Genomic DNA, 337576 nt, shown 5'->3' on the forward strand with positions numbered 1-337576 from the left:
CCCCCCCCCCCCCCCCCCACGACGGGTCAGCGGTGTGATGCCTGCGTCAGCGGACGAACTTCGGCGTCATCGGCGGGTCCCACCACTCGCCGTTGTTCGCCTTGACCATGCCGATGACGGGCATGACGAGGCTGTACACGGCGACGAGGAAGATCGTCACGAACCCGATGAGCACGAACATGAGGACAATCGAGACCACGATGCCGATGATCGTCGTGATCTGGATGTTCAGCGCGTTCGCCGTGTGGGACCGCACGAAGGGGCCCCGGTCCCGGTACAGCAGGTACATGACGAGTGCGGCGACGAACCCGAGCGTCCCGCTCGTGACGACCATGACGGCGAGGGTGATGCCGTGGGCCGCGAGGCCCCAGGTCTTCTCCTCCTGCACCGTCATGGGGGTCTGGCCGGCCGGGGCGTACCCCGGGGCCTGACCGTGAGCGCCAGGCGGGGGCGGAGGGGGAGGGGTGGCCGACGCCCCGGGCGGCGGCGGGCCGGCCGGGGGCGGTGGCGGTGGGACGTCGGCGGCGGGCGGCGGTGGGCTCGGCTCGTGGGCCGGCTCTGGCTCGGGGTCCGGGGTGGTCTCGGGGTCCGGGGTGGTCTCGGGCGCGACGGTGTCCCCGTCCTGCGGGGCCGGGGGCGGTGCGACGACCTCGGTGGGCTCGGTGCTCGACGCGTCGTCTCGGGGCTTCTTCTCGCTCATGCTCTCCTCCTTGCGGTCTGCCCCTATCTCACACCCCGACATCGCCCTGACGCACGGACCTCCGGGGCGAGTCGGGGTTTGCATCGGGGTCCGGTCAGGGCCGACCCCCATCGGGATGCGCCGGGCGGCACCGACCTGGGTCCACGGACCTCGTCGGCCCGGTGCGGCTACGGCGCGGTGACGAAGTCGATGAGCTCCTCGACGCGGCCGAGGAGCTCGGGCTCGAGGTCGGTCCAGGAGTCGACGGCCGCGAGGATCCGTTTCCAGGCCCGGGCGAGGTCGGCCTGGGTCTCGTGCGGCCATCCCAGATGGGCGCAGATGCCGTGCTTCCACGACGTGCCGCGGGGGACGACCGGCCAGGCGTCCATCCCGAGCCGCTGGGGCTTCACCGACTGCCACACGTCCACGTACGGGTGGCCGACGACGAGGACGTGGTCCGCGTGGGGCCGGACCCGGCGGGCCTCGTCGACGACGCGGGACTCCTTGCTCCCCGGGACGAGGTGGTCGACGAGCACCCCCATCCGGTGCTCGGCGTCGGGCCGCACCTCGCGGATGACGGCGGCGAGGTCGTCGACGCCGTCGAGCATCTCGACGACGACGCCCTCGACGCGCAGGTCGTCGCCCCACACCTTCTCGACGAGCTCTGCGTCGTGGCGGCCCTCGACGTAGATCCGGGAGCCGCGGGCGACCCGGGCCCGCGCCCCCCGGACCGCGACGGAACCGCTGGCCGTCCGGGACGAGCCGGCACGCGCGGCGGAGAGCCGGGTCGCCTGGGCCGCCGTGGGCGGGACCAACGTGACCGGCGCACCGTCGACGAGGAAACCCGGCCCGAGCCGGAAACCCTTCGTCCGTCCGCGGCGGTCCTCGAGGTGGACGACGTGGATGCCCCCGGCCTTCTCGACCCGGACGACCGCCCCGACCCACCCGGTCTCCGCGTCCTCGACGACGGTGCCGGGCTCGGCGGGCAGCTCGACCGCGCGCCCCCGACGAGGGGCGCGCCAGTCGCCCGAGAGCACGTCCGTCCCGTACCTGTCCACCACGGCCGCGAGGCTAGCCCGCCCAGCCGGGAGCGGCGTGGACCGCCGCGCGGCGGTTCCGGCTTTCGCATCGTCCGGGCGCGGCGCGTAGGATTGGCACTCCGGCGGCGAGAGTGCCAGCACGTGCTCCGCCCGCGCGCAGCAAGCCCCGACGACGCCCGGAGGAGGACGACCGTGAACGACGACCGCCGGCTCCGGGTCCTGCGAGCCATCGTCCAGGACTACGTCGAGACCTCCGAGCCCGTCGGGTCCAAGGCCCTGCTCGAGCGCCACCGGCTGGGGGTCTCCGCCGCGACCGTGCGCAACGACATGGCCGCGCTCGAGGAGGAGGGCCTCATCGCGGCGCCGCACACGAGCGCTGGGCGCATCCCCACCGATGCCGGGTACCGCCTCTTCGTCAACCGTCTCTCGCAGATCAAGCCGATGACGGTCGCCGAGCAGCGCGCCATCGGGCACTTCCTCGAGGGCGCCGTCGACCTCGACGACGTCGTCGACCGCACCGTCCGCCTCCTCGCGTCGCTGACGCGTCAGGTCGCCGTCGTGCAGTACCCGTCGCTGTCCCGCTCCTCGGTGCGGCACGTCGAGCTCGTCCCGATCGGTGGCCCGCGGCTGCTCGTCGTCCTCATCACGACCACCGGACGCGTCGAGCAGCGGGTCATCGACGTCGGCACCGACCTGCTCACCACCGAGGGCGAGGCCACGCTGTCCCTGCTGCGGACCGAGCTCAACGCCGCCACGAGCGGGCGCACCCTCGCCGACGCCTCCGCCGAGCTCGCCGTCGTGCCCGAGCGCCTCGACCCCGCCCACGGCGAAGTCGTGCGCGCGGTCGTCGCGGCTCTCGAGGACTCGCTGGCCGAGGAGCGTGAGGAGCGTGTCGTCCTCGCCGGCACGGCCAACCTCGTCCGCTCCGACCGGGACTTCTCGACGAGCATCGGGACGGTCCTCGAGGCCCTCGAGGAGCATGTCGTCCTCCTCAAGCTGCTCGGCACCGTCGCCGAACAGGGCAATGCCGTCGCGGTCCGCATCGGGGGCGAGAACCCCTACGCGGGCCTGCAGAGCACCTCCATGGTCTCGACCGGCTACGGCGCCGGGAGCGACCTCGTCGCCGCCCTCGGCGTCGTCGGCCCCACCCGGATGGACTACCCCGGGGCCATGGCCGCCGTGCGCGCCGTCGCCACCTACGTCTCCCGGATCCTCGCGGACTGACGCGAGCGAGCCCCGCCACCCACCGACCACCTGCCACGGAGGACCACCCACCCGTGAACGACTACTACGCCGACCTCGGCGTCGCCCGCGACGCGAGCCCCGAGGACATCAAGCGCGCCTACCGCCGTGCGGCACGCCGCCTGCACCCGGACGTCAACCCGGGCGCCGAGGCCGAGGACGAGTTCAAGAAGGTCTCGCAGGCCTACGACGTCCTGTCCGACCCGCAGAAGAAGCAGGCGTACGACATGGGGTCCGACCCCTACGCGGGCGCGGCCGGCGGTTTCGGCCAGGGCTTCTCGTTCAGCGACATCATGGACGCCTTCTTCGGTGGCACGGCCGCGGGGGCGACGGGGCCACGCTCGCGGCAGGCCCGTGGTCAGGACGCCCTCGTCCGCCTCGACCTCGACCTCGCCGACGCCGTGTTCGGGGCGGAGAAGGAGCTGAGCGTCGACACCGCGGTCGGGTGCAGCACGTGTCACGGCGACGGCAAGCAGCCCGGCACCTCGACCCGGACGTGCGACGTCTGCGAGGGTCGCGGCGAGATCCGGCAGGTGCAGCGCAGCTTCCTCGGGCAGGTCATGACGACCCGTCCGTGCATGACGTGCCAGGGCTTCGGCGAGATCATCACCGACCCCTGCTACGAGTGCAGCGGCGACGGCCGGGTCCGTACCCGGAGCACGATGACGATCAAGGTCCCGGCGGGTGTCGACACCGGCACGCGCATCCAGCTCGCGGGACGTGGTGAGGTCGGCCCGGGCAACGGGCCGGCGGGGGACCTCTACGTCGAGGTCGCGGTGCGCCGCCACCCGGTCTTCCAGCGGCAGGGTGACGACCTCCACGCGACGATCGAGGTGCCGATGACCGCCGCGGCCCTCGGCGCGTCGCTCGCCATGGACACCTTCGACGGCGGCCAGGAGCTCGACCTGCGCCGCGGCACCCAGTCCGGTGAGACGAGCACGCTGCGCGGCCTCGGGGTCACCCACCTGCGCGGCGGCGGACGCGGCGACGTCGTCGTGCACTGGATGGTGCAGACCCCGACCCGGGTGGACGCCGAGCAGGAGGAGCTCCTGCGCCGCCTCGCCACGCTCCGTGGTGAGGAGCGACCGGAGGGCAAGGCCACCAACCCCGCGGAAGGGTCGCTCTTCGGCAAGCTCCGCGACGCGTTCAAGGTGCGCTGAGCCCGGTGACGCTGCCGGTCTACCTCGTCGCCGGGGGTCTGCTGGACGGCTGCGAGGCCGGCGACGTCGTCCGGGTCGACGGCCCCGAGGCGCGGCACGCCGTGGCCGTCCGACGCACGCGGGCGGGGGAGCGGGTCGTGCTCGCCGACGGGGCGGGGTGCTCGGCCGAGGGGGAGGTCGCCGAGGTCGACCGCGACACCTTCGCCGTCCGGGTCGACGCGGTCCGTGACGAGCCCGAGCCCAGCCCACGCTTCGTGCTCGTCCAGGCCCTGGCCAAGGGCGACCGGGACGACCAGGCGGTCGAAGCGGCCACCGAGTGCGGTGTGGACGAGGTCGTCCCGTGGCAGGCGGCGCGCAGCGTCGTACGGTGGCGGGGCGAGCGGGGCGAGCGCTCACGACGCAAGTGGGACGCGGTGATCGTCGCGGCGACGAAACAGTCCCGCCGGACGCGTCGGCCGGTGCTGGGCGCGACGGCCACGACGGAGGCTCTCGTCGCGCGCGTCGGCACGGCGGACCTCGCGCTGGTCCTGCACGAGGACGCGACCCTGCCGCTCGCTGGGGCGACGCTGCCGGAGGCGGGGGAGGTGCTCGTCGTCGTGGGCCCCGAGGGTGGGGTCGCCCCCGAGGAGCTCGAGGCGCTCGAGGCCGCCGGGGCCCGTCCGGTGCGCCTCGGCCCCACCGTGCTGCGCTCGTCGAGCGCCGGCCCCGCGGCGCTCGCCGTGCTCAGCGCGGCTGCTCGCTGGCGTTGACCGCCGCATCGCGGGCGGCGAGACCGTCGTGGTCCGGCTCGCCGTCGACGTCCGAGAGCGCTGCCCCTAGGGTCGGGGCATGAGCGAGACGAGCCCGGACTGCCTCTTCTGCCGGATCGTCGGCGGTGACGTCCCCGCCGACGTCGTCGCCGAGAGCGAGCACTCGCTCGCCTTCCGGGACATCGAGCCCCAGGCGCCGACGCACTGCCTCGTCATCCCACGGCGTCACGTCGCGACCGTCGGTGAGCTCGCCGACCACCCCGACGAGCTCACCGACGCCGTCGTCCTCGCCGCCGCCGTGGCGGCCCAGGAGGGGCTCGACGACGGGTACCGCCTCGTCGCCAACACCGGCGCCCGGGCGCACCAGACCGTGTTCCACGCCCACCTGCACGTCCTGGGTGGCCGCGACATGACGTGGCCCCCCGGCTGAGCGGCGGTTTCTCGTGTGCCTGTCGTCGGTGCGGGCCCGTAGACTGGGGCCACGATGACTGACCCGCACTCCGACGATCCCGTCGTGCCCTCCGGCTCCACCCAGCCCCACGTGCCCCAGCACACGGTCACCATCCCTCCCGAGGTCCAGATGGTCACCCTGCTCGGCCCGCGCGACGAGCTCCTGCGGACGATGGAGCGCCAGTTCCCGCAGGTGCAGATCCACGTCCGGGGCAACGAGTTCCACATCGCCGGCCCGAGCTCCGAGGTCGCCCTCGTCGAGCGTCTGGTCGACGAGCTGCTCGCGGTCCTCGAGGGCGGCCAGCCACTGAACCGGGACGCTGTCGAGCGGTCGATCCAGATGCTCCGCGCGCAGACCGTCGAGCGGCCGGCCGACGTGCTGACGATGAACATCGTCAGCAACCGGGGCCGCACGATCCGCCCCAAGACGCTCGGGCAGAAGCGGTACGTCGAGGCCATCGACGAGCACACCGTGATCTTCGGCATCGGCCCGGCCGGCACCGGCAAGACCTACCTCGCCATGGCGAAGGCCGTCGCAGCGCTCCAGGCCAAGCAGGTGAACCGGATCATCCTCACCCGGCCGGCGGTCGAGGCGGGGGAGCGGCTCGGGTTCCTGCCGGGCACGCTCAACGACAAGATCGACCCGTACCTCCGCCCGCTGTACGACGCGCTGCACGACATGGTCGACCCCGACTCCATCCCGCGGCTCCTCGCGGCCGGCACGATCGAGGTCGCGCCGTTGGCGTTCATGCGGGGTAGGACTCTGAACGGTGCGTTCGTCATCCTCGACGAGGCGCAGAACACCACGCCCGAGCAGATGAAGATGTTCCTCACCCGGCTCGGGTTCGGCTCGAAGATGGTCGTCACCGGCGATGTGACCCAGGTCGACCTGCCGGGCGGCAACCAGAGCGGCCTGCGGGTCGTGCGCGACATCCTCCACGACCTCGACGACGTCCACTTCAGCGAGCTGACGGCCGTCGACGTCGTGCGGCACCGGCTCGTCGGCGAGATCGTCGACGCCTACGGTCGGTGGGACGCCGGTCAGCAGCGCCGCACCCCGCGGGACACGCACGAGGGACGTCGCCCCCGCACCCGCCGCGGCGAGCAGGAGCGGCCGGCGCCGTGAGCATCGACGTCCTCAACGAGACCGACCACGTGCTCGACGAGCTCGAGCTCGTCGCGTGCGCCAGGTACGTCCTGGACCGGATGAAGGTCCATCCCCAGGCCGAGCTGTGCATCCGGCTCGTCGACGAGCCGGCCATGGAGACTCTCCACGTGCAGTGGATGGACCTCCCCGGCCCCACCGACGTCATGAGCTTCCCGATGGACGAGCTGCGTCCGGGGCGGGACGGCCTGCCCCCCGAGGAAGGCGTCCTCGGTGACCTCGTGCTCTGCCCGAGCGTCGCCGCGAAGCAGGCGCGCGAGGCGGGCCACGCCACCGAGGAGGAGCTGCTCCTCCTCACGACGCACGGCATCCTCCACCTCCTCGGGTTCGACCACGCCGAGCCGGACGAGGAGAAGGAGATGTTCGAGCTGCAGCGCCAGCTGCTCCTCACCTTCCTCGCGACCCGCGGCCGTCCGGGGGCCTGACCCCGCCATGACCCGGATCGTCCTCGCCGCGGTGCTGGCCACCGTGTTCGCCTTCCTCATCTCGATGGCCGAGTCCGCCATCGCGCGCATGTCCCGGGTGCGCGCCGACGAGCTCGTCGACGAGGAGCGACCCGGGGCGGCCGCGCTGGTCCGGGTCGTGGCCGACACCGCCGCCTACCTGTCGGTGCTGTCCTTCCTCCGCGTCATCGCCGAGTCCACCGCCGCCGTGATGGTCACGCTCGCCGCGGTCGACGCGGTGGAGGGCACGTGGCAGCCGTTCCTCGTCGCGATCGGGGTTATGGCGCTGGTGTCGTTCGCGATCGTGGGCGTCTCTCCGGGGACTCTCGGCCGTCAGCACAGCACCGGTGTCGCGCTGGTCGCTGCGCCCGTCGTGATCTGGCTGCGCCGGCTCCTCGGCCCCTTCGCCCGGCTGCTCATCGCCCTGACCAACGCCGTCACCCCCGGGAAGGGCTACCGGGACGGCCCGTTCGAGAGCGAGTCGGAGCTGCGGGGCCTGGTCGACGTCGCCCGCGAGAACCGGCTGATCGAGGCCGACGAGCGCGCGATGATCCACTCCGTCTTCGAGCTCGGCGACACGTACACGCGCGAGGTCATGGTTCCGCGCACCGACATGGTGGCGATCGACGCCGACCGTGTCTGCCGCCAGGCGATGAAGCTCTTCCTGCGCTCGGGGTTCTCACGCATCCCCGTCGTCGGTGAGAACGTCGACGACGTCGTGGGGCTGCTCTACCTCAAGGACGTCATCCGCCGGCTCAACGCCGACCCGGACGCCGAGACGCTGCCGGTCACCGAGGTCATGCGTCCGGGCCGGTTCGTCCCGGACAGCAAGCCCGTCGACGCGCTGCTGCGCGAGATGCAGCTCGAGCAGACCCACCTCGCCGTCGTCGTCGACGAGTACGGCGGGACGGCCGGCATCGTGACGATCGAGGACATCCTCGAGGAGATCGTCGGGGAGATCACCGACGAGTACGACCGGGAAGGTCCCGAGACCGAGCAGCTCCCCGACGGCCGGACCCGCGTGTCGGCGACGATGCACGTCGACCATCTGGCCGAGCTCTTCGAGGTCGATCTCGACGAGGACGAGGTCGACACCGTGGGAGGGCTGATCGGCAAGACCACCGGCATGGTGCCGATCCTCGGGTCGACGTGCGAGGTCGCCGGTCTGCGACTGACCGCCGAGCGGATGTCCGGGCGGCGGCACCGGGTCGCGACCGTCGTCGTCGAGCGGGTCGCTCCCGTCGCGGCCGAGGACGAGCTGGAGGAGCGGGTCGGATGAGTGAGGTCACAGCCGCGCCCGAGGACGGTGGGTACGTCGCCGGCTTCGCCTGCTTCGTGGGCCGCCCGAACGCGGGCAAGTCGACGTTGACGAACGCGCTCGTCGGGCAGAAGGTCGCGATCACCTCGAGCAAGCCGCAGACCACGAGGCACACCATCCGCGGCATCGTGACGACCGAGCGCAGCCAGCTCGTCCTCGTCGACACGCCGGGTCTGCACCGGCCCCGAACACTGCTCGGGGAGCGGCTCAACGACCTCGTCCGCGAGACGCTGCTCGAGGTCGACGTCATCGGGTTCTGCCTGCCGGCCGACCAGCGGGTCGGTCCCGGTGACCAGTTCATCGCGGCAGAGCTCGCCGAGCTGCAGCGGGGCAGGCGCACACCGGTCGTGGCCATCGCGACGAAGTCCGACCGGGTCGACAAGCAGCGCCTGGCCGAGCACCTCATCGCCGTCGACCAGCTGGGGGAGTGGGCTGCGATCGTCCCGTGCTCGGCCACCGGGGACGACCAGGTCGACGTCGTGGCCCGGGTGCTGTCCGAGCACCTCCCCCCGTCACCGGGTCCGTTGTACCCCGACGGGCAGCTCACCGACGAGCCCGAGGCCGTCATGGTCGCCGAGCTCGTCCGTGAGGCCGCCCTCGAGGGGGTGCGTGACGAGCTGCCGCACAGTCTCGCGGTGGTCGTCGTGGAGATGGTTCCGCGCGAGGACCGGCCAGAGGACGACCCGCTCCTCGACGTGCGCGTCAACGTGTTCGTCGAGCGCGACAGCCAGAAGGCCATCGTCATCGGACGTGGTGGCTCACGTCTGCGGGAGGTCGGGACCACGGCGCGGCGGGGCATCGAGGCGCTGCTCGGCCAGCGAGTGCACCTCGACCTGCACGTCAAGGTCGCCAAGGACTGGCAGCGAGACCCGAAGCAGCTCCAGCGGCTGGGGTTCTGACAGCGGGCGATCAGTAGGTTCCGCTGCCGATCAGGGCGATCGCGTGCGAGCGGTTGCGGGCCCCCAGGCGGCGGATGACCTCCGAGACGTCCGCTGAGACCGTTCGTTCCGACACGTGCAGCTGCCGAGCGATCTGCCGGTCGCTGGCACCGTCCGTGAGGAGGAACGCGATGTCGACCATGCGCCGCGTGAACGGTGGGTCCTCCCCGGGCGGCACCGCCGGCTCGGAACCCTGCCACACGTGCTCGAAGCACCGGACCGCTGCCGCGACGACGTGCGGGATGGTGCTGCTCCAGACGCCACCCGTGAGCGGGTTGCCCCGCGGGACGCCGACGAAAACGAGCGAGGCGTCGACGATGAGCAGGGGAGCGACGACCGGAGCCAGCCGGACTCCGCGGTGATGGCTCGTGAGCATCGGGAGTCGGCCGGTGGCCCGGGGCGTCGTGACGTACCGGTACTCGACCCGCGGCGAGTCCGCGACCTCGGCCAAGGGCCGTGCAGCGCCGACCTCTCCCCAGGAGGGCAGCGCCGTCATGTGCCAGAGGGACCTGCGGACGGAGCGGGCGAGGTCGTCCACTCCCGCACGAATGGCGCCGCCGGCCGCGCCCAAGGAGGTCAGCCGAGGGTCTCCGGCGTGAACGAGGCCCTCGACCCAGTGGAAGAACTGCCGAGGCCCGTCGTCGGGTGTGCTGGTCATCGCACGAGCGAGGTGGGCCCGACTCCTCCGTGGTCCTCGTGGACCCGGTGAGCACTCGCCCTCTCGTCGACGCACGGCTCGGCACCGGTCGTCCCCACAGAAGCCTCCCTCGCTGTCCGCGGCCACCTGCCCCGGTCGCCCCGCCGAGAGTGTACGAGGGCGGCCGCTCATGTCGTGGGAGGGTTCGTGCGCCGGGAGTCGTCGGCGTGCCGTCGAGGGGTCATCGCGCGCCGTGGTTGAGGGTCGAGACCGCGTGTGCCCTGTCTCGGTCACCGAGCCAGTCGGTGACGGCGCGGACCTCGGTCGAGACCGTCCTCGGGCTGACGTCCAGTGCTTCCGCGATCTCCTGGTCCGAACGTCCCTCCGCGAGCAGCATGGCCGTCTCGAGCCTGCGTCCGGAGAGCAGGGCCCGGTCGACCATCTGAGAGACGGGTCGTGCAACCGCCCACGCCGCCTCGAACACCTCGACGCCACGCCGGAGCAGGTCCTCGTCGGTCGTCTCCCACACGGTTCCCGCGAGCTGCGTGCCGTCAGGTCCCGAGACGAAGGCATGCACCGAGTCGGTGATGAGCATCGGTGCGACGATCGCGCCGACCCGCGCCTGTGGACATACGGACGCGGACAGAGGGTTCGAGGCGATCAAACCCTCCGTGACGAGGTCGCGATCGCGGGGCAGAGGGACCTGGTGTGCCTGGGTGTACGTCGTCATTCCCTCGCGAACATCGCGGACCGTCGCCGACAGCTGCTGGTTCCAGACGCTGTCGCTTGTCCGGTGGGCCCGAGCCCTCACGAAGTGCGCGGCCTGGGTCTGATGGCCGAGGAGCCGTACGCGCGGGTTATCCGTCAGCATCAGCTCGGCGAGTAGCGCGAAGAATACGGTCTGGGTTGCGACGGGGTCGGTCACCGGTGGCGTCTCCTCATTGGTCGGCGCCGACGAGCATGGCGACGGCGTGGGCGCGGTTGCGTGCGCCGAGCCAGTCGATGATGTGGCGGATCTCGGTGGAGACGGTGCGTTGGCTGGTTCCCAGCGCGGTGGCGATCTCGCGGTCGGTGCCCCCCTCGGCGAGGTGCAGGGCGACCTGGAGGCGGCGGGACTCCAGCAGTGGACGGTCGACGATCTCGATGATGGGGCGGCTGTTGACCCAGGTGGCGAGGAAGGTCTCGCAGGCGCGTGCGACCAGGCCGGGGTCGGTGGTCTCCCAGATTGTCGCCTCATGGCGCGTCCCGTCGGGTCCGGCGAGGAACGCCTGCGATTGGTCGACGATGAGGAGGGGCGCTGCGACATCTGCGACGCGGGACTTCGGTTCGGCACTCGCGTAGAGGGGGTTGATGCGCAGCGTGGTCCGTGTAGTGATCTCGCACATGTCGAGAGATCCCAGGTGGGTGAGTGCCTGTTCGCGTCGAAGGCCTTCTCGCAATGCCGGAATGTTCACCGACACTTGCATGTTCCAGGTGTGCACCCGAGCTCCACCGAGGCCGCGCGTGAGGTGTCGGGAGGCGTCAGCCAAGGGGCCCAAGAGTGTTACGCGGGGGTCGTTGGCGAGCATGAGCTGGGCGACGTGATCAAAGAAGCCGGTCTGGAGGGGGTCGGTCACCGCCGGTATCTCCTCACTGGTCGGCGCCGACGAGCATGGCGACGGCGTGGGCGCGGTTGCGGGCGCCGAGCCAGTCGATGACGGCGCGGATCTCGGTGGAGACGGTGCGTTGGCTGATGCGGAGGGAGTGGGCGATGTCGCGGTCGGTGGCGCCGTCGGCGAGGTGGAGGGCGACCTGGAGACGTCGCGGGGGTAGCAGTGGCCGGTCGGTGACTTCGGTGATGGGTCGGCTCCCTTCCCAGGTGGTGAGGAAGACCTGGCAGGCGTGGGCGACGAGCCCGGGATCGGTGGTCTCCCAGATGGTCGCTTCGTGACGGGTCCCATCAGGTCCAGCGAGGAAAGCGTGCGTCTGGTCGACGACGAGGAGGGGTGCTGAGACATCTGCGACCCGGGACAGTGGCTCGACGCTGGCGTAGAGCGGATTCGTCCTCAGACTGGTTTCGGTGACCATCTCGCGAACGTCCCTGACGGAGCCCAGGCCTAGTTCGGCGGCCGTGTGGATCCCGTCGCGCATCGCCAGGAGAGGTAACGTGAGCTGCATATTCCACAGACTGGACCGAGTCGTGCCCACTCGGTTGGCAATGTGGGCTGGAGCATCGGGCAGCTGGCCGAGCAGGGTGAGGCGGGGCTCGTCGGCGAGCATGAGCCGGGCGACGTGGTGGAAGAAGTCGTCGTGTCGGGCGGTGGGGGTGTTCATGGCAGGGGGGTCGCCTGCTCAGTGCTCGGTGCCGACGAGCATGGCGACGGCGTGGGCGCGGTTGCGTGCGCCGAGCCAGTCGATGATGTGGCGGACCTCGGTGGAGACGGTGCGGTGGCTGGTTCCCAGCGCGGTGGCGATCTCGCGGTCGGTGGCGCCGCCGGCGAGGTGGAGGGCGACCTGGAGGGGGCGAGGTTCTAGCAGTGGGCGGTCGACGACGTCGGTGATCGGGCGGCCGACCGTCCACGCGGCGAGAAATATGTGGCACGCAGGTCCGACGATATCGGTGTGCACCGACTCCCAGATGGTGTCGGCGTACCTGGTGCCCAAGGGACCTGCCAGCAAGACATGTGTTTCGTCGGTGATGAGCATCGGGTCGCTCACGAAGTGAATCCGATCCTGGGGGTGGAGACTCGGAAAGAGGGGGTTATCCGCCAGGCCACGAGCATCAACCAGACCTCGCTCCTCTGGGAGACCACCGGGGTGGTGCCTGTCAAAGCTCCGCGATCCGTTCGTCGTGGAGCGCACGCTGACCGTGACCTGCTGGTTCCACAAGCTGTGGCGGGTCTGCGCGTACCGGCGGTCAAGGTGCTCGTCCGCGGACGTGAGTGGTCCGAGCAGGGTGAGGCGGGGGTCGTCGGCGAGCATGAGGGCGTGAACGTGGTCGAAGAACGCTCGAGCGGACGTCGGCTCCGAGGGGGTCCGCACCTGTCCTCCTCCATTCCTGAGCCCTGCCCACCAGCGGGGCACATCCCTGGGTCCGTGCGTCTGGAGATGCTATCGAGGCCCGCGTCCGAACCAGGTCAGCGACAGGGCCGGTAGCGGCGTGTTCGAGAAGCGCAGTGGGCAGCACTGTCCCGATCGCGAAACGCGTGGCCCCTTCCGGCCAGGTGGAGGTCTCCGTTTGCGAACTCTCGCAAAGTCGCTGGACTCCGGCTGGACAGCACATTCACAGTAGTCATGCGACGGCGACCGTTCGACGGCCGGCCGTCGCGCCACGTACGGACCTCCGGGGCGGAGAGCGGGCGTGGCCGGGTGCGCCGTTCCAGGGGTGGGGGCGCTCCGGCCACGCCATCCGCTCGGATGACGGTCCGGGCCGGCGCCCACGCCCCGTCTCCCTAGACTAGGTGCATGCGAGTCGGAGTCTTCGGTGCCACCGGTCAGGTGGGCAAGGTCATGCGTACCCTCCTCCACGAACGGAACTACCCGGTGGAGGAGATTCGCTACTTCGCCTCAGCGCGCTCAGCGGGGAGCACGCTGCCGTGGGGGGACCGCGAGGTCGTCGTCGAGGACACCGCGGCCGCCGACTTCTCGGGTCTCGACATCGCGCTCTTCTCCGCCGGCGGTACGACGTCGAAGGAGTGGGCCCCTCGGGTCGCCGAGGCCGGCGCGACCGTCGTCGACAACTCCAGCGCCTGGCGGAAGGACCCCGAAGTCCCGCTCGTCGTCTCCGAGGTCAACCCCGACGACCTCGACGACATCCCCAAGGGCATCGTCGCCAACCCCAACTGCACCACGATGGCGGCGATGCCGGTCCTCGCGCCGCTGCACGCACGGGCAGGCCTCGTCCGGCTCCACGTCAGCAGCTACCAGGCGGTCTCGGGCTCCGGAGGCAAGGGCCTCACCGAGCTCGACGACCAGCTGCGCGGCGGGTACGCGGCCGGCGACCCCAAGCAGCTCGCCCTGGCCGGCGACGCCCTGGCTCTCCCGGAGCCCCAGGTCTACGCGGTTCCGGTGGGCTTCAACGTCGTCCCGCTCGCCGGCTCGGTGGTGGACGACGGCAGTCTCGAGACCGACGAGGAGCAGAAGCTGCGCAACGAGTCGCGCAGGATCCTCCACATCCCCGACCTCCGGGTGTCCGGCACGTGCGTGCGCGTCCCCGTCTTCACCGGTCACAGCCTCGCCGTCCACGCGGAGTTCGAGCACGACATCACCCCGGAGGATGCCGTGGCAGTGCTCACCCAGGCGCCGGGGGTCGTCGTGACGAACGTCCCGAACCCCCTCCAGGCCGCCGGGCGCGACGAGGTGTTCGTCGGGCGGGTCCGCGCGGACCAGGCCGCACCGGACGGAAAAGGGTTGGCGCTGTTCGTCGTCGGCGACAACCTCCGCAAGGGCGCCGCGCTCAACGCGGTGCAGGTCGCGGAGGAGCTGGCCAAGCGCGCCTGACGAGGGATGCCGCGGTGGGTGAGCGGTCGTAGAGTTGCGCCATGGCATGGCTTGACGAGGACTTCGACGCCGCGGTCGCGGCCGTGTCCGCGATGACGAAGGACCCGGGCGTCGAGACCAAGCTGCGTCTCTACGCCCTCTACAAGCAAGCCACTGAAGGTGATGTCTCGGGCGCCCGTCCCGGGTTCACCAACCCCATCGGCCGCGCCAAGTTCGACGCCTGGGCAGCGGTCAGCGGGACACCGCGGGACGAGGCCATGACCCAGTACGTCGACACCGTCGAGACGCTGCGCTCCTAGTCGGACGTTCGCGGCACGCCCGGGTCAGCCCCGAGGGTCGGTCACGACGTGCACCCGGTAGGCCTCCCGGGTGCGGTTCCGACCACTCCCCGACGCGCTCAGGGCGACGCGTGGACGGCTGCATGGTCCTCGGGACGACCGACTGAGCCGTGGACGACCATGGGCGTGGCGCGCCCGCGTGTGGCATGCTCTTTCCGTGCGTTCCTCGCGCCTCCTCCTTCGCTGCCGCGGCGGGGCCTGACACTGGCCGCCCCTCGTCGCGGAGTCACTGCTGCATCGGCCGGTCCCACCGCAGACGAGTCGAAGGCGAAGTGAGCAGATGATCCACCCCCAGCACTCCTCCGGGATGCCGACGCAGAAGTACGTCCCGTTCCAGGAGCAGATCCGCGTCGAGCTCCCCGACCGCACCTGGCCGGACCAGGTCATGACCACGGCCCCGCGCTGGTGCGCCGTCGACCTCCGCGACGGCAACCAGGCGCTCATCGACCCGATGGACGCCGAGCGCAAGCTCCGGATGTTCCAGCTGCTCGTGAAGATGGGCTACAAGGAGATCGAGGTCGGTTTCCCGAGCGCGAGCCAGACCGACTTCGACTTCGTCCGCGAGCTCATCGAGGGCGGTCACATCCCCGACGACGTGACGATCCAGGTCCTCACCCAGTGTCGGGACCACCTCATCGAGCGCACCTACGACGCGATCCGTGGCGCGAAACAGGCCATCGTCCACTTCTACAACTCGACCTCGGTGCTGCAGCGGCGTGTGGTGTTCGGCATGAGCCAGGACGGCATCGTCGACATCGCCCTGCAGGCGGCCCGGCTGTGCCGCAAGCTCGAGGAGACCGTCCCCGAGACCACCGTCTACTACGAGTACTCGCCGGAGTCCTACACGGGCACCGAGCTCGAGTTCGCGGTTCGCATCTGCAACGAGGTCATCGAGGTCATCGACCCCACCCCCGACCACAAGATGATCGTCAACCTCCCGGCGACCGTCGAGATGGCCACCCCGAACGTCTACGCCGACTCCATCGAGTGGATGGTCCGCCACCTGGACCGGCGCGAGTCCGTCGTCGTCAGCCTGCACCCGCACAACGACCGCGGCGAAGGGGTCGCGGCCGCCGAGCTCGGCTATCTCGCCGGAGCGGACCGGATCGAGGGGTGCCTCTTCGGCAACGGCGAGCGCACCGGCAACGTCTGCCTCGTCACGCTCGGGATGAACCTCTTCAGCCAGGGCATCGACCCGCAGATCGACTTCTCCGACATGGCCGAGATCCGGCGAACGGTCGAGTACTGCAACCAGCTGCCGGTGCACGAGCGGCACCCGTGGGGCGGCGACCTCGTCTACACGGCCTTCTCCGGCTCCCACCAGGACGCCATCAAGAAGGGCTTCGAGGACATGGACGGCCGGGCCAAGGCGGCCGGCACGAGCATCGACGACCTCGACTGGGGCGTGCCGTACCTGCCGATCGACCCGCACGACATCGGCCGCTCCTACGAGGCGGTCGTGCGCGTCAACAGCCAGTCCGGGAAGGGCGGGGTCTCGTACCTGCTCAAGAGCGAGCACGGACTCGACCTCCCGCGCCGGCTGCAGGTCGAGTTCAGCCACGTCGTCCAGCGCCGAACCGACACCGAGGGGGGCGAGCTCACCGGCACCCAGATCTGGGCGATGTTCGCCGACGAGTACCTGCACGCCGACGACGCCGAGCAGCGCTGGGGGAGGCTCACGCCGGTCCGTTCCACGATCACCGGCACCGACGACGGCCAGGACGTCATCGACGCGGTCGTGCGCGTCGAGGGCACCGAGACCGAGATCCACGGCCGGGGCAACGGCCCGATCGACGCCTTCACCGCCGCTCTGGCGACGCTCGACGTCGACGTCCGCGTGCTCGACTACCACGAGCACGCGCTCTCGGCCGGCGGGGACGCCCGCGCGGCGGCGTACGTCGAGTGCGCCGTGGGCGACCGCGTCCTGTGGGGTGTCGGCCTGCACGAGTCGATCGTCAAGGCATCGCTGCGCGCCATCCTCTCGGCGGTGAACCGGGCCGAGCGCGCCGGCGCCGAGACCGACTGAGGCTCCGGACGCATGGGTGCGGTGCTCGCGTGCGGGCTGGCGACGGTCGACGTCGTCCAGGTCGTCGCGGCGCCGCCCTTGCCGGACGAGAAGGTCGTCGCCCTGGCGTCGACCGTGGCGGCGGGTGGGCCGGCGTGCAACGCGGCGATGACGGCGGCCCTGCTCGGCGTCGAGACCCGCTTCGTCGGGGCTGTCGGCAGCGGCCCGCTGTCCGCCGTCGTGCTGCGTGACCTCGCGACCCACGGGGTGGCCGTCACCGACCTCGCACCCGCCGCCTTCGAGCCACCGTTGTCGACGGTGCTCGTGACGGAGGCGACGGGGGAGCGGGCCGTCGTCTCGCGCAACGCCGTGGGGACGGCGGACTACCGTGCGCTCGCGGACCGCGACCTCGACGCCCTCCTCGAGGGTGTCACCGCGGTACTCGTGGACGGCCACCACCTCCCGGTGGCACTCGGGGTCGCCCGGGGTGCCCGGGAGCGCGGCGTGCCCGTGCTCCTCGACGGCGGTTCGTGGAAGCCCGGGCTCGAGGAGCTCATCGCGGACGTGGACATCGCCGTGGTCTCGGCCGCGTTCTCACAGCCCGGCGGAGGCGGGTTCGAGACGCTGCTCGACGCCGGCCCCGGGTGGGTCGCGTGCTCCGACGGCGCCGGGCCGGTGCGCTGGTCGGCTGCCGACGGCCGCGGTGGACAGGTCGACGTCCCGGTCATGGACGTCGTCGACACCCTGGGTGCTGGGGACGTCCTCCACGGCGCTCTGCTCGCCGAGGTCGCCCGCGACGGCACGGCCGACCTCCCGGGGATGCTCGCCGCGGCGGTGGGGGTCGCGAGCCGCTCGGTGGGTGCGTCCGGCGCACGGGGCTGGGCCGAGCAGCACTGACCACCGGCATCGACACCGAGGAGCTCGGTGCTGTTCCCGCACACCGAGCCGCTGCCGCTCGACCTCGTCCGCCGGGTCGTCGAGTTCCGGGTCGGGGAGATCCGGGGCTGAGCGTCCGGGTGGCTCAGCGGACGCCGCGCACCCGGAACTGCACACTGATCCGCGGCCCGACGGGTCTGGCGGTCTTGGGGACGCAGTGGTCCCAGGTGCGCTGGCACGACCCACCCATGACGAGGAGGTCACCGTGCCCGGCGGCGAACCGTACCGAGGAGCCGCCGTCACGGGGGCGCAGGGCGAGATCGCGCGGAGCCCCGACGGAGAGGATGGCGATCATGGTGTCCTCGTCCCGGCTGCGTCCGACCCGGTCGCCGTGCCAGGCGACCGAGTCCTGGCCGTCGCGGTACAGGCAGAGGCCCGCGGTGACGAACGGCTCGCCGAGCTCGTCGCGGTAGTGCGCGGTGAGCGCGTCGCGGCACTCGTCGAGCACGGGGTGGCGGGGGACGTCGACGATGCCCTCGTACATCTGGCGGCGCTCGGCGTACCAGGGCACGTCACGGCGCAGGGCCCCGTAGAGCTCGTCCGCACCACCGACCCAGCCCGTGCGGCGGTCGACCCAGGCACCTTTCCCGAGGTCGATGCGCTGGACCGCGGTTCCGAGCGGCCGGACCTCGATGCCGTCGGCGAGGTCGAGGAGGGAGCCCTGGAGCACGGACATGTCTCGAGTGTAGGAACGAATCGAACACCTGTCCACACCCTGTGTCCCCCGCCCGGCAGGATGGCCACCATGGAGGACGCCGTGGAGCACGCCGTCAGCAATCCGGTCGACGTCCGGGCCGCCCGGGCGTGGCTGCTCGCCCACGCGGTCGAGGGAGTCGACCGGGTGACCGCCGAGGCGGGCGGCACGACGGTCACCCGGCGTGTCGGCACCGCTCGTGGCTCCGTGGAGCTCGCCGTGGTCCTCGCGGCAGGAGCGACTCCCGTCCTCCGGGTCGGCGGTCCGGGCACCGAGGAGGCCGTCGAGGTCGGGCGACGCTGGCTCGGGGTCGACCTCGACGTCGCGTCCGGGGTGGCGGCGCTGGGGACGGACCCCGTGCTGGGGCCGCTGGTCGCCTCACGGCCGCACGTCCGGGTGCCCGGTGCCCCCGACCCGTTCGAGGCCGCCGTCGGCATCATCGTGGGACAGCACGTGTCCCTCGTGGCGGGCCGGGTCTTCGCCGCCCGTCTCGCGGCGCGCGGCGCCGCTGTGCGGGACCTGGCGCGTGCCGACCCCGCCGCGGTCCGGCGTGAGGTGGGGGTCACGGGCGGTCGCGCGCGGTCCCTCGTCGCGCTCGCCCGAGCGGTCGAGGGCGGTCTCGACCTCGGTCCGCAGCCGGACCCCATCGCCCGGGCCGAGGTCCGGGCCGGGCTCCTCGCACTGCCGGGGGTCGGTCCCTGGACGGCCGACCTCGTCGCGATGCGCTGCCTGCGCGACCCCGACGTGTTCCTCCCCGGTGACCTCGTCCTGCGCAAGGCGCTCGGGGGCGTCCCGGCCGCCGAGGCCGCCCGCCTGGCGGAGGCATGGCGTCCGTACCGCTCGCTGGCCGTCGTCCACCTCTGGACCCGTCACGCCCTCGACCCGCCGCGCTGACGACGGCGGGGCAGCGCGGGGATGTCGGTCCCAGCCCCGACAATGGCCGGGTGCCCCTCTACCGCGACGAGGCGATCGTCCTGCGCACCCACAAGCTGGGTGAGGCCGACCGCATCGTCACCGTGCTCTCGCGGCGTCTCGGCAAGCTCCGCGTGGTCGGCAAGGGGGTGCGCCGGACGAAGTCGCGGTTCGGGGCCAGGCTCGAGCCGGCCATGCACATCGACGTCCAGTGCTACGAGGGCCGCACCCTCGACACCGTGACGCAGGTCGAGACCCTCGACCCGTGGGGCGACCTCATCGCCCGCGAGTACCACGCCTGGACGGCGGCCACAGCCGTCCTCGAGACCTGTGAGCGACTCACCGAGGAGCGCGAGCCGGCCCTGCAGCAGTACCTCCTGCTCGCCGGGGCGCTGCGCAGCCTCGCCCACCGCGAGCACGACCCCGGTCTGGTCCTCGACGCCTACCTCGTGCGCGCGATGGCCGTCGGGGGTTACGCGCCGAGCTTCCACGACTGCGCCAAGTGCGGCGCCCCCGGACCACACCGAGCCTTCCACGTCGCCGCCGGGGGTGTCGTCTGCCCGGTCTGCCGCCCCCCGGGCTCCACGGCACCCCACCCGGACACGCTGCGCCTCCTCGCCGCCCTGCTGGCCGGTGACTGGGCGCTCGCCGACATCTCCGACCCCCGGCACCGTCGTGAGGGCAGCGGGCTCACCGCGGCGTTCCTCCAGTGGCACCTCGAACGCGGCATCCGCAGCCTCCGTATGGTGGAGCGGTGAGCGCGCCGACCCGGTACGAGCAGCCCTTCCGGCACCCGAGCGGCACCCTTCCGCCGCCGGTGCCCGCCGAGCGGATGCCGGGCCACGTCGCCATCGTCATGGACGGCAACGGACGGTGGGCGAACCAGCGCGGGCTGCCCCGCACCAAGGGACACGAGGCGGGGGAGGCGGCCCTGCTCGACGTCGTGGCCGGCGCCATCGAGGTCGGGGTCACCCACCTGTCGGCGTACGCGTTCAGCACCGAGAACTGGAAGCGAAGCCCGGACGAGGTCCGCTTCCTCATGGGCTTCAACCGTCAGGTGATCCGCCGCCGCCGCGACCAGCTGCACTCGTGGGGGGTCCGGATGCGCTGGGTCGGTCGCCGGCCGCGACTGTGGGGCTCGGTCATCAAGGAGCTCGAGACCGCGCAGGAGCTGACGCGGCACAACACCGGCCTCACCCTCTACTTCTGTGTCAACTACGGCGGCCGGGCCGAGGTCGGGGACGCCACCCGGCGCATCGCCGAGGACGTCGCGCGCGGCCGGCTCAAGGCGTCCGCCGTCGACGAGCGCACGGTCGCGCGGTACCTGCCCGAGCCCGACATGCCGGACGTCGACCTCTTCGTCCGCTCCTCGGGGGAGCAGCGGACGAGCAACTTCCTGCTCTGGCAGAGCGCCTACGCCGAGATGGTGTTCCAGGACCGTCTCTGGCCCGACTACGACCGCCGGGACCTGTGGTCGGCGATCGAGACGTACGTGGCCCGTGACCGCCGCTACGGCGGTGCGGTGGACGCCCCACGAGCGGACTCCCGGTAGCCTCACCCGGCATGGCTCTCTCGAGTGTCGTCACCCAGTACCCGGAGGTCGCGGCCGTCGTCGCCCGGCTGGTCCGCAGCCCCGAGGTCGCCCGGCACTGGCACGCGGAGAGCGCGTGCGCGGGGATGACGGTCGGTGGTCTCGCCCACCACGTGGCGCGTCAGACCTCGCACGTCGTCACCCTGCTCTCTGCGGCGCCCGGTGCCGACGAGGTCATCTCGGTGCTCGACCACTACCGCAGGGCGGCGTGGGTGCACACGAGCCTCGACGACGACCAGAACGTCGAGATCCGGAGCTCTGCCGACGCCTCGGCAGCGAGCGGCCCTGACGCACTGCTGGCTCGGATGGACGCCGACCTCGAGGCCCTTCCTGACGCCCTCGACCCCGTGATCCGGGGCGCGCGGGTCCCTGACGCGGTCCATCTGCCGTGGCAGGGATGGTCGCTCTCGACGGCGGACTTCCTCCTCACGCGGACGATGGAGTGCGTCGTGCACACCGACGACCTCGCCGCGAGCGTCGGGCTGCCGACGCCGGAGCTCCCCGCCGAGCCGGTGCGCGAGGTCCTCGCGCTGCTCGCGGCCGTGGCCGCGGAGCGACACGGCCAGGTCGCGCTCGTCCGGGCTCTGAGCCGGCCACAGCGAGCAGTGGGGCCGGTCAGCGCGTTCTGAGCGGGACCGGACATCGCCAAGACCGGCTCAGACGTACGCCCAGGTCATGATCATGTTGTGGTCGGATGGCGGGTTCTTGGCCTTGCCGTAGGCGCTGCCCGCCGGGACGACCGTCTCCCAGGTCCGGGCCCGGACGCCCCACGAGACGAAGATGTAGTCGATGGCGCTGCCGTTGTACTTCCACCACTGGGAGCGGTCCAGGCGCGGCCGCGAGGTGTTGCCCTCCGGGAAGGTGCAGGAGTAGGTGCTCTTGTTCGTCGTGTTGTAGACGACGTTGACGAACCGGGGGGCCGCCATCGGCACGCTCGGGGCCCGCGGCGTGAGGCGTCGGCACCAGCCCAGGCCGCTCCCGCTGGCTTTCATCCGCCGGTCGTTGCCGACGATGTCGACCCACTTCGCGGACGTGAGCACGTCGGCTGCGGTCCTCGCCTCGGTGTAGCGCGAGGAGTTGAGGTCGCCGACGACGAAGGTCGGGAGAGACGCCCCCTGGTACGTCCGGTGCTTGGCGACGACCCCGAGCGCCTGCTTCATCTGGGCGACTCGGAACGCGTCGGTTGCTTTGGCGTCGAGGTGGGTGTTGACCGCGAGGAAGCGTCGCTTGGTCGCACGCTGCTCGAGGACGGCCCACTCCACGGTGCGACGCGTCGTCGTCGAGCTCCGGAGGTTCGCCGACCCGTGGGTGAGCAACCGGGTGGTCCGGGAGTTGTACAGGAGGCGGTTGTCGTTCGGACCCTTGGTCGGGCTCGTGTAGCACGTGCGCCACGGAGCCGCCTGTCCTTTCCACCGGCCGTTCCACTCGGGGGTGGACGAGCAGGACGGGCGGAAGCGGTTGACGGGGATGTAGAGGTTTCCGGCCGACAGGGTGCGGGCGTTGACCAGGTCCGTGAGGTCTTCGTACTGCGAGATGTGGCGAGGGGTGGCCGTCCGGGTCTCGCGGACCCAGCCCTGCGACGCCTCCTGGAGCCCGACGACGTCCGGGAGGCACTTCGCGATCTGGTCGGCGATGGCAGTGCGGCGGGCCGGCCAGTTCGTCCACGTCCCGCCGGCGCTCTGCCCGAGGATGTTGTAGCTCGCGACACCGACGAGCGCCTTGCGCGCGAGGGCCGGGTCCTTGCGGTCGGCGACGGCAACGGCCTTCGCCGCGCACGACGTGGTGGCGGCGTGTGCTGTGGCGGCCGGTGTGGCCACCGAGAGGGTCGCGCACAGGGCGGTCGCGGTGAGGGCGGCGAACGCCCGTCGTGAGCGGGTCATGGCGTGGTCCGTTCCCCGTGCATGGAGGTGGGTCAGTACGGCCGGAACGGTAGCTCCTCGGACGGCCGGCTCGCCGGTGAAACGGAGATGTACGAGCCGGTCGGACTCAGGAGGAGCCGGACGAGCACCGACGACACAGGCCGTCGACCTCCACCGTGTGCCGCACCTGGGTGAAGCCGTGCGACGCGGCGACGGTCTCCGCCCACCGCTCGACGGCGTCGGCCGTGACCTCGACGGCGAGACCGCAGCCGCGGCACACCACGTGGTGGTGGTGGTCCTCGGTGGCGCACGCCCGGTAGACGCTCTCCCCGTCGGCGGTGCGGATGACGTCGACCTCGCCGTCGGTGGCCATGGCCTGGAGGTTGCGGTACACGGTGGCGAGCCCGACCCGATCCCCGGCGGATGCGAGGTCGGCGTGGATCTCCTGGGCGGACCGGAACTCCGTGGCATCGGCCAGCGCCTCGGCGATGGCCGCGCGCTGGCGGGTGGGGCGTCGTTCGGTGCGGGCCTGTCCGCTCATCGTGCCGTGACCTCCTCGTGCTCGCCGTGCTCGTCGTAGTGGCCCTGGTGCGCCGCGTGCCGGTGCCCGTCGTGCAGGTAGTCGACGTGGTCTCCGTGGGGCACCGCCGGGTGGCCGCACCGTGGACCGTGCTCGTGGTCGTGCCGCTCGGCGCGGGCGTGCGCGGCGCGGCGGAGCCGTCCGTGCACGGCGGAGACCGCGGTGACGACGAGGAAGGTGGCGATCGCGACGAGGACGATCGTGCCGCCGGAGGGTGTCTCGGCCTCGTAGGACACGACCACGCCACCGACGCTGCTCAGGACCCCGATCACGACGGCCCACCTCACGCTGGCGGCGAAGCTGCGCGAGAGCAGCTGGGCCGTGGCGTTGGGGATGATCATCAGTGCGCTGATGAGCAGCAGGCCCACGACGCGCATCGACACGACGACCGTGACGGCGGTGAGCACCGCGAGGACGAGGTTGTACGCCATGACCGGCATCCCCGCCGAACGGGCGTACTCCTCGTCGTTCGCGACCGCGAAGAAGCGCGGTCGGAGGAGCAGGGTCGCCCCGAGCACGGTCGCGGCGAGGGCTGCCAGGACGACGAGGTCGCCGCGGCTGGTCGTGAGGATGGCGCCGAAGAGGTAGGCGGTGAGGTTCGACGGGCTTCCGGCGCTCGAGCGGGAGATGAGGACCACGCCGAGGGCGATGCCGCCGTAGAACATCACCGCCAGGGCGACATCGCCACTGGTGCGTCCGGAGGCCCGGATGAGCTCGATCGCGACCCCGGCGGCCACCGCCGCGACGAGCGCGGTGAGGACCGGCTGCTGGCCGGTCAGGACACCGACCGCGACACCGGCGAGCGCCACGTGCCCCATGCCGTCCCCGATGAGCGACATCCGACGCTGGACGAGGAAGGTGCCGACGAGGGGGGCGGCGATCCCGGCGAGGAGCGCGGCGAGGAGCGCCTGGCGCATGAAGTCGAGCGCGAGCATGTCACTCACCGGCCACCGCCTGTGCGGTGGGGTCGAGCGGTCCGCCTCCGAGGACGCGGCGGACCCCGGGTCGTCCGGGGTCGTCGTGGTGGTGCCCGGAGCCGTGGTGGTGCGCGCGCAGGGCCAGGTGCGCCTCGTACTCGGGGGGCGTGCCGTCGAAGTCGAGGTGCCCGGCGTCCATGCAGACGATGCGCGTCACGACGTCGTGCAGGGCGTCGAGCTCGTGCGTGACGACGAGCATGGAGGTGCCGCCCGCGACGAGACGGGCGAGGACGTCCGTCAGCGCGTGCTGGCTGGCGGTGTCGACGCCGGCCGTCGGCTCGTCCATGACCAGCAGATCCGGCCGGCCGGCCAGCGCCCGGGCGATGAGCACCCGGCGCTGCTGCCCGCCGGAGAGCGAGGCGACCTCCTCGTCGGCCCGGTCGGACAGGCCGACGGCGTCGATCGACTCGGCGACGACGGCGCGGTCCTCGGCGCTCGCGGGCTTCCACCAGGGGCGATGCGGCAGCCGCCCCACGGCGACGATCTCGGCGACGGTCGCGCGCACCGACGCGGAGAGCGAGTGCCGTTGCGGGACGTACCCGATGCGGGTGTGCTCACGGAACCGGTCGCGCGGGACGCCGAGCAGGAGGACCTCGCCGCCCTGGTGGTCGGCGAGACCGAGCAGTCCCTTGACGAGGGTCGACTTGCCGGAGCCGTTCGGCCCGAGCAGGGCGACGACCTCTCCCGGCTCGACGGTGACGTGGACGCCGGACACGATGCTGCGGTCGCCGTACCCGAAGGACGCCGACCGCAGCTCGATGAGGGACGGAGCGGGCGTCACGAACAGCCCTGTCCCTTCTCGAGCGTCGCGAGGTTGCTGCGCATCACCTCAAGGTAGTCGCTGCCGGCGGAGGTGTCCGTGATCCCCTCGACGGGGTCGAGCACCTCGACCCGTGCGCCGGTCTCACGGGCCAGGGTCTCGGCGAGGTCGGGGGAGACCAGGGTCTCGCTGTAGATGGTGGTGACGTCGTGCTCCTGCACGTACGCCGCGAGGTCCCTGAGGGTCGCGGCGTCCGGCTCGATGTCCGGAGAGATCCCCGCGATGCCCTGCTGGTGCAGGCCGTAGCGCTCGGCCAGGTAGCCGAAGGCCACGTGGCTCGTGACGAGGTCGGTGCTCGAGCAGCCCGCGAGCCCCGACTCGATGTCGCGGTCGAGCGACCGGAGGTCCGCGACGAGAGCGGCCGCGTTGGCGCGGTAGTCCTCGGCGTGACCGGCGTCCGCCTCCGCGAACCGCTCGCCGATGGCCGTCACGACGGCTTCGTAGCGGACGGGGTCGAGCCAGAAGTGCGGGTCCTGGCCCTCGTGCTCGGCGTGGTCCCCGTCCTCCTCGGCGTGCTCGCCCTCCTCGTCGGAGTGCTCGCCCCCCTCGGGTGCGGCGAGCGACAGGTCGGCGTCGGGGGAGACGTCGAAGCTCGCGTCGGAGGCCTCGTTCGCGACCGCCTCGTCGACGGCGGGCTGGAAGTCGGCGAGGTAGACGACGAGGTCGGCACTCGTCATTCCGGCGACGTCCTTGGGGGTGAGCTCGAGGTCGTGCGGCTCGGCACCGGGCTTCGTGAGAGCGGTGACGGACACGTGGTCACCCCCGACCCGCTGGGAGGCCCACTCCAGCGGGTAGAACGCGGCGACGACGTCGAGCGACGTGCCGGAGCCGTCGGACCCGGGGTCGGCCGAGCCGCATCCCGTGAGGGCGAGGGCCGAGGTCGTGGCGAGGGCGGTGAGAGCACGCTTCATGACAATCATTCTCAAATGAAATGAGAACCGTTGTCAAGTGGGTCGAGCCGGTCAGGTGCGCGGAAAGACCTGCGTGACGAGCACGGCGACCATGAGCGCGACGACGGCCACCCGCATGAGCCGCTCGGCGGGCCCGAGCCGGGGCCAGGCGAGCGCCAGGATCCAGGTCAGGGCGAGGACGACGAGCAGGATGAGGACCCATCCGATGCCCGGCAGGAACAGGCCGGCGACGACGAGACCGAGGACGAGGAGGAACGGGACGACGCGCGGCAGGCCACTGAGCCACGTCACGGCGGGCAGGCTGGCACGTTCGAATGACTGGCGCAGGCTCGACACGGTCACCCAGCGTACGGTTGCCGCCGGAAACCGGTGCGAGAGGCGCACCGCCCGGCGGATAGCCTTTCCGACATGGCATCCTCCACCTCCGTCGTCGACACCGTCGTCTCCCTGTGCAAGCGCCGGGGCTTCGTCTTCCCGTGCGGCGAGATCTACGGAGGCACCCGCTCGGCCTGGGACTACGGCCCGCTCGGCGTCGAGCTCAAGGAGAACATCAAGCGGCAGTGGTGGAAGGCGATGGTCACCGCGCGCGAGGACGTCGTCGGGCTCGACTCCTCGATCATCCTCCCGCGCCAGACGTGGGTCGCCTCCGGCCACGTCGGGGAGTTCTCCGACCCGCTCACCGAGTGCCAGTCCTGCCACAAGCGCTTCCGGGTCGACCACATGCAGGAGGCCGTCGCCGACAAGGCGGCGAAGAAGGGCAAGGAGGTCGACCCCGACTCCGTCCCGCTCTCGGAGATCGCCTGCCCGAGCTGCGGCACGCGGGGGGAGTGGACCGAGCCGCGCGAGTTCAACATGATGCTCAAGACCTACCTCGGCGTGATCGAGGACGAGTCCGGCCTGCACTACCTGCGGCCCGAGACCGCGCAGGGCATCTTCGTCAACTTCCTCAACGTCATGCAGGCCTCGCGCCGCAAGCCGCCCTTCGGCATCGCCCAGACCGGGAAGAGCTTCCGCAACGAGATCACCCCCGGCAACTTCATCTTCCGGACCCGCGAGTTCGAGCAGATGGAGATGGAGTTCTTCGTCGCCCCCGGGGAGGACGAGGAGTGGCACCAGTACTGGATCGACGAGCGGACCCGCTGGTACACCGACCTCGGCATCCGCTCCGAGAACCTCCGGCACTTCGAGCACCCGCAGGACAAGCTCTCGCACTACTCCAAGCGCACCGTCGACATCGAGTACCGCTTCGGGTTCTCCGGCAGCGAGTGGGGTGAGCTCGAGGGCATCGCCAACCGCACCGACTTCGACCTCTCGACCCACACGAAGCACTCCGGCACCGACCTCGTGTACTTCGACCAGGCGACCGGCTCCACATACACCCCGTACGTCATCGAGCCGGCGGCCGGCCTGTCCCGCAGCCTGATGACCTTCCTCGTCGACGCCTACACCGAGGACGAGGCCCCCAACACCAAGGGTGGCGTCGACACCCGGACGGTGCTGCGGCTCGACCCGCGGCTCGCTCCGGTGAAGGCGGCCGTGCTCCCGCTCTCGCGCAACGCCGACCTCTCGCCCAAGGCCAAGGACCTCGCCGCCACGCTCCGACGGCACTGGAACGTCGACTTCGACGACGCCGGCGCCATCGGCCGCCGTTACCGCCGCCAGGACGAGATCGGCACCCCGTTCTGCATCACCGTCGACTTCGACACCCTCGAGGACCACGCGGTGACCGTCCGCGAGCGGGACGCGATGACCCAGGAGCGGGTCGCCCTCGACCAGGTGGAGGGGTACCTGGCCCAGCGCCTCGTCGGCTGCTGAGCCTCGAGCGCACGTCAGGCCTCCGGGCCGAACTCCTCCCACACCGCCTGGGCGTCGTCCGGGCGCCCGGCGCGGTCGAGTGCGCGGGCCAGGGCTCCCGCGGCCTCGACCCGCTCGGCGTGCAGGCCGGCCGACCGCAGGTCGGTCAACGCCGTGCGCAGCAGGGGCTCGGCCTCCGCGATCCGGTCGGCCTCCGCGAGCATGGCGGCCTCCTCGGCGCCGAGCACGGTCTCGTAGTGCCCACCGACGAGGGCTCGCGCGGCACGCATCCGGGCGACGGCGTCGTCGGTGCGGCCGGCACGGGCCAGCAGGTGACCGCCCTGCCGGAGCAGGTCCGGCTCGAGCTCTTCGGCGTCGAACGCGTCACCGCGCCCGTCCGGGAGGGCGTCGGCGACGAGCTGGACCTCCTCGAGGACGGCGTCGAGCTCGACGAGACCGGCGTCGACGTCGTCCTGGCCGGCGACGAGCCCGGCGCGGTAGCGGAGCGCCGCCAGCAGGGCGTCGAGCGTGCCGCTGGAGCGGGTCTTGTCGATGGCGTCGTCGAAGTGCGCGCGCGCGGCCTCGGGGTCGTCGGCGTCCCAAGCGCTGGTGCCGGCCCGGACCTGGCTGTGGCCGGCCTCCTCGAGCCTCCCGGCCGCCTCGAAGGCGGCGGACGCGGTGGCGTACGCGGTGCGGGCCTGTGCCGGCGAGCCCACGGCCGAGAGGGCGTTGCCGAGCGCCCAGCCGGTGGGACCGACGAGGTCCGGCACGTTCTGCCGGATGACCGGGAACGCGGCCTCGAGCAGCTCGGCGGCCTCGACCGGACGGCCGGTCTCGAGCCAGGAGAGCCCGAGCAGGCGCTGCCCCACGGCGAGGGCGACCGGCTCGCGCATCGCGGTCGCGACGGCGACCGCGTCGGCCGCGCGGGGCTCGAGCCGGGGGTAGTCGCCCTGCTGGACGAGGAGGTCGCAGTAGGCGAAGAGGAGGGTCATCCGGGCGCCCTCGACGGCACCGGGTGACGCGAGGGCCTCCAGGTAGAGCGCATCGGCCTGCTCGTCGTCGCCCTCGATGCGGGCGAGCCGCGCACGCAGGTCGAGGATCCGGACCTGCAGTGCGGGCCGCTCCCCGGCCAGCGCAGCGGCCTCCTCGATCATGGCCGCGGCGCGGGCGGGGTCGGCCGCGAAGGCGACCGGGGAGGCGTCGAGCAGGCAGAGCGCCTGACGGGCGACCCCACCGGAGCGGCCGTACAGCGACGCGGCGTGGAGCAGCAGCTCGACCGCGTCGTCCGGCCCGGTGGTCAGGGCGTACCAGCGCAGGGCTGAGGCGGCTTCCGCGGTGTGGCCGTCCTCCTCGATGACGGTGTGCAGCGCGCGAGCGGCCGTCCGGGCGTGCGCGACCTCGGGGGACGACGGGCCGTGCGCGGCGAGTGCCTCGGTGACCTCGAGCGCGGCGAGGTCGGCCCTGGCCATCGTGGCCTCGAGGCCGTCGCCGCCACGGATGGCCTCGGACGCCGCGGCGTCCAGCCGTGCGCGGACCGCCTCGGGGTCACGCAGCAGGGGGCACGACGAGCGGTCGAGCACCGCCGCAGCGGCCCACTCCGCGGGGGTGCTGAGCATGCCGAGCACCTCCTCGCGCGAGCGGAGCCAGCCGCGCAGGGCCTTCTCGAGCGTGGGGTCGAGCTCGTGGCGCGCCTGCTGGACCCGGGCCGCGAGGTGGACGACCTCGTCGCCGCTGGTCGGCTGGGGCGCTCCGCGCTCCGGCCGAGGTTCGGTGCTCGGCAGGTGCGTCGGCGGCAGGGTCGGCTCCTCGGCGACGACGCCGTCGTCGAGCGCAGCCCCGACCGCGTCCCCGACCACGGACGTCCCGTTGCGGTCGTCGAAGCGTGCGGCGAGCTCCGCGCCCAGCGCCCGCAGCTCGTCCTCGACCTGCGCGGTGGGCCGGCCGTCGACCGTGTCAGGGGCCAGCCCCACCCGGCGTGCGTGTCCGAGCACCCACGCCGCGGTGGCCGCGAACCACATACGGTCGAACGCCGTGTGGAGCTCGTCGAGCCAGCCGAGGCGGGGGAGGAGGAGGTCGAGCGCACGGTCGGTGTTGCCGAGACGGACGAGGACCCGCAGGCATCGGGCCGCGGTCGTCGCCTCCGCGGCGTCGTCCGCCACGAGCTGCCAGGACCGGCGGAAGGAGCCCGCGGCGCCGTCGAGGTCACCCTGTCCGGCGCGGATCTCGGCATCGTGGGACAGGCAGGTCTGCGGCTCCTCGCCGCACGAGAGCCGGCCGGCCACGACGGGCGCGAGCAGGTCGAGGGCCCGCTGCGGGTCGGACCGGTGGGCGAGCAGCGCCTGCTCCCGGGCCTCACAGGCGAAGCAGTCGCTCTGCTCGTCGCGCGGCTCCTCGAGCCAGCGGGCCAGGGCCTCGTCCCGCCCGTCGTCGTCGCCGCGCGCGACCGCCAGCCAGGCCCTGGCGGCGTACGCCGGACGCAGGTGGAACCCGTCCTCGCCCAGCGCCGCGGCGAGGTCGTCGACGGTGGCCGCCCAGGCGTCGAGCGGGACCTCGGGCATCTTCTCGATCTTGTCCACGGCCCACTTGAGCTTCCACAGCACCTCGTTGCGCTCGACCTGCTCCAGGCCCTTCCCCGGGGCCAGGGCGGCGCGCAGCCACGCGATGTGCGTGAGCATCACCGGGTCGTCGGGAACGTAGTACAGGGCGGTGACGATGTCCTGACGGGCCACGAACTCCTCGGCGAACGACCCGTGCTGCCGGGCGAGCCGCAGCGCCTCCTCGTGCGCCCGCACCTGCGCGGGGCCGTGCGGCAGCCGGTCGGCGGCGAGCGAGAGGTCCGCGAACTCGGGTGAGACCTGCTCCCACTGCATCACAGGTCCCTCCCCGCGATGACGCGGTCGATGAGGGCGGGCAGCGCTCGGGCGACGAGAGCGCTGTCGAACGGCGTCTGCGGGTGTCGGCCGGCGAGCAGGGCCTGGGCGTACAGCGCCTCGACCGCCAGCCGCTGCAGCTCCGCGTCGCGGCTCTCGGCCAGCCGGCGGACCGAGTCGTTCCCGGCGTTGAGGACGAAGGACGGCCCGCTCGGGTGCGGTGAGGTCAGCGCCTCGAGGGCGACGGCCCAGGGGCCGTCGGCCGCATCGGCCACGGTGTGGCGGTCCCGTTCCCGGGTCGCGCTGTCGCCGACGAGGAGAACCGACTGCATCGACTCGGGTCGGAACCGTCGCACGACGGGCTCGGCGTCGGAGCGGGCGAGGACGCTGCGGGCGATGTCCAGCAGTGCCGCGAAGGCCGACTCGTCGTCGGCGTCGAGCCGCTCGACGTGGGCCGTCAGCTCCTCGGGTGGCATCCGCCGGGACTCGGCACCCGGGGTGACGGCGACGTAGCGCTCGACGATGGCGCTGTCGTAGGCGTACCCGGCGTTGAGCACGGGGACTCCCTGCGCGGTCGCCACCGTGGACACCTGCCGGTAGTGCTCGACACTGTCGACATAGGGGATGACCCGGTGCTGCGCCGCGAACTCGGCGAGGGTCATCGTCCCGAGCGTCGTCTCCCACGGCAGGACCGACGCCACGACGTCGAGCATCGCGTCGTCGGTCGCGGCCATGGCCTTCGCCCCCAGGTGGTGCACCGCGAAGAAGCGGTCGGCGCGCTGGCGGTCAGTGGCGGCGATCCGGACCAGCCAGGTGCGCAGCTGCTCGCCGAGGTGGTCCCGGGTCGCCGCCAGGGAGTCGTCGTCGCGCAGCGACTCGCGGGACGCCGTGAGGTCGAGCCCGTCGACATCGACGACAGCCCGGACGAACGTGGCCCACGGTGGCAGGAGGTCGGGCTCCGCCTCGGAGACGAGCATCCGGCGCGCGTGGACCCGCGCCGTCGGACGGCCCGCGGACGCGCTGGGCAGGACGAAGGCGAGCCCCCGCAGACCGCTGGCGGGGTCGGCGAGCGCGACGACGTCGAGCGGGGTGAAGCCGAGCACCTGCTCGCACCAGGCGGGCGTGCCGCGGAGGGCCGTGGGCCCTTCGCCCTCCCAGGGGAAGCGCTCACCCGCGACCGGGACCGGCCCGTCGGCGGTCTCCACGACGAGGTCGACCTCGAGGTGACGGGCGTAGGTGCGGGCCAGCCGCAGGACCGAGGCGGTGCGGAGCAGCTCGGCGGCACTGCCGCGCGGGGCGAGAGCGACGTCGGTGCCCCGCTCGTCCCGGCCGTGGGCCTCGAGGGTGTAGGCGCCGTCGTCCCGGCCCCGCCAGCGCAGGCCCTCACCGCTCCCGGCCGCGCGGGTCACCACCTCGATCTCGTCGGTGACGAGGAAGCACGACAGCAGCCCGATGCCGAAGCGGCCGAGGAAGGACTCCCGAGCCATGCCCAGGGCGTCGCGCTTGGTGGACGCGCCGATCGTCGCGAGCGCCGTGCGTACCCCGTGCTCGTCGAGCCCGACCCCGGTGTCGACGACGTGGAGACGGCCGTCCGGGGACACGTCGGCGGGCACGATGCGGACCGCCCCGGGTGCCGTGGGGTCCTCCTCCCGGCGTGCAGCGATGGCGTCGACGGCGTTCTGGACGAGCTCTCTCAGGTACACCCGGGGGCTGGAGTACAGGTGATGGGACAGGAGGTCCACCACGCCCCTGAGGTCGACGTGGAAGCTCTGGTTCGCCCCGGTCATGCACCGATCGAACCAGACGGGCGGACTCCGCCGTGGCCCAGGCTCGCCGGGTGGCACGATGACGCCACGGAGGAGGTGCCCATGGCGCGGCGGGATGCCGAGGCGGCCGACGAGGCGGAGGAGTTCGCCGAGCTGGCCGCCGCCCACGGAGGGCCGGCGCTGCGGCTCGCCCTCCTCGTGACCCGCTCGCCGGCCGTGGCGGAGGGCGTCGTGCGTCACGCGCTGGTCGGGCTCGCAGGGCACTGGGGCGAGGCGCGGGAGAGCGGGCCGGCCCACTGGTTGCGGAGCGAGGTCGTGCGGCGAGCCGTCGCCGAGGCGCTGTCGGTACCCCCCGCGGACGGCGCGGAGGCCGGGGCGGCAGCCCCGGACCCGGACGACCCCGACGTCGCTGTCCGGATGACTCTCGACCGCCTCCCGCCCGAGCAGCGCGTGGTGCTCGGGCTGTCTCTGCTCGAGGACCGGACCGACCACGAGGTGGCAGCCGTGGTGGGTCGTCCGCTCGAGACCGTGCGCGCCGACCGGGTCACCGCGGCGGCGGCGATGACCGCGGCGCTGACGGCCGCGCTCGCCGCGGGACCCGAGGACCTCTCGGAGGCGGAGCTCCGCGACCGGCTGGAGAGCGCCGTGCCCGAGCCCGTCGCTCCGGGGCTCGTCCAGGAGGCGTGGGAGAGCGCGGTGACACGCCGCCGCACAGCCCGCAGACGGGTGGTCGTCGCGGGAGGGGCAGCGCTGGCCTGGGGAGCACTGACCTGGGTCCTGGCACGTGAGAGGCCGGGCGGCCCCCGTCCGGAGCCGAGCCACCGCCCATCCGACGGCCGGCTGTCCTCGGTGGCGCTGGCCGGCGCGACGGTGCATCTCGCGCCCGCACCGGAGGACGAGGTGGACCTCCCCGCCTACCCGGACGCCGCCTCCCTCGCGCTGCCCGCCCGGCTCGGACCCGGTACCGCACGGCCGCTGCCGATCCTGTCCCCGGCCGGCTCGCAGGCGTCGGTGCGGGCGGTCTACCTCGTCCGGGTGGGGGAGGACCGCTACCAGCCGGCGCTCCTGCTCCCGCGGCAGTCGCCGCAGCCGCAGGTGGTCGCGATGGCTCCGCTCCGGCCCACCGAGGACCCGGCGGGGAACGTGTCGGTGGCGCTCGGGCCCCGGACCGTCGACGCCGACCGGCACCGTCTCGTCTTCGCGCAGCCCGGAGCCGTCGTGGTGCTCGAGGTGCGCTCGGCCCGTGCGCGACGCATCGCGGTGCCGGACGACGCGCTCTCCGAGGCCGGCTGGGCCACGGACGGACGCACCGTCATCGCCCGTAGCGCCCGGTCGGGCTGGCTCGTGGACAGCCGGACCGAGGACGTCCGGCGCGCCGGCAACCCGGTGAACCCGGGCTGGGCGGACATCCGGGTCACGTCCGGTGCCGCCTTCGTCCAGCGGTTCTCGGGCAGCGGCCGCCTCGTGGAGGTGCGCAGGATGGAAGGGCCGGCGTTCGACGCGTACGGGCCGTCGGTGTCGAACACCGAGGGCTGGGCCTGCTGCGCGGGGTTCTTCGCGTCCGCACCGGAGGTCCAGGGTCGCGGTCAGGGTCTGGTCGCGGTGCAGGGCGACCTGCGTCCGCTCCCGCGCATCCTCGCGGCCCCCGCGGCGGACGCGGTGCCGCCGGCGGCGTACCGCCCGCTGGCGTGGGGACCCCGGGACACCGTGCTGCTCGAGTCCCGGTCCACGGACCCGGCCGGCGGGGGGCCGGTGGTGCGGGTGCTCGCCTGGGACGTCATCGGCGGACGGATGGCGTTCGTGGCCGATGTCGACCCGCCGGCACCCGAGGGTGCCGCCTTCGAGCAGGGGTTCAGCGGAGCCTGGTCGCTCTGAGACGCCCTCAGCCCTCCCCGTCGCCGGTGGCGACCGGACGCCGGGGGTCCTCGATCCACTCGCTCCAGGAGCCCACGTACGGGACGGCCTCGACGCGGACGAGGTGCAGCGCGAGGGCCATCTGGGCCGCGGTGACGCCCGAGCCGCAGGACACCCCCACCGGCGTGTCGCGGTGCACCCCGGCCGTGGCCGCCCGGGCCCGTATCTCGTCCGGCGGGAGGAAGGTGCCGTCCTCGGCGAGCAGCTCGGTCATCGGCAGGTTCACCGAGCCCGGGATGTGCCCGGCGACGTGGTCGAGCGGCTCGACCTCGCCCCGGTAGCGCTCGGCTGCGCGGACGTCGAGCAGGACACCCGAGCGCGCCATGGCGGCGGCGCCGTCGGCGTCGAGCACCGGGACCGAGCCGGGTCGGACGCGGATGTCCCCGGGCTCCGGCGACGGCACCTCCGTCGTCACCGGGTGGCCGCCACGCACCCACGCGTCGAGACCGCCGTCGAGCACGCGCACCTGCGGATGCCCCGCCCAGCGCAGGACCCACCAGGCCCGCGCCGCGGACAACGACGTGCGCTGGTCGTACACGACGACGTCGTCGTCCGCCGAGACTCCGCTGCGGCGCAGGGCATCCTCGAGTGTGGCCGGGTCCGGGAGCGGGTGGCGTCCGGCCCGGCCGGGCGGGCCCGCGAGGGCGGTGTCGAGGTCGAGGAAGGGCGCGCCCGGGACGTGGCCGGCGGCGTAGAGCTCGCGTCCGGGGGTGCCGGTGAGGGCGAACTGCACGTCGAGGACGCGCACCTCGCCCCGGCCGGAGGCAGTGGCCAGCTCGTCGGCGGAGATGAGTGCGCGCACCCGGTCATCCAACCACCGGTCCCCCCGGACGTCCGGTGCGCGAGGATGGCGAGGTGCGCCGCGTCCGTCTCGTCCTCGTCCACGGGTCGCAGGTCAACCGTGCCGTCTGGACGCGGTACCCGGCCCTCCTCGGCCCGGACGTCGACGTCGTGACACCCGACCTGCCCGCCCACGGTGACCGGCGGGCCGAGACCTTCTCGTGGGACGCCGCGCTCGCCACCCTCGACGCGGCCGTCGGGCCGGACGACGGCACCCCGGTCGTCCTCGCGGGGCACAGCCTCGGGGGCTACGTCGTGCTCGCCTGGGCCGCCCGGAACCCGCACCGTCTGGCGGGCCTCGCGCTCATCGGGGCGTCCGGTGTGCCGGCCGGCCCGGGGGCGTCGGCTTACCGCACCCTGGCACGGGTGCAGCAGCGGCTCGGGGTCGACCGGATGTCGCGCGGGATGGACCGCGAGTTCGAGGCCCTGCTGCCGCCGGCCCTCGCGGCCGCGATCAAGGACCTCGGCTACGGGTTCGACGGCATCCCGGCGGCCTGGTCCTCGGTGATGCGCGAGTGCCGTCCCGAGATGCTCGCCGAGGTCACGGCACCGGTGCTCCTGCTCAACGGCCAGCTCGACCAGCTGCGCGTCGACGTCCGCCGGTTCCGCCGGGCGGCCCGGTCGGCGCCGTGGGTGCGGGTCGTCACCGTCCCCCGGGGCCTGCACGTCTTCCCGCTGACCCACCCGGCCGAGACCGCCGCGGCGCTGTGGGAGCTGATCGCCTGGGCCGGTCGCCGCGCCGGATGAGCACGACGCAGGGGCGGCGATTCGGGGATCCGGGGCGCCCGCGCGACAATGGGCGGCGCCATGTCGCTCACAACCGCCACCCCGGTGCACACCCCGGTCCTGCCTCCGCTGCGGGTCGGGCGGCACGTCGTGGAGTCGCCGGTCGTGCTGGCACCGATGGCCGGCATCACGAACCGCGCCTTCCGCCGGCTGTGCCGCGAGTACGGCGCCGCGGGTCTCGAGGGCGGTGGGGCGTCCGGGGCGACGAGCCTCTACGTCGCGGAGATGGTGACGTCGCGGGCGCTCGTCGAGCGGACCCCCGAGACGATGCGGCTCATCTCGCACGATCCGGGAGAGTCGCCGCGCTCGGTGCAGCTGTACTCCGTCGATCCCGTGACCGCCGGGCTCGCAGCGCGGATGCTCGTCACCGAGGACCGCGCCGACCACATCGACCTCAACTTCGGCTGCCCCGTGCCCAAGGTCACCCGTAAGGGCGGGGGAGCGGCCCTGCCGTGGAAGACCGACCTCTTCCGCGGCGTCGTGCGCGCGGTCGTCCGGGAGGCGTCCGTTCACGACGTCCCGGTCACGGTGAAGATGCGGGTCGGGATCGACGACGACCACGTGACATACCTCGACGCCGGGCGGATCGCGGAGGCCGAGGGCGCCGCCGCGGTCGCGCTGCACGGCCGCACCGCGGCCCAGGCGTACTCCGGGCAGGCCGACTGGGACGCCATCGCGCGGCTCAAGGAGGCCGTGACCAGCATCCCGGTCCTCGGCAACGGTGACATCTGGTCGGCGGAGGACGCCCTGGAGATGGTCCGGCGCACCGGCTGCGACGGCGTCGTCGTGGGGCGCGGATGCCTCGGCCGGCCGTGGCTGTTCACCGACCTCGCGGCCGCGTTCGCGGGGTCGGACGCGCGCGTACGGCCCGGGCTGCGCGAGGTCACCTCCGTGCTGCGCCGACACGCCGAGTACCTCGTGGACTTCTACGACGGCGACGAGCAGCGCGGCTGCCGTGACATCCGCAAGCACATCGCCTGGTACCTCAAGGGTTTCCCGGCGGGGTCGACGGTGCGCAACCAGCTGGCCCTCGTCGACTCGCTCGAGGCGCTCGACCGGCTCATCGCCGGGATGGACCTCGACGCGCCGTGGCCGGGCGACCCGGCCGAGGGCCCGCGTGGCCGGGCGGGCTCTCCTCGGGTCGTCGCACTGCCCGAGAACTGGCTGCGTGGCCGCGATCTCGACGAGGCGCAGCGGGCACAGGTCGCCCAGGCCGAGCTGTCCGTCTCCGGCGGCTGACCCGGCCGACCGGCCGTGCCCGCCACCGGGTGCCCCGTCGACCGGCGCCCGGAGAAACCGGGGCCGTGACGCCGGTTTCTCCGGGTCGGGGTCATGCGGCTCCGGCGACGACGTGCCTCAGCGCGCACCGAGGGCCACACGCCCGGCCGCGACCACGCCAGCCGCGGCTGCGCAGCGTCTCATGGACGTCGACGGCCAGACCGCACGGGTCCTGGTCGACATCCACCCACCCGGCCCGCATCGTGAGCCTCCCTGCACGCGCCGCCGCTCGGTCGCGTCGCCGGTCATGCGCGACGAACTCGCCCTCGTGGCCGAGCCGTCCGTCGAGCTCGAGCACGACGCCCCACTCCTCGTACTCGGCGTCCTGGCGCAGCCGGTTCCCCTCTGAGCCGGCCGGGACCTGGAGCCGGGCGTTCGGCAGGCCGTGACGGCGCTCGACGTCGCTGGACCCACCGGGCCGCGATGTCCACCGCCTCGTGCCAGGACGTCCCCGGGACGTCGGCGAGGTCGAGCACCGTGTCGGCGGCGCCGGTCACCGGCAGGCCCCTCCGACGCGACGGCCGGAGGGTGCTCCGCTCCCGGTAGCGCGTCCCCGGAAGGCGCGTCACGGAGCGCCCCCCTCGCCACCCAGACCACGATCACCGGTGGCGGGTCCGGGCGTGTCCCGTGCAGATGTGCCGCGGCGTCGAGGGCGAGAGCGCAGCCCGGCCCGCCCGCGCAGCGCCGCCGCGTGCGCCCGCCCGAGCCGGTCCAGCGGCGGGTCTGTGCGACGTACAGGCATCGACCGAGTCGCGTCCACCGTTCGCTGGAGACGCGCCACTGTACGGCGTTCTCGGTGAGCCCGCGCGCGAGCGCCTGCTGCGTCGTGCACACGCCGTGCTGTGCCCTGACCAGCGCATCGAGATCCATCACCGGAGCATGCCCGAAGGCGGCGCCGCCGTCGGTGCGTCGTCCACAGGCCCCGTCGGCCCGGCCGACAGCGCCCGGAGAAACCGGCGTCACCACCCGGGTTTCCGGCGGCGCTGTCGGTGCGGTACGGGATGCTGCGACAGTGAGCGACATCGGGACGCCGGGCGGTACCGCCGAGCAGCCGGCGCTGTTCTTCGCCGACGGGGCCGAGTTCGGGCGCTGGCTCGCGGCGCACCACGACACGGCCGGCGAGCTGTGGATGGGCATCTACAACAAGGCCTCCGGCAAGGGCGGCATCACGTGGCCCGAGGCCGTCCGCGAGGCCCTGTGCTGGGGTTGGATCGACAGCCACGTCGAGCGGGTCGACGACTCCGCCCGCCGTCAGCGCTGGACCCCGCGGCGGAAGGGCAGCACGTGGAGCGCGGTCAACGTCAAGGCCGTCGAGGAGCTCACCGCCGAGGGCCGGATGCAGCCGAGCGGCCTGGCGGCCTTCGCGGGCCGCCGGGAGGACCGCACCGGCGTCTACTCCTTCGAGCGCCCGGACGAAGGTCTGACACCCGAGCACGAGGCCGCCCTGCGCGCCGATGCCGCAGCCGCGGCCTTCTGGGACGCCGCCACTGCGGGCTACCGCAAGATCGTCGCGCACTGGGTCGCGGGGGCGAAGCAGCAGACCACCCGCGACCGCCGCCTCGCCCAGCTCGTGGAGGACTCCGCCGCCGGTCGGCTCGTGAAGTTCCAGCGCTACGGCGACGAGCCGGCCTGGCTGGCCCGAGCCGCCGCTGCGGCTGCCGCAGCACGGGGGTCGTAGGCTCGCCCGCGTGACGTACGCCGCCCGCGACCGGGAGCGCTGGGTCGCGGAGGACCCGGCACAGAAGCGCTCCGACCGCGACGACTTCGCCCGTGACCGCGCCCGGCTGCTGCACTCCGCCGCTCTCCGGAGGCTCTCCGCGAAGACCCAGGTCGTGGCTCCCGCGTCGGACGACTTCGTGCGTAACCGCCTCACCCACTCCCTGGAGGTCGCACAGATCGGCCGCGAGCTCGGGGCCGCCCTCGGCTGCAGCGCGGATCTCGTCGACACCGCGTGCCTCGCCCACGACCTCGGCCATCCGCCGTTCGGGCACAACGGAGAGGCGGCGCTGGATGCCCTCGCCGGTGACATCGGCGGGTTCGAGGGCAACGCCCAGACCTTGCGCCTGCTCACCCGGCTCGAGGCGAAGCGCACGCACGCCGACGGGCGTCCCGCCGGGCTCAACCTCACCCGGGCCAGCCTCGACGCAGCCACGAAGTACCCGTGGCGGCGCGGACACGGCCCGGTGCCGACGACGAAGTTCGGCGTCTACGAGGACGACCTCGCCGTGTTCGACTGGATGCGCGACGGTGCTCCGGAGGGCCGTCGGGCGTTCGAGGCCGAGGTCATGGACTGGGCGGACGACGTCGCGTACTCGGTCCATGACGTGGAGGACGCCGTCGCGTCCGGGTGGCTCGACCCGCGCCGGCTGCGCGACCGCGCGGACGTCGAGGCGGTCCTCGACGTCGCCGCACGGGTGTACGAGCCGGACGTCGGGGCGGACGCCCTCGGGTCGGCTCTCGAGCGGGTGCTCGCCTCCGGCGCCGTCCCGGCCGGACACGACGGGTCGCGCGGCGCCCTCGCGGCGCTCAAGGACATGACCTCGCGCCTCATCGGCCGTTTCGCCGTCGCCGTCGAGAGCGCCACCCGTGAGGCCCACGGAGACAGCGCGCTGGTCCGCCACGAGGCGTCGCTCGTCGTGCCCGACGGCGCACGCGCCGAGACCGTCGTGCTCAAGGCGGTCGCGGCGCACTTCGTCATGCTCTCCGCCGAGCGCGTCGCGGTCTACGAGGAGCAGCGGGACGTCGTCGCCGGTCTCGTCGACGCGTACGAGACCGACCCGACCCGTCTGGACCCCTGGCTGCGGGCGGACCTCGACGACGCCACCGACGACGCAGCCGTCCGCCGGGTGCTCGTCGACCAGGTGGCCTCGCTCACCGACGTCCGGGCGCTCGGGCTGCACCGGCGCTGGTGCCGGCGGCCGACGGCCTGACACCGCGACGACCTAGACTCGCGCTGTCACAGCGAGGGAGGCCGCAGTGCCGGGTCGGATCAGGGCCGAGGACATCACCTCGGTCAAGGAACGCTCGTCCATCGAGGACGTCGTCCGCGACCACGTGACGCTGCGCCCCGCCGGCGTGGGCTCGCTCAAGGGTCTCTGCCCGTTCCACGACGAGAAGACCCCGAGCTTCACCATCCGCCCGGCCGTCGGCACGTACCACTGCTTCGGCTGCGGCGAGGGGGGCGACGTCCTCGACTTCGTGCAGAAGGTCGAGCACCTCTCCTTCACCGAGGCCGTCGAGCGGCTCGCGGCCAAGGTCGGCATGGAGCTGCGCTACGAGGAGGGCGGCGGTCCGCGCGACGGCGCCTCGCTCGGGCGGCGCTCCCGCCTGCTCGAGGCACACCGGGTGGCCGAGGAGTACTACACGGGGATGCTCCTCGACCGCGGGCGCGCGGATGCCCGGACGGGTCGGGACTTCCTGCGCGAGCGGGGCTTCGACTCCGCGGCCGCCGAGCGGTTCGGCGTCGGGTTCGCCCCTGCCGACGGCGACGCGTTGACCCGACACCTGCTCCAGCGGGGCTTCTCGGAGGACGAGGTGACGACCGGGGGCCTGAGCGGGCGGGGAAGCCGCGGGCTGTACGACCGCTTCCGCGGCCGCCTCGTCTGGCCGATCCGCGACACCACCGGTGACACGGTGGGATTCGGGGCGCGGCGCCTGTTCGACGAGGACCGCATCCAGGCCAAGTACCTCAACACCTCCGAGACGCCGATCTACAAGAAGGCCCAGGTGCTCTACGGCCTCGACCTCGCGAAGAAGGCGATCTCCACGGACCGTCGGGCCGTCGTCGTCGAGGGCTACACCGACGTCATGGCGGCCCACCTGTCGGGGGTCGAGGGCGCGGTGGCCACGTGCGGCACGGCGTTCGGTGTCGACCACATCAAGGTGCTCCGCCGGATCATGCGTGACGAGGCCGACCTCGCACCCGCGAAGGTCGTGTTCACGTTCGACGGCGACGCCGCGGGACAGAAGGCCGCGATGAAGGCCTTCGGGGAAGACCAGCGCTGGGCGGCGCAGTCCTTCGTGGCGGTCGCGCCGGACGGCATGGACCCCTGCGAGCTGCGACTCGCCAAGGGGGACGCCGAGGTCGCGGCGCTCGTCGACGGCGCGGTGCCCATGTTCGAGTTCGCGGTGCGCACCACCATCCACCGCTTCGACCTCGACACCGCCGAGGGCCGGGTGCAGGCGATGAAGGCCGTCGCGCCGATCGTCGGCTCCATCCGCGACACGAGCCTGCGCCCGGAGTACACCCGTACGGTGTCCGGCTGGCTCGGCGTGGAGGTCGAGCAGATGGCGGACGCCGTGCGCCGTGCCGGGCGCCTCCCGAACCCCCAGGACGCCCCGGACCGGCGGGCTCCGGCCGGGACCGACGAGGTCCCCGAGCCGGCCGCGGGGGAGGGGGCGGCGCTGCCCGCACCCGACCTGCGCGACCCGGTCGTGTCGGCCGAGCGGCAGCTGCTGCAGGCGCTCGTGCAGTACCCGCAGCAGTTCCCGGACACGGTGGTCGACACCCTCGAGGCGGACGCCCTCAGCGCCCCGGCGCACCGCGCGGTGCTCGACGGCATCCGCATCGCGGCGGCGGGGGGGCACCGTACGGGGTCGTCGGCGGCCTGGGTCGCCGCGGTGGGCGAGGCCTCGCCGGTCTCGGTCAAGCGCCTGGTCGCCGAGCTCTCGGTCGCCCCACTGCCGGTGCGCTACGACACCTCCACGGGCCTGCCGCCACAGCGCTACGTCGACAGCCTCGTCGTCGGGGTCCGGGACGCCCACCTCGGGCGCCGGATCGCGGACGCCATGGCCACGCTGCGTCAGGCCCAGAACGACCCCGGGGCCACCCCTGACGCTCTGCGCGAGAGGACTACGGCGCTGCACGCCCTCGAGCTCGAGCGGGTCCGTCTGCGACAGGGGGTGGGGACGGCGTGAGGCTGCGATGGTCCGGTCTGCGGCGTGCCCCGGTCCCGGAGGCCGTCGCCGCGGCGGTCGCGCCGTCCGACGGCGAGCGGCTGCTCGCCTGGGCGACGACGACGGCCGGGGAGACCGTGGTCGCCGGACGTCGGTACCTGTACGTCGTCGCGCCGGACACCGAGGGTGCGCACCAGGTGCGGGTCTCGCGCCCCTGGCATCTCGTCGACGCCGGCACGTGGTCCGAGGAGGGTGTCCTGCGGGTCACCTGGGTCGACGGCGAGCCGCTGCTGCGGGTCGCGGTCGACGAGCCGGGGATGTTCCCCGAGACCTTCCGCGAGCGCGTGCAGGCGTCCGTCGTCCTCGCCGAGACCCTCGACCTCGGGCCGCGCCGGACCGCGAAGGTGGTGGTCCGGCGCGACCTCACCACCGGCCGTCTGCTCTCGCAGGCCGTTCTCGGGTCGGGGGTCCGGCCGGCCGATCCCGGGGTGGCCGAGGAGGTGCGTGCCGGGCTCGCGCGGGTGCGAGAACAGGTGGGTCTGGACTGACGGGCTCCCGCACCGGATCCGATTTCGTCGGGCGTGGGCGGTGTTGCTATCGTGGCTCCGCTGCTGCGGCGATCCCGTGGTGGCCTTTCCCCTGTAGCTCAACTGGCAGAGCATTCGGCTGTTAACCGGAGGGTTGTTGGTTCGAGTCCAACCGGGGGAGCCGGACAGACGAAGGGCCCGGACCGACATGGTCCGGGCCCTTCGTGCGTCCGGGCGTCTCGGCTCGGGTGCTGGCAGCGCACCGTCACCGTCCCGACACCGGTCCTACGGTGCCCCGGGGCGCCCTTCCGCGCGTCCGTGGTTGTGCCAGTGGATGATCCCGCGACGGTAGTTGTTGCTCCCGAACACGCGGCGTACGTCGGGGTTCACCCCGAGGTACCACGCGGTCGCGAACTCGGCCGAGCCCTGACGCCCCTCACTCGCGCCCCACACGGCGAAGTGCTCCACCGCGTAGCCGACGCTGTGCGCGGCGATGTCGGGGTACCGGTTGCGGTAGAAGGTGGTGTCGAAGACCAGCGAGGAGCGGCGTCCCTCGTGGCGCCCGTAGGTGACGAAGTGCTGGATCGCTGCGAGGTAGTTGGTCGCGCCGAAGGCTGCCGCGACATCCGGCTGGGTGTTCATGTAGTGGATCGGGTCGAACGTCGCCGAGCCCATGAGACCCCCCGAGATGCCGTAGTTGCGCCAGTGCCACTCAGCATGCTCGTAGATGTTGCCGCCCTGGCTGGCCACCTTGCCCTGGGCCCACTCTAGGACGGAGGGATACCGGTCGAGGTAGAACTGGCTGTCGAAGATGATCCGCATCAGCCGCGGGTCGCTCGGGTTGGAGCTGGGGTGGTAGGTGTAGTTCTGGCCGCCCAGCTGACCGCGCCAGCACTCGTTGTCGCACTGGGGAGCCGGTGGCCGCTGCTTCCACACCTTCACCCAGTTGACCTCGAAGGACTTGGCGGGGTTGGCCGCGTCCTGCTGGTCGATGTTGGTGAGGATCGCGTTGAGCGGCGTGTCCACGGCGTACTCCGGCCCGAAGCTGGCCGAGAGGGTGCCGTCCGTGTAGAAGCGGATGTACTGGCCAGGCGCCCACTCCGCGTGGAAGGTGTGGAACTGGTCGTCCTGCAGGGGCGTGGCCACACCTTGCGGCAGACAGTGCTTGATCCCGGCCACCTGCGGCTTGTACGCCGAGTAGTACGAGTGGTTCAGGCCGTAGTACGCGCTGGCGTTGGTCTGTACGGTGGGGCTGCCCTTGCACCCGTTCGGCAGCGACTTGGCACCGGTGTTCTCGATGACGTCGATCTCGTTGATCGGCTGGCCACTCTTCGGGTCCGTGTTGAGCCAGAACGAGCTCAGGTGCCCCTTCGAGCGGTGGACCTTGACCCGCGCGGCGAAGATGTGGGGTGCGCCCGAGAACATCCGGGTCGACGTGATGCGGCACTCCCACCGGTCGCCTCCGCCGTTGGGGAACGGCTTCAGGGTCATCACCCCGGCCGAGGTGTCGATGGGCGCGCACCGGTCGATAGACCCGGGCGGTGCCACGCCCACGTTCCTCCAGACGATGTCGTTCCCGACCTGGTAGGCGCTGTGGCCGTCCGCGTCGGTCGTGACCGCGTGCGGCAGGTTGAACCCGTCCTCGAAGACCTTCTCCCAGGTGGGGTCGTTGTCGCCGGGCAGGCTGGTGGCGGCCGCCTGGACCGCCGCTGGTGTCTGCGTTCTCTGCTGGGATGGCGCCTGCGTCGGTGGCTGGGCCGAGGCCGGTGCGACGGTGCCGGCCAGACAGACGGCAGCGAGCAGTGGTACGAGCTTTCTCATGTGAAACCCCCCCGGGTTACGTGGTTGAAAATGACCAAGCGAGGAGAGCGTACAGAAGATCTGCGGGCGAGGGAACACCCCTCCTCGGCGGCGGACCGCCGCCGAGGAGGGCTACTGCCCGGCGTTGGTGGCGTCGATGTTCTGCACGTTGCCGCCGCCGAGGCCGGAGCTGGCCATCGCGCCGGTCCCGCCGGGCGCTCCGGGCATCGCGTTCGTCGTGGGGCCGCCGGCGGAGCGACGCTTGCGCTTCATCCGCTGCTCGACGTACCCGGCGACCTTGGTCAGCGAGTAGTTGATGGCGATGAAGATCGCCGCCACGACGATGTAGGCAGGCACGGTGTTGCCGTAGGCCGAGCCCAGAGTCCGGCCACCTTGGGTCAGCAGCTCGGGGTAGAGCACGACCGTCCCGAGTGCGGTGTCCTTGAGCACGACGACGAGCTGGCCGATGAGTGCCGGCAACATGGCCCGCAGCGCCTGGGGCAGCTGGATCGACCGCAGCGTCTGTGAGGGTGTGAGCCCCACGGACAGGCCGGCCTCGGACTGTCCCTTCGGGAGCGAGTGCACGCCGGAGCGGACGAGCTCGGCGATGACCGAGCCGTTGTACAGGGTGAGCCCCAGCACCACGGCGGCCAGGGGGGCGTACTCGCTGGACAGCCAGCCCGCTCGGGCGAAGTACCCGTAGAAGAAGAAGACCATCATCAGCAGCACCGGTACCGACCGGAAGAACTCGACGACGATACTGCTGACCCACCGGACGGCACGGTGCTCCGAGAGCCGGCCCATGCCGAAGGCCAAGCCGTAGAGCCCGGCCAGCACCATCGAGATCACGGCCGCCTTCAGCGTCTCCCACAGGCCCGGGAGGATGTAGGCCGTCCAGACGGCGGGGTCGGTGACGTACGGGGTCCACAGGTAGCTCTCGAGCTGCGTGGCCTGGTCCATACGGCGGTAGACGACCCAGAGCACCACCAGGAAGAGGAGGACACCCACCCCGGTGAGGACGTTGTGCCGCAGCCGGGCCCGGGGCCCGGGGGCGTCGAACAGGACGTTCTCGGCGCTCATCGCTTCACCGCCAGTCGTCGCGAGAGGGTGGTGACGGCGATCCCGATCGGCAGCGTCAGGATGACGAAGCCGAGGGCGAAGACGAAGAACAGGGGCAGGCTGGCACCCTCGTTCTCGGTGATCTTCGCCAGCAGGCCGGCCGACTCCGCGGTGCCGAGAATGACGGCCGCGACCGTGGTGTTCTTGATGAGCGCGATGAGGGTCGAGCCGAGCGGGGCGATGGCACCGCGGAAGGCCTGCGGGAGGAGCACCTCGCGCATCGACTGCCCGAACGTGAGCCCGATCGAGCGGGCCGCCTCGGCCTGCCCCTCGGGGATGGTGTTGACACCGCTGCGCAGCGCCTCGCAGACGAACGCCGCATGGTAGATGCTCAGCATGATGACGGCCCACCAGTAGGCGTTGCGGGTCGCCTGTTCCGAGATCTGCAGGCCGAGGATGAAGGTCAGCCCGAGGATGCTCGAGACCATGAGCAGCGTCAGCGGGGTGTTCCGGATGAGGTTGACGTACAGCGACCCGATGAGCCGGAGCACACCCACGGGCGAGACCCGGAACACGGCGACGAACGTGCCGAGGACCAGGGCTCCGACGGCGGAGAGCACCGACAGCTGGATGGTCACCCAGAAGGCACCGACGATGTCGTAGTCAGCGAAGAAGTCGCCCATTCACCTCACCTTTCGGCCGACGGACGTGAGGAGCCGTGCACCGGGACGCCGCCCGTCCCGGACGGACGGACGGCGTCACCGATGACGACGGGTCAGGAGCAGGCGTCGGGGGTCGGGGGGTTGCCCGCACCCGGGGTGTAGCCCGCCTTGCCGAGGTTGTCGTCGACGGCTGCCTGCCAGGCGCCGTCCTCGACCATCTTGGTGATGGCGTCGGTGACCTGCTGGCAGAGCTCGGTGTCGCCCTTCTTCAGGCCGACGCCGTAGCGCTCCTCGGAGAAGGTGCTGCCGACGACCTTGAGCTTGCCCTCGTACTGGGGCTGGGCGGCGTAGCCGGCGAGGATGGTGTCGTCGGTCGTCAGGGCGTCGATGGCGCCGGAGACGAGCGCCGCGACGCACTCGGAGTACGTGCCGAACTCCTGGAGGTTGACCCCGGGCACCTCGTCCTGGACCTTCTGCGCCGACGTCGAGCCGGTGACCGAGCACAGCTTCTTGCCGTCGAGGGTGTCCGGGCCGGTGATCGAGGAGTCGTCGGCGCGCACGAGGAGGTCCTGGCCGGCGATGAAGTACGGGCCCGCGAAGGACACCTGTTCCTTGCGCTCGTCGGTGATGGAGTAGGTGGCGAAGATCAGCTTCACCTGGTCGGTCGAGATGAGGTTCTCGCGCTGCGCGCTCGGGGCCTGGACCCACTCGATGGCGTCCGCCTCGTAGCCGAGCTCCTTCGCGACGTACGTGGCGATGTCGACGTCCATGCCGGTGTAGTCGTTGCCCTGCTTGAGGCCGAGACCGGGCTGGTCGAACTTGATGCCGATCTTGATCGACTCGCTCCCGCCGTCGCCCGAGCCGCTGTCGCCGCCGTCGTCCGAGCCGCAGGCGCTCGCCGTCAGCGCGAGCACCGCCGCCGCCGCGACGAGTCCGATCCGAGTGCTTCTCATGTGTCGTGCTCCTCCTGTGTTCGCCGACCCGAGGGCCGGACCGGGTGCCCCCGTGCGAGGGCCCCGGGTGTCAGTGGGTGAGGATCTTGCCGAGGAAGTCCTTGGCGCGGTCGCTCTTGGGGTTGGTGAAGAACTCCTCCGGTTCGGCCTCCTCGACGATGGCGCCGTCGGAGAGGAAGACGACGCGGTTGGCCGCCTTGCGGGCGAAGCCCATCTCGTGGGTGACGACGACCATCGTCATGCCGCTCTCGGCGAGCTCGACCATGACGTCGAGGACCTCGGTGATCATCTCGGGGTCGAGCGCGGACGTGGGCTCGTCGAAGAGCATGACCTTGGGCTCCATGGCCAGCGAGCGGGCGATCGCGACGCGCTGCTGCTGGCCGCCGGAGAGCTGGGCCGGGTACTTGTGCGCCTGGTGGCCGATGCCGACCCGCTCGAGGAGCTCCATGGCGCGCTTCTCGGCCTCGGCCTTCTTCTGGCCACGGACCTTGATGGGTCCGAGGGTGACGTTCTCGAGGATCGTCTTGTGCGCGAAGAGGTTGAAGGACTGGAAGACCATCCCGACGTCCGAGCGAAGCTTCGCGAGCTCCTTGCCCTCCTCGGGGAGCTCCTTGCCGTCGATGGTGATCGAGCCGGACTCGAAGGTCTCGAGGCGGTTGATCGTGCGGCACAGGGTGGACTTCCCGGAGCCCGACGGACCGATGAGGATGACGACCTCTCCGCGTCCGACGGTGAGGTTGATGTCCTTGAGGACGTGGAGGTCACCGAAGTGCTTGTTGACGTCCTCGAGGACGACGAGAGGCTCGCTCATGCCGAGAACCTAGCGATGCCGGACCGCCGACGGTCAACAAGGTGAGAACGAATGGGGGCGATCGTGACCGTTCCGAGACCAAGACGCTCGTGCTGCTCGCGCATGGCACCAGGGGTGCGGGCGGCGGCATGATGGCGCCATGACCGTCTCCCCGGCCGCGGTCCGGGCGGCGCTCACGGACGCGGTGCCCGATGTCTACTGGATGGACCGTCCCGCGCTGCGCCCCGTCGCGCGGCCCGCGCTGACCGGCAGTGGCCTCCGTACGGACCTGGTGGTCGTCGGAGGCGGGTTCACCGGTCTGTGGGCCGCGGTCCAGGCGAAGGAGGACGACCCGTCCCGCGACGTCGTTCTGCTCGAGGCCGGCCGGTTCGGCATCGCGGCGTCCGGGCGCAACGGCGGTTTCGTCAGCCCGTCGCTCACCCACGGGCTGGCGCAGGGGGTGGCGTGCTGGCCGGACGAGATCGGGCGGCTCGAGCGGCTGGGCGCCGAGAACATGGCCGCGTTCATCGCCACACTGGAGCGCCACGGGGTGGATGCCGACCTCCACGTGCCGGGCGAGCTGACGACGGCGCTCACCGAGCACCAGGTGACCACGGTCCGCGAGCTGCACGACCTGCACCGCGAGCACGGCGTTCCGGTAGCCCTGCTCGACGCCGAGGCCACCCGGGCGCTCGTCGACTCGCCCCGGTACCTCGCCGGGATGCTCGACCCGACCGTTGGGCTCGTCGACCCGGCCCGGCTCGTCTGGGGTCTCGCGGACGTCGCCGAGCGGCTCGGGGTGCGGCTGCACGAGGACACCGCCGTCACCGGGCTCGACGTCGACGGGTCGGGGGTGCGGGTGTCCACCGAGTGGGGAGCCGTGACCGGGCGGCGCGTCGTCCTCGGCACCGGCGCCTTCCCCGGGCCGCTGCGGAGGCTGCGGTACTGGACGGTGCCGGTGTACGACCACGTCCTCATGTCCGAGCCGCTCAGCGCGACGCAGCTGGCCGAGGTCGGCTGGGAGGGGCGGGAGGGGATCACCGACGCCGGCAACCAGTTCCACTACTACCGGCGCACCCTCGATGACCGGGTGCTGTTCGGCGGCTACGACGCGAGCTACCACTTCCCGGGGCGGATCGACCCGCGTTACGAGCAGTCGCCGTCGCACGACCTGCTGGCCCGGCACTTCCTCGAGATCTTCCCGCAGCTGGAGGGCATCCGGTTCACCCACCGTTGGGCCGGGGTCATCGACACCACGACGCGGTTCACCCCGGTGTTCGGGACGGCGCTCGGCGGGCGGGTGTCGTACGCCGTGGGCTACACGGGCCTCGGCGTGGCGTCGACGCGGTTCGGGGCGCGGGTCGCGCTCGACCTCGTGGACGGCCGGGACACCGAGGCGACGCGGCTGTCGATGGTGCGCCGCAAGCCGCTGCCCTTCCCGCCGGAGCCGGTGCGCGGTGCGGGTATCCGTCTGACCCGGGCGGCGCTGGCCGCCGAGGACCGCACGGGGCGTCGTGGCCCGTGGCTCAGGGCCCTGGACCGGCTGGGTGTCGGCTTCGACAGCTGAGCGCTACGCGTCCGGGTCGGGTTCGCCGCCCAGGCGCTCGACGAGGGCGCGCAGCTCGGCGATCTGGTCCGACAGCTCGTGGACGTCCCGCCGCGTCGCGGCCTCGGACTCCTCCTCGATGTCCTGGACGCGCTCGATGAGCCAGCTCGCGAACGTCGCCGTCACGACACCGAGCAGGGCGATGCCGGCGAGCATGAGTCCCACCGCGACGACCCGGCCCTCGACCGTGACCGGGTAGGTGTCGCCGTACCCGACCGTCGTGACGGTCACGGTCGCCCACCACAGGGCGTCGCCGACGTTCGCGATGGTGGCGTCGGGGGCGCCGCGTTCGGCGTCGAGCATGGCGAGCGCGGCGACGACGATGACCGTCAGGGTGCCGCCGACGACGTAGACGGCGACCCGCCCGCGCAGTGACCCGCCGGCCTTGCGGTTGAGGACCCCGAGCAGCGTGACCAGCCGCAGCAGCTGCAACGGCCGGAGCAGGGGGAGCAGGACGACCGCGAGGTCCAGCAGGTTGCCGCGCACGAACGTCAGCCGCTGCTCGGCGAGGGCGAGCCGGACGCCGTAGTCGACGATGAAGACGGCCCACGCCACGAGTGACGCCATCTCCAGGGCGAACACCGTCTGCTGCGACAGCGACGGCTGCAGGATGGGCCACGCGTAGGCCACGAGGAAGACGGCGGCGCCGATGGTCAGCGGCCACTCCGTGCGGCGTTCCCAGAGCTCGCGGCGGTGGTCGTTCTGCATGCCGTCATGCTGTCACGGCACCGCGCGGCCGGGGTCAGGCGTCGAACGTCGCCCGGAGGGCCTCGGCGATCTGGTGGGGGCACCGCGCCGGGGCGGCGAAGGGCAGGTCGATGCGATGGGCCCCTCGAGCGTCGACCCACGAGACCTCGGCGCCCAGCTCGTCGACGGAGGTCAGCTCGGCCGCGGCGACCGCCTCGACGGGGATGGCCATCCGGCGCGCGACGAAGGCGCGGACCTCGGTGCCGTGGCACTCGCGCGAGTGAGCCACGAAGGCGTCGGCGACCGACGGAAGGTCGGGGGCCGTCTCGACCGCACCGTCGTACGCGGCCAGTGGGACCACGGCGCCCCTGGTGTCCGACTCACCGCTGTGGACGCTGACGAACAGGGGGACCAGGCGCACCTCCATCCTGGGGACCGGGAGGTGGAGATGGATGTCGGCGACGGCGAGACTGCCGGAGAGCCGGACCCAGGTGCCGGGAGGCCCGGCGACGTCACTGCGCACCTTGAGGACGGCTCCGGCTCCGGCGCGTGCCGCTCCGGCGAGTGCGGAGTCGATCGAGCAGTGGACGGTGGGCATTCCCTCGACGTCGGACAGGGCGAGAATGCCGTCGTCGTGCCCCGTGCGGTTCACGTCGTCGACGGCGAGTGTCGCCTCCATGGGGGTGCGGACAGCAGCTCGCGCCCAGCGGGCGAGCTCGTGCACGGTGCGTGTGGTAGCCACGGACTGCTCCTTGGTTAGGTCATCCTAACTAAGGATAACCTTACCTGACGATCGGGAGTCCACGCAGACGGCCCGGGCCAGCGGTGGCACGCGCGCTCGGCTCCGTTCTCCCACTCGTCAAAGTCATGAGATGCCAAGAAAATGTCAAAATATTGCACTCTGCTGTTGTCTGCTTGCTATGCCCGCGCGTAGCGTCCTCGGTCAGGTGGACAGTCGTCCACCAGGTCACGACGGCGTGGCACCATTCGGGTCGGTGCACCGCATGAACAAGGGACAGGGTGGTACACCACGATGGAGACACGACGTCGACGGGTCCGGCCGCTCGGTGCAGCGATCGCGGTCGTGACCGCGCTGCTGGTGACCTCGGGGGTGTCCTTCGGTGCGGCGGCGTCCGCCGCACCGGTCGACCTGGCTGCTGGACGTGCCACCGGAGAGTCCAGCCACGCGGACGTGTACCCGTCCTCGAACATCACCGACGGGGACCGCGCGACCTACTGGGAGAGCGCGAACAGGTCGTTCCCGCAGTGGGTTCAGGTGGACCTCGGCCGGAGCGCGACCGTGCAGAGCCTGCGCCTGCAGCTGCCGGCCGGATGGGAGGCGCGGAGCCAGACCATCGCGGTGTCGGCCGGTGCCGGCGGGTCCGCACTCTCCACCGTGAAGGCGGCTGCCGACTACACCTTCGCTCCGGTGTCCGGCAACACCGTCGAGATCGACGTCCCGGATCTCGACGCCCGGGTCGTCCGCCTGACCTTCACCGCCAACACCGTGTGGCCGGCGGGTCAGCTCTCCGAGCTGCAGGTGCTGGGCACGGAGGATGCGTCCCCGACCCCCTCGCCCACACCGTCGGGCGGGTCGGTCGTCGAGCTGGCACGGGGCAAGAGCATCAGTGCGTCGTCGACTCAGCAGACCTATGTCGCCGCACACGCCAACGACGGTAACCGGACGACCTACTGGGAGGGCGCCGCCGGGCAGTACCCGTCGACCCTCACCGTGGCTCTCGGCGCCCCGGCATCGCTCGACCGCCTCACCATCGCTCTCAACCCGGACCAGGCATGGTCGCCTCGGGCCCAGACCCTGTCGGTCCTCGGGCGAACGAGCGGCTCCACAGAGTTGCGGACGCTCACAGCCGGAGACACCTACTCCTTCGACCCGTCCACCGGCAACACGGTGACGATCCCGGTCAGCGGTGCGGACATCTCGGAGGTCCGGCTCCGCTTCACCGCGAACACCGGGGCAGGCAACGGGCAGGTCGCGGAGCTCGAGGTGTGGGGCACCCCGGCCCCGACGCCGGACCTCACGGTCTCGTCGGTCACGTCGTCCCCGGAGAGCCCGACCGAGTCGAGTGAGCTGACGCTGTCCGCGACCGTGGAGAACGTCGGTACCGCGGGATCGTCGCCGAGCTCGGTGCGCTTCTCCGTCGACGACGCCGATGTCGACACCACCGCGGTTCCTGCGCTGGAGCCTGGTGGTTCCGCCACCGTGAGCGTGTCCGCACCGGCGCAGCCTGCCGGTAGTCACACCGTCACCGCCATGGTCGACCCGGACGAGGAGGAGGCCGAGCTCGACGAGTCGAACAACACCGGTAGCGCCCCGGTCGCGGTCGCCGAGACCCCCAGCGCGGACCTCGTGCCGGTCCTGACGTTCTCGCCCCAGGCGCCTCGAGCCGGCCAGACAGTGACCTTCTCGGTGGCGGTCCGCAACGTCGGCTCCCGGGCGACGTCCTCGGATCCGCACGCCGTCACCGTGCGGATCGCGGGTGGCTCGGGCTCCGACAGGACCCTGACCGGGTCGGTCGCCGGGGCGATCGCTCCGGGCGCGACGAGCCCGGCCGTCGACGTCGGCTCGTGGAGGGCTGCTGACGGCAGCTGGTCCGTGACGACGACGGTGGCCGACGACGACAACGAGATCGCCGCCCGGCGGGGCAACAACACCGGGACCACTCCGCTGCTCGTGGGTCGCGGCGCCAGCGTGCCGTGGACCGAGCTCGAGGCAGAGGACGGCACCGCCGGTGGGGGTGCGACCGTCGTCGGCCCCAACCGCACCGTGGGGGACCTCGCCGGAGAGGCGTCCGGCCGACGGGCGGTGGTCCTCGACGCAACGGGGGAGTACGTGGAGTGGACGACCCCGGTGGCGACCAACACCCTCGTGGCCCGGTTCGCCATGCCGGACGCTCCGGGCGGCGGTGGTATCGACTCGTCGATCAACCTCTACGTCGACGGCCGGTTCGTACGCTCCATCCCGTTGACCAGCCGGTACGCCTGGGTCTACGGGAACGAGACCAACCCGGGCAACACCCCGGTGGAGAACCAGCAGCGGCACATCTACGACGAGGCGAACGTGCTCCTGGACTCCACGGTGCCCGCCGGAGCCCGGATCAGGCTGCAGAAGGACCAGGCGAACTCCGCGGCCTACTACTCGCTGGACTTCGTCGACCTCGAGGAGGTCGCCCCGGTCGCGAACCCCGACCCCACGAGGTACGTCGAGCCTCGCGGCAGGGACCAGCAGGCCATCCAGGCCGCCATCGACACGGTCATCCAGGACCCCGGCAAGGCCGGTGTCTACCTCCCGGCGGGCACCTACACGATGGGGAACAAGGCCCAGGTTTACGGACGCGCGATGACGATCACCGGGGCCGGGCCGTGGTACACGCGGATCACCGCTGCGCCGGGCAGCTCGAACACCGACATCGGCTTCAACGGGCAGTCGGGAGCGAGCGGGTCGACGTTCTCCCAGATGGGGTTCTTCGGCAACTACGTACAGCGCATCGACGGGCCGGGCAAGGCGTTCGACCTCACCAACGTCTCGGACATGACGATCTCGGACGTCTGGGTGGAGCACATGGTGTGCATGTTCTGGGCGTCGAACATCGACGACTCGACGGTGACCGACTCACGCATCCGCAACACCTGGGCCGACGGCATCAACATGACCAACGGCAGCTCCGGCAACACGATCCGGAACATCGAGGCGCGGACCACGGGTGACGACTCGTTCGCCATGTTCGCAGCCACCGACAACGGGGGCTCGGGCCAGTCCGGCAACGTGTTCGAGAACCTCACGTCACGCCTGACCTGGCGCGCCGCGGGGCTGGCGGTGTACGGCGGGTCGGACAACACCGTGCGCAACATGCGGATCGCCGACACCCTGGTCTACTCAGGGGTGACGATCTCCTCGCTCGACTTCGGCATCCCGATGGAGGGCTTCAGCGGCACCACGATCTTCGACGGCATCACCATCGAACGGTCGGGCGGCCACTTCTGGGGCTCGCAGACCTTCCCCGGCATGTGGCTGTTCTCGGCGCAGAAGACGTTCACGGGCATCCGGGTGCGCAACGTCGACATCGTCGACCCCACCTACTCGGGGATCATGTTCCAGACCAACTACTCCGGCGGGTCGGCGCAGCAGCCCATCCGGGACACGACCTTCGAGAACGTCACGATCACCGGGGCGCACAAGAGCGGCGACGCGTTCGACGCGAAGTCCGGTTTCGGCATCTGGGCGAACGAGATGCCCGAGCAGGGCCAAGGCCCTGCGGTCGGCTCGGCGACCTTCACGAACCTGGAGCTCTCCGACAACGCGCAGGACATCCGCAACACGACCTCGACGTTCACCATCACCGTGAACTGAAGCGGGCTGTGGGTGGGGCGTGTCGGGCTTGAACCGACGACCGGCGGATTATGAGTCCGCTGCTCTGACCGACTGAGCTAACGCCCCTCGCGCGGCGGGTGCCGCGGCTCGGTGAGCCTATCGTCGGCCAGCCCGGCGCCGGCCGGAGCATCGGACAGGCAACACCCGACGCGACGGGGACCGGGGGAGGTGTCGACCAGGATCGAGGCGGGACGGGACCGAGACCGCCCGTCGCGAGGGGGTTTATGCCTGTCGGAGCGGACGTTGCGGCCGGCGCCGGGAGGTCACAGGGTCGCCCGACGACCGCGACAGGTCCGGCACAGACCACCGGCCGACCGTGGTGTCAGCAGGTCCCCGACGACGAAGGAGCTCTCATGGACCGCAACACCAAGACCATGGCCATCGGCGGTGTCGGCATCGCCGCCGCCGTCGCCCTCGGCCTGACCGGCGCCGCGCTCGCCAACGCCGACGACACCTCCCGCACGGCCGCGTCCTCCTCGGCGAGCGCCGGCTCGGGCGCGCAGGCCAACGGCAGCGGCAGCACCGACACCCTCCCGGAGGGCGGTGAGCCCGGCGGGAGCGGCACGAGCGGTGGCCCGCAGGGCCAGGGCGGCGGCCCCGGGATGGACGGCGGCGGCACCCTGACCGCCGACGCCGCGAGCAAGGCGGTCGAGGCGGCCCAGGGCGAGCTCGACGGCGGTACCGTCACCGGCGTCCGCGCCATGTCCGACGGCACCTACGAGGTGACCGTCACGAACGACTCCGGCCGTGTCGACGTCCTCGTCAGCGCCGACTTCGAGGTCACCGGCACCGAGGAGCACGGCCAGGGCGGCCCCGGCGGGACGCGTGGCGGCGACGGCGGGCCCGGAGGGCAGCAGGGGCAGTCGAGCGACCCGAGCGACGCCAACGGCACGGGCAGCACGACGGGAGCGACGACCTCGACGGTCTGACCCGGACGCCCTCCCGTCCTCCACACCCGCACCGGGACCACGTGATTCGTGGGATTCCTGGTGCGGGTGCGGTGTGTGGTGCACAATGGCCGTGACAACCGGTTCGTCCACGACGGGCCCGTACAGCTGAAGCACCGGCAGCACGCACCGGTCTCGCACGCGCGACGGCGTTGGGGAAGACGTCCACCGCACGTGAAGGAGACCAGGATGTCTGTCGCGATGCCGCGCACCGCAACCAGGGGAGTGGTCTACGTCCACTCGACCCCCAAGGCGTTGTGCCCGCATGTGGTCTGGGCGATCGAGGGAGTCCTCGGCGCCCGCGTCAGCGTGCACTGGACCGACCAGCCCGCAGCCCCCGGCATGGTGCGCGCCGAGCTCAGCTGGGCCGGCGAGTCCGGCACGGGCGCCCTGCTCGCCAGCGCTCTGCGGGGCTGGGACCACCTGCGCTACGAGGTCACCGAGGAGCCGAGCCCCGGCTGCGACGGCTCGCGCTGGTCGCACACGCCCCGGCTCGGCATCCACCACACCTGGACCTCCGCCAACGGCGACGCGGTCGTCAACGAGGACCGCCTCCGCGAGGTCGTCGCGCTCGCCCAGGGCAGCCCGGACGCCATGGCCGAGATGCTCGAGGAGCTGCTCGGGGCCGAGTGGGACGAGGAGCTCGAGCCGTTCCGCTACGCCGGCGAGGGCGCGCCGGTGCGCTGGCTGCACAAGGTCGGCTGACCGACAGAACGGCTCCGCGGGCGCAGGGTGGCCGCGGCACGAGGCGGGAGACCGGGCCGGCTACCGGAGCCGTTCCACGAAGCGGGTGCCCAGGGTGTCCCGCAGGAGGGCGAGCCCGTCAGCCCCGAGGAGCTCGATGGGGACCGCCCACGCCCGTTCTGCCCCGGCCTGGTCGAGGAGCAACACGCCGCGGACGTAGCGGGCCCGCGTGACGGTGGCGGGGTCGACGACGACCTCGTGAGACGGCAGGACGAACGTGAACCGCTCGGGGGTGTACTCCGCCGACACGAGCGTGCCCACCGAGCAGCGGAGCTCGACCTGCTGGCGCATATCGCGACGCAGCGTCCGCTTCGCGTGCCAGAGGTCGAAGCCCGTCAGGAGTGCAAAAACGCCGAGGAACGCCGTCGTGCCGCGGACCGTCCCCGCGAGGCCGTCGGTGCGTCCCAGGGCATGGAGGACGACCACGAGGGCGAGGAACACCGCGGCGACGAGCACGTGGTGCACCGTGAACCGCCGCCAGTACCCCGGCGCGCCCTCGATGTCCTCGACGAGGACGGACGACTCCCGGGCGATGACCTCACGGGTGCTCACGTACGACGCCGAGGCCCGCCGCTCCGCGACGCCGCCGACACCGTCGTTCGTCCCGTCCTGCACGGCGACAGGGTAACGGCGGCCCGGGCCGCCCGTGCGGCTTCGGCCCGATGCGGGCTCAGACGCTCTTGATGACGAGGGCGACGTTGTGGCCGCCGAATCCGAACGAGTTGTTGAGCGCGGCGATGTCACCGTCGGGCAGCGAGCGGTGCTCGCCCCGGATGACGTCGAGGTCGATCTTCGGGTCGAGCTCGTCGATGTTGACCGCAGCGGGCGCCGTGCGGTGGTGCACCGACAGCACGGTGAGCAGTCCCTCGAGCGCGCCGGCCGCCCCGAGCAGGTGCCCGGTCATCGACTTCGTGGCGCTGACGCACATCCCGTCCGCGGCGGCGCCGAAGGCCCGCCGGATGGCGTTGGCCTCGGCAATGTCACCCACGGGGGTCGACGTGGCGTGTGCGTTGATGTGGCTGATGTCGGCGTCGGTGAGACCTGCCCGCTCGACCGCCTCCTGCATCGCGCGGCTCGCCCCGGCACCCTCCGGCTCGGGCGCGGTGATGTGGTGGGCGTCGGCGGACATGCCGATCGAGGCGAACTCCGCGTAGATCCGCGCGCCACGCGCGACGGCGTGCTCGTACTCCTCGAGCACCATGACCGCGGCGCCTTCACCCATGACGAAGCCGTCCCGGCCGGTGTCGTAGGGCCGGGACGCGGCCATGGGGTCGTCGTTGCGGGTCGACAGGGCCTGCATCTGGGAGAACCCGGCGAAGCAGAGCGGGTGCATCGCCGCCTCCGTGCCTCCCGCCACGACGATGTCGGCCCGGCCGGCGCGGATCATCTCGAACCCGGTCCCCATCGACTCGGCGCCGGAGGCACAGGCGGAGACCGTCGTGTGCGCCCCGGCGCGCGCGCCGAGCAGCAGCGAGACGTTGCCCGAGGACGTGTTCGGCATGAGCATCGGGACCGCGAGCGGGAAGACCCGGCGCGGACCCTTCTCGCGCAGCGTGTCCCACTGGTCGAGGAGGGTCCACACACCGCCGATGCCGGTACCGATCGCCACGCCGAGGCGCAGCGGGTCGACCTCCGGCGAGCCGGCGTCCTCCATCGCGGACTGCGAGGCGATGACGGCGTACTGCGCGCTGGGGTCCATCCGGCGCAGCTGGACCTTGCTCAGCACCTCGGCCGGGTCCTGCGCGATCGAGGCGGCGAAGTGGACCGGCAGCTCGTACCTCTCGACCATCTCCGAGGGGAGCGGCTTGGCTCCGGACCGGCCGGCGAGGATGCCCTCCCACGTCTCGGCGATGGTGCCGCCGAGGGGCGTGGTGGCACCGAGTCCGGTGACGACGACGCGACGCTCGCTCATGGTGCTGATGCTCCTTGTGGGTGCGGGGTGGAACGGCGCGGGCCCGGCCTCCGCGGTCGGCGTGAGGCCGGGCCTGCGCTCAGCCCTGGTTGGACTGGATGTAGCTGACCGCGTCGCCGACCGTCGTGAGGTTCTTGACCTCGTCGTCGGGGATGCGCACGCCGAACTTCTCCTCGGCGTTGACGACGATGGTCATCATCGACAGCGAGTCGATGTCGAGGTCGTCGGTGAAGGACTTCTCCATCTGCACGTCGGAGGGGTCCAGGCCCGTCTCCTCGTTGACGATCTCGGCCAGGCCGCTGAGGATCTCCTGCTGGTCTGCCACTGCTCTCTCCTTCTGTGGGGGATGCGGTACTTCTCGGCCCGGGTGACCCGTGGGCCCACGGGAGGTCAGGGGATGACGACGACCTGCGCGGCGTAGGACAGCCCGGCGCCGAAGCCGATCTGCAGTGCGAGGCCACCGCTCGGGATCTCACCGTGCCGGACCATCCGCTCCATGGCCAGCGGGATCGACGCCGCCGACGTGTTGCCCGTGTACGCGATGTCGCGGGCGATGGGGAGGTCGGCCGGCAGCCCCAGCTGCTTGGCCATCGCGTCGACGATCCGCACGTTCGCCTGGTGCGGGATGAAGGCGTCGAGCTGGTCGACGGTGACCCCGGCGGCGTCCATCGCCTTCCGGGCGACCGGCGCCATGCCCCAGACGGCCCAGCGGAAGACGGTCTGCCCGGCCATCCCGATGTGCGGCCAGCCGAGGTTCTTCTCGTGGACGTCGATCCAGCTCTCCGTCTGCGAGATGGCCTCCCACTGCGCTCCGTCGGAGCCCCAGACCGTCGGCCCGATGCCCGGCGACTCGGAGCGGCTGACGACCGCCGCGCCCGCGCCGTCGGCGAAGATGAACGCCGTGCCCCGGTCGTCCGGGCTGGTGAAGTCGGAGAGGCGCTCGACCCCGACGACGAGCACGTGCTGTGCCGTGCCGGCGCGCACCATGTCGGTGGCCAGCGAGACCGCGTGGCAATACCCGGCACACGCGGCCGAGATGTCGAACGCCGCCGCCTTCGACCCCAGCCGCTCGGCGATCATCGGCGCTGCGGCAGGGGTCTGGTACGGCCAGCTGACCGTCGCGACGATCACGGCGTCCAGCTGCCCGGCCTCGATCCCGGCCATGGCCAGCGCCGGCTCGGTGGCGAAGACGGACATGTCGACGACCGACTCGCCCTCGCCGGCGAAACGCCGCTCGATGATGCCGGAGCGCTCGCGGACCCACTCGTCCGAGGAGTCGATGCGCTCGACGATCTCCGAGTTCGGCACCACACGCTTCGGGCGGTAGCCGCCGATGCCGGTGATCGTGGCGTGGGAGACCGGGCTGGTGCGCAGCTCGCCGGCGAAGCCCTTGGGGGTGACGGTCATGCGGAGTGCTCCTCGATCAGGGTGCGGGCGGCGTCGAGGTCGTCGGGGGTCCTGACCGCGAGGAGCTCGACGCCCTTGAGCGCTCGCTTGGCGAGCCCGACGAGGGTGCCGGCCGGCGGCACCTCGATGACGGCGGTGACGCCGAGGTCGGCGAACTGCTCCATGCAGAGGTCCCAGCGGACCGGGTTGGAGACCTGGGCGACGAGGCGGTCCAGGACCTCGCGGCCACCGGTGACGACCTCGCCGTCGCGGTTCGACACGAGCGGGACCCGTGCGTCGGCGGGGGAGAGGCCGGCCGCGGCCGCCTCGAGCGCCTCGACCGCCGGCTGCATGTAGGCCGTGTGGAACGCGCCGGCGACCTTGAGGGGGATGACCCGGGCCTTGGCCGGCGGCTCCTCGGCCAGTCCGGCGAGGGTGTCCAGCGCGCCGGCCGCGACGACCTGGCCGGCGCCGTTGACGTTGGCGGGGGTGAGGTCGCGGGCCTCGATCGCGGCGAGGACCTCGTCCGGGTCGCCGCCGAGCACCGCGCTCATGCCGGTGGCTGTCACCGCGCTGGCCTCGGCCATCCCGCGGCCGCGCATGGCGACGAGGCGCATCGCGTCCTCCTCGGGGAGGACGCCGGCCGCCGCGGCGGCGGTGACCTCACCGACCGAGTGGCCGGACAGGGCCCCGGCGCCGTCGACCCCGCCGAGGGCGCGCAGCGCGAGCAGCCCGGCCCCGACGAGCAGCGGCTGGGCCACGGCGGTGTCCTTGATCGTGTCCTCGTCGGAGGTGGTGCCGTGGGCGACGAGATCGACCTCGGCGGCCTCGGAGAGCGCGGTCAGGTGCTCACGGGCGCCGGGGGGCTCGAGCCACGGGGCGAGGAAGCCCGGGGTCTGCGAGCCCTGACCGGGGCAGACGATGACGATCACGTGTCGAGCATGGCGTGCCGGGCGTGACCCTCTCCCGACGAAGAGGGACGAACCTGGCGGGCGCGATTTGTAGGGATCCCACAGTTGCGGTGTGCGCGGTCATCGTGGTGTGGTCCGGGTCGCCGGGCCGAGGCGGTGGAAGGCGAGGGCGGTGCGCACGGTCTGCGCGTCGTGCGGGTCGGTGAGGTCGTAGCCCGTCGCCTTCTCGATGCTCGCGAGCCGGTAGCGCACCGTGTTGGCGTGCACGATGAGCGTCCGGGCCGTGCCCTCGACGCCGAGCCCGTCGTCGAGGTAGGCGGCCGCGGTGGCCAGCAGGGCGCCTCCGCTCGCCTCCTCGAGCGGCCGGACGATCCGCTGGGCGAGAGCGTGCCGTGCGGGCAGGTCGGCGAGCAGGGCACGTTCGGCGAGGAGGTCGTCGGCATGGACCGGACGGGGCGCGGCCGGCCAGGCGCGAGCGGCCGTGTGGCCCGAGATGGCCGCACGCGCGCTGCGCCCCGCGGCGAACAGGTGCGGCACCGTGGGGCCCACGACGAGTGGCCCGTCGCCGAGCTGTGGGTCGAGCGAGGTCGCGAGCGCCATCGGGTCGGCGACCCGGCCCCCGATGCAGACGACGCGCGGGCCGTGGATGGCGACGAGGAGCTCCAGGCCCGTGCGGCGCGCGGTGCGGTGCAGCTCGTCGACCACGGGACCGCTCGCGCCGCGTGGGGTGGAGCCGACGACGACCGCGACGTCCGTGACGTCGCCCCAGCCGAGTCCGGCCGCCCGGGACTGCATCGACTCGTCGGCCTCACCCCGGATGACCGCGTCGACGACGAGGGACTCGAGCCGGGCGTCCCACGCGCCGCGGGACTCGGCGGCCTCCGCGTAGACCTCGGCCGCCGCGAACGCCACCTCACGGCTGTAGCGCAGGACGGCCTCGCGGGCGAGGTCGGCCTCGCCTGGCGCGGCGAGCCCGGCGATCTCGCGCTCGACGACGCCGATGACCGTGCGCATGAGGTCGAGGGTCTGGGCGAGCGAGATGGACCGGGTCAGCTCACGGGGCGCGGTGCCGAAGACGTCCGCGATGACCGCCGGGGTGCGTTGGTCGCCGCCGAACCAGTCGACGAAGCTCGTGATGCCGGCCTGGGCGACCAGCCCCACCCACGAACGGTTCTCCGCCGACAGCGCCCGGAACCACTCGTGGTCGGCCTCCATCTGTTTGACCGCGAGAGCTCCGAGGTCACCCGCGGCACGGGTCACCCGGGCGCGGGTGTCGGCGGAGGAGGCGGTGGTCATCCCCGCAGTGTATTTGTGCGGCCCGGACAAGCGAGCGCTCAGTCGGTGCCGAGCTCCATCGCCGCGCGGTCGAGCGCGTCCTCCTCGTCCCCGTCGACCGCCGGGTTGTCCGTGATGCGGTCGTAGCCACCGGCAGGGAGCTCGCCGAACAGCGTGCCGTTCTCGACGAGCAGCTGCCCCTGGTCGACGGGCTGGTTCGCGTACAGCTCGAGCTTGGCGCGGCTGTCGGCGATGTCGAGGTTGCGCATCGTCAGCTGGCCGATGCGGTCCATCGGCCCGAACGGGGCGTTCTCGACGCGCTCCATCGAGAGCCGGTCGGGGTGGTAGCTGAAGTTCTCGCCGCGAGTGTCGAGGACGGTGTAGTCGTCGCCCCGCCGCAGCCGGAGGGTCACCTCGCCGGTGACGACCGAGGCGATCCAGCGCTGGACGGACTCGCGCAGCATGAGGCTCTGCGGGTCGAGCCAGCGCCCCTCGTAGAGCAGCCGGCCGAGGCGGCGGCCCTCCTGGTGGTAGCTCGTGATCGTGTCCTCGTTGTGGACGGCGTTGAGCAGGCGCTCGTAGGCGATGTGGAGCAGCGCCATCCCTGGTGCCTCGTAGATGCCGCGGGACTTGGCCTCGATGATCCGGTTCTCGATCTGGTCCGACATCCCGAGGCCGTGCCGGCCACCGATCGTGTTCGCCTCACGGACCAGTGCGACGGGGTCGAGCCGGAGGCCGTTGACGGCCACCGGGCGGCCCTCGACGAACGACACCGTGACGTCCTCGGAGTCGATGCTCACGGCGGGGTCCCAGAAGCGCACGCCCATGATCGGCTCGACGACCTCGAGCGAGGTGTCGAGGTGCTCGAGCGTCTTCGCCTCGTGCGTCGCACCCCAGATGTTGGCGTCGGTCGAGTACGCCTTCTCCTGGCTGTCCCGGTAGGGCAGGGCGCGCTCGGTGAGCCACGCGCTCATCTCGTGGCGGCCGCCGAGCTCGGCGACGAAGTCGGCGTCGAGCCACGGCTTGTAGATGCGCAGGTCGGGGTTGGCGAGCAGCCCGTAGCGGTAGAACCGCTCGATGTCGTTGCCCTTGAAGGTCGAGCCGTCACCCCAGATCTGCACGTCGTCGGCCTGCATCGCGCGCACCAGGAGTGTGCCGGTGACCGCCCGGCCGAGCGGGGTGGTGTTGAAGTAGGTCTTGCCACCGCTGCGGATGTGGAAGGCGCCGCAGGCGATGGCGGACAGGCCCTCCTCGACGAGCGCGGCACGGCAGTCGACGAGCCGGGCGACCTCGGCCCCGTACTGCCCGGCACGGCCCGGCACGGTGTCGATCTCGGGCTCGTCGTACTGGCCCAGGTCGGCCGTGTACGTGCACGGGACCGCACCCTTCTCGCGCATCCACGCGACGGCGACGGAGGTGTCGAGACCCCCCGAGAAGGCGATGCCGACGCGCTCGCCGACGGGCAGGGAGGTGAGGACCTTGGACACGGTGCAAGTATATGCAGGACTCCGAATATCTACAAAGACGACGCTCGTGTGTCGGGTGGTCTTCGCCGACCCGACGGCCAACGGTCACGTGGACGTGGGCCGCCGTTCGCCCGTCGCTCCCTAGCGTCGAAGCCATGATCCGACGCCTGACAGGAGTCGCCGTGACCATGCTCGCTCTCGGAGCCCTCGCCGTCCCGTCCGCAGCGACGGCGTCGGCCGGCCACCAGGACCCGCGCCACGCCGCGCAGCCCCTCGTCATCGCCCACCGCGGCGCGTCGGGCTACCGCCCCGAGCACACCCTCGCCGCCTACGAGCTCGCCGTACGGATGGGGGCCGACGTCATCGAGCCCGACCTCGTCATGACCAAGGACGGGGTCCTCGTGGACCGCCACGAGCCGGAGATCAGCGGGACGACCGACGTCGCCTCGCACCCGGAGTTCGCGGACCGCCGCACCAGCAGGACGGTGGACGGCGAGGCGGTCACGGGCTGGTTCGTCGAGGACTTCACCCTCGGCGAGCTGCGGACGCTGCGCGCGGTCGAGCGGCTCCCCGACCTGCGCCCCGACAGTGCCGCGTACGACGGCGCGTACCCCGTGCCGACGTTCGAGGAGGTCCTGCGGCTGCGGGCTCGGCTCAGCCGCCAGTACCACCGGAGCATCGGGATCATCCCGGAGATCAAGCACTCCACGTACCTGCACGCCGCCGGTCTGGACCCCGAGCGGGCCCTCGTCCGGGCCGTGACCCGCGCCGGGCTCAACCACCGGGACGCCCCGCTGTGGACGCAGTCGTTCGAGTGGACCAACCTCGTGGCCCTGCGCGAGCGCCACCACTACCGTGCCCGCCTCGTGTTCCTCGCGAGCCGCACGGGTGGTCCGTACGACCTGGAGGCCGCCGGCGTGCCTCGGACCTACGAGGAGATGCTCTCGGCGCGCTCCCTGCGGCGGCTCGCCAGGACCGTGGACGCCATCGGTCCGGACAAGCGGCTCGTCATCCCGTGGGAGGCCGACGACAGCCTGGGGGGGCCGACCCGGCTCGTCACGGACGCACACGCCGCGGGGCTCGCGGTGACCCCCTGGACCTTCCGGGCGGAGAACACCTTTCTCCCTGCCGACCACCGGGTCGGCGCCGACCCGGCAGCGCACGGTCGGATGGCCGACGAGGTGCTGGAGTACCTGCGCGCCGGGGTCGACGGCGTCTTCTGCGACCAGCCGGACGTCTGCGTCGCCGCCCGGGAGAGGCTGAGGGGTCGCGCGGCCGGGTGAGACGGGAGCGGACGACCGGCCTGCACGGGCGACGCGCCGCCCTGAACAGCAGTTCTTGACCGGTTCCAGAAAAGCCGCAATGCTGGGCGTCGATGTCCTCGACGTACGACCGGATGCTCCGTGACGCCGCGCTGCGCGTCACGCGGCCGCGCCTGGCCGTTCTCGGTGCCGTGCACGAGCACCCGCACGCCGACACCGACGCCATCACCCGCGTCGTCCGCGCGGGTCTCGGGGCCGTCTCGCACCAGGCCGTCTACGACGTCCTGCGCGTGCTCACGGATGCCGGCCTCATCCGCCGTATCCAGCCCCCGGGCTCCGTCGCACGCTACGAGTCGCGTGTGGGCGACAACCACCACCACGTCGTCTGCCGCGGCTGCGGCACGATCGCCGACGTCGACTGCGCCGTCGGGGAGGCCCCGTGCCTCACCGCGTCCGACGACCACGGCTTCACCATCGACGAGGCCGAGGTCGTGTACTGGGGCACCTGCTCCTCGTGCGCCACCACAGGCGCGTCCGACCACGATCCGTACCACCCGCATCGAACAGGAGATGGACCCACGTGACCGACCAGCACTCCGGCGTGACCCCGCAGGGCAGCGAGAGCGAGAACCCGGCGATCGACAGCCCCACGCCCGCCACCGGGGCCCGGCCCCGCACCAACCAGGACTGGTGGCCCGACCAGCTCGACCTGTCGGTCCTGCACACGAACAACGCCAAGGCCGACCCGCTCGGCGGCACGTTCGACTACGCCGAGGCGTTCGCCGGGCTCGACGTCGACGCCCTCAAGGCCGACCTCGTCGAGGTCATGCGCACCTCGCAGGACTGGTGGCCCTCGGACTTCGGGCACTACGGCCCGCTCTTCATCCGGATGAGCTGGCACGCCGCCGGCACCTACCGCGTCGAGGACGGCCGCGGAGGTGGTGGCCGCGGGCAGCAGCGGTTCGCCCCGCTCAACTCGTGGCCGGACAACGCCAACCTCGACAAGGCGCGCCGGCTCCTCTGGCCGGTCAAGCAGAAGTACGGCCAGGCCGTCTCCTGGGCCGACCTGCTCGTCCTCGCCGGCAACGTCGCGCTCGAGGACATGGGCTTCGAGACCTTCGGCTTCGGCTTCGGCCGCCCGGACGTCTGGGAGCCGGAGGAGGTCAACTGGGGCACCGAGGACACCTGGCTCGGCGACGCGCGCTACAGCGGCGACCGTGAGCTCACGCAGACCCTCGGCGCGGTCCAGATGGGCCTCATCTACGTCAACCCCGAGGGGCCGAACGGCGAGCCCGACCCCGTCAAGGCCGCGCGCGACATCCGCGAGACCTTCGGCCGGATGGCGATGAACGACGAGGAGACCGTCGCCCTCATCGCCGGCGGCCACAGCTTCGGCAAGACCCATGGCGCGGGAGACCCCGACCTCGTCGGCACCGAGCCGGAGGGCTGCCCCGTCCACGCGATGGGCCTGGGCTGGAAGAGCGAGCACGGCAGCGGCAAGGGCCGCGACGCCATCACCTCCGGTCTCGAGGTCACCTGGACCCAGACACCGACCCAGTGGAGCACCAAGTTCTTCGAGAACCTCTTCGGCTTCGAGTGGGAGCTGACCAAGAGCCCGGCCGGCGCGCACCAGTGGCAGCCGAAGGACGGGGCCGGGGCCGACACCGTCCCCGACCCGGAGGACGGCTCGCTGTCGCGTCCGCCGACGATGCTCACCACTGACCTCTCGCTGCGCTTCGACCCGGAGTACGAGAAGATCTCGCGGCGGTTCCACGAGAACCCCGAGGAGTTCCGGCTCGCCTTCGCCAAGGCCTGGTACAAGCTGCTCCACCGCGACATGGGCCCGGTCGAGCGGTTCCTCGGGCCGTGGGTGGCCGAGCCCCAGCTGTGGCAGGACCCCGTCCCGGCCCGCACGGGCGATGCGCTCACCGACGACGACGTCGCGCAGCTCAAGCAGGCGCTGCTCGACTCCGGCCTGACGGTGCAGCAGCTCGTGAGGACCGCGTGGGCCTCGGCGGCGTCGTTCCGGCGCACCGACATGCGCGGCGGGGCCAACGGCGCCCGGATCGCCCTCGAGCCGATGCGCTCCTGGGAGCTCAACGAGCCGGATGAGCTCGCCTCCGTCCTGTCGACGCTGGAGTCCGTGAAGAAGGACTTCGACGACGCGGGCGGCCGGTCCGTCTCGCTGGCCGACCTCATCGTCCTCGGCGGCTCCGCAGGGCTCGAGAAGGCGGCGAAGGACGCCGGGCACGAGCTCACCGTCCCCTTCACGCCGGGCCGTACCGACGCCACCCAGGAGATGACCGAGGTCGAGTCGGTCGCGTGGCTCGAGCCGCGTGCCGACGGCTTCCGCGGGTACCTGCGCTCCGGCGACAAGGCCCGTCCGGAACAGCTCCTCCTCGAGCGCGCCTTCATGCTCGGCCTCACCGCGCCGCAGATGACCGCTCTCGTCGGTGGTCTGCGGTCCGTGGGCGTCGGGGGCTCGCTCACCGAGACCCCCGGACAGCTGACGAACGGGTTCTTCTCCACCGTCCTGGCGCCGGGCGTCACGTGGTCCACCTCCGCCCAGGAGGACGTCTACGAGAGCAGCGACGGCCGCTGGAGCGCCGGAGCCGCCGACCTCGTCTTCGGCTCGCACGCCCAGCTGCGCGCGATCGCGGAGGTCTACGGCAGCGCCGACGGCGAGCAGCGGTTCCTCGACGACTTCGTCGCCGCGTGGGTCCAGGTCATGGAGAACGACCGGTTCGACCTCCACTCCTGACCCGAGCGCGACGACTGAGGGCCGGACGCCGTGCGGCGTCCGGCCCTCAGTCGCCGCCCGGCGTCAGCCCTCGTCGAGGAGGTCCTCGACCCGGCGCACCTTCGACTCCAGCATCCCGGTGTGCCCGGGGCGGATGTCGGCCTTGACGACGAGCGAGACCCGGGGCGAGTGCGCCGTCATCGCGTCGACGCACCGCTTGACGACGGCCATCACCTCGTCCCACTCGCCCTCGACGTTGGTGAACATCGAGTTGGTCTCGTGCGGCAGGCCGGACGCCCGGACGATGCGGACGACCTCGGCGACGGACTCGGCGTAGGAGCCGGACTCGTCGGGCGTACCGGCGATGCTGAACGCGACGATCATGGACGTTCCTCCGATGTCGGGGTCACGGTTGCCGGACGCACCGCGACCTCCGGTCGGACACCCCGAGCTTCGGGGTGCGTGACCGAACGTTCCGGCATCAGGCGAAAGGGTCAGGCGTCGGCTCCCTCGAGGCTGCCGGAGGTCCCGGCCGTCACGTCGTGCAGCCGGTACCGGGTGATGGCCTCCTTCGGCACCGAGGTCTCGACCTCGCCCCGGGAGGCGAGCATCTCGAGGGCCCGCACGACCATCGACGGACCGTCGATGTGGAAGAAGCGACGGGCCGCGGGACGGGTGTCGGAGAAGCCGAAGCCGTCCGCGCCGAGGGTCGCGTACTCGCCGGGCACCCACGGGGCGATCTGGTCCTGGACGGCCCGCATGTAGTCGGACACCGCGACCGTCGGACCCTTGCGGTCCTGCAGCTTCTCGGTCACCCACGGCGTCGGGGCGTCCTGCTCGGGGTTCAGGAAGCGCTCCTCGTCGCAGCGGAGGCCGTCCCGTCGCAGCTCGTTCCACGACGTGACGGACCAGACGTCCGCGACGACGTTCCAGTCGTCCCGCAGCAGCTCCTGTGCCTCGAGGGCCCACGGCATCGCGACCCCGGAGGCGAGCAGCTGCACCCGCGGGGCGTCGGTCGGCAGTCCCTCCTCGGAGCCCTCGGCGTAGAGGTACATGCCCTTGACGAGGCCCTCACGGTCGAGGTCCTCGGGCTGGGCCGGCTGGCGGATCGGCTCGTTGTAGACCGTGAGGTAGTAGATGACGTTGCGCTGGTCGTCGGTGAGCGAGTCGTCCGAGCCGTACATCCGGTGCAGGCCGTCCTGGACGATGTGCGCGATCTCGAACGCGAACGCGGGGTCGTAGTGGACGACCGCCGGGTTGGTCGAGGCCAGCAGCGGGGAGTGGCCGTCGGCGTGCTGCAGGCCCTCACCGGTCAGCGTCGTCCGCCCGGCCGTGGCCCCGATGAGGAACCCCCGGGTCATCTGGTCGGCGGCCGCCCAGATCGAGTCGCCGGTGCGCTGGAACCCGAACATCGAGTAGAAGACGTACACCGGGATCATCGGCTCGCCGTGCGTGGCGTACGAGGACCCGGACGCGGTGAACGCCGCCATCGAGCCTGCCTCGTTGATGCCCGCGTGGAGGATCTGCCCGTCGGTGGCCTCGCGGTAGGCGAGCATGAGGTCGGCGTCGACCGGGGTGTAGCGCTGCCCGTGCGGGTTGTAGATCTTGATCGTCGAGAAGAACGAGTCCATCCCGAACGTGCGGGCCTCGTCCGGGATGATCGGCACGATCCGGTTGCCGAACTCCTTGTCCCGCATGAGGTCCTTGAGGAGCCGGACGAACGCCATCGTCGTGGCGACCTCCTGCTTGCCCGACCCCTTCTTGACCTGCTCGTACGCCGAGTCGCCGGGAAGGTGGAGGGGCACGTGGCGGGAGCGGCGCTCGGGCAGCCCGCCGCCGAGCTTCGAGCGGCGCTCGAGGGCGTACCGGATGACGTCGTCGTCGGCGCCCGGGTGGAAGTAGGGCGCGTCGTACGGGTCCTTCTCGAGCTGCTCGTCGGTGACCGGGATGTCGAGCGAGTCCCGCAGGCCCTTGAGGTCGTCGAGGCTCAGCTTCTTCATCTGGTGGGTGGCGTTGCGGCCCGCGAAGGACGTGCCGAGGCCGTAGCCCTTGATGGTCTTGGCGAGGACGACCGTGGGCTGGCCGGTGTGGCCGAGCGCCGCCTTGTACGCCGCGTAGACCTTCCGGTAGTCGTGCCCGCCGCGCTTGAGCTTCCACCAGATGTCGTCGTCGGACCAGTCCGCGACGAGCTTGCGGGTGCGCGGGTCGCGGTCGAAGAAGTGCTCGCGGACGTAGGCGCCGTCGTTGGCCCGGAAGGTCTGGTAGTCGCCGTCCGAGGTGGAGTTCATGAGGTGGACGAGCGCGCCGTTGCCGTCCGCCGCGAGCAGCGGGTCCCAGCCGCGACCCCAGACGACCTTGATGACGTTCCAGCCGGCACCCCGGAAGAACGCCTCGAGCTCCTGGATGATCTTGCCGTTGCCGCGCACCGGTCCGTCGAGCCGCTGCAGGTTGCAGTTGACGACGAACGTGAGGTTGTCGAGCTCCTCCTGCGCCGCGAGCTGCAGCAGGCCGCGGGACTCCGGCTCGTCCATCTCGCCGTCGCCGAGGAACGCCCAGGTGTGCTGCCGCGAGGTGTCCTTGATGCCGCGGTTGTGCAGGTACTTGTCGAACTGGGCCTGGTAGATGGCGTTCATCGGGCCGATGCCCATCGACACCGTGGGGAACTCCCAGAAGTCCGGCATGAGCCGCGGGTGCGGGTAGCTGGGCAGCGCGAGCGGCGAGCCGTCGACGACGTGCGACTTCTCCTGGCGGAAGCCGTCGAGCCGCTCGGCGCTGATCCGGCCCTCGAGGAAGGCCCGGGCGTACATCCCGGGGGAGGCGTGCCCCTGGAAGAAGACGTGGTCGCCGCCGCCCTCGTGGTCCTTGCCGCGGAAGAAGTGGTTCATCCCGACCTCGTAGAGCGTCGCCGCGGACGCGTACGTCGAGATGTGGCCGCCGACGGAGACGCCCGGTCGCTGCGCGCGGTGCACGACCATGGCTGCGTTCCAGCGCAGGTACGCGCGGAAGCGTCGCTCGACGTCCTCGTCGCCGGGGAACCACGGCTCCTGCTCGGGGCTGATCGTGTTGACGTAGTCGGTGGTCGTCAGCGAGGGCACCCCGACCTGCATCGCGCGAGCGCGCTCGAGGAGGCGGAGCATGAGGTAGCGGGCGCGCATCCGGCCCGGTCCGTCGATGACGGAGTCGAGGCTCGCGAGCCATTCCGCTGTCTCACCAGGGTCGATGTCCGGCAGGTGCGTCGGGATGCCGTTGAGGATGGGTCCGACGTCTTCGTGGAGAGCCACGCGCTCGTCCTTTCCGCGCTCGCGAACCGTGCCCCGGTCGGGGGCCGTTCCTCCCATCTTTCACCCTGACGCGGCCTCCGTCACAACCCGGGTCCCCCTACTGGACGGTACGTCGAGGGCGGTCAGGCGCGGACGCGGTCGGTGCGGCTGTAGAGGGAGAAGCGTGGGCCGCGGGCGAACGCCGCGAGGGTGATGCCGCTCTCGGCCGCGAGCTCGACGGCGAGGGACGTCGGTGCCCCGACGGCCACGACCACCGGGACACCTGCCACGGCCGCCTTCTGGACGATCTCGAAGCTGGCCCGGGCGCTGACGACGAGCACGGTCCCGGCGAACGGCAGGTCGCGCTCTCGGGCGAGGGCGCCGACGACCTTGTCGACCGCGTTGTGCCGGCCGACGTCCTCGCGCACGGCGAGGACCGTGCCGTCGGGGGTGGTGACGCCGGCGGCGTGCACGCCACCGGTGCGGTCGAAGACGGGCTGACGCTCGCGCAGCGCGTCCGGCAGGGACGCCAGCACCTCCGGGGTGACCGTGACCGGGTCGGCCGCGACGTCGACCCGGCTCACGGTGCGCACGGCGTCCACCGAGGCAGCACCGCACACCCCGCAGGCGCTCGTCATGGCCTCGGTGCGGTCACGGGCGGGACGCAGCAGCGAGACGCCCGGGGCGAGCGCGGCCTCGACGACGTTGAAGGTGGGCGAGCCGTCCGGCCCGAGGTCGGTGCAGTGCATCATCGTCGCCACGGCGTCAGCGCCGGCGACCATGCCCTCGGTGACCAGGTGGCCCAGGGTGAGGTCGAAGTCGTCGCCCGGGGTCCGCATCGTCGTCGTGACGACGGCTCCGTCGACGCGCACCTCGAGGGGCTCCTCGACGGCGACCGTGTCCGGGCGCCCCACGGTCGCCGCGCGCCCGAGGTCGACCCGGGTGCGCGGGACGCGCGTGGTGACCCGACCCATGACGGCATCCAAACACACCCCGGCCCCGGCCCGGTGTCCCGGCGACGTCCTCGGGCACACTGTGGCCATGACGGACACGCTCACGGGGTCGCCCGGTCCGACGGGGGACGACTCCGACCACGTGACCCTGCGCGGTGGGGACCTCGGCTGGCGGCCGGTCTCCTCCGCCCTCGCCACGGTGCGGCTCATCGTCCTCGGGTGCGTGCTCGTCGCCCCGCTCGTGGTGTCGGTCGTCGTCGCGGTCCTGGTCACCCCGTGGGTGTGGCTCGGGACGCTCGCCGTGCTGCTCGTCGCCGCGTGGGGGGTCTGGATCGTCCGGAGGCAGGTCAGCGCGATCTCCTGGGTCGAGCTCGACGAGGAGATCGTCATCCGCCGGGGCCGGCTGTTCCGGACCCTCGTCAGCGTCCCGTACGGACGGCTGCAGTACGTCGACATCCAGTCCGGTCCGCTGATGCGGGCCTTCGGCATCGCGTCCTGCGAGCTGCACACGGCCTCGCCCGAGAGCGGTGGCGCGCTGCCGGGCCTACCGACCGCCGAGGCCGAGGAGCTGCGGGCGCGGCTCGCCCGTCGCGGCGAGGCCCAGCGGGCCGGGCTGTGAGCACCGCCGAGCCTCCGCCCGAACCGCCCGAGGACCGGACCGGCGACGAGGGCTGGCAGCGGCTGCACCCGCTGTCGCCGATGCTCCGCGGGGGGCTCTTCCTCGTCGCCGTGGTCGGCTACCTCGTCAGCGGTGTCGTGGACCGCACGCTGCGCTCGGTCGACGACTCGCTCGGGGTCCCGGGTGCACCGGACACGACGGAGGGGCTGGAGTTCCTGGCCCGCATGCCGCTGGTCGGCGCCTCGGTGCTCGTCGTCGTGCTGGCCCTCATCGGCGTCGGTAGCTGGGTGTCGTGGCGGTTCGCGCGCTTCCGGGTCGCGGACGGACAGGTCGAGCTGCGCTCGGGGGTGCTCTTCCGACAGCACCGGCAGGTGCCCCTCGAGCGCATCCAGGCGGTCGAGACCACCCGCCCGCTGCTCGCGCGGCTCACGGGGCTCTCGCAGGTCGTCGTCCAGTCGGCCGGGGGGTCGGACTCCCATCTCGCCCTCGCCTACCTGCACCAGGCTCGCGCGGAGGAGGTGCGGGCCCACCTCCTCGAGCTGGCCGGACAGGCCGACGAGACGGTCGCGGGGGCCGTGGTCGGGCCCGGAGACGGGCCCGTGGGGGTCACGACCCACCGCGCGGCCACCGAGGAGGAGCCGGTCGTCACGGTGCCGAACGGGCGGCTGTTCGTCGCGACCATCCTCCACGGGTCGAGTCTGGCCCTCGCGCTCATCGCCGCTCTCGCGCTCGGCTCCGCCGGTGCGCTCGAGCTCGGGGTCGTCGTGCTCGGCGCCGCCCCCGCCCTCGTCCCGGTGGTCTTCGGCCTCGGGGTCGTGCGGGTCAAGGAGCTTCTCGTCCACGGCAACTTCGCGCTGAGCCGGACGGGGACCGCCCTGCGCATCCGGCACGGCCTCACCGAGCTGCGGGCCGCGAGCGTGCCGTTGCACCGCGTGCAGGCCGTCGAGGCCGTCCAGCCGCTGTGGTGGCGGCCGTTCGGGTGGTGGCGGCTACGGGTCAACGTCGCCGGTGTCCACGGCAGCGACGGTGACGACGGCGAGACCACCCTGCTGCCGGTGGGCACGCTGGAGGAGACGCTCGCGGTCCTCGCGATCCTCGGTGCCCGGTCGGACGACCCGCTCGTCGCCACGGCACTGCACGGCTCGGGCCCGGACGGCGGCTGGGTGGGCCCGCCGCGTGCCGCGCGCTGGTTCGACCCGTTGTCCTGGCGGCGGATCGGCTACGCGCTCTCCGACGCCACCGTGCACCTGCGCTCGGGGAGGCTCGGACGCCGCGTCGCCATCGTGCCGTACGCGCGGGTGCAGTCGACGACCCTCGGCCAGGGCCCGATCGAGGCCCGGCTCGGCCTCGCGAGCGCGAAGCTCGTCTCGACGCCCGGCCCGGTGTCCGCGGGGGTGCGGCACCTGACCGTCCCGGACGCCGAACGGTTCCTCGACGTCGTCGGCGAGCGCACCCGCGTGGCGCGGCGTCGCACCGGCACCGCGACGTCCGGGGACACGCCGCTCGCGGTCGCACCTCTTGCACCGGACGCGCCGCGGTTGGTGGACTAGGCCGCGCAGGGTCGTCAGAGATGAGAGGTTGACAGCGTGAACACCCCCGCCCCTCCGCCGGTTGATCCCGGCTCCGCCGGTTCCGGTGCCGTCGAGCGGCTCGGCTTCGCCCGGGAGCTCGTCGTCCAGGAGTTCGGCTACGACACCGACGTGGACGACGCGTTCCGGCTCGCGGTGGAGGGTGCCTGCGGCGCCGAGATGGAGGACGACGAGTACACCGGCGTCGCCGACGCCGTCCTCCTGTGGTTCCGGCCCGAGGACGGCGACCTCGGGGACGCGCTCGTCGACATGGTGGGTGTCCTCGACGACGGTGGCTTCGTCGTCCTGCTCACCCCGCGGGGCGAGGACGAGGTCGACCCCAGCGACATCGACGAGGCGGCGGTCGTCACCGGTCTGCACCTGGCCGGGACGTTCAACGCCGCGGACGACTGGCGGGCCCACAAGCTGGTCGCGCCCAAGTCGGCCCGCCGCTGACCGTCGGCCCCGGGCGGCGGGCGTCGGGGTTCGACGTCCGGCGCGATCGTGTCGGCCCGGACTGGCAGGATGAGCCCCATGACCCGCACGAGCCCGCTGGAGCCCGGCGACCTCGCTCCGGACTTCACGCTCCGCGACCAGAACGGCGCCGACGTCACGCTCTCTGAGCTCACCGCCGAGAAGAACGTCGTCGTCGTGTTCTACCCGTGGGCCTTCTCGGGCATCTGCACCGGGGAGCTCGACGAGATCCGCGACCACCTCGAGAACTTCGTCGGCGACGACCTCCAGGTCGTGTGCGTCTCGTGCGACCCGATGTTCAGTGTCCGTGCCTGGGCCGACATCCAGGGGTACTTCTTCCCGCTGCTGTCCGACGCCTGGCCGCACGGTGCGGTGGCCTCGGCGTACGGCGTCCTGGACGAGCGCACCGGCGCCGCCCTGCGCGGCACCTTCCTCGTCGGACGGGACCGCACGGTGCGCTGGACGCTCGTCAACGGCGTGGGGGAGGCCCGGGACTTCTCGGGCCTGACGGCCGAGGTCGAGTCGCTGTCGGTCTGAGCACGCGGGACGGCGACCTGCCAGAATGCTCGCGGCTCCCCGGCCGCCGTGGCAGGGTGAGCCCTTCGGGGCCTGTAGCTCAGCTGGTAGAGCGCCGCGTTTACACCGCGTCGGTCGTCGGTTCGATCCCGGCCGGGCCCACATGAGCGACGAGGCACCCACCCTGCGCGAGGTGCTCGACGTCGTCGAGCACCTGTACCCGCCCGAGCACGCGCAGTCCTGGGACCGCGTGGGGCTCGTCACGGGCGACCCGGACCAGCCGGTGCGCCGGGTGCACCTCGCCGTGGACCCGACCCTCGCGGTCGTCGAGGAGGCACGCGACCTCGGGGCCGACCTCCTGCTGACCCACCACCCCCTGCTGCTGCGGGGCGTGCACTCGGTGGCCACGACCTCGGCCAAGGGTGCGACGGTCACCGGTCTCGTCGTCGGGGACGTCGCGCTGTACGTCGCCCACACGAACGCCGACGTCGCGGACGAGGGAGTGTGCGAGGCGCTCGCGGACGCCTGCGGGCTCGGACACACCGAACCGCTGCTCGTCGTCGAGGGCCGGCCGCTCGGCAGGGTCGGTGAGCTCGACGCCACGACGACACTGCGTGACTTCGTCGAGGCGCTGGTCGTCCACCTGCCGCCGACGGCGGGTGGGGTGCGGGTCGCCGGCCCGCCGGACGCCCCGGTCCGGAGCGTCGCCGTGCTCGGGGGCTCGGGAGACGACCTCTTCGACGCGGTGCGGGCGTGCGGCGCCGACGTGTACGTCACGGCCGACCTGCGTCATCACCCGGCGCTGGAGGCACGGGAGGAGGCCCGCGACGGGACCCCGTACCTCGTCGACGCCGGGCACTGGGCGAGCGAGCACGTGTGGCTCGCCCGGGCCGAGGGGGCGCTGCGTGCCGGCCTCGGGGAGGCCGCCACTAGGGTGGAGACCCACATCAGCACAGTGCGCACCGACCCCTGGACGTTCGTCGTCGGTGCCGACGAGGGAGGTACCCCGTGAGAGCCGAGTCCGCCCGCCAGCAGCGGCTGCTCGACCTCCAGGCCATCGACACCCGGCTCGACCAGATCGCCCACGCGCGGCGCACCCTGCCGCAGCTGGCCGAGCTCGCCGACCTCGAGGGCAAGGCCCGCCTCCTCGACGACCAGCTCGTGCGGTCGCGCACCGAGCTCGGTGACGTCCAGCGTGAGGTCGCGAAGGCGGAGTCGGACGTCCAGCTCGTCCGTGACCGCGCAGAGCGGGACCAGAAGCGGCTCGACTCGGGGGTGGGCACGGCCAAGGACCTCCAGGCGCTGCAGCACGAGCTCGAGTCGCTCGGCCGCCGCCAGTCCGAGCTCGAGGACGTCGAGCTCGAGGTCATGGAGCGTGCCGAGGCGGCCGAGCACGACGTCGCCGAGCTCGAGCGCGGGCGCGCCGAGCTCGCCGAACGGATCACCGGGCTCGAGTCCGCGCGGGACGAGGCGCTCGCCACCCTGGACACCGAGGCCACGGAGGTCGCCGCGCCCCGCCCCACCGTCGTCGGCGAGGTGGGGGAGGACCTCGTCACCCTGTACGAGAAGATCCGGGCCGGCTCGGGCGGTACCGGGGCGGCCGCGCTGAGCCAGCGCCGCTGCGGTGGGTGCCGGCTGGAGCTCAACCCCGTCGACATCTCCCGCATCCGGAGCGCCGACGAGGACGAGGTCGTCCGCTGCGAGGAGTGCAGCCGCATCCTCGTGCGCACCCCCGAGTCCGGGCTGTGAGCCGGCGCCTCACGGTCGAGGCCGACGGCGGCTCGCGCGGCAACCCGGGGGTGGCCGGCTACGGCGCGCTCGTCCGGGACGGCGCCACCGGCGCGCTGCTCGCCGAGCGGGCCGAGCCGCTCGGGAAGGCGTCGAACAACGTCGCGGAGTACCGCGGGCTCATCGCCGGCCTCGAGGCGGCGTACGCCATCGAGCCGGGGGCCGACGTCGTCGTGCGGATGGACTCCAAGCTCGTCGTCGAGCAGATGTCCGGCACCTGGAAGATCAAGCACGAGGACATGAAGCGCCTCGCGCTGCGGGCTCGCGACGTCGCGGCGGCCATCCGCACCGCCGGGGGGTCGGTGCGCTACGAGTGGATCCCGCGGGCCGAGAACTCCGACGCAGACGCGCTCTCCAACGACGGCATGGACGGTCTGACGGTCGACCGCCGGCACGACGACGTCGGCTCCGAGGCGGAGGACGGGGAGGCCGCCGCGTGCGACCCGGCCACGGTGCGGAGCGGGACGCCGGTGCGGGTGGTCCTCGTCGCCGAGGCCACGGGCGCGGCGTCGAGGACGGCTGCGCAGGCCGTCGAACGGCTGCTCGGCGGTGCGCCCCGCCGGCTGCTCACGGCGCCGGGGGAGGCGTCCGTCGAGACCGCGGCCGAGGTCGGGGACGCGCTCGGTGTGGACCCCGTCGTCGACGCCGGCTGGGACGTGGGGGTGGATCCGGCGGACGCCTGGGGACGGGTCGTCGGGCGAGGAGGGACCACGGTCGTCGTGTGCCCGCCCGACACGGTCCGCGCGGTGCTCGGCCACGTGCTCGGGATGCCCGCAGGGCGCTCCGGACGCCTCGCGGTCGCGCCGGGCTCGCTCGCCGGCGTCGAGGTGTGGGCGGGCGACGACGTGTCCGTGGCCTTCACCAACCGCACCTGACCGGAGGCAGGGCGGGCCAGGAGACCGACGCGGGCCACCGTGTCCGATGAGACATCGGGACAGGGCCGTGCCGACGTGTCTACCCTCGTCGGCATGGCCTACGCAGGAGACGTCACCCCGCCCGAGGCGTACACGGCGGTCACCGGTCCGGACGACGCGGTGCTCGTCGACGTGCGCACCTCCGCCGAGTGGTCCTTCGTCGGCGTGCCGGAGCTCGGCTCCTCGGGGCGCCGGCCGCTGTTCGTCGAGTGGAACCGCTTCCCCGGGGGCGCGGTCAACGACGGCTTCGTCGACGAGCTCCGGGCCGCGGGCCTCGAGCCCGGCCGGCCGGTCTACTTCCTGTGCCGGTCCGGCGTGCGCTCGGTCGCCGCCGCCGAGGCGGCCACCGCGGCCGGCCTCGGCCCCGCGTACAACATCGTCGAGGGCTTCGAGGGGCCGGTCGACCCGGCCGGCCACCGCAGCGTGTCCGGCTGGAAGGTCGACGGGCTGCCCTGGCGGCAGCAGTGAGCGACGCCCCGGGCCCCGAGCACGCGCTCCGGCCGCGCACGCTCGCGGTCCGCGGCGGCCTCGAGCGCAGCGGCTTCGACGAGACCGCCGAGTCGCTCTACCTGACCTCCGGGTTCGTCTACGAGTCCGCAGCCCAGGCGGAGGCGGCCTTCAAGGACGAGGTCGAGCACTACATCTACAGCCGGTACGGCAACCCCACCGTCACGGTCTTCGAGGAGCGGATGCGCCTCATGGAGGGCGCCGAGGCCTGCTTCGCCACCGCTTCCGGGATGGCGGCGGTCTTCACGGCGATGGCCGCGCTGTGCGGCGCGGGTGACCGCGTCGTCGCCTCGCGGGCCCTGTTCGGCTCGTGCTTCGTCATCCTCGACGAGATCCTGCCGCGCTGGGGAGTCGAGACCGTGTTCGTGGACGGCGCCGACCTCGACCAGTGGCAGGACGCCCTCGCCACCCCGACCACCGCCGTGTTCTTCGAGACCCCGAGCAACCCGATGCAGGAGCTCGTCGACATCCGGGCCGTCTCCGACCTCGCCCACGCCGCCGGGGCCACCGTCGTCGTCGACAACGTCTTCGGCACCCCGGTCTTCAGCCACCCGCTCGCGCACGGCGCGGACGTCGTCGTGTACTCCGCGACCAAGCACATCGACGGTCAGGGCCGGGCTCTCGGTGGTGCCGTCCTCGGCCCGGCGGAGTACATCGACGGCCCCGTGAAGAACCTCATGCGGCACACCGGCCCGTCCCTCTCCCCGTTCAACGCGTGGGTCATGACCAAGGGTCTGGAGACCCTCGACCTCCGGGTCCGCGCGATGGCCGACTCCACCCTGCACATCGCGCAGAGGCTCGAGCAGTGGATGGCCGACGGCCGGGGCCTGACCCGGGTCGTCTACCCGCACCTGCCGAGCCACCCGCAGCACGACCTCGCACTGCGTCAGCTCGAAGGTGGCGCGGGTACCGTCGTCACCTTCGAGGTCGTGGGCGGCAAGGGCGCGGCCTTCGCGATGCTCGACGCGTTCCGGCTCGTCGACATCTCCAACAACCTCGGCGACGCGAAGTCCCTGACGACCCATCCGGCGACGACGACACATCGCCGGCTCACCCCGGAGGCCCGTGCTGCCGTCGGCATCACCGACGGCACGGTCCGGGTCTCGGTCGGCCTCGAGGACACCGAGGACCTCCTCGAGGACCTCGACCACGCCCTCGCGGCGGCCGAGGCGGCCACGCGCTGAGCGGTGAGGCCACCGCGCTGTTAGCGTCGCGCCATGCCCTCTCGCGACGTCGTCTCCGTCCAGCGCCTCATCCCCGCGGCCCCGGAGCCCATCTTCGACCTCCTCGTCGACCCCGCGGGCCATACCCGGATCGACGGCGGCGGATCGGTGCGCGGCGCGCGCAGCGGCGGCCGGCGCCTGACGCTCGGAGACCGGTTCGGGATGGACATGAAGATCGGGGCTCCCTACTCGACGAGCAACACGGTCATCGAGTACGAGGCGAACCGCCGGATCGCCTGGCAGACGCTGGCCGGGGGCGTCCTGAGCAGGTTCGTCGGCGGACGCATCTGGCGCTACGAGCTCGAGCCGGTCGACGGCGGCACGCTCGTCACCGAGTCCTGGGACATCTCGCAGGAGGCGGCGTTCAGCAAGCCGGCCGTGCGCCGGATGGAGGGGATGACGCGGCGCAACATGGCGTCGACGCTCGAGCGCATCGACGAGCTCGTCACGGGCGGCTGACGCCTGGGCCCCGCTCCGAGGTGGGGACCGGCCGGACGACGGCCTGGGCTCACCGTGAATCGGACGTGCGGGGGGCGGCCCTCATCCCTCGGTCAGTCGCCCTCGACCGCCGCCCGACGCTCCTCCGCGACGCCCGCCATCGCCCATCTCACGGCCTTGGTGCCCACGAGCCCCAGGGCGCCCGCCGTCCCGGCCACCGGCCCGGTGACGGGTAGCCGCAGCTGCCGACGTGCCCACGGCGGGAGCAGCGCCACACCGCCGGACGCGATGAGCCCGTACCCGGGCCGGGCGGTCCACGGCAGGGGAGGGTCGAGGAGCAGGAAGCGGGCGGCGTCCCGGGCCGCCGGTGTGGCCCGCAGCACGGGGCGGTAGGCGGTGAGCGCGTCGTCCAGCGCCGCGACGTCGGTGGGGACGTCCGCGGCCCCGAGCCGGCGGGCCACCACGGCCGCCTGGGCGACGTAGGTGTCGGCCTCACCGTCGGTGAGCGGTTCGGCGGCGTAACGCTGGAAGGCGCGCAGGAAGCTCCAGGCCTCCGCGACGTGCACCCAGCGCAGGAGGTCCGGGTCGGACGCCCGGTAGGGGACACCGTCGTCGTCCCGACCGCGGACCCGGTCGTGGACGTCCCGGACGCGTTCGATCGCCTCTTCGGCGTCCGGCACGGTGCCGAACGTCGTCGTCGCGAGGAACCGTGACGTCCGCTGCAGCCTGCCCCACGGGTCGCCCCGGTATCCGCTGTGCCCCGCCACGCCTGCCATCGCCGAAGGGTGGAGGGACTGCAGGAGCAGGGCGGCGACACCGCCGGGGAACATGGATGCCTCCGCGTGCACCCGCCAGACGGGGTCGTCGGGCCGGAACCAGCGCTCCCCACGGCGGCCCCAGATGACCGCGGCGCGCTCCGGGGCGTCCTCGCCCGCCACCCGGGCGCGCAGGGCGTGGCCCAACCGGCGCTGCGCCGCCCGGCCGATGCCGTCGATGACCGTCATGTGCCTCCGTCCGCCGTGGGGTCCACCACGTCCAACGGACGATGGACCCGTCGCGCTTCCGGGTGTCGAAGGTTGGGTCAGGGCGCCCGGACGTCGAGCACCCAGGGCGTGCCGGCACGGTCGGGTTCGTGCAACGTGGTGGCGAACGCTCCGGACACGACGTCCGCGACCGCGGGCACCGACCGTGCCGCCACCCCGGCCTCGCACAGATGCCGTGCGACGAGACCGCGGGTGTGCTTCGCCATGTGGCTCGCTCCGGGGACGCGGACCTGCACCCACCGCTCCGTGAGCGTGCCGCGGGGACGCCACGCGGCGACGTAGGCCGCGGACCGGCAGTCGACGAGCACGCCGCGTCCGGCGGCCTCGGTGAGCGGGGCGTCGAGGGCCTCCCGCCAGGCGGTCGCCAACGGTCCCACTCCCGGCAGGGTGACGCCCATCGCGAGCCGGTAGGCGGTGATCCGGTCGGTGGGCCGGACCGCCCCGTGCAGGGCGGAGACGACGACGAGCCACCGGTTGGCCCGCCGGCGTGCCGAGGCGTCGAGCCCGGGGAGGTCGAGCGCGTCGTAGAGGACTCCGGTGTACACCTGCGCCGCCGGCGTGGCGGGCAGGGTCGCGAGCTCGACATTGCGGCCGACCTCGTCCAGCACACCCTCGGACACGCCGAGCACTGCGGCGGCGTCGGGCGTGGCACTCACCTCCGCGAGCGCTGCCGCCACCCGTGCCCGCAGCGGTGCGAGGGTGGGGAAGGACCAGGTCGCAGGGTCGGCCGGGTGGCCGCGGCGACGGTTCCACTTGGACTCCGACGGCGGGAGGAGGACGAGCACAGGGGCAGCGTACGGAGGTTAGGTTGGGGAACATGCCGCACCCCATCGTCGTGCTCCGGCCCACCGACGTGGACACGCCCCGCGACGTCGAGGCGGCCCTGCTCGCCCGGTTCGCCTCGGTCCGTGCCGAGCTCGGCATCGACGGCCCCTACCCTGCGGACGCGCTCGCCGAGGCCGAACGGGTGCTGGCCGACGGCCCGGACCTCCCGGATCGGGACGGTACCGACGTCCCGTACGTCACGCTCGACCCGCCCGGCTCGATGGACCTCGACCAGGCACTGCACATCGAACGCTCCGGCGACGGCTATCGGGTCCGCTACGCCATCGCCGACGTGCCTGCCTTCGTCCGGCTGGGTGGGGCGCTGGACCACGCGACCCGCGAGCGCGGCCAGACCGTGTACTGCCCGGACACCCGGGTGCCGCTGCACCCGCCCGTGCTGTCGGAGGACGCCGCGAGCCTGCTGCCCGGCCGGGTCCGGCCGGCGTTCGTCTGGGACCTCCGGCTCGACGCCGAGGGCGTGCTGGGGACGGCCGAGGTCCACCGGGCCCTCGTGCGCAGCACGGCGCGGCTCGACTACGACGGCGTGCAGCGTGACGTCGACGCCGGCACGGCGGACGAGCAGATGCTGCTGCTCCGCAAGGTCGGCGAGCTCCGGATCGCCCGCGAGCGGGCCCGCGGCGGGGCCAGCCTGCCGATGCCCGAGCAGGAGGTCACCCCCCGTCCGGAGGGCGGGTTCACCCTCGAGTTCCGGCCACCCGTCGCGGCCGAGGAGTGGAACGCCCAGATCTCCCTGCTCACCGGTATGGCCGCGGCGCGGATGATGCTCGACGCCCGGGTCGGAGTGCTGCGCACCATGCCGGCGCCCACCGACGAGGCGGTCGCCCGGTTCCGGCGCGCCGCACGGGGACTGGGCGTCGAGTGGCCCGAGGGCCAGCCGTACGGCGACCTCGTCCGCGGGCTCGACCGCACCGACCCCTGCCACCTCGCCCTCATCCACGAGGCCACCTCGCTGTTCCGCGGGGCGTCGTACACCGCGCTCGACGGCACCGTTCCGGAGCAGACGGAGCACGCGGCCGTCGCGGCACCCTACGCGCACGTCACCGCACCGCTCCGACGGCTCGTCGACCGCTTCGGCCTCGTCGTGTGCGAGGCGCTGTGCCGTGGCGCCGAGGTGCCGGCCGAGGTGCGGGCCGCGCTCCCGGAGGTCCCGGACCTCATGCGGAGCACCGACCGCACGGCGCGCACCGCCGAGCGGGCCTGCGCGGACGCCACCGAGGCGGCCGTCCTCAGCAGCCGGACGGGGGACTCCCTCGACGCCGTCGTCGTCGACCACACCGAGAAGGGCATGGAGGTCCAGCTGGTCGACCTGCCGGTGCTCGCGAACGCGGTGGGCGACCGCGGGAAGCTCGGCGACACCGTCGCCGTCCGGGTCGAGACCGCCGACGTCGCGACGGGGACCGTCCTGCTCCGGCGCGGGTGACCCCTAGACTGTCCCGCGGACGAGTCGGGCGGACGGTCGCGTCGGTGGGTCTCCCACCGCCGAGGAAGGTCCGGGCTCCGAAGGGCAGGATGGTGGCCAACAGCCACCCGGGGCGACCCGCGGGACAGTGCCACAGAGAACAGACCGCCCGCGCCGTGAGGTGCGGGTAAGGGTGAAACGGTGGTGTAAGAGACCACCAGCGGCCTGGGTGACCAGGCCGGCTCGGTAAACCCCATCCGGAGCAAGCCCAGACAGCGTGCGTTGGAGGGCTGCCCGCCCGAGCACGCGGGTAGGGTGCTGGAGGTGGTCGGCAACGGCCACCCGAGATGGATGACCGTCACCGCTCCGCTCCGGCGGCGCGGGACAGAACCCGGCCTACAGCCCGGCTCGTCCGCCATCACGCACGGGGTGAGTAGGCGAGTTCAAGGGATCGCTGCGACAACGGACACTGCCGCAGAGGCGATCTGTCTATACCACTAGACTTGATCCGTCTAGTGGTATAGACTTACCCTGGTGAAGAGGTCTCACCTGATGAAGCGTCTGAAGGCCATCGCCAAGACGAACGGTCAGGAGCTGATAACTGCCGAAGGCGGCGGCCACACCAAAGTGTGGATCGGCAACAAGCAGAACGTCGTCCCGCGACACAACGAGATCAACGAGATCACTGCGAAGAAGATCATGCAAGTACTTCGAGAAGGACTGACGTCATGGATATCACCGCCATCCGCACCGGCGACTGGTGGGCGCTCGAGGCCGAGTACCAGGGGCAGCCGGTCTACTCGCAGGCGCGCCGGCTCGATCAGGCCGAGACAATGGTTCGGGACGCGTTCGCCATTCTCGAGGTCGACCTCGGCGACGAGCCCGTGCGGGTCGTGCCGCAGCTGTCGGCGGACCTGGCCCGTGACGTCGCGGCCGCTCGTGACGCCTCAGCCGCCGCGGAGGCCGCGTTGCGTGAGGCATCCGCGTTGACTCGTTCTCTGGTGACGGGCATGCGTGACAACGGCTTCACGGTTCGGGACGTGGCCGCGGTGATGGACCTCTCACCACAGCGGATCTCGCAGCTCGCGCGCACGCAGGTGAACCCGTCGGGTATCGCGGAGGCCGGCCGGACTGGCGGTGTCAACCGGACCGCGCCGAAGGGTTCGAGGCGTGCGAGGTCCCGAGCGTGACGGATCGCCCCCCGCTCCGTATGCAGGGTCTCGGCTCTCGGCAGAGGTCGGGATCAGGCGGCCTGCGGCTTGACGTGACTGTCGTGTCCGCACCCGGGGCGACCCGCGGGACAGTGCCACAGAGAACAGACCGCCCGCGCCGTGAGGTGCGGGTAAGGGTGAAACGGTGGTGTAAGAGACCACCAGCGGCCTGGGTGACCAGGTCGGCTCGGTAAACCCCATCCGGAGCAAGCCCAGACAGCGTGCGTTGGAGGGCTGCCCGCCCGAGCACGCGGGTAGGGTGCTGGAGGTGGTCGGCAACGGCCACCCGAGATGGATGACCGTCACCGCTCCGCTCCGGCGGCGCGGGACAGAACCCGGCCTACAGCCCGGCTCGTCCGCCATCCGGCAGCGCAGCACCGATGCACTTTCAAGACGCGGAAGTGTCCAGACCCCCGAAGCCACGTGGTCGGGGGCCTCGTCACGAAAGGCACCACCATGACCTCCGACTCCGACCTCGACCTCGGCGAGACCCGCGCCGACGTCATGGCCGCGACCCGCGAGCTCGACGGCTCCGCCGTCCGCGACCTCCTCCTCGACGCCCTCCTCGTCCGGGGCGTCGACGCGACGGTGACCCAGGTCATCATGCCGGTGCTCAAGGAGGTCGGCGACGACTGGGAGGCCGGGCGGCTCGGCGTCGTCCACGAGCACTTCGTGTCCTCCGCGTTCCGCGGTGTGCTCGGCGAGCTGCGTCTGCCGGTGCAGGGCGGCCAGGCCCGGACCGTCGTCCTCGCCTGCCCGCCCCGCGAGCTGCACGACCTGCCCCTCGAGCTCTTCGGGGCCATGCTGCACGCGCGATGGTGGCGCGTCGTCAGCCTCGGCGCGAACTCGCCGATGGCCGCCACGGCCGAAGCGACGCGGTTCCTCGGTGCCGATGCCGTCGTGCTCGCCGGGGTCCGTCGCACCGCGTTCGAGGCCCGCCTGCCCTCGCTGGCCCGCCTCGCCCGCACCACGCCGGTCTTCATCGCCGGGCAGGGCGCACGCGCCCTCGCGGCCCCGCCTCCCGGAGTCACCGTCCTGCCCGACGACCTCGTCGAGGCGGCGATGGTCGTCGACGCCGTCCGGGGGCGCGGTACGGGCGGCGACGCCGACCTGGGGGACGAGGACGCGGCCGAGCCCGTCGTCGGCTGACCCGCCGGTCCGGTGCTCTAGCGTGGACGGATGCGGATCACCCACCTCGGCCACGCCTGCCTCCTCGTCGAGATCGCCGACGCCCGGGTCCTCATCGACCCCGGGACCTTCGCCGACGACGACCTCGCCGCGGTCCGCGACCTCGACGCCGTCCTCGTGACCCACCAGCACCCCGACCACCTCGACCCCGACCGCGTGCCGGCGCTCGTCGCGGCCAACCCGCGAACGCAGGTTCTCTGCGACCCGGGCAGCCTGGACGTCCTGCGCGACCTCGGTGTCGACGCGCAGGCCCACGAGGGCCCCGGCACCGTCGGCGCGGTCACCGTCACGCCGGTCGGCGAGACGCATGCCCTCATCCACGACGACATCCCCCGGATCCCGAACGTCGGGGTGCGTCTCGACGCGGCCGGTGAGCCCTCCTTCTTCCACCCCGGGGACGCCGTGGACGCCGACCCGGGGCAGGTGGACGTCCTCGCCTTCCCGCTCAGCGCCCCGTGGGCCCGCAGCCGGGAGATGACCGCCTTCCTCCGCCGGCTCGACCCGCCGCACGCGATCCCCGTGCACGACGGGCTGCTCCAGCCCAGGGGCCGGGAGGTCTACCTCAAGCAGGCCGGTGAACTGGGCGGGGAGCACACCCGGATCCGCGACCTCGCGGGCGTGGGGCCGGTCGAGTTCGCCACGGCGTAGCCGGCACGGTCGGCGCGCTCAGTCCTCGGTGTGCCGGCCGCGGGCGTCCTGGGTCTTCGTGGCGAGCACCGCGGCGCCGATGATCCCGGCGCGGTTCTTCAGCTCGGCCGGGACGATCGGCGTGCGGATGTCGAGCAGCGGGAGGAACTCCTCGGAGTCCTTCGAGACCCCACCGCCCACGACGAAGAGATCCGGCCACAGGAGGTCCTCGAGCGCCCGGTAGTAGGGCTGCAGGCGAGTCGTGGCCCACTCCTCGTAGGAAAGCTCCTCGCGGGTCTTGACCGAGCTGGCGGCGCGCGTCTCGGCGTCGTGGCCGTCGACGACGATGTGGCCGAGCTCGGAGTTGGGGACCAGCACGCCCTCGTTGAAGATCGCGGTGCCGATGCCGGTGCCGAGCGTCGTGACGACGACGAGCCCGTCGTGGCCCTTCGCCGCGCCGAAGTGCAGCTCGCCGACCCCCGCGGCGTCGGCGTCGTTGACCACCACGACGTCGTGGTGCAGGCGGTCCTCGAGCAGTGTCTCGATCTCACAGCCGATCCAGGACTTGTCGATGTTGGCGGCCGTCTTGACGACGCCGTGCTGGACGACACCGGGGATCGTGACCCCGATGGGGGAGGAGCCGCGGACCTCGTCGAAGTGGTCGACCACCTGCGCGATCACCTCGCACACGGCCTCCGGCGTCGAGACCTCGGGCGTCGGGATGCGCAGCCGCTTCGTCGCGAAGTCGCCGGCCTCGAGGTCGACCGGCGCTCCCTTGATGCCGCTGCCGCCGACGTCGATGCCCAGCGGGTAGGCCGTGCTCATGCGCTGCCGCCCACGGTGAGGATCTCCGGACCGTCCTCGGTGACGAGGATGGTGTTCTCGAACTGGGCCGACCGACGGCGGTCCTTGGTGACGACCGTCCAGCCGTCCTCCCACATCTGCCAGTCCGGGCTGCCGAGGTTGAGCATCGGCTCGACCGTGAACGTCATGCCGGCCTCGATGACGGTGTCGTACGCGGGAGCCGCGTCGTAGTGCGGGATGATCAGGCCGCTGTGGAACGCCGTGCCGATCCCGTGCCCCGTGAAGTCCCGGACCACGCCGTAGCCGAAGCGCCGCGCGTAGGACTCGATGACCCGGCCGATGACGTTGACCGCGCGACCGGGACGGGCGGCACGGATGCCCCGCAGCATCGCCTCCCGGGTGCGCTCGACGAGCAGCCGGGACTCCTCGTCACCCTCGCCGGCGATGTAGGAGGCGCAGTTGTCGCCGTGCACGCCGTCGACGTACGCGGTGAGGTCGATCTTGACGATGTCTCCGTCCTCGATCGGACGGTCATCGGGGATGCCGTGGCAGATGACCTCGTTGACCGACGTGCACAGCGACTTGGGGAAACCCTTGTAGCCGAGTGTCGACGGGTAGGCGCGGTGGTCCATGAGGTACTCGTGCCCGACCCGGTCGACCTCGTCGGTCGTGACGCCCGGGGCGATGACCGCGGCGGCGGCGGCCATCGCGTCGGCCGCGATGCGGCCGGCGACGCGCATCTTCTCGATCGTCTCGGCGTCCTTGACCTCGGGGCCGGTGTAGGGCGACGGCTGCGGCCTGTCGACGTACTCCGGCCGCGCGATCTCGAGAGGGACGGTCCGGCGCGGTGCGACCGTGCCGGGGGAGACACTGGCGTAGGTCAACGGCATACGGTGGAGTCTAGGCAGGTCCCCGGTCCGAAGGAGAGCCCCCCGATGCCCTACTGGTACAACGTCGACACCGGCCAGGTCGAGACGGACGAGACCCGCAGCCAGGACGCGGACGTCCTCGGTCCGTACGAGACCGAGGAGGCCGCGAGCCGGGCCCTCACCACCGCGCGCGAGAAGACCGAGCGCTGGGACGCCGAGGAGCGCGAGTGGGACGAGCGCGGCACGTCCTCCGGAGGCGGCGACACCGGAGGGTCGTGGTGAGCCTCAGCCGTTGACGAGGCGGTGCACGGACACCGCGTAGCCGCTCGTCGCGGTGAAGGGGGCGCGGTCCCACGTCGAGTACCGGGTCAGGTAGGACAGGCCCGCCACGTGGGCCGCGCGGTCGTACTGCGCGGTCGAGACCGCGGCGCCGCCCTCGGGCAGCGAGCCGGCGAGGCCGAAGCCCGCGACGAGGTACCCGCCCGGCGCCAGGTGCGCCGTGAGCCGGGCGAGCACCGGGTGCAGGGTGCCGTCGGCGAGGTAGGGCACGACGTTGCCGGCCATGACCACGGCGTGGAACTCCTGCTCGTTGCGCAGGTCGAGGGTGGCGAGGTCGGCCACGGCGAAGCGGGTGTCGGGGTCCTCCGCGGCGAGGGCCACGAGGTCGGGGTCTGCGTCCACCCCGACCGCGGTGTGCCCCATCCGGGTCAGCTCGCTCGCGACCCGGCCGAACCCGCAGCCGGCGTCGAGGACACGCGAGGGCGGAGGCGCCAGCGCCGAGACGAAGCGGGCCTCGCCGTGCAGGTCCCGGCCCGCGGCCTCGAGGTCGAGGAAGCGCTGCCGGTAGGCCCGGGCGGCTTGCGACCCGCGCTGGAGACCCGCCCAGCGGGTGGTCGGGCCGGGCACGCTGGCGGGGCTGTCCGTGCTCCACATGTCCGTGGGACGCTCGGCGTCGGTCATCCGGTTCCCGTCAGGAGTCGAAGGAGTGCTCGGCGGCCGGGAACGTGCCGTCGGAGACCTCGGAGGCGTAGGCCTCCGCGGCGCGTTTGAGGTCGCCGCGCAGGTCGGCGTACTTCTTGACGAAGCGCGGTGCCCGCCCGCCACGCAGCCCGGCCATGTCCTGCCACACGAGCACCTGGGCGTCGCAGTCCGGACCGGCGCCGATCCCGATCGTCGGGATCCGCAGCGCCCGGGTGACCTCGGCCGCGACCGGCGCGGGAACCATCTCCATGACGACCGCGAAGCAGCCGGCCTCCTGGAGGGCGAGGGCGTCGTCCATGAGCCTCTCGGCCCCGGCGCCGCGGCCCTGGACCTTGTAGCCCCCGAGCACGTGCTCGCTCTGCGGGGTGAAGCCGATGTGCCCCATGACGGGGATGCCCGCCCGGACGAGGAGCTCGACCTCCGGCACCATCGGGGCGCCACCCTCGAGCTTCACCGCGTGCGCCATGCCCTCCTTCATGAAGCGCGTGGCGGTCGCCAGGGCCTGCTGCGGGCTCGCCTGGTAGCTGCCGAACGGGAGGTCGGCGACGACCATCGACCGGCGGGCCGCGCTCGTCACGGCGCGGACGAGCGGTACGAGGTGGTCGACGGTCACCGGGACCGTCGTCTCGAACCCGTAGACGTTGTTCCCCGCCGAGTCACCGACGAGGAGCACCGGGACGCCCGCCTCGTCGAAGATCTCCGCGGTGTACATGTCGTACGCCGTGAGCATGGCCCACTTCTCGCCCTGCTCCTTCATCCGCTGCAGGTGTGGCACCCGCACCCGGCGCTGCGGCGCAGCCTGGACACCGGTGCCGTACGGGGCCGTCGTCTCGGGGGCGGGGGAGGAGGGCGTCGTCGGCTCGCTCATGGGCCGATGGTAGGACCCCGACCCGGAGCGGACGAGGTCACCGCTTCTTCGGTGCCACCGTGATGTTGAGATGGCCGCCACGCGACGTGCCGTCGACGGTCACCGTCGTCCCGGTCTTCGGGACGTCGACGCCGTTCCATCCGGGCTGGTAGCGACCCGGGTGCTCGCCCGTGCAGGCGTCGGAGTCGCAGTCGAACCACCAGTCCTTCGTGTCGTCGAAGGTGCGTACAGCCCGCTGGGACCGGATGGTGGCCCGCTGGCTGTTGTTGTGCACCGTGATGGACTGGGTCCGCTCGGTGCCGAACGTCGAGTCGTAGGACAGGATCCGCGGACGCATCAGGGTGCCGTCGGCGTGGTGGTGGAAGGTCGGGTGGGCGTCGACCGGCAGGACGAGGCCGGCGCCGGGGTGCTCGCCGACGTTGTTGTCGTCGTACTCGGAGTTCCAGTACCAGACGAGCAGCCCGTTCTGGTACGGGTAGGTCTCGACCCAGTCGGGCCGCCTGTCGAGGAACCCGAAGTTGTAGGCCGTGCGCAGCGAGCGGTCGTAGCCGTCGTACTGCCGGTTCTCCAGGACGTAGGCGTTGAAGAACGACTGCGTCTCCGTGCCCGTCGTCTCGCGGAAGCCGGAGAAGGACCAGCCGTCGTCCAGCGCGGTGGCGCCGACGGTGACCGCGTCGACCTGGAACCCGGACTCGGCCACGGCGCTGTCGGTGCGGTAGCGGAACCGGATCTGGGTCGTCCCGGCCGGCAGGGTGGCGATGAGCTCGGTCCATTCGGGCCGGCTGCCGGTGATCCCGGCGCCGCTGTCGTTGAACCCGCTCTGGTTGTGGCCCTCGTGGTCCTCGCTGTCGGAGAGGTTGGTCTCGACGGGCGTCCACGCGGAGCCGTCGGGGGAGGCCTCGAGGAAGGCGTAGTCCCACTCGGCCTCGATCGCGTGACGGACCTGGGCGGTGAGGGAGGTGCCGGTGATGCCGTCGTGCGTCATCGTGACGTCGAGGTCGTTGCCCGACCCGCTGTAGAAGAACGTGTCGCCGTCGGCGGGCTCACCGAGCTCGAGCGAGGACTCGCGGTCGGGCAGCACGACGAACACGGCCTGGGGGGACTTGGTCGCCGGCACGTTGGGCCCGAGCTTGTGCCGGGAGCGCTCGCCGGCGTAGGCGACCTCGTAGAAGGGCCCCTCGTCGCCCTGCGGCTCGAGCCAGCCGAGCTGGAGCAGCTCCCAGGCGGAGAGGTCGGTCGGCGAGTCGCCGATGCCGTCGCGCCCACCGTCGCCGATGTTCGCGCCGGAGGACATGAGTGACCAGAACGCCGTGGAGTTCTCGGCGCCCCCGGTGTTCCCGGAGGTGTCGTAGAGGTCCGGCAAACCGAGGTCGTGACCGTACTCGTGCGCGAACACGCCGAGGCCGCCGTTCTCGGGCTGGATCGTGTAGTCACCGAGCCACACGCCCGTCGGGTTGTCCGGGACGCGTTCGCTGGACACGATGCCGCCGTTGGAGCCGATGTCGACACCCGACAGGCCGCCGGGGCCGTCGTTCTGGAGGTTGCTGTACCAGCGGTGGCTCCAGATGGCGTCCGAGCCCTGGTTGGGGTCGCCCGCGGCCTGGTCGCCACCGGCGTGGACGACCTGCATGTGGTCGATGAAGCCGTCCGGCTCGTCGAAGTTGCCGTCGCCGTCGATGTCGTAGCGGTCCCACACGTCGAACGCGCTGAGGTAGTCGGCGATCTCCTCGATCGTCTCCCCGGCGTCGAGCCTCTGCTGGACCCACACGGCCATCGCGTCGCGGGCGAGGGCCTTCGAGGTGGCGCAGACGATGTCCCCGCAGTAGTCGCGGCCGTAGAGCGCCTCGTTGAACGGCACGCGCACCCATCCGTGCACGGCGCCGTCGACCGAGTACCGGTTCGAGGACTGCCGCTCGTAGTACTTCGCCATCCGGTTGAAGTACATGTCCTCGTAGTGGGCCGCGTCGTAGTCGGGCTGCCAGAGCGTGGTGTTGTCGACGCGGCGGTCCGGCCTCGGGATCTCGTTGTGCCGCGGACCGGTGACGTCGGTCGTGCTGCCGTCCGGCGGCGGGCCCTGGAACAGGGGGTTCGGGTACTGCTCGTCCCCGAACTCGACGATGATGACGAAGACGGGGTCGGTGCCCTCGCGCTCGAGCTCGACGTACTGGCCCTTGCCCACCCGGGCCGTGCGCTCCTGGAACCCCTTCTCGCCCGTGACCCGCTTCTGCAGCGCCGTCTCGCGCAGCGCCTCCTGCTTGCGCGCGACGGCCAGCGGGTGGGTGGGGACGTCGGTGGTGGAGCGTGCGGCGGGCCCGGGCTCGGTGTCGAGCGGCGGGGCCGCCGGCGTCGCCGCCCGGGCGCCTCCGGTGGCGAGCGTCCCCACGGTGAGCAGGGCTGCCGCCGAGACCGCGAGGAGGCGGGCACCGGTCGTGCGGAGGTGTCTGGTCACGGCGTCTCCTGGGTGGGGTGTCCCCTGCGGACGGGCCGGCTCCGCCGTGGGCGGAGTCATCCGACCCAGGCATCTTCGTCCCGTCCGGAGACAGGTGCCAGCCCGGTCAATCCCCCGTTATCGATTCGTGATCTTCGCGCTCGAGGGCGGAGCGGCCGGCTCTCGCGCGCGGAGCAGGCACGGTCACGGGGCCCCGCGGGTGCACCCACGGGGCGGAGACCCGGGCGCGCTGACGAGACCTTGGTGAAAAGTTGACCATCCACTTGCCGATCCGGAACCGATTCTGTGGTTTGGTCCCACGGTGCCCCGTACCACCCATCACTGCGGGGCGGACATCTCGATGGAGGAGATCTCGTGAAGAGACGGAACATCAGCGCCGTGTCCGGAGTGGCGGCGGCAGCTCTCGCTGTCGCTCTCGCACCGAGCCCGGCCCAGGCGGTACCCGCCGGTCCGGACACCCCGGAGAAGGGCTCCGCGGTCAAGGAGGACAACCTGCCCAACCCGCTCGCGGAGGCTCAGGCCGAGCTGCGCGAGGAGGCCGTCCAGCAGCTCGTCCGAGGCGAGGCGAAGACCCGGACCATCAACGGCAACCGGGTCATCGAGGTCAAGAGCAAGAGGGGCGACAGCAACCGCAAGGGCAAGGGCAGCGGGAAGTCCAAGTTCGTCAACTACCCGGTCGACCGCGAGGAGGACATCTTCACGATCCTCGTGGAGTTCGGTGACCAGGTGAACCCTGCCACCGGCGGCGAGCCGGGGCCGGTCCACAACCAGATCCCGCAGCCCAACCGGGCGGTCGACAACTCCACCTACTGGGAGCCGGACTTCGACCGGGCCCACTACATGGACCTCATGTTCGGCGAGGACGGCGAGTCCTTCGCCGACTTCTACGAGAAGCAGTCCAACGGCCGCTTCGCCGCCAAGGGTGACGTCTCCGACTGGGTGCAGGTGCCCTACAACGAGGCCCGCTACGGGTCGAACGAGTACAGCAGTGCCTCGACCTACTGGCCGTTCGTGCGCGACACCGCCGCGGCGTGGTACGACGCGCAGAAGGCCGCGGGCACGTCCGACGCCGAGATCAAGGAGTACCTGTCCCAGTTCGACAAGGTCGACCGCTACGACTACGACGGCGACGGCGACTTCAACGAGCCGGACGGCTACATCGACCACTTCCAGGCCATCCACGCCGGTGAGGGTGAGGAGGCCGGCGGCGGTGCCCAGGGCGAGGACGCCATCTGGTCGCACCGCTGGTACGCCTACTCGACGGACCAGGGTCGGACCGGTCCCGAGAACAACAAGCTCGGTGGCGTCCCGCTCGGCGACTCCGGCATGTGGATCGGTGACTACACCACCGAGCCCGAGAACGGCGGACTCGGCGTCTTCACGCACGAGTTCGGCCACGACCTGGGCCTTCCCGACCTCTACGACACCGCCGGTGGTGACAACGGCACCGGGTTCTGGACCCTCATGAGCGGTGGCTCGTGGCTCAACCACGGTGGCGACGCCATCGGTACCACGCCCGGCTACATGGGTCCGTGGGAGAAGCTGCAGCTCGGCTGGCTCGACCCGCAGGTCGTGCCGTTCGGCCAGAACACCAATGTCAAGCTGGGCCGGGCCGACCGGGTCCGCGAGGACGAGGCGCAGGCGATCATCGTCCCGCTCCCCGAGCGCACGGTGACGACCGAGCACAACACCCCGCACTCCGGCGAGGGCGAGTGGTGGAGCGGCTTCGGCGACGACATCAGTGCCACGCTGACCCGCGACGTCGACCTCACGGGGGCGTCTGACGCCTCCGTCAGTGCGTACATCTCCGGGGACATCGAGGAGGACTACGACTACCTCTACGGTGAGGTCACGACCGACGGCGGGTCCTCGTGGATCCAGCTCGGCGACCCGATCGACGGCAGCGTCGACGGTGCAGGCAGCGAGGTCGACTGGACCGAGATCTCCTACGACCTCTCGGAGTTCGCCGGCCAGGAGGTCACCTTCCGCTTCCGGTTCGCCACCGACGGTGGCGTCGGCTCGGAGGTCTTCATCGACGACATCTCCCTGACGGTCGACGGTGAGACCACCACCGACGACGTCGAGGACGGTGCCGGCGAGTGGACCGCCGCGGGCGGCTTCGAGATCATCAACGGCACGACGACCAAGCAGGTCCGGGACATGTACATCGCGGAGAACCGCACGTACACCGGGTACGACAAGACGCTCAAGCAGGGCCCGTACAACTTCGGGTGGGCCAACACCCGGCCCGACTGGGTCGAGCGCTTCCCGTTCCAGAACGGCATGCTCGTCTGGTTCAGCAACGGTGAGTACACCGACAACAACACGAGCACGCACCCCGGTGCGGGACTCGCGCTGCCGGTCGACGCACGGCCGAACCCGGTGACGTTCGCCGACGGGTCGTACCTGGGCAACCGGCGCCAGCCGTTCGACGCCACCTTCGGCCTCGAGCGGACCGACCGGGTGACGTTCCACAAGAACGGCTCGCCGTCCACGGTGCCGTCGTCGAAGGCCATCCCGACCTTCAACGACAGCAACCCGGACCGCTACTGGTCGGCGCGGAACCCGTGGTCCTCGACCAAGGTCGCGGGCTCGGGCACGAGCATGACCGTGTCGAAGTCGCTCGACCGCGGCAAGACGCTCATGGTGAAGGTCCGCTTCAAGTGACCTGACCCAGGCGTCACGCCACACGGCCCGAGGGCCCCGGGACATCCCGGGGCCCTCGGTCGTGTCCCGGTGTCGGAGCCGAGCGCCGATGGGGCAGGATGCGTTTCATGGACCGTCAGCAGGAGTTCGTCCTCCGCACCATCGAAGAGCGCGACATCCGGTTCGTCCGGCTGTGGTTCACCGACATCCTCGGAACGCTGAAGTCGGTGGCCGTGGCGCCCGCCGAGCTCGAGGGCGCCTTCGCCGAGGGCATCGGCTTCGACGGGTCGGTCATCGAGGGCTTCGCCCGCGTCTACGAGGCCGACATGCTCGCCAAGCCCGATCCCGGCACCTTCCAGGTCCTGCCGTGGCGGGGCGAGAGCAACGGCACCGCGCGGATGTTCTGCGACATCACGCAGCCGGACGGCACGCCGAGCATGGCCGACCCCCGGCACGTGCTCCAGCGAGCCCTGGCCAAGGCCTCGGACATGGGGTTCACCTTCTACACGCACCCCGAGATCGAGTTCTTCCTCCTCGAGCAGGGCTGGCGTCCGGGAGAGAGGCCCCAGCCGATCGACACCTCCGGCTACTTCGACCACACCCCGCACGGGTCGAGCGCCGACTTCCGCCGGGCCGCGATCACGATGCTCGAGACGATGGGCATCTCCGTGGAGTTCAGCCACCACGAGGCCGGCCCGGGCCAGAACGAGATCGACCTGCGGTACGCGGACGCCCTGACGACCGCCGACAACATCATGACCTTCCGCACGGTCGTCAAGGAGGTGGCGCTCGAGCAGGGCATCTACGCCTCCTTCATGCCCAAGGTCTTCGCCGAGCACCCCGGCTCCGGCATGCACACCCACATGTCGCTGTTCGAGGGGGACACCAACGCCTTCCACGAGCCGGGGGCGCCCTACCAGCTCTCCAAGGTCGGCCGGCAGTTCATCGCCGGGCTGCTGCGCCACGGGCGGGAGACCGCGGCCGTGACCAACCAGTGGGTCAACAGCTACAAGCGGCTCTGGGGTGGGGGGGAGGCCCCGTCCTACCTCACGTGGGGTCACAACAACCGCTCGGCGCTCGTCCGGGTCCCCATGTACAAGCCCGAGAAGGGGCAGAGCACCCGGGTCGAGCTGCGCAGCATCGACACCGCGTGCAACCCGTATCTCACCTTCGCCGTGCTCCTCGCCGCCGGGCTCAAGGGCATCGAGGAGGGCTACGACCTCCCGCCGGAGACCGAGGACGACGTCTGGAGCCTCACCGACGCCGAGCGTCGGGCCATGGGGATCGGGAGCCTCCCCGCGAGCCTCGCGGAGGCGATCGAGGTGATGGAGGACAGCGAGCTCGTCGCCGAGACCCTCGGCGAGCACACGTTCGACTTCTTCCTCCGCAACAAGCGCGCCGAGTGGGCCGACTACCGCAACCAGGTCACGGCGTTCGAGCTCGAGCGGTACCTGCCGAGCCTCTGAGGGCGTCGTGAGCTCCCGCGCCCCGGAGTCCGTCCCGGCCGGTGTGGCCCGGCTCGGGTTCACCGACCCGGCCCGCGCCCGGACCCTTCTCGACGACCCGGCCCTCGACGGCATCGCCGGCAGTCCCGACCGGATCGACGAGGGGGGGCTGAGCAGCGCGCTCTCCCGCGTCGCCGACCCGGACGGTGCGCTGCTCGGGCTGGTCCGGCTCATGGAGGCGGTCGCACAGCGTCCGGACCTACGTCCCGGTCTCGTCGAGGCGCTGCGCGAGGACGGTGTGCCGCGTCGCCGGCTGCTCGCCGTCCTCGGGGCGTCGAGCGCGCTGGGCGACCACCTCGTCACCCATCCCGAGCACTGGACCACCGTCGTCTCCGTCACCGAGGTCGATGCCGAGGCCCGGCGCGAGCGGCTCGTCGGCGCCGTCACCGAGCCCGGCGACCTCACGCCCGAGGACGCCCTCCGCGTGGCCTACCGGGAGCAGCTGCTCGGCATCGCTGCGCTGGACCTCACCGCCGAGGACCCCCTCGAGGTCCTCCCCACGACGGCGTCCGCGCTCGCGGACCTCGCGAGCGCCGCCCTCGAGGCCGCGCTGGCCGTCGCCCGGGCCGAGGTCGGTCCGGACGCCGATCGCACCCGCCTCGCGGTCGTCGCGATGGGCAAGACCGGTGGCGCAGAGCTCAACTACGTCTCCGACGTCGACGTCATCTTCGTCGCCGAGCCCGCGGACGGTGTGTCGGAGGACGAGGCGGTCGCCGTCGCCACCGACCTCGCGACGCGGCTCATGCGGGTGTGCTCGGCGTCGACCCCCGCCGGGTCGCTGTGGCAGGTCGACCCTGCGCTGCGGCCCGAGGGCAAGAACGGCCCGCTCGTGCGGACCGTCGCGAGCCACCGCGCCTACTACGACCGCTGGGCCAAGACCTGGGAGTTCCAGGCGCTGCTCAAGGCACGTCCGGTCGCGGGCGACGTCGAGGTCGGTGCCTCCTACCTCGACGCCGTCCGGCCCCTGGTCTGGCAGGCCTCGACCCGGGAGAACTTCGTCGACGACGTCCAGGCCATGCGCCGCCGAGTCGAGGAGCACATCCCCAAGGTCGAGGCCGAACGGCAGATCAAGCTCGGACCCGGAGGGCTGCGCGACGTCGAGTTCTCCGTCCAGCTGCTCCAGCTCGTCCACGGCCGCTCCGACGAGTCCCTGCGGGGTCGCGCCACCCTGGAGGCGCTGGACGCCCTGTCCGCCGGGGGTTACGTCGGTCGCGAGGACGCCGCCACGCTCGGCGCCGCCTACCGCTACCTGCGGGCCCTCGAGCACCGCATCCAGCTGTTCCGGCTGCGGCGCACGCACCTGATGCCCACGGCGGTGGGCGACCTACGCCGACTGGGCCGCTCGATGGGACACCGCACCGCACCGGACGAGGCCGTCCTCACCGAGTGGCGGGCCCGACGGCGAGAGGTGCGGCGGCTGCACGAGCGGATCTTCTACCGGCCCCTGCTGTCGGCGGTCGCCCGGCTGTCGGACCAGCACGTCCGGCTCACCCCGGACGCCGCGCGCGAGCGCCTCTCCGCGCTGGGGTTCCGCGACCCGGCCGGCGCGCTGCGCCATCTCGAGGCGCTCACCGGCGGGGTCAGCCGGCGGGCGTCCATCCAGCGCCAGCTGTTGCCCGTGATGCTCGGTTGGTTCGCCGACGAGGCCGACCCGGACGCCGGGCTGCTCGCGTTCCGCAAGATCAGTGACGAGCTCGGCTCGACGCACTGGTACCTGCGCCTGCTGCGGGACGAGGGGTCGGCCGCCGAGCGCCTCGCCCACACGCTGGCCCGGAGCCGCTTCGCGGCCGCGCTGCTCGAGCAGGCGCCGGAGTGCGTCCAGTTCCTCGGAGAGGCCTCGGGCACGACCCCACGGCCGCGCGAGGAGGTCCTACGCCGGATGCGCTCGGCGGCGGGTCGTAAGGACGACGCCGAGTCGGCGGTCCTCGCGGCGCGGACCATCCGTCGCTCCGAGCTCTTCCGGGTGGCGGTCGCCGACCTCGGTGGCGCGCTCCCGGTCGGGGAGCTCGGGGTGGCGATGACCGACCTCACCGCGGCCCTGCTCGAGGTCACGCTCGAGGTCTGCCACGCCGAGGTCCGCGGTGCCGAGGAGCCGCTGACCCGCATCCTCGTCGTGGGGATGGGCCGGCTGGGTGGGCAGGAGCAGGGCTACGGCTCGGACGCCGACGTCCTCTTCGTGCACGACCCCCTCCCGGGAACGGACGAGGTAGCCGCGCAGCACGAGGCGATGGAGGTCGTCAAGCGGCTGGTCGCGGTGCTCGGCACGCCGGGCCCGGACCCCCGGCTCGACGTCGACGCCGGGCTGCGACCCGAGGGCAAGGGCGGCCCGCTCGTGCGGTCGCTGGCGTCCTACCGGGAGTACTACGCGCGCTGGTCCCTCGTGTGGGAGGCCCAGGCGCTGCTCCGGGCGACCCCCGTCGCGGGCGACCTCGGGCTCGCAGAGCAGTTCCTCGAGCTCGTCGCGCCCATCCGCTGGCCCGAGGGTGGCCTCGACGCCCGCCAGGTCCGGGAGATCCGGACCCTCAAGGCGCGGGTCGAGGCCGAACGGCTGCCGCGCGGTGCCGACCGCAAGACGCACTTCAAGCTCGGCCACGGCGGGCTCTCCGACGTCGAGTGGCTCGTGCAGCTCGTCCAGCTACGGCACGCCCACGCGCACCCGGAGCTGCGGACCGCGTCGACCTTGGGGGCACTGGCCGCCGCGGACCGGCTCGGGCTGGTCGGGCACGAGCACGCTGCGGCCCTGGAGGCGTCATGGCGGCTGGCCTCGGCGATGCGCAACGCCGGCGTGCTGTTCCGGGGGAAGGCGGTCGACTCGGTCCCCACCTACGACCGGGACGCCGACGGCGTGGCCCGCATCGTCGGCCTCGATGCGGGTGCCGGGCACGAGCTCGGCGAGCGGTACCGGAGGGTGGCCCGCCGTTCCCGGACCGCGTTCGAGGCGGAGTTCTTCGACGACTGAGCGTCCGGCCCTGGAGACTTCCGTGGTCGCGGACGCCCGGCCTCTGGCATGCTCACCCTCGTGACGACGGACGGACCGCCGATCGGGGAACCTGCAGGTCAGGACAGTGCACCCGTCCCCGCAGAGGGGACGTACGACTTCGCGACCCGGACGTGGTCGTGGTCGCCGGAGATGTACGAGCTGCTCGGGCTGCGCGACGACGGACGTGACCCGAGCGAGCTCGTCTACGAACGGATGTTCCCCTCGGACCGCCCCACCGTCGAGGGTGTGCTCGCGCGGGCGATCGAGGACGCCGGCCCGTTCGCGGGGCAGTACCGGCTCCGGGGCGACGACGGCCGGGAGCGCTCCATCGCGTTCGTGGGGGACGTCGAACGCACCGCGGACGGGCGTCCGGCGCTGCTGCGGGGACTGGCCTTCGACGTGTCGGCCTCCGCGCGCCTGGCGTCCTCCGAGGCCGTCGCCGCTGCGACCGCCGACCGCGCCGCCATCGAGCAGGTCAAGGGTGCGCTGATGTTCACGTACGGGCTCGACGCCGACGCCGCCTTCGGGCTGCTGTCGCGCTACAGCCAACGGGCCAACGTCAAGGTGTCGACGGTGGCCCGGCGGGTCGCCGAGCTGCTCGCGGCCCAGGACGAGCCCGGGACGGAACACGCCCTGCTGCGCACCCTGGACCAGGCGCTGCACGGTGAGGGCGGCGTGGCCGACGCGGGCTGAACGGCGTCGGGCACACCGCGGTGGTCGCGCCGGGTGCATCCCTAGACTTGGCGTATGCCCGAGACCTCGACCGCAGCCATCCCGCGGCTCGACCTGCGCGGACGCCGCCCCGGCCTGCGGGAGCTGCGGGCCGCCCTCCCGCGCGCCGAGCTCGACGTCGACGCCGCGCTGGCCGCGGTCCGGCCGGTCGTCGAGGACGTCCGCGACCGCGGGGCCGCCGCCCTGTACGACGCCGCCGAGCGCTTCGACGGCGTCGTCCCGCCCTCGCTGCGCGTGCCCGCCGAGGTCGTCGAGTCCGCGCTGGACACGCTCGACCCCGTGGTCCGGGCCGCGCTCGCCGAGGCCATCCGCCGGGCCCGGCTCGTCCACGCCGACCAGCGGCGCACCGACGCCACGACCCGGGTCGTCGACGGCGGCACGGTCACCGAGCGCTGGGTGCCGGTCGACCGCGTCGGCCTGTACGTCCCCGGTGGGCGCGCGGTGTACCCGAGCAGTGTCGTCATGAACGTCGTGCCCGCGCAGGAGGCCGGTGTGCCGAGCCTCGCCGTCGCGAGCCCGCCGCAGCGCGACCACGGCGGGTGGCCGCACCCGACCGTCCTCGCCGCCTGTGCCCTGCTCGGTGTCGACGAGGTCTACGCGGTCGGCGGCGCCCAGGCGGTCGCCGCGTTCGCGTACGGCTTCGAGGAGGGCGACGCGGTCTGCGAGCCGGTCGCGCTCGTCACCGGCCCCGGCAACATCTACGTGACGGCGGCCAAGCGGCTGCTCAAGGGCCTCATCGGCATCGACGCCGAAGCCGGGCCCACCGAGATCGCCGTGCTCGCCGACGCCACGGCCGACGCCGAGCACGTCGCGTCCGACCTCGTCTCGCAGGCCGAGCACGACCCGCTCGCGGCGGCGGTGCTCGTCACCGACAGCCCCGAGCTCGCCGAGGCCGTCGAGGCCGCGCTCGAGCGGCGCGTCGCTGCGACGAAGCACACCGAGCGGGTGGCGGAGGCGCTGCGGGGCCGGCAGTCGGCGGTCGTGCTCGTCGACGATGTCGAGGTCGGCCTCGACGTCGTCAACGCCTACGCGGCCGAGCACCTCGAGATCCACACCGCGGATGCCGCGGACGTCGCGGCCCGGGTGCGCAACGCCGGCGCGGTGTTCGTGGGCACGTGGGCGCCGGTGAGCCTCGGCGACTACTGCGCCGGGTCCAACCACGTGCTGCCGACCGGGGGGTGCGCCTGTCACAGCAGCGGCCTGTCGGTGCAGTCCTTCCTCCGGGGCATCCACGTCGTCGAGTACGACGAGGCGGCGCTGCGCGAGGTCGGGGGGCACGTGGTGTCCCTCGCCCGGGCCGAGGACCTGCCTGCCCACGGCGAGGCCGTCCTGGCCCGCGTCCCCGAGGTCGAGCCCGGCGTCTGACCCACCCGTCCCGCGAGGCTGTGGACGGTCGCGGCGTGGACGGGGTGTTGTTGGCTACGGTGTGTCGTCCATGGCTGCTGCAGGGGCGGTCGGGAAGGGGAGGCATGCCGCTCTCTGGTCGGGTGTGGATGGTCGGTGCCGCTGTGGTGGCTGTGGTGGTGGCCGGCGGATGTACGGGGTCCGACGGTGCGGAGCCGTCCGGGTCGCCGGATGCGTCGTCGAACGCGAGTGGGTCGCCGTCTCCGACGTCGACACCGAGCCCGTCCGAGAGCGCGAGCGACGGTCCGGGGGTTCCGGTGGCGGCGCGGGAGCGGACGCCGGAGGGTGCCGAGGCGTTCGTGGAGTTCTTCTTCGAGCAGTTCAACGTGGCGTGGACCGAGCCTCGCCCTGGGTTGATCGAGTCGCTGAGCGACCCCGAGTGCCAGTTCTGCAAGAAGGCAGAGCAGGTCGCATCTGATCTCGACTCTCGCTCGGAGCGATACCAGACTGACGCGGTTCAGGTGGGAACGGCCAAGCCCTTTGGCGGTGCGCCGGAGCGTCAACAGTTCCTCGAGATCGAGTTCAAGCAGCTTTCCAGCAAGATCGTTGACGAGGCCGGGGCGGTCGTTCGCACGTCGGATGCCAAAGTGAATCCCGCGTATCTCACAGTCGAGTGGGAATCGGGCGCGTGGAGGGTCCTTGAGCTGGAGCGAACTCAGTGAACATGCTGACGGCCGTATTGATGGCCAGCTCTGTCTGGATGGCGGCACCGAGCCCACCTCCGCCGCCCAGTGACGACGCAACGTCGTTGCTGACGGAGTCGGGCACTCGCGTGAAGACGATGAGCCGCGGCAGCACGAGGGCGCTGGCCGGGAGCTACTACGGCAATGTGGGCGCGGAGGGTCCGTTCCGTGACTATGCGGCGTTGTCGACGTGTGAGAGCCCGACGGCTGCTGATGTGGGTCGTGCGGAGGGTGTGCTGTGTGAGAGTGCGTTCACGCGGTGTATCGGTGCGTCCGGCGGTGGGGATGGTCCGGCGATGGTGGTGTTCTCGCGTGAGGTGGAGCGGGACGGCACGCCGGTGGCCGGGCCGGCGGGGCAGTGGGTGCGGATCGATGTGACGTGTTGGCCGGACCAGGTGCCGGGTGTGGGCAATGCGTTGACGATGGCGATGATCCGGGAGGCGTTTCATGACACGGATTTCTCGGTGCCGACGGTGAACATCCAGCCGGAGGGTGATGTGACGTTGGTGAATCTGCCGACGTTCTTCGAGGTGGTGTTCCCGCGGGAGGGGTTCGGGCCGGGTGAGGTGGATCGTCCTGATCCGTCGCGGTTGATGGGGCATGCGGTGGAGGTGCGGCCGAAGGTGAAGAGTGTGACGTATTCGCTGGGTGAGACTGTGGTGGGGCCGACGCGTGACCTGGGTGGGCCGTACCCGGACGGGTCGGTGGTGCACTCGTACGGCAGTGCGGGTGAGCAGGTCGTGCGGGTGGATGTGGTGTACACGGGTCAGTTCCGGGTCGGGGGGAGTGGGTGGATCGACATCCCGGGTGAGGTCGACCTGGAGGGTGCGCCGGTGACGTTGACCGTGCGCGAGGCCAAGTCACGGCTCTACACACGCTGAGCCCAGGTCCCGTCTCTCACTTCCGTCGACGGGGTGCGGCAGCCGGGGCTTCCGCCTGGCCCGGCGGCAGTCCTCCTAGACTGCTCGGCATGGACCCTCGCGCCGTCGTCGAGTCGATGCTCCGGCCCGACCTGCGCGGCCGGACGGCCTACGGCGCACCCCAGCTCGACGTGCCGGTCGCGCTCAACACGAACGAGAACTCCTACCCGGTGCCGGACGCCGTGGTCGCCGCGATGACCCGGGCCGTCGAGGAGGCCGCCCGCGGGCTCAACCGCTACCCGGACCGTGAGTTCGTCCGTCTCCGTGAGGCGCTCGCGGGCTACCTGTCCCGCTCCGGGACGACCGTGTCGGCCGACCAGGTCTGGGCAGGCAACGGCTCCAACGAGGTGCTGCTGCACCTGCTCCAGGCGTTCGGTGGCCCGGGGCGCACGGCGCTCGGCTTCACCCCGGCCTACTCGATGCACCCGATCATCACGACGACCACCGGGACCGCGTGGGTCGACGGGATGCGCGGCGGCGCCGATGCCGGACGCTTCGACCTCGACGCCGACGGCACCGTCGCCCAGGTCCTCGAGCACCGTCCGGACGTCGTCTTCCTGTGCTCCCCGAACAACCCGACCGGTACCGCCCTCGGGCTCGACGTCGTCGAGGCCGTCCACGACGCGACCGGCGGACTCGTCGTCGTCGACGAGGCGTACGCAGAGTTCGCCCGGCCCGGGACCCCGAGCGCGCTCACGCTCCTGCAGGGCCGCCCTCGGCTCGTCGTCACGCGCACGATGAGCAAGGCCTTCGCCCTGGCCGGCGGACGCCTGGGCTACCTCGCCGCCGACCCCGCGCTCGCCGACGCGCTGCGCCTGGTCCGGATGCCGTACCACCTCTCGACCCCCACGCAGGCCGTGGCGCTCGCCGCGCTGTCGTACGCCGACCTCATGCTCGAGACCGTCGGCGTCGTCAAGGACCAGCGCGACCGCATCGTCGACGCGCTGACCACGATGGGCCTCGACCCGGTGCCGAGCGACGCCAACTTCGTCCTCTTCGGTGGCCTCGCGGACAGCCACGAGACCTGGCGGGCGCTGCTCGACCGGGGCGTCCTCGTCCGCGACGTCGGCATCCCCCACTATCTTCGTGTCACGGCGGGGACGCCGGAGGAGACCACGGCCTTCCTCGACGCCCTCGCAGCCCTCGTCCCGACCCACGTTGGAGCAGCCTCGTGAGCACCGCCCCGACCCACCGCACCGCCACGGTGCGCCGGGCCACGTCCGAGAGCAGTGTCGAGGTCACGGTCGACCTCGACGGCAGCGGTCGTGGGGAGGTGAGCACCGGCGTGCCGTTCTACGACCACATGCTCCTGTCGCTCGCCAAGCACTCCCTGGTCGACCTCACGGTCCGGGCCGAGGGCGACACCCACGTCGACGCCCACCACACCGTCGAGGACGTCGCGATCGTGCTCGGCCAGGCCGTCCGCGAGGCCCTCGGCGACAAGTCGGGCATCGCGCGCTTCGGCGACGCCACCGTGCCGCTGGACGAGGCCCTGGTCCAGGCGGTCGTCGACGTCGCCGGGCGGCCCTACGTCGTCCACACCGGCGAGCCCGTAGGCCAGGAGCACGTCGTCATCGGCGGCCACTACGTCGGCTCGCTGACCCGGCACGTCCTGGAGTCCTTCGCCTTCCACGCCCAGGTCGCCCTGCACGTGCGGGTGCTCTCCGGCCGCGACCCGCACCACGTCGTCGAGGCACAGTTCAAGGCGCTCGCGCGGGCGCTCCGCGCCGCCGTCGCCCGTGACCCACGGGTCGAGGGCGTGCCGAGCGCGAAGGGTGCGCTCTAAGCCCGTGGCCGACGACTCCCGGAGCGACCCGGGGCACGGGCTGCTGCTCGTGCGGCGGTCCCCGGCGGCCGTCGCGCGGTGGCTCCGCCGTGGTCTCGTGAGTGCCACGGTCGCACCGCTCGGGGAGTGGACCGGCGTCACCGTCGCCGAGGACTCGGCGCGGACCTCTGCGCCGTTCGACACCGCCCTCGAGGTCCTCGCCGCCCGGCCGGTACCGCGCCGCGGGCGTCCGGCCCTCGGCTTCTTCCACATGCACGGCCGCGCGGCGGTCACCCTGCACGCGGGCGGACTGTCCCGGACCCAGCGGTGGCTGGTGTGGCAGCCGAAGGTCGGGGTCGTCGAGACGCCGTCGCTGCCCCGCCTGGGGCTGCCGGCCCTCGTGGCCGCCGCCGGCTCGCCCTCCGGGGTCCAGCCGCGTGACCTCGCCACCGTGCTCCGCTCCGGGGAGGGCGACCCGCTCGACGTCCTCGTCACCGTGCTCCGTCTGCTGCACCTGCCGGGCCGCGAGCTCCTCCTGCGGCGCGACGCGACCGGTGCGAGCGACGTGGAACCGTCCGGGCGCGGGGTCGCCGCGTTCGACCGGCTCGTCGCCGAGGAGGCCCAGCAGCGCGCCGAGTGGGAGGCCGCCTGGGGCGGTCGTCCGCCCGGCGCCGGCTCCGCACGGGAGGCCCGATGAACCCGTCCGTCGTCGTGCTCGACCACGGCAGCGGCAACGTCCGTTCGGCGGTCCGTGCACTCGAGCACGTCGGGGCTCGCGTCACGCTCACCGGCGACCGCACGGCGGCGATCGAGGCCGACGGCCTCTTCGTCCCCGGCGTGGGCAACTTCCACGCTTGCATGGCCGGTCTGGCGGCGGCCGAGGGCCCCGACATCATCGCCCGGCGGCTCGCCGGCAGCCGGCCCGTGCTCGGGGTCTGCGTGGGCATGCAGGTCATGTTCGACGGCTCCACCGAGCCGAGCGTCGCCCCGGTCCCGGGCGTCGGGGAGTGGCCCGGTGCGGTCTCCAGGCTGCGCGCCGAGGTCGTCCCGCACATGGGCTGGTCCACCGTGGAGGTCCCGGAGGGGTCGAGGCTGTTCGCCGGCGTCGAGGCGGAGCGCTTCTACTTCGTCCACTCGTACGCGGCGCACACCTGGGACCTCCCGCCGGCCGACGGGCCCGTGGCCGCCCCTCTGGTCACCTGGGCCACGCACGGCGAGCGGTTCGTCGCGGCCGTCGAGAACGGCGCGCTCGCCGCCACCCAGTTCCACCCCGAGAAGTCGGGGGCTGCCGGCCTCGCGCTGCTCCGGAACTGGGTCCGCTCGCTCTGACCCTGCGCGATATCGCAGCCCCGCGGGATCGGCTGACCCCAGGGACATGTCACTCCCGTCCGCCCCGGTGGGGACGCGGACCCGCGGACGGGGCGGCGAGGTCACCGGGCAGACTGGTCCCCGCTCGCCCACCGACCCCGGGAGGACTCCGTGACCGACGCCGCGCCCGAACAGCCACGTCTGCAGCTCCTGCCCGCCGTCGACGTCGTCGAGGGCCGGGCCGTCCAGCTCGTCCAGGGCGTCGCCGGGTCCGGCGGCGAGTTCGGCGACCCCGTCGCGGCGGCACTGCGCTGGCAGGACGAGGGGAGCGAGTGGCTGCACCTCGTCGACCTCGACGCCGCGTTCGGGCGGGGCAGCAACGCCGACCTCCTCGCCGAGATCGTCGGCCGGCTCGACATCGATGTCGAGATGAGCGGCGGCATCCGTGACGAGGAGTCCCTCGCCCGCGCGCTCGCCACCGGCTGCCGTCGGGTGAACGTCGGCACCGCCGCGCTCGAGGACCCCGAGTGGACCGCCCGGGCCATCGCCGAGCACGGCGACCGCGTGGCCGTCGGCCTCGACGTCCGCGGCACCACGCTCGCCGCCCGCGGCTGGACGAGCGAGGGAGGCGACCTCTGGGAAACCCTCGAGCGTCTGGACCGCGAGGGATGTGCCCGCTACGTGGTCACCGACGTCGCCAAGGACGGGATGATGAAAGGGCCCAACGTCGACCTGCTCCGGGACGTGTGTGCGCGCACCGACCGCCCGGTCGTGGCGTCCGGGGGCATCTCGACCCTCGACGACGTCGCGGCGGTGCGGGCGCTCGTCGGGGACGGGGTCGAGGGCGCGATCGTGGGGTCGGCCCTGTACCGCGGCGCGTTCACCCTGCCCGAGGCCCTCGAGCTCGCCGGCCAACCCTGAGCAGGACGCGGCCGCAGCAGGGTCGGTAGCGTGACGGCGATGCCGTCCGACCAGCCGCACCCGTCGCGCGAGGCCACCGACTCCGCGGGCACCCCCTGGGTGGCCCGGGATCTCTCCGCCTCGGGCTTCGAGACCGACACGGGAGATGCGGACCCGGTGCTGGCTGCCGCGCTGTCGGCCGGACCGGACGACCTCGGGCTCATGCGGGCCGTCGAACAGGCGCGTCTCGTCGTCCCCGTCGTCGCCGAGCCCGGCGGGGTCGACGCGAGCGGTGGTCCTGCGGTCGAGAAGAGCGCCGACATGGCGGTGGTCACCCTCGTGGCGCCCGACGGACGGCGGGCCCTGCCCGTGTTCACCGGCACGTCCTCGCTCGCCGCGTGGGACCCGGGTGCCCGACCGGTGCCGGTCACCGCCGCCCGGGCGGCCCAGGCCGCCGTGTCGGAGGGCTGCGACGTCCTCGTCCTCGACGTCGCCGGGCCGGCCACCGTGGTGCTGCGCCCCTCGATGCTGTGGGCCCTGGCGCAGCAGCGTCCCTGGGAGCCGGCGCACACCGACGCCGTCGTCGCCCGGGGAGTCACCGCGGCAGTGGCCCGCGAGGCCGACGTCGTGGACCACGCGATCGAGGAGGGGACGCCCGAGGGGGAGGGGGTCCTCGGCATCGTGCTCCGCCTGCGGCCCGGCCTCGCCCCGGAGCACGTCCGGGAGGTCGCGACCCGGGTCGGGGAGCGGCTCGCGACCGACGGTGAGCTCCGCGCGCGCGTCGACGGCCTGGCCTTCCGGATCGTCTGACGCAGTCACCGGGGAAAGGACGGGAATTTCCCGGGCCCGCGCGGCGCTGGTAGTCTTGTCCACCGACCGGCCGCTCCAGCACGGGGCGGCGAGCAAGAGAAGCCCCGCTTCCACCCGCGTCGACCAGGAGGTCGCCGGGTTCCCGGTCCGTGACGAGGCGTCACGCGCATCTCCTGGGATGTGCCGTGGGGTCCCGCCCGGGCCGGACGGAACCAGGCTCCTCGCGCACCGGCCGCGAGGAGCCTTTCTCGTTGCCTCCGGTCACCGCCGACATCCGACGAAGGAGAAACACATCAGCGAGCCACGTATCAACGACCGCATCCGGGTCCCCGAGGTGCGGTTGGTCGGCCCCAACGGCGAGCAGGTCGGCATCGTCCGCGTCGAGGACGCGCTCCGCCTCGCAGCGGAGGCGGACCTCGACCTCGTCGAGGTCGCCCCGATGGCCAAGCCGCCCGTCGCCAAGCTCATGGACTACGGCAAGTACAAGTACGAAGCCGCCATGAAGGCCCGTGAGGCACGCAAGAACCAGGTCAACACGGTCATCAAGGAGATCAAGCTCCGTCCGAAGATCGACCCGCACGACTACGGCACGAAGAAGGGCCACGTCGTCCGGTTCCTCGGCGGCGGTGACAAGGTCAAGGTGACGATCATGTTCCGCGGTCGCGAGCAGTCCCGTCCCGAGCTCGGGTTCCGGCTGCTGCAGCGGCTCGCCGAGGACGTCGCGGAGCTCGGCACCGTCGAGTCCCAGCCGAAGCAGGACGGCCGCAACATGGTCATGGTCCTCGCGCCGACGAAGAAGAAGGCGCAGGCGATGGCCGAGCAGCGTCGCCGCCGTGACGAGGCCAAGGACCAGTCGGCATCCGAGCCGGACGTCGCCGAGGCGCCCGAGGCCGCGACCGCCGAGGCGCCCGAGGCCGCCGACGCGGGCTGAGCCCGCCCCACGAACCCCCGACAGCACACCACGCAAGGAGATCGGCACGATGCCGAAGAACAAGACGCACAGCGGCGCCAAGAAGCGTTTCCGGGTCACCGGCTCGGGCAAGGTCATGCGCGAGCAGGCCGGCCACGTCCACAAGTTCCACGAGAAGACCCCGCAGAAGGCCCGTCGCCTCTCCAAGGACGTCGTCGTCTCGGCCGCGGACACCAAGAAGGTCAAGAAGCTCCTCGGCAAGTGAGCCGACCCCACCATCCACTGACGTCGTAGAAGCAGAACAAGGAGAACTCACGTGGCACGCGTGAAGCGGGCGGTCAACGCCCAGAAGAAGCGCCGGGTCGTCCTCGAGCAGGCGAGCGGCTACCGCGGGCAGCGCTCGCGCCTGTACCGCAAGGCCAAGGAGCAGGTTACCCACAGCCTCGGCTACGCCTACCGTGACCGTCGCGCCCGCAAGGGCGACTTCCGGCGCCTGTGGATCCAGCGGATCAACGCCGCGGCCCGCGCCAACGGCATGACCTACAACCGGTTCATCCAGGGTTTGAAGGCCGCCGAGGTCGAGGTCGACCGGCGGATGCTCGCCGAGCTCGCCGTCAACGACGAGGCGGCGTTCTCGGCGCTCGTCGAGGTCGCCAAGGCCCACCAGGGCGCTCCGGCGAAGGCCTCCGCCTGAGCGGAGCGCACGTGCTGACCAACCCCCGGTCCGACCGGGTCCGGTCGGTCCGGGCACTGCAGAAGCGGCCGGTGCGATCGCGCACCGGCCGCTTCGCCGTCGAAGGGCCGCAAGGCGTCCGCGAGGCGGTGCGGTACGCACCCGAACAGGTCGTCGACCTCTACGTCACGCCGGAGGCCACGGCCCGCTACGCCGACGACATCGTCGCGCCGGCCCGAGCAGCGGGGCTGTGGCTGCACGAGGCGTCCCCGCAGGTCCTCGCCGCCATGGCCGACGCCGAGGCGCCCCAGGGGGTGCTCGCGGTCGTCGCGCGGCCCGACCACGCCCTCGACGACGTTCTCGCCGCGGCGCCCCGGCTGCTCGTGCTCCTCAGCCACGTCCGCGACCCGGGCAACGCCGGCACGGTCATCCGGGGCGCGGACGCCGCGGGCGCCGACGCGGTGCTCGTCAGCGACGCCTCGGTCGACGTCCACTCCCCGAAGGTCGTCCGCTCCACGGCCGGCTCGCTGTTCCACCTGCCCGTCGTCACCGGCCTCGACGTCGCCGACACGTTGGACCGGCTGCGTGCCGCCGGGGTCCGCAGCTACGCCGCGGACGGGGCCGGGACGACGCTCCTGCCGGAGGCGGACCTCGCCGGTCCGCACTGCTGGGTCATGGGCAACGAGGCGTGGGGTCTTCCGCAGGAGGTCCGGGAACGGTGTGACGACGTCGTCCGGGTGCCCATCCACGGACGGGCCGAGTCGCTCAACCTGGCGATGGCCGCGACCGTCTGTCTCTACGCTTCCGCGCAGATGCACGGCTCGGGGCCCGCCGCGGGGTAACCTGCGGCGCATGGCGGACCAGTTCCTCGTCCCGGACGACCTGGCCGCCCACGGGCTGGAGTTCATTCCCGACGGGCTCGTCGCCGCCGTCGGGCGCTCACGCACCGTCAGGTTCATGAACAGCCGCGCCGAGCAGATCACCGGGCTGGGGGCCGACGACGTGCTGGGCCAGGACATCCGCACCGCACTGCCCCTCCAGGACCTGAGCGGTGACAGCTGGTGGGACGTCGCCGACCCCTGGGGTGGGCTGCAGACGCGCACCGGTCACCGCGAGCGTCTTCTCATCCTCCCCTCCGGTCGCGAGCTGCTCGTCACCGCCAAGTACATCCGCCCCGGGCGGGGTGAGCCCGTCCGGTCGGTCGTCGTGGGGCTCCGGGACGCGGAGGGACGACGCCGGGCCGAGCAGGAGAGCTCGGCGCTGCTCACCGCCGTGGCCCACGAGCTGCGCTCGCCGCTCACCGGGGTGAAAGGCTTCTCCTCGACCCTCCTGCGTAACTGGGACCGGTTCACCGACGACCAGAAGCGGTTCATGCTCGAGACGATCGAGGCGGACGCCGACCGGGTGAGCCGGCTCATCACCGAGCTCCTCGACACCTCCCGGATCGGGACCGGGCGCCTCACCGTCCACGCGCAGCCGCTCGAGGTGCTGCCGCGGCTGGAGGCGCAGGTGGCGAGGCGGGTGGCGGCCGGCGGCGACCGGTCCCGTTTCGAGGTCACCGTCGCTCCGGAGGCGCAGACGCTCTGGGCGGACCCGGACCGCTTCGAGCAGGTGCTCACCAACCTCGTCGACAACGCGGTGCGCTACGGGCGGGGGCGGGTACGGATGGCCGTCCACCGGTCCTCGTGGGACGGTCCGGCCGCGGCCGACCTCACCGTCGCCGACGAGGGCGACGGCATCGCCCCGGAGCACCGCGAGGTCGTCTTCTCCCGGTTCTGGCAGGCGGGGGCCAAGCACGGTACGGGGCTCGGCCTCTACCTGGTGCGTGGGCTCGTCGCGGCGCACGGCGGCGAGGTCGTCGCCGAGGACGCCCCCGGTGGGGGCGCGCTGCTGCGGGCGACCTTCCCCGACGGCGGCTGAACGCGACGACGCCCCCGGCCCGTCAGGACGACGGGCCGGGGGCGACGGGGTCGGCTCAGGGGGCGCCGGCCGGCTCGGGCAGTGGCTCCCTGACGTCGTTCTTCTCCTCGTCCGGCATGCCCGGGATCGGACCGCCGGCGTCCGAGCGGACCTTGGCCTCGATCCGCTCGCCCGTCTCCGCGTCGACGTTCTTCCAGTAGACGAACGCCCGCTCGAGGACGTCCTCGCGCACGCCGCCCAGCGCGCCGGCGACGGTGTCGACGAAACGGTCCCGCTGCGCGTCGTCGAAGACCTCGCGCACGAGCCGACCCGCCTGACCCCAGTCGTCGTCCTCGGAGTGCAGCGTGTAGGCCTGGCGGACGATCTCGCCGTCCGCCTCCCACCCCTCGGGCACGGTGCCCGCGAAGGCGGAGTGGCCCCGGCCGTCGCTGTTGGGGACGTAGGTGGGCCCGGTCTTGACCTCGGAGTTCATCGGCCCGTCCCACACCAGGTGGTTCGCCTTCTCCTCGACTTCGGGGATCGGACGGTTCACGGGCAGCAGGTGGGCGTTGGCCCCGACGCGGGCTCGGTGGGCGTCGGCGTAGGAGAACACCCGCGCCAGGAGCATCTTGTCGGGCGAGAAGCCGATGCCCGGCACGACGTTGCTCGGCGCGAAGGCTGCCTGCTCGATCTGCGCGAAGTGGTTGGCGGGGTTCTCGTTCAGCGTGAAGGTCCCGACCTTGACGAGGGGGTAGTCCTCGTGCGGCCACACCTTGGTGAGGTCGAACGGGTTGAACCGGTAGGTCTTGGCGTCCTCGTAGGGCATCGCCTGGATGTACATCGTCCAGCTCGGGTTGTCGCCGTTCTCGATCGCCTCGAAGAGGTCGCGGCGGTGGAAGTCGGAGTCCGCACCGGAGAGGCGCTCGGCCTCCTCGTTGGTGAGGTTCTCGACGCCCTGGTCGCTGTGGAAGTGGAACTTGACCCAGAAGCGCTCGCCGGCGGCGTTGCTCGTCATGTACGTGTGCGAGCCGTAGCCGTTCATGGTCCGCCACGAGCGCGGCAGGCCGCGGTCGCCCATGAGGTAGGTGACCTGATGGGCGGACTCGGGGGAGTTGGTCCAGAAGTCCCACTGCATCGTGCCGTCCCGCAGGCCGCTGGCGGCGAGGCGCTTCTGGCTGCGGATGAAGTGCGGGAACTTCATCGGGTCGCGGACGAAGAACACCGGCGTGTTGTTGCCGACCATGTCCCAGTTGCCCTCGTCGGTGTAGAACCTCAGCGAGAAGCCGCGCACGTCTCGCCAGGTGTCCGGCGACCCGAGCTCGCCGGCGACGGTCGAGAACCGCGCGAGGGTGCGGCACGTGGCGCCCTGCTGGAGGACCGAGGCCTTGGTGTACCGAGAGACGTCCTCGGTGCACTCGAAGGTCCCGAACGCGCCGGAGCCCTTGGCATGTGGCTTGCGCTCGGGGATGTTCTCCCGGTTGAAGTGCGCGAGGGTGTCGACGAGGTGCATGTCGTGCAGCAGGAGCGGGCCGTCGGGCGAGAGGCTGAGACTGTGCAGGTCGCTCTCGGCCGGTGCTCCGTTGGCCATGGTCGAGCCGGTCGGGGTACCGAGGGTTGTGGTGTCGTCGTAGGGCTCTGGCGTGGGCATTCGTGGCTCCTTGTGCTGGTGGGGGATGTCACCTGCCTCCGTCCGCCACCCTCGCACCGTAACTTGAACGAGTCAAGACAAGAGGGAGTGTGGGCGGGAACTCTCCTCCGATGGCGGACCGCGGCCTCGAGTGGCACTGTGTCCCGGTGGCCAGGGTGATGCTCGACCCCTACCGCCGGGTCCTGGGCGTCCCGGCGGTGCGCCGTGCGCTCCTGCTCGGGGCGGTCATCCGGGTGCCGGTGTTCGCCACGCCGGTCGTCGTCACGCTGCACGTCGTGACCACGCTGGGTCGGTCCTACGCCGAGGCCGGGCTCGTGGCATCGGCGGCGACACTGTCGATCGCGGTGAGCGGGCCGTGGCGCGGGCGGTTGCTCGACCGGCTGGGGCTGCGACGCGTCGTGGCACCGTCGGTCGTCGTCTCCGGCGCCGCGTGGGCGATGGCGCCGTGGGTCGGGTACCCGGGGCTCCTCGCACTGGTCCTCGTGGCCGGGCTCTTCGTGGTGCCGTCGTTCACCGTGTTCCGGCAGGTGCTTCTCGCGGCGGTCCCCGAGAAGGACCGGCGTACGGCGATCTCGCTGGACTCCTCGTTGCTCGAGGTCCTCTTCATGCTCGCGCCCGCCGTCGCGGTGTGGGCGGCGACCGCGTACGACACCCGCTGGGTGCTCTTCGGTGTCCAGATGCTCGGTGCCGTGGCCGGCATGGCGCTCTGGGCCCTCGACCCGCGGCTGCGCGCGGAGGGCGAGGCCGGGCCAGGTGCCGCCGACATCCCCCGGCGGACGTGGCTGCGCGCGCCGTTCGCCGTCGTCTGCCTCGTCGCGGCCGGGTCCACCGTCGTGCTCGTCGGTGCCGAGCTCGGGTTCGTGGCCGCGCTGCGTCAGCTCGGCAGCGTCGAGCTGCTCGGTGTCGTCCTCGCCCTGTGGGCCGCCGGGTCCTTCGTCGGGGGGATCGTCTACGGCGGGCTGCCCCGTGAGGTCCGCTCGCGCTGGCTTCTCGCCGGCCTGGCCGTGACGACCGTGCCGATGGCGGTGGCGACCTCGGTGTGGACGCTCGCCGTGCTCAGCTTCGTCGCCGGTCTGCTCTGTGCTCCGACGGTCACGGCGACGATCGACGAGGCCGCCCGCATCGTCCCGGCCCGCGCCCGGGGCGAGGCGATGGGCTGGCACGGCTCCTCGATCACCGTGGGTGCCGCGGCCGGCGCCCCGGTCGCGGGAGCCACGATCGACGCCTACGGGCCGGTCGGCGGCTTCGTGGTGCTCGCCGCGGTGGGGCTGGTCATCGCTCTGGTCGCGGGACTGTTCCGGTCCGACGACTCCGCGGACGTCCCGTCCGAGGTGGCCGTCACCACGACGGGCTGACCGGCACGCGAGCACCGCGACGGCTACGATGCCCGAGTGACCTGGATCCGCCGATTTACCGGGCCCTCGGGCCCGACGTGTCGCACGCGCTGAGCGCTGTCACCCGAGCCCGGCCGGTCGGCCGGGCTCGTCGTCGCCCGGGGGCCGTGTCCCCGTCCAGCCCTCGGTGCGGGTCCTCCTAGACTCGGGCCCGCCCACCGCCGTCACCGAAGTGGAAGCGATGTCCGGACCCAACACCAGCTACGACCCCGTCGAGGTCGCCGCGCTCGACCCGCAGGCCGTCGACGCCGCCGCCGAGGCCGCCCTGACCGCCGCGGCCGCCGCGACGAGCCTCGAGGAGCTCAAGGCCGCTCGCGGCGCCCACCAGGGCGACCGGAGCCCGCTCGCCCTGGCGAACCGCGAGATCGGGGCCCTTCCCCCGAGTGCCAAGGCCGAGGCCGGCAAGCGCGTCGGCCAGGCGCGCGGGCGGGTGAGCCAGGCCTTCGCGGCGCGGCAGGCGGAGCTCGAGGCCGAGCGCGACGAGCGGATCCTCGTCGAGGAGGCCGTCGACGTCACTCTTCCCACGGGGCGCCGCCCGATGGGCCGCCGGCACCCCGTCGAGCTCATGTCCCAGCGCATCGCGGACCTCTTCGTCGGGATGGGGTGGGAGATCGCCGAGGGCCCGGAGATCGAGGCGGAGTGGTTCAACTTCGACGCGCTGAACTTCGATGTCGACCACCCCGCCCGACAGATGCAGGACACCTTCTACGTCGACCCGCCGGACGGTGGGCTCGTGCTGCGGACGCACACCTCGCCGGTGCAGGCGCGCACCCTCCTCGACCGGGGCGTGCCGGTGTACGTCGCCGTCATCGGACGGGTCTTCCGCACCGACGAGCTCGACGCCACCCACATGCCCGCGTTCCACCAGGTGGAGGGCATCGCCGTCGACGAGGGCATCACGATGGCCCATCTCAAGGGCACCCTGGACCGCCTCGCCACCGAGCTCTTCGGCGAGGGCATCACGACTCGCCTTCGGCCGTCCTACTTCCCGTTCACCGAGCCGAGCGCCGAGATGGACCTGCGCTGCTTCGTGTGCCGCGGCGAGGACCCCGACTGTCGCGCGTGCAAGGGCATGGGCTGGATCGAGTGGGGCGGCTGCGGGATGGTCAACCGCAACGTCCTCACGGCCTGTGGGGTCGACCCCGAGCGCTACACCGGCTTCGCCTTCGGGATGGGGATCGACCGTGCGCTGATGTTCCGCACCGGGGTCAGCGACATGCGGGACATGATCGAGGGCGACGTGCGCTTCGACGCGCAGTTCGGGATGGAGATCTGATGCGCGTCCCTCTCGACTGGCTCGCCGAGTACGTCGCCGTCCCCACCGACGCCACGGGCGTCGACGTCGCCGCCTCCCTCGTGTCCGTCGGGCTCGAGGAGGAGGCCATCCACGGCAGCGGGGTCACCGGGCCGCTCGTCGTCGGCCGGGTGCTCTCGCTCGTCGCGGAGCCGCAGAAGAACGGTAAGACGGTCAACTGGTGCCAGGTGGACGTCGGGGAGGCGGGCGGCACCGGCGAGCCCCAGGGCATCGTCTGCGGCGCGCACAACTTCGGCGAGGGCGACCTCGTGCCCGTCATCCTCCCCGGCGGAGTCCTCACGACACCCCAGGGGCCGATGGAGGTGTCCGCACGCAAGACCTACGGGCACGTGTCGGCCGGGATGATCTGCTCCGAGCGCGAGCTCGGGCTCGGCGACGACCACGACGGCATCATCGTCCTGACCCGCCGGTTCGCAGGCGACGTGGAGGCCCTGTCGCGGTGCGTCCCCGGCGCCGACGCCGTCCCGATCCTCGGTCTCGACCGCGAGACCGTCGAGGTCAACGTCACCCCCGACCGCGGCTACTGCTTCTCGGTCCGCGGGATCGCCCGCGAGTACTCGCACGCCATCGGTGCCCGGTTCACCGACCCGGTGACCGCCCTGGCCGCGCGGGTGCCCCCGCCGAGTGCCTCGGCGTACCCCGTCGAGCTCGCCGACGACGCCCCGATCCGCGGACGGGCCGGCTGCGGCCGCTTCGGCGCGCGGGTCGTCCGCGGCTTGGACGTCACGGCCCCCTCGCCCGGGTGGCTCCGGGCTCGGCTCGTCGAGGCCGGTATGCGACCCATCTCGCTCGCCGTGGACGTCACGAACTACGTGATGCTCGGTCTCGGCCAGCCGCTGCACGCCTACGACCTCGCGACGCTCGGCGAGCGCATCGTCGTCCGTCGCGCGCGTCCGGGCGAGCGGCTCACCACACTCGACGACGCCGACCGCGCGCTGCACCCCGAGGACCTGCTGATCACCGACGGCGGTGAGACCCCCATCGGGCTCGCCGGGGTCATGGGCGGGGCGAGCACCGAGGTCTCCGACCGCACGACGGACCTCCTGCTCGAGGCCGCGCACTTCGACGCCGTCACGGTCGCGCGGACGGCGCGGCGCCACAAGCTGCCGTCGGAGGCGTCGCGGCGCTTCGAGCGCGGAGTCGACCCGCAGCTCGCCCAGGCGGCCCTGCAGCTCGCGGTCGAGCTCCTCGTGGAGTACGGGGGCGGCGTCCCCGGCGACGAGGTCACCGACGTCGGCTCGGCCCTGCCGCCGGAGCCGATCGCGATGTCCGCCGCGTTCCCCGCTCGCATCGTCGGCGTCGCGTACGACACCGCGACGGTCGTCGACGTCCTCACCCGGATCGGGTGCGACGTCGCCGCGGACGGCGACGCCCTGAGCGTGACCCCGCCGTCCTGGCGGCCGGACCTGCGCACGGCCGAGGACCTCGTCGAGGAGGTCGCGCGCATCCACGGGTACGAGCGCATCCCGTCCGTCCTCCCGACCCCGCCCGGTGGCTCGGGGCTGACGCACGCCCAGCGGGTGCGTCGGACCGTCGCCGACCTGCTCGCCGCGCAGGGCCTGGCAGAGGTCTGGGAGGCGCCGTTCGTCGGGGCCGACCGGCTCACCGACCTCGGCCTGGACGTCGCGGCCGAGACCGCGCGCACGGTGCGCATCGCCAACCCCCTCTCGGACGAGCAGCCCTACATGCGCACGAGCCTGCTCTCGACGATGGTGGACGCCCTGCGGCGGAACGTCTCGCGTGGTGCCAGGGACGTCGGGCTGTTCGAGGTGGGCCTCGTGACGGCGCTCGACGGGCCGCAGTCCACGGCGCCGACCGAGGAGGTCGGTGTCCGGCCGGCCGACGACGTCCTGGCCCGCATCCGGGCCGCCGTGCCGGGCCAGCCGCGGCACGTCGCCGTCCTCCTCGCGGGGGAGCGGGACCGTGCGGGCTGGTGGGGCGACGGACGTCGCGCCGACCTCGGCGACGTGCTCGAGCTCGTCGACGCCGTGGCCCAGGCACTCGCCGTCGAGGTCGTCGTCGCACCCGACACGGTCATGCCCTGGCACCCGGGCCGGTGCGCCCGCGTCTCGCTCCCGGACGGCACGGTGCTCGGGCACGTCGGCGAGCTGCACCCGAAGGTGGTCGCGGCGCTCGGCCTGCCGGCCCGTACGGTGGGCGGCGAGCTCGACCTCGACGCCCTCACGGTGGCCGCCGAGCCCACGGTGCACGCACGCACGCTCGCGACGTACCCGCTCGCGCAGAGCGACGTGGCCCTCGTCGTCGACGCCGGCGTGCCGGCCGCCGAGGTCCGACGCTCGCTCGTCGCCGGAGGCGGCGCACTCCTCGAGTCCGTCCAGCTCTTCGACGTGTACGTCGGCGACCAGCTGGGCGAGGGAAAGAAGTCGCTCGCCTACCGGCTCGCCTTCCGGTCGCCGGACCGGACGATGACGACCGACGAGGTCTCCGCCATGCGGGACGCCGCCGTCGCAGCGGCGGCACAGGACCACGGCGCCCTCCAGCGGTCATGAGCGACGTCCTCGAGGAGCCGGTCGACGACGACGGCGACGTCACCTCCGAGCCGGACACCGGGGAGGACGCCGGTCGCGGCGGGCATCTCGTCGCCGTCGTCACCGGCGCCTCGCGGGGCATCGGACGCCACGTCGCCCACGCCCTCGAGGACGCCGGGTGGGTCGTCGAGCGTGGCTCGTCGACCGTCGCCACGGTCACCGACCGCCCGGCCCTCACGGCCTGGGTGGCCGACATCGTCGAGCGGCAGGGCCGCATCGACCTCCTCGTGAACAACGCCGGGGTCATCGACGCCGAGGTCGACCTCTTCGCCTCGGACCCCGACGAGTGGTGGCACACCCAGGAGGTCAACGTCCTCGGCGCCTACCTCATGACCTGGCTCGTCGCGCCGCACATGCTCGCCGCGGGTGGGGGACGGGTCGTCAACCTCAACTCAGGCGCCGGACGGCGGGCCTCGGCCGCGGCGAGCGGCTACGCGGTGAGCAAGACGGCGCTGGCTCGGGTCACGGGCTCGACCCACCTGGCGGGGTGGGAGCGGGGCATCCGGGCGTTCGACCTCATGCCCGGCGTCGTCCGCACCGACATGACCGAGGCGATGGAGGCGCACGTCGGCCGTACCGAGTGGACCTCGCGGGAGGAGGTCACCGCTCTCGTGCTTGCGCTGGCCTCGGGCGACCTCGACGCGTTCTCGGGCCGCTTCGTGCGCGCGGGCGTCGACACCCCCGAGTCGCTGCGCGCGATGGCCACGCGGGGTCTCGCGGAGGGAGAGCGGATGCTCGACCTCGTGCTGCGCGACGACGACCCGCTGCGCTGACCCGCCGATCAGCCGAGGGAGGACAGCGCCAGCGCGAGGACGAGGCCCAGGGCGGCCGCGACGCCCGTCCAGTACTTCTCCTCCTGGAAGGCCTGCGGGAAGACCTCGACGGCGAGCGACGCGACGACCGCCCCGCCCGCGAAGCACCGGATGAGGGCCAGCGCGGTGTCGGGTGCGTCCTGGAGGGCGAGGTTCCCGATGATCGCGGCGGCGGCGAGGACCAGCGCGGTCCCGGTCCACAGCCCCATGACCTTCCCGCGGCCCATGCCGCCGTCGCCGGAGCGCATGCCGCGGGCGCCACCGGCCGCCTCGGGGAGGTTGGAGAGGAAGATCGACCCGGAGAGGGCCGCGACCTCGAGGGGGCCGGCGCCGATGAGCGCCACGCCGAGGGCGAGGTTCTCGGGGACGCCGTCGAGCGTGATCGCGGCGAGCAGCCCGGCCCCCCGCCGCCGCTGCTGCGCCGTTCGACGACGCGGTCGGCGACGACGAAGACCGCCGCGCCGACGACGACGAGCAGGTAGGCGGCCCAGGGCGGGGCGACGTGGGTGGAGGGTTCGACGAGCTCGAGGCCGGCCGACACGATGAGCGCCCCACCGGCCAGGGCCACGACGAAGCCCTCGACGTTCGGGGAGAGGCGGCCGTAGACACCCCAGGCGGCGCCCGCGACGAGGGCGGCCGAGACGACACCGACGACGAGCACGAGAGTCATACCGGTCCGGTAACCGCGAGGTCGGCGACCGAAACGCCCGCGCGGGGGCAGGCGGAGCGGGGGTCGGTAGGGGCGATGGTCTCGGGGCGGCGTGCATGAAGTTGAGATGACTTGTATACTCATGCACATGAAGCGGGTCGCGGTGGCCGGAGCGAGCGGGTACGCCGGGGGAGAGGTCCTCCGGCTCCTCCTCGCGCACCCCGACCTCGAGATCGGTGCCCTCACCGCGTCGAGCACCGCCGGGACACAGCTGGTGGAGATCCACCCGCATCTCACGCCCCTCGCCGAGCGCGTCGTCGAGGACACCACCGTGGAGACCCTCTCGGGGCACGACGCGGTCGTCCTCGCCCTACCCCACGGTCACTCGGCCGCCATCGCCGACGCCCTGCCGGACGACGTCGTCGTCGTCGACTGCGGCGCCGACTTCCGGCTCCGGGACCCCGAGGCCTGGACGACGTTCTACGACACCCCCCATGCCGGCTCCTGGCCCTACGGGATGCCCGAGCTCCGCACCGACGCGGGCCCGCAGCGCGACGTCCTGGCCGGTGCCACCCGCATCGCCGTGCCCGGCTGCTACCCCACGGCCGTCTCGCTCGCCCTGGCACCCGGTCTGGCCGGTGGCGTGCTCGAGCCGGCGGGTATCGCCGTCGTGGCCGCCTCGGGCACCTCGGGGGCGGGTCGGTCGCCCAAGCCGCACCTGCTCGGTGCGGAGGTCATGGGAGCGATGTCGCCGTACGGCGTCGGCGGCGTGCACCGGCACACCCCCGAGATCGAGCAGAACCTCTCGGCCTGCGGCGCCGGGCCGGTCCGCGTCTCCTTCACCCCCACGCTCGCCCCGATGCCGCGGGGCATCCTCGCGACGTGCACCGCGGTCGCGACGGACGGCGTCACGGCGGCAGAGGTCCGCGCCGCATGGGAGAGCGCCTACCTGGACGAGCCGTTCGTCCACCTCTTGCCCGAGGGACGCTGGCCGAGCACGGCGAGCGTCCTGGCCAGCAACTGCGTCCACGTGCAGGTCACCCTCGACGAGCGCGTCGGCCGGGTCGTGGCCGTCGCCGCCGTCGACAACCTCACCAAGGGCACCGCCGGGGCGGCCGTCCAGTGCCTCAACCTCGCCCTGGGGCTTCCGGAGCCGACCGGCCTGCCCGTCGCGGGGGTCGCGCCGTGAGCCGGATGCCCCGACACCTCATGGAGCACCCCGAGGAGGTCTCGATCGTCCGGCTCCCACCGGACGAGGAGCCCGCGTTCGACTGGAGCAGCGGTCCGCTCTCCTCGCTCACCCGGACCGGGGACGAGACCTCCGTCGTGTGCCTCACCGAGAACGTTCCCGACGACGCCCGCCAGGAGGGGCCCTACAAGGCCGTCGAGGTGGCCGGCCCGCTGGAGCTCAACGCGGTGGGCGTGTTCGCCGAGATCCTCGCGCCCATCGCCGAGGCGGGGATCTCGGTCCTCGGCCTCTCGACCTTCGACACCGACTGGGTCCTCGTGCCGAGCCAGCACACGACGACGGCCGCGGACGCCTGGCGTCGCGCAGGGTTCTTCGTGACCCCCACCTCGCTGTCGGGGAAGGGGTCGGCATGAGCGTCACCACGCCTCGCGGGTTCCGAGCGGCCGGCGTCGCGGCCGGGCTCAAGGCCAGCGGCCGGCCGGACGTGGCCCTCGTCGTCAACGACGGCCCGGACCACCACGCCGCCGCCGTGTTCACGAGCAACCGGGTCGAGGCCGCGCCCGTCACGTGGTCGCGCACCGTCGTCTCCGACGGCCGCGCCGACGCCGTCGTCCTCAACAGCGGTGGGGCGAACGCCTGTACCGGTGCCCCGGGCTTCCAGGACACCCACCGCACGGCCGAGCACGTGGCCGGGCTGCTGGGGGTCGCGGCCGGCGACGTCGTCGTCTGCTCCACCGGCCTCATCGGCGAGCGGCTGCCGATGGACGCGCTGCTCGCCGGCGTCGACTCGGCCGCGGGGCGGCTCACCGACGACGGGGGCGGCGCGGCGGCGGAGGCGATCATGACGACCGACTCCGTGCCCAAGACCGCCGAGACCCGCTGCGACGGCTGGTCGGTCGGAGGCATGGCCAAGGGGGCCGGCATGCTCGCCCCGTCGCTCGCGACGATGCTCGTCGTCGTGACGACCGACGCGGTCGTGGGCCCGGACGCGCTCGACGCGGTGCTGCGCGAGGCCACCCGCACGACCTTCGACCGCGTCGACTCCGACGGCTGCCAGTCCACGAACGACACCGTCGTCCTCCTCGCGTCGGGCGCGTCGGGCGTCGAGGTCGAACCCGGGACGCTCACCGAGGCGGTGACGTCCGTCTGTGCCGACCTCGCCCGGCAGCTCGTCGCGGACGCCGAGGGCGCCCACCACGACATCGCGATCGAGGTGCGCACGGCCGCCTCCGAGGACGACGCGCTCGAGGTCGCGCGCTCGGTCGCTCGGAACAACCTCTTCAAGTGCGCCGTCTTCGGGAACGACCCGAACTGGGGCCGGGTCCTCGCCGCGGTCGGAACGACCAGCGCGGCCTTCGACCCCGCCGCCCTCGACGTGGCCGTCAACGGCGTGCAGGTCTGCCGCGCCGGGGGAGTGGGGGAGGACCGCTCACTCGTCGACCTCACCCCACGAGAGGTCCGGGTCGTCGTCGACCTCCACGCCGGGGAGGAGTCGGTGACGGTCTGGACCAACGACCTCACCCACGACTACGTCCACGAGAACTCCGCCTACTCCACCTGACGAGACGAGGGCACCGATGACCCCACCCGTCCAGCAGTCGCTCCGCGGCGCGATCGACGCCGCCGCGCTGCGCGTCGCCCAGTCGAAGGCGACGACCCTCGTCGAGGCGCTGCCGTGGCTCGAGCGCTTCCGGGGTGCGCTCGTCGTCGTCAAGTACGGCGGCAACGCGATGACCGACCCGGCCCTGCAGGCCGCGTTCGCCCAGGACATCGTCTTCCTCCGCTACGCCGGTCTGCGGCCGGTCGTCGTCCACGGCGGTGGCCCGCAGATCAAGGGGATGCTCGACCGCCTCGGCCTGGAGTCGGAGTTCAAGGCCGGGCTGCGGGTCACGACCCCCGAGGTGATGGACGTCGTGCGGATGGTCCTCACCGGCCAGGTCGGCCGTGAGCTCGTCGGCCTGCTCAACCAGCACGGCCCGGTCGCCGTCGGCCTCTCCGGCGAGGACGCCGGGCTGCTCGGTGCCCGCCGCAAGGGCGTCACGGTCGACGGTGAGGAGCACGACCTGGGTCTCGTCGGCGACGTCGTCCAGGTCGACCCCGGCGCCGTCCTCGACCTCCTCGACGCCGGGCGCATCCCCGTCGTCTCCACGGTCGCCCCCGACCTCGACGCCGAGGGACAGGTGCTCAACGTCAACGCCGACACCGCCGCCGCGGCACTCGCGGCGGCGCTCGGGGCGCGCAAGCTCGTCGTCCTCACCGACGTCGAGGGTGTCTACGCCGACTGGCCCGACCGCGGCTCGCTGCTCTCCGAGCTGCGGGTCGGCGCGGCCAAGGAGCTGCTGGGCCGCGTCGACGCCGGGATGATCCCCAAGCTCGAGGCCTGTATCCGGGCGGTCGAGGCCGGCGTGCCCCGGGCGCACGTCGTCGACGGCCGCCAGCCGCACAGCATCCTCGTCGAGGTCTTCACCTCCGAGGGGATCGGGACGATGGTCCTGCCGGACGAGGAGGACGACGATGTCTGAGCCCGCACCCACCGCGACGCCGCACACCGAGGCGCTGCTCGGCCGGTACGAGCGCTCCCTGCTCGGCGTCTTCGGGCGCCCTCAGCTCGTCCTCGAGCACGGTGAGGGCGCGTGGGTCTGGGACGTCGACGGCCGCCGCTACCTCGACCTCGTCGGGGGCCTGGCCGTCAACGCCCTGGGCCACAACCACCCCGCACTCGTCGCGGCCGTCTCGAAGCAGGCCGGGCAGCTCGTGCACGTCTCGAACTTCTACACCTCCGTGCCACAGGTCGAGCTCGCCGAGCGCATCCTCCGGGTCGCCGGAGCCCCGGACGGGTCGGCGGTGTTCTTCTGCAACAGCGGGGCGGAGGCCGTGGAGGCGGCCGTCAAGCTCGCCCGCCGCACCGGGCGGACCGGCATCGTCGCCGCCGAGGGCGCGTTCCACGGGCGGACCACCGGCGCGCTGGCCCTCACCCACAAGCCGCAGTTCCGCGAGCCCTTCGAGCCGCTCCTGCCCGGTGTCGTCCACGTCCCGTGGGGCGACGTCGACGCCCTCCGCGCCGTCGTGGGAGCGGGCACCTCGGCGGTCGTCCTCGAGCCGATCAAGGGCGAGGGTGGCGTCGTGCCCGCGGGGACGGACTTCCTGCGCGCCGCCCGCGACCTCACCACCGAGGCCGGAGCCCTGCTCGTCCTCGACGAGATCCAGACCGGGGTCGGGCGCACCGGGTCCTGGTTCGCCTTCCAGCAGGCCGGGGTCGTCCCGGACGCGATGACCCTCGCCAAGGGGCTCGGCGGGGGCCTGCCCATCGGGGCCCTGGTCACCTTCGGCCCCGACGTCACCGCGCTGCTCGCGGCCGGCCAGCACGGGTCGACCTTCGGCGGCAACCCGCTGGCCTGCGCCGCGGGCCTGGCGGTGCTCGACACCATCGATTCCGAGGGTCTGCTCGATCACGTCCGCGCGGTCGGCGCCCACCTCGCGCGTCGCGTCCTCGGGACGGGCGACCCGCGCGTGACCGGCGTCCGCGGTGCCGGGTTGCTGCGTGCGGTCACCCTCGCCGGGGAGTGGGCCCCGGCCGTGGCGACGCACGCCCGCGACGCCGGCCTCATCCTCAACCCCGTGGCGCCCGATGCCATCCGCCTCGCCCCGCCGCTCGTCGTCACCACCGAGCAGCTGGACCTCTTCGTCGACGCCCTGCCGGGGCTGCTCGACGCCGCCACCGAGGAGACCCGATGACGCTGCGCCACCTCCTGCGCGACGACGACCTCACGCCCGCAGAGCAGGCCACGGTGCTCGACCGCGCGGCCGTGCTCAAGGCACAGCCGTTCATCGAGCGGTCGCTCGAGGGCCCGCGCACGGTGGCGATCCTCTTCGACAAGCCGACCCTGCGCACCCAGGTGTCCTTCGTCGGTGCGGTGACCGGGCTCGGGGGGTACCCGATGGTCGTCGACGGCCGGCTCGCCGGCATCGGGGTCCGGGAGTCGGTCGCCGACGTCGCCCGCATCCTCGGGCCGCAGTCCGCGGCCGTCGTCTGGCGCACCTTCGCCCAGGCGGATCTCGAGGAGATGGCCCGGTACGCCGGCGTCCCCGTCGTCAACGCCCTCACCGACGACTTCCACCCCTGCCAGGTCCTCGCCGACCTCCTCACCGTGCGAGAGGCCATCGGCGACCTCGCCGGCCGCACCCTCGCCTACGTCGGCGACGGCGCGAACAACATGGCCCACTCCTACCTGCTCGGCTGCGCGACCGCCGGGATGCACGTGCGCGTCGGGACCCCGTCCTCGCATCCACCCGCGGCCGACATCGTCACCGCTGCCGAGCGACGCGCCGGCGAGACCGGCGGCTCCGTGCTCGTCACCGACGACCCCGTCGCGGCTGTTCAGGGAGCCGACGTCGTCGTCACCGACACCTGGGTCTCGATGGGCCAGGAGGGCGAGGCCGAACAGCGTAAGGGCGAGGGGAGCCCGTTCGAGAAGTACCGCGTCGACGACGCCCTCATGGCCCAGGCGGCGGGCCAGGCGGTCTTCCTGCACTGCCTGCCCGCCTACCGCGGCCACGAGGTGACCGAGGACGTCATCGACGGCCCGCGTTCGCTCGTGTGGCAGGAGGCCGAGAATCGCCTGCACGTCCAGAAGGCCCTCCTGGCCTGGCTGCTCGAGCAGGTCGGGGAAGGCCTCCGATGACCGTGTCGACGAGCCGGGCCGCCCGGCAGCAGCGGATCGTCGAGATCCTCATGACCACTCCGGTCCGCAGCCAGACCGAGCTGCTCGACCTCCTCGCCGACGACGGCATCGAGGTCACCCAGGCCACGCTCTCGCGCGACCTCGTCGACGTCGGGGCCGAGCGGGTCCGGGTCGGCAAGGCACTGGTCTACGCCGTGCCGGGGGAGGGCGGCGACCGCACCGTCCGCCCCGCACCGGACGAGGAGGAGCGCACCTCGCGGCTCGCGGCACGCTGCCAGGAGCTGCTCGTGTCGGCCGAGCACTCGGACAACCTCGTCGTCCTGCGCACCCCGCCGGGGGCCGCCAACTTCCTCGCCTCGGCGATCGACCACACCTCCGTCGAGGGGGTGCTCGGCACGATCGCCGGCGACGACACCATCATGGTCATCACCTCGGGTGCCACGCGCAGCCGCGAGGTCGTCGAGCGACTCATGTCGTACACCCGGAAGGACCTCCCGTGACCCCGCCCGAGACCAGCCCGACCGGTAGCACCCTGTGGGGAAGCCGGTTCACCGGCGGCCCGGCCGACGCGCTCGCCGCGCTGAGCAGGTCGACGCACTTCGACTGGCGCCTCGCGCTGCACGACCTCGCCGGGTCCCGGGCGCACGCCCGGGTCCTGCACCGGGCGGGCCTGCTCGACGACGACACCCTCGCCGCGATGCTGGACGCCCTGGAGCGGCTGCGGGCCGACGTCGAGTCGGGGGAGTTCGTCGCCGTGGAGGGGGACGAGGACGTCCACAGCGCGCTGGAGCGCGGGCTGATCGAGCGCGCCGGGCCGGACGTCGGCGGTCGACTGCGCGCCGGGCGATCCCGCAACGACCAGATCGCGACGCTCGGACGGATGTACCTGCGCGAGCACTCACGGGTCGTCTCGGGTCTCGTCCTCGACCTCGTCGACGCCCTCGTCGCTCAGGCCCGGCAGCACCACGGCGTGCCGATGCCGGGGCGGACGCACCTGCAGCACGCCCAGCCGGTTCTCCTCTCGCACCATCTGCTCGCCCACGGGTGGGCGCTGCTGCGCGACGTCCACCGCTTCCGCGACTGGGACGTGCGCGCCGGGGTCTCGCCCTACGGGTCGGGCGCGCTGGCCGGCTCGTCGCTCGGTCTGGACCCGGAGGCCGTCGCTGCCGACCTCGGGTTCACCGGGTCGGTCGAGAACTCCATCGACGGCACCGCGTCGCGCGACTACGTGGCCGAGTTCGCGTTCGTCGCGGCGATGACCGCGGTCGACGTCTCCCGGCTGGCCGAGGAGGTCGTCCTGTGGGCGACGAAGGAGTTCTCCGTCGTCACGCTCGACGACGCCTACTCGACCGGGTCGAGCATCATGCCGCAGAAGAAGAACCCGGACATCGCCGAGCTCGCCCGGGGCAAGGCCGGCCGCCTGGTCGGCGACCTCACCGGGCTGCTCACGACGCTCAAGTCGCTGCCGCTCGCCTACAACCGGGACCTCCAGGAGGACAAAGAGCCGGTGTTCGACGCGGTCGACACCCTGGAGGTGCTGCTGCCGGCGTTCTCCGGGATGGTCGCCACACTCGTCTTCGACACCTCGCGGCTCGCCGAGCTCGCCCCGCAGGGGTTCTCGCTCGCGACGGACGTCGCGGAGTGGCTGGTCCGCGAGGGGGTCCCGTTCCGGGTGGCACACGAGGTGGCCGGCGCGTGCGTGCGGGTCTGCGAGTCCCGGGGCCTCGAGCTCTGGGACCTCACCGACGACGACCTCGCCGGGATCTCGCCACACCTGACGCCCGGCGTGCGGGACGTCCTCAGCGTCCCGGGTTCGCTCGCCTCGCGGTCGGCCAAGGGCGGGACCGCCCCGGACCGCGTCGCAGAGCAGCTGGACCGGCTCGTCTCCTTGGCCACCGAGGCGCGGGCCTGGGCCTCCGACGTGCCGGTGGCCCGCTGACGGTGCTGCGCGACCTGCTCGCCGGGGACGTCCTCGAGGTCGCCCCTGCGCTGCTGGGCGCGCGCCTCAGCCACGGCGGGGTGACGGTCCGGCTCACCGAGGTCGAGGCCTACGCCGGGACGGACGACCCGGGCTCCCACGCGTTCCGCGGCCGGACCCCACGGACCGAGGTCATGTTCGGCCCGGCCGGGCGCCTGTACGTGTACTTCACCTACGGCATGCACTTCTGCGCCAACGTCGTCACCGGGCCCGAGGGGGAGGCATCCGCGGTCCTGCTGCGGGCGGGTGAGGTCGTGGACGGCTCCGACTCGGCCCGTCGCGGACGTACGCACCTGGGGGAGCGGGACCTCGCGCGCGGTCCGGCGCGGCTGGCCGTCGCCCTCGGTCTCGCGCGCGACGAGAACGGGCTGGACCTCCTGGATGCCACGAGCGACGGCGCCCTCACCCTCGCCGACGACCTCACCATGGCGCAACGCGTCCGCACCGGCCCACGCGTCGGCGTCAGCGGCCCGGGCGGTGACGGCACCGTCTTCCCGTGGCGCTTCTGGCTGGCGGACGAGCCGACGGTCAGCGTCTACCGCCCCGCGGCCCGCCGGCGCCGGGGCTGACGTCGAGCTGAGAGACGCACGACCAGGCCTGGATGTTGCGTGCGGTCTCGGGGCACGGGTGCCGAGGACAGCGACGACCGTGCGCGTGGCAGGCTAGGCGATGCTCCGCGCGAGCGGGACCTCGACCTGGAAGGACACCGACCGTGAGCGACATCCTCGACGAGCTGCAGTGGCGAGGGCTGGTGGCACAGACCACCGACGAGCCCGCGCTGCGCCGAGCACTCGCCGACGGGCCGATCACGGCGTACTGCGGGTTCGACCCCACCGCGCCGTCGCTGCACTTCGGCAACCTCGTCCAGCTCGTCGTCCTGCGCCTGCTCCAGCGGGCCGGACACCGGGTCATCTGTCTGGTCGGTGGTTCCACCGGGCTCGTCGGCGACCCCAGGCCCACGTCGGAGCGGGTCCTGAAGACGAAGGAGCAGACGGCCGAGTGGGTGGCCCGCATCCAGCAGCAGGTCCGCCCCTTCCTTGACACGGACGGCGACAACCCGGCGGTCTTCGTCGACAACCTCGACTGGACCGCCGGGATGTCTGCCCTGGACTTCCTCCGCGACGTGGGCAAGCACTTCCGGGTGAACCAGATGGTCAAGAAGGACGCCGTGGCGGCGAGGCTGAACAGCGACGAGGGCATCTCGTACACGGAGTTCAGCTACCAGCTGCTGCAAGGGCTGGACTACCTCGAGCTCTACCGGCAGTACGGCTGCACGCTCCAGACGGGCGGGAGCGACCAGTGGGGCAACCTCGTCGCGGGCTCGGACCTCATCCATCGGGCGGAGGGTGAGTCGGTCCACCTGCTCACCACGCCCCTGCTCACCGACAGCGCGGGGGAGAAGTTCGGGAAGAGCGCCGGCAACGCGATCTGGCTCTCTGCCGACATGACGAGCCCGTACGCCTTCTTCCAGTACTGGCTCAACGTCGAGGACGCCTCGGTGGCCCGTCTGCTCAAGGTGTTCAGCGACCGCAGCCGCGACGAGGTCGCCGACCTCGAGCGCCGAGTGTCGGAGGAGCCCTGGAAGCGGGCCGCGCAGAAGGCGTTGGCCGAGGACGTCACGACCCTCGTGCACGGGGAGGCGGCGACGGCCGCGGTCCAGGCGGCCAGCGAGGCCCTCTTCGGCCGCGGTGACCTGCGAGGGCTGGACGGCACGACCCTGCGGGATGCCACGGCCGAGCTGCCCGGCGGCGAGGTCGCCGTCGGGATGTCGCTCGTCGACGCCCTCGTGGCCGTGGGCCTCGCCGACTCTCGCAACGCTGCACGTCGGACGCTCGGAGAGGGCGGCGCGTCCGTCAACGGGGACAAGGTCACCGACCCCGAGGCCGAGCTCGGTGCGGACGATGTCCTCGCGGGCGGCGTGGTGGTGCTGCGTCGAGGGCGCAAGAGCCTGGCAGCGGGCCGGATCCGACCCGACGGCTCCGCCTGAGGGCTCCTTCGGTCACGAGACCCGTTGTGGCGCAACGGGACGACAGCCGTGAACCAGCCGTGGAGAGGGTCCGGGACGAGCCCGATTTGTGTTCCCTGCGTGGACTCATCTAATGTTCTCGACGTCAGCCCGAGAGGGAGGAACGGACACCAAGCGGCAGGGCCGAACAGCCCCGCACCAAGTGGCCGGTCCCGCGAGCCGACACCACTCCCACAGGGTTCACCCGGCCGCCGAGCGCGGGCGGACGACCAGGTGGAGGAAGCCTCCGAGAGGGTGCTAGAGTGGTCACCACCGCAGAGATCCAAGCGCGATCGAAGCCGGCCGCTCCAAGAGCGGGTCACGGATTTGACGCCCAAGCATGGACGCGGGTAAGTTTGAACAGTTGCTTCCAGCGACTGGGAGAACACACGGAGTAGCCCCGACGACGAGCTCGATGAGCAAGGCGTTGGTGCGCGTCCGAACCTTGAGAACTCAACAGCGTGTCAAAAATCGATGCCAATAACCTCGTCGCATCGCATGCCAACCGGCCATCGGTCGGGGGTGCATCGTCGATGCAGCGAAATATCCTTTGGTTGACAACGAACAACAGCGAAAGCTAGTTGTTCGTGCTCAGCCAGTGAAACAACCCTCCAAGGGTAACGATTTCTCGGCTCGCGCCGAGAGTCACACATCAACGGAGAGTTTGATCCTGGCTCAGGACGAACGCTGGCGGCGTGCTTAACACATGCAAGTCGAACGGTGAAGGTTGGAGCTTGCTCCGACTGGATCAGTGGCGAACGGGTGAGTAACACGTGAGTAACCTGCCCCAGACTCTGGAATAACCCCGGGAAACCGGAGCTAATACCGGATACGAGACGGAGAGGCATCTCTACCGTCTGGAAAGTTTTTCGGTCTGGGATGGACTCGCGGCCTATCAGCTTGTTGGTGAGGTAATGGCTCACCAAGGCGACGACGGGTAGCCGGCCTGAGAGGGCGACCGGCCACACTGGGACTGAGACACGGCCCAGACTCCTACGGGAGGCAGCAGTGGGGAATATTGCACAATGGGCGAAAGCCTGATGCAGCGACGCCGCGTGAGGGATGACGGCCTTCGGGTTGTAAACCTCTTTCGGCAGGGAAGAAGCGAAAGTGACGGTACCTGCAGAAGAAGCACCGGCTAACTACGTGCCAGCAGCCGCGGTAATACGTAGGGTGCGAGCGTTGTCCGGAATTATTGGGCGTAAAGAGCTTGTAGGCGGTTTGTCGCGTCTGCTGTGAAAATCCGGGGCTCAACCCCGGACTTGCAGTGGGTACGGGCAGACTAGAGTGTGGTAGGGGAGACTGGAATTCCTGGTGTAGCGGTGAAATGCGCAGATATCAGGAGGAACACCGATGGCGAAGGCAGGTCTCTGGGCCATTACTGACGCTGAGAAGCGAAAGCGTGGGGAGCGAACAGGATTAGATACCCTGGTAGTCCACGCCGTAAACGTTGGGAACTAGGTGTGGGTCTCATTCCACGAGATCCGTGCCGCAGCTAACGCATTAAGTTCCCCGCCTGGGGAGTACGGCCGCAAGGCTAAAACTCAAAGGAATTGACGGGGGCCCGCACAAGCGGCGGAGCATGTGGATTAATTCGATGCAACGCGAAGAACCTTACCAAGGCTTGACATATACGGGAACGCGTCAGAGATGACGTTCTCTTTGGACACTCGTATACAGGTGGTGCATGGTTGTCGTCAGCTCGTGTCGTGAGATGTTGGGTTAAGTCCCGCAACGAGCGCAACCCTCGTTCTATGTTGCCAGCGCGTTATGGCGGGGACTCATAGAAGACTGCCGGGGTCAACTCGGAGGAAGGTGGGGACGACGTCAAATCATCATGCCCCTTATGTCTTGGGCTTCACACATGCTACAATGGCTGGTACAGAGGGCTGCGAAACCGCGAGGTGGAGCGAATCCCAAAAAGCCGGTCTCAGTTCGGATTGGGGTCTGCAACTCGACCCCATGAAGTCGGAGTCGCTAGTAATCGTAGATCAGCAACGCTACGGTGAATACGTTCCCGGGCCTTGTACACACCGCCCGTCAAGTCACGAAAGTCGGTAACACCCGAAGCCGGTGGCCCAACTCTTTGAGAGGGAGCCGTCGAAGGTGGGACTGGCGATTGGGACTAAGTCGTAACAAGGTAGCCGTACCGGAAGGTGCGGCTGGATCACCTCCTTTCTAAGGAGCACTGGTCGCGTAAGCGATCCAGAGCCTGGTCTGTCCGCGAATGTCGGACAGCAGGTGCTCAAGGGTGGAACATCGATTATTTGGCACCGGGTCACGCCGGCACGCAAGTACAGCTCCTTCGGGAGAGTGGAACGCGGCCGCTGGGCACGGTGCCTGACACGTTGTTGGGTCCTGAGGGGTCGGGCGTTCACGCTCATAACCTCCGGGCCGCGAGGCCAGGACCCTCGTCGCGGACGAACCACCGGTACAGCCGGCAGGCGCCGAGACCGACGAGGGGCCGCCCGTATGTTGAGAACTACACAGTGGACGCGAGCATCTTAAATCTTTGTGGCTCAAGTTTATAAGGGCACACGGTGGATGCCTTGGCACCAGGAACCGAAGAAGGACGTAGGAATCTGCGATAAGCCTCGGGGAGTCGATAACCAGACTGTGATCCGAGGATTTCCGAATGGGGAAACCCGGCTGGAGGCAAGTCCAGTCACTCCCACCTGAACACATAGGGTGGGTAGAGGGAACGTGGGGAAGTGAAACATCTCAGTACCCACAGGAAGAGAAAGCAACCGCGATTCCGTGAGTAGTGGCGAGCGAAAGCGGAACAGGCTAAACCGATCATGTGTGATAGCTGTCAGGCGTTGCATGGTCGGGGTCGTGGGACTTCTCAGTCAGTACTGACATGCTGACATGGAGTCAGAAATTCGCGTTATAGTCGAAGGACATTGAAAGGTCCGGCACAGAGGGTGCTACCCCCGTAGACGAAATGGCGTGAACTCCAGAGAACCATCCCAAGTAGCACGGGGCCCGAGAAATCCCGTGTGAATCTGGCGGGACCACCCGCTAAGCCTAAATATTCCCTGGTGACCGATAGCGGACAAGTACCGTGAGGGAAAGGTGAAAAGTACCCCGGGAGGGGAGTGAAATAGATCCTGAAACCGCGTGCCTACAATCCGTCGGAGCCTCCTTGTGGGGTGACGGCGTGCCTTTTGAAGAATGAGCCTGCGAGTTAGTGCTCAGTGGCGAGGTTAACCCGTGTGGGGAAGCCGTAGCGAAAGCGAGTCCGAATAGGGCGACAGAGTCGCTGGGTCTAGACCCGAAGCGGAGTGATCTACCCATGGCCAGGTTGAAGCGACGGTAAGACGTCGTGGAGGACCGAACCCACTTAGGTTGAAAACTGAGGGGATGAGCTGTGGGTAGGGGTGAAAGGCCAATCAAACTCCGTGATAGCTGGTTCTCCCCGAAATGCATTTAGGTGCAGCGTCACGTGTTTCTTACCGGAGGTAGAGCTACTGGATAGCCGATGGGCCTCACCAGGTTACTGACGTTAGCCAAACTCCGAATGCCGGTAAGTGAGAGCGTGGCAGTGAGACTGCGGGGGATAAGCTCCGTAGTCGAGAGGGAAACAGCCCAGATCACCAGCTAAGGCCCCTAAGCGTGTGCTAAGTGGGAAAGGATGTGGAGTTGCATTGACAACCAGGAGGTTGGCTTAGAAGCAGCCACCCTTTAAAGAGTGCGTAATAGCTCACTGGTCAAGTGATTCCGCGCCGACAATGTAGCGGGGCTCAAGCACACCGCCGAAGCTGTGGCATTGACACATTGCCCGGCCGTGACGCCTGCGGGTTCACGGTCCAAGCGTGTCGATGGGTAGGGGAGCGTCGTGTGGCCAGGGAAGCGGCGGAGTGATCCAGCCGTGGAGGCCACACGAGTGAGAATGCAGGCATGAGTAGCGAATGACGGGTGAGAAACCCGTCCGCCGAATAACCAAGGGTTCCAGGGTCAAGCTAATCTGCCCTGGGTAAGTCGGGACCTAAGGCGAGGCCGACAGGCGTAGTCGATGGACATCCGGTTGATATTCCGGAACCGGCGAAGAACCGCCCATGACGAACCTTCTGATGCTAAGCGCCCGAAGCTCGTTTCCAACCCTTCGGGGAAGGTCTCGAGTGGAGCGCGCGACCCGAGGTTGTAGTAGTCAAGCAATGGAGAGACGCAGGAAGGTAGCCTCCGCGTGGCGATGGTTGTCCACGTCCAAGGGTGTAGGGAGTGAGGTAGGCAAATCCGCCTCACACATATCCTGAGACCTGATAGTGACCGCGAATGCGGGAAGTAGGGTGATCCTATGCTGCCTAGAAAATCTTCTAGCGAGGTTCTAGCCGCCCGTACCCCAAACCGACTCAGGTGGTTAGGTAGAGAATACTAAGGCGATCGAGTGAATCGTGGTTAAGGAATTCGGCAAAATGCCCCCGTAACTTCGGGAGAAGGGGGGCCCAGATCCTGAAGGAGCTTGCCTCCTAGGGTGAAGGGCCGCAGAGACCAGGGAGAAGCGACTGTTTACTAAAAACACAGGTCCGTGCGAAGTCGCAAGACGATGTATACGGACTGACGCCTGCCCGGTGCTGGAAGGTTAAGAGGACGGGTTAGATCTTCGGATCGAAGCTCAGAATTTAAGCCCCAGTAAACGGCGGTGGTAACTATAACCATCCTAAGGTAGCGAAATTCCTTGTCGGGTAAGTTCCGACCTGCACGAATGGCGTAACGACTTCTCCACTGTCTCAACCGCGAACTCGGCGAAATTGCACTACGAGTAAAGATGCTCGTTACGCGCAGAAGGACGGAAAGACCCCGGGACCTTTACTACAGCTTGGTATTGGTGTTCGGTACGGCTTGTGTAGGATAGGTGGGAGACTGTGAAGCATGCACGCCAGTGTGTGTGGAGTCAACGTTGAAATACCACTCTGGTCGTTCTGGATATCTAACCTCGGTCCGTGATCCGGATCAGGGACAGTGCCTGGTGGGTAGTTTAACTGGGGCGGTTGCCTCCCAAAATGTAACGGAGGCGCTCAAAGGTTCCCTCAGCCTGGTTGGCAATCAGGTGTCGAGTGTAAGTACACAAGGGAGCTTGACTGCGAGACAGACATGTCGAGCAGGGACGAAAGTCGGAACTAGTGACCCGGCGGTGGCTTGTGGAAGCGCCGTCGCTCAACGGATAAAAGGTACCCCGGGGATAACAGGCTGATCTTGCCCAAGAGTCCATATCGACGGCATGGTTTGGCACCTCGATGTCGGCTCGTCGCATCCTGGGGGTGGAGTATCTCCCAAGGGTTGGGCTGTTCGCCCATTAAAGCGGTACGCGAGCTGGGTTTAGAACGTCGTGAGACAGTTCGGTCCCTATCCTCTGTGCGCGTAGGAAACTTGAGAAGGGCTGTCCCTAGTACGAGAGGACCGGGATGGACGAACCTCTGGTGTGTCAGTTGTTCTGCCAAGAGCACCGCTGATTAGCTACGTTCGGAAGTGATAACCGCTGAAAGCATCTAAGCGGGAAGCACGCTTCAAGATGAGGTTTCCATGGGGTTTACCCCGAGAGGCTCCCGGCTAGACTACCGGGTTGATAGGCCAGATGTGGAAGTGCAGCAATGCATGTAGCTGACTGGTACTAATAAGCCGATAACTTGACTCACACTCAAAAGATTGTGTTCGCGTCCACTGTGCAGTTCCCGAGATACGGTCGGGAAGACTGACATCTCCATAGAGTTTCGGCTGTCATAGCGAAGGGGAAACGCCCGGCTCCATTCCGAACCCGGAAGCTAAGCCCTTCAGCGCCGATGGTACTGCACTGGTGACGGTGTGGGAGAGTAGGACGCAGCCGGACATATTATTTACGAAAAGGCCCGTCGTTCGCGACGGGCCTTTTCTTTTCGTGGTCGCCGTTGAGGGCGTCCGTAGACTGACGCCCGGTGCAGCCGGCGAAGGAAGGACCGCACGTGTCGGAGGACGAACAGCGACGGGGGCGCGGTCGACGCGCGGATGGTGGCCGACCTCGCGGTGGTCGTCCCGACGGGCCTCGCCGGTCGGGGGGCGGAGACGGGCGACCAGGTGCCGCGGGTCGAGACCGTCGTGCCGGAGGAGGGGGAACGGGTGGCGGAGGACGGACGGACGGTCGTGGAACGCCGCGCGGGGGGGAGGCACGACCGGTCGGGGACGAGCGTCGGGGCGGGAGCCGCCTGGCCCCGAAGGGGCCGCGGCTCCCCGAGCCGAAGGTCCCGGACGAGGTGACCGGCAAGGAGCTCGACCGGGGCGTTCACCAGCAGCTGCGGACCCTGTCGAAGGAGAACGCAGAGGGAGTCGCGAAGCATCTGGTGATGGTCGCCGCCTATCTCGAGGCCGACGAGCTGAACGCAGCACTGGCCCACGCGGAGACCGCGGTCCGACGTGCAGGCCGGGTACCGGCGGCCCGTGAGGCGCTCGGCATGGTGGCCTACCGGTCGAGAGACTTCGGGCGCGCGCTCACCGAGTTCCGCACGGTTCGGCGCCTCAGTGGGTCCTCACATCTCCTGCCGCTCATGGTCGACTGCGAGCGTGGTCTCGGCCGGCACACCCGCGCCCTCGAGCTCGCCGCCTCCCCGGAGGCGTCGGGCCTGGCCGAGGCGGACCGGGTCGAGCTCGCCATCGTCGTGTCGGGCGTGCGTCGCGACCTGGGGCAGCCGGACGCCGCTCTCCTCGCACTCCAGGTCCCGACCCTGCGCCGAGGGAGGGGGGCCGGGCTGCACCGCCTGGAGTACGCCTACGCGGACGTCCTGGTCGAGCAGGGCCGGCCCGACGAGGCACGCGAATGGTTCCAGCGAGCCGTCGACCACGACGCCGACAACGAGACCGACGCCGTCGAGCGGCTCGAGGAGCTCGACGGCATCGTCGTCACCCAGCTCGCCGACGACGACGCCGAGAGGGTCGGAGCCGAGACTCCCGACCGCGAGGGGCCGAGCGCCGAGGCGGAGCCGCCCGGCCGTGAGCCGGCAGGCGCCGAGACCGAGCCGCTCGACCGTGAGGTGGGTGGGACCGAGGCCGAGCCCACCGAGGCGCAGCCGACGTCGGTGCCCGTCGACCCGTCGGACGACGAGCCGTCGGCGTGACGAGCCTTGTCGACCGCTACGCGGCGCTGGCATGCGACCTGGACGGCGTCGTCTACCGAGGGCCGGCTCCGGTCGACCACGCGGTCGAGGCGCTCGACGCCGTCCGTTCCCCCGTGGTCTACGCGACGAACAACGCCTCCCGCAGACCCCGTGACGTCGCTGCACACCTCGGTCGTCTCGGGCTGCGCTGTCGTGAGGCGGAGGTCACCACGAGCAGCGAGGCCGCCGCGTGGCTGCTCGGGCGGACGGACGTGCATGGTGCCGTGCTCGCGGTCGGCGGTCCGGGTGTGGGCACGGCCCTCGCCGAGGCCGGCTTCGAGGTCGTCCTGCCGGCCGACGCCAGTGACGCCGAGGTCGCGGCCGTCGTCCAGGGCTACGGTCCCGACGTCACCGCGAGCGACCTCGCCGAGGCGGCGTACGCCGTGCAGTCGGGAGCGCGGTGGGTCGCGACCAACGCCGACGCGACGCTGCCGACCGACCGCGGCGTGGCCCCGGGCAACGGATCGCTCGTCGCCGCGGTCGCGAGGGCCGTGGGACGTGACCCCGACGACATCGCGGGCAAGCCGCAGCCTCCGCTCTATCTGCTCACGGCAGAGCGCCTCGGGCTGTCGCCGAGCGGCGTCCTCGCGGTCGGCGACCGCCTGGACACCGACATCGAGGGGGCGGTCGCCGCAGGGCTGGACTCGCTCCTCGTCCTGACCGGCGTGGACGACCTCGACGCCGTCCTCGTCGCACCACCCGCACGGCGCCCCACCTTCGTGGCGCCCGACCTCCGGTGGCTGCACGCTCCCGGGTCCGCGGTCGAGCGCCTGACGGACGCGGTCCGCGCGGTCCACGACGCACAGGACCAGGGTCGCGAGGACCAGCTGGAGAGGCTGCGTGCAGCTGCGGGGGACGTGATGTCGCGGGCCCACCCCGGGTAGCGTGTCGGCCACGGCACCCGCCGGTCAGACCGAGGAGGTCCCATGGTCAAGCGATCCGTCCAGGCCTACGTCGAGCTCGCCTCCGGGCTCGGGGAGATGACGAAGACCCGTGCGCTCGAGGCGGCTCAGGAGCTCGTCGCCCTCGCCGGGGTCGAGAAGTCGTCGAAGAAGGTGGCGAAGCAGGTCGGCAAGGTGGCCGAGGACCTTCTCGCGGCGGCCGAGCACAACCGCGAGCAGGCCGTGCTCCTCGTCCAGCGTGAGGTCGAGACGGCCGTCGGTCGGGTGCTCGGGGACGTCCAGGCACTCGGGGCGACCGTGGCCGGGCTGAGCGCGCAGGTCGACGAGATCGCCCGCGCGGTGGGTATGCGCTCGGGTCGGGCGTCCGTGCCGGGCATGGCGGACGTCAGCGAGCCGGTGCTCGCGGACCCGCCGGCCGTGGCCACCGAGGCTCCCGCCGCACCGGTCCGGCGCCGTCCGGCACGTGCCTCGTTCTCCTCGGGGGCCGGCTCCGCGACGGTGTCCACTGGGGCGAAGAAGACGGCAGCGAGCAAGTCGACGGGGGCGAAGAAGACCGCGGCGAAGAAGTCGACGGCGAAGAAGACGGCAGCGAGCAAGTCGACCGGGGCGAAGAAGTCCGCGGCGAAGAAGACGGCAGCGAGCAAGTCGACCGGGGCGAAGAAGTCCGCGGCGAAGAAGACGGCAGCGAGCAGGTCCACGAGCGCCGGCAGGCGGTCGGGCTCGTGACCACGCCCGCCGAACCCACCGAGCCCGTCGAGACCGAGGACGCACTCGAGGCACCGCCCGAGACCGGCGACATCGTCGTCGACGCCGCGCTCCGGGACCTCGCCGCGGTACCGGACGACGCGCTCGACGACCAGCTGGAGGCCGGTGAGCACGTCCAGCGCACCCTGAGATCCCGGCTCGGCGACCTCGGGAGCTGACATCGCGCGGCTCGACGCCGAGCTCGTCCGCCGCGGGCTGGCCCGCTCGCGCGGCGAGGCCCGCGACCTCGTCGCGGACGGCCTCGTCCGGGTCGGGGGTGCTCCGGCCCGCAAGGCGGCCCAGCCGGTGGAGCAGGAGACTCCGCTCGACGTCGACCCCGCAGCGCAACGGTGGGTCGGCCGGGCCGCGCACAAGCTGCTCGCCGCGCTCGACACGTGGGGCCCGCAAGGGCTCGTCGTCGCGGGCTGCCGCTGCATCGACGTCGGGGCCTCCACGGGTGGCTTCACCCAGGTCCTCCTCTCCCGAGGCGCCGGCGAGGTGGTCGCGGTCGATGTCGGGCACGGGCAGCTCGTGGCCGAGCTCGCCGAGGACCCCCGCGTGGTCGAGCACTCCGGGACGAGCGTGCGGGGCCTCGACGCCACCGACGTCGGCGGGCCCGCCGCGGTCGTCGTCACCGACCTCTCGTTCATCTCCCTGACGCTCGTCGCCACCGAGCTCGCAGGGCTCCTCGCGCCGGGCGGTGACCTGCTCGCCCTCGTCAAGCCGCAGTTCGAGGTCGGTCGGGCCCGACTCGGGCGTGGCGGCCTCGTCACTGCCGCCACGGACCGGGAGGATGCGGTGCTCTCGGTGTGCGAGGGCTTCCGGACGGCCGGCCTGCACGTCCGCGCGCTCGCGCGCAGCCCGATCGCCGGCTCGACCGGCAACGCGGAGTACCTGCTGTGGGCACGGTCGGACCCGTCCGACACAATGACGCGGGACGAGATCCGGGCTGCTGCCCGCGCCTTGACAGACGACCCCGCAGGAGGCCGACGATGACGACGTCGCAGCGCCGCGTCCTCCTCGTCACGCATGCCACCCGGGGCGACGCCCAGGAGATCGCCGCCGCCGTGGCCACCAAGCTGCTCGCGTCGGGCATCGGGGTGTGCGCACCCGAGGCCGATCTCGCCGGCACCCCACTCGCGGAGGTCGACGGGGTCGGGGCCGTCGACGAGGACGACCCCGACATCGGCTGCGAGCTCGTCTGCGTCCTCGGAGGAGACGGAACCATCCTGCGGGGTGCCGAGATCTCCCGGGGATCGGGGGCGCCTCTGCTCGGCGTCAACCTCGGCCACGTCGGCTTCCTCGCGGAGGCCGAGCGGGAGGACCTCGACGCCACGGTCGAGCACATCTGCGCCCGCTCCTACCACGTCGAGGAGCGGACGACCCTCGCGGTCCGCGCCGTCGAGGACGGCCGTGAGGTCTTCTCGTCCTGGGCGCTCAACGAGGTCACGGTCGAGAAGGCGGCCAGAGAACGGATGCTCGAGCTCACCGTCGAGATCGACGGCCGTCCGCTGTCGACCTGGGGATGCGACGGAACGGTCGTCGCGACGCCCACCGGTTCCACTGCGTACGCCTTCAGCGCCGGTGGCCCCGTCGTCTGGCCGGACGTCGAGGCACTCCTGCTCGTCCCGATCAGCGCCCACGCCCTGTTCTCGCGCCCGGTCGTCGTCGGCCCCCAGTCCCGCCTGGCCATCCAGCTCCTGCCGCACACCGACGCCGCCGCTGTCCTGTGGTGCGACGGGCGGCGGGCGGTCACGCTGCCCCCGGGGGCCCAGGTCCACGTCGAACGGTCCGACCAGCCCGTACGTCTCGCCCGGCTCTCCCGGGCGGTCTTCACCGACCGTCTCGTCCGCAAGTTCGACCTGCCGGTGCACGGCTGGCGCGGCGCTGCGCGCGCCAGGAGCACGGGCAGCGACGGGGAGGGCCCGGAGTCGTGATCGAGGAGATCCGGATCCGGGACCTCGGGGTCATCGACGAGGCGGTCCTGCCCCTCCACGCCGGGCTCACCGTCCTCACCGGCGAGACCGGCGCGGGGAAGACGATGGTCGTCACCGCTCTGGGGCTCCTGCTCGGTGGGCGCGGTGACTCGGGGCTGGTGCGCACCGGCGCCTCCCGCACCGTCGTCGAGGGGGTCCTCGACCTGCCGGTGGGCCACGCCGCGCTGCAGCGGGTCGACGAGGCCGGGGGCGACGTGTCGGACGGCCTCGTCCTCGTGCGCACCGTGCAGGCGGACGGCCGGTCCCGGGCCCACGTCGGCGGACGCGCCGCCCCCGTCGGGCTCCTCGCAGAGATCGCGGAACATCTCGTCGCGGTGCACGGCCAGGCCGACCAGTGGCGTCTGCGGCGCTCGGACGAGCACCGGGAGGTGCTCGACGCCTACGGCGGTGCGGCGGTCGGCGGACCCCTCGACGCGTACCGCGTCGCGCACGGCGCCCTGACCACGGCCGAGGAAGAGCTGGCCGGGCTGCGGACGGCCGCCGCGGAGCGGGCGCGGGAGGCCGAGACCCTGAGGCTCGGCCTCGAGCGGATCGAGGCCCTCGAGCCGGAGGCGGGGGAGGACGACGTACTGCGGGCCGAGTCCGACCGGCTCGGCCACGCCGAGGAGCTCCGTGCGGCGGCGGGCGCGGCGCACACCGTGCTGAGCGGCGACGACGACACCCCCGACGCCGCGCCTGGAGTGCTCACCGAGCTGGCGGACGCCTCGGCCCGGGTCGCTGCGGCCTCGGCGAGCGACCCCGCCCTCGCGGCCCTCGGCACCCGGATCGACGAGGTCCGGTACCTCGCCGCGGACCTCGCTGCCGACCTCGGCTCCTACCTCGCGGACGCCGACGTCGACCCCGCCCGTCTCGACCACGTCGAGCAGCGGCGAGCCGCCCTGACCGAGCTCACGCGGTTGTACGGACCCACCGTCGACGACGTGCTCGTCTGGGGGGCGGCGGCCGCCACCCGGGTCGCCGAGCTGGACGGCACCGGAGACCGCATCGCAGAGCTCGAGGCGCGGGTCGCCGAGCTCACCGGTGCGCGGGAGACGGCCGCGCAGGCCCTCACCGACGCGCGCTGCCGGGCCGCGGAGACCCTCGGCACCCGGATCACCGACGAGCTCGCGCATCTGGCGATGGGAGCGGCGACCGTGCTGGTCGCCGTCGAGGACTCCGGCCGCTTCGGTGCCGACGGTCGCGACACCGTCGAGGTCCGCCTCGCCGCCGGACCCGGGACGACACCCAGGTCCGTGACCAAGGCCGCGTCCGGTGGTGAGCTCTCACGCGTGATGCTCGCCATCGAGGTCGCCACCGCGCAGGAGGTCGCCTCCGTGCCCACCTTCGTCTTCGACGAGGTCGACGCCGGGGTCGGCGGCCGTGCCGCGGTCGACGTCGGGGCCCGGCTCGCGGCGCTCGCCCGGCACGCGCAGGTCGTCGTCGTCACGCATCTGGCCCAGGTGGCGGCGCACGCCGACCGGCATCTCGTCGTCGAGAAGTCCGACGACGGCAGCGTCACCCGGAGCATGGTGCACGAGGTCACCGACGACGACCGCGTGACCGAGCTCGCGCGGATGCTGGGCGGTTCCGGCACCCAGGCGGCTCTCGACCACGCCCGGGACCTGCTGGCCCGGGCCCGTCCCTGAGCGCGTGGGAAGATGGTGCAGATGTCCATCCGCATGCTCTCCCTCCGCGACCGGGACCCGTCCGGCGAGTCGGCCGGTCCGGCACGTGTCGACCCGCGGACCAAGAACCTCACCAAGCGGCTGCGGCCGGGCGACATCGCCGTCATCGACCACCTGGACATCGACCGCGTGAGCGCCGAGGCGCTCGTGGCGTGCCGGCCCGCCGCCGTGGTCAACGCCTCCGCCTCCATCTCCGGTCGGTACCCCAACCTCGGTCCCGAGATCATCGTCGCGGCCGGCATCCCCCTGCTCGACAGCGCCGGTGCCGACGTCATGGCCATCACGGAGGGCACCCCGCTGCGGGTCGAGGACGGACGTCTCGTCACGGCCTCCGGCCCCGTGGGCTCGGGCACGCTGCTCACACCGGACGCCGTGCAGGAGGCCATGACCCTCGCCCGCGCGGGGCTGTCCGCCGAGATCGAGGCCTTCGCCGAGAACACGATGGACTACCTCCGCAAGGAGCGCGAGCTGCTGTTCGACGGGGTGGGGGTGCCGGAGGTCCGCACCGACCTCGACGGCAGGCACGTCCTCATCGTCGTCCGCGGCTACCACTACAAGGAGGACCTCGAGATCCTCCGGCCCTACATCCGGGAGTTCAAGCCGATCCTCATCGGCGTCGACGGCGGGGCCGACGCGCTCATCGAGGCCCGGCACACCCCCGACCTCATCGTCGGCGACATGGACTCCGTCTCCGACGCCGCGCTGCGCTGCGGGGCCGAGATCGTCGTCCACGCCTACCGGGACGGGCGTGCGCCCGGTCTCGACCGGGTCCGTGAGCTCGGGGTGGACCCCGTGGTGTTCCCCGCGACGGGCACGAGCGAGGACGTCGCGATGCTCCTCGCCGACGACAAGGGGGCGACCCTCATCGTGGCCGTCGGCACGCACGTGACCCTCGTCGAGTTCCTCGACAAGGGCCGTTCCGGCATGGCGAGCACATTCCTCACCCGCCTGCGCGTCGGTGGCAAGCTCGTCGACGCCAAGGGCGTGAGCCGCCTGTACCGCACGCGCATCTCGTCCTTCAGCATCGTCCTCATGCTCGGCGTCGCCGTCTTCGCCCTCGGGGCCGCGCTGTGGTCGACCGCCGGGGGCCAGGCCCTGCTCGAGGTGGTCGCCGCACGCATCGACGACCTGCTCACCGCCATCGGAGGACTGTTCGGGTGATCGACTTCCGCTACCACATCGTCTCCATCGCCTCGATCTTCCTCGCGCTCGCCGTCGGCATCGTCCTCGGCGCGGGGCCGCTCAAGGGCGAGATCGGCTCGACCCTGCAGAGCGAGGTCGCCGGGCTGCGCGACGACAAGACCCAGCTCAACGACCAGCTCACCGCCGCGCGCGCAGCCGTCGAGCAGCGGGACGCGTACCTCAGCTCGGTGAGCGACCGGGTCGTGCGGGGCGCCCTCGACACGAGGAGGGTGGCCCTCGTCGTCCTGCCCGGCGCGGACGCCGCGGTCAGCGAGACCGTCCTCGACGCCGTGACCGCCGCCGGCGGCGAGGTCGTCTCCACCACCTCCGTGGCAGGGGAGTGGGTGACGACCGACGAGGACGCCGCGGCGACGCGCGACGACGCCGTGGCGCAGGTCGCGCAGACCAGCGGCGTGGACATCTCGGCACCCGGCAGCGCCCAGCCCCGCGACGTCCTGCTCGCCACGCTCCTCGCCCGCTCCGGGGACGTCCAGGACCCGGGGCCCGGTGACACCGCCTCCCGTAACGGTCTGGACGGGCTCGCCGACGCCGGGTTGATCAGCCTCGACGCCCCCGAGTTCGCCCGCGCCGACCTCGTCGTCGTCGTCTCGGGTGTGGTCGGCGACGGTGACGAGACGGTGCGCACCGAGACGGCGCGGCGCTGGGTCGACCTCGCGTCCGCGCTCGACTCCGCATCGCGCGGTGCGGTGGTCGTCACGGACGCCGTGGCGGGGAGCGAGGAGGTGTCCGTGGTCGCCACGCTGCGCGCGGACGCGTCGACCGCCGGCGAGGTCTCGGGTGTCGACGACGCCGGCGATCCGACCGGGATCACGAGCACCGTGTTCGCCCTCGCGGAGCAGGCCGACGGCGGTGCCGGCCAGTACGGACTCGAGCCCAGCGCCGACGCACCCTTCGCACCGGCACCCGGCTCGTGAGCCCGGCCCGTCCGGTCCTCGCAGGTCTGGCCGGGGCGATGGTCGCCGCCGGCTCCTTCCGGGCGCTCCGGGCGCGGGTGCGCTCGTCCCGCTGGCAGCGCACCAACCACGCCGGCCGGCCCGTGACCGTCCTCGAGGGGCCCGCCTACGTCGTCGGCGCGGTCGCCGGTGCCGCGCTCGGTGGCCCTGCAGGCGTCGTCGCGGCAGCGGGCGCCGGTGCGTTCGGCGCGCTCGACGACCTCGCCGGTGACGGCTCGTCCAAGGGGCTGCGTGGTCACCTCGGTGCGGCGCTGCGTGGCGAGGTGACGACGGGGGCCGTGAAGGTCGTCGGGTTGGGCCTCACCGGGCTGCTCGCGGCCGCCCTCGCCGACCGCGACCGGGCCGACTGCCGCGTCATCGACACCCTCGTCGCGGGGTCCGTCGTCGCCGGTGCCGCCAACCTCGCGAACCTGCTCGACCTCCGCCCCGGAAGGGCCCTCAAGGCCACCGTGATCGCCGCGGCGCCGTTGGCCCTCGGCCGTACGGGGCCCGGGCGGACCACCGCGGGCGCTGCTGCCGGCGCCTCGCTCGGTGTCCTCGCCGAGGACCTCGCGGGCCGGGCGATGCTCGGGGACACCGGCGCCAACGCCGCCGGAGCGCTCGTCGGCGTGGCCCTCGCGCAGCGCACGGGTCGCACCGGTCGCCTCGTGGCCCTCGCCGCCCTGACGACCGCGACGCTCGCCTCGGAACGGATCAGCTTCACCGCCGTCATCGAGTCCACCCCGGTGCTCCGCGAGATCGACGCATGGGGCCGGCCGCACCGATGACGAGACAGCGGGTCGCGGCGGGTATCGCGGGCGCCGCCGGGCTCATCGCCCTGGTCACGGTCTTCTCCCGGGCCGCCGGTTTCGCCCGGATCCTCGTCTTCGCCGAGTCCGTCCGGGCGGGAGGGGTCGGCCAGATCTACCAGAGCGTCAACGCGCTGCCGAACGTCGTGTTCGAGGTCGCGGCCGGAGGCACCCTGGCCGCCGCCGCCGTGCCGCTCGTCGCGCACCGGCTGGGGGAGGGACGCCGCGAGCACGCCGACCGGCTGGCCTCGGTGCTGCTCACCTGGGCCCTCGCCGTGCTCGTCCCGCTCGGGACCGCGCTGTTCCTCCTCGCCGGCCCGTTGGTCACCCTCCTCGTCAACGCGCCGGACGCCGCCGGCCACGCCGTCGGGGTCACCATGCTGCGGGTGTTCTCGCTGCAGGTGCCGCTCTACGGCGTGGGGATCGTGCTCACCGGGGTGCTGCACGCCCATCGCCGGTTCCTCATGGCCGCCCTCGGACCGCTGCTCTCGTCGGTCGTCGTGCTCGCGAGCTACCTCTGGTACGGCTCGCTCACCGGGGGCGAGACCGACCCGAACCTGGTCCCGGCGAGCGCCGTCGCCGTGCTCGCGTGGGGCACCACCCTCGGCGTGGCCGTCCTGTCGCTGCCGCTCGTGCTCCCGGCGTTGCGCACGGGCTGGCGGTGGCAGCCCTCGTTCCGGCTCGAGCCGGAGGACCGGCGGCGCATCGGGCACCTCGCGGGCGCCGGGGTGCTGGCCCTCGTGGCGCAGCAGAGCGCCGTGCTCGTCACCATGTTCCTCGCCAACCGGGCCTCCGCCGGTGGCGTCTTCGTCGTCTACGGGTACGCCCAGGCGGTCTACCTGCTCCCGTACGCGGTGCTCGCCGTGCCGGTCGCGCAGAGCGTCTTCCCGGCCCTGGCCCAGGGGCACGCGGCGGGAGCCGACACGGCCCGCACCGTGGCCCGCTCGATGCGGGCCGTGGTCGTGCTCCAGGGCGTGGCGGCGGGGGTCCTCATGGCCGCCGCGCCGGCGGTCGGGGCGTTCTTCGGGCTGCTCGACGCCCGCCGCGGTGCCGACGGCGCCAGCCCCGAGGCCATCGCGGCGCTTCCCGGTGCGCTGCTCGCCTTCGCCCCCGGCCTGGTCGGCTTCGGTCTCGTCGCTCTCCTCACCCGGGCGGTGTACGTCCGCGGGCGTCCGCTCGACGCGGCGCTGGCCGTCGCGGGTGGGTGGGTGCTCGCGGCCGCCCTGCCGGCGGTCCTCGCGGGGACCGGCGCGTCGCCCGGGACGCTGCTGCGAACCGTGGGCATCGCGTCGACCCTCGGGATGACGGTGGCCGGCCTCGGCCTCGTGGTCCTCGTCCGTGGCCTGTGGGGGCCGGAGGTCACCACAGGCCTGGGCCGGACGACCGGCGCGGTCGTCGTCGCGATGGCCCTCGCGGTGTTCCTCGGCGACCTCGTGACCCACGGCAGGGCCCTCGACGACCTCCCCGAGACGGTGGTCGTCGGCGTGGCGGCGGGCGCGGTGGCACTCCTCGTCGGCACGCTCGCGGTGTTCTACGGTGACAGGGCAGTGATGCGCGAGATCCGCGACCGTGGCCGTGCCCGGAGACGGGGAGGAGGCGACCGATGAGGGTCCTCCTCGTCATGGGGACGAGCACCGGCGGGGTCGGGCGGCACGTCCAGGGACTCGCCCGGCTGCTCGCGGGAGCGGGTCACGAGGTCGTGCTCGCCTGCCCCGCGGCAGCGGCCGAGGCCTTCGACCTCGCCGAGCACGCCGGGGTCACCGTCCTCGACGTCAGCGACCGGCCGCAGCCGGCGCGGGACGCTCGTGCCGTGCGGGTCCTGCGGGGGCTCACCCGCGGTGCCGACGTCGTGCACGCGCACGGGCTGCGGGTCGGCGCGCTCGCGGCCCTCGCGCTCACCCGCCGCAGCACCCCCCTGGTCACCACGCTCCACAACGCCTCGCCCGCCGGGAGGGTCACCGGTGCCGTGTACGCCGCCCTCGAACGGGTCGTGGCCCGCGGGTCGGCCGTCGTCCTCGGCGTCTCGGGGGACCTCGTCGAGCGGATGGACGCCCTGGGCGCCCGGAGCACGGGCCTCGCCGTCGTCCCCGCCCCGACCCGCCGCGCCGCCGCGCGGGACCGCTACGCCGTGCACGCCGGGCTGGGCATCGACGACCGCACCGCGCTCGCGGTCGTCCTCGCCCGGCTGGCGCCGCAGAAGGGTCTGGACGTCCTCCTGGACGCCCACGGTGACCTCACCGACCTCGACCTCCTCACCGTCGTGGCCGGCGACGGCCCCCTCCGGAGCCGCATCCAGGACCGGATCGACGCCGAGTCGCTGCCGGTGCGCCTCCTCGGCCGCCGTGACGACGTGCCCGACCTCCTCGCCGCCGCCGACGTGGTCGTCTCGAGTGCGGTCTGGGAGGGGCAGCCGGTGGGTCTCCAGGAGGCCCTGCACGCCGGCGCGGCGATCGTCGCGACCGACGCCGGGGGGACCGCCGCGGTCGTCGGGGACGCCGCGGTGCTCGTCCCCGTCGGTGACCCCGGGTCGCTCGCGCGCGGCGTCCGGGACGTCCTCGTGCACGGCTCGGTGCGTGACGACCTGCGGTCCAAGGCCATGGAGCGTGCCGCCGAGCTACCCACCGAGGACGACGCGCTGGCCTCTGCGCTCGAGACCTACCGCGCCGCGGGTGCGCGATGACGTATCGTTGAAGCCCGTGGTGCCTCAGACGAAACAGATCTTCGTGACCGGAGGCGTCGCCTCCTCTCTCGGCAAGGGCCTGACCGCCTCGTCCCTCGGGCACCTGCTGCGGGCACGCGGGCTCCGGGTGACGATGCAGAAGCTCGACCCGTACCTCAACGTCGACCCGGGCACCATGAACCCGTTCCAGCACGGTGAGGTCTTCGTCACCGACGACGGCGCCGAGACCGACCTCGACATCGGTCACTACGAGCGCTTCCTCGACGTCAACCTTCGCGGCAGCGCCAACGTCACCACCGGCCAGGTGTACAACCGGGTCATCCAGAGGGAGCGCCGGGGTGAGTACCTCGGCGACACCGTCCAGGTGATCCCGCACATCACGAACGAGCTCAAGGACCGGATGCGGGCCCAGGCGGCAGGGTCTCCGGGGGTCGAGGACGCGGACGCTCCGGACATCATCATCACCGAGATCGGTGGCACCGTCGGCGACATCGAGTCGCTGCCGTTCCTCGAGGCGGCCCGCCAGGTCCGGCACGACCTCGGGCGCGACAACGTCTTCTTCCTCCACGTCTCGCTCGTGCCCTACCTCGCCCCGAGCGGCGAGCTGAAGACCAAGCCGACCCAGCACTCCGTCGCGGCCCTGCGCCAGGTCGGCATCCAGCCCGACGCGCTCGTGCTGCGGGCGGACCGCGAGATCCCGGAGTCGATCAAGCGCAAGATCAGCCTCATGTGCGACGTCGACAACGAGGCCTGCGCAGCCGCGGTCGACGCCCCGAGCATCTACGACATCCCCAAGGTGCTGCACCGCGAGGGTCTGGACGCCTACGTCGTGCGCCGGCTCGGCCTCGTCTTCCGGGACGTGGACTGGACCGACTGGGACCTCCTCCTCGGGCGGGTGCACAATCCCGAGCACGAGGTCGAGGTCGCGCTGGTCGGCAAGTACATCGACCTCCCCGACGCGTACCTCTCGGTCACCGAGGCCCTGCGCGCGGGGGGCTTCCACCACGACGCCAAGGTGCGCATCCGCTGGGTCGCCTCGGACGGCTGCGAGACCGAGGCGGGGGCGCAGAAGGCCCTCGGTGGGGTCGACGCGGTCCTCGTCCCCGGTGGCTTCGGCGTGCGGGGCATCGAGGGCAAGGTCGGTGCGCTGCGCTGGGCCCGCGAGCGCCGGGTGCCCACGCTCGGCATCTGCCTGGGTCTGCAGTGCATGGTCATCGAGTACGCCCGGACCGTCGCGGGGATCGACGGAGCGAGCTCCACCGAGTTCGACCCCGACACGCCCGCCCCGGTCATCGCGACGATGGAGGAGCAGAAGGCGTTCGTCGAGGGGGCGGGCGACCTCGGCGGCACCATGCGGCTCGGCAGCCAGCGGGCACGGCTCACGGCCGGCTCGGTCGTCGCCGAGGCCTACGGCGCCGAGGTGGCCGACGAGCGGCACCGGCACCGCTACGAGGTCAACGAGGGCTACCGCGAGCGGCTCGAGGCCGCCGGGCTGGTCATCAGCGGCACCCACCCGGACCTCGGTCTCGTCGAGTTCGTCGAGCTGCCCCGTGCGGACCACCCGTACTACGTCGCGACCCAGGCGCACCCGGAGTTCAAGTCCCGCCCCACCCGCGCCCACCCGCTCTTCTCCGGGCTCGTCGGCGCCGCCATCGAGCAGCAGCGGTCGTCCCGGCTCGTCGAGGTCGAGCGCCCGCGGGTCGCGGAGCCTGCCGACGCCAGTGCCTGAGCCGCTGCGCGACCGGCTGGAGCGGCGCCCCGTCGTCGACTCGACCCTGGCCTTCGAAGGGCGGGTGTGGGACGTCCGCAGCGACCGGGTCGACCTCGGTGCGGCCGGCGTCGTGACCCGCGACTACGTCGACCACACCGGTGCCGTCGCCGTCCTCGCGCTCGACGAGGACGACCGCGCCGTCGTCATCCAGCAGTACCGCCACCCGGTGGGCGCCTTCGACTGGGAGATTCCCGCCGGACTCCTCGACGTCGACGGAGAGGCGGCCCACGTGGCCGCCGCCCGCGAGCTGGCGGAGGAGGCCGACGTCACGGCCCGTCAGTGGTCCACGCTCGTCGACCACTGGGCCTCGCCGGGCGGGTCGAGCGAGAGCCTGCGGATCTTCCTCGCCCGCGGTCTCGGCGTGGTCCCCGAGGCGGAGCGCCACGAGCGCGCGCACGAGGAGCTCGGCATGCCCGTGCTCCGGGTCCCGCTGGAGGACCTCGTCGACGGCGTCGTGGCCGGGCGCCTGCACAACCCGACCCTCGTCATCGCGGTGCTGGCCGCCGAGGCGTTCCGGGGCCGCGGGTGGGCCGGGCTGAGACCGGCCGACGCGCCCTGGCCGGAGCGCAGCCCGGGCCGGACCCGCTGAGACCCGACGGACCCGGGACCGACGGACGCCACGTGTGGGCCGGGGACGCGTGGGACGATGCAGTCGTGGGTGAGACCTTCGGTACCGCCAAGGGGTCGGTCGCGTGGCTCAAGGCGTCGGGTGCGTCGGTGGAGGCGGTCGACCGCGGGGCCCCGTGTCCGTGCGGGGGAGTACCGCCGGGCAGCAGCCTGGGGGACTGCTGCGGGCCGCTGGTGGAGGCAGTGCGGCAGGCGGAGACGGCGGAGGCGCTCATGCGCTCCCGGTACACCGCGTACGCGCTGGCCGACGGGGATCACCTCTACCGCACCTGGCACCCGCGCACCCGGCCGACGGGCGTCGAACCGGAGCCGTGGGTGGGCTGGGTCGGCCTCGAGGTGCTCGAGGTCGTGGACGGTGGACGGGACGACGACACCGGCGTCGTCGCCTTCCGGGCCTCCTGGGTGGCGGGCGAGGGCCGGGTGCGCCAGCGCGGGGAGGTGACCGAGCGGAGCCGCTTCGCGCGCCGTGCCGGACGCTGGTTCTACGTGGGGTCCGAGGAAGGCGGCGGTCCGCTCACTGGTAGCTGACGAACCACGGGGTCGGCGTCACCTGGGCGATGGTCTGGGTGGGGGAGAGCATCGGGTTGTCCTCGTCCTCGAAGTTCTTCCAGCCGAGCCAGACCCCGTCCGGGAGGTCGCGGCGGATCTCGGCCCACGTGCCCTGTTTGGCGTTCGGCGTGCCCTGGCCGTCGGCGTGGACGAGCCACTGGATCTCGTCGAGGCCGGTGTCGAGGCGTTCGCGGTGGGTGACCATCGAGGTGCGGAACTGGTGGATGGTCAGCACCTTCGGGGGGAGGTCGTGCTCGCGGACGAGCCCGGCGAGCCAGCGGCCCACCTCGTTGACCTCCGCGACGTCGACGTGGCCGATGCGCTGCAGCGGCTTCTCCTTCGGTCCCAGCCGCCACTCCGGGTCGAGTGCGAGGCCGACGTGCGGCAGCTCGAGCAGCGAGGCGTAGTCGCGCGCCTGGTCGAGGAAGGACGCCCGCCCGGGCTGGAGGTCCAGGACGACGTAGACCCCGGCCTCCTGCGCGACGTCGACCCATCGGCGCAGGGTCTTCACCGGGGTGTGCTGCGAGTAGGTGCGGTCCTTCCCCGGGCCCCCGGTCGCGACCGTGGCGATGAGCTCGAAGGCGGGCACGACGGGGTCGTCGACGAGGTGCCCGTACTGCGCCGCCAGCGCGCGGACCCGCTGCACGGCCTGCTGCGCCGACTGCTCGCCGAGCATGCCGAGGGAGGCGGTGTTCGGGTGCCCGTACAGGGCGACCATCCGGCGTGCGGGGAAGGGGAGCAGACCACCGCCGGGCAGGCCGGGCGCCCGCTGTGCCGTGCGGACCCTCCGCGCGAAGAGCGGTCCGAAGCCCCCGATGCCGACGACCGGGAGGTCCGGGTCGGCGCGGAGGCTCTCGACGTCCTCCTCCGAGCGCCGCGGGTCGAGGTCGTGCAGCGTGGCCGACCGCACCCCGAGGGCGTCGAGAGTCGCGGTGACCGCGGGGTCGGGCGTGACGTCCGGGCCGAGCAGCACGAGCGCCGACCCCTGGACCGTCGCGGGCAGTCCGGGAGCCGCCGGCGTGCCGGAGGCGTCGAGGTCGACGACCTCGCGGTCGCCGAAGGCGGTGGGAGCCGGGGAGGTGGACCGCCCGTTCGACGCCGAGGGGGAGGGAGTGCCGGACGTCGACGTCGGCGAGGCCGGCGCCCCCGCGGCTCGGAGCACCGTCCGGGTGCCGAGGCGGTCGAGCTCGGCGAGCAGCTCCGGGCCGTCACGCAGCACCGGGAGCCGGAGCGGACGCGCGACCTCCGAGGCCGCAGGGAGGTCCTGGTCACCCGCCGCCACGACGACGGCGCTGGCGCTCTCCAGCAGCGTCCGGGACGCGGCGAGCGAGGCGTCCGGCCCGTCGGGGGCCACCGTCGCGGCCGTCGTCGTCAGGGTGACCGCGTGCGGCTCCGGTTCGGGGGCGGTGGACGCGTCGGAGGTCCGGTCCGCAGACGGCGGGCGGTCCGCCTCGGTGCAGGCGCTGACGCCGGCCACGGCACCGGCGGCGACGACGGTGCGCAGTGCTGCCCTGCGCGGCATCCTCGGGACCATCCGGACCTCCTTCCTCGGTCGCGCGGGTAGGGGAGCGCGCTCTACCGTCGCACGTCCCCGGGCCTCCACGCACCGGCCGGTGTGTCGGTCGTTCCTGGTAGGACGGGTGCATGTACCTGGAGAACGTCGTGCTCGACGCCCTGGACCCGGAGCGTCTCGGACCCTTCTGGGAGGGGCTGCTGGGAGCCCGCAGCCTCACCGTGTCACCGGACGCCGTCGAGATGCGGCTCGACCTGCCCGGTGGTCACTACCTCGACCTGTGCATCGTGAAGGTGCCCGAGCCCGCAGGTCCGTCGCCGCGCCTGCACCTCGACCTGCGCGGCGGCGACGAGCAGGACGCGGTCGTCCGACGGGCGCTGGCGCTCGGTGGCCGGTACCTGGACATCGGCCAGCTGGACGTCCCCTGGGTCGTCCTCGCCGACCCGGAGGGAACGCCGTTCTGCGTCATGGAGGACCGGGAGAGCTACCGCCGCACGGGCCCCGTGGCGGCGTTGCCCCTCGACTCGGCCGACCCCGCGGCCGACGCCGCGATCTGGGCGCTGACCAGTGGATGGCAGCGACGCGACGCGGACGGGTTCGTCGAGCTCCGGCACCCGAGCGGCACCGGGCCGGTCCTCGAGCTGCTCCCGCAGGGGGCCGCCAAGGAACCCGGCGCCAAGAACCGCCTACACCTCGACGCGCGCCTGGAGCCGGGGGAGGACGCGGACACGGTCGTCGAGCAGGTGACGGCCCTCGGGGGTCGCGAGGTCGACTTCGGGTGGGGGGACCTGCCCTGGCGCACCCTCCAGGACGCGTCCGGCAACGAGCTCTGTCTCCTGCCCGCCCGGGGCTGACCCGCCCCGCCACCCGGGGTCAGCCGCCCCGGAGCCGCCGCAACAGCCCGCCGAGCCGGTCCTGCGGCGCGGGCGACGCCTCGGCCCGTCCCGTCGCCGCGGGCCGCGGGCCGGGGAGGTCCCCCGGATGGCGGGCCGGCCGGCGGACCACGCGGGCACGGTCGACCGCGGCGTCGATGTCGGCCACGAGGCCGGCGTCCACGGCGTGCAGGGTCGGCTCGACGTGCACCTCGATGCCGTCGGTGCCGATGAGCCACCGGCCACCGTCGGTGAAGGCGAGCATGCACGCGACGTCGCGGAAGACCACAGTGGTGACACTGCTCCGCGTGCGGCGCGTGACGGCCTCCGCACCGACGACCAGGACGTCCGAGAGGGACGGGTCGTGCGGCTGGATCACCCGCCCGGTCGCCGCGTGTGCCGACTGGACCGGAGCGGGGTGCCAGCCCGCCCACTCGAGGTCGCCGGCGGGGAGCTGGGCCAGGGCCTGCCCCCAGTAGGTCTCCGCCAGCACGCGGACGTCGTCGGGGCTCACCGGCTCGTCGACGAGCTCAAGAGCGCCGGTCACGGCACCCGGCACCCCGAGCAGGAGGTCGCGGGCGACGTCCGCCAGCCCCGCCGGCACCCGGAGCAGGTCGGCGGTCTCGGTCCGGACGTCCGCGGCGGCGGCACCGACGAGGTCCGCGTCGGGTGGCCCCCATCGCAGCTCGGCGAGGAGGTCGAGGATCTCTCCGGCGACCGCGGCGGCGCGCTCCGGCCTGGCCTCGGCGCGCAGCACGACGGTCGCGGACGTGGCGTCTCGGACGGCGTACTGGGCCCCGGCCTGGTAGCAGTACCCGAGGTCGTCGCGTAGCCGGCGCGTGGCCAGCCGGTCGAGCACCTCGGCGAACACCCGGGCACCGCGGGAACGGGGGACGATGCCGGTGACGAGCACGGCGGCGGAGTCCGGAGCCAGGTACCACGCCGGGGTGTCGGTCAACGAGGTCGTCTCCGGGGGCGGCTGGCGCCGTCCCTCCCCGAGGGCGAGGTCGAGGGTCGCGGGCAGCTCGGGGCCGGAGAACCAGGCGACCGCGTTGCCGCGCGTGAAGGCCTCCTGGACCCACAGCGACGCGAGGTCGGGGGTCAGGTCGGCCACCCCGAGCTCCGGGTAGGAGGAGAGGCCGTAGCCGGCGGCCCCGTAGCGCACCCGTTGGAGGCTCCCGCCGCCTCCGTACATGGTGCGCGACTCGGCGGCGAGGACGGCCTTCTCTCCCTCGACCCGGTCGTGAGGGAGGTCGCGCAGCAGCCCGCAGACGTCGGAGAGCACCTGGACGACGTGTTCCGCGGTGCCCCGCGTGCGGAACACGGTGTGCGCCGCATGTGTCTCGAGGTGGTGGTGGAGCTCGGTCGGGTTCAGCAGGCTGAGCGCCAGGTGCCCGACGAGGTGGGTGAGCCCGCGCACGGCGAGGGTCTCGTCCGCCCACCCGACACGGAACGCGATGCCCCCGGTGCAGTCGTCACCGTCGTCCGGCAGGAACAGCAGCGGGATCCCGTCGGCCTCGAGCTGGCTGATGCTCATGCGGGGCCGCCGCTCGCGAGGGCCTCGTCCCGAAGGGTCGTCAACCGCTCGTGATGGCGGACGGCGGCCTCCCACGGCCCGCGCGCCAGGGCGGCACCCAGAGCGCGGAAGTGTGCGACCGCGCGCCCGGGACGCCCCGCGAGGCCGAAGTACACGGCGAGCTCGGTGTGGGCGACGACCCCCGCGTACGCGGAGGTGCACGGCGCCGCGAGGAAGCGGTCCGCGGCGGCCTCGACCTGGGCGACGAGCTCGGGGCCGCAGAGGTCGTCGGTGGACCTGCCGTCGGTGAGGTCGTGCCACCGTCCGAGATGGGCGGCGGCGAGCAGCGAGTGCTCGGGGCTGCCGTCGGCCGCGTCGGCGGCCACGCGGGTCGCGAGGGTGATGCCGTCGTGCCAGGAGCCGCCCGCCGCCGGGCGGAGGCAGTGCAGGAGTGCGCGCTGCGCGGCGAAGTGGTGCAGCTCCACCCGGGACAGGCGCTCGTAGCGGCGGAACGCCTCCTGCGCGGGGACACGGCGCTCGTCGGCGGTGAGGATGCGCAGGTACCACGGCGTCGCGTCGTGCGGGTCCTCGGCGCACATCTGCACCAGGGCCTGGTCGACCGCGGGGTAGGCGTCGGGGTCCAGGACGGCACGGTGCAGCCGCAGCAGCCGGGCCTCGAGGTCCCTGGGTGCCCGGCGAAGGTGCGTCTCGAGGGCGTCGTCCAGACCGGGGACGCGGGCCAGCACGCCCAGCGCGATGGCGTGGTCGGTCTCACTGCGCCGACGCTGCATCGCGACGGTCTGCAGCGCCCCGGTGACGTCTCCCTCCTGCGCGCGCGCACGCGCACGCTTCAGGTCGGGGAAGATGTCGGCCGGGTCGTAGAGCGCCGACGTCGTGCTGGGCTCCACAGGCTCGAATGCTAGGTGGTCGTGGCCGATCGCACACACCGTTCGGCGCCGAGCGGCCGCAGAACTCGGTTCGGGCTCGGGCATCCTCGTCCGTAGGATGGGGCGTCGTCCGACGCCCGTGCGCGGACAGCCCATCTTCCCGAGACGAAGGACCCCCACCCGTGCTCCGCACCCATGAGGCCGGCACCCTGAGCGCCGGCCACACCGGCCAGACCGTCACGCTCACCGGCTGGGTGGCGAAGCGGCGCGATCACGGGGGCGTGGCGTTCGTCGACCTCCGGGACGCGAGCGGGGTCGTCCAGGTCGTCGCCCGGGACGAGGTGCTCACCGGTGCGGCGCACGACCTGCGCAGCGAGTACGTCGTCCGGGTGACCGGAGAGGTGACGGCGCGCGAGGTGCACAACGTCAACCCGGAGCTCCCGACCGGTGAGGTCGAGGTCGTGGCGTCCGAGATCGAGGTCCTCAACCCGAGTGCTCCGCTGCCGTTCCAGGTGGACGAGCGGGTCACCGTGGGGGAGGAGGCGCGCCTCAGGCACCGCTACCTCGACCTGCGCCGGCCGGGCACGCACTCTGCCGGGCACGCCATCCGGCTGCGCTCGAAGGTCAGCCAGGCAGCCCGCCGGGTCCTGGGTGAGCGCGACTTCGTCGAGATCGAGACCCCGACCCTCACCCGCTCGACGCCCGAGGGCGCGCGGGACTTCCTCGTGCCGGCCCGGCTAGCTCCCGGCTCCTGGTACGCCCTCCCGCAGAGCCCGCAGCTGTTCAAGCAGCTGCTCATGGTCTCCGGGATGGAGCGGTACTACCAGATCGCCCGCTGCTACCGGGACGAGGACTTCCGCGCGGACCGCCAGCCCGAGTTCACCCAGCTCGACATCGAGATGTCGTTCGTCGAGCAGGACGACGTCATGGAGCTCGGCGAGGCACTCGTCCGGGAGATCTGGCAGCTCGTCGGGGTGGAGCTCGAGAGCCCGTTCGAGCGGATGACGTACGCCGACGCGATGCGCCGGTTCGGCACCGACAAGCCCGACCTGCGCTTCGGCCAGGAGCTCGTCGAGTGCACCGAGTACTTCGCCGAGACGTCCTTCCGGGTGTTCCAGGCCGACTACGTCGGCGCTGTCGTGATGCCCGGCGGGGCGAACCAGCCGCGCAAGCAGCTCGACGCCTGGCAGGAGTGGGCCAAGCAGCGCGGTGCGCGCGGGCTCGCCTACGTGCTCGTCCAGGAGGACGGCTCGCTCGGCGGTCCCGTCGCGAAGAACCTGTCGGAGACCGAGGCCGCCGGCCTCGCCCAGCACGTGGGTGCCCAGCCGGGTGACTGCATCTTCTTCGCCGCGGGCGCCCCGAAGGCGTCCCGGGCCCTGCTCGGCGCTGCCCGGCTCGAGATCGGCCGGCGCTGCGGGCTCGTCGACGAGGACGCCTGGAGCTTCCTCTGGGTGCTCGACGCCCCGCTGTTCGAGCCGGCCGACGAGGCCGTCGCCGCCGGCGACGTGGCCGTGGGTGCCGGCGCGTGGACCGCGGTCCACCACGCCTTCACCTCACCCAAGGCCGAGTTCCTCGACACCTTCGACACCGACCCCGGCCCGGCGCTCGCGTACGCCTACGACCTGGTGTGCAACGGCAACGAGGTCGGCGGCGGCTCCATCCGTATCCATCGGCGGGACGTCCAGGAGAGGGTCTTCAGGGTCATGGGGCTGTCGGAGGAGGAGGCGCAGGAGAAGTTCGGTTTCCTCCTCGACGCCTTCCAGTACGGTGCCCCGCCGCACGGCGGCATCGCGTTCGGCTGGGACCGGATCGTCATGCTGCTCGGGGGCTTCGACAGCATCCGCGACGTCATCGCCTTCCCGAAGTCCGGCGGCGGTTACGACCCGCTCACCGACGCCCCGGCACCCATCACGCCGCAGCAGCGCAAGGAGGCCGGCATCGACGCGAAGCCCCAGAGCGCGGTGGCACCGCAGGGCGCGCCGGAGGTCAACCCGACGCAGAGCTGACTCCGGCGTCCGCCACGACCCGGCCGGTGGGTCGACGAACCTGCCCGTGCACATGCGGGCCCTGTTGGGGCGATGACACTCGGCCGGGACGGAGGTCCGAGGCTCGGCGGCAGGGACCCGCCGATGGGTCAAGCGCAGGCAAAGGTTTGGTCAAAGAGGTGTGTGTTCGGAAACACCCTGTGTCCCAGGTCCGTTGGCGGTCGCGTTGAACCCTCGACAACCTCAGGAGTGATCTGCCGTGAACCATCTGACCCGCCTCCCCAGCAGCGTGCGCGACGTGGTGCTGCTCGTCGCCCGCCTCGTGCTCGGCGTGGTCTTCGTCGTCCACGGGTGGCAGAAGGTCGTCCAGAACGGCCTTGGCGCCACCGGTGACGCGTTCGCGGGGATGGGTGTTCCCGCTCCCGAGGTGTCCGCGGTCGTCGCGGGAGTCGTCGAGCTCGTCGGGGGTGCCGCTCTGCTCGCGGGCGTGGCCACTGCCGTCGCCGGGGTGGCCCTGTTCCTCGTCATGCTCGGAGCGGCGCTGTTCGTGCACGTGTCCAATGGTGTGCTGGTGGACGGGGGCGGTTGGGAGCTGGTCGGTGCGCTCGGCGTCGGTGCGCTCGCGCTCGCAGCCGTCGGCCCGGGCCGCTACGCCGTCGACGGCATCGCCGGGTCGCGGCGCCGCCCGTCCTGAGCCCGACATGGAGCCTCCCGTGGGTGTGCGGACGCTGCGACGGCAGACACGTCGGACGTCCTGGTGGGCGGCCGAGACGGGAGGATCGCAGGTCAGGCGGAGTTCCGTGGCGGCGTGGAGGAAGGCAGCCAGCGGCTGCGCCACTCCATGGCAGTCGTGAAGCCCAGCCGGTGGTAGATGCGTCGGGCAGCGTCGTTGTCGGCGAACATCCCGAGGGCGCAGGCGCCCACCTCGTCCACGGCGCGGCGGGTCAGGGCCGCCGTGAGCGCCGCGCCGAGGCCGGTGCGGCGCCGACCGGTGTCGACGGCGATACCGGCGAGGGTGGGCGTGCCCGCCTCGGACGGCTCGCTGGCGCCGCAGGCCAGCAGCCCGCCGTCGTCGTCCCGCACCCCGGCCCAGAGCTGGCCGGGGCGCGCGAACGGCTGGCCGTGCGTGCGCGGGCTGTGCTCGGCCAGGAAGGCGGTCAGCTCCTCCCGGTCGGACGGCTCGAGCACGACCACGCGCTCCTCGCCGGGAACGTGGGGCGGTGCCGTCCGGGTCCACATCCAGTCCCAGTCGCCGCCGCGCTCGCCGAGGTCGAGGTACCGGGCCACGACCGGCTGGTGCTCACGCGGTGCGCTGAGGTGCTGGAAGGGACCGTCGAGGAACCACGAGCGGACCTCCGGCGACGACCACAGCGCGTCGAGGTGGGCCGCGTCGCCCAGCGTGGCCGCACCGCGGATGCCGTGGTCGGACCGGCGCGGAACGACGACGGCACGACCGGCGGCGCTCTCGGCGGCCCATCCGTCCCCGGTGAACCCACGGCCGATGTCGAGTTCGACGACGGGGTGGCGGTCGGTCAGCCCGCTCAGGTCCTCCAGGGTGCGGACCCGGCGGACGGTGACCCCACCTGCGGTGCTCATGGCGCCAGCCTCGCACGCACCGCCGCCGCACCGGACACGGGTCCGCCCTGTCCTCGGGTCACCTCGCCTGCGTCGAGGACCTGTGGTTCCGCGAGGTCCTGCTCGGCGAGTACGGGGACCTCCCGGGGCTCGGACCCGACGCCGGCGAGGACGACGAGTTCCGGGTCGACGGCGTGCCGCTGGCCGAGCTGCTCGACCGGTACGAGGCGGCGTGCGCGCGCTCCGACGCCGCGATCGCCACGCGGGACCTGGACGACACCGGCAGCACCGCCATCCACTCCGTCGGGGACGCGACGCTGCGCTGGATGGTGCACCACATGCTCGAGGAGACCGCCCGGCACGCCGGCCATCTCGACCTCGTGCGCGAGCTCCTCGACGGCGAGACCGGCTACTTCTGACGACCGCGCGCAGCGGGTCCGCATGGTCCGAGGCGTCAGCAGTCGCGGCGCACGTACCCCGGCCGGCCGGCCGGGACGAGGTCGCGGTCGCGCAGGACCGGGCGGAGCTCGGCCCACCCGTCGCAGGCGGCGTCGAACCCGTCCTCGCTGTACTCGACGAGAAGGACGTGGTCGTCGTACGCGTCAGCGAACTCGCCGCACTCGTCCCACTCGCCGCACTCCTCGACGACGGCGAAGTCGGTCACATTCCCCGCCAGGCGCGAGATGATCTCGGCGGCGTTCTTCTGGCCGATCGCCAGGCCTGCGCCGTGGGCCACCCGTGCGAGCGCGGTGAGCGTCTCGACGGCGTCGTCCTCGGTGAGCAGCCCGTCCGAGCGCGTCCAGGAGTCGAGGTTGTCGATCTCCACGGCGTCGTACCCGTCCTCGGCGCATCCGCGGACCCACGGACCCACGATGCCGAGCACTCCGTCGCGGGTGTCGTCGCGCACGTCGAGCAGCAGCTCGCCCCAGTCGCCGTCCTCGACCGGCTCACCGTCGTCGTCGCGCAGGACGAGCTCGGGGTGGTCGCGTAGCCAGTCGTCGTTCTCGTCGGGCTGGGTCTGGAAGCCGTTGACATAGCAGACCGCGTAGTCACCGGCCGGAGGGGCGGTGCGGTCCCGGACGACGACGCCGACGTCGTCGGGCACCGGCGACGCGCCGCCCAGCTGGTAGTCGAGCCCGGCCCCGACCGGTGGGAGCGTGACCTGCGTGGGACCGTCCGAGGAGGCGGCGTCCTCCGGGGCCGCGGCGGCGGGCGAGACGGACGGTGCCGCCGGGGAGGTGCCCCCGGCGTCGTAGGCCGAGGCGCCACCGGCACATCCGGCGAGCAGCGGCAGAGCCACGACGATGGTCAGCAGGCGTCGGGGACGGGGTCGCATCGCCCCAGTCCACCGTGCCGGGCCGTCCAACGCAACCGTGCGTCGCCGCGTGGACCGGCTGCCGGCGCGGGCGTGTCGTGACGGGTGGATAGCCTCGGGGGGTGGACCAGGACGGGACCGACCTCTTCGGCGCGGCATGGGGCGGCGAGACCGTACCGGCGGCGTCCTCCGGGGTGGTGCCGCCGCTCGCGGTCCGGATGCGGCCGCGCGGTCTCCAAGAGGTCCGCGGCCAGGCCGAGGTGCTCCGCCCGGGCAGCCCGTTGCGGCGGCTCGTCGAGGGCAGCGGAGGAGCGGCCGGTCCCCTCTCGGCCATCCTCTGGGGGCCACCGGGTACCGGCAAGACGACTCTGGCGCACCTCGTCGCGACCGCCGAGGACCGCGAGTTCGTCGAGCTCTCGGCCGTCACCGCCGGTGTCAAGGACGTCCGGTCGGTCATGGACGGCGCCGCGCGCACCCGGGACCTCTATGGCCGGCAGACCGTCCTCTTCCTCGACGAGATCCACCGCTTCACCAAGGCCCAGCAGGACGCGCTGCTCCCGGGGGTCGAGAACCGGCAGGTCGTGCTCGTCGCCGCCACCACGGAGAACCCGTCGTTCTCCGTCATCGCGCCTCTGCTCTCGCGCTCGATGCTCGTCACCCTCGTCCCCCTGACCGACACCGAGGTCGCCGACGTCCTCACGAGCGCGGTGGTCGACGAGCGCGGCCTCGCCGGCCGTTACGTGCTCGCCGAGGACGCCCGCGACCACCTCGTCCGGCTCGCGGGGGGAGACGCCCGGCGAGCCCTGACGTACCTCGAGGCGGCGGCCGGGGTGGCCGAGGACGCCCTCGCCGCGGGTGCGCCGCGGCCCGACGCCGTCGAGGTCACCCTCGCGCAGACCGAGCAGGCCGTCGCGCACGCCGCGGTCCGCTACGACCGCACGGGCGACCAGCACTACGACGTCGCGTCGGCCCTCATCAAGGCGATGCGCGGCTCGGACGTCGACGCGGCACTCCACTACCTCGCCCGGATGCTCGAGGCGGGGGAGGACCCGCGGTTCATCGCGCGCCGCATCGTCATCGCCGCCTCCGAGGACGTCGGGATGGGCGACCCCACGGCGCTGCAGACGGCGGTCGCCGCGATGCACGCCGTCGCACAGATCGGGATGCCGGAGGCCCGGATCATCCTCGCCCAGGCGGTGGTGCACAACGCGCTCGCCCCGAAGTCCAACGCGGCCTACACGGGAATCAACGAGGCGATCGCCGACGTCCGTTCGGGCCGGGGCGGCCCGGTACCGCTGCACCTGCGGGGCAGCGGTAACGGCGGTTCGGGGCGGATCGCCGAGGCGTCGGCCGCGGCCGTGGGCAAGGACCGCGCGCCTGCCTACGTCTACGCGCACGACGAGCCGGACGCCGTGGCGGCCCAGCAGTACCTCCCGGACGACCTCCACGGCCGGACCGACTACTACCGCCCCACCGACCGCGGCTTCGAGGCGCGCCTGCAGGAGCGCTGGCGCTGGCTCAGGGAACGACTCGGTCGCGACTGACCGATCTCCCGGTTCCGCGCTCGGGACCGACCGGGACCCGGGTATCCGGGGTGAGGGCGCACCATCCGGGCTTGTAGGGTCGGCGCCATGGAGGTCACGCTCGGCGGCATCGCGGGTCTCGTCGCCGCCCTTGCCTTCGCGTACCTCGCGATCCGGGTCGCGGGTCTGCTCGGCAAGGCCGGACGGGTGCTCGACGAGACGCGGGAGAGCCTGCGCACGACCACCGACAACGTCCAGCCCACGTTGAGGTCGCTGACCGACACCGTCGGTCTGACCAACGACCAGCTCACCCGGGTCGACGCCATCACGTCCTCGGTCTCGACCGCCGCCACCAACGCGTCCGCCCTGACCTCGGTGTTCGCCGCGACCGTCGGCTCACCCCTCATCAAGGTCGCGGCCTACAGCTACGGCGTGCGGGTCGCGGTGTCCAACCTGCGTAAGGCGACCCGATGACCCCGCGCGCGGTGGCCGTCGGCGTGGCCGCGCTCGGCGCGGGGTACGCGCTGTGGCGCCTTCCGGCCACCCGCCGCTTCGTGGCCACGGTGGGCGAGGCGGCGCGACAGCGCGAGGCCGACCTGCGCGAGGCGGTCGAGGTGGCGGTCCGTGCCGACGCCACGACCCGGGCGCCCCGGCACGCGGCCGGCTCCACGGTCCCCGACCTCGAGGTCGACGCCGGCTGGGACGGCGACCGCGGTGAGCCCCGCGGCGCCGCCACGGCTCTCACCGACGCCGACCCCGGCCGCTCCCTGACGCCGCAGGAGGCGCACGACCTCCTCCTCGACCCCTCCGGTGAGGGCCGCGCCGGTGGACGAGCTCGGTAGGGGCACCTGCCCCCGCCTCCGCCCGCCACCGCGATCCCCCGTGCCGCACGGCATACGATGACCGCTGCCCGTCGCACGGACGACCCCAGGACTGACACACATGGAAACCGCTGAGATCCGTCGCCGCTGGCTCGACTTCTTCGGCCGCAACGGTCACGCCGTCGTCCCGAGCGCCTCGCTGCTGCTCGACGACCCCAACCTCCTGTTCGTCAACGCCGGCATGGTCCCGTTCAAGCCGTACTTCCTCGGCCAGGAGAGCGCCCCGTTCGACCGCGCGACGAGCGTGCAGAAGTGCGTGCGTACCCAGGACATCGAGGAGGTCGGCAAGACCTCACGACACGGCACGTTCTTCCAGATGAACGGCAACTTCTCCTTCGGGGACTACTTCAAGGAGGGGGCGATCTCCCTCGCCTGGGAGCTCGTGACCACGCCGCAGGAGCGCGGCGGGTTCGGGCTCGAGCCGGACCGCATCTGGCCGACGGTCTACCAAGACGACGACGAGGCGTTCGCCATCTGGCACGAGCACGTCGGCATCCCCACCGAGCGGATCACCCGCCGCGGCAAGGCCGACAACTACTGGCACATGGGCGTGCCCGGCCCGGGCGGGCCGTGCTCGGAGATCTTCTACGACCGCGGTGCCGAGTACGGCCCGGACGGCGGGCCGGCGGTCGACGAGGACCGGTTCATGGAGTTCTGGAACCTCGTCTTCATGCAGTACGAGCTCTCTGCGGTGCGGGCCAAGGACGACTTCGACATCCACGGTGAGCTGCCGCGCAAGAACATCGACACCGGGATGGGCCTGGAGCGCATCGCCTCCATCCTCCAGGGCGTCGACAACATGTACGAGATCGACGAGGTCTACCCCGTCCTCGAACGGGCCGCGGACATGACCGGCAAGCGGTACGGCGAGCGGTCGGGCCACTCGGCCGGCTCGAGCCACCCCGACGACGTCCGGCTGCGGGTGGTCGCCGACCACGTGCGCTCCTCGCTCATGCTCATCGGCGACGGCGTGACCCCGGGCAACGAGGGGCGCGGGTACGTGCTGCGCCGGATGCTGCGCCGCTCGGTGCGCTCGATGCGCCTCCTCGGCCACGAGGACCCGTGCCTGCCCGAGCTCCTGCCGGTCTCCCTCGAGAGGATGGAGCGCTCGTACCCGGAGCTGCGGACCGACTGGGACCGCATCTCGCAGACCGCGTACGCCGAGGAGGAGGCGTTCCGGCGCACGCTGTCGGCGGGCACGACGATCCTCGACACCGCGGTCTCCCGCACCAAGGAGTCCGGCGGCGCCGTGCTGAGCGGCGACCAGGCGTTCGCCCTGCACGACACCTACGGCTTCCCCATCGACCTCACCCTCGAGATGGCGTCCGAGCAGGGGCTGGAGGTCGACCGCGAGGGCTTCGCCCGGTTGATGCAGGAGCAGCGCGACCGTGCGAAGGCGGACGCGCGGGCCAAGAAGACCGCCCACGGCGACACGAGCGCCTACCGCGAGGTCGCGGACGGCGTCGGGGGGCCCGTCGAGTTCACCGGCTACGACGAGGTCGTCAGCGAGGGCCGGGTCGCCGGCCTGCTCGTCGACGGCGCGGCCGTCCCGGCCGTCACGGCGGGACAGGACGTCGAGCTCGTCCTGGACCGCACGCCGTTCTACGCCGAGGGCGGTGGGCAGCTCGCGGACGGCGGGCTCGTCCGGCTCGCCGGCGGTGCGCTCGTGCGCGTCCACGACGTCCAGTCACCGATCGGCGGCCTCGTCGTCCACCGGGCGACCGTCGTCGAGGGCGAGGTCGCCACGGGCGAGAGTGCACTGGCCGAGGTCGACATCGAGCGGCGCCGGTCCATCTCGCGCGCCCACACCGCGACGCACATGGTCCACAAGGCGATCCGGGAGGCGCTCGGGGAGACCGCGACCCAGGCGGGCTCGGAGAACTCACCCGGCCGGTTCCGGTTCGACTTCCACGCCTCGTCCGCGCTGCCGGCGTCGGTCCTCGTCGACGTCGAGGCGCGGGTCAACGCCCTGTTGCTGGACGACCTGTCGGTGCGCGCCGAGGTCATGACCCAGCAGGAGGCGCGCGACGCCGGGGCCATGGCGCTCTTCGGCGAGAAGTACGGCGAGGCCGTACGCGTGGTGTCGGTCGGCGAGTGGGCCCGCGAGCTGTGCGGTGGGACCCACGCCGAGCGGACCACGCAGCTCGGCCTGGTCACGCTGCTCGGGGAGTCCTCGATCGGCTCGGGCGTGCGTCGCGTCGAGGCGCTCGTCGGCACCGACGCCTTCTCGTTCCTGGCCCGCGAGCGGGCCATCGTCGGGCAGCTCACCGAGCTCGTGAAGGGCCGGCCCGAGGAGCTGCCCGAACGGGTCGGCGGGCTGATGTCCCGCCTCAAGGAGGCCGAGCGCGACCTGGACCGGCTGCGCAAGGAGCAGCTGCAGGCGCAGGCCGGGTCGCTCACCGACTCCGCGCGCGACGTCGCGGGGGTGACGTTCCTCGGGCACGACGCGGGGGTGGCCGACGCGGGCGACCTCCGCTCGATGGCCCTCGACCTGCGAGGGCGGCTCGGGGACGAGCGGCCTGCCGTCGTCGCCGTCACCGGGGTGGCCAAGGGCCGCCCGGTCGTCGTCGTCGCGACCAACGCCGGCGCCCGGGACCGCGGCGTCACCGCCGGCGAGCTCGTCCGAGCGGCGGCCAAGACCCTCGGTGGTGGGGGCGGCGGCAAGGACGACATCGCCCAGGGCGGTGGCCAGGACGCGTCGAGGACCGGTGAGGCTCTCTCCGTCGTCGAGTGGCGCGTCGGAGAGCTCGCCGGCTGATGACCGGCGTCCCGCAGGCGCTCGGCCGGGGCCCCCGGCTGGGCGTCGACGTCGGGACCGTCCGGGTCGGGGTCGCGGTGAGCGACCCCGACGGGGTCCTCGCGACCCCGGTGGAGACCGTCGCGCGGACGTCCGTGGAGGACCCCGTCCCGGGGGACTCCGACGTCGAGCGCATCGCCGCGCTGGTCGCCGAGTACGGGGCTCTGCGGGTGGTCGTGGGCCTGCCGCGGTCCCTCTCGGGGGACGAGGGCCCTTCCGCTCAGCGGGCACGCACGTATGCTCGGGTCCTGGCGGAGCGTGTCGCCCCGACGGAGGTACGGCTCGTGGACGAGCGGCTGACGACGGTCGACGCGCACCGCTCGCTCCGCGACAGCGGGGTCGCCGGGAGGCGGCAGCGCGCGGTGGTCGACCAGGCGGCCGCGGTGCTCATCCTCCAGGCTGCCCTCGACGCCGAGCGGGTCACCGGGTCCCCGGCAGGGGACCCGGTGGGGCAACGACGGCGGCGTACGCGACGGACGAAGGGCACGTGGACGTGAGTCACGACATCTCCGACACGATCTTCGGTGAGGAGACGCCCCGCCGGCGTCCCAAGACCCGGCGCGAGCTGCACGGGAGCCGACGCCGTCGGCAGCGGCGCCGTGGCCCGCGGCTCGTCGTCATCGTCATCGCCGTCGCCCTCGTGGGCGCGGCCGGGTACGGCGCCACCCAGGTGCTCGGACCGACCGTCAGCGGGCTCTTCGGCGGATCCGCCTCGGGCGAGGTCGACTTCGCCGGCCCCGGCGAGGGTGAGGTCGAGGTCAAGGTCGAGCCGGGCAACACCGGCGAGGACATCGCGACGACCCTGCGCGACGCCGGCGTCACCAAGACCCGGACCGCCTACCTCGAGGCTGCTGCCGCGGACCCCGCCTCGGCTGCGAAGATCCAGCCCGGGACGTACCTCCTGCGCAAGGGGATGCGGGGGCTCGACGCGTTCGAGCTGCTCACCGACCCCGCGAACCGGGCCGCGGACCGGGTGACCATCCGCGAGGGCCTCTGGGTCGCCGAGACGTTCCAGGCGCTGTCGGACAACACCGGGATCCCGGTGGAGGAGTACGAGAAGGCGGCGGAGGACACCAAGGCGATCGGGCTCCCGGCCGCGGCGGACGGCAACGTCGAGGGATGGCTGTTCCCGTCGAGCTACGAGTTCGGTGACGCGTCGACGGCCACGGAGCAGCTCGAGCAGATGGTCGCCCTGACGAAGAAGACCCTCGACGACGTGGGTGTCGGGGACGACGACGCCCAGCGCATCCTCACGATCGCGTCGATCGTCGAGGGCGAGGTGAGCGGCGATGCCGACCGCGGAAAGGTCGCGCGCGTCGTGCTCAACCGGCTCGAGGGCGGCCCACCGAGCTACGGCCTGCTCCAGATGGACTCCACCGTGCACTACCTCGCGCAGCAGCGTGGCAAGGCCGGCACCACCGACGAGCAGCGGAGCTCGGACAGCCCGTACAACACGTACAAGGTGCAGGGCCTGCCTCCCGGCCCGATCGGCAACCCGGGCAAGGCCTCGATCGAGGCCGCGGCCGACCCGGACTCGGGCGACTGGGTCTTCTTCGTGACGGTCGACCCCAGCACGGGCGAGACGAAGTTCGCCTCGACGACCGCCGAGCACCAGCAGAACGTCGCCCAGTTCCAGCAGTGGTGCCGGGACAACCCCGGCCAGTGTTGAGAGCCGCCGTTCTCGGGTCGCCGGTCTCCCACTCGCTGTCCCCGGTCCTGCACCGGGCCGGGTACAGGGAGCTCGGGCTCACCGAGTGGGAGTACGGCCGGCACGAGGTCGACGCCGCGGGGCTCGCGGGGTTCGTCGAAGGGCTCGACGACACCTGGCGTGGGCTGTCGCTGACGATGCCGCTCAAGGACGCCGGCCTGAGCGTCGCGGTGGACGCCACGGAGGTCGCCCGCCGGGCCGGCGCCGCGAACACGCTCGTCCGACGTGACGACGGAGGCTGGGACGCCGACAACACCGATGTCGCAGGGGTCCTCGAGGCGCTGGCGGGACATCTCCCCGACAGGCCGGAGCGGGCCCTCGTCCTCGGCGCCGGAGCGACCGCGCGCTCGTGCGTGCTCGCGCTCGCCCGGCTGGGCGTGCGGACCCTCACCGTGCGGGCCCGGGACACCTCGCGTGCGGCCGACCTGCTCGCGTGGTCGATGGACGCCGCCGGGATGCGCAACGGGTCGGTCGCCACGCTGGACCCGTGGGTCACCACGACGGACGACGTCGTCGTCTCGACCGTGCCGCCCGCCGGTGCCGAGGACGTCGCGGCCACCGTCCCGGCGACGCATCGTGGCGTGTTCCTCGACGTCGTCTACGCGGACTGGCCCACACTGCCCGCCCGTGCGGCGGCCGCCGCCGGGATGACCGTGGTCTCCGGGACCGAGATGCTCGTCCACCAGGCCGCGGCACAGTTCCGGCTCTTCACCGGGCTGGCGGCGCCGGTCGCGCAGATGCGCTCGGCCGGGCTGCGCGCGCTCGGCGGTGAGCCGTGACGGTCGTCTGGGTCGCCGTGGCGGCGGCCCTCGTCATGGGCGTGGTGGGCCACCTGACCGGGGTCCGGCTGGCGACCGGTGGGTACCGGATCGACGAGGAGCAGCTGGCCGACCCGCCCGGCCACCCGTGGTGGACCGGCCCGGCCACCGGCGGTCTCGCCGCCCTCGCGACCCTCGTCGTCCGGGACCTCGGGGACTGGGCCGCGCTGCCGCCCTATCTGCTGTTCGCGTGGCTCACCGTCGCCCTCGTGTGGATCGACCTCGACGTCCACCGGCTCCCGGTCGGCCTCGTCGTGCCGGCCGGCGCCGCGATCGTCGTTCTCCTCGCCGTCGCGACGCTCGCCACCGGTGAGCCGCGGTGGCGCGGCGCGCTCATCGGGGCCGTCGTCATGGGCGGGTTCTACCTGTTCCTCGGCGCACTCCCGGGCGGCGGGGTCGGGGGCGGGGACATCCGGCTGGCCCCGGTCATCGGGGCGCTGCTGGGCTGGCTCAGCACCGCGCACGTCGTCGTCGGCATGGGGATGGGCTTCCTCATCGGCGGCGTCACCGCCGTCGTGCTCCTCCTGGGCCGGCGGGTCGGGATGAAGTCGTTCATCGCCTACGGGCCGGCGATGTGCCTCGGTGCATGGGCGGGGATCGCGCTCACCGCCCGGATCCTGACCGGCCTGCTCGTGGTCTGAGGGCCCGTGCGAAGATCGGGCGCATGCTGCGCTGGCTGACCGCCGGGGAGTCCCACGGCCCCGCTCTCGTCGCGACCGTCGAGGGCGTGCCGGCGGGGGTCAGGGTCACCACGGCGGACGTGGCCGCCGCGCTGGCCCGCCGTCGCCTCGGCTACGGCCGGGGTGCGCGACAGAAGTTCGAGCAGGACGAGGTCGAGATCCTCGGTGGCGTGCGCCTCGGGTCGACCCTGGGCTCACCCGTGGCGATCCGGATCGGCAACACCGAGTGGCCCAAGTGGCGCACCGTGATGAGCCCCGACCCGGTGAGCGACGCCGAGTACGCCGCATCGGACGACGTCAACGCCGAGAAGGAGGTCGCGCGCAACCGTCCGCTCACGCGGCCGCGGCCCGGTCACGCGGACCTCGTCGGGATGCAGAAGTACGGCTTCGAGGACGCCCGGCCGGTGCTGGAACGCGCCTCCGCACGGGAGACGGCGGCGCGGGTGGCCCTCGGGGCCGTGGCGGCCGCCCTCCTCGAGCAGGCTTACGGCATCCGCCTCGTCTCCCACACCGTCGCCATCGGCACCGCGGGTGTGGCCGACGACGCCCCGCTGCCGGGCCCGGGTGACGTGGAGGCGCTGGACGCCGACCCCGTGCGCGCCTTCGACGCCGAGGGGTCGGCGGCGATGGTCGCCGAGGTCGACGCCGCCCGTAAGGACGGTGACACGCTCGGCGGGGTCGTCGAGGTCGTGGCGGTCGGCGTACCCCCGGGGCTCGGCTCGCACGTGCACTGGGACCGCCGGCTGGACGCACGGCTCGCGGCCGCGCTCATGGGCATCCAGGCCATCAAGGGTGTCGAGGTCGGCGACGGCTTCCGCACCGCGGCCCGCCGCGGCTCGGCCGCGCACGACGAGATGGACCGCGGCGACGACGGCGTCATCCGCCGGGCCACCGGTCGGGCCGGCGGGACCGAGGGCGGGATGTCGGTCGGAGGAGTGCTGCGGGTCCGCGCGGCGATGAAGCCCATCTCCACCGTGCCCCGCGCGCTGCGCACGGTCGACACCGCGTCCGACGAGCCCGCGACGGCCATCCACCAGCGCTCGGACGTCTGCGCGGTCCCGGCCGCCGGGGTCGTCGCGGAGGCGATGGTCGCGCTCGTCCTCGCCGAGGCCTGCCTCGAGAAGTTCGGCGGCGACTCGGTGGCGGAGACCGCGCGCAACCACCGCGCCTACCTTGAATCCGTCCCTGCCTCGATGCGCACCTGGGAGGGCTGATGGCTCCCCGCGTGGTCCTCGTCGGGCCGCCGGGCTGCGGCAAGACCACGGTCGGCGCAGCCGTCGCGGCGCGCCTCGGCGCGGACGTCCACGACACCGACGCCGCCGTCGAGGCGGCGCAGGGCCGTTCGATCGGCGACATCTTCGTCGAGGACGGCGAGCCGGCGTTCCGCGCGCTCGAGCGGGCCGAGGTGGCACGGGCCCTTGCGGAGGAGGCCGGCGTCCTCGCCCTGGGCGGGGGCGCACCGGTCGAGGAGAGCACCCAGCGGCTGCTCGCCGGGCACACCGTGGTGTTCCTCGACGTCGGGATCGCCGACGCCGCGAAGCGGGTCGGGTTCGACCGCAGCCGTCCGCTGCTGGCCGTGAACCCGCGGGCGTCCTGGGTCCGGCTGATGAACGAGCGCAGGCCGATCTACGAGCGGCTCGCCTCGCATGTCGTCGACACCGCCGGCCGGTCGGCCGAGGAGGTCGCCGACGAGGTCGTCCGGCTCCTGGTGGCACCGTGAGCGGGCCGGTGACGGTGCACGTCGGGGAGCTCCACGACGTCGTCGTGGGCCGGGGGGTGCTCGACCGAGCGGTCGAGATGCTGCCGGACGGGGTCCGCCAGGTGCTGCTCGTCCGGCCCGAGGGGTTCGACCGGTACGCCGCCGCCGTCGCCGGGGCGCTGGAGGAGGCCGGGCTCGTCGTCCTGGACGCACCGGTCCCTGACGCCGAGGCCGCCAAGACCGCCGCGGTCGCGGCCGGGCTGTGGTCGGCGATGGGGGAGCGGGCCTTCACGCGGACCGACGCCGTGGTGGCCGTCGGTGGTGGGACGGTCACCGACCTCGCAGGCTTCGTCGCCGCCACGTGGCTGCGCGGGGTGCCGGTCGTCCACGTCCCGACGACGGTGCTCGCGATGGTCGACGCCGCGGTCGGCGGGAAGACCGGCATCAACACCCCCGAGGGCAAGAACCTCGTCGGGGCCTTCCACACCCCGGCCGGTGTCGTCTGCGACCTCGACGTCCTCGCGACGCTGCCGCGGGCCGACCTCGTCGCCGGGCTCGCGGAGGTGGTCAAGGGTGGCTTCATCGCCGACCCGACGATCCTCGACCTCGTCGAGGCCGACCCCACGGCGGCCACGGCGTGGGACTCGCCCGTGCTGGCCGAGCTGGTCGTCCGCAAGATCCGGGTCAAGGCCGAGGTGGTGGCCGCCGACCTGCGTGAGGCCTTCCGCCGCGAGATCCTCAACTACGGGCACACCCTCGGCCACGCCGTCGAGCAGGTCGAGGGGTACCGGCGTCGGCACGGCGAGGCCGTCGCGATCGGGATGGTCTTCGCCGCCGAGCTCGGGCACCGCACCGGGACGGTGGACGCCGCCCTGCTGGCCCGGCACCGGTCCGTCCTCGGGTCGGTCGGGCTGCCCACGACCTACGAGGGCGCGTCCTTCGAGGACCTGCTCGCGGTCATGGCTCGTGACAAGAAGTCACGGGGCGGCACGCTGCGCCTCGTCGTCCTCGACGGCCTGGCGAACCCCGTCCGTCTCGAGGGCCCCGACGAGAAGGTCCTGCGCGCGGCCCACGCCGCCCTCGCCTCCTGATCCGCACCGAGCACGGCACCAGGCGACCCGTCCGGTCGCGTCGGCGCGGAGCGGTACGATGGACGGCGATCCCAGACCCCTCACCGGGGTGACGCGCGCCCGCACCCGGCAGCGCGACCCGTCCCCGACGCAGAAAGCGACCGACACCCGTGGCATCGACCAACGACCTGAAGAACGGCCTCGTCCTCAACCTCGAGGGCCAGCTGTGGTCCGTCGTGGAGTTCCAGCACGTCAAGCCCGGCAAGGGCCCCGCCTTCGTGCGGACCAAGCTGAAGAACGTGCTCTCGGGCAAGGTCGTCGACAAGACGTTCAACGCGGGCGTCAAGGTCGAGACCGCGAACGTCGACAAGCGGACGATGCAGTACCTCTACAACGACGGCACCGACTACATCTTCATGGACCCGGACACCTACGACCAGCTGCCCGTGAGCCCCGAGGTCGTCGGCGACGCCGCGAAGTTCATGATGGAGAACCAGGACGCCGTCGTCGCCCGTCACGACGGCAACGTCCTCTACATCGAGCTCCCCGCGTCGGTCGTCCTCGAGATCACGTACACCGAGCCGGGCCTCCAGGGTGACCGTTCCACGGGCGGTACCAAGCCCGCGACCCTCGAGACCGGCGCCGAGATCGCCGTCCCGTTGTTCCTCGAGCAGGGCACGAAGATCAAGGTCGACACTCGCGATGGCTCCTACCTCGGCCGGGTCAGCTGACGGATGGCCGCCCGCACCAAGGCCCGCAAGCGCGCCCTCGACCTGCTGTTCGAGGCCGAGCAGCGGGGCGTCGACGCCGCGGAGCTCCTGCGCGAGCGGCTCGCGAAGCCGGTCACCGAGCATCCGCTCGCCGAGCTGACGGCCGACCTCGTCACCGGGGTGTCCGACCGTCGTGACCAGCTCGACGAGCTCATCACGACGTACTCGCAGGGGTGGACGCTCCAGCGGATGCCCGCGGTCGACCGCGCCGTGCTGCGGCTCGGTGCCTGGGAGGTGCTCTTCTCCGAGGACGTGCCCGAGGCCGTCGCGATCAGCGAGTGGGTCGCCCTGGCCACCGAGCTCTCCACCGACGACAGCCCACGCTTCGTCAACGGGCTACTGGCCCGGCTCGCCGAGGTCAAGCCGACCCTGGCGTGACCGTGCCGCGTGCCGGATCGAGGTGAGACCCGACCTCGAGACGGTCGCGGATCACCTCGACCCGCGCGTGCCAGACTGGGCCATGCCGTCCGTTCGCCCCGCTCGCCGGGAGGACCTGTCCGGCCTCGCGGCGATCGAGGAGGAGGGCGACAGGCAGTTCGCCCAGCGGTTCGGCGGCGTGGACTGGCCGCCGCCGGTCTCCGGTGCGGACCGCGCGGCCGAGCCCGGGTTCCTGCTCGTCGTCGGCGACCCGGTCGTCGGGTTCGCGCACGTTCTCGACCTCGGCGACGGTTGTTGGCACCTCGAGCAGCTTGCGGTCGCCCCCGCGCATCAGCGCCAGGGGGTCGGATCAGCGCTGCTCGACGCCGTCCACGCCGAGGTCGAGGCGCGCGGTGGCAGCGAGGTGACCCTGTTGACGTACGCCGACGTCCCATGGAACGCACCGTGGTATGCGCGGCACGGGTACGCGCGGGTCGACCCGGCGAGCAGGCTCGCCCCGATGCTCGAGGTGGAGCGGCGTCTCGGGCTGGAGCGTCACGGCCCGCGGGTCGCGATGTGCCGGCCCGTGGGCGGGCTCACTCCTCCATCCGGAAGCCGATCTTGAGCCCAACCTGGTAGTGCGCGACCGCGCCGTCCTCGAGGTGGCCGCGGATCTCGGTCACCTCGAACCAGTCGAGGCCTCGGACCGTCGAGCTCGCGCGGGTCACCGCCGTGGTGACCGCGTCGTCGATCGAGGTGGTCGAGGTGCCGACGACCTCGCTGATGCCGTACGTGTGCGCCATGGCCGGACCCTTCCGTCGTGGCCACCAGTGGCGGCCGGTACCCCCGATCCTCGCTGGCCCGGCAACGCCGCGCCAGCGTGAGGGCTCTAGGGCCGCAGCGACCGCTCCGTGGCGGGACCGGGTCAGCGGGCGAGTGCGGACGCGAAGACGACCTCGGGCCACGGTGACTCGGCGAGCCAGCGGCGGTGGGTCTCCGGGTCGGCGTCCCGCGGCGGGAACAGCGAGGTGACGACCGGCGCCGGGGGCTGAGGCTGCGCGCACATGACATCGCCGGTCGGGGTGGGGCGGTCGCTCTCGGACATCGCGGAGCCTCCTTCGCAGTCGAGTGACGCCCCATGATGCATCACTCAGTGTTTACTTGACCATAGGTAAGCGTTATGCATCTCGCCCCCTGGGACAGCTGACCGGTCACCGGCCGTCACGCGGCCCGAAGACCGTGAGGGCCACGGCGTCCGAGTGCTCCCCGCGGACGTACTCGTCGACCCAGGCCCGCGCGTCGGGGTAGGTCGACTCGGCGACGACCCGCTCGCACACGGCGTCCACGTCGATGTCCGTGTGTCGCAGCGACACCTGGCCGTCCCGCAGCAGCGCCCACGCGCCGCCGACCCGGCCGTACGGCATCCCGACGCTCCCGGGGTTGACGACGAGCCGACGGTCGACGAGCCGGACGAACGGCATGTGGGTGTGTCCGCAGCACACCGTGCGGACGGCGTCCGGGACGTCCGCGAACACCTCGGCCCAGCGGTCCAGCCGGGTGTCGACGAGGACGACCTCGTCGTCGTCCCGCTGACTGCCGTGGCAGAACAGGACGTCACCGAAGCCGTCGAGCGACCTGACCACCGGATGGGGGAGCGAGGCGAGCAGGTCGAGCTGGTCGGGCCGCAGCGAGCGGGCCGCGAAAGCCGACTCCGCACGGGGCGACTCGCCGCCCCGGGACACCTCGACGACCTCGCGGTCGGCGTTCCCGCGGACGAGGAGCACCTGATCACCGAGCGCGGTAAGGGTGTCGAGGGTCTCCACGGGCATGGGTCCGGACACGAGATCCCCCGTGACGACCACGAGGTCGGCGGCCCGCACCTCCGGCTCTGTGAGGACGGCCTCGAGCACCGGAAGCACGCCATGCGTGTCGGACAGCAGGGCGACGGTCACCGGCGTGGTCATCCCGGCACCGTAGGGCGACACGGTCCACGGGGCGGCCGGTGGCGGGCGGGTTACGCGCAGGGCGTACAGTGGCGCCCAGCCAGACGTCCTTTAACGACCCGTCCAGTGAGGCGGGGAAGGAGGTCGCCCGCGGATGACGCGCGCCGACGACACGCTGCCCGCCGACCCGTCCGATGCCTCCGGTGCCCCGCGCGCCGTGATGAGCGAACCGGACGTCGCCAGGGCCCTGCGCCGCATCGCCCACGAGATCGTCGAGCACAACAAGGGCGCCGACGAGCTCGTCCTCCTCGGTATCCCCACCCGGGGCGTCGAGCTCGCCAAGCGTCTCGCCGCGCTGCTCGCCGAGATGGAGGGGGCCGAGGTCCCCGTGGGCGAGCTCGACATCACGATGTTCCGTGACGACCTGCGCCACCAGCCCACCCGCGCACCGATGCCCACCCGCATCCCGTCCTCGGGGGTCGACGACCGCGTCGTCGTCCTCGTCGACGACGTCCTGTACTCCGGGCGCACCATCCGGGCCGCGCTCGACGCGCTCTCCGACCTCGGCCGTCCCCGTGCCGTGCGGCTCGCCGTCCTCGTCGACCGCGGCCACCGCGAGCTGCCGATCCGGGCCGACCACGTGGGCAAGAACCTCCCCACCTCGCACGCCGAGCGGGTGATGGTGCGGCTCGCCGGGGTCGACGACGTGCCGGACGACTCGGTCTCCATCGGCCTCGGGGAGACCCGCGCCGGAGCCCCCTCGACTCCCGGAGGAGAGGTCCGATGAGGCACCTGCTCTCCAGCGCCGACCTCACCCGCGACGACGTCCGGATGCTGCTGGCCACCGCCGCCGAGATGCACGAGGTGCAGCGCCGTGACGTCAAGAAGCTCCCGACGCTGCGCGGGCGCACCGTCATCAACCTCTTCTTCGAGGACTCCACCCGCACCCGCAGCAGCTTCGAGATCGCCGGGAAGTGGATGTCCGCCGACACGATCAACATCACCGGCAAGGGCAGCTCCACCTCGAAGGGCGAGAGCCTGCGCGACACCGTCCGCACCATCGACGCGATGGCGGTCGACTGCGTCGTCATGCGGCACATGGCGAGCGGGGCAGCCCACCAGGTGGCCCAGTGGGTCGACGCCAGCGTCGTCAACGCGGGGGACGGTACGCACGAGCACCCCACCCAGGCGCTGCTCGACGCCTACACGCTCGAGCATCGGCTGGGCGACCTCGAGGGACGCCGCGTCGTCCTCGTCGGCGACCTCACGCACAGCCGGGTGTTCCGCTCCAACGCCATCACGCTGCGCACGCTCGGCGCCGACGTCACGCTCGTCGCGCCGCCCACGCTCATGCCGAGCGGCATCCGGTCGTGGGCCGAGACCGACGGGCTGCACCTCACCGACGACCTCGACGCCGTCGTCGCCACCGGACCGGACGCGGTGATGATGCTCCGCGTCCAGCGCGAGCGGATGAGCGGCGGCTTCTTCCCGACCCCGAGGGAGTACACCGTGGGCTTCGGCCTGACCCGTGAGCGGCTGCGCGCCCTCACCGACGCCAACGGCGACGCCGTCATCTGCCACCCCGGCCCGATGAACCGCGGCCTGGAGATCAGCGCGGACGCCGCCGACGCCGCGGGCAGCCTGGTCCTGGACCAGGTCTCCGCGGGCGTCGCGGTGCGGATGGCCGTCCTGTACCACCTGCTCGCCGGCGAGGAGGTGGCCGCATGAGCGACCTCCTGCTCACCGGGGTCACCTACCTGGCCGCAGATGGCACCGAGCAGCGCGGAGACGTCGCCCTGCGCGAGGGGCTCGTCACCGAGGTCGGGCGCGTCGAGGACACCGAGGGCCTCACCACCCTCGACGCCGACGGCCTCGTCGCCCTCCCCGGCTTCGTCGACCTCCACACCCACCTGCGCGAGCCGGGCCGAGAGGACGCCGAGACGGTCGCGACCGGCTCCCGGGCGGCGGCCGCCGGTGGATACACCGCGGTCCTCGCGATGGCGAACACCACGCCGGTCACCGACACCGCAGAGGCCGCCGAGCACGTCCTCGACCTCGGGCGGGCGTGCGGTCTCGTCGACGTCGTCCCGGTCGGTGCGGTCACCAAGGGTCTCGAGGGCCACGAGCTCGCCGAGCTCGGCCTCATGCACCGCAGCCGCGCCCGCGTCCGGGTGTTCTCCGACGACGGCCGCTGCGTCGCCGACGGCCGGGTCATGCGGCGGGCGCTGGAGTACGTCCGTGCCTTCGACGGCGTCGTGAGCCAGCACAGCCAGGACCCCACGCTCGCCGGCCCGCAGGCCTGCTGCCACGAGGGCGAGCTCTCCGGCCGGCTCGGCCTCCCGGGATGGCCGCCCGTCGCCGAGGCGAGCGTCATCGCCCGCGACGCGATGCTCGCCGAGCACACCGGCAGTCGGGTGCACGTCGCCCACGTGAGCACCGCCGAGGGCCTCGACGTCGTCCGCTGGGCCAAGGCACGGCGCATCCGGATGACCGCCGAGGTCACGCCGCACCACCTGACCCTCGGCACCGAGCTCCTCGCCGGCTACGACCCCGTCTACAAGGTCAACCCGCCGCTGCGCCCCACCGAGGACCAGCAGGCCCTGCGCGACGGCCTCCTCGACGGCACGATCGACGCCGTCGCCACCGACCACGCGCCGCACGCCCGGCACGACAAGGAGCACGCGTTCGTCGACGCAGCCTTCGGGATGCTCGGCCTCGAGACCGCCTTCGCGGTCGTCCACGACCTCCTCGTCGCCGGTGGGGGGATGACCCTCGCCGACCTCGCCGGGGTGATGTCCACGGCCCCGGCGCGGATCGCCGGGCTGGCCGGTCACGGCCGGCCCGTCGCTCCCGGCGAGCCCGCCAACCTGGTCCTCGTCGACCCCACCGCCTCGGTCACCGTCGACCGAGCCCTGTCCCACTCCCTGTCCCGCAACACACCGTGGCACGGCCGCACCCTCACCGGGGCCGTCCACACGACGCTCCTGCGCGGCGACGTCACCGCGCGGGAAGGAGAGCCCGCCGCATGCTGACCACTCGCGAGCCCGCCGTCCTCGTCCTCGAGGACGGGCGCACCTTCAGCGGCCGGGCCTACGGCCACCGGGGCACGACGGTCGGCGAGGCCGTGTTCTCCACCGGGATGACCGGCTACCAGGAGACGCTCACCGACCCCAGCTACCACCGCCAGGTCGTCGTTATGACCGCCCCGCACGTCGGCAACACCGGGTGGAACGACGAGGACGACGAGTCCGGCCGGATCTGGGTCGCCGGCTACGTCGTCCGCGACCCCGCCATCCGGCCGTCCAGCTGGCGCTCGCGGCGCACGCTCGAGGACGAGCTCGACGCCCAGGGCGTCGTCGGCATCTGCGACATCGACACCCGGGCCCTCACCCGCCACCTGCGCGAGCGCGGCGCCATGCGGGTCGGCATCTTCTCTGGCGCCGATGCCGAGCTGCCGCGCCCCGAGCTGCTGCACCGTGTCCAGGACGCGCCGGAGATGGCGGGCTCGGCACTCGCCGCGGAGGTCGCCACGAAGGACGCGTACGTCGTCCCGGCCGTGGGGGAGAGGCGGTTCACCGTCGCGGCGGTCGACCTCGGCATCAAGTCGATGACACCGGCGATGATGGCCGAGCGGGGCATCGAGGTCCACGTCCTCCCGGCCACGACCACCCTCGAGGAGGTCCGAGGCGTGGCGCCCGACGGCGTCTTCTTCTCCAACGGACCGGGCGACCCCGCGACGGCCGAGCTCCAGGCCGAGCTGCTGCGCGGCGTGCTGCGGGCCGGAATCCCGTACTTCGGCATCTGCTTCGGCAACCAGATCCTCGGCAAGGCACTCGGCTTCGGCACCTACAAGCTCAAGTACGGGCACCGCGGTATCAACCAGCCGGTCATGGACCGCACGACCGGCAAGGTCGAGGTCACGGCGCACAACCACGGCTTCGCCGTCGACGCCCCGCTCGACCGCCCCACCGACACCGAGTTCGGCAGCGCGACCGTCAGCCACGTGTGCCTCAACGACGACGTCGTCGAGGGGCTCGAGGTACGCCGCGGCGGCAACGGCGGGAAGGGTCGTCTCGTCGCCTTCTCGGTGCAGTACCACCCGGAGGCCGCGGCCGGCCCGCACGACGCCGCCTACCTCTTCGACCGCTTCACCGACCTGATGCTCGAGTTCTCGGAGGTCCCTGTCTGATGCCGAAGCGCGACGACATCCAGAGCGTCCTGGTCATCGGGTCCGGCCCGATCGTCATCGGGCAGGCCTGCGAGTTCGACTACTCCGGCACCCAGGCGTGCCGGGTGCTGCGCGAGGAGGGCATCCGGGTCGTCCTCGTCAACTCCAACCCGGCGACGATCATGACCGACCCGGAGTTCGCCGACGCCACGTACGTCGAGCCGATCACCCCCGAGATCGTCGAGAAGATCATCGCCAAGGAGCGCCCGGACGCCGTCCTCGCCACCCTTGGTGGGCAGACCGCACTCAACTGCGCGATGGAGCTGCACGACCGCGGGATCCTTTCGACGTACGACTGCCCGCTCATCGGCGCCAACGTCGAGGCGATCCAGCTCGGGGAGGACCGCGAGAAGTTCAAGGGCGTCGTGCAGCGGTGCGGCGCCGAGTCCGCGCGCTCGGCCATCTGCCACACGATGGACGAGGCGCTCGCCGCCGCCGACGACCTCGGCTACCCGGTCGTCGTCCGCCCCTCGTTCACGATGGGCGGCCTGGGCTCCGGGTTCGCGCACACCCCGGACGAGCTGCGCCGGATCGCCGGTGCCGGGCTGCAGTACTCGCCGGTCACCGAGGTGCTCCTCGAGGAGTCGATCCTCGGCTGGAAGGAGTACGAGCTGGAGCTGATGCGCGACCGCGCCGACAACGTCGTCGTCGTGTGCTCCATCGAGAACCTCGACCCCATGGGCGTGCACACCGGCGACTCGATCACCGTCGCCCCGGCGCTGACCCTCACCGACCGCGAGTACCAGCGGCTGCGTGACATCTCGATCGCGGTCATCCGCGAGGTCGGGGTCGACACCGGCGGGTGCAACATCCAGTTCGCCGTGAACCCGGCCGACGGGCGGATCATCGTCATCGAGATGAACCCCCGGGTGTCCCGCTCCAGCGCGCTGGCGTCCAAGGCCACCGGGTTCCCCATCGCCAAGATCGCCGCGAAGATGGCGATCGGCTACACCCTCGACGAGGTGCCCAACGACATCACCGAGGAGACCCCGGCCTCGTTCGAGCCGACGCTCGACTACGTCGTCGTCAAGGTGCCCCGGTTCGCGTTCGAGAAGTTCCCCGCCGCCGACGACACGCTGACGACGACGATGAAGTCGGTCGGCGAGGCGATGGCCGTCGGGCGCTCGTTCACCGAGGCGCTCCAGAAGGCGCTGCGCAGTCTCGAGAAGGCCGGGAGCAGCTTCCACTGGGACGGACCGGCTCCGACGGGCGAGGCCGGCAGGGCGATCCTCGACGCCGCCCGGCGCCCCACCGACGGCCGGGTCGTCCTCGTGCAGCAGGCGCTACGCGGCGGCCTGTCGGTCGAGGAGGTGCACGACGCCACCGGCATCGACCCGTGGTTCCTCGACCAGGTCGCGCTCGTCAACGACGTCGCCCAGACGGTCGCGACGGCGGGCGAGCTGACCCCCGACCTCCTGCGCCTGGCCAAGCGGCACGGCTTCAGCGACGCCCAGCTCGCGTCGCTGCGGGCCATGCCGGAGGCCGTCGTCCGTGGCGTGCGGCACGCCCTCGGGGTGCGCCCGGTCTACAAGACCGTCGACACCTGCGCGGCGGAGTTCGCGGCCCGCACGCCCTACCACTACAGCGCCTACGACGAGGAGACCGAGGTCGCGCCACGTGAGCGCGAGGCCGTCGTCATCCTCGGCTCGGGGCCGAACCGGATCGGGCAGGGTGTCGAGTTCGACTACTCCTGCGTGCACGCCTCCTTCGCGCTGCGCGACGCGGGCTACGACACCGTCATGGTCAACTGCAACCCCGAGACCGTGTCGACCGACTACGACACGAGCAGCCGGCTCTACTTCGAGCCCCTGACCCTCGAGGACGTCCTCGAGGTCGTGCACGCCGAACAGCAGGCCGGCCCGGTGGCCGGCGTCGTCGTCCAGCTGGGCGGCCAGACCCCGCTGGGGCTCGCCAAGGCGCTCAAGGAGGCCGGCGTGCCGATCGTCGGGACCTCGCCCGAGGCCATCGACCTCGCCGAGGACCGCGGCGCGTTCGGCCGCGTGCTGCACGAGGCCGACCTGCCGGCACCGAAGCACGGCACCGCGTACAGCGCGAGCGAGGCCGTCGAGATCGCCCAGGAGATCGGCTACCCGGTGCTCGTGCGTCCGTCGTACGTCCTGGGTGGGCGGGGCATGGAGATCGTCTACGACGACGAGACGCTCTCGGCGTACGTTCAGCGCGCGACCGTCGCGAGCCCGGAGCACCCGGTGCTCGTCGACCGCTTCCTCGACGACGCGATCGAGATCGACGTCGACGTCCTCTACGACGGCGAGGAGATGTACCTCGGCGGGGTCATGGAGCACGTCGAGGAGGCCGGCATCCACTCCGGCGACTCCTCGTGCGCGCTGCCGCCGGTCACCCTCGGAGCCACCGAGATCGAGCGGGTCCGCGAGTCCACCCTGAGGCTCGCCGAGGGGATCGGCGTGTGTGGGCTGATGAACGTGCAGTTCGCGCTCGCCCAGGACGTCCTCTACGTCCTCGAGGCCAACCCGCGGGCCTCGCGCACCGTGCCGTTCGTCGCGAAGGCGACCGGTGTCCCACTCGCCAACGCGGCCGCCCGCGTCATGCTCGGCACGAGCATCGCGCAGCTGCGGGCCGAGGGCGTCCTGCCCCAGGACACCGACGGCGGGCGGATGCCGGCGACGGCGCCGGTGTCGGTCAAGGAGGCCGTGCTGCCCTTCAAGCGGTTCCGCACCGCCGAGGGGTTCGTCGTCGACAGCCTCCTCGGGCCGGAGATGCGCTCGACCGGCGAGGTCATGGGCATCGACACCGACTTCGCGCGCGCGTTCGCGAAGTCCCAGCTCGGGGCGATCAGCGGGCTGCCGACCAGCGGCACCGTCTTCGTCTCGGTGGCGAACCGGGACAAGCGGGCGATCATCTTCCCGGTCAAGCGGCTCGTCGACCTCGGCTTCCGGATCCTCTCCACCTCCGGGACCGCCGAGGTCCTGCGTCGCAACGGGATCGAGGCCGACGTCGTGCTCAAGCACGCCGAGCGGGGCGAGGGCGGCACCTCGGTCGTCGACCTCATCAACGCCGGTCAGGTCGACCTCGTCGTCAACAGCCCGAGCGGCACGAGCCCCACGACCCGCGCCGACGGCTACGCCATCCGCGCGGCCACGGCGGCGATGGACAAGCCGATCGTCACGACCGTGCAGCAGCTGGCCGCGGCCGTGCTCGCCATCGAGGCCGTCCAGCGCGACGACCTCGACGTCACGAGCCTCCAGGACCACGCCGCCGCGCTCGACCTCTACGGCGTCGGGGGCCGGGCGTGAGCAGCGGCGTCGTCCAGGTCGCCGGAGAGGTCGTCGCCAACCGGCGGGTCGGTGCGTACCAGCAGCTGACGCTCCTCGCGCCGGGCGTCGCCGGTCTCGCGCGGCCGGGCCAGTTCGTCGCCCTCGCCGTCGGCGGCCCGACCTCGGCCAACCTCCTGCGTCGCTGCTTCTCCATCCACCGGGTCGAGGAGGCCGGCTCCGACGGCGGGACGGTCGACGTCGTCGTCGCCGCGCACGGCCCCGGCACCCGATGGCTCACGGCCCTCGGCCCGCACGACGCGGTCGACGTCGTCGCCCCGCTCGGGCAGCCCTTCCCGCTCCCGGCCGAGCCCGTCGCGTGCGTGCTCGTCGGCGGCGGCTACGGCTCCGCGCCGCTGTTCTGGCTCGCGGAGGCCCTCCGCGAGCGCGGCTGCCACGTCGAGATGGTCCTCGGCGCGGCCTCCGCGGACCGGCTCTACGGCGTCGCCCACGCCCGGGACGTCGCCGACGGCGTCTCGGTGACCACCGACGACGGGTCGGCCGGGACCAGGGGCCGGGTCTCCGACGTCCTCGGCGAGGTCGTCGAGCGCACCTCGTCCGTGGTTGTCTACGCCTGCGGCCCGATGGCGATGCTCCGCGCCGTCACCGAGGTGTCCGCGGCGTACGGCGCCGTGGCGCACGTGGCGGTCGAGGAGTCCATGGCCTGCGGCATCGGGGTCTGCATGACCTGTGTCATGCCCGTCACCGGCGACGACGGCGTCACGAGGATGGTGCGCTCCTGTGTCGAGGGCCCGGTCTTCCGGGGGGACCGGGTGCGCTGGGACGCGTTCGACGGCGGCGTCTGCCGGGTCCCGGACGACGCCGTGGGCGCCCCACGGGCGGGGGGCCACTGATGGCGGACATGTCGACCACCCTCGCCGGGGCAGCGCTGCCCAACCCGGTGATGACCGCGTCCGGCTGTGCGGCGAACGGGCAGGAGCTGCACCGTTTCCTCCCGGTCTCCGAGCTCGGTGCGTTCGTCACGAAGACCGTGATGCGCGACCCGCGCTCCGGACGCCCCACCCCGCGGATGGCCGAGACCGCGTCGGGGATGCTCAACTCGATCGGGCTGCAGGGGCCGGGCATCGACGCCTTCTGCGCGAAGGACCTGCCGTGGCTCGCCGAGCAGGGTGCCCGCGTCCTCGTGTCGGTCGCCGGCACCACTGCCGAGGAGTTCGGCGAGGTCGTCCAGCGGCTCGTCGCGTCCCCGGCCTGGGAGTGCGTCATCGGCGTCGAGGCCAACATCTCCTGCCCGAACGTCGCCAACCGTGGGCTCGTCTTCGCGTGCGACCCCGGGTCGTCCGAGCGCGTCGTGCAGATCGTCCGCACCCGGGTGCCCGAGGGCGTCCCGGTGTTCGCCAAGCTCACCCCGGATGTCACCGACATCGTCGCGATCGCGGACGCGGCGCTCGGGGCCGGGGCGGACGGGCTGACGATGATCAACACCCTCCTCGGCATCGTCATCGACACCGATCTCCTGCGCCCCCAGCTCGCGGGCGTCACCGGCGGCCTCTCGGGGCCGGCCGTGCGCCCCGTGGCCGTGCGCGCGATCTGGCAGGTCGTCGCGGCGATGCGGGCCGGGACGCTCCCCGTCGCCCCGGTCATCGGCGTCGGGGGAGTGCGCACCGGCGCCGACGCGCTCGAGCTCGTCGCGGCGGGGGCGTCGGCGGTGCAGGTGGGCACCGCCACGTTCAACGACCCCGACGCGCCGCGCCGGGTGCTCACCGAGCTCGAGGCCGAGCTCGACCGGCACGGCCTCGCCCGCTTCGCCGACGCGGTCGGCATCGCCCACGAGAGGATGGTCCGCCTGTGACCCCCACGCCCTTCGGCTCCCGGCTGCGCGCCGCGATGGACGCCCACGGCCCGTTCTGTCCCGGGATCGACCCGCACCGCGAGCTCGTGGAGTCGTGGGGCCTCACCTACGACCTCGCCGGCGTCGAGCGGTTCGCGATGACCTGCGTCGAGGCCTTCGGCGGGCACGTCGCCGCGGTCAAGCCGCAGTCGGCGTTCTTCGAGGCCTTCGGATCCCGGGGCGTCGCCGTCCTCGAGCGGGTCCTCGCCGGGCTGCGCGACGCCGGCACGCTGAGCGTCCTCGACGCCAAGCGCGGTGACATCGGCACGACGATGGCCGGCTACGCGTCGGCGTACCTCTCGGACGAGTCGCCGATGCGGGCCGACGCGCTCACCGTGAGCCCCTACCTCGGGTACGGGTCGCTGCGGCCCGCGGTCGAGGTCGCGCGGTCCACGGGCCGGGGCCTCTTCGTCCTGGCGTTGACGTCCAACCCCGAGGGGCCGGCCGTCCAGCACGCCACCCGGGAGGGGCACAGCGTCGCGGCCACCATCCTGCGGGGTGTCGCGGACGACAACGCCGACGCCCTGGCCACAGGCACGCTCGGCAGCGTCGGGGTCGTCGTCGGCGCGACCGTCGGGCCCGCCCTCGCCGAGCTCGGCATCGACCTCGCCGCGACGGCGGCACCGGTGCTCGCGCCGGGGCTCGGGGCCCAGGGTGGGACGCCGGAAGGGCTGCGGCAGGTGTTCGGCACGGCCGTCGGCCAGGTGCTCGGCAACAGCTCGCGGGAGGTGCTCGGAGAAGGCCCCGACGTCGCTGCGCTTCGGGCCTCGGCCCGCCGGGCCGCCGACCAGCTGGCGGCGGTGTCGGAAACGACGGCCCCCTGAGCACATCGCGATGGCGGGGGCGCTAGAGTCGCAAACGTACAGCCGGGTGTTGAGAAGCCAGCGCTCGCATATCAGACCGAGGATCGTCTTGTGGCACTCCCTCCGCTCACCCAAGAACAGCGCGCTGCTGCCCTCGAGAAGGCGGCTGCGTCCCGACGCCAGCGCGCTGAGGTGAAGAACCGGCTCAAGCACTCGGGGGCCTCGCTCCAGGCGGTCATCGCCGAGGGCAAGACCGACGACGTCATCGGCAAGATGCGCGTCTCGGCCCTCCTCGAGTCGCTGCCGGGCGTCGGCCGCGTCCGTGCGCGCCAGATCATGGAGGAGATCGGCATCTCGGAGAGCCGGCGGGTGCGCGGCCTCGGCCAGAACCAGGTGTCGGCCCTCCTGGACCGCTTCGGGCGGCAGTGACGGCCCGCTCCCGCCTCACCGTCCTCGCCGGTCCGACCGCCGTCGGCAAGGGGACCGTCGCGGCCTACGTGCGGGAGCACCATCCCGAGGTTTGGCTGTCGGTGTCGGTGACGACCCGGCGTCCCCGTCCGGGCGAGGTCGACGGAGTGCACTACCACTTCGTCGACGACGCCACCTTCGACGTCATGGCCGCCCGCGGAGACCTGCTCGAGTGGGCCGTCGTCCACGGCCGTGCCAAGTACGGCACCCCGCGGGCCCCCGTCGAGGAGATCCTCGACGCGGGCCGGCCCGCGCTCCTCGAGATCGACCTCCAGGGTGCCCGTCAGGTGCGCCGCACGATGCCCGAGGCCCTGTTCGTCTTCCTGTCTCCTCCCGGGTGGGACGAGCTCGTCCGCCGGCTCGTCGGCCGGGGCACCGAGGACGAGGAGGAACGGGCCGCCCGGCTCGAGACCGCACGGGTCGAGCTGGCCGCCGCGGAGGAGTTCGACGTCACCGTCGTCAACGACGACGTTCGGCGTGCGGCGGAGGAGCTCGTATCATGGATGGGAACCCCCGTCCCCGCACCGAAACGAGACTGACGCGTGTCCGGAACCATCGCGAACCCCATCGGCATCACCAACCCGCCGATCGACGAGCTGCTCGAGCGCGCCGACTCCAAGTACGCCCTCGTGCTCTACTCGGCCAAGCGCGCCCGGCAGATCAACGCGTACTACGCCCAGCTGCAGGAAGGGCTGCTCGAGTACGTCGGCCCGCTCGTCGACTCCGAGGTCCACGAGAAGCCGCTGTCGATCGCGCTCCGTGAGATCAACGAAGGCCTCCTGACCTCCGAGCCCACCGGCGAGGCGTCCGTCGAGCAGCCGCCCGCCGAGGCCTGACCGACGTGAAGGTCGTCCTCGGGGTCGCCGGGGGCATCGCGGCGTACAAGGCCTGCACGCTGCTGCGCCTGCTCACCGAGGCCGGCCACGACGTCACCGTCGTCCCGACCGCGTCCGCCCTCCGCTTCGTCGGAGAGGCGACGTGGGCGGCACTCTCCGGCAGGCCGGTCCACACCGACGTGTGGTCCGACATCACCGAGGTCCCGCACGTCCGGATCGGCCAGGAGGCCGACCTCGTCGTGGTGGCGCCGGCGACCGCCGACCTGCTGGCCCGGGCTGCCACCGGGCAGGCGGACGACCTGCTCACCACCGTCCTGCTCACGGCCCGCTGCCCGGTCGTCATGGCCCCCGCCATGCACACCGAGATGTACGAGCACCCGGCGACTCAGGCGAACATCTCCACGCTCACCGAACGCGGCGTGCACGTCGTGCCGCCGGCCTCGGGCAGGCTGACCGGCAAGGACTCGGGCCCCGGACGTCTGCCCGAGCCACAGGAGCTCTTCGAGGTCTGCCGCCGCGAGCTCGAGCGTGGTGCCGCTCCCGCCCACACCGACCGTCCCGCTGCCGCCCGGCCCCTCGCCGGTCGACGCGTCGTGGTGACGGCCGGAGGTACCCGTGAGCCGCTGGACCCGGTGCGCTACCTCGGCAACCGCTCCTCCGGGAAGCAGGGACACGCCCTCGCGGCCGTTGCCGCGGCCCGTGGCGCGCAGGTCGTGCTCGTGACGACGGTCGAGCTCGCCGCGTCGGCAGGCGTCGAGGTCGTGTCCGTCGAGACGGCGCTCGAGATGGAGCACGCCGTGCTCCAGGCGGCGCAGGACGCCGACGTCGTCGTCATGGCGGCCGCGGTGGCCGACTTCCGCCCGGCGGAGGTCGCCGCGCACAAGATCAAGAAGACCCACGGGAGCGGCACGGACGGGGCCCCCGACACCTCGGCGCCGGACGTGAGCCTCGTGCGAAACCCCGACATCCTCGCCGGTCTCGTCGCTGCCCGGGGGGAGGACAGCGCCCCCGTCGTCGTCGGCTTCGCCGCCGAGACCGGCGACGACTCCGGGACGGTCCTGGACCACGGTCGCGCCAAGCTCGCCCGCAAGGGGTGCGATGTCCTCGTCGTCAACGAGGTCGGCTCCGGCCGGGCCTTCGGTACCGACGACAACACCGTCCACGTGCTGCGGCAGGGGAGCGAGGACACCCTCGAGGTCGGCCCCGCCACGAAGACGGAGGTCTCCGAGGCGGTCTGGGACGTGGTCGCCGACCTGCTCTGACGCCCGGCGGCCGCTGCGGGGGGACGGAGGACGCCGCGTGCGCAGCAGCGCACGCGGCGTCCTTCCACGGCTCGGGCGTCGGCCCCGGGCGGGGTGGTGGTCCGGTCAGCGGTGGTGGGCGGGTTCCCGGTCGTCGGCCTGTGCCTCGTCGTCTGCTTCGTCGACCTCGCCCGTCTCGGCGTCGGTGCCGTCGTCGGCGGGGGCGTCGTCGGCCTCGACGTCCTCGACGTCCTCGATGTCGCTGCCGGCCTCGAGGTCGACCTCGGCGTCCTCGCCCTCGATGTTCTCCTCGGTGCGCTCGTCCTGGGAGTCGTCCTCGTCGGAGTCGTCCTCGACGTCCTGCACGTCGTCGAGCTCCGGCTCGTCGGTACCGGCGGCCTGGTCGGTCCCGGTCTCGGCGTCACCGACGGCCTGGTGGTCCTCGTCCACGACCGGCTCGTCGGTCTCCGCCGGCGGCTCGTCGGCGGTCGCGAGCGCCTCGGCCGCGGCCGGGCCGCCGAGGGTGGCGAGCATGTTCCGCACGTTCGAGAGCTGGGCGGTGATGCTGTCGCGGCGGGCGGTGGCGGCGGCCAGCTCCCGCTCGGAGTCGCGGCGGACCCGCTCGGCCTGGTCACGGGCCGAGCGGACGATGGACTCGGCCTCGATGCGTGCTGCCTCGAGGGCCCGGCTGGCCTCTCCCGCCCTCGTGCGATGGTCCTCCTCGGCCTCGCGCACGAGGTGGTCGGCCCGCTCCTGGGCGGACCGCAGCGCCTCGTCCTGGACCGCCATCTGCTCGTTGAACTCGGCGGCCGACTGCTCGCGGCGCTCACCGAGGGTGCGCTCGAAGTCGGCGGCCTGGGCGGCCGCGGTCGCGCGCTGCTTCTCGAAGTAGGCCTCGGCCTCCTCGCGGCGTGCCGCCGCGTCACGCGCCGCGTCGTCGACGATCGAGTCCGCCTCCGCGCGGGCCCGGGAGAGCACCTCGGCCGAGTCGGTGTCGGCCCTGTTGCGAACCTCCTCGGCGTACCGGTCGGCCTCGGCCCGGACCAGCTGGGACTCGTCGGACGCCGCGCGACGCGTCTCGTCCGCCTCCGCCGACGCACCGTCACGGATCGACGTGGCCTCCTCGTCGGCGAGGCCGAGCATCCTGCCGATGCGCTCGCCGAGGTCGGCGAAGGTCGGGTTGGAGACCTGGCGGGCCTCGTCCTCGAGGGACGCGACGCGCCGGCGCTGGCTGTCGAGCTCGGCGGCGGCCGAGGCGTGGTCCTGCTCGGTCTTGGTCAGGCGGACCGAGCTCTCGGCGGCCTCCTGGCGGGCTGCCTCGGCCTCGCGCTGGGCGCTCTCGACGGCCTGGTGCAGGGCCGCGACGTGCGCGTCCACCTGGACGGGGTCGTAGCCCCGGAAGACGGTCGGGAACTCGGGCTGGTTCATGGCGACTCCTGGTCAGAGGGATGGATGTCGTGGTCGGACGCGGCGTCCGGGCCCTGCTCCTCGTGCACCGCCAAGGCGTCGATGACTCCGGACAGCCGACCGAGCTGGGCGGTGATGGCGTCACGACGCGCTGCGAGTGTATGCACCTCTTCGCGCGCCCGCTCCACGGCGGCATGGGCCTCCGTGCGTACCGCGTCGGCCCGTTGGCGCGCCTCGTCGGACGCACGGACGATCTCGGCCCGGGCGGTCCGGTGGTACTCGTGGGCCTCACGGTGCATGCGCTCGACGTCCTCGGCGGCGCTCGTCCTGATCCGCCGGGCGTTCTCCTCCGTGTCGGCGAGGCGGCGCTCCGCTCGCGCCGTGGAGTCCTTCTCGCGGCGGCGGGCCTCCTCGAGGAGGCGTTCGGACTCGCGGGCCGCGGCCTCGCGGGTGCGCGCGGCGTCGGCCCGGGCCTCGGCGAGGACGGACTCGGCGAGCTCACGCATCCGCCGCGCCTCGGACTCGGCCTCCGCCATGCGGTCCCGGCTCTTGGTCGTCGCACTGCCGAGCAGCGTCTGGACCCGCAGCCGGTGGCTGCGGGTCCGCTCGGCGATCTCCTGATGGTGCTCCCTCGCTGCGTGCTCCCGTTCCTCCTCGGCGCGGGCGAGGATGTCGCGAACGGTGGCCTGGGCCCAGGCGAGGTGCTTCTCGGCGGTCTCGACGGTGCCGGCGGCGCTGGTCTCCGCGTCGGCGACGATGCGCTGTGCCTCCCGCTGTGCCTCCTCGACGACCCGGGTGCGGGTGCCGCGGGACTCGTCCTCCCGGGCCGTGACCTCGGTGAGCCGCGCCTCGACCTCGGTCTCGGCCTCACCCCGGCGGCGGAGCACGTACTCCTCGGCGGCCCGCCGCAAGGTGTCGACCTCGGTGGCCGCCGCGGTCCGCAGGTGGGCCAGCTCGGCCTGCAGTGCGGACCGCTGGGTGGCCCATCCCTCCTCGTGCTCGCGCTGCAGCGCGGTGAGCCGGTCGGTGGTCGCCGTGTGCTCGGCGTGGGCCTGCTCGAGCAGCGTGGCGGCGCGCTGCTGGGCGTCGGCGACGAGGGCGGCGGCCTGCTCCTCGGCGAGTGCGACGGCCTCGTCCGAGGCCTTGGTCGCCCTGGCCCGCAACAGCGCGGCCTGGTCGGCCGCGTCGGAGAGCATGATCTCGACCTCGGCGCGGGTGTCCTCCAGGTTGCGCTCGGCCTCGGCACGGGCGGATGCCGCCCGGGCCGACAGGTCGGCGAGCTCCTGGGTGGCGGCAGCGGTCTCCTCCCGGACCCGGGAGGCCTCGTTGCGTGCCGTCGTGAGCTCACGGTCGGCCTCGTCCCGGAGGCGGTCGGCCAGGGTCTGCGCGCGGGTGAGCAGGGTGAGCGCCTCGTCGACGGGGGCGTCGACCGGACGTGCGCCGTCGTTCGTGGATGCGGTGTGCGGTCTGGACCCGTCGGACACGAACACCATGATTCCAGACTGCCGGACGGACGACCGGTCCACCAGCGAGGTCACTGCGCCCCGGTAGATTGGGCGCCGGTCACCGGCGTGGTGGCCGGCAGTCCACCACGAAGGAGCCGCGCGTGTCCGCACGCCTGTTCACGTCCGAGTCCGTCACCGAGGGGCATCCAGACAAGATCTGCGACCAGGTGTCCGACGCCATCCTCGACGCGCTGCTGGCCCAGGACCGCGGGAGCCGGGTCGCGGTCGAGACGATGGTGACCACCGGGCTCGTCCACGTCGCCGGCGAGGTCACGACGGACGCGTACGTCGAGATCCCCTCCATCGTCCGTGAGACCGTCCTCGGCATCGGGTACGACAGCTCCACCAAGGGCTTCGACGGTGCGTCCTGCGGGGTCGAGGTCTCGATCGGCCAGCAGAGCCCGGACATCGCGCAGGGCGTCGACACCGCGTACGAGAACCGCACCGGAGGGGTCGACCCGAAGGACAAGCAGGGCGCGGGTGACCAGGGGCTGATGTTCGGCTATGCGTGCGACGACACCTCCGAGCTCATGCCGCTGCCGATCCACCTCGCGCACCGGCTCTCCGAGCGGCTCACGGCCGTTCGCAAGAGTGGTGAGCTCTCCTACCTGCGGCCCGACGGCAAGACGCAGGTGACGATCGCGTACGAGGGTGACCGCGCGGTCGCCCTCGACGCCGTCGTCGTCTCCACCCAGCACGCCGCGGACATCAGCCTCGACGGCCTGCTCGAGCCGGACGTGCGCAGCCACGTCATCGACCCCGTGCTCGCGGAGCTCGCCGACGCGGGCACCGAGCTGCGGCACGACGACTACCGCGCCTACATCAACCCCACCGGCAAGTTCGTCATCGGCGGTCCGATGGGGGACGCGGGGCTCACCGGTCGCAAGATCATCGTCGACACCTACGGCGGGATGGCGCGGCACGGTGGTGGTGCCTTCTCCGGGAAGGACCCGTCGAAGGTCGACCGCTCCGCCGCCTACGCCACCCGCTGGGTCGCCAAGAACGTCGTCGCGGCCGGCCTGGCGAAGCGCTGCGAGGTCCAGGTCGCATACGCCATCGGGGTCGCCCAGCCGGTCGGCCTGTACGTCGAGACGTTCGGCACCGAGACCGCCCCGGTCGAGAAGATCCAGGCGGCCATCCGCTCGGTCTTCGACCTGCGCCCGCTCGCGATCCTCGAGGAGCTCGATCTCCTCCGGCCGATCTACCAGCCCACCGCGGCCTACGGGCACTTCGGCCGCACCGGCGTCGAGGGCGTCGAGAACGCCTTCACGTGGGAGCGCACCGACCGCGTCGAGGCCCTGCAGCGGGCCGTCGCCGGCTGACGGCCCTCGTCCACAGGCGGAGCCCGCCGACCTCTCGGGGTCGGCGGGCTCCGCTAGGTTCGCAGGCGTGACGGGGACCGGTGACGAGGGTGAGCAGCTCGCCCTCCTGGCCGCCGGCCGGTCCCGGGCCCCCCGCCGGCTCGCGGGCGCCGACCCGACCACCGCCGAGCAGCCCGTGGCGCTCGTCCAGGTCGACACCGGGCTCGCCCACCTGGACCGGCCGTTCGAGTACTCGGTGCCGGAGTCGATGGCCGACGGGGCCCGGCCCGGGGTGCGGGTCAAGGTCCGCTTCGCCGGGCAGGATCTCGACGGATGGGTCCTGGCGCGGCGCGACGAGGCCGAGCACAGCGGCCGGCTGACCCCGTTGCGCCGGGTCGTGTCACCCGAGCCGGTGCTCACCGACGCCGTCCTCGACGCCGCCCGTGAGGTGGCCGCACGGTACGCCGGGACCCTCGGGGACGTGCTGCGTCTCGCCGTCCCTCCTCGGCACGCCCGGGCCGAGCAGGCCCTGGCGGTCGAGCCTCCCGACCTCCCCGGGCTCCCCGCGGCGGACGCCGTGGCCTGGGCCCGCTACCCGGCGGGGGAGGCCTACCTGGCACGGGTCCGGGACGGCGCCGCCCCGGCGGCCTCGGTGCTCGCGCTCCCGGCCGTCGAGGACGACCGGACCTGGCCGGCGCTGCTCGCCCAGGCCGTCGGTACGTGTGTCGCGGGGGGGCGGGGCGCACTGGTCGTCGTGCCGGACCACCGTGACGTCGTCCGGGTGGAGGCGGCGCTGGGCGCAGCCCTGGGCCCGGGACGTCACGTGCGGCTGACCGCCGACCAGGGGCCGCAGGCCCGGTACACGGCGTTTCTCAAGGCGCTGCGCGGACACGTACCCGTCGTCGTCGGCACCCGTGCCGCGGCGTTCGCTCCCGTCCGCGACCTCGGGCTCGTCGTGTGGTGGGACGACGGCGACGACCTGCTCGACGAGCCCCGCGCGCCGTACCCGCACGTCCGTGAGGTGCTCCTGGCCAGGGCTCGCCGGGAGGGTGCGGCGCTGTTCACGGCGGGCTTCGTCCGGTCCGCTGCGGTCGCCGACCTCGTGGCACGTGACGTGCTCAAGCCCGTCGACGCCCCGAGGGACGCCGTGCGGAGCGCCGTGGCCTCCGTCCGCGTGGCCGGGGAGGGCACCGACCGCGACCGCGACCCGGCGGTGGCCGCCGCGCACCTGCCCACCGTCGCCTGGCGCGCCGCCAAGGAGGCGCTCACGTCCGGTGCGGTGCTCGTCCAGGTGCCGCGGCGTGGCTACCTCCCCTCGCTGGCCTGCCAGACCTGCCGCCGCCCGGCACGCTGCCCGGTGTGCTCGGGCCCGCTGTCGCTCACGGGTCCGCAGGGTCCGCCCGGCTGCCGCTGGTGCGGGCGGGTCGAGACCCGGTTCGCCTGTCCGGCGTGCTCGGGCACCCGGCTGCGCTCGTCCGTCGTCGGGGCCCGCCGTACGGCCGAGGAGCTCGGGCGGGCCTTCCCGGGCGTGCCGGTGGAGCGCTCGGGCGCCGGCACGGTGCTCGACACGGTGGCTGCCGGTCCGCGACTCGTGGTCTCGACCCCGGGCGCCGAGCCGGTCGCCCCGGACGGCTACGCGGCGGCGCTCATCCTCGACGCCTGGGCCCTGCTCGACCGCCCGACGCTCGACGCCGGTGAGGAGGCACTCCGGCGGTGGTGCTCGGCGGCGGCCCTGGTGCGCCCCGCGTCGGCCGGCGGCCGGGTCGTCCTCGCCGGCGCCCCCACCCATGTGCCGGTGGCGGCCGCCGAGGCGCTGGTGCGCTGGGACCCGGCCTGGTTCGCGGAGCGCGAGCTCACCGAGCGCCGAGACCTCGCGCTGCCGCCCACGGCTCGGCTGGCCGCCCTCACCGGATCGAGAGCGGCCATCACGGCCGCGCTCGAGGAGCTCGCGACGCCTCCGTCCGCCAGGACCCTCGGGCCACTTCCCCACGGGGAGGAGCGGTGGCGGGTGCTCGTCACGGTCCCCGTCGAGGACGGTCCGGCGCTGGCGCGCGAGCTCCTTGCGCTCCGGGCGCGGGCCTCGGCGCGCAAGGACCCCGACCCCGTCGTCGTCCGCGTCGACCCGCGCGACCCCACGTCCTGACCGCCGGGTCGCGCTGGTCCGTCGGGCTCCTAGACTCGCCGGGTGCGTCTCGTCCTCGCCGGAACCCCCGACACCGCCGTCCCGTCGCTGCGGGCGCTGCTGGCCTCACGGCACGACGTCGTGGCCGTCGTCACCCGGCCCGATGCCCGGGCCGGCCGGGGCCGGACGCTCACGCCGTCGCCGGTCAAGGAGGTCGCGCTCGAGCACGGCCTCGAGGTCCTGACGCCCGACCGGCCGCGTGACCCGGAGCTCCTCGACCGGCTGCGCGCCATCGCGCCCGACTGCTGCCCCGTCGTCGCGTACGGTGCGCTGCTGCCGCGGGTCGCGCTCGACGTCCCCCGGTACGGCTGGGTCAACCTGCACTTCTCGCTCCTGCCCGCGTGGCGCGGAGCGGCGCCGGTGCAGCGGGCCGTCATGGCGGGCGACGAGGTCACCGGCGCGAGCACGTTCGTCATCGAGGAGGGACTCGACACCGGTCCGGTGCTCGGGTCCGTCACCGAGCCGGTCCGTGCCGACGACACCGCCGGCCGTCTTCTCGCCCGGCTCGCGGACGTGGGGGCGGGCCTTCTCGTCACGACGATGGACGGCCTCGAGGACGGCTCGCTCCAGCCCGTGCCCCAGCCGGCGGAGGGGGTCAGCCACGCACCGAAGCTCACGACCGAGGAGGCGCAGGTCCGGTGGGACCTGCCGGCCCACGTCGTCGACCGACGGGTGCGTGGGGTCACCCCCGACCCTGGGGCCTGGACGACCTTCCGTGGCGCCAGGCTCGGTATCGGCCCGCTCGGCGCGGACCTCTCGCCACCGGAGGGTGCCGCCGACCTCGCGCCCGGGGAGCTGTCCGTCGCGAAACGCACGGTCCACGTGGGCACCGCTTCGGCCCCCGTGGTCCTCGGGGAGGTCCGTCCGCCGGGCAAGCGGGCCATGAACGCCGCCGACTGGGCACGAGGGGTGCGGGTAGAGGCGGACGAGCGTCTCGGCTGATCTCTGCCGTGCCCGGACCGTAGACCTGATAGTGGACCAGACCCGTCCGTCAACTCACGCGGTGGTACGGACGGCTAGCCTCCTGCCGTGCCGCAGAACCCCGAACCACGTCCGCGTAGTGGCCCACGCCGCCGGTCCGAGACCACGCCGTCGCAGCGCACCCGCGGGGCCGAGCCGACCCGGTTCGCGGCGTACACGCTGCTGCGGGCCGTGGCCGAGGGTGCGTACGCCAACCTCGAGATGCCGCGCATCCTGCGCCGTCGCCGGCTCGAGGGACGGGACGCCGCCTTCGCCACCGAGCTCGCCTTCGGGACCGTCCGCTGGCAGGGGCTCTACGACCGCGTCGTCGAGGTCGCGGCCGACCGCCCCGCCGACCGCATCGACGGTGCGGTGCTCGACGTCCTGCGGCTCGGCTGCCACCAGCTCCTCGGGATGCGGGTGCCGGCGCACGCGGCGGCCGACCAGACCGTCGGGCTGGCACGTACGGTCGTCGGCCAGGGTGCCGCCGGCTTCGTCAACGCCGTCCTGCGCCGGGTCGGCGAGCGCACGCTCGAGGAGTGGGCCGAGGCCGTGGCGCCCGAGGGTGACGGCGCGGCGGCGCTGGCCGTCCGCACCTCCCATCCGGAGTGGGTCGTCACCGCGCTGCGGGCGGCGCTGCTCGGGCACGGCCGGGCGGCCGCGGAGACCGTCGACGCCGAGCTCGCCGCGCTCCTGGCCGCCGACAACGAGCCGCCGCGGGTCCACCTCGTCGCGCGGCCCGGCCTCGCCACCGTCGCCGAGCTCGTCGAGGCCGCCGACGCCGAGCCGAGTGCGACGAGCCCCGTCGGCGCGGTGCTGCGGGCCGGCGACCCCGGCGCCGTCCGCGCCGTCCGAGAGGGCCGGGCCGCCGTCCAGGACGAGGGCAGCCAGCTGCTCGCGCTCGCCCTCGCCGCGGCGGACGTGCCGGACGGGCTGCCCGGGCGCTGGCTCGACCTCTGCGCCGGCCCCGGGGGGAAGGCGGGGGTCCTCGGCGCCCGCGCGCTCCAGGAGGGCGCCGTGCTCACCGCCGTCGAGGTGAGCGAGCACCGCGCCGACCTCGTGCGCTCCGGCCTCGCGGCGCTCACCGAGCGGGCGGCGTCCGCCGGGCACGCGGTCGAGGTCCGGACCGCGGACGGGCGCGAGGTCGGCGAGGACGAGCCGGGGGCCTACGCCAAGGTGCTCGTCGACGCGCCGTGCACGGGCCTCGGCGCGCTCCGCCGCCGGCCCGAGGCCAGGTGGCGCAGGCAGCCGTCCGACCTCGCGGCCCTGGGCCCGCTGCAGCGCGCCCTGCTCGCCTCGGCCCTCGACGCCGTCGCCCCCGGCGGGGTCGTGGCGTACGCGACGTGCAGCCCGCACGTCGCCGAGACCCGATTCGTCGTCGGCGACGTCGTCAAGAAGCGGGAGGACGCCGAGGTGCTCGACGCCCGCCCGTTCCTGCGCGACGCGTCCGGCACCCCGCTGGCCGACCTCGGCGAGGGTCCGTACGTCCAGCTCTGGCCGCACGTCCACGGCACCGACGCGATGTTCCTCGCCCTCCTGCGCAAGCGGCCGGTCGCGCGCTGAGCCCGTCGATGCTCGTCACCGGCGGTCGTTAGGGTGACGCCCGTGCAGATCTCGCCGTCGATCCTCGCGTCCGACTTCGCCAACCTCCAGTCCGAGCTCGAGGCCGTGCGCACCGCCGACTGGGCGCACGTCGACGTCATGGACAACCACTTCGTGCCCAACCTCACCCTGGGTCTCCCCGTCGTCGAGGCGCTGCTGAAGGTGAGCCCCGTCCCGCTCGACTGCCACCTCATGATCGAGGACCCGGACCGCTGGGCGCCGGGGTACGCCGAGGCCGGGGCCGGGTCGGTGACCTTCCACGTCGAGGCCGTGCGCGACCCCGTCGCCACGGCCCGGGCCATCCGAGCGGCGGGTGCGCGGGCCGCGTTCGCGGTCAAGCCCGGCACCCCTTTCGCGCCGTACGAGGACCTGCTGCCGGAGGTCGACATGGTCCTCGTCATGACCGTCGAGCCCGGCTTCGGCGGGCAGTCGTTCCTGGCCGACCAGATGCCGAAGGTGCGCGAGGTCAGCGAGGCCGCGCGCCGCCACGGCGGCGAGGTCCGCGTGCAGGTCGACGGCGGCGTCTCGGCCTCGACCATCGAGCAGTGCGCCGAGGCGGGTGCCGACGTGTTCGTGGCCGGGTCCGCCGTGTACGGCGCGGAGTCGGCCGCCGACGCCATCGAGGAGCTCCGAACCCTGGCCGCGCGCCACACGCACCCATGACCTCGCTCACCGAGCGGCTCGCGGACGCCGACGGCTACCTGGCCGACCTCGACCTCGCCGAGGGGCTGGCCCCCGGCGAGGTGCTGTCCGGCGTCGAGCTCGAGGCCTGCCGCTTCGACGGCAGCGTCCTCGAGAAGTCGGTCGTCCGGGAGTGCGTGTTCACCGACTGCACCTTCACCGGCTGCAACCTCTCGATGGCCGACCTCTCGGGCACGCGGTTCACCGACTGCCGGTTCGTCGACTGCAAGGCGCTGGCCGTGTCGTGGGGCAAGGTCGCTCCGGCGCCGCTCTCGACGCGCCCCTGGGACTTCGAGCGCTGCCGCCTCGACCTCGGGTCCTTCCGCGACCTCGAGGCGTCCCGGGCTCGCTTCGTCGACTGCTCGATGCACGAGGTCGACCTCGCGGGCACCGACCTGCGCGAGTCCGAGCTCCGCGGGTGCGACCTCGCCGGAGCCACCTTCGCGGCCACCGACCTGCGGGGCGCCGACCTCACGGGGTCGACGGGCTACGTCGTCGACCCGGCCGAGAACCGGGTCCGTGGGATGCGGGTCGACGCGCTCGCGGCCGGCGGGATCCTGCGCGCGATGGGCCTCGTCGTCGACGACTGACCCCTGGAGTGGGGAAGCACACAGCAGGACCGGAGTGTCGCGATGCCGAGCGCGTGGCGCATAATGGCCTCACACGTGCTCCGGGGTCGGTGCAATTCCGAACCGGTGGTGACAGTCCACGACCCGGCCGCAGCCAGCGGTCGGTTGACCCGGCGGAAATCCGGGACCGACGGTGAAAGTCCGGATGGGAGGCAGCACGTGCCGACGGGAGCGATCCCGTCGGCGGTCGTCGTGACCGCGCACCCGTGCGCGTGCCGCCGACCTCCAGCCCGGAGCCCGACCGACCGGTTCGAGGCACGAGGGCGAGACGATGACGCAGACGGCCACCGCGCTGATGCAGCGCGCGATCGACGCTGCGGTCCTCGGGGTGGAGGCCGACCCGAACCCTCGGGTGGGATGCGTCCTCACCGATGCCGGGGGCGAGGTCGTCGGCGTGGGCCACCACCGTGGCGCCGGCACCCCGCACGCCGAGGTCGACGCCCTGCAGCAGGCGGGGGGCGCCGCGCGCGGGGGCACGGCCTGGGTCACCCTCGAGCCGTGCGACCACACCGGCCGCACCGGGCCCTGCTCGGTCGCCCTCCTCGACGCCGGGGTGGCTCGTGTGCGGTACGCCGTGCCGGAGCCGTGGTCCGAGGCTGCCGGAGGATCGGCGCGCCTCGCCGCCGCCGGGGTCGACGTCGCCGTGGGCCCGCTGCGGGAGGAGGCCGAGACGGTCAACCGCACGTGGCTGCACGCCCGCCGCACCGGCCGCCCGTTCGTCACGTGGAAGTCCGCCTCGACGCTCGACGGCCGCTCGGCGGCCGCGGACGGGTCGAGCCGCTGGGTCACCGGCGAGCCCGCGCGGGCCGACGTCCACGCCCTGCGTGCCCGGTGCGGGGCCGTCCTCGTCGGGACGGGCACGGCCCTCGCCGACGACCCCGCCCTGACCGTGCGGGACGGTTCGGGAGCGCCGTCCGCCCGCCAGCCGCTGCGGGTCGTCGTCGGCACCCGTCGGCTCCCCGCGGACGCCCGCCTGCACGACGGCACGGCCGAGACGCTCGTCGTCCCCACGCACGACCCCGCCGCGGCGCTGGACGCCGTCCACGCCACCGGGGTGCACCACGTGCTCCTCGAGGGTGGCCCGACCCTCGCCGCGGCCTTCCTCCGCGCCGGGCTGGTCGACGAGGTCGTCGCCTACGTGGCACCGGCCCTGCTCGGCGGCGGGTCACCGACCGTCGGCGACCTCGGGGGCACCTCGATCGAGGACGCGCTGCGCCTCGAGACGACCGACGTCACCGTCCTCGGTGGCGACGTCCGCATCACCGCCCGCCCGCTCGGAAGGAGCTGACCGTGTTCACCGGCATCGTCGAGGAGCTCGGCACCGTCATCGCCCTGGAGCACGCGGCGGACTCCGCCCGGCTCGCCGTCCACGGCCCGCTCGTCACCTCCGACGCCACCCACGGGGCGTCCATCGCGGTCAACGGGGTGTGCCTGACGGTGGTCGAGCACGGGGACGGCGCCTTCACGGTCGACGTCATGGAGGAGACCCTCCGCCGCAGCAGCCTCGGCGCCCTGACCGTGGGCGACCCGGTCAACCTCGAGCGCGCGATGGCCGCGTCGGCGCGGTTCGGCGGGCACGTCGTCCAGGGCCACGTCGACGGCACCGCCACCGTGACCGCGCGTGAACCGGGGGAGCGCTGGGAGGTCGTCCGGTTCTCGCTGCCCGGCCACCTCGCGCCCTACCTCGTCGAGAAGGGGTCGGTCACCGTCGACGGCGTGTCCCTGACCGTCGTCGAGGCCGGCGACGACCACTTCTCCGTCTCCCTCGTCCCGACGACCCTCGAGCTGACCACCCTCGGCAGCCGGGCCGTCGGCGACGTCGTCAACCTCGAGGTCGACGTCCTCGCCAAGTACGTCGAACGGCTGCTCGCCACCCGCTTCGCCCCGACGGAGGTGTCCTCGTGACCCGGTCCCCGCACCCGCCCGCGCTCGCGACGGTCGAGGAGGCGCTGGACGCGCTGCGCGACGGCCGTCCGGTGCTCGTCGTCGACGACGCCGACCGCGAGAACGAGGGCGACGTCGTCCTCGCCGCGCAGACCCTCACACCCGAGTGGACGGCCTGGGCCGTGCGGCACACGTCCGGGTACCTGTGCGCCCCGATGCCCGAGACGACCGCCGACCGCCTCGGCCTCCCGCTCATGGTGGCCGACAACCGCGACCCGCTCGGGACCGCGTACACCGTCACCGTCGACGCCGCGGTCGGGGTGACCACGGGCATCTCGGCCGCCGACCGCACCCGCACGGCGCAGGTGCTCGCCGACCCCTCCTCGACCGCCGCGGACCTGCGTCGCCCCGGCCACGTCGTGCCGCTCCGGGCACGCGAGGGCGGGGTCCTCGTCCGCCCCGGCCACACCGAGGCCACGGTCGACCTGTGCCGGCTGGCCGGCCTGGAGCCGGTCGGTGTCATCGGCGAGCTCGTCGAGGACGACGGCGCGATGACCCGGCTGGACGGCGTCCTCGCGCTCGGCGCAGAGCACGACCTGCCGGTGCTCACCATCGCCGACCTCGTGGGGTGGCGGCAGCGGCACGACCGGGTCCATCGCGTCGCCGACACCGTGGTGCCGACCGCCCACGGTCGCTTCCGGGCCCTGGCCTACCGGGACGGGCTCACCGGCGAGGAGCACCTCGCGCTCGTCGGACCGCGCGGCGCCGGGGAGGGGCCGACGCTCGTGCGGGTGCACTCCGAGTGCCTCACCGGCGACGTCCTCGGCTCCCAGCGCTGCGACTGCGGGCCGCAGCTCGACCGCGCGCTCGAGCGGGTCGCCCTCGAGGGCGGGGCCGTCGTCTACCTGCGGGGGCACGAGGGCCGGGGCGTGGGCCTCGCCGAGAAGCTGCGCGCCTACGAGCTGCAGGACCGCGGGCGGGACACCGTCGACGCCCAGCTCGAGCTCGGCCTGCCGGTCGACGCGCGCGACTACTCGGTCGCCGCGAGCATCCTCGCCGACCTCGGCCTCACCGAGGTGCGCCTCCTGACGAACAACCCGGCCAAGGTCGAGGGCCTGCGAGCGCACGGCGTGGCGGTCGCCGCCGTCGAGCGGCTGCGGACCACGCCCCTCCCGACGAACGCGGCCTACCTGCGCACCAAGCGCGACCGGATGGGGCACGACCTCGTCCTGGACCCCGCGGACGACGTCACGTCCGCCTGACCCGAGACCCCGAAGGAGACCGCCGTGAGCGGAGCAGGATCCCCCACCGTGAGGACCGACGGCCGCGGCCTGAGAGTCGCCGTCGTCGCGGCCTCGTGGCACGACGAGGTGATGGACGGCCTCCTCGCCGGAGCGCGGCGGGCCCTGGACGAGTGCGGGGTCGTCGCCCCACTCGTCGTCCGGGTCCCCGGCACCGTCGAGCTCAGCGTCGCGTGTGCGCGGCTGGCCCCGTCGCACGACGCGCTCGTCGCGCTCGGGGTCGTCGTGCGGGGCGGGACCCCACACTTCGAGTACGTCTGCCAGAGCGCGACCGCCGGGCTCACCGAGGTGTCGGTGCGCTCCGGGGTGCCGGTCGGGTTCGGGGTGCTCACCTGCGACGACGACGCCCAGGCGCTCGACCGTGCCGGTCTGCCCGGGTCCCGCGAGGACAAGGGCCACGAAGCGGCGCTGGCGGCCGTGGCGACGGCGGTCGTCCTGCGCGAGGCGGTGGGGGAGGCGCCCGCCCGGGTGCCCGCACCGGTGGGTGAGGCCCGGTGAGCTCCGCCGTGCACCTGCTCGCCGCGGCCACGGACGGCACCTCGAACGCCTTCCAGCAGGTGCTCGACGCGAGCATCCCGATCGGCTCGTACTCGCTGCACTACGTCGAGGTCGTCGGGGTTCTCATCGGCATCGTCTCGGCCTGGTACGGGATGCGGCGCAAGGTCTGGGCCTGGCCGGTCGGCATCCTGGCCAACGTCCTCCTGTTCTTCGTCTACATCGGTGCCACACTCGGCGCCGACCAGCGCATCCCGCTCTTCGGCCAGGCCGGGAGGCAGGTCTTCTTCATCGTCGTGAGCATCTACGGCTGGGTCACGTGGGCCGCGTACCGGCGGCGCCACGGCGGCGGCTCCGCACCGGCCGTCCGACCCCGGTGGATGAGCGGGCGGGAGCGCGCCCTCGTCGCCGCGGGCTGGCTGCTCGGCACCGTGGTCGTGCACTGGGCCTTCCAGGTGCTGTCGGCGTGGCCGGCCCAATGGTGGTTCTACTGGGCGGACGCGTGGATCTTCGTCGGGTCCGTCGCCGCCACCTACGCGATGGCCCGGGGCTGGAACGAGTTCTGGCTCGCCTGGATCGGGGTCGACCTCGTCGGGGTACCGCTCGGCTTCGCCACCGGCTACGTGCCGACGTCGGTCATGTACATCTTCTACGGGCTGTTCGTCGTCTACGGCTTCACCCGGTGGGTCGAGGTGACCCGGGCCGAGACGGCCGCCCACACCGAGAGGGCCGCGCGGACCGCGCCGGTCCCGTGACCCGCCGGCACGCTCGAGGGCGGCGGACGCGGACGGCGTGCCGAGCCGGCTCGTCGGCCCCGTAGGCTTGTCGACCGTGAAGACGTTCGACGCGCTGTTCGCCGAGCTCGAGGACAAGGCCCGTACGCGGCCGGAGGGCTCCGGCACGGTCGCCGCCCTCGACGCCGGCGTCCATGCGATCGGGAAGAAGATCGTGGAGGAGGCGGCCGAGGTCTGGATGGCCGCCGAGCACGAGGGGCGCGAGCGCACCGCCGAGGAGGTCAGCCAGCTGCTGTACCACCTGCAGGTGCTCATGCTCGCCACCGACCTCACCCCCGACGACGTCTACGCCCACCTCTGACCGGAGGCACCCGACCCATGCTCCGCATCGCCGTCCCCAACAAGGGGTCGCTCTCCGAGCCCGCCGCCGAGATGCTCCGCGAGGCCGGCTACCGCACCCGCCGCGACTCCAAGGAGCTCGTCGTGCGCGACGAGGCCAACGCGGTCGAGCTGTTCTACCTGCGCCCGCGTGACATCGCCGTCTACGTCGGCTCCGGCACCGTCGACTGTGGAGTCACCGGCCGCGACCTCCTCCTCGACTCCGGCTCGGCCGCGGTCGAGGTGATGGAGCTCGGCTTCGGCGCGTCCACCTTCCGCTACGCCGCACGGCCCGGCACCGCGTCGAGCCTCGAGGACGTCGCCGGGCACCGGGTCGCGACGAGCTACCAGGGCCTCGTCGAGAAGCACCTCGCCGACCACGGCATCGGGGCCGAGGTCGTCCGTCTCGACGGCGCGGTCGAGACCGCCATCACGCTCGGCGTCGCCGACGTCATCGCGGACGTCGTCGAGACCGGGGCCACGCTGCGCAGCCAGGGCCTCGAGGTCTTCGGCGAGCCGATCCTGCGCAGCGAGGCCGTGCTCGTCCGCCGGGAGGGGACCGACGAGACCGCCGCGGTGGAGGTGCTCCGGCGGCGTCTCCTCGGGGTCGTCACGGCAAGGCACTACGTGATGCTGGACTACGACGTACCGGCCGAGCTCGTCGACCGCGCGTGCGCCGTCACGCCCGGCCTGGAGAGCCCCACGGTGTCGTCGCTGCAGAACCGCGACTGGTGTGCGGTGCGGGCCATGGTCCCGCGCACGGTGACGAACGCCGTCATGGACGAGCTCTACGACCTCGGTGCCCGGGCCATCCTCGTCACCGACATCACCGCCTGCCGGCTGTGAGCGAGGCCGCGCCGCCCCCGCTCGACGCCCCGTTCCGGCCCCGTCGCGGGCGGGTCGTCCCGCGGGTGGTCGCCGTGGCGTTCGTCGTCGTCTTCGGTGCGGTGGCGGTGGCCCTGGCCGTCGTCGGGCACTGGGGCGGGGGAGACGTCGCGGCGTTGCTCGCCTTCGCGCTGGTGGTGGCCGCGTTCGTGTGGCGGTACTCCACGATCAGGGCGGTGCCGGGCCGGGACGGCCTCGTCGTCCGCAACCTCGTGGTCACCCGCACGGTCGGCTGGGACGAGGTCGTGCGGGTGCGGTTCGCCGACGGCGACCCCTGGGTGACGCTCGATCTCGTCGACGACGACGAGCTCGCGGTGATGGCCGTCCAGCGGGTCGACGGCGAGCTCGGGCAGGAGGAGGCCCGGCGGCTGGACCGGCTCGTCGCCGAGCGGCGAGGTCGCGGCGTCCGCTGAGGTCCCTCGGAGCGCGGCTCAGGCGCTGACGGCCGTGCGCTCCTCGCCCACCCGCTCCAGCCCCGGGTGCACGCGGGAGCCCAGCGCGAGCTGGGGGAGGGTCACGAGGGCGAGCACGCCCCAGAGGGCCCCGTAGGAGCCGGTCACGTCGTGCACCGCCCCCATGGTCGCCGGGCCGAGCGAGGCGAGGGTGTAGCCGAGCAGGAACCCCATCGCGGTGAGCCGGGCACTGTCCTGCGGCGTCACGCTGAAGCGGACGACGAGCCCCAGCGCGAGGGCGAAGCACGCGCCCTGCCCGGTGCCGAGGAGGACCGCCCACACCCAGGGCGCGGCGTCCGGCGCGAGCCAGGTCCCGAGCACGCCCACCCCGCCGAGCGCGGTCGCGCCGACGACGAGCACGCGTCCGTCCCGCACCCGGTCGAGCAGGGCCGGTGCCGCGAGACCCGAGACGAACTGCGTCCCGGTGAACACCGACATCAGGAGGCCGGCGTCGGTCGGGGTCCACCCGCGGGACTCGTAGGTGGGCGCGATCCAGGCGAGGGAGGAGTAGAACTGCCAGGACTGACAGACGAGGAAGAGGGCGATGAGCCACGCGGTGCGGCTCCGCCACGGCAGGCGGTGCCCCGACACCGCCGTGGGCGCCGGGGCCTGCGGGCGGCGCAGGGCGCGCGAGGCCGGGACCCAGGCCAACAGGGCGACGGCGGCGAGCGGTGCCCACGCGAGGAGGGAGCCCGACCACCCGCCCAGGCGCGAGGCCAGGGGGACGGCGGCCGCCGACGCCAGGGCGGCCATCGACATCATCGTGAACATGACGAGCCCGGTGCCGAGGCCCGACCGCTGCGGCGGGAAGACCGTCTTGACCACGCCCGGCAGGAGGGTGCCCGCGAGGGCGATGCCGGCACCGGCGACGAAGGTGCCGGCATAGAGCGGTGGCGCGGCCCCGCCGCCGAGGCCGCGCAGCACCACGCCGACGAGCACGAGTGCGACGCCCGCGCCCACGGTCGCCCGTGCCCCGACGCGCCGTCCCACCTGGTTGGCGACCGGTGCGAGGAGCCCCATGCACAGCACGGGCAAGGTCGTGAGGACGCCCATCCAGGTACCCGACAGCCCGAGGTCGGTGCGGATGGACTCGGCGAGCGGCGGCAGGCTCGCCATGAGGGTCCGCAGGTTCGCCGCCACGAGCACGAGCGCGACGACGACCGTCCACCGGGGCAGGGCGCGGGCCGAGGAGGTGCTCACCGGCGCATGGTGTCACCCGCAGCGGGCCGGAGCCCGCCGCGGCTCACGGGAGGAAGGACTCCGGGACGAGACGGATGGCCTCGTCGTCGTCGAGACCGGCGACGACGAGGAGGTCGACGACCATCGAGCGCACCTGTCCGCGGATCATCTCCGCGGAGAGACCCGCCGTCGGTTCGGCCCGCGCGGACAGGCCGGCCACCCGTTCGAGCACGGTCCGGCCGGCCGTCGGGAGGGTGTGCTCGTCGAGGACGCGGGCGAGGTCGGCGGCGGCGCGGCCGAGCTCGGCGACGAGGTCGACGTAGCGCTCGGGCACCTGTTCCTCGCGGCGTACCGCGACACCGGCGCGGCGGGCGAGCACCCGCAGGTTGCGCACGCAGCGGTCCAGGGGCGCGACGAGCGCCGAGGCCGCGACCGCGTTCGGCCGGTGCGCGCGGAGCAGCGGGGACTGCCGCACGACGGCGATGCCCTCGGCCGCGGCCACCCGGAGGTCGGTGAGCTCGTCCTCGAGGGCGCGGGCCTCGGCGAGGGCCTCCCGAGCGGCGTCGACGTCCCCCGTGCGCAGGGCGTCGGCGACGTCGTGCAGGACGCGGGCGACCGCGCGGACCGTCCGGGCGGCCTCCCTGCGCGGCCGGGCGACCGGGCTCGTCGGTGCGACGGCACCGATGACGAGCGCGACCGCGCCTCCGACGAGGGCGTCGAGCCACCGGGAGACCCCCTCACCGGTCGAGGCGACGAAGGCGACGATGAACACCGACTGCACCCCGGCCTGGATGACCGCGAGGTGCCCGGACGACACGAGGACCCCGACCGCCATGGCCGCGACGACGACGAGCGCCATCTGCAGCGCACCGCTGCCGAGGAGGATGACGATGGCGTCCCCGACGAGCACCCCGATGGCGACACCCACCGTGACCTCGACGATCCGGCGCAGCCGCTGCCCGTAGGTGAGCCCGAGGCAGAGGATGGCCGTGACCGGCGCGAAGAAGGGTCGGGTGTGGCCCAGGCCGTGCACGGCGATGGTCCAGGCCAGGGCGACCGCCACGCCGGTCTGGGCGAGGAGGACGAGGCGGTCGCGCAGCCTGCGGACCCCGCGCCCGAGCGCCGCTCCCACGCCCGAGGGGCCCCCGCGGAGCGTCGTCCCGAGACTCACGACCCGGCGTCCGTCGAGAGGACGAGGTCGGCGCGGCTGCGGGTGCCGTCCGCGGCGAACAGCGCCGCCTCCTGGGCCGCCCACCGCTCCCAGTGCGGCCGGAACGCCTCGCCGTCGCGCTCGATGCCGCGGCGCATCCGCTCGGCGCGGCCGGCCTCGACCCAGACCCGGACTGCCGCGTGGTCACCCGCCGGGCCCACGCTGCTGCCGCAGCCCTCCAGGACGAGGACCGGGGCCGCCGCCACCGTGCGCGAGCCACCCCAGCGGCCGGCCTCCCAGTCCCAGAGCCGGTAGGTGGCCTCCTCGCCCCGGGAGAGCGGGGTCAGCACCTGCTCGACGAGCAGCGGCACCGAGGCCGCGAGCCCGTCCCAGCCCGGGAAGATCTCGTCCATGTGGACGCTCGGGCAGCCGAGGGCGTCGACGAGGCCCTTCGCGAGGGTCGTCTTGCCCGAGCCGCTCGGACCGTCGACCGCGACCACCCGCGTGCCGCCGCACCGCGGCGGGGCGGTGGCGAGCACGGCGAGGACGGCGTCGACGTGGGCCGGGTCGGCCGGGTCCGTGACCTGGAACCACACGGTGGACGACCCTAGCGCCGCCACTACGCTGTCGCCGTGTCCGTCGCCGTCCGCGTCATCCCGTGCCTCGACGTCGACGCCGGGCGTGTCGTCAAGGGGGTCAACTTCCAGGGGCTGCGCGACGCCGGCGACCCCGTCGCGCTGGCCCGCCGTTACGGCGAGCAGGGGGCCGACGAGCTGACCTTCCTCGACGTCACCGCGAGCAGCGGTGACCGCGCGACGACCTACGACGTCGTCGCGCGCACCGCCGAGGAGGTCTTCATCCCGCTGACCGTCGGAGGCGGGGTGCGCACGGTCGGCGACGTCGACCGGCTGCTGCGCGCCGGCGCGGACAAGGTGGGCGTCAACACCGCGGCCATCGCGCGGCCTGAGCTCATCGCCGAGACCGCCGACCGCTTCGGCGCCCAGGTGCTCGTCCTGTCGGCGGACGTACGACGCCGCCGGGCGCAGGACGGCACGGTGGCCGGTGGGTTCGAGGTCACGACCCACGGCGGCCGCACGGGGACCGGCATCGACGCCGTCGAGTGGTGCGCCCGCGCCGAGCAGCTGGGAGCGGGCGAGATCCTCCTCAACTCGATGGACGCCGACGGCACGAAGGACGGCTTCGACCTCGAGCTCATCCGGCTCGTGCGTGCCGAGGTCACCGTGCCGGTCGTCGCCAGTGGTGGTGCCGGGGCGGCACGGCACTTCGCCCCCGCGGTGCACGCCGGGGCGGACGCCGTCCTCGCCGCGAGCGTCTTCCACTTCGGCGAGCTCACGATCGGCGAGGTCAAGGACGCCTTGCGGGCCGAGGCGCTGCCCGTCCGGTGAGCACGGGCCGGACCGTGGCGCCCCGGTCCGCGGCGCCACGGCAGAATGACCGGGTGCCGACCTCCGACGCCGTCCTCGACCCCGCCGTCTCCGCGCGCCTGACGCGTGACGAGCGCGGCCTCGTCGCCGCCGTCGTCCAGCAGCACGACTCCGGCGAGGTCCTCATGCTCGGCTGGATGGACGACGAGGCGCTCCGCCGCACCCTCACCGAGGGGCGGGTCACCTTCTGGTCCCGCTCCCGGCAGGAGTACTGGCGCAAGGGCGACACCTCGGGCCACGTCCAGTACGTCCGCTCCGTCGCGCTCGACTGCGACGGCGACGCGCTGCTCGTCCGGGTCGACCAGGTGGGCGCCGCGTGCCACACCGGGGACCGCACCTGCTTCGACGCCGGCGACCTCGGAGCGGTCGCCGGGGGACCCGCATGAGCGGGGCCACCCCCGCCGCCGAGACCCCGGACCTCGCCTACGGGCAGACCTGGCCCGGGCTCGACGTCTTCGGCGTCCTCGCCCGCGACCGGCGCATCATCCCGGTCGTCCGCCGGCTCATGGGGGACGCCGAGACCCCGGTCGGGGTGTACCGCAAGCTCGCGGGTGACCGCTCGGGCACGTTCCTCCTCGAGTCGGCCGAGCACGGAGGCGTGTGGTCCCGGTGGTCGATCGTCGGCGTCGCGAGCCACGCGACCCTCACCGAGCAGGACGGCGAGGTGCACTGGATCGGCGAGCCACCCGTGGGCGTGCCCACCGACGGCCTCGCGACGGACGCCCTGCGGAGCACGATGGCCGCGCTCTCGACCCCACCCATCGCCGGGCTGCCACCGCTGACCGGCGGGATGGTCGGGGCCATCACCTACGACGCCGTCCGCCGGTGGGAGCGGGTGCCCGCCGAGCTGCCGGACGACCTCGGCCTGCCCGAGCTCTCGATGATGCTCGCCACCGACCTCGCCGTCCTCGACCACGCCGACGGGTCGATCCTCCTCGTCGCCAACGCCGTCAACTACGACGACACCGACGAGCGGGTCGAGCAGGCGTGGGCCGACGCCGTCGCCCGCCTCGACGCCATGACCGCCGCCCTCGCGGCCCCGGCACCGAGCACGGTGGCGACCGTGGACGTCGAGGCCGCGGAGCGTGCCCTCCAGGAGGTGCGCTCGAACACCACGCAGGAGCGGTACGAGGAGATCGTCGAGCTCGCGAAGGAGGACATCCGCGCGGGGGAGGTCTTCCAGGTCGTCCTGTCCCAGCGGTTCGGGCTCGACTGCCCCGCCGACCCGCTCGAGGTCTACCGGGCGCTGCGGGCCTCGAACCCGAGCCCGTACATGTACCTCTTCCGCTTCCCGACCCCGGACGGCTCGTCCTACGCGGTCGTCGGCAGCTCGCCCGAGGCCCTCGTGCGGGTCACCGGGGGGCGCGCCATCACGCACCCGATCGCGGGCTCGCGCCCGCGCGGCAAGACCCCGGAGGACGACGTCCGGCTCGCCGACGAGCTCCTCGAGGACCCCAAGGAGCGCTCCGAGCACGTCATGCTCGTCGACCTCGGCCGCAACGACCTGCAGCGGGTCTGCCGTCCGGGCACCGTCGACGTCGTCGAGTTCATGGACGTCCGCCGCTACAGCCACATCATGCACATCGAGTCGACCGTCGTCGGGGACACCCGGCCGGGCGTGGCCGCCTACGACGTGCTCGTCTCCACCTTCCCGGCCGGGACCCTGTCGGGGGCCCCGAAGCCCCGGGCCCTGGCCCTCATCGAGCAGTACGAGCACTCCCGCCGCGGGCTCTACGGCGGCGTCGTCGGCTACCTCGACTTCCACGGCGACCTCGACATGGCGATCGCCATCCGCACCGGCGTGGTCCGGGACGGCGTCGCGTACGTGCAGGCCGGCGCGGGAATCGTCGCCGACTCCGTCCCCGCCGGCGAGCACGCCGAGTGCGTCGCCAAGGCCACGGCCGTGCTCCGGGCCGTCGCGACGGCCCGGGCGATGCGGACGGTGACGTGAGGAGCCCCACGGGCAAGGCGCCGGTCGCCCTGCTCGGCGTGCTGGGGGCCGGTGGCCTCCTCGCGGCCGGGGTGCGGCCCTGGGTCACCGGCACGGTGGACGACGCCGTGCTCGGCGGCAGCCGCGTGGTCGCGACCGGTGCGGACGTCGCCCCAGGGCTCTCCGCCCTGGCCCTCGCCAGCGCCGCGGCCGCCGTCGCCGTCGTCGCCACGGGCCGGAGGGCGCGAGCCGTGGCGCTCGTCCTCTGGGCCGCCTGTGTCGCCGGCGCCGTCGTCCTCACCGTGCGGGTCCTCGCCGACCCCTCCGGGGTCCTCGGGCCGGTGGCCGCGGCCCGGGTCGGGCGCAGCGGGACGGTCCCGGCCTCCGCGACGGCCACGACGGGGGCCTGGGTCGCGCTGGCCGCCGTGGTCGTGCTCGCCGCGGCGCTCGTCGCGGGCGTCGTCGGCGCCCGTCGCTGGACGGCGCCGTCCGCGCGCTACGAGGCGCCGGGGAGCGCCGACGAGCACGTCGCGGGCAGCCGGGGCGAGCGGGTGAGCAGCGCCTGGGACGACCTCTCGGCCGGCCGCGACCCGACCGACGGTGCCGACCCGCCCACCTGACACAATCTCATCGACTCGGCGGGCCGGAGCCCGTCCGTCCCGCGACCGTAGAGTGGAGCCATGAGCGAGCACGAAGACCACGGCCACAGCGTGGCCGCCTGGACCGCCGTCGTCATCATCATCGTCGCGTCGGCGATCATGTCGCTGGCCGTCGTGTTCCCCAACGTGTGGCTCTTCGTCGGCGGCGCCGTGCTCGCGGTCGTGGGTGCGGTGGCCGGCAAGGTGCTGTCCATGGCCGGGTACGGCGCGGCAGGGCGCGACCGCGACGAGGCCCCGTCCATCCAGTGACGGTCGGTGCCATGGTGACCACCGTCCTCGACGACATCGTCGCGGGGGTCCGCGAGGACCTCGCGCAGCGGCGGCGCCGGACGAGCCTGGCCGACCTCCAGGGTGCGGTCCTCACCGCGGCCCCCGCGCTCGACGCCGAGGCGCTGCTGCGGCGCCCCGGTCTCTCGCTCATCGCCGAGGTCAAGCGGTCCAGCCCGAGCAAGGGCGCCCTCTCCGACATCCCCGACCCTGCGGCCCTCGCCTGCGCGTACGAGGCCGGGGGCGCCACGGCGGTGTCCGTCCTCACCGAGCGGCGCCGCTTCGGGGGCAGCCTCGACGACCTCGACCACGTCCGTGCCGCGGTCTCGGTGCCGGTGCTGCGCAAGGACTTCGTGGTCACCGACTACCAGGTCTGGGAGGCCCGCGCGCACGGTGCGGACATCGTCCTGCTCATCGTCGCCGCGCTCGACGACGCCACCCTGGCGTCCCTCCTGGCCCGGGTGGGCGAGCTCGGGATGACCGCCCTCGTCGAGGTGCACGACGAGAACGAGACCCAGCGTGCCGTCGACGCGGGCGCCACCGTCATCGGCGTCAACGCCCGCAACCTCAAGACCCTCGAGGTCCACCCGGACACCTTCTCCCGGCTGCGTCCCCTCGTGCCGAGCAGCGTCGTGACCGTCGCCGAGTCCGGCATCTCCGGGCCCCGGGACGCCGCCGCGTACGCCGAGCAGGGAGCGGACGTCGTCCTCGTCGGCGAGGCGCTCGTGCGCACCGGTGACCCGCGGGGCGCGGCCGCAGCCATCGTCGCCGCGGGTGCGGCGCCGGAGGCGTCGTGAGCGAGGTGCCGGCCCCGGACGAGGACACCGACCTCGTCCCGCAGGAGCTGCCTCGCCCCGGGCGCTTCGGCGACTTCGGCGGGCGCTACGTGCCCGAGGCGCTCGTCCCCGCGCTCGAGCAGCTCGACGAGGCGCGCCAGAAGGCGGCGGTCGACCCCGAGTTCACCGACGAGCTCGCGCGGCTGCACGCCACGTACACGGGCCGGCCGAGCATCCTCACCGAGGTCCCGCGCTTCGCCGCGCACTGCGGCGGCGCCCGGGTCGTCCTCAAGCGCGAGGACCTCAACCACACCGGCTCGCACAAGATCAACAACGTCCTCGCCCAGGCCCTCATCACCAAGCGGATGGGGAAGACCCGGGTCATCGCCGAGACCGGAGCGGGACAGCACGGCGTGGCCACCGCCACGGCCGCCGCCCTCATGGGCCTGGACTGCACGGTCTACATGGGCAAGGTCGACACCGAGCGGCAGGCGCTCAACGTCGCCCGGATGAAGATCCTCGGCGCCGAGGTCGTGGCCGTCGAGCACGGCAGCGCCACCCTCAAGGACGCCATCAACGAGGCGCTGCGGGACTGGGTCACCAACGTCGGCACGACGCACTACGTGATCGGCACGGTCACCGGGCCGCACCCGTTCCCCGAGATGGTCCGCGACTTCCACGCGGTCATCGGCGAGGAGGCCCGCGCCCAGGTCCTCGAGCTCACCGGCCGGCTGCCGGACGCCGTCGTCGCCTGCGTGGGCGGCGGGTCCAACGCGATGGGCATCTTCCACCGGTTCGTCGAGGACGAGGGCGTACGGCTCGTCGGGGTCGAGGCCGGGGGAGAGGGCATCGAGTCCGGCCGGCACGCCGCGCGGTTCGCGTCCGCGTCACCGGGCGTGCTGCACGGCGCGATGAGCTACCTCATGCAGGACACCGACGGCCAGACCGTGGAGTCGCACTCCATCTCCGCGGGGCTCGACTACCCGAGCGTGGGCCCCGAGCACTCCTATCTGCGCGACATCGGCCGGGCCGAGTACCGCTACGCCACCGACGACCAGGTGATGGAGGCCTTCTCGCTGCTCTGCCGCACCGAGGGGATCATCCCGGCCCTGGAGTCCGCGCACGCCCTCGCCGGGGCGGTCGAGCTCGGCCGCGAGCTCGGGCCCGAGGCGCTGCTGCTCGTCAACCTCTCGGGCCGCGGCGACAAGGACATGCACACCGCGGCCGCGTACTTCGGGCTCGTCGACGAGGACGCCCGGTGAGCGCCACCGGGGCGGGGGTCGAGGACGTCCTGCTCCGGTGCCGCGCCGAGGGCCGCGTGGCGCTCATCGGCTACCTGCCCGTCGGCTACCCGAGCGTCGAGGGCTCGGTCGCTGCGATGCGGGTGCTCGTCGAGGCGGGCTGCGACATCGTCGAGGTCGGCCTGGCCTACAGCGACCCGGTCATCGACGGCCCGGTCAACCAGGACGCCATGGCCGCCGCGCTCGAGGCAGGGGTCCGCGTCGACGACGCCTTCGACGCCGTTGCGGCCGTCCGCGAGGCCGGGGCCACCCCGGTCGTCATGTCCTACTGGAACCTCGTGCTGCACCGTGGGGTCGAGCGCTTCGCGGCCGACCTCGCCGCCGCCGGCGGCGCGGGGCTCATCACCCCCGACCTCGTGCCCGACGAGGCCGACGACTGGGTGGCCGCCAGCGACCGGCACGGGCTGGACCGCATCTTCCTCGTCGCGCCGAGCAGCACCCCCGAGCGGCTCGCCCGTGTGACCGCGGCCTGCCGGGGCTTCGTCTACGCCGCCTCGACGATGGGGGTCACCGGCGCCCGCAGCAGCGTCGACGGCGACGCCCGCGGGCTCGTCGAGCGCGTCCGCGCGGTCTCGGACATCCCGGTGTGCATCGGGCTGGGCGTCTCCACGCGCGAGCAGGCCGCCGAGATCGCGGGGTATGCCGACGGGGTGATCGTCGGCTCGGCGCTCGTGCGCACGCTCGGCGGTGACGGGGAACTCGACGAACGGCTCGAGTCGTTGCGCACCCTGACGACAGCACTGGCCCAGGGCGTCCGGGAGGGACACCGGTGACGAGCACCGTCGACGACGTCGACACCGACACGACGCCCTGGTACCGGCGCGACCGGTTCCTCGACGTCGTGGGGCTCCTCGCGCGGCTCTTCCTCGGGGTCGTGCTCGTCGTCGCCGGAGCGGTCAAGGTCGGCCACCCGCTGACGTCGAAGCGCGCGGTGCAGGCGTACCAGGTGATGCCGGACGACCTCGCCGCCTGGATCGGGCTCGCCCTGCCGTTCCTCGAGATCGTCCTCGGCGTGCTCCTGGTCCTCGGGCTGTTCACCCGTCCCGTGGCGGCCCTCTCCACCCTGCTCATGGCGGTGTTCGTCGTGGGTATCGCGCAGGCCTGGGCCCGGGGGCTGACCATCGACTGCGGATGTTTCGGCGGTGGCGGCGAGATCGGCGCCGACGAGACGAAGTACCCTCAGGAGATCGCCCGCGATGCGAGCTTCGCCGCCGCGGGGGCGTGGCTGTGGTGGAGACCCCAGTCCCTCGCCGGCCTCGACCGCATCCTCTTCGGGCACTGACCCGCCCACGTCCACGAAAGGCACCTGCACCACCATGGCCAAGAACTCCACCAAGGCGAAGGGCAAGGCGGCGTCGAACGCGCGCCAGGCCAAGATCCAGGCCGCGCAGAGGTCGTCGGGTGCCGGTGCCAACAAGATCGTCGTGGCGACCGTCGTCGTGGTGGTCGCGATCATCGCGGTGGTCGGTGGCGTCATCTGGATGGAGACGTCCAAGAAGAACCAGATCACCGGTGGCGGCAACGCCGTACCCCCGGGCGTGAGCGAGCTGGGAGCGGGCTACCCCGCGTTCTCCGACGCGACCGTGGTGGACGGCGCACCGACCGTCGACCTCTACGAGGACTTCCAGTGCCCCGCCTGCAAGGGCTTCGAGGACCAGCTCGGCCCGACGATCGAGGACCTCGCGTCCTCCGGCAGGATCGAGCTCGTCTACCACATCAAGAACTTCCTCGACGACAACCTCGGGAACACGTGGTCCACGAAGGCAGGGTCCGCGGCCTTCTGCGCGGCCGACGCGGGGAAGTTCCAGGAGTTCCACGATCAGGTGTACGCCAACCAGCCCACCGAGGGGGACGGCTTCACCGACGAGCAGCTCCGAGGCTTCGCGGAGACCTCCGGGATCACCGGTGACGCGCTGACGACGTGGCAGGAGTGCTACGACGCCGACAAGTACGCCGACTACGTCAACTCGGTCGAGGAGCAGAGCTTCCAGGACGAGGTGACCGGGACCCCCACGGTGATGATCGACGGGGAGATGACGGACCTCGCGTCGATCGGCACGCCCGAGCTGTTCACCCAGGCCGTCGAGAACGCCACGAAGTGAGCCGTCGACCCCGGCCGTGCCCGGGGCCACGGAGCCTCCTGTGACCACATCCCTCCCCAGCCCCACCGTCGGAGCCCTCGAGCTCGGCCCGCTGACGCTACGCGCGTACGCCCTCTGTATCCTCGCGGGCATCGTCCTCGCCGTCTGGCTCACCGGGCGTCGCCTCGCCACCCGCGGGGTCGACCCCGGCGTCTCCCTCGACGTCGCGGCGTACGCGGTCGTCGCAGGCATCCTCGGGGGCCGGATCTACCACGTCATCACCACCCCCGACCCCTACTTCGGCGAGGGCGGCAACCTCGTCGACGCCCTGAAGATCTGGAACGGAGGCCTCGGGATCTGGGGCGCGATCTCCCTCGGTGCGCTCGGCGCCTGGGTCGGGTGCCGTCGGGCCGGGGTGTCCTTCCTGACCTTCGCCGATGCCGGGGCGCCCGGCGTCGTCTTCGCCCAGGCGCTCGGCCGCTGGGGCAACTGGTTCAACAACGAGCTCTACGGCGCGCCCACCGACGTCCCGTGGGGGCTGACCATCCACGAGTGGGACCAGGCGTCCGGACGCGCGGTCACCGACGCCTCGGGTGACCCCGTCGTGGTCGGGACGTTCCACCCGACCTTCCTGTACGAGTTCCTCTTCCTCGTCGTGCTCGGGGTGTTCCTCCTCGTCGTGGACCGGAGGCGTTCGCTCGCGCCGGGACAGCTCTTCGGCCTCTACGTCGCCGGCTATCCCGTCGGGAGGGTCATCGTCGAGAAGATGCGCACGGACGAGGCTGAGCTCGTGCTGGGTCAGCGGCTCAACGTCTGGACGAGCATCCTCGTGTTCTTCCTCGGCGTGTGGGTCTTCTGGTACACCGGACGGCGAGCCGCGCGTTCCGACGTCCGGCACCCGTCGCCCGAGTCCCAGGATGCGGGATAGGCCGGCTCGCATCGCAAGACGACGAAGCCACCGGATACCATGCCTCGACGTGGCCGCAGTCGTCCGCGCCTGACCTTGCCGTGACCGGCCCCTGAGGCCGATGACCCCGAGGACGGTGATGCGACGTGTCCGTCGCCAGCTTCTCCGCCCAGCCCGCCGATATCGGCCTCTACCGCCGTGCGCACGAGCACGACGCGTGTGGCGTCGCCATGGTGGCCACGATGCGGGGGACTGCCGGGCACGACATCGTCGTCCACGCACTCGACGCCCTGCGCAACCTCGACCACCGCGGTGCCACCGGAGCCGACCCGCTCGTCGGTGACGGCGCCGGCATCCTCACCCAGGTCCCGGACGCCTTCTTCCGGGCCGTGGTCGACGTCGAGCTCCCGCCCGCCGGGCAGTACGCGGCCGGCATGGCATACCTCCCGACCGACGAGGCCGACCGGGAGGAGGCACAGCGCAGGGTCGAGGAGATCGCGGACGCCGAGGGCCTGACGGTGCTGGCCTGGCGGGACGTGCCGGTCACCCCGGACCTCGTGGGCGAGGCCGCCCGCGCCACCATGCCGTGCTTCCGCCAGGTCTTCGTCGGCAGCGACTCCGGGCTGTCCGGCATCGAGCTCGACCGCGTCGTCTTCGCCCTGCGCAAGCGGGCCGAGCGCGAGGCCGAGATCTACTTCCCGTCCCTCTCGGCGCGCACCATCGTCTACAAGGGGATGCTCACCACAGGGCAGCTCGAGCCGTTCTTCCCCGACCTCTCCGACGAGCGGTACACCACCGAGCTCGCGCTCGTCCACTCCCGGTTCTCCACGAACACCTTCCCGAGCTGGCCGCTGGCCCACCCGTACCGCCTCATCGCGCACAACGGCGAGATCAACACGATGAAGGGCAACCGCAACTGGATGCACGCCCGCGAGAGCCAGCTCGCCTCCGACGTGCTGCCCGGCGACCTCTCCCGGCTCTCGCCGATCTGCACTCCGGACGCGTCCGACTCCGCCTCGTTCGACGAGGTCCTCGAGCTCATCCACCTCGGCGGACGTTCGCTGCCGCACGCGGTCCTCATGATGATCCCGGAGGCCTGGGAGAACCACGCCTCGATGGACCCGGCCCGCCGGGCCTTCTACGAGTTCCACTCGACCTTCATGGAGCCCTGGGACGGGCCCGCTGCCGTGTGCTTCACCGACGGCACCCTCGTCGGGGCGGTCCTCGACCGCAACGGGCTCCGGCCCGGACGCTACTGGGTCACCGACGACGGGCTCGTCGTCCTCGCCTCCGAGGCCGGTGTCCTCGACCTCGAACCCGAGAACGTGGTCCGCCGCGGCCGTCTCCAGCCGGGCCGGATGTTCCTCGTCGACACCGAGGCCGGCCGGATCATCAGCGACGAGGAGATCAAGTCGACCCTCGCCGGCGAGCACCCGTACGAGGAGTGGCTGCACGCCGGTCTCATCGGGCTGCCGGACCTGCCCGACCGCGAGCACATCGTGCACACCGCCGCCTCGGTCGCGCGCCGCCAGCGCACCTTCGGGTACACCGAGGAGGAGCTCAAGATCATCCTCGCCCCGATGGCGCGCACCGGGGCCGAGGCGCTCGGTTCGATGGGCACCGACAGCCCGATCGCCGTGCTGTCCGACCGCCCCCGGCTCGTCTTCGACTACTTCACCCAGCTGTTCGCGCAGGTGACGAACCCGCCGCTGGACGCCATCCGCGAGGAGCTCGTCACCTCGCTGGCGAGCGCCGTCGGGCCCGAGGGCAACCTCCTCGACTCCAACCCCGCGCACGCCCGCCAGGTGGTGCTGCCGTTCCCGGTCATCGACAACGACGAGCTCGCGAAGATCGTGCACATCAACGCCGACGGCGACCTCCCCGGGTTCGGCACGGTCGTCGTCCGCGGCACGTACGACGTCAGCGGTGGCGAGGACGCGCTGCGCGCGCGGCTCCACGAGATCTTCGCCGAGGTCTCGGCGGCGATCGAGGAGGGCGCCCGGTTCGTCGTCCTCTCCGACCGCGACTCCGACCGCGACACCGCGCCGATCCCGTCGCTGCTGCTCACCTCGGCCGTGCACCACCACCTCATCCGCGAGAAGACCCGTACCCAGGTCGGGCTCATCGTCGAGGCCGGAGACGTCCGCGAGGTCCACCACGTGGCGCTCCTCGTCGGCTACGGCGCGGCCGCCATCAACCCGTACCTCGCGATGGAGACCGTCGAGGACATGGTGCGTCGGGGCGACATCACCGACGTCACGGAGGAGGCGGCCGTCGCCAACCTCATCAAGGCGCTCGGGAAGGGCGTCCTCAAGGTGATGTCGAAGATGGGCATCTCCACCGTCGCCTCGTACCGGGGCGCGCAGGTGTTCGAGGCCATCGGGCTGTCCCAGGAGCTCGTCGACGAGTTCTTCACGGGGACCGTCACCCAGCTCGGCGGGGTCGGGCTCGGCGTGCTCGCGGCGGAGGCCGCTGCCCGGCACGGCATGGCCTACCCGCCGGACGGCATCCGGCAGGCGCACCGCAAGCTGATGACCGGCGGGGAGTACCAGTGGCGCCGCGAGGGCGAGCCGCACCTGTTCGACCCCGAGACGGTCTTCCGGCTGCAGCACGCCACGCGCCAGCGCCGCTACGACGTCTTCAAGCAGTACACCCACCGGATCGACGAGCAGTCCGGCCGCCTCATGACGCTGCGCGGGCTGTTCGAGCTCGGTGGCGCGGAGCCGCGCGAGGCCGTGCCGATCGAGGAGGTCGAGCCGGTCTCCGAGATCGTCAAGCGGTTCTCCACCGGCGCCATGAGCTATGGCTCGATCAGCCAGGAGGCCCACGAGACCCTCGCCGTCGCGATGAACCGCCTCAAGGCGCGCTCCAACACCGGCGAGGGCGGCGAGGACGTCGAGCGGCTGCTCGACCCCGAGCGGCGCTCGGCCATCAAGCAGGTCGCCTCCGGCCGGTTCGGCGTGACGTCGATGTACCTGACGCACAGCGACGACATCCAGATCAAGATGGCCCAGGGTGCCAAGCCCGGCGAGGGCGGCCAGCTGCCCGGCCCGAAGGTGTACCCGTGGGTGGCCAAGACCCGGCACTCCACGCCGGGGGTCGGGCTCATCAGCCCGCCGCCGCACCACGACATCTACTCGATCGAGGACCTCGCCCAGCTGATCCACGACCTCAAGAACGCCAACCCCGAGGCGCGCATCCACGTCAAGCTCGTCTCCGAGATCGGCGTCGGGACGGTCGCGGCGGGTGTCAGCAAGGCGCATGCCGACGTCGTCCTCATCTCGGGCCACGACGGCGGGACCGGCGCCTCGCCGCTCACCTCGCTCAAGCACGCGGGCGGTCCCTGGGAGCTCGGCCTCGCCGAGACCCAGCAGACGCTCGTCCTCAACGGGCTGCGGGACCGGATCGTCGTCCAGGTCGACGGACAGATCAAGACCGGCCGGGACGTCGTCGTCGCCGCGCTGCTCGGGGCCGAGGAGTTCGGCTTCGCGACGGCGCCGCTCGTCGTCTCGGGCTGCATCCTCATGCGGGTGTGCCACCTCGACACCTGCCCCGTCGGGATCGCCACCCAGAACCCCGAGCTGCGGGCCCGCTTCTCCGGCGCCCCCGAGTTCGTCGAGACCTTCTTCGAGTACATCGCCGAGGAGGTCCGCGAGCACCTCGCGGCGCTGGGGTTCCGCTCGGTCGAGGAGGCCATCGGCCAGATCCAGCACGTCGACGTCAGCAAGGCCGTGCAGCACTGGAAGGCCTCCGGGCTGGACCTCTCGCCGATCCTCACCCGGGTCGAGAGCCCGGACGGCTCGGGAGTGCGGCACCGCGTCGCCCAGGACCACGGCCTCGAGAAGGCGCTCGACCACCAGCTCATCGCTGCGGCGCGCGACGCGATCGACCACGGTGAGCCGGTGCGCGCCCGCTTCGGCATCCGCAATGTCAACCGGACGGTCGGGACGATGCTCGGTCACGAGGTCACCAAGGCCAACCCCGAGGGGCTGCCGGACGGCACCGTCGACCTCACGCTCACCGGCTCGGCCGGGCAGAGCTTCGGGGCGTTCCTCCCGGCGGGCATCACGCTGCGGCTCGAGGGCGACGCCAACGACTACGTCGGCAAGGGTCTCTCCGGCGGGCGGGTGGTCGTGCGGCCGGCGCCGGGCTCCGCCCTGGTCGCCGAGGAGAACGTCATCGCCGGCAACGTCATCGCCTACGGCGCGACCTCCGGCGAGCTCTTCTTGCGTGGTCGCGTGGGCGAGCGCTTCTGCGTGCGCAACTCCGGTGCCACCGCGGTCGTCGAGGGCGTGGGCGACCACGGGCTCGAGTACATGACCGGTGGGACCGCGCTCGTCCTCGGCCCGACCGGACGCAACCTCGCCGCCGGGATGTCCGGTGGCGTCGGGTACGTCCTCTACCTCGACCCCGCGCGGGTCAACCCCGAGCTCGTCGACCTCATGCCGCTGCGGCCCGACGACGAGCTCGTCGTGCACGACCTCCTCGAGCGCCACCAGCGGTGGACCGACTCCTCGGTCGCGGCCCGGCTCCTCGCCGACTGGGGCTCCGCCCGGTCGGCCTTCACCCTGGTCCTCCCACGCATCTACCAGCGCGTCCTCGACGTGCGGGCGGGTGCGGAGGTGGAGGGCCTCGACCCCGACGGCGCCCAGGTGTGGGAGCGGATCATGGAGGCGTCCCGTGGCTGACCCCCGAGGCTTTCTCACGACGCGTGAGCGGGAGCTGCCCCGTCGCCGGCCCGTCCCGGTCCGGATCCGGGACTGGAAGGAGGTCTACGAGGAGCAGTCGGTCCCCGAGCTCCAGCGTCAGGCCGGCCGCTGCATGGACTGCGGCATCCCCTTCTGCCACAGCGGCTGCCCACTTGGGAACCTCATCCCCGAGTGGAACGACCTCGCGCGACGGGGCGAGTGGCGCGAGGCCATCGAGCGGCTGCACGCGACGAACAACTTCCCGGAGTTCACCGGGCGGCTCTGCCCGGCGCCGTGCGAGTCGGCGTGCGTGCTCGGCATCAACCAGCCCCCGGTGACGATCAAGCAGGTCGAGGTCACGACCATCGACCGTGCCTTCGAGAACGGGATCGTGTTGCCGCAGGCGCCCGAGCGCCTCTCCGGGAAGACCGTCGCCGTCGTCGGCTCCGGCCCGGCCGGGCTCGCCGCGGCGCAGCAGCTGACCCGCGCCGGCCACACCGTGGCGGTCTACGAACGGGCCGACCAGCCGGGCGGGCTGCTGCGGTACGGCATCCCCGAGTTCAAGATGGAGAAGGCGGTCCTCGACCGCCGCATCGCCCAGATGAAGTCCGAGGGCACCCGGTTCCGCACCGGCGTCTCGGTCGGCCACGACATCACCGGCTCGGACCTCAAGAAGCGCTTCGACGCCGTCGTCGTCGCCGTCGGGTCCACCGTCCCGCGGGACCTGCCGGTCCCGGGCCGCGAGCTCGACGGCGTCATGCAGGCGATGGACTTCCTCCCGCCGGCCAACCGGGTCGCGCTCGGCCAGGAGGTCGAGGGCCAGGTCACGGCCGAGGGCAAGGACGTCGTCGTCATCGGCGGTGGCGACACCGGCGCGGACTGCATCGGTACGGCGCACCGCCAGGGCGCACGGTCGGTCACGAGCCTGGAGATCATGCCTCAGCCGCCGGCCGACCGCAGCGACGCCAACCCGTGGCCGACGTACCCGATGCTGTTCCGGGTCGCCTCGGCGCACGAGGAGGGTGGCGACCGCGTCTACGCCACGTCGACCAGCGAGGTCGTCGGGGACGAGGACGGCACGGTCCGCGCGCTGCGCCTGTACGAGGTGCAGCGCGGTGAGAACGGCTTCGAGAAGGTCGAGGGCACCGAGCGGGAGATCCCGGCCCAGCTGGTCCTCCTGGCGATGGGCTTCCTCGGGCCGGAGCCGGAGGGACTGCTCGAGCAGCTCGGCGTCGAGAAGGACGAGCGGACCAACGTCGCACGGGATGGGCACTTCATGTCCTCGGTCCCGGGCGTGTTCGTCGCCGGTGACGCCGGGCGTGGCCAGTCGCTCATCGTGTGGGCCATCGCGGAGGGCCGGTCGGTGGCGCACGAGGTCGACTCGTGGCTCATGCACAAGCCCTCCAGGCTGCCCCGTCCGGTCAACCCGACGGACCGTCCGCTGACCGCCTGAGGGGCGCCGGCCGACCTGTGACCCGGGTCACGGTGAGCGCGCTCCCACCGATAGGGTTCGAGCCATGCGTCGCGCCAAGATCGTCTGCACCCTGGGCCCTGCCACGTCGTCCGCGGAGAACCTCCGCGAGCTCGTCCGGGCCGGGATGGACGTCGCCCGTCTCAACCTGAGCCACGGGTCGCACGCCGACCACGCGCAGGTCTACTCGGACGTCCGGGCGGCGGGTGACCTCGTGGGGCGCGCGGTAGGTGTCCTCGCGGACCTCCAGGGCCCGAAGATCCGCACAGGGCGCTTCGCCGACGGGCCGATCACGCTCGAGAAGGGCGCCACCTTCACGATCACGACGCGGGACGTGCCGGGCGACCAGGACGAGGTGGGGACGACGTACGACGGCCTGCCGGGTGACGTCAAGCCCGGCGACCGCATCCTCATCGACGACGGGAAGCTCTGCCTCATCGCCACCGAGGTCAGTGAGACCGACGTCGTGTGCCAGGTCCTCGAGGGCGGGCCGCTGAGCAACAACAAGGGCATCAACCTGCCGGGCGTCGCGGTCTCCGTGCCGGCACTGTCCGAGAAGGACGAGGAGGACCTGCGGTGGGCGCTGCGCACGCAGGTCGACATGATCGCGTTGAGCTTCGTCCGGGAGGCCGACGACATCCGCCGGGTCCACGAGATCATGGACGAGGAGGGGCTGCGGCTGCCGGTCATCGCGAAGATCGAGAAGCCCCAGGCGGTCGACAACCTGGACGAGATCATCCGGGCCTTCGACGGCGTCATGGTGGCCCGCGGTGACCTCGGCGTCGAGATGCCGCTCGAGCAGGTGCCGCTCGTCCAGAAGCGCGCCTGCGAGATCGCCCGCCGTCGGGCCAAGCCGGTCATCGTCGCCACCCAGGTGCTCGAGTCGATGATCGCGAACAGCCGGCCGACCCGGGCCGAGGCCTCCGACGCGGCCAACGCGGTCCTCGACGGCGCCGATGCGCTCATGCTGTCGGGGGAGACCAGCGTCGGGAAGCACGCGTTCGCCGCGGTCCGCACGATGGCCTCGATCATCGAGAACACCGAGACCCACGGCCTGCACCGGATCCGTGCGCTCGGCACCCGCCCCAACTCCAAGGGGGGCGCGGTCACGGCCGCGGCCGCCGAGATCGGCGAGCTGCTCGGGGTGAAGTTCCTCATCACCTTCACCGAGAGCGGTGGCAGCCCGAAGCGGCTGGCGCGCGTGCGGCCCCGGATCCCGATGCTCGCGTTCACCCCGAACCAGTCCACCCGCAGCCAGCTGGCCCTCACGTGGGGTGTCGAGACCTTCCTCGTCCCGCAGGTGCGGCACACCGACGAGATGGCGATGCAGGTCGACGAGCTCCTGCTGTCGATCGGCCGGGTGAAGGAGGGCGACAGTGTCGTCATCGTCGCCGGCTCTCCGCCCGGGATCCCGGGCTCGACGAACGCGCTGCGGGTCCACAGGATCGGGGACGCGAAGAACCGCGTGGCACCGGCGTACATGGACGTCGCCGCACACGGACACGGCTGAGAGACGGCAGGAACGCGTCGCTATGCTGACAGCTCCCAGGCCGGGGTGGTGGAACGGCAGACACGGAGCACTCAAAATGCTCTGCCCGCGAGGGCGTGCGGGTTCGAGTCCCGCTCCCGGCACATGAGTGAGAGCGCACCCACCACCGCCGCCCGCAAACGGGTCCTCGTCGCCGAGGACGAGGCGATCATCCGCCTCGACCTCGCGGAGATGCTCCGAGAGGCGGGCTACGACGTCGTCGGCCAGGCCGGCGACGGCGAGCAGGCCGTCGAGATGGCCCGGTCACTGACCCCGGACATCATCATCATGGACGTCAAGATGCCGGTCATGGACGGCCTGACCGCGGCCGAGACGATCGGTGACGAGCGCATCTGCCCCGTCGTCATGCTCACCGCCTTCAGCCAGACCGAGCTCGTCGAGCGGGCCCGTGACGCGGGCGTCATGGCCTACGTCGTCAAGCCGTTCACCGCGAGCGACGTCACGCCGGCCCTCGACATCGCGCTCTCGAGGTGGTCCGAGCTCAAGGCGCTCGAGGACGAGGTCGCCGACCTCGGCGAGCGCCTCGAGACCCGCAAGGCCGTCGACCGCGCCAAGGGTGTGCTCATGAGCAAGCTGAAGATCAGCGAGGCCGACGCCTTCCGGTGGATCCAGAAGACCGCGATGGACCGCCGGATGGGCATGCGCGAGGTCGCCGACGCGGTCATCGCCGGCATGGACAAGGCCTGACCCGACCGGCGTTCGTCGCGGGCGGAAATGGTGGTGCCAACCCCCCTTCCGCGGCCGACGGCCCTGGGCATAGTGTCCGGGGCGTCGGCACCTGGAGCAGTCGGGTGCGTGGAGCAGAGGAGCCGAAGTGGGACGTCGACCCGTCGAGGTCACGCCGGTCGGTGAGGACCTGCAGGTGATCACGGCGCTCTGGCTCGAGTCGCGGATGGACGAGGGGATGCGCCGCGACATCTGTGAGCGCACCATCGCCGACGGCCGTCTCGCGAAGGCGCTGCGGCGGCCCGGAGTCACCGCCTTCGTGGCCCGCTTCGAGGGCACGCCCGTGGGCTACGCCATCACGACGGAGAACCCGTTCGGGCTGAGTCCCACGCCGGAGGTCGCCGTCGAGCAGCTCTTCGTGTGTGCGGAGGCGCGCCGCCACGGCGTGGCCAAGGCACTGCTCACGGCCGTTCTCGGGGCCGCGGAGCGAGCCGGCTGCGACACGGTCGTCTCGAACGTGCCCACCGCGAGCCGGGAGGCCAACCGCTTCTTCGCACGGCTGGGGTTCGGGTCCGCCGTGACCCGCCGGGTCGTCCCCACCGGGGTGCTGCGCCGCCGGCTCACCCCCGAGACCGCCGACACCGGCATCGAGCTCAGCCGCCGCCGGCGCAACCTCAAGCAGCGCGCGTTCGAGCCGTCGCGCTCGGCCTGAGGCGGCCCCGTACGTCGGCCGGGGCGACGTGCCACGAGACGGCCTCGGCAGCGAGTAAGGACTCGTCGTCCCCGCACCGTGCACCGTCGGGTTCGCTCATCGCACACGTTCTCCGGCCAGCCACACGGCGCGGATGCTGCGGGTGCACGCAAGGTCGACGGTGGGGTCGCCGTCGACGAGCAGGAGGTCGGCCCGGCGGCCCGGGGCGATCCGTCCGCGGTCCTCGAGTCCGAAGTGTCGCGCCGGACCAGAGGTGGCCGCGGCCAGGATCTCGGTCGGCGACAGCCCTGCCTCGAGCAAGAGCTGCATCTCGTCATGGAGGGACTCGCCGTGCCGGGGCGCGAAGGGCGTCGCCGGCGCCGAGTTCGAGTCCGTGCCGACGAGCAGTGGAATGCCTGCTGCGTGGAGCTTCGCCACCGTCGCGCGGGCGTGCTCGTACCGCAGCCCGGCGGCGGCATACCGCTCCGCGGTGCCACGCATCATCGTGAGGGTCGGAACGGAGACCATGCCCGCCTCGACCATCCGCTGCACCGTTCGGTCGTCGAGAACCGCGTCCAGGGGAGCATGCGTGCTGACATCCACTCCGGCCGCGATGGCGACATCGAACGCACCCGTCGTGACCGAGTGCGCCACGACGAGGAGCCCCGCTGTGTGAGCGGCGTGGACGATGGCGTCCACCGTCTGCTGGGTCATCCCGGCCGGCGGTGCGGCCTCCGTGACGATCTTGACGTAGTCGGCACCGTCGGCGACCCGCCGGGCGACGAAGGCGCACCCTTCCTCGGGGGTCGTGACGACACCCTCGGCCGGGAACCCGGGGAGCCGGGCGTGGTTGCCTCCGGGCCCGACCGCAGGGATCGTGGCGCTGAAGATCTGAGCGACTCCGGCCTCGGAGCGCGACCGGTCCACGAACTCGGCGGGCCAGGCGGCCATGTCCAGGCCGGTGGTGACGCCCCACCGGACCAGCTGCTCGAGGTCGGGACGGCCGGAGACCGTGTGCATGTGGGCGTCGACGAGACCGGGCAGCAGAGTGCCGCCGGCCGCGTCGACCACCACGTCGGCGGGGCCGGCGTGAGCCACGATGACGGGGCCGTCCATCGCCACCCGGTGTGGCTCGTTCCAGGTCGCCCCGTCGAAGACGCGGGCGTTCTCGATGACAGTGATCACGGATCCTCCTCAGATACCTTTTCCAAAAGGTATCAGGCGGTTCGGCTACGCTCGGCAGGTGGAGGTCGATCGCCGGGAAGAGGCTGTCCGGCTCGCGCAGCACGTCCTACGGACGCACGTGGTCGTGGACCGGCAGGTCGTGGGGACCCTTCGGTCGCACGGTCTGTCCAGGGCCGAGTTCGACGTCCTGGCCGCGCTCGTCGAGTTCGGCGGGGTCGGCGCTCGGCCACGGGCGCTGTCGAGCCGCCTGCTGCTGACGACCGGGGGACTGAGCAACATCTTCCGCCGGCTCCAGCAGGAGGGGCTGATCTCGCGCACCGTGGACCCCGGTGAGCAGGACGCCCGTGGGCGCCTCGTCCGGCTCACCCCCCGGGGCCGTGGTGTGGCTCGCCGCACCGCGCAGGAGGTCGCGGCGGCGATCGCTGCCGTGCTCTCCGAGGCCGACACCCAGGCCGTGCGGGATGCCTCGTCGTCGCTGCACGCCGTCCTGGTCGCGATCGGTGAGGACCAGCCGGTGCATCGCGACGCCGCCCGCGACTGACGCTCCGGGAGAGCCCGGCGTCCTGGAGGCCCGGATCGTGGCCCGCCCAGCACCTCCCGCGCCGGTGGGACCGACAGCCGGTCAGCGGGCCTTGACCAGGCCGAGGCGGGCCGAGGGCAGCCCGGGGAGGACGGTCGACGCCGTGAGGCCACAGCGCTTCTCGAGGATCTCGCCGAGCACGGAGCGGTAGTCGGTCGTGGCCGCGAGGTCCCCCGCGACGAGGGCACCCTCCGACAGGCCGGGCCAGGCGCCGTACACCGTGCCGCCGCGCACCCCGCCACCGAGGACGAACGAGACGTTGCCGTTGCCGTGGTCGAGCCCGCCCGAGCCGTTCTCGGCGAGCCGTCGTCCGAACTCGGAGAGCGTGACGACCGTGACCTTGTCGGCCGCCGACCCGAGGTCGGTCATGAACGCCGCGAGGGCCTTGCCGACGGTGGTCAGCTGGTCCTTCATCCAGCCGCTGTCGCTGCGACCCAGGTCGGCGTGCATGTCCCAGTTGCCGGAGTCGACCGTGACGGCGCGCAGGCCGACGCCCGCCTTGACGAGCCGCGCGGTCTCGCGCAAGGCGTCCCCGAGGTCGCCCTTCGGGTAGCTCGCGCCGTTCGCGGGGGCGTAGCCGGCCGTCTTGAGGGAGCTCGTGGTCTCCAGCGCATCGAGGGTGCTGCGCGCCGGGACCGAGTACACCGGCGGTGCGCCCTCGTACAGGGCGGCCAGGGCCGTGCGCCACCGGGCCAGCTCGGTGTCGTTCCACGTCGCGGCGAGGCTGAAGGAGTCGACGTCGCCGAGGGCTAGCTCTGGGGTGTCGCCGAGGAAGGAGCGAGGCGCGGTGGTCTTGCCGATGGCGCTTCCGGCGAACGGCCCGGGGGTCGTCGTGGCTCCCACCATCCGGTCCAGCCATCCACTGCGCAGCGACGAGCCCGGGGCGGCGCGCTCCATCTCGTCCATGTCGGTGAAGTGCGAGCGGGTCGGGTTCGGCTGACCCACGGCGTGGACGACCGCGAGCTTGCCGGCCCGGTAGAGCGAGTGCAGCGGGGACAGCGCAGGGTGCAGCCCGAAACGGGAGTCCAGCTGGAGCGTGGCGTTCTTCGGGACGGCGATGTTCGGCCGCGCCGAGTAGTACGCGTCCTCGGTGACCGGGACGACGGCGGACAACCCGTCGAACCCACCGCGCAGGGACAGCACGACGAGCGTGTCGCCGGTGTACCCCGCGTCGGCGAAGGTCAGCCGGGTCGTCGCGGCGGCGTCCGGGGCGCCGGCGACCGCGCTGACGGTCGCCGCGGCCGCGCCGAGCGCGGTGGCACCGCCCAGGACCCCGCGGCGGCTCAGCTGCCGTGCGGCGGCGTCGTACTCGGAGCAGCCACAGCCCTGGTGGGTGGGGTCCGGGCCGAGCACGGGCTCGGCAGGGGCGGGGGAGAGGTCGGTCATCGGGGGCCTCAGCGGGTTGCGAACTCAGGAGTGTCGAGGACGAGGGCGACGAGGTAGGGCAGCCGCCACGAGGCCGCCGGGTCGCTGGCCTTGAGCGGCGAGGCCGCGGTCCGCTCGACGAACGCGCAGACGGCGTCGCGCTTGGCGGCCGGGAGGGGCGCGCCGACGAGGCGGGTGGCGAGGGCGTCGACGAGCTGTCCGTGGGTGGCCGGGAGCGTGGCGGGCAGCAGGGAGCGGAGGGGTGGGTAGGTGACCCGGGGAGTGTCCGAGCCCACCTCCCAGCACTGGCTCATGTGCCAGTTCCACGCCGTGAGGACGGCCCCGGCGCCTGCCCACGCCCCGGCGACGTCCGGGTAGCCGTTCGGTGCGGGCCAGCCCATCGGCGCCTGGCCGGCGCGCTTGGCCGTCCACACGAGGCCGCCGAGCCAGTCGGCGGTGTCCGGGCCCGGTCGCACCCCGAGGACCCGCGCGGTCGAGATGATGTTCTCGAGGGGGCGCTTGGTCTTCTTGCCCGCGGAGGCGGCGAACTCCGAGGAGGTGAGCAGGGCGCGGACGACGGGCGCGATCTTCGTGTCGTTGTCGAGGTAGACCTTGGCCAGCCGGTCCACGAGCGAGCTCGGTGGCGTGTCCGACACGAACCGGACGGCCAGCTTGGTCGCGATCCGACGGGCGGTGCGGGGGTGCCGGGCGAGGTGGACGAGGTACGACGTGGCGACGGGCTCGCCGTAGGCCGACGCGTTGCCGTCCGACCAGCCGAGCAGAGATACCGCGCCCCGGTGGTGGCGGATGTGGCGGTACAGGTACTCACCGGACTCGCGCTCGGTCGACAGCCCGGTGAGCACGAGGGCCGAGCGGCGGATGTCGGACTCGGCGTAGCCGCCGTCCACGCCGACGGTGTGCAGCTCGAGGAGCTCTCGGCCGTAGTTCTCGTTGGGGGAGCGCTTGGTCGAGGAGGCGTTGTCGAGCTGGTTGAGCATCGCCGGATGCTTCGCCGACGCGACGAGCATGTCGGCGTACCGGCCGAGGGCGTGCTTGCGGACGACGTCGATGTGGAAGCGGTGCACCGAGTCCCAGGCCTCGCCCCAGGGTGCGGTGACGACGAGGTGGTTGGTCCAGAAGTCGACCATGACCTCGAGCAGCTGACGCTTGGACCACACGGCCCGGGCGACGTAGGCCGCGATGACGTCGACGCCGAGGTCGCCCGTGGAGCTGGGGTGGTACTGGTCGCGGACCTCCCAGGTCTGGAGCTTCAGCCGGGGCCACTCCTTGGCGACGAGCGCGTCGACCTCGGTGTCCGGGACCTTGCTGGACGGGGCGAGCTGGGCGTCGATCCAGGCCGTGGCGCCGGACGCGCGGATGTCCGCGACGAGCTGGGGGGTGGCCCCCCAGCTCGCCCTCGAGGCGACCAGCCGAGCGAGACCCACGCTCGTCGAGGACGTCGGCTGGGCGGTGGGCACGCCCACCGACGCACCGCGCGGGCTCGTGATCCTCGCCGGGATCCACGTCGGGACGGCGGCCCGCGGACGGTAGGCCGCGTCGACGGCCTTGGCGGAGGGTGCCGGGTCCTCGAGCGGGTGGGACGGGTCCGGGACGTTGCTCGCGGGGGGCGGGCCGGCAGCGGTGTCGGTGTCGGCGACCGGGCGGGCATCGGCCGTTGCCCCCGCCGTGCGGAGGGCGACGGTCGCCGATACGGGCGGGTCGTACGGGAGCACGGAGGACAGTGCTGCCAGGAACGACGTGCGTCGTGGAAGGGCCGCGGGACTCACGGCATCGATGCTCCGGGGTAACGGGCCCCGGGACCTCGCCCGTTCAGCCAGATCGGCGCCGACGAAAGGACGGCGAGCCGGACGGCTTGACCGTTCCCTGACCTCCACCAGGGACTCTCTTGACCTCCGCGCCAGGCTCTGCTGAGGTCGGCGTCAGGAACCGGGCGCGCTGTCCCGGACCAGGCAGGTGATGCGTGAGGTGCACGTCCGGCGGCCGTCCTCGTCCGTGACGACGACCTCGTAGCAGACCACCGTACGGCCCAGGCTGATCGGGACGGCGGTCCCGGTGACGTGTCCCGAGCGCGCCGCACGGTGGTGGGTGGCGTTGATGTCGAGACCGACGACCGCCCGCCCCGGGCCGGCGTGCAGCGCCGCGCCGACGGACCCCAGGGTCTCGGCCAGGACCACCGACGCGCCCCCGTGCAGCAGCCCGTAGGGCTGGGTGTTGCCCGCCACCGGCATCGTCGCGACGAGCCGCTCGGCGGAGGCCTCGACGAACTCGATGCCCATCCGTTCCATCAGCGAGTCGGGGTTCAGCTCTCGCATCCGCTGCACCGCTGACAGGAGGTCCGTGCTGTCGGTCATGGTCGTTAGGCTGCCACGCGTGAAGCTCCTCCTCCTCGACGGACACTCGCTGGCCTACCGGGCGTTCTTCGCCCTCCCGGTCGAGAACTTCTCGACGAGCACCGGCCAGAACACCAACGCGGTGTACGGCTTCACGGCGATGCTCATCAACGTCCTGCGGGACGAGGCGCCCACCCACGTCGGCGTCGCGTTCGACGTCTCCCGGCAGACCTTCCGGCTCGAGGAGTACAGCGAGTACAAGGCCGGGAGGTCCAAGACCCCGCCCGAGTTCTCCAGCCAGCTGCCGCTCATGCGCGAGGTGCTCGACGCCCTGCGGATCCGGCACGTCGGCGTGGAGGGCTACGAGGCCGACGACGTCATCGCCACGCTGACGAAGCAGGCCGTCGACGCCGGCGGCGAGGTCGTCGTCTGCACCGGCGACCGCGACGCCTTCCAGCTCGTCACCGAGAAGGTGACGCTGCTGTACCCCGTCCGCGGGGTCTCCGAGGTGTGGCGGATGGACCCGGCGGCGGTCGAGGAGAAGTACCTCGTCCCGCCGGGCCGCTACAGCGACCTCGCCGCGCTCGTCGGGGAGTCCAGCGACAACCTGCCCGGCGTCCCCGGCGTGGGCCCGAAGACGGCGGCGAAGTGGCTCGGGCATTACGGGGACCTGCAGGGCGTCGTCGCCCATGTCGACGAGATCAAGGGCAAGGCGGGCGAGAACCTGCGCACCCACCTCGACGACGTCCTGCGCAACCGGCGGCTCAACCGGCTCGTCGACGACCTCGAGCTCCCGCTCTCGGTCACCGACCTCCAACGCGCGTCGTGGGACCGCGAGGAGGTCCACACCGTCTTCGACGGGCTCGAGTTCCGGGTCCTGCGCGACCGCCTCTTCCAGACCTTCGACGCCCAGTCCGACGAGGTCGAGGGCGGCTTCGAGCTCGACGGCGAGATCCTCGGCGTCGACGACCTCCTGGCCCGGCTCGGCAGTGCGGCCGCGCGGCAGCCGCACGGGCTGGTCGTCGTGGGTCGGTACCGCGCGGGTGAGGGCGAGGCCACCGCCGCCGTGCTGGCCGGCGAGGACGGCAGCACCGCCTACGTCGACCTCGCGGCGCTGACCCCCGAGCAGGAGGGGGCCCTCGCCGCCTGGCTCCAGGACCCGGACGCACCGAAGGTCCTGCACGACGCCAAGCCCCAGGTGCAGGCGCTCTCGACGCGCGGGATGACCGTCCGGGGGGTGGTCAGCGACACCGCGCTGGCGGCCTACCTCGTCCGGCCCGACCAACGCTCCTACGACCTCGAGGACCTCGTCGTGCGCCACCTCGGCCGCGAGCTCACCGCGGACGCCGCCGAGACCGGCGACCAGGGGCGGCAGGGGACGCTCGACTTCGAGACCGACGACGACACCGCCGAGCGCGACGCCATGGTCCGGGCCCGGGCCGTCCTCGAGCTCTCCGGTGTGCTCGCCGAGCGGCTCGAGGAGACCGGTGGCACCGACCTCCTCGCCGGTCTCGAGCTGCCGCTCGTCGACATCCTCGCGGAGATGGAGCGCACCGGGATCGCGGTCGACGAGGACGCCCTCACCGCGCTCGAGGCCGACTTCGCGGGCAAGATGCGCCAGGCGCAGCAGGACGCCTACGACGCGATCGGCCGGGAGGACGTCAACCTCGGGAGCCCCAAGCAGCTCCAGGAGGTGCTCTTCGACCAGCTGGGCATGCCGAAGACCAAGCGCACCAAGACGGGGTACACGACCGACGCCGACGCCCTGGCCGACCTCTTCGTCAAGACCGAGCACCCGTTCCTCGAGGCCCTGCTGCGGCACCGCGACACGAGCCGGCTGCGGGTGACCGTCGAGGGACTCATCAAGTCGGTGGCGCCGGACCGCCGGATCCACACGACCTACCTGCAGACGATCGCCGCGACGGGTCGGCTGTCGTCCACCGACCCCAACCTCCAGAACGTCCCGATCCGCACCGAGGAGGGGCGCCGGATCCGCGAGGTCTTCGTCGTCGGCGAGGGCTACGAGTCGCTGATGAGCGCCGACTACAGCCAGATCGAGATGCGGATCATGGCCCACCTCTCCGGCGACGAGGGGCTCATCGAGGCGTTCCGCACCGGTGAGGACCTCCACCGCTTCGTCGGGGCCCGGGTCTTCGGGGTCGAGCCGGAGGACGTCACGCTCGAGATGCGCAGCAAGGTCAAGGCGATGAGCTACGGGCTCGCGTACGGGCTGTCCGCGTTCGGGCTGTCCAAGCAGCTGACGATCGGCACGGGTGAGGCACAGGGCCTCATGGACGAGTACTTCGCCCGGTTCGGCGGGGTGCGCGACTACCTCCAGGAGGTCGTGGCCGAGGCTCGCGCCACGGGGTACACGGCGACGATGCTCGGCCGGCGCCGCTACCTGCCGGACCTCATGAGCGACAACCGGCAGCGCCGCGAGGGAGCCGAGCGGATGGCCCTCAACGCCCCGATCCAGGGGTCGGCGGCGGACATCATCAAGCTGGCGATGAAGGGAGTCGACCGCGCCCTGCGCGAGGCCGGCGCGAGCAGCCGGATGCTCCTCCAGGTGCACGACGAGCTCGTCCTCGAGGTCGCACCGGGCGAGCGGGAGGACGTCGAGGCGCTGGTCCGCCGGGAGATGGGCTCGGCGGTCGAGCTGGACGTGCCGCTCGACGTCAGCGTGGGCGCCGGCCGGTCCTGGCACGACGCCGCGCACTGAGCGTCACCCCGTGCTGCGGCCCTCGGTGCCGGGCTCCGGTGGCTCGGCCCCCTCGGCCGCGGCCAGGGCATCCGCGAGGGCGTCGTCCGCCTCGGGCGCGACGACCGGCTCGTCGGTCCAGGTGACGGCGAGCAGCACGGCGAGGAGCGTGACGTCCACGGCGAGCACGACGAGCAGCAGGGTGTGCCGGTCGTCCACGGCCACCAGCCCGGCGGCCACGGCCGCCAGCGCGCCCCACACCCAGGCCACGGCCGACCGGTGCCCGCGCGCCAGCGCGGTCTGGACCAGCAGCTGCACCATCGCCGTGACCGTCCCGAGCACGGCGAACAGCCACAGGTCTCCGCGCACCGCGGCGTAGGCGGGGCCGCCGACGAAGGCCAGGGCGCCACCGGGCAGGGCCAGCACCCCGAGGACCGCGGCGAGGCCGATCCCCAGCACGACGAGGAGGCCGAGGTGGTGCAGGTGACGGCCTCCCGCACGACGGGCGAGCGTGGGGTACGCGAGCACCGTCACGAAGGTCGGGAGGAACAACACGGCCTTGGTGACGATGATCCCGGCGGCGTACAGCCCGGAGTCCTCCGTCGGCAGGATGGCCCGCGCTGCGAAGACGTCGACCTGGGTCAGAGTGAAGAAGGCGAGCAGGGTGTGCGAGTCGTGCAGCACCTCGCGGAGCACTCCGGCCCGGTCGCCGCCGGCCGTCGCCCCCGGGGCGTCGACGAGCACGAGCCCGACGGCGACCGGCACGAGGGCCCCGAGAGCCACCCCCACCATCGCGCCGAGGGCCGACGGCCACAGCCACAGGACGGCCCCGCCGACGAGCGCCCGCCCGAGCCCCAGGGACAGGCTGACCACGGCGAAGCGGCGCCACTCATGCCGCCCCTGCGCCAGTCCGAGCCGGACACCGGTGACGGTGAGCGCCGCGGCGGTCACCGCGACCGTGGCCGCCGTGAGCCACGACTCCAGGCGGAACGCCAGTGTCGCGACCGGGGAGAGGGCGAGGCACAGGACGCCGAGGAGCAGGGCCGCGCGATGGCCCGCGGCGACGAGGGGCCCGGGGTCGGCGTCCGGACCGGCCACTGCCACCCGTCGGGCGGTGGTGGCCTGGACACCGAGTGCAAGCACGTTGACGACGACGACGACGCCCATGAGGGCCGCGACCACCGAGTACTCGGACGGGCCCAGCCGCCGAGCGGCGAGGAGCGTGAAGGCGTAGGCCGCGACGTTCATCGCCGTCATGCCGAGGGCCACGAGGCCTGCTCCGCGGGCGAGGGCCCCCCGTCCCGTTGGCGTCGACACGCGGTCAGGCTACGGCCTGGCGGGCGCACACCGGGTCACTAGGCTGACTCGGTGACCAGCCCGGCCCCGCCGTCAGCCGAGCACAGCCGACATGGCGCTGGAGCCGCCGGTGCGGTCGTGGCCATGGTGTCGGCGTTCTGGGTGCTCCGCGGGACCTGGGGGAGCGGGCAGTACCTCGTACGGGACTTCGTCGCGGTCCCCGACCCGGCCCTCCCGCGCGGCCTCCTCCCGGACACCGCGAGCGCGCTGCGGGCCTGGCCCCTCGACGGTGTCACCTGGGCGCTGGCGCTCGTCATCCCGACCGGTGTGCAGCAGGCGGTGATGCTCGTGGCCGCGCTCGTCCTCGCGGGCAGCGGCGCGGGTCTGCTCGTCGCCCGCCACGGGGCCGCTGCGTCGGCCGCGACCAGCGGGCTGGCCGTGTGGAACCCGTACGTCACCGAGCGGCTGCTGCTCGGGCAACCACCCACCCTCCTGGGCTACGCGGTCATGCCGTGGGTGCTGCTCGCGGCGCGCTCACGCGCCCCGCTGCGCAGACGGCTCGTTCTCGTGCTGCTGGCGGCCGCGCCGGCGGTCCTCACACCCTGGGGCGGTGTGGTCGCCGGGCTGACGGCGGTGCTGGGCACCCTCAGCCGCGAGGACCGGCGTCCGCGGGACGTGGCCGCGACCGGGGTCCTGGCCGCCGCCTGGTGCCTGCCGTGGGTCGTGCCCGCGCTGGTGGTGGGGGGTGTGCGGGCGGACCCGCTGGGGGCCGTCGCCTTCGCCCTGGCGGATGACACCGGGCTCGGGACCTGGCTGTCGGCGCTCTTCGGTGGAGGGGTCTGGGGTACTGCCGCGCGTCCGAGGTCGCGGGAGGACCCGCTGGTCCTCGTCGCCTCCACCTCGGTCCTCCTGCTCGCCGGAGCCGGAGCGGCCCTGGTGCGGCGGGACGTCGGCCGGCGGTGGTGGGTCGTGGCCGTCGCCACCGCGCTGCTGCCGGCGACGCTCCTGACCCTGCTGTCAGGCCCTGCGCTGGAGGTCTCGACGGTTGCCCAGGACATCCCGGGGGTCGCGCTCCTGCGCGACCAGCACCGCCTGCTCGCGCCGGGCGTGCTCGGGGTGGCCGTGCTGTGTGGGCTCGCCGTGGGAGCCGTCGGGCGACGGGCGGGTCAGGCGTCGGGAGTCGTCCTCGGCGTGCTGGCGATGGTTCTGGCGGTGGGGTCCGTGCCGGACCTCCCGAGGTCGGTACGGGCGGCGTACCGACCCATGCCCTACCCGGCGGACTGGCAGCGGATGACGTCGGCCGTCGAGGACCTTCCGGGCGATCCCGTCGTCGCCTCGTTCCCGTGGCAGAGCTTCCGCCGTCCCGACTGGGCGGGAGGACAGGTGTTCCTCGACCCCCTCCCGCGCGCGCTGACGGCCGAGGTGCGGACCGACACCGCCCTGGCCGTGCGCCGCGACGGTGTCCTCGTCGAGGTCGACCCCGGTGATGCCACGGATGCCGCCTGGCGCCGTGGTCGGGTGACCGCGGACTCGCTGCACGAGCGCGGGGTCACCCATGTCGTCGAGTGGCTGGGGACCCCGGGGGAGCTCCCGGACGACCGGCGGGGGTGGGTCGAGGTGATCGCCACGGCCCACTTCCGGGTCTGGGACGTCACGTCGGCGCGGTGACCCGGTGGCCGCGCCGCGTGGTGGCGCCATCCCGCGCTCGGACGTTGTACCATTCGGTAACAATCCTCGAGGAAGGCCCCGGACAGCGATGACTGCGATCCCCGCCGGTGGTGGCCGTGCAGGCCGCCGCGCCGGCCTCACCCTGCTCCTGCTGAGCCTCCTGCTCGGTCTGGGGGTCGCCTTCGCGGCAGCGGCCGTCATCGTCTCCTCGAACGGCCCGGGCGACTCCTCGGCCGTCTCCGACGGGCCGAACGACCCCCTGCCGGCCGGCCAGCTGCTGGGCTACGGCGGCTGACCGTCAGGTTCTCAGCCGTTCGTCGCCGCGGGTGACGTGCGGCCCGACACGACCTCCGTCAGCAGGTCCTCCCAGCTGCGCACCGTCGCCTCCCACGTGTACCCGAGGGCGTGGTGTGCTGCCTCGCGGCCCAGCCGCTCTCGCTCGGTGCCGTCCGTGAGGAGCCGCTCGGTCGTCTCGGTCAGCTCGTCGAGGTCGTCGACCAGCACTCCGGTCTCACCGTCGTGAATGGACTCCGCCAGGCCTCCCGCCTGCCGGTAGGCGACGGTCGGCGTCCGGTGCGCGGCGGCCTCGACGACGCTGAGCCCCCATCCCTCCTTGACGCTCGGTGCGAGCGCCAGCCACGCGGCGGCGAGCTCCCGGTGCTTGGTGTCGTCGTCGACGAACCCGAGGAGGTCGACCCGCTCCGAGACGCCGAGCCGGTGGGCCTCCTCGCGCACCTCGTCCATCCACCATCCGTGGCCGACGACGCGCAGCCGCAGCTCGGGCCACCTGGGGGCCAGGGCGGCGACGACGGCCAAGGCGTGCTCGACCCGCTTGTGCGGGACGACCCTGCCGAGGACGACGAGCCGAGGCTCGGGGGAGCGGGGGAGGCCGGTGTGCCTCGGCGGTTCGGTGCCGTTGCGGATGACGGCGACGGTCGACGGGTCGACGCCGAGCTCGGCGAGCTCGGTGCGGGTGACGTCGGAGACGGCCACGTACTGGTGCCCGCGCAGCGTCCTGGGGGCGACCTGCGACTCGAGGAACCACCCCACGCGAGCGGCCACCGGCCCCAGTGCGATGGGCCACTGCTCGCGGTGGACGTGGTGGACGAGGACGACCACGGGAGCACGGGTCGCGAGAGGGGTCCAGAAGGGGACACCGTTCTGGGTGTCCACGACGACGTCGAACCGTCCGCCGGCCCGCTCGAGGGCCGCGAGGCGGCGCAGCGACGCCGGGTACACGGTGAGCCGACCCCCCTGGCGGTACATCCGGATGCCGTCCCGCTGCTCCACGGCCGCCGAGCCGGGGTGGCGTGCACACAGCAGCGTGACGTCGTGTCCGCGGGCCGCGAGACCCGCGCACACCGTCTCGGCGTACTTCTCGGCACCCCCACCCTCGGGGTGTGTAGAGTCGCGCCAGTTCACGAAGGCAATGCGCACCGTGTGCTCTTTCCAGATCGACCGGAGCGGGATGTTATCGCAGCACACGCCGCCCGGCGGCCAGGTCCGGGACCGGCCGACACTGCGCCGCTCCGTCGGGCTCTTCCGGGCCTTCCGCGTCGAGCAGACCGACCCGGGCCGCTTCTACGGCGCACTCGCCGACGACTCCGTCGCGATGCTCTCCCGCTGGACCGAGCTGACGGACCGTACGGTCCTCGACGTCGGCGGGGGCCCCGGGTACTTCGCCGATGCGTTCGCGGCCGCCGGAGCCCGCTACGCCGGGGTCGAGCCGGACGCCGGTGAGCTCACCGCCCGGGGCGCGGCGGCCGGCAACACCGTACGGGGCTCCGGGCTGTCCCTGCCGTTCGCGGACGGGTCGGTCGACGTGGCGTTCTCGAGCAACGTGCTCGAGCACGTGCCGGACCCCCGCCGGATGGCCGGCGAGATGGTCCGGGTCACCCAACCGGGCGGTCTCGTGGTCATCTCCTGGACGCCCTGGCTCTCCCCGTGGGGCGGTCACGAGACCTCCCCGTGGCACTACCTCGGGGGCCACCGCGCGGCCGACCGCTACGAGCGGCGGCACGGGCGCCGGCCCAAGAACGACCTGGGCCGCACGCTCTTCCGCTGCCCGGTGGGGCCCATGGTCCGGTGGGCGAGGGCGGCCGAGGCAGCGGGCCTGGTCGCCGTCGTCGACGTCCTCCCGCGCTACCACCCGTGGTGGGCCCAGTGGGTGGTCGACGTGCCCGGCCTGCGCGAGGTGGTGTCGTGGAACGCCGTGGTGGTCCTGCGCCGGGCCGAGCGGTGACGACCCGGACGGACGTGGCGGAGCACGAGAACGCGGTGTGGCGGGTCCGCCTGCTCGCCGGGGTCGTCCTCCTCACCGCCCTGGCCCTGCGTCAGTCGCCCGGCCTCACCGTCCCCGACACCAAGCTGGACCTCACGGCCGACCCGTGGGGCTTCCTCGGCCGGGCGCTGCACGTCTGGGACCCGCACGGCGCATTCGGGCAGCTGCAGAACCAGGCGTACGGGTACCTGTTCCCGGTCGGCCCGTTCCACGGCCTCCTCGTGTCGGCCGGCGTCCCGGACTGGCTGGTCCAGCGTCTGTGGTGGGCGGTCGTCATGTCGGTCGCCTTCCTCGGGCTCTGGCGCCTGGCCGGCGCGCTCGGCGTCGGCACCCCCGGGGCGAGGTACCTCGCTGCCCTCGTCTTCGCCGTGAGCCCACGCATGGTGTCCGAGGTGGCCGTCACCTCCGTCGAGGTGTGGCCGTACGCCGTCGCGCCCTGGGTGCTCGTGCCGCTCGTGGACCCGCGTCGCCTCCCGTGGCGCCGCAGGGTCCTCCGCTCGGCACTCGCGGTGACCGTGGCCGGTGGGGTGAACGCGGTCGCCACCGGGGCCGTCCTGGTCCTGCCGACCGTCTGGTTCCTGACCCGCCGTCCCGCCCGAGCGGCCCTCGTCCGGTTCGGGACGTGGCTCGGCGTGGTCGTCATGGCCTCGCTCTGGTGGCTCGTCCCGCTGGTCGTCCTCGGCCGCCACAGCCCGCCGTTCCTCGACTGGATCGAGGACGCGGGAGTCACGACGTCCTTCGCCGGTCCGTTCGAGGCGCTCCGGGGCACGACGACCTGGCTGTCCTGGCTGAGAGGCCCCGGGGGACCGAGCTGGCCGGCCGGCTGGGAGTACGTGACGTCCCCCGCCCTGGTCGCCGCGACGACCGCCGTCGCGGTCGCGGGACTGGTCGGCCTCCGACGGGTCCCGGAGGACCACCGCCGTTTCCTGGGGGCGGGCCTGCTCGTGGGGCTGCTGCTCGTGACCCTCGGACACACGGGGACGGCGCCCTCACCGGCCGCCGGATGGGTCCAGGACCTCCTCGACGGCCCGTTCGCGGCCCTGCGCAACACCCACAAGTTCGAGCTCGTCGTCCGGGTCCCGCTGGCCCTGGGGCTCGCTGAGACCGCGGCCGTCCTCGCGCGACACCTGCGCGGGTGGGGGCTGCGTCCCTGGTTGCCTCCCCTCGTCGCGGGGTCGGTCGTCGCGATACTCGCGGCCCCGGCGGTTGCTGCGGGCATGGCGAGACCGGAAGGTCGGATCGGGATCCCCGACTACTGGTACGAGGCCGCGCGGTGGCTCGACGCCCGTCCCGAGCCGGGGACCGTCCTCGTCGTCCCGGCGGCGTCCTTCGCCGACCACGTCTGGGGCTCGACGAAGGACGAGCCGCTCCAGGCACTGCTCGACCGGCCGTTCGCCGTCCGCGATGCCGTGCCCCTCGGGTCGGCCGGCGCGACTCGGTGGCTCGACCTCGTCGAGCGACGGCTGCAGGCGGGCGACGGGGATGACACGCTCCGGTCCGCCCTGGCTCGTGCGGGGGTCCGCTTCGTCGTCGTGCGCAACGACCTGCGGGCGGACGTCGTCGACTCCGGCGGAGGCCAGGGGTTGTTCGTGCACGAGGCGCTGACCGACAGCGGCCTCGCGAGGGTCGCCGAGTTCGGCCCCCCGGCCGGACCGCCGCCCGGCGTGGAGCCGGAGGGTCCGGCGCACACCACGGACCAGCGGACGCATCTGCCGTATCCGTCCGTGGAGGTCTACGAGGTCGAGGGCGCGGCCGAGGGCACGGTCGTACCGGCCGACAGGGTCGTGCACGTCGTCGGAGGTGCCGAGGACGTCCCCGACGCGCTCGCGGCGGTGCCGGGTGCCGCGGCCGCCGTGGTCGGGACCGACGTCGGCACCGTTCCCGACCCCCTGGGAGGACGGATGCCCCGGGTCGTCACCGACGGCAACCTCGACACGGAGGTCTTCTTCGGTCGGCCGAGCGACAACCGGTCACAGGTGCTCGCTCCCGGCGACCCGCGACGCACCGGCCGTTCCGTCGACGAGTACGTCGCGGACCCGGCCGGCCCGCAGACGCGGCGGCAGTGGACGGGGGGCACGGTCCGGGTGTCCTCGTCCGCGTCGGACGCGCCCGCGACCCTCCGGATCGGGCCCGGCGCAGGGCCTCAGGCGCTCGTCGACGGAGACCCCGCCACGGCCTGGGTGTCGGGGACGTACGGCGCAGGCGTGGGGGAGTGGGTGGAGGTCCGCCTCGACGAGCCGGTGGTGGAGGACGCCGTGACGCTCACCCTCCAGGCCCCTCCCCGTCGGGTCTCCGCGCCGCGGGAGGTGCGGGTGGACACCGACGCCGGGACGACCACGGCGCGGCTGGTCGACACCACGGCCCCTCAGCGTGTGCCACTGGCGCCCGGCCCGGTCCGCACCATCCGCATCACCGTGACCGAGACGGACGACGGGACCGGCAGCGGTGTCGCGATCGCCGAGCTGGACGTCCCGGGTGTCGACCTCGGGTCGACCCTCGTCGTGCCACCCGTGACGGGTCCGGCCGACGCCCTCGTCCTGCGTCGGCCGGACGAGGGGCGGTCCGCGTGCGCGTGGGTCGTCGACCGCCCGCTGTGCACCAGCAACACCGAGAAACCGGCCGAGGACGAGGGTGGCCTGCGCCGTGACCTGGATCTCGCGGCGCCCCTCACGGGCGCGATGACGGGCACGGTCGCCGCACGGCCGGGACCGTCCCTCGAGCGGCTCCTCGACGGCGTGACCGCCATCGAGGCCGAGGCGAGCAGCCGAGCGACCGCCGAGCCCGCGGGACGCCCCGCGGCGGCGGCGGACGGTGACCTCGGCACGGGATGGGTCGCCTCGCCCGCCGACGAGGACCCCACACTCACGTTGCGGCTCCCACGGCCCACCCGCATCGAGCGGCTGCAGCTGCTGCGCGACGAGTACCTTGCCGCGTCCCGACCGTCGGTCGTCGGTGTGTCCGTGGACGGTGGGCCCGAACGCCGGACCGAGGTGGACGACGAGGGGTTCGTGGAGGTCGACGGTGCGGCCGCTCGTACGGTGCGGCTGCACGTCCTCGAGGTCGACCCGCTGCGCTCCACGGATGCGGTGAGCGAGTTCGAGCAGGTCCTTCCGGTGGGGATCTCGGAGGTCGTCGTGCCGGGCGTCGACCCCACGGGGCCGCTCGCGGTCGGTTCGCGGACCGGTGCCGAGTGCGGTTTCGGCCCGGACCTCGTCGTCGGTGACCGCAGCCTCCCGACGCGTGTGGAGGGGACCGTGGCGGACGTCCTCCGCGGTGCACCGCTGCGTTGGTCCACCTGTGGGGACGCAGACGTTCGCCTTCCCGCGGGTCCGGTGCGCCTGGAGGCGCGGTCGAGCGGGGAGTTCACCCCGCGGTCCCTCACGGTCGAGGCCGACACCGCCGCTGTGGGACCGGGGGTCCGGGCGGCTCGCGGGGTCCGGGTCGAGCGCCCCGACCCCGCACACCTCACGGCGACGGTCGACGCCGGGGAGTCGGGTGCCGTCCTCGTCGTCCACCAGAACCACGACGCGGCGTGGACGGCGACCGGACCGGACGGGTCCCGGCTCGAACCGGTCCGGGTCGACGGTTGGCAGCAGGGGTGGGTGCTTCCCCCCGGTGCCCGGGGCGAGGTCGTCGCCCGGTATGAGCCGGACGTCCCGTACCGGTGGGGCCTGGGGCTGGGGGCCGTCCTGGCCCTGCTCGTCCTGGTCCTGGCGTGGGTGCCGGGTGGCCGTCCGGAGCCGGCGATGACCGCGCAGGCCCCTGCAGCGGCAGCGTGGAACGGGTTCGTGGCGGGAACGGTCGTGCTGCTGAGCGGCGCGGTCGGGGCGGTGGCGGTGGTCGCCGGCCTCGTGGCGCGCGGCGTGTCGGCGCGCACGGCCTCCGTCGTCGCCGGGACGGCGGGTGTGCTCGCCGCGGTCCTCGTCTCCGCCGCTCCGTCGTGGCCGGAAGCACGCGCGGGGGTGGACGACGGACTCGTTCAGCTGCTGGTGCTCGTGGCCGTCGTTGCCGCGTCGGGAGCCGGGTGGTCCGTGCCCCGTGCCCTCGAAGCCGTCCGCTCTCCTCGGCGCCCGCGCCGCATCAACGGCCGCTCCAAGAGGTAGTAGCTGAGGGTCGCCACGCCGACGCTGAGGACGACGGTCGGCAGCCACAGCCGCAGGAAGCCGCCGGTGAAGATCTCGTAGTCCAGTGCCTGCTCGACGAGCTCGAGGACGACGAGGTGGTAGCAGAAGACGCCGTAGGAGACATCACCGAGGAACCTCCCCGTCCGACCGCCGAGCCGTCGGACTGCTGTGGGCTCGACACCGCCGACCCGGGCTACGGCAGGGAGGACGACGAGCAGCCCGAGGGCCGCGTAGAGCAGGCTCTTCGTCGCTGCTTGCCCCGGGGAGGGCTGCAGCAGCGAGTAGGGCCCGGCCGCGGGCGACACCGCCACCAGGTAGACGGCCACGGCCAGGCCCCAGACGGTGCCGGGGCGCGCCGCCACGGCGTCGACCCAGGATTCGCGCAGCAGCCCTGCCTCACGCGCCACCTGCCAGAGGGCGAGTGTCATGCCCGCGCCGAACCAGCCGATGTAGCCCGGCAGCCAGACCCCTTGCTTTCCACCGGCGTCCACGGTCAGGGCCATCCACCCCGCACCCACGAGCGGGGTGGTCGCCAGCAGGGCCAGGCGGGTGAGGACAGCGCCACGGCTCACCCGCCCCCGGGTCGCCGCCCAGCCGAGGACCGGGAGCAGGAGGTAGAACGCCCCTTCCGTCGCGAGGCTCCACATCTGGGTCAGACCGTAGGCCGGTGGGACGTCTCCGTAGATGTGGGTGAGGGTGGCGTGGCGGACCAGTGTCCTCACCGAGGCGGTCGACGGCTCGAGCAGGAGGCCTGCCGTGACCACCGCGACCCAGAGGGGAGGAGCGATGCGTAGGAAACGGTGCCACAGGTAGCGACGGGTCGACGTCGCGGGTTCCTCCTGCGCCACCCAGGACCGGACGTGCGGGCGGAACAGGAGGAACCCCGAGATGACGAAGAACACGGCGACGCCGGAGTCCATCCGGGAGAGGACACCGGCGACCGGCGAGCTGAGCGAGTCGCCGGTCTCGAAGCCGACGTGGGTCGTGAGGACCAGCAGCGCCCCGAGAGCCCGGACGCCGTCGAGACCGCGGAACCGGCGACCTCCGGGGACCGCCCCGGTGGCGACGGCGGTCATGCGGTGGCCGGGGTGCCCACCTGCACCCCACCGACGCACACCACGACCCCGGGCGGGAGGTCCTCGATCACGACCTCGTCGCCCGACCCCACGAGGGGTACATAGAACTCACCCAGTCCTTCGGACAGGTCGACGACGCGGCTCGCGTCCCCGAGACGTACCGTCGCCGTCGTCTTCCGGTTCGCGAGATACCCGACGTGCACCGTCCAGTCCCAGGGGTAGGCGTCGGTGCTGATCGGCACCGTCACCGCCCCGTCGTCAGACACCCAGCCACACGTTCCCTCCGTTGGGGGCGGCGACGCCGCACCTTCGACGCGCATCGGCTGGAAGCGACCGGACGAGTCGAGGAAGTACGGGTAGGTCCACTGGGTGCGTCGGCTCAGGTCGGCACGGCGCTCGGCGTCGACGACCGGGGCGACGAACCGGGCCACCCGGTCGTACTCACCGAACAGTGGGCCCACGACGTCGACGGGGAGGGGGGTGTCGTAGATCTGTGCCTCGGGCGGCAGGGTCCTCGCGGAGAGGTGGACCTGCTCGACGAAACCCCGGTACGGGTTGCGCGCCACGATGGAGCCGTACGTCGTGGTCGCGTGCACGGCGAGGACGACCACCGAGGCGAGCATCGGCACGCCCAGCGCCACCCAGCCGTGGGACTCCGTCCTCATCCAGTGCGACCAGCGCGATCCCCTCCAGGGGTCCCACTCGCCACGCAGCGGCGTCACGGCAGCTCCCACCGCGATCACCAGTGGTATCGCCGCGTCGGCGACGTAGCGGGTCTCGAGCCCGAGGTCCGCGCCACCGAGCCCGACCCGGCCGACGGACACCGCCGCCAACGACCCGCCGACGTAGACCAGGGCCGCCAGCCAGTGCCGCGCGGCACGGCGCCGCACGATGAGCGACACGAGGACGAAACCGACTCCGATCGCCACGGCCACGAGGTCGAACGCGACCGGGGACTGGGTCAGGGCGTTCCCATAGCCGACGGGGGCCCATCCCCACGGACCGCCGAGGAAGGAGGGCACGAGGGTGCGTGTGACACTCGTCCAGAGGAAGCGGGCGCCCTCCACGCCCGTGGGCAGGACCGTCTCCTCGCGTACCGAGGACGATGCCGAGAGGTACGCCGTGGTGTACACCGCCGCCAGCAGCCCGTAGACGACCCAGGCGAAGCGGGCGCGGACGAGCAGGCGGAGCAGCCCTCCTCCGGACGGGCCGGTCGCGGGGGAGACCGCAACAGTCAGGGCGACGAGGTACGGGAGTGCCACGAGGGTCTTCTCGAAGGAGAGGAACCCGAGTACCAGCCAGCACGCCGCGGCCAGGACGTCCTTGCGTCGTCCGTGCCGGACGAACCGGACGTGGTGGAGCGCCGTCCCCGCGACCGACGCCATGAGGGGGAGCGTGATGATGGCGGCCGACAGCCAGGTGGTGCCAGGAACGGTGAGCGGTGTCGCGCAGAGCAGTACGAGCGGGACCAGGGTGCGCCCGCGCCGTCCGAACAGCTCGCACAGGAGCCTCCAGGACAGGAGGAGGACGACGAGGAGGCCGCCGACCATGACGGCGGACGCGGCCGCCCAGCTCCACGGGGCAGCGTGGGTGAGGAGCCACACGACGGCGAATCCCAGGGGCTCGGCGTGGCCGGTGTGCACGCGGAACAGGTAGTCCAGCGAGAAGGGTGCCTCGGCGGCGCGGGAGAACAGCATGTAGTCGTCGGTGACGAAGTACGCGCCGTCGAGCACCACGACCCGCAGGGCCAGGGTCAGGAGGATGACGACCGCCGCGGCGCTGCCGACGGGGTCGCGGCGGCGATGCTCCCAGACCGTTGCGACCACCGTGGCGACCGTGCTGCGCCCGCGGGTGTCCGCCGCCCTGTCGTCGTCCGGCGGGGACTCGGGGGACTGGCTCGTCCCACCTGTGCGGTGGGCTTCCCTCTGCTGCGGCCCGGGAGTCTTCTTGGCTCCGCCGGACGAGCCCTGCTTGCGGCCACGCCCCTTGCGCTTCTTGGTGCGCCTCTTGGTCGCTGACACGCTCGTCGTGGTCCTCGGTCGGTTCGTGTGGACGGGTGCCCGAAGAGTACCTGCGGCGAGCCGTGCGGACCGGGCGCTACTCGCTGGTAGTGTCCAGCCAACTACTCGCAAAGGAGCGTGGCAATGCGTCGGGTCCTGGGCGCCGTCCTGGTCATCATGGGGGCGCTTTTTCTCGGCTTCGGCGTTCTTGCCAAGCCCTACCTGTACGACCGCCTGGCCGTCGTCCCGCTCGACCAGGACTCCACCTCCGTGTCGGAGGGCACCGACATGGACGTCCTGTGGGCCCACGAGGACGAGGACGGCCAGGGGAAGATCGACAAGCTCACCGGGGTGCGGGTCGTGAGCACCCGCCAGATCCGGGGAATTCCCGGTGAGGTCGAGAACCTCGGGCTGCAGGACGACGACGCGTTCTGGCAGACCACCGTCCGCTCCCAGGCCGAGGTCGACGGTCGTCTGGTCGACCTCAGCTACAGCGACGCGGGGGTGTCGGTCGACCGGCGCACCGGCGCCGCCACGAACTGCTGCGGCGACTACGCCTCGGCCGGCGACCTCGACGACCCGGACAAGATCGAGCCGCGCACCTACGAGGGCCAGTACTTCAAGTTCCCGTTCGACACCAAGCAGCAGGAGTACCTGTGGTGGGACTCGGGTGTCCAGCGGGCCGACCCGATCCGGTTCGTCGAGGAGGACGAGATCGACGGCACCCGCGTGTACGTGTTCCGCCAGATCGTGGGGCCCGAGCGCATCGACGCCCGCGAGGTGCCGGGCAGCCTGTTCAGCGCGTCCGAGACCGGCAACGTGGCCGCCGACGTCATGTACTCGAACACCCGCACCCTCTGGGTCGAGCCGGTCACCGGCGTGGTCATCGACGGCAACGAGGAGGTCTCGCTCACGTACGAGGCCGAGGGCCTCGACCCGGTGGCTCGCACGGTCGGGACTATCGGCTTCAACGCGGACACCGTGGCGAACAACGCCGCGACGTGGGGTGCCAAGGCCCGGCTGCTGTCGTTCATCGAGAACTGGCTGACGCTCGTCGGCGTCGCGCTCGGTGTGCTGTTCATCGTCGGCGGCGCGGCCCTGCTGCTCATGAGGTCGGCGTCGACCCGGGAGGACGTCTACGCCTGACCGGGGTCGTGCTCAGCCCGGTCGCACCGCGACCACGACGAGCGTTCCCGGTACCAGGCGCCCGCGCAGCGGGGACCATCCGCCCCACTCCGCGGTGTTCCGCTCCGGCCACTCGGGCTCGACGAGGTCCAGCACGTGCAGCCCCGCCGCGACGACCTGGCGGACGAGGTCCCCGACGGTGCGGTGGTGCTCGGCGTACGTGACGACCCCCGCCTCCGACTCGACGTACGGCGTCCGGTCGAAGTAGGAGGACGTCACCGTGAGCCCGGCCTCGCCCGGCACGTCGGGGAAGGCCCACCGCAGCGGGTGCGACGTCGAGAAGACGACGCGCCCGCCCGGGCGGAGCACCCGCGCAGCCTCGTCGAGCACCGCCTGGCTGTCGGCGACGAACGGGACGACCCCGTACGACGTGAAGACGCGGTCCACGGAGGCGTCGGCGAGCGGCAGCCGGCCGCCGTCGCACTGAAGGAGCGGGACCGCGGCAGGGCCCGACCCGGCGTCGATCCGCTGCGCCGTGCGCAGCATCCCGCGCGAGAGGTCCGAGGCGACGACGGCGACGTCGTGGTGGCGCGTCAGCCAACGCGAGCACTGGGCGGCGCCGGCACCGATCTCGAGGACGCGCATCCCGTCCTCGACCGCGAGCAGCCCGAGCTCGTCCTCCGTGTGACCCTCCGGGCCCCAGACGAAGCCCGCGTCACCGAGGAACGCGCCGTGCTCGGTGTAGTACTCGTCGGCCTCGGTGTCCCACCAGGACCGGTTCGCGGCGCGTGTCTCGGTGTCGCCGGCGGGGCGCCGAGCGGCCTCGGGGCTCACCGCGGCCGGACCGTCGGGAGGGCCGCACCACCAGGATTGGCCTGCACGAGGACGCGCCGGTAGGCTAGTGCAGTACGCCTGTGCCCTGTCCGGGGCGCGCGTGCACCCGAACGATCCCCACGAGTCCATCTGTCCACATCGGAGTTCCTACTACATGACTGCCAGCACGGTCGACACGACCGCCCCTCAGGTTGCCGTCAACGACATCGGTTCTGAGGAAGACCTTCTCGCCGCGATCGACGCGACGATCAAGCACTTCAACGACGGCGACATCGTCGAGGGCCACATCGTCAAGGTGGACCGCGACGAGGTCCTGCTCGACATCGGCTACAAGACCGAGGGCGTCATCCCCTCGCGTGAGCTGTCCATCAAGCACGACGTCGACCCCAACGAGGTCGTCTCCGTCGGCGACGAGGTCGAGGCCCTTGTCCTCCAGAAGGAGGACAAGGAGGGCCGGCTCATCCTGAGCAAGAAGCGTGCGCAGTACGAGCGGGCGTGGGGCACGATCGAGAAGATCAAGGAGGAGGACGGCGTCGTCACCGGCACCGTCATCGAGGTCGTCAAGGGCGGCCTCATCCTCGACATCGGCCTGCGCGGCTTCCTCCCGGCGTCGCTCGTCGAGATGCGTCGGGTCCGCGACCTCCAGCCGTACGTCGGCCGCGAGATCGAGGCCAAGATCATCGAGCTCGACAAGAACCGCAACAACGTGGTGCTGTCGCGCCGCGCCTGGCTCGAGCAGACCCAGTCCGAGGTCCGCACGACGTTCCTCAAGGAGCTCGGCAAGGGCCAGGTCCGGACCGGTGTCGTGTCCTCGATCGTCAACTTCGGTGCGTTCGTCGACCTCGGCGGGGTCGACGGTCTCGTGCACGTCTCCGAGCTGTCCTGGAAGCACATCGACCACCCGTCCGAGGTCGTCGAGGTCGGCGACGAGGTCACGGTCGAGGTCCTCGACGTCGACATGGACCGCGAGCGAGTCTCGCTGTCGCTCAAGGCGACGCAGGAGGACCCGTGGCAGCACTTCGCCCGGACCCACGCCATCGGTCAGGTCGTCCCGGGCAAGGTCACCAAGCTCGTCCCGTTCGGCGCGTTCGTGCGCGTCGACGACGGCATCGAGGGTCTGGTCCACATCTCCGAGCTCGCCGAGCGCCACGTCGAGCTGCCGGAGCAGGTCGTGCAGGTCGGTCAGGAGATCTTCGTCAAGGTCATCGACATCGACCTCGAGCGTCGCCGCATCTCGCTGAGCCTCAAGCAGGCGAACGAGGACGGCGCGAACCAGGTCGAGTTCGACCCGACGCTCTACGGCATGGCCGCCGAGTACGACGAGCAGGGGAACTACAAGTACCCCGAGGGCTTCGACCCGGAGACCAACGAGTGGCTCGAGGGCTTCGAGGCCCAGCGTGAGACCTGGGAGAAGCAGTACGCCGAGGCGCACGCGCGCTGGGAGGCGCACCGGGCCCAGGTCGAGGCGGCCGTCAAGGCCGACGCCGAGGCTGCGGGCGAGGCTGCCACGACGTCCTACTCGTCCGACAGCTCGGACGAGACCCCGGCCGTGCGTCCGGCTGCTCCGGCCGCCGGCGGTGGCGGCGAGGGCACCCTGGCCTCCGACGAGGCCTTGGCCGCGCTCCGCGAGAAGCTCACCGGCAACTGACGCCACCCGCGTCGGCACGACGGCCCCGGACCTGGTGTCCGGGGCCGTCGCGCGTCCGGCGCGGCCACGAACCGGCCTCGGCAAGGCTTCAGCGTGCCCGCCCGCCCCACCGCTCGGAGCTGGGTCGGCGGCCTCGGTCTCTCGCTCGCCGTCCGGACCTGCGGTGTCCGGTCCTGACGGCACCCTATGGTTGGCCGGTGCCGTTCACCCCCGCCCACGTGGCTGCCGTCCTCCCGGTGATCCGGGTGCGCAGCCGGTGGGTCGTCCCGGTGGCGTGGGTCGTCGGCTCGATGGTGCCGGACCTCGCCTGGTTCCTCGTCGGCAGCCGCGCGTACGGTCTCGGCCACTCCGCGCTCGGTCTCGTCACGCTCGACCTCGCGCTCGGCGTGGTGCTCGTCGCGGGGTGGCGGTTCGTCGCGCTCGGTCCGGTGCGCGACCTCGCGCCGACCGCTCTCGCCGAGCGCCTGCCCCGTCCGTCCGGGGTGACGGTTCGCGAGTGGCCCGGCGTCGTCGTCGGCGTCGTCGCCGGGGCCGCGACCCATGTCGTCTGGGACTCCTTCACCCACCGCGGGCGGTGGGGTGCGCGGCACCTCGACCTGCTCGCGGCGACGTACGGACCTCTGCCCGGGTACAAGTACGCGCAGTACGCGAGCGGCGTCGTCGGCGTCCTCCTCGTCGTCGTGGCCATGCGGCGCTGGTGGCGCGTCACCGTCCGGGCCGAGGTGACGGACCGCCGGGTGGCACCTGCCCATCGCGTGACCGCACTGGCCGGAGTGTCGGTGCTCGCCGTCGTGCGGGCCGTGGCCCGGGCCGGAGCAGCTCTCCTCGTCGGCGGCCTGGCGGTGTGTGGCGCCTGGTGGGCCCTGCCCCGGCGTGCGGCCGCTCCGGCGGGGTAGCGTCCAGGACATGCCACGATCCATCGCGACGAACACGACGGTCGACCTCGACGGGCTCCTCGAGTTCGTCCGGCCTCGGCACTCGATGGTCCTCATGACGACGCGGGCCTCGGACGGCCGGCCCCAGGCGTCCCCGGTCACCGGTGGCGTCGACGACTCCGGCCGGATCGTCGTCACGAGCTATCCCGAGCGCGCCAAGGTGCACAACGCCCGCCGCGACCCCCGGTGCAGCGTGCTCGTCCTGTCAGACGACTTCGGCGACGCGTGGGTGCAGGTCGACGGCGACTGCGAGGTCATCGACGCCGCGGACGACGTCGAGCCGTTCGTCGAGTACTTCCGCAACATCTCGGGGGAGCACCCGGACTGGGACGAGTACCGGCAGGCGATGGTCGACCAGGGCAAGTCGCTGCTTCGGATGACGCCGACGCGGTGGTCGCCGGTCGCGACCGGTGGGTTCCCCGCCCGCCTGGCGGACGGCTGACCCCGAAGGCCGCTAGGGTCGGCCGCATGCTGCGCGTCGGGCTCACGGGAGGGATCGGGTCCGGCAAGTCCACCGCGGCTCGGGCGCTGGCCTCGCTCGGCGCGGTGGTCGTCGACGCCGATGCGGTGGCTCGCGAGGTCGTCGAATCGGGGACCCCGGGCCTGCAGGCGGTCCGGCGGCGCTTCGGCGACGAGGTCGTCCGTCCCGACGGCACGCTGGACCGCCCCGCGCTCGGCCGGCTCGTCTTCGCGGACGGGGGTGCGCTGAAGGACCTCGAGGCGATCACTCATCCGGCCATCTGGGAGCGCACGGCAGAGCTGTTCGCGCAGGCCCCCGAGGACGCCGTCGTCGTCCACGACATGCCGCTGATCGTCGAGAAGGACATGGCGGGGGAGTACCACCTCGTCCTCGTCGTGGGTGCCTCGGAGGAGACCCGGCTGCGGCGGCTCGTCGACGACCGCGGGATGACCGAGGACGACGCCCGGTCCCGGATCTCGGCCCAGGCGGACGACGACGCCCGGCGGGCCGCTGCGGACGTGTGGCTCGACAACGAGGGCACCGTGACCGCGTTGGAGGTGGACGTCCTGCGGGTCTGGCACCGCCGGCTCGAGCCGTTCCTCGACAACCTCCGGGCGGGCGCGCGCAGCCGTCTCGCCGGCCCGGTGCTCAGCCCACCCGACCCCGCGTGGCCGGGCCAGGCGGCCCGGCTGCTGGCGCGGGTGCGGCACGCTGTCGGCGACGTGGCCACCACCGGTGACCACGTCGGGTCGACCGCCGTCGACGGGCTGCCGGCCAAGGACGTCGTCGACCTCCAGGTCGGGGTCACGTCGATGGCCCGGGCGGACGAGCCCGGTTTCGTCGAGGCGATGACGCGGGCGGGCTTCGTCCTCGTCGAGGACGTCGTCGACGACCGCGGCAGGGACGGCCGTCAATGGCCGAAGCGCCTCTACGGGTCGGCCGACCCGGGGCGGGTCACCCACGTGCACGTCCGGGAGGTGGGGTCAGCGGGCTGGGAGCTCGCCCTCCTGTTCCGGGACTGGCTGCGGGCCGAGGCGGGGGAACGGGCCGACTACGCGGCCATGAAGGCGGACCTCGCCGGGCGGCTCGCCGACACGACGGAGTACGCGGAGGCCAAGGAGCCCTGGTTCGACCAGGCCTGGAACCGCGCACGGGCCTGGGCGGAGCAGACGGGGTGGTCCGCCACCACGTGACGCGGCACGATGCCTCCGGCCGGACGCCGAGACCACGGGATCCGCGCTGTCGGTGGCCCGGCATACCGTAGGGGCATGCGCCCCACCACCGAGCTCCAGCGCCGCGTCGCGCCGTTCGAGGTCATCTCCGAGTTCGCGCCGGCGGGCGACCAGCCGAAGGCCATCGCCGAGCTCGCGCGCCGGGTCGAGGCCGGTGAGCAGGACGTCGTGCTGCTCGGTGCCACCGGTACCGGCAAGTCCGCGACGACCGCGTGGCTCGTCGAGCAGGTGCAGCGCCCCACCCTGGTCATGGCGCCCAACAAGACGCTCGCCGCTCAGCTGGCCAACGAGTTCCGCGAGCTCCTGCCGAACAACGCCGTCGAGTACTTTGTCAGCTACTACGACTACTACCAGCCCGAGGCCTACGTCCCGCAGTCGGACACCTACATCGAGAAGGACTCCTCGATCAACGACGAGGTCGAGCGGCTGCGGCACAGTGCCACCAACAGCCTCCTGACCCGCCGCGACGTCGTCGTGGTCGCGTCCGTCTCGTGCATCTACGGCCTCGGCACGCCGCAGGAGTACGTCGACCGCATGGTCCCGCTGCGGGTCGGCGACGAGGTCGACCGCGACGACCTGCTGCGCAAGTTCGTCCACATGCAGTACACCCGCAACGACCTCGCCTTCACCCGCGGCACGTTCCGGGTCCGGGGAGACACCGTCGAGATCATCCCGGTCTACGAGGAGCTCGCGCTCCGGATCGAGTTCTTCGGCGACGAGGTCGAGCGGCTCTACACGCTGCACCCGGTCACCGGCGAGGTGGTGCGCGAGGAGGACGAGATGTACGTCTTCCCGGCCTCGCACTACGTCGCCGGTCCGGCGCGGATGGAGCGCGCGATCGCCGGCATCGAGGCCGAGCTCGAGGAGCAGCTCGCGACCTTCGAGCGGCAGGGCAAGCTGCTCGAGGCGCAGCGGCTGCGGATGCGCACGACCTACGACATCGAGATGATGCGCCAGATCGGCTCCTGCTCGGGCATCGAGAACTACTCGATGCACATCGACGGCCGGTCCCCGGGCTCGGCACCGAACTGCCTGCTCGACTACTTCCCCGAGGACTTCCTGCTCGTCATCGACGAGTCACACGTCACTGTGCCGCAGATCGGCGCGATGTACGAGGGCGACATGTCGCGCAAGCGTACGCTCGTCGAGCACGGCTTCCGGCTGCCCTCGGCCATGGACAACCGCCCGCTGAGGTGGGAGGAGTTCCTCGAGCGGATCGGTCAGACCGTCTACCTGTCGGCAACGCCGGGGGACTACGAGCGGGCGAAGTCCGACGGCGTCGTCGAGCAGATCATCCGTCCCACCGGGCTCGTCGACCCCGAGGTCGTCCTCAAGCCCACGAAGGGCCAGATCGACGACCTCCTGCACGAGATCACCGTGCGCACCGAGCGCAACGAGCGGGTGCTCGTCACGACGCTCACGAAGAAGATGGCCGAGGACCTCACCGACTACCTCCTCGACAAGGGGGTCCGGGTCCGCTACCTGCACTCCGACATCGACACCCTGCGCAGGGTCGAGCTCCTCCGCGAGCTGCGGCTGGGGGAGTACGACGTCCTCGTCGGCATCAACCTGCTACGCGAAGGGCTCGACCTCCCCGAGGTCTCGCTCGTCGCCATCCTCGACGCCGACAAGGAGGGGTTCCTGCGCAGTACCCGGTCCCTCATCCAGACCATCGGCCGCGCGGCGCGCAACGTCTCCGGTCAGGTCCACATGTACGCCGACACCGTCACGCCCTCGATGCGAGACGCGGTGGACGAGACCGGGAGGCGGCGTGAGAAGCAGCTCGCCTACAACCGGGAGAACGGCATCGACCCGCAGCCGCTGCGCAAGCGGATCGCCGACATCACCGACATGCTCCAGCGTGAGGACGCCGACACCGAGGCCCTGCTCGGCTCCGGCCGGGCGGTCTCCCGGGGCAAGGCCGACGGAGGGCGCGGGGGGCGGGGTCAGGTCGCAGCCGACGCCGACGCCGCGCTCGGGTCGCGTCGTGGGGAGGACCTGCCGGCGAGCGAGCTGGCCGGCCTCATCCAGGAGCTCACGACCCAGATGCACCAGGCCGCGGGGGACCTCCACTTCGAGCTCGCGGCACGGCTGCGCGACGAGATCGGCGACCTCAAGAAGGAGCTCCGCCAGATGAGCGAGGCCACGCGCTGAGTCCGGAACCACCGGACAAGGAGTCTCGTCGGGCTCACCGCCCCCGGTAGGCTGTCGCGGTGCTCCCCACCACCCTTCCCACGGCGACCGCTGCCCTGGAGGTCCTGCCGTGGGTCTGGTGGCTGACCATCGGGGTCGCGGGGGTCGTCCTGGCCGTCGACGTCGTCGTCATCGCACGTCGGCCACACCGGCCGTCGACCCGCGAGCTCAGCGTCGCGCTCGGTGGGTACGTGGGTGCTGCGGTGCTCTTCGGACTGGGGCTGTGGTGGGTCGCGGGCGGTCGGCTGGCGGGGGAGTTCTTCGCCGGCTGGCTCACCGAGTACTCGCTCTCGGTCGACAACCTCTTCATCTTCATCCTCATCATGGCGGCCTTCTCCGTCCCGGAGAAGCTGCAGCAGTTCGCGCTCATGGTCGGCATCGTCATCGCGATCGTCCTGCGCGGCATCTTCATCGCCGTCGGCGCGGCGGCGATCGAGCGGTTCAGCTGGGTCTTCTACGTCTTCGGGGCCTTCCTCGTCTACACGGCGGTGCAGCTCGTGCGCCAGGGGGAGAGCTCGGACGACGAGTACGAGGAGAGCCGCTTCATGCGGTTCGTGGAGCGCCGTCTCCCGGCGACGAAGTCGTTCGACGGCACGAGCCTGTTCACCGTGGAGAACGGCAAGCGTCTCGCCACCCCGCTGCTCTTCGTGATCATCGCCCTCGGCACCACCGACCTCCTGTTCGCGCTCGACTCCATCCCCGCCATCTACGGGCTGACCCGCGAGCCCTACCTCGTCCTCACCGCGAACCTGTTCGCGCTCATGGGCCTGCGACAGCTGTACTTCCTCATCGGCGGCCTGCTCAAGAAGCTCGTCTACCTCAGCTACGGGCTCGCGCTCCTGCTCGCGTTCATCGGCGTCAAGCTGGTCCTCCACGCCCTGCACGAGAACGACCTGCCGTTCGTCAACGGGGGAGAGAACGTGCCGGTCCCGGAGATCCCCATTGCGGTGTCGCTCGGGGCGATCGTCGTCATCCTCGGCGTCACGACCGCGCTCAGCCTGTGGCGTACCCGGCGTGGACCCGAGCCGACCCCGGAGGAGGAGGCCGGACCGCGGCGGACCTCCGGCGACCCGGTCTGACCCCTCAGGAGCCGGTCGACGCGGGCGCCTTGCGCGCTCCGAGCCCGAGGACGATCGCCGAGGCCACCACGACGAGGGCCATCCCCAGCAGCTGGCTCGGCGCCAGCCGCTGGCCGAGCACGACGAGGCCCGCGAGCGCTGCCGCCGCGGGCTCGAGGCTGAGCAGGATGCCGAACACCTGGGCGCGCAGGCGGCGCAGCGCGAGGAGCTCGAGGGAGTAGGGGAGCACCGAGGACAGGACGGCGATCCCGAGCCCCTTGGCGAGGATCGTGGGGTCCCACTGCGGCACGCTCGCGACCCCGAACGGCAGCGTCACGGCCGTCGCGAAGACCATGGCGAGAGCGAGGCCCTCGAGGTGGGGGAACTCCGCGCCGGTCCGGCGGCTCAGCACGATGTAGGTGGCCCAGAACCCGCCTGCTGTGAGGGCGAGGAGGATGCCGACCCACTCGAGCTCGCCGAGCGGGACGTGCAGCGCCTCGGAGATGAGGACCACGCCCCCTGCGGCGGCGAGGACGGCGACGCCGTCCAGCACCCGGCGGGAGAGCGCGGCGGCGAGGGCCAGGGGCCCGATGAACTCGATCGTCACAGCCACCCCGATGGGCAGGTGCCCGAGGGAGCCGTAGAACGCGAAGTTCATCAACCCGAGCGCGACGCCGAACGCCGCCACGGTGGCCCAGGCGCGGCGCGAGTGGCCGCGCCACCGCGGACGGACGACGGCGAGCAGCAGCGCGGTGGCGAAGAGGAGCCGCAGGACGACGGACCCGCCGGCACCGATCGACGGGACGAGGGTGGCGGCGAGGGCCCCGCCGAACTGGACCGAGACGATCCCGCCGAGGACGAGGACCGGTGCGGGGACACGGTCGGCGGTCGTCACCGCGCCAGGCTAGCGACGGGGCCGGACGTACGGCCCCACGGGTCCAGGTGCCGCGGTCGTCGAGCGTCCGTGGCCCGCGAGCGCGGCGTCCCCGGGCTTCGACCGCGACGTCGGCCCCCGACTGTCTAGGGGCGGGCGGGCACCGCGTCGAGCACGACGTCCAGGGTGGCGAGGAAGCTCTCGCGGGTGTATCCGGTGGGTTCGAGCCGACGTGCGTAGTGCGCCAGGGCGGGGAACTCCGCCGGGTCGGCGCCCAGGGTGATGACCCGGAAGGACTCCAGCCTCCGCTGCCGGTCGCTCGTGCTGGAGGTCCGGGCCGCCGCGTGCGCGGAGATCAGCGACACGGACAGGGTCACGAGCCGGTGGTACCACTCGGGGACGATCTCCTCGGGAAGCCCGGCGTCGGTGAGGGCCTGGAGGGTCTCCTCGATGACGAGTTGGGTGCCCGGCCCGCTCCCGGGGTAGTGGCTCGTGTCCTTGGCCAACTGTGGCAGCGCGGCGTACGCGTCCCACGAGCGCAGGATGAGGTCGACGAGCCGCGCGCGCCAGGGCCCCTCCCGCCGGTAGCCGGCCATGGCCTGGACGAGCACGTGGTCCACGACCGCGAGCATCAGCTCGGTGCGGTTGTGGAAGTGGCGGTACAGGCTGGAGGAGTCGGTACCCAGCTCCGCGGCCAGCCTGCGCATGCTGAAGGTCTCGTCACCGTCGGAGTGGGACAGCAGCTCGACCGCGGCGTCGAGGATGGTCTGCCGGTCCCAGCGCTGGCGCATGGCGCCAGCGTAGTGGAGCGGAAACAGCGGGTTCGTGGGGGTTCGGGGCCTTACTGAACGCGGTGTTGCACGCAGCGCGTGCATAACGCTTCAATGGAGCCATGGCCGATCTGCCCGAGCTGGTGTCCCTCCGCGACGGTTCGACCTCGACCCCGGCCTGCGGAGCGGGCGGGACGCCGGGGAGGTCTACCGGGTCCGCACGCCGCTCGGGCAGGCGTTCGGCCACGGCATCCAGCACAGTCTCGGCGCGACCCTGGCGCGTCTCGAGCTGCGGCTGGCCCTGCCGGCCCTGCTGCGACGGTTCCCGGGGCTGCGCCTTGCGGACCCCGGCACGCCGCCCGCCTTCGATCACCGTGCGCTGGTGCACGGTCTGCAGTCCCTGCCCGTCACCTGGTAACCGTCACGAGGAGCCCCGTTGACCACCGACGCACCGCCCGACTCCGCACTACTCACCGAAGAGGACTTCCCGGACCGCCAGGACGTCGTGCAGCGGTTCGGCGACCTCGCCCCGGACGGCACGACGAGCACGGTCGCCCTGTCCCGGCTCTTCGAGCACCCCCGGGTCGGCCTGCGCTTCCCCCGCTTCGCCTGCCTCGTCGCGGACGGCGGGTTCGGGTCGTACCAGATCCTGTTCGTGGGCCAGCGGGTGGAACGGCACGCCGCCTTCGGCCGGGTCGGCGCCGAGGTCCGGGTCGGCACGGGAATCCGTGCCGTCGGCCGGTCCTCCTACACCTACGGCCAGGGGATGTTCGTCGACGGGCGTCCCGTCGCCACCGCCGAGGCCACCATCGTCCTCGCCGACAGGTCCGGGCCGGTCGCCCTGCCCGACGAGCTGCTCGCCGACCTCGAGGAGCTGCAGCTGCCGGGAGGCGCACCGAAGGCGGCGTCGAGGCCCGACCCGCGTCGCCGGGAACGGGAGTACTACCCTGCCGTCGCCACCGTCCACAGCCGGGTCGGGGACGTCGACCTGAACCGGCACGTCAACTACATCGCCCAGCTGGGCTGGTACGACGACGCGGTCGCGTCGCACGCCCACGACGTGCTCGGGGACGACGCGGCGCGCACGCTCACCCGGTACCTGCCGTGGCGCTACCAGGTGGCCTACCTCGGCGAGGTCCTCCACCCCCGCTCCTACGACATCGGGATCGCCGCCAGCGGGCAGGACGAGAACACCGTGCAGTACGAGCTGGGGATGTTCGACGGCGGACGGTGCCTGGGCACCGCCGACGCCTCCGCGCCACGACCCGTGGGCCTGGATGCCGCCGCGTGACCGCGTCGTAGGCGGCGGTGGCCGGCTACCAGCCCCGGGCCCGCCACTCGGGCAACGCCGGGCGCTCGGCACCGAGGGTGCCGTCGTTGCCGTGGCCGGGGTAGAACCACGTGTCGTCGTCGTAGGCGCCGAAGAGGCGCTCGACGACGTCGGTGTAGAGCGCGTCGAAGTCCTGTCCGGGTTGCTTGGTGTTGCCGACGCCACCGGGGAAGAGCGCGTCGCCCGTGAAGAGGTGCGTGACACCCTCGGGGTCGCTCCAGGCCAGCGCCACCGAGCCGGGGGTGTGGCCGCGGAGGTGCACGACGTCGAGCTCGAGCTCCCCGACCCTCAGGGTGTCGCCCTGCCGCAGCCGGACGTCGGGCGCGAGCGGAAGCGCGTCCGCGTCGTCCTCCCCGGCGTAGGTACGTGCGCCGGTGGCCGTGGCGACCTCCTCCAGCGCCCGGACGTGGTCCCAGTGCTGGTGTGTCGTCACCAGGTGGTCGAGGCGACCGGTGCCCTCCCCGACGAGCGCGAGGCAGCGCTCGGCGTCGTCGGCAGCGTCGATCAGCAGCTGCGCGCCGGTGGCGGTGCACGTGAGGAGGTAGACGTTGTTGTGCATGTCGGACACGGCCCTCTTGCGGATGGTGGCCGGTCCCAGCTCCCGGACGTCGCTCGGCCCGCCGGGAGTGACCTCACCGGTGTAGGCCATCGGTCAGCGTCCTGCGGGCAGGGCGGGCAACGGGTCCGCGGTCACGCCGTCGGTGAGGCCGCGGGCGAGCCAGGCCAAGACGGCCGCCCGGTCGCCGCTGACCTCGGTCGTCCCGAGGCCGATCGTCCACTCGTCGCCCTCCGTCGTGCGCAGCGTGACGTCGGGGGTGTCGGTGACGCCGCGCAACCGGTCGAGCTCGTCGGCCAGGAGGAGCTCCACCAGCTCCGGCTCGACGTCGGCGAAGCCGAACCCGGCATCGAGGTCGACGTGGTGGTACACGACCTCACGCAGCCGCATGTAGGGCAGGTTCTCGGCCGTGACCACGGCGACGCCCGGGGTGCGCGCGAGCAGCCGGCCCTCGTGCTCGGGGCCGATCCGGCGCAGGGCGGCCGGCAGCGGACGGGCGGTGCGGCGCAGGTCCTCGAGCTGGACGTCCCGGTCGCGGGTCGCGCCGGCCTCGATGTCGGCGTCCCGGGCCTCCGGGGAGGGGTACATCGTCTCGCCGGTGCGGTCGACCGCCGCGCGGACCAGGGCGAGGAACGCGTCGGCGTTGCGTGCCACGTGGGTGACGACATGGCCGCGGGTCCATCCGGCACACAGGCTCGGGGCGGCGAGGTCGTCGACGCGTTGAACGGTCGTGAGCAAGCGCTCGGTGTGGCGGTCGAGGAGGGTGAGGAGGTCGACATCGGAGGCCATGACCGCGACGCTACTCCCCGGCGGCCTTCTCGGCCCCGACGATCGCGTCGGCGGCCTGCACGAGCGCCAGGTGCGAGAAGGCCTGCGGGAAGTTGCCGAGGAGCCGCCCCGTGGCCGGGTCGTACTCCTCGGACAGCAGCCCGAGGTCGTTGCGGACGGCCAGCAACCGGTCCATGAGGCCGCGGGCGTCGTCGAGGCGGCCGCACCGGGCGTAGGACTCGGCGAGCCAGAACGAGCACGCGAGGAAGGGGTTCTCCTCGCCGTCCAGCCCGTCGACCCCGCTGGAGGTCCGGTAGCGCAGCAGGAAGCCGCCGTGGAGGAGGTCCTCCTCCACGGCCCGGATCGTCCCCTGGACGCGCTCGTCGTCGGCGGGGAGGAACCCCACCGTCGGGATGAGGAGGAGCGCGGCGTCCACCTCGGTCGTGTCGTAGTGCTGGGTGAAGGTGTTGCGGTCGGCGTCGTACCCCCGGTCGCAGACCTCCGCGTGGACCTGGTCGCGCAGCGCACGCCAGCGGTCGACGTCTCCGTGGTGGCCGTCCTCCTCGACCGCACGAACGGCCCGGTCGAAGGCTGCCCACACCATGACCCGGGAGTGCGTGAAGTGCCGCGCGGGGCCGCGGATCTCCCACAGCCCGTGGTCGGTCTGGTCCCAGTGGTCGGCGAGGTCGTCGACCAGCGCACGCTGGACCGCCCAGGACTCGCCGGACTCCTCGACCCCGAGCTCGCGCGCCCGGGCGAGCGCGATCATCACCTCTCCGAGCACGTCGCTCTGGCGCTGGTGCACGGCACCGTTGCCGACCCGGACCGGCCGTGAGCCCGCGTAGCCGGGAAGGTGGTCGAGCTCGCGCTCGGGCAGCTCGCGCCCGCCGTCCACCGCGTACATGATCTGGAGGTCACCGGGGTCACCGGCGACGGCACGCACGAGCCAGTCGCGCCACAGCCTGGTCTCGTCGACGTAGCCGCAGCCGAGCAGCGCCTCCAGCGTGAGCGAGGCGTCCCGGAGCCAGCAGTACCGGTAGTCCCAGTTCCGGCTCCCGCCGACGTCCTCGGGAAGGCTCGTCGTGGGAGCGGCGACGATGCCGCCGCGGAGCTCGTCGGTGAGCAGCCGCAGCACGAGGAGGGACCGGGTCACCGCCTCGCGGTACCGCCCCTGGTGGGTGTGCCGCGACGCCCACTCGTCGAAGTGCTGGACGGTGTCCTCGACGCGGGAGCGGACCTCGAGCGCCTCGGGCACGTCGCACCAGGACGGGCTCCAGGTCATCGAGAACGCCAGGCGGTCACCGGCGCCGACGGTGAACCGGTCCCGGTGGTGGTGGTCCTCGGGCTCGGGGAGGCGGTCGCCGCGGAGGACGAGCATGTCGGGGCCGGCGATCGCGCGGATGGCCTGGCGTCCGTCGGAGTCCTCGACGCGCGAGACCCACGGCAGGACCTTGCCGTACCCGGTGCGGACCACCCACTCGTGGTCCATCTCGACGTCGCCGTCGAGACCCTCGACGACGCGTACGAGGTCGGCCCGGCCGTCGCCGAACGGCATGAGGTCGGTGACCCGTACCCGGCCCGTCGCGGTCTCGTGGACGGTGTCGAGGACGAAGCTGTTCCCCCGGTAGGAACGGGTCGCGGTGGCCTCCTCGACGGGGCCGAGGAACCACCGGCCGTGGTCGTCGGTGCCGAGAACGGCGGCGAAGCACGCGGGGGAGTCGAAGCGGGGAAGGCACATCCAGTCGACCGCGCCGTGACGGCTCACGAGGGCGGCGCGCTCGGTGTCGCCGAGGAGGGCGTACTCGCCGATCGGGGTGTTCACCTCTCCGACCCTAGACGGTGTCGGTGCTGGTGAGAGGGCTGTCGGTGGTCACACCTAGCATGTCGGATGTGAGTCATGACCACCTCGTCGTCCGCGGTGCCCGGGAGCACAACCTCAAGGACGTCAGCGTCGAGCTGCCCCGGGACGCCCTCGTCGTCTTCACCGGGCTGTCCGGCTCGGGAAAGTCCTCGCTGGCCTTCGACACGATCTTCGCCGAGGGCCAGCGGCGCTACGTCGAGTCGCTCTCGGCGTACGCTCGGCAGTTCCTCGGACAGATGGACAAGCCCGACGTCGATTTCATCGAAGGGCTGTCGCCGGCCGTCTCCATCGACCAGAAGTCGACGAACCGCAACCCGCGCTCGACCGTCGGCACGATCACCGAGGTCTACGACTACCTCCGGCTGCTCTTCGCGCGGGCGGGCCGCCCGCACTGCCCGCGGTGCGGCGAGCCGATCACCAGGCAGAGCCCGCAGCAGATCGTCGACCGCCTGCTCGAGCTCCCCGAGCGCACCCGCTTCCAGCTGCTCGCCCCGGTGGTGCGCGCCCGCAAGGGGGAGTACGTCGACCTCTTCGCCGAGCTCCAGACCAAGGGCTTCTCGCGGGCCCGGGTCGACGGCGAGGTCGTGTCGCTCACGGAGCCGCCGAAGCTCGAGAAGCAGGTGAAGCACTTCATCGACGTCGTCGTCGACCGCCTCGTCGCCAAGGGTGGCGACAGCTCGGCCAAGCGTCGCCTCACGGACTCCGTCGAGACCGCCCTCGGCCTGGCCGGCGGGGTGGTCGTCGTCGACTTCGTCGACCGGGAGGAGGACGACCCGGAGCGCGAGCGCCGCTTCTCCGAGAAGATGGCCTGCCCCAACGACCATCCGCTCTCGATGGACGAGGTCGAGCCGCGGTCTTTCTCGTTCAACAGCCCGTTCGGCGCCTGCCCGGACTGCACCGGCATCGGCACCGAGCTCGAGGTCGACCCCGAGCTCGTCGTCCCGGACGACGACCTCAGCCTCGCCGAGGGGGCCATCGCCCCGTGGGCCACGTCCTCCGGTGCCGCCGACTACTTCCAGCGGGTCATGAGCGCCCTCGCCGACGAGATGACGTTCTCGATGGACGCCCCGTGGCGAGCTCTGCCCAAGCGGGCCCAGGATGCCTTGCTGCACGGCCGTAACCACAAGGTGCACGTGCGGTACCGCAACCGCTTCGGCCGGGAACGGTCGTACTCCACCGGGTTCGAGGGCGCCATCCCGTTCGTCAAGCGCCGCCACGCCGAGACCGACTCCGACTGGTCGCGGGAGCGCTACGAGGGGTACATGCGTGAGGTGCCGTGCCCCACGTGCAAGGGCGCGCGGCTCAAGCCGGAGTCGCTCGCAGTGCTCGTCGGGGGCAAGTCCATCGCGGAGGTCTCGGGCCTGGCGATCGCGGATGCCGCCCGCTTCTTCTCCACCGTCGACTTCACCGAGCGGGAGCGGCAGATCGCGGCGCGCGTGATCAAGGAGATCGACGCCCGCCTCGGGTTCCTGCTCGACGTGGGACTCGACTACCTGAGCCTGGACCGCCCCGCCGGCACCCTCTCCGGGGGTGAGGCGCAGCGTATCCGGCTCGCGACCCAGATCGGGTCGGGCCTCGTCGGCGTCCTGTACGTCCTCGACGAGCCGAGCATCGGGCTGCACCAGCGGGACAACCACCGGCTCATCGAGACACTCACCCGGCTGCGCGACCTCGGCAACACCCTCATCGTCGTCGAGCACGACGAGGACACCATCGCCACCGCCGACTGGGTCGTCGACATCGGCCCGGGGGCGGGGGAGCACGGTGGTCAGGTCGTCCACTCCGGGACCGTCTCCGACCTCCTCGCCCACCCCGACTCGATGACCGGCAAGTACCTCTCTGGCAGGCGGGAGATCCCGACCCCTTCGGTGCGCCGGCCACGGGAGAAGGGCCGCGAGGTCATCGTCGTCGGCGCCACCGAGCACAACCTCGACAAGGTGTCGGTGTCGTTCCCGCTCGGCACGCTCGTCGCGGTCACCGGGGTGTCCGGCTCGGGCAAGTCCACGCTCGTCAACGACATCCTCTACAACGTGCTCGCGAACAAGCTCAACGGCGCGCGCCACGTCCCGGGTCGCCACAAAACGGTCACCGGGCTCGAGCACCTCGACAAGGTCGTCCACGTCGACCAGAGCCCGATCGGCCGGACACCCCGGTCCAACCCGGCCACCTACACGGGGGTCTTCGACCACGTCCGCAAGCTCTTCGCCACCACCGAGGAGGCCAAGGTCCGCGGCTACCAGCCGGGTCGCTTCTCCTTCAACGTCAAGGGCGGGCGCTGCGACGCCTGCTCGGGCGACGGCACGATCAAGATCGAGATGAACTTCCTGCCGGACGTCTACGTCCCGTGCGAGGTCTGCCACGGTGCGCGGTACAACCGCGAGACGCTCGAGGTGCACTTCAAGGGCAGGACGATCGCCGACGTCCTCGACATGCCGATCGAGGAGGCCGCCGACTTCTTCTCCGCCGTCCCGGCCATCGCGCGACACATGAAGACCCTCAACGACGTAGGCCTCGGGTACGTCCGGCTGGGACAGCCGGCACCGACGCTCAGCGGCGGGGAGGCACAAAGGGTCAAGCTCGCCTCCGAGCTCCAGAAGCGCTCGACGGGGCGGACGGTCTACGTCCTCGACGAGCCGACGACCGGCCTGCATTTCGAGGACATCCGCAAGCTGCTCGGCGTGCTCCAGGGACTGGTCGACAAGGGCAACACCGTCATCGTGATCGAGCACAACCTCGACGTCATCAAGAACGCGGACTGGCTGGTCGACCTCGGCCCCGAGGGCGGCAGTGGTGGTGGCCGCGTGGTCGCCGAGGGCACACCGGAGCAGGTGGCCGAGGTCACCGAGTCGCACACCGGTCGCTTCCTTGCGCCGATCCTGGCGAGGACCGCCCGCACCGCGCAGCCCCAGGGCAAGACCCCGGCCGGAGGCGGGTCGTCGGGCCGCTCGGCGTCGAAGCGCACGGGCGCCAAGCGCACCGCGGCGACACGGAGGACGGCAGCGCGCAAGGCGGGATGAGCGGCCGCGCGTTCCCCGCGGTGGCCGTCAGGGCTCGCGGGCGTCGTGGCCGGCGCGGTGCTCGACGACCTCGTCCATGTTCGCCTGTGCCCAGGACCTGAGCCCGCGGGTGAGCTCGTGCAGCGAGAGGCCGAGGTCGGTCAGCTCGTACGAGACGGTCACCGGGACGGTGGGCGTCACGGTGCGCGTCACGAGTCCGTCGCGCTCCAGGGACCGCAGCGTCTGGGTCAGCATCTTCTGGCTCACCCCGGCCAGCAGTCGCGCGATCTCCGAGTAGCGCATGGCCCTGGGCGTTCCGTCCGCGTCGGGGAGGGCGGATTCGCCTCCGAGCGCACAGAGAACCAGCACCACCCACTTGTTCGAGATGCGGTCGAGGAGCTGGCGGCTGGGGCACACCGCGAGGAACGCGTCGTACTCCTGTTTGGCCTGCGCCCGCTGCCCCGCCGAGTTCGTCGTCGACATCCGACGTCACCTTCTCCAGGAGAGACCTACGCACTCGAAAGTGCCTACTTCCTCAGAGGAAGTTACTCCTTCATGGTGGTCGGTGGTGGCGACGGTCGCCATCCACGACGACGGACAGGATGACACCACGATGAACGCGACCTCACTCCCCGGCGGCGAGTGGACTCTCGGCGACTCTGTCGTCGACCGGTTCGGTTACGGCGCGATGCAGCTCGCAGGTCCCTGGGTCATGGGGCCGCCCGCCGACCACGATGGCGCCGTCGCGGTGCTGCGTGAGGCTGTCGCCTCGGGAGTCACACACATCGACACCAGCGACGCGTACGGGCCTCGGGTGACCAACGAGCTGGTCCGCGAGGCGCTGCACCCCTACCCGGAGTCGCTGCTCGTCGCGACCAAGGTGGGCGCGACCCGGGACGCAGAAGGAGGCTGGCCGGTGGCCCGCCGCCCCGAGCAGCTGCGTGCGCAGGTGCACGACAACCTGAGGTCCCTCGATCTCGAGGCTCTCGACCTGGTCAACCTCCGCATGGGCGACGCGTATGGCCCACGGCAGGGCTCTCTCTCGGAGCCCTTCGGGGCCCTCGTGCAGCTCCAGCAGGAGGGCCTCGTCCGTCACCTCGGGGTCAGCAACGTCACCCCCGAACAGGTCGCCGAGGCACGGAGCATCGCCCCGGTCGTGTGCGTCCAGAACATGTACAACGTGGCGCACCGGCACGACGACGAGCTCGTCGACCGTCTCGCGTCCGACGGCATCGCGTACGTGCCGTTCTTCCCGCTCGGAGGTTTCACGCCACTGCAGTCGGACACGTTGTCCTCCGTGGCCGCCCGGGCGGGGGCCACCCGGATGTCGGTGGCGCTGGCGTGGCTGCTCCAGCGGTCGCCAAACATCCTGCTCATCCCGGGCACGTCGTCCGTCGCACACCTGCGCGAGAACATCACCGGTGCCGGTCTCGTCCTGGGCGCCGAGGACCTCGCGGCACTGGACGGCCTCGCCTCCGGGGCGGTGGCCTGACGTCGGCCGGAGGCGCGGGATCCCAAGCGTGGGCGTGGGACCCGCGCCCACGCAGACCGTGGGACCCGGCCTCAGTCCTCGCCGAGGTAGGCCTTGCGGACGTCGTCGCTGTCGAGCAGCTCACGACCACTGCCCGAGAGCACGATCGAGCCGACCTCGAGCACGTAGCCCTTCGTCGCCCGCTTGAGCGCCGCCTGGGCGTTCTGCTCCACGAGCAGGATCGTCGTGCCCTGCTCCTGCAGTGTCGTGACGGTCGTCATGATCCGCTTCATCATGATCGGCGAGAGCCCCATCGACGGCTCGTCGAGCATGAGCATCTTGGGCCGGCTCATCATCGCCCGGCCCATGGCGAGCATCTGCTGCTCACCACCGGAGAACGTCCCAGCGGGCTGGCTGCGGCGCTCCTTCAGGATCGGGAAGAGCTCGAAGGCGGCCGCGAGGTCGTCCCGGATGCCCTTGTCGTGGCGCGCGAAAGCGCCGAGCATGAGGTTCTCCTCGACCGTCATCTTGGGGAAGATCCGCCGGCCCTCGGGGGAGTGGGCGAGCCCGAGCTGGACGATCTCGTGGGCCGGCACCTTCGTCAGGTCCCGTCCGTCGAACATGATCGAGCCGGAGCTGGGCCGGAGCAGACCGGAGATCGTCCGCAGCGTCGTCGTCTTGCCGGCACCGTTGGTCCCGATGAGGGTGACGACCTCACCCTGCTCCACGGAGAAGCTGATCCCCTTGACGGCCTTGATCTTTCCGTAGGAGACGACGAGGTCCTTGACCTCCAGCATGGCGCTCACGCGTGCTCCTCCTCGTCCTCGTCCTCGTCGGTGTCGTCGCCGCCGATGTAGGCCTCGATGACCCGTGGGTCGGACTGCACCTCGGCCGGAGTGCCCTCGACGAGCACCGAACCGCGCACGAGGCAGAGCACGCGGTCGCACAGGGTGAAGATGAACCGCATGTCGTGCTCGATGACGACGACGGCCAGCCCGCTCTCCCGGATCTTGAAGATCAGCTGCATGGTCTCCTCGGTCTCGCGCGGGTTCATCCCCGCGGTCGGCTCGTCGAGGAGCAGCAGCTGGGGGTCCGTCGCCAGAGCCCGGGCGATCTCCAGGCGGCGCTGGTCGCCGTACGGCAGGTTGCGCGCCAGGACCTCGGTCGACCTCCCCAGCCCGACGTACTCGAGCAGCTCCTGGGCCCGGGCCCGGGTGGCCTTCTCCTCGCGCCGGAACTTCGGGCCGCGGAGGATCGAGGTCAGCGCCATAGAGGACGTCCGGCAGTACCGGCCGACCATGACGTTCTCGAGTGCGGTCATGTTGGCGAACAGCCGGATGTTCTGGAACGTCCGCGCCATCCCGGCCCGGACGACCTTGAGCGGCTTGGGTGGCAGCTGCGCGCCGTTCAGCGTGACCCGTCCCTCGGTCGGGATGTACAGCCCGGTGAGGCAGTTGAAGAAGGTGGTCTTTCCGGCCCCGTTGGGCCCGATGAGGCCGACGATCTCGCCCTCGCGGACCTGCATGCTCACCGTGTCGACGGCGGTGAGACCGCCGAAGCGCATGGTGACGTCGGACGCCTCGAGGACGACCTTGTCGCCGACGTGGTGGCCCTGGTTCTCGGTCTCGGTGACGGTCACTTGGCCTCCTCCAGGTGCTCGGTCTGGGCGAGGTCGACGAGATGCTCGTCCTCCTCGTGGAACTCCAGCTGGCGCCGCTTGCTCGGGACGAGGCCCTCGGGGCGGAAGCGCATCATGAGGACGAGCAGCAACCCGAACGCCATGAGCCGGTACTCGTTGACCTCACGCAGCTTCTCGGGGAGCAGCTTGAGGATCGTTGCGCCCACGAGGACGCCGGCCACTGTGCCCATGCCGCCCAGCACGACGGCGGCGAGGAGGAAGGCGGACTCGAGGAAGATGTACTGGTCGGGTGTCACCGACGTGTCCTGGTGGGCCTTGATGGTCCCCGCCAGCCCTGCCAGCGAGGCACCGACGGCGAAGGCGAGCAGCTTGAGGCCGAAGACGTTGACTCCCATCGCCTCCGCGGCGCGCTCGTCCTCCCGGATCGCGACCCAGCCGCGGCCGATGCGGCTGTCGTTGAGCCGCGCGAACACGAGGATGACCACGCCGATGAGCAGGAGCAGCAGGAAGTAGTAGTTGCTGAACCGTCCGAGTGGGACGCCCGCCAGCGTGTGCGTCTCCCCGAAGTCGAACCCGAAGAAGTTCAGGTCGGGGATGCCGGGGATGCCGTTCGGGCCGTTCGTGAGGTCCGGCCCGGTGTTGCCGTCGAGGTTGAACATCGCCAGCCGGAAGATCTCGCCGAAACCGAGGGTCACGATGGCCAGGTAGTCGCCGGACACGCGCAGCGTCGGGGAGCCGATGACCAGCCCGAAGATGGAGGCGACGACCATCCCGCAGAGCATGACGACGAAGAACGGCGGCTTCCAGCCGACCGTCGCGAACGCCGAGTTGGAGAGCATGGCGCCGACGTACGCGCCGGTGCCGAGGAAGGCGATGTAGCCGAGGTCGAGGAGGCCGGCGAGGCCCACGACGATGTTCAGGCCCAGCGCCGTGGCCGCGAAGATGAGGATCTGCACGGCGATCGACATGTTCGCGCTCGACCCGCCCTGGGTGAACGGGAAGAGGAACGCCACGAGGAAGGCCGCGAGCACGAGGGGACGACGGTTGTTCTGCCCGATGAAGCCGATGTACTCACCGAAGCCGGCGGTGAGCAGCGCCACCACGACGCCGAGGATGGTGAGGATCAGGAGGAAGAAGGTCCACGAGTCGTCCATGTCGAGGGTGTACGCCGTGAGGAACAGCAGCGCAGCGAGGGCGACGACGATGATGACGATCTCGAGAGTGCTGGACAGACGCGGCCAGGCGTGCACGTCGAGGTCGACCGGGGCGGTGAGGTAACCGGCGGCCACGACGAGGACCGCGCCGACGAGGGCGACCCAGCCGCCCTCGTTGGCGTTGATCAGCCCATCGGTGGTCACCCCGATGGCGAGCAGCGCCATCGCGACGAAGACCACGGCGGCGGTACCGGTGGCGCGGAGGCCGCGTCCCGGGTCGAGCCACGGGGTCTTGCGCAGGAGCAGGACGCCGAGCACGAGGGCGACGACGCCGAGCACCATCGCGTAGATCTGGATACCCGCGGGCCAGAAGCGCACGCTGATGTTCTGCAGCACGCGGTCGATGTGGGACCACGAGAGGAGGCCGCTGACAACGAGGACGGCGCCGCCAGCGATCGCCAGGAAGGGCGCCAGGGGACCGTACTTCTCGCGGAGGGCGTGGAGTACGTCGTCCCTCCGCTCGCTGAGGGTCGAGGTGCTCATGCGCGGTCCACCACCTTGGCGCCGAGGAGGCCCTGGGGCCGGAAGACAAGGACGATGATGAGGATGGCGAACGCCCAGACATCCTTCCAGGGGCTGCCGCCGAAGGTGCCCGGGATGAACCCGACGGCCATGGCCTCCACGAGCCCGAGGGTGAGACCGCCGAGGACGGCCCCCCAGACGTTGCCGATGCCGCCGAGCACGGCGGCGGTGAAGGCCTTGAGCCCGGCGAGGAAGCCCATCTTGAAGTTGATGTTCGTGACCTGCAGGCCCTGGGCCACGCCGGCGATCGCGGCGAGCGTGGCGCCGATGACGAAGGCGACGACGATGATCCGGTCCACGTTGATGCCCATGAGGCGGGCGGTGTCCGGGTCCTGCGAGACGGCCTGCATCGCGCGGCCGGTCTTGGTGCGCGAGACGAAGTAGAAGAGCCCGGCGGCGCAGATGAGGAGGGCCCCGATCGTGAAGACGGTGGACCGCTGGATGATCACCCCCCCGACGTTCCAGAACTCGTTCGAGATGTGGTCGATCTGCGGGAAGGGAACCTTCTGCGCGGCGCTCGGGAAGCCGAAGGGGTTCCAGTCGCTGAGGAACAGCGTCGGGTCGTTGTAGCCGATCCGGACGAGCTCCTGGAGGAACACCGAGATGCCGATGGCGGTGATGAGCGGTGCGAGCCGGGGAGCCTTCCGCAGCGGCCGGTAGGCGATGCGCTCCATGAGGACCGCGACGAGCACCGAGCAGGCGACGGCGCCGACGATCATCACCGGGAGCACCCAGATCGAGGTCTGGCCGTCGAAGAACAGCAGCCACGTCGAGAGGGCGCCGAAGGCCCCGATCATGAAGATCTCGCCGTGGGCGAAGTTGATCAGCTGGATGATGCCGTAGACCACGGTGTAGCCCACCGCGATCAGGGCGTACAGCGATCCCAGGGTCAGCCCGTTCACGAGCTGCTGGGCGAATTCCACCGACGACCTCCTAGGGCGCGGTCAGCGAGACTGGCGGGGGAGCACCGCGGTGCTCCCGGACTGGCGGGGGCAGCGCAGCGGTGCTACAGGAAGCGGCCGGGACGCGGTACCGGGCCCGCTACCCGGGCCCGGATGTCGACGGCGGGGGTGGCATGTCCACCACCCCCGCCGTCGGTGTCACATCACGTCAGAGCAGGTGCCGCACGGGGCGGCTCAGTTGAACTCCTCGGTGTTGACCGGCTTCCACTCCTCGCCGTCGACCTCGTTGACGGTGAGGACCTTGGAGGTCGTGTCGCCGTACTCGTCGAACGCGACGGCGCCGGTGATGCCGTCGAACGAGACACCGGACATGGCCTCGACGGTCGCCTGGCGGGCGTCCTCGGCGGTCTCGGCGTCCGCGAGGGACGTCTTGAGGGCCTCGATGATGGCGTTGGCCGCGTCGTAGGCGTAGGCGCCGTAGGCGTCGTAGCTCTCCTTGTACCCGGCCTCCTCGTACGCCGCGACGAAGTCCTTGGCGGAGTCGAGCGAGTCGATCGGAGCGCCCACCGAGGTGGAGAGGTCGCCCGAGGCGTTGTCGCCGGCGAGCTTGAGGTACTCACCGGAGAAGATGCCGTCGCCACCCATGAGCGGGACGTTGAGCCCGGCCGCCTTCATCTGCTGCGAGAACGGCGCGGCCTGCGGGAACTCACCGCCGTAGTAGACCAGGCCGGGCTTGCTCGGCTTGATCTTGCTGATGACGGCGTCGTACTTGTCGTCGTCCGGGTTGATGGTCTCGGCCGCGACGACCTTGCCACCGAGCTTGGTGTACTCCTGCGTGAAGGCGTCGACCAGGCCCTGGCCGTAGGTCTTCTTGTCGTGGACCGTCGCGATCTCCTTGATGCCGGCCTTCTCGAAGACGTAGCGCGCCGCGAACGGGCCCTGGATCGAGTCGGTCGTGCAGGTGCGGAAGTAGTTCGGGTACGCCCGCTCGGGAGCCGTCGCGAAGTCCGCACCCTGGGTGAGCGCCGGGTTGGTGTTCGCCGGGGAGACCATCGTGATGTTCGCGCTGGCCAGCACGGGCTGCACGGTCTGGGCGACCGAGGAGTTCAGGGTGCCGACCACCGCGACGACCTCGGCGTCCGAGGCGAGGTTGGTGGCGGCGTTCTTGCCGACGTCGGGGGAGGCCTGGTCGTCGCCGGCCTCGAGCTCGAGGGTCCAGCCGGGGATGGCGTTGGACTCGTTGGCCTGCTTGATCGCGAGGTCGACGGAGTTCTTGATGCCGAGGCCGAGGGCCGCGAGGTCCTGCGACAGGGGCGAGATGACGCCGATCTTGGCGACCTTGTTGTCGCTGGAACCGCCGCCGGTCTCGCCGTCGTCGTCGCCGCCCCGCGTGCCGCAGCCGGCGAGCGCGAGGGAGGCCACGAGGAGCGAGGCGCCAACGGCGACCACGGAACGCTGAGGCACGTTTCCTCCTGGTTGGTTACTGGTTGGTGAGCACGATGGCTCGGGCCCGCGAGGAGAGCGAGCAGGAGGACTGTAACCATCCGAGTGCTCCCTGGTCAGCACCGACCCCAGGTCGGTGCGCATTTGTTACCTGGCCGACACACGCGGTGCGGGGCGTAGTGCCGGACGGGACCCGGCCGGACCGTGGCCGGGTGGGACCCCGGGACGGTGTCCGGAGGTCCACAGGCGGCTCACGGGAACCACCGGGATACTGGTCCCACCATGGCAACGGACGGAAGGACCAGCCCGATGATCAGCGAGCACGGCACCACCCCCGCCCCCGACCGCTCCGGCCTCAGCCGGCGTCAGACGTTCCGAGCGGCGGGCGCCGTCGGCGTCGGCGCACTCGGCGCAGGCACGCTCGCCGCGTGCGGCAGCGAGGCCGAGGAGGCCGTCGAGTCCGCCGCCGGCTCCGCGTCCTCGGCCGCGTCGTCCGCCGCCTCGGGGGCGGCGGACGCCATCAAGGCCGCGGACGTCCCCGTGGGCGGGGGCGTGGTCGTCGAGTCGCTCGAGACCGTCGTCACCCAGCCGACCGAGGGTGAGTACAAGGCGTTCTCGTCGGTGTGCACCCACCAGGGGTGCCAGGTCGACTCGGTGGAGGAGAACACGATCAGGTGCCCCTGCCACGGCAGCACCTTCGACGCGTCGACCGGCGAGGTCCTCACCGGGCCGGCCGACAAGCCTCTTCCGGAGAAGTCCGTGACGGTGGACGGCGACGGCCTGACCGTCACCTGAGCCGCTCTGTCCACCTCGACATTTCGGGGTCACCCCGAAATGTCCACGAGACACCGGTTCCGAAGTCATGTCCGGCGGACGAACCGGGGTCTCGGGGTCGGCTGCCCTCCGTCGAGCCGGGTCTGTCCACAGGGATACGCGGTCCGGGCTCCGTCCACAGGCCGGTGCGCGGTCCTGGGGTCTGCCGGGCGCGACCGGGCATGGTCGTCGGTATGGATGCGATCTCCGTGCTGGGCCAGCTGCACGACGGCGTCTTCACCACGGCGGAAGCGATGTCGCTCGGGGTGTCCCGCGACGTGCTGGCCCATGGCGTCCGCGACGGCGGGCTGCGGCGGCTCGCCCGCGGCCTGTACGCGACAGGTTCCCGACCTGACCTGCCCGAGGCCCGCCACGTGGAGCTGTGCCGGGCGCTGCTCGTCGAGTACCCGGACGCGGTCCTGGCGGGTCGCTCGGCGGCGGTCGCCTTCGGCCTCCCGACCTGGGGTGTCCCCCTCGGGACGGGCCTGCTCCATCGGCCGGTGGACCGTCAGGTGCGCCGCAGCGGAGCGGTCATCCGCGACCTCGACCCGGTCGCGGACGTCGTCGCGACCACGGCCGGTCCCGCGACCCTGCCGGCGGTCGCCGTCGTCGGGGTCGCGCTCGACCACGGCAGCATCGCCGGCGTGGTGACCGCTGACGCGGCGCTGCACCGGGGGCTCGTGTGCGAGGCGGACCTCGAGCAGGAGGTGGCGCAGCGGGCCGGGCATCGTCGGGTGCAGCAGGCGCTGGCCATGCTGCGCCTCGCGGACGCGAAGGCCGAGAGCCCCGGTGAGAGTCGCCTCCGAGTCCTCCTCCGTGCCGGCGGCATCGAGCTGGAGCCGCAGTACGACGTCCGGGACGCGACAGGAGAGCTGGTGGGACGCGCGGACTTCCGGGTCGCCGGGGCCCGGGTGCTGGTGGAGTTCGACGGGGTCGTCAAGTACTCGAACGGTGGCGTCGACGCCCTCGTGGCGGAGAAGCGCCGGGAGGACCGGCTGCGGGCGCTCGGGTGGGTCGTGGTCCGAGTGACATGGGCGGACCTCGCGCATCCGGCCCGCGTACTGGCCGAGGTCCGGCGGGCGATGGCCGTCGGCGAGCGGCTCGTCCCGGCGGTCTGAGCGATCGAGACACGCGCTCGTCATCGAGACACGACCTCGGATGTCGTGTCTCGATGACATTTCGGGGTCACCCCGAAATGCGGAGGTCGGTGGGGTCGGTGGGGCGGATTAGGGTCGATGACATGGCCGACCCGTCGACGTACCGCCCGAAACCGGGCGAGATCCCCACCGAACCGGGCGTGTACCGGTTCCGGGACGCGGACGGGCGCGTCATCTACGTCGGCAAGGCCAAGAGCCTGCGGTCCCGGCTCTCGTCGTACTTCCAGGACATCGGGGCACTGCACCACCGCACCGCGACGATGGTGCGTACCGGCGCGAGCGTCGAGTGGACCGTCGTGTCGACGGAGGTCGAGGCGCTCCAGCTGGAGTACGCGTGGATCAAGGAGTTCGACCCACGCTTCAACGTCAGGTACCGCGACGACAAGTCCTACCCGTACCTCGCCGTGACCATGGGCGAGGAGTACCCGCGGGCGATGGTCATGCGCGGCGCGAAGCGCAAGGGCACCCGGTACTTCGGTCCGTACGCGCACGCCTGGGCCATCCGCGAGACGCTCGACCTCGCCATGCGGGTGTTCCCCATGCGGACGTGCTCCACGGGCGTGTTCAAGCGTGCCGGGCAGGTCGGACGCCCCTGCCTCCTCGGGTACATCGACAAGTGCAGCGCCCCCTGCGTCGGCCGGGTCGACGCCGCCCACCACCGAGAGATCGCCGAGGACTTCTGCGACTTCATGGCCGGCAACTCCGGGCGCTTCCTCTCCCGGATGACACGGGAGATGAAGGACGCCGCCGGCGAGCTCGACTTCGAGCGGGCCGCCCGGCTGCGCGACGACGTCGGAGCCCTCGAGCGGGTCCTCGAGAAGTCCGCGGTCGTCCTCCCCGACGCCACCGACGCCGACGTCTTCGGCCTCGCCGAGGACGAGCTCGAGGTGGCCGTCCAGCTCTTCCACGTGCGCGGCGGCCGGGTCCGGGGCCAGCGCGGCTGGGTGGCCGAGCGGGACGCCGAGTCGACTCCCGAGGTGGTCGAGCACCTCCTCCAGCAGGTGTACGGCGGAGAGTCGAGCGACGGTGTGCCCCGCGAGGTGCTCGTGCCCGTCCTCCCCGACGACCCCGACACCCTCGCCGCCTGGCTCGCGGGCATCCGGGGCAGCCGCGTCGACCTCCGGGTCCCGCAGCGTGGCGACAAGCGCACCCTCATGGAGACCGTGGGACGCAACGCGACGCAGAGCCTCGCGCGCCACAAGGTCACCCGGGCGGGCGACCTCACGACCCGCAGCCAGGCGCTGCAGCAGCTCCAGGAGGTCCTCGACCTCGACGAGGCACCCCTGCGCGTCGAGTGCTTCGACATCAGCCACGTCCAGGGCACGCAGGTGGTGGGGTCGATGGTCGTGTTCGAGGACGGCCTGCCCCGCAAGTCGGAGTACCGGCGGTTCGTCGTGCGCGGGGACGAGACCGGCGCCACCGACGACACGGCCGCGATGCACGAGGTCCTGACGCGGCGCTTCCGGCGGGGCCGCAAGGAGGCCGAGGAGCGCGAGCAGGAGACCGCGGAGGGTCGTGAGCGCCCGGCCCGGTTCGCGTACCGGCCGAACCTCGTCGTCGTGGACGGGGGTCTGCCGCAGGTCAACGCCGCGGCCCGTGCCCTCGAGGAGGCCGGGGCCGTGGACGTCGCCGTCGTGGGTCTGGCGAAGCGGCTGGAGGAGGTCTGGGTGCCGGGGGAGGAGCACCCCGTCGTGCTGCCCCGCACGAGCGAGGGGCTCTACCTGCTGCAACGGCTGCGGGACGAGGCGCACCGGTTCGCCATCGCCTTCCACCGGCAGCGACGCTCGAAGGCGATGACGCAGAGTGCCCTCGACGCCGTCCCGGGGCTGGGGGAGAAGCGGCGCACGGCGCTGCTCAAGCACTTCGGCTCGGTGAAGCGGGTCCGGTCGGCGACACCCGAGGAGATCGCGGCCGTCCCGGGCATAGGGCCTGCGCTCGCCGCCACGGTTGCGGCAGAGTTGGGGACGGCCGAGCCGGCCACCCCGGCGGTCGACCCCGCCACCGGCGAGGTCCTGGGCGAGTGAGGAGAGCCAGTGTCTGAGACAGCCGCGCCGGAGCACCGCGAGCACGCCGACTTCCTCGTCGTGACGGGGATGAGCGGGGCCGGGCGCTCGACTGCCGCGAACGTGCTCGAGGACCACGGCTGGTACGTCGTCGACAACCTCCCACCCCAGCTCATCCCCGCGATGGCCGAGCTGGCCTCGAAGGCACGGGACACCGGCGCCGGTGACCTGCGCATCGCCGCGGTCGTCGACGTCCGTGCCCGTCCGTTCACGGCGCACCTGCGGGAGGGCCTGGCCTCGGTACGTGCCTTCGGGTGGAGCCCGCAGCTGATGTTCCTCGACGCCACGGACGAGTCGCTGGTCCGGCGCTTCGAGTCCGTCCGCCGTCCCCACCCGCTCCAGAGGGACGGCCGACTGCTCGACGGCATCCTCGAGGAGCGCGAGGTCCTCGGAGACCTCCGGGCCGACGCGCACGTCGTCATCGACACCTCGGGGCTCAACGTCCACCAGCTGCGGCGCAAGCTGACCCCCATCGTGGGCGTCCAGGGCGGCCCCAGCCTGCGTCTCGCGGTCATGTCGTTCGGCTTCAAGTACGGAGTCCCGCTGGACGCCGACTTCGTCTTCGACATGCGCTTCCTCCCCAACCCGTTCTGGGTCCCCGAGCTCCGTACCCTCACCGGCGTGGACCGCCCGGTGGCCGAGTACGTCATGTCCCAGGAGGGGGCCACGAGCTTCGTCGACCGGGTCGTCGCCGTCATGGACCCGGTGACCGCCGGGTACCGCCGGGAGGGACGCAGCTACGCCACCGTGGCCGTCGGCTGCACCGGAGGGAAGCACCGGTCGGTGGCGGTGGCGCAGGCGCTCGTCGAGCGGCTCGGCGACGACGACGTCGCGACGTTCGTCGTCCACCGGGACCTGGGGCGCGAGTGAGCGGCCCGGTCGTCACGGCGCTCGGGGGCGGGCACGGCCTCTCGGCCACGCTCACCGCGCTGCGCTTCGTCACCGACGAGGTCACGGCGGTCGTGACCGTGGCCGACGACGGCGGCTCGAGCGGTCGTCTCCGCGACGAGTTCGGCGTCCTTCCCCCCGGTGACCTACGGATGGCCCTGGCGGCTCTGTGCGACGACAGCGAGTGGGGCCACACGTGGCGGGACGTCCTCCAGCACCGGTTCGAGGGTGACGGCCCGCTCGGCGGCCATGCGCTCGGCAACCTGCTCATCGTGGCCCTCTGGGAGCTCCACGACGACCCCGTCGCCGGGCTCGACCTCGTCGGCCGGCTGCTCCAGGCGCAGGGCCGGGTGCTGCCGGCGGCCGCCGTCCCGCTCGCGATCGAGGCGGACGTCTCGGGGCTGGACCCGGCGGACCCCACCGCGCGGCGGCTCGTCAGCGGTCAGTCCCACGTGGCGGTCACCCCCGGGACGGTGGAGGAGGTGCGGCTCGTCCCGGCAGACCCGCCGGCCTACCCCGAGTCCGTGGCGGCCATCCGTGCGGCGGACTGGGTCGTGCTCGGCCCCGGGTCGTGGTTCACCTCGGTGATGACCCACCTCCTCGTCCCCGAGGTCCTCGAGGCGATGCAGGTGACCCGGGCCCGGCGCCTGCTCGTCCTCAACCTCGACCCCGGGACGGGGGAGACCGCGGGTTACAGCGCGGCCCGGCACCTCGAGGTCTTCGCCGGGATGGCGCCGGGTCTGCACCTCGACGCCGTGCTCGCCGACCCGGCCGTCATCGACGACGAGCCGGGGCTGCGCGAGACGGCGGCCGGGCTCGGCGCGGAGCTCCACGTCGTGCCCGTCGCGGGGCGTGAGCACCCCGGCCAGCACGACTCGCTGCGCTACGCCGCGGCCCTCCGGGACATCATGTACAGCCCGCGGCCCACGCCCTGACCCCGTGGCAGGATGGCGGGCATGGCGATGACGGCGAAGGTGAAGGACGAGCTGAGTCGGCACGTCGTGACCAAGCCTTGTTGCCGCAAGGCCGAGGTGGCCGCCATGCTGCGGTTCGCCGGGGGGCTGCACATCATCGGGGGGCGCATCGTCGTCGAGGCCGAGCTCGACACCGCCAGCGCTGCCCGGCGGTTGCGGCGCGAGCTGGCCGAGGTCTACGGCCACACGCCCGAGGTGCTCGTCCTCGCGGCGGGCGGCCTGCGGAAGGGGACGCGCTACGTCGTGCGGGTCGTCCAGGACGGCGAGGCGCTGGCGCGTCAGACCGGTCTGATCGACAGTCGTGGGCGCCCGGTCCGCGGGCTGCCGGCGAAGGTCGTCAGCGGATCGGTCTGCGACGCCGAGGCCGCGTGGCGCGGGGCGTTCCTCGCCCACGGCTCGCTCACCGAGCCCGGCCGGTCGTCGGCGCTCGAGGTCACCTGTCCGGGGCCCGAGGCGGCCCTTGCCCTCGTCGGCGCGGCCCGGCGGCTCGGCATCCAGTCCAAGGCCCGTGAGGTACGGGGCGTCGACCGCGTCGTCATCCGCGACGGCGACGCCATCGGCGCCATGCTCACCCGGCTCGGCGCGCACGACGCCGTCCTGGCCTGGGAGGAGCGGCGCATCCGGCGCGAGGTGCGCGCCACGGCCAACCGCCTGGCGAACTTCGACGACGCCAACCTGCGGCGTTCCGCCCGGGCTGCTGTGGCGGCCGGGGCGCGGGTCGAGCGGGCGCTGGAGATCCTCGCCGACGACGTGCCGGACCACCTGCGCGAGGCCGGGCAGCTCCGGCTCACGCACAAGCAGGCCTCGCTCGAGGAGCTCGGCCAGCTCGCCGACCCGCCGATGACCAAGGACGCCGTCGCCGGGCGCATCCGGCGGCTGCTCGCGATGGCCGACAAGAAGGCCCAGGACGAGGGCATCCCGGACACCGAGGCGTTCCTCACCCCGGAGATGCTCGAGGGCTGAGCGGGCCCTGAGCCACCCATGAGGGGGTGCTCGGACGGGGTGACCGGACCGTAGTCCGGACGGTTGGTCGGCCTCTCGGGCCGGGGTCTAGGGTGTGAGGTGGACCACGTATCCGCGCAAGGGCGCGCGGGGCATCTTCCCCCCACCGAGAGGTATTGCACAGTGACCGTTCGCGTAGGCATCAACGGCTTCGGCCGCATCGGGCGCAACTTCTTCCGCGCGGTGCAGGCGTCCGGCGCCGACATCGAGATCGTCGCCGCCAACGACCTCATGGACAACACGTCCATCGCCCACCTGCTCAAGTACGACTCGGTGCTCGGTGTCCTCGCCGACGACGTGTCCGCGACCGAGGACTCCATCACGGTGGGAGGCAGGACCATCAAGGTCTTCGCCGAGCGCAACCCCGCCGACATCCCCTGGGGCTCGGTCGGCGCCGACGTCGTCATCGAGTCCACCGGCATCTTCACCGACGGCGAGAAGGCCAAGGCGCACCGCGACGGCGGTGCGAAGAAGGTCATCATCTCGGCGCCCGCGAAGAACGAGGACGCCACCTTCGTCATGGGGGTCAACGACGGCGAGTACGACGCGGCGAACCACCACGTCATCTCGAACGCCTCGTGCACGACGAACTGCCTCGCTCCGATGGCGAAGGCACTGCACGACGAGCTCGGCATCGTCAAGGGCCTGATGACCACGGTGCACGCCTACACCCAGGACCAGAACCTCCTCGACGGCCCGCACAAGGACATGCGCCGGGCCCGCGCGGCCGCGCTGTCCATCATCCCGACGAGCACCGGTGCCGCGAAGGCGATCGGCCTGGTCCTGCCGGACCTCAAGGGCAAGCTCGACGGCTACGCGCTGCGCGTCCCGACCCCCACGGGCTCGGCCACCGACCTCACCTTCGAGGCAGGCCGCGAGACCTCCGTCGAGGAGGTCAACGCCATCGTCAAGGCGGCGGCCGAGGGCCCGCTCTCCGGGTACCTGCAGTACACCGAGGACCCCATCGTCTCCGCCGACATCGTCACCAACCCGGCGTCGTGCATCTTCGACTCGGGGCTGACCAAGGTCATCGGCAACCAGGTCAAGGTCGTCGGCTGGTACGACAACGAGTGGGGCTACTCGAACCGGCTCGTCGACATCACGACGCTCGTCGGCGAGAGCCTCTGAGCACCGGGGACCGACACCACATGACAGACATCGCCTCGCTGGGCGACGTGCGCGGTATGCGCGTCCTCGTCCGGTCCGACCTCAACGTGCCCCTGGACGGCACGACGATCACCGACGACGGTCGCGTCCGGGCGTCGGTCCCGACCATCTCGCAGCTCGCCGAGGCGGGCGCCCACGTCATCGTGTGCGCCCACCTCGGCCGGCCCAAGGGCGAGCCGGAGGAGAGGTACTCCCTGCGGCCCGTCGCCGACCGCCTCTCCGAGCTGCTCGGCCGGCCGGTGACCTTCGCCGAGGACACCGTCGGCCCGTACGCGCAGGTCGCGGTCGAGGAGATGTCCGACGGTGACGTCGTCCTCCTCGAGAACCTGCGGTTCAACGCCGGGGAGACCGGCAGGACCGCGGCGGACCGCGCCCGCTTCGCCGACGCCCTCGCCCGGCTCGCCGACGCGTACGTGTCCGACGGTTTCGGGGTCGTCCACCGCGAGCAGGCCTCGGTCTACGACATCGCGACGCGCCTGCCGTCCGCGATGGGCGGTCTCGTCCGCGCCGAGGTCGAGGTCCTCGAGCGTCTCACCGAGGAACCGGAGCGCCCCTACGCCGTCGTCCTCGGTGGCGCCAAGGTGGCCGACAAGCTCGCGGTCATCGACAACCTCATGGGCACCGCGGACCGGCTGCTCATCGGCGGCGGGATGCTCTTCACCTTCCTCGCGGCCCAGGGCCACGAGATCGGCACGAGCCTGTTCGACGCCGACAGCGTCGAGGCCTGCAAGGGCTACCTGGAGCGGGCCGAGCGCGAGGGCGTCGAGATCGTCCTGCCCGTCGACGTCGTCGTCGGCAAGGAGTTCAGCGCCGACACCGAGATCGACACGGTGCGCGCCGACGCGATGCCCGCGGACGCGATGGGCCTGGACATCGGCCCCGAGTCCGCCCGGTTGTACGCCGAGAAGCTCGCCGACGCCCGCACGGTCTTCTGGAACGGCCCGATGGGTGCGTTCGAGATGGCGCCCTTCGCGGCAGGGACCCGGGCGGTCGCCCAGGCCCTCGTCGAGGCCACGGCCGGCGGCGCGCTCACCGTCGTCGGTGGTGGTGACTCGGCCGCCGCCGTCCGTCAGCTCGGCTTCGACGACGCGCAGTTCGGCCACATCTCCACCGGCGGCGGTGCCTCCCTCGAGTACCTCGAGGGCAAGGAGCTGCCCGGCATCGCCATCCTCACGAAGGAGAACTGACCCATGGCCTCGGGCCGCACCCCTCTCATGGCGGGCAACTGGAAGATGAACCTGGACCACCTCCAGGCCACCCATCTCGTCCAGAAGCTCGACTGGACCCTGCGCGACGGCAAGCACGACCACAGCGCCGTCGAGGTCGCCGTCCTGCCGCCGTTCACCGACATCCGCAGCGTCCAGACGCTCATCGACGGTGACCGCCTCGAGCTCAGGCACGGCGCGCAGGACCTCTCCGTGCACGCCTCCGGGGCGTACACGGGTGAGGTCAGCGGAGCCTTTCTCGCCAAGCTCGGCTGCACGTACGTCGTCGTCGGGCACAGCGAGCGGCGCGAGTACCACGCCGAGGGTGACGACGTCGTCAACCTCAAGCTCAAGGCCGCGTACACGCACGGGCTGACGCCCATCTTCTGCGTCGGGGAGGGTCTCGAGGTCCGCCAGGCCGGCACGCACGTCGAACATGTGCTCGCCCAGGTCGAGGCCGGGCTGGACGGCGTCACCGCCGACCAGGCGAAGAGCGTCGTCGTCGCGTACGAACCCGTCTGGGCCATCGGCACCGGTGAGGTCGCGACGCCGGAGGACGCCCAGGAGGTCTGCGCGGCCATCCGCACCAAGCTCGCCGAGCTCTACAGCGGCGACGTCGCCGACGGCATCCGGATCCTCTACGGCGGCTCGGTGAAGTCGGGCAACGTCGCGGCGATCATGGCCCAGGAGGACGTCGACGGCGCCCTCGTGGGCGGGGCGTCGCTCGAGGCCCCGGAGTTCGCGGCCATCTGCCGCTACCGGGACCACCTGACCACCGGCTGACGTCCCGGGGCGCCGAGACCACCCCCTGTCGTCGCGGCGCCCCGGGCCGGCTGTGGTTATCCTTGTCCGGTTGTCCCCGACCCCCACTCGAAGGATCCACCCGTGGACGCGGTTCGTATCGGCCTCCAGGTCCTGCTGGTCCTGTCGGGGCTCTTCATCACCTTGCTCATCCTGCTGCACAAGGGCAAGGGCGGTGGCCTGTCGGACATGTTCGGTGGGGGGATGTCCAGCTCCCTCGGCGGCTCGTCCGTGGCCGAGCGCAACCTCGACCGGATCACGGTGGGGGTGGCGCTCGTCTGGTTCACGACGATCGTCGGCCTCGGGGTCCTCGAGCGTTTCGCCTGAGAGGGGTACGACGATGACTGGTGGCAACGCGATCCGGGGCTCGCGCGTCGGTGCCGGGCCCATGGGCGAGGCCGAGCGCGGGGAGGCCGCCCCTCGTCGTTTCGTCTCCTTCTGGTGCTCGAACGGTCACGAGACGCGGCCGAGCTTCGCCGAGGAGGAGGGCCTCGTCATCCCCGAGCAGTGGGACTGCCCGCGCTGTGGCTTCCCCGCCGGCCAGGACAAGGACGCCCCTCCGGCACCGCCGAAGGTGGAGCCCTACAAGACCCATCTGGCGTACGTGAAGGAGCGCCGCTCGGACGAGGACGGTGCTGCCATCCTCGACGAGGCGCTCGAGACGCTGCGGGGGCGCGGCCTCATCCAGTGAGGTCTCCGCACCTGCACAGCTCCCCGACCCCGGCCCCGTGCCGGGGTCGTCGTGCGTCCTGCGCCCGTCGCGCCGTCAGCGGCGGGCGGACCGCGCGAGGTGCCCGACGACGCCCTCGACCCACCCTCGCTCGCGCTGCATCCAGCGCACGGCCACGAGGGTCCGCAGCACGACGGGGACGCCGCGCCGCGGCGGCTCGACGGCGAGGTCGGTCCCGAAGGGGTCCGTGCTCATGACCCAGCGGTACCCACAGCCGACGAGATGGTCCCCGATGGCGGTCGCGACGACCGTGACGACCTCGGAGGCCTCGGCCTCGTCGTCGCGGCCGACGGCGGCCTCCCAGGCGGCGGAGATGGTCGACAGCTCGGTGGGCACGATCTCGTGGGACGGGTACCGGACGCGGTAGGCCTCGAGACGGGCTTCCTCGTCGGCCGTCAGGGGGCGCGAGACGATGTCCTCCACGGGCTCGAGGTCGGCGAACCCGGCCGGCCCCGTGGCCGGGTTGGGGGTGCGGCGGCGCCAGCGGTCGAGGAGTCCCATCGTCAGCCCAGGTCTGTGGCCGCGTCGGCGTCGACGAGCCACAGCGTCCGGTCCCGGCCCTGCACGTGTGCGGCCGGGGTCTTCGCGAACGGCGAGCCCTCCACGCCGCGGCGGACGGCGTCGGCCTTGTCCGAGCCGGAGACGAGGAACCACACCTCACGGGAGCGTTCGAGGCGCTCGCGGGTGAGCGACACGCGGTCCGGCGGTGGCTTGGGGGAGTCGTGGACGGCGACGGTGGCGGCTCCGGTCGTGGCCGCTGCCGGGTGGTGCGGGAACAGCGAGGCGACGTGACCGTCGGGGCCGACCCCGAGAACCATGACGTCGAAGGCGTCCCCGCCGTGCTCGTGGAGGGCGTCGGCATAGGCCTGTGCGGCCTCCTCGGCCGAGGAGGAGGCGTCCGGGCCGGGGACCCGGTGGACGTGGTCGGGATCGAGACCGAGCCCCGCGAGGCCGGCGTCGTCGTTCTGGGTGTCGTTGCGGTCGGCGTCTCCCGCGGGCAGGTAGCGCTCGTCGCCCCACCACACGTGGACCGCACTCCAGTCGACCGCCCCGCGCGCCGGCTCGGCGGCCAGGGACCGGATGATCTCCGAGCCCATCGAGCCGCCGGTCATCGAGACGTGCGCGACGCCGCGCGCCTCGACGGCGTCGAGGAGGGCGACCGCGAGCCGCGCGGCCGCGGCGTCCGCCAGGGACTGCCTCGTCGGGTGGACGACGACGGTGGGGGACGGGTGGCTCACGACCGGCGCTCCTTGACCTCGGCGAGCCGCGCGGCGGCCGCCTCCTTGACCGACTCCGACGACGCCGCCTCGGAGGGCATGGGCATCTTGTCGACCACCGCACTGCTGCCGAGCGCACGCGCGCTGCGCCGGAGACGGGTGGTGGTCGCCAGGGCCTCCGCCGGCGAGGGGGCCAGGCCGGCCCGGACGGCCTCGCTCGCCGTCCGGCTCGTCGCGGACACGGTGGCGAGGCCCGTGGCCAAGGACTCCGCGTAGACCTCGTCGGGGTCCAGGCGTCGCAGCTCGTCCGCGAGGCACTCGGCATCGCTGCGATGGGGCAGGGCGAGGGTTCGCTCGGGCTGACCGGGCTGGCTGAGGACCGAGGTGTTGCCGTCCTCGGGACGGACGAGGTCGACCGTCCCGCTGGCCCGTGCGAGGCGGACCGAGATGACTCCGGTGCCGGCGCGGGACCGGGCGATCGACGTCGGGCAGCGGAGCCTGGCCGCCAGCCACCCGGCGAGCAGATGGCCGGACGGCGAGTCCGGGGCGGCCACCACGACCGCCTCGGTGACGGGCTCGTACGGCGGCTGGTCGAGCGCGGCAGCCAGCAGGGCGCGCCAGTGCGTGACCCTGGACCACGCGAGGTCGGTGTCGCCGGGGCTGTACGCGGTGGCCAGACGCTTGAGGACCGTGCGTGGTGCTCCCTCGGTGCGTGCGGAGTCGGTGATCCGCCGTTGGCCCATCGCGCCGATGGGGTCGGCCGAGGGGGCCTTGGGGGCGTCCTTGGGCCACCACACGACGATGGGAGAGTCCGCGAGGAGCAACGGCGTGGCCACGGACTTGCCGTGCGTTGCGAGCGGCCCGTAGAGGCGGAGCACGACGATCTCGGACGCGCCGGCGTCCCCACCGACCCGGATCTGGCCGTCGAGGCGTGCCGCACCGCGTCGGTTGCCCGTGACGACGACGATGATCCGGCACGGATGCTGCCTGCTGGCGTCGTTGGCGACCTCGATGGCGTCCTCGGCCGCGTCGTCGGTGACGACGACCACGAGGGTGAGGACGCGGGAGAGTGCCATCGCCCCGGTGTCGGCCCGCAGCTGGACGAGCCGCTTGGAGACCGCTGCGGTGGTCGTGTTGGGTAGGTCGACGATCACCGGGGCCCCCTCCACGGATCGGAGCCGTGCCCCACGGTCCGCGTGGGAGAACGTGGTGGGGTGGTCGTCACGGCAGCCTCCACTCGCGTCCGTCGCGGTGCATGAGGTCGTCGGCCGATGCCGGTCCCCACGTGCCCGCCGCGTACTGGTCCGGCGTGGCGCCCTTGCGGCTCCAGTAGCGCTCGACGGGGTCGAGGATCCGCCAGGACTGCTCGACCTCCTCGTGCCGGGGGAAGAGCGGCGGCTCTCCGAGGAGGACGTCGAGGATGAGCCGCTCGTAGGCCTCGGGGGAGGACTCGGTGAACGAGCGGCCGTAGCCGAAGTCCATGCTGACGTCCCGGACCTCCATCTGGGCGCCGGGTACCTTCGCGCCGAACCTCAGCGTCACGCCCTCGTCGGGCTGGACGCGGATCACGACGGCGTTCTGGCCGAGCTCCTCGGTGGCGGTGTCGTTGAACGGCAGGTGCGGGGCCCGGGTGAACACGACGGCGATCTCGGTGACCCGCTTGCCCAGGCGCTTCCCGGTGCGCAGGTAGAACGGGACCCCGGCCCATCGACGGCTGTCGACGCCGAGCCGGACGGCCGCGTAGGTCTCGGTGCGCGACCCCGCGGCGACCCCGTCCTCCTGGAGGTAGCCGACGACCTTGTCACCGCCCTGCCACCCGGCGGCGTACTGACCCCGCGCGGTGCCAGTGGCGAGGTCATCGGGGAGGGTGACGGCCGAGAGGACCTTCTCCTTCTCCAGGCGGACGTTGTGCGCGTCGAAGGAGACCGGCTCCTCCATCGCCGTGAGCGCGAGGAGCTGGAGGAGGTGGTTCTGGATGACGTCGCGGGCTGCGCCGATGCCGTCGTAGTAGCCGGCCCGGCCGCCGATGCCGATGTCCTCGGCCATCGTGATCTGCACGTGGTCGACGTAGCGGTTGTTCCACACCGGCTCGAACATCGTGTTGGCGAACCGCACGGCGAGGAGGTTCTGGACGGTCTCCTTGCCGAGGTAGTGGTCGATGCGGAAGACACAGTCGGCCGGGAAGACGCCCTCGACGACGGCGTTCAGCTCGCGCGCGGACTCCAGGTCGTGCCCGAACGGCTTCTCGATGACGACCCGGCGCCACGCGCCCTGCTGCGGGGCGGACAGCCCGGACCGCTCGAGCTGCTCGCACACGGTGGCGAACGAGCCGGGCGGGATGGAGAGGTAGAACGCGTGGTTCCCGCCGGTGCCGCGCTGCTCGTCGAGCTCTGCCACCGTCTCGGCGAGGAGGTCGAAGGCGGCGTCGTCGTCGAACGCCCCGGGGACGAAGCGGATCCCCTCGGCGAGGCTGCGCCAGACCTCCTCGCGGAACGGCGTCCGGGCGTACTGCCTGACCGCCTCGTAGACGATCTTGCCGAAGTCCTGGTCCTCCCAGTCACGGCGCGCGAACCCGACGAGCGAGAAGCCCGGCGGCAGGAGGCCTCGGTTCGCGAGGTCGTAGATGGCCGGCATGAGCTTCTTGCGGGCGAGGTCGCCGGTCACGCCGAACATCACCATCGAGCACGGCCCTGCGATGCGGGGGAGCCGCTTGTCGCGTGGGTCACGCAGCGGGTTGGACCGGGCCGTGACGCGTGTGGGGCTCATGCGCCGCCCTGGCCCAGCAGGTCGCGGACCTGGGCCAGTCCGGCGTCGTGGTCGGTGAGGTGGAGGCGCAGCACGGGCCGGCCGTGCTCGGCGAGGACGGCAGCGTCGCCACCGGCCTGGGCCGCGATGAACTGGCCGAAGGTGAAGTCCCGGCCGGGGACGGCGAGGTCCTCCGCTGGAGTCGCCGTGACCTGCACGTACACGCCGGTGGCAGGACCGCCCTTGTGGTACTGCCCGGTGGAGTGCAGGAAGCGCGGCCCCCATCCGAAGGTCACCGGCCGGCCGGTGCGGTCGAAGAGGTCCCGGGCGACGTTCTCGAGGTCGGCGTCGCCCTCGCGGTCGAGGTAGGCCATGACGGCCACGTACCCGTGCTGGCCGTCGAGCTGCGCGAGGAGGTCGTCGAGGGCGGTCGCCAGCGTGTGCGTGCCACCGAGCCAGTCACCGCCGAGCGCGCGGACCTCCACCGCCCCGTCGGTGAACACCGGAGCGTCGGCGTCGTCCATCCCCTGGCCGAGGAGGTCGCGAGCGGCGGCCTTGGCGCTCTCGACGTCGGGCTGGTCGAACGGGTTGATCCCGAGGAGCCGGCCGGCCACGGCGGTGGCGGCCTCCCAGAGGAGGAGCTGGGCGCCGAGCGGCCCGGCGACGGTGACGACGGACGGGGCGCCGGACGCGGGCTCGTCGTCGGCGTCGCTCGCGAGGAGCCGGGCGACCGTGCCGTCGGCGTACATCGATGTGGGCTCGCTGCCGACGGCCACGACCGGCAGGATGCCGGTGCCCTCCTTGCCGGTCGACTCGGCGATGAGCTGCTCGGCCCATGCGGGGAAGCCGACGTTCTCGGTCCCGGCGTCGACGAGCACGAGCTTGTCGCGCAGCGGTGAGGTGCCGGCCATGGCGGCGCCGAGCCGCAGCGCGGGGTTGGCCTCGTCGTCGGCGGCGAGGAGGTCCGCGACCGCCTCGGCGTCGTCGAGCAGGCCCTCGACGTCGGCGCCGGCGAGCCCGCTCGGGACGAGCCCGAAGGCGGTGAGCGCCGAGTAGCGCCCGCCCACGGCGGGGTCGGCGTTGACGACCCGGTAGCCGTCGGCGCGGGCCTGCTCGTCGAGCGGTGAGCCTGGGTCCGTGACGACCACGAGGCGGGTCGTGGGGTCCAGGCCCGCCTCCTCGAAGGCGTGGACGAACGCACGGCGCTGGCTGTCGGTCTCGACGGTGGACCCGGACTTGCTCGACACGACGACGACGGTGCGCTCGAGGTCGGTGAGGGCTCCGCGCACGACGTCGGGGTCGGACGAGTCGAGGACGACGATGGGGACCCCGGCGGTCGCACAGATGACCTCCGGAGCCAGCGACGAGCCGCCCATCCCACACAGGACGACGCGGTCGTAGCCGACGTCCTCGAGGGCCGCCTTGAGGGCCGCGACCTCACCGAGGAGCGGTCGGGAGGACCTCGGCAGCCCCGTCCAGGAGAGCCGTTCGGCGGCCTCGTCCTCGGCGGCCTCCCCCCAGAGCGTGTGGTCCTGCGCGAACAGGCGCCCCGCGACCCCGTCGGACACGAGGACCGGGACGTGGGCGGCGACCGCGTCGGCCGCCGCCCCTGTCGCGGAGACGTCGAGTGTGCTCACGCGGTGGCCTTCTCGAGCTCGCGCGTGACGCCCTGTAGGAGCTCCTCCCAGGACTTCTCGAACTTCTCGACTCCCTCCCGCTCGAGCTGGTCGACGACCTCGGAGTACGAGATCCCGAGCCGCTCGAGGGTGTCGAGGACCTCGGTGGCCTCGTCGTAGCCGCTGGTCACCGTGTCGCCGGTGACCTGGGCGTGGTCGGCCGTGGCCTCCAGCGTCTTCTCGGGCATCGTGTTGACGGTGCCCGGCGCGACGAGCTCGGTGACGTACATCGTGTCGGGGTAGTCCGGGTCCTTCACGCCGGTGGAGGCCCACAGCGGTCGCTGTCGGTGGGCTCCTGCGGCCTCCAGGGACGCCCAGCGGGGCGTGGCGAAGACCTCCTCGTAGGCCTGGTAGGCCAGCCGGGCGTTGGCGATGCCCGCCCGGCCACGGACGGCAGCGGCCTCGTCGGTGCCGATGGCGTCGAGCCGCTCGTCGACCTCGGAGTCGACACGCGAGACGAAGAACGACGCGACGGACCGGATGAGGGAGAGGTCCTTGCCGTGCTCGCGGGCCTGCTCCAGCCCGGTGAGGAACGCGTTCATGACGGCCCGGTACCGGTCGAGCGAGAAGATGAGCGTCACGTTGACCGAGATGCCCTCGGCGAGAACCTGCGAGATGGCGGGCAGCCCTTCGACGGTGGCCGGGATCTTGACGAACACGTTCGGCTGGTCGACCGCGGCGGCCAGCGCCTTGGCCTCCTCGACCGTGCGGGCGGTGTCGTGGGCGGCGCGGGGGTCGACCTCGATCGAGACCCGCCCGTCCTCGCCGTCGGTGCGCTCGAACACCGGCTTCATGATCTCGCAGGCGTCGTGGACGTCCTTGGTCGTGAGCGCGAACACGGACTCGTCGACGCTCTTGCCCGCCGCGGCCAGCTCGTCGACCTGGTCGTCGTACGCGTCGCCCTCGGACAGCGCAGCCTGGAAGATCGACGGGTTGGTCGTGACGCCGACGACGCCGCGCTCGTCGATGAGCTGCTGGAGGTTCCCGGAGCTGATCCGCTCGCGGGAGAGGTCGTCGAGCCAGACCGAGACGCCCTCGGCGGCCAGGTCCTGGATGGGCTGGGGTGCTGTCATGGTGCTCCTCACTTCCCCGCCGAGGCCTTCTGGCTCGGCGTCACCGTGTCACCTGCGGCGCGCGACCGCTTGGCCCGCGGAGAGGTGTCGTTGACGGCGGGGACCCCGTGGGCCGCGCGCGCCGCCTTGAGCGAGTCCTTGGCCGCCTTGACCACGGCCTCCGGCGTGAACCCGAACTCGCGGTAGAGCGTCGCCTGGTCGGCGGAGGCCCCGAAGTGCTCGATGCTGACGCAGCGTCCGGAGTCGCCCACGAGGTCGTGCCATCCCATGGACACACCCGCCTCCACGCTGACGCGGGCCTTGACCTCTGGGGGCAGGACCTTGCTCTGGTAGGAGCGCGACTGCTCCTCGAACCATTCCCGGCACGGCATCGAGACCACGCGGGTGGGGATCCTCGCCTTCTCGAGCCGCTCGCGGGCGGCCAGCGCGATCGCCACCTCGGAGCCGGTGGCGACGAGGACGACCTCGGGGGCCTCGTCCCCGTTCGGGCCGCCGTCGACCAGGACGTAGGCGCCCTTGCGGGCCCCGCTCGCCTTGGCGTGCGTGGAGCGGTCGACGATGCGCAGCGGCTGGCGCGACAGCGCCAGGCCCGCGGTCCGGCGACGGCGCAGTACCTCGGCCCAGACCTCGGCCGTCTCGTTGGCGTCCGCCGGGCGCACGACGTCGAGCTGGGGGATGGCCCGCAGCGACGCCAGGTGCTCGATGGGCTGGTGGGTGGGACCGTCCTCACCGAGGCCGATGGAGTCGTGTGTCCACACGAACGTCACCGGCAGCTCCTGGAGGGCGGCGAGCCGCACCGCGGGGCGCATGTAGTCGGAGAAGACGAGGAACGTCCCGCCGTACGGGCGGGTGAGGCCCTCGAGGGCGATCCCGTTGAGGATCATGCCCATCCCGTTCTCGCGGATGCCGAAGTGGAGGGTGCGGCCGTACGGACCACCCTTCCACGCGTCGGTCTGCTTGCCCGTGGGGATGAAGGACTGGACGCCCTCCATCGTCGTGTTGTTCGACTCCGCGAGGTCGGCCGAGCCGCCCCAGAGCTCGGGAAGGACCTCCCCGAGGGCGCCGAGGACCTTGCCGGAAGCGGCCCGGGTAGCGATGCCCTTGTCGTCGGCCTCGAAGGTCGGGAGCGCTGCAGCGAAACCCTCCGGGAGCTCTCCGGCCACGAGCCGGTCGAGCAGCGCGGCGCGCTCGGTGTTGCCCTTGCGCCACGTCTTGTAGCCCTTGTCCCACTCGCGGTGGGCCGCCTTGCCGCGCTTCTTGACCTCGCGGGAGTGGTTGAGTACCGCGCGGTCGACCTCGAAGGTCTTGCCCGGGTCGAAGCCGAGGAGCTCCTTGGTGGCGGCGACCTCGTCCTTGCCGAGGGCCGAGCCGTGCGACTTGCCGGTGCCGCGGGCCTGCGGCGCGGGCCAGGCGATGACGGTGCGGAGCCGGACGAGGGTGGGGCGCTTGCCCGGACGGCGGCTCTTCTCGAGGGCGACGAGCAGCGCGTCGACGTCCTCGGTGTACTCGGGGGTGCCGGCCGGGTCGTCCGAGCGGCGCCAGTCGATGTCGACGACCTCCCAGCCGTAGGCCTCGAAGCGCTTGCCGACGTCCTCGCTGAACGAGATGTCGGTGTCGTCCTCGATGGAGATCTGGTTGGCGTCGTAGACGACGGTGAGGTTGCCCAGCTCCTGGTGCCCCGCGAGCGAGCAGGCCTCGGAGGCGACGCCCTCCATGAGGTCGCCGTCGGAGGCCAGCACCCAGACGTGGTGGTCGAAGGGGCTCTCGCCGGCCTTGGCGTCGGGGTCGAGCATCCCGCGCTGGCGGCGCTGGGCCATCGCCATGCCGACCGCGGACGCGAGCCCGGACCCGAGCGGGCCGGTCGTGATCTCGACCCCGGCGGTGTGGTGGACCTCGGGGTGTCCGGGGGTGAGCGAGCCCCAGGTGCGCAGCGACTTGAGGTCCCCGAGCTCGAGGCCGTAGCCCGAGAGGTACAGCTGGATGTACTGGGTGAGCGACGAGTGGCCGCAGGAGAGCACGAACCGGTCCCGGCCCAGCCACGCGGGGTCCGTGGGGTCGTGCCGCATGACCTGTTGGTAGAGCAGGTAGGCGACCGGGGCGAGGCTCATCGCGGTGCCCGGGTGACCGTTGCCCGCCTTCTGCACCGCGTCGGCCGCGAGGACGCGCACGGTGTCGACGGCACGGACGTCGAGGTCCGTCCACCCCGCCTTCTTGGCGACGGGCCGCGTGAGCTCCGACGAACGGCCGGCCAGGGGGGACGCGGAGCGCTTGCTGGTGGTGGTGGGGGGCAAGGGGGAACCTCTCTCGCAGGGACGTGACCAGGCGGACCACCGGCGGTAGGGCGCCGTGTGACGCTTCTGCGACCCACCCTAGACCCGGGCGACCGGGTGAGGACGGGGGCGCTCGGCGAGGGTGCTGTCGTGGGCCGTTAGAATCCCGGTGCACCGTTTCGGCCGACCCGCGAAGGACGACGTGGCCACGACCTCCCTCCCGACCGCGGCGGCACCCACCGCCTACCGGGACGCCCGGAGCAGGGTCGCCGCCTTCGTCGCGCTCACCAAGCCCCGGATCATCGAGCTCCTGCTCGTCACCACGGTGCCCGTGATGTTCCTCGCCGAGCGCGGTGTCCCGTCCCTGTGGCTCGTCGTCGCCACCCTCGTCGGCGGCACGCTCAGCGCAGGCGCGGCGAACACCTTCAACTCCGTCTACGACCGCGACATCGACCGCCTCATGCACCGCACGAGCACCCGACCGATGGTCACCGGTGCGGTCGGTGTCCGGGAGGCCCTGGTCTTCGGCGCGGTGCTGACCGTCGGGTCCACGCTCTGGTTCGCGCTCGTCGTCAACCTCGTGTCGGCCGTGCTGTCGCTCGTCGCCGTCGCGCTGTACGCCGTCGGCTACACGATGCTGCTCAAGCGGCGTACGTCGCAGAACATCGTGTGGGGCGGCATCGCCGGATGCATGCCCACGCTCATCGGCTGGTCGGCCGTCACGGGCACGGTGGGCTGGCCTGCGTTCGTGCTGTTCCTGGTCGTCTTCTTCTGGACCCCGCCGCACTACTGGCCGCTGTCGATGGCGTTCCGCGAGGACTACGCGTCGGCCGACGTGCCGATGCTGCCCGTCGAGCAGGGGCCCGTCACCGTCGGTCGCCGCATCGTGGCCTACTCGTGGGTGATGGTCGCGACCTCCCTGGCCCTGGTCCCGGTCGCGTCGATGGGCTGGGTCTACCTCGTCGCCGCCGTGGTCGCGGGGGTGGTCTTCGTGGCCGAGGCGCACCGGCTGCTGGGGTCGGCACGTCGCGGCGTCACCGGGACCGCCCTGAAGCCGATGCGGCTCTTCCACTACTCGATCACCTACGTGACCGTGGTGTTCCTCGCCGTGGCCGTCGACCCTCTGCTCCACCTTCCGCTCTGACCTCCGACGCCCCGCCGCCGACGCGTCCGGTGGGCAGGTCGCGGCGAGCGCGGTACGGCCCGACGTACACGAGCATCGAGAACACTGTGTGCAGGGCCGCCATCACGAAGATGGTGGACCGCAGGCCCGCGGCCGACCCGAGCCAGCCCGCTGCGAGCCCGGCGGCCGGCATCGTCCCGAAGTTCAGGACCGAGGAGGCCGACGCGGCGCGGCCGAGCAGCTCCGGCGGGGTGTAGCGCTGCCGGAACGCCGACCGCACCACGTTGGCACCGACGACGCCGGCCCCGACGAGGGCAGCGCCGAGCGGCACGAGGAGGACGCCAGGTCCCGGCGTCGCGAGGGCGACGAGGAGCGCGGTCGGTCCGCCGAGCACCTGCAGCCACCGCATGGCCCGGGCCGTACCGACCCGACCCGCGAGCCGGCCGGCGGCGCTCGCCCCGGCGAGCCCGCCGAGGCTGCCGGCCGACATGAGTGCACCGACCGTCGTCGGGCCGACACCGAGGTCGCGGACGAGGAAGAGCACGAGGAGCGTCTGGTACCCGGTGAGGGCGAAGTTCGAGGCGGCCCCCTGGAGCGTGAAGAAGCGCAGGAAGGGGTCTGCCGTCACGACGCGGACGCCCTCCGCGATCTCGCGGCGCAAGCTCGTGCGCCCGGCACGGTGCTCGTGCCGGCGCAGCGACCGTGGGTCGATCCGCCACAGGCAGACGGCCGAGACGAGGAAGCTCACGACGTCGAGGAGCAGCGCGACCGCGCCGCCGAAGAGCTGGACGGCGAGCCCACCGACGCCGGGCCCGGCCACCTGCATCGCCGACTCGGTCCCGTAGAGCCGGCCGTTCGCGGCGTCGAGGTCGGGCTCGCGCACGGCGGTGGGGACGAAGGCGCCGTAGGCGGTCCGGAAGAAGACCGTGCACGCCCCGTTGACCAGCGCCGCGGCCGCGAGATGCGGCAGGGTGAGGACGCCTGCGACCCACGCCACGGGGACCGAGCCGACGGCGGTGGCGCCCACGAGGTCGGCAGCGACCATGACCCGCCGCGCGTCGAGACGGTCGACCCAGGCGCCCGCGGGCAGCCCGACGAACAGCCACGGGAGCCAGGCGGCGGCCGTGAGCAGGCCCATCCACCCCGGCCCGGCGTCGAAGTCGGTGACCGCGAGCAGTGGTATGACGACGACGGTCGTCATGGCGCCGAGCACACTCACGCCCTCGCCGAACCACAGCAGGCGGAAGGACCGGTTGCGGGGGAGGGGCGCCGGTCCGGCGACCGGGGGTGTCACGGCTGGCAGGGGAAGCCGCGCGAGAAGACGAGCACGGGCTCGCGCTCCGCGCCGTCGTCGGGGACGTCCCGGTCGGACCACCGCTCGAAGACGGCCATGACCTCCTCGGCGACCTCGCGCAGCTCGGCGGGCGAGACGCGCAGCCAGGTCTGCGTCGCGTAGGCCGCGTCGTCCCACTCGGGGTCGCTGCCCTCGTTGGCGAGCCAGGCCAGGACCCGCTCGGTCTGCCGTCTGGCTCCGAGTGCGACGGCCTCCCGGGCGGCGTCGACGGCCGCGAGGTCCTCGAGGTCGACGCTGCTCCACCGCGTCCCCGCGTTCACGAGGCGCCACCAGCGCTCCCGCCGGTCGCGAGCGAGCTCCGGGGCCTCCTCGACCAGGCCCGCAGCGGCGAGCACCTTGAGGTGGTGGCTGGCGTTGCCGACCGCCTGGCCGGTGCGTGCGGCGAGTGCGGAGGCCGTCGACGGGCCGTCGACCTTCAGCGCGTCCATCATCCGGGCCCGGAAGGGATGGGCCAGCGCGGCCAGGGGGGCGGCGTCGCGCAGGGTGCGGATCTCCGGCTTCGTCATGGTGTCGACGATAGAAGCACAAGTGTTATTGCACAAGAGATGTTGTGCGAAGGGGGACGCTCACCCCGGGGTGTGGCGATGAGGCCCCGGACGTCCGGCCGGGCGGTGTGGTGAGCGGTCAGGCGGCCAGCGTGGCGTGGTCCTCGGCGCGTGGCGCCGGGACGGCGACCGGGCGCGCGTCCAGGAGGAGCCACGTGGCGGCCGAGACGAAGACCGCGGAGCCGAGGAGGTGGACCGCGACGAGCGGCACCGGCAGCCCGGTGAGGTACTGCGCGAACCCGACTGCTCCCTGCGCGAGCTCGACGCCGAGGACGACGGCCGCCGTGCGCCGCAGCGCGGTGTGCCGGGTCAGCCACAGGACGAGGAGCGTGGCCGCGACGACCGCGTACACGGACCAGGCGTGCAGGCGGCTCAGCAGCTCGGGGTCGAGGCCGTTGCGCGGCACGTCCGCGTCCCCCGCGTGCGGGCCGCTGCCGGTGACGACCGTGCCGAGGTACACGACGACCCACGCGAGGGCGTACAGGGCGAGGACGAAGGACCGGACGCGCCCGGACACATCTGCCGGCCGGTGGTCGTGCACCCGGGCGACGAGCCACGTCGCGAGGGCCACGAGGACGAGCGAGAGCAGCAGGTGCACCGCGACGACCCACGGGTTGAGGTCGGTGAGGACGCTGATGCCCCCGACGACCGCCTGGAGCGGGATGCCGAGCGCGAGGACGACGGCATGGGTGCGCAGCGACCGGCTCGAGCGGGCCCATCGCCACACCGCGACGACCGTGCCGACGGCGACGGCGACGAGGACGTAGGTGAGCAGCCGGTTGCCGAACTCGATGACCCCGTGTGCGCCGAGCTCGCGGTGCGGGGTGAACGAGGCGTCCGTGCAGCGCGGCCACGTGGGGCAGCCGAGGCCCGAGCCCGTGAGCCGCACCAGTGCACCGGTGACGATGATGACCACGTTCGCCACCAGGGAGCCCCAGGCCCAGCGCCGGACCGTCCGGGTGGAGACCTCGGCGGGGATCAGGGGCGTGCGGACCACGTCCAGATCGTACGTGGGGCGAGGGCGGGGCCCGCCGGTCACCCTTCCCACCGGAACCAGCGAGCGACCGCCGCCGCACCGCCCGCGAGCCACACGGAGAGCACCCCCCACTCGCGCCAGGGCCACGAGCCGTCGACGAGCGTCCCGCGGACCGCGTCCCCCAGTGCGCCCGACGGCAGGAGCGCGGCCGGCGTGCCGACGGCCTCGGGCAGCACCGCGGTGGGGACGAGGACCCCGAGCCCCAGCAGCACCACCCAGACGAGGTTGGCGAGGGCCAGCACGGCCTCGGCGCGCACCGTGCCGGCGAGCAGCAGCGCCAGCGACACGAAGCACGCGGAGCCGAGCACGAGGGTCACGAGCGCGAGGGCGAGCCCCGCGGCACCGGGCCGCCAACCGAGGGCTGCTCCGAGACCACCGAGGACGACCACCTGGACGCCGAGCACCACGAGCACGGCCACGCTCCTGCCCGCCAGCAGGCCGCCCCGTCCGAGGGGTGTCGTGCCGAGGAGCCGGAGGACCCCCGAGCGCCGGTCGAACCCGGTGGCGATGGCCTGGCCGGTGAACGCGGTGGAGACGACGGCCAGCGTCAGCGCCCCCGCCGTCGCGAGGTCGACCCGCCGGCCGGCCCCGAGGTCCGGCACGCTCGTGAGCGCGAGGGCGGCGAGGGCCAGGGCGGGGAGGACGACGGAGACGAGGAGCTGCTCGCCGTTGGACAGGAGGAGCCGGGTCTCGAAGGCCGCCTGCGCGAGGACCCGCGACCGCGGTGGCGCCGGGAGGCTCATCGCTCGGCCTCCGCCGTGAGCCCGAAGTAGACGTCCTCGAGGCTGCGCCCCCCACGGACGGCGTCGAGCGACCCCGCGGCGGCCACCCGGCCGGCGGTGAGGACGACGACGTCGTCGGCGATCCGCTCGGCCTCCTCGAAGGAATGGGTCGTGAGGACGACGCACGTTCCTCCGCCGGCCTCCGAGCGGAGGAGGTCCCACACCTCCCGCCGGGCGTGCGGGTCGAGTCCCGCGGTCGGCTCGTCGAGGAAGAGCACCTGCGGGCGGCCGACCAGCGCTGTGGCCAGCGCCACCCGCTGGCGCTGGCCCCCGGACATCCGGCGGACGGTGGTCCGGGCGAAGGCGTCGATGCCGAGGCGGGCGGCGAGGTCGTCCACGGGCCACGGGTCCGCGTAGAGGGCCGCGAGGTGGCGCAGGAGCGGCAGGGGCCGCGTGGTCGTGGGCAGACCGCCGTCCTGGAGCATGACGCCCACCGCGGCCCGGTGCTCGGCCGACGCCCGCCAAGGGTCGGTGCCCAGGACTCGGGCCTCTCCCGCATCCGGGCGCCGGAGGCCTTCGAGACACTCGACGGTCGTCGTCTTCCCCGCGCCGTTCGGGCCGAGCACGGCGGTCACCCGGCCCGAGGAGGCGCTCCAGGAGGCGCCGTCGACCGCGGTCGTCCGCCCGAACGCGTGGCGCAGGTCGTGCACGAGGACCGCCGGCGCCATGGCCCGACATCCTAGGCTGGCGCCCATGCCACGCATCGACCGGGAGGCCGCTCCCGCCACCGCCGTCGCGGCCGTCCCCGCCGTGACCGCACTGCTCGCCGGACGCGTCCGGGCCGCCCTCGTGCTCGCCGCACTGCCCGTCGCGGTCGCCGCGTTCTTCCGGGACCCGGACCGCACCCCGGACGTCCGCCCCGCGCCGGTCGACGACGTCCTGGCGCCTGCCGACGGCAAGGTGATGTACGCGGGCCCCGGGCAGGACGGCGTCGCGCCCGAGGGGGAGTGGCAGCAGGTGAGCATCTTCCTGTCCGCGTTCGACGTGCACATGAACCGCGCTCCCTACGGTGGCAGCGTCGTCGAGGTCGTCGAGCGGCCGGGCCGGTGGCTCGCCGCGTACCGGCACGAGAGCGCCCATCTCAACGAGCGCAGCGACATCACCGTGGAGCGTGAGGTCGACGGTGGGGTGCGTCGCGTCCACTTCCGGCAGATCGTCGGGCTGATGGCCCGCCGGGTCGTCACCCGGGTCTCCGTGGGCGACGACGTCGCCACCGGTCAGCGCATCGGCCTGATGAAGTTCGGGTCGCGGATGGACGTCTTCGTCCCGGCGGAGTGCGACCTCCTCGTCCGGACCGGGGAGCGGGTCGTGGCCGGCGAGACGGTCATCGCGCGGTGGCGCGCCGCGTCCGTGGTTCCCCGATGAGCAGCGGCGAACCGGCCACCGGGCGGCGGCGCATCCTGGACCGCTGGCGCCTGGTCTCGCCCACCGGAGCCCGGGTCGTCTCGCTCCGGCAGCTCCGCAAGCGCGAGCGGGCCCGCCTCCTGGCGCCGAGTGCCTTCACGACGCTCAACCTCGTCAGCGGGTTCTCGTCGGTGCTGCTGGCCTTCCGGGGTCATTTCACGCTTGCGGCGGTGCTCATCGCCTTCTCGATCGTCATGGACATCGCGGACGGCTTCGTCGCCCGGCTCGTCGGTGCAACCTCGCCGTTCGGGCTGCAGCTGGACTCGCTGGCGGACCTCATTTCGTTCGGCGTCGCACCTGCCGTGCTCGTCCACACGTGGGCCCTGGACGACTGGCCCTACCTGGCGTGGCTCGTCGCCTTCCTGTGGCTCTCCTGCGCGGCCTTCCGGCTCGCCCGCTTCAACGTGACCATCGACCCGGCTGCCGACAAGCGTTACTTCGTGGGCCTGCCGTCACCCGGTGCCGCGAGCGTCGTCATCGCGACCATCTTCGCCCTGGACTCACCGCACTTCGGGCCGGGCACCGGCCCGTGGCTGGCGTGGTTCCCGCTCATCGTCAGCGTGGGCCCGGCGCTCCTCATGGTCATGACCATCCGCTTCCGGTCGTTCCGCAACCTCCTGTCGCCGCGGACGCGACGAGCCCGGCTCGGCACCGCCGCGGTCGCGCTCGCCATCGTCGTCGGGCTGGCGGTCGCGCCGGGGCTCACCGGTCTCGTCGTCGCCTACGGCTACGTCCTTACGGCACCGCTCGGGGTCCTCTCCGCGCCGCTGCGCGAGCGCTGGCTCGGCCCCGACGCCGTGGCGCCGCCGCGCCATCGGATGCCGTCGGTGTTCCTGCCCTTCGACGAGGACGACGACATCGACGGACCCGCGGTCGAGAACGACGCGTGCGGGCCGGAGCCGGACACGCCGGCAGGCTAAGGGGAGCCCGGCTCCCCCTGCTGACCTGGTTAGGTGAGCCTTCCTTGGGCGGGCCCGGGACAATTACCTAACATGGCTGTGTGGTTAATGCCGATGCCCACCTCGAGTCGCGGACGCGCGACCGGGTGCTGCGCGTCGTGAGCCAGGCGGGCCCGGTCAGCATCGCGGGCCTCGTCGACCAGCTCGGCCTCACCGAGACCGCCGTCCGCCGGCACGTGTCCACCCTCCACGCCGACGGTCTCGTCGAGCCCCGCGAGGGTACGGCGCCGCGTCGGCGCGGTCGCCCCGCCAAGGTCTGGGTGCTCTCCGAGGCGGGTCACCGGGCGCTCGCATCCGACTACGACCACCTCGCCGGAGACGCCCTGCGCTTCCTGCGCCGCACCGGTGGCGAGAGCGCCGTCCAGGCTTTCGCCGAGGAGCGCGTCGCCGGTCTCGAGGCGCGCATCGCGGGCCGCCTCGTCAGCGCGGGCGACGACCCCCGGGCCCGCGCGGACGCCCTCGTCGACGCCCTCAACACCGAGGGCTACTCCGCGTCCACCCGTCCCGTGGGAACACCTGACGCCCCTCCGGCGCTGACCGGGGTGCAGCTGTGCCAGGGGCACTGTCCCATCCAGCACGTCGCATCCGAGTTCCCCGAGCTGTGCGAGGCCGAGACCGAGGCGTTCTCGCGTCTGCTCGGCGTCCACGTCCAGCGCCTGGCGACCCTCGCCCACGGCGACCACGTCTGCACCACGTTCGTCCCGACCCCGACCACCGAGAGGCCATCGCGATGACGAGCCACATCGAAGAGCTCAACCCGGGTCTGAAGGACCTCGGCCGCTACGAGTACGGCTGGGCCGACAGCGACGCCGCCGGCGCCTCGGCGCGGCGCGGCCTGTCCGACGAGGTCGCCCGCGACATCTCGCGGCTGAAGAGCGAGCCGCAGTGGATGGAGGACCTCCGCCTCAAGGCCCTGCGGCTCTTCGACAAGAAGCCCATGCCCAGCTGGGGCAGCGACCTCACCGGCATCGACTTCCAGAACATCAAGTACTTCGTGCGCTCCACGGAGAAGCAGGCGACGACCTGGGACGAGCTGCCCGAGGACATCAAGCGCACCTACGACAAGCTCGGGATCCCCGAGGCCGAGAAGCAGCGCCTCATCGCGGGCGTCGCGGCCCAGTACGAGTCCGAGGTCGTCTACCACCAGATCCGCGAGGACCTCGAGGAGAAGGGTGTCGTCTTCGTCGACACCGACACCGGCCTGCGCGAGCACGAGGACCTGTTCCGCGAGTACTTCGGCAGCGTCATCCCCGTCGGCGACAACAAGTTCGCGGCGCTCAACACCGCGGTGTGGTCCGGCGGCTCGTTCATCTACGTCCCGCCGGGGGTCCACGTCGACATCCCGCTCCAGGCCTACTTCCGGATCAACACCGAGAACATGGGCCAGTTCGAGCGGACCCTGATCATCGCCGACGAGGGCTCCTCGGTGCACTACGTCGAGGGCTGCACCGCGCCGATCTACAAGTCCGACAGCCTGCACAGCGCGGTCGTCGAGATCGTCGTCAAGAAGAACGCGCGGGTGCGGTACACGACCATCCAGAACTGGTCGAACAACGTCTACAACCTCGTGACCAAGCGCGCCACGTGCGCCGAGGGCGCGACGATGGAGTGGATCGACGGCAACATCGGCTCCAAGGTGACCATGAAGTACCCGGCCGTCTTCCTCCTCGGTGAGCACGCCAAGGGCGAGACGCTCTCGATCGCGTTCGCCGGCGAGGGCCAGCACCAGGACGCGGGCTCGAAGATGGTCCACGCGGCCCCGCACACGTCGTCCTCGATCGTCAGCAAGTCGGTCGCGCGCGGCGGCGGGCGCACGTCCTACCGCGGGCTGGTGCAGGTCATGGAGGGCGCGCACGGGTCGAGGAGCAACGTCGTCTGCGACGCGCTGCTCGTCGACACGATCAGCCGCTCCGACACCTACCCGTACGTCGACATCCGCGAGGACGACGTCCAGATGGGCCACGAGGCCACGGTCTCGAAGGTGTCCGAGGACCAGCTGTTCTACCTCATGTCCCGCGGGATGACCGAGGAGGAGGCGATGGCGATGATCGTGCGCGGCTTCGTCGAGCCCATCGCCAAGGAGCTCCCGATGGAGTACGCCCTCGAGCTCAACCGACTCATCGAGCTGCAGATGGAAGGAGCGGTCGGCTGATGAGCCTGCTGACCCCCGCCCCCACCCAGGGGGAGCACACGCACAGCGCCGCGACGATGGTCCCGGACGCCTCGCGCGCCGAGCGCACGGCGTCCTTCGACGTCGCCGCGTTCCCGGTGCCGAACGGCCGCGAGGAGGAGTGGCGCTTCAGCCCGGTCGACCGGCTCGGGGCCTTCTTCCGGGACGAGGCCACCGGTGCCGGCCTGGGCTGGGACGAGACGCTGCCCGAGGGCGTGACGGTCGCGACGATGCCCGTCGCCGACTGGCAGGCGCTCGGCGTGCCCGCGCCGCAGGACCGCGCCGCGGCCGTTGCCGCCGCGCACAGTGGCGGGGTCGGCGTGCTCGACGTCCCCGCGGAGGCCGAGCTGACCGAGCCGGTACGGATCCGGCTGTCCGGGCACGAGCACGAGCTCGTGCACGGGCACCTGCTCGTGCGGGCCGGGCGCTTCGCGAAGGCCACTGTCGTCATCGAGCACACGGGCGTGTCCGACTACTCCGAGATGCTCACCGTGCTCGCCGGGGACGGCAGCGACGTCACGGTCGTCAGCGTGCAGGAGTGGGACGACGCCAGCCACCACCTCGCGCAGCACGACGTCGTCGTGGGCCGCGACGCCCGCGTCCGGCACATCGCCGTGACCCTCGGAGGTGGGGTCGTCCGGCTCAACACGAACGCCTCGTACACCGGTCCCGGCGGGTCGTTCGAGGGGCTCGGCGTCTACTTCGCCGACGCCGGCCAGCACCAGGAGCACCGGCTGTTCGTCGACCACGAGGCGCCGCACTGTCGCAGCAACGTCGAGTACAAGGGGGCGCTGCAGGGCGAGACCGCGCGCACCGTCTGGGTCGGCGACGTGCTCATCAGGGCCGCCGCCGAGGGCACCGACACCTATGAGCTCAACCGCAACCTCGTGCTCACCGACGGCGCCCGCGCCGACTCGGTCCCGAACCTCGAGATCGAGACCGGCGAGATCGAGGGTGCCGGGCACGCGTCGGCCACCGGCCGCTTCGACGACGAGCAGCTGTTCTACCTCCAGGCCCGGGGCATCCCCGAGGACGAGGCCCGCCGGCTCGTCGTCCGGGGCTTCTTCGCGAGCGTCGTGGGCCGGATCGGCGTCCCCGAGGTCCAGGAGCACCTCATGGAGGCCATCGAGCGCGAGCTCGCCGGAGGTGCCGAGTGAGTACCCCACGACGCTCCTCCGCCCACGCGATGCGTGGGACCCGCGTTGCGCTCGGCCAGATGGTTCGCGAGGACCCGGCATGAGCGAGCAGCTGACCACCGAGGGGTTCGTGCGGGTCTGCCGGCTCGACGAGCTGCCCGCCGTGGGCGCCGCGGCCGCCGAGATCGACGGCCGGCGCGTCTCGATCGTCCGCACCGAGGACGGCGAGGTGCACTGTGTCGACGACACGTGCACGCACGCGAACGTCTCGCTGTCCGAGGGCGAGCTCGACGGCTGCACCCTCGAGTGCTGGCTGCACGGCTCGCGCTTCGACCTCCGGTCCGGCGAGCCCACGGGCCCGCCCGCCGTCACCCCCATCGCCGTCCACACCGTCCGTACCGAGGGCGACGAGGTCTTCGTCGCCCTGTCCGAGGAGAGCTGAGCATGTCCACCCTTGAGATCAAGGACCTCCACGTCACCGTCGAGACCGAGCAGGGCACCAAGGAGATCCTCCGCGGCGTCACGCTGTCGATCAGCAGTGGTGAGACCCACGCGATCATGGGCCCGAACGGCTCCGGCAAGTCGACCCTCGCGTACTCCGTCGCCGGTCACCCGAAGTACACGATCACCTCGGGGACGGTCACCCTCGACGGCGAGGACGTCCTCGAGATGTCCGTCGACGAGCGGGCCCGCGCCGGCCTCTTCCTCGCCATGCAGTACCCGGTCGAGGTCCCCGGCGTCACCGTCTCCAACTTCCTGCGCACCGCCAAGACGGCCGTGTCCGGCGAGGCCCCGAAGCTGCGCCATTGGGTCAAGGACGTCAAGGACGCGATGGGCAACCTCCGGATGGACGCCGCGTTCGCCGACCGCAACGTCAACGAGGGCTTCTCCGGCGGCGAGAAGAAGCGCCACGAGATCCTCCAGATGGAGCTCCTCGAGCCGAAGATGGCCATCCTCGACGAGACGGACTCCGGCCTCGATGTCGACGCCCTGCGGGTCGTCTCCGAGGGCGTCAACCGGGCCAAGGAGAAGACCGGCGCCGGAGTCCTCCTCATCACGCACTACACCCGCATCCTGCGGTACATCCAGCCCGACTTCGTCCACGTGTTCGTCGACGGCCGGATCGCCGAGGAGGGCGGCCCCGAGCTCGCCGAGCGTCTCGAGGCCGAGGGCTACGACCGCTTCCAGCCGGCGAACGCCGAGGCCTGACGTGGCAGCAGCCCCCTTCACCGACGAGGAGCTCGCCCGCATCCGGGCGGACTTCCCGATCCTGTCGCGCACGGTGCGCGGGGGCCACCCGCTCGTCTACCTCGACTCCGGGGCCACCTCGCACAAGCCGGTCGCCGTGCTCGACGCCGAACGGCGGTTCTACGAGCACACCAACGCGGCTGTGCACCGCGGCGCCCACCAGCTGTCCGAGGAGGGCACCGACGCCTACGAGTCGGCCCGGGCCACCATCGCGCGGTTCATCGGCGCGCAGGCGTCGGATGTCGTCTTCACCCGGAACGCCACCGAGGCGCTCAACCTCGTCGCGTACGCGTTCACGAACGGCGCGCACGGCGGCGGTGGCGGCCACGGAGACCGGTTCCGGCTCGGCCCGGGTGACGAGGTGCTCGTCACCGAGATGGAGCACCACGCGAACCTCATCCCGTGGCAGGAGGCCTGCAAGCGCACCGGCGCGACGCTGCGCTGGGTGCCGGTGACGGCCGACGGCAGGCTCGACCTCACCGACCTCGACACGCTGCTCACCGAGCGGACGAAGGTCTTCGCGTTCACGCACGTCTCGAACGTGCTCGGCACGCTCAACCCGGTGCGCGAGCTCGCCGAGAAGGCGCACGCCGTCGGGGCGCTGGCCGTGCTCGACGCCTGCCAGTCGGTGCCGCACCTGCCGGTCGACGTCGTCGACCTCGGGGTCGACCTCCTCGCGTACTCGGGCCACAAGATGTTCGGCCCGCTCGGCGTCGGGGTCCTCTGGGGCCGCCGCGAGCTGCTCGACGAGATGCCGGTGTTCCTCACCGGCGGCTCGATGATCGAGACCGTCACGATGGAGGGAGCCACGTACGCCCCCGTGCCGCAGAAGTTCGAGGCCGGCGTGCCCGTCGCGGCGCAGGCCGTGGGCCTCGCGGCGGCGTGCGACTACCTCACCGACCTCGGGATGGGCCGCGTCCACGCCCACGAGCAGGCCGTCACGGAGCGCCTGCTGCACGGTCTCGCCGAGCGCCCGTGGGTCACCGTCCTCGGGCCGTCCGACCTGCGCCACCGTGGTGGAGCCGTCGCGTTCGCGGTCGACGGCGTGCACCCGCACGACGTCGGGCAGGTGCTCGACGACCGGGGCGTGGAGGTCCGTGTCGGCCACCACTGCGCGTGGCCGCTGCACCGGTCGCTGCGGGTGCCGGCGAGCACCCGGGCCTCGTTCGCCGCCTACACCACGCCCGGCGAGGTCGACGCGCTCCTCACCGCGCTCGACCACGTGCCTGCGACGTTCGGTCTGGAGGTCCCGGCCTGATGGACCTCTACCAGGAGCTCATCCTCGACCACTACAAGAACCCCGTCCGGCACGGCCTCCGAGAGCCGTTCCAGGGGGAGAGCCACCAGGTGAACCCCACGTGCGGCGACGAGGTCACCCTGCGGGTCCACGTGACCGGCGAGGGTGAGGACGCCGTCGTCGAGGACGTCTCGTACGACTCGATGGGCTGCTCGATCAGCGTCGCCTCCGCCTCCATCCTCGCCGAGGAGCTCACCGGCGGCACGGTCGCGCATGCCCGGACGACGTACGAGGCGATGCGCACCATGCTCACGAGCAAGGGCGAGGACCCCGGCGACGAGGACGTCATCGGGGACGGCGTGGCCCTCTCCGGTGTCGCGAAGTACCCCGCCCGCGTCAAGTGCGCCCTGCTGTCCTGGGCCGCGTTCACCGATGCCCTCTACCAGGCCGAAGGAGCGAAGCTGTGACCGATACCGCCACCCCCGCCAACGTCGCGGACGTCGAGGAGGCCATGCGCGACGTCGTCGACCCCGAGCTCGGGATCAACGTCGTCGACCTCGGGCTCGTCTACGGCATCACCGTCGACCCGCAGAACCACGCCGTCATCGACATGACGCTCACGTCCGCGGCCTGCCCGCTGACCGACGTCATCGAGGACCAGACCGCAGCCTCGCTCGAGGGCGTCGTCGTGTCGCACCGGATCAACTGGGTCTGGATGCCGCCGTGGGGCCCGGACAAGATCACCGACGACGGCCGCGAGCAGCTGCGGGCGCTGGGCTTCAACATCTGAGGTGAGCACCCGCGTCGTCGAGGTCGCGCCCGAGCGCTACGACCGCTGGCGGACGCGCTTCGACGAGAACAACGTCCACGGCCCACAGCGGGTCGCCGGTGTGGATCACTTCGACCACGACCCGCTGGCGCTCGTCCTCGTGCGCCGCGGCGGCTACGCGGTGGGCGTCGCCGTCGCCGGCCGCCTGACCGCGCACAAGACGGGAACCCGGTACGTCCAGTCGCGGACGGCGGCCGGCGGATGGTCCCAGCAGCGGTTCGCCCGGCGCCGCGGCAACCAGGCCGACGAGCTGGTCGGGGCGGTGGCGGACCATGCGGCGCGGGTCCTGCGGGGGAGCGGGGCACATGGTCTCGTCCTCGGCGGCGACCGGGCCCTCGCCGGGGCGGTGCTCGACGACGATCGCCTGGCCGCGCTGCGCGGCCTACCGCGGCGCGAGATCTACGACCTGCCCGACCCGCGCCTGGCGGTCCTGGAGAAGGCGGTCCTGCGGGCGCGTGCCGTCCGGGTCACCATCGAGGAGGAGCGGCAGGGTTGACCACCTTGTGGTTTGTAGTGCAAACTCAAATTACTTTGCACCGCAAACCGAAGGGTTGGTCACCATGAGCGACGCCACAGGACTCACCGCGCACGCCGCCCGCGCGCTGCTGGACGACAGCGAGGACGCGGCACGACGGGCCATCGACGTTCCCGGCGCCCCGCTCTTCGGGGCGTGGGGTGTCTTCTGGGCGGGCGGGTACGGGGCCGTGTGGCTGTCCGTGCGCGACCAGGTGGTCTACACGGGGCCCGCCGGCTGGTCGCTGGCCGTCATGGGTGTGTTGGGTGCACTGGCCCTCGCCGTCACCGCCGTCGTCATCGGGCGGGCCACTCGCGGGGTCTGGGGCCCCTCGGCGCGGGCGGGCATGTTCTACGGGCTCGCCTGGCCGGTGTCGTTCGCCGCCGGACAGGTGGTCGCGGTGGGGATCGCCCGTGCGGGCGGAGGAGCGCCGGAGCTCGTCGGCGTCGTGTCCGCCACCCTCCCGGCGCTCGTCGTCGCGGTCATCTACTGCGTCTCCGCGGCGGTGTGGGGCGGGGCCGAGTTCTTCGTCGCCGGCGCGGCCCTCGCCGTCGCCGCCTCGGGGGGCGCGCTCCTGGGACCGGTCGACGGCCTGCTCTGGCTCCTGCTCGTCGGGGCGACCGGGTTCGCCGCCGCCGCCGTCATGAGCGCGCGCACCCGATGAGCGTGGACCCCCGCGACCTCGCGGACGTCGAGCTCGACCCGGTCATCCACACCCCGGCGCGGCTGCGCATCGTGGCCACCTTGAACTCGCTCGGCCCGGGTGACTCGCTGAGCTTCACCCGGCTCCAGGGCATCCTCGGTCTCACGGCGGGCAACCTCATCACCCACCTGCGCCGGCTCGAGGAGGCCGGCTACGTGCGGGTCGAGCGCAGCGGGGAGGGCCGCTCCGCCCGGTCCAGCACGGCGCTCACGGACGTGGGGCGGGCTGCGCTCACCACCTACCGCCGGTCGCTGGCGGCCATCCTCGACCAACCGTGACCGCGCACGGCCGCTCCGCCCCGGCGTCAGGGCGCCGGCGTGACGCGGACGATGACGCGGTCGGTGTGGCCGCGCCGCATGAGCCACTCGACGCCGAGCACGAGCCGGACCTGGACGCCGTACTTCTCCCGCAGGACCCGGTGGGCGGCGTCCACGGCCTCGCGGCCCTGCCTGACCTCGGCGACCCCGGCCAGCACCGGGGCGTCGTCGGCCACCCGGCCCCGTCGCGAGCAGGGGCGCAGCTCCACCCGGGGGTCGCGGCGCAGCCGCCGCACCTTGTAGGAGTCCGCGGGCGTCGTGACGACGAGTGCGCCCTCCCCGTCCGGAGCCGCCCACACCGGCGTCGCGACCCCGCTGCCGTCACGGCGGAACGTCGTCAGCGAGACGAACTGCTCCTCCGCCATCTCGGTCCAGGACGCGTCGCTCATGACGCCATCGTGTCACTCCCGGTGGCGCGCCACGTCGGTGGCCGTGCGTCCGAAGCCCGGACTCGCTCGCCCGTCCACCCGTCAGGATCGGAGAAGCGGCGCCGGGATCGGGCGGGGGACGATGGGAGGAGTCACGACCGAGCGAGAGGACCGCCATGAGCGCTGCGAAGGACACCGAGGGGACGCTGACGGCCGAGGAGAAGGCGGCCATGAAGGAGCTGGCGCAGGAGCGACGAGCACGCAAGAAGGGGGCCAAGGCCGAGGACGACCTCAAGGCCGTGCTCGACAAGATCGCCGAGATGCCCGACGAGGAGCGCGAGCTCTGTACCCGCCTCCACGAGGTCATCACCGGGGCTGCACCCGGGCTCGCACCACGGACCTGGTACGGGATGCCGGCCTACGCCAAGGACGGCACGGTGCTCTGCTTCATGCAGAACCCCACGAAGTTCGGGGTCCGCTACACGACGCTCGGTTTCCAGGACGTCGCCGCCCTCGACGACGGCCCGATGTGGCCCACGGGCTTTGCGATCGTCCGGCTGACGAAGACCGTCGAGAAGGACGTCGCGGCCCTCGTCCGCCGCGCCGTGGGCTGACTCAGCGCTCGTAGACGGACTGCACCGCGAAGGTGTCGCAACGGTTGAGGTCGCCGGTGCGGAACCCGGTCATGAACCACTGCTGACGCGCCTCCGCCGACCCGTGGGTCCACGACTCCGGGGTGACGCGGCCGGAGGTCTTCTCCTGGATCCGGTCGTCGCCGACCGCGGCCGCCGCGGACAGGGCCGAGTCGATGTCGCTCTGGGTGAGCTGCTTCAGGAACGGCGTCCCGGTGTCCTCGTCGGCCACCGCGCTGGCGTGCTGGGCCCAGACCCCTGCGAGGCAGTCGGCCATGAGCTCGACCCGGACGGCGCCGGACTCGGCGCCCTGCGGGTCCTGCTGGGCGCGGCCGAGGAGCCCGAGCTGGTCCTGCAGCGCGTGCCCGTACTCGTGCGCGACCACGTACTCCTGGGCCAGCGCACCGTCGTCGGCGCCGAACCGCTGGGTGAGGACCTCGAAGAAGCTGGCGTCGATGTAGACGCTCTTGTCGAGCGGACAGTAGAAGGGCCCGACCTGGTTGCTCGCGGTGCCGCACCCCGACTGGGTCGTCCCGCTGTAGAGGACCGTCTGCGTGGGCTGCCACTCCCGCTTGAAGCGGACGAGCTCGCCCTCCCAGAACGCCTGCACGGAGTTGACCGTGCCGATGACCCGGCACTCGACATCGGCGTTGGCGTCCGCGCCGGTCTGGCACCGCGAGAACGCGTCACCGTCCTGCTGCCCTCCCGCCTGGACCTGGCCGGGGTCGAGCTGTCCGCCCCCGGTCGGCAGCTGGCTCGGGTCGATACCGAAGATCATCGCGAGGATGACGAGGACGATGCCGCCGATCCCCCCACCGACGACCATCCCGCCCGGGCCCCCGCCCCGCCCACCCGACCTCACCTGCGAGGTGTCGAGCGTGACGTTCTCGTTGAAGCTCATCGGGCCGCCTTCCGGTTCGCCGTGGCCGGACGGGTCTCCGGCGGGACCTAGACTAGAGGGGACGCCGGGCCGCTGCGCCGCCGCACGCGGCCCGTTCGCGCGTCCACCCCCGACCGAGAGGTACCCCGTGATCACCGCTGCGTCCGTCGAGCTGCGAGCAGGCTCCCGCCTGCTCCTCGACGGTGCGACCTTCCGGGTCGCACCGGGGGACCGGATCGGTCTCGTCGGTCGCAACGGGGCCGGCAAGACGACCTTGACCAAGACTCTCGCCGGGGTGACCCAGCCCGCCGCGGGCACGATCACCCGCGCCGGCGAGGTCGGCTACCTGCCCCAGGACCCTCGCACCGGCGATCTCCACGTGTCCGCCCGCGACCGCGTCCTGTCGGCTCGGGGTCTGGACGTCATCGTCCGCGACCTCCGCTCGGCCGAGCACGCCATGGCCGTCGAGAGCGGCGAGAAGCAGGAGCGCGCGATGCGGCGCTACGGCAGGCTGGACGCCGAGTTCACGGCGGCCGGCGGCTACGCGGCCGAGTCCGAGGCCGCCCAGATCGCGGCGGCCCTCGGCCTCGAGGAGCGCATCCTCGATCAGGAGATCGGCACGCTGTCGGGCGGTCAGCGGCGGCGGGTCGAGCTCACCCGCATCCTCTTCTCGGGCGCCGAGACCCTGCTGCTCGACGAGCCGACCAACCACCTCGACGCCGACTCCATCCTCTGGCTGCGCGACCACCTCAAGGGCTACCGCGGCGGGCTGGTCGTCATCAGCCACGACGTCGACCTTCTCGGCGTGGTCGTCAACAAGGTGTTCCACCTCGACGCCAACCGGGCCGAGCTCGACCAGTACAACCTCGGCTGGAAGGCCTACCTCCAGCAGCGCGAGACCGACGAGCGGCGCCGCAAGCGCGAGCGGGCCAACGCCGAGAAGAAGGCGTCCGCGCTCATGGCCCAGGCCGACAAGATGCGTGCCAAGGCCACGAAGACGGTCGCCGCCCAGAACATGCAGCGCCGGGCCGAGCGGCTGCTCGGCGGGCTCGAGGCCGAGCGCGTCCAGGACAAGGTGGCCAACCTGCGCTTCCCCAAGCCGTCGCCGTGCGGGAAGACCCCGCTCCGCGCGTCCGGGCTGTCCCGTTCGTACGGCTCGGCCGAGGTCTTCACCGACGTCGACCTCGCCATCGACCGCGGGTCACGCGTCGTCGTCCTCGGGCTCAACGGCGCCGGGAAGACCACCTTGCTCCGGCTGCTGGCGGGCGTCGACGACCCGGACACCGGCCAGGTCGAGCCGGGGCACGGCCTCAAGCTCGGCTACTACGCCCAGGAGCACGAGAACCTCGACGTCTCCCGCACCGTGCTCGAGAACATGAAGTCGGCGGCACCCGACCTCGGCGAGACCGACGTCCGCAAGGTCCTCGGGTCCTTCCTCTTCACCGGTGACGACGTCCACAAGCCGGCCGGGGTGCTCTCCGGCGGGGAGAAGACCCGGCTCTCGCTCGCGCTGCTCGTCGTGTCCTCGGCCAACGTGCTCCTCCTCGACGAGCCGACGAACAACCTCGACCCGGCATCCCGCGAGGAGATCCTCGGGGCGCTGCGCACGTACGAGGGTGCCGTCGTCCTCGTCACGCACGACGAGGGCGCCGTCGACGCGCTCGAGCCGGAGCGCATCCTCCTCCTGCCGGACGGCGTCGAGGACCTGTGGGGCGCCGACTACCGAGAGCTCGTGACACTCGCCTGAGGCAGACCGATGACTTCGGCGTGGGAGCCGGGTCGGTACGGGTGAGGATGTCCCCGACGACAGGAGCCCGACATGCCGACCATCACGCCCAGCCTCTGGTTCGACGACGACCTCGAGGAGGCGATGGCGTTCTACGCGTCCGTCTTCCCGAACTCCCGAGTCCACGACGTCGTGCGCTACACCGAGGCCGGGCCGGGTGAGCCCGGCACGGTCGTCACCGCCACGTTCGACCTCGACGGCACGCGGTTCAGCGGGATCAACGGCGGTCCGATGTTCCGGTTCACCGAGGCCGTGTCGTTCGTCGTCGACTGCGCCGACCAGGACGAGGTCGACCACTACTGGAGCGCCCTCACCGACGGCGGGGAGGAGTCGCAGTGCGGGTGGCTCAAGGACAGGTTCGGCCTCAGCTGGCAGGTGGTCCCGCGGCGGCTCGGGGAGCTGTTGTCCGATCCCGACCCGGCGCGAGCAGCCCGCGCCACTCAGGCGATGCTCGGGATGCGCAGGATCGTGGTCAGCGAGCTCGAGGCCGCCGCGGCGGGCTGAAACCCCACCGACGGACCTGGCCGACTGCGGTCGGGCGGGTGTCAACGCGGAGCGGCGGTGGACGCGCGGACGACCAGCCGGGTGGCGAGGGCCACGTGTGGTGCGTCGACCTCGTGTCCGTCGACGAGGCGCAGGAGCGTCCGGAGACCGAGCGACCCCATCTCCAGCAGCGGCTGACGCACCGTCGTGAGCGGCGGGGACGCCGTCATGGCCAGCGGGACGTCGTCGAAGCCCAGCACGGAGAGGTCCTCGGGAACCCGCAGCCCCTGCCTGCGAGCGGCCTCGATCACCCCGAGCGCCACCTCGTCCGACCCCGCGAAGACGGCGGTCGGTCGGTCGTCCCGGTCGAGCAGCCGGACGCCGCCCCGGAGGCCGGTCTCGAAGTCGAAGACCTGCCCGCCCGTCACGAGGTCGGGCAGCAGCGCGTGGCCCTCGGCCTCCAGCGCGGCGCGTAGCCCGCCCACCCGGGCGGCGTTGCACGCGGCGCGCAGGGCGCCGCCGACGTAGCCGATCCGGTGGTGTCCGAGCGCGAGAAGATGCTGCCCCGCGCTCAGCCCGCCCGTGAAGTTCGTCGAGCCGATGCTCGGAGCCCCGGACGTCTGCGGGTCGACGGGGTCGACGAGGACCACCGGCAGACCGGCCTTGCGCAGGGCTCCGACCTGGGCCCGGGTCATCTCGCCAGTGACGCCGACCACCCCGGTCCGCCCCTCGCCGACGAGCCGTCGGGCCCAGGCCGTGGCGTCCTCGGGCCGTCTCGTGGCCTCGGACTCTCGCGTGCTCATGGCGACGACGACGCCGAGCTCGACGGCGGCGTTGAGGACGCCCTGGACGACCTGCCCCGTGAAGGCGGAGTGCAGGTGGTCGCACAGCAGCTCCACGCTGCGGGTGGGGTCGGGACGGTGCCGTGACGCCGTGGGGTAGTCGTGCTCGTCGAGCAGGACGCGGACGCGGGCACGGGTCCCCTCGGCGACGTCACGGCGGTTGTTGAGCACCTTGCTCACGGTCGCGACGGACACCCCGGCGGACTCGGCGATCGTCGCGAGGGTCGGTCGGGTGCTCCCGGTCACCCCGGGCACGTCACCCGCTCCGTTCGACGGGGGTCACGGCCGTGGGCGTCGTGAGCCGGCGCCCGGTGCCGACCGTGCGCCGGTCGCCCACGAGCTCGAGATCGGTTCGGCACGGAAGGTCCTCCGCAGAGGTGCCGACGAGCACCTGGAGCGTCCCGGGCTCGACGACGTGCTCCAGCTCCGGTCCGACGAACGCGGTGCGGTCGGCATGGAGGGTGAAGGTGACGTCGGCGGACCCGCCGGGCTCCAGGGGGACCCGGGTGAACCCCACGAGCTGGCGGACCGGCCGCACCACCGAGGCGACCGCGTCGCGCAGGTACAGCTGGACGAGCTCCTCCCCGGCCCGTCCGCCCGTGTTGGTGACCCGCACGGTCACCTCGACCTCCCCGTCGGCGACGAGCTCGTCGGCGGACAGCCGCAGGTCGTCGACGGTGAACGTGGTGTAGCTGCGGCCGAACCCGAACGGGAAGAGCGGCGTGGGGTCGAGGCTGCTGATGCCGGCGCTTTCCTCCGAGGCCAGAGGTGGCCGCAGGTACGTCCCGGGCTGGCCCCCGGGGGTCCGCGGCACCTGCACCGGAAGGTGCCCGGTGGGCTGGACCCGGCCGGAGAGTATCCCCGCGACGGCCGGGCCGCCCTCCTCGCCCGGCATGAACGCCTGGACGAGGCCGGCGACGCGCCCGGCCCAGTCCCCGAGGGCGTAGGGGCGGCCGGACACGACGACGAGGACCACGGGTGTGCCGGTCTCGAGAAGGGTGTCGACGAGCCGGCCCTGGACCCCCGGGAGTGCGAGGTCGTCGGCGTCACAGCCCTCCCCGGAGGTGCCGATGCCGAAGAGGCCGGCGCGGTCGCCGACGTAGGCGACGACGAGGTCGGCCGAGGCGGCGGCGTCGACGGCCGCGGCGATGCCCGAGGTGTCGTCACCCTCGACGGTGCACCCGGGCTCGTGGACGACCTCGGCGTCCGGCAGCTCGGCCCGCAGCGACTCGAGCATCGTGGGAACCTCGATACCGGGCCCACGTTCGGGGTAGCGGGGGAGGACGTGGTTGGGGAAGGCGTAGCAGCCCATGTGCGTGCGAGGGTCGTCCGCGCACGGGCCGACGACGGCCACCCGTGCCGGGAGCTCGCGTGCGTCACCGGTGAGCGGGAGAGCCGTGCCGGGGTCGAGGAGCACGACGGAGCGCTCCGCCATCCGGCGGGCGAGGTCGCGGTTGGCCGGGGAGTCGAGGTCCACCGAGCCGGCACGCTCGACCGACGCCTCCGGTGACCAGCCCGGGTCGAGCAGCCCGAGCTGGACCTTCTGGCGCAGGTGCCGTCGGACGGCACGGTCGACGAGGGCCTCGTCCAGCTCGCCGCGCTCGACACGCTCCACGAGATGGGTGCCGAAGCCCGAGGTGTCGGGCAGCTCGACGTCGACACCCGCCTGAAGCGCGGTGACCCCCGCACCGTCGACACCCCGGGCGACGCGGTGCATCGAGGCGAGGAACGGGACCGACCAGTAGTCGGAGACCACCGTGCCCTCGAAGCCCCACCGTTCGCGCAGCACGGTCGTGAGGAGCCACGGGTCCCCGCTCGTGGGGACGCCGTCGATGTCGTTGTAGGCGCTCATGACCGACCGCGCGCCGCCCTCGCGCAGCGCGGTCTCGAACGCGGGGAGGATGACCTCCAGGAGCTCGCGGCGACCCATCGAGACAGGTCCGTGGTTGCGGGCGGCCCGCGAGGACGAGTACCCCGCGAAGTGCTTGAGCGTCGCGATGACGCCCGCCGACTCGAGTCCCCGGACGTAGGCGGCGCCGAGCTGGCCGACGACGTAGGTGTCCTCGCCCATCGTCTCCTCGACCCGGCCCCACCGGTAGTCCCGGACGACGTCCATCACGGGGGAGAGCCCTTGGTGGACGCCGAGCGCCGCCATGTCGCGGCCGATCGCGGCGCCCATCTCCTCGACGAGCACCGGGTCGAAGGTGGCCGCCCAGGCGATGGCGGCCGGGTAGACCGTTGCCCCGTAGGTGGTGAACCCCGTGAGGCACTCCTCGTGGACGAGGGCCGGGACGCCGAGCCGGCTGCCCTCGAGGACGACCCCGTGCTGGCGGACGACCTCGGCGGCGCCCTCGGCCGGGGTGAGGGGGGTCGACCCGTACACCCGGGTGAGCTGGCCCAGGCCCTCCCGGCTCGCGTCCTCGAGCGGCACGGTGCCGGAGGCGGCGAACTGGTCCTGCAGCGGCGCGACGGTCCAGTGGTCCCCGTCCTCGGCCGTGGCGTCGTCGACGGGGGAGGAGTCCATGTCGTTGAGCACCCACCGGCTGCCGAGCTGGGCGACCTTCTCGGCGAGGGTCATCTCCGCGAGGAGCGCCTCGGCGCGCTCATCCGCCGGTCGGGTGGTGTCCCGCCAGGCCGGGACTCCGTCCGCAGGCTGCGCGCGGTGTTCGGAGCCGGTCGTGGCGGGAAACGTCATGGACGGTCTCCGATCGAAACTTTTCGGGACGATCCGAAGGCGGGCAGGGGTGCCGTCGGACGCAGGGGAACGGGAGCAGTCTGGCTCGAAACGACTGTGCTGGCAAGGACTGCAGACCGTTCCGGCATCCCTCGAGCTCCGTCCTGGGGACCGTTGACAGGTGTCGGTCGGAGGCCTACGTTGAGCAGCAGGTCGAAAGCGGGGTCGCCGTTTTCGACAGTCACCGAACAGTGTCCTCGCCGCCCGGTCGTCGTGGAGCGGGCAGGTGGACGTCCTCAGGAGATCAGCGTGGATCCTCAGACCCAGACTCGTCCGTCGGCCTCTCGCCGTAGCGTCCTCGCCTTCGTCGCGGGGCTCCCGATCACGGCTGCGACGCTGTCGGCGTGCGGCAGCTCCGGCCCCGGGAGCGCGGAGTCCTCCGGCGGTGGTGGCACCGGCGCCAGCTTCTGGACGCTCAGCGGAAAGCCGCAGGAGGACATCCGCCAGCAGGCCGCCGACGAGTTCAACGAGGCCCACTCCGACACGCCGATCGAGGTCACGCTCTTCCAGAACGACGCCTACAAGCAGAAGGTCAAGACGGCGCTCGGGGCGGGCCAGGCTCCGACGATCCTCTGGGGCTGGGGTGGCGGTGGCCTCAAGAGCTGGGTCGACGCCGGCCAGGTCGAGGACCTCACGTCGTTCTTCGACGAGAACGGCGACCTCAAGGACAAGATCTTCCCGGCGGCGTTCGGTGCGGCCACCGTCGACGACACGGTCTACGCCCTGCCCTGCGAGACGGTGACGCCCATCGTCCTCTACTGGAACAAGGCCGTGTTCGACCAGGTCGGCGTCCAGCCGCCGCAGTCCTGGAGCGACATCCTCGACCTCGTCCCGGCGTTCAACGACAAGGGGATCGCCCCGTTCTCGCTCGGCGGCCAGTCGCGGTGGACCAACATGATGTGGCTCGAGTTCCTCTTCGACCGGATCGGCGGGCCGGAGGTCTTCCAGGCGGTGTTCGACGGCGAGAAGGACGCCTGGAGCAACCCGGACGCCATCAAGGCCCTGACCGAGATGCAGAAGCTCATCGAGATGAACGGCTTCGTCAAGGGGTTCGCGTCGATCACGGCGGACTCCAACGCCGACCAGGCCCTGCTCTACACCGGCAAGGCCGCGATGATGCTGCACGGCGCCTGGACGTACGGGGGTATGAAGAACGACGGCGGCGACTTCGTGAGTGGCGGCAACCTCGGCTACATGAACTTCCCGGCGGTCGAGGGTGGCAAGGGCGACCCGAGCAACTCCGTGGGCAACCCCGCGCAGTACCTCTCGATCTCGTCGAAGGCCTCGGACGAGGAGAAGAAGGCCGCGATGACCTTCCTCGCCGAGAGCCAGTTCACGGAGTCGATCCAGCAGGCCTGGATCGACTCCGGCAACATCCCGGTCGCGCAGGGCTCCGACGCACTCATCGGGGACGGTGAGGACGCCGACTGGCTGAAGTTCCAGTACGACATCGCCTCGAACGCCAACAGCTTCGTCCAGTCCTGGGACCAGGCGCTCCCGCCGGCGCAGGCCGAGGTCCTGCTCGACAACATCGCCAAGCTCTTCCAGATGTCGATCGGTCCGGAGGAGTTCGCGACCAACCTCAACGCCGTCATCGGCACGTGAGCGCCGCCTCGGGGACCGCCTCCGACGCGCCGTCCGTCACCCGTCGAGGGGGGACGCGGCCCGGGGCGCTGTGGTGGCTCGCCGTGCCGGCGCTGCTGTTCTTCACCGTCTTCGGCGTCCTGCCGCTCCTCGGTGTCGTCGGTCTGTCGTTCGCGCGCTGGAACGGCATCGGGGCCATCACCCCGGGCGGTCTGAGCGCCTGGCGGGCCGTCCTCGGCGACCCCGGCCTGGCCCACTCGATCTGGGTGACGTTCGAGATCATGGCCGTGTCCTGGCTCGTGCAGACCCCGGCCTCGATCCTCCTGGGCACCTTCCTCGCGGGACCGCAGCGCTACCGTGCGTTCCTCGCGGTGCTGTACGTCGTTCCCCTCCTGCTGTCGTCGGCGGCGATCGCGGTCACGTGGAAGGCGCTGCTCGACCCGAACTTCGGGCTCGGGGCGGGCCTCGGGTGGGACCTGCTGAGCCAGAACTGGCTCGGCGAGGGGGCACTGGCCGTCGGTGTGGTCATCTTCATCGTCTCGTGGCAGTTCGTCCCCTTCCACGCGCTCATCTACCAGGGCGGTGTCCGGCAGATCCCGCGCTCGCTCTACGAGGCGGCCGAGATCGACGGTGCGGGACGGGTGCGGCAGTTCTTCTCGATCACCCTCCCGCAGCTGAAGTACACGGTCATCACGTCCTCGACGCTCATGGTCGTGGGCTCGTTGACCTTCTTCGACCTCATCTTCGTGCTCACCGCGGGCGGTCCTGGCGACGCCACGCGAGTCCTCGCCGTCGAGATGTACCAGACCGGGTTCCTCGGCAACCAGATGGGCCCGGCCAGCGCGATCGCCGTCATCATCGTCTTCAGCGGCCTGGTCATCGCCCAGGTCCTGCGCCGGCTCGGGGGACGTGACCCGTCCGCGAGCGAGCTCGAGGGGATGTGAGCCGGATGTCGACGACGACGCGCACGCCCACGCCCTCCGACACGGTCGCCTCCCCGCGCGGCCCCGAGCGGCCTGCCGGCCGCCGGCGGAGCCTGCTGCGCTCCAACTGGCTGGGCGGGCTCGCGGGCTGGGTCTGGATGCTCGTCGTGATGGTGCCCGTCTACTGGATCGTCATCAGCAGCTTCAAGACGCAGAGCAACTTCTTCGCCTCCAACCCGATGCTCCCGCCGGACGAGTGGTCCCTGGACTCCTACCGGCTGGTCATCGAGAGCGACTTCGTCCGGTACTTCGCGAACAGCGTGGTCGTCACCGCGGGGGCGATCGTCCCCGCGGTCCTCATGTCCTTCATGGCGTCGTACGCGATCGTCCGTGGCGGCGACAACCGGTTCCTGCGGCTCTCGAACTCGGTGTTCCTCATGGGGCTTGCCATCCCGCTCCAGGCGGTCATCATCCCCGTCTACCTGATCATCATCCGGATGAGGATGTACGACACGCTCGGCGGGATGATCCTGCCGAGCATCGCCTTCGCCATCCCGCTCTCGGTGCTCGTGCTCTCCAACTTCATCCGCGACGTGCCGCGCGAGCTCTTCGAGTCGATGCGTCTGGACGGCGCGTCGGAGTGGACGACGATGTGGCGGCTCGCGTTCCCGCTCACCCGGCCGGCCCTGGTGACCGTGACGATCTACAACGCGCTCATCACGTGGAACAACTTCCTCCTGCCGCTCATCCTCACCCAGGATCCCGAGAAGCGGACGCTGCCACTGGCGCTGTGGAGCTTCCAGGGGCAGTACGGGGTCAACGTCCCTGCGGTGCTCGCGTCGGTCGTCCTGACGACCCTGCCGATCCTCGTCTTCTACGCGATCGGTCGCCGCCAGCTGCTCTCCGGGCTGACCGCCGGGTTCGGCAAGTAGCGTCCCGCCCTCACTCCCGGCAGCGGAACATGTGTCGGGCCCCGGTGGTTGACTGCTGGGCAATGACGACGAGGGAGCGCACGACGTGAGCATGCAGAGCTGGCAGGTGATCCGGAGCCTGACCAAGGACTCCAGCGTCGCCGAGCAGCGCCTCGCACCGGGCACCCGGCGGCGGGTCATGCACTACGCGCGGCCCTACCGTACGCAGATCGGCTGGTTCCTCCTCCTCGTCGTCGTCGACGCCGCACTCGTCGTCGCCACCCCCTTGCTGCTCAAGGCGATCGTCGACGACGGGGTCATCCCCGGTGACTCCGCACTCGTCGTCCGGCTCGCGCTCGTCGTCGCCGCGCTGGCCGTCGTCGACGGCCTGCTCACCCTCGTCCAGCGGTGGTTCTCCGCGCGGATCGGGGAGGGGCTCATCCACGACCTGCGCCGCGAGGTCTTCGGACACGTCCTGCGTCAGCCCATCGCCTTCTTCACACGGGTCCAGACCGGGTCGCTCGTCACCCGGCTGGGCAACGACGTCATCGGGGCCCAGCAGGCGTTCACATCGGTCCTCTCCAACGTCGTGAGCAACGCCATCTCGCTCGCCGTCATCGTCGTGACGATGCTCGCGCTCTCGTGGCAGCTGACCCTCGCCGCGCTGGTCCTCGTCCCCTTCTTCCTCCTCCCGGCCCGCTCCATGGGCCGGCGTCTGGCCGACCTCACCCACGAGCAGATGTCGCTCAACGCCGACCTCGGCACCAGGATGAACGAGCGCTTCAACGTCGCGGGTGCGCTCCTCGTCAAGCTGTTCGGCCGCCCCGAGACCGAGGACGCCGAGTACGGGTCGCGCGCGGACCGGGTGCGGGAGATCGGGATCCGGATCGCGCTCAACCGCTCGTTCTTCCTCGTGGGCCTGACGATGATCGCCTCGCTCGCCACGGCCATGGTCTACGGCATCGGGGGTGTGATGGCCGTCGGTGGTTCGCTCACCGTCGGGACCCTGCTCGCGCTCTCAGCGCTGCTGGCCCGCCTGTACGGGCCCCTGACCACGCTGTCCAACGTACGCGTCGACATCATGACGGCCCTGGTCTCCTTCGAGCGCGTCTTCGAGGTCCTCGACCTCGAGCCGCTCGTCGCCGAGGCCCCCGACGCGCGTCCCCTCCCTGCGGGGCCGGTCCACGTCGAGGTGGACGGGGTCGCGTTCGCCTACCCCTCGGCGGACGAGGTCTCGTTGCGCTCGCTCGAGTCGACCGTCACCGGGGACCGGCGGGGCAGCGGCGAGGTCCTGCACGACGTCTCGTTCGTCATGGAACCGGGCTCGCTCAGCGCACTCGTCGGGCCGAGTGGTGCGGGCAAGACGACGATCACGTCGCTCGTCTCGCGTCTCTACGACCCGAGCACCGGCGCCATCAGAGTCAACGGCGCCGACCTGCGGGACGTCACGCTCTCCTCGCTCCAGGACGCCGTCGGTGTGGTGACCCAGGAGGCCCACCTCTTCCACGACACCATCCGGGCCAACCTCGAGTACGCGGCGCCGGACGCCACCGAGGAGCAGCTCGTCGACGCCCTCCGCGCCGCGCAGGTGTGGGCGCTCGTCGAGTCGCTGCCGTCGGGGCTCGACACCGTCGTGGGCGACCGCGGCCACCGGCTCTCCGGCGGCGAGAAGCAGCGCCTGGCCATCGCGCGGCTCCTCCTCAAGGAGCCGGGACTCGTGGTCCTCGACGAGGCCACGGCACACCTGGACAGCGAGTCGGAGCAGGCGGTGCAGCGCGCCCTCGACGCGGCCCTGGCCGACCGGTCGGCCCTCGTCATCGCGCACCGCCTGTCCACCGTGCGGCACGCAGACCAGATCCTCGTCGTCGACGGCGGCCGGATCGTCGAGCGCGGCACGCACGCCGAGCTCGTCCGGGCCGGGGGGCTGTACGCCGACCTCTACCGCACCCAGTTCGCCGACCAGGCCGCAGACCTGACCGCCTGACACCGCTGGCCTGCCCGGTCAGGGCGCCGCAGCCGTCGGCCACGCACCCGCCTACTCGTCCTCCTCGTCCCAGATGCGCACCTTCTTCGGCTTCGGCGGGTACTTCTCGGGGTGGGCCAGACGCTCCTCGCGGCGTACCCCGAAGCCGACGAGGACGAAGCCGAGCACGGTGGACAGCCACCACTGGTAGGCGTAGGCCTGATGCGGTCCGAGGCCGCGCTCCGGGGGCTCCAGAGCGGCCGGTCGTGGGGGAGTGGTGCCGTCCGGGAGGGTCTCGGTGTCGAGCAGCACGTAACCGGGCAGCACCGGCGTGCCCAGCGCTGCCGCGGCGTCCGGGACCGAGAGGTTGGCGATCTGTCCCGGCGCCGGAGCACGGTCGCGGGTCGGCTCGGACGGGCGGAGCCAGCCGACGACGGTCAGCGGTCCGGCCGGCGCCGGTGTCACGTCGGGCAGCACGCTCGCGCCCTGCGCGGACGGGCGCACCCAGCCGCGGTCGACGAGGACGTCGGGTCCGCCGCCCTCCGGGCGGAACGCCCACAGCGCCTCGAGCCCGACCTCGCCCGCGTTCGGACGACCACGCGCGAAGACCGGTCCTGCGACGTACCGGCCGGTGACCGTGACCCGGGTCCAGCCCGACCCGCGTTCGTACCCCACGGGGGTGAGCACGTCGGGCAATGGGACGGGGTCGGCACGGTAGTGCGCGTCGAGCTGCGCGTTGCGGGCGACCTTCGCCTCGTGCCGGTGGTACTGCCAGAAGCCGAGGTGGTAGGCGGCGACGGCGAAGAGCGCTGCGAGGAGGAGTGCGCCGAGCCATCGCGGAGAAGCGAGACGGCGCAGCACCCGGCCACGCTACTCGTCGTAGGCTGGGACCCTATGACAGACCTCCCCGAGCCCCGCCTCCTCGACCGATTCGGCCGCGTCGGGCGTGACCTGCGCGTGTCGGTCACGGACCGGTGCAACCTGCGCTGTACCTACTGCATGCCCGCCGAGGGCCTGGACTGGCTCCCGAAGCCGGAGATGCTCACCGACGACGAGCTCGTCCGGCTGGTGCGTGTCATGGTCGGTCTCGGGGTGACCAACGTGCGGCTCACCGGGGGCGAGCCGCTCCTGCGCCGCAGCCTCGCCGAGGTCGTGGGACGGATCGCGGCGCTCACCCCGCGCCCTCGGATCGCGATGACGACCAACGGCGTCGGACTCGACCGCCTCGCCGCTCCGCTGGCCGCGGCGGGCCTGGACCGCGTCAACATCAGTCTCGACACGGTCGACCCCCAGCAGTTCCGCGAGCTCACCCGGCGCGACCGCTTCGAGGACGTCGAGGCCGGGCTGAAGGCTGCGGCGGACGCCGGGCTCACGCCGGTGAAGGTCAACGCCGTGGCGATGCGTGACGTCAACGACACCGGGGTGGCCGAGCTGCTCCAGTGGTGTCTCGACCGCGGCTACGAGCTGCGCTTCATCGAGCAGATGCCCCTGGACGCCCAGCACGCGTGGGACCGCAGCCGGATGGTCTCGCAGGCCGAGATCCTCGAACGGCTCGGCGAGCGGTTCCGGCTCACACCGGTGCAGGACCGTGGCAGCGCGCCCGCGGAGCGCTTCCTCGTCGACGGGGGACCCCAGACCGTCGGGGTCATCGCGAGCGTCTCGGCACCGTTCTGCGCAGCCTGCGACCGGGTGCGGCTCACCGCCGACGGCCAGCTGCGCAACTGCCTCTTCGCGCGCAGCGAGGTCGACCTCCGCGGGCCGATGCGCGACGGCGCGAGCGACGACGAGCTCGCGGACCTCGTCGTGGGCGAGATGTGGGCCAAGAAGGTCGGCCACGGCATCGACAACCCCGACTTCGAGCAGCCCGACCGGCCGATGTCGGCCATCGGTGGCTGACCCAGGAGGTCAGTGCCTGCGGCCGGAGTCCTCGTCCGGCGGGACGTACACGTCACGACCGTCCGTGACGAGCGGCGTGTGGTCGACCTGCGGCGTGACCATGCGTCGGCGTCCGGCGACCCGAGGGCGGACGGCGTTGGCCGCGACCACTGCGAAAAACGGCAGGAACACCGCGGCGGCGGCGAAGACCCAGCGGTACCAGTCGTCGATGACGATGACGAGCACGAAGCACACGGTGCGGATGCTCATCGTCACGAGGTACTGCTTGAGGCGCTGCTTCTGGTCCTCCTCGCGCGACGCCGCCACGGTCGTCACCGACTGCGGGTCGGGAGCGCGATGGCGGGTCAGGGGCACCCCGCAACTGTACGTCGGACCCCGCACGGCTACCCGGGGGTAGTCCACTAGGTTCGACAGCATGAGTGAGCCTCGAACCGTTCTGGTCACCGGCGGCAACCGCGGCATCGGGCTGGCCATCGCCCGGGCCTTCGCCGAGTCGGGGGACCGCGTCGTCGTCACCCACCGCAGCGGCGAGCCACCCGAGGGGCTCGACGGTGTCCGGTGCGACGTCACCGACTCCGAGAGCGTGGACGCCGCGTTCACCGAGGCGGAGGAGAAGCTGGGTGGCCCGGTGGAGGTACTCGTCGCCAACGCGGGGATCACCCAGGACGGGCTGCTCATGCGGATGAGCGACGACGACTGGGCCGGCGTCCTCGACACCAACCTGACCGGCGCTTTCCGCTGCGTGCGGCGCGCCAGCAAGGGGATGATCCGGCTACGCCGCGGGCGGATCGTCCTCGTGTCCAGCGTGGTGGGGCTCTCCGGTGGTCCCGGCCAGGTGAACTACGCCGCGAGCAAGGCCGGCCTGGTGGGTATGGCGCGTTCGGTCACCCGCGAGCTCGGTGGCCGCGGGATCACCGCGAACGTCGTAGCACCCGGGTACATCGAGACCGACATGACCGCCGCCCTGCCGGAGGACAGGCAGAAGAGCTACAAGGCGAGCATCCCGGCCGGGCGGTTCGCGACGACCGACGAGGTCGCCGGTGTCGTGCGTTTCCTCGCCGGCCCCGAGGCCGCGTACATCTCCGGTGCCGTCGTCCCCGTCGACGGCGGCCTCGGCATGGGCCACTGACCGACCGTCCCCGAACCCCCGAAAGGCCACCCATGTTGCTCGAGGGCAAGAAGCTGCTCGTCACCGGGGTCCTCATGGACTCCTCGATCGCGTTCCACGTCGCTCGTCTGGCCCAGGAGCAGGGTGCGGAGGTCGTTCTCACCTCGTTCGGGCGGACGACGAAGATCACGACGGCGATCGCCAAGCGGCTGCCGCAGCCTGCGCCCGTCGTCGAGCTGGACGTCGCCAGCGAGGAGGACCTCGCGGCGCTGGCCGACCGGGTCCGCGAGCACGTCGACGGTCTGGACGGGGTGGTCCACTCGATCGGGTTCGCACCACAGGGGGCGTTCAGCTTCATGGACGCGTCGTGGGAGGACGTCTCGACCGCCGTGCAGATCTCCGCGTTCAGCCTGCAGGCGCTGACCAAGGCGGCGCTGCCGCTGATGTCGGACGGCGGGTCGGTGGTCGGGCTGACCTTCGACGCCAAGTACGCCTGGCCGGTGTACGACTGGATGGGTGTGGCCAAGGCGGCGTTCGAGTCGACGAACCGGTACCTCGCGCGCGACATGGGCGGGGAGGGCATCCGGTGCAACCTCGTGAGCGCCGGGCCGATCCGCACGACGGCCGCGAAGTCCATCCCCGGGTTCGAGCAGTTCGAGGAGGCGTGGGGGAGTCGAGCACCGTTGGGCTGGGACGTGCGCGACCCCGAGCCGGCGGCGCGGGCCGTCGTGGCGCTGCTCTCGGACTGGTTCCCCGCGACGACGGGTGAGATCGTCCACGTCGACGGCGGGTACCACGCGGTCGGGGCCTGAGCGGTCCCGCGGGCGCTGGAGCGCGCTTCCTCGGAATCGGGGGTTGGGTTCGCCGCAGCCGGCGTCGTCTCTGCCTGGACCGTGGCGGTCACCCGGCGGGGTCGGGTTCGTCTGCCTCGGAGCCCGGGGTGGCTCCCGCCTGGAACCGGGGCGACCAGCAGGTCCCGTGGGCGGAGGTCGGGGCCGGGAGCACGACCGGTTCGTTCCTGGTGGCTCAGCGCCCCGGACAGGGCCTGGTTCCTGACGTCCGGATGCTCCCGATGCTGGGCCACCCCGAGGTCCCACCGGCCCGGGCGCCGGTGACCACCATGTGGAGCACAGGTACGGATGCTCCCGGTACCGGGCCACAACGAGGGGCATCACACCCGGTGCCGTTGCCCACTCCCGGGAGCACAGGTACGGGATGCTTCGGGAACCGGGGCCGGTGCGGCCCACATCCCGGTGCACCCGTACCTGTGCGCCGAGATGCGGGTAGGTGGGTGGTCCGAGTGCTGGAGCATCTGGACGTCCTGGGACGCACCCCGTGTGGGCACGCTCGGACCGCAGGAGACGTGTCGGTCAGGGGACGGGAGCGCCGTGTCGGTCAGGGGACGGGAGCGCCGTGTCGGTCAGGGGACGGGAGCGCTGCGCCGGTCAGGGCTCCCGAGTTGCACAGGTTTAGTGGGTCACCTTTTCGATCAGGGCGCGGGTGTCGGGAGGGATGTCGGCTCGGGCGGTGAGGGTCTGCCCGGCGACGTCGATGGTCACGTCGCGCAGTGGTCGCAGGGTGTGAACGAGGCGCCGGATGCTCACCCCGGTCACGTCTTGGAGGTAGCGGGCGATGGCGAGGGCGGCGAACATGATGGTCAGGTGCGCCTCGATCGCCTCGCGGGTGTGGTGGAAGATCGGCCGGGCTCGCAGGTCGGTCTTCGACATTCGGAACGAGGCCTCGACGTGCCACAGCTGGTGGTAGCTGGCGATGACCTCGCTCGCGGGCATCACCGCGGCAGGGATGTTCGTGACGTACCCCTTCAAACCGACCAGCCTGCGCGCACGGGCCAGTGACGCTTCATCCAGGACCTGGGAGCCGTTCGTGACGGTCACGAACCGGGGCGTGCGGGTGGTCTTCTCACCGGCGATGACGGCTTTGGCTCGGTTCTCCTGCAGCGTCAGGGTCTTGCTGTCGCGGACCGCGCGCTTGGCGGAGTAGGCCCACACCGCCCGCCACGACCTGTCGTGCACGTCGGGGTCCCACCCCGGCTCAGCCCGCACGTGCTGGTCGTTGACCGCCCCAGCGGCTCGGGTCGCGACCCGGGGGGTGATGGTGTCAATGTGCTGCCCGTCGGTGAACGCGTCCCCGTGCCAGCGGAAGTGGGAGGCCAGGTCGGTGGGGGCCTTGGTGACGCGGGAGCCGACGATGAACCGCAGCCCGGCCGAGTCCAGTGCGGTCAGGTTGCTCGCCGAGAGCATGCCGGCGTCGGCGACGATGACCAGGTCGGCCAGGCCGTGACGTTCCTGAAAGGCGCGGATGATCGGCAGCATCGTGAGGGTCTCGGCCTTGTTGCCCTCGAAGCAGCCGATCTCCAAGGGGAACCCGCTCCGGTCGACCAGCAGCCCGACCACCACCTGCGGGTCGACCCGGCGCTCTTTGGAGTACCCCACCTTGCGCAGCGCGTCTTCCTTCTCGGCCTCGAAGTACAGCGTGGTCACGTCGTACAGACACAGTGAGATGTCCCCGACGCTCCCGGCGTGGGCGAAGCAGGCCGCCGCGACCTGCTCGCGGTACCCGCGCCGGGCGCAGCGGCGCAACGTGGCCGTGAAGGTGTTCCGGTGCGCTGGAGCCACCCCCAGCTCTCGCAGCACCCGCACCGAGTCGGACTTGCTCGTCGGCTCGACCACCCGCGCCAGGACCAGCTGGAAGAACGCCTCGTCGGTGACCACGTCGAACCCCAGCCGGCGCCACGCGGCGTGCACGACATCGACCAAGGCCTGGGAGACCTGACCGCGCACCACGGCCTCACCCCAGGAGCGCCCTCCCAGCCCGAGGTCAAGCTCGCCCTGCCCCTCGTTCATCTTGCGCCGCCCCGTCTCCATCAACACCGCGAGCTCAGCAGCAGTGTGCGCCGACCCGAGATGCTCAATCACCCTGTCCCGCCCCCCGACCCGCTCAGCGAGCTGGACCGCAGTCGCACCCGACGCGGTCCGCACCTTCCGCACAAACACCACGACACCGCACGCTACCGACCCCCGTTAGTGTGTCACCGACCGCGCCCACAACCCCCTGACCAGCGCAAACGCAGACAACTGGCCGAAATCACGACCCACCTGTGCAAGTCAGGTCCTGGGACGCACCCCGTGTGGGCACGCTCGGACCGCAGGAGACGTGTCGGTCAGGGGACGGGAGCGCCGTGTCGGTCAGGGGACGGGAGCGCCGTGTCGGTCAGGGGACGGGAGCGCTGCGCCGGTCAGGGCTCTCGGGGCTCCGCCGTCTCGGCGTCCTCGATCTCCTCGCGGCTGACGCCGAGAAGGAAGAGCACCGTGTCGAGGTAGGGCACGTTGACCGACGTGTCGGCCTGCTCGCGCACGACGGGCTTGGCGTTGAACGCCACCCCCAGCCCCGCCGCGCCCAGCATGTCGAGGTCGTTCGCTCCGTCACCGATCGCGACGGTCCGAGCCAGGGGCAACCCCTCGAGAGCCGCGAACTCGCGCAGCGCGGCCGCCTTGCCCGCGCGGTCCACGACATCGCCCACCACGCGACCGGTGAGCCGCCCGTCACGCACCTCCAGCCGGTTCGCCCGCACGTGGTCCACCCCGAGGTCCGTCCCGATCGGCTCGACGACCTCGGCGAATCCGCCGGAGACCAGCGCCACCGTGAACCCGAGGGCCTTGAGCGTCCGGACCAGGGTCCGCGCGCCCGGGGTGAGACGGACCGCCTCGCGCACGTCGTCGAGGACCGTCACCGGCAGCCCCTCGAGGGTCGCCACCCGGGCGTGCAGCGACTCCGCGAAGTCGAGCTCCCCCTGCATCGCGCGCTCGGTGACGGCGGCGACCTCGGCCTCGGTCCCCGCGTGCGCGGCGATGAGCTCGATCACCTCGTCCTGGACGAGGGTGGAGTCGACGTCCATGACGACGAGCCGCCCCCCGCGGCGTGCCAGCCCGGCCGGCGCCACGGCGATGTCGCACCCGGCCTCCGAGGAGACGAGCGCCAGTGCGCGGCGCAGCCCCGCGACATCCGCCCCGGACACGTCGAGCTCGACGGTCGTCACGGGCCACCGCGACAGCCGCCGGATGCGGTCGATGTTCGCGCCGTGCTCCGCGACGGCCCGCGAGACGGCCGCGACGTGGGCGGTGCTCAGCGGGGACGCCATGACGACGACGGCCGCCCGCCCCGTCCGCCGTGGTGCGTTGTCCCCGTGCCCCGCGACGAGCGAGACGTTCATCCCCATGGACTCGCCGGCACGGGTCAGCCGGTCGGTGAGGACGTTCTCGTCGCGTCCGGGACCGAGCAGCACCGACAGCGCCAGGTGCCCGCGCACGACGACCTGCTCGACGTCGAGCACGTTCGCCCCGACCGACGCGGCCGCCTCGAAGACCGTGCTCGTCACGCCGGGCCGGTCCGGCCCGGTCAACGAGACGAGGAGGGTGCGGGCGTCCGGATCGGGCAGCGGCGCGAGCGGTGGTGACGCGGAGGAGGGCACTCCTGCAGGCTAGTCGCGCAGCCCGCCCCGCCAGGCGACGAGGTCGCGAACCGGACCGAGCTCGGCGTCGGCTCCGGTCCGGACCGGGCGGGGGCCGGCGGTCACCGGGTGACCTCCTGCCCCTTCCCGACGACCGTGATGCCCGACTCGGTCACCGAGAAGCCGCGGGCAAGGTCGTGCTCGCGGTCGACGCCGATGGACGTGCCCTCCGGCACGACGACGTTCTTGTCGAGGATGGCCTTCTCGACCCGGCAGTGCCGCCCGATCTCGACGCCGTCGAGGAGCACGCTGTCCTCGACCTCGGTGTAGCTGTGGATCTTGACGTCGGGAGAGATCACCGAGCCGTTGACCCGGGCCCCGGAGATGACGACCCCGGGCGAGACGGCCGAGTTGAGCGCCTCGCCGAACCGGCCGTGCGCCCCGTGGACGAACTTCGCCGGCGGGTAGTAGCCGTAGGTCGTGTACAGCGGCCAGTCGTAGTTGTAGAGGTTGAACACGGGGTGGATGGACACGAGGTCCATGTGCGCGTCGTAGTAGCTGTCGATCGTCCCGACGTCGCGCCAGTAGCCCATGTCGCGTTCGGTGCCGCCCGGGACGACGTTGTTCTTGAAGTCGTAGACCGACGCCGCGCTCTCGGCGACGAGCGCCGGCACGATGTCCCCACCCATGTCGTGGTCGCTGCCCTCGAGGGTGGAGTCGGCGGTCACCGCGTCCATGAGCGCGTCCGCGCTGAACACGTAGTTGCCCATGCTCGCGAGGATCTCGTCAGGGGAGTCCGGCAACCCGTCCGGGTCCTCGGGCTTCTCGAGGAACGCCCGGATGCGGGTGGGGTCGTCCGGCTCGACGTCGATGACGCCGAACTGGTCGGCCATCTCGATCGGCTGCCGGATGGCGGCAACGGTCACGCCCGCACCGCTGTCGACGTGCTGCTCGACCATCTGCGAGAAGTCCATCCGGTACACGTGGTCGGCGCCCACGACGACGACGATGTCGGGCCGCTCGTCGGTGATCGTGTTGAGGCTCTGGAAGATGGCGTCCGCGCTGCCCTGGTACCAGGACTTGCCGATGCGCTGCTGGGCCGGGATCGGCGCGACGTAGTTGCCGAGCATCGTGCTCATCCGCCAGGTCTTCGTCACGTGCCGGTCGAGGCTGTGCGACTTGTACTGGGTGAGCACGACCACCTTGAGGTAGCCGGAGTTCACGACGTTGGACAGGGCGAAGTCGATGAGGCGGTAGATGCCGCCGAAGGGGACGGCCGGCTTGGCGCGGTCCCGCGTCAGCGGCATGAGGCGCTTCCCCTCCCCACCCGCGAGGACGATGGCCAGGACCTTGGGACCTCCGCTTCGGTACGCCATGCCCCCAACCTATGGGGTGGGCGCTCTCGCTGGGAGACCTCGTTCACCACTACGGTGAAATCGTGCGCATCGACATCCTGACCAAGGAGTACCCGCCCTCCATCTACGGGGGAGCGGGGGTGCACGTCGCGGAGCTCACTCGCGCGCTGCGCGAGCGGCGCGACACCGACGTGCGGGTGCACGCGTTCGGCGGGCCGCGCGACGAGCACGACACGACGAGCCATCCCGACCTCCCGGAGCTCGAGGGGACGAACGCGGCGCTCACGACCCTCGGGGTCGACCTCACGATGGCCGCGGCCTGCGCCGGCGCGGACCTCGTCCACTCGCACACGTGGTACGCGAACTTCGCGGGTCACGTCGCGGGCATCCTCGAGGGCGTGCCGCACGTGCTCTCGGCGCACAGTCTCGAGCCGATGCGTCCCTGGAAGGCCGAGCAGCTCGGTGGGGGCTACCGGCTCTCCTCGTGGGTCGAGCGCACCGCCTACGAGGGCGCTGCGGCCGTCATCGCCGTGAGCGCCGGCATGCGCGAGGACATCCTGCGGGCCTACCCGCAGGTCGACCCCGACAAGGTGCAGGTCGTCCACAACGGCATCGACTCCGGGATGTGGCAGCGCAACGATGACCCGGACGTGGTCCGCGACCTCGGCATCGACCCGGAGCGCCCCGCCGTCGTGTTCGTCGGCCGGATCACGCGACAGAAGGGCCTGCCGTTCCTGCTCCGCGCCGCTGCCGAGCTGCCGCCGGAGGTCCAGCTGGTCCTGCTCGCGGGTGCCCCGGACACCCCGGAGATCAAGGCCGAGGTCGAGGGCCTCGTCGACGGGCTGCGCGCCGAGCGGGACGGGGTCGTCTGGATCTCCGAGATGCTCCAGCGGGACAAGGTCACCGCCGTGCTCAGCGCGTCGTCGGTGTTCGTCTGCCCGTCGGTCTACGAGCCGCTCGGCATCGTCAACCTGGAGGCCATGGCCTGCGAGCTCCCGGTCGTGGCGACGGCCACCGGCGGGATCCCGGAGGTGGTCGTCGACGGCGAGACCGGTTGGCTCGTCCCCATCGAGCAGAAGCAGGACGGCACCGGCACCCCCGTCGACGAGGACCGCTTCGTCGCCGACCTCGCCGCCGCTCTCACCGACGCGGTCTCCGACCTCGACCGGGCCCGCCGGTTCGGCGTCGCCGGCCGGACCCGGGCGGTCGACTCCTTCTCCTGGGACACCATCGCCGACCGCACCATGGAGGTCTACCGCCAGGTGCTGGACCGGTGAGCGACACCCGGCACGACCCCGTGCTCGGCAGCGGGGCGGAGCCCACGGACGGCCCCCTGGGTCGGCTCGTCGTCGTCTTCGACAACGAGATCGCCCGAGCCCTGGCCTCGATGGCCGAGGCCACCGGCTGGGACGCCACCGTGCTGCAGCACGCTCCGGACGAGGCCGAGGTCGCCGCGCTCGGCCACCACGACGCGCTCGTCGTGTGCAACCACGACGGTGACGGGGCCTACGACCTGCTCCGCGACGCCCTGCGGGCCGGCGTCGGGTACGTCGCGATGATGGCGAGCCGGAACCGCTCCGCGGACCTGGTCGGGATGCTGCGCGAGGAGGGGTTCGACGACGACGCGCTCGGCCGGCTCCACGTGCCCGCCGGGCTGCGCATCGGGGGCAGGTCGGCCGGGGAGATCGCGCTGTCGGTCATGGCCGAGGTCGTCGCGGACCGCAACGGTGCCGCGGGCGGGCCGATGCGCGACGGGTGAGGGCGTGCCGTCCCGTCGCCGCCGCGCCGGTCAACTAGGGTCGGGCGCATGAGCGACGTCCTGGCCCTCGCCGGCGTGGGCGTCGTGCGGGGCGGGACCACGATCCTCGACGACGTCACCTGGGAGGTCGAGGAGGGCCAGCGCTGGGTGGTGCTGGGCCCGAACGGTGCGGGGAAGACGACTCTCCTCCAGCTCGCGGCGGGCAGGATGCACCCGACGACCGGCGTCGCCGGCGTCCTCGGCGAGGTGCTCGGGGCGGTCGACGTGTTCGACCTCCGGCCCCGGATCGGTCTCTCCAGTGCGGCTCTCGCGGATCGCATCCCGCCGCGTGAGACCGTCCGCGACGTCGTCGTCACCGCGTCCTACGGCGTCGTCGGCCGGTGGCGCGAGTCCTACGAGCGGCTCGACGAGAACCGCGCGGCCGAGCTCCTCGAGGCGCTCGGCGCCAGCCACCTGGCGACCCGCCGGTACGGGACGCTCTCCGAGGGGGAGCGCAAGAGGGTGCAGATCGCCCGCGCCCTGATGACCGATCCCGAGCTCATGCTGCTCGACGAGCCCGCCGCGGGGCTCGACCTCGGCGGCCGTGAGGACCTCGTGCGCCGGCTCGGCCAGCTCGCCGGGGACCTGGCGGCACCGGCGCTCGTCCTCGTGACCCACCACGTCGAGGAGATCCCGCCGAGCTTCACCGACGTCCTGCTGCTGCGCGACGGGCGGGTCGTCGCGCAGGGACCGCTCGAGATCACGCTCACCGAGGAGCACCTCGAGCGCACCTTCGGCATGCCGCTCGAGCTCGAGGTCCGGGGGAGCCGTTATGCCGCCCGCGCACGCTGAGCCACGAGGGAACCCGGGACGCGGTTCACGCGTCGGAGCATCGTCACCGCAGAGAAGGGCAGGCCGATGGACTGGCTGACCGACAACGCCTGGCTCGGCTGGCTGGGCGTCGCGCTCGTGCTCGCCGCGATCGAGGCGGCCACCGTCGACTTCGTCTTCCTCATGTTCGCGGGTGGGGCACTGGCCGGCGCGGTCGCGGCGCTCCTCGGAGCACCGTTCTTCTTCCAGGTCGTCGTCGCGGTCGTGGCCGCGATGCTCCTGCTCCTCGTCGTGCGGCCCATGCTCAAGAACAAGTTCATGGACACCCAGACCGACCATCGCATCGGCGCTTCCGGCCTCGTCGGGCGCGAGGCGTGGGTGCTGCAGACCGTGACCGAGACCGACGGCCGCGTCAAGCTCGCAGGTGAGACGTGGTCGGCCCGCCTCGCCGACGGCGCCACCATCGCCAACCCCGGCGACGAGGTGCGCGTCATCGCGATCCACGGCGCCACCGCCGTGGTCGTCCCGGTCATAGCTCCCCATACCCTCCCGCCCAGCTGACCCGCGCCTCGGCGCCGACGGAAAGGCACGCACATGGACGGCATCGGCCCGCTCATCGTCATCCTCCTGCTCGCGGTGTTCGCGATCGTCGTCCTCGTCCGGACGATCCGCATCGTGCCGCAGCAGACGGCCCTCATCATCGAGCGTCTGGGCCGCTACTCGCGCACGCTGGAGGGGGGCATCCACTTCCTCGTCCCGTTCGTCGACATCGTCCGCGCGAACATCGACCTGCGCGAGCAGGTCGTGTCGTTCCCGCCGCAGCCGGTCATCACCAGCGACAACCTCGTCGTCTCCATCGACACGGTGATCTACTACCAGGTCATCGACTCCAAGTCGGCCGTGTACGAGATCGCCAACTTCATCGCCGGGATCGAGCAGCTCACCGTCACGACGCTGCGTAACGTCATCGGCTCGCTCGACCTCGAGCAGACCCTGACCAGCCGCGACCAGATCAACGGGCAGCTGCGCGGCGTGCTCGACGACGCCACGGGCAAGTGGGGCATCCGCGTCAACCGCGTCGAGCTCAAGGCCATCGACCCGCCCGCCTCGGTCCAGGAGTCGATGGAGAAGCAGATGAAGGCCGAGCGGGACCGTCGCGCGGCGATCCTCAACGCCGAGGGCATCAAGGCCAGCCAGATCCTGACCGCCGAGGGCGAGAAGCAGAGCCAGATCCTGCGCGCGGAGGGCTCGGCCCAGGCCCGGATCCTCGAGGCGCAGGGCCAGGCGCGTGCGATCCAGCAGGTCTTCGACGCGATCCACCGCGGGAAGCCGACCCAGAAGCTCCTCGCCTACCAGTACCTCCAGGTGCTGCCGCAGATCGCCCGCGGTGACTCCAACAAGATGTGGATCGTCCCGAGCGAGCTCACCGACGCCCTGCGTGGCATCGGGGGAGCGCTCGGCCAGAACCCCCAGGGTCCCCTGGACGGCGGCGACGACGAGTGGGTCGACCCCGGCGACGACCTCGGCAACGCGTTCGAGGAGACGACCCTGGAGGACCCCAAGGAGGCTCTCGCCCGGGCTCGGGGGCAGGCCGCGCAGTCGAGCCGGGAGGCCGAGAGCCACGCCACGCCGACGTCTCGGGTCCAGCCGCCGATCACCCGGGGTGCGGACGCCGTGCCGCCCCGGAAGGCTCCTCCCGCACCCGAGGCGCCGCCGGCCGCTCCTGCGTCGCCCGAGACCCCACCGCCTCCGCCGCCGGCTCCGGACCAGCCTTGAGCAGCCCACCCACCGGCACCCGGCCACCCGACACTAGGGTGGCCGGGTGCCGGTCGGTGAAGCGCTGCTCGTCGTGCTCGCGGGCGTCGGTGCGGGCACGATCAACACGATCGTCGGGTCCGGAACGCTCATCACCTTCCCGACGCTGCTCCTGCTCGGCGTCCCACCGGTGACCGCGAACATCTCGAACAACCTGGGCCTGGTACCGGGGAGCCTCACCGGGTCCATCGGCTACCGCCGCGAGCTACGGGGGATGGGCGCCGAGCTCCGCCGGTACGTGCCGATCTCGTTCGTGGGGGGTGCGGCGGGCGCTGTGCTGCTCCTCGTGCTCGACCCCGACCTCTTCCGGGCGATCGTCCCGGTCCTCATCGTCCTCGGCGTCGCCCTCGTCGTCCTCGGCCCGCGGATCAACGCCTGGGCCACCCGCCGCCGCGAGGCCGCGGGGCAGGAGGCGCGCGAGCACCGCGGGGCGATGCGCGCCGGGGTGCTCGGCGCGGGGGTCTACGGCGGCTACTTCGGTGCGGCCCAGGGCATCATCCTCATGGGCGTGCTCGGTGCGCTGTCCGGCGAGTCCCTGCAGCGCCTCAACGGCCTGAAGAACGTCCTCGCGACGGTCGTCAACGCGATCGCCGCGGTCGTCTTCCTCGCCGTCGCCTCCGACCGCATCGACTGGCTGGTCGTCCTCCTCATCGCCGTGGGGTCCACGCTCGGAGGGGTGCTCGGGGCGACCGTCGGTCGTCGCCTGCCGAGCCCCGTGCTACGCGGGATCATCGTCGTCGTCGGCGTCGTCGCGGTGACCCGGCTGGTCCTCTGACCCGATGGAGTGGCACCTGGCCCTGCTCGGGCTCGCGGTCCTCGCCGGTGCCGTGGTGCAGTCGGTCATCGGCTTCGGGATGTCCGTCGTCGCCGCCCCGTTCGTCGTGCTCGTGGCGCCCGAGCTCATGCCGGTGGCGCTGCTGCTGCCGAGCGTCACCCTGCCCGTACTGCAGCTCACGCACGGCGTCCGCGACCTCGCCTGGCGGGCGCTCGGGTGGGCTCTCGTGGCAAGACTGCTGCTGACACCGCTCGGTGTCGTCGCCGTGGCCTGGCTCTCGCCGCGCGCCATCGCCGCGTTCGTCGGCATGCTCGTGCTCGTGACCGTCGCGCTGTCCGTGCGGACCGTCGAGCTGCGGCCGACCCGGGTGAACGCAGTCCTGGCCGGGGCGATCTCGGGTGTCTCCGGGACGGCCGCCGCCATCGGCGGTCCGTTCCTCGCCCTGGTCCTCCAGCACGAGCCGCCCGAACGCGTGCGGGCGACCCTGGCCGCCTTCTTCCTCCTCGGATCGGGCCTCGCCCTCGCCGGTCTCGCGGTCGGGGGAGAGGTGGACGGCCACCGACTCACCTACGGCCTCGTGTGGGCGCCGTTCGCGCTCGGCGGGTACGCCCTCGCCGCCCCGGTCCGCGCCCGGGTCGACCCCGCCCGGTTCCGCCGGTACGTCCTCGGGTTCTGTGTCGTCGCGAGCCTCGTCGTCATCGGCCGGGCCGCCCTGGCCTAGCCTCGGCACCGTGCCCACGACCATCGAGGACCCGGACGACCCGCGCCTCCAGGACTACGTGGGGCTCACCGACGTCGCCCTGCGCCGGCGCCTCGAGCCCGAGGGCGGGCTGTACGTCGCCGAGTCCGAGAAGGTCATCCGCAGGGCGCTCGGGGCGGGGCACCGGCCCCGCTCCTACCTCATGGCCGAGCGCTGGCTCACCGAGCTCGCCGACCTCGTCGCCGAGGCGGAGGACCACGGCGTGCCGGTGTACGTCGGCGAGCACGACGTCATCGAGCGGCTCACCGGGTTCCACCTGCACCGCGGTGCGCTCGCCTCGATGCACCGGCCCGCCCTTCCTCCGCTCGACGCCGTCCTGGACGGGGCCCGGCGGGTGCTGGTCCTCGAGGACGTCGTCGACCACACGAACGTCGGGGCCGTCTTCCGATCGGCGGCTGCGCTCGGAGTGGACGCCGTCCTCGTCACCCCACGCTGTGCCGACCCGCTGTACCGGCGGTCCGTCCGGGTGTCCATGGGCACGGTGTTCCAGGTGCCGTGGACGCGGGTCGACCCGTGGCCCGGAGGCGTCGAGGACCTGCACCGGCTCGGCTTCTCGGTGGCGGCGCTCGCCCTCGGGGACGAGGCCGTGGGTCTCGACGAGCTCGCGGCGGACCCGCCGGAGCGCCTCGCGCTGGTGCTCGGGACCGAGGGGGACGGGCTGAGCCGCCACACCGTCGCCGCGGCCGACACCGTCGTGCGGATCCCGATGGCCGGGGGAGTGGACTCCCTCAACGTCGCTGCGGCCGGCGCCGTCGCGGCCTGGGCGCTGCGGGTGCGGTCCTAGCGGACCAGCCGGTCGAGAAGCCGCTCTGCCTCCGTGTCCGGGTCCTCGGTGGAGCCACCGTGCACCGGCCCGGGCTGCAGGACGGTCGACCGCGGCGCGCTGAGCCAACCGAACCGCTTGCCCTGCGTGGTCAGCGCGGCATCCACCGTCTCCGGCGGCGCGTCGCACATCCCACTCACCGCTGCGAGCGCGGCGCGCAGGTCGTCCAGGTGGGTCTCCGGCGCGAACGCCGCGAGCCGCTCGTCGTCGACGTGCCAGGCGCACCGGAGCACCCCGGCCGACTGCGAGTGCACCACGACACCGACGTTCAGGCACTCACCGCGGTCGACGCGCGGGACGTAGCGCAGCACGACGTACTGGTACGGATGGCTCATCGAGCACCTCCGAGCCAGGACTCCGGGCGGTGCAGGCGCAGCAGGAGGTGCTCGAGGTACGCCGCCCGGACCGCGCCGAGGTCCGGCAGGCTCCCGGTGGTCTCGAGCCACTCGTCGGGGACGGTGTCGACGACCTCGCGCAGCACGTCCTCGGTGAGCTCCGCAGCGAGGCGCTCGTGCGTCTCGGCCAGGGGCGCCGCGACCGGAGCGAGGACGTGCCCGCTCGGGTCGAAGGGCTGGGCCACGAAGCGGGCGACGTCGGGCGGCCGGCTGGGCCAGGAGTGGTGGAACCAGAGGGCGGCGCCGTGGTCGATCGCCCACGTGCGCCCGTGCCAGACGAGGAGGTTCGGGTTGGCCCAGGTGCGGTCGACGTTCGCGGTGTACGCGTCGAGCCAGAGCACGGCCGCCGCGTCGTCCGCGGACGGCGGCCGCGAGCCGTCGTACCCGAAGGCGCCCGGGAGGAAGTCGACCCCGAGGTTGCGGCCGGGGCTCGCCGTGAGGAGGTCCTGGACCTCCTCGTCGGCCTCGTAGCGGGCGATCGCGCTCGGGAGGTGGACGACCGCGAGCCGCGGGGTGGGGATTCCGAGCCGGCGGGCGACCTCACCGACGAGGATCTCGGCCACGAGGACCTTGCGGCCCTGACCCGCACCGGTGAACTTCACGACATACGTGCCGAGGTCGTCGGCCTCGACGAGTCCGGGCAGCGACCCACCCTCGCGGAGCGGGGCGACGTAGCGCACCGCGGTCACGGACTCCAGCACCCGGCAACCCTACGACAGGGCACTAAGGTGGCTGCGATGACCACCGACGACCGACGACTGGCCGGCCGCTACCACCTCGACAGCCCGATCGGGCAGGGCGGGATGGGTGAGGTCTGGCGTGCCACGGACACCGTGCTCGGCCGCGAGGTCGCGGTCAAGACGATCGACCTGCGCCGGGTGCCCGACGAGTCGGGGGCGGCACGGTTCGAGCGTGAGGCGAAGGTCACGGCGGCGATGAGCCACCCGAACGTCGTCACGGTCCACGACACCGGTGTCGAGGGCGACACCGCGTACCTCGTCATGGAGCTCCTCCCCGGTCCCAGCCTCGCGGACCGGCTGGCCGACGGACCCCTGCCGGTGGAGGAGGTCGTCGAGGTCGGTCGCCAGGTGGCGTCCGCACTGTCCGCCGCGCACGAGCGTGGGCTCGTCCACCGTGACATCAAGCCGGCCAACCTCGTCTACGCGGCGGACGGCCGGCTCCGGGTCCTCGACTTCGGCATCACCCAGCTCGGGGACGCCGGCGGAGACCAGGCGCTCACCGCGACGCACACGGTCATGGGAACGGCCGAGTACCTCGCCCCCGAGCAGGCCACGGGCGCGCGGGTCGACGGCCGGGCCGACCTCTACGCCCTCGGCTGCGTGCTCTACGCCCTCCTCTCGGGCCGCGCGCCCTTCACCGGCCCCACATCCGTCGCGACGATGATGATGCACACCAACGACGCCGTCCCGGACATCCGCGAGCTGCGTCCCGACACGCCGGTCTGGCTCGCGGCGCTCGTCGGGAACCTCCTCGCCAAGTCCCCCGAGGACCGGCCGGCCGGCGCCGGCGCCGTCCTCGAGGCGCTGGACTCCCGCAGCGCCCCGCCCGGCGCGGCGGCCACCACGGTGCTCCCGGCCGCCGGGGCCGCGACGACACGGCGGATGGAGGCCACGCCGCCTCCGCCACCTCCCGGCCCGCCGCCGGCGACGTACGAGCCGGAACGACAGGGCGGCGGCGGTTCGCCCGCGCTGTGGGTGCTCGCGGTCGTCGCGGTGCTCGCGCTGGGCCTGCTGGCCTGGTGGCTCCTCGGCGGCGACCGGACGTCCACGGAGGGCACCCCGTCGGCCAGCCCCACGGTCTCCTCGCCCTCGCCGGAGCCCACGACGAGCGTGCCCGAGGAGACGTCCGCGGAGCCGACCCCGACTTCCGAGCCCACCGAGACCGCGCCCGACCCCGCGCCGGTGGAGGGCGCCAGCGCGGCACTCGGTGACGAGGTCGGGGCGCTGCGACAGGACGGCACCATCGACAACGACACCGCGAAGATCGTCGACGACCCGCTCAAGGACGTCGACAAGGCGCTCCGCGACGAGGACGCCGACGACCTCACCGACGCCCGGGACACCCTCGTCGAGGACTACCGGGACGCCGTGGACGACGGCACGATGCCGCCCGAGGCGGCGGACCGGCTCGACCCGCTCGTCGAGGACCTGTCCAGCGCCGTCGACGACTACACGCAGGGCTGAGCCCTCACCCGGCTGCGGCGCCCTGGAGCGTCGTGGCCACCACCGGGTCGAGGCCGCCCGTGAAGGAGTTGGGCCCGACCGGTCCGTACACCGTGCGGAGGACCACGCACGCCGCGAGGTAGGAGCCTTCCTCGGTGGGGTGGCCGTCGTCCTGCGAGAGCGCGAGGTCGGGACGCACCGAGGTCGCTCGGGCGAACGCGGCGCCGGCCGCGGCGACGGCTGTTCCCGCCGACCGGCCGGCGGAGGCGTACGCGCGCGCCAGCGCGGCCGTGGTCACACCGGGGCTGTCCCGGCGGGCCCAGGTCTGCAGTGCCACCGGCTGCGCGCCCGCCGACCGCGCGAGCTCCGCGAGACGGTTCAGACCGTCCGAGAAGGTGCCGTACTCGTACACGGGCAGCTGGCTCTGCTCCTGCAGCACCACGACGTCCCACCCGTCGGGGTCGGCAAGGGCGTCGAGCGTGTCGCCGTTCGCCATGTGCTGCTGCAGCGTGAAACCGCCGGGTGCGACGCGTCGTGCGTGGACGTTGGGGGCCAGGCCTTCGAGCAGCTCGTCGAGGCCGCCGTTGTAGTGGGTGAAGCTGTTGCCCACGAAGAGGACGCGCCGGGCGGCCAGCGTGCTGTCGCCGGTGCGCGAGCAGCCTCCGAGCGCCGCTGCGGCGACCCCCGCGAGCAGCGTCCGACGACCGACCCGGAGCCCCACGAGGCGACATCGTAGTGTCGCGTGTAGTTAGTTGATTTACGGTTGGTGTGCTGGGACGATGAGGTATGGCGAATCGTCCGGCTCCGGCGTTGGTGTTGCGTGAGGGTGACCGGGAGGAGCTGGCGCGTTTGACGAGGTC

312 protein-coding genes, 4 tRNA genes, 3 rRNA genes, 2 other RNA genes, 1 pseudogene and 1 riboswitch are annotated in these 337576 nt (G+C 72.5%); of the genes and pseudogenes, 221 read left to right on the plus strand and 101 right to left on the minus strand.

The window, feature by feature from the left end; genetic code table 11:
* Positions 1 to 46 precede the first annotated feature (46 nt).
* Together JQN72_RS18250 and JQN72_RS04875 are read right to left on the minus strand one after the other, a co-directional pair.
* The gene (locus JQN72_RS18250) at positions 47 to 700 is read right to left on the minus strand and encodes a DUF4870 domain-containing protein (protein WP_239100143.1); all 654 of its coding nucleotides are present in this window, start codon (positions 698 to 700) and stop codon (positions 47 to 49) included.
* 167 nt (positions 701 to 867) lie between these two features.
* Positions 868 to 1740, minus strand: a complete 873-nt coding sequence (locus JQN72_RS04875) for a DUF3097 domain-containing protein (RefSeq protein WP_204134047.1) — start codon at positions 1738 to 1740, stop codon at positions 868 to 870.
* Positions 1741 to 1911: 171 nt separating this feature from the next.
* Between JQN72_RS04875 and hrcA the strand changes: the two genes are divergently transcribed.
* From hrcA to era, 8 genes are all read left to right on the plus strand, one after another.
* Positions 1912 to 2943, plus strand: a complete 1032-nt coding sequence (hrcA, locus tag JQN72_RS04880; protein WP_204134048.1) for a heat-inducible transcriptional repressor HrcA — start codon at positions 1912 to 1914, stop codon at positions 2941 to 2943.
* A gap of 53 nt (positions 2944 to 2996) precedes the next feature.
* Positions 2997 to 4121: a molecular chaperone DnaJ gene (gene dnaJ, locus JQN72_RS04885; protein ID WP_204134049.1), complete on the plus strand. Its 1125-nt coding sequence runs from the start codon at positions 2997 to 2999 to the stop codon at positions 4119 to 4121.
* 5 nt (positions 4122 to 4126) lie between these two features.
* A complete protein-coding gene (locus JQN72_RS04890) occupies positions 4127 to 4870 on the plus strand; it encodes a 16S rRNA (uracil(1498)-N(3))-methyltransferase (protein ID WP_204134050.1) in 744 nt (247 codons plus the stop codon).
* Positions 4871 to 4949: 79 nt separating this feature from the next.
* Positions 4950 to 5300 (plus strand): HIT domain-containing protein, encoded by a 351-nt coding sequence (locus JQN72_RS04895; RefSeq protein ID WP_204134051.1) that lies wholly within the window; start codon positions 4950 to 4952, stop codon positions 5298 to 5300.
* A gap of 54 nt (positions 5301 to 5354) precedes the next feature.
* The gene (locus JQN72_RS04900) at positions 5355 to 6446 is read left to right on the plus strand and encodes a PhoH family protein (RefSeq protein WP_204134052.1); all 1092 of its coding nucleotides are present in this window, start codon (positions 5355 to 5357) and stop codon (positions 6444 to 6446) included.
* A complete protein-coding gene (gene ybeY / locus JQN72_RS04905; RefSeq protein ID WP_204134053.1) occupies positions 6443 to 6910 on the plus strand; it encodes an rRNA maturation RNase YbeY in 468 nt (155 codons plus the stop codon). Before JQN72_RS04900 ends, ybeY begins: the two co-directional genes overlap by 4 nt.
* A 7-nt stretch (positions 6911 to 6917) precedes the next feature.
* Positions 6918 to 8207 carry a hemolysin family protein gene (locus JQN72_RS04910; RefSeq protein WP_204134054.1) on the plus strand — a complete coding sequence of 430 codons (1290 nt, stop codon included), beginning with the start codon at positions 6918 to 6920 and terminating at the stop codon, positions 8205 to 8207.
* A complete protein-coding gene (era, locus tag JQN72_RS04915) occupies positions 8204 to 9145 on the plus strand; it encodes a GTPase Era (RefSeq protein ID WP_204134055.1) in 942 nt (313 codons plus the stop codon). The genes JQN72_RS04910 and era overlap by 4 nt, the downstream gene beginning before the upstream one ends.
* A 10-nt stretch (positions 9146 to 9155) precedes the next feature.
* Here era and JQN72_RS04920 read toward each other — a convergent pair whose 3' ends face one another.
* The 5 genes from JQN72_RS04920 to JQN72_RS18850 all read right to left on the minus strand — a co-directional run bounded on the left by JQN72_RS04920 (position 9156) and on the right by JQN72_RS18850 (position 12842).
* The gene (locus JQN72_RS04920) at positions 9156 to 9842 is read right to left on the minus strand and encodes a helix-turn-helix transcriptional regulator (protein WP_204134056.1); all 687 of its coding nucleotides are present in this window, start codon (positions 9840 to 9842) and stop codon (positions 9156 to 9158) included.
* A 220-nt stretch (positions 9843 to 10062) separates the two neighbouring features.
* Entirely contained in the window at positions 10063 to 10746 is a 684-nt protein-coding gene (locus tag JQN72_RS18845; protein ID WP_204134057.1) for a helix-turn-helix transcriptional regulator, read from the minus strand.
* Between the two features lie 13 nt (positions 10747 to 10759).
* Positions 10760 to 11437, minus strand: coding sequence for a helix-turn-helix transcriptional regulator (locus tag JQN72_RS04930; RefSeq protein WP_204134058.1), 678 nt, complete (start codon positions 11435 to 11437; stop codon positions 10760 to 10762).
* A 13-nt stretch (positions 11438 to 11450) separates the two neighbouring features.
* A complete protein-coding gene (locus JQN72_RS04935; RefSeq protein ID WP_204134059.1) occupies positions 11451 to 12134 on the minus strand; it encodes a helix-turn-helix transcriptional regulator in 684 nt (227 codons plus the stop codon).
* An 18-nt stretch (positions 12135 to 12152) separates the two neighbouring features.
* Positions 12153 to 12842, minus strand: a complete 690-nt coding sequence (locus JQN72_RS18850; protein ID WP_204134060.1) for a helix-turn-helix transcriptional regulator — start codon at positions 12840 to 12842, stop codon at positions 12153 to 12155.
* A gap of 423 nt (positions 12843 to 13265) precedes the next feature.
* Between JQN72_RS18850 and JQN72_RS04945 the strand changes: the two genes are divergently transcribed.
* The 4 genes from JQN72_RS04945 (at position 13266) to JQN72_RS04960 (ending at position 17540) form a co-directional block, all read left to right on the plus strand.
* On the plus strand, positions 13266 to 14300 hold the full coding sequence (locus tag JQN72_RS04945) for an aspartate-semialdehyde dehydrogenase (RefSeq protein ID WP_204134061.1): 1035 nt from the start codon (positions 13266 to 13268) through the stop codon (positions 14298 to 14300).
* A gap of 41 nt (positions 14301 to 14341) precedes the next feature.
* Positions 14342 to 14599 carry an acyl-CoA-binding protein gene (locus JQN72_RS04950; RefSeq protein WP_204134062.1) on the plus strand — a complete coding sequence of 86 codons (258 nt, stop codon included), beginning with the start codon at positions 14342 to 14344 and terminating at the stop codon, positions 14597 to 14599.
* 319 nt (positions 14600 to 14918) lie between these two features.
* Positions 14919 to 16664 (plus strand): 2-isopropylmalate synthase, encoded by a 1746-nt coding sequence (leuA, locus tag JQN72_RS04955; RefSeq protein ID WP_204134063.1) that lies wholly within the window; start codon positions 14919 to 14921, stop codon positions 16662 to 16664.
* A gap of 12 nt (positions 16665 to 16676) precedes the next feature.
* On the plus strand, positions 16677 to 17540 hold the full coding sequence (locus tag JQN72_RS04960; protein ID WP_204134064.1) for a PfkB family carbohydrate kinase: 864 nt from the start codon (positions 16677 to 16679) through the stop codon (positions 17538 to 17540).
* Positions 17541 to 17664: 124 nt separating this feature from the next.
* Here the strand turns inward: JQN72_RS04960 and JQN72_RS04965 are convergent, their stop codons facing one another.
* The gene (locus JQN72_RS04965; RefSeq protein ID WP_204134065.1) at positions 17665 to 18255 is read right to left on the minus strand and encodes an alpha-ketoglutarate-dependent dioxygenase AlkB; all 591 of its coding nucleotides are present in this window, start codon (positions 18253 to 18255) and stop codon (positions 17665 to 17667) included.
* Positions 18256 to 18324: 69 nt separating this feature from the next.
* Here JQN72_RS04965 and JQN72_RS04970 point away from each other — a divergent pair, with 69 nt between their 5' ends.
* The 4 genes from JQN72_RS04970 to JQN72_RS04985 are packed head-to-tail and all read left to right on the plus strand — an operon-like array spanning position 18325 to position 21405.
* On the plus strand, positions 18325 to 19167 hold the full coding sequence (locus JQN72_RS04970; protein WP_204134066.1) for an AlkA N-terminal domain-containing protein: 843 nt from the start codon (positions 18325 to 18327) through the stop codon (positions 19165 to 19167).
* Positions 19168 to 19217: 50 nt separating this feature from the next.
* Positions 19218 to 19943 carry a DNA repair protein RecO gene (gene recO, locus JQN72_RS04975; RefSeq protein WP_204134067.1) on the plus strand — a complete coding sequence of 242 codons (726 nt, stop codon included), beginning with the start codon at positions 19218 to 19220 and terminating at the stop codon, positions 19941 to 19943.
* Positions 19940 to 20737, plus strand: a complete 798-nt coding sequence (locus tag JQN72_RS04980) for an isoprenyl transferase (RefSeq protein WP_204134068.1) — start codon at positions 19940 to 19942, stop codon at positions 20735 to 20737. Before recO ends, JQN72_RS04980 begins: the two co-directional genes overlap by 4 nt.
* Positions 20738 to 20748: 11 nt before the next feature.
* Positions 20749 to 21405 (plus strand): maleylpyruvate isomerase N-terminal domain-containing protein, encoded by a 657-nt coding sequence (locus JQN72_RS04985; protein ID WP_204134069.1) that lies wholly within the window; start codon positions 20749 to 20751, stop codon positions 21403 to 21405.
* A gap of 27 nt (positions 21406 to 21432) precedes the next feature.
* On the opposite strand, the gene JQN72_RS04990 is transcribed toward JQN72_RS04985, so the two are convergent.
* The 6 genes from JQN72_RS04990 to JQN72_RS05015 all read right to left on the minus strand — a co-directional run bounded on the left by JQN72_RS04990 (position 21433) and on the right by JQN72_RS05015 (position 26265).
* Entirely contained in the window at positions 21433 to 22656 is a 1224-nt protein-coding gene (locus JQN72_RS04990; RefSeq protein WP_204134070.1) for an endonuclease/exonuclease/phosphatase family protein, read from the minus strand.
* Positions 22657 to 22762: 106 nt separating this feature from the next.
* Positions 22763 to 23176 carry a Fur family transcriptional regulator gene (locus tag JQN72_RS04995; RefSeq protein WP_204134071.1) on the minus strand — a complete coding sequence of 138 codons (414 nt, stop codon included), beginning with the start codon at positions 23174 to 23176 and terminating at the stop codon, positions 22763 to 22765.
* Positions 23173 to 24159 (minus strand): metal ABC transporter permease, encoded by a 987-nt coding sequence (locus tag JQN72_RS05000; RefSeq protein ID WP_204134072.1) that lies wholly within the window; start codon positions 24157 to 24159, stop codon positions 23173 to 23175. The genes JQN72_RS04995 and JQN72_RS05000 overlap by 4 nt, the downstream gene beginning before the upstream one ends.
* Positions 24152 to 24973 carry a metal ABC transporter ATP-binding protein gene (locus JQN72_RS05005; protein WP_307812425.1) on the minus strand — a complete coding sequence of 274 codons (822 nt, stop codon included), beginning with the start codon at positions 24971 to 24973 and terminating at the stop codon, positions 24152 to 24154. The genes JQN72_RS05000 and JQN72_RS05005 overlap by 8 nt, the downstream gene beginning before the upstream one ends.
* Complete coding sequence (locus JQN72_RS05010; protein ID WP_204134073.1) at positions 24970 to 25923, minus strand: metal ABC transporter substrate-binding protein; 954 nt, start codon at positions 25921 to 25923, stop codon at positions 24970 to 24972. Before JQN72_RS05010 ends, JQN72_RS05005 begins: the two co-directional genes overlap by 4 nt.
* A 51-nt stretch (positions 25924 to 25974) precedes the next feature.
* Entirely contained in the window at positions 25975 to 26265 is a 291-nt protein-coding gene (locus JQN72_RS05015; protein WP_307812426.1) for a DUF6703 family protein, read from the minus strand.
* A gap of 66 nt (positions 26266 to 26331) precedes the next feature.
* On the opposite strand from JQN72_RS05015, the gene JQN72_RS05020 reads away from it, so the two are divergent.
* A complete protein-coding gene (locus tag JQN72_RS05020; protein WP_204134074.1) occupies positions 26332 to 27738 on the plus strand; it encodes a glycine--tRNA ligase in 1407 nt (468 codons plus the stop codon).
* A 14-nt stretch (positions 27739 to 27752) separates the two neighbouring features.
* Here the strand turns inward: JQN72_RS05020 and JQN72_RS05025 are convergent, their stop codons facing one another.
* Positions 27753 to 30587 (minus strand): hypothetical protein, encoded by a 2835-nt coding sequence (locus JQN72_RS05025; protein WP_204134075.1) that lies wholly within the window; start codon positions 30585 to 30587, stop codon positions 27753 to 27755.
* Positions 30587 to 32374, minus strand: coding sequence for an HSP90 family protein (locus JQN72_RS05030; protein ID WP_204134076.1), 1788 nt, complete (start codon positions 32372 to 32374; stop codon positions 30587 to 30589). Before JQN72_RS05030 ends, JQN72_RS05025 begins: the two co-directional genes overlap by 1 nt.
* Before the next feature lie 81 nt (positions 32375 to 32455).
* Between JQN72_RS05030 and JQN72_RS05035 the strand changes: the two genes are divergently transcribed.
* Positions 32456 to 34228, plus strand: a complete 1773-nt coding sequence (locus JQN72_RS05035; protein ID WP_204134077.1) for a hypothetical protein — start codon at positions 32456 to 32458, stop codon at positions 34226 to 34228.
* Between the two features lie 7 nt (positions 34229 to 34235).
* Here the strand turns inward: JQN72_RS05035 and JQN72_RS05040 are convergent, their stop codons facing one another.
* A complete protein-coding gene (locus JQN72_RS05040) occupies positions 34236 to 35069 on the minus strand; it encodes a sulfurtransferase (protein WP_204134078.1) in 834 nt (277 codons plus the stop codon).
* 53 nt (positions 35070 to 35122) lie between these two features.
* Here JQN72_RS05040 and JQN72_RS05045 point away from each other — a divergent pair, with 53 nt between their 5' ends.
* From JQN72_RS05045 to JQN72_RS05075, 7 genes are all read left to right on the plus strand, one after another.
* Positions 35123 to 35854, plus strand: coding sequence for an alpha/beta fold hydrolase (locus JQN72_RS05045; RefSeq protein WP_204134079.1), 732 nt, complete (start codon positions 35123 to 35125; stop codon positions 35852 to 35854).
* Positions 35855 to 35914: 60 nt separating this feature from the next.
* Positions 35915 to 37132: a tRNA dihydrouridine synthase DusB gene (dusB, locus tag JQN72_RS05050; protein WP_204134080.1), complete on the plus strand. Its 1218-nt coding sequence runs from the start codon at positions 35915 to 35917 to the stop codon at positions 37130 to 37132.
* Positions 37133 to 38183: 1051 nt separating this feature from the next.
* Entirely contained in the window at positions 38184 to 38849 is a 666-nt protein-coding gene (locus tag JQN72_RS05055; protein ID WP_204134081.1) for a YdeI family protein, read from the plus strand.
* Positions 38850 to 38859: 10 nt separating this feature from the next.
* Complete coding sequence (locus tag JQN72_RS05060) at positions 38860 to 40101, plus strand: deoxyguanosinetriphosphate triphosphohydrolase (protein ID WP_204134082.1); 1242 nt, start codon at positions 38860 to 38862, stop codon at positions 40099 to 40101.
* A gap of 46 nt (positions 40102 to 40147) precedes the next feature.
* A complete protein-coding gene (gene dnaG / locus JQN72_RS05065; RefSeq protein WP_204134083.1) occupies positions 40148 to 42088 on the plus strand; it encodes a DNA primase in 1941 nt (646 codons plus the stop codon).
* Positions 42085 to 42615, plus strand: coding sequence for a hypothetical protein (locus tag JQN72_RS05070; RefSeq protein ID WP_204134084.1), 531 nt, complete (start codon positions 42085 to 42087; stop codon positions 42613 to 42615). Before dnaG ends, JQN72_RS05070 begins: the two co-directional genes overlap by 4 nt.
* A gap of 87 nt (positions 42616 to 42702) precedes the next feature.
* A tRNA-Asn gene (locus JQN72_RS05075) sits at positions 42703 to 42775 on the plus strand.
* 104 nt (positions 42776 to 42879) lie between these two features.
* Here the strand turns inward: JQN72_RS05075 and JQN72_RS05080 are convergent.
* From JQN72_RS05080 to JQN72_RS05100, 5 genes are all read right to left on the minus strand, one after another.
* Complete coding sequence (locus JQN72_RS05080; protein ID WP_204134085.1) at positions 42880 to 44415, minus strand: family 16 glycosylhydrolase; 1536 nt, start codon at positions 44413 to 44415, stop codon at positions 42880 to 42882.
* Between the two features lie 111 nt (positions 44416 to 44526).
* Complete coding sequence (locus JQN72_RS05085) at positions 44527 to 45474, minus strand: amino acid ABC transporter permease (protein ID WP_204134086.1); 948 nt, start codon at positions 45472 to 45474, stop codon at positions 44527 to 44529.
* Entirely contained in the window at positions 45471 to 46136 is a 666-nt protein-coding gene (locus tag JQN72_RS05090) for an amino acid ABC transporter permease (protein ID WP_204134087.1), read from the minus strand. Before JQN72_RS05090 ends, JQN72_RS05085 begins: the two co-directional genes overlap by 4 nt.
* Before the next feature lie 92 nt (positions 46137 to 46228).
* A complete protein-coding gene (locus JQN72_RS05095; protein WP_204134088.1) occupies positions 46229 to 47068 on the minus strand; it encodes a glutamate ABC transporter substrate-binding protein in 840 nt (279 codons plus the stop codon).
* A gap of 70 nt (positions 47069 to 47138) precedes the next feature.
* Entirely contained in the window at positions 47139 to 47879 is a 741-nt protein-coding gene (locus tag JQN72_RS05100) for an amino acid ABC transporter ATP-binding protein (RefSeq protein WP_204134089.1), read from the minus strand.
* 139 nt (positions 47880 to 48018) lie between these two features.
* Here JQN72_RS05100 and JQN72_RS05105 point away from each other — a divergent pair, with 139 nt between their 5' ends.
* Positions 48019 to 49425 carry an FAD-binding oxidoreductase gene (locus JQN72_RS05105; RefSeq protein ID WP_204134090.1) on the plus strand — a complete coding sequence of 469 codons (1407 nt, stop codon included), beginning with the start codon at positions 48019 to 48021 and terminating at the stop codon, positions 49423 to 49425.
* A 3-nt stretch (positions 49426 to 49428) separates the two neighbouring features.
* Here JQN72_RS05105 and JQN72_RS05110 read toward each other — a convergent pair whose 3' ends face one another.
* Positions 49429 to 50172, minus strand: a complete 744-nt coding sequence (locus JQN72_RS05110) for a potassium channel family protein (protein ID WP_239100144.1) — start codon at positions 50170 to 50172, stop codon at positions 49429 to 49431.
* Positions 50173 to 50206: 34 nt separating this feature from the next.
* Positions 50207 to 50893, minus strand: a complete 687-nt coding sequence (locus JQN72_RS05115; RefSeq protein WP_204134091.1) for a hypothetical protein — start codon at positions 50891 to 50893, stop codon at positions 50207 to 50209.
* A 342-nt stretch (positions 50894 to 51235) separates the two neighbouring features.
* On the opposite strand from JQN72_RS05115, the gene JQN72_RS05120 reads away from it, so the two are divergent.
* Positions 51236 to 54520, plus strand: coding sequence for a CARDB domain-containing protein (locus JQN72_RS05120; protein WP_307812427.1), 3285 nt, complete (start codon positions 51236 to 51238; stop codon positions 54518 to 54520).
* Between the two features lie 13 nt (positions 54521 to 54533).
* Here the strand turns inward: JQN72_RS05120 and JQN72_RS05125 are convergent.
* Positions 54534 to 54607: transfer RNA gene (locus JQN72_RS05125), tRNA-Ile, on the minus strand.
* A 287-nt stretch (positions 54608 to 54894) separates the two neighbouring features.
* Here JQN72_RS05125 and JQN72_RS05130 point away from each other — a divergent pair.
* Both JQN72_RS05130 and JQN72_RS05135 read left to right on the plus strand, forming a co-directional pair.
* Complete coding sequence (locus tag JQN72_RS05130) at positions 54895 to 55470, plus strand: PepSY domain-containing protein (RefSeq protein WP_204134093.1); 576 nt, start codon at positions 54895 to 54897, stop codon at positions 55468 to 55470.
* 207 nt (positions 55471 to 55677) lie between these two features.
* Positions 55678 to 56193, plus strand: coding sequence for a DUF3145 domain-containing protein (locus tag JQN72_RS05135; RefSeq protein WP_204134094.1), 516 nt, complete (start codon positions 55678 to 55680; stop codon positions 56191 to 56193).
* A 60-nt stretch (positions 56194 to 56253) separates the two neighbouring features.
* Here JQN72_RS05135 and JQN72_RS05140 read toward each other — a convergent pair whose 3' ends face one another.
* The 7 genes from JQN72_RS05140 to argG all read right to left on the minus strand — a co-directional run bounded on the left by JQN72_RS05140 (position 56254) and on the right by argG (position 63203).
* Positions 56254 to 56847 (minus strand): hypothetical protein, encoded by a 594-nt coding sequence (locus tag JQN72_RS05140; RefSeq protein WP_204134095.1) that lies wholly within the window; start codon positions 56845 to 56847, stop codon positions 56254 to 56256.
* A 55-nt stretch (positions 56848 to 56902) separates the two neighbouring features.
* A complete protein-coding gene (gene fabF, locus JQN72_RS05145; protein ID WP_204134096.1) occupies positions 56903 to 58144 on the minus strand; it encodes a beta-ketoacyl-ACP synthase II in 1242 nt (413 codons plus the stop codon).
* Between the two features lie 79 nt (positions 58145 to 58223).
* A complete protein-coding gene (locus JQN72_RS05150) occupies positions 58224 to 58469 on the minus strand; it encodes an acyl carrier protein (RefSeq protein WP_204134097.1) in 246 nt (81 codons plus the stop codon).
* Between the two features lie 65 nt (positions 58470 to 58534).
* Positions 58535 to 59551 (minus strand): beta-ketoacyl-ACP synthase III, encoded by a 1017-nt coding sequence (locus JQN72_RS05155; RefSeq protein WP_204134098.1) that lies wholly within the window; start codon positions 59549 to 59551, stop codon positions 58535 to 58537.
* On the minus strand, positions 59548 to 60462 hold the full coding sequence (locus JQN72_RS05160; protein WP_204134099.1) for an ACP S-malonyltransferase: 915 nt from the start codon (positions 60460 to 60462) through the stop codon (positions 59548 to 59550). Before JQN72_RS05160 ends, JQN72_RS05155 begins: the two co-directional genes overlap by 4 nt.
* 99 nt (positions 60463 to 60561) lie before the next feature.
* A complete protein-coding gene (locus JQN72_RS05165; protein ID WP_239100145.1) occupies positions 60562 to 61737 on the minus strand; it encodes a CdaR family transcriptional regulator in 1176 nt (391 codons plus the stop codon).
* Positions 61738 to 61775: 38 nt separating this feature from the next.
* A complete protein-coding gene (gene argG / locus JQN72_RS05170; RefSeq protein ID WP_204134100.1) occupies positions 61776 to 63203 on the minus strand; it encodes an argininosuccinate synthase in 1428 nt (475 codons plus the stop codon).
* A gap of 134 nt (positions 63204 to 63337) precedes the next feature.
* Between argG and JQN72_RS05175 the strand changes: the two genes are divergently transcribed.
* The 3 genes from JQN72_RS05175 to katG all read left to right on the plus strand — a co-directional run bounded on the left by JQN72_RS05175 (position 63338) and on the right by katG (position 67205).
* Positions 63338 to 64465: a glycerophosphodiester phosphodiesterase gene (locus JQN72_RS05175; protein ID WP_204134101.1), complete on the plus strand. Its 1128-nt coding sequence runs from the start codon at positions 63338 to 63340 to the stop codon at positions 64463 to 64465.
* A gap of 92 nt (positions 64466 to 64557) precedes the next feature.
* Positions 64558 to 65028, plus strand: a complete 471-nt coding sequence (locus JQN72_RS05180; RefSeq protein WP_204134102.1) for a Fur family transcriptional regulator — start codon at positions 64558 to 64560, stop codon at positions 65026 to 65028.
* The gene (gene katG / locus JQN72_RS05185; protein WP_204134103.1) at positions 65025 to 67205 is read left to right on the plus strand and encodes a catalase/peroxidase HPI; all 2181 of its coding nucleotides are present in this window, start codon (positions 65025 to 65027) and stop codon (positions 67203 to 67205) included. Before JQN72_RS05180 ends, katG begins: the two co-directional genes overlap by 4 nt.
* Before the next feature lie 63 nt (positions 67206 to 67268).
* Here katG and JQN72_RS05190 read toward each other — a convergent pair whose 3' ends face one another.
* From JQN72_RS05190 to fdhD, 3 genes are all read right to left on the minus strand, one after another.
* Positions 67269 to 67568, minus strand: coding sequence for a thiamine-binding protein (locus tag JQN72_RS05190; protein WP_204134104.1), 300 nt, complete (start codon positions 67566 to 67568; stop codon positions 67269 to 67271).
* A gap of 110 nt (positions 67569 to 67678) precedes the next feature.
* Positions 67679 to 70465 (minus strand): pyruvate dehydrogenase (acetyl-transferring), homodimeric type, encoded by a 2787-nt coding sequence (gene aceE, locus JQN72_RS05195; RefSeq protein WP_307812428.1) that lies wholly within the window; start codon positions 70463 to 70465, stop codon positions 67679 to 67681.
* Between the two features lie 122 nt (positions 70466 to 70587).
* Complete coding sequence (gene fdhD, locus JQN72_RS05200; RefSeq protein ID WP_204134106.1) at positions 70588 to 71418, minus strand: formate dehydrogenase accessory sulfurtransferase FdhD; 831 nt, start codon at positions 71416 to 71418, stop codon at positions 70588 to 70590.
* Positions 71419 to 71485: 67 nt separating this feature from the next.
* Here fdhD and JQN72_RS05205 point away from each other — a divergent pair, with 67 nt between their 5' ends.
* From JQN72_RS05205 to JQN72_RS05255, 11 genes are all read left to right on the plus strand, one after another.
* Positions 71486 to 72016, plus strand: coding sequence for a PH domain-containing protein (locus tag JQN72_RS05205; protein WP_204134107.1), 531 nt, complete (start codon positions 71486 to 71488; stop codon positions 72014 to 72016).
* Entirely contained in the window at positions 72013 to 73566 is a 1554-nt protein-coding gene (locus tag JQN72_RS05210) for a PH domain-containing protein (RefSeq protein WP_204134108.1), read from the plus strand. Before JQN72_RS05205 ends, JQN72_RS05210 begins: the two co-directional genes overlap by 4 nt.
* A 36-nt stretch (positions 73567 to 73602) precedes the next feature.
* Positions 73603 to 74040 (plus strand): DUF3052 domain-containing protein, encoded by a 438-nt coding sequence (locus tag JQN72_RS05215; protein WP_204134109.1) that lies wholly within the window; start codon positions 73603 to 73605, stop codon positions 74038 to 74040.
* Positions 74041 to 74118: 78 nt separating this feature from the next.
* Positions 74119 to 74595 (plus strand): peroxiredoxin, encoded by a 477-nt coding sequence (locus tag JQN72_RS05220; protein WP_239100146.1) that lies wholly within the window; start codon positions 74119 to 74121, stop codon positions 74593 to 74595.
* Between the two features lie 68 nt (positions 74596 to 74663).
* A tRNA-Val gene (locus tag JQN72_RS05225) sits at positions 74664 to 74736 on the plus strand.
* Between the two features lies 1 nt (position 74737).
* The gene (locus JQN72_RS05230) at positions 74738 to 75586 is read left to right on the plus strand and encodes a Nif3-like dinuclear metal center hexameric protein (protein ID WP_204134111.1); all 849 of its coding nucleotides are present in this window, start codon (positions 74738 to 74740) and stop codon (positions 75584 to 75586) included.
* On the plus strand, positions 75583 to 76323 hold the full coding sequence (locus JQN72_RS05235) for a zinc ribbon domain-containing protein (RefSeq protein WP_204134112.1): 741 nt from the start codon (positions 75583 to 75585) through the stop codon (positions 76321 to 76323). Before JQN72_RS05230 ends, JQN72_RS05235 begins: the two co-directional genes overlap by 4 nt.
* A complete protein-coding gene (locus JQN72_RS05240; protein ID WP_204134113.1) occupies positions 76320 to 77237 on the plus strand; it encodes a reverse transcriptase-like protein in 918 nt (305 codons plus the stop codon). The genes JQN72_RS05235 and JQN72_RS05240 overlap by 4 nt, the downstream gene beginning before the upstream one ends.
* A 93-nt stretch (positions 77238 to 77330) precedes the next feature.
* Complete coding sequence (locus JQN72_RS05245) at positions 77331 to 77744, plus strand: rhodanese-like domain-containing protein (RefSeq protein ID WP_204134114.1); 414 nt, start codon at positions 77331 to 77333, stop codon at positions 77742 to 77744.
* Positions 77741 to 78967, plus strand: coding sequence for an O-succinylhomoserine sulfhydrylase (locus tag JQN72_RS05250; RefSeq protein ID WP_204134115.1), 1227 nt, complete (start codon positions 77741 to 77743; stop codon positions 78965 to 78967). Before JQN72_RS05245 ends, JQN72_RS05250 begins: the two co-directional genes overlap by 4 nt.
* A 33-nt stretch (positions 78968 to 79000) precedes the next feature.
* The gene (locus JQN72_RS05255; protein ID WP_204134116.1) at positions 79001 to 79465 is read left to right on the plus strand and encodes an SRPBCC family protein; all 465 of its coding nucleotides are present in this window, start codon (positions 79001 to 79003) and stop codon (positions 79463 to 79465) included.
* Between the two features lie 92 nt (positions 79466 to 79557).
* On the opposite strand, the gene JQN72_RS05260 is transcribed toward JQN72_RS05255, so the two are convergent.
* Positions 79558 to 80448: an oxygenase MpaB family protein gene (locus JQN72_RS05260; protein ID WP_204134117.1), complete on the minus strand. Its 891-nt coding sequence runs from the start codon at positions 80446 to 80448 to the stop codon at positions 79558 to 79560.
* Between the two features lie 77 nt (positions 80449 to 80525).
* Positions 80526 to 81272 (minus strand): YaaA family protein, encoded by a 747-nt coding sequence (locus tag JQN72_RS05265; RefSeq protein WP_204134118.1) that lies wholly within the window; start codon positions 81270 to 81272, stop codon positions 80526 to 80528.
* Positions 81273 to 81304: 32 nt separating this feature from the next.
* On the opposite strand from JQN72_RS05265, the gene JQN72_RS05270 reads away from it, so the two are divergent.
* The 6 genes from JQN72_RS05270 (at position 81305) to JQN72_RS05295 (ending at position 85779) form a co-directional block, all read left to right on the plus strand.
* Entirely contained in the window at positions 81305 to 82753 is a 1449-nt protein-coding gene (locus JQN72_RS05270; protein WP_204134119.1) for an RNB domain-containing ribonuclease, read from the plus strand.
* 20 nt (positions 82754 to 82773) lie between these two features.
* Positions 82774 to 83147, plus strand: an RNA gene (gene rnpB / locus JQN72_RS05275) — RNase P RNA component class A.
* A gap of 313 nt (positions 83148 to 83460) precedes the next feature.
* A complete protein-coding gene (locus tag JQN72_RS05280; protein WP_204134120.1) occupies positions 83461 to 83922 on the plus strand; it encodes a hypothetical protein in 462 nt (153 codons plus the stop codon).
* An RNA gene (gene rnpB, locus JQN72_RS05285) (RNase P RNA component class A) lies at positions 83914 to 84302 on the plus strand. Before JQN72_RS05280 ends, rnpB (JQN72_RS05285) begins: the two co-directional genes overlap by 9 nt.
* Before the next feature lie 97 nt (positions 84303 to 84399).
* Entirely contained in the window at positions 84400 to 85092 is a 693-nt protein-coding gene (locus JQN72_RS05290) for a B12-binding domain-containing protein (RefSeq protein WP_204134121.1), read from the plus strand.
* 30 nt (positions 85093 to 85122) lie between these two features.
* Positions 85123 to 85779, plus strand: coding sequence for an MBL fold metallo-hydrolase (locus JQN72_RS05295; RefSeq protein ID WP_204134122.1), 657 nt, complete (start codon positions 85123 to 85125; stop codon positions 85777 to 85779).
* A gap of 18 nt (positions 85780 to 85797) precedes the next feature.
* On the opposite strand, the gene ppgK is transcribed toward JQN72_RS05295, so the two are convergent.
* Both ppgK and map read right to left on the minus strand, forming a co-directional pair.
* Positions 85798 to 86583, minus strand: a complete 786-nt coding sequence (ppgK, locus tag JQN72_RS05300) for a polyphosphate--glucose phosphotransferase (RefSeq protein ID WP_204134123.1) — start codon at positions 86581 to 86583, stop codon at positions 85798 to 85800.
* The gene (map, locus tag JQN72_RS05305; protein WP_204134124.1) at positions 86580 to 87452 is read right to left on the minus strand and encodes a type I methionyl aminopeptidase; all 873 of its coding nucleotides are present in this window, start codon (positions 87450 to 87452) and stop codon (positions 86580 to 86582) included. Before map ends, ppgK begins: the two co-directional genes overlap by 4 nt.
* Positions 87453 to 87497: 45 nt before the next feature.
* Between map and JQN72_RS05310 the strand changes: the two genes are divergently transcribed.
* On the plus strand, positions 87498 to 87713 hold the full coding sequence (locus JQN72_RS05310) for a methionine aminopeptidase (protein ID WP_204134125.1): 216 nt from the start codon (positions 87498 to 87500) through the stop codon (positions 87711 to 87713).
* Positions 87714 to 87716: 3 nt separating this feature from the next.
* On the opposite strand, the gene JQN72_RS05315 is transcribed toward JQN72_RS05310, so the two are convergent.
* From JQN72_RS05315 to JQN72_RS05325, 3 genes are read right to left on the minus strand one after another with little or no spacing between them, the layout of a single operon-like run.
* A complete protein-coding gene (locus JQN72_RS05315) occupies positions 87717 to 88391 on the minus strand; it encodes a bifunctional 2-polyprenyl-6-hydroxyphenol methylase/3-demethylubiquinol 3-O-methyltransferase UbiG (RefSeq protein ID WP_204134126.1) in 675 nt (224 codons plus the stop codon).
* A gap of 10 nt (positions 88392 to 88401) precedes the next feature.
* The gene (panB, locus tag JQN72_RS05320) at positions 88402 to 89280 is read right to left on the minus strand and encodes a 3-methyl-2-oxobutanoate hydroxymethyltransferase (RefSeq protein WP_204134127.1); all 879 of its coding nucleotides are present in this window, start codon (positions 89278 to 89280) and stop codon (positions 88402 to 88404) included.
* Positions 89281 to 89317: 37 nt separating this feature from the next.
* Positions 89318 to 91729 carry an immune inhibitor A domain-containing protein gene (locus JQN72_RS05325; RefSeq protein WP_307812430.1) on the minus strand — a complete coding sequence of 804 codons (2412 nt, stop codon included), beginning with the start codon at positions 91727 to 91729 and terminating at the stop codon, positions 89318 to 89320.
* A 354-nt stretch (positions 91730 to 92083) separates the two neighbouring features.
* Between JQN72_RS05325 and JQN72_RS05330 the strand changes: the two genes are divergently transcribed.
* The 18 genes from JQN72_RS05330 (at position 92084) to JQN72_RS05415 (ending at position 110885) form a co-directional block, all read left to right on the plus strand.
* Positions 92084 to 94396: an immune inhibitor A domain-containing protein gene (locus JQN72_RS05330; RefSeq protein ID WP_204134129.1), complete on the plus strand. Its 2313-nt coding sequence runs from the start codon at positions 92084 to 92086 to the stop codon at positions 94394 to 94396.
* Between the two features lie 107 nt (positions 94397 to 94503).
* Positions 94504 to 95841 (plus strand): type I glutamate--ammonia ligase, encoded by a 1338-nt coding sequence (gene glnA / locus JQN72_RS05335; protein ID WP_204134130.1) that lies wholly within the window; start codon positions 94504 to 94506, stop codon positions 95839 to 95841.
* A 7-nt stretch (positions 95842 to 95848) separates the two neighbouring features.
* Positions 95849 to 98839: a bifunctional [glutamine synthetase] adenylyltransferase/[glutamine synthetase]-adenylyl-L-tyrosine phosphorylase gene (locus JQN72_RS05340; RefSeq protein ID WP_204134131.1), complete on the plus strand. Its 2991-nt coding sequence runs from the start codon at positions 95849 to 95851 to the stop codon at positions 98837 to 98839.
* Between the two features lie 60 nt (positions 98840 to 98899).
* Positions 98900 to 99553 carry a PAS and ANTAR domain-containing protein gene (locus JQN72_RS05345; RefSeq protein WP_204134132.1) on the plus strand — a complete coding sequence of 218 codons (654 nt, stop codon included), beginning with the start codon at positions 98900 to 98902 and terminating at the stop codon, positions 99551 to 99553.
* A 54-nt stretch (positions 99554 to 99607) separates the two neighbouring features.
* On the plus strand, positions 99608 to 100957 hold the full coding sequence (gene hisD, locus JQN72_RS05350; protein WP_204134133.1) for a histidinol dehydrogenase: 1350 nt from the start codon (positions 99608 to 99610) through the stop codon (positions 100955 to 100957).
* 104 nt (positions 100958 to 101061) lie between these two features.
* Complete coding sequence (locus JQN72_RS05355) at positions 101062 to 101658, plus strand: DUF6318 family protein (protein WP_204134134.1); 597 nt, start codon at positions 101062 to 101064, stop codon at positions 101656 to 101658.
* 119 nt (positions 101659 to 101777) lie between these two features.
* The gene (locus JQN72_RS05360; protein ID WP_204134135.1) at positions 101778 to 102560 is read left to right on the plus strand and encodes a hypothetical protein; all 783 of its coding nucleotides are present in this window, start codon (positions 101778 to 101780) and stop codon (positions 102558 to 102560) included.
* A gap of 89 nt (positions 102561 to 102649) precedes the next feature.
* On the plus strand, positions 102650 to 103774 hold the full coding sequence (locus tag JQN72_RS05365) for a histidinol-phosphate transaminase (RefSeq protein ID WP_204134136.1): 1125 nt from the start codon (positions 102650 to 102652) through the stop codon (positions 103772 to 103774).
* A complete protein-coding gene (gene hisB, locus JQN72_RS05370; protein ID WP_204134137.1) occupies positions 103771 to 104385 on the plus strand; it encodes an imidazoleglycerol-phosphate dehydratase HisB in 615 nt (204 codons plus the stop codon). The genes JQN72_RS05365 and hisB overlap by 4 nt, the downstream gene beginning before the upstream one ends.
* A gap of 4 nt (positions 104386 to 104389) precedes the next feature.
* On the plus strand, positions 104390 to 105061 hold the full coding sequence (locus tag JQN72_RS05375) for a hypothetical protein (RefSeq protein ID WP_204134138.1): 672 nt from the start codon (positions 104390 to 104392) through the stop codon (positions 105059 to 105061).
* Complete coding sequence (hisH, locus tag JQN72_RS05380; RefSeq protein ID WP_204134139.1) at positions 105058 to 105693, plus strand: imidazole glycerol phosphate synthase subunit HisH; 636 nt, start codon at positions 105058 to 105060, stop codon at positions 105691 to 105693. Before JQN72_RS05375 ends, hisH begins: the two co-directional genes overlap by 4 nt.
* Positions 105694 to 105843: 150 nt before the next feature.
* A complete protein-coding gene (gene priA, locus JQN72_RS05385) occupies positions 105844 to 106593 on the plus strand; it encodes a bifunctional 1-(5-phosphoribosyl)-5-((5-phosphoribosylamino)methylideneamino)imidazole-4-carboxamide isomerase/phosphoribosylanthranilate isomerase PriA (RefSeq protein WP_204134140.1) in 750 nt (249 codons plus the stop codon).
* A gap of 39 nt (positions 106594 to 106632) precedes the next feature.
* Positions 106633 to 107382 (plus strand): SseB family protein, encoded by a 750-nt coding sequence (locus JQN72_RS05390; RefSeq protein ID WP_204134141.1) that lies wholly within the window; start codon positions 106633 to 106635, stop codon positions 107380 to 107382.
* 292 nt (positions 107383 to 107674) lie between these two features.
* A complete protein-coding gene (gene infC, locus JQN72_RS05395; RefSeq protein ID WP_307812459.1) occupies positions 107675 to 108313 on the plus strand; it encodes a translation initiation factor IF-3 in 639 nt (212 codons plus the stop codon).
* A gap of 49 nt (positions 108314 to 108362) precedes the next feature.
* On the plus strand, positions 108363 to 108557 hold the full coding sequence (gene rpmI, locus JQN72_RS05400) for a 50S ribosomal protein L35 (RefSeq protein ID WP_204134143.1): 195 nt from the start codon (positions 108363 to 108365) through the stop codon (positions 108555 to 108557).
* 51 nt (positions 108558 to 108608) lie between these two features.
* Positions 108609 to 108986, plus strand: coding sequence for a 50S ribosomal protein L20 (gene rplT, locus JQN72_RS05405; RefSeq protein ID WP_204134144.1), 378 nt, complete (start codon positions 108609 to 108611; stop codon positions 108984 to 108986).
* An 11-nt stretch (positions 108987 to 108997) separates the two neighbouring features.
* A complete protein-coding gene (locus tag JQN72_RS05410) occupies positions 108998 to 109807 on the plus strand; it encodes an RNA methyltransferase (protein ID WP_204134145.1) in 810 nt (269 codons plus the stop codon).
* 10 nt (positions 109808 to 109817) lie between these two features.
* Entirely contained in the window at positions 109818 to 110885 is a 1068-nt protein-coding gene (locus JQN72_RS05415) for an ATP-binding protein (RefSeq protein ID WP_204134146.1), read from the plus strand.
* Positions 110886 to 110940: 55 nt separating this feature from the next.
* Here the strand turns inward: JQN72_RS05415 and JQN72_RS05420 are convergent, their stop codons facing one another.
* On the minus strand, positions 110941 to 112512 hold the full coding sequence (locus JQN72_RS05420; protein ID WP_204134147.1) for a catalase: 1572 nt from the start codon (positions 112510 to 112512) through the stop codon (positions 110941 to 110943).
* 110 nt (positions 112513 to 112622) lie between these two features.
* On the opposite strand from JQN72_RS05420, the gene JQN72_RS05425 reads away from it, so the two are divergent.
* The 4 genes from JQN72_RS05425 to JQN72_RS05440 all read left to right on the plus strand — a co-directional run bounded on the left by JQN72_RS05425 (position 112623) and on the right by JQN72_RS05440 (position 118543).
* Entirely contained in the window at positions 112623 to 113867 is a 1245-nt protein-coding gene (locus JQN72_RS05425) for an MFS transporter (RefSeq protein ID WP_239100147.1), read from the plus strand.
* A 220-nt stretch (positions 113868 to 114087) separates the two neighbouring features.
* The gene (gene pheS / locus JQN72_RS05430; protein ID WP_204134148.1) at positions 114088 to 115182 is read left to right on the plus strand and encodes a phenylalanine--tRNA ligase subunit alpha; all 1095 of its coding nucleotides are present in this window, start codon (positions 114088 to 114090) and stop codon (positions 115180 to 115182) included.
* Positions 115182 to 117731 (plus strand): phenylalanine--tRNA ligase subunit beta, encoded by a 2550-nt coding sequence (gene pheT / locus JQN72_RS05435; protein ID WP_204134149.1) that lies wholly within the window; start codon positions 115182 to 115184, stop codon positions 117729 to 117731. The genes pheS and pheT overlap by 1 nt, the downstream gene beginning before the upstream one ends.
* Positions 117728 to 118543 (plus strand): SDR family NAD(P)-dependent oxidoreductase, encoded by an 816-nt coding sequence (locus tag JQN72_RS05440; protein ID WP_204134150.1) that lies wholly within the window; start codon positions 117728 to 117730, stop codon positions 118541 to 118543. Before pheT ends, JQN72_RS05440 begins: the two co-directional genes overlap by 4 nt.
* 8 nt (positions 118544 to 118551) lie before the next feature.
* Here the strand turns inward: JQN72_RS05440 and JQN72_RS05445 are convergent, their stop codons facing one another.
* Positions 118552 to 118926: a hypothetical protein gene (locus JQN72_RS05445; protein WP_204134151.1), complete on the minus strand. Its 375-nt coding sequence runs from the start codon at positions 118924 to 118926 to the stop codon at positions 118552 to 118554.
* Positions 118927 to 119379: 453 nt separating this feature from the next.
* On the opposite strand from JQN72_RS05445, the gene argC reads away from it, so the two are divergent.
* The 28 genes from argC to JQN72_RS05585 all read left to right on the plus strand — a co-directional run bounded on the left by argC (position 119380) and on the right by JQN72_RS05585 (position 150066).
* Positions 119380 to 120420 carry an N-acetyl-gamma-glutamyl-phosphate reductase gene (gene argC / locus JQN72_RS05450; RefSeq protein WP_204134152.1) on the plus strand — a complete coding sequence of 347 codons (1041 nt, stop codon included), beginning with the start codon at positions 119380 to 119382 and terminating at the stop codon, positions 120418 to 120420.
* A gap of 5 nt (positions 120421 to 120425) precedes the next feature.
* Positions 120426 to 120833 carry an ACT domain-containing protein gene (locus tag JQN72_RS05455; protein ID WP_204134340.1) on the plus strand — a complete coding sequence of 136 codons (408 nt, stop codon included), beginning with the start codon at positions 120426 to 120428 and terminating at the stop codon, positions 120831 to 120833.
* Positions 120830 to 121981, plus strand: a complete 1152-nt coding sequence (gene argJ, locus JQN72_RS05460; RefSeq protein WP_204134153.1) for a bifunctional glutamate N-acetyltransferase/amino-acid acetyltransferase ArgJ — start codon at positions 120830 to 120832, stop codon at positions 121979 to 121981. The genes JQN72_RS05455 and argJ overlap by 4 nt, the downstream gene beginning before the upstream one ends.
* A 16-nt stretch (positions 121982 to 121997) precedes the next feature.
* Positions 121998 to 122942, plus strand: a complete 945-nt coding sequence (gene argB / locus JQN72_RS05465; RefSeq protein ID WP_204134154.1) for an acetylglutamate kinase — start codon at positions 121998 to 122000, stop codon at positions 122940 to 122942.
* Entirely contained in the window at positions 122935 to 124155 is a 1221-nt protein-coding gene (locus tag JQN72_RS05470; protein ID WP_204134155.1) for an acetylornithine transaminase, read from the plus strand. Before argB ends, JQN72_RS05470 begins: the two co-directional genes overlap by 8 nt.
* Positions 124152 to 125102: an ornithine carbamoyltransferase gene (gene argF, locus JQN72_RS05475; protein ID WP_204134156.1), complete on the plus strand. Its 951-nt coding sequence runs from the start codon at positions 124152 to 124154 to the stop codon at positions 125100 to 125102. The genes JQN72_RS05470 and argF overlap by 4 nt, the downstream gene beginning before the upstream one ends.
* Positions 125099 to 125602: an arginine repressor gene (locus JQN72_RS05480; RefSeq protein ID WP_204134157.1), complete on the plus strand. Its 504-nt coding sequence runs from the start codon at positions 125099 to 125101 to the stop codon at positions 125600 to 125602. Before argF ends, JQN72_RS05480 begins: the two co-directional genes overlap by 4 nt.
* Positions 125599 to 127041, plus strand: a complete 1443-nt coding sequence (gene argH / locus JQN72_RS05485; RefSeq protein ID WP_204134158.1) for an argininosuccinate lyase — start codon at positions 125599 to 125601, stop codon at positions 127039 to 127041. Before JQN72_RS05480 ends, argH begins: the two co-directional genes overlap by 4 nt.
* On the plus strand, positions 127038 to 127649 hold the full coding sequence (locus tag JQN72_RS05490; protein ID WP_204134341.1) for a DNA-3-methyladenine glycosylase: 612 nt from the start codon (positions 127038 to 127040) through the stop codon (positions 127647 to 127649). The genes argH and JQN72_RS05490 overlap by 4 nt, the downstream gene beginning before the upstream one ends.
* A 143-nt stretch (positions 127650 to 127792) precedes the next feature.
* A complete protein-coding gene (gene tyrS, locus JQN72_RS05495; protein WP_204134159.1) occupies positions 127793 to 129067 on the plus strand; it encodes a tyrosine--tRNA ligase in 1275 nt (424 codons plus the stop codon).
* A 670-nt stretch (positions 129068 to 129737) separates the two neighbouring features.
* A 16S ribosomal RNA gene (locus JQN72_RS05500) occupies positions 129738 to 131263 on the plus strand.
* A gap of 339 nt (positions 131264 to 131602) precedes the next feature.
* Positions 131603 to 134720: ribosomal RNA gene (locus tag JQN72_RS05505) — 23S ribosomal RNA — on the plus strand.
* 75 nt (positions 134721 to 134795) lie between these two features.
* Positions 134796 to 134912: ribosomal RNA gene (rrf, locus tag JQN72_RS05510) — 5S ribosomal RNA — on the plus strand.
* Together the 16S, 23S and 5S rRNA genes form the textbook arrangement of a ribosomal RNA operon.
* A 400-nt stretch (positions 134913 to 135312) precedes the next feature.
* Complete coding sequence (locus JQN72_RS05515) at positions 135313 to 136170, plus strand: lipopolysaccharide assembly protein LapB (protein WP_204134160.1); 858 nt, start codon at positions 135313 to 135315, stop codon at positions 136168 to 136170.
* Entirely contained in the window at positions 136167 to 137093 is a 927-nt protein-coding gene (locus JQN72_RS05520) for an HAD-IIA family hydrolase (protein WP_204134161.1), read from the plus strand. Before JQN72_RS05515 ends, JQN72_RS05520 begins: the two co-directional genes overlap by 4 nt.
* Before the next feature lie 42 nt (positions 137094 to 137135).
* On the plus strand, positions 137136 to 137837 hold the full coding sequence (locus JQN72_RS05525; RefSeq protein ID WP_204134162.1) for a hypothetical protein: 702 nt from the start codon (positions 137136 to 137138) through the stop codon (positions 137835 to 137837).
* The gene (locus JQN72_RS05530; protein ID WP_204134163.1) at positions 137834 to 138034 is read left to right on the plus strand and encodes a hypothetical protein; all 201 of its coding nucleotides are present in this window, start codon (positions 137834 to 137836) and stop codon (positions 138032 to 138034) included. The genes JQN72_RS05525 and JQN72_RS05530 overlap by 4 nt, the downstream gene beginning before the upstream one ends.
* A 1-nt stretch (position 138035) precedes the next feature.
* Entirely contained in the window at positions 138036 to 138851 is an 816-nt protein-coding gene (locus JQN72_RS05535; RefSeq protein ID WP_204134342.1) for a TlyA family RNA methyltransferase, read from the plus strand.
* A complete protein-coding gene (locus JQN72_RS05540) occupies positions 138848 to 139792 on the plus strand; it encodes an NAD kinase (RefSeq protein WP_204134164.1) in 945 nt (314 codons plus the stop codon). The genes JQN72_RS05535 and JQN72_RS05540 overlap by 4 nt, the downstream gene beginning before the upstream one ends.
* Positions 139789 to 141477 (plus strand): DNA repair protein RecN, encoded by a 1689-nt coding sequence (gene recN / locus JQN72_RS05545; RefSeq protein ID WP_204134165.1) that lies wholly within the window; start codon positions 139789 to 139791, stop codon positions 141475 to 141477. The genes JQN72_RS05540 and recN overlap by 4 nt, the downstream gene beginning before the upstream one ends.
* Positions 141478 to 141489: 12 nt before the next feature.
* Complete coding sequence (gene steA, locus JQN72_RS05550; RefSeq protein ID WP_374190874.1) at positions 141490 to 142677, plus strand: putative cytokinetic ring protein SteA; 1188 nt, start codon at positions 141490 to 141492, stop codon at positions 142675 to 142677.
* On the plus strand, positions 142674 to 143633 hold the full coding sequence (locus JQN72_RS05555; RefSeq protein ID WP_204134166.1) for a copper transporter: 960 nt from the start codon (positions 142674 to 142676) through the stop codon (positions 143631 to 143633). Before steA ends, JQN72_RS05555 begins: the two co-directional genes overlap by 4 nt.
* Positions 143630 to 144439 carry a hypothetical protein gene (locus tag JQN72_RS05560; RefSeq protein ID WP_204134167.1) on the plus strand — a complete coding sequence of 270 codons (810 nt, stop codon included), beginning with the start codon at positions 143630 to 143632 and terminating at the stop codon, positions 144437 to 144439. The genes JQN72_RS05555 and JQN72_RS05560 overlap by 4 nt, the downstream gene beginning before the upstream one ends.
* A complete protein-coding gene (gene murJ, locus JQN72_RS05565) occupies positions 144436 to 146067 on the plus strand; it encodes a murein biosynthesis integral membrane protein MurJ (protein WP_204134168.1) in 1632 nt (543 codons plus the stop codon). Before JQN72_RS05560 ends, murJ begins: the two co-directional genes overlap by 4 nt.
* Entirely contained in the window at positions 146064 to 147140 is a 1077-nt protein-coding gene (locus tag JQN72_RS05570) for a glycosyltransferase family 4 protein (protein WP_204134169.1), read from the plus strand. The genes murJ and JQN72_RS05570 overlap by 4 nt, the downstream gene beginning before the upstream one ends.
* Positions 147141 to 147156: 16 nt before the next feature.
* Positions 147157 to 148869, plus strand: a complete 1713-nt coding sequence (locus JQN72_RS05575) for a CTP synthase (RefSeq protein WP_204134170.1) — start codon at positions 147157 to 147159, stop codon at positions 148867 to 148869.
* Positions 148862 to 149500 (plus strand): NUDIX hydrolase, encoded by a 639-nt coding sequence (locus JQN72_RS05580; RefSeq protein WP_307812436.1) that lies wholly within the window; start codon positions 148862 to 148864, stop codon positions 149498 to 149500. The genes JQN72_RS05575 and JQN72_RS05580 overlap by 8 nt, the downstream gene beginning before the upstream one ends.
* A gap of 65 nt (positions 149501 to 149565) precedes the next feature.
* A complete protein-coding gene (locus JQN72_RS05585) occupies positions 149566 to 150066 on the plus strand; it encodes a YchJ family metal-binding protein (RefSeq protein WP_307812437.1) in 501 nt (166 codons plus the stop codon).
* Here the strand turns inward: JQN72_RS05585 and JQN72_RS05590 are convergent.
* Complete coding sequence (locus tag JQN72_RS05590; protein WP_204134171.1) at positions 150053 to 151621, minus strand: hypothetical protein; 1569 nt, start codon at positions 151619 to 151621, stop codon at positions 150053 to 150055. The genes JQN72_RS05585 and JQN72_RS05590 overlap by 14 nt on opposite strands.
* Before the next feature lie 110 nt (positions 151622 to 151731).
* On the opposite strand from JQN72_RS05590, the gene JQN72_RS05595 reads away from it, so the two are divergent.
* The gene (locus tag JQN72_RS05595) at positions 151732 to 152454 is read left to right on the plus strand and encodes a VOC family protein (RefSeq protein WP_204134172.1); all 723 of its coding nucleotides are present in this window, start codon (positions 151732 to 151734) and stop codon (positions 152452 to 152454) included.
* A gap of 19 nt (positions 152455 to 152473) precedes the next feature.
* On the opposite strand, the gene JQN72_RS05600 is transcribed toward JQN72_RS05595, so the two are convergent.
* Positions 152474 to 154009, minus strand: a complete 1536-nt coding sequence (locus JQN72_RS05600) for a hypothetical protein (protein WP_204134173.1) — start codon at positions 154007 to 154009, stop codon at positions 152474 to 152476.
* Entirely contained in the window at positions 154006 to 154896 is an 891-nt protein-coding gene (locus JQN72_RS05605; protein ID WP_204134174.1) for a hypothetical protein, read from the minus strand. Before JQN72_RS05605 ends, JQN72_RS05600 begins: the two co-directional genes overlap by 4 nt.
* A 161-nt stretch (positions 154897 to 155057) precedes the next feature.
* Between JQN72_RS05605 and aspS the strand changes: the two genes are divergently transcribed.
* Together aspS and JQN72_RS05615 are read left to right on the plus strand one after the other, a co-directional pair.
* On the plus strand, positions 155058 to 156881 hold the full coding sequence (gene aspS, locus JQN72_RS05610) for an aspartate--tRNA ligase (protein WP_204134175.1): 1824 nt from the start codon (positions 155058 to 155060) through the stop codon (positions 156879 to 156881).
* Positions 156882 to 157119: 238 nt separating this feature from the next.
* Positions 157120 to 157554: a DoxX family protein gene (locus JQN72_RS05615; RefSeq protein ID WP_307812438.1), complete on the plus strand. Its 435-nt coding sequence runs from the start codon at positions 157120 to 157122 to the stop codon at positions 157552 to 157554.
* 92 nt (positions 157555 to 157646) lie between these two features.
* Here JQN72_RS05615 and JQN72_RS05620 read toward each other — a convergent pair whose 3' ends face one another.
* Positions 157647 to 158456, minus strand: a complete 810-nt coding sequence (locus tag JQN72_RS05620; RefSeq protein ID WP_204134176.1) for a GNAT family N-acetyltransferase — start codon at positions 158454 to 158456, stop codon at positions 157647 to 157649.
* 47 nt (positions 158457 to 158503) lie between these two features.
* Here JQN72_RS05620 and JQN72_RS05625 point away from each other — a divergent pair, with 47 nt between their 5' ends.
* On the plus strand, positions 158504 to 158854 hold the full coding sequence (locus JQN72_RS05625; RefSeq protein WP_255541726.1) for a DUF664 domain-containing protein: 351 nt from the start codon (positions 158504 to 158506) through the stop codon (positions 158852 to 158854).
* 35 nt (positions 158855 to 158889) lie between these two features.
* Here JQN72_RS05625 and JQN72_RS05630 read toward each other — a convergent pair whose 3' ends face one another.
* Positions 158890 to 159771, minus strand: a complete 882-nt coding sequence (locus JQN72_RS05630; RefSeq protein WP_239100149.1) for an endo alpha-1,4 polygalactosaminidase — start codon at positions 159769 to 159771, stop codon at positions 158890 to 158892.
* 101 nt (positions 159772 to 159872) lie between these two features.
* Here JQN72_RS05630 and JQN72_RS05635 point away from each other — a divergent pair, with 101 nt between their 5' ends.
* The 14 genes from JQN72_RS05635 (at position 159873) to JQN72_RS05700 (ending at position 172678) form a co-directional block, all read left to right on the plus strand.
* Positions 159873 to 161294 (plus strand): replication-associated recombination protein A, encoded by a 1422-nt coding sequence (locus JQN72_RS05635; RefSeq protein WP_374190875.1) that lies wholly within the window; start codon positions 159873 to 159875, stop codon positions 161292 to 161294.
* Between the two features lie 87 nt (positions 161295 to 161381).
* Complete coding sequence (locus JQN72_RS05640; RefSeq protein ID WP_204134178.1) at positions 161382 to 161747, plus strand: DUF948 domain-containing protein; 366 nt, start codon at positions 161382 to 161384, stop codon at positions 161745 to 161747.
* Positions 161744 to 162115 carry a hypothetical protein gene (locus JQN72_RS05645; RefSeq protein ID WP_204134179.1) on the plus strand — a complete coding sequence of 124 codons (372 nt, stop codon included), beginning with the start codon at positions 161744 to 161746 and terminating at the stop codon, positions 162113 to 162115. Before JQN72_RS05640 ends, JQN72_RS05645 begins: the two co-directional genes overlap by 4 nt.
* Positions 162116 to 162215: 100 nt before the next feature.
* On the plus strand, positions 162216 to 164912 hold the full coding sequence (gene alaS, locus JQN72_RS05650) for an alanine--tRNA ligase (RefSeq protein WP_204134180.1): 2697 nt from the start codon (positions 162216 to 162218) through the stop codon (positions 164910 to 164912).
* Complete coding sequence (gene ruvX / locus JQN72_RS05655) at positions 164912 to 165448, plus strand: Holliday junction resolvase RuvX (RefSeq protein WP_204134181.1); 537 nt, start codon at positions 164912 to 164914, stop codon at positions 165446 to 165448. The genes alaS and ruvX overlap by 1 nt, the downstream gene beginning before the upstream one ends.
* Positions 165445 to 166620 (plus strand): endolytic transglycosylase MltG, encoded by a 1176-nt coding sequence (gene mltG, locus JQN72_RS05660; RefSeq protein ID WP_204134182.1) that lies wholly within the window; start codon positions 165445 to 165447, stop codon positions 166618 to 166620. Before ruvX ends, mltG begins: the two co-directional genes overlap by 4 nt.
* The gene (locus JQN72_RS05665; RefSeq protein WP_204134183.1) at positions 166614 to 167438 is read left to right on the plus strand and encodes a shikimate dehydrogenase; all 825 of its coding nucleotides are present in this window, start codon (positions 166614 to 166616) and stop codon (positions 167436 to 167438) included. The genes mltG and JQN72_RS05665 overlap by 7 nt, the downstream gene beginning before the upstream one ends.
* Positions 167435 to 168118, plus strand: a complete 684-nt coding sequence (locus tag JQN72_RS05670; RefSeq protein ID WP_204134184.1) for an A24 family peptidase — start codon at positions 167435 to 167437, stop codon at positions 168116 to 168118. The genes JQN72_RS05665 and JQN72_RS05670 overlap by 4 nt, the downstream gene beginning before the upstream one ends.
* Before the next feature lie 23 nt (positions 168119 to 168141).
* Positions 168142 to 169371: a chorismate synthase gene (aroC, locus tag JQN72_RS05675; protein ID WP_204134185.1), complete on the plus strand. Its 1230-nt coding sequence runs from the start codon at positions 168142 to 168144 to the stop codon at positions 169369 to 169371.
* The gene (locus JQN72_RS05680) at positions 169371 to 169877 is read left to right on the plus strand and encodes a shikimate kinase (protein ID WP_204134186.1); all 507 of its coding nucleotides are present in this window, start codon (positions 169371 to 169373) and stop codon (positions 169875 to 169877) included. The genes aroC and JQN72_RS05680 overlap by 1 nt, the downstream gene beginning before the upstream one ends.
* Entirely contained in the window at positions 169874 to 170947 is a 1074-nt protein-coding gene (gene aroB, locus JQN72_RS05685) for a 3-dehydroquinate synthase (RefSeq protein WP_204134187.1), read from the plus strand. Before JQN72_RS05680 ends, aroB begins: the two co-directional genes overlap by 4 nt.
* 149 nt (positions 170948 to 171096) lie before the next feature.
* On the plus strand, positions 171097 to 171657 hold the full coding sequence (gene efp / locus JQN72_RS05690; protein WP_204134188.1) for an elongation factor P: 561 nt from the start codon (positions 171097 to 171099) through the stop codon (positions 171655 to 171657).
* A gap of 3 nt (positions 171658 to 171660) precedes the next feature.
* Positions 171661 to 172074 (plus strand): transcription antitermination factor NusB, encoded by a 414-nt coding sequence (gene nusB, locus JQN72_RS05695; RefSeq protein WP_204134189.1) that lies wholly within the window; start codon positions 171661 to 171663, stop codon positions 172072 to 172074.
* 82 nt (positions 172075 to 172156) lie between these two features.
* Positions 172157 to 172678: a GNAT family N-acetyltransferase gene (locus tag JQN72_RS05700; protein WP_204134190.1), complete on the plus strand. Its 522-nt coding sequence runs from the start codon at positions 172157 to 172159 to the stop codon at positions 172676 to 172678.
* Here the strand turns inward: JQN72_RS05700 and JQN72_RS05705 are convergent.
* From JQN72_RS05705 to JQN72_RS05715, 3 genes are all read right to left on the minus strand, one after another.
* Complete coding sequence (locus tag JQN72_RS05705) at positions 172650 to 172856, minus strand: dodecin (protein WP_204134191.1); 207 nt, start codon at positions 172854 to 172856, stop codon at positions 172650 to 172652. The genes JQN72_RS05700 and JQN72_RS05705 overlap by 29 nt on opposite strands.
* Before the next feature lie 122 nt (positions 172857 to 172978).
* Positions 172979 to 173158, minus strand: a complete 180-nt coding sequence (locus JQN72_RS05710) for a hypothetical protein (protein WP_204134192.1) — start codon at positions 173156 to 173158, stop codon at positions 172979 to 172981.
* Positions 173159 to 173264: 106 nt separating this feature from the next.
* The gene (locus JQN72_RS05715; RefSeq protein ID WP_204134193.1) at positions 173265 to 174017 is read right to left on the minus strand and encodes a metallophosphoesterase; all 753 of its coding nucleotides are present in this window, start codon (positions 174015 to 174017) and stop codon (positions 173265 to 173267) included.
* A gap of 133 nt (positions 174018 to 174150) precedes the next feature.
* Between JQN72_RS05715 and pyrR the strand changes: the two genes are divergently transcribed.
* The 12 genes from pyrR to coaBC all read left to right on the plus strand — a co-directional run bounded on the left by pyrR (position 174151) and on the right by coaBC (position 186735).
* Complete coding sequence (gene pyrR / locus JQN72_RS05720) at positions 174151 to 174783, plus strand: bifunctional pyr operon transcriptional regulator/uracil phosphoribosyltransferase PyrR (RefSeq protein WP_204134194.1); 633 nt, start codon at positions 174151 to 174153, stop codon at positions 174781 to 174783.
* Positions 174780 to 175724 carry an aspartate carbamoyltransferase catalytic subunit gene (locus JQN72_RS05725; protein WP_204134195.1) on the plus strand — a complete coding sequence of 315 codons (945 nt, stop codon included), beginning with the start codon at positions 174780 to 174782 and terminating at the stop codon, positions 175722 to 175724. Before pyrR ends, JQN72_RS05725 begins: the two co-directional genes overlap by 4 nt.
* Positions 175721 to 177028 (plus strand): dihydroorotase, encoded by a 1308-nt coding sequence (locus JQN72_RS05730; RefSeq protein ID WP_204134196.1) that lies wholly within the window; start codon positions 175721 to 175723, stop codon positions 177026 to 177028. The genes JQN72_RS05725 and JQN72_RS05730 overlap by 4 nt, the downstream gene beginning before the upstream one ends.
* The gene (gene carA / locus JQN72_RS05735) at positions 177022 to 178185 is read left to right on the plus strand and encodes a glutamine-hydrolyzing carbamoyl-phosphate synthase small subunit (RefSeq protein WP_204134197.1); all 1164 of its coding nucleotides are present in this window, start codon (positions 177022 to 177024) and stop codon (positions 178183 to 178185) included. The genes JQN72_RS05730 and carA overlap by 7 nt, the downstream gene beginning before the upstream one ends.
* Positions 178185 to 181496 (plus strand): carbamoyl-phosphate synthase large subunit, encoded by a 3312-nt coding sequence (gene carB, locus JQN72_RS05740; RefSeq protein ID WP_204134198.1) that lies wholly within the window; start codon positions 178185 to 178187, stop codon positions 181494 to 181496. Before carA ends, carB begins: the two co-directional genes overlap by 1 nt.
* Positions 181493 to 182368, plus strand: a complete 876-nt coding sequence (locus JQN72_RS05745; RefSeq protein ID WP_204134199.1) for a dihydroorotate dehydrogenase electron transfer subunit — start codon at positions 181493 to 181495, stop codon at positions 182366 to 182368. Before carB ends, JQN72_RS05745 begins: the two co-directional genes overlap by 4 nt.
* An 8-nt stretch (positions 182369 to 182376) precedes the next feature.
* Complete coding sequence (locus JQN72_RS05750; RefSeq protein ID WP_239100151.1) at positions 182377 to 183327, plus strand: dihydroorotate dehydrogenase; 951 nt, start codon at positions 182377 to 182379, stop codon at positions 183325 to 183327.
* Positions 183324 to 184190, plus strand: a complete 867-nt coding sequence (pyrF, locus tag JQN72_RS05755; RefSeq protein ID WP_204134201.1) for an orotidine-5'-phosphate decarboxylase — start codon at positions 183324 to 183326, stop codon at positions 184188 to 184190. Before JQN72_RS05750 ends, pyrF begins: the two co-directional genes overlap by 4 nt.
* 90 nt (positions 184191 to 184280) lie before the next feature.
* Entirely contained in the window at positions 184281 to 184598 is a 318-nt protein-coding gene (gene mihF / locus JQN72_RS05760; protein WP_204134202.1) for an integration host factor, actinobacterial type, read from the plus strand.
* Entirely contained in the window at positions 184595 to 185176 is a 582-nt protein-coding gene (gmk, locus tag JQN72_RS05765; RefSeq protein ID WP_204134203.1) for a guanylate kinase, read from the plus strand. The genes mihF and gmk overlap by 4 nt, the downstream gene beginning before the upstream one ends.
* Before the next feature lie 3 nt (positions 185177 to 185179).
* Positions 185180 to 185473, plus strand: a complete 294-nt coding sequence (rpoZ, locus tag JQN72_RS05770) for a DNA-directed RNA polymerase subunit omega (protein WP_204134204.1) — start codon at positions 185180 to 185182, stop codon at positions 185471 to 185473.
* Positions 185474 to 185478: 5 nt separating this feature from the next.
* Positions 185479 to 186735, plus strand: coding sequence for a bifunctional phosphopantothenoylcysteine decarboxylase/phosphopantothenate--cysteine ligase CoaBC (gene coaBC, locus JQN72_RS05775; protein WP_204134205.1), 1257 nt, complete (start codon positions 185479 to 185481; stop codon positions 186733 to 186735).
* Between the two features lie 105 nt (positions 186736 to 186840).
* On the opposite strand, the gene JQN72_RS05780 is transcribed toward coaBC, so the two are convergent.
* Both JQN72_RS05780 and JQN72_RS05785 read right to left on the minus strand, forming a co-directional pair.
* Positions 186841 to 188142: a hypothetical protein gene (locus JQN72_RS05780; protein WP_204134206.1), complete on the minus strand. Its 1302-nt coding sequence runs from the start codon at positions 188140 to 188142 to the stop codon at positions 186841 to 186843.
* On the minus strand, positions 188139 to 189614 hold the full coding sequence (locus JQN72_RS05785) for a hypothetical protein (protein WP_204134207.1): 1476 nt from the start codon (positions 189612 to 189614) through the stop codon (positions 188139 to 188141). Before JQN72_RS05785 ends, JQN72_RS05780 begins: the two co-directional genes overlap by 4 nt.
* A 113-nt stretch (positions 189615 to 189727) precedes the next feature.
* On the opposite strand from JQN72_RS05785, the gene metK reads away from it, so the two are divergent.
* From metK to JQN72_RS05855, 14 genes are all read left to right on the plus strand, one after another.
* Positions 189728 to 190948: a methionine adenosyltransferase gene (metK, locus tag JQN72_RS05790; protein ID WP_204134208.1), complete on the plus strand. Its 1221-nt coding sequence runs from the start codon at positions 189728 to 189730 to the stop codon at positions 190946 to 190948.
* Between the two features lie 67 nt (positions 190949 to 191015).
* A complete protein-coding gene (locus tag JQN72_RS05795; protein ID WP_204134209.1) occupies positions 191016 to 193070 on the plus strand; it encodes a primosomal protein N' in 2055 nt (684 codons plus the stop codon).
* A gap of 42 nt (positions 193071 to 193112) precedes the next feature.
* A complete protein-coding gene (fmt, locus tag JQN72_RS05800; RefSeq protein ID WP_204134210.1) occupies positions 193113 to 194051 on the plus strand; it encodes a methionyl-tRNA formyltransferase in 939 nt (312 codons plus the stop codon).
* A gap of 87 nt (positions 194052 to 194138) precedes the next feature.
* A complete protein-coding gene (locus JQN72_RS05805) occupies positions 194139 to 195632 on the plus strand; it encodes an RsmB/NOP family class I SAM-dependent RNA methyltransferase (protein ID WP_204134211.1) in 1494 nt (497 codons plus the stop codon).
* Positions 195633 to 195674: 42 nt separating this feature from the next.
* Complete coding sequence (rpe, locus tag JQN72_RS05810; RefSeq protein WP_204134212.1) at positions 195675 to 196334, plus strand: ribulose-phosphate 3-epimerase; 660 nt, start codon at positions 195675 to 195677, stop codon at positions 196332 to 196334.
* Entirely contained in the window at positions 196331 to 196942 is a 612-nt protein-coding gene (locus tag JQN72_RS05815; RefSeq protein WP_204134213.1) for a pentapeptide repeat-containing protein, read from the plus strand. Before rpe ends, JQN72_RS05815 begins: the two co-directional genes overlap by 4 nt.
* A gap of 71 nt (positions 196943 to 197013) precedes the next feature.
* Positions 197014 to 197144, plus strand: a riboswitch (FMN riboswitch).
* A 108-nt stretch (positions 197145 to 197252) separates the two neighbouring features.
* Entirely contained in the window at positions 197253 to 198269 is a 1017-nt protein-coding gene (ribD, locus tag JQN72_RS05820) for a bifunctional diaminohydroxyphosphoribosylaminopyrimidine deaminase/5-amino-6-(5-phosphoribosylamino)uracil reductase RibD (RefSeq protein WP_204134214.1), read from the plus strand.
* A gap of 2 nt (positions 198270 to 198271) precedes the next feature.
* The gene (locus tag JQN72_RS05825; RefSeq protein ID WP_204134215.1) at positions 198272 to 198886 is read left to right on the plus strand and encodes a riboflavin synthase; all 615 of its coding nucleotides are present in this window, start codon (positions 198272 to 198274) and stop codon (positions 198884 to 198886) included.
* Positions 198883 to 200127, plus strand: coding sequence for a bifunctional 3,4-dihydroxy-2-butanone-4-phosphate synthase/GTP cyclohydrolase II (locus JQN72_RS05830; RefSeq protein WP_204134216.1), 1245 nt, complete (start codon positions 198883 to 198885; stop codon positions 200125 to 200127). The genes JQN72_RS05825 and JQN72_RS05830 overlap by 4 nt, the downstream gene beginning before the upstream one ends.
* Before the next feature lie 24 nt (positions 200128 to 200151).
* Positions 200152 to 200664, plus strand: a complete 513-nt coding sequence (gene ribH / locus JQN72_RS05835) for a 6,7-dimethyl-8-ribityllumazine synthase (RefSeq protein ID WP_204134217.1) — start codon at positions 200152 to 200154, stop codon at positions 200662 to 200664.
* Positions 200661 to 201416 (plus strand): nicotinamide riboside transporter PnuC, encoded by a 756-nt coding sequence (gene pnuC / locus JQN72_RS05840; protein WP_307812442.1) that lies wholly within the window; start codon positions 200661 to 200663, stop codon positions 201414 to 201416. The genes ribH and pnuC overlap by 4 nt, the downstream gene beginning before the upstream one ends.
* Positions 201417 to 201492: 76 nt before the next feature.
* Positions 201493 to 201756 carry a phosphoribosyl-ATP diphosphatase gene (locus JQN72_RS05845; protein ID WP_204134218.1) on the plus strand — a complete coding sequence of 88 codons (264 nt, stop codon included), beginning with the start codon at positions 201493 to 201495 and terminating at the stop codon, positions 201754 to 201756.
* Between the two features lie 17 nt (positions 201757 to 201773).
* Positions 201774 to 202619: an ATP phosphoribosyltransferase gene (gene hisG / locus JQN72_RS05850; protein ID WP_204134219.1), complete on the plus strand. Its 846-nt coding sequence runs from the start codon at positions 201774 to 201776 to the stop codon at positions 202617 to 202619.
* Complete coding sequence (locus JQN72_RS05855) at positions 202616 to 203071, plus strand: PH domain-containing protein (RefSeq protein ID WP_204134220.1); 456 nt, start codon at positions 202616 to 202618, stop codon at positions 203069 to 203071. The genes hisG and JQN72_RS05855 overlap by 4 nt, the downstream gene beginning before the upstream one ends.
* Positions 203072 to 203089: 18 nt before the next feature.
* Here JQN72_RS05855 and JQN72_RS05860 read toward each other — a convergent pair whose 3' ends face one another.
* From JQN72_RS05860 to JQN72_RS05870, 3 genes are read right to left on the minus strand one after another with little or no spacing between them, the layout of a single operon-like run.
* Positions 203090 to 204310: an MFS transporter gene (locus JQN72_RS05860; RefSeq protein WP_307812443.1), complete on the minus strand. Its 1221-nt coding sequence runs from the start codon at positions 204308 to 204310 to the stop codon at positions 203090 to 203092.
* A 43-nt stretch (positions 204311 to 204353) separates the two neighbouring features.
* Positions 204354 to 205460: an aromatic acid exporter family protein gene (locus JQN72_RS05865; RefSeq protein ID WP_204134221.1), complete on the minus strand. Its 1107-nt coding sequence runs from the start codon at positions 205458 to 205460 to the stop codon at positions 204354 to 204356.
* The gene (locus JQN72_RS05870; RefSeq protein ID WP_204134222.1) at positions 205457 to 206035 is read right to left on the minus strand and encodes a uridine kinase; all 579 of its coding nucleotides are present in this window, start codon (positions 206033 to 206035) and stop codon (positions 205457 to 205459) included. The genes JQN72_RS05865 and JQN72_RS05870 overlap by 4 nt, the downstream gene beginning before the upstream one ends.
* A 36-nt stretch (positions 206036 to 206071) precedes the next feature.
* On the opposite strand from JQN72_RS05870, the gene hisF reads away from it, so the two are divergent.
* The 17 genes from hisF to JQN72_RS05955 all read left to right on the plus strand — a co-directional run bounded on the left by hisF (position 206072) and on the right by JQN72_RS05955 (position 223891).
* Positions 206072 to 206845 carry an imidazole glycerol phosphate synthase subunit HisF gene (gene hisF / locus JQN72_RS05875; protein ID WP_204134223.1) on the plus strand — a complete coding sequence of 258 codons (774 nt, stop codon included), beginning with the start codon at positions 206072 to 206074 and terminating at the stop codon, positions 206843 to 206845.
* A 53-nt stretch (positions 206846 to 206898) separates the two neighbouring features.
* A complete protein-coding gene (gene hisI, locus JQN72_RS05880; RefSeq protein WP_204134224.1) occupies positions 206899 to 207270 on the plus strand; it encodes a phosphoribosyl-AMP cyclohydrolase in 372 nt (123 codons plus the stop codon).
* Entirely contained in the window at positions 207267 to 208835 is a 1569-nt protein-coding gene (locus JQN72_RS05885) for an anthranilate synthase component I (RefSeq protein WP_204134225.1), read from the plus strand. Before hisI ends, JQN72_RS05885 begins: the two co-directional genes overlap by 4 nt.
* Positions 208832 to 209434 carry a Trp biosynthesis-associated membrane protein gene (locus JQN72_RS05890; RefSeq protein WP_204134226.1) on the plus strand — a complete coding sequence of 201 codons (603 nt, stop codon included), beginning with the start codon at positions 208832 to 208834 and terminating at the stop codon, positions 209432 to 209434. Before JQN72_RS05885 ends, JQN72_RS05890 begins: the two co-directional genes overlap by 4 nt.
* Before the next feature lie 60 nt (positions 209435 to 209494).
* A complete protein-coding gene (locus JQN72_RS05895) occupies positions 209495 to 209722 on the plus strand; it encodes an HGxxPAAW family protein (RefSeq protein WP_204134227.1) in 228 nt (75 codons plus the stop codon).
* Between the two features lie 11 nt (positions 209723 to 209733).
* Positions 209734 to 210537, plus strand: coding sequence for an indole-3-glycerol phosphate synthase TrpC (gene trpC / locus JQN72_RS05900; RefSeq protein ID WP_204134228.1), 804 nt, complete (start codon positions 209734 to 209736; stop codon positions 210535 to 210537).
* 5 nt (positions 210538 to 210542) lie between these two features.
* A complete protein-coding gene (gene trpB / locus JQN72_RS05905; RefSeq protein ID WP_307812462.1) occupies positions 210543 to 211778 on the plus strand; it encodes a tryptophan synthase subunit beta in 1236 nt (411 codons plus the stop codon).
* On the plus strand, positions 211775 to 212590 hold the full coding sequence (trpA, locus tag JQN72_RS05910; RefSeq protein ID WP_204134229.1) for a tryptophan synthase subunit alpha: 816 nt from the start codon (positions 211775 to 211777) through the stop codon (positions 212588 to 212590). Before trpB ends, trpA begins: the two co-directional genes overlap by 4 nt.
* Positions 212587 to 213099: a MauE/DoxX family redox-associated membrane protein gene (locus JQN72_RS05915; protein WP_204134230.1), complete on the plus strand. Its 513-nt coding sequence runs from the start codon at positions 212587 to 212589 to the stop codon at positions 213097 to 213099. Before trpA ends, JQN72_RS05915 begins: the two co-directional genes overlap by 4 nt.
* A gap of 34 nt (positions 213100 to 213133) precedes the next feature.
* Positions 213134 to 213919 carry a thioredoxin domain-containing protein gene (locus tag JQN72_RS05920; protein ID WP_204134231.1) on the plus strand — a complete coding sequence of 262 codons (786 nt, stop codon included), beginning with the start codon at positions 213134 to 213136 and terminating at the stop codon, positions 213917 to 213919.
* A gap of 40 nt (positions 213920 to 213959) precedes the next feature.
* Positions 213960 to 214826 carry a prolipoprotein diacylglyceryl transferase gene (lgt, locus tag JQN72_RS05925; RefSeq protein ID WP_204134232.1) on the plus strand — a complete coding sequence of 289 codons (867 nt, stop codon included), beginning with the start codon at positions 213960 to 213962 and terminating at the stop codon, positions 214824 to 214826.
* Positions 214827 to 214951: 125 nt separating this feature from the next.
* Positions 214952 to 219493 (plus strand): glutamate synthase large subunit, encoded by a 4542-nt coding sequence (gene gltB, locus JQN72_RS05930; protein WP_204134233.1) that lies wholly within the window; start codon positions 214952 to 214954, stop codon positions 219491 to 219493.
* Positions 219486 to 220946, plus strand: coding sequence for a glutamate synthase subunit beta (locus JQN72_RS05935; RefSeq protein ID WP_204134234.1), 1461 nt, complete (start codon positions 219486 to 219488; stop codon positions 220944 to 220946). The genes gltB and JQN72_RS05935 overlap by 8 nt, the downstream gene beginning before the upstream one ends.
* 64 nt (positions 220947 to 221010) lie before the next feature.
* Positions 221011 to 222474 carry a pyruvate kinase gene (gene pyk / locus JQN72_RS05940; protein WP_204134235.1) on the plus strand — a complete coding sequence of 488 codons (1464 nt, stop codon included), beginning with the start codon at positions 221011 to 221013 and terminating at the stop codon, positions 222472 to 222474.
* A 39-nt stretch (positions 222475 to 222513) separates the two neighbouring features.
* Positions 222514 to 222596: transfer RNA gene (locus JQN72_RS05945), tRNA-Leu, on the plus strand.
* A 1-nt stretch (position 222597) separates the two neighbouring features.
* The gene (locus JQN72_RS05950; protein WP_204134236.1) at positions 222598 to 223200 is read left to right on the plus strand and encodes an ANTAR domain-containing response regulator; all 603 of its coding nucleotides are present in this window, start codon (positions 222598 to 222600) and stop codon (positions 223198 to 223200) included.
* A 127-nt stretch (positions 223201 to 223327) separates the two neighbouring features.
* Complete coding sequence (locus tag JQN72_RS05955; protein WP_204134237.1) at positions 223328 to 223891, plus strand: GNAT family N-acetyltransferase; 564 nt, start codon at positions 223328 to 223330, stop codon at positions 223889 to 223891.
* A 96-nt stretch (positions 223892 to 223987) separates the two neighbouring features.
* On the opposite strand, the gene JQN72_RS05960 is transcribed toward JQN72_RS05955, so the two are convergent.
* Positions 223988 to 225055, minus strand: a complete 1068-nt coding sequence (locus JQN72_RS05960; protein WP_204134238.1) for an amidohydrolase family protein — start codon at positions 225053 to 225055, stop codon at positions 223988 to 223990.
* Positions 225056 to 225113: 58 nt separating this feature from the next.
* Here JQN72_RS05960 and JQN72_RS05965 point away from each other — a divergent pair, with 58 nt between their 5' ends.
* Complete coding sequence (locus JQN72_RS05965) at positions 225114 to 225596, plus strand: MarR family winged helix-turn-helix transcriptional regulator (protein WP_204134239.1); 483 nt, start codon at positions 225114 to 225116, stop codon at positions 225594 to 225596.
* 81 nt (positions 225597 to 225677) lie between these two features.
* Here JQN72_RS05965 and JQN72_RS05970 read toward each other — a convergent pair whose 3' ends face one another.
* The 3 genes from JQN72_RS05970 to JQN72_RS05980 all read right to left on the minus strand — a co-directional run bounded on the left by JQN72_RS05970 (position 225678) and on the right by JQN72_RS05980 (position 229372).
* On the minus strand, positions 225678 to 227021 hold the full coding sequence (locus JQN72_RS05970) for a DUF1501 domain-containing protein (RefSeq protein ID WP_204134240.1): 1344 nt from the start codon (positions 227019 to 227021) through the stop codon (positions 225678 to 225680).
* Positions 227022 to 227029: 8 nt separating this feature from the next.
* Positions 227030 to 228787 (minus strand): DUF1800 domain-containing protein, encoded by a 1758-nt coding sequence (locus JQN72_RS05975; RefSeq protein WP_204134241.1) that lies wholly within the window; start codon positions 228785 to 228787, stop codon positions 227030 to 227032.
* Positions 228788 to 228940: 153 nt separating this feature from the next.
* Complete coding sequence (locus tag JQN72_RS05980) at positions 228941 to 229372, minus strand: hotdog fold thioesterase (protein ID WP_204134242.1); 432 nt, start codon at positions 229370 to 229372, stop codon at positions 228941 to 228943.
* Here JQN72_RS05980 and polA point away from each other — a divergent pair.
* Positions 229371 to 232070: a DNA polymerase I gene (polA, locus tag JQN72_RS05985; RefSeq protein WP_204134352.1), complete on the plus strand. Its 2700-nt coding sequence runs from the start codon at positions 229371 to 229373 to the stop codon at positions 232068 to 232070. The genes JQN72_RS05980 and polA overlap by 2 nt on opposite strands.
* A gap of 3 nt (positions 232071 to 232073) precedes the next feature.
* Here the strand turns inward: polA and JQN72_RS05990 are convergent, their stop codons facing one another.
* A complete protein-coding gene (locus JQN72_RS05990; protein WP_204134243.1) occupies positions 232074 to 233366 on the minus strand; it encodes a lipopolysaccharide biosynthesis protein in 1293 nt (430 codons plus the stop codon).
* Positions 233367 to 233417: 51 nt separating this feature from the next.
* Between JQN72_RS05990 and JQN72_RS05995 the strand changes: the two genes are divergently transcribed.
* Together JQN72_RS05995 and JQN72_RS06000 are read left to right on the plus strand one after the other, a co-directional pair.
* Positions 233418 to 235013 (plus strand): hypothetical protein, encoded by a 1596-nt coding sequence (locus JQN72_RS05995; protein WP_204134244.1) that lies wholly within the window; start codon positions 233418 to 233420, stop codon positions 235011 to 235013.
* Between the two features lie 88 nt (positions 235014 to 235101).
* Entirely contained in the window at positions 235102 to 235308 is a 207-nt protein-coding gene (locus JQN72_RS06000) for a hypothetical protein (protein ID WP_204134245.1), read from the plus strand.
* Between the two features lie 11 nt (positions 235309 to 235319).
* Here JQN72_RS06000 and JQN72_RS18685 read toward each other — a convergent pair whose 3' ends face one another.
* Positions 235320 to 236450 carry a glycosyltransferase family 4 protein gene (locus tag JQN72_RS18685; protein ID WP_204134246.1) on the minus strand — a complete coding sequence of 377 codons (1131 nt, stop codon included), beginning with the start codon at positions 236448 to 236450 and terminating at the stop codon, positions 235320 to 235322.
* A gap of 31 nt (positions 236451 to 236481) precedes the next feature.
* On the opposite strand from JQN72_RS18685, the gene JQN72_RS06010 reads away from it, so the two are divergent.
* Positions 236482 to 237255 (plus strand): methyltransferase domain-containing protein, encoded by a 774-nt coding sequence (locus tag JQN72_RS06010; RefSeq protein ID WP_204134247.1) that lies wholly within the window; start codon positions 236482 to 236484, stop codon positions 237253 to 237255.
* Positions 237252 to 241397 (plus strand): alpha-(1->3)-arabinofuranosyltransferase family protein, encoded by a 4146-nt coding sequence (locus JQN72_RS18855; RefSeq protein WP_204134248.1) that lies wholly within the window; start codon positions 237252 to 237254, stop codon positions 241395 to 241397. The genes JQN72_RS06010 and JQN72_RS18855 overlap by 4 nt, the downstream gene beginning before the upstream one ends.
* A gap of 56 nt (positions 241398 to 241453) precedes the next feature.
* On the opposite strand, the pseudogene JQN72_RS18280 reads toward JQN72_RS18855, so the two are convergent.
* A pseudogene (locus tag JQN72_RS18280) lies at positions 241454 to 242494 on the minus strand (acyltransferase family protein); the annotation flags it as partial.
* Positions 242491 to 244515: a hypothetical protein gene (locus tag JQN72_RS06020; RefSeq protein ID WP_204134249.1), complete on the minus strand. Its 2025-nt coding sequence runs from the start codon at positions 244513 to 244515 to the stop codon at positions 242491 to 242493. The pseudogene JQN72_RS18280 and the gene JQN72_RS06020, both read right to left, overlap by 4 nt.
* Positions 244516 to 244638: 123 nt before the next feature.
* On the opposite strand from JQN72_RS06020, the gene JQN72_RS06025 reads away from it, so the two are divergent.
* Positions 244639 to 245640, plus strand: a complete 1002-nt coding sequence (locus tag JQN72_RS06025; RefSeq protein ID WP_204134250.1) for a DUF3068 domain-containing protein — start codon at positions 244639 to 244641, stop codon at positions 245638 to 245640.
* A gap of 12 nt (positions 245641 to 245652) precedes the next feature.
* Here JQN72_RS06025 and JQN72_RS06030 read toward each other — a convergent pair whose 3' ends face one another.
* Entirely contained in the window at positions 245653 to 246453 is an 801-nt protein-coding gene (locus JQN72_RS06030; RefSeq protein ID WP_307812447.1) for a methyltransferase domain-containing protein, read from the minus strand.
* 154 nt (positions 246454 to 246607) lie between these two features.
* Between JQN72_RS06030 and rpsA the strand changes: the two genes are divergently transcribed.
* The 6 genes from rpsA to JQN72_RS06060 all read left to right on the plus strand — a co-directional run bounded on the left by rpsA (position 246608) and on the right by JQN72_RS06060 (position 254000).
* Positions 246608 to 248101, plus strand: a complete 1494-nt coding sequence (gene rpsA / locus JQN72_RS06035; protein WP_204134252.1) for a 30S ribosomal protein S1 — start codon at positions 246608 to 246610, stop codon at positions 248099 to 248101.
* A gap of 197 nt (positions 248102 to 248298) precedes the next feature.
* Positions 248299 to 248997, plus strand: coding sequence for a DUF4184 family protein (locus JQN72_RS06040; RefSeq protein ID WP_204134253.1), 699 nt, complete (start codon positions 248299 to 248301; stop codon positions 248995 to 248997).
* Between the two features lie 10 nt (positions 248998 to 249007).
* Positions 249008 to 249478, plus strand: a complete 471-nt coding sequence (locus JQN72_RS06045) for a PPOX class F420-dependent oxidoreductase (RefSeq protein ID WP_204134254.1) — start codon at positions 249008 to 249010, stop codon at positions 249476 to 249478.
* Positions 249479 to 249504: 26 nt separating this feature from the next.
* Positions 249505 to 250689, plus strand: coding sequence for a dephospho-CoA kinase (gene coaE, locus JQN72_RS06050; protein WP_204134255.1), 1185 nt, complete (start codon positions 249505 to 249507; stop codon positions 250687 to 250689).
* 75 nt (positions 250690 to 250764) lie between these two features.
* Positions 250765 to 252882 (plus strand): excinuclease ABC subunit UvrB, encoded by a 2118-nt coding sequence (gene uvrB / locus JQN72_RS06055; protein ID WP_204134256.1) that lies wholly within the window; start codon positions 250765 to 250767, stop codon positions 252880 to 252882.
* Positions 252883 to 252977: 95 nt separating this feature from the next.
* Positions 252978 to 254000 carry a TerC family protein gene (locus JQN72_RS06060; protein ID WP_204134353.1) on the plus strand — a complete coding sequence of 341 codons (1023 nt, stop codon included), beginning with the start codon at positions 252978 to 252980 and terminating at the stop codon, positions 253998 to 254000.
* A gap of 4 nt (positions 254001 to 254004) precedes the next feature.
* Here the strand turns inward: JQN72_RS06060 and JQN72_RS06065 are convergent, their stop codons facing one another.
* Both JQN72_RS06065 and JQN72_RS06070 read right to left on the minus strand, forming a co-directional pair.
* Positions 254005 to 254874, minus strand: a complete 870-nt coding sequence (locus JQN72_RS06065) for a DMT family transporter (RefSeq protein ID WP_204134257.1) — start codon at positions 254872 to 254874, stop codon at positions 254005 to 254007.
* A gap of 125 nt (positions 254875 to 254999) precedes the next feature.
* A complete protein-coding gene (locus tag JQN72_RS06070; RefSeq protein WP_204134258.1) occupies positions 255000 to 255644 on the minus strand; it encodes a TetR/AcrR family transcriptional regulator in 645 nt (214 codons plus the stop codon).
* 415 nt (positions 255645 to 256059) lie between these two features.
* Here JQN72_RS06070 and JQN72_RS06075 point away from each other — a divergent pair, with 415 nt between their 5' ends.
* A complete protein-coding gene (locus tag JQN72_RS06075) occupies positions 256060 to 256914 on the plus strand; it encodes a hypothetical protein (RefSeq protein WP_204134259.1) in 855 nt (284 codons plus the stop codon).
* Between the two features lie 25 nt (positions 256915 to 256939).
* Here the strand turns inward: JQN72_RS06075 and JQN72_RS06080 are convergent, their stop codons facing one another.
* Genes JQN72_RS06080 through JQN72_RS06090 form a run of 3 tightly spaced genes read right to left on the minus strand, consistent with a single transcriptional unit; the run spans position 256940 to position 260099 of the window.
* On the minus strand, positions 256940 to 257602 hold the full coding sequence (locus tag JQN72_RS06080) for an MBL fold metallo-hydrolase (RefSeq protein ID WP_204134260.1): 663 nt from the start codon (positions 257600 to 257602) through the stop codon (positions 256940 to 256942).
* 3 nt (positions 257603 to 257605) lie between these two features.
* The gene (locus JQN72_RS06085; protein WP_204134261.1) at positions 257606 to 258298 is read right to left on the minus strand and encodes a maleylpyruvate isomerase family mycothiol-dependent enzyme; all 693 of its coding nucleotides are present in this window, start codon (positions 258296 to 258298) and stop codon (positions 257606 to 257608) included.
* 10 nt (positions 258299 to 258308) lie between these two features.
* Entirely contained in the window at positions 258309 to 260099 is a 1791-nt protein-coding gene (locus JQN72_RS06090) for a glycoside hydrolase family 15 protein (protein WP_307812448.1), read from the minus strand.
* A gap of 59 nt (positions 260100 to 260158) precedes the next feature.
* On the opposite strand from JQN72_RS06090, the gene uvrA reads away from it, so the two are divergent.
* Complete coding sequence (gene uvrA / locus JQN72_RS06095) at positions 260159 to 263155, plus strand: excinuclease ABC subunit UvrA (protein WP_204134262.1); 2997 nt, start codon at positions 260159 to 260161, stop codon at positions 263153 to 263155.
* 27 nt (positions 263156 to 263182) lie between these two features.
* Here uvrA and JQN72_RS06100 read toward each other — a convergent pair whose 3' ends face one another.
* Complete coding sequence (locus JQN72_RS06100; RefSeq protein ID WP_204134263.1) at positions 263183 to 263617, minus strand: helix-turn-helix domain-containing protein; 435 nt, start codon at positions 263615 to 263617, stop codon at positions 263183 to 263185.
* Positions 263618 to 263747: 130 nt separating this feature from the next.
* Here JQN72_RS06100 and JQN72_RS06105 point away from each other — a divergent pair, with 130 nt between their 5' ends.
* The gene (locus tag JQN72_RS06105) at positions 263748 to 264626 is read left to right on the plus strand and encodes an aldo/keto reductase family oxidoreductase (protein WP_204134264.1); all 879 of its coding nucleotides are present in this window, start codon (positions 263748 to 263750) and stop codon (positions 264624 to 264626) included.
* A 71-nt stretch (positions 264627 to 264697) separates the two neighbouring features.
* Here JQN72_RS06105 and JQN72_RS06110 read toward each other — a convergent pair whose 3' ends face one another.
* The 5 genes from JQN72_RS06110 to JQN72_RS06130 all read right to left on the minus strand — a co-directional run bounded on the left by JQN72_RS06110 (position 264698) and on the right by JQN72_RS06130 (position 270346).
* Positions 264698 to 265411 (minus strand): ABC transporter ATP-binding protein, encoded by a 714-nt coding sequence (locus JQN72_RS06110; RefSeq protein WP_204134265.1) that lies wholly within the window; start codon positions 265409 to 265411, stop codon positions 264698 to 264700.
* Positions 265408 to 266244, minus strand: coding sequence for an ABC transporter ATP-binding protein (locus JQN72_RS06115; protein ID WP_307812449.1), 837 nt, complete (start codon positions 266242 to 266244; stop codon positions 265408 to 265410). Before JQN72_RS06115 ends, JQN72_RS06110 begins: the two co-directional genes overlap by 4 nt.
* The gene (locus JQN72_RS06120) at positions 266241 to 267941 is read right to left on the minus strand and encodes a branched-chain amino acid ABC transporter permease (protein ID WP_204134266.1); all 1701 of its coding nucleotides are present in this window, start codon (positions 267939 to 267941) and stop codon (positions 266241 to 266243) included. Before JQN72_RS06120 ends, JQN72_RS06115 begins: the two co-directional genes overlap by 4 nt.
* Positions 267938 to 268903: a branched-chain amino acid ABC transporter permease gene (locus JQN72_RS06125; protein ID WP_204134267.1), complete on the minus strand. Its 966-nt coding sequence runs from the start codon at positions 268901 to 268903 to the stop codon at positions 267938 to 267940. The genes JQN72_RS06120 and JQN72_RS06125 overlap by 4 nt, the downstream gene beginning before the upstream one ends.
* Before the next feature lie 213 nt (positions 268904 to 269116).
* A complete protein-coding gene (locus JQN72_RS06130) occupies positions 269117 to 270346 on the minus strand; it encodes a branched-chain amino acid ABC transporter substrate-binding protein (RefSeq protein WP_307812450.1) in 1230 nt (409 codons plus the stop codon).
* Positions 270347 to 270634: 288 nt separating this feature from the next.
* Here JQN72_RS06130 and JQN72_RS06135 point away from each other — a divergent pair, with 288 nt between their 5' ends.
* The 11 genes from JQN72_RS06135 (at position 270635) to JQN72_RS06185 (ending at position 281086) form a co-directional block, all read left to right on the plus strand.
* Positions 270635 to 271120 (plus strand): Rieske (2Fe-2S) protein, encoded by a 486-nt coding sequence (locus tag JQN72_RS06135; protein WP_204134269.1) that lies wholly within the window; start codon positions 270635 to 270637, stop codon positions 271118 to 271120.
* A gap of 212 nt (positions 271121 to 271332) precedes the next feature.
* On the plus strand, positions 271333 to 272256 hold the full coding sequence (locus JQN72_RS06140) for a type IV toxin-antitoxin system AbiEi family antitoxin domain-containing protein (RefSeq protein WP_204134270.1): 924 nt from the start codon (positions 271333 to 271335) through the stop codon (positions 272254 to 272256).
* 122 nt (positions 272257 to 272378) lie between these two features.
* Positions 272379 to 274319 carry an excinuclease ABC subunit UvrC gene (uvrC, locus tag JQN72_RS06145; RefSeq protein WP_204134271.1) on the plus strand — a complete coding sequence of 647 codons (1941 nt, stop codon included), beginning with the start codon at positions 272379 to 272381 and terminating at the stop codon, positions 274317 to 274319.
* Positions 274320 to 274328: 9 nt separating this feature from the next.
* The gene (gene rapZ / locus JQN72_RS06150; protein ID WP_374190876.1) at positions 274329 to 275228 is read left to right on the plus strand and encodes an RNase adapter RapZ; all 900 of its coding nucleotides are present in this window, start codon (positions 274329 to 274331) and stop codon (positions 275226 to 275228) included.
* Positions 275225 to 276181, plus strand: a complete 957-nt coding sequence (gene yvcK / locus JQN72_RS06155) for a uridine diphosphate-N-acetylglucosamine-binding protein YvcK (RefSeq protein ID WP_204134272.1) — start codon at positions 275225 to 275227, stop codon at positions 276179 to 276181. The genes rapZ and yvcK overlap by 4 nt, the downstream gene beginning before the upstream one ends.
* Positions 276182 to 276202: 21 nt before the next feature.
* The gene (whiA, locus tag JQN72_RS06160; RefSeq protein WP_204134273.1) at positions 276203 to 277183 is read left to right on the plus strand and encodes a DNA-binding protein WhiA; all 981 of its coding nucleotides are present in this window, start codon (positions 276203 to 276205) and stop codon (positions 277181 to 277183) included.
* Positions 277184 to 277345: 162 nt separating this feature from the next.
* Positions 277346 to 278350, plus strand: coding sequence for a type I glyceraldehyde-3-phosphate dehydrogenase (gene gap, locus JQN72_RS06165; protein ID WP_204134274.1), 1005 nt, complete (start codon positions 277346 to 277348; stop codon positions 278348 to 278350).
* Positions 278351 to 278370: 20 nt separating this feature from the next.
* Complete coding sequence (gene pgk / locus JQN72_RS06170; RefSeq protein ID WP_204134275.1) at positions 278371 to 279576, plus strand: phosphoglycerate kinase; 1206 nt, start codon at positions 278371 to 278373, stop codon at positions 279574 to 279576.
* A gap of 3 nt (positions 279577 to 279579) precedes the next feature.
* A complete protein-coding gene (gene tpiA, locus JQN72_RS06175) occupies positions 279580 to 280377 on the plus strand; it encodes a triose-phosphate isomerase (RefSeq protein ID WP_204134276.1) in 798 nt (265 codons plus the stop codon).
* 102 nt (positions 280378 to 280479) lie between these two features.
* Positions 280480 to 280722 (plus strand): preprotein translocase subunit SecG, encoded by a 243-nt coding sequence (secG, locus tag JQN72_RS06180; protein WP_204134277.1) that lies wholly within the window; start codon positions 280480 to 280482, stop codon positions 280720 to 280722.
* Positions 280723 to 280735: 13 nt separating this feature from the next.
* Positions 280736 to 281086: an RNA polymerase-binding protein RbpA gene (locus JQN72_RS06185; protein ID WP_204134278.1), complete on the plus strand. Its 351-nt coding sequence runs from the start codon at positions 280736 to 280738 to the stop codon at positions 281084 to 281086.
* A 75-nt stretch (positions 281087 to 281161) separates the two neighbouring features.
* Here JQN72_RS06185 and JQN72_RS06190 read toward each other — a convergent pair whose 3' ends face one another.
* The 7 genes from JQN72_RS06190 to tkt form a co-directional block, all read right to left on the minus strand.
* Positions 281162 to 281626: a hypothetical protein gene (locus JQN72_RS06190; RefSeq protein WP_204134279.1), complete on the minus strand. Its 465-nt coding sequence runs from the start codon at positions 281624 to 281626 to the stop codon at positions 281162 to 281164.
* A 2-nt stretch (positions 281627 to 281628) separates the two neighbouring features.
* A complete protein-coding gene (pgl, locus tag JQN72_RS06195) occupies positions 281629 to 282363 on the minus strand; it encodes a 6-phosphogluconolactonase (RefSeq protein ID WP_204134280.1) in 735 nt (244 codons plus the stop codon).
* Positions 282360 to 283496, minus strand: coding sequence for a glucose-6-phosphate dehydrogenase assembly protein OpcA (locus JQN72_RS06200; protein ID WP_204134281.1), 1137 nt, complete (start codon positions 283494 to 283496; stop codon positions 282360 to 282362). The genes pgl and JQN72_RS06200 overlap by 4 nt, the downstream gene beginning before the upstream one ends.
* A gap of 67 nt (positions 283497 to 283563) precedes the next feature.
* Positions 283564 to 285108, minus strand: coding sequence for a glucose-6-phosphate dehydrogenase (gene zwf / locus JQN72_RS06205; RefSeq protein WP_204134282.1), 1545 nt, complete (start codon positions 285106 to 285108; stop codon positions 283564 to 283566).
* The gene (locus JQN72_RS06210) at positions 285105 to 286724 is read right to left on the minus strand and encodes a glucose-6-phosphate isomerase (protein WP_204134283.1); all 1620 of its coding nucleotides are present in this window, start codon (positions 286722 to 286724) and stop codon (positions 285105 to 285107) included. The genes zwf and JQN72_RS06210 overlap by 4 nt, the downstream gene beginning before the upstream one ends.
* Positions 286721 to 287836, minus strand: a complete 1116-nt coding sequence (gene tal, locus JQN72_RS06215) for a transaldolase (RefSeq protein ID WP_204134284.1) — start codon at positions 287834 to 287836, stop codon at positions 286721 to 286723. Before tal ends, JQN72_RS06210 begins: the two co-directional genes overlap by 4 nt.
* A gap of 8 nt (positions 287837 to 287844) precedes the next feature.
* Positions 287845 to 290127 (minus strand): transketolase, encoded by a 2283-nt coding sequence (gene tkt / locus JQN72_RS06220; protein ID WP_204134285.1) that lies wholly within the window; start codon positions 290125 to 290127, stop codon positions 287845 to 287847.
* 181 nt (positions 290128 to 290308) lie between these two features.
* Between tkt and JQN72_RS06225 the strand changes: the two genes are divergently transcribed.
* Positions 290309 to 291250, plus strand: a complete 942-nt coding sequence (locus JQN72_RS06225) for a heme o synthase (RefSeq protein ID WP_204134286.1) — start codon at positions 290309 to 290311, stop codon at positions 291248 to 291250.
* Here JQN72_RS06225 and JQN72_RS06230 read toward each other — a convergent pair.
* The 5 genes from JQN72_RS06230 to JQN72_RS06250 form a co-directional block, all read right to left on the minus strand.
* Positions 291186 to 292523 (minus strand): MFS transporter, encoded by a 1338-nt coding sequence (locus tag JQN72_RS06230; protein ID WP_204134287.1) that lies wholly within the window; start codon positions 292521 to 292523, stop codon positions 291186 to 291188. The two genes, JQN72_RS06225 and JQN72_RS06230, sit on opposite strands and share 65 nt — an antisense overlap.
* A complete protein-coding gene (locus JQN72_RS06235) occupies positions 292520 to 293089 on the minus strand; it encodes a helix-turn-helix transcriptional regulator (protein ID WP_204134288.1) in 570 nt (189 codons plus the stop codon). Before JQN72_RS06235 ends, JQN72_RS06230 begins: the two co-directional genes overlap by 4 nt.
* A 118-nt stretch (positions 293090 to 293207) precedes the next feature.
* On the minus strand, positions 293208 to 294125 hold the full coding sequence (locus tag JQN72_RS06240) for a heme A synthase (RefSeq protein ID WP_204134289.1): 918 nt from the start codon (positions 294123 to 294125) through the stop codon (positions 293208 to 293210).
* 38 nt (positions 294126 to 294163) lie between these two features.
* Entirely contained in the window at positions 294164 to 294907 is a 744-nt protein-coding gene (locus tag JQN72_RS06245; protein WP_204134290.1) for an ABC transporter permease, read from the minus strand.
* Positions 294904 to 295614: an ABC transporter ATP-binding protein gene (locus tag JQN72_RS06250; protein ID WP_204134291.1), complete on the minus strand. Its 711-nt coding sequence runs from the start codon at positions 295612 to 295614 to the stop codon at positions 294904 to 294906. Before JQN72_RS06250 ends, JQN72_RS06245 begins: the two co-directional genes overlap by 4 nt.
* A 25-nt stretch (positions 295615 to 295639) precedes the next feature.
* Here JQN72_RS06250 and JQN72_RS06255 point away from each other — a divergent pair, with 25 nt between their 5' ends.
* The 13 genes from JQN72_RS06255 (at position 295640) to JQN72_RS06315 (ending at position 305424) form a co-directional block, all read left to right on the plus strand.
* Positions 295640 to 296311, plus strand: coding sequence for a phosphatidylserine decarboxylase (locus tag JQN72_RS06255; RefSeq protein ID WP_204134292.1), 672 nt, complete (start codon positions 295640 to 295642; stop codon positions 296309 to 296311).
* Positions 296308 to 297270 (plus strand): CDP-diacylglycerol--serine O-phosphatidyltransferase, encoded by a 963-nt coding sequence (gene pssA, locus JQN72_RS06260; protein ID WP_204134293.1) that lies wholly within the window; start codon positions 296308 to 296310, stop codon positions 297268 to 297270. The genes JQN72_RS06255 and pssA overlap by 4 nt, the downstream gene beginning before the upstream one ends.
* Positions 297271 to 297350: 80 nt before the next feature.
* Positions 297351 to 298043: a metalloregulator ArsR/SmtB family transcription factor gene (locus JQN72_RS06265; RefSeq protein WP_204134294.1), complete on the plus strand. Its 693-nt coding sequence runs from the start codon at positions 297351 to 297353 to the stop codon at positions 298041 to 298043.
* Positions 298040 to 299461, plus strand: a complete 1422-nt coding sequence (gene sufB, locus JQN72_RS06270) for a Fe-S cluster assembly protein SufB (protein WP_204134295.1) — start codon at positions 298040 to 298042, stop codon at positions 299459 to 299461. Before JQN72_RS06265 ends, sufB begins: the two co-directional genes overlap by 4 nt.
* The gene (gene sufD, locus JQN72_RS06275) at positions 299461 to 300636 is read left to right on the plus strand and encodes a Fe-S cluster assembly protein SufD (RefSeq protein WP_204134296.1); all 1176 of its coding nucleotides are present in this window, start codon (positions 299461 to 299463) and stop codon (positions 300634 to 300636) included. Before sufB ends, sufD begins: the two co-directional genes overlap by 1 nt.
* A gap of 79 nt (positions 300637 to 300715) precedes the next feature.
* Positions 300716 to 301057 carry a non-heme iron oxygenase ferredoxin subunit gene (locus JQN72_RS06280; RefSeq protein ID WP_204134297.1) on the plus strand — a complete coding sequence of 114 codons (342 nt, stop codon included), beginning with the start codon at positions 300716 to 300718 and terminating at the stop codon, positions 301055 to 301057.
* 2 nt (positions 301058 to 301059) lie between these two features.
* A complete protein-coding gene (sufC, locus tag JQN72_RS06285) occupies positions 301060 to 301824 on the plus strand; it encodes a Fe-S cluster assembly ATPase SufC (RefSeq protein WP_204134298.1) in 765 nt (254 codons plus the stop codon).
* A 1-nt stretch (position 301825) separates the two neighbouring features.
* Positions 301826 to 303121 carry a SufS family cysteine desulfurase gene (locus JQN72_RS06290; RefSeq protein WP_204134299.1) on the plus strand — a complete coding sequence of 432 codons (1296 nt, stop codon included), beginning with the start codon at positions 301826 to 301828 and terminating at the stop codon, positions 303119 to 303121.
* Positions 303121 to 303567: a Fe-S cluster assembly sulfur transfer protein SufU gene (gene sufU / locus JQN72_RS06295; RefSeq protein ID WP_204134300.1), complete on the plus strand. Its 447-nt coding sequence runs from the start codon at positions 303121 to 303123 to the stop codon at positions 303565 to 303567. Before JQN72_RS06290 ends, sufU begins: the two co-directional genes overlap by 1 nt.
* The gene (locus JQN72_RS06300) at positions 303564 to 303890 is read left to right on the plus strand and encodes a metal-sulfur cluster assembly factor (protein WP_204134301.1); all 327 of its coding nucleotides are present in this window, start codon (positions 303564 to 303566) and stop codon (positions 303888 to 303890) included. The genes sufU and JQN72_RS06300 overlap by 4 nt, the downstream gene beginning before the upstream one ends.
* A 1-nt stretch (position 303891) precedes the next feature.
* Positions 303892 to 304425, plus strand: coding sequence for an acVLRF1 family peptidyl-tRNA hydrolase (locus JQN72_RS06305; RefSeq protein WP_204134302.1), 534 nt, complete (start codon positions 303892 to 303894; stop codon positions 304423 to 304425).
* Positions 304426 to 304489: 64 nt separating this feature from the next.
* Positions 304490 to 305107, plus strand: coding sequence for a hypothetical protein (locus JQN72_RS06310; protein ID WP_204134303.1), 618 nt, complete (start codon positions 304490 to 304492; stop codon positions 305105 to 305107).
* Complete coding sequence (locus JQN72_RS06315) at positions 305104 to 305424, plus strand: transcriptional regulator (RefSeq protein WP_204134304.1); 321 nt, start codon at positions 305104 to 305106, stop codon at positions 305422 to 305424. The genes JQN72_RS06310 and JQN72_RS06315 overlap by 4 nt, the downstream gene beginning before the upstream one ends.
* Before the next feature lie 26 nt (positions 305425 to 305450).
* Here JQN72_RS06315 and JQN72_RS06320 read toward each other — a convergent pair whose 3' ends face one another.
* A complete protein-coding gene (locus JQN72_RS06320; protein ID WP_204134305.1) occupies positions 305451 to 305852 on the minus strand; it encodes a PPOX class F420-dependent oxidoreductase in 402 nt (133 codons plus the stop codon).
* Between the two features lie 155 nt (positions 305853 to 306007).
* Between JQN72_RS06320 and JQN72_RS06325 the strand changes: the two genes are divergently transcribed.
* Entirely contained in the window at positions 306008 to 306445 is a 438-nt protein-coding gene (locus tag JQN72_RS06325; protein WP_204134306.1) for an iron chaperone, read from the plus strand.
* Between the two features lies 1 nt (position 306446).
* Here the strand turns inward: JQN72_RS06325 and JQN72_RS06330 are convergent, their stop codons facing one another.
* Complete coding sequence (locus tag JQN72_RS06330) at positions 306447 to 307364, minus strand: neutral zinc metallopeptidase (RefSeq protein ID WP_204134307.1); 918 nt, start codon at positions 307362 to 307364, stop codon at positions 306447 to 306449.
* A 127-nt stretch (positions 307365 to 307491) separates the two neighbouring features.
* On the opposite strand from JQN72_RS06330, the gene JQN72_RS06335 reads away from it, so the two are divergent.
* Complete coding sequence (locus JQN72_RS06335) at positions 307492 to 309090, plus strand: ABC-F family ATP-binding cassette domain-containing protein (RefSeq protein ID WP_204134308.1); 1599 nt, start codon at positions 307492 to 307494, stop codon at positions 309088 to 309090.
* 72 nt (positions 309091 to 309162) lie between these two features.
* Entirely contained in the window at positions 309163 to 309633 is a 471-nt protein-coding gene (locus JQN72_RS06340; protein ID WP_204134309.1) for a VOC family protein, read from the plus strand.
* A gap of 41 nt (positions 309634 to 309674) precedes the next feature.
* Here the strand turns inward: JQN72_RS06340 and JQN72_RS06345 are convergent, their stop codons facing one another.
* Together JQN72_RS06345 and JQN72_RS06350 are read right to left on the minus strand one after the other, a co-directional pair.
* On the minus strand, positions 309675 to 310700 hold the full coding sequence (locus JQN72_RS06345; RefSeq protein ID WP_204134310.1) for a LacI family DNA-binding transcriptional regulator: 1026 nt from the start codon (positions 310698 to 310700) through the stop codon (positions 309675 to 309677).
* Between the two features lie 10 nt (positions 310701 to 310710).
* Complete coding sequence (locus JQN72_RS06350; RefSeq protein WP_204134311.1) at positions 310711 to 313149, minus strand: glycoside hydrolase family 3 N-terminal domain-containing protein; 2439 nt, start codon at positions 313147 to 313149, stop codon at positions 310711 to 310713.
* Positions 313150 to 313437: 288 nt separating this feature from the next.
* Between JQN72_RS06350 and JQN72_RS06355 the strand changes: the two genes are divergently transcribed.
* The 4 genes from JQN72_RS06355 to JQN72_RS06370 all read left to right on the plus strand — a co-directional run bounded on the left by JQN72_RS06355 (position 313438) and on the right by JQN72_RS06370 (position 318590).
* Positions 313438 to 314793 carry an extracellular solute-binding protein gene (locus JQN72_RS06355; protein ID WP_204134312.1) on the plus strand — a complete coding sequence of 452 codons (1356 nt, stop codon included), beginning with the start codon at positions 313438 to 313440 and terminating at the stop codon, positions 314791 to 314793.
* A complete protein-coding gene (locus JQN72_RS06360) occupies positions 314790 to 315716 on the plus strand; it encodes a carbohydrate ABC transporter permease (protein WP_204134313.1) in 927 nt (308 codons plus the stop codon). Before JQN72_RS06355 ends, JQN72_RS06360 begins: the two co-directional genes overlap by 4 nt.
* Before the next feature lie 5 nt (positions 315717 to 315721).
* Positions 315722 to 316627, plus strand: a complete 906-nt coding sequence (locus tag JQN72_RS06365; protein WP_204134314.1) for a carbohydrate ABC transporter permease — start codon at positions 315722 to 315724, stop codon at positions 316625 to 316627.
* A gap of 91 nt (positions 316628 to 316718) precedes the next feature.
* A complete protein-coding gene (locus tag JQN72_RS06370; RefSeq protein WP_204134357.1) occupies positions 316719 to 318590 on the plus strand; it encodes an ABC transporter ATP-binding protein in 1872 nt (623 codons plus the stop codon).
* Between the two features lie 51 nt (positions 318591 to 318641).
* Here JQN72_RS06370 and JQN72_RS06375 read toward each other — a convergent pair whose 3' ends face one another.
* Positions 318642 to 319430 (minus strand): SURF1 family protein, encoded by a 789-nt coding sequence (locus tag JQN72_RS06375; protein WP_204134315.1) that lies wholly within the window; start codon positions 319428 to 319430, stop codon positions 318642 to 318644.
* A 33-nt stretch (positions 319431 to 319463) separates the two neighbouring features.
* Between JQN72_RS06375 and moaA the strand changes: the two genes are divergently transcribed.
* Positions 319464 to 320465 carry a GTP 3',8-cyclase MoaA gene (gene moaA / locus JQN72_RS06380; RefSeq protein ID WP_204134316.1) on the plus strand — a complete coding sequence of 334 codons (1002 nt, stop codon included), beginning with the start codon at positions 319464 to 319466 and terminating at the stop codon, positions 320463 to 320465.
* Positions 320466 to 320474: 9 nt separating this feature from the next.
* Here the strand turns inward: moaA and JQN72_RS06385 are convergent, their stop codons facing one another.
* On the minus strand, positions 320475 to 320819 hold the full coding sequence (locus JQN72_RS06385) for a DUF3099 domain-containing protein (protein WP_307812456.1): 345 nt from the start codon (positions 320817 to 320819) through the stop codon (positions 320475 to 320477).
* A gap of 61 nt (positions 320820 to 320880) precedes the next feature.
* On the opposite strand from JQN72_RS06385, the gene fabG reads away from it, so the two are divergent.
* Positions 320881 to 321594: a beta-ketoacyl-ACP reductase gene (fabG, locus tag JQN72_RS06390; protein WP_204134318.1), complete on the plus strand. Its 714-nt coding sequence runs from the start codon at positions 320881 to 320883 to the stop codon at positions 321592 to 321594.
* A 32-nt stretch (positions 321595 to 321626) separates the two neighbouring features.
* Complete coding sequence (gene fabI, locus JQN72_RS06395) at positions 321627 to 322385, plus strand: enoyl-ACP reductase FabI (protein ID WP_204134319.1); 759 nt, start codon at positions 321627 to 321629, stop codon at positions 322383 to 322385.
* Between the two features lie 657 nt (positions 322386 to 323042).
* Here fabI and JQN72_RS06400 read toward each other — a convergent pair.
* From JQN72_RS06400 to glgC, 3 genes are all read right to left on the minus strand, one after another.
* Complete coding sequence (locus JQN72_RS06400) at positions 323043 to 324590, minus strand: IS1634 family transposase (RefSeq protein WP_204134320.1); 1548 nt, start codon at positions 324588 to 324590, stop codon at positions 323043 to 323045.
* A 239-nt stretch (positions 324591 to 324829) separates the two neighbouring features.
* Positions 324830 to 326062, minus strand: coding sequence for a phosphoserine phosphatase SerB (serB, locus tag JQN72_RS06405; protein WP_307812458.1), 1233 nt, complete (start codon positions 326060 to 326062; stop codon positions 324830 to 324832).
* Positions 326063 to 326163: 101 nt separating this feature from the next.
* A complete protein-coding gene (gene glgC, locus JQN72_RS06410; protein WP_204134321.1) occupies positions 326164 to 327417 on the minus strand; it encodes a glucose-1-phosphate adenylyltransferase in 1254 nt (417 codons plus the stop codon).
* A gap of 62 nt (positions 327418 to 327479) precedes the next feature.
* Here glgC and glgA point away from each other — a divergent pair, with 62 nt between their 5' ends.
* From glgA to JQN72_RS06450, 8 genes are all read left to right on the plus strand, one after another.
* Positions 327480 to 328673 carry a glycogen synthase gene (glgA, locus tag JQN72_RS06415; protein ID WP_204134322.1) on the plus strand — a complete coding sequence of 398 codons (1194 nt, stop codon included), beginning with the start codon at positions 327480 to 327482 and terminating at the stop codon, positions 328671 to 328673.
* The gene (locus JQN72_RS06420) at positions 328670 to 329155 is read left to right on the plus strand and encodes an XdhC family protein (RefSeq protein ID WP_204134323.1); all 486 of its coding nucleotides are present in this window, start codon (positions 328670 to 328672) and stop codon (positions 329153 to 329155) included. The genes glgA and JQN72_RS06420 overlap by 4 nt, the downstream gene beginning before the upstream one ends.
* A 48-nt stretch (positions 329156 to 329203) precedes the next feature.
* Positions 329204 to 329986 carry an ABC transporter ATP-binding protein gene (locus JQN72_RS06425; RefSeq protein ID WP_204134324.1) on the plus strand — a complete coding sequence of 261 codons (783 nt, stop codon included), beginning with the start codon at positions 329204 to 329206 and terminating at the stop codon, positions 329984 to 329986.
* Positions 329987 to 330052: 66 nt separating this feature from the next.
* Entirely contained in the window at positions 330053 to 330526 is a 474-nt protein-coding gene (locus JQN72_RS06430) for an NfeD family protein (RefSeq protein ID WP_204134325.1), read from the plus strand.
* 33 nt (positions 330527 to 330559) lie between these two features.
* Positions 330560 to 331741, plus strand: coding sequence for an SPFH domain-containing protein (locus JQN72_RS06435; protein WP_204134326.1), 1182 nt, complete (start codon positions 330560 to 330562; stop codon positions 331739 to 331741).
* Positions 331742 to 331787: 46 nt separating this feature from the next.
* Positions 331788 to 332555 (plus strand): sulfite exporter TauE/SafE family protein, encoded by a 768-nt coding sequence (locus JQN72_RS06440; RefSeq protein WP_204134327.1) that lies wholly within the window; start codon positions 331788 to 331790, stop codon positions 332553 to 332555.
* Positions 332556 to 332559: 4 nt separating this feature from the next.
* On the plus strand, positions 332560 to 333276 hold the full coding sequence (locus JQN72_RS06445; RefSeq protein ID WP_204134328.1) for a sulfite exporter TauE/SafE family protein: 717 nt from the start codon (positions 332560 to 332562) through the stop codon (positions 333274 to 333276).
* 10 nt (positions 333277 to 333286) lie between these two features.
* The gene (locus JQN72_RS06450; RefSeq protein ID WP_204134329.1) at positions 333287 to 334099 is read left to right on the plus strand and encodes an RNA methyltransferase; all 813 of its coding nucleotides are present in this window, start codon (positions 333287 to 333289) and stop codon (positions 334097 to 334099) included.
* On the opposite strand, the gene JQN72_RS06455 is transcribed toward JQN72_RS06450, so the two are convergent.
* The gene (locus JQN72_RS06455) at positions 334096 to 334473 is read right to left on the minus strand and encodes a DUF3037 domain-containing protein (RefSeq protein WP_204134330.1); all 378 of its coding nucleotides are present in this window, start codon (positions 334471 to 334473) and stop codon (positions 334096 to 334098) included. The genes JQN72_RS06450 and JQN72_RS06455 overlap by 4 nt on opposite strands.
* Positions 334470 to 335234: a HipA family kinase gene (locus JQN72_RS06460; RefSeq protein WP_204134331.1), complete on the minus strand. Its 765-nt coding sequence runs from the start codon at positions 335232 to 335234 to the stop codon at positions 334470 to 334472. Before JQN72_RS06460 ends, JQN72_RS06455 begins: the two co-directional genes overlap by 4 nt.
* A 36-nt stretch (positions 335235 to 335270) precedes the next feature.
* Between JQN72_RS06460 and JQN72_RS06465 the strand changes: the two genes are divergently transcribed.
* The gene (locus JQN72_RS06465) at positions 335271 to 336737 is read left to right on the plus strand and encodes a serine/threonine-protein kinase (protein WP_204134332.1); all 1467 of its coding nucleotides are present in this window, start codon (positions 335271 to 335273) and stop codon (positions 336735 to 336737) included.
* Positions 336738 to 336741: 4 nt separating this feature from the next.
* Here JQN72_RS06465 and JQN72_RS06470 read toward each other — a convergent pair whose 3' ends face one another.
* On the minus strand, positions 336742 to 337437 hold the full coding sequence (locus tag JQN72_RS06470) for a hypothetical protein (protein WP_204134333.1): 696 nt from the start codon (positions 337435 to 337437) through the stop codon (positions 336742 to 336744).
* Positions 337438 to 337576: the final 139 nt, after the last annotated feature.

This window comes from Phycicoccus sp. CSK15P-2 (assembly GCF_016888005.1).
Lineage (GTDB): Bacteria > Actinomycetota > Actinomycetes > Actinomycetales > Dermatophilaceae > Phycicoccus.

Excerpts from the sequence above, each read along its gene's own strand:
- JQN72_RS18250 (WP_239100143.1), bottom strand. The coding sequence starts at position 700 with ATGAGCGAGAAGAAGCCCCGAGACGACGCGTCGAGCACCGAGCCCACC.
- JQN72_RS04895 (WP_204134051.1), top strand. The coding sequence starts at position 4,950 with ATGAGCGAGACGAGCCCGGACTGCCTCTTCTGCCGGATCGTCGGCGGT.
- JQN72_RS04900 (WP_204134052.1), top strand. The coding sequence starts at position 5,355 with ATGACTGACCCGCACTCCGACGATCCCGTCGTGCCCTCCGGCTCCACC.
- JQN72_RS04910 (WP_204134054.1), top strand. The coding sequence starts at position 6,918 with ATGACCCGGATCGTCCTCGCCGCGGTGCTGGCCACCGTGTTCGCCTTC.
- era (WP_204134055.1), top strand. The coding sequence starts at position 8,204 with ATGAGTGAGGTCACAGCCGCGCCCGAGGACGGTGGGTACGTCGCCGGC.
- JQN72_RS04920 (WP_204134056.1), bottom strand. The coding sequence starts at position 9,842 with ATGACCAGCACACCCGACGACGGGCCTCGGCAGTTCTTCCACTGGGTC.
- JQN72_RS04935 (WP_204134059.1), bottom strand. The coding sequence starts at position 12,134 with ATGAACACCCCCACCGCCCGACACGACGACTTCTTCCACCACGTCGCC.
- JQN72_RS04945 (WP_204134061.1), top strand. The coding sequence starts at position 13,266 with ATGCGAGTCGGAGTCTTCGGTGCCACCGGTCAGGTGGGCAAGGTCATG.
- JQN72_RS04950 (WP_204134062.1), top strand. The coding sequence starts at position 14,342 with ATGGCATGGCTTGACGAGGACTTCGACGCCGCGGTCGCGGCCGTGTCC.
- leuA (WP_204134063.1), top strand. The coding sequence starts at position 14,919 with ATGATCCACCCCCAGCACTCCTCCGGGATGCCGACGCAGAAGTACGTC.
- JQN72_RS04960 (WP_204134064.1), top strand. The coding sequence starts at position 16,677 with ATGGGTGCGGTGCTCGCGTGCGGGCTGGCGACGGTCGACGTCGTCCAG.
- JQN72_RS04965 (WP_204134065.1), bottom strand. The coding sequence starts at position 18,255 with ATGTCCGTGCTCCAGGGCTCCCTCCTCGACCTCGCCGACGGCATCGAG.
- JQN72_RS04970 (WP_204134066.1), top strand. The coding sequence starts at position 18,325 with ATGGAGGACGCCGTGGAGCACGCCGTCAGCAATCCGGTCGACGTCCGG.
- JQN72_RS04985 (WP_204134069.1), top strand. The coding sequence starts at position 20,749 with ATGGCTCTCTCGAGTGTCGTCACCCAGTACCCGGAGGTCGCGGCCGTC.
- JQN72_RS04990 (WP_204134070.1), bottom strand. The coding sequence starts at position 22,656 with ATGACCCGCTCACGACGGGCGTTCGCCGCCCTCACCGCGACCGCCCTG.
- JQN72_RS04995 (WP_204134071.1), bottom strand. The coding sequence starts at position 23,176 with ATGAGCGGACAGGCCCGCACCGAACGACGCCCCACCCGCCAGCGCGCG.
- JQN72_RS05010 (WP_204134073.1), bottom strand. The coding sequence starts at position 25,923 with ATGAAGCGTGCTCTCACCGCCCTCGCCACGACCTCGGCCCTCGCCCTC.
- JQN72_RS05020 (WP_204134074.1), top strand. The coding sequence starts at position 26,332 with ATGGCATCCTCCACCTCCGTCGTCGACACCGTCGTCTCCCTGTGCAAG.
- JQN72_RS05025 (WP_204134075.1), bottom strand. The coding sequence starts at position 30,587 with ATGCAGTGGGAGCAGGTCTCACCCGAGTTCGCGGACCTCTCGCTCGCC.
- JQN72_RS05030 (WP_204134076.1), bottom strand. The coding sequence starts at position 32,374 with ATGACCGGGGCGAACCAGAGCTTCCACGTCGACCTCAGGGGCGTGGTG.
- JQN72_RS05035 (WP_204134077.1), top strand. The coding sequence starts at position 32,456 with ATGGCGCGGCGGGATGCCGAGGCGGCCGACGAGGCGGAGGAGTTCGCC.
- dusB (WP_204134080.1), top strand. The coding sequence starts at position 35,915 with ATGTCGCTCACAACCGCCACCCCGGTGCACACCCCGGTCCTGCCTCCG.
- JQN72_RS05080 (WP_204134085.1), bottom strand. The coding sequence starts at position 44,415 with ATGAGAAAGCTCGTACCACTGCTCGCTGCCGTCTGTCTGGCCGGCACC.
- JQN72_RS05085 (WP_204134086.1), bottom strand. The coding sequence starts at position 45,474 with ATGAGCGCCGAGAACGTCCTGTTCGACGCCCCCGGGCCCCGGGCCCGG.
- JQN72_RS05090 (WP_204134087.1), bottom strand. The coding sequence starts at position 46,136 with ATGGGCGACTTCTTCGCTGACTACGACATCGTCGGTGCCTTCTGGGTG.
- JQN72_RS05095 (WP_204134088.1), bottom strand. The coding sequence starts at position 47,068 with ATGAGAAGCACTCGGATCGGACTCGTCGCGGCGGCGGCGGTGCTCGCG.
- JQN72_RS05100 (WP_204134089.1), bottom strand. The coding sequence starts at position 47,879 with ATGAGCGAGCCTCTCGTCGTCCTCGAGGACGTCAACAAGCACTTCGGT.
- JQN72_RS05105 (WP_204134090.1), top strand. The coding sequence starts at position 48,019 with ATGACCGTCTCCCCGGCCGCGGTCCGGGCGGCGCTCACGGACGCGGTG.
- JQN72_RS05110 (WP_239100144.1), bottom strand. The coding sequence starts at position 50,172 with ATGCAGAACGACCACCGCCGCGAGCTCTGGGAACGCCGCACGGAGTGG.
- JQN72_RS05130 (WP_204134093.1), top strand. The coding sequence starts at position 54,895 with ATGGACCGCAACACCAAGACCATGGCCATCGGCGGTGTCGGCATCGCC.
- JQN72_RS05135 (WP_204134094.1), top strand. The coding sequence starts at position 55,678 with ATGTCTGTCGCGATGCCGCGCACCGCAACCAGGGGAGTGGTCTACGTC.
- fabF (WP_204134096.1), bottom strand. The coding sequence starts at position 58,144 with ATGAGCGAGCGTCGCGTCGTCGTCACCGGACTCGGTGCCACCACGCCC.
- JQN72_RS05155 (WP_204134098.1), bottom strand. The coding sequence starts at position 59,551 with ATGACCGTCACCCCCAAGGGCTTCGCCGGCGAGCTGCGCACCAGCCCG.
- JQN72_RS05165 (WP_239100145.1), bottom strand. The coding sequence starts at position 61,737 with ATGACCACCGCCTCCTCCGCCGACACCCGCGCCCGGGTGACCCGTGCC.
- JQN72_RS05175 (WP_204134101.1), top strand. The coding sequence starts at position 63,338 with ATGATCCGACGCCTGACAGGAGTCGCCGTGACCATGCTCGCTCTCGGA.
- JQN72_RS05180 (WP_204134102.1), top strand. The coding sequence starts at position 64,558 with ATGTCCTCGACGTACGACCGGATGCTCCGTGACGCCGCGCTGCGCGTC.
- JQN72_RS05190 (WP_204134104.1), bottom strand. The coding sequence starts at position 67,568 with ATGATCGTCGCGTTCAGCATCGCCGGTACGCCCGACGAGTCCGGCTCC.
- fdhD (WP_204134106.1), bottom strand. The coding sequence starts at position 71,418 with ATGGGTCGGGTCACCACGCGCGTCCCGCGCACCCGGGTCGACCTCGGG.
- JQN72_RS05205 (WP_204134107.1), top strand. The coding sequence starts at position 71,486 with ATGACGGACACGCTCACGGGGTCGCCCGGTCCGACGGGGGACGACTCC.
- JQN72_RS05220 (WP_239100146.1), top strand. The coding sequence starts at position 74,119 with ATGACCCGCACGAGCCCGCTGGAGCCCGGCGACCTCGCTCCGGACTTC.
- JQN72_RS05230 (WP_204134111.1), top strand. The coding sequence starts at position 74,738 with ATGAGCGACGAGGCACCCACCCTGCGCGAGGTGCTCGACGTCGTCGAG.
- JQN72_RS05245 (WP_204134114.1), top strand. The coding sequence starts at position 77,331 with ATGGCCTACGCAGGAGACGTCACCCCGCCCGAGGCGTACACGGCGGTC.
- JQN72_RS05255 (WP_204134116.1), top strand. The coding sequence starts at position 79,001 with ATGCCCTCTCGCGACGTCGTCTCCGTCCAGCGCCTCATCCCCGCGGCC.
- JQN72_RS05260 (WP_204134117.1), bottom strand. The coding sequence starts at position 80,448 with ATGACGGTCATCGACGGCATCGGCCGGGCGGCGCAGCGCCGGTTGGGC.
- JQN72_RS05270 (WP_204134119.1), top strand. The coding sequence starts at position 81,305 with ATGCCGCACCCCATCGTCGTGCTCCGGCCCACCGACGTGGACACGCCC.
- JQN72_RS05280 (WP_204134120.1), top strand. The coding sequence starts at position 83,461 with ATGGATATCACCGCCATCCGCACCGGCGACTGGTGGGCGCTCGAGGCC.
- JQN72_RS05290 (WP_204134121.1), top strand. The coding sequence starts at position 84,400 with ATGACCTCCGACTCCGACCTCGACCTCGGCGAGACCCGCGCCGACGTC.
- JQN72_RS05295 (WP_204134122.1), top strand. The coding sequence starts at position 85,123 with ATGCGGATCACCCACCTCGGCCACGCCTGCCTCCTCGTCGAGATCGCC.
- ppgK (WP_204134123.1), bottom strand. The coding sequence starts at position 86,583 with ATGAGCACGGCCTACCCGCTGGGCATCGACGTCGGCGGCAGCGGCATC.
- map (WP_204134124.1), bottom strand. The coding sequence starts at position 87,452 with ATGCCGTTGACCTACGCCAGTGTCTCCCCCGGCACGGTCGCACCGCGC.
- JQN72_RS05310 (WP_204134125.1), top strand. The coding sequence starts at position 87,498 with ATGCCCTACTGGTACAACGTCGACACCGGCCAGGTCGAGACGGACGAG.
- JQN72_RS05315 (WP_204134126.1), bottom strand. The coding sequence starts at position 88,391 with ATGACCGACGCCGAGCGTCCCACGGACATGTGGAGCACGGACAGCCCC.
- panB (WP_204134127.1), bottom strand. The coding sequence starts at position 89,280 with ATGAGCGAGCCGACGACGCCCTCCTCCCCCGCCCCCGAGACGACGGCC.
- glnA (WP_204134130.1), top strand. The coding sequence starts at position 94,504 with ATGGACCGTCAGCAGGAGTTCGTCCTCCGCACCATCGAAGAGCGCGAC.
- hisD (WP_204134133.1), top strand. The coding sequence starts at position 99,608 with ATGCCCGAGACCTCGACCGCAGCCATCCCGCGGCTCGACCTGCGCGGA.
- JQN72_RS05355 (WP_204134134.1), top strand. The coding sequence starts at position 101,062 with ATGCCGCTCTCTGGTCGGGTGTGGATGGTCGGTGCCGCTGTGGTGGCT.
- JQN72_RS05360 (WP_204134135.1), top strand. The coding sequence starts at position 101,778 with ATGAGCCGCGGCAGCACGAGGGCGCTGGCCGGGAGCTACTACGGCAAT.
- JQN72_RS05365 (WP_204134136.1), top strand. The coding sequence starts at position 102,650 with ATGGACCCTCGCGCCGTCGTCGAGTCGATGCTCCGGCCCGACCTGCGC.
- hisH (WP_204134139.1), top strand. The coding sequence starts at position 105,058 with ATGAACCCGTCCGTCGTCGTGCTCGACCACGGCAGCGGCAACGTCCGT.
- JQN72_RS05390 (WP_204134141.1), top strand. The coding sequence starts at position 106,633 with ATGCCGTCCGACCAGCCGCACCCGTCGCGCGAGGCCACCGACTCCGCG.
- rpmI (WP_204134143.1), top strand. The coding sequence starts at position 108,363 with ATGCCGAAGAACAAGACGCACAGCGGCGCCAAGAAGCGTTTCCGGGTC.
- JQN72_RS05415 (WP_204134146.1), top strand. The coding sequence starts at position 109,818 with ATGGCGGACCAGTTCCTCGTCCCGGACGACCTGGCCGCCCACGGGCTG.
- JQN72_RS05420 (WP_204134147.1), bottom strand. The coding sequence starts at position 112,512 with ATGCCCACGCCAGAGCCCTACGACGACACCACAACCCTCGGTACCCCG.
- JQN72_RS05425 (WP_239100147.1), top strand. The coding sequence starts at position 112,623 with ATGGCGGACCGCGGCCTCGAGTGGCACTGTGTCCCGGTGGCCAGGGTG.
- pheS (WP_204134148.1), top strand. The coding sequence starts at position 114,088 with ATGTCCGGACCCAACACCAGCTACGACCCCGTCGAGGTCGCCGCGCTC.
- pheT (WP_204134149.1), top strand. The coding sequence starts at position 115,182 with ATGCGCGTCCCTCTCGACTGGCTCGCCGAGTACGTCGCCGTCCCCACC.
- JQN72_RS05440 (WP_204134150.1), top strand. The coding sequence starts at position 117,728 with ATGAGCGACGTCCTCGAGGAGCCGGTCGACGACGACGGCGACGTCACC.
- argC (WP_204134152.1), top strand. The coding sequence starts at position 119,380 with ATGAAGCGGGTCGCGGTGGCCGGAGCGAGCGGGTACGCCGGGGGAGAG.
- JQN72_RS05455 (WP_204134340.1), top strand. The coding sequence starts at position 120,426 with ATGCCCCGACACCTCATGGAGCACCCCGAGGAGGTCTCGATCGTCCGG.
- argJ (WP_204134153.1), top strand. The coding sequence starts at position 120,830 with ATGAGCGTCACCACGCCTCGCGGGTTCCGAGCGGCCGGCGTCGCGGCC.
- argB (WP_204134154.1), top strand. The coding sequence starts at position 121,998 with ATGACCCCACCCGTCCAGCAGTCGCTCCGCGGCGCGATCGACGCCGCC.
- JQN72_RS05470 (WP_204134155.1), top strand. The coding sequence starts at position 122,935 with ATGTCTGAGCCCGCACCCACCGCGACGCCGCACACCGAGGCGCTGCTC.
- argF (WP_204134156.1), top strand. The coding sequence starts at position 124,152 with ATGACGCTGCGCCACCTCCTGCGCGACGACGACCTCACGCCCGCAGAG.
- JQN72_RS05480 (WP_204134157.1), top strand. The coding sequence starts at position 125,099 with ATGACCGTGTCGACGAGCCGGGCCGCCCGGCAGCAGCGGATCGTCGAG.
- JQN72_RS05525 (WP_204134162.1), top strand. The coding sequence starts at position 137,136 with ATGGTCAAGCGATCCGTCCAGGCCTACGTCGAGCTCGCCTCCGGGCTC.
- JQN72_RS05540 (WP_204134164.1), top strand. The coding sequence starts at position 138,848 with ATGACGACGTCGCAGCGCCGCGTCCTCCTCGTCACGCATGCCACCCGG.
- steA (WP_374190874.1), top strand. The coding sequence starts at position 141,490 with ATGGTGCAGATGTCCATCCGCATGCTCTCCCTCCGCGACCGGGACCCG.
- murJ (WP_204134168.1), top strand. The coding sequence starts at position 144,436 with ATGACGAGACAGCGGGTCGCGGCGGGTATCGCGGGCGCCGCCGGGCTC.
- JQN72_RS05570 (WP_204134169.1), top strand. The coding sequence starts at position 146,064 with ATGAGGGTCCTCCTCGTCATGGGGACGAGCACCGGCGGGGTCGGGCGG.
- JQN72_RS05590 (WP_204134171.1), bottom strand. The coding sequence starts at position 151,621 with ATGGTCCCGAGGATGCCGCGCAGGGCAGCACTGCGCACCGTCGTCGCC.
- JQN72_RS05595 (WP_204134172.1), top strand. The coding sequence starts at position 151,732 with ATGTACCTGGAGAACGTCGTGCTCGACGCCCTGGACCCGGAGCGTCTC.
- JQN72_RS05600 (WP_204134173.1), bottom strand. The coding sequence starts at position 154,009 with ATGAGCATCAGCCAGCTCGAGGCCGACGGGATCCCGCTGCTGTTCCTG.
- JQN72_RS05620 (WP_204134176.1), bottom strand. The coding sequence starts at position 158,456 with ATGAGCACCGCAGGTGGGGTCACCGTCCGCCGGGTCCGCACCCTGGAG.
- JQN72_RS05630 (WP_239100149.1), bottom strand. The coding sequence starts at position 159,771 with ATGCGACCCCGTCCCCGACGCCTGCTGACCATCGTCGTGGCTCTGCCG.
- JQN72_RS05640 (WP_204134178.1), top strand. The coding sequence starts at position 161,382 with ATGGAGGTCACGCTCGGCGGCATCGCGGGTCTCGTCGCCGCCCTTGCC.
- JQN72_RS05645 (WP_204134179.1), top strand. The coding sequence starts at position 161,744 with ATGACCCCGCGCGCGGTGGCCGTCGGCGTGGCCGCGCTCGGCGCGGGG.
- alaS (WP_204134180.1), top strand. The coding sequence starts at position 162,216 with ATGGAAACCGCTGAGATCCGTCGCCGCTGGCTCGACTTCTTCGGCCGC.
- ruvX (WP_204134181.1), top strand. The coding sequence starts at position 164,912 with ATGACCGGCGTCCCGCAGGCGCTCGGCCGGGGCCCCCGGCTGGGCGTC.
- aroC (WP_204134185.1), top strand. The coding sequence starts at position 168,142 with ATGCTGCGCTGGCTGACCGCCGGGGAGTCCCACGGCCCCGCTCTCGTC.
- JQN72_RS05680 (WP_204134186.1), top strand. The coding sequence starts at position 169,371 with ATGGCTCCCCGCGTGGTCCTCGTCGGGCCGCCGGGCTGCGGCAAGACC.
- nusB (WP_204134189.1), top strand. The coding sequence starts at position 171,661 with ATGGCCGCCCGCACCAAGGCCCGCAAGCGCGCCCTCGACCTGCTGTTC.
- JQN72_RS05700 (WP_204134190.1), top strand. The coding sequence starts at position 172,157 with ATGCCGTCCGTTCGCCCCGCTCGCCGGGAGGACCTGTCCGGCCTCGCG.
- JQN72_RS05705 (WP_204134191.1), bottom strand. The coding sequence starts at position 172,856 with ATGGCGCACACGTACGGCATCAGCGAGGTCGTCGGCACCTCGACCACC.
- JQN72_RS05710 (WP_204134192.1), bottom strand. The coding sequence starts at position 173,158 with ATGTCCGAGAGCGACCGCCCCACCCCGACCGGCGATGTCATGTGCGCG.
- JQN72_RS05715 (WP_204134193.1), bottom strand. The coding sequence starts at position 174,017 with ATGACCACGCCGGTGACCGTCGCCCTGCTGTCCGACACGCATGGCGTG.
- pyrR (WP_204134194.1), top strand. The coding sequence starts at position 174,151 with ATGACGCGCGCCGACGACACGCTGCCCGCCGACCCGTCCGATGCCTCC.
- JQN72_RS05725 (WP_204134195.1), top strand. The coding sequence starts at position 174,780 with ATGAGGCACCTGCTCTCCAGCGCCGACCTCACCCGCGACGACGTCCGG.
- JQN72_RS05730 (WP_204134196.1), top strand. The coding sequence starts at position 175,721 with ATGAGCGACCTCCTGCTCACCGGGGTCACCTACCTGGCCGCAGATGGC.
- carA (WP_204134197.1), top strand. The coding sequence starts at position 177,022 with ATGCTGACCACTCGCGAGCCCGCCGTCCTCGTCCTCGAGGACGGGCGC.
- carB (WP_204134198.1), top strand. The coding sequence starts at position 178,185 with ATGCCGAAGCGCGACGACATCCAGAGCGTCCTGGTCATCGGGTCCGGC.
- JQN72_RS05750 (WP_239100151.1), top strand. The coding sequence starts at position 182,377 with ATGTCGACCACCCTCGCCGGGGCAGCGCTGCCCAACCCGGTGATGACC.
- JQN72_RS05780 (WP_204134206.1), bottom strand. The coding sequence starts at position 188,142 with ATGAACCAGCCCGAGTTCCCGACCGTCTTCCGGGGCTACGACCCCGTC.
- JQN72_RS05785 (WP_204134207.1), bottom strand. The coding sequence starts at position 189,614 with ATGGTGTTCGTGTCCGACGGGTCCAGACCGCACACCGCATCCACGAAC.
- JQN72_RS05815 (WP_204134213.1), top strand. The coding sequence starts at position 196,331 with ATGACCTCGCTCACCGAGCGGCTCGCGGACGCCGACGGCTACCTGGCC.
- ribD (WP_204134214.1), top strand. The coding sequence starts at position 197,253 with ATGACGCAGACGGCCACCGCGCTGATGCAGCGCGCGATCGACGCTGCG.
- hisG (WP_204134219.1), top strand. The coding sequence starts at position 201,774 with ATGCTCCGCATCGCCGTCCCCAACAAGGGGTCGCTCTCCGAGCCCGCC.
- JQN72_RS05885 (WP_204134225.1), top strand. The coding sequence starts at position 207,267 with ATGAGCGGGGCCACCCCCGCCGCCGAGACCCCGGACCTCGCCTACGGG.
- JQN72_RS05895 (WP_204134227.1), top strand. The coding sequence starts at position 209,495 with ATGAGCGAGCACGAAGACCACGGCCACAGCGTGGCCGCCTGGACCGCC.
- trpC (WP_204134228.1), top strand. The coding sequence starts at position 209,734 with ATGGTGACCACCGTCCTCGACGACATCGTCGCGGGGGTCCGCGAGGAC.
- JQN72_RS05920 (WP_204134231.1), top strand. The coding sequence starts at position 213,134 with ATGGCCAAGAACTCCACCAAGGCGAAGGGCAAGGCGGCGTCGAACGCG.
- pyk (WP_204134235.1), top strand. The coding sequence starts at position 221,011 with ATGCGTCGCGCCAAGATCGTCTGCACCCTGGGCCCTGCCACGTCGTCC.
- JQN72_RS05950 (WP_204134236.1), top strand. The coding sequence starts at position 222,598 with ATGAGTGAGAGCGCACCCACCACCGCCGCCCGCAAACGGGTCCTCGTC.
- JQN72_RS05970 (WP_204134240.1), bottom strand. The coding sequence starts at position 227,021 with ATGACCGACCTCTCCCCCGCCCCTGCCGAGCCCGTGCTCGGCCCGGAC.
- polA (WP_204134352.1), top strand. The coding sequence starts at position 229,371 with ATGGTCGTTAGGCTGCCACGCGTGAAGCTCCTCCTCCTCGACGGACAC.
- JQN72_RS05980 (WP_204134242.1), bottom strand. The coding sequence starts at position 229,372 with ATGACCGACAGCACGGACCTCCTGTCAGCGGTGCAGCGGATGCGAGAG.
- JQN72_RS06000 (WP_204134245.1), top strand. The coding sequence starts at position 235,102 with ATGACTGCGATCCCCGCCGGTGGTGGCCGTGCAGGCCGCCGCGCCGGC.
- JQN72_RS06010 (WP_204134247.1), top strand. The coding sequence starts at position 236,482 with ATGTTATCGCAGCACACGCCGCCCGGCGGCCAGGTCCGGGACCGGCCG.
- JQN72_RS06025 (WP_204134250.1), top strand. The coding sequence starts at position 244,639 with ATGCGTCGGGTCCTGGGCGCCGTCCTGGTCATCATGGGGGCGCTTTTT.
- rpsA (WP_204134252.1), top strand. The coding sequence starts at position 246,608 with ATGACTGCCAGCACGGTCGACACGACCGCCCCTCAGGTTGCCGTCAAC.
- JQN72_RS06045 (WP_204134254.1), top strand. The coding sequence starts at position 249,008 with ATGCCACGATCCATCGCGACGAACACGACGGTCGACCTCGACGGGCTC.
- coaE (WP_204134255.1), top strand. The coding sequence starts at position 249,505 with ATGCTGCGCGTCGGGCTCACGGGAGGGATCGGGTCCGGCAAGTCCACC.
- uvrB (WP_204134256.1), top strand. The coding sequence starts at position 250,765 with ATGCGCCCCACCACCGAGCTCCAGCGCCGCGTCGCGCCGTTCGAGGTC.
- JQN72_RS06070 (WP_204134258.1), bottom strand. The coding sequence starts at position 255,644 with ATGCGCCAGCGCTGGGACCGGCAGACCATCCTCGACGCCGCGGTCGAG.
- JQN72_RS06080 (WP_204134260.1), bottom strand. The coding sequence starts at position 257,602 with ATGGCCTACACCGGTGAGGTCACTCCCGGCGGGCCGAGCGACGTCCGG.
- JQN72_RS06085 (WP_204134261.1), bottom strand. The coding sequence starts at position 258,298 with ATGGCCTCCGATGTCGACCTCCTCACCCTCCTCGACCGCCACACCGAG.
- uvrA (WP_204134262.1), top strand. The coding sequence starts at position 260,159 with ATGTCGGATGTGAGTCATGACCACCTCGTCGTCCGCGGTGCCCGGGAG.
- JQN72_RS06100 (WP_204134263.1), bottom strand. The coding sequence starts at position 263,617 with ATGTCGACGACGAACTCGGCGGGGCAGCGGGCGCAGGCCAAACAGGAG.
- JQN72_RS06105 (WP_204134264.1), top strand. The coding sequence starts at position 263,748 with ATGAACGCGACCTCACTCCCCGGCGGCGAGTGGACTCTCGGCGACTCT.
- JQN72_RS06120 (WP_204134266.1), bottom strand. The coding sequence starts at position 267,941 with ATGAGCACCTCGACCCTCAGCGAGCGGAGGGACGACGTACTCCACGCC.
- JQN72_RS06135 (WP_204134269.1), top strand. The coding sequence starts at position 270,635 with ATGATCAGCGAGCACGGCACCACCCCCGCCCCCGACCGCTCCGGCCTC.
- JQN72_RS06140 (WP_204134270.1), top strand. The coding sequence starts at position 271,333 with ATGGATGCGATCTCCGTGCTGGGCCAGCTGCACGACGGCGTCTTCACC.
- uvrC (WP_204134271.1), top strand. The coding sequence starts at position 272,379 with ATGGCCGACCCGTCGACGTACCGCCCGAAACCGGGCGAGATCCCCACC.
- whiA (WP_204134273.1), top strand. The coding sequence starts at position 276,203 with ATGGCGATGACGGCGAAGGTGAAGGACGAGCTGAGTCGGCACGTCGTG.
- pgk (WP_204134275.1), top strand. The coding sequence starts at position 278,371 with ATGACAGACATCGCCTCGCTGGGCGACGTGCGCGGTATGCGCGTCCTC.
- tpiA (WP_204134276.1), top strand. The coding sequence starts at position 279,580 with ATGGCCTCGGGCCGCACCCCTCTCATGGCGGGCAACTGGAAGATGAAC.
- JQN72_RS06185 (WP_204134278.1), top strand. The coding sequence starts at position 280,736 with ATGACTGGTGGCAACGCGATCCGGGGCTCGCGCGTCGGTGCCGGGCCC.
- JQN72_RS06190 (WP_204134279.1), bottom strand. The coding sequence starts at position 281,626 with ATGGGACTCCTCGACCGCTGGCGCCGCCGCACCCCCAACCCGGCCACG.
- zwf (WP_204134282.1), bottom strand. The coding sequence starts at position 285,108 with ATGAGCCCCACACGCGTCACGGCCCGGTCCAACCCGCTGCGTGACCCA.
- tal (WP_204134284.1), bottom strand. The coding sequence starts at position 287,836 with ATGACAGCACCCCAGCCCATCCAGGACCTGGCCGCCGAGGGCGTCTCG.
- JQN72_RS06235 (WP_204134288.1), bottom strand. The coding sequence starts at position 293,089 with ATGACGAAGCCGGAGATCCGCACCCTGCGCGACGCCGCCCCCCTGGCC.
- JQN72_RS06245 (WP_204134290.1), bottom strand. The coding sequence starts at position 294,907 with ATGAGCCTCCCGGCGCCACCGCGGTCGCGGGTCCTCGCGCAGGCGGCC.
- JQN72_RS06250 (WP_204134291.1), bottom strand. The coding sequence starts at position 295,614 with ATGGCGCCGGCGGTCCTCGTGCACGACCTGCGCCACGCGTTCGGGCGG.
- JQN72_RS06255 (WP_204134292.1), top strand. The coding sequence starts at position 295,640 with ATGCCACGCATCGACCGGGAGGCCGCTCCCGCCACCGCCGTCGCGGCC.
- pssA (WP_204134293.1), top strand. The coding sequence starts at position 296,308 with ATGAGCAGCGGCGAACCGGCCACCGGGCGGCGGCGCATCCTGGACCGC.
- sufB (WP_204134295.1), top strand. The coding sequence starts at position 298,040 with ATGACGAGCCACATCGAAGAGCTCAACCCGGGTCTGAAGGACCTCGGC.
- sufD (WP_204134296.1), top strand. The coding sequence starts at position 299,461 with ATGAGCCTGCTGACCCCCGCCCCCACCCAGGGGGAGCACACGCACAGC.
- JQN72_RS06280 (WP_204134297.1), top strand. The coding sequence starts at position 300,716 with ATGAGCGAGCAGCTGACCACCGAGGGGTTCGTGCGGGTCTGCCGGCTC.
- sufC (WP_204134298.1), top strand. The coding sequence starts at position 301,060 with ATGTCCACCCTTGAGATCAAGGACCTCCACGTCACCGTCGAGACCGAG.
- sufU (WP_204134300.1), top strand. The coding sequence starts at position 303,121 with ATGGACCTCTACCAGGAGCTCATCCTCGACCACTACAAGAACCCCGTC.
- JQN72_RS06310 (WP_204134303.1), top strand. The coding sequence starts at position 304,490 with ATGAGCGACGCCACAGGACTCACCGCGCACGCCGCCCGCGCGCTGCTG.
- JQN72_RS06315 (WP_204134304.1), top strand. The coding sequence starts at position 305,104 with ATGAGCGTGGACCCCCGCGACCTCGCGGACGTCGAGCTCGACCCGGTC.
- JQN72_RS06320 (WP_204134305.1), bottom strand. The coding sequence starts at position 305,852 with ATGAGCGACGCGTCCTGGACCGAGATGGCGGAGGAGCAGTTCGTCTCG.
- JQN72_RS06325 (WP_204134306.1), top strand. The coding sequence starts at position 306,008 with ATGAGCGCTGCGAAGGACACCGAGGGGACGCTGACGGCCGAGGAGAAG.
- JQN72_RS06330 (WP_204134307.1), bottom strand. The coding sequence starts at position 307,364 with ATGAGCTTCAACGAGAACGTCACGCTCGACACCTCGCAGGTGAGGTCG.
- JQN72_RS06340 (WP_204134309.1), top strand. The coding sequence starts at position 309,163 with ATGCCGACCATCACGCCCAGCCTCTGGTTCGACGACGACCTCGAGGAG.
- JQN72_RS06350 (WP_204134311.1), bottom strand. The coding sequence starts at position 313,149 with ATGACGTTTCCCGCCACGACCGGCTCCGAACACCGCGCGCAGCCTGCG.
- JQN72_RS06365 (WP_204134314.1), top strand. The coding sequence starts at position 315,722 with ATGTCGACGACGACGCGCACGCCCACGCCCTCCGACACGGTCGCCTCC.
- JQN72_RS06370 (WP_204134357.1), top strand. The coding sequence starts at position 316,719 with ATGCAGAGCTGGCAGGTGATCCGGAGCCTGACCAAGGACTCCAGCGTC.
- moaA (WP_204134316.1), top strand. The coding sequence starts at position 319,464 with ATGACAGACCTCCCCGAGCCCCGCCTCCTCGACCGATTCGGCCGCGTC.
- fabG (WP_204134318.1), top strand. The coding sequence starts at position 320,881 with ATGAGTGAGCCTCGAACCGTTCTGGTCACCGGCGGCAACCGCGGCATC.
- fabI (WP_204134319.1), top strand. The coding sequence starts at position 321,627 with ATGTTGCTCGAGGGCAAGAAGCTGCTCGTCACCGGGGTCCTCATGGAC.
- glgC (WP_204134321.1), bottom strand. The coding sequence starts at position 327,417 with ATGGCGTACCGAAGCGGAGGTCCCAAGGTCCTGGCCATCGTCCTCGCG.
- JQN72_RS06425 (WP_204134324.1), top strand. The coding sequence starts at position 329,204 with ATGAGCGACGTCCTGGCCCTCGCCGGCGTGGGCGTCGTGCGGGGCGGG.
- JQN72_RS06430 (WP_204134325.1), top strand. The coding sequence starts at position 330,053 with ATGGACTGGCTGACCGACAACGCCTGGCTCGGCTGGCTGGGCGTCGCG.
- JQN72_RS06435 (WP_204134326.1), top strand. The coding sequence starts at position 330,560 with ATGGACGGCATCGGCCCGCTCATCGTCATCCTCCTGCTCGCGGTGTTC.
- JQN72_RS06445 (WP_204134328.1), top strand. The coding sequence starts at position 332,560 with ATGGAGTGGCACCTGGCCCTGCTCGGGCTCGCGGTCCTCGCCGGTGCC.
- JQN72_RS06455 (WP_204134330.1), bottom strand. The coding sequence starts at position 334,473 with ATGAGCCATCCGTACCAGTACGTCGTGCTGCGCTACGTCCCGCGCGTC.
- JQN72_RS06465 (WP_204134332.1), top strand. The coding sequence starts at position 335,271 with ATGACCACCGACGACCGACGACTGGCCGGCCGCTACCACCTCGACAGC.